Below are 461,373 nucleotides of genomic sequence, written 5' to 3'. Positions count from 1 at the left end.
CTTGTGTACTCTTTCCTAGTGTATATTTATTAATGCGATTGTTTCCTACGCCCATTACACCACGCATTCCACCAGTACCAAATTCTAAGTTTTTATAAAAACTTTCCTCTAAATATTTTGGTGAAGTAGTCATCAATTCTTTCACAGCCACTTGTGTAGCGTTATCGAATGTTGGCGTAAGCCACTCATTTACCGCGTCTAGAATGTTTTGTTTGATTTCCATTTGATGTATTTTTTAATTTTTTAGGAGCTATTTCCTGCTATTCGTTACAATCTTTTATTCGCCGCGGCGCATAAAAGGATTTTCACTACTATCAGGGCTAGTAATCATCCCGTTGTAAGGCGTCTATTTTTAAATTACAAGTTTACGATACTCGCAATTTTATAACGCTCTTCATTATTTTTTGTTCTCAAAATGATTTCACCTAGAAATCCTGCTAGAAACAATTGTGTTCCTAAAACCATTGTAGTTAAGGCAATATAAAACCAAGGATTATTGGTCACAAGACTATAACGCATATCATTATACATGTGGTATAATTTTGAAAAACCGATGTAACCAGCAAGCATAAATCCAATAATAAACATCAAGGATCCCATCGCGCCAAAAAGGTGCATGGGTCTTTTTCCAAATCTGGACAAGAACCAAATAGTAATCAAATCTAAGAATCCGTTAATAAAACGTTCCATCCCAAATTTGGTTTCACCATATTTTCGGGCCTGATGTTGTACAACTTTTTCGCCAATTTTGCCAAAACCAGCATTCTTAGCCAATACCGGAATGTATCGGTGCATTTCACCAGAAACTTCGATATTCTTAACTACAATGTTTTTGTATGCTTTTAAGCCGCAATTGAAATCATTCAATTCTACGCCTGATGTTTTTCGAGCCGCCCAATTAAATAGTTTCGACGGAAGGTTTTTAGCCACTACAGAGTCGTAGCGTTTCTTTTTCCAACCCGAAACCAAATCGTATTTACCATTGGTAATCATGTCATACAATCCCGGAATTTCCTCAGGGCTATCTTGCAAGTCAGCATCCATGGTAATGATAACGTCTCCTTGTGCTTTAGCAAAACCAGCATGTAAAGCCTGTGATTTCCCAAAGTTTTTCATAAAACGCACTCCTTTTACATGAGGATTTTCTTTCGAAAAGTCTTCAATCAGTGCCCAAGAATTATCAGTACTACCATCATCCAGAAAAATGATTTCATACGAATAATTGTGGGATTGAACCACTTTGATGATCCATGTATAAAGTTCATGAAGCGATTCCTCTTCGTTTAAAAGCGGAATTAGTATAGATAAATTCATTAATTTTTATTCTTGTGTAGATTTGCTTTTAAAAAATGCTGCTAAAATTAAACCAAAAAGAGAACTAAAAAGTATTGTGAAAATAGACCCTTTTAATAATTCAATAGGTGAATAAGGATCATTTTCCTTCATTTTTGCTATAGCTTCATTGATTGAAGAAGCAGGTGCTCCTAACTTTTGCATCATATTCATTGAATACTTAATGATTAATTCATTCACAGCTTCTTTAGCCGAAGGATCAATGACATTGAAAAGTAAAATATTAAAAAGAACTGAAATTAATATTCCTATTACTATTGCAATGAAATAAGTAGTAAATGCATTTTTAAAAGAAAAAACACCATTTAACTCTTTTTTTGTCTTAACAAGTAAGGCTATACCTAAAATTAAATACGTCAAAATACTTAGTACACCTATCCACCATTCTGTGAATAAATTAAGATCAACAGCATATATTGTTGCTGTGATTAGTGCTGAAACTACTCCTATTATAACTCCAAAAGTTATTCCATTTTTTTTGACAATTTCGTTGATCATTTTAGGTGGTTTTAAAATTAGTCTACAAATATAACAATTCCCAATATATTCAACGTTAAAAAACGTTTTTTGAGTTAACATAAAAAAAGTGAAACAAAGATTTGTTTATTGAAAAAATAGTGTAAATTTGCAGACTCAAAATAAAAGTATAAAAACAAAAAGTTATTAGGAGTTTATACCTTTTCTGTAAAAAGAAAAGCTTCAAAGCAACTTAATAATTAACAAATAAAAAAGATTTACAAGATGAAAAAAGGAATTCACCCAGAAAATTACAGATTAGTAGCCTTCAAAGACATGTCAAATGAAGAAGTTTTTATTACTAAATCTACTGCAGATACTAAAGAAACAATAACTGTTGATGGTGTTGAATACCCAGTTGTAAAAATGGAGATCTCTAGAACATCTCACCCTTTTTACACAGGTAAATCTAAACTTATCGATACTGCAGGACGTATTGATAAATTCAAAACTAAATACGCTAAACACGTTAAATAATTTTAACTTGTTTTCTATAATAGTAAAGCCTTTCTTCATGAAAGGCTTTTTTTATGCTATTTATTTGAAAACTTTGTAACTTTGAAGTCAATATTACAAACATGCAGGTGAAGTTGACACCGATATACTTATAAATAATCCACACTATGAATTACATCCTTTTTGACGGACCTTCAAGAAATGCCTTATTGCCTTTTACATTTACTCGTCCAGTTGCTGATATCTTGATTGGTATTATGACTATTAGACAAAAATGGGAATTGCATCTAGGGTCAACAACCACAACACTTACAGAGGAATATTTATCAGGAAAATATCCAATGGTGGAACTTGAAGTCAATGTAATGATTAACGCATCTTACCTACCTAATGCGGTATTGGCAGAGATGGTAAGCAACTTAGAGCCTAATCAAGCTATTTTTAAAGGAGATGAAGTAATTGCTTTTTACACTACGGAGGAGCAAGAAGAAGTAGATTTTGATACTTATGAGATACTTGAATACACTGACGATTGTTTGACTGTGCACAATCCTTGGGATATTTTTGCTAAAAATGATGCTGCTATTAGAGAAGATTTTGAATTTCTAACCGAAGACAGACAATCACAACCTATACCAAAGAGTGTAAATGTCATTGCACCCGAGAATATTTTTATTGAGGAAGGAGCAAAGTTAGAGTTTGTAACTTTAAATGCTTCTACAGGTCCTATATATATAGGTAAGGATGCAGAAATTATGGAGGGCTCTGTGATTAGAGGTCCATTTGCCTTATGTGAACATGCGAAGGTGAAATTAGCGAGCAAAATTTATGGTGCAACCACTGTTGGACCATATTCTAAAGTAGGTGGGGAAATTAATAATTCAGTTTTATTTGGATATTCTAATAAAGGTCATGACGGATTTTTAGGAAATTCGGTTCTTGGAGAATGGTGTAATATAGGTGCCGATAGTAACAACTCAAATTTGAAAAACAATTATGAGGAAGTGAAATTATGGAGCTATGAAACCGAGGGATTTGTTAAAACGGGACTGCAGTTTTGTGGTTTGATGATGGGCGATCATAGTAAATGTGGTATCAATACGATGTTTAATACCGGAACAGTGATAGGTGTGAGTGCTAATGTTTTTGGAAGTGGTTTTCCGCGCAATTTCGTGCCAAGTTTTTCATGGGGTGGTGCAGCTGGATTTACAACATACATCACTAAAAAAGCTTTTGAAACCGCCCGATTAGTCATGAGCCGCAGAAATATAGAATTTGATGAAAGAGAAGCAGCTATTTTAGAGCATGTTTTTGAGGAAACCAAAAAGTGGAGAAAAGAATAAGATCGTTTTTTATCATCTAGTATTTTAGAATGCTATTGCTGTAAAGATAATTCTGTTTAAGGCCTTTCTTTATAGTAATGGCATTTTTGTTATTAGGATACTCAAAACTTTCTGAGTTGCAAATTGTCTAATTCTGTATTTAAACTATCTTTGCACCTTCAAAAAACGGTTTCAAAAAATATTGAATCCTTCACTCTTTTGAACATTAAACTTTAAACTAAAATAATGATTACAGTAAATGATATTTCAGTGCAATTTGGTGGTACAACGCTTTTTAGTGATGTTTCTTTTGCCATAAATGAAAATGACAAAATTGCCTTGATGGGTAAAAATGGCGCGGGTAAATCTACCTTACTTAAAATTATTGCAGGACAAAGTAAACCTTCAACCGGAAATATTTCGGCACCAAAAGATGCAGTAGTAGCTTATTTGCCGCAGCATTTGTTAACAACTGATGGGGCTACTGTTATGGAGGAGGCTTCAAAAGCTTTTGGAGAAATTTTTTCGATGAAAGCAGAGATAGACGAGATTAATGACCAATTAACCATTCGTACTGATTATGAAAGTGATGCGTACATGAAATTAATCGAAAGAGTTTCAGACTTAAGCGAGAAGTTTTATGCCATTGAAGAAGTGAATTACGAAGCCGAAGTTGAAAAAATATTAACTGGTTTGGGTTTTTTACGTGAGGATTTCACAAGGCAAACATCAGAGTTTTCAGGAGGTTGGAGAATGCGAATTGAGTTAGCTAAAATTCTTTTGAAAAAACCAGACTTGATTTTACTAGATGAGCCTACCAATCATATGGATATTGAGAGTATTCAATGGTTAGAGGATTTTTTGATAAATTCAGCCAAGGCGGTTGTGGTAATTTCACACGATAGAGCGTTTGTAGATAATATTACAAATCGTACTATAGAGGTTACTATGGGTCGTATTTATGATTATAAAGCCAAGTATTCTCATTATTTGGAGCTAAGAAAAGACCGTCGTATGCACCAGCAAAAAGCATACGATGAACAACAACGCATGATTGCTGATAATCGTACTTTTATTGACCGTTTCAAAGGAACGTTCTCTAAAACAGATGCCGTACAATCACGTGTAAAAATGCTCGAAAAATTGGTGATTGTTCAAGTGGATGAGGTAGATACATCGGCTTTAAAGTTAAAATTCCCTCCAGCAGCTCGCTCTGGTCAATATCCCGTTATTGTAAAGGAATTGACCAAATCGTATGGTGATCACGTAGTTTTTAAAGATGCTAGTTTGGTTATTGAAAGAGGTGAAAAAGTAGCTTTTGTAGGTAAAAATGGTGAGGGTAAATCGACTATGATTAAGGCCATTATGAAGGAGATTGGCATTGATGGGGGGAGTTTAGAGATTGGTCATAATGCTCAAATTGGGTATTTTGCTCAAAATCAAGCTTCGTTATTAGATGAAAATGCAACGATATTTGAAACCATAGACGATATTGCCGTAGGTGATGTACGTACTAAAATAAAAGATATTTTGGGCGCCTTTATGTTTCACGGTGACGATGTTACTAAAAAGGTAAAAGTACTTTCAGGTGGTGAAAAAACGCGTCTTGCGATGATTAAATTGTTGCTTGAGCCTGTAAATTTATTAATTCTAGATGAGCCTTCGAATCACTTAGATATGAAAACCAAAGACATTATCAAAGATGCTTTGCGTGATTTTGACGGAACTTTGATTCTAGTGTCACACGATCGTGATTTCCTTGACGGATTAGCAACAAAGGTTTTCGAATTTGGAAACAAACGAGTGGTAGAGCATTTTGAAGATATTACCGGTTTCTTGGCTAATAAGAAAATGGAAAATATGCGTGAAATTGAAAAGTAAAATTTTCGATCTAAAATAGAAAAGCGACTGCAGGAATAATGCAGTCGCTTTTTGTTTATAGTCTAATTCCGGGAGGAAGTAATTCTTTGTATTGCGGAAATTTTTTAAAAAACTGTACAATTCGTGGTAAAATAGGAACTACTTTCCACTTTTGCTCAATGGCATTTTCTAAGATACTTTTTAGAAAATCATTCAAAAAATCTTCATCATTAAATCCTTCTGGTTTGTGAATTTTGGTGAGAAAGATTTTCTTTTCTTGAAAAGAATACTCCACAGCGAGTAAACCTTGTGGGCTATTGGTTTCAAATTGTCTCGAAAATGTATTGTCTTTAATTTCCATAAAAATAAGGATGGTTACTGCTGCATTGGTACTTCAATCAACAGTATTTTAGCTGTACTATTAATTTTAATGTCAATTGCAGTTGTCGTGGTTATTCCGATTGCATCTCTTGCATTCAGAATTTGGTTGTTTATTTCAATTTCACCTTCTATTAAAAACAAGTAAACGCCATTTTTTGGAATCTGAATCGGGTAGTTTACCGCAGTGTTTTTGTCAAAAATACCTAAGTTAAAAAACGTTTTTTGGTGCACCCAAAGCGCGTTGCCATCGTTATGATCCTTTGGTGAAACTACTTTTATGAAAGTGTTTTTATGTTGTTCTAGGTCAAATGATTTTTGGTCATAGCGTGGCGTTACTTCTTCCGTATCCGGAAAAACCCATAATTGTAACGTTTTAGCACGTTCGGTTTTGCTGGCATTCATTTCAGAGTGTTCAACTCCGCTACCAGCACTCATTACTTGTACTTCGCCAAAGCGAATAACACCTTCGTTACCCATACTGTCTTTGTGCATCAAGCCACCTTCGAGGGGAATAGTGATGATTTCCATATTGGCGTGACCGTGCGTGCCAAAACCAGCACCTGCTGCAATGGTATCGTCATTTAGTACACGTAGCATTCCAAATTGTACACGCGCTGGATTAAAATAATTACCAAATGAAAATGAAAAATTAGCTTTTAGCCAGCCAAAGTCGGCTGTGCCTCTTGTATTTGATTTGTAAATTTGAGAAGTCATAATTTATTATTAATATATGATTGCGTGTGTGTGTATTTTCTAAAAAAAAATTAATTTTAAACAAATTTCGGTATAATAATATCGAAAGGTGTTATAAATAAGTTAAAAGCAATTATGAGTAAAATACAAGTTTATTTTATGCCTGGTTTAGCGGCCAGTACAACTATTTTTGAGCGTATAAAACTTCCTGAAACTGATTTTGAAATGCACTACCTGGAGTGGGAAATTCCATTTGATAATGAGACATTGGTAGCGTATGCCAAGAGAATTGCAGATAAAATAGCCCACAAAAATCCAGTTTTGGTAGGAGTTTCTTTTGGAGGTATTTTAGTTCAGGAAATGGCAAAACATATTGCGGCTAACAAAGTTATTATTATTTCCAGTGTCAAGAGTAATACTGAGTTTCCAGTGCGATTAAAATTAGCAAAGTCCACCAAAGCATATAAACTAATACCGATGAACTTGATTTTGAACATAGAAAGTTTAGCTAAATTCTCTTTTGGTGAAAAAGTAAATCAAAGGCTCAAGTTGTATGAGAAATTTTTATCGGTTCGAGATATTCGTTATTTAACCTGGGCAGTAGAGCAAGTTGTGCTTTGGGATAGAGTCACAATCGATGAAAGTGTCATTCACATCCATGGAGATCTAGATGATGTTTTTCCTATAAAAAATATAAAAAAATGTATTGTTGTAAAAGGAGGTACTCACATTATGATTTTAAATAAATACAAATGGTTGAATGAGAAATTACCACTTATAATTACGGATAGATATGAGGTTTAAAACTTTTTGAATAACAGCCAACTTAAAATTTTCTGGTGGTTGTGTTTAAACTTAATTTAGTATTTGTTGTGCGAATCATATCTTCAAAAAGGGAATAACTCATTGCGAATGCTGCGTCCTTGGAAATTTTTATTTTATTTTGATTTTTAATTCGGTTAATGGTTACTACCTTTTTATTTTCGTCTATGTAATAAACGGTAGGTATTCCTAAGGTGTGTTTTAAAGTAGCTACTATTTTAAAATCATTTTGGTAAGCCTCATTAGCGTAGCAAATTTTTATTTTAGAATTAAATTGATTTGCTGTTTTCTTTAAATTTTTCTTTTTGTCCCAAAAGACTATGACTATTTGTAAATTATTACCATATTTATTAGCTAGTGTATTCAAAGCTGGAGCATCTCCTTTGTTGCGCACGCACCAGCTGGCATAAGTTACTAATAAAATTGGTTTGTTTATTTTATGGAGTATTACTTTTTTAGAATTATATCCTTTTATGGTAAAATCATCAAATAGAGTGCCATTTAGTTTGTGTTGGACTAAAGAGTCAAATAACCGCTTGCCCTCTGTGAAGTCTTTATTTTCAAAAGCAATTAAACTTGCTGATCGATAAGGTTTAATATTGCGTTTTACAGCATCAGAAAAATAGACAATACTATCTTGTGCATAGTTGCCTGTGGTAAAGAGGAAAAATAACAGTAAGTATAATTTTCTCCACATATATTTTAATTATTGTTTAAAAGTATGTTAATAACTTTATTAATTTTAATAAAATCGTTCAATTACCAAAAAAACCGATAAAATGTAATGCGCGTAAAAAAACCACTTACATTTGTAAGTGGTTCATAGTTAATTTGTTAAAAAAAAGAGTTACATCTTTTTCATTTGCTCTTTCATTATTACAATTTGCTCTTTCAGCATGTTTTGTTTGTCTAATTTTTTAGCTTCGTTCAATAATGTGGTTGCTTCCAGCTTACGACGGCGCGTCATAGCTACTCCAGCAAGGTTTAATTTGGCTACAGCCAAATCCATATCCATTGATAAACCAAGTTCAATTGCTTTTTTGAAATATTTCTCTGCTTGATTGATATTGGTTTGAGAAAGCATAATTCCGTGTAGATAATTGAAATATCCTTGTTGTTTTTGTACCAATGCTGTTTCTGGATTTTTAATGTATGCTAACCATTTTTTAGCGCCCTCAAAGTCTTGTTTTCTTAATTTTAGAAATGCTAAAAGGATAAATTCATTTTTAAAGTATAAAAATACGGGGATAACACTGATTAGTAAAAGAAAAATTCCGTTACCAATATTACTCTCTGTGAATTGCCAAATGCCAGTAGCTACGATAAGTCCGGCAATAATAAGTTTGATATTTCTGTGAAACATAGTATGTTTAATTTAAGATTACAAATATAGTAAAATGAATTGAAAATAATTTTGCAAAACTACTTGTGAGGAAAAAAAGTCTTTGTATATTTGCACTCGGTTTTCGAATAAACAATTATTCAAATTAGTAGACATATAAATAAGATTTTAAAGATACAAAGCAATGAGCAAAAGAACATTTCAACCATCGAAAAGAAAAAGAAGAAATAAGCACGGATTTATGGACAGAATGGCTTCTGCTAATGGAAGAAAAGTTCTTGCGCGTAGAAGAGCTAAAGGAAGACATAAATTGACTGTTTCTAGTGAACCAAGACACAAAAAATAATGTTTTTATAAACATAATTAAGGCGTTACTTTTTTTAGTATCGCCTTTTTTTATACCTAGTCGTTAAAAAAGGATAGGTTATTTTACACTTAAGTGTCTATTTTTGATACTTTTAATAATTATAAACAACAACAACACAACACTACATAAAATGCCAAAAGATACATCTATAAAATCCGTTTTGATAATAGGTTCTGGTCCTATTGTTATTGGTCAAGCTTGTGAATTTGATTATGCAGGTTCACAATCGGCACGTTCTATTCGTGAAGAAGGAATTGAGGTCATCTTAATCAACTCTAACCCGGCTACTATTATGACTGATCCCTCAATGGCTGATCATGTTTATTTGAAGCCATTGACCACAAAGTCAATCATTGAAATTTTAAAAGCACATCCTCAAATTGATGCGGTTTTACCAACGATGGGAGGACAAACGGCCTTGAATTTATGTCTTGAAGCAGAAGAAAAGGGAATTTGGAAAGATTTTGATGTGAAATTAATTGGTGTAGATGTTAATGCCATTAATATTACTGAGGATAGAGAGCAGTTCAAACAATTGCTTAAAAAAATAAATGTACCATCGGCACCTGCTGAAATATGTACGTCCTACTTAAGAGGAAAAGAAATTGCACAGGAATTTGGTTTTCCATTGGTGATTCGTCCATCGTTTACATTAGGAGGGACAGGAGCAGCAATTGTATACAAAAAAGAAGATTTTGATGAACTTTTAACTAGAGGTTTAGAAGCTTCTCCTATACACGAAGTTTTGATTGACAAAGCTTTGATGGGGTGGAAAGAATATGAATTGGAACTTTTGAGAGACAAAAATGATAATGTCGTTATCATTTGTTCTATCGAAAATATGGACCCGATGGGGATTCACACCGGAGATTCCATTACAGTTGCGCCAGCGATGACTTTATCTGATACAACGTTTCAAAAAATGCGTGATTATGCTATTTTGATGATGCGTAGCATAGGGAACTTTGCGGGTGGATGTAACGTACAATTTGCTGTTTCGCCAGATGAAAAAGAGGATATTGTAGCTATCGAGATCAATCCTCGTGTATCTCGTTCTTCTGCTTTGGCATCAAAAGCAACTGGTTATCCTATTGCAAAAATTGCCTCTAAACTGGCGTTGGGTTACAACTTAGATGAATTGCAAAATCAAATTACTAAATCAACTTCGGCTTTGTTTGAGCCAACTTTGGATTATGTAATTGTAAAAATACCACGTTGGAACTTTGATAAGTTTGAAGGAGCTGACAGAACGTTGGGACTTCAAATGAAATCTGTAGGTGAGGTGATGGGAATTGGGCGTTCGTTTCAAGAAGCGCTTCATAAAGCCACACAATCATTGGAAATCAAAAGAAATGGTTTAGGGGCTGACGGAAAAGGATATACCAACTACGAACAAATTATTGAGAAACTAACTTTTGCAAGTTGGGATCGTGTGTTTGTGATTTATGATGCTATTGCCATGGGAATTCCTTTGAGCCGCATTCATGAAATTACTAAAATTGACATGTGGTTCTTGAAGCAATATGAAGAACTTTACACTTTAGAAAAAGAGATTTCTACTTTTAAAGTTGAAACGTTGCCAAGAGAATTATTGCTTGAAGCCAAACAAAAAGGGTTTGCTGACAGACAAATTGCGCATATGGTAGGTTGTTTAGAAAGCCAAGTTCATGATTTGCGTACCGCTAAAAATATCAACCGTGTATTTAAACTGGTAGATACTTGTGCTGCAGAGTTCAAAGCAAAAACACCGTATTATTATTCGACTTTTGAAGCTGAAATTGAAAAAGTAGATGGTACGCGTTACGTAGACAATGAAAGTATTGTTACCGATAAAAAGAAAATTATTGTTTTGGGCTCAGGGCCAAATCGAATTGGACAAGGTATAGAATTTGATTACTCTTGCGTACACGGAGTACTTGCCGCCAAAGAGTGTGGTTACGAAACCATCATGATCAACTGTAATCCAGAAACGGTTTCAACTGACTTTGATACTGCTGATAAATTGTATTTCGAGCCTGTTTTTTGGGAGCATATTTATGATATTATTCAACACGAAAAACCTGAAGGAGTTATTGTACAGCTGGGTGGTCAAACGGCTTTGAAATTAGCTGAAAAATTATCTAAATACGGAATCAAAATCATAGGAACTAGTTTTGATGCACTAGATTTAGCCGAAGATAGAGGCCGTTTTTCTGAACTTTTGACAGAATTAGCTATTCCGTTTCCACAGTTTGGTATTGCAGAAACTGCTGACGAAGCTGCTGCTCTAGCGGATACGTTAGACTTCCCATTATTGATTCGTCCTTCTTATGTTTTAGGAGGTCAAGGAATGAAAATTGTAATCAACAAGCAAGAACTTGAGGAACACGTCATTAATTTATTGAAAACCATTCCAGGGAATAAATTACTTTTAGATCATTATTTAGATGGTGCGATTGAAGCTGAAGCAGATGCTATTTGCGACGGTGAAAATGTATACATCATAGGGATTATGGAGCATATTGAGCCTTGTGGTGTGCACTCAGGTGACAGTAATGCTACTTTGCCGCCATTCAACTTAGGTGAATTTGTGATGCAACAAATAAAAGATCATACTCAAAAAATTGCATTGGCACTTAAAACCGTTGGATTAATCAATATTCAGTTTGCGATAAAAAATGATATTGTGTACATCATAGAAGCAAATCCAAGAGCCTCTCGTACTGTGCCATTTATTGCAAAAGCCTATGGAGAACCGTATGTGAACTATGCAACAAAAGTTATGTTAGGTCATAGTAAAGTAACTGATTTTGATTTCAATCCGCAGTTGAAAGGATTTGCCATAAAGCAGCCCGTGTTTTCTTTTAGTAAGTTCCACAATGTAAACAAAGCTTTAGGACCCGAAATGAAATCAACAGGGGAAAGCATTTTGTTTATTGATGACTTGAAAGACGATCAATTTTATGAATTGTACTCCAGAAGAAAAATGTATTTGAGTAAATAATACTCAAAATATTGATAATGAAAAAGCCCCAACTGGGGCTTTTTTTGTGGGACTGTGTTTTTGGATTAAGCAATATTTGCCAAATCTGTTGGAAAAGGGCGATAGGCATAATAGTGTAGCACCTCTTCAATGGCAGTGCTTAATGCTTTATTGATAGGCATCATAGTAGTTCCTAAACGTGAATCTATCTGAGAAAGTTGCATATAATAATCTGTAAAAACAGGAATGTAAAGCCCTTTACTTATAGCTTCTTCAGTAGTTTTGTAGTGTTCGTTTTGTCCTTCTTTTATGATTTTGCAAGTCGCTAATCGTAGCTGACCGTATTTGTCTCTTGTGGCTGCATACCCAAAAAGCCTACAGATTAAACCGCGGTATCGGTAATTGCTGCAACGCCCCATAGCTCGATCTACTAAGGTTAGAGGTTGATACAAGTGACAATAAGTATTGGATTTATGTTGTAACGTGTCCAGTGTTTTTTCGGCTTCTCCATTCAAAAATAAATGCAGTGCCCAAGGCAAAAACTCTAATGGCGACGCTTCTATCTCAGGAGTACTGCAACATGCACCACAACCGCTACAACAGTTTAATTGTGATTGGGCCTGAAAGACTATAATTTCCTTTTCAAGACGGTCAAATAATGCTTCTACCAATTGAACCTTGTGTGCTATAGCCATGAGTTTCTTGGTAAGGTAGGCTATTAAAAACCAGTAGAGTCACAATTGGGATTTACTTGTGAGTTGTTATATAATGGGTTCTAGCTGTACTAATTTTTGTTTGGCTTGCTGTTTATTTTTTTGGTAAGCGTAGCAAAGTATTATGAAACACACAATTTTTTAATTCTTAGAATTTGATTCTAATTTCTTCAATAGTTCTGATTTAAAATATACCTTGCCTTCAATAATTGTGATTGAAACTGTTTTTATGTTTGTAATATCTTGTAATGGATTTTTATCTAGAATTATTAGATCAGCAGATTTGCCTGGTTCGATTGTTCCCCAATTTTTGGTTTCACCAAAGAAGGATGCAGGTGTTGAAGTGGCCGATTTTAAAATAGTAAAGGTATCAATTCCAGCATTTGACCAATTTACCATTTCATCGTGCATATTAAATCCGTTCATTTGAAAGGTCCCTGTAGGGTCACTACCTAGTAACAAAAGGCATTTGTTATCAATGAGTTGTTTTAGAATTTTTTGTTTGTATTGAAATTGAGGTTTGTATTTTTCTGTAGCTTGTATGATTTGGTCATGTCCTGTTGCAGAAACGTAATCGTTTAATTCTTTTTCCCATTTTTCGAGATACGTTTTAGGTGCATTAAAGTATACCAGTCTATTTTTATAGTCATTCGGATAACTAAGTTTTGCTGACATAATATCCCAATCTAGGGTAGGGCAGTTGTAAACGCTATATTTTTTGGTTAATAGAATAGCATTTGCTAGAGTACTTTGTTCATTAATTTTTTCGTAGCCAGCAAGATGTTCAATGCTTTTGTAGCCGGATTGCAGTACTTTTTCAAGTGCAACTTCCTTTGGATAGTGTCCACAAACGATAACAGAATTTTTATTGGCCGATTTCATCAAGTTGTCAAAAACTTCTTCATTAGCTATGCTAAAAACTTTTATGAAATTAAGATTATTCTTTTTTATTGCAACCATCAAGCTGTCAAATTGCGGTTCTGTATACTTATCCTCACGGGTTATAATATGACTGTAATGTATTTTAGGACTTACTATCTTTGAATTGGTTTCAATTTTATTTTTTAGTAGGAGTTGTGGTGTTTTAGTATTCATAATTCTAATGTGAGTTACTCCTGCGGCAATATTTTCCAAAAGATAATTCTCTACATCCTTTTCTGTAGGGACATGGCTGTGCATTTCAGCTAAGCCTGGCATCAAGAACTTGTTGTAACCCTCAATTACTTCAAGGTTTGATTTTTTTGACATTTTATTGTAATCATCAATCTTTACAATTTTACCATTTTCAATTAAAACGCTTTTTCTTTCAGTAATATTTGGACTGGTCATTGTTATTATATTAATGTCTTTTATGATCAATCCTTTGGATTCTTGCGTCATTCCATTAATACTCCATAAAACAGCAAAGAGAGATAGTATTTTTAGTTTCATTTTTGATTTAATTCTTTTTATTTGTTTAGAATTCAAGTTATTGATGCGTTCAGTTGAATATTTTAAGCACTTATCTTTATAGACCAAAACAAAAATTCCCAAAGATAATTTGGGAATTTTATCTTGTATGTCATTATTTCTTCTTTAATTCTTTCTTGAAAAAATCAATGGTTCTGGTCCAAGATAAAGTAGCGGCTTTTTCATCGTATCTTGGTGTGGTATTGTTGTGAAAACCATGGTTAACACCATCGTAAAAATAGGCTACATGTTGTACGTTGTTCTTTTTTAAGATGGTTTCATAAGCAGGCCAACCTTCGTTCACACGGGTATCTAAGCCAGCGTATTGGGCTAGGATAGGAGTTTTAATCATTTCGGCTTCAGCAGTTGTGGGTTGCCCTCCATAATAAGGTACTGCGGCATCAAGTTCTGGTATTTTTACGGCCATCATATTCGCAATCCAACCTCCAAAACAAAACCCAACAACTCCTATATGTCCGTTGCAATCTTTGTGCGATTTTAAAAAATGGTAAGCAGCAATAAAATCTTCGAGCATTTCTTCGCGCGTACGTTTCTTTTGAAGTTCGCGTCCTGCATCATCATTACCAGGATAGCCACCTAATGGAGATAAAGCATCTGGCGCTAGCGTAATAAATCCTTCAACTGCTCCTCTACGGCCTACATCTTCAATGTACGGATTAAGACCTCGGTTTTCATGTACTATAATAATTCCTGGTAATTTCTTTTTTGTTCCTGTAGGTTGAGATAAAAGTCCTTTTATTGGTCCGCCACCTTTGTCTGAATTGTAAGTAATAAATCCCGATTTTATTCTGGGGTCTTCGGGTTGTATCAAAATTGAATCTACATAATTTGGGGACATAAAGCTCAATAATGAAGGAAGCGTTAAGGTACCAACAGCAAATAAAGATAGTTTTTCTACAAATCCGCGACGGTCAATTTTGTTGTGCGCATAATCGTCATACAAGTCAAATATTTCTTGACTGATATCTTCTTTGGTTATTTTTTTCATAGTTTTTTTTAGTTGGTACTAATTTATAAAAAAAGTGGGAACGAATTACTTTTAAAAATGGTAGTTTATCATGAGATTGACAACGTTTTATAGTATGTGTTAACGTACTTGTTTTTATATTTATATTTTTGTTGTTTCAATCAAGCATTTAAGGAGGCCATTCTAATGGTGTTTTTGTCATTTTATAACTAAAAGCTATGAATCCAAAAGGGGAATCACAACAGAATACAGGTTTTGGTACGAATGCCAATAACTATGGAGGCCGATTTATAAATAAAGATGGCACTGCAAATGTGGTAAAAAGCGGAATGTTTTTCTGGAGTAGAATCAGTTGGTATCATACCATGATTGATATGCCACGTTGGCGGTTTCTCTCTATACTTTTATTGTTCTATATTGCAATGAATCTTATTTTTGCGCTTTTGTATTACGCTATAGGAATAGAACACTTAAATGGGATAGATGCTGGGGGTTCTGATTGGGGGAAATTTGGTCAAGCGTATTTTTTTAGTGCTCAAACCTTTACCACTGTGGGGTATGGTCACATCAGTCCGGAGGGTTTTTTAAGTAGTTTATTAGCTGCAGCCGAAGCCTTGATTGGATTACTTAGTTTTGCCATTGCAACAGGTTTATTTTTTGGAAGATTTAGTAAACCCACCGCTTTTCTTAAGTTTTCTCATAATGCTATCATTGCACCGTATAAAGAAGGTACGGGTTTGATGATGCGAGTAACCCCTTTTAAAAACACCAATCTTACTGATGCTTTTGCTAAGGTCACCATTAGAATGAGCATAAAAGAAAATGGGGTTTATATCAATAAATTTTTTGCATTAGACCTAGAATTAGAAAGAATAAATGTACTCACTTTAAGCTGGACACTCGTTCATCCTATTACAGAGAGCAGTCCACTATATGGATTTACCGAAGAGGATTTCAAATCTACCAACGGAGAAATTATTGTATTCTTAACCGCCTTTGACGATATGTTTAGCAATACAGTTGCCACAAGAACATCATATACATTTAACGAATTAATTTATGGTGCTAAGTTTGAACCTATGTACACTAGAAACGAAGATAATTCTAAGACAATTCTGCATTTAGACCTTTTGAATACAATAAAACGGGTGAGTTTGAAGTAAATACAACTGTTTTTACTTGTTTTGGTGTATTTAGTACCATTTATAATAAAATTTATTTTACATTTGTTCAATAAATATTAAAAAACGATGAACAATGTAAAAAATGTATTCAGTATCAAGGATCTTGAAAACCTTTCGGGGATCAAAGCTCACACGATACGAATTTGGGAGAAACGTTACGATATTCTTCAGCCCATGCGTACAGATACTAACATTCGTTTGTATGATTTGGCTAGTTTACAAAAACTTTTAAACATAACCTTGCTCCATGATTATGGATACAAGATATCAAAAATTGCAACCTATCCTCAGGAAAAAATTCCTTCGCTTGTACGTGAAATAATTTCGAGTAAAACTGCAAAAAGTCACGCCATCAGTGAGTTTAAGATGGCTATGATGAACTTTGATCAAGAGTTATTTTTTAACACATACAATTGGTTAATAGCTGAGAAATCATTTAAAGAGATTTTTCATCAAGTTTTTATTCCATTGATGAATGAATTAGGACTTTTGTGGCAATCCGATACAATTACACCTGCTCACGAGCATTTTATTAGTTATTTAATCAAACAAAAATTACTAATTAATACAGAGAAACTTCAAGTTTTAAAGCAAACCAAGAACGATAAAGTTTTTGTTTTGTCTTTGCCTATGAACGAGATTCATGAACTAGGTTTGATGTACTTAAACTATGAAGTGTTATTACACGGATACAAAACGATTTATCTGGGTGAAAGTATGCCTATTGAAAACCTAAAAGACTTAAAAAAACACTTTAACTCTATTGTATATGTTTCTTACATGACGGTTCAGCCAGAACGAGATATTCTGGATAATTATATCCAGAAGATGTCAGAAGAATTATTAGATGACACCACAGAATTATGGTATATTGGGCGCATGGTTGAGTTTATAAAAAAGGACGAACTTCCAGAGCAAATAACAATTTTTAATTCTATTTCAGAATTAATTGATTGGATTTAATATTTTGTTTAAACAATTTGTATATTTGCTAGACAAATGAAAGATATAAAAAAAATAACAATAATAGGATCAGGCTTCTCTGCTTTGGCTGCTGCTTCCTATTTAGCTCAAAGTGGCCATGATGTAACCGTTTATGAAAAAAACGATTCTTTAGGTGGTAGAGCAAGACAACTCAAAATAGACGGTTTTACGTTTGATATGGGGCCTAGTTGGTACTGGATGCCAGATGTTTTTGAGCGATTTTTTGCTGATTTTGGTAAAAAAACTACTGATTATTATGAGTTGATTAAACTAGCACCAGCCTACAGAGTGTACTACGGAATCAATGATTTTATTACTATTGCTGATAATTTAGATGAAATTGTTGCTACTTTCGAGTCCATCGAAAATGGTAGTGGTGCAAAGCTGCAAAAATTTATGGCTCGTGCCAAAAGCAACTATGATATCGCTATTAAAGATTTAGTTTATCGTCCAGGAGTTTCGGCTTTAGAATTAATTACCACCGAAACGGCGCTGAAAGTGGGAGAATTTTTCAGTAACATAAGTAGAGATGTACGTAAGAAATTTAAAAACGAAAGGCTAATCCAGATTTTAGAGTTTCCTGTTTTGTTCCTTGGTGCAAAACCATCTGATACGCCTTCTTTTTATAGTTTTATGAATTTTGCTGATTTCGGATTGGGAACTTGGCATCCAAAAACAGGAATGTTTGATGTGGTGAGAGCCATGGTAAATCTTGCAAAAGAACAAGGAGTACAATTTGTAACCAATGCGGGAGCTGACAAAATAATTGTTGAAAACGGAACAGCAGTTGCCCTTCAAATAAATGGAGAGCGCGTGGCATCTGATTTAATTTTGAGTGGTGCTGATTACCACCACACAGAAACATTATTAGATCAAAAATACCGAGCGTATTCAGAGAAATATTGGGATAGTAAAGTTTTTGCTCCATCATCATTATTGTTTTATGTAGGATTTAATAAAAAATTAGAAAACATAGCACACCATGCTTTGTTTTTTGATGTTGATTTTTATCAGCACGCTAAGGATATTTATGATGAACCTCAATGGCCGAAAGAGCCTTTGTTTTATGCAAATTTCCCATCTGTAACAGATGCAACTGCTGCACCTGAAGGTATGGAGTCTGGATTTTTTCTTGTACCTTTAGCACCAGGGATAAATGATACTGAGGCGTTAAGAGAAGAATATTTTGAAATAATCATCAAGCGTTTTGAAACCCTAACACAGCAAAATGTTAGAGAAAGTATTATTTTTAAAGAGTCTTTTTGTAAAAATGATTTTGTTTCAGAGTATAATTCATACAAAGGAAATGCGTACGGCATGGCAAATACGCTCTTGCAAACAGCGTTTTTGAGACCGAAGTTGAAAAGTAAAAAGGTTAAAAATTTATATTTTACAGGCCAGTTGACCGTTCCTGGACCAGGTGTTCCGCCCGCATTAATTTCTGGAAAATTAGTGTCGGAATTAATTAATAAGCAATTTTCAGAACAATAGTATGAAGCAATTATTTGACGACGTATCTTTCAAATGTAGCAAGTTAGTTACCAAAAATTATAGCACCTCGTTCTCACTAGCGGTGTACATGCTGTCACCAAGCATTAGGGACGCCATTTATAGCATTTATGGTTTTGTGCGTTTTGCAGATGAAATTGTAGATACCTTTCATGGTTTTGACAAGGAAAGTTTAATCACAGAGTTTGAAGACGAATACTATAAAGCCTTTGATCGTGGTATAAGTCTGAATCCCATCTTGAATTCATTTCAACAAACCGTAAAGCAATATAATATTACTGACGATTTAATTCAGGCCTTTTTACGTAGCATGAAATTAGACTTAATCAAATCTGATTATGATAGTAAAGAAGAATATGATGCATATATATACGGATCAGCAGATGTAGTAGGACTGATGTGCCTCAAAGTGTTTGTAGCCGGAGATAACGAGCGTTATGATCAACTCAAGGATGAAGCCATGAGATTAGGATCGGCTTTCCAAAAAGTGAATTTCTTACGGGACTTAAAAGATGATAACTTGGTATTGAACCGAAATTATTTTCCAGGAGTAGACCTAAATTCATTTGACGAAAAGGCAAAAACAGCCATCATTACTGAAATCGAAGAAGATTTTAGAGTGGCTTACGAAGGGATTGTGAAATTGCCAATCGAAGCTAAGTTTGGTGTTTACACCGCATTTGTTTACTACAAAAAATTATTAAAAAAACTTGAAAATACGCCGTATCATGAAATTGGTAGCGCTCGTATTAGGGTTTCTAACTACACCAAAGCAGGTTTACTAGCCAAATCTTTTGTGTCTTATAAATTAAAACTAGTATAATTTCATCATTAATAAAAATTGTTACACTTAAATACATAATAAAATGATATTTTTTTTGATTTTTCTTGGTACTTTTTTAACCATGGAGGGGATTACTTGGTGTACCCATAAGTATGTAATGCACGGTTCCATGTGGTATTTTCATGCAGATCATCATCAGCCAAAATACGCAAACATCTTTGAGAGAAACGACATCTTTTTTGTGATTTTTGCAGCGCCAAGCATTGCTCTTTTTTACTACGGAGTTGAAGGCGGTTTGAATTATAGATTTTTCATAGGTCTAGGCATTATGTTTTATGGTTTGTGTTATTTTTTAATCCATGATGTCCTTATTCATCAGCGTTTTAAGTGGTTCAAACACACTAATAATAAGTATTTAATAGGTTTGCGTAAAGCACACAAAGTACACCACAAGCATTTAGGTAAAGAACACGGAGAGTGTTTTGGGATGCTGTTTGTACCCTTCAAATACTACAAAATCTAATTAAAATCGTTGGGGCGTGACCTCGCTTCCACTAGCGTTACAGCGGGGTCGGGCTATCCGTTCCCGCTTTTTTTTGGCTTGACAAAAAAAGTCAACCCAAAAAAAGAGCTCCACTACTATCCCTCACGCGCAAAAAAAACACCAATTTCTTTTACAAAGCCATTATGAAAATATACAAACAAGAAACCGTTCAGCATGTCAATGCACCTGTTGCTGAATGTTGGACTTTTTTTTCGAACCCAAAAAACCTTCAAAAAATTACACCCGAAGGAATGGGTTTTCAAATCACTGATTTTGATCAAAAATCAATGTATCCCGGACAAGTTATACAATATAGAGTGACACCACTTTTTGGCATCACCTTATCTTGGATGACGATTATTACTCAAGTTAAAGAAAACAGCTATTTCATAGACGAACAGCGTTTTGGACCTTACAGCTTTTGGCACCACAAACATTTCTTTGAAGAAACCCCTACAGGAACAAAAATGACTGATGTGGTGCATTATGGCTTGCCATTAGGCATTTTAGGTCGCATCATGAACGCATTAGTAGTGAAAAATAAATTAAAATCAATTTTTGAATACCGTGTAACAAAGGTTGATGAAATTTTTAATTCAAAATAATGAGCAAGCAACAAGTATCTCTCTTTTGGTTTAGACGGGATTTAAGACTAGACGATAACGCAGGTTTATTTCAGGCCTTACAGTCAAGCAAAGTTGTAATTCCGTTGTTTATTTTTGATGATGCCATACTGGATAAACTGCCAGTAAATGATGCAAGGGTCAACTTTATACATCAATCATTAAGTACCATTCAGGATGCATTAGCGCAAATAGGGAGTTCACTTCTTGTAAAAAAAGGACAAACTCATGTCGTTTGGAAATCGCTATTAGAAGAATACGATATTCAAAATGTTTTTTATAACAAAGATTATGAGCCGTATGCACTAGAGCGTGATGCCGCCATTTGTGAGTTGCTTGAACAAAGTAACGTAAAAGCACAAGCTTTTAAAGACCAAGTAATTTTCGAAGAAAAAGAAATCACAAAAGCTGATGGGTTGCCTTATACCGTATACACACCCTTTAAAAATAAATGGTTAGAAAAATACAAAACGATGGCGCCTGTTGTGGAGTATGATACAGAATCATTATATGCTAATTTTCATAAGAATTCCTATGCAATGCCTACACTGGAAGAAATAGGTTTTGAAAAAAGCGCTATCAGTGTTAAGCCACACAATCTCAAGTTTATATCAAATTATCAGGATACAAGAGATTTTCCAGCTATGGATAAAACTTCTTATCTATCTCCTCATTTGCGTTTCGGGACAGTAAGTGTGCGCAAATTAGTCAATTGGGCTTTTCATAAAAATGATGTTTTTTTAAGCGAATTGATTTGGAGAGAATTTTTTATGCAAATTCTTTACAGTTTTCCAAAAGTGGTCAATCGTAATTTTAAAGCGGCCTACGACGGAATAGAATGGCGCAATGACGAAGCCGATTTTAAGCGTTGGTGCGAAGGAAAAACAGGTTATCCTATGGTTGATGCAGGGATGCGTCAGCTTAATGAGACCGGCTACATGCACAATAGAGTCCGTATGGTTGTAGCTAGTTTTTTATGCAAACATTTATTAATTGAATGGCAATGGGGCGAAGCCTATTTTGCACAAAAATTATTAGACTATGATATGTCTGCAAATGTAGGCAACTGGCAATGGGCTGCTGGAACTGGTTGTGATGCAGCGCCATATTTTAGAGTTTTTAATCCAGATATTCAACAAAAAAAGTTTGATGAAAAAGGAGCTTACATTAGAAAATGGATTAAAGAATTTGATTTAGGATACGGAAAACCTATGGTAGAGCACGCTATGGCTAGAGATAGAGCTATTGCTACGTATAAAGCAGGAATTTTAAAATAGTTTACATTTCCCAATACATGTTTAAAAGTTTTAAACGCGTATTGGGTTTTGAGTTTTAAACAGAATTAGTAAATTAATTTTTGAAGCATTCCTTTGAATATAAATCCATGAAAAGGAACAACGCTGTACCAATACAATTTACCCCATATTCCATCAGGTCTAAAAGTTGCCGATTGATATAAGGTATTTCCAATTATTTTAAACTCGAGCCAAGCTTCACCTGGAAGTTTCATTTCGGCAAATAAGATAAGTTTTCCTTCTTCTTTATTGGCATACAAAACCCTCCAAAAATCAAGAGCATCACCAGCATGAATATCATGTCTGTTGGTTCGTCCACGTCTGGAACCTACACCACCATATAATTTATCAATAAAACCTCGTAAATCCCAGAGCCAATCTCCATAATACCAACCCGTTTCACCTCCTATGGACCAAATTCTACTGATGGTAAATTCCCGGTCAATGATTTCCATTTTTCTGCGGTCAATAAAGCAGTCTTTTTTGGGTACTTTTAAATAATTAGAAAGATTGGTGTTGAAACGCCCACTAATCATAGAATCTTTCCAGCTGGAAGCCACCTTATCTTCGTCCACTTTTATCAAAGCTCGTTTTAATGCCTGTTGGTACGTCATAGGTTTTACTTGCACAATGTCATTAATTCTATTGTCATTGCATACCACTTCCACTTTCATACTGCTTACCAGTGCCGATGCCAATCTATAGGATGTTGAAGTTACAAAATACAACCAATAGGAGGAAAGCTTAGGGGTCATTACGGGTACTGTGAAAATCCATCTTTTTAAATTTTTGGCTGCAGCAAAACCTAAAAGCATCTCTTTATACGTTAAAATATCAGGCCCACCAATATCAAAACTTTGATCAAACGTTTTTGGATTCAATAAGGATCGCATTAAAATATCCAACACATCAGTGATGGCTATGGGTTGGCATCTTGTATTGAGCCATTTTGGGGTGATCATTATAGGTAGTTTATTCACTAAATCCCTGATAATATCAAATGAGGCGCTACCAGATCCTACAATAATTCCAGCGCGTAGGGTAGTGGTAGCAAAAGTTCCATTAGTTAAAATATCTTCTACTTTTTTTCGGGAAGAAAGGTGTTTTGACAAGGCTTGGTCGTTTACAATACCACTTAAATAAATTACTTGCTGTACGCTAGTTTGGTTCAACTTGGAAACAAAGTTTTTCGCTGATAAACTTTCTAATTCGTCATAGTTTGTAGCAGATCCTGACATGGAGTGTATCAAATAATACGCTACATCTATTGCATTCGGAATATTTTGAACCGATAGTTCGTCTAAAAAATCAACCTCAATTACTGTAATTTTACTTTGAAATTCAATAGGGCAATAAAACCTATTCTTATCTCGTACACAACATATTACTTCATGACCTTGTTCTACTAATAAGGGTAAAAGTCTTTTTCCTATGTATCCTGTGGCACCAGTTAAGAGAATTTTCATGGCTTTATAAATTAGGTTAACAAAAAAAGGAAACTACGCAATATTTAAATCTTGTAATTTCCTTTTGTGAATTTATGGTAGGATTATAATTTTTATCTAAAGATACAATTAACTTAGTTTATTAGATACCAAACTGATAAACTCTTTTCTGGTTTTGTCTTTTTCAAAAGCACCTGTAAAAGAAGAAGTAGTTGTTACAGAATTTTGTTTTTGAATCCCACGCATTTGCATACACATATGTTGTGCTTCAATCACTACGGCAACTCCTAGCGGATTTAAAGCCTCTTGAATACAGTTTTTAATTTGGTCCGTCAATCGTTCTTGTACTTGCATTCTTCGAGCAAAAGCATCAACAACTCTTGGTATTTTACTCAAACCTACAATTTTACCATTTGGAATATAAGCAACGTGTGCTTTTCCAAAAAACGGAAGCATGTGATGTTCACACATGGAGTACACTTCAATATCTTTTACAACAATCATTTGCTGGTGATCTTCAGTAAACATAGCAGATTTTAGAATTTCTAAAGGATCTAAGCCGTACCCATGTGTTAAATATTGCATTGCTTTTGCAACGCGTTCAGGTGTTTTTTCTAGACCTTCGCGAGTCACATCCTCACCTAAATTTTCGATTATTACTTTATAATTATCCGCTAATGCGTTTGTTATTTCGGTATCGTACTGTTCAATTTTTTCGTAACTTTTCATTTCTTTGATCATTCTATTCTGGGTTTCAATTTTTATTTTGGGTGAATTATTTTTATATTTTAAAAGATACGATGCCGTAATCCATTTCGAATATCTGTCCGGATATGGATTTAGCGTTCTCTGAAATCAAGAAGTTAGCCATATTCGCAACTTCTTCTGGCTTTAAATACCCTTTCATCGGGTGGCGTTCTACCATATTTTCCTTCATACGATCGTTTCTTAATATTCCCGCTGCTAAAGTCGTTTCGGTAATTGTAGGCGCAATAGCATTGATTCTAATCACAGATGCTAATTCAGCTCCTAATGATTTTACAAGCCCTTCAATTCCTGCTTTGGCGGTAGCAATACTCGCATGGAACGGCATTCCTAGTTTTACAGCAACCGTACTGAATAAAACGATCGACGGATTAGTTCCTTTTCGTAAAGCGGCTAAGTATTTTTGAATAGCTTTTACTGCCCCTATTACGTTTATTTCAAAATCATTTCTAAAATCGTCAATACTTAAACTTCCTATTGGTTTTAGATTTATAGAACCAGGACAATAGATTAAAGTATCCACGTTTTCTATATCAGGTAAAGCATCTTGTAGAACATTTATTGAAAAGTGTCTCAAGTTGGGGTGTGTGATTTCAGGCTCGTTTCTACTTATATTGTACACGATATTGCTTTCTAATTGTTGTAATAGTATAGCACTACCAATACCTTTGCTTCCCCCAATGATTACTATGTTTTTCATGTGTAATATCAATCAGTTATTAAAATTTATTTTTGTAGTTGTATGTAAATTATCGTTTTGAAATCTTATTGTTGTTGATTTGTCTTTGCATGGTGCATTTAAATCGTCCTTCTCTAAAATCTCTTAATTTTTCATGCTTCGTTTTTCTACCTTGCACTCTTTCACGCCACATTTTAAAACTTGATGGTTTCATTTCGGCGCGCATCAAGTTGATTACTTCTTGTTCTTTGAGTCCAAATTGCAATAAAATAGCGTCAAACGTAGTTCGGTCTTCCCAAGCCATTTCTATAACGCGGTCTTTTTCTAAATCAGTAAGTTCTTTTTTTACAGTCACGATAGAATATTTTTGTTATTATTTTTTAGTCTAGGATTCACTTTCGCCTATATCGGCCATAGTATGTAATTTTAGGATACGATAACTTTCTTCTTTTACAAGCGGATTTTTTTTCATTTTCCATAAAAAATCACTCGCAAATTTCCTAGTCCTTTCCATATTGACAATTGGTTTTGGATAATCTACACCAACTTCAAAATCATTAAACTTTTGGTCTAAATAGGTCATTTTATAAGGTTCATGGATAAAGCTGCGCGGAATATTTTGCAACTCAGGAACCCATTTTCGTATAAACTCTCCCTCTGGATCATGTTCATAACTGTTTTTTATAGGATTGTAAATGCGAAGCATGTTTATACCTGTTTCTCCTGCTTGCATTTGCAATTGCGGAAAATGAATTCCCGGCTCAAAGTCCAAAAACATTTGGGATAAATGATGGGTAGCTTCCTGCCATGGTTGCCATAAATTATGTGTAAAAAAGGACACTAACATGGCACGCATTCTAAAATTTAGATATCCAGTTTCATTTAAACATCTCATGCAGGCATCAATAAGTGGGAATCCAGTGTTACCTGTTTTCCACGCTTCTATATAGTTCAAATTCACCTTTTTTTGTAAAGAATGAAAGCCTTTATTTACACTCTCAAACTCCATGATTTCCTCCATTTCAAATTTTTGAATAAAATGGGCTTGCCATGTTAGCCTAGAAACAAAGGAGTCAATTTGTTTGGGATCACTACAATTTAATCTAAAAGTAGCTGCTTTTTGCAATACTTCGCGAGTGGATAAATTTCCCCAAGCAATATATGGAGAAAGTCTACTACAGCTTTTTCTAGCCAATAAAGGTTTAGAAATATGCGAACTGTAGTTGAAATAACGTTCAGTAAAAAAGGTTTCTAGATATTTACGCCCCATTGTTGTACCTCCTTTTTGAAAAATGGTATCGGGTACAGTTTCTAGATTCTGTTTTTCTAATGTTTTTTCTATTTCGTTAATCTCCTCAGCTGAGATGTATTTATTCGGATCAAAATCAAAATGTAGTAACGGTGAATTCATATACTGCTCCCAGTCTTGTACCCAGTTGGAACGATTCTTTAAAGCTCTAAAAATACCATTATTGATATTTTCTTGCCATTGAATAAAGTTGTTTTTACAATATCTCTTGAACGTTTTATCTCGTTCATAGGTTATTTTAATTCCTGTTTCTTGGTGTGAATAGACGGTTATTATTTTATAATTTTCTTCAAGAAAATTGAATACTTGAATCACCTCAGATGAAACTGCTAATATTTTTGTGTTAGATTTTTCTAATTGCTTGTTTAAATCTACTATAGATTGTTTGATAAAATTCCAATGTCTTGTACTGTAATGAGTATCATTTTCTAATGATTTTTCAAATACATATAACAACAAAGTAGGTATTCCCGTTTTTGTTGCATTGAAAATAGCTTCGTTATCTTGCAAACGAAGGTCTCTTTTCAACCAGACTACATTGATATTTTTTTTATTGGTATTCATTTATATTAGAATAGTTTATTTTGCAACCATAAATTTTGAAACTTGGATTGTCCGTCATAATTAGACGCTTGTAACTTAATGTTGAATTTGCGATCTCTAGGATCATTGCCCACTCCAGAAACATACATCCAGTTACCATAATTGCTGTGGACATCATAATCAAGCAAAAGAGACTCAAAATAAGCAGCACCAATACGCCAGTCCAGTAACAAGTCTTTAGCAAAGTACGAAGCTACATTTTGCCTACCTCTATTACTCATCCAGCCCGTTTCCTTTAGTTCAATCATATTTGCATTTACAAATGGTTCTTCGGTAGTTCCATTTATCCATTTAGTAATTGCATATTTATTATTTTTCCAATCGTAATCTCTATGTAAAATGCCGCCTATTTTAAAGATGCTATCTCCGTTTTTTAAGGAAATATATTTGAAATAGTCTCTCCAAATCAACTCAAAAATTAACCAGTATGTAGATTCGTTTTTTTCTACCTCTTTTTCATATTGCAAGATTTCCCAATAAATAGTTTTGGCTGAAATAGAACCATTGGCCAACCAAGGCGAAAATTTCGAACTAAAATCAGCGCCTATCAATCCATTGCGAGTGAGCTTATAAACGCTTAACTTTTCACTATCCCAAAAATAACTTTGTAATCTAGACAAAGCTGCATCTTCACCGCCATAAAACGGAAAAGCAGTTCTAGAATCTAATTCAAAATCTTCTAATCCTAAGTCTTGTAGAGTAGGAATCTTAGTGTCATTTGGCACTAAATTTTCTTTTGATTTTGATTTAGAAACAAATAAAGATTTAACTCGAGCTGATTTTTCGCATTTATTTCTAAATTGTGTAAAAACATTTGGTATCGATTCAATATCAAACGGAATACTATCAGGATGAAACAAAAACTGGTTGTAAGAAGTTCTAAATTCTACTGAAGCCTCTGTTTTTTCTCTAACATTTTGTTCAACTTGCTTTTCCTCACTAGTCCATTCTTCTTGAAAGTAAAGGGAATTAATTTCATTCTTTTTAATGAATTCAGGCAATACATCCTCAGGTTTTTTGTGGTAAACCAATAAAGAAATGTTTAGTTTTTCTAGATTTTTGCCTAAAACAACCACAGATTCAATTAAAAATTTGGCTCTAAATTTCTCTGTTTTTTTAAATCCAAATTGCGTTTCTTCAAACTGTCTTGGGTCAAAAAAATATACAGCAACAACTGTCTCATTAGTATCAATTGCATTCTTAAGTGATTCATTATCCTGAACTCTTAAATCATTTCTAAACCAAACTAAACCTTTTTGTTTCTTCTGCATTTTTCACTACAATATTTTACGTCTTCCCAAACCTTTTCCCATTTTTTCCGCCAGTTGAAGGGCCTGTTACAAACTAGGCACATCTTTGAGGGTAAATGCTCTTTTTTCACTACTTGTATTTTTCAAACTCATTGACAACTACTGTAGCCTTTAAGTCAAACATTAAATTGTACAATCCAAAAAATGTTCTGTTCATGTATATAAAATGTTTAGAACCTCTATTCCCATTCATCTTTCTCAGGTTGGTGTCTTTTGAAAAACGTTCTCCTAGTGCTGCAATATCTTCAAAAAAGCTTTCGTCAGAAAAATCAAATGTTGATGCTTGAAATGGCTGGGTAAATAAGGATAACAGATCATGAAACATAGTTGTAAAATAAGCTATCTCCTCTTGGGTATCATCTGTTCTTAAAATTTCAAGTTCAAACAATTTAGCGTTAAATAATTTAGGATCATTTATGACCTTTTTGTCAATAAGCTCAAAATATGGAATGTAGAATTCAGTAGGAATTTTTTTCATGCATCCAAAATCAAGTGCTACAAGATTATTGTTTTCATCTACCAAGAAGTTTCCTGGATGAGGATCTGCGTGTACTTTTTTCAGAATATGAATTTGGTACATGTAAAAATCCCATAATGCCTGACCAATTTTATTAGATGCCACTTGATCTGTATTTATTTTTGTAAACTCAGATAAGTGTTTTCCGGTCATCCAGTCCATGGTAATGATTTTCTCTGATGAAAACTCTGGATAATAGCTAGGGAAAACTAAATTTTCAATTTTTTGGCACGCTTCAACTACCTCTTGACTTTGTTTTAGTTCCAGTAAGTAATTAGTCTCCTCAATCAATTTATCTTCTACTTCTTTGAAATATTTATCAGAATCTTTTCCTTGCAGGTTAAACATTCTTATGGCAATTGGTTTTACCATAGACAAATCCGATGAAATACTATTGGCTACACCAGGATACTGAATTTTTACCGCTAATTTTTTACCGTCTTTAACCGCAACGTGTACTTGTCCTATGCTAGCCGCATTTACAGAGTTAGCATTAAATTCATCAAATATTTCATACGGTGTTTTACCAAAATTAGTTTTGAATGTCTTTAAAACCAATGGAGCAGATAATGGAGGCACTGAAAACTGAGACAGTGAGAATTTTTCAACGTAAGCTTGTGGTAAAAAACTTTTATCCATGCTTAACATTTGGGCTACTTTAAGTGCACTTCCTTTTAAACTTTTAAGCCCATCATAAATATCCTCTGCATTATCTTCATTCAATTGATCACGTGTCATATCAGAGTTGACCATTTTGCCACCATAATATTTAAGGTAGTTTACGCCAACTTTTGCACCTGTTTGTACTAATTTAGTTGCCCGCTCAATTTTTGAAGTGGGTATATAGTCTATTGTTTTCATTACTTGTTGTATATTTTTTCTTTGAAAATAAATTTTCCAAAATCGATTAAACTGTCTATCGGAGCAATATTCATCAACTCAAAAGTTACTTTAACAGATTTTTCAATGTAGATATCTGTTTTTTCAAATGCGGGACTAGCATCATCAAGCCAGAACTTTAAGGTTAATAAAAGTTGTATCCAAGACGTTTCTTGAAAAGCTTTTTCTTGAAAGTTTTGTAAACGTTCCTGTTGTGTTCTAAAATCATCAGCGATAATCTCGGTAAGGAAATTTTTAAAGCTGTTTCTCAATCCAGATAGTTGCATCACTTTCTTGAGCTGATTGTTGTGTTCTTTTAAAACTAAAACTACATAACTTCTATTGGCAGTAAGAATCTCAAAAAAAGTAAAATAAAAACTTAGCATTTTACTCTTCATGTCATACATCTCATATTCTTTGTTTTTATGCAGTAGTTCTACTGTTTTTTCTATAAACATTTTGAAAATTTCCTTTTCGATGCTCTCAATAGTTCCAAAGTAGGCATAAAAATCAGTCTCAGTAAAATCATTTGATTTGCTAAAACTGTATACGGACTTAGGTTTTTCACTGTGTTCTAGTACATAATCCATATACAATGAAACTATTTTATCTTTTGTAATTGCTGTTTTCTTGGTAGCCATTTTAGTGTTTATTTCAAATTAAGGTATAAAGGTAGTGAATGTTTAACTATATATTAATAAAGTTAAACAAAATTTATTATAATTTTATATCTTTAAAAAATCATTAGCTTTACACTATTATGAAAAAGAACGTATTAATAAGTGGCGGAACAGGATTTATAGGAAAGCAATTGACGACTTTGCTTTTATCAAAAGGCTTTACAGTATCCATTTTGACAAGGACTTTGAGACCTAACCTTGAAAAGGTTTTTTATTATAAGTGGGACGTTGAAAATCAAACCATTGATGAACAAGCAGTTTTGCGAGCAGATTTTATTGTACACCTTGCTGGAGAGAACATCGCTGAGAAAAGATGGACTGCAAAACGTAAAGCTGCTATAATTGAAAGTAGGGAACAATCTACTTTATTATTATACACTACGATCAAGAAACACAATAAAAAGCTTGACGCATTTATATCTGCCTCTGCAGTTGGTATTTACGGTGCTATTAATGGCGAGGAGATTTGTGAAGAAACAATGCTTCCAGAAAATGATTTTTTAGGGTACACTTGTCAAAAATGGGAGGACGCAATTGATTTTATAGAGAATAGAAATATTAGAACTGTTAAGTTAAGAACAGGCTTAGTATTGGGTAAAAAGGATGGTGTATTGAATAAGTTATCCACAGTTTTTAAACTTCGGTTAGGATCTGCACTTGGTACTGGAAAACAGTACATGCCTTGGATTCATGTAGATGATTTATGTGAGATGTATTTTCATGCCATGCAAAATGAAACCATGAACGGAGCCTACAATGCTGCCATACAAGACAATACTACTAATACTATTTTCTCGAAAACCCTTGCCTGTGTATACGGTTACGCTATTTGGTTGCCCAATGTTCCTGTATTTGTTTTAGAGTTTATGATGGGAGAAATGTCAAAAATTGTGCTTACGGGTAGGAGGGTTTCGTCTGAGAAAATAGAGCAAACAGGTTTTCAATTTCAGTTTAAAAATCTAGAAGGTGCTTTGAGGAATTGTTTAACGAAATAACACATTCAGTTAACATTTTTTTTGTTTTAAAAATTCACTCCTTAATTTGATATAGTTTCATTCTAGAAATTCTGAAATATCTTTATTTTTTCAAAACCTTTATTAGTGAAATTCTATATCGAGCTTTACATTGTGGCCATCAAGGCTAGCAATGGCTGCAGGTGAATTATGGTCAAAAATTTCTTCGTGTAAGTCTTTTTCTTTCTTTAAAGCAATTTGCTTAACGCAGTTAAAATAGCGTCTCAAATCACTCTGGTTAGACAATATAAGTCCAGGTACGGTAACGCTTTCACCGTCGCTGTTTTTTGCCACCATGGTAAAGTAGGAGGAATTACAGTGTTTTATTTTTCCCGTTTGAATGTTTTCGGCTTCTACCCTGATGCCCACAATCATAGAACTTTTACCCACATAATTCACACTAGCTTTCATGGTCACTAGTTCACCAACTTCAATGGGTTTCAAGAAATTTACGGTATCAACCGAGGCGGTTACACAATAATTTCCTGAAAATTTTGAGGCACAAGCAAAAGCAATTTGATCTAAAAGCGACAATATATAACCACCATGTATTTTACCACTAAAATTGGTATGCGAAGGCAACATGAGTTCAGAAATAGTAATGTTTGACGAAGCAACAGTTATAAATGTCTGATTCATTTATTTTATTTTAAATGGCGAGTTGACTTTTTTAACATCAGTAATGAAATAGCGTGTATCGCCCCACCATGGAAAAGTACGGTATCGTTCTACGTAATTTACTTGAACATATTGACCTTCTAACGACTGTAAATCTGAGATTACTTTTTCCTCGCTATCTAATACTGAAAAGGTGAAAATTTGTGCTCCTGAAATACCTTGGCTGATTTCTCCTTCCCAAGTTTTAAAAGCGACTCCTTTATTACTGACTTTAATTAATTCGCCAGAACGAACTCCTTCACTATAGGTAGCATTGTATAAAAAAGTGAAATATCCAACAATAAATAATATAATCATTGCTGCTGTAATCATTAAAAATTTTCTCATTTTATTTAGTTTAGTAATTGATTATCGTCTTTTTCGGCTCTATTTAATATGCTTTCTGGAAGTGCTTTTTTAGCTTTGGCTCCCATTTTTTTCAATTTTTCGACGCTGACAATTAAGTTACCTTTTCCATCAACTAGTTTGTTCATGGCACCAGAATATTCTGTTTTACTTTCGTCTATTTTTTTCCCAATTTTAATTAAATCAGCTACAAATCCTTCAAATTTATCATAAAGAGCTCCTGCTTGTCTAGCAATTTCTAGTGCATTTTCCTGTTGTTTTTGATTGGTCCACATACTATCAATAGTTCGTAAAGTAGCTAATAAAGTGGCTGGAGTGACAATGACTATGTTTTTTTCGAATGCTTTGTTGTACAGCGTAGTATCTTCATTAAGTGCCATAGCAAAGGCTGGCTCTATCGGAATAAAAAGCAGAACAAAATCAGGACTTTCCATTTGGTATAAGTCATGATAATTTTTATTGCCTAATTGCTCCACATGACGTTTAATTGAATTGACATGCTCGCGTAAAAATCCAGCTTTTGCAGCATCATCCTCTTCATTGATGTACTTTTCGTAAGCCGTAAGGGAAACTTTAGAGTCGACAATCATTTTTTTACCGTCGGGCAAATTAATAACAACGTCAGGAAATACTCGGTTTCCATCTTCGGTTGTAAAAGCTTGTTGTACTTCATACTCACGACCTTTCTCTAAGCCTGACTTTTCTAGAACGCGTTCTAAAACTAATTCGCCCCAATTTCCTTGCATTTTGCTATCGCCTTTTAATGCTTTGGTAAGGTTAATTGTTTCTTTGCTCATTTGAATATTCATTTCGCGTAAGCCCAGTATTTGTTGGCGTAAAGCCGCATGATAATCAATACTTTCTTTATGTGTATCTTCAACTTTCTTTTCGAATAACTGAATTTTATCTTGTAGCGGTGACAAGATGTTTTTCATGTTTTCTTTGTTTTGCTCCGTAAATTTATTCGACTTTTCGTCTAATATTTTATTGGCAAGGTTCTCAAATTCCTTGGTGAATTTTTCTTGTAGTTTTTCTACCTCTTCCTTTTGTTCTTTATTTCGTTCCCAAAGATTTTCGAAATCTACTTCTTTTTTTGAAAGTTGAATCGCTAAACTGTCTTTTTCATTCCGAATTACTTCTTTAGCAATAATGGCACTCTCTAGTTGTTTTTCAAAAGTTGCTTTGTCTACTTGAACTTGTTCCTTAAGTTGATTGAATTGGCTGGTGTATGCAATTAGTTTCTCTTCTAATCCAATTTTTTCAGACTGAAATCGAGCAGAAAAAATAAGTTTTCCCAGAAAAATTCCGAGACCTAATGCAACCAAAAAAATAAATAAAAAAGGAAGTAAAGTTGACATAAAATTTCTTTTGTAAGACTGTAAAATTAAGAAAAACTTTCTAGCTATTTAGATACAAAATCAAATAACTGTTTCAAAATAATTCGCAAGTGTATTAACTTGTTTTTGGTTTTATCGTAACAAAAAAGCCAGATTTCAAATACATGAAATCTGGCTTTTTTAATATGTCTACTTTAAATTATTTTTTTATGATTTTATCAGATTGAATAATTTTATTTCCAACGGAAAGTGAGTATATGTAAATGCCTGTAGGTAATTGAGATACATCAATAGAAGAATTGTCTCTGTTAGACTTTGGACTCAATTGTATTGGCATTCCAATGGCTCTTCCTAAAACATCATAAAATTGAAGTTTCACGTTTTCATTTTCAAATGAATCTAATGAAATGTTTAATATATCTGATACTGGGTTTGGATACATTTTCACGATTGTTTTATTCGTTGGTAAAATATCATTTACACTTAACACAGGATCAGCTTTTAATTCAAAACGAGCAATTACAGGACCGTGATCTGAGGTTGTAGTAACATAATTTGGAACATCATTTCTAGGATCATATACTACTGTAGAATTTGTAACATACTCATCAGTAAGTTCATTAGACACTAAAATATGATCTAAAAACCCTCCAGATGACAAATAACTAAATGCACCAGCTTTACTAATGTCTAAGGTCAGTGTATTATATCTTGCGGTGTCTTCTACTAATTTTTGATAAGAAGACGGATTTCCTGCAATTACAGATTGGTCAACATCATCATTGTAATCGCCAAGAAGAATAATATTTGCATTAGGATAATTCACGTCAAGACTGTCTTTTAACAATTCAACATCATACTTACGCATGTTGTATCTAGCAATATCGCTACCGCTGTTTGCACGAGCATGAAGATTAATAATGGTAAGGTCTTTTTTAATTCCGTTGATGTTTGTCTCTATTTCAACCATATACGGTAAACGACCTGAAGAATAAAAGCTATCACCTGTACTTGGGTAGTTAGGTAACGTTTTAGTTCCTGCACGTACTTCGTCGTAAAGTTTGCTAAACATGACACGAGATTTCTTTACGGTTGTAGTTTGTGTATTATATAGTACTACCAGTTTTTGTGGAGGAAAGTTAGGATCTGGTGCTTGAAAGGAGCGAGACCATACAGGAGAAACTGATTTTGCAAATGTTTTTCCATTTACACTTATTTTTTGGATCAAAGTTTCTAATGCGGCATCATCTGACACTTCTTGAACTGCATACACATCAGCGTTCATTGTATTAATTACTTTTGCAACATTATCTATTTGAAGTACATCATTTGTTGGACCGAATTCAGTTCCGCTAGTGTCTTTAACATCAGTTCCAAAAAATTCTAAATTATAGGTTACAATGTCAAAAGTTTCAGTTTTTGGTAATGAAGAGCCTTTGAAAGAACCAATTTCTTGATTTAGTCCAGTTCCTGTAATTTTTAATGGGCCAGAGATACTCAATTCCTTTGAAGTTGGTACGAAACGAGCATAGACTAATTTACCTATCACAGCATCCGCAGCAGTTACAACTAGGCTAGTTGTAAAAACACTATTGTCTGTTGATAATTCATAGTTTGCTGGAGCATTAATAGTTATGTTTCCAAAACCACCTGCCATGAATATAAACGATTGACTAGTAGAAGTGGTATTAGGACTAATTTCTCCAAAATTTAAGTTAGGGTTTGAGGCAATAAAAGTAGCTTCATTTGCTATTCTCACATCATCAATAGTCCACTCGGCACTATCAGTTCCTCCTGATGTAGCTGATTCATAAACCCAAGCCACATAAGTAGTATTTGTTTTATAGGCTTCAAGGTTAATGAACTGTGATTGTTTGAACGTTCCTGTAGTGGTTGGAAAATCTCCTTCAATGGCGGTCCAAGTTGCTGTTTCGGGATTGCTTTTTCCGTCATAGTTAGTTGAAACCATCAATTTAAGAGGCGTTCCAGAGAAAAATTTTCGAGCGTAAAAAGATAACAATGGAAATTTATCAAAAGCATTTAAACGCAATACGGGAGAAATCAACCAGTCTTTACTAGCTCCGTTTTCTGCATATCCATTCATTTGAACGGCTGCAGGAGAACTATTAAAGCGTGTATTTGTACTAGTCCATTTTAAGTTATTTCCAGCAACACTGTATTCTGTCCAGCCACTATTAGTAAGTACATTTGGATCATTAAAATCTTGGAAATATGGATTGATTCCTTTGCCTGTAAGAGTAATAGTTTTATTCGTTCCACCAGTTGTTTGGTGGGTAATAGTTCCTGTTACCGTTCCTGTGGCTGTTGGTGTGAATTTTACAAAGACTTTTGCTAAAGCTGCATTAGTAAATTCATTAACACCATAGTTTAAACTGTTTACATAAGTACCAGTTTCTGTTTTAGATATAACGAAATTTCCTGTTGCCGTTACTGTGATATCATTGGTTAAATTTTCAGCTTGAATGTCATACTGTAGTGGAGTACTTGTTGTATTTTGTTCAACGAAACCAAAGTTTAAATTTGATATTGTTGGCGTTATAGAAGGTACAGCTACTGATGCTGTAGTAACGTTCAATACAGTACTTGACGCTTGCGTATTACCAGATCCATCTTCTGAAATGGCATATAAATCATAAGATGTACCTATAGATAAACCGGTTAGACTTTGTGTGTATTCAACTTCTGGGTCAATAATGGTTAGTAATCCAGATTTTATTGCGGCAGTATTGGTAGCATCGTTTCCTGTCTTTATTTGTGCTATGCTAGGTGCAGTACTGCCAGCAGGAAGCACTACATAAAAAGTTTTTCCTGGTTCATTGATTTTAGTCACAAAATTAAAACCTGTTGAAAGAATTGTATTTATTTTAGGGAGACCAGCAGCATATAGTGGGGGAGTGTTATCATTTTGAATACTAATGTCATCAATTGCAAAAGATGGACGGGCACCTCCTCCTGAAACTTGTCTGGAAATCCATCTGATTTGAACTATAGGTTGGTTGTTACATTCGGACGGGAGTAAAACTTTTATAAGTTGTTGATTTTGTGGTGTAGTTACTCCAGACGCAATTTGTGTTGTAGTGTTGTTTTGATAGGCAGTATTTGGCACTGTTATAAAATCGGCAGTCGTGCCAACTCTATATTGTAAGGACATTTCATTGATCCTTGTGTTTGTCGTGGATGGGGGAACACTATACGGATTACGAATTGTCATAGCATTGTATTGCACTTCAATGCCTGATTTGCCAGCTGTGTTGATAGCTAAACCAATGGCAAAGTCATTACTACCAGTGTTTAATATACCAATCTTTCCATTATAGTTATGAGTACTGCCAGAAGAGTTGCTAGCACTACTACTTGGTGTTAAAGGTTGATCTGCAAGTAAAACACCCGAAGTGAGGTATTGCGTTATACCTCCGGGTAAACTACTTCCTGATGGAGCTGTAGCTGTTTTCCACCCCTGAAATCCTGCTGAATAGGTAGTTGATGTGGCATCAAGTGTAGAGAAGTTTTGAGTAAAAGGTAATTCTTGAGGTGTAGGTTGGGTTACTTGTGCTTCAAGATTTGGCGTGAAGCCCATAAAAAAAATAAATAAAACCATAATATGGTTCCATGTGTAATTGTGTTTCATTGGGTTACAATTGTAATTAGCCTGCAAATTTACAATTCTCAAAGTTAAGCCAATATTATATGTTACAGGTTTTTAATTAAATTTTGGAGGATTAATAAAGTTATTAAAAGTATCAGATCTTTTTCAATTAGTGAGGTTTCCTTTTAATAAAAAAAGCTGTTCAAGATTTTCTTAAACAACTTAAATTGAAAATAGAGTTTTTTTTTAATTATAATTCGGTGTGTTTTTGCTTTAAGAATACTAATTTGTTTTATAAAATAAATGGTAATACTCAAGTTTTGCAATTCAATTATATTGTTGACACCAGCATCTGTTTAAAAAGTTTTTAGTACTTGATCAGAAAGATTAATTACTTGAAATTCAGAATTCATAGCCGATATAAAGGTAATAATTCTTTGACTTGGATTTGGGTAATTTCCACTTCAGGGGTCGCTTCAAAATTATTAGTACAAAGAAATCTCACATGAATAGAGGCCGAAGTGATGGTAATTCCGTCTGCAAATTTTAATTACTATTCAACCACTTTGAAAAGATGTTTTCTGCAAAAAAAAGGCCTTGATTTTGAGTCAAGACCTTTTGCATTAAAAAAAAAGAGATTATTTAAAATTCCATCCTAGCGTTACGCCAAAAGCTACCGGTTTTATTTCAGCATCTTTATTAGTACTATACAAGCCATTAGCTTTCCTCTCAGCTGAAGATGTTGGGCTGTAACCAATATAAGATTCATTCTTGTTTTGGTCTAAAATTGTACCATATCCATTTTCCAGAAACATGGCTGCATATAATGAACTCTTTTTTCCCATATCAAATGTAAATCCTAACTCGAAAGAACTCATTATAATTCCTTTTGTTTTATATTCTCCTGATGCGGAATAATTATTTTGTTTACCAAAACCATATTCTGGTAAATCACCAATAGTAAGGTTGACATCAGGATAATAAGCAGTACCATTTGCATAATCTGCAGTTGCATTAATTTCATAGTTTACAGGTAAAAAATATTTAGCACCAGCTCTAAAATTAAAGTCAACACCAGTATTTATGTTTTTTTTATACTGCACAAAAAGAGGAATTTGCACAGCCTGTAAAGTTTGTTTTTCTCTATAATTGTTTGTAGTCATGTTGTAAACAAATGCCGAAGTGGAAGCATCCACTTCAAAATTTGAAAGTGTTGCAGTAGGCCTAGAAAAAGAAACTTCTTGCTTGTATTGCGAGAACTCTAACCCGGTACCAATTCCAAAATGACTATTTAAAGAATAAATATAACCTGCCTTTATAGCTCCACCAAGGCGATTACCGGTTTGTATACCAGTAATGTCACTCTGAATATTTCCGATTCCCGATTGTATGCCTACATAAAACTGTGCAGCTATACCTTGTGAAATTAAGAAAGCTATAGTTCCTATTATGTTTTTAATATTGAATTTCATAGATATAAAATTTATTTTTTAGCGTTCCTATATTTCATCGCCTTTAATTTATTGGTTATTGCTCACGCAAACTTGTTGATAATGGCGATTTTATACTTGTTTTTTTAATTAGAATAATCCATCCCCATTTATTAAAAATGAGGATGTCATATTCTGTAAATTATTTTATTTTCTTACTAAAAGATTTTTAGTAAAATAGGTGCCATTTGCTAAGGTTATTTTTACAATATAAATTCCCTCAACAATCGGAGCTATCATGTCAATATTGTTTTGACTTGTATTTAAAGTAGTTAACAAGTTCCCTGTTAAGTTAAAAACCTCAACACGTGCATTCTGTATTCTACTTGCACTAATATTAGTCATTAATTGGAAAGTCGTATTGCTTCTAACAGGGTTTGGAACAATTCTCATGTATTCTTCTTCTATTGTTGGAGAGAGAGTTAACGGACAGCTTGTAATTAATGTTCCGTCCAGTTTTGTTGCTACTGCGTAATAAGTTCCATTCAAAGCACTATTTTCTTTAAAATACTGTGAAGTTTGTCCTGGAACTAAAATCCCATTTTTATACCAGCTGTACGATTTGAAATTCTTCGAACTGTTGTCAAAGAATATAATATTTTCAAATTGTTTTCTGATTAGGTTGGGCTGACTAGCTACTACTGGTAAAATAACTGCCGGAGCTGCGTTGTAATTCATGTTTCCTGCTTGCGATGCTGTAATAGTTGCAGAACCATAATTTTGGAAAAATAATGAATTATTAGAAACAGAAGCAATGTTTGCGTTAGAAGAAGCATAATTTACTGCTAAACCACTATTTGAAACAGCAGTCAAAACAATACTAGTTTCTCCATTACAACCAAATCCTAAAGTCTGATTCCATGTAATTACCTGATCTGCTTTCGTAATAGTGAAATTAGAACCGTTATACGTAATGGTGTAATTTCCACCGGCGCTTAAGGTACCTTGTGCAATGGTGTACGTTCCCACATTCTCTCCAGCAGTTCTTGTTAACGCTCCAGTGAAAGAGTCGCCACTAACTAAATTTGGTAAAACAGTGTAAGAGTAAACCGGATTCGTTGTACCATATACTTTGGTTTGTGAAGCATTTGCAGTTACTGTGATCGGTTTTGCCGTAATAGTAAAGTCTTTGCTTACATAAGTAATGTTATAATTAGCTCCTGCACTTAAGTTACCTTGTGTGATAGCATAGTTTCCAATATTTTCTCCCGCGGCTCTCGTTAAAGCTCCCGTGAAAGAATTGCCACTTACTAAACTTGGCGAAACAGTATAAGAGTAAACAGGATTAGTTGTACCATAAACTTTTGTTTGTGAAGCGTCTGCCGTTACAATGATAGGTTTTGCTGTGATAGTAAAATCTCTGCTTACATAAGTAATGTTGTAATTAGATCCTGCACTTAAGTTTCCTTGTGTAATAGCATAGTTTCCAATGTTCTCTCCTGCGGTTCTTGTTAAAGTTCCTGTAAAGGCATCACTACCTACCAAATTTGGTGTAAATGTGTAAGTTAATGCAGAATCTGTTGTTCCATAAACTTTCGTTTGTGATGAAGTTGCTGTCACACTAACTGGTTTGGCAGTAATAGTAAAGTTAGCACCTGCGTAACTAATCATATAATTAGATCCCGCACTCAAACTTCCTTGGTTAATGCTATAAGTTCCTGTATTTTCTCCAGCAACTCTTGTTAAAGCTCCTGTAAAAGAATCACTACCAACTAAACTTGGTGAAACGGTATAAGCAACAACTGGATCTATTTCCCCATAAACTTTTGTTTGTGATGTAGTTGCTGTAACTGTAATTGGTTTAGCGGTGATGGCAAGGTTAGTTCCAACATAGGTAATTAAATATTTAGACCCAGCTGAAAGCGAACCTTGATTAATAGCATAAGTGCCAATGTTTTCACCACTAACTCTTGTTAAAGCTCCTGTAAATGAATCTCCAGAAAGTAAACTTGGTGATACTGTATAAGTTAAAACAGGATCACTTTCCCCATATACTTTAGTTTGCGAAGGTGAAGCAGTTACAGTAACTGGTATTTGGTTTAATTTCAGTACATAATTAAATGTAGCAGTACAATTATTAGCATCAGTAGCAGTAACGGTAAAATTACTATCAGCAATTTGAGATGAAATACCTGTTACCTGTCCAGCTGTTGATAGTGAAAAACCAGAAGGCAAACTTCCTGTTGTAACTGAATATGTTTTAGCCCCTGTTCCTCCTGAAGCTACAATACTCTGATTATATCCAGTATTGTAATCATAACCAGATAAAACAGTTGTTGTGAAACCAATTGTTGTAGGCTGTGTAATGGTAAAACCTTGAGACGTTGTACAACCATTAGCATCTGTAATATTAACAGTATAATTTCCAGCACTTAATCCAGTTGCACTCGCAGCCGTTCCTCCAGATGGAGCCCATGCATATGTATATCCACTTGTACCTCCTGATACGTTTACAGTTGCAGATCCGTTAGAACCTCCATTGCAAGATACGTTCGTTTGTGCAGCAGCAGTTGCCACAAGAACAGTTGGTTGTGTAATTGTAAAGCTTCGAGTAGCTGTACATGCATTAGCATCGGTTACTGTTACAGTATAAGTTCCAGCTGTAAGTCCAGTCGCAGTCGCAGCCGTTCCGCCAGATGGCGACCATGAGTACGTATATCCACCAGCACCACCAGAAGGAGTCACCGAAGCAGAACCGTTAGATTCACCATTACAAGATACGTTTGTTTGCATAGCTGTTGCCATATTGATAACCGTAGGTTGTGTAATTGTAAAGTTTCTAGTAGCCGTACATGCGTTAGCATCGGTTACTGTTACAGTATAAGTTCCAGCTGTAAGACCAGTAGCAGTAGCCGCTGTTCCACCCGAAGGCGACCATGAGTATGTATATCCACCAGCACCACCAGATGGAGTCACCGAAGCAGAACCGTTAGATCCACCATTACAAGATACGTTTGTTTGCGCAGCTGTTGCAGTACTGATAGTTGTTGGTTGTGTGATTATAAAGTTACGAGAAGCCGTACATGCGTTAGCATCGGTTACTGTTACGGTATAAGTTCCAGCTGTAAGACCAGAAGCAGTAGCAGCCGTTCCGCCAGATGGCGACCATGAGTACGTATATCCACCAGCACCTCCGGATGGAGTAACGGCAGCAGATCCATTAGATCCACCATTGCAAGACACATTTGTTTGCGCGGCGGTTGCCGTACTGATAGCCGTTGGTTGTGTAATAGTAAAGTTTCTAGTAGCCGTACAACTGTTAGCATCAGTTACTGTCACAGTATAAGTTCCTGCACTTAATCCAGTTGCTGTAGCAGCTGTTCCTCCAGAAGGAGACCATGAGTAAGTATATCCACCAGCACCACCAGAAGGAGTCACCGAAGCAGAACCGTTAGATCCTCCATTGCAAGATACGTTTGTTTGCGCAGCTGTTGCCGTATTTATAGTCGTTGGTTGTGTGATTGTAAAGTTACGAGTTGCAGTACAACTGTTAGCATCAGTTACAGTTACCGTATAAGTTCCTGCAGAAAGTCCAGTTGCAGTAGCAGCCGTTCCTCCAGAAGGTGACCAAGAATAAGTATATCCACCGGCTCCGCCAGAAGGAGTCACCGAAGCTGAACCATTAGAACCTCCATTGCAAGATACATTTGTTTGCGCAGCTGTTGCCGTACTGATAGTCGTTGGTTGTGTGATTACAAAGTTACGAGAAGCCGTACATGCGTTAGCATCGGCTACTGTCACAGTGTAAGTCCCTGCACTTAATCCAGTTGCTGTAGCAGCCGTTCCACCTGATGGAGACCAAGAATAAGTATATCCACCAGCACCACCAGAAGGAGTAACGGAAGCAGAACCATTAGATCCACCGTTACAAGACACATTTGTTTGTGCAGCAGTTGCCGTACTAATAATCGTTGGTTGTGTGATTATAAAGTTACGAGAAGCTGTACATGCGTTAGCATCGGTTACTGTTACAGTGTAAGTTCCTGCACTTAATCCAGTTGCTGTAGCAGCTGTTCCACCAAATGGAGCCCATGAGTAAGTATATCCACCAACACCACCAGAAGGAGTCACCGAAGCAGAACCATTAGATCCTCCATTACAAGATACGTTTGTTTGCGCAGCAGTTGCCGTACTGATAGCAGTTGGCTGTGTGATTACAAAGTTAACAGCAGTAGTACAACTGTTTGCATCCGTTACAGTACAAGTCCAAGTTCCGGCGCTTAATCCTGTTACTGATATCGTTCCATCACCTGTTGGGTTGCCTGGAGTCCAGTTGTAGGTATATCCACCCGCTCCACCAGTTGGAATATTAATCGAGGCAGCTCCATTAGAACCTCCGTTGCACGAAATATTGGTTTGAGAAGCTGCAGTTGCTACAATAGCAGTTGGTTGTGTAATTACAAAGGTACGAGAAGCGGTACATGCGTTAGCATCGGTTACTGTTACAGTATAAGTTCCAGCTGTAAGACCAGTAGCAGTAGTCGCTGTTCCACCCGAAGGAGCCCATGAGTACGTATATCCACCAGCACCACCAGAAGGAGTCACAGAAGCAGAACCATTAGAACCTCCATTGCAAGATACGTTTGTTTGCGCAGCTGTTGCCGTACTGATAGTTGTTGGTTGTGTGATTATAAAGTTACGAGAAGCCGTACATGCGTTAGCATCGGTTACCGTTACAGTATATGTTCCTGCACTTAATCCAGTTGCAGTAGCAGCCGTTCCACCTGATGGAGACCACGAATAAGTATATCCACCAGCACCACCAGAAGGAGTAACTGAAGCTGAACCATTAGATCCACCGTTACAAGACACATTTGTTTGTGCAGCAGTTGCTGTACTAATAATCGTTGGTTGTGTGATTATAAAGTTACGAGAAGCTGTACAAGCGTTAGCATCGGTTACTGTTACAGTATATGTTCCTGCACTTAATCCAGTTGCAGTAGCAGCCGTTCCACCTGATGGAGACCAAGAATAAGTATATCCACCAGCACCACCAGAAGGAGTCACCGAAGCAGAACCATTAGAACCTCCATTACAAGACACATTTGTTTGTGCAGCAGTTGCTGTGCTAATAACCGTTGGTTGTGTGATTGTAAAGTTAACAACAGTAGTACAACTGTTTGCATCAGTTACAGTACAAGTCCAAGCACCTGCGCTTAATCCTGTTACTGATCTCGTTCCATCACCTGTTGGGGTACCTGGAGTCCAGTTGTAGGTATATCCACCTGCTCCACCTGTTGGAATATTAATCGAGGCAGCTCCAGTAGAACCTCCGTTGCACGAAATATTGGTTTGAGAAGCTGCAGTTGCTACAATAGCAGTTGGTTGTGTTATTATAAAGTTTTGCGCTCTGGTACAACCGTTAGCATCGGTTACTGTGCATGTCCAAGTTCCAGCTGTTAAGCCTGTAACAGAAGTAGTTCCGTCACCTGTTGGAGTACCTGGCGTCCAGTTGTATGTGTATCCGCCTGCTCCTCCAGTAGGAGTGTTAATAGTAGCTGCACCATTTGCGCCTCCAAAGCAAGATACATTGGTTTGTGAAGCAGGTGTAACTGCAATTGCAGTTGGTTGCGTAATCGTAAAACTTTGCGTAGTGGTGCATGCGTTAGCATCGGTAACAGTTACGGTATATGTTCCTTGACTTAGACCTGTGGCTGTTGCAGCAGTTCCACCAGAAGGAGACCATGAATAAGTATAACTTGGTGTACCCCCTGTTTGAGCAACTGTAGCACTACCATTTGAACCTCCAAAACAACTTACGTTAGTTTGTGAAGCAGGCGTAGCTACAAGTGCAGTTGGTTGCGTAATTACAAAGTTTCGAGTAGTCGAACATAAACTAGCATCTGTTATGGTTACAGTATAACTTCCTGCTGACAATCCCGTAGCGATTGCTCCGGTCCCTCCTGATGGAGACCAGCTATATGTATATGGAGAAACTCCACCGGAGGGAGTAACCATAGCAGATCCGTTAGAACCTCCAAAGCAACTCACATTAGTTTGAATACTAGTTGCAGTAATATTAGAAACTGTTAATGTTCCTGCATTTGATGTAGCAGAACCTGTACCAGTGGCAATACATCGATATAAATAACCATTCATTCCAGCTGTTGCTGCTGTGATAGTTAAGGTAGTTGTAGTAGTCCCAGAATAAGGTGCAGCATTTGAAATATTTGTAAATCCGCTACCTGTATTTACCTGCCACTGATAGCTAGTAGCATCGTTTGCAGAAATTGAAAAGGTAGTATTGCTACCAATACAAATTGTTCTGTTGGGCGGATTGGCTGTAATAGTTGGCGCTGCACCCAGAAAAGCAGCACCTGAAGGCATTGAAAGCGCTGGAGTAGTATTTGAAAGTGTCCAGTTTGCTTGATTCATAACACCAGCTCTTATTGCGGCAGCGTTAGCAAATGGTGCTCCGGTACCATTAAATTTACCTGATGTCCCTAAAACATTTCCTGGTAAAGTTCCTGTGTAAAAAGAGCTTATTCCTCCTACCAGACCAATAGGTATTACAGAAGAGTTTGGTCCGTCGGCACAAGCCAAATCGTCCCAGCTTGCCTGAGAAGTCCCGGCACCAGAACTACAATAAAAATAATGCAGTCCCGAGATAAAAGTTACACCACTACTTTCAGGAATACCCGTACCACCCTGAAAAGCGATGATCTGATCCCCTACTGTAGATAAAGATATTCCGTTTGGAGGACTACCCTCTCTTAAAGTAACCGTTCCGTTTGTTGTTAATGCAGTGGTATTTGGATCATAAGTAGAGGCCGTAAGACCTTTGATCATAATTTCTGTTCCAACTGGAATAGCTGTTCCTGCAGTCCAAGTAACTGTAGCTTCTGTAGAGAGGGCTGTTTGCCAGACACCAGCTCCAAAATAACCACGGTCTGTAAAACTAATTTCTGTACCCGCCGAAATATTGGTAAGAAGTACAAAAGAATAGACATCTCCCGCGGTGGGACTGGGATTGGCATCATATCCTGTGAAGATAATATCTCCAGCGGACAGAGTCGTCTGAGAGTTACCCACGTAACTCTGCAAAAATATCCCCAGAAACAAGGCGATATTTATGAAATTCTTAATTTGAGCGTAAAAATGTTTCATAGTTAAATAGTTAATTTATAAAGAGGTGAATTTTTGTCCATTTTTTATACCAAAAGCGAGCAACTTGTGTCCACTCATAAAACCTTCATCTGTATAAAGAGTATGTATACGAAGCTGTGAATTATTGTAACATTGTATAATTAATCCCTTGTTTTCATTTATTTCTAAAATAGTCCCCGGGGAATGTGAGTGTTCTGTAATATTTTTGGTTACTGATACTTCAAGAATGCGCATGTTCCATCCGCTACAGTAAGTGTAGGCTCCTTTATTCCAAGGATTACAAGCATTTACTAATGCCTCTATTGATTTTGCATCCTGAGTTTCCCATCGAATGCATACATCGCCTGCAGCTGCTTTTTTATAGTAATTTGCGTTTGTCTCGTCTTGAGGTACTCCTTTGAAATTGGTTTGCAACAGTGCTAGTACTTCGGGCACCATTTGCGCTCCCAGATAAGATAAGTTGGTGCAAAGCATACCATGAGTGACATTAGTAGCTTTTGGAATCACATGTTTTAGTACTATATTTCCGGTATCAATCCCTTTTTCGATGGTATGAACAGTAATTCCAGTTTCTTGCTTTTGTTGACGAATCGATTCAAAAACAGGATCACAACCACGCATTTCAGGTAAAAGGCCGTAGTGAAAATTATAAAATAAGTTAGGATACTGTTCTATAATTTTTTCGGATAATTTCCACGGAAACGTCATTGTAAAAATATACTTGACCTCACTGCTTTCAAGTAATACTTGTAGCTGATTTTCTACTTTCTCTTTTTCAAGTACAATGAGATTGATCCCTGATTGACTTATAAAAGCCGAACAAAAAGACAGCACCTCATCGTTACCAACAGGTACTCCAATAGTCTGTAATTTATTCAGTCCATACAAGGTTTGTATCGCAGGAAAAGCCATGCGGTTATTACACAAAATAACGATGTCGCGTTGCATGCTCATGATTCTAGACATGCATAGGCATTAAACCATGAATTTGAAGTTACATTCTGAACCGCCAGAATATGATATTGCAAACGGCTGCGTTCTTCATCTAGATTTTCGGCTTCTGTAATATGCTCTAATTGACAGTTGCCTGTTTCTTTGTTTTTTGCAACTGTGGCGTAATAAATAGGTGCTGAAGAAAAACCGGTAACAGGATTCATATAAACTTTTCCTCTTGGTGAGTGAATCGTAATATCATCTAGTGATTTTTCATTTGCAGCTTCTATAAACAAAGCAGCTTCCCATCCTAAGAGCGAGAATATATTGGCTTTGTTTTGTCGGATATTCTCCATCGTAGCAACAAAATCTTTATTTTCTTCGCTAACAATTGTTAGTGACCAAGGAATAGAAGAGCTCCAATTATATCCTGGATAAGGTATCTTACTTAGCCAAAATTCTTCTGCTGTAAAACCGCTTCCGTAAGTTTTACAGGATATTATACTCTTAAATTTAGATGATTCTCTAAAAAAATCTTCAGCCATATCTCCGCAAAAAGAAGTCAAAAGGGCTACGTCTTTGTTCTCTTCAAGATAACCCGCCAATGGTTCCAAACTAAAATCGGAGCGTTTCAAAGGCGTAATATGATTGTATGTAATAGATCCTCCTTTATCTTCAACCGAAGTTGAATACGTGTAAGGAGGACGATAACCTGCATCGTAAAAAGAACATGTAAAAGCAAAATCCTGTAGCCCTTCTTCTGCGGCTTTACGAACAATCGCACGGGAACACAGATTACCTTCTAAAGAAATAAAATGAGCGTTTGATAATTTTTGTTGAAAGTTAGGGAAATGATAACCACTATCTAAAACGATCAGTATCTTTCCGGAATTTTCAAAAAGAGGATGAATAAATTCTGCTGTAATAGGATTTATATAAGCAATAATTATATCTGTATTATTGAGTAATAATTGTTCGCAGCAAATATAAATTTCTTCATTTTTGCCGGCCACACCTATATTTGATGATACGATTTCGTGTTTTCCTTCTACTCCTAATTTTTTTAGAGAAGATTTAAAACCATCCATGATATCAAAAGCCATTGAAGGATAGATTACAGAACGCGTTAAGAGTAAAGCTATTTTCATAAACAATAATTAATGATGTTTTACAACATGGCAAAAAACCTATTGGAAACATCCAATGGGTATATAAAATTAGTTTCTTGAAGGAAAAATTCCCATCAGGCATATTATATAATTCATCCCTAAATACGGCTGCTGAACAGGTATTGGCTGATTGCCTCCATTTATACCGATGGTAATTGATGCATTTATAGGTCTTAAAGAAGTATCAGGTGTTTTTGTAGAATAAAGACCTGCTAAAGCTGCCAAACTATTTCCTGTCGGAGATCCGCTATCTCCCTCGTCTGAATAAGCCAAAATAGTATAAGAACCAGTTCCCACATGGGTATGTGATGGCAAGTTTGCAAGAGTTGCAGTTACATTATTAGCCCCTGAGATTTCACCCAATTGATATTGATCGACAGTTCCTACGCCTGTACCCATTGGAACTCGACCTCGCAAATCAGGCAGTGCAAATGTTTGTACACCATTACCGCCGTAGGTTGTTCCTAAAAGACTAAATAGAGCTTGGTTGGTATTTATAGCAAGTATTTGTCCTGCACAAAACGCCCAATATTTAGGCTCGAAATTGGGAGCAAATAAGCGAATTTCTGACATTGTTCCTTCCATGATTAATGTTTTTAAGGTTAGTTTCTAGTTGGATAAATACCCTCAACGCAAATAATATAATTTGCAGCTGTATAAGGTTGTATAATACTAAATGGCATACCCTGACCAGCAGCAGCCAAATTTACAGTTGAAGTTTCGGGTTTTAAACTAGTATCTGCTGTCTCGGTGGAGTACGCTCCTGTTAAACCAGCTAATTCGGCATTGGTTGGAGAACCCACACTATCTGATTGACTGTATGCTGGAATTGAAACATTACCTGTTCCAAAATGAGAGTGTGCGGGCATTTGATTACTGGACATTACAGCAGTTTCTGAACCCCCAACTTCACCCAAAATCATTTGCGGTAGACCAGGCCCTTGACCCGTACCTACTGGAATGCGGCTGCGAAGATCAGGAACCTTAAATGTTTGTACTCCGTCTCCCCCATAAGTAGTGCCAATTAGAGAATATAGCGCTTCATTTTCTGAAATACTTAATGTGCTGCCATTACAAAATGACCAATATAATGGTGCGAAATTACCACCAAAAATGCGGATTTCCCCTACAGTTCCTTCCATAATAATGTTTTAAAGTTTATGATGTATTTGTATGTGAGTACTACTGGCGAGAAGGAAATATTCCATACAGGCAAATAATATAATTCAAACCAATTGAAGGTTGATTAATAGGTAGCGGATGGTTATTTCCAGTTGCACTAACTACCACATTAAATGGAGCTGCTTTCATTGAGGTATCTCCCGCAACCGTACTATACATGGCAGATTTTGCCGCTAAAACATTTCCACTTGGAGAATTAGAATTTCCCTCATCTGAATAAGCAGGAATTGTAACATTACTTATACAAGTGTGTGTATGAGGGGCAAGCTGATTGTTGTTTAGTGAGACACTATTAAAACCTGATTTTTGACCTAAGGCATAATAAGACAGACCAGGTCCTTGTCCAGCCCCTAAAGCGGTACGCCCTTTAAGATCTGGTAAAGCAAATGTGTTTTGCCCATCACCACCATAATTAGTTCCTAAAATAGAAAAGAGAGCAGTATTGCTTCTTATTTGAATAAGTGACCCATCACAATACGACCAATTTTTAGGTGCAAATGTTGCTGCGAAAAGACGAATTTCTCCTATAGTTCCCTCCATATTTATTTTTTTAAATTTTTATATTAATTTTATTAAAAAGTAATTTTTGTAACTTTATTTTTATTAAATATAATTTAATTTATGTTTTACAGAACAAATCTAAGTGAAATAAGCGGTCTAAAAGCAGGTATAAATACCTGTTTTTTTATGTAATGATGATAATCTTACCTAAAGATTTATTAAATGTTTTTGCTAATTTAACTAATATTTTGTTAAATAGTAATCAATTCGTTAAATTTATATTTTTTAATAGTATGAATAAATTAAAAAATGTAGCTTTTTATAGCTCAAAAAAAAAATCTCTTTCATAAAAATGGAATAACCCACTATATTTGCCAAAAAAGATTTTAATTCATGCACCGCCATTTCATCATTCACAAGCCTTATGGCTTTTTAAGTCAGTTTATTTATGAACTCAAACGAAAAAAACGCTTGTTGGGTGAACTCTACAATTTTCCAGATGGCACTATGGCTATTGGTCGATTAGATGAAGATTCAGAAGGGTTATTGCTACTCACTACCGATGGAAAAGAAAGTGAAGCAATTAGAAGTAAGAAAGTCGATAAAGAATACTATGTACAAGTAGATGGTGTCATCACGCAGCAAGCTATTGATGAAATAAAAGAGGGAGTTGAAATTGGTTTCAATGGAACTAAATATAAAACCAAGCCATGTCAAGCTTTTATTTTGAATGAAATTCCTAATTTTGGCCCACGCGGAAAAAAAATTAGGGATGAAAGACACGGACCTACAACATGGGCTTCAATTATTGTAAATGAGGGTAAATTTCGTCAAGTGCGAAAAATGACCGCAGCTGTTGGATTCCCAACCTTACGCTTGGTTCGTGTTCGAGTTGGCAATGTACATCTCAACGATTTACAAGCTGGAGAAGTTATAGAAGTAGAAAATTTTCAAATAGAAACTTAAAAGATAGTACTAGTTTTTTTAATCTTTTAATTTTTAAATCTTTTAATAAAGTATAAAATGTTAAACATCGTTTTAGTAGAACCTGAAATTCCAAATAATACTGGAAATATTGGCCGATTGTGTGTGGGTACCGAAAGTCGTTTGCACCTGATTCATCCTTTTGGTTTTGTTATCAATGATAAAAACCTCAAACGTTCTGGATTGGATTATTGGGTGCATCTTGATGTTACAGAATATCAAAATGTAGCGGAGTGGATAAAGGTAATTCCAGATACTTCAAGAGTTTTTCTAATGAGTTCACATTCAGAGCATTCTTATTTGAATATCCAGTTTCAAGATGGTGATTGGTTGGTTTTTGGCAAAGAAAGTGTGGGCTTGAGCCAAGAAGTATTGGATTTGTTTGCCAAAGAAAATCAACTTAAAATCCCAATTTCACCTTTAATAAGGAGTTTTAATATTGCTAATTCTGTTGCTTTTGTAGTAGGAGAGGCGAAAAGGCAAATTGGGTTGATTGTCTAATGTGCACCCTGAGTAACAAGGGATTTTTAGTCGGTAAAATTTTGAAAATAGGGGTTAGAGGGCTTGCTAGTAAATCACAAACTTCCCTTTTTCAGAATCAAAAACAATATGTTCGTCTTTAAAAAGGGTATTAAAACTTCCTTTTTTGATCAAGTTACAGGGTTCATCTTGTACTACATTTCCGGGAGTCATGATAATCATTTCGTCGCTCATTTGTATCGCCATATCAATGTCATGAGTAGAGAACAAGATGCATTTACCTGTTTCATGTGTTAGTTTTTTCAGCAATTTTAATAGCGCTACTTTATGCAGTAAATCCAAGTGCGTGGTAGGTTCATCCAGAATGATTAGTGGGGTATCTTGTGCTAATGCTCTTGCAATCAGTACTTTTTGCAATTGTCCATCACTTATTTCATAATGCTTTTTATCAGCCAAATGAGAAATTTGCGTTAATTGCATGGCTTCATTGATTTTATCACTATCCTCTGCAGATAATTTACCTATCCAGTTGGTGTACGGTTGACGTCCTAAGGCAATTAGCTCATAAACCGTTAAATTGCTTGGCGGAAGTTTTTCTGTTAGTACAATGCTTAAATTTTTGGCCAAAGCCAAAGAATTGTAGGAAGAAATATTTTTCTTAAGCAATAAAACTTCTCCAGATAGAGGTTTTTGTATGCCTGTAATGGTTTTTAATAAGGTTGATTTTCCAATGCCATTTGAACCTATAAGTGCTATGAGTTTTCCTGTTTTTAATGCAATTGAAACATCAGCGGCAACCACAATCGACTCTTTTTTATGAGAGTAACCAATGCTAATTTTTGATGCTTCTAGTAGTATTGAGTGTTCCATTAGCCTATCATTTTTTGTTTTCGAACCAAGAGCCAAATTACCATTGGCGCCCCAATAATGGACGTGATGGCATTTATGGGTAAGCTAAGATTCAAGCTTGGTATTTCTGAAAGTAAATCACAAATGAGCATGATACTACCTCCAAAAATTAAAGTACTCCAAAAAAGTATGGTATGATTGCTAGTTTGAAAAGTCAACTTGGCTAAATGTGGCACAGCAAGTCCTACAAACGCAATAGGTCCAGCAAATGCTGTAATGCTGCCGGCTAAAATACTAGTAGCAACAATGATGATCAATCTTGATTTTTGATAATCTAAACCTAAACTGCGGGCATAATTTTCGCCAAGTAATAAAGCATTCAATGGTTTTATGCTTACGACACTTAAAATAAGTCCTATTATTACGCAAACAGCCAGTACAAATACGGATGTCCATGATAAATTACCCAAACTGCCCATAGACCAAAACGTGAATTTTTGTAATTGCTCCGCGGTACTCATGTAAGATAATACTCCAACAATAGCACTGGTAAAGCTGCCAAACATAAGCCCAACAATGAGTATGGCCATGGTATCTCTTAGTTTTTGTGAAACAAATAAAACGGCAAGTAAGACTAATGAACTTCCTATTGTAGAAGCAATAACTACGCCGTACGCCGAAAGTAAAAAAGGAGTTAAGAAAGCTGGAAGTATTCCTGCACCCAGAATTACAAACGCTACCCCCAAACTGGCACCTGAGCTTAAACCTAATACATAAGGTCCTGCTAGAGGATTTCTAAACAAAGTTTGCATTAATAAGCCACTTATGGACAACCCCATACCTGCAAGAATTGCGGTTATGGCTTTTGGCAAGCGGTAATTCATGATGATATATTCCCATGTTGTTTTGCTAGCTTGACCTCCCGTTAGACTCGTTGCCACATCCTTAAACGGAATGGAAATGGATCCAAAACTAATGTTCATAAAAAACAGTAGCACGAGTACAGTTGCAAAAAAAAAGAATAAAATGGTATTTCGTTTGTGTGTATTCAACGTTTATTTTTTAGAGTAAAAACCCTTTAATTTTTTTAATGTAAAATTTCAAATATAGATTTAGTTCTTATTACTTTAATTTTTCGGCAAAAGTAAAAGTATAATTGGGTAATAATTCTGGATGAAATATTTTAATGTAATCTTTTAAAACTAAATCAGGACGGCTTGTTGCTAATTCGTAATAGACAGTTCCTCCTGTTGGTCCCACTTTACTCTCAAAAGTATATACATTTTTTGCTTTCAAGGCGTCAAATTGATTGTAATGCGGGTTGCTGTTTTCAAACTCTTTGTTGGTGTTAAAAGAGCCTGTTGCAATCCAGTATTTAGCAGTTCTTGCTTTTTCTAAAATTTTTTCAAATGGTAGACTTAAACTTCCTGTACCTTTAATGTCGGCCCATAAATAATTTGCTTTTGCATCCATCATAAACTGCGCTACCCAGCTGTTTCCTCTTGCTATATACCATTGTTCTTGGTACATAGAACCATACAATACTGTTGAGGTTGATTTTTTTTGAGCTACCAATTGTTGTGCTTCTTTGTAGTTTTTTACTATGTTATCAAAGATGATTTTGGCTTCTTTTTCTTTTCCAAATAAGGCGCCATACAATTTCAGCCACTCTGCTTTTCCTAGTGGTGTTTGCTCCATCCAGTCGGCTTGAATAAGTACTTTAAGGCCGCTTTTTTGTAAATTATCAAGTGTAGGATTGTTGTTGTCTATACCAAAGCTTACAATTAAGTTTGGTTCTAGCTCAATGAGTTGTTCTACGTTTAATTTTTCGTTTTGACCTAAATTTTTAACTAATCCAGCATCAATACGTTTTCTGGTTTTAACAGATGAGATATAATTGGTATGCGGAAAACCGGTAAGTTTTTGTTCTACTTGGAGCATTTCTAGGAACGGAATTATTGTTGTTGAGGTCACAACAATAGTTTGTAATGGTACTTGTATTACGGGATGTTTTTTTAAACTATCGGGTACAATACTATTTTTTTCTCGCAGTACGTAGGTGAATTTTTTTTTGGCTTCAGGCCAAGGGTTTGACACCGTAACTATGGAAAATCCTTTGTATTTATGTATTGCCAGTCCTGAGGCGTATTCAATGCTGTTTGCAGCAGTGGTGGAATCAATTGCAGTGGTAGTTTCTTTTTTATTACATCCAATAAAAATTGAAATCATCACAATAAAAAGGGTGCGCTGTATGGAAATTCTCATGGCTTAATTTTTCGCTTGACGCAAAGGTAAATTAAAATTATAAAATTTCTTGTTTATTTTTGGTAGTAAAAAATTGAACAAATACTATATTTACATCATGAATAAGCCAACAAATAAAAGTTGTTCAAATTGTGGAGCGGCTTTTTTATGTCTTGTTGAAAACAGTTGTGTTACTTGCTGGTGTTATGATTTTCCTGTGGTACATGTATCAGATGTTAAAAAAGATTGTATGTGTCCTTCTTGCCTAGAAAGGAGTTTGCAATTTCAAAAAGATAATAGTAATGAAAAAGCATCAACAAAAATAGTGACTAACAAAAAGTTAGATTGAAGTAAAAAGGGTCTGGGATACAGTACTGATTTTCCATTTGAAAGTAGAAAAAAGAATTTTGTAAAGAAAGAAACAAAGAATGATATATTTAATAACTGGTGGTGAACGTTCAGGAAAAAGTAGTTATGCAGAAAGTTTAGCCAAAGAACGTTCCAGCAATCCTATATATGTAGCAACTGCTAGAAAATGGGATGCTAATTTTCAAGAACGAATTGATATGCATCAAAAAGACAGAGACGATCGGTGGGTAAACATTGAAAAAGAAAAGTTTTTAAGTGAAATTGATTTTACAGGTAATGTAGCCGTAATAGACTGTGTCACGCTTTGGTTAACTAATTTTTTTGTGGATACTAAAAATGATGTTTCTCAGTGTCTGGAACAAGCAAAAGCTGAAATTGATGCTCTTGCAAAACAACAAAACACTACCATTATCATAGTTACTAATGAAATAGGAATGGGTCTTCATGCTGATACCGCTATAGGTAGAAAATTCACGGAGTTGCAAGGATGGATGAACCAGTATATTGCCAAAACTGCTGATACCGTTGTTTTGATGGTATCTGGAATACCTGTAGAAATTAAAAAAGCTCCATGACTCATTTAGAAGAAATTATACAATCTCGCAGAGATACACGTCATTTTACTAACGATGAAGTTCCTGATGAAGTTCTTGAAAAAGCGTTGCAGGCAGGTCATTACGCACCATCTGTTGGACTCACTGATGCCACAAAATATTTCTTGATTAAGTCTCCACAAATCAAGCATGCAATTAAAGAATTGTTTTTAGAATACGATAAAAAAGCAATAAACCTAACCGATGATGAAACTCAAAAGGAAACCTACAAGGCCTTAAAGCTAGAAGCTATTGAGGAAGCTCCCGTGGGATTAGTAATAGCTTATGACAGATCTGTACTCAATAATTTTACCATAGGTACAGTAGGAAGTAATGAATCTATAAAGTTTAGTGCAGTGTGTGCGGCTCAAAACATTTGGCTTTCGCTAACAGAGCAAGGATTTTCCATGGGCTGGGTGTCTATATTAAACTACCACAAATTCAAAACCATTTTAGGATTACCAGAACACATGGAGCCTTTGGGATATTTTTGTGTTGGTAAACCAGCAACAAATTATGAAAATCAGCCCATGCTGCAACTACTCAATTGGAAACAGAAATCAAAAACTCCTTTGGTTGAAGAAATTTCAGTTTTACATCATATTAAATCTGAAACAAATTCATGGCAATCCACAAATTTTGAAAATGAAATACTAGCAAAACAACTTCAAGAAAAGATCGATTCTAAGACTAAGCCTACCGGTTCATTGGGTATCTTAGAAAAACTGGCTTTGCAAATAGGCACCGTTTTTCAATCTCTTGAACCCCAAATACGAAACCCCAATATAGTAGTTTTTGCTGCTGATCATGGAATAGCAAATCATGGAGTTAGCGCGTATCCTCAAGATGTTACTAGGCAAATGGTGACTAATTTTTTAGCGGGTGGAGCAGCAATTAATGTATTTTGCAAGCAGCACAACATTGAACTGTCTATTGTAGATGCTGGCGTAAATTATGATTTTCCTACTAACACAAAACTGATTTCAAACAAAATAGCAATGGGTACTCAGTCTTTTTTACAAGGACCTGCAATGAGTGCAATAGAACTAGAACTATGTTTTAAAAAAGGGAGTGATGTTGTGGCTGCGATTGCTAAAAATGGGTCTAATTGCATTGGTTTTGGCGAAATGGGAATTGGGAACACCGCTACAGCTTCACTTTTGATGAGTGTTTTGATGAATCTGCCGGTTTCTGAATGTGTGGGTAAAGGCACAGGGATAAATGATACCCAACTGCAACATAAAATTGCAATTCTGGAAAAATGCAGCGAAAATTATAATGGTCCACAAGATGTAGATAGTTTGCTTGCTTATTTTGGAGGATTCGAAATCATGCAAATGGCAGGCGGAATGATACAAGCAAAAGTAGAGAATATGCTCATTCTTGTAGATGGATTTATTAGTTCAGTAGCTTTTTTAGTGGCTTACACTAAAAACAAATTGGTTTTAGAAAATGCTATTTTTTGCCACTCCTCAGCAGAGCAAGCACACCAAAAAATTCTTGATTTTTTAAACGTTCGTTCAGTGTTACAACTTGATTTACGTTTGGGAGAGGGTACGGGTTGTGCTCTGGCTTTTCCCATTTTGGAATCGGCAGTTGCTTTTTTAAACGATATGGCCAGTTTTGAATCGGCTCAGGTAAACTCCAAAAACATAAATTAACGTTATAAATTTGGCTAAGCCAAAAACAAAAAAATGAAAAAAGAGGTTCACATATTTTTTACAGCATTGATGTTTTATACCCGGATTCCGTGTCCTAAAAATATAGATCATAACCCGGATTATTTAAACAAAGCATCCCGATATTTTCCTTTAATTGGTTGGATTGTTGGGGCGGCAGCTTTTTCAGTCTATGCTGCGGCCTCTTGGTTATGGAATGCTGAGATTGGTATTGTCCTTTCGATGATTGCAAGTATATTGATTACAGGTGCTTTTCATGAAGATGGTTTTGCAGATGTGTGCGACGGATTTGGCGGTGGTTGGACCAAAACTAAGATTTTGACCATTATGAAAGATAGCGCTATCGGTGCTTATGGCGCAATTGGTTTGGTGTTGCTTTTTTTGCTAAAGTTTATGAGTCTAGTCACTATAGTCAAAAGTGAATCGCTATTTACAAACTACCATGCATTTTTCACTTTTTTATTAGTTTTTATAACAGGACATGCTCTTAGTAGATTTGCTGCAATATCAATTGTTTTTACGCATGAATATTCTCGTGAGGATGCTTCTAGTAAAAGCAAGCCCATTGCTCAAAGTTACTCAAATAAAGAGGTTATTGGATCAGCATTTTTTGGATTGCTTCCACTGGTTGTGATGTCTTTTTATCAAATAGCATTTCTCTTGGTTCTAGTACCAATATTTCTTACTCGATTTTTTCTAGCCCGTTATTTTCAAAAATGGATTGACGGTTACACCGGAGATTGTCTAGGAGCCACACAACAAGTTTGTGAAGTTATTTTTTATCTTTCAATTAGTGCATTATGGAAATTTATTTAGTTAGACATACCGAGACCGTTTGCGAAAAAGGAATTTGCTACGGCCAAGCTGATGTTGAAATTGCGACGCCTTATGAAGCAGTTTTTGATGCTATTTTAAAGCAATTGCCGCAAGATGCCCTACTTTATTCAAGTCCTTTACAGCGTTGTACCATTCTAGCAAAGTACATTCAAAATAATTTCGCTATTGCAAATGTGACGCTGGATGAGCGCTTGATGGAAATGAATTTTGGCGATTGGGAGTTAAAAAATTGGGACAGTATTCCACCTGAAGTTTTTACCCCATGGATGACTGATTTTGTCAACGTTCCTGTACCAAACGGCGAGTCGTTTTTAAACCTCCACAACAGAGTGTTGGATTTCATGGAAAATGCACTGGATTCCGCTACCACAAAACCCATTGTTATTGTGGCACATGGAGGAGTTATTAGGAGCTTTTTGTGTGCAGTTTCTGACTTGCCCTTACAAGATGCTTTTCAGAATAAAGTAGATTTTGGCGCTGTTGTACGTCTTACTTTATAAAATTATCATTTTTTTTGGTGATTTTCTCATTATAATTTTATCTTTGTAATCGAAATTTGGTTGCGTTCATTACATTCAAGAACGCATTAAAAGGGAATTAGGTTCAAAACCTAAGCTGTACCCGCAACTGTAAGCTATTATGCTTGTTGTTATCTACTATGCCACTGCTCGCGTTGGCGGGTGGGAAGGTCAACAACAAGACGCAAGCCAGGAGACCTGCCTTATTTCATAATCAATAGCGGACTTTCGGGAATAAAGGTTCAGGAAATTATGACACATTTTAAAGTATTCTTCTTATTTTGCTTTTTTGCAAGCCAGGTTATTTTGGGTCAAAACGACTCCATCACGCGTTTACGTGAGGTTATCGTTTCTGATGTTAAACTGCGCAAATTCTCCAGTACTCAAACTATAATTAGTTTGAATGACTCTATTTTGTCAAAAAACACTGGACTACTCACAAATTCACTCAACTATAATACGGTTTTGTATTTTAAAGAATATGGTCGTGGGATGTTGTCTACAGTTGCATTTAGGGGTACAACTTCCTCACAAACTGCAGTGATTTGGAATGGGATAAATATTAATTCTCAAATGAACGGCAGTACTGATTTTAATACTTTAACAAGTAATGATTATAATTCTGTACAAGTAAAAGGAGGCGGCGGAAGTGTTATTTATGGCAGTGGTGCTATTGGTGGAACGCTACATTTAGGTACTAATTTAAGTTTTACAGATGTAATTTCTAATGAAATAAGATACGACTACGGTAGCTTTAACACTCAAAACCTATTGTATAAAGGCATTTTTTCAAATGACAAATGGTCAACACAGTTTGGTTTTTCTAGAAATAGTTCGACTAATAATTATAAGTTTCAAGATAGTTACGATTGGAGGGGAAACCAAAGATTTAATGAAAATGGAGATTATGAAGTTATCACACTAAATGCTACAGTTGGTTATAAATTTAATGAAAAACAGTATTTAAAACTGTATAGTCAATCCTCAAATACCGACCGAAATATTTCCTTGTTATCATCATCTGAGTCACGTACAAAATACAAAAATGATTTTAGTAGAAATTTATTAGAGTACCAAGCTAGTTTTAATAAATGGACTACTTATTTAAGAACGGCATATATAACAGAAGGCTATCAATATTTTGAAGACAATACAAAGCCAGATTATAGTTTTGGTAATACAAATACATGGATTGTTAAAGCCGATGTCAACCACCAATTTAATAGCAAACTTTTAATAAATGCGCTGTTAGAGTATAATCTAACTAAAGGTGAAGGATCAGGATTTGGTAATCATGAGCGTGAAATTAGCAGTTTTGCTGTTTTGGCAAAATACGAAGCCACTAAAAATTGGCAAAATGAGTTTGGCATTCGTAAAGAAATTACTAACAATTACCAATCACCAGTCTTGTTCTCTCTGGGGAGTAGTTGGCACGGTATTTCTTGGTATCAAATCAAGGCTAATGTTTCGCATAATTTTAGAATTCCAACCTATAATGATTTGTACTGGGAAAGTGGTGGCAATCCTAATTTAAAACCAGAAAGTGCTTATCAAGGCGAACTCGCAAATATTTTTAAATATCATAATGTATCGCTTACACAAACGGTTTACTTCAATAAAATAAAAGATTTATTGCGATGGGTACCTGGAAATAACGGAGTATGGGCACCCCAAAATACAGATCGAGTTAAAGCATATGGTATTGAGGTTTTACTAAATTGGAATAAAAATATTGGACAAAGCCATTGGCAATTGAATAGTACTTACGCCTACACCATATCACAAAACGAGGAAACACAAAAACAACTTTTTTTTGTGCCTTTCCATAAAGCTACTACTTCATTAGCATATTCTTATAAAAAATGGAATGTCAATTACCAAGTACTTTATAATGGTTTTGTATACACCCAAGCAGATAATAATCCTGCAGCTGTGATTCCAGCTTATACAGTAAGCAATACTAGCGTTGATTATGATTTGCCAATTTTAAATAATATTAAAATTGGTGCTCAAGTTCTTAATATTTGGGGGCACAAATATGTGAGTTTGGAACAAAGAATAATGCCAGGGCGTAATTTTAATATGTACATAATTTTTAAATTTTAATATAATGAAGGTAACTAGAATTTTAGTAGTGGTTTTTTCTTTTGCATTTTTAGCATCATGTAGTACTGATGAAAATGAAAATGTTTCAAAAGGTAGTTATGATGATGGTGTTTTTATTTTGAACGAAGGTAATTCCTCTGGTGGTTCGGTATCATTTTTGGGTGATGACATGACTATTTTTAAACAAGATGTTTATGGCGCTGAAAATGCTGGTGATTTCATTGGTAAATATGTACAAAATATTTTCTTTGATGGAGACAAAGCATATATTATTGCTGGTGGATCTAATGTAATAAATGTAGTAAATCGATATTCATTTAAGTTACTTGCAAAAATAGATTCTGGCTTAGCTAGTCCAAGGTATGGTGTTGTAAAAAACGGCAAAGCTTATGTTACAAACGCTAATAATTATGGAGGAGCACAAGGTAATACAGATGATTATGTTGCTATAATTGATTTAGCAACCAATAAAGTGGAGTCAAAAATTAATTTGAACGCTACAGCTGATCGCATAGTACTTGATGGCGATAAATTATACATCATTGAGCCTTATAATAATGACAAAGTGTTAGTAGTGAATACTAGTACTAAGGCATTAGAATCTTCAGTTACTGTAGGAGCTAGTGCTAACAGTATGGAGATAACAAACGGTACATTATATGTTTTGGCTTCTCCTTTTTCAGGATCAAGTAAAATTGTAAAAGTTAAACTTTCTGACAAATCAGTATCAGAAGTAGTTTTACCAGCGACTTTAAAAGGAGCTAAAAATTTAGATATTTATGGCTCTAAGGTTTTCTTTACTAAAGGGAGTAGTGTTTTTGCTATGGATATTACAGCAAGTCAGGCAAGTGAAACGGCTTTGTTTACCTATACTTCAACTTCTCAATATGGGGTAATGTATGGTTTTGCAGTAGAGAATGATAAAATTTTCATTGCTGATGGAGGAGATTTCGCATCAAACAGTAAAGCGTATGTGTATTCATTAACGGGTAATTTACAAAAGGAATTGACAGTAGGAGTAGGGCCAAATGGCTTTTACTTTAACAAATAATATATATTTATTGGTTGCAAAGGTTTTTATTAAAATCGAATGCAACTCCTTTGTAAATATGCTATAAGTGATAGCATCTCTTTTGCCAGTATTTTACATGTAAGTTAAGTTGTTTCGAAATTAAAAAGAATTCAATTTGCTTCCTCAAAAAAAGAGGTAATGCTACACGCGGAAGAAACTTTAAAATAGGAATGAATTTTTTATTTTAATTGAAAATAATTGTTAGTTATATTGGATAAAAAAGCGAGACTCAGTAATGAATGTCTCGCTTTTTTGTTACAATTGTCCCGTCCTGAAATAGCGATACACAAAAACAATCGTTATGGAAGAATACACGAATTATGTAAAGCGCACCCAGCGAGATTACAGCATGTCCTTAAAACTTCAAATCGTTAGAGAAGTTGAGCAAGGTAGTTCATCAATTACCCAAATTAGAAAACAATATGGCATTCAAAGCCATGCTACAGTTCTGGGCTGGTTACGAAAATTTGGTAACTTTGATTGGGAAAACCAATCCCCTTTGAATATGGCAAAGTCACCCGAACAAAAAATTATGGAACTTGAAGCCCAAGTCAAGCTATTAGAAAAACAAAAGGCTCTTTTAGAACGACAAGCTTACGTTGCAGATAAAAAAGCAATCTTGTTTGACATGATGATTGATTTAGCTGAGAAAGAATATCATATCGATATCCGAAAAAACTCTGCACCCGAACAATCGCCCGCTTTAGAGCAAAAGAACAAAAAACAGTAGCGTTTACCTGTTATTTGTTCGGGATAGACAGACAGGTTTATTATCGAAAGACTAGAAGAATAGCATCCAAACAAAACAAAGCCAAAGAAGTGATTTTGATGGTGAATAATATCAGGAAGACAATGCCTAGAATAGGTACTCGAAAACTATATTATCTTTTGTTGGATAAACTTCAATTAATGAAAATTGGAAGAGATAAATTCTTTGATATACTCAGAGCCAATCATTTATTGATACATCCTAAACGAAGTTATCATGTAACGACTAACTCACATCATCGATTTAATAAACATCAAAATCGAATTCTAGATTTAGAAATTAACAGACCAGAGCAAGTTTGGGTCTCTGATATAACCTATATAGGAAAAAGAGATAATCCTTGCTATTTAAGCTTAGTCACAGATGCTTATTCTAAAAAGATTATGGGATATTATGTTGCCGATAACATGAACACAGAAAGCAGTTTGAAGGCTTTTAAAATGGCTCTTAAACACAGAAACAACAAAAACTTACCATTGATACATCATTCAGACAGAGGGATTCAATATTGTGCTAATGACTACCAAAAGCAACTTAATAAAAATAAAATTCTATGCAGTATGACACAAAACTCTGACCCTTATGAAAATGCAGTGGCAGAAAGGATCAATGGTATTTTAAAACAGGAATTTAGGATTGACAAATACAATCAAAAAGCAGAAATCATGCAAAAAATTGTAAAAGAAGCTATTGATATCTATAATGAAATCAGACCTCATTATTCTAATTACATGCTTACTCCAAATCAGATGCATCACCAAAACAAAATTAAAATGAGAACCTATAAAACAAAAAACAGTAGCAAACCAGAGCTTGCTACTGTCTAAAATTGTACTTTTATTTTTTATTAATCCTGTATCACTTTTTCAGGACTAGACAAATTTGTTTTATTTTAAATCAGCTACAAATGATAGGATTGTAGTAGCAATTTGATCTTGTTTCTTATCATCAGTCAGGTAGGCTCTGTCAGATGAATTTGAAAGGTAACCTAGTTCAATGAGTACTGCAGGTGACACTGATTTTTTTAAAATTAAAAAAGGAGCTTTTTTAATTTCATATGGAGCTACCGCATTCCTTTGTAAAAATTTAGTGCGCAATTCATTAGCGATTTCAATTGATTGATCGTTAACTAATGACTCATTAGCCACATAAAACTCCATTCCTGATTTTACTTCATTGCGACTTTGATTGACGTGTAAGGATAGAACTAAGTTGGGTTTAATTTTATTGATGAAATCTGCACGGTCGGTTAGAGATACAAATTGGTCATCATTTCGAGTAAAATGGATGGTTACATTCTCATTTTTATTCAAAAATTTTATTTTCTTAGATATCTGTTCTACAATTTGCTTTTCCGTACTAGTAATTGAAGTGGCACCAAAATCAATACCGCCATGCCCAGCATCAATAACTACGTGAATTTGCTTGTTGTTGACTACACTTGGTTTTACAAATGCTAGCGATACCATAGTAGCGCAAGCTAAAAAGAAAGGAATAGCTTTTTTCATTGGTTTTCAGTTTTAGAAGTTAATCTATATAAACTTACAAAAACCACTAATTATTGCATGCTTTTAAATTATTTTACATAAAAGATTGTTTAGCAATCATTTTGTAAAATAGATAAAAAAAATGCCACAAATTCAAAGGGTTGGATCTTCAAATTTGTGGCAAAAAATTAGGTTCTAAATTTTTTATTCTAATGCTTTTAGCAATCCTTCGGGAGCTTTTTCAATATACATTTGGTTCAATCCGTTTACGGCTTGTGAGCTACTGAATTCTTCATAATCAGCTCTTTGTTTTTGAGATATAAGACGACCTGTTCCTGTAATTTTTGCAATTGCAGTTTTCAATAAAGGTTCATCAACATCTCCTAAAACGCCCATGGTACTTATAGTTTCTTTTTGCAAGAAATCAGGTTGTAAACCATTTTGATAATCTCCAAAACCAACCGAATTAACAATTTTTAATACAATAGGTTGCATGGCATATCTGTGTTTTGGATTTCTATTATCGGGTCCAAAACCTGGAGAATCGTAAAGTGTTACTGAACCTACATTTTTCCCCACGGTAACATCACCTATTTGAATCACATTGATGTGTGGTTCTAATCCGTTAATTACTAGCTCACTTGCAGATGCTGAACTTGCACTTGTAAGAATATAAACTTTGGTTAAGTTTAAACTATTGATTGCGGTATTATCTATTTTATCAGTAAAATAATTATATAAAGCATCAGGATTCTCTGACTCAAAATAATCGTTTATTTCCTTATTCCATTGTTGTTTTGCAAATACCTTACCCTTAAACTGTCCTGTAATCATACTTGCTAAACGTGTTGCTGTTTGCACAGATCCTCCGCCATTGTAACGCAAATCAAGAACCAAAGCTGTAACACCTTGTGACTTTAATGAAGCAAAAGCTTCGTTTAATTTCATATCAAAATTTGCTGTAAAAGCGTTGTACATCAAATACCCTATTTTGTGAGTACCTGAAGTAATTACTTTGTTTACCAAAATAGGATTTTCTGTTAAGACTGTTTTTGTAAGGGCTATGTTTTTTCCATTGGTTACAAATGCGCCTCCTGATATATCAGCCATGTTAAGCGTATAATCATTATTAGATCCAAAAAGTAAAGACTGATAATTACTTACTGTAAGTGGAGTTCCATTCACTGCTGTAAAAACATCTCCTCTTTTAATATCCTTAGTAGCTGCATTAGAACCCGGAATAATATAGCGTACAAATCCGAAAATTTCTGATGAGCCAGTTGATTTTCTGCTTAAACCAAACTCAACTCCGTTATTGTTAGTAGTTCCTTGAAATTGTCCTTCTAGCTCTAAATAATCATCAACAATCCAACTGAATCTGTCTTTGTTAGCGTCTACCCGAAGCGCTTCAAATAAACTTTCTGGGGTATTAAAAGTTTGTAAAAAATTATTTAAATTGGTCTGATCTGCAAATCTTGTTTCATCAAGATTGGGAACTTCATCTGTCCATAAATAGTATTGATTCATGCCTTTCCAGACAAAATCTTGTATTTCAAGTGTAGCTGGAGCTGCTACATCGTCATTATCTTGGCACCCTTGTAGCACAAAAAGTGTAATGAGTAATAGTAGGGGAATTTTAAAGTAGGTTTTCATAGGTTTGGTTTATATCCTTATTAACGTAAAAATACTAACTTTAGTTTTAATTTAATAATTTATGTTACAAAATAACTTTTCAATCGTCTTGTATCTATAAGTTGTTAGTAAAACGTGTATGAACCAAAGCGAATTTGTAGTCTTGATCTCTCCATTTAAGGACAAAGTCTTTAGGCTAGCCAAGCGATTATTGCTCAGTAAAGAGGAGGCCGAAGACGCAACGCAAGAGGTTTTGACTAAGTTGTGGTCAAAAAATGATTCTTTAAATAAGTACGGTAGTGTTGAGGCATTTGCTATGACCATGACTAAGAATTTTTGTTTGGATCAACTGAAATCAAAACGAGCTAGTAATGAGCCATTAGTTCATTCTAATTATGTAGATACTGCACCAAGTCTTGAAAAAAAATTAGAAGATCAAGATAGTCTTAAGTGGGTTGATACATGTTTAGCTCAATTGCCAGAACAGCAACGCATGATTGTTCAATTACGCGATGTAGAGCAATACGAGTTTGAAGAAATAGCTTCACTATTACAAATGAAAGAAAGCGCAGTACGAGTTTCACTTTCTAGAGCGCGAAAAATAATTAGGGAATACATTATAAAGTCACACGCCCATGGAAATCAATAAAATAGAAATACTTTTAGAAAAATACTTTGAAGGAGTAACAAGTATTGCCGAAGAGAATGAATTACGTATTTATTTTTCTTCAGGCGATGTTGCACAACATTTAATACAATACCAACATTTTTTTAAGGGTCTTTATCAGTCAAAAAAAGAGCAGTTTACCCGTATTGTTCCTTTTTATAGACAAATAAGGCCTGTATTATGGCTTTCCATTGCAGCTTCTGTAATCGTTGCTGTAGGAGTAGGAAGCTATGCTTTTTTAAATACTGATACTGCGCCACCACAGTCAGATTTAGGAACCTATGAGGATCCCAAAGTTGCGTTTGAAGCTACACAAAAAGCCTTGTCTTTATTATCGAATAATATTAATGTTGGCATAGAAAGTGTACTATATCTAGATGAGTATCAAATTGCAAAAAATAAAGTATTTAAAAAACCAGTAAGAAAACAAGGCAGTTAAAAAACGCTAGCCTTTTTCAGTTCACATTTAATCATTAATTACCATTTATATCATGAAATCAATCAATCAAAAGGTGCCATTGAGCACAACGAACACAAAAGCTTTTAGCACTATTCAAAAGACATTTACAAAAATTGTGGTAACACTGGCGCTTTTTTTGGCCACAAATTCACTTTTTGCACAAACAGCATTTGACAAATTTGACGGTCAAGTAGAGGTCAAGTCATTTATTGTCAACAAAAAAATGTTTGACTTAATGAGCAAAGTAAAGATGGATGCATCCGATAAAGAAATGCAGCAATACTTAGCTTTAATTAAAAAATTAGACAACTTGAGGGTTTTTACAACCAAAAGTACTCGCGTAGAAGGCGAAATGAAACTAGCAGCTGATAAGTACATTAAAACAGCGGGTTTAGAAGAGTTAATGCGCGTAAATGATAATGGTAGAAATGTAAAAATCCTTGTAAAATCAGGTGCTGGAGATACACAGATACGTGAGTTGTTGATGTTTATTGAAGGAGCAAAAAATGAAGATACTGTTTTAATGTCATTGACTGGGGACTTTGATTTGAATGAAATTTCAGTGTTGACCGATAAAATGCGTATTCCAGGTGGCGACGATTTGAAAAAAGCAAGTAAAGGTAAAAAGTAAGATGAAACTACGATACGGAATTCCCGCACTACTGGCGTTATTTTTGGTAAGTTGCAACAACGAGCCTTCTTTGCAAAAATATTTTGTTGAACATTCAGAAGATAAAAATTTTATTGCCTTAGATGTTTCTCCCGAAATATTGAATGTAGACAAGGCTAAGTTATCTGTAGCTCAAACCGAGGCTTTACAATCTTTTGATAAAATGAACATCTTAGCTTTTAATGCTAATGCGACTAATAAAGCCGAATTTGAAGCAGAGCGCGCAAAAGTAAATCTAATTTTAAAGGACAAAAAGTACCAGCAATTGATGAAATTTGGCTCAGGTAAAGAAGGAGCTTCAGTAAGTTTTGTGGGTACTGATGAGCATATTGAAGAGTTTATTTTTTTTGCCAATAAGAATGAAAATGGTTTTGCCGTTGTACGTGTGACAGGTGACGACATGAATCCCACGGCTGTTATGACCATGATGAGTGTGTTACAACAATCAAATATTGATATGGCTCAATTAAAACCCTTACAGCAATTAATGAAATAATTATTGCTACAAAAAAAGTAAAGCGTCATGAACTCTTGTTGATGACGCTTTTTTTTAGACTTATCTTTTTTTGATAAATAGAATCAATCCCAGGATACTCACTATTAAAATTGCAAGTGCGGCCAAAATCATTGCAGCATCACGTACATTTTTGCCCGCCCAATCTAAAAACAAAAATTTGTGTAGAATTGCAAAAGAATAACCTTCTCTTTTATCTGCGTTTTCTACTTTTGCGGCTAATCTTGAGGTGGCTGTTTCTATAAAATAAGTAGTATTTTCTGGTGTGTCATAAGCAAGTTTCACCACAGGAAGGCGCTTGTTCACAAAGCCATACTCGCGACTTTCAAATTCGTAAATGGTTTTAGTTTCAATCAATTTAGCATTTTGTAAAGAAGTTTCAGGTTCGTCAGTTTCAGGGATCATTTCGCAACAAGCTGCCTTTGGCGCGCCATCTGTAAAATAATGCGCTAAAAATTCAGCATATTTCACATCCAGATTAGGCTTGATTTGATTGGTTTGTGCGTTGATGTAAACAATTTCTAGCGGTTGTTTGTCTTTCTTTGCCCATTTTGATTCGGGTGCGCTGATGGCTGTGTTAGTCTTTGCTTTTTGCTTAGGAAGCAGTTGACAACGGTAGTACAAACTGTCTTGAAAAGCAACTATACTGGCATTTTCAAACCGATTCCAATCTAGTTTTAAATCAGTAAGCGAAGTTGTAAGTGCTTCGGTTTTAAAGCTAGGTTCGTACACCATTTGCGAGAGTGTGTACGGATCCCATTTGGTAGTGGCATGGTATGCACCGCTAAAAGCAAAGGTTAACGTAAATAATGAAATCCAAATCCCGATTTGTCGGTGGTAACGACGAACACCTTTTTTGGGAGCAAGCGCATCGCTTTTTTTGAATTGTTTCCAGAAAAGCCCATAAATCAAGAGTCCACTTATTGCTGAAAAGGAGATCACAGACAAAATTAAAATCATGATTATGATGCGCAAACTGTTATTAGAAATTACATCAATAAACGACCAATTGTGAAAGGTATCGAAGAACCAAATAAAAATTTGCCGCGATTTCGGGTTGAAAGTCGCTAGTTTGCTTGAGGCGGTTTCTACGTAAACATGCATTTCATCGTCACGATCAAAACTCAGTTGGTACACGGGCAAGTAGCGGTTGACGTATTTGTATTGACTGGTGAATTCCGTGAGAATTTCGCTTTTTAAAACTGTACTTTTAGCATCATCTAGAAAATAGCGTGCGAGCCATTCGGCGTATTTTTGATCACCGTTTTCAAGTTTTTGAGCATTGGTTACGTCAAAATAGAGTAGCGCTCCTGATTCGGTTTTTACTTGATAAAAGGTTTTATCGTTCAGGTTGACTAGGCGAAAGTTTTTGAATGTTTTGATTTGGTTTTTTTGTAAAACCTCTTTCAACGTCAATGGTAATTGGCTTGTCTTGATGATGGTTTGTGAAAGTTCTTGATTGGCGATTTCGGGTTTAAAGAAATGCGCCATAAACGGATGCATGATTCCTGAAAGTGTCCAAAAGATCACTGGAATAATGGTAATAATGGCCAAAGTTCGGTGCCATGCGTAGACGTGCTGCTTGATTTTTTTGATCCATTTGGAATCTTTTTTTCGTGTAGATGTCTTTTGATTTTCTTTTTTCATTTTGTGTGTTTTTTAGCCCGGATAGGAGCGATATCCTTTTTTGAGGCCTTTTTTTGGCCTCAAAAAAGATAAAGCGGATAGCCGGATAAGCTCCTGATAATTATTTTTTTAACGATAAATTGTACTGCAATCCCATCATGAAAATGCGGGGTGCGGCAGCGGTATACGTAGCCTGATCAATTGTGGCATTGCCCCGAGAGACATTGGTAGCGTACAATTTATCGGTCAAGTTCATGATATTAGTAAAAATTTCAACTTGTTTGTAGCGGTAGCCTAATCGAGCGTTGAAAAGGGTGTAGCCCGCGTAGGAAACAGTGTTGATTTGGTTTTGAAACCAACTTGAAACGTACTGGCACTCTAGCGCTGCACGGAAGTTCGGGAACCATTTTGGGTAGTAATTGAGCTCAGCATTAGCAATCCATCTCGGTGCGCTAGGCATGTCAAAGCCGTCGAGTTTTTGAACCGCATCGGTGCTTCGTTTGGAAACAGTAAAGTCAATGAATTCATGACGAGCATAGGTTCCGCCAAGGCGAAATGCAAGCTGTGAGGACGGATTGTATTGTAGTCCAAGTTCAATTCCTCTATGGCTTGTTTTTCCAGCTGATTGGGTATCGGTTGAATTGTCAGGTTGGCGAATGCTCAATAATTCATTGCGACCATCAAGTACATACAAGGCAAAATCTAGTGTCAACTTGTTTTTTAGCAAACTGCTATAACCTCCAATTTCATAGTTTGAAAAATTTGCCGCATCAAGATCAGTGTAAAATTGTACGGGTGTAACTCCAGGTTTTGGACGGAATAAAGTAGTCACCGAAGGTGGAGAGAATCCTTGAGAATAGTTGGCATAAAACCCAACGTTTGTAAGCGGATTGTAATTGATACCCGCTTTAAAGGTCAGTTGATCGTAGGTTTTGGCTCCCGAAGTAGCATTGATGTTATTGATGTAATCAATTTTGATGTAGTCGTAGCGCGCCCCTGTGGTTACCGTTACTTTTGAAAGCGGTTGAAAGTTGTATTGCACATAGCCCGAGTTGTTGTAAATGGTAGCATTGTAATTTGAAATGCGTAAATCAGGTCGAACTTCTAAAATTTGATACTTGTTTACCGTCTTTCCATCCGGATTTCGGTTGGCTTGCAACTTAATTAGGTGCGAAAAATAGTCGTTTGGTGACCTATCGTAAGTAGTTCCGGCGATTAGTTTAGAGTTTAAAAACGAAAATCCTTGCGTGTGCTGCGCTACGATTCCGTAACTTTTAAAATCATTCGAATTGATTTCGCCAGTTGCTTTTGTAGGGTCGTTGGTTGCTGATGGCGTAGGATTCCATCGAATGCCGTAGCTTGGGTTTTGTCCTAATTTATTGTCTCGGTGGTAAACAGTTACAACGGTTTGTCTGTTTTCAGACCATTCTTTTTCAAGTGTTAAACGACTGCGCAAAGCCTCTGATTTTCGGTATGTAAAATCGGTTGTGCTTTTGTAGGAACGATTATTAAAGTCTTGCTCATTTACGCTGCCCGTCATGTCCGAGTAATATTGCCCATAAAAAGTACTACTAATCAAGCGGAGACTATTGCTAAAATTGTATTGGAATTTAGCGTTCAAATTGTTCTTGTTGTAATCAGAAAATGTGAGCCAACTGTTAGTTTGGTCAGTGCTCGCGCCCGCAATGGCAAACGAAAATTTACCTACGGTAGCGCTGCCGAAGGCTTGAAGGTTGCGGTAGCCGTATTGATCTGCTTGAATCCCTACTTTAAACTCGGGGTCGCGGCTTGGTTTTACAGTAATAAAATTTACTGTTCCTCCCACAGCTTCTGGACCGTAAAGCGATGAAGCGGGTCCTTTGATCACTTCTAGATTTTGTAAATTAAACGGATTCATTTCAAGCAAAGCATTGTGGTTGAAAACGCCGAGTGGTCGAATGGGCGAACCGTCTTCGAGATACAAATAATACGGACTCAAACCCATAGGCTGCCTGATGGACATGCCGTGCTGCTCATTGCCCAGATTCATCATCATGACGCCAGGCGTTTTATTTACAATTTCGAAAGCAGAAGTCGCTTTGGTTTCTTGAATGAGTTTTGTTGATAGTTTAGAAATTGCCACTGGTACTTCACTTCGTTTGGCTTTGCCACGGTTGGCGGTAACAACTACTTCGTTTAGGTTTTCGACCGCAGCAGTATCTATTTGGATTTTTTGTTGCGCAAATCCAACTTGTAATGCCAAGAGCATTACAAAAAGTATATTTTTCATTTTTTTTGAATGGTAAAAAGGATCTTATTTCAGTGAAATACAAACCTGAATACTAGTCTAATGCTTAGTAAATAGGTTGCAATATGGTAAGGAGCTAATAGTACAATTGCACAGTGACCCAGAACCAATAGTTCAGAGTTGTTTTTAGCAAATGCTAAAAAATAGGGCTGTCCTTATGAAATGAAATAAGCGGGAGGGCGAAAAGTGAAGGTCGAAAAGGAAGCTGTTTTTTTTGCTTCGGTGGTACTGATTTTTACAATTGGAAGCATAGGCTCCACAAGCGCATATTCATTGGAGATCAATTCGCGAACATAAACTAAATCTGTTTTTTCTTTCAGATTATTTTGCATGCTTTTTTCATTATCAGTGTAGCGTTTTAAACTTTTTTGCAGTTCGCAACGTCCGTTACAACTATTAAAAACCATTTTGCGTTGCACACAAATGGTTTTGGCAATTTCAACCTGATTCAATTTAAAGTTCACGTACGTGAGAAAGTTACCCAAGGATGGCATTAGAACAATACAAGATAATAGTATGATACAAACTTTTTTCACTCTGTTTTTTACTACTGCAAAAGTAACGCATAAAGACAAAATAACGAAGACCTAAACGTTAATATTTTCTTAGTGCATCAAGATATCGTTTTCAGAACTTTAACCAGTAATCAAGTCAAGATGTTGTATTAGCAATTTTAAAATAAATAATTAAAATATCACTAAAAGTGGGTATTGTGTAAGCCTTTTAATACACGTAACATTGTCTCTTAGATAAAACACAAAAATAAATAAATTAAAACCATGAGTACTTTATTCAGTTGTAAACCCGTTCTTAAAAAAAATGAAGGTTTTTACTTTTACTTAGGAGCATTTATTTTATCTGTAAAATGCGTGTTGTTGCTATCCCTTATTGTACTTTATATATTTTAATTGAGATAGATATTGCAGAGCGTTATTCCGCATAACGCGCTAGAGACTTTTGGATAACACTTTTCATTTGATTCCGGAAATAGTCGGGTCGTATCACCTCAAGACCACTGCCAAAACCAAGAAAAATACGTGCTAATTCATAATTTGGAATCACAAATAAGTGAATAATAATGCTTCCATCTTCATTTTGCTTGATCAACCGTTGTGAATTATGCAAGGGTTTAGTAAGCACATAAGGAGCATTAATAGCGTCAATCCAGAGTTCAAATCGATGGGGACGCAAACCCGTATTTACAGTCACTCCCACCACATTTTTGTAATACAGGTCCGCATTAAAATTTTCCTCTAAATGAGGCATATTAAAATCATAATCAATAGCAATGATTCTATCCAGTGCCAAATTAGTTATGGGCTGGTTTTTCTTTCTTCTTCCTATCAAGAACCATCTGTTATTGAACTCTTTCAATATAAATCCATGAAAATTAAATACCGTTTCCTCCTGCGATTTGAATGACTTGTACGTAATTACCAAAACTGTTTTTTTAATAATGGCTTGGTAAATTTCCTCTAAAAATGGTAAGCCTTTCAGTTTTTCGTTTTTGTCTAAGTAAATCACCGGTTGTGTTTGAGACTTTTCGGCATAGATCTTATCCTCTAAACGTTGCAAAATATCAGACACATCATTAAACAAAGAAAAGTCTTTAAACTGTTTCAGCATTGAAACCGTTTCTGTGAGTACATTAATATCCGTTTCCGTCAGCGGAATATTCGTAATCGTAAATTCCTCGTCTTCGTACGTATAATACTTTTTGTCATACACCACAATGGGGGCATTGTAGCCCAGTTTTTCGCTACGCATCAACTGAATATCCATTTGAACCGTTCTCTTGCTTACCGCATTTTCCCTTCCTTCGTACTCAAACAAAGCGTCAGAACAAGCCGCAATCAAGTCGTCTAGCGTCCAAGTACGGTATTTATTTTGCAAACACTTATCAATCGTTTTATACCTAATAAGCGCATTTTTATTTTGTGACATATTTTCTTTTTTTTGGGCGTGCCCCTCCGTAAAAACTGCGGGTCGGGTCATGCGCTGCAATCTTTTAGAACTTCCGCTACCGCTACAGCCCTAAAAGGATTTTCGCTACTACCCCTCACGCACAATGTTATTAATTGAAGGAATTACTCTTTTTGTTTTCACGCAGATTTATGCAGAAAAATGAGTGAAAATCTGCTGCATCTGCGTGCTATATTTTTTTCTTTTCCCCCTTAACTTATTGACACTGCTCTTACATAATATCATTAAGTTAAGGAATTGTTCTTTTTGTTTTCACGCAGATTTTTGCAGAAAAATCAGTGAAAATCTGCTGCATCTGCGTGCTATATTTTCATTTCCCCCTTAACTTATTGACACTGCTCTTACATAATATCATGAAGCTAAGGAATTGTTCTTTTTGTTTTTACGCAGATTTATGCAGAAAAATGAGTGAAAATCTGCTGCATCTGCGTGCTATATTTTCTTTTTTCCCTTGGCTTATTGACAATGCCCTCACGCAAAGCAACACTATTATCAATTTCAGCTTAATAATTCTATTTCGCGTTGTATATTTTCTCTAGCTTGCGCTTCAAACCTAGTTCTAAATTCATCGGTTTGAAAAATAAATTCGTTTTCAAGAAAATGCTCCAATGCTTTCTTTCTACCAGGTTGGTATAAAAGATTGGGATAAATTTTATACTCTTTCCTAATTTGATCACAATAAATGGTGTACTCGTTCCAGTCTTTAGCCAGTATTTTTAAATCAAAATCAATCAACCAGTTAATGTCTTCTATGTCGTTTTGTTGGTGCAGTTGAGTAGCGCAAATCATCTCAAAAACTAATTGTTTATCCAGTGTGGCATTCTCAGGCAAAATAGACAAAGCAAGTTGAGCACTTTTTAACTCGTTGTCTTTTCGGGTCACTTTATAAATAATATCGTGGTAAAAAATAGCGTACAAAACTTCATTAGGAAATTGCAACGCTTCTTTATAGCGGTCAAATAAAACAATCATTTCCTCTAAATGATTTAAATTATGATAATGTCTCCCTTTAGCAGCATAGGCTTTTACTAAATCAAGCCAATTGATCAGGATTGCATTTTCATTAAAACCAATCTGGAGCAGTAAAGCAGTAAATTTATTTTGAAGCATTTGCGCGGAGTTTACACCAAACATACAAATCTTTTTGCACTACGCAAAATAACTGCGTAGTAGGTTTTGAATATTTGTTGAAGAAATAAAAAGATTGATGGAAACAAAACTTAAAAATATAATAACCAAAGTATACAAGGTATTTAACTATACTAGACCACAAAACATAAATAATGTTTGTACAGCATGTTGTTTAGATATCAATGATGCAAGATTACTTTTAACAACAGAATTAAAGTTAATTCCTGTTGAATTAATTTGTGATTACAATGATGGAGCGCAAGCATATAATTATGATATGGTTGAATTTAAATATTTTTTACCAAGATATTTAGAGTTAATTAGTGAGTATGAATTTACATCTGCAGTGGATGTGTCGTTGAGTTTGAAAAATTTAAATTTTAACAACAGAACCTATTGGAGTACGAATGAAGAGGTACAATGCATTAATGAATTTTTTCTAGCATTTTTTGAAAAATGTTTAGAAACAGATGTATACAATAATGAAGCACAATTAATTGAAATAATAAATATGTTTTATTTGGCTAGTATTGATGTGCAACCATATCTTGAAATTTGGTTACAAGATTTAAGTAACTTTTCAATAATTCATTTGGAACAACTGATTACAAATAATTTTAATTATAGAGGAAAAATAAGAACTAATAGCTTTATTGATTCTGATTTAAATTCAATAATCGAAAATTGGATAATTGCAAATAAAAAGACAATAACTACAGCAATTGAAAATCAAATTATGGCAACAAATTTAAAAGAAGAGCAGTTACAAAGACTAAGTTATTTATATGATACGATGAATTATTTATAACTACACAAAATAATTGCGTACCACAATATCAATATTTGCAAAGAAATAAAAACCGAATAAAAATGGAACAAAAATTACAATTTACAGGAGCTGATATTATTCAACTAGGATTCAGGCAAGGAGCTTGGTTCAAAGAAGCACTTGCACATATCAATGACAATCAATTAGAAAGCGAGGAAATAAAAGCCTATTTGGCACAATTCTTATTGCCTGATCCTATAGAGTTACACGCTCAAGCGATCACTTTTTATCAAAATATAAAGGCAGAAAACGAACTAGAAGAAAAAAATGTAACCGATGTGGTGCAAACCATGAAAACCTTGATGCGGACACCAACTTTAGTCAATGGTGTCATCATGCCGGATGCTTGCCCTACAGGTCCTGACGGAACCATTCCGGTGGGTGGAGTTGCGGTGGCTAAAAATGCAATTCATCCAGGAATGCATAGTGCTGATATTTGCTGTTCAGTGATGTTGACTGATTTTGGAAAAACAAATCCAAAAGAAGTTTTAGATGCAGCACATGCTATAACCCATTTTGGTGGAGGCGGAAGAAGTCGCGAAACGCAATTCCGTTTTCCAGCTGCTATGTTAGAAGCATTTCAAAGCAATTATTTTTTGAACGATGAAAAAATGATTAGCGCTGCTCGTTCGCATTTAGGAACGCAAGGAGATGGAAACCATTTCTTGTTTGTAGGGATTTCAAAAAACACAGGAAATACCATGATGGTAACGCATCACGGGAGTAGAGGCGTGGGTGCTAATTTGTATAGAAAAGGAATGCATCTTGCCGAAAAGTTTAGAAAAACACTATCGCCAGAAACCTTGCCACAAAATGCGTGGATTCCTTTTGATACCAAGGAAGGAAACTTATATTGGGAAGCGTTGCAAATCATACGTTCTTGGACAAAATTAAACCACGAATGCCTGCACGATGCTACTTTAGAGAAATTGGGAATCGAAAAAGAAAATAGGTACTGGAACGAGCATAATTTTGTTTTCAAAGAAGGGGATCTTTTTTATCATGCCAAAGGCGCCACACCACTAGACCCGAAATTCATGCCTGATAGCACAGGACCGCGTTTGATTCCGTTGAATATGGCTGAATCCGTTTTAATTGTGGAAGGTGCCACAACCGAAACCAATTTAGGATTTGCTCCACACGGCGCCGGAAGAAACATAAGTAGAACCCAACACCGAAAAAGCAAGGGAGAAAAAACAATCCAAGAAGTTTTTGAAGAAGAAACCCAAGGCTTGGATATTCGATTTTTTTCGAACGAAATTGACATTACCGAGCTGCCATCGGCCTATAAAAATGCAGCATCAGTAAGAAATCAAATGGAGGAGTTTGGTTTAGGAACCGTGATCGATGAAGTACTTCCTTATGGTTGTATCATGGCGGGAAATTGGGAAGTCAACGCCCCATGGAAAAAAAGAAGAAGATAATAGCAAACCCAAAACGATGGAGGTTCAAAACCTCCCTAAGCAACCCGTAAGACTTTGTAGTTTAAATTGAGAAAACAGTTTGGGTTATTTTAATTACAAAAACAGGTAGTTATACCCTGTTTTTGTAGTTTGTTTTTATTATTTTTGAGAAATACCTTATGGAAAATAAAATACGAGAGAATTAGTTCTAATTAGTCTTTTGGATTTGAGTGGGTTGGGTGTGAAAAGAAGATGAATGGAGAGTTGGATGAGGTTTTTAGGGAAATGATTATGTAAAGATTTATATTTTTAATAGAATTAGTTTATTTTTGTTCAAATTTTAATAATAAGATGGCAGCAGCTGACCAAATAAAATCCTTGATTAAATCTTTTGGAGATGATGATGAAAGTCGTTTCTTTTCAATTGCTTTACAAATTGCTGCAACCGAAGCAAAACAAGGGCATACAACATTTGCTCAAGAATTAAAAAAACTGATTGATGTTGCTAAAAAAGACAGATCAGTAAATGCCATACATAATAAAGCTCTACCTTTAAATTTACCTAAAAGAGAATTGCAAGAATTAATTGAGGTTTTCCAACCTAAAATTAATTTAAGCGATATGGTTTTGGATGAAAAAATTAAAGAAACACTGTATAAAGTTATTAAAGAACAAGAAAAGTGGCAAATTTTAAAAGCCCATAATTTAGAACCAAAACGTAAATTATTATTAACAGGTGCACCAGGAACGGGAAAAACTATGACAGCTCAAGCTATTGCTGGGGAATTAGGGATTACTGTTTATATTATACGATTAGATGGATTGATGTCTAAATATTTAGGAGAATCAATTGCAAAACTTAGATTGATTTTTGACGCAATGAATGACCAAAGAGCCGTATATCTTTTCGACGAATTCGATTCTATTGGTTCACACAGAAATCAAAATCAAGATATTGGAGAAATAAAAAGAGTCTTGAATTCTTTTTTAATTAATATTGAAAAAGACCAAAGCAACAGTATAATAATTGCCGCAACAAATTTACCTGAATCATTAGACAAGGCACTTTTTAGAAGATTTGACGAAATTTTAGAATATCCATTACCAGATGAAAATCATATAATTGAAATTATAAAGAAGCACACAAAAGCATTTTCGTTTTCAACTAAAGTTGATTATAAAGCACTATCAAAACTAGCATTAGGTCTAAATTATTCAGAAATAGTTAGAATTTGCAACGATACAATTAAGGAGATGATTCTTAATGACTTGAATAAATTAGAATTAACAACATTAAAAAAATTATTAAAATTGAGAAATGTTGTAAATGAAAAATAAACTACATATTTCATTTGAAGGCAATTACGATAAAAATCCTTATAAAACGCCAAAACCAACACCTGTTTCTCCTCCACCAATAACGCGAGATAGATCACATGGTAATTTTTTACTTGATAAGATTGAGAAAATAAAAGAAGTATTTAATGTCCGAATAATTGAGAATACTGATTTTGTTGTAGATGATTCAATCTATATAGAATTTGTTTCCGAATGGGGTACAAAATTTGAATTTGATAAATTTGACAAGGATGGTGTCAGAAAAAACAAGATTCTATTTCAACTTTTAAAAACTGAAGAAGAAGTAAGAAATATAGAAGACACGAAAGAATTCAGATATTTTTTACTTGTAGTGGTAAACCAAGGCGGAATTTCAGAATTTATAAAGAAAATAAAAAAATTTCTTGACCCAACTAAAGATTCTGAAAATGGGAAATTTAGCAACCAAGCGTTATTAAACAACATTAATAATATCGAGATTGCTACCTTGAAATCTTTTTGGGCTGACGAACCAGAAATACCATTTCCTAATGAAAATGAAAATATTTGGTGGGAAGTTTGGTTCAGAAAATCTGAAAATTATCAAGACAAACTAATTGATGTTTATAAAAATCTAGAAATTATTGGTTGCCAAATAGGACAATCACAAATTGAATTAGCAGAATATATTGTTAAATTAATCAAAGGCTCAAGAAAACAACTATCTGATTCCTTATTGTTACTAGACAATTTAGCTGAATTAAGAAAACCACAGGAAATCGCAAATTTTATTGAATCTTTTGAAGATAAAAGAGAATGGCAAAACGATTTAAAAGATAGGATAGAAAATAATTTCAATGATGATAGTGTATTAATATGTATTCTAGATACTGGAATAAATAATAAACATCCATTATTAGAAGATTTTGTTTTTGACGAAAATTTACATTCCTATAATGAATCATGGGGGTTTCAAGATAGTTATCCGAATGGAGGACATGGAACTGGAGTTGCTGGTTTAGCGTTATATGGTGATTTAACAGACGTATTGAGTTCTTCAGAAATTCTAAAAATTTATCATGGGATAGAATCTTTCAAAATATTTAATAACATTCAAGAAGATGAAAAATTTGATGGTCCAAAGTTTGAAAATGCAGTTAGTACCCCATTTATTAACAAGCCCAATAATTTAAGAATATTTTGTTTAACTATCTTAAGAAATAATGTTTTTAAAGGTAGACCATCATCAAGTTCTGCAACAATAGATAAAATTTGTTTTGGAAAAGAATTGGACAAGCAATTATTTATTGTAAGTGGGGGAAATGTTGATATAAACAAACACGACGATTACCCTACATTAAATGAACTACAATGTATAAGTGATCCTGGACAAGCTTATAATGCAATTACTGTAGGTACTTACACAAGGAAAGATAAAATTGACATTTCTACTGGCTATTTTCCATTGGCAAAAAATGGCGCGATGTCTCCAAGTAATTCAACATCTATTTTATTTGATAATAGTTGGCCAAATAAACCAGATTTAGTTTTTGAAGGAGGCAACAGATCTACTGATGGATTTTTAACGTCAGATCATTCCGAGCTAAGACTATTAACTACAGATTCAGAATTTTCAAATGATATTTTTATTTCTTTTGGTGATACTAGCGGAGCGGCAGCTCTGGCATCAAAAATGGCAGCAGAATTAAGAACATTGTATCCAAATTATTGGGTTGAGACGATAAGAGGGCTAATGGTTCATTCTGCGGACTGGACAGAAACAATGAAAAAAACTGCTAATTTGAAAAGAAATTTACTTAGAACAGTTGGTTATGGTGTTCCAAATATTCAAAAAGCAATGTATAGTGTCGAAAACTCGTTAACTCTTATTGCTGAAAGAGAAATTCAACCACATAAATACGAAAAATCTAGGGGACAATATAACGAGTACCATTTATTTAATCTTCCTTGGCCAATTGAAGCTTTAGAAAGTTTAGATGAAAAATTAGTTAAGATTATTATTACTTTGTCATATTATATTGAACCAAATCCAGGGAGTAGAAAATTAGCAACACATTATTCATATCATTCACATCAATTAGATTTTGAACTTATTAAACGAAATGAAACTATTGAAGATTTTCAAATAAGAATTTCAAAACCAGAAGATGAAACTAAAGAAAATAAACCTTCAAGAGCTGGAGTAAGCTGGGAAATAGGTAATACAATAAGTTCAAAAGGTTCTTTAAGAAAAGATTTTATTACTACAACTGGTCGAGAAATGTCAGAGAGAAATACTTTAGCTGTTTTTCCTAAAAATGGTTGGTACAAAAATTTAAAAAGACAAAATAAATTTAACGAAGTAGTTCGTTATAGTTTAATTGTTAGTTTAGAAACTGAAGAAAATGATATTGATTTATACACTCCAGTAATGAATCAATTAATTATTTCATTATAATGTTAATGACTATTAAAGACCTAAAATCTCAAAACCTAATCCTTTTCGAATTAATCTCATGCAGTAAATCCTTTGGGCTGAATACGCCAACCTCTACTGCTGATATAAAAGGCATGTATAATTTGCCGTTAAAATAGTTTCATGGGTAAAATTATAGGAAGTAGGTGGTGAAACAAAAGACAATTTACAAATTAAAAACTTACATAGAATTTAAAACAATGATGCAAAAAGAACAAAGAGTTGAAATTATTGATATGCTCAGAGGTTGGGCGCTTTTAATAGTGGTTATTTCAAATTATTTATATTATGCTTACAGCCCAGAGTGGACAATACATGGAGAGGGAATTGTAGCAACAGTCATAAATGGAGTAGAATCTATACTTTTTTCAGCTAAAGGATGGACTTTACTTTTTACTCTTTTTGGTTTTGGTTTTGGAGTCATTTATGCTAAAAAGAAGCAACAAACTTATTTTTTTCTGGCACGCCGCATGCTGGTTTTATTTGTATTCGCTTTTGTAAACAGTTTGTTTTATGATGGTGATATTTTACGGGATTATGCTTTTTTAGGCTTACTTATTTTGTTTTTTATTCATTTCTCTGCTAAAACATTATTGTACATGGCTGGTGTATTGTTTTTATTTGCGCCGTTTCTAGCAGCATACATAAATACGGTTGATACGGCATATGTTACTACGTTGACAACTAGTATTGCACCTTTAAGATATAGCACCCAATTGCTAGAGGTGTTTAAATACAATATTTTGAATTCAATTTATACTGAAGTTCTTAATTTGGCCTATTCTGTAACAGCGCATTATATCATGTTTACGTGTATGATACTGGGATTGGCGATACAAAAGAGTAAGTTCTTGGAAACTGTATTTGAAAAGAAAAGTCAAATAAAAAAATCCTTATTTTTAGTAGTAAGCATCACTATCGTTTTATGGGGAATTTTTATACTTTCTAATATGTATAAATTACCTTATTTAAAGTATTTCTCATTTCATTATTGGATCGTTTTAACAACCATGCTTTCTACGAGTTTGTTAATCATATTGCTTTATACAAATCAAAAATTAAAAAAAACATTTAAAGCATTTTCATGGGTTGGCAGAATGACTTTTACGAATTACCTAACCCAAAATTTAATTGCTTTTTTCGTATTTCAGGGAGTTGGTTTGGGATTGTTTCATCATATGCCTTTCTATTTTTACTTTTTGTTTGCTATCACTATTTATGTACTTCAAATCGGATTTAGCTATTGGTGGTTGAAAAATCATGTTTACGGACCTTTAGAATGGCTCTGGAGACAATTAAGTGATACAAAAAAATGATTTTTTTATGAAATAAATTTCAAACTTTTCAATGACCATACAAGACCTAACATCTCAAACCCTCATCCTTTTCGAAGTCATTTCGGGAAGTAGACCATTTGTGTTAGCTATCTCAACCCCTATACAGATATAAAAGCCAGTAACAAAGAATACGATGACTTACTTAAAATGGACATTCAGGCTTTGATTCGCATTCGAGAAGAATTGTATCAATAATTAAAAAATAATACTACATTTGCCTCATGAACAAGCAAAAACATATACTATTAGAAAGATCAGATCGCTTTGCGGGTGTATATCCGTGTGGACTTTTCGGACGTTGTATGTGTTGCTATAAATCTGTAAATTGATTTTATAAAACAATAATTAATACAAAAGCGTCCTTTAATCGGGGCGCTTTTTTGCTTTTATAGCATTTTATTTTGATATGATTTTAGATGAAATAATAGATATAAGAGTGCAAAAGAAATTAAAAATAGCAATGATAAAAATAATTTAAAAAAAATAAACAAAATGTTTCATGCCCAAACGAAATAACGAAATATAAGCTTTGAATAGTAACCAAATGAGAGACAGCCATTTGACAAAATTAAATTATCCGCACACAAGCGGACAGGACCTCTTTTGTTTTAAAATTAAATATAAATAATTGAAAATCAAGAAGTTGGTTAAGAATAAATTTGGAAGTTAGTTTTTTTTGACATTATCTTTGCCTCAGAAAATTAGACATAAACAAAATGCAATTTGAATAATAATAAAAATTGCAATACATAAATAATATTATGAAAACGAACATACTATCACATAACGACAAACTTCATTTACTAGTGACTCTGGATATGAATTTTGATATTCGATTTACTCAAGATGTAAACCCGTGTTTTTATGGAGATTTACTAACAGATAGGTGTACTGACATTCATCGGGAAATATAATGATTATATACTCCTGCAATGATACGAAGCACCTTCAAAAGAGGTGTTTTTTTTATGTCTAATTTTTATTGATTTCGTAGCTCAATTGGAAAGAGCAACTGCCTACGAAGCATTAGGTTACTGGTTCGAGTCCAGTCGAAATCACAAGTTTTTTAGAAAGGAAACTGGCTTATTGGGGTTACTGGCTAACCTTCCCGACTGTCTCTCGGGAGAAACGAGTTCGATTCTCGTATAGGCCGCACACGGTGTTTTTAGTTTATTTGGTAAAATCTCGGAATGTGAATCCGAAGAACAGGGTTCGATTCCCGAAAACACCCAAATTATAACTCTGGGAAGATAACGATTGGTTGTTTACCTGCTTTGGATGCAGGAGGCTGCAGGTTCGAGTCCTGTTTCTCAGACAAAATGGAATAGTGGTGTACATGGTGTGCACGCCTGTTTGAAGAGCAGGAGGGAACCGTTCGATTCGGTTCTGTTCCACAATTAAATTAGGTGTGCAAAATAACTGCGTAGTTGGTTTTGAATATTTGTTGAAGTAATAAATAAGTTCATTGCATTATAATATCAAACAAGTCCTGTTGTGTGTTTCTGTATAGCACCATTGTGGTAAATAGTACTGGGAAGTATTCTGTTTTACTATGCAACTTGATTTGGAGGTTTTGATGGTTTTCCAAAAAATTGTCACACACTATGGGTCGTGGGTTCGAATCCCACTCACAATGTTATGTTGTGATAGTTCAGCTCGGTTAGAACAATAGAAAGTGAAGGTTCGAGTCCTTCTCACATCTTGATGTGATAACTCAATTGGTAGAGTGCTACACTTTTAATGTAGATTTTACAGACTTAAAATCTGTATTCCAGAGATCATTCACTCTTAAAAAGAATGACACAAAGAAAACTGATTTGTCTTTGTTAGTAAAAAAAACAATTAGTGTTCAAGTTTTACACTTATGAAGTGACCTGAATATGAAACTCGTTTTTTGCGACATTGATTTGCTTTAAGATTTGAAGGTTTTAAATACAATATTGAAAAATAATATAGAATCAAAAACCAAATTAAAGAAACACGAAACATTTTACATTCCGTCTTTTTATAAGGACAAAGGCAAAACGTTTTCTTATTTAAAAAAAGTATAATAATTGTAATAAATAGAAATGATGTTGAAAAGAATTAAAATTGAGGCATACCAAGTAGGTTTGGTATTTGAAAATAGAAAATTAATCGAAGTGTTGAATGAAGGTAAATACTGGTTGTTTGGTAACAAAGAAGCAAGCATTTACGAAATGAAACAATCCTTTGTTTCTCCAGTAGAATTGAATCTTTTATTGCAAAATGAAGTCTTGGCTTCTATGTTGGAAATAATTGAAGTAGCAGATAACGAAATCGCTTTGTACTTTGTAAATGGCATTTTTAAAGAAGTATTGACCACAGGCAGATATGCTTTTTGGAGAGGCTATGCAGACAATAAATTTATCAAAGCTGATTTGTCTAAAGTACACATTACAGAGCAAATTGCGATGACTTTGTTAGAAAACACAAAAGTAAAATTATTTACTAGAAAGTTTCAAGTCATGAGTCATGAGAAAGCCTTGTTATTTGTAAATGGTGCCTTTACTAAAGAATTGACTGCTGGTACATATTACTTTTGGAATAATGCAATTCCTGTTGAGGTTAAAACGGTCGATGTTAGAATGCAACAATTGGAAATTTCTGGTCAAGAATTATTGACCAAAGACAAAGCGGGTTTGAGAATTAATTTCTTTGTTAAATACCAAGTAACTGATATTTTGAAAGCGTTGGTGGCTAATAAAGATTTTGAAAAACAATTGTATGTAGCAATACAATTGGCTTTAAGAGCTTTTGTAGGCGGTTTTACTTTAGATGAATTATTGAGCAAAAAAGATACTATTGGTGCGTCTATTTTAGCAGAAGTGACCGCAAAAAGCAATGATTTAGGGTTGGTAGTTTCTGATGCTGGTATAAGAGATGTAATTTTACCTGGTGATATGAAAGAAATTATGAATCAGGTCTTAGTTGCAGAAAAGAAAGCGCAGGCTAATAGCATTATGAGACGTGAAGAAACAGCCTCTACAAGAAGTTTGTTGAATACTGCTAAATTAATGGAAGAAAACGAAATGTTGTGGAAATTGAAAGAAATGGAATATGTTGAGAAAATTGCCGATAAAATTGGTGAAATTACTATTTCTGGCGGTGGAAACATTATTGGGCAATTAAAGGAGATTTTTGTCAAATAAGTTTTAAAGACAAATAAATAGTGTAGAGAAAATATCGAAGAATTATTAAATAAAAAACCCAACAATATCTTTCTATAAGAAGTTGTTGGGTTTTATTTGTGACCACGGTGGGATTTGAACCCACACGCCCTTTCGAGCACCACCCCCTCAAGATGGCAAGTCTACCGTTTCTCCACGTGGCCTAAAAAAATAAAAGGCCAAGTAATAAATTACTCGACCTTTTGTGACCCGACTGGGGCTCGAACCCAGGACCCCATCATTAAAAGTGATGTGCTCTACCAACTGAGCTATCGAGTCAATGCTTTCAAGAAAATTATGTGTTGATCACTAAAATTGTGACCCGACTGGGGCTCGAACCCAGGACCCCATCATTAAAAGTGATGTGCTCTACCAACTGAGCTATCGAGTCATATTCTTTCCTTGAATGCGGGTGCAAATATAAGAACTAATTTCGGATAATTGCAAGCATTTTTATTATAAATTTGTCTTTTTTAAAGAAAAAAACTCAACCCCTTAATTTGTAAGGTTTTATTAAGATGAAAAAAATCATATTATTAGGTTATATGGGCTGCGGGAAGTCCACTATTGCAAATATATTGTCCAAAAGTATTCAAGTCCCTTTCGTAGATTTGGATGAAATGATCGAAAAAAAACTCAATTTATCTATAAATGCTATTTTTGAAAAGCATGGAGAAATCTATTTTCGCAAAATAGAACATGAAGTTTTTGCCGATTTGATGCAATCAACAGAGGAAATGATCATCGGTTTGGGCGGAGGAACGCCTTGTTATGCCAATAATCATGAATTTTTTAAAGGGGAAAACGTTTTTTCGATCTATTTAAAAGCTTCGATCGAGACTTTATTTCAAAGATTACATCAAAATAAAAGCAAAAGACCGCTTATTGCGAGTAAAAACGAAGAGGAGATGAGAGAGTTTATCGCAAAACACTTGTTCGATAGAAGCTTTTATTACAATCAAGCTCAATATAAAGTGGTGGTAGATGAAAAATCTATCGAACAAACGGTTGCTGATATTATTGCTTTGTTAGCTTAAGTAAGCGTAATTGTCGCCGTTTTCGTCAAACACAACTTGTACATGCTCAAAAAGTGACGTAGATAGTGAAATACCTTTGAAATCGGCTTTTACAGGGTACTTTTTGTGATTTCGATCCACCAAGACTGCTGTTTTAAATTTTTTCAGTGGTACATCTATAAAGTGTTTGACAGCATATATTAAAGTAGTACCTGAATTTAATACATCATCAACAAGTACTAAACCTTTATTGGTGTACTGTTCTTGGGTTATCGAGGTATGAATAGGGGACTGCGGATGTTGTTTGTTAATTTGTACCTCGCAAAGCGTAACCGTTAGTGGCGATATAGTTTCTAGTACTGCTGCTATTTTTTTGGCAAAAGTAAAACCGTTACTTGCAATTCCAGCAATGACAATTTCTTGTTCATCTACAAAGGTTTCGTAGATTTGATAGGCAATTCGTTTTATTTTATGTTCAATTTCCTGATTGTTCAAGATGATGTTTTTGCTCATTATTTGAAAATTTGTTTTCCCCTCCCCAGCCCTCCCCGAAAGGGAGGGAGCCAAGGCTGGCAAATGTTATTTGATATTTTATCTGATTTTATTTGTCACTTATTCTGCATTCAAATTTTACGGTCGGTTATTAGCTTTACAGAAGTTAACTAATGTTTTATTGTATTACTTACTACTATTCTCCCTCTTCATCATCGGTGATTATTTCATTACCAAATTCATCAATATCACGGCGGTCTTTTTTAGTTGGTCTTCCGGTTCCGTTTTTTCGGTAATGCTCTTTTGATAATTTCAAAAGTTCAAGATGTTGGTAAACTTCGGCGGGTGTATCGTTTCGGCGGTACATGTCTACTAATTTTGCACCTACGCGGTTTTCGGGCACGTCAAGCACCGTAATAATTTGCGTGATTTGATCTTTTCTAAAGGTGATTTTATCAGTAGGGAAAACTTCCTTTGAGGGTTTGGCTACTTGTCCGTTAACGGTTACGTGATTCTTTTTACAGGCTTCGGTAACCATGTTTCTGGTTTTATAATACCGGACACACCATAAATATTTATCTATTCTCATAAAATTTCTAAAATCGGAGTTAAATAGTTTACAAAAATCAATCAATATTGTATCTTGCGCACTTAAAAATTAGCAATAATGAACAAATTTAAGTATTATTTTTTTCTATTAATTACAACTGTGTCTTTATTTTCTTGTTCCAAAGACGAAGTTGCCCCTATTACCCCGCCAAGAGAATATGCAGTTCAGTATGCTACTGATATTGCGGATATTGAAGAGTATTTAAAAACATATTATATAGAGGATACAAACCCTGATGTGGTTACCAAAATCTCAAAAATTCCTACTGGAGGCAATCAGCCATCTATTTGGTCTTATTTAAACAGTTCCACTTTCCCAAAATTACTAAGCAGAGACGTACTTAGAAATGGTGTAACTTATAAGTTGTATTATGTTGTTTTAAGAGCAGGAACTGGGGTTTCACCTACCAATACTGATGGTGTTTTAACTGCCTACAGAGGAGAATATTTATCTAGAACTAAAGTAGCTGAGGTAAATACACTTGGGGCGACTTTCTTTGAGGAATCAAATAATCCACAAACTTTCTTTAACTTATCATCGACAATTGCAGGTTGGGGACAGTCGTTTCCAGAGTTTAAAACTGGAACTTATACGTCAAATCCTGACGGTACTGTTTCATACAGTGATTTTGGAGCTGGAATTCTTTTTATTCCTTCAGGTTTAGGTTACTATGCACAAGGACAAAATAGTATTCCTGCTTATGCCCCGTTAGTGTTTAGTATTAAATTGTATGAAATTAATAGAATAGATTCTGATAACGACGGGATTGCTGATTATCTTGAGGATTTAGATGGTAATAGATATATGACTAATTATAGCAATACTACAACGTATCCAACGCCACCTGCAGATGCTATTCGTTATGCAGATGATACCGATAAGGATGGTATACCTAATTTTCAAGACACAGATGACGATGCTGATGGAATAAGCACACGAACTGAAATTACAGTTAATGGAAAGCTAATTCCATTTGCAGACATACCAAGTTGTGATGGTAATACAACCAATCCAGCAAGAATAAAAAGACATTTAGTTAAATGTAACTAGAAAATAAAAGACATAAAAAAAAACCAGACCGCCGGGTCTGGTTTTTTTATGGAATAAATCGAAAAGATTATTTTCTTTTCATTACTCTTTCTACTGCTTCCACAATAGCTAAGTCGTTCAGTTTGTATTTCTCCATTAATTGTTCTGGAGTTCCTGATTCACCAAAACTGTCATTTACCGCAACAAATTCTTGTGGAGCAGGACTGTTTAAGGCTAACACTCTTGAAACGCTTTCGCCAAGACCACCTAAAATGTTATGCTCTTCAGCGGTAACAATACATTTGGTTTTTGCCAATGATTTCAATATCGCTTCTTCATCTAATGGTTTGATCGTGTGGATATTGATTACTTCAGCAGAGATTCCTTGTTGTTCTAAGGTTTCAGCAGCTTGTAAAGCTTCCCAAACTAAATGTCCGGTAGCTATAATTGTAACATCAGATCCCTCCGTTAAAACAATGGCTTTCCCAATTTCGAACGGTTCGTCAGCAGGCATAAAGTTAGGCACAACTGGACGACCAAAACGCAAATATGCAGGTCCGTTATGATCTGCTAAAGCTAAAGTAGCCGCTTTGGTTTGGTTGTAATCACAAGTGTTAATTACAGTCATTCCTGGAAGCATTTTCATTAATCCGATATCTTCAAGGATTTGGTGTGTTGCACCATCTTCTCCTAAAGTTAATCCAGCGTGAGAAGCACAAATTTTTACATTTTTCTCAGAGTATGCTACTGATTGACGAATTTGATCGTACACTCTTCCTGTAGAAAAGTTAGCAAAAGTTCCAGTAAAAGGGATTTTTCCTCCTATAGTTAACCCTGCCGCAATACCGATCATGTTCGCTTCCGCAATTCCAATTTGGAAAAAACGCTCTGGATGGTTTTTCTTAAAATCGTCAAATTTTAGAGAACCTATTAAATCGGCACAAAGTGCTACCACATTTTCGTTTTTTTGACCTAGTTCAGTCATTCCCGCTCCAAAACCTGAGCGCGTATCTTTACTTCCTGTGTTTGTATATTTTTTCATTTTCTTAATTTCTTACTTTAATGTCTTTTTTATTTAATGATAAAAGAACATTAACTTCTTTGTTTTGAATCAATTCGATTTTAGTTTTATTCCCATTGAAATAATCTATTTCAACAATAATAGGTAAATAATTTTCAGGTAATTCTATCTTTTGGCAATAAATAAAATGATAGAAAAACGGTTTCATTATTAGTGAAAAAACTGGTATTCCGGATTTAATCGCTTTAATATTCGAACTTTGAATAGGTTTTCTCTTTTTACTATCTTTGAATTTCAGAACAGCAAAATTACTTGATGTGCTATCTAGCTGTTTTTCTTTTACTTCAATTATATTGTTTTTATCATAACATGGAACCTTGCTTGGTTTTTCAATAGAGGAGTCGAGATAATCAAATTGAACAGCGTTTATACGATTCACTAATGAAAAAAGGTGCCTGTTATTATTCTTAGAATCAAAAACACTTCCTTTAATTTCATTTGCAAAACTACTTCCAAAAAAATGATATGAACTGTTTTTAGAGTTGATCATAAAAATGGAGGTCCGACCCATATTGTCTTTGTATTCAATAAATCTATCAAATGTAAACGATTGACAAAGCACGTTTTGATAAATGAGAATTACGATAATCAAGATGATTCTTTTCATTGTCCTATTTTGATTTTTTATCTCTAATCTACTGAATACTAATTTCTGGCAACTGAACGTTTTTTAATAATCACCTAAAGTTTCTGGATTTTGCCCCAAAGCAATTTCTAGTTGCGTATCATTTGGCGCTTTACCGTGCCATGCATGACTGTACATCATGAAATCTACACCGTTACCCATTTCTGTATGCAACAATACGCAAACTGGTTTTCCTTTTCCAGTTCTTGATTTGGCATCGTTCATACCAGCAATAATAGCTTCGATATCGTTTCCTTTTTCGATTTCTAAAACATCCCAGTCAAAAGCTTCAAATTTAGCACGGATACTTCCCATAGCTAAAACTTCGTCAGTTGAACCATCAATTTGTTTTCCGTTTAAATCGATCGTTGCGATAAGATTGTCCACTTTTTTGGCAGACGCGTACATAATGGCTTCCCAGTTTTGACCTTCTTGTAATTCACCATCACCGTGAAGGGTGTAGATGATTTTATTGTCTCCATTCAATTTTTTGGCTTGTGCAGCTCCAATCCCTACAGATAAACCTTGACCTAAAGAACCAGATGCAATACGAACACCAGGAAGATGGTCGTGTGTAGTTGGGTGACCTTGTAATCTGGAGTTGATCAAACGGAAAGTCGCTAATTCAGCAACTGGAAAATAACCGCTTCGTGCCAAAACACTGTACAATACAGGTGAAATATGACCATTTGATAGAAAGAAAAGATCTTCACCTATTCCGTCCATTTCAAAACCTTCTTTGCGATCCATTATATTTTGATACAATACGACAAGAAATTCAGCACAACCTAAAGAACCACCTGGGTGTCCTGAGTTGACTGCGTGTACCATTCGAAGAATATCTCTTCTAACTTGGATTGTTAAATCCTTTAATTGTTGTGTGTTTGGTTTCATTTGTGTGTTAAATTAGACTCGGCAAATATAATCAGATAATTTGATTAATATCAGGTTCCATTTTTAGATTTATCATTAGTTATGAAGGGTAGTGCTGTTTTATTGACAAGATTTTTTTAGTATTATTTCGGTATTTACTATCTTGCCACTATGTTTGACCAATTGTTTAAGAGCTTTCAAGAAAAAGTGATGCTAACTCCAGCCGAAATGGAGTTGTGTAAAACGTTTTTTATTCCAAAAAAGTTACGCAAAAAACAAGTTTTGTTGCAAGAGGGAGACGTATGTATCTACAATGCTTTTGTTGAAAAAGGAATTCTTCGCTCTTATTTTTTGGATGAAAAAGGAAACGAACATACGGTTCAATTTGCAATCGAAGGGTGGTGGATTACAGATTTGTCTAGTTTTCTCACAAACAGTCATTCCATATATACCATTGAAGCCCTTGAGGATTCGGAACTACTGTTGTTAACCACGGAGGCCAGAGAAGCCTTGATGGATCAAATCCCCATGTTTGAGCGTTACCAACGCTTACTTTTGCAAAACGCGTACATTGCCAATCAAGCCAGAATCAATTCTACATTAACTGAAACTGCCGAAGAAAAATATATTAAATTAGGGAAAGCCTATCCAGGAATTGTACAACGTGTACCCCAACACATGCTGGCTTCGTACCTTGGATTTACTGCTGAAACCCTTAGTAGAATTCGAAAACACTTGCGCGAAAAGGAATAAATAATTGATCTACATCAATAGAATTTCTTGCGCTACATCAAGGAATACTGCTTTTATACTGCCGTAAATTTGTACTGTAGATAAAAAACAATGTCACCAAGAAAAATAGTTGCAGTATTAGGATTGTCAGAAACCCATAGTGTTTTTGTGGCCAAGCAAATTGCCAAAACAAATACTGTTTTGCTGTTTGATTATAATGCTGCGATGTTGAACAGCGTTTTTTCTGAAATTCAGACAGCACATCCCAATGCCAATGTAGAAATGATGATTTGTCCCACTAACGCCAGTTGGGAGGCTGATGTAATTGTACTTTCAAATGATGCGGTTATTGATGGTAATGGTATCAATAAAATTAAAAATGTAGCTACTGGAAAGTTGGTTCTTTTTTTTGAAAATGCTTTTAGTAGTGATTTTGAAAGCCATTCTTCTGAAAGAATTCAAGCTTTATTTCCATTTTCGAAAGTCGTGCATATTTGCGAATCAAAAGCTATTCCAAGCGATTCTTTTGACATAAGCGGAAATAATCAGGAAGCCGTGCAGACTGTTTTGAAGCTACTCACAAGCATTGGATTGAAAGCCAGTGCACAAAAAAATTAAACTAAATAAACAAATCAAATGAGTAAATCAATTTTATTTCAGCCCTACACTTTAGGAAATAGTGTTTTAAAAAATCGAATGGTGATGGCGCCTATGACTCGTAGTCGTTCTAATAACGAAGGAAACGTTCCTACAGCACTTACGTCAGAATATTATGCACAAAGAGCAACCGCAGGTTTAATTGTATCTGAGGGAACCTTTGTGAGTACAAAAGCAGTGGGTTTTATCAATGTACCTGGAATTTACAGTGAAGCGCAAACCGAAGGGTGGAAGCTGGTTACAAAAGCCGTACACGAAAAAGGAGGGACGATATTTGCACAATTGTGGCATACGGGTCGATTGTCGCATCCTGATTTACATAATGGTGAATTGCCTCACGCTCCGTCAGCGTTGAATCCTTTCGCGAAAGCGTACACCAATGATGGTTTTGTAGATACGGTTGTGCCAAAAGAAATGACAATTGAAGATATCAAACAAACAGTTTTAGATTTTAAAAACGGAGCAAAAAATGCTATTGCTGCAGGATTTGATGGCGTTGAATTGCATGCTGCGAACGGGTATTTGTTGCAACAGTTTTTTAACGGTTATTCGAATCATCGTACCGATGAATACGGTGGACCTATTGAAAACAAATCCCGAATCCTTTTTGAGATTTTAGATGCTTTGAAAGAAGTTATCGATTTCTCAAAAGTTGGAGTTCGACTGAATCCTTCCTTGCACAATGCCCAGGGAATGATGCTTGATGAAGAAACAATTCCAACCTACGAATACATTATTAACAAACTGAATGATTATGGTTTGGCGTATATTCATTTAACGGAGCCTTTTACTGATGTATCTGAAGTACCTTTTGCAGTAACTGAAGTAGCTAAGCATTTTAGACCTTTTTACAAAGGAACTTTGATTATCAATAAAGGTTTCAATAAGGAAACAGGTATTAAAGTGCTTGAAGATGGAGATGCTGATTTGGTAGCTTATGGTGTTCCTTTTATTGCCAATCCTGATTTGGTAGCGCGTTATGAAACGGATGCTCCTTTGAACACTCCAGACCAAAGTACATTTTACACCGATACAGTAAAAGGATATACCGATTATCCAGCTTTGAAGGACTAAGTCCTTTTATACTTCAAAAATTTGATTGAGACGATTCAATATAGTACAAGAAAGCCCGCAAGTAGCGGGCTTTTGCATTGTATAATTTTATAGAAGGTAATGATCTTCTTAGTAATTACTCAGCTTGTGCTTGTAAAAAATTTACATCCAGCCAAGAACCGCCGTTATAACATTCGATTCCGTGCGCAGTCAGTAATACCTGTGCTTGACCGCTTCTATTACCAGAAGCACAAAATAGTACTAATGGAGTTGTGAGTTCTTGAATTTCCTGCATTCTGTGTGGTATTTCTTGGAGCGGAATATTTAAAGATCCTGCAACATGACCTCCAGTAAATTCTGCGTAAGAGCGCACATCAATTAGGGTTCCTCTTTTTTCTTTTATAATTTGAGCTATTTCCATTGGGATTATTTTTGTTTCGAATCTAGATTTTATTGATACAAAAATAAAGCTTTATAGGTAACACTTTATGCAGAAAGAAAAGTAGCGTTTGAAATTTCTAAATACTACTAAAGATATAATTCCTGCTTCTTACAATTAGTTGCCACGATATGTGGAATAACCAAAGCTAGAAAGTGTGATAGGAACGTGATAATGGTTTGCATCTTTGATTTGGAATACTACTTCAATAAAAGGATAAAAACTTGCTGTTTTTTTAGTTTTAAAATAATCGTCAACTAAAAAACGAAGTTTATAGATTCCGTTGTTGCTTTCTTTGTTCGGTAAGAAATCGGTAATACGTCCGTTTTTATCTGTAATTTTATCAGTGACATATGACCAAACTTTTGTAGGTTCATCGTATTTTTCTAATACCACAGGAACACCTACTGCGGGATTTCCTGTTGAAATATCTAAGATGTGACTAGATAGTTGATAGGTGTTATTTTGTGCGTAAGATGTAGTTGCTGCAACTAGAAATAGAAAACTAAAAAGTAAATTTTTCATTTTTTTTATTTTTATGTGAATTAATATGTAGTGATTTGAGCACTTGGTAGAGCCCCTGATTTAGCTATAAAATCGTCATTTTCTGGACTTCCTCCGCCGGCAATTCCGATGCTTCCTATGACTTGCCCGTTGTGCCATAGCGGATAGCCGCCTGCCAATAATAATAGTTCAGGAAGTGTTGCTAAATTTTGCGTATCGGGATTGTTTCGGGCATTTCTAGAAAGTAATAATGTGGGTGTTTTAGTTGATAATGCTGTGTACGCTTTTCGTCTTGCGGCTTCAGTATTGTGTGGGCCAACCTCTTCACCTCGAGTTATCATCAATATTTCTCCTGAATTGTCAAGGATAGCAATAGTGACATTTTTTTGTAAACCTGTAGCAGCTGTTCTTGCATTTTCAGTAATAGCAACGGCCGCTTTAAGTGTTAATTGTGTAACTGTTTTAGTGAACTGTTGTTCCTGCTGCAAAGGCAGTTGGTTACTCGCAGGGTTAGTTGGCGATTTATTTTGTGCTGCTGCAAATATTGGGATTAGCAGTGCATATAAAAAAGCGGTTGTTTTCATAATTAATTTTTTGTCAAAATTAAAAATGAGAAGCGTTATAAAGATTGTCCTATGTCAACGTTTTTTAAAGTTTGGATTTAATGCGGCTTAAGGTTGATGGCGTAATCCCTAAATAGGAGGCGGCCATTTTATTGGACACACGTAGCAAAAACTGAGGTTGATTAGCAATAATCCATTGCACTTTTTCTAAAGCATTAAATCCTTGAAAGCCATAGATTCGTTTTTGAGCAGTTATGAAACCCAACTCTAGAATTTCTCTGTAAATCATTGCAAAAGCAGGGATGGTGTCCACTAATTGATAAAAATCAGCTCTAGAAATAACAAGTAGATCCGATTTTTCTATGGTTTGTAAGTACTCAAAAGTTGGTCTTTGATCAATAAAACTAGGCAATGCCGTTCCAAAACTTCCTTCAAAAGCAAAAAAGCGAGAGGTTTCTATTCCCTCTTTATTGATGGTAAAAAGGCGAATGCATCCTTTGTTTACAAAATAATAGTTTTGGCAAATTTCGTCGTAGCGTACTAAAATTTCATTTCGGTTTGTTTTTAAAGCAGAAAAACGGGAACAAATGAAATTCAATTGTTCTTTTTCTATTGCAGCTCTGCTTTGGATATACCGTATTAATGAGTCGTACATCGTACAATTAGTAGTTTTTAATTAAGTAGTAAAGATACAAACAATTCCCGTTTTTGTAAAGTCTTGTTAGTAGCCGTGCTACAGAAATACATTTGAAGATATGGTATTTTATTTGACAGCTAATTAACGACTTTGCTGTTTTAAAATTGAATTTTTTAGAACTGTTTATATGAACTAAGAATTTGGACTTCAATATTTAGAGAGTATAAGACTTTGTTAAATACAACTTTATTAAAAATAGATAGGCTACCTTTATAAGAATGCTAATAATCAGCAAAATACAGCTGATGCAAAAGGTGTTATAACTTAAACAAATAATCATGTCACAGAACAACAAAAAGCAATTTGGAGTGTGGATGGATTCCCATCACGCTACCATTGTAGGAAGAGAAAATGTAGATTCCGGAGATTTTTTAGTACTAGGTCATAAAACCGTTGACGGACAAGGCTACAATACCAGTGAAAATGCCGCTAACAATGCTGAGAGAGATCAGCTGAGAAAACTTTTTAAAAGTATTACTGCTCACATGCAAAACGTAGATGAATTGCACGTAACAGGAACAGGAACTGCTCAGGAGCAATTTATAAATTATTTGAGTGAAATACCTCAGTACAAAAATGTAGTAGCTACTGAAAGTACTTCGAATAAAATGACAGATCAAAGTTTAGTTGAGTACGTGACAACGCAGTTCAATTAATTTAAAAGCTTCTTAAAAACGGTTTGTATGCTTGATATGGACCGTTTTTTTTGGATTTTAATCTACCGAAAGGGAAAATGACTCTGAATTTAAAGCCCTATTTTAAAGACTTGGTAATGGATACGTTTTTTTTAAATAGTATATTCGTAAAAAAAAATACATGATGCGTTTATTTAAAATTCCTACTGTTTTAATATCGGTTTTTGTGATAACGAGTTGTGCCTCCAAAAAGACTACTAATATTGTTTACCAACCAACTACGGTTGAAAATACTGGCATTACGCCAAAGTTAAATATTTTTGTTCCTCGAAAAGTGAATAAAGCAGGCGCTAAAGTTTTGATTTTTGTGCATGGTGGAAACTGGAATAGCGGGCGTAAGGAAACTTATAATGTATTAGGTCGTAATTTTGCTCGAAGGGGAATTATTGCTGTTATACCAGATTATAGCTTGAGTCCTACGGTAAATTACGATGTTATGGCGCAACAAATTGCAACTGTTATTGAATGGACTAAAAAGAATATTGGTCAATATAACGGCAATACAAACCAAATTTTTATAACTGGACATTCTGCAGGCGGACATCTCGGTGCCTTGGCGGTGATGAACCCAAAATACGGAGTACAACCTACGAGTGTCGCCGGAATTATTTTAAATGATGCGGCTGGACTCGATATGAAAAACTATCTCGAAAAATATCCTCCAACCAATCAAGACGATTATTTGGCAACCTGGACTGCCGATCCTGCACAATGGAAAGCAGCTTCGCCAATTTACTATGTCAATGCTCAAACGCCACCGGTTTTATTGTATGTGGGCACAAAAACCTATCCCTCTATTATTGAAGGAAGCCAACGCTTTGAGAAAGCTATTAAAGCTTTTCAACCTGAAGTGCAAACGATTCGGTTGAACAAAAAGCACGTTCCTATGGTGGTGCAATTTTTTAAACCTTGGAGTGCCAGATTTGATGAAATAATTGGTTTTATGAATGATAATTCAAAATAGCGTTTTCAACATAGTTTGATAAATGCTCCTTGTGGTATTGGTGTGTCATTTTCATACTAATTTGCTTTTAGGACATCCATTTTCCAAATGTTTCACTTACTTTTTCTTTGGTAATTGGTTTGGGTATATAATTTACCAGTCTTATTTCAAGATATTTATCTTTGTCTCCAGACATCTTCTTTGAAGTTTGTGCAATTATTTTGGGTTTGGAGGTAGGTACCATTTTGGCGGCCTTTTATCTAATTAGTTGAGGTTTCTAGTCTATTTTTTGGACTTAGTACCTGAAAGAATATCTTTAAGAATCACTTTCAAATACAGAGACCACAGATTTTAAATTGAATTTTTTCTTTAGATAAAAAAATCAATCAAGCCTGAACTTCCACATGTTGCATCTATTAATTAAAACTAAGAATATTGTAATAAAAAAAGGAATTTAATTTTATGTGAATTCTATTGTAAGTTACTCCATTTGAATCTCAATGATTCATCTTGCAAACTGAATACTTTTTTCGTATTTTTGCACTCCAATAAAAGGATTTATAAAATGTTAGATAGACTTCAAATAGTAAAACAACGTTTTGATGAGATTTCAGATTTGATCATTCAACCTGATGTAATATCAGATCAAAAACGTTATGTGCAATTGAATCAAGAGTACAAAAGCTTAAAAGCCCTTGCTGAGAAACGAGATGAATACGTTCTTATCATGGCAAACATAGAAGAAGCTAATGAAATTATAGCTGATAATAGTGATGCTGACATGACCGAAATGGCCAAAATGCAACTTGATGAAGCTAAAGAGCGTTTGCCACTACTTGAAGAGGAAATAAAATTCATGTTAATTCCTAAAGACCCAGAAGATGCCAAGAATGTTATGGTTGAAATTCGTGCCGGAACCGGTGGGGATGAGGCTAGTATTTTTGCAGGAGATTTATTCAGGATGTACACAAAATATTGTGAAAATCAAGGATGGCGTACTTCAGTAGTAGATATGAATGAAGGAACATCTGGTGGTTTTAAAGAGGTGATTTTTGAAGTTACAGGTGAAGATGTTTACGGAACTTTAAAATTTGAAGCCGGTGTTCACCGAGTGCAAAGGGTTCCACAAACGGAAACTCAAGGACGTGTACATACCTCTGCTGCTACAGTAATGGTTTTGCCAGAGGCTGAAGAATTTGATGTACAAATTGATATGAACGATGTACGCGTTGATTTCTTTTGTTCCTCAGGACCAGGTGGACAATCTGTAAATACTACAAAATCTGCAGTGCGATTAACGCATATTCCTACAGGATTAGTGGCTCAATGTCAAGATCAAAAATCACAACACAAAAATAAAGATAAAGCTTTTGGTGTACTAAGATCTCGTTTATACGAACAAGAATTAGCTAAAAAACAAGCCGAAGATGCAACAAAACGTACTTCTCAGGTTAGTTCTGGAGATAGATCGGCTAAGATACGTACCTATAACTATGCCCAAGGACGTGTTACGGATCACCGTGTAGGATTAACACTTTATGATCTTGGAAATATTATGAATGGTGACATTCAAAAAATTGTTGATGAACTTGCATTAGTTAACAATATGGAGAAATTAAAAGAAGCTAGCGAGGTTTTTTAAAATAAGATCTATAAAAGTCAAAAAAGACCTTACTAATAGCTAGTAAGGTCTTTTTTTATAGGTGTCAAATTATATTTAAAAAGAGTTAACTCCAAAAACAGAATTTTAGAATTAATAGAAAAACTAGTAAACTCAAATAAATTTGTGTTTAAGTACATCAATGTATTTTTACTTTTCTAGTCTAGGTAATGATTAATATCTGGGTCAGCATAACCTTTAAAAACTGCTTTTCTATAAATTTCAAACTTATCAGTAGCCGAATCTATCTTGCCTTCAAATTCAGATGCGCCTTCGGAACTATCTATTCTCAGATTCAATGTATTTAATTTTTTCTCAAAATCTTTTTCAATAGTTTTCCAATTTTTTTGAGCTTCTTCCTTTTTATATTCCGTTACCGAATCAACAAAATGGATATAATCATTCGTTGCAATTTCAATTCTTTTTTCACTTTTAGTCTGACACGAAATACTCATTATTAATACAAGTAACAAGTAGAAGTGTTTCTTTAAATTTTTCATTGGGGGTATTATTAAATCTTATCTTTAAGTTGCATTTTTAGGTGAATTCTGGGGTTGTTTATTGTAGAGACGTAATGTTGTTTTGCAAAATGTAATTTTTTTAGCTATAATTGTTATCTCCATACTATAAACGACAAAATCACACTGCTTTTCAACAGTGTGACGCTATCCGATTATTAAAATTATTTGACTCTGTTTATATCGACTAAGTGGTCAAAATTTGGCTTTTCGTCAGTATTATTTTGTGTCAATACACTCAATATATTTTGAGTTTCAGATTTTAGGGTATCCATAGTTTGGGATATTTTTTCTCCCAATTGGCTAGAAGAATCAGTAATCAAATTTTTGAGATCACTTCCGTTATCTGCTATTTTTTTTCTGGTTTCGCTTCCTTTTGCAGGGGCAAATAAGATACCTATTACTGTTCCAACTGCTAATCCAGCTAGTATTCCTAATGCTACTTCACTATTTTTCATGATGGTGTTTTTATAATTTATATTATCCTTTAATAACTTTTAATAGTATTGCGATCACGGCAATAATCAATAAAAAATGAATCATACTGCCCATATTGTATACAAAAAAACCTAAAGCCCATAGTACCACAAAAAGTACAGCTGCTATATATAAGATGTTTTTCATAATGATCAGTTGAAATTAAAATTTTATGGCTGCATAAATACTCAATACACTGTTTTTAGAGTCAGGGAAGTTGTATGTTACCCCTCCAGAGGTGCGTTCTTTACCCACTGTGCTTAAACCGTAATTGTATCTGGCGCCAATGCCAAAATTGTCAAAATCAAATCCGATACCTGCGGCCAACCCATAATCAAACGTGTTTAGATCTTCTTTATCTATATCTTGTTCAAAGTTGAAAGTATTATTTGCAGTTTCATTCGTAATTTTTGAGTCCACTAAAAAAGCGGCATATGGTCCAAAATGGACATTGAAATTTTTAGTCAAATTTGCCTTTATCAAAACTGGAATTTCAATGTAATTCAATCTAAACTTCCCTGTTCCAGAGGCAAAAAAAGTATCGTATTGTAGCTCAGCACCTTTTGTAGTGTAATTTATTTCTGGTTGAATAGCCAAACTAGAACTTATAGGTAATTGAGCAAATAAACCGATATTAAATCCAGTTAAAAGATTGTTGTCATCTACATCCTCAGTGTATAAGTTAGACATATTCAAACCTCCTTTTATTCCTATCGATGCATTATTTTCTTGTGCTTGCAAAGTACTTGTAGCTCCCATTGCAAATACTACTAATGTGAAAATTTTATTTAATTTTTTCATTGTCACTGATTTTTAAAGTTATTTTTCGTTTACAAAGATGCGAAGACCTTACACAAACTATGTTATATTACTTTTCAGAATTGTTACAGAATTTTTATGTTGAGACCTTGGAATAGTATAATTCTATAAATTGAAAGGTTACACTGTTGTTGAAATACCCTTTTTGAAAAAATAAATAACAAAGATTTTTAGGCATAAAAAAAGGTCGTTCTTTAAAAAAAAAACGACCTTTTATTCAGTTTTCAAATGTATTTATGACACGACAGGAAAGTAAACTGTAAACCTAGCTCCTTCATTTACAATTGCATTTGCGATAATAAAGCCGCGATGATTTTCAACAATTTTTTTACAAATGGCTAAGCCAATACCAGTTCCTGAATATTCATTTTTATTATGCAATCTATTGAAGAGAATAAAAATTTTAGTAGCATATTCTTGATCAAAACCTATACCATTGTCTTGAATTACTATTTTGTAATACAAATCAGAACCTATAATAGTATCAGGAATATTTTCTTCATTCTCAGCAGTGCAAGTAGTAGCGGTAATTTTTATTTCAACTGCACTATTTTCTTTGCTATATTTCAGAGAATTGCTAATGAGATTGGTGAATAATTGTTGTATTTGAAAAGGTATTGCATCAAATGTAGGCAATACATCACTTGTTATAAGCGCTTTTTTATCCTCTATAGTTGGTGCTAATTCTTGTAAAACATGAGAAAGCACTGTATTTAAATCTGTTTTTTCAAATATTTTTTCACCCTTATTGGTTCTAGAAAACTGTAATAAATCATCTATAAGCACACGCATTCTTTTTGCAGACGATTGTATACTAGATACATATTGCTGTCCAGATTGGGATAAATTAGAATAATCTTTGCTCACTAATCGAGATAAAAAAGTTTCTATTTTTCGTAACGGTTCTTGTAAATCATGACTTGCAATATAATTAAAAGCCATAAGTTCTTTATTGCTGCTTTCTAAGTCTCTATTCCGAAGCTCTATCATTTGTTTGGCTTCTACTTCGGCAGTAACATCACTGGTTGTACCTATGTATGTACGCTCACCGCTTGATACGTTAACAACTCTACCTAATGCTCTAAAATATCTTATTTCACCATCTTTGCGAATGATTCTATAGGTAAATGGAGCTAGATTAACTTCAGATTGGATATTAATAGAATTCTCCCGAACATAGTTTACATCATCAGGATGAACAAATTTATAAAAAGACTCACTACTTGCAATAAATGATTGCGGTTCACAACCTAATAAACGGTATTCATTGTCAGAAAAAGTAAAAGTTTGTTTGTCAAGATTGTATTGCCAGCTACCAAACCCCCCTACAATTTCAGCTAAATTGCTAGCTTCATTAGCAACGGTTAAAGTATTGATAGTTTTTTTTAACAAGACTAAATCTCTATTCATTTTTATAAAAGCTATTGTAATGAGTAATAGTGTTACAATAAGCGTTAAATAAATTAACAATGGCGTATAATTCATGGTCGAAATATACTCTTGCTGTCTGTAGTTTAATAAAACCTTTTCAGTAATCATCATTTCCTCTATCTTAGAGCGAATAGAATCCATAGTTTTTCTACCAATGACTAAATTTTTAGCTAGTTCATTTTTGTCATAATTTTTATCTTTTGTCAAATAAATAGATTTGGATAAATAATTTTGCCTTTTGTTGATGTAGAAAAGTAGTTTCTTTAAGTTGGCTTGTTGGGCTCTACTATTTTCAGTGAGTTTAGAAACTTTATTGAAGGATTTCTTGACAGCGTTTTTAGATTCTAAATAGGGCTTTAGAAAAGTTTCATCTTTAGTCAATAAATACCCTCTTTGTCCTGTTTCAGCATCTTTTACAAATGAAATTAAGCGTTCCAGTTCGGTATTAACATCGTGGCTTTTACTCACAAAGTCAGACGATTTTTTTAAAACCGTTATGTGTTTAAAAGTAACTCCACCGATAAAAAATATTATTGCAATTGAAATAATAAAAATTATTTTGAGAAAAAGAGGTGATTTATGTAATTGAATATACCTCATATTACATTCTCATTAAAAAATTATCTTTATTTAAACCTGAGGTATGATACTGCCAGTTAAGAGTGACAACCTCTGAAAGGATTTTTTTTAGTCTCTCAAAATCATTTGGTTTTTTAATATAAATGTTAGCGCCATTGATAAAGGTAAGCTCAATATCCTCTTCAGATGATGAAGTAGAATAAATAGCAACAGCGATATCATTGAATTTTTCATCCTTTTTTATTTCGAGTAAACACTCTTGGCCATTTTTTTTGGGCATGTTCAAATCTAGAAACAAAACATTAGGTAAAATAGAATCGGGATGGTGTAAAAAATCCATTAACTCTACACCGTCATTAAAGGTGCTTACTTTAGTGTTTATTTTTAATTCATCAAACGCATCAGTAAAAAACAATCTATCGTCTTCATCATCATCTGCAAGGCAAATATTTATAAAATCTGTGTTCATATTTATACTTTTTTAGTTGTTTTTTTGGACTACTTCTCTTCTTTTTTGAATGATTTTTTGAAATGCCGATGGTGTCATTCCTGTTGTATTTTTGAATTGTGTGCTTAAATGTGCTACACTGGAATAATTTAATTGAATCGAAATTTCAGTTAAGTTAAGTGAGGTTTTTATCATCAGGTTCTTTGCTAATTCTATTTTTTGAATAATAATAAAATTCTCAATAGAGGTATAGGTTACTTCTGAAAAAACATTCGATAAATAGGTATAATTCAAATTTAATTTTTCAGCAATATAGACCGAGCTTTTTATATTCAAAGCCTTATCCGTATGAACCATCTCTACAATAGCATCTTTTATTTTTTGTACCAGAACACTTTTTTGATTTTCAACAATATCAATACCATATTCATTAAAAATGGCGGTAAGCTCTTCCATTTTTGCCAAAGGTACTTTTTCTAAAAAATTAAATTCTCCAAAGCCTATGATATTGAACTTGTAACCCAAATCAGTTAGTTTTTCTTGGATGATTTTTTTTGTTAATTGTGCGTAATCAAACTTCAAATGTATCTTCATAAACTGTCAATTTACAGTAAAGATATAAAAAGGAACATTTGTTTTTTTAATACACGGTTTTCAAGATGTTTTTTTAGGTTTTTTTTTAGATCAAATAATATTTAGTAGTAACGTTTTTTCTTAGCTAATGGTATGGTTTTTAAAATATTGGAATGGGTGGTAACGACATCTTTATTATTTTAAGTACATTCTTTTAGATTGAACAATCGTTAATTTTATTTTTTATTTTGTAGGAAATTAATTTATTTCACACAAAGAAATGAAGCTATTATATATTTTTTTCAAAATTAAATTTACTCTTATATCTCGTAAAACATCTCGCTGTAAAAGAGAAAATTGAGCTTTGTTAAGGCTTATTACTTTTGACTTTCCTTTCCATGGTTAATTTATAGAGTCATCAGTTAAAGATTAAAATTTAATTTTTATTCTACGGTATGACATTATTTTATGTGGATGTTTGTAATTTTGCCACACAACTACTATAATATGACAACACAGCAATTAATCGATCAAATTAGAATTAAAAAATCATTCCTTTGCGTAGGACTTGATGTAGATTTAGATAAAATTCCAAAACATTTACTCGCTCTTGAAGATCCTATTTTTGAGTTCAACAAAGCCATTATTGATGCAACTCATGATTTAGTAGCGTCTTACAAGCCAAACACAGCTTTTTATGAGGCTTATGGTTTAAAGGGTTGGACTTCATTACAAAAAACTATTGAATACATCAATGAAAATTATCCAGATATTTTTACAATTGCCGATGCAAAACGTGGCGATATAGGAAATACATCTTCTATGTATGCCAAGGCTTTCTTTGAAGACTTAAAATTTGATAGTGTAACCGTTGCTCCGTATATGGGTAAAGATTCTGTTGAACCTTTTCTAGCTTTTGAGAATAAGCATACTATAATGCTAGCACTTACTTCAAATGAGGGTGCGTTTGATTTTCAAACGCTACAAACAAACCAGCAAGAATTGTACAAGCAGGTACTTGAAACTTCAAAAACTTGGAAAAATAGTTCTAATTTAATGTATGTGGTAGGCGCTACAAAAGCCGAATATTTTACTGAAGTTAGAAAGATTGTGCCGGATAGTTTTTTACTCGTTCCTGGAGTTGGTGCGCAGGGCGGAAGTCTCTCTGAGGTATGCAAATACGGGATGAATGACTCCATTGGACTACTCATTAACTCTTCTCGAGGGATAATTTATGCATCAAACGGAACTGATTTTGCCCAAAAAGCACGTGAACAAGCTTTAAAAATACAACAAGAGATGAATGCAATTCTTGATCTAAAGTAGTTAAGGATTGCGTTTGCTTGCTTTTATTCTATTCCATTTTACAAGAATCCATTCATGAAAACATACATTGACCAACTTGGTCGTTCCCATACGTTTGAGTCATCTCCAAAACGCATTATTTCGCTAGTTCCATCTCAAACAGAACTGCTGTATGATTTAGGTCTCGAGGAGAGAATAGTTGGTATTACAAAGTTTTGCGTGCATCCCTATCATTTCAAATCGACTAAGAAATCAGTAGGAGGCACTAAAAAAGTGCATTATGAAAAAATCCGATTGCTGCAACCGGATATTATCATTTGCAATAAAGAGGAAAACACTCAGGAAATAGTTGCCGAATTGCAAAAAATTGCTCCCGTTTGGGTCACAGATATCTGCACTATTGAAGACAATATCCAAATGATTAAAGATTTTGGACAGCTGTTTAATTGCCGTACCGAATCTCAAAAATGGATCGACAAATTGACTTTTGCCTGGAGCGATTTTAAAAAATTCATAGCTGATAAACCTACTTTAAGAGTTGCCTATTTTATTTGGAAAAACCCTTATATGGTAGCTGGTTCGGGAACTTTTATTGATGAATTATTACAATTAAATCACTTTGAAAATATATACTCAAACAAAGAGCGATACCCTGAAGTTGATATTACAAAAATACGTTCTGAGGGTGATCCCCAACTTGTCTTTTTGTCTTCGGAGCCGTTTCCTTTTACAGAGGAGCATGCTTTTGAAATAGGAATTCACACCCATCACGGCAAAACAATTTTTGTTGACGGCGAAATGTTTTCCTGGCATGGAAGCAGATTAGTCAAAGCTTTTGATTATTTCAAAAAAATCCATAATTCAATAGCAACAGTTTAGGCATTAGGTTTATTTTGATTTTACAACCCTATATTAATCAGGTTAGCATCAAACAGTGTTGAAATTTTAAATTAAAGTTCTATTTTTACAAAAAAAAAAACGTGATCAATTACACCATCTACGAGAATAAAAACACCAATCAGTGGGTTACTTTTGTCCACGGAGCAGGAGGAAGTTCGTCTATTTGGTTCAAACAAATTCGAGATTTCAAAAAGCAATACAATGTTTTGCTACTCGATTTGCGAGGTCATGGAGAATCTAAAACGACTCTAAAAACCGCTTTCAAACAAAAATATACTTTTTCGGCTTTGGCCAATGATATTCTCGAAGTCTTAGATCATTTACACATTAAAAAATCCCATTTTGTAGGCATATCATTAGGAACAATTTTAATCAGGCAACTCGCTGAAATGTATCCAGAACGGGTACAAAGCATGATTTTGGGTGGTGCCATTCTCAAAATGAATTTTCGCTCGCAAGTATTAATGCGCTTGGGGAATATGTTTAAATACGTGTTGCCTTATTTGGTTTTATACAAGTTCTTTGCATTTGTAATCATGCCAAAGAAAAGCCACAAACAATCTCGCTTACTGTTTATCAACGAAGCTAAAAAGTTGTACCAAAAAGAATTCATCAAGTGGTTCAAGCTTACAGCCGAAATCAATCCGGTTCTCAAATGGTTTCGTCAAGTTGAATTGAATATCCCTACTTTATATGTAATGGGTGAGGAAGATTATATGTTTTTACCATCAGTTCGTAAAGTGGTCGAGAGTCATAACAAATCCTCAAAACTTTTTGTAGTTGAAAATTCAGGTCATGTGGTCAACGTCGAGCAACCTAATATTTTTAATGAGGCTGTTCTTTCTTTCCTAAAAAATAAAAGGTAAAAAAAATGCCCGTACAAGTGCACGAGCAATTCTTTAACTAACCAAAACCAAAATAATAAATAACCAGTTTATTACTCTACAAAGGTCGTGAAGAACTCAACATTTCGTTGTTAAGATTTTGTTATTACTTTGTTGGACTTTAGTTAAGATTTTGGTAATCCAAAAGTATGATTTTTTTAAAATGCAAAAATTTGAAAATCAGTATTTTATTGCTTTTTTTACACAAACACAATCGTCTTATTATTATACACCATTGTTTTACGTTCGGCGTGCAATTTTATGGCTCTTGCCAATACTGTTCGTTCTAGGTCGCGCCCTTTTATGATATAATCATCAATAGAGTGACTGTGAGAAACTCGTGCTATATCTTGTTCAATAATAGGTCCTTCGTCTAATTCTTCGGTTACATAATGACTTGTAGCGCCAATGATTTTTACACCTCTTTTAAAAGCGGAGTGATACGGTTTAGCTCCCGGAAAGGCAGGTAAAAAAGAATGATGAATGTTGATGATCCGATTTTTAAATTGCGCAATAAGATTTGGAGTAATAATTTGCATGTAGCGCGCCAAAACAATAAAATCAATTTGGTATTGAAGGAGTAATTCCAATTGTTGTTTTTCGCCTACATCTTTTATCTCTTTCGTAAAAGGAACATGATAAAAAGGAATTCCAAATTGATGTGCTACTGCTTCTAAATCGTGGTGATTGCTAATAATTATTGCGATTTCAAGAGGCAATTCGCCCGCTCGATAACGACCCAAAATATCATACAAGCAATGGTCATATTTGGACACAAACAAAGCCATTTTAGGTTTGTCAGTTTGCAGGTACATTTCCCATGACATTTGGAATGGTGTAGCTATAACAGTTTGAAAATCGGCTTTTATAGCTTCAAGATTCCAATTTTCAGCTTTGAATTCACATTCAATACGCATGAAAAAAACATCTTCATCAGCATCTACATGCTGGTCTAAATAAACGATATTACCATCAATGGCGGCAATATAATTAGTAACAGTGGCAATAATTGCTTTTTGATCTGGGCAGTAAATTAGTATTGTAATTTTTTGCATGCGTTTTTCTTTTTAGGCCTCAAAATAGTAGAAGGCTATTATTTCAAAACTAATGGTATTTGTTGGTATAAAAAAATAGGATTTGGCCGTTTCTGTGATATAAAACAGCCAAATTTTTATTTTTTATCCTGCATAGCAAAAACTTTTTGTAGTAACACAGAGGTTCTGGAACTCAAATTAGTTCTAATATTCTTTTCCTCTACGGCAACCATTTTAAAAACACCTGTAAGCGCCTGCTTAGTCACATAATCCGTCAAGTCAGGATTAACTTTATTCACCAGCGGAATGCTGTTGTATTTTGTTATAATGTTGGCCCACACTTTATCCGCACCTACTTTTGTAAATGAGTTTTTAATTACAGGATTAAATTTCCCGTACAAAGCCGTTGAAGTACTGTTTTGTAAATACGATGTTGCCGCATTTTGATTGCCTAACAAAATAGTTTTGGCATCCGTAATAGTCATATTTCTCACTGCGTCTACAAATATAGGTGTGGCCTCTTTTACAGCATCTTCGGCAGCGCGGTTCAATACTTTTAAACCTTCGTCGGCAAGGGAACTGAGTCCTATTTTGCGCAAGCCAGTATCTACTTTTCGCAATTCTTCTGGCAATAAAATTTTAACAGCTTCATTGCGATAAAAACCATCAGTTGCCGTTAGTTTTGTAACTTGTTTCGAAATTCCGTTGTTTAATGCTTCCTTTAAACCACCAGCAATATCAATGCCTCCAATGCCTTGCGTTTGCGGAAATTGATTCATTACTTGTTGCATTTCGGCACAACCAGAAAGGGAAATCGCCGCGATCAGTACTACAATCTTCTTCATCTTAAATAGGGTATTCGTTAGTGCGCCATTTGGCATTTGTAAAAATACGACTTATTCAAAAATAAAGCCAAACTTTTCAATAGGAGCACCCATTTTGTGCATTCATGAAAATTTGTCCCGCTTTTCGCTGTATCCTCGCTCCAAAAAAGCGAGGGATGCCGCTGCAATCGGGGCTAGATTAGAAAATTCTTCTATAAATGTGAATAACATCGGTTAACTTCAAATAGCTTTTTTAAAATAAAATTGTAAATTGCAGGCTTAAATTATCATATTCATAAAATGGAACAACAAATACCATATATCCCTAACAATAAAGTAAGAATTGTAACAGCAGCAGCTCTTTTTGATGGTCACGATGCAGCAATCAACATCATGCGTAGGATTATTCAATCTACAGGTGTGGAGGTGATTCACTTAGGTCATGACCGAAGTGTAGAAGAAGTTGTAAATACAGCAATTCAAGAAGATGCTAATGCTATTGCCATCACTTCTTATCAAGGTGGTCATAATGAGTACTTTAAATATATGTATGATTTGCTTCAAGAAAAAGGAGCGGGTCAAATAAAAATTTTTGGTGGTGGAGGCGGAGTGATTTTGCCTACTGAAATTGCTGAACTTCAAGCTTACGGTATTACCCGTATTTACGCTCCAGATGATGGACGCGCGATGGGATTACAAGGAATGATTAACGACTTGGTTCAAAAATCTGATTTTCCTACTGGAGATAAACTGACCAATGAAGTGGAGCAATTGGAGGCTAAAAATCCAACAGCGCTAGCCCGAATCATATCTGCGGCAGAGAATTTCCCTGATGTTGCAGCTAAAACATTGGAACTTATCCAAAAAAAGAATGAAAATTGTAAAACACCAGTACTAGGAATTACAGGTACGGGTGGTGCAGGAAAATCATCTTTAGTTGATGAATTAGTACGTCGATTCTTGATTGATTTTCCTGAAAAAACAATCGGATTAATCTCTGTAGATCCATCTAAAAGAAAAACGGGTGGAGCACTTCTGGGTGATAGAATCCGAATGAATGCCATCAATAATCCACGTGTATACATGCGTTCATTAGCTACACGTCAGTCTAATTTGGCTTTGTCAAAATATGTTGCTGATGCCATTCAAGTCATCAAAGCGGCAAACTATGATATTATTATTCTTGAAACTTCAGGAATCGGTCAGTCTGATACTGAGATTATGGACCACTCTGATGTTTCTTTGTACGTTATGACTCCAGAGTTTGGTGCGGCAACTCAATTGGAAAAAATTGACATGCTTGATTTTGCTGATTTGGTAGCGATAAATAAATTTGACAAACGCGGTTCTTTAGATGCGTTGCGTGATGTAAAAAAACAATATCAGCGCAACCATAACCTCTGGGATGCTGATTTAGATACGCTACCTGTTTTCGGGACTATTGCTTCTCAGTTTAACGATCCAGGGATGAATACGCTGTACAAAGCGATCATGGATAAAGTGCATGAAAAAACAAATTCTGATTTGAAATCTACGTTTCAAATTACCCGCGAAATGAGTGAGAAAATTTTCGTTATTCCGCCGCACAGAACCCGTTACTTATCTGAAATTGCTGAAAGTAACCGCAAATATGATGTGACTGCGTTGAGCCAAGAACAAGTAGCTCAAAAATTATATGGTATTTATAAAACCATTGAAACGGTTGCTAATAAAACACCAGAGCTGAACAAAGCAGGAATCAATGATGATTCCGTTTTGCCAACAGCTGTAGAACTTGAAAAAGTTGGGATTGCCGAAGATAAAATATTTCTAAATCTTTTACTGACTCAGTTTGAAAAAGTAAAAATGGATTTAGATCCTTACAACTGGGAGATTATTTTAACTTGGGACGAAAAAGTAAACAAGTATAAAAATCCTGTTTATACGTTTAAAGTACGTGATCGCGAAATTAAAATGGCTACCCATACCGAGTCATTATCGCATTCACAAATTCCGAAAATTGCTTTGCCAAAGTACAAAGCTTGGGGTGATATTTTACGTTGGTGTTTACAGGAAAATGTTCCTGGAGAATTTCCTTTTACTGCAGGTTTATATCCTTTCAAACGTGAAGGAGAAGATCCTTCTAGAATGTTTGCTGGTGAAGGTGGACCAGAAAGAACCAACAAACGTTTTCATTATGTAAGTGCAGGATTGCCAGCAAAAAGGCTTTCTACGGCCTTTGATAGTGTGACTTTGTATGGTAATGATCCGCATGTGCGTCCAGATATTTATGGAAAAATTGGTAATGCCGGAGTTTCTATTTGTTGTCTAGATGATGCTAAAAAGTTGTATTCAGGTTTTGATTTAGTTCATGCAATGACTTCGGTTAGTATGACAATCAACGGACCAGCTCCGATGCTGCTTGGTTTTTTTATGAATGCTGCAATCGATCAGCAGTGCGAAATTTACATCAAAGAAAATAACCTCGAAGTTGAAGTTGCCGCTCAAATCAAAGCTATTTACAAGCAAAAAGGGGTAGAAAGACCACAATACCAAGGTGATTTACCTGCAGGGAATAATGGTTTAGGGTTACTTCTTTTGGGAGTTACAGGAGATCAGGTTTTGCCTATGGAAATTTACAATGATATTAAAGCAAGAACCTTATCACAAGTGCGTGGAACAGTGCAGGCTGATATTTTAAAAGAAGATCAAGCTCAAAACACCTGTATTTTCTCTACAGAATTCGCTTTGCGTTTAATGGGTGACGTTCAGGAATACTTTATTACTAAAAACGTTAGAAACTTTTATTCGGTTTCTATCTCAGGATATCACATTGCCGAGGCTGGTGCAAACCCAATTACACAATTGGCTTTTACCCTTTCTAATGGATTCACTTATGTGGAATATTATTTGAGCCGTGGCATGAACATCAATGATTTTGGGCCTAATTTATCGTTCTTCTTTTCGAATGGGGTAGATCCAGAATATGCTGTAATAGGTCGTGTAGCGCGTAAAATTTGGGCGAAAGCCATGAAAACAAAATATGGTGCTAATGAAAGAGCGCAAATGTTGAAATACCACATTCAAACTTCTGGTCGTTCGTTGCATGCACAAGAAATTGATTTCAATGATATTCGTACCACTTTGCAAGCTTTGTACGCTATTTATGACAACTGTAACTCATTACATACCAATGCGTATGACGAAGCTATTACGACACCTACGGAAGAAAGTGTGCGTCGTGCCATGGCGATTCAGTTGATTATCAATAAGGAATTAGGTCTAGCCAAAAATGAAAACCCAATTCAAGGTGCTTTTATTATCGAAGAATTAACAGATCTTGTTGAAGCTGCGGTATTACTAGAATTTGATAGAATTACCGAGCGTGGTGGCGTTCTTGGTGCTATGGAAACAATGTATCAGCGTAGTAAAATTCAAGAAGAAAGTTTGTATTATGAAACCTTAAAACATACCGGTGAATTCCCAATTGTGGGTGTGAACACCTTCTTGAGTTCTAAAGGATCTCCAACAGTAATTCCAGCTGAAGTGATTCGTGCTACCGAAGAAGAGAAACAATACCAGATTGATATGTTGAATAATCTTCACCAATCTAACCAAGATAAGGTGAATGCACAACTGAATAGCATTCAAGAAGCGGCTATTAAAAATGAAAATCTATTTGAACACTTGATGGAAGCAACAAAGGTTTGTTCTTTAGGACAAATTACGGCGGCCTTGTTTGAAGTAGGTGGTCAGTACAGACGCAATATGTAGTCAAAAATTTTCTTTTTGTACCAAATTAAATCAGATAGTCACTGATTGAAATATTGCCTGCAATGAGAATATAAATATTTAAAAGGCCTTTCATCACTGAAAGGCCTTTGTTTTTTTTGGGAAACTAAACTACTTCAAATGAAAGGAATGTGTTATATTTAGGCATTAAACTAAAAACTATGAAAAAAAATCTATTGTTATTGATTTTCTGTCTGTTGGTGTGTACTATAACTACTTATGCAGCAAAGGTAGATACGCTACAAATTCCTAGTGTTGCGATGAATAAAACATATAAAGCAGCAGTTGTTGTGCCCAATTCGTATGTAAAAAGCAAACTAAATTATCCTGTTTTGTATTTATTGCACGGTGCTTACGGGCATTTTAACGATTGGTTGTCTAAAACTCCTGATAAGAATCTGGTGAGCAATTTGGCTGATCAGTACAATGTTATTATTGTGATGCCAGAAGGAGAAACCTTTAGTTTTTACTTGGATAGTCCCGTAAATAAAGGCAGTCAGTTCGAAACGTACCTTACTAAAGAAGTTATTCAAAGAATAGATCAAACGTATAGAACAGTCGCTGATAAGAAAGGTCGTGTCATCTCTGGTCTTTCCATGGGCGGACACGGAGCGTTGTATTTATCGACCAAGCATCCTGAATTGTACAGTGCAGTTGGCAGTATGAGTGGAGCTGTGGATATGGGCAGCATGATTACTCCTGAAAGCAAGGAAAAAATTACTAAATTAATGGAGCCAGTATTTGGTCCTGAAGGAGTTCCGCAAGAAGTTTATGCAGCGAATGCTGTTTTGAATATGGTTGATAAAATGAAAACCAACAAACTGGCTGCAATTATTGATTGTGGAGTGGATGATTTTTTAATTGAGTCAAACAGAGAATTACACCGCAGATTGGTTTATTCCAAAGTAGCTCATGAATATACAGAACGTCCCGGCGCACATACGTGGGAGTATTGGGAAAATGCTTTGCCATCGCATTTGTTGTTTTTTCATACCGTTTTAAAGAATAATGGAGTTTTAGTACCATAAATACTTTTGGTTTTTAATCGAAAAAGGCCTTTCAGTTGTTTCTGAAAGGCCTTTTGTTTGGAGGATGAAATAAAAAAGGAATCGAATTATTCTAAGTGTTATTTCAAACTTCCTATTTTTACATAACCAATGTGTAAAATATCTTCTTCCAAAGTACTTTCAGCTTTCGTGATCTCTAAACCATAAAGCAATTTGGATGCTGCTGGGAGCATATCGTCCACACGATATAAATCGTCGACATCTACGCCGTATTTTTCATCCAAATGTGATTCGGCTCCTTTAAAACCACAATGTTTGTAAAAAGCTGTTGTTTTAGATTTTTTTGTTGCTAATCCTAACGTTTTCGTGACGGCAAGCATTTTATAATGGTATTCCTCGAACTCGTTTTGTTTGTATCCTCCTAAATTTAGGAAAAAAAGTTTTTCGGGAGTCTCTTCGCTAAGAGATGCTCTAGGAATAACTTTGATATGAAAATTATTGACAGCGGTGACTTCGCGCCAAGCATCAATATGAATTTTGCCTTTTGCTTCAGGCCAAAAAGCTTTCATTTGAGGTACTAATTCTTTTAAGGAACTTCCAATTCCTAAAAAAATATCATGCTGTTCTGTAAATCGTCCAGCTGGCTTGCAGCCTAGCATAATCATGTATAATTTGAGTTTTTTATCCATATATCAAATGTACATTTTTTTAAAAAATAAATTTTGGCACAGTTCGTGAATAGAATTAAAAATAACAACTAAAATTTATATAACCATGAAAAATATTACTCTATTTTTAGCATTCATCGGGATGATGACACTACAAAGTTGCGAAGTTACAGAAGTATATGACGAAGGTCCAAGGACTGAAGTTTTTGAAGTAACAACCTCGTTTGGGTCTGTAAATAATTATAGTAGAATCATAGATTTTGATAGACCAATAGGTTCATTTGACTCGGTTTTAGTATATCATTTATTTGATGTAGTTAATGGTGATGATGTGTGGAGGTTGATGCCTCAAACGTATTACTTAGATAACGGCAGAGAGCTAGATTATAACTTTGATTACACTAGGTTTAATGTGAATGTGTTTTTAACATCAAATTTTAATTTGAATACTTTATCATCAGATTGGACTATAAACCAGACTTTTAAAATAGTAATTATTCCTGATGGATTTGCGAAAACAGTAAATAAGAATGATATTAACGCAGTCATGTCAGCCCTAAAAGTACAGCAAAGCGATGTTAAAAAGATCACTTTGTAATTTAAAAAAAAAGGAAATCTTTCGATTTCCTTTTTTTATGATCAACAAATAATGTTTTATACTTCGGTTTCTTTGTTTTTGTATAATGAAACTCCAATACCAATTAGAAGCGCAACTGCAATAAAAGCAAGCGAAGCCCATTCTGGTAATTTAATAAAGTCGTGCAGTAACATTTTCAATCCTACAAAGCTTAAAATAGCAATAAGACTGTATTCTAGATAGCTGAATTTTGCAAGCATATTTGCTAAAAAAAAGTACATAGATCGCAATCCTAGTATGGCAAAAATATTAGAACTAAAAACAAGAAAAGGATCGTTTGTAATAGCAAGAATTGCGGGTACGCTATCAATTGCAAATACTACATCCATAACTTCAATTACAATAAGCGATACAAATAATGGGGTTGCAGCTGTAATGTGTCTTCTTTTTACAAAAAAATGTTCTTTGTCAATGTGATTAGAAATTGGTATAACTTTTTTTAATGCCTTGTAAACAAAAGATTTTTTAGGTTGAAATTGTTCGTCCTCACCGCTAAACAACATCTTCATTGCGGTATAAATTAGGAATGCACCAAAAATATAGGTCATCCATGAAAATTTATTAATCAGCATCACACCAAAGAAGATCATCAAGCCTCTAAAAATAATAGCGCCTAAGATACCCCAAAACAAAACGCGGTGTTGGTATTTTTGAGGGATTTTGAAAGCTGCAAAAATAATTGCAATTACAAAAATGTTGTCAATACTTAATGACAACTCTATTAAGTAACCCGTTATGAATTTAATAGCAGCAGCACTTGGTTTTAGTGAGTCTGGATTTGCTATGTAATTTGTTGAGTACAACCAGTACACTACTCCAGAAAATAAAAACGACAATGTAACCCATATTGCGGTCCATTTCCCAGCTTCTTTTGAGCTAATGATATGTGGGTTTTTATTAAATACTCCCAAGTCTAATGCTAGAAAAATTAGAACTGCTACTAAGAAAGAGATCCAAACAATCATAAAAGTTATTTTAAAATGTAGCGCAAAGATACTTCGAGAATCTTGAAACAAGAAGGTTATTAGAAATAAAGTTAAGAGAGTAAATCTTTCAAGTTGGTGAAAAAAAAATGCCTTCGTTATGGAAGGCATTTTGATTCAAAAAAATATAGTATTCAAAATTACAAAGCAGAATTTACTGTTTGTATAATTCTAGCAGCAATTTTGTATGGGTCACCGTTTGAAGCTGGTCTACGATCTTCAAGCCATCCTTTCCATCCTTTTTGAACAGTCATTAAAGGAATACGAATAGAACAACCTCTATCAGACACTCCGTAAGAGAAATCGTGAATTGAAGCTGTTTCGTGCTTACCTGTTAAACGCAAGTCATTGTAAGCGCCATATACTGCAATGTGTTCAGCTGTTACAGGTCTAAAAGCTTCACATATTTTTTCATAAATTTCTTGAGAACCACATGTTCTTAAAACTTCGTTAGAGAAGTTAGCATGCATTCCAGATCCATTCCAATCTGTATCTCCCAGCGGTTTTGGGTGGTATTCAATATAATACCCGTATTTTTCAGTCAAACGATCCAATAAGTAACGTGCTACCCAAATTTCGTCCCCTGCTTTTTTTGCACCTTGAGCAAACAATTGAAATTCCCATTGGCCACAAGCCACTTCTTGATTGATTCCTTCAAAGTTGATTCCAGCTGCTATACAAAGGTCTGCATGTTCTTCAACAAGTGCTCTTCCGTGGGTGTTTTTTCCACCTACTGAGCAGTAGTACATTCCTTGTGGTGCTGGATAACCTCCAATTGGGAAACCTAAAGGCAATAAAGTTTTGGTATCCATAATAAAGTACTCTTGCTCAAATCCAAACCAAAAATCACCATCATCATCAATAGTTGCTCTTCCGTTTGAAGCATGAGGCGTGCCGTCAGCATTCATAACTTCGGTCATAACAAGATATCCATTAATACGAGTAGGATCAGGATAGATTGCTACTGGTACCAATAAACAATCAGACGAACCGCCTTCGGCTTGTCTAGTAGATGAACCATCAAAGGACCAATTTCCAAGTTCTGCTAGTGTACCTTGAAAGTTTTCATGCTCTTCAACTTTTGTTTTACTTCTAAGATTTTGTGTTGGTTCATAACCATCTAACCAAATGTACTCTAATTTTATTTTTGCCATGACATTATAAATTACTTCGTGATTATTAATGGTACAAAAGTATAATTTTTTTCTACACCATATAATTTAGGGGGTTATTTTTTGTAAATTTATATTCTGTTTTTTAAAAATTCATTTTTTAATGGGGGTAATATCGTTTATTGATAATTTTAGAGGGGTTAAAAATATAATTCTATAAAATAGAGATACCGTTTTTTGTCGATATTGTGTATATTTGACTTTTATTGAAACTGTTTACTACTAATTTAAATAATAACAACATGCCAACATTACGTTTTCAAGCTTTAAGAGAAGCATCGACTCGAAAGCCCGTTCAATTTGATGAAACAGGTAGAAAATCAATAATTTTTGGTTCAAATGTCTTTAATGAAAAGGCAATGAAGCAATACTTAACTTCGGATGCTTTAAAAGGAATTCAAAGTGCGGTACAACACGGAACCAAAATTGACCGTAAACTAGCAGATTACATTGCTATGGGGATGAAAGAATGGGCACTTGCAAAGGGAGTAACCCATTATACGCATTGGTTTCAGCCGCTTACAGGAACAACTGCTGAAAAACACGACGCTTTTTTTGAAACATCTCATGACGGGAGCGATCCTGTTGAAAAATTTGGTGGTGCACAATTAGTTCAACAAGAGCCTGATGCTTCCAGTTTTCCAAATGGTGGAATCAGAAATACATTTGAAGCCAGAGGATACACTGCTTGGGATCCTACATCTCCAGCGTTTATTTTTGGAACGACTCTTTGCATACCTACTGTTTTTATTTCGTACACCGGCGAAGCTTTAGATTATAAAACACCGCTGTTGCGTGCCCTTATGGTTATGGATGAAGCAGCGACAGAAGTTTGTAAATATTTTGATAAAAATGTGAAAAAAGTGACCGCCACTTTGGGTTGGGAACAAGAATATTTTTTGGTTGATAGTGCTTTAGCCAATTCACGTCCCGATTTAATCATGACGGGAAGAACACTTCTTGGGCATACTTCCGCAAAAGGTCAACAGCTTGATGATCATTATTTTGGATCGATTCCTACACGTGCGCTTACCTATATGAGAGACTTGGAGCAAGAGTGTATGCTCCTTGGAATTCCAGTAAAAACACGTCATAATGAAGTTGCTCCTAATCAATTTGAATTGGCACCAATTTTTGAAGAAACCAACTTAGCAGTTGATCATAATTGTTTGTTGATGGATGTGATGCAAAAAGTAGCCGAACGCCATGACTTAAAAGTATTGTTTCATGAAAAACCTTTTAAAGGAGTAAATGGATCTGGCAAGCACAATAACTGGTCTTTGGCAACAGATACTGGGGTTAACTTGTTGAGTCCAAGTAAAACTCCTATGAGTAATTTACAGTTTTTAACCTTTTTTATCAATACTATTAAAGCCGTTAATGATAATGAGTCTTTACTAAGAGCTGCCATTGCATCGGCTAGTAATGATCATAGGCTTGGTGCCAATGAAGCTCCTCCGGCCATTATATCGGTATTTATTGGAGAACAACTTACAAAAGTATTAGCAGAACTAGAAGGCGTAACAGCAGGAAAATTATCACCAGAAGAGAAAACCGATTTAAAACTGAACGTAGTAGGGAAAATTCCAGACGTACTTCTTGACAATACAGATCGAAATAGAACTTCGCCTTTTGCTTTTACAGGAAATAAATTTGAATTTAGAGCCGTAGGGTCAACAGCCAATTGCTCTAATGCCATGACAACATTAAACGCTATTGTTGCTAAACAATTGAGAGATTTTAAAGTTGAGGTTGATGCCTTAATCGATTCTAAGGATATGAAGAAGGACGATGCAATCTTTAATGTATTGAGAGAATACATTAAGCAATCTAAAAAAATCCTTTTTGAGGGTGATGGCTATAGCGAAGAATGGGAAGTTGAAGCAAAAAAACGCGGTTTAAGTAATTTTAAAACTACGCCCGAAGCTTTAAAAGCTAGAATTTCTAAGCAGTCTCTAGACTTGTTCTCAGAGTTAAACATCATGAATCATGTAGAAGTGGAGGCACGATATGAAATTGAATTAGAGGAATACACTAAAAAAATACAAATAGAAGGTAGAGTTCTAGGAGATATATCTAAGAATCATGTTATACCAACTGCTATTAAGTACCAAAATACGTTGATTGCCAATGTAAAAGGGTTGAAAGATATTTTTGGAGCTGATTTTGAAACGATTGCTAAGGAGCAAATTAATCTTATCAAAGAAATTTCGGGACATATTGAAGGGATAAATTCAAAAGTTGAAGAAATGACAGATGAAAGAAGAAAAGCAAATACTTTAACAAATGCTCAAGAAATGGCCGAAGCTTATTGTGATAAAGTAAAACCTTATTTTGAGATTATTAGAAACCACTGTGATAAACTAGAGTTACTAGTTGATAACGAAATTTGGACCTTGACTAAATATCGAGAATTGTTATTTACAAAGTAAATTAAAGTATCGTTTATAAGATATTCTTAATTGCAAAGTAAGTACACATTATAAGAAAATGCCTCTCTGTTTTAGAGAGGCATTTTTTTATCCATTTCAGGCATAATCTGTGAGATTTTTTTTTTCGACCTAAATAATAAAAGGATACAATCAAAAAAGCATTAAATTTTGTTTATGAATAAATTACGATCAATATACTTTTAAATATGTCTGTTTCATTTTTTTTTTAAAAATTTGAGACCTAATAATTTATTTTTTCAAAAATATATATGTTCTTTTTTTTAATTGGTGTATTTCATCGATTTATATGACCCCTTAATCGGATTTACATCTAACTATCTGTAAAACACGTATTTATACTTGGGTTGATTTTAAAATGCTTCTCTATCTTTGACATGTGGAAATCAAAAAGTAAAAAAAAATAAGTTTTGAAATTACATTTGATTTCTTAAAAAGAAGATCCCCAAATCACTTTTTTGTACCTACATAATAATTTGTATTAACAACCAATTAAATATATTTATTATGAAAAAAGTAGTTTTAAGCATCTCCGCGATGCTATTAGTAGGAGCAGCATCTTATGCGCAACCAGGTCCAGTAGCTGGAGCTAATTCAAGTTTGGTAGGTCAAACTGGAACTTCTCAAAGTGCGGTAGTACATCAAATTGGAACATCACAAAGTTCTAAAATTAAGCAAGCGACAAGCAACAATGATGCTTTTGTTTATCAAGGAGTACTTCCAGGGCAAATGTTTGTGTCTTCTGCTAACGCTTCAGCAAAGAACATCGCTGATGTTGATCAAAAAGGGGACGACAACCGTGCTTACATCTCTCAAAACAATTGGGATAACAGAGCTACCCAAAAACAAGTTGGAGATAAAAACGATGCCACGATTTGGCAAGATGAAGTTCAAGTAGCAACAGGCTCATTATTTGGGGATGATGATGCTACCCAAACACAAACAGGTAATAATAACAAAGCCACTATTGATCAAGGGACTTCAGGAAATAATCCTATTCCTGCCGTTGGGACTTTTTCACTTATGGTGCCACTTACGTCAGCTATACCAATGACTCCACATGGAGACAACGAAGCTACTCAAACTCAAAACGGCAACTTCAATCTAGCCTATACGAGTCAAGGTGGTGACAAAAACAAATCAACTATTACCCAAAACAGTGTTGGTAAAGCTACGTCTTTAACCGAAAGAAATGTGGCTAATCATTATCAATATGGTAAAGAAAACATTGCGTTAACTACACAAAATGGATTCAAAAATCTAGATAATATTTTGCAAGAGGGAAAATCAAATACCTCTACAACAATGCAAACAGGATTTAGTTCAGGAAACATCAATACCGTTTCTCAGCAAGGGAATTACAATGTATCTAGTGTAACTCAAAGTAACTAATAGAGCAATCATGAAGATTGGAGCAGCTTTGTAGCTGCCCCATCTTTTTTTAATTTAAAAGCAATAGTATGAAAATTCGAGTACTGTGTTTTGTCATTGCTGTGTTATTTTCGTTGCAGCTCATTTCTGCTCAAGGAACAGAAACTTCACAAGGTAAAAACTTAGATATAGCTATAATGGGAGATAAAGAAGGTTCTTTATATCTATCTACAACTAACTTATCAGGAAATACAACTGCTAAGCAACAAGCTTTTGATAATACTGTGCAAATGCAACAGATTGGGGAGTATAATACTTTTAATGCGGTATTAAGATCAAATACTACTGCTGTATCAGTGTTTCAAAAAGGAAATAATAATACGATTTTGTTGAATAGTCAAGCGCTCTCAATTGAAAAAAAAGTACTACAGCAAGGTGATAATAATGCCATTTACGATTTTGCTTCCTACAGTAGATATGATGTCAAAAATGAATTTGTGCAAAAAGGGAATAATCTAACTATCAATAGTTTTGGTTCCAATTCAATCTCACGAGATTTAAAAATTATTCAGTCAGGAAATGGTGCTACCGTACTATTGATCAATAATTCAAAATTATGAAAATAGTACTCTCTAATTTCTCATTATATATTTTTTTGTTTTTGGGTTGTACATCTTATTCCCAAACAACAAACACAGTTGTAAAAGCAAAAATAGTGATAGATAAAACGGAAACCAATATAAAAATAACTGGCACTGCCGAAAATTTATCGGATGGTGTACAGAGCTTATCCTATAAATTATCAGTAATTAAAAAAAATACTGTAAATGATAATCAATCAAATAATGTTCAAGAAGGATTTTTTTCTTTAAATCCAAGTGAAAATAAAAATCTGTCAACAACAGAAGTTAATTTGGGCAATACAGATGAGGTTATTGTTTTGTTACTTTTTTATAATGAAAATAAGCAGTTAATAGGAAAGGATCGAGTAGTTCTAAATGCTCAAAAAAAAAAGACAACGTAGCTAATATTCCTGCTGACGGTTTTGAAATAATAGGAATTATTTCAAATGAAACGAAGACTAAAGTAGGTAAAGATTTTTACGATTTATATTTCTATCTCTATAATGAGTATAAAATTAATGCCAAAAAAATTGTCTTTTTAACAGAGGAATTTAGTTTTGGTAGAAATACCAAGATAGTAATCACGATAGAGAATGATATTATATATGAATTTTTAGCACGTCCAGATGAAGAATATTTAAATGAAATGGGAGAACAAGCTATTTATGCCACGTATTTACACCTTAAGAATTTAGAAAAACAAAACAAATATTTTACTCAGTATTAATTTTATCTACAAACTTATGAGATTATTATATGTCTTAACAATCGTTTTTTTTGGTTTTCAATCCGTAATAGCACAGGATTTAGTATACAAACCTAAAAATCCTGCTTTTGGAGGTGATACATTTAATTATCAATGGCTGGCAAGTTCGGCGGAGTCCCAAAATAAGTTTACAGACAAATCAATTTCGCAACCTGCTCAAACTGAACTTGAGCGGTTTACATCAAGCTTAAACTCGCTACTTTTAAGTCAAGTTTCGAGCTCCTTGTTTAAGCAACAATTTGGTAATGATGGTATTAAAATAGGTTCCTACACTTTTGGTAGTCTTTCTGTAGAGGTGTATCCTTCATCAGGAGGATTAACGGTAGATATCTTAGATACTAAAACAGGTGAACAAACACAAGTAATCATCCCAAATCGATAATATGAATACATTAAAATGTGTACCCTTACTTATTTTTTTTTTAATTTCCAGTTGTGGAGCATATTACAATCAACCTACTGGTGTAGAAAAGGCAGTAATTGGAGAAAATACTCCAGCAACAACACTCTTGAAAGAGTTGCCCAAGCCTAAAGAGCCGATAGTAGTTGGGCTTTATAAATTTCGAGACCAAACTGGACAGTACAAAGCTACTGAAAATGGTAGCAATTTTAGTACAGCCGTAACCCAAGGGGCTACATCAATTTTAATTAAAGCGCTTGAAGATTCAAAATGGTTTATTCCCATCGAAAGAGAAAATATTGGTAATTTATTGCAAGAACGTAATCTTATTCGGTCTACACGGCAAGAATATTCCAAAGATGTTGATCCTAATGTACCGCAAATTACACCTTTATTATACGCGGGTGTTCTACTGGAAGGTGGAATTATTTCCTATGACTCTAATATAATTACTGGCGGGTTTGGAGCGCGTTATTTCGGTACTGGTGGATCTATTAAATACAGACAAGATCGTGTAACTGTTTATTTAAGAATGGTATCTACGGCAAATGGTAAAATTTTAAAATCAGTTTATATTTCAAAGACAATTTTATCGCAAGCAATCGATCAAAGTCTTTTTAAATATGTCAATTTCAAAAGATTATTAGAAGTAGAAACGGGATATACAACAAACGAGCCCGTGCAAATGGCCGTTACAGAGGCGATTGAAAAAGCAGTTGCGACTTTGGTCTTAGAAGGAATCAAAGAAAAAATTTGGGAATCTGATGTACCTAAACCAGAAGTTGACGCAATCCTAACTAAGTATGAAAAAGAAAATTCAGATGCTGCTACTACGGCAATTTATGGCAGGAAATTACAAGAAAGAAGATCTCGTTTCGCAATGGAATTAACTGGAGGTGTTGCACTAATAGATGGAGATTATCCTAACGCCATGTTTCGCCCAATGGGTCGTGGTGCCTTAAAATATTATTTTACTCCCGCGTTCAATGTCAGTGCTTCTACTAATGTGATGAAATTAGCTAATAAAGATCTTTTAGATGTAGGTTATGCAACATTTGATCTTAATCTTGAATTTATGGTTTTGCCAAAGGATAAGTTTTCACCCTATCTATTTGCGGGTGGTGGCTATGGTGCAAACAAAAATTTTGAAAACAAGCATACTAAAGCTCAATATGGACTGGGATTAGAATATATGGTTTCAAAAGCCATAGGAATCAAACTTTATGGCGAACATAATCTAAACTTTAGTGACAACATTGACTATCAAATAAGAGGAGTGCGTGATGATTTTTATTATCGTTTTGGTTTTGGAATCACGTATTATTTTTTTAATAGCAAAAAAAATACTGTTTCAAAAAACATATCGAAATAAGAACATTACCATGAGCTATTCATTCAACTATAATACCTTAACAATGAAAATTATCCATCTTATACAAGCTCTTTTTTTTGTGTTTTTTTTGAGTTCATGCAGTGAAGAAAAATTAGCTGGAGACGAATTCGGGACTATCGAAGGGAAAATTGTCAGTGCCATTGATTTTAAACCTTTAGCTAATGTCAAAGTGTTTTCTAGTCCCAGTACAAGTATCGTTTTTACAGATGAAGCAGGGAAATTTGTTCTTACAAATGTAAAGGTGGGAGATTATTCTCTAGAAGCGCAAAAGGAAGGTTTTTTGGCAAAATTTGAACCTGCAAAGGTTAACAGGGATCAAATAACAAATATTGTATTTGAGCTAAAGCTATCAACATCTAACAATAAACCTCCTACTGCTACGGTATTAACTTCGCCCTTGGATAATACTGTAGATCAGCCTATAGAATTAAATTTAAATTTCTCAGCTACAGATCCGGATAAGGACGTCCTGAAGTATGAAATTATATTAAGGAAGAACACTAGCAATGAGGTTACGGTATACAAAGACATTGCAGCTAGTACATACTTGTTGAAAGATTTAGCATATAACACGAAGTATTTTTGGCAAGTTGCAGTATCCGATGGAATCAATCCTCCAGTATTAAGTACAGTACAAACTTTTACAACGATTGGCTTTCCAAACGCAAGGTTTTTATTTGTTAGAAAAATAAATGACAATAATGTGATTTTTTCTGGCGATGAGACCGGGAAAAGCGTCCAAATTACAACATCGAATACTAATAGTTGGAGACCAAGAAAAAACATTCCATCAAATAAAATTGCTTTTATAAGATCAAGTGGCGCGCAAAATCACTTGTATACTATGAATCCAGATGGATCTGGAATACTTAAAGTCACTAACTCTATTCCTATTGCTGGATTTAACTCGGACTTTATCAATTTCTCGTGGAACGCCTCAGGCAGTCAATTAATCTATCCTTATTTTGACAAATTGTATAAAATTAATGCTGATGGCAGTGGCTTGACCAAAATTTATCAAACAACAAATGGAAAATTCATTTCAGAATGTGATTGGAGCAACGACGGAACAAAAATTGCCTTGAAAGTAAATGACGCAAGCGGTTACAATACTGAAATCTTTGTTATCAATGCCATAGGTACAGTTATTAATCAAGTGTTATCTGGTACACAAGGTGCCACTGGAGGGTTGAATTTCTCTGTAAATGGGCAGCGATTACTCTTTACCAGAGATGTTTCAGGCTTTGAAGATGCGAATTACAGACAGCTGGATACAAAAGTTTTTCAGTGTACATTAAGTTCAAATCAAATAACAGACATTGGTCTAGAAAAACCATTGGGAACCTTAGATTTAGATGTGAGATACGCCCCCAATGAAGCAGAGTTAATTTTGATGAATACCTCAAACGATGGTTTATCGATTAAAAATATTATAAAATATACACCTGCAACAAATAATGTAGGAGGATCTCGAATGCTTTTATTTTCTAATGCAAGTATGCCTGATTGGGAATAAATAAAATTAATGATTTAAAAAAAGCATCTAATTAGTACGAATTAGATGCTTTTTTGCGTTTAATTATAAGTTTTTTAAGTTACGTATTTGATAGCAAAAAAAAATGTTCTTATTAAAGCTAGAGTCAAAAAGGGTTGCATAAATAGGTATCAAATAATTAACAATAAACAATGAGGAGTATTATACTTTTTTTACTACTGTGTTTCAAAATGAATTCTCAGGAGAAAATTATGCTGTATTTTGATTTAGATCAAGATCAACCTAATCTTCATTCGCAAAGAGTTTTTCAAAAATGGTTAGATGAAAATAAAGAAGTAAATGTGATTAAAATTGAAGGATATTGTGACAGTACTGCATCAAATAATTACAATAAGCAATTAGCACTTAGGCGCGCTGTAAACGTGCAAAAGCACTTAATATGCAACAATTTTTTATTAGATAGTACTCTAGTTATTGATAATATTGGAGAAGATTTTATAGGAGCAACACAAGAATTTATCAATAGGAAAGTAATTGTATATTATCAAAAAAAATCTAATTCTAAAATTCAAGAAGTATTCGTAAGCAAATTAAATCAAAGTGAGGTTACAGATCTGCCTAAATCCCCAAAAAGCAATAATGATAATAACACCTTAATTTCACAAATTCAACAAGCTAAAGTAGGTGATTTTGTTACTTTACGAAATATAAATTTTAAATTTAACTCAGAGGTTATGGTCAATTCCTCTATGGCGAATTTGAATGAGCTTTTACAAATTATGAGGAGTCAACTCAGTTTAAATATTGAAATTCACGGTCATATTTGCTGTAATCCAGATCCAAATGACGTGAAGTTATCCAATCGTCGCGCAAAATCGGTTCATGATTATTTAATTAAAAACGGAATTCAGCAAAGGAGATTGGCATACAAAGGTTATGGTAGTAATAAACCCATTTTTACATTACCAGAAAAAAACGAAATACAACGTGCAGCTAATAGAAGAGTAGAGATTTTAATCCTTCAAAAATAGTGCAATAAATCCTAAAATCAAGTTCCTTATTCCTAAATCAAATTAGTATCTTTGCGCCACAACTAACTGCCTAAAAGCAGGCTTCACAACTAAATTAAATGAGTTCAGATACTTCAAAAAGGTATGCACTTCGCGGTGTTTCGGCATCCAAAGAAGATGTGCACAATGCCATTAAAAACATTGATAAGGGATTATTTCCACAAGCTTTCTGCAAAATTGTACCCGATTATTTAACACAAGACAAGGACTATTGCCTGATTATGCATGCTGATGGAGCGGGTACTAAATCGTCACTAGCGTATATGTATTGGAAAGAGACAGGTGATCTTTCCGTATGGAAAGGAATTGCTCAAGATGCATTAATAATGAATATTGATGACTTATTGTGTGTAGGGGCAACCGATAATATTTTACTTTCATCAACCATTGGAAGAAATAAGAATTTAATTCCAGCCGAAGTAATTTCAGCAATTATTAATGGTACCGAGGAGTTAATAAAAGAGCTTGATTCTTATGGTGTTACTATTCATTCTACTGGCGGTGAGACTGCTGATGTAGGTGATATTGTGCGCACTATAATTGTAGATTCAACGGTTACAGCGCGCATGAAGCGTTCAAAAGTAATCGATAATGCCAATATTAAAGCAGGTGATGTTATTGTAGGTCTAGCTTCTTTTGGTCAAGCAACTTATGAAAAAAGTTACAATGGCGGAATGGGAAGTAACGGACTTACATCAGCCCGTCATGATGTTTTCGAAAAATACTTAGCGACAAAATATCCTGAAAGTTTTGATGCTGCAGTTCCAGAAGAGCTGATTTATTCGGGACAAGTTAAATTAACAGATGCAGTTGCAAATTCGCCTATAGATGCAGGACAGTTAGTGCTTTCGCCTACGCGAACGTATGCGCCTATTATCAAGAAAATTTTAGATACATATTCGTCAAATGAAATACATGGTATGGTACACTGCAGCGGTGGTGCCCAAACCAAGATTTTACATTTTGTAGAAAATCTACACATTATAAAGGATAATTTATTTCCTGTACCACCATTGTTTCAATTAATTCAGGAACAATCAAAAACAGATTGGAAAGAGATGTATCAGGTTTTCAACTGCGGCCATCGAATGGAGCTTTATGTTCCTGAGGCAGTTGCACAAGATATCATTGCGATTTCAAAATCGTTCCATGTTGATGCACAAATTGTAGGTAGAGTAGAAGATTCTGAAACAAAAAAGCTTACCATAAAAAGTGAATATGGAGCTTTTGAATATTAAAAATAATTTATGTACGAATTAATCTTTTGGAAATATCAAGAAGGAATTTATTTAAACCACCATTTAGTTTATGAGGCATTGCTTGAGGAGCAATTTGTTGAAGGACTAGAGGAATTGCCTGTGCCTGTAATTTGGAATAGATTGGCATCAGTTTTTTCTAACTGGGAGAAAGTAGATGAAAACAGCTGGAAGAATCCAAATGGAAAAGGTGCGTTTCAAGTAAAATCAACTTCTCAAAGTATTTTAATTGATTGCTATGGTACCGATGGAAAAACTATGAACTTACTCTCAGATACATTGGAGGAATTTAAATGTTCTTTGTATGACCCACAAGTTCCTGTACGTTATGATGAAATGAATGAGTAGAGAAACCTTTTAGTCTCACCTAATATAAAAATAATTTTTCTGATTCGAAATGCTACTTTTACGTAGCTGGTGAATCAGAAAAATTATTTTTTTGTTTTGTAATACTGCTGTTTTATTAATTTGGTTTTGGGCTATTTATTAATTTGGGTGTGCCAAAACCTAATTGTTCTAATTTTTTCAATTGCGTTTCAGCATCTCCTACAATGAGATAAATCATTTTATTTGGATCTAAATATTTTTTCGCAAGAGTTTTTATATCATCTATTGTAATATTTTTTACAATGTTCTCCTGTTTTTTTGCGTAATCATCCGTGTAATTGTAATTACTAATGTCATAGAGCATTTCAAGTTTTGATGATAATGTTTCAAAAGCTCTAGCATTACTTTTGATCAAATAACTTTTTGTAACATCGAGATCATTTGCATTGAAATTAGCACCATATTTTTGTAATATATCTTTAACTAATGCAACAGATTCAAAAGTAACATTAGAACGAACACCACTCGATACTGCAAAAAATCCTTTATTTACAGATCCCATAAACATGGAGCTAATACCGTATGTGTATCCTTTTCCTTCACGTAATTCTTGTGTTAATTGTGATGCAAAACTCCCTCCTCCCAAACGGTAATTTAAAATTTGAGCTGGATAATAGTCGGTGTCAGTAGCTTCAAGTGCGGGATAGCCAATTCGTATTACAGATTGTTTAGCTCCTGGAACATCATAAAAATAGACTTGTGAGCTTGAAATAGCTATTGTATTGGCATTAGTTGGAATAACAATATTTTTAGTACTCCAATTTTTACTTATTATTTTTAAGGAGTTTGAAACACTGTTTTTATTCACGGCCCCAACTACATGAAAATTAACATTTGAAGGAGACATATTCGTAGTGAAATAGTTTTTCAAGTCATCAATGGTGATTGAAATAACGGTTTTTTCAGTTCCAATTCGATTATTAGATAAAATAGATGTGCCAAAAAGTAATTTTTTAAACTCAATTCTCGCAATACTATTAGGATCTGCTTTTTGCTGCATTATTTGACTCAGTATACTTTGTTTTATAAGTTCAAATTCTTTGGTATCCCATCGTGGTTGCAATAAAATTTCTTGTACTAATGCCATAGTAGCGGTATAGTTTTTTGCTAGTGTGGTACCGTAAATTGAAATAGCTTCATCACTTGCTGTTGCTTTTATGGTAGCGCCAAGACTCTCAATAGCATTTTCTAATTGTTCAGGTGTTTTATTTGCGGTTCCTTTGGTCATCAGTTCGGCAAGCATGTTTGAAATTCCAATTTTTTCTGAATTTTCTAGTAATAAACCTCCTTTTACTTGTAATTGAAATTGTACTAGAGGTACTTCATAGTTTTCGATACCCAAAAGGGACATTCCTGATGGCAATTTATCTTTCCAAACCACAGGTAAAATTACATCTGGACTAGCGCCGTATGCTGGTTCAATGCTTCGGTCAAATTTTGAAGGAGTTTTTTCATAAGTTGCCGCTATACTTGCATCAAATGTATCTTCTTTGCCTTCAACGATTTTTTCTTCAACTACATCGGCTAGTATCGACCCATCTAAAATTAAATTTTTTTCTCCTTTTGGAACAAAACTAGTTGCTACAAAAGGCTTGCCCTGAATGTATTTTTTGTACACACGCATTACATCATCACGGGTTACAGCTAATATATTTTTTACATCTTCATTAATGTATTCTGGTGTTCCAGCAAATATCTCGTATTGTGCAAGTTGAAATCCTTTTCCAAGTACACTTGATAAATTGTTATAAAAAGCAGTTTCTTGTCCTGCTTTAATTCTGTCTAAATCTTGTTGCGAAATACCTTCAGTTTCAAATTTTGTGAAAGCTTCGGTGACACCATTCATGACCTCATTTAAATTTGTTTTATCAAAAGCGGTGACACTAAGCATGTATTGTCCTGCTATTTCAGAGTTGTACTGAAAAACATCTGCAGCATCAGTAATTTTTTTATCTTCTACTAAGGTTTTGTACAAAGGAGCTTTTTTACCTTTTGAAAGATAACTGGCAAGTACTTCCAGGGCATAGCTGTCTGGATGGTATTCATAAACTGATGGCCATGTAAGAGTAAGTTGTGGAAGTTTTGCAAAATTGTCTTCGTAGTACAGTTTTTTGGTAGCAGGTAACACAACAGCTTGTTTTTCCATTTTTGGGATAGCGTCGCCACGTTTTATTTCGCCAAAATATTTTTCTACCCAAATTTTGGTTTGGTTTACATCAATATCTCCTGCAATTGTTAGTGTGACATTGTTAGGGACATACCAGCGCTTGTAAAAATTCTTAACATCATCTAATGTTGCGTTCTGTAAATCTTCAAGAGATCCTATTACATCCCAGTTGTAAGGATGAGTAGACGGATATAAATTTTTTGAAATCACTGAGAAGTTATTACCATAAGGTCTGTTATCATAGCTTTGTCTTTTTTCGTTTTTTACTACTTGCTTTTCTTTTGCTAAAACGGGTTCTGTAACCGTATTGATAAAAAAACCAAGCTTATCTGCTTCAGCCCAAATCATTTTTTCAAGAGCATCTTTAGGCACTGTTTGAAAATAATTGGTTCTATCTCGGCTAGTAGATCCATTTGCTCCCTCTCCACCTATGCGAGCACTCATTTTATCAAGTCCTCCTTTTCCTAAATTTTCAGATTCAAGGAAAAGTAAATGCTCAAATAAATGTGCAAAACCAGTTCTCCCTTTTATTTCTCTTGCCGAACCCACATGACTTGTTAGTGCAACAGCCACAACAGGATCTGATCTATCAATATGCAAAATGACTTGTAAGCCATTGTCTAAAGTGAATTTTTCAAAATCAACTTTGAATTCTTTTGAATCTTTTTTTTGGGAGTAAGAATTAATAGCGCTAAGAACTACCATACAGTACAGGAGTAGTTTGTTTGTTTTCATAGACAAAATTTAATTTTTTTATAGGATTTTTTTGGTGCTTAAAAGTAAGAAATAAATGGGTACAATGATACGCGACTCTGTTTTATTACTATCACTCACTAAACATTTCTGTGGAGTAGTATTCTTGTTATTTTAAAAATTTAATCCTGTGCAAATTGATGGCTAAACTTCTTTTTATTACAATAAATAGAGATTAAAACCTCAATAGTCCTGATTGATTTTCTAATAATGAAGTATCTTTGCATCACTATTTTAATTTTAAAGTAAAACGTAATGAAAATAAATACAAAAAACGGAATTGATAAACTCATTTTTGGAATGAAACAAAATGATGTTACCGCTATTTACGGAAAACCAAACCGAAATTATAAGGACGAGGATGACAATATTATTTATGCATACAACTCTTTAAAAATGCGTTTGACTTTTTATGTTGAAGAAGATTTTAAATTAGGATACATCGTTGCATCAAGCCCAGAACTAGAGCTTTTTGGTAACAAAATCATCAATAAAAAAATTAGTGATGTTAAAAAAGATTTAGTTAGCAAGTCTATAACTAAATTTACTCAAGAGGAATTTGATACTTTTGAGAATTATTTTAACGAAGAAAACTGGATGATTTTTCAAACAGAATTTGATGAGGTTGTAAAATTTGAATTGGGAGCAATTATCAATCAAAAAGATGAGTTTGATTGGAAATTCGGTAAAAAATAGAGTTATAAAAAAACACCGATGAAATTTAAGATATCATCGGTGTTTTTTTATATTTTAATTTATTTTACGGGTTCCTTTTCAAGCATTTCTAATTCAAAAATAAGCATGGTATTTGGCGGTATCACACCATTAGCGCCTCGTTCACCATAAGCCAAATTTGAAGGTATAAAAACAACTGCTTTATCCCCAAAACCCATGTTTTCAAGACCTTCAATAAAGCCAGGAATCATACCGTCTTTTTTTCCTGCTACGAAAGGAAATGCTTTGTATCCGTTTTGAGCCGCTCTTCTTTCATCATACTTACCGTAGGCTTTATTCACATTCTCATAACTGCTGTCAAATAAAGAACCATCTTCAAAATAGCCTGCGTAATTAAAATAAAATGTAGCTCCATTAGCCGGTTTTACACCTGTTCCATTTTCAACTATCTTGTAAGCTAATCCAGATGGAGTAGTAGTAGCTGTAGCTTTTATTGTAGATAGGTAAGTTTTCTTTGCTTCTTTAACAGCCTCAATCTTTTTTTGATCTTCAGTTTTAAAATTAAAGTAGTCTGAAATTACTTTTACAGCATCAAATTTCTTTGCCAAAGCACCTTTTCTAACCACGGTTACTTTTGTAATCACATCATCTTGCGCGATAGCGTTTACAATTTCCATTCCAGATGTTACATGACCAAAAACAGTATGTTTACCATCTAACCAAGGCGTTTCTTTGTGTGTGATAAAAAATTGGCTTCCATTTGTTGCAGGTCCAGCATTTGCCATGGATAAGATTCCTGGTTTATTATGCTTTAAATCAGTAATTTCATCTTTAAAAGCGTAGCCAGGACCACCTGATCCATTTCCAGAGGGATCACCACCTTGGATCATGAAATCTTTGATAACGCGGTGAAATTTTAACCCATCAAAAAAAGGTTTGCCTTTCAGGTTTTCGGGTTTTACAAATGTATTTTTTCCTTCGGCAAGTGCAATAAAATTTGCTACTGTCACGGGTGTTTTTTGGTACGCAAGTTCTAATTCTATGTTTCCTTTATTAGTAGCAATAGTCACAAATATACCTTCTGTTTCAGTTGGCTTTTTTACAATTGCCTTTGCTGTTGTAGTTGGTTTTTTTACTGGTGTTATTTTTTTTCCGGTTTGAGCTTGGATAGTAATACATCCCAGAAGTAGTAAAAACAGATATTTAAATTTCATTTTTTATAATTTTATGTAAATTAATTTTTCTCTAAAAGTTCAATTTCAAAAATAATATTGGCGTTTGGCGGTATAACTCCTCCTGCACCAGCCGCACCATATCCCAAACGGGACGGAATAAAAATCACGGCTTTGTCTCCAAAAGATAATTGTTCGATACCTTCAATGAAACCAGGAATCATGCCATCTTTTCTTCCTGCTTGAAAAGGAATAGGTTGATACCCATTTTGAGCTGCTCTGTTTTCATCGTATTTTCCAAATGTTTTTGAAACACTCTCTATACTTGTGTCAAAAAGCTCTCCATCTTCAAGAAATCCTGCATAATGTATAAAAACAGGAGTGCCATTAGATGGTTTTTTACCTCCGCTTTTTTTAGTGATTACATATTGTAAACCGGAAGGTGTTGTTGTAGCTTTTGCTTTCAAGGCAGCAAAACTTGCTACTTTTTGCTCTCTTACCACTTTGTATTTTTCATTATAAACGCGCTTGTTTTCAGCTTCAATGGCGGCTTTTTTCTTTTGATTTTCAGACTCTACTGCAAAATAGTCGGTAAAAACTTTTACCGCATTAAATTTCTTAGCAGCTTCACCATTTCTAATGATCGTTACAGATTTGATGTAATCATCTTGTTGAATTTTATTGACAACTTCCATACCTTTTTCTACCACATGACCAAAAATGGTATGCTTTCCGTCTAGCCAAGGGGTTGCAAGATGTGTGATAAAAAATTGGCTGCTATTGGTCATAGGTCCATTATTGGCCATAGCTAAAACTCCACCTTTATCAAATCGTAAGTCATTGAATTCATCCTTAAATTTATATCCTGTATCTCCAGAGCCAGTACCTAGAGGATCTCCGGTTTGTATCATAAAATCAGCAATGACTCTATGAAATTTTAAACCATCAAAAAAAGGTTTCTTTTTTAAATTTTCATTCGTTACAAACTCATTTTTTCCTTCGGCAAGTGCCACATAGTTTGCAACGGTTATAGGTGCTTTTTCAAAATCCAGTTGTACAATAATCTCCCCTTTGTTAGTTTCAATTTGAGCATACAATCCATCAGGTAAATTGGAATGATCATTTTTACAGGAATACAATGAGGCTATCGCTAGTAGCGCAATTACGATCTTTTTTTTCATTTCTAAATTAATTGTTATGGAGTTATAGTATCTTTTTCTTTGGTTACAGGTGTCGAGGCTTTTTTTGCAATAACGTCAGTTGTAGGTGCAATAGTTTGTAGAACTTCTTTTTTATACGCCACTTCGGTTTTAAAATCTCGCAATGTAACGGTACATATAATCGGTTGGTTTGTATTTATTTTTTTATCGTCTCCATGATAACCGTAAGCCATATTTGAGGGGAATAAAAAATTTACTTTCTCATTACGATGCATTAATTTGATTCCGTCACGCAATCCCATCATGATGTTTTGTTTATCAACATAATATACTTGTGGTTTTAGTTCTTCTTGAGAGTAAATCAAAGTTCCTTTTAAATCTTTAATTTCATAGTCAAACAAAGCAACGTCTCCTTTTTTAGGAGTGAGGTTATCAATTGTATTTCTTACTTCATAAGAATACCAATACCCTTTATTAGAAGCCAAGTATACTACACTTGGATTGTTTTTGATAACGTTTTGTATTTGACTTTCCTCTGTTGCAACCAATTTTTTATTGCGCAGAATCGATTTTTTCATAAAACTCCCAGACGATTGGGAGATAGGTCTTCTAGCATCCTGATGCTGTTTGCACCCCGAAAGTACAAGAAATAAAAAGAATACAACTGCAAGTAGGTTGCTGTTTTTCATGGGTTTAGATGCTTATTTTTGTTAGTAAATCTTCAAATTTCTTTTGGGTTTCTTCCATTGTAAGTTCTGATTTTCCTCCAGCTGCATTGCGATGTCCACCGCCGTTAAAATTTTCTCTTGCAAATTGATTAACATCAAAATCACCTTGTGAACGAAACGAAATTTTAATAATTTTTTCTTCTTTATTTTCTATAAAGATAGCTGCAAAATGTATTCCTTGTATGCTTAAACCATAATTTACAATTCCCTCAGTGTCTCCTTTTACATAATTAAACGAGTTCAATTCATCTTGTGTTAGAGTTGTATACGCTGTTTTATGCTCAGGATGAATAATCATGTTTTGAAGCGCTCTACCTAATATTTGGAGTCTTCCATAAGAGCTATTGTCAAATAGTAAACTCGGAATTTCTGTATTTTGAACGCCTAAATCAATAAGTTCTGCAACAATTCTATGTGTTGTTCCAGTGGTTTTAGGAAATTTAAACGAACCAGAATCGGTAAGTATTCCCGTATAAATGCAGGTGCCTATTGTGAAATCGATGTCATCTTTTTTACCTAATGCGGTAATAAAATTATAAAGCATTTCACAAGTAGATCCAAATGCAGTGTCAGAGTAGGTAACAGCAGCGTAGTCATCTGGATTTTGATGATGATCAATCATGATAAATGGAGATTGAAGCTGTGCTAACACATTTTCCATTTCTCCAGTTCTGTGCAAAGCATTAAAATCTAATGTAAAAATTAGTTCAGCTTCTTGTAATAGTGCTGTGCAGTTTTCTCTATCTTTCTCGTAAATTTTAATTTTGTCAGCTCCCGGCATCCAAGCTAGAAAATCAGGGAACTCATTAGGAGAAATTACAGTAGGGTAGTGGTGGTTTTTTAGTAAAAAATGATAAAGTCCTAATGTAGAACCCATCGCATCGCCATCTGGACCTCGGTGCGGGATTATTGCAATTTTTTTAGGCGTTGATAACAACTCTTGTACGGCTTGAATATCTTGTATTTTCATAGAATGCGAAATTACATTTTTTTAATCTAATGTTGAAATCATTTCTACAAATTACCAAACTATATACCTCTTAATAACCGTATTTTTTTCAAGCAAAAAGCATACAACGTATATTTTAGTCCTATTCTTAATTGAGATGTGTAAATCCCCGTAGAACCTGAACAAAAATAGGCCATACTACAAGCAATACATAAAAATAAACCAGCCTCAATCCCAAAAAGTTCTATCCCCATTAAGGTGCAAGCTATAGGTGTATGCGTAGCACCAGATAATAAGGCGACAAATCCCATCCCTGCCAGTAAGCTTACGGGTAAGGGAACTACTAGAGATAAAGCGCTACCCAGAGTTGCTCCTATAAAAAATAACGGAGTAACTTCTCCACCCTTAAAACCACTTCCTAATGTGATTCCGGTTATAATTATTTTTAATAAAAAATCTTTTGGCAAACTAGTAGTTGTAAAGGATTCTGCAATTACGGGTAGTCCTAGTCCTGTATAGCGTGTCATATCAAAACAATAAAAAAGTATAACAAGAAATGAGCCTCCCACAAGCGGTCTCCAAGGAGCAAATGGAAAAGTAACGCTAAACAATCGATTCCAGTAATGAGCACTTTTTGAATAAAGCATTGCGGTCAAGCCAAAAAGAAGTCCAGCAACTAAAACCCATAAAAGTGTTTTAAATGTGATATTTGGAATTTCAAAAATATAATAAACGCTATGTTCTATTTGCCAAAGGTCTACGGTATAATTCGCTATAAAGGCTACTAAAAATACAGATAAGATGCTTTTTAAATTTATTCTTTTAAAACAGACAATTTCTAATGCAAAAATTGCGCCTGCTAGAGGTGTTCCAAAAACCGATGCAAATCCCGCACTAATTCCGAGAAGTATTAATATTTGAGATTCCTTTTTAGAGATTTTTTTTATTTTATTGAATTGATATGCTATTGCTCCTCCCATTTGAACTGCAGTACCTTCTCTACCTGCAGATCCTCCCAAAAGATGAGTTATTAATGTGCCCAAAAAAACCAAAAACCCCATTCGTAAAGGAACTCTTGTTTCAGGATTTTCATAAGCCATCAAAAGTAGATTATTTCCTTTGTAACTTTCGTTGCCTAGGTAGTGGTACAATAATCCTATTGCGAGTCCGCCTATTGGAAGCAACCAAAATAACATTTTGTGCACCGTAAATAATCGTGTAACCCAATCAAGGCTAAACAATAGCAGGGCAGAGGCTGATCCCGAGAATATCCCAATAAGGATACAAATGAGGGACCACAATAATAGGGATGCTATTTTTGTTTGATATTTAGAAAAATCCATCTGTTTAAGAGTTACAGCTTACAAAAGTATTATTTAAAGCCATATTATGATTTCTTGTAACATTTTTTTTGTGATCATTCGTTTCAATTCACGAAAAAAACATTTGACGTGCCTCGTGTAATTCATTTTCTTAGCACTTTGGTCTTGATATTTTGAAAAATATTTTAAAACAATTGTAATAATAGTTCTAGGCATGATTTTCTTCAATAGATTAAAATTAAAAGTGTAGCAAAATACTATTTGTATCAATCTAGAGTTATAAATGAAAGTTAAAAATTGGCTTGGTTTTTGAATTTAAAAGTATGGTTTCCTATTTTTAAAACTTAATAGAACTTATAATGATTGCACCACAAATTATGAAAAGGATTTTATTTACAATGATACTAATTGGTTCATTTTACAGTGGTTTTGCTCAGAGTGAATTTAATTCCAAGTTCAAAGCAATTCCGCCTAAAAATAACGCCCCAAAGATAAAGAAAACAATTCCTCCTAAAATTGATATTCCTCCTATCAATTCGCCTAAGCCGAATGTTAAACCACCCGTAACAAACCCAAATCTTACAAGTATTCCCGAAACGAAGCCATTAAAGCCTATTTCGATGATACCAACAAGCGAGTTTATAAACCCGGGAGATGTCTACAGAGATAAATTGAATAAGAAAGAAGATAATCCAGAAGGGATTGTATATCGAAGAAATCAAAACTTAGGGAACTACACCACAGGCTCTGTCTCGGCAAAGATTATGTATCGTGATGCGGCTTATGTTGATGGCGATTTAATACGAGTTTTTCTAAATGATAAAGTCATTCAAAACCAAGTGAATTTAGATAGTAATTTTAAAGGCTTTGAAATAGTTTTAGAAAAAGGTTTTAATAAAATTGATTTTGTAGCATTAAATCAAGGAAGCTCTGGGCCAAACACTGCAGAATTTAAAGTCTATGATGATAAAGGGGCATTGATATCAGCAAGTCAATGGAATTTAGGAACTGGTTTTAAAGCCACAATAATCCTCATTAAAGAATAGAATAATTCAGTTATACAAAAAAACCTCAATCATTGATTGAGGTTTTTTTTATAAGTAAGTAATCTAAATTGAGTTTATAAAACGTTTATTTTACTTTATTAAGTACTGCTTTGAAAGCTTCTGGGTGGTTCATAGCTAAATCTGCAAGAACTTTACGGTTCAATTCGATTCCGTTAGCTTTTACTTTACCCATGAATTGTGAATAAGACATTCCTTCTAATCTAGCTCCAGCGTTGATACGTTGAATCCATAAAGAACGGAAATTTCTTTTGTTCACTTTTCTATCACGGTAAGCGTAGCACATTGCTTTCTCTACCGCATTCTTAGCAACTGTCCAAACGTTTTTACGTCTACCAAAGAAACCTTTGGCTTGCTTCATTATTTTTTTTCTTCTTGCTCTTTTAGCAACTGAATTTACCGATCTTGGCATAATTTTATTGTTTTTTTTGTAGCAGGCGTCCTGAATTGAATCAAAGGAACTTAAAAGCCATACTCCAAGGTTATTTTAAATTGTTTTAACCTAAAGAAATCTTTAGTCAAATGTCAAAAGTCGAATGTCGAAAGTGTGTACTTTAGACTTTAAGACTTTCTACCTTTGGACTTATTAGATAATTCTTAATTGTTGTTTGATGCTTTTCATATCTGTTTTGTGAACTAACGCTGAATGTGTCAAAGCTAATTTACGTTTTTTAGATTTTTTAGTCAAGATGTGACTTTTAAAAGCATGCTTTCTTTTAATCTTTCCAGAACCAGTAACTTTAAAACGTTTCTTGGCGCTAGATTTGGTTTTCATTTTAGGCATTTTTTCCTAGTGTTTTAATTTATTCTTACTTACTTATATTATATAGTAGTAAAGTCTTTAAAGTCTTAAAGTCGAAAGTTAAATACTTTTGACTTTAAGACTTTTGACTTTAAGACTTATTTTTTCTTCTTAGGAGCAATAAACATGATCATTCTTTTTCCTTCAAGAACAGGCATAGCCTCTACTTTTCCAAATTCTTCCAGATCTGTTGCTAATCTCAATAATAAAATCTGACCTTGATCTTTGTAAATAATTGAACGCCCTTTAAAGAATACAAATGCTTTCAGCTTTGCGCCTTCTTTTAAGAATTTTTCTGCGTTTTTTCTTTTAAATTCATAATCATGCTCATCAGTTTGAGGACCAAAACGAATTTCTTTCACAACAACTTGTGTAGATTTCGCTTTTAAAACCTTATCACGTTTCTTTTGTTCGTAAACAAATTTCTTGTAATCCATGATTTTACAAACCGGTGGTTCAGCGTTTGGAGAAATTTCAACTAAATCCAATTCAAACTGATCTGCTAACCTTAGGGCTTCTGCAAGTTTAAAAACACCTGGTTCGATGTTTTCACCTACAAGCCTTACTTCTTGTACACCACGAATAAGGTTATTTATCCTGTGGGCATCTTTTTTTTCTACGCGAGGTTGGTAACCTCTGTTGCTTCTTATTGCTATGACTTTATAATTTAAGTTAAACTGTAAATACTTTCAATGTTTTGCTAATTTCTTCGTTTACAATAGCTGCAAATTCTTCTATTGTAACAGTTACATTTCCTTTTCCTTCTTGGCCGTGACGGCGTATAGAAATGGTCCCGTTTTTCTCTTCTTCCTCACCTACAATCAACATAAACGGTGTTTTTTGCATTTCGGCATCTCTAATTTTCTTTCCAATAGTTTCGTTTCTATTGTCAATTAGGGCGCGAATTTCGTGATTTTCTAGCAAATCTAAAACTTTTTTCGCATATATTTCATATTTCTCGCTCAATGACAATATTATAGCCTGTTCTGGCATAAGCCAAAGCGGGAAATTTCCTGCTGTGTGTTCTAACAATATCGCAATAAAACGCTCCATAGAACCAAAAGGTGCTCTGTGAATCATTACCGGACGGTGTAATTCATTATCAGATCCTTTATAGGTTAAATCAAAACGTTCTGGTAGGTTGTAGTCTACTTGTATAGTTCCTAATTGCCATTGTCTTCCAAGGGCATCCTTAACCATGAAATCTAACTTTGGACCGTAAAAAGCAGCTTCACCATATTCTACTACAGTGTTTAAACCTTTATCTGCAGCAGCATTGATGATTGCATTTTCTGCTTTTTCCCAATTTTCATCGGTACCAATGTATTTATCTCTATTTTCCTTATCTCTTAACGAAATTTGAGCTGTAAAGTTTTCAAATCCTAATGAACCAAATACATAAAGGACTAAGTCAATTACTTTTTTGAATTCTTCGTCTAATTGCTCTGGCGTACAAAAAATGTGTGCATCATCTTGAGTAAAACCTCTTACGCGAGTTAAACCATGTAATTCTCCACTTTGTTCGTAACGATATACAGTTCCAAATTCAGCATAACGTTTTGGTAAGTCTTTGTATGACCATGGACGAACATTGTATATTTCGCAGTGATGCGGACAGTTCATCGGTTTCAATAAAAACTCTTCGCCTTCAGCTGGTGTGTTAATTGGTTGAAAACTATCAGCTCCATATTTTGCATAATGACCTGACGTTACATACAATTCTTTTTGACCAATATGCGGAGTCACAACTTGCTCGTAACCTGCTTTTTTCTGGGCTTTTTTCAAAAACTGCTCCAATCGATCTCTCAAAGCCGCGCCTTTAGGTAGCCACAATGGCAATCCAGCACCCACTTTCTGTGAAAAGGCAAATAACTCAAGTTCTTTTCCAAGTTTTCTGTGGTCACGACGTTTTGCTTCTTCTAATAATTCTAAATATTCTGTCAGTTCTTTTTGTTTTGGGAACGATGTTCCGTAAACGCGAGTCAATTGTTTGTTTTTCTCATCACCTCTCCAGTAAGCACCAGCAACGCTCATCACTTTCATTGCTTTGATGATGCCGGTATTTGGAATATGTCCACCACGACACAAATCTGTAAAGGTGTCATGATCACAAAACGTAATTGTACCATCTTCAAGATTAGTAATCAGCTCTGTTTTGTAAACGTTGTCTTTGTATAATTCTAAAGCATCTGCCTTTGAAACGGGACGCAATTTAAATTCGTGTTTTCCTCTTGAAATTTCAAGAACACGGTCTTCAATTTTTTTGAAATCAGCATCTGTGATTTTATGATCTTCAAAATCTACATCATAGTAAAATCCATTTGAGATTGCGGGTCCTAGCGTTAATTTAATTCCAGGATACATTTCCTCAAGAACTTGCGCCATAACGTGTGAAGTAGAATGCCAAAATGCTTTTTTACCATCGGCGTCATTCCAAGTAAATAATGTAAGGCTACCATCCGTGGTTAGTGGGGTTGTTGTTTCAATTGTAGTACCATTAAAAGAGGCTGAAATTACATTTCTAGCAAATCCTTCACTGATGCTTTTTGCAACATCCATTGGAGTTGCTCCTGGAGCAAACTCTCTAACTGACCCATCGGGTAAAGTAATCTTAATCATTGTTTGTTATTTTAAGAATGCAAATATAGTCCATTACAAAAATACAAACAATAGTTGTGTATGTATTGTTTTATAAATAATTGTTTGGTTGAAGTTGAAGCAAGTAAAATTTGCTTGTGTTGTTTCTGTTTTATTTTAAAGGTGATAATTTTAGATAGTAATTTGATTTTTTACAAGTCAATTTTTTTTAATTCGCTGTAATTTTTGCTTAATCTGGATAAGAAAGTGCCGTAAACTAACTTATAAAAGCACCAAATAAAGCCCATTAAAAATAATCCAAAAACAAGTACCACCATAATACTTGAGGTGTCTAAAACGTCCGCATTTGTATTTGCGTCTTTCATACCTTCATTGAAACCTTGCAAGCCAACGTAAGTACCTGTTAGTCCACCAAAAATGATATTCCAAAAAATGTAGTACGTAACTACTTTTCTTGTTTTTAATATCTTTTTAATTAAATCTTTGGCCGAATTTAAAGTTGAAATGGATTTGTAATTTTTGTAGAATAGGATTATAAAACCAAAAATCACAACGTAATTAATGATTTCTAGAGTTTTTATTATGGGGTGTGCAATTACAAAAGCATCATATTCTTTGCTACTGATAAAAATAGATATCCCATTTAAAATCAAAAATTCTAAAATGCTAACAATTAGTATCCACTTCACTAATGAAGATGATTTTTTATGAATCATCACATAGATGTCGTTTGTAGAGACTTGTTCAAAAGTATTTCCTTCTTTTTGCCAGTTTTTTTTGAGTAAATCCAGTTCTTTCATGCTTCTAATGGATTTAATATTTTTTTTAATTTACCTTTTATTCTATTCATTTTTACTCTTGCGTTAACTTCGCTAATTCCCAATGTTTCTGATATTTCTTGGTAGTCTTTGTCTTCAAGATACATGAAGATCAATGCTTTTTCAATATCATTCAATTGATAAACCGCTTTGTACATTAATTTTAATTGTTCTTCCTCTTCATAATCATATTCTACATCATTAAGAAAATGTTGCCTGCCTTCAAACTCCACAGTACTTATGGAACGTTTTGTTTTTCGATATAAAGTGATTGCTGTGTTTAAGGCCACGCGATAAGCCCAAGTAGAAAATTTGCTGTCTCCTCTAAATTTAGGGAAAGCTTTCCATAACTGAATCGTAATTTCTTGGAACAAATCTTTATGCGCATCTTCACCATTAGTATACAATCTACAAATCTTGTGGATTATATTCTGGTTTTCTTGCAAAAGTTGCACAAAAGTCTGTTCTAGTTTTTCACTCATAATTACGTTAGTGGAGAGTTAATGGTTTTTGTTACACAAAATATGTTTTTTGTCGTCAAATTTTATACTAGCAATATTGATAAATAATATTCAAGTTTCTATTATTTGTTTTTCTCTGTACATTTGTCACATGTTACTATCTGTTATTATTCTTAATTACAATGTTCGGTACTTTCTAGAGCTTTGTTTAATCAGTGTTCAAAAAGCAATTGAAGGTATTGATGCCGAGATAATTGTGGTTGATAATAATTCTGTCGATGATAGTTGCGTAATGGTATTGCAACGATTTCCATCAGTGAAGTTAATTCAAAACAAATCGAATGTAGGTTTTCCAAAAGGGAATAATATAGGTGTCGACCATGCTTCTGGAGAGTATGTTTGTATCCTGAATCCAGACACGGTTGTGGCTGAAGATACTTTTTTAAAAATTCTAGAATTTGCAAATCAACAAGATCATTTAGGGATTGTAGGTTGTAAGCTTATTGATGGTTCTGGTGGTTTTCTTCCAGAGAGTAAGCGCGGAGTTCCTACTCCTTTTGTGGCTTTTACAAAGATTGCGGGTCTCTATAAACTTTTTCCTAAATCTAAAATCTTAGGCAAGTATTATGCAAATCATTTACAGGAGGAGGAAACTGGTAAAGTGGATGTTTTAGTCGGTGCTTTTATGCTTTTAAAACGAAAGTTGTACCTAGAATTAGGTGGATTTGACGAAGCTTGTTTTATGTATTCTGACGATATTGATTTGTCTTACATGGCGCTAAAAGGGGGGTATAATAATTATTACTTTGGTGTAACTACTGTTATTCATTATAAAGGAGAAAGTACTCATAAAGATGGCTTGTATATGAGGCGATTTTCAGAGGCGATGCACTTTTTTTATAAAAAACACTTCAGCGCTTCGAAATCTAAGTTTAAAATTAACGAACTTTTGTTTGCTTTTTTTATGAAAATAGGGGTTTCTCTATTTACAGTATACAAGACTATTCAAGGCAATTCATTATTCCAGAAAACAAAAAAGATAATTTCTCCGAAATATATTTTGTTTTCCAATGATCAAAGTTTACTTCAAAAAATGGAACGCTCGTTGCAAAAAAAAGTAAAATTTCATGATTTAAAAACAGAAAAAATGCTACTTTCGTCAATAGTGAAAGAGGAAACTAATGTTGAAATCATCCTTGATAATGAATTTATATCTTTTAAGGATTGTATCGCTATTCAGGAATCTTCAAAGAAAGAGGGATTTAACCAACGAATAACTTTTAAAATTAAGCCAAAAGCTACCGATTTTTTAATAGGAAGTAATAATAGTACATCACGTGGTGAAGTAGTTAAAATGACGTAAAAAATTATATTTAATGTAATTTATATTTGAAATATTTAGTAATTTCGCAAACTGAAAATCAATATCACCTTTTAGGTTAATAATATGGCAAGATATGAATTAAAACTTCCAAAAATGGGAGAAAGCGTTGCAGAAGCAACTATTACCAACTGGTTAAAAGAAGTTGGAGACAAGATTGAAGCTGATGAAGCGGTACTAGAGATTGCTACTGATAAAGTAGATAGTGAGGTACCAAGTGAGGTTTCGGGAGTTCTTGTAGAACAACTTTTTGGAAAAGATGATTTGGTACAAGTAGGTCAAACCATTGCAATCATTGAAACAGAAGGTACTGATGGTGGAAGTACTGAAGCAGCAGTTGCTACACCTGTGGCAGCTACTTCAATTGAAAAAGAAGTTGAGGCTGTAAAAAATACCATTGCTGCGCCAGTAGATTTTTCTAATTCAGAAAAATTCTTATCGCCGCTTGTTAAAAATATTGCAAAAGAAGAAGGTGTTTCTCTCGTTGAGCTTGAATCTATTACAGGTACTGGAAAAGAAGGTAGAGTTACTAAAAATGACATTCTAGATTATGTGAAAAATAGAGGCAACCAGCAAGTAGTTGCTGCACCGGCTCCAGTTGTAGAGAAAGTTATTTCTGCTGCTGTGCCTTTAGCTCAAAAAGCGGTACCAGTTTCTGTAAACGGTGGTGATGAAGTTATTGAAATGGACCGTATGCGAAAGTTAATCTCGGGTTATATGGTAGCTTCAGTTCAAACATCAGCGCATGTACAATCTTTTATTGAGGTTGATGTTACGAATATTGTAAAATGGAGAGAGAAAAATAAAAACGTATTTGAAAAACGCGAAGGTGAAAAGCTTACTTATACTCCTATATTTATGGAGGCTGTAGCCAAAGCTTTAAAAGATTTTCCAGGTATGAATATTTCTGTTGATGGCGATTACATCATCAAGAAAAAGAATATAAACTTAGGAATGGCTGCTGCCTTACCAAATGGTAACTTGATTGTTCCGGTCATTAAAAATGCTGATCAGTTAAATTTAGTAGGAATGGCAAAAGCGGTAAACGATTTAGGGAACCGTGCAAAAATGGGTAAATTAAAACCAGATGATACTCAAGGAGGAACCTATACGGTTACTAATGTTGGGACTTTTGGAAGTGTTTTTGGTACGCCAATTATAAACCAGCCACAAGTTGGTATTCTTGCCCTTGGAGCTATTCGTAAAGTACCTGCTGTTATTGAAACCCCGGAAGGAGACTTTATAGGAATTCGTCAAAAAATGTTCTTGTCACATAGCTATGATCATAGAGTAGTTGATGGTGCATTAGGAGGTAGTTTTGTAAAGCGTGTAGCTGAATATTTAGAGGCTTTTGATGCGGATAGAGCTGTTTAAATCACTTAAATCATAATTAAAACCCCTGATTGATATAAAAGTCTATCAGGGGTTTTATTTTTTATTCTGCTTTTATTAGTCTTTGTTTAGCTTTGGAATTAACTCCAAATTTTTATATTTGTCACATTCAAAAACAAAAAATGGAACTAAAACTTAATAAACCAATTTGCTTTTTCGATCTTGAAACTACTGGAATTGATATTGGAAAAGACCGAATTGTAGAAATATCAATATTCAAAGTTTTTCCCAACGGGAACAAGGAAAGCAAAACGTGGTTGGTAAATCCTACTATTCCTATTCCCGCACAAACTACAGCGGTTCATGGAATTACTGATGAAAAAGTGGCTAATGAGCCTACTTTTAATGAACTGGCAACGCAGGTGTACAATATGATTAAGGACAGTGATTTAGCTGGATTTAACTCAGATCGTTTTGATATTCCCTTATTGGCCGAAGAATTACTTCGTGCAGGAGTAGATTTTGACATGAAAAATAGGGTTTCAGTTGATGTGCAAACTGTTTTTCATAAAATGGAAGAGCGAACTTTAAGCGCAGCTTTAAAGTTTTATTGTGGTAAAAATCTTGAAAATGCCCATTCAGCTGAAGCAGATACCATGGCTACTTACGAGATTTTAAAAGCGCAATTAGACCGTTATCCAGAACTTGAAAATGACATGAAATCATTGTCTGAATTTACAACGCGAAAGAAAATTGCTGATTTTGCAGGAATGATTGCATTTGATAAAGACAATGAGGAGGTTTTTACCTTTGGAAAACATAAAGGTGCTAAAGTAGAAAAGGTCTTAGAAACAGAGCCAGGCTATTTTAGTTGGATTCAAAATGCTGATTTCCCTTTGTATACCAAGAAAGTTTTAACGGCGATTAAACTTCGAAAACTGAACAATAAATTAAGCTAATTTTGGAATCTTTCAATCATTAAATTTTTTAATTAAGAAATGAAAATAATCTGTATCGGTAGAAATTATACCAATCATATCGCAGAGTTGCATAATGAAAAGCCATCGGAGCCTGTTGTTTTTTTAAAACCAGATTCGGCTATTTTATTAAAACAACATCCTTTTGTTATTCCTGAATTTTCAAATGATGTGCATCATGAAATCGAGTTGATTGTTAAAATTAGTAAGGTTGGTAAATACATTGAACCTAAGTTTGCTCATAAATATTATGATGAAATAAGTGTTGGGATTGATTTTACAGCACGTGATTTACAAGAGAAATTAAAGTCAAAAGGATTGCCATGGGAAAAAGCAAAGGCATTTGATGGTTCTGCTGTTTTAGGGGATTTTTTACCTAAAAGTCAATTTTCTTCATTAGAAAATATTACATTTGAACTTCTTAAAAATGGAAAATCAGTTCAAAAAGGAGATTCAAGCTTGATGCTTTGGAAGATTGATGAATTGGTGTCTTACGTTTCGCAGTTTTTTACACTTAAAATTGGCGACGTAATTTTTACAGGAACTCCAGAAGGAGTAGCAGCTGTAAATCAAGATGACGTTTTAGAGGGATTTTTAGAAGGACAACAACTATTTAGAATACAAGTAAAATAATGGCTATACATTACAATCTATCAAAAGTGTACGCACTTTCAGATAATGACCCAGAATTTGTCAATGAAATATTGACTTTGTTTGTTACCGAAGTTCCAGAAGATTTATTGCAAATTAAAGAAGGTATCAAAAAGAAAGATCACAAGCATGCTTATGCATATGCACACAAGATAAAGCCAACTCTGGATTTAATGGGGATGAATGTTGCTTTTGAAGAAATTTTACAAATTGAAGCTTGGACAAAAGCCGAAGGAAAAAAGAAAGATATAAAAGAGACTTTTAAAAGTGTTAAAAACCAAGTTAATGATGCGGTAAAAGAAATCAAAAAAGATTTTGATGTGTAAATATTATAAAAAAAAGTGACCTTTTCGGGTCACTTTTTTTATAAATAATATCTGTAAAGTTGTAAATTAGTTTTGAATAATTGCGTCATTAATAAAAGCAAACTAACTGTGAAGTATTTTTTTTTCTCGTGCCTATTTTCATTGGTAACGTTCCATGCAAACTCTCAAAAAAAATATGTTTTTGATTATATCTTAGAATATGTTCATACATCTAATCAAGATATGAAAGTTCGAAATATCTTTCTTTTAACTAATTCTCAGGATGATTCTTATCAATGTGAAATAACGGAGGAGGATGAATCTAATTATAGTATGTATTTTGTTTCAACAGATGATTTTTCAAGTGATTCAATCATAGATAAAAATGAATTTCTTAAAGCAGAGTCTATTGTATTATTGTGCACTAGTGTTATGAAGCAAAAAAGTAAGGCAATCGACACTAAACGATTTAAATATACTATTTTGAGTGATACTATTATGTCAGGTAAAAGTTACACAAGATATTCTATGCAATATGTAAAGAGTCGAAAGAATAAAAAGTTTGATAAAGGTGTTGCGCAGTGTATTGTTGAGAGAAGTACGGAATTTTACAAACCTACATCGTTAATTTCTAGGGCTTTTGATATAAGGCTGAATAGTGAAGGTGTTCCTTTGGGTATCGCAAAGGAAGTTTTATTTAAGAGTTATAAGGCACGAGAATTTGATTATAAGTATATGTTAAAACAATTTGTTAAAATAAAAAAGTATATCATTATTCCGAAACAATGTGATGATATATAGTTATTGGTTCTTAAAATCCAATACGATAATTATATAATTAAAATTTACTAATGAAAGCAACCATAGTTACAATAGGTGACGAAATATTAATTGGTCAAATTACAGATACTAATTCGGGATTTATAGCTAAGGCTTTAGATAGAATTGGAATCGAAACAATAGAAATGTTATCTATAAGTGATGATAAAAACCATATTTTACAAACCTTGTCAAGATTGCAAAACACTGTTGATTTTGTCTTGCTTACGGGAGGGTTAGGGCCTACAAAAGATGATATTACAAAGAAAACGTTTTGTGATTACTTTGAAGATGAATTAATAGTTAATCAAGATGTTGAAAAGCATGTTGTAGCGCTTATTGAACGGGTTATGAATAGGCCAGCTTCACAAGTAAATAAAGATCAAGCGCTAGTTCCATCAAAATGTATAGTGCTTCATAATGAGGTAGGTACGGCACCCGGAATGTGGATTAAAAAAGAAAATACAGTTTATATTTCACTTCCAGGAGTTCCTTATGAAATGAAATATTTGGTAGAGCATGAGATAATTCCAAAGATTGTACAAGAGTATAAGCGTCCTTACATTATCCACAAAACTATTTTGACATACGGACAAGGTGAAAGTGTAGTGGCTGAGCGAATAGAGGAATGGGAAAATGCATTGCCTGTCTTTATAAAATTAGCCTACTTGCCAGCGCCAGGAAGAGTCCGTTTGAGGTTGACAGCACGTGGTACAGATAAAGAAATTCTAGAAGCAGCTATTCAAGAAAATGTAAATTCAGTAACTGAGATTATCAAGGACATTATTGTGGGTTTTGATGATGATGAAACGCTGGAAGTTGTTTTGGGATCTTTACTTACAAAGCATAATAAGACAATTGCAACTGCCGAAAGTTGTACTGGAGGAAAAATTGCACAAGTGTTAACAGCGGTAGCCGGAGCGTCAAAATACTTTAAAGGTGGCGTGGTTACTTATGATACGCAAGCCAAAATTGATGTTCTAGGGGTTTTAAAACAAGATATAGAAATTCATTCGGTGGTAAGTAAAGAAGTAGTCTCTGCTATGGCAGCAAGTGTAAAAGCCATAATGAAAACAGATTATGCAATTGCTACAACTGGAAACGCTGGACCCTTAAAAGGAGATTCAGATGTTGAAATTGGAACTGTTTTTATAGCAATTGCTACGCCAAGTGAAATAATTGTTGAGGAATTTAATTTTGGCCAACCCCTTGAAAAAGTGATAGATAGGGCTGTGATAAAAAGTTTAGAGCTAATGTATAAAGAAATTTTGAAAATTGTGTAAAATTATTGTTGGTTAATAGGTTTATTTTTCTTTTCTTTGCACCCTGATTTTGATTAACGATAAAAGATAAGTATAATGTCAAGAGTTTGTGACCTTACAGGTAAAAGAGCGATGGTAGGAAATAACGTTTCTCACGCTATGAACAAAACTAAGAGAAAATTTTCTGTGAACTTAGTTAAAAAGCGTTTTTATCTTCCAGAAGAAGATAGATGGATTACTCTAAGAGTAGCTGCATCTACGATAAAAACAATTAATAAAAATGGAATTGCTGCTGTTTTGAAAAAAGCACAGTCAGAAGGATTTATTAAATAATCCGTTCCACAATAAATATATAGCAAGATGGCAAAGAAAGGTAATAGAATCCAAGTAATTTTAGAATGTACAGAACACAAAACAACTGGTGTTGCGGGTACTTCAAGATACATCACTACTAAGAACAAAAAAAATACACCAGATAGATTAGAGATTAAGAAATTTAATCCAATCTTGAAGCGTGTAACTGTTCACAAAGAAATTAAGTAATAATTACAAATTTTATAAGGTTAAAATGTTTACGTTTCAAACCTAATTAAAATTTAAATAACATTTGAATCATGGCAAAGAAAACCGTAGCATCGTTACAAACATCTTCTAAGAGATTATCAAAAGCCATCAAAATGGTGAAATCTCCAAAAACAGGTGCATATACATTCGTAGAATCTATTATGACTCCTGAAGCTGTTGATGAGTTCTTGAAAAAGAAATAATTAACAGAGATACTATATAGAAAAGCTACTTTCATTCGGAAGTAGCTTTTTTATTTTCTATATTTACCCCGAAAAAAAACCAAGTGTTTTTTAAGACTTATAGTTCATTTTATACCCTACTTACAATGAGTTTTTTTAAAAAGATATTTTCATCAGAGAAAAAAGAGATACTAGATAAAGGTTTAGAAAAGTCAAAAACAAATTTCTTTTCAAAACTTACTAAGGCTGTTGCAGGAAAGTCTAAAGTAGATGATGAAGTTCTAGATAATCTAGAAGAAATTCTTGTTGCCTCTGATGTTGGAGTAAGTACTACGTTGAAAATCATTACTAGAATTGAAAAGCGAGTTGCGTCAGATAAATATTTAGGTATTTCTGAGTTGAATCAAATATTGAGAGAAGAAATAGCTGGCTTACTTTCTGAAACTAATACGGGCGAATCATCAGAGTTTTTAATTCCTGTTGATGTTAAACCTTATGTTATTATGGTGGTTGGTGTAAATGGAGTAGGGAAAACGACAACCATTGGTAAATTAGCATATCAATTCAAAAAGCAAGGATATAATGTAGTTTTGGGTGCTGCAGATACGTTTCGTGCCGCTGCGATAGATCAATTGCAAATTTGGGCAGATCGTGTTGGCGTTCCAATTGTGAGACAAGAAATGGGAAGTGATCCTGCTTCGGTGGCTTTTGATACTTTGCAATCAGCGGTAGCTCAAAAAGCAGATATTGTTATTATTGATACAGCAGGACGTTTGCATAATAAAATTAATTTGATGAATGAATTGTCTAAGGTGAAGCGTGTAATGCAAAAAGTGGTTGCCGATGCACCACATGATGTTTTATTAGTTCTTGATGGATCTACTGGACAAAATGCTTTTGAACAAGCAAAACAATTTACTGCTGCAACAGAAGTGAGTTGTTTAGCAGTTACTAAACTTGATGGTACTGCAAAAGGTGGTGTTGTTATCGGAATTTCTGATCAGTTTCAAATTCCAGTAAAATATATAGGAGTAGGTGAAGGTATTGAGGATCTTCAAGTTTTTAACAAATTGGAGTTTGTAGATAGTTTTTTCAAATAAATTGTTACTATGAATTTTTCTTCTATCAAAAACATGCCACCGCTATACTTTTATCTGATTAGTGTGTTGTGCTTTGTTGTAGCTAATCTTATTCGGGGGCAGTTCATCAGTTTGTATTATTTTTTGATTTTGGTGGGTTTGGCTTTTTTTGTGGCTGGCTTTTTGATTCGAATAAAGTCTAAGTAATACTTGGTTTTTATTTGGAGATCGGGAAACTAAAACCTGAATTCAAAACAAGATATGACGGATATATATTTCGAGTTTTCTTGTTTTTTAAGCGAATTGAACTAGTATCTTTTTATAAGTCTTTGTTGTATTGACAAAGCTATAGATACGTTTTTTTTATTTTTGGTTGGTATTTTACAACCTAATTACACAATTACAATTATAGTAGAATGGTCTAGCCCTGATGGAAGCGGCATCCTTTTTCTTGATACTACTGACGAAGGAAGGTAGCAAGAAAAAGATATAGCGGACAGCAGGAAATAGCTCCTAAAAAAAATAGATATGAAAAAGGTAGTTGGTTTTTTTGTTCTCATCTTGGTATTTTTGGCATGTAAGCAAAATATTAAAACCGAAGATGTTGCTCTGTTAAATGGATATTGGGAGGTTGAAAAAGTTGTTTTTGACTCTATTGAGGATAAGGAGTATAGGATGAATGAGGTTTACGATTATTTTAAGATTGTAAAAGAGAAAGGGATTAGAAAAAAAGTGATGCCACAACTTGATGGTACTTTTTTAGTGAATGATGTAGAGGAAAAAGTAGCTGTACGTTATGAGGATGACCGTGTTTTTATAGACTACACAACGCCTTATATGAAATGGAGTGAGGAAATTATAGCCTTAACAAATGAAGAGCTGGTGTTGTTGAATAAAGATAAAACGGAATACCATTATAAAAGAGCAACAGCAATAAACTTGATGGGCGATGGCAAAGAGATTAAATAATCAGAGTACTATAGGGGATGTTTTGAAACAAATAATCCAAGTGAATAAGTTACAACCTGGTATGGATCAAATTGACGTGAAAGATGCTTGGAAAAATCTTATGGGGAATGGTGTGAACAGTTATACGAATAATGTAGTTTTGAAAGGGAGCACGTTATATGTAGAGTTGACTTCATCTGTTTTGCGGGAGGAATTAAGTCACGGAAAGTCTAAAATCATTAAAATGATTAATGAGGAATTAAGACGCGATGTGGTGAAAGATGTGGTTTTGAGATAGTGTAAATTCACAGTGTTTAGTTTTCAATGAGATTGCAAATAAAAAATCCCGTTTCAATTATGAAACGGGATTTTCTGTTTTTATATGTCACTATTAACTGCGACTGAAAACTGAATACTAGAATTGCTCTCTTCCAGCAAAATGGAAAGCACCTTCAATAGCTGCATTTTCATCGCTATCAGAACCGTGAACTGCATTTTCTCCAATAGAAGTTGCGTATGCTTTACGGATAGTTCCTTCAGCAGCTTCAGCTGGGTTTGTAGCTCCAATTAAAGTTCTGAAATCTTCAACTGCATTGTCTTTTTCTAAAATTGCAGCAACGATTGGTCCTCTTGACATGAATTCAACTAATTCACCGTAAAAAGGTCTTGCAGCGTGAACAGCATAAAATGCTTGAGCATCAGCAACAGTAAGTTGTGTTAACTTTAAAGAAACGATTTTGAAACCTGCATTAGTAATCATAGCAAGTATGTTTCCGATGTGTCCATTAGCAACAGCATCAGGCTTGATCATTGTAAATGTTCTATTAGTAGCCATTTTTTTGTTTTTTTAAGTTTTTCGAATTGGGTGCAAAAGTAAACATTTTTTATGTGTTTATTTTAATAAATCACCAATTAAAAGGAGGTTGTTTAAGATTAATCAGGTCTTTTTTTTAAATTAAACCTTAAAGATTAATTGATGTTTATAAAATAGTCTTAAAATGAAAGACCAAATAGTTACATAGATCAAAGCTCCGGCTAAGGATGCCGTCATAGGATTATTAAAAATGGGTGCAATCCAAAAATGGTACAGATAATTTTGAAGATTGATTTGTTCAGAAGGGATTTCTGGATTTTGAAATTGAATCATTTCTAATGCTTGTGGAATTATTTCCGAAAAGAAGAATACAATCATTGGATTTACTCCCCAAAAAAGAAATAGTTTTGTCCACTTTTTATAGTTAGCAACATCAATTACATAATAGAAAATAGTTAACGAAAGTGTTGCTATGCCAGATGTGTATAAAACAAAAGAGCTCGTCCAAAGTGATTTATTTAAAGGAAATGTAATGCTCCATAAAAGCCCAAGAATAATAAGAATAATTCCAACAATTCCCATTTTTTTTACAATTTCCAGTTTAGGTATTGGACGATTGAGTAATTGACCTATGAGCAAACCTATTATTCCCGAAGCTATTGCAGGAATTGTACTTAGAATTCCTTCTGGATCCCAAGTTTTAGTAACCGCCCATACATGATTTTTTAAAAAGACGCTGTCAATCCATGATGCCAAATTAGTTTCTTTATCAAGATTTGCTAATCCAATTCCTGGGACTGGAATCAATGTCATTATTGCCCAATATCCTAGTAAAATTGTTGATGCTACTATGATTTGCGTTTTAAGCGTTGTTTTTAGAAATAAAAGCGATATTACAAAATATACAATTCCAATGCGCTGTAAAACTCCCGGTAGCCTGACGTCTTGATAAGCTTCAATTCCACTATATGCTAAGCATAAAAATATAACAAAAACACCAATAGCTAAATATGTTTTTACTCTTGCATTAAAACTACCCATTAGTGCATAACCTAAGGTAATTGCTATGATTATTCGTCCTATTAATAATGGAATTCCTTCTAGTCCAAAGATTTGTATTTTTCCAAAAAAATTAAAAAACATTCCTAAACAAAACATTCGTAAGGAGCGAATTAGTATTTTATTAAAGGTTATGTCATCAAAATTTTTTGTAGGCATTGCAAATGAAACCGCTACGCCCATTATAAAAATAAAAAAGGGAAAAACTAAATCTGTAGGAGTACAACCATTCCAATCTGAGTGTAATAAAGGAGGATAAACAGTCGCCCAGCTTCCTGGATTATTGACAATAGTCATCAATAAAATAGTAAATCCTCTAAATACATCCAGCGAAATTAGGCGTTCTTTTATCATTTATTCATTGTTTTTCTTAAGGAAATTTAATTATATCAAAATTAGATTGCAATGGTTTTAGCATTTGAATCAATTGCGGAATTAAATTTTCGCCATATTCAAGGTAAAATTCTGAAAAATTATTTTGTCGTTCCTGTAAACTTTGATTTGGGAAAAGTTCGTTTTGTAAATCAGTAATACGCTGTAATACATCACTTAAAGTCCTTTTTTGAGCTTTTAGTAAACGTTTTTCTAGGTTTTCTAATCCCTTTATTTGTTTGGCCTCCTGAGCTTTTAGGGCTCCCATAAAAGATTGATCGGTTTTTGTGGCAAGTTGATGAAGCGTATCAAATTGTTGTTTTAATTGCTCTTTTAAATCTTTTAGATCAATTTGAATATCTGATAATTCTTTAGTTTTATTGTTTCTTAAGTCGTTTTGTTTTGAAAACAAGTCGGACCAACTCAAGTTTAATTGATCTGCTTTTTTAGCTTGTTTTTCGGTTGCTAATAAAACAGAATTCCTTAGCAGAAGCATTGGAAAAGTAATTTTTGAAGCAGCAAAAAAAGATTTGAGTTCTAACCAATAGGCAATTTCTCCGCCTCCGCCAATATAGCAAAGATTTGGTAAAATTACTTCTTGATATAGGGGTCTCATGATCACATTTGGACTGAATTTTTCTGGATTATTTTCTAAAAGGGATAGTATTTCTGTTTCAGAAAACTCTAGTTTAGTGTGGTTTATTTTGTATTTATTGTTTTCAAAGATGATGCGTTCCCGGATGTTATCTTCAATATAAAACAGATTTATTTCTCTCGGATTTACCTGAATGGTGTACTCTTTTAATTTTTCAGCGGTTTCGAGTACTAATTTATGAGAAGTTTGCTGCAGTAATTCTTCTTTGATGTATTGAATAAAGCTGCGCTTTAAGTCAGCATTATCGGCATCAATGATTACCAAGCCATAATTCCCAAATAGCGCATTGGCTAAAAACCGAGTAGCATCGGCGAGATTATCGTGTTTGAGATAAGAATCTTCAAATGATTTTTTGAGGGTATTTGCATTTATACTGGAACCTAATTCGAGTGCATATACTTCAAGGAAATCTGCTAAGCCTTCAGTTGATAATCTACCCACAGGTCCTGAGCTTTCTTTGTTCCAACGGAATTTTTTACCTTTAAAATTGAAATAATTGATTTCTTCAAAATCATGATCCTCGGTTGCCATCCAGTAAATAGGGACAAAATTGTATGTTGGATATTTCGCTTTTAATTCTGTTGTTAAATTAATTGTCGAAATGATTTTATACAAAAAATACAAGGGTCCGCTGAATAAATTCAGTTGATGACCAGTTGTAACAGTGAATGTATTTGAATTATTTAAAGATTCAATATTTTGTTTAGTCAAAACGGAAGTTTCAACTTTTAAATATTGTTTTTGTAAAGTAGAAACTAAAATGGATCTGTTGCTATTGTCGAAATTATTTTGCTTTTCAAGAATTTGCTCTTCAAAGTTTTCAAGATTTGGAAATCTATTGTACAGGGTATCTAAATTGTTTTTTTGATCTAAATAATCGTTCATCAAGGTAGAGAAATATCCGGAATTTTGATAGCTGATACAGTCGGTTGGCATGTTTTGAGTTTCTAAATTTGTCGCTAAAGTAATAAAAAGTAAAGTTAGTTAATTTTGGTTTAAGATATGTTTAGGATAAGTCTATTTTTAAATGACAAAGAATCTATTTTTAACCTTTATTTTTGCAACAAAACAATCTCTCTTTTGAAAACAAAACTTTTTCTAATCACGCCGCCTTTTACGCAATTGAATACGCCCTATCCAGCAACGGCTTATATTAAAGGGTTTTTGAATACCAAAAACATTGTATTAGAGAATAATATAAATTTTAATATCCAAATTGCATATTAAAGGTCTTCTAAGTTTATTTTGAAGACCTTTTTTTATCGTTTTAAGCTAAAGTGACTTTTAAATTCAGAACCGTTTTTTCGAATAACCGTAAACCAATAGTCACTAGCTGGGTGCATATAACCAAGATATGTTCCATCCCAAGAATCATTATTTCTTAATTCTTTGACCAGTTTACCATAGCGATCAAATATTCTAATGGACGAGTTGGGTTCTAAATAATTAAAATCGATTGTCCATGTATCGTTGAAGTTATCATTATTTGGTGTAAAGAATTTTGGATATGGAAGTTCATCTACCAAATTAATACATTCATCATTTGTGGCATCGAGAATAGTAATCAAAATTGAGATTTTGTTACTTTCGCAATTGTTTATAGTTTGGGAGGCGTAATAGGTTATTCGATTAGTTAGTAAAGTGGATTCAGGTAAACTTATCGAAGACGTGAGACTATCGAACCAATTTATGTTTTGTCCTAAAATTGAAATATCACTAATTTTCGCATTTTTTTGAACGCAAAAGGATTGTATTGCTTCTGCTGTTGGAGGAGCAGTATCTTGAATAGTTGGAGTAACCGCTAGTCGTTCACTTTCACAACCATTAATTGTTTGTGTTGTAAAGTAGGTTTTTCCGTTTTGGAGAGGAGTCGTGTTTGATAAAATGTTGCCGCTTACTTGAGTATCATACCACTTGATGGCTGTTCCAGAAATAGTTAAGTTAGAAAGAAGTGGGTTTTCGTAGATACAAAATTGTTGATTGCTTTTAGCTAATGGTAATGGTGTATCCTGAATTCTAATTAGAATTGGAATTCTACTACTTTCACAACCTATGGTTTGAGAAGCATAGTAAGTAGTATTGTTTACTAATATTTTGTCATTAGGGAGAGCAACTGTCGCTATAATACTATCATACCATTTTATATTTTGTCCTGACATTTGGATAGTACCAAGTGTTGCATTTTCATTTTTACAGAAGGATTGAAAGGCATTTGCAGTTGGGCTAGCTGGAGTATCTACAATTGAAACTGTAATTCCTAATCGCGGGCTTTCGCAATTATTAATGGTTTGAGAAGCGTAATAAGTTGTGCCATCAATAAGATTTGTAGTTGCTGCTATGGAAGAACCATTCCTAGATGCATCGTACCATTTTATATTACTTCCAGTTGCTTGAATTGCTTCAATTGTTGGATTTTGATTACTACAAAAGGTTTGATTTGTATTTGCAATTGGTGTGGATGTATTTTGAATATTTATTAAAACAGCAGTTCTCTCACTTTCGCACCCGTTTAAAGTTTGTGATGCATAGTAAGTAATGCCGTTTTGCAAAGAAGTACTATTATCAAGTATATTTCCATTGATTAAAGCATCATACCATTTTACATTTTGCCCAGTGATGGCAATCGAATTTAAAGTTGCATTTTGTTGGATGCAAAAGGTTTGGGGAGAGTTTGAAACAGGCAAAGGTTGAGCATTAATAATTACCTTTTGCTCTTGAGTAACCGAATTTCCATTTCCATCTTGATAGTTCCAAACAATCGTGTAAGTTCCTGGTAAAATATAAGAAAGCGGACTTGAAGAAGTAGCTGTAATTGTTCCTGCACAAGTAGCTGTGGCAGTTGGAATTGTTGTAATTGAGGTATTACAGTCTCCTGAAATAGTAGGTAATGTTGTTAAATCGGGGATGGGTGCATCTGTATCTCCAATAAGAACATCTATACTTTTTGTGTCATCACAACCTCCTGTTCCTGTAATGCTACAAAAATACTTGCCACTATTTATGGCAGTAGCACTAGTAATTGTAGGGTTTTGTAGTGATGAAGTAAACCCATTGGGACCAGTCCAGGAATAATTGGTTCCACCTGAGGCCTTAAGTTCAAGAGTAGCTCCTGTGCATATTGGATTATTACTAGTGACGGTAATATTAGAAACACAGTCTTTGAATTTTATCAAAAAAGTATCAATATCTCCATTTTTATTTTTTTGAAAAGCATCTGCTGAAGCAATGTTAGTGTTACTGTATGTCCATCCAGATATATAAAAAACACCATTTTTTTCGTATGCGATGTCTCCAGAATAATCTGCGCGTTCTCCTCCATAGTAGGTTCCCCAAATTCTTTCACCAGTAGGTTTAAACTTTATTAAGTATAAATTTGAATAACCTTTCAAATTTTCTTGGTAAGACCCGACTGTTGAAATGTTATTTTCACTAGTACCACTACTGAAAAGATAAATTGAATTATTTTCATCGATGTTTATTGTATTATTTCCCAAATTGCCATCAGATCCTGATCCTCCATAAAATGTACTCCAAATTAACTTTCCATTATTTGTAAATTTTGCAAGATAAATGTCCCATTCACCATTATTGTTTTGTGAGTATGAATTAGTGTTTCCAATACCATCAATACTTCTTGTTTGACCAGAAATTATGAAATTATTGTCATTATCTATTTTTAAATCACTATTAAAATCGTAGTCGAGTCCTCCATAATAAGTACCGAATAGTCTTTCTCCCATAGAATTGAATTTTACAACAAATGAATCATGCCATACCGTAGTAGCATAATTGAATTTTTCATTGTAAGCTCCAATTGTAGCTATTCCATTAAAGCTTGTAGTTGTTCCTGAACAGAAAATATTATTGTTTGAATCAACGTCTATAGAATAATAGCATCATGTCCGTCATTGCCCCCATAATAAGTCGCCCATATTCTTTGTCCATTTGGAGAAAACTTGGCAAGAAATCCATCCGAACCTTGATTTTGACTAGAAGTTGTGGGAGGTACTGAAGGTTTAAAACTGTTGGCAGTAGCTATATTATTAATACTATGAGTTAAACCTGCAATTAATATATCTTGATTATTATCAATTTTTATACTTGTCGCATCTTCGACAAATTCTCCGCCATAATATGTACCCCATATTCTTTGTCCATTTTGATCAAATTTGATTAACATTACATCATACCATTCGTTATAAGTTGTTTGATGTGATCCTGGTGTAGCAATATTTGTTGTACTTCCTGTGTCTCCCAAAGCATAAAGATTATTATTATTATCAAAATCTATTGCTCTAAATATATCTCTATGATTTCCACCATAATATGTGCCCCAAATTCTTTCGCCATTTTCATTGAATTTTGAGATAAAGGCATCAATATATTCAATAAGACTTGATTGATGACTAATACTAGTTGCTATGTTAGTTGCGCTTGAGGTATGACCGCCTATGTAGACAAACTGATTATTTGTTTTAACAATACCATTAAAAGTGTTTTCTTCTCCTTCACCACCATAATATGTCCCCCATAGCCTAATGGGTACAGGATCAATTACCACAGTTTTGCCAGATATATTTTCAGCACTTTCAAAGCCATAAACATTCTTCTTTATTTTTTTATAACCAACCGCAATCTCTTTTTTAACTTCCCCATCTTCAGTCCAACTGGCAGGTAGGGTTTCCTCCATTTCGCCAAAACGAACGCTCATTTGGATTTTATTGTCAACTAATTCTGTTTCAGCTCCTCTAAACTTTAATTGTATATCTGATATTTTTCCTTTTGGGTGGATTACAAAATTGTACTCTACGGTTTTTGATGTGTCTTTTGGAACCGTGAAAATCACATCAATGTTAGGGTAAATATTTTTATAGGTAATTTGTTGGTATCGATGCACTTTTAAAACACCATTGGGCTTATTGGGAACGTTATAAAAATTATCGTAATCTTTCGATTTTTCTTCTTTTATGAGTTCTACATTAGGATTTGAATTCAGAAAGTCAATGTCTATCCTATGGTAAATGTGTTCTAAAGAATAGTCAGTAATTACTTCTTTATTTTTTTCGGGTTGAAATGATGGATGAATTTTTGCTTTTTGCTTTTCAGTTAATGGATGTTTTTTGGTTTCATAAATATCGTATGAAAAACCATTAGTTTTAATTTGAACATTCAATCCGGATGAGTTTAGAAGATATTTTACTGCATCATTGGGTTTGCCATTTTGGTCTTGAATTTGACCTTTATTCTCTTTAAAACCAATTGTTTTGTTTTTATTTTGAGCAAAAGAAGATGTGATTGTTAAAATAAGTAGTAGGAGTATTTTGTATTTCATTTTTCAAATTTAGCAGGTATAAATGTAGCTAATTATATATGAAAAAAATAATCTATCTTCGAGATTATGTGTTTTTTTTAATCAAAATTTTGGTAATCAATCTTTTTCAAAAAAAACAATTTTTATCCCTTATTTTTGCATCAAAACAATACCGCTTTGAAAACCCAACTCTTCCTCATCACGCCACCCTTTACCCAACTGAATACACCTTATCCAGCAACGGCATATATTAAAGGGTTTCTAAATACCAAAAACATTGAGTCTGTTCAGGCCGATTTAGGGATTGAAGTGATTTTGAAATTATTTTCAAAAGATGGATTACAAAGGTTGTTTGAAGTTGCTAGTTTAAAATTTGGAGTTGAAGAAATCTCAGACAATTCAAAGCGTATCTATGCTTTGCAAGAAGAATATTTTAAAACAATTAATCCTGTTATTGCTTTTTTGCAAGGAAAAAATCCAACATTGGCGCTTCAAATTTGTCAAGAAGATTTTCTGCCAGAGGCTTCTCGATTTACACAGTTAGAAGAACTCGATTGGGCTTTTGGAACAATGGGAACACAAGATAAAGCGAAACATTTAGCCACTTTGTATCTTGAAGATATTTCGGATTTTATTGTGGAATGTGTTGATGCTAATTTTGGTTTCAGCCGCTATGCGGAACGTTTGGGTCGAAGTGCGAGTTCATTTGACGAGCTTTACGAAGCTTTGCAAGGTGAGCCAACTTATATTGACCGAATATTACTTTCGATTTTAAAAGAGCGAATCGAAGCTATTCAGCCTAGTTTATTCCTGATTTCGGTACCGTTTCCAGGAAATTTATACGCTGCTTTCCGATCTGCGCAATGGGTGAAAAATAATTATCCCAACATTAAAATTTCAATGGGCGGCGGTTTTCCCAATACGGAATTACGTTCACTATCGGATGCGCGTGTTTTTGAATTCTTTGATTTTATTACTTTGGATGATGGAGAAATGCCAATTGACGAGTTAATTCATTCCATTGAAAACCCAAATTACAATACTTTCAAACGAACTTTTTTATTAGAAAACAGTAAAGTAGTTTATAAAAATAATTCTGCTAAACCTGATTACAAGCAATCACAAGTAGGCACACCTGATTATTCAGATTTACTTTTGGGTAAATACATTTCGGTTATTGAAATTGTGAATCCCATGCACCGTATGTGGAGTGATGGTCGCTGGAATAAACTCACCATGGCGCACGGATGTTATTGGGGAAAATGTACGTTTTGTGATATTTCGTTAGATTATATCAAAATTTACGAACCTGTTGCTGCTAATTTATTGTGCGATAGAATGGAGGAAATGATAGCCCAAACAGGTGAAACAGGTTTTCATTTCGTTGACGAAGCAGCTCCGCCAGCTTTAATGCGAGCCTTAGCTTTGGAAATCTTGCGCCGAAAATTAGCGGTCACTTGGTGGACTAATATTCGATTTGAAAAGAGTTTTACTGAGGATTTATGTTTGCTACTCAAAGCATCTGGTTGTATAGCGGTATCTGGTGGTCTAGAAGTAGCCTCAGATAGATTGTTAAAATTAATAGACAAAGGCGTAACGGTTGAACAAGTGGCTCGTGTAACCCGAAATTTCACCCAAGCCGGTGTTATGGTACACGCCTATTTAATGTATGGATATCCCACTCAAACTATTCAGGAAACTATTGATAGCCTTGAAATGGTGCGTCAATTATTTGAAGTAGGTATTTTGCAATCGGGGTTTTGGCATCAGTTTGCCATGACAGCACACAGTCCTGTAGGTTTGTATCCAGAACAATTTGGAGTTAAAAAAAACACAGAAAGCATAGGGACATTTGCTAACAATGATATTGATTATACCGATGCTACTGGAATAAATCACGACAAGTTTAGTTTTGGACTTAAAAAATCACTTTATAATTACATGCACGGAATTTGTTTTGAATACGATCTTCAGGATTGGTTTGAATTTAAGATTCCAAAAACAAAAATTCAATCTGATTTTATTGTTAACGCTATTGAAGATGAAGAAACTTTCAATATAAAACCCACTGCCAAAATTGTTTGGCTAGGAGGAAAGCCGTTAGTGGATCATTTTACTAAAACTAAGAAAGGAAATTCATGGGAAATGGCTACACTTACTTTTCATGATAAAAAAGAGCCTTTTAGTATTCTTACCAATAAAAACGAGGGTGAATGGTTGGTGAAAACTTTGGAAAAAATATCCGTTTTCAATGTTAAAAATTATACTTTTCAGGAATTAAAAGCAGATTTTGAACTAAGTCTGGAAGATTTTGAATTGTTTTGGTACTCAAAGCCTATTAAAACATTAAGAGAATATAAGTTGTTAGTACTTTAAGTTTTTTTTAATAAACTATATCTAATTAGCATAAAACTTTTATTTTTCGATTACGAAAACGTTTTCTTTTACTTATTTTTACAACACTAAAATAAGAAGCAAATGAGTATTGATTATAAAGTTACTGTAAACGACACTTTTCATTTTGATTTGGATAGCGAGCGTGTTGCACAAGTTGATGCTGTAAGTATCGAAAAAAATAATTTTCATATTCTTCATGAAAATGTAGCCTTTAAAGCAGAAATTCTATCTGCTGATTTTCATCAAAAAAAATATACCGTAAAGGTAAATAGCAACACCTATACTGTTGCAATTTCTAGCCCGCTGGATAGTTTGATAAAAGAAATGGGTTTTGAAACAGGACTTTCAAAACAAGTAAATTTTATCAAGGCGCCTATGCCTGGTTTGATTTTAGAAATCAATGTAGTTGTAGGGCAAACAGTGAAAGAAAATGATAATTTGATTATTCTAGGTGCCATGAAAATGGAAAATAGCTTTCTTTCACCGCGCGAAGGTGTTATTAAGAGCATTTCTGTACAAACAGGTGATGCTGTAGATAAAGGTCAGTTATTAATTGAATTTGAATAATAAAATAGGCTAGTTCGCAAATTAAAATTAGAGTGTTGAACAATTCAATGCAATACATTTTAAGAGAGTAAAATTTGCGAATCAGCGGTTTAAAAGATATAAAATGAAAAAAATCTTAGTTGCTAATAGAGGTGAAATTGCTATTCGAGTAATGAAAACCGCCCAAAAGATGGGTATTAAAACAGTGGCGGTTTTTTCTACAGTTGATAGAAATGCGCCACATGTTAAATTTGCTGACGAAGCGGTTTGTATAGGAGAAGCACCTTCAAGTGAGTCGTATTTGCTTGGAAATAAAATTATTGAAGTTGCTAAAAGCTTAAATGTAGATGCTATTCATCCTGGCTATGGATTTTTAAGTGAAAATGCTGATTTTGCCGAAGAGTGCGAAAAAAACAACATAATTTTTATTGGTCCAAAGTCTAGAGCCATTAAAATTATGGGAAGTAAACTAGCAGCTAAAGAGGCTGTAAAGCAATATAACATTCCTATGGTTCCTGGTTTTGATGAAGCTATTACCGATGTTGAAAAAGCAAAGTTGATAGCAAAGGAAGTTGGTTTTCCAATTCTAATTAAAGCATCTGCTGGAGGTGGAGGAAAAGGTATGCGTGTGGTAGAAAGTGAAGCTGATTTTGAATCGCAAATGGATCGCGCTATCAGTGAAGCAATTGCCGCTTTTGGTGACGGATCTGTGTTTATTGAGAAATACGTGGGTTCTCCTAGACATATTGAAATTCAAATAATGGCTGACAGTCATGGTAATGTGTTGTATTTGTTTGAAAGAGAATGTAGTGTTCAACGCCGCCATCAAAAAGTAATTGAAGAGGCTCCTTCCTCAGTTTTAAGTCCTGAATTGCGACAAAAAATGGGTGAAGCTGCCGTATTAGTCGCAAAGTCTTGTGATTATCTAGGTGCGGGTACAGTTGAATTTTTATTGGATGAAAATAACAATTTTTATTTTCTCGAAATGAACACTCGTTTGCAAGTGGAACACCCTGTGACCGAGATTATAACGGGAACTGATCTTGTAGAATTACAAATAAGAGTTGCCAGAGGCGAAGCATTAGCCATGAAACAAGAAGATCTTAAAATCAAGGGTCATGCCGTAGAATTGCGTGTGTATGCCGAAGACCCTATGAATGATTTTTTACCTAGTGTGGGACATTTGGAGGTATATCAATTGCCTGTTGGCAAAGGTGTTCGTGTGGATAATGGTTTTGAACAGGGTATGGATATTCCTATTTATTACGATCCAATGTTGGCTAAATTAATTGCTTTTGGTGAAACTCGTGAAGAGGCAATTCAAATTATGATCAAGGCTATTGAAAACTATCATGTTGAGGGTGTTCAAACGACCTTAGCTTTCGGAAAATTTGTTTTTGAACATGAGGCTTTTCGTTCTGGGAATTTTGATACTCATTTCGTTAAGAAATATTACAATGCTGAAGTTTTGAAACAACAAATGGAACAAGAAGCTGAAATTGCTGCTATGGTAGCTCTAAAGCACTATTTTGAAGACCAGAAAATCATACGCTTGTTGAATTAAACTATTATTTATCCATTATTGAAAAATAGCTTAGTCAAGCCTTTTTTTAAGGAAACTCAATTATTTTGGGGTCTTTAATAAAATTAGCGCTTAAAAAAAGAAAAACATGAAAGACAAAATAAATATATTAAACAAAAAAATTGCCGAAGCTCATTTGGGTGGAGGTAAAAATAGAATTACAAAACAACATTCTAATAAAAAACTTACGGCAAGAGAGAGAATCGAGTATTTGTTGGATGAAAATTCTTTTGAAGAGATTGGGATGTTAGTGACACACCGTACCACTGATTTCGGAATGGAAAAAGAACAGTATTATGGAGATGGAGTTATTACAGGGTACGGAACTATAAATGCACGTTTGGTATACATTTTTGCTCAAGATTTTACGGTTTTTGGAGGTTCATTGTCTGAAACTCATGCCGAAAAAATATGCAAAGTAATGGATATGGCTGTTAAAATGGGTGCGCCTATGATAGGTCTAAATGATTCAGGAGGTGCGCGTATACAAGAAGGAGTGAGATCATTAGGTGGATATGCCGATATTTTTTATAGAAACGTACAAGCCAGTGGTGTAATTCCTCAAATATCGGCTATTATGGGCCCTTGCGCAGGAGGAGCGGTATACTCGCCTGCCATGACCGACTTTACGATGATGGTTGAAGATACCAGTTACATGTTTGTTACAGGTCCTAATGTGGTTAAAACAGTGACAAATGAAACGGTAACTTCAGAGGAATTGGGTGGTGCAAGTTCACATTCAACTAAATCTGGTGTGGCTCATATTACATCAACAAATGATGTGGTGTGTTTAGATGATTTAAAACAATTATTAAGCTATTTTCCGCAGTGTAACAAAGAAAAAGCAGCTGATTTGCCATATACACTTAATGACGAATATCGAGATAAATTGACCTCAATACTTCCTGATAATCCTAATAAACCGTATGATATGCACTCGGTTATAAGTGAAATCATTGATGAAGATTCCTTTTTTGAGATTCATAAAAATTATGCCGAAAATATAATTGTAGGATTTGCTAGATTAGCGGGTCGCAGTATAGGAATTATTGCAAATCAACCTATGGTTCTTGCAGGATGTCTGGATGTGAATAGTTCTAAAAAAGCAGCGCGTTTTACTCGTTTTTGTGATGCTTTTAATATTCCGCTTTTAGTACTTGTAGATGTGCCTGGATTTTTACCAGGAACTGATCAAGAGTGGAACGGAATTATAGTTCATGGTGCAAAATTACTATATGCATTAAGTGAAGCTACGGTTCCAAAAGTTACTGTTATAACCAGAAAAGCTTATGGAGGTGCTTATGATGTGATGAACTCTAAGCACATAGGTGCAGATATGAATTTTGCTTGGCCAACTGCCGAAATTGCTGTTATGGGAGCAAAAGGAGCTTCGGAAATTATTTTCAAAAAGGAAATCAATGAAGCTGATGATCAAGAAGCTAAACTGTTAGAAAAAGAAGCAGAATACGCTGATTTATTTGCAAATCCATACACAGCAGCACAACGAGGTTTTATTGACGAAGTGATTCTACCGCAAGATACCAGACGAAAGTTGATAAAATCATATAGCATGCTAGAAAACAAGGTAAGTGTTACGCCAGTACGAAAACACGGGAATATTCCTTTGTAATTTTCAATAAATTAAAAAAGTATTAACCACCAGAAATGGTGGTTTTTTTATTTATTAAAGTGTCCCGTCCTGAAATAGCGATACACAAAAACAATCGTTATGGAAGAATACACGAATTATGTAAAGCGCACCCAGCGAGATTACAGCATGTCCTTAAAACTTCAAATCGTTAGAGAAGTTGAGCAAGGTAGTTCATCAATTACCCAAATTAGAAAACAATATGGCATTCAAAGCCATGCTACAGTTCTGGGCTGGTTACGAAAATTTGGTAACTTTGATTGGGAAAACCAACCCCCTTTGAATATGGCAAAGTCACCCGAACAAAAATTATGGAACTTGAAGTCCAAGTCAAGCTATTAGAAAAACAAAAGGCTCTTTTAGAACGACAAGCTTACGTTGCAGATAAAAAAGCAATCTTGTTTGACATGATGATTGATTTAGCTGAGAAAGAATATCATATAGATATCCGAAAAAACTCTGCACCCGAACAATCGCCCGCTTTAGAGCAAAAGAACAAAAAACAGTAGCGTTTACTTGTTATTTGTTCGGGATAGACAGACAGGTTTATTATCGAAAGACTAGAAGAATAGCATCCAAACAAAACAAAGCCAAAGAAGTGATTTTGATGGTGAATAATATCAGGAAGACAATGCCTAGAATAGGTACTCGAAAACTATATTATCTTTTGTTTGATAAACTTCAATTAATGAAAATTGGAAGAGATAAGTTCTTTGATATACTCAGAGCCAATCATTTATTGATACATCCTAAACGAAGTTATCATGTAACGACTAACTCACATCATCGATTTAATAAACATCAAAATCGAATTCTAGATTTAGAAATTAACAGACCAGAGCAAGTTTGGGTCTCTGATATAACCTATATAGGAAAAAGAGATAATCCTTGCTATTTAAGCTTAGTCACAGATGCTTATTCTAAAAAGATTATGGGATATTATGTTGCCGATAACATGAACACAGAAAGCAGTTTGAAGGCTTTTAAAATGGCTCTTAAACACAGAAACAACAAAAACTTACCATTGATACATCATTCAGACAGAGGGATTCAATATTGTGCTAATGACTACCAAATGCAACTTAATAAAAATAAAATTCTATGCAGTATGACACAAAACTCTGACCCTTATGAAAATGCAGTGGCAGAAAGGATCAATGGTATTTTAAAACAGGAATTTAGGATTGACAAATACAATCAAAAAGCAGAAATCATGCAAAAAATTGTAAAAGAAGCTATTGATATCTATAATGAAATCAGACCTCATTATTCTAATTACATGCTTACTCCAAATCAGATGCATCACCAAAACAAAATTAAAATGAGAACCTATAAAACAAAAAACAGTAGCAAACCAGAGCTTGCTACTGTCTAAAATTGTACTTTTATTTTTTATTAATCCTGTATCACTTTTTCAGGACTAGACAAAGGCATTTAGATAAAAAAGTACTTCGTTTTACTTGTACCAAATCATTTTATGAACTGAAAAAGATTTTTAAATCAATCAATCGTTTTCTCAAGGAATTATAGAGTAAACTTTTTGGGCTTTATCTTGAGCGATTAAAATGGGTAATCATTAGGTTACCTAAATATTAGTAAATAGAAATGCTGTGGTTTATCAGCATCAATTTTGATATCATATAGCTTTAAAGTTAAAATTGGTATAAAAATTTAGAGTGGGGAAATATTTAAAACTCATTATTTAACATGCTATTTGAAGGTGTAAAAAATATCTTGTAATAGAAAGTAATTTAAAAAAATTACACTACCTGAATTTATGAATAGTAAGTCAATTGTCGTTGAATAGTGTTTTTCTTTTTAAAAAAATCAGGACACCTAATATTCAAAATGTAAATTTGCTCTAGATTGTTTGTTTAATTCTTGGTGTTGTGAATCAATATGAAAACATTTTTGCTTTTAGATTTTTTGAGTCATACGAAATCATAACTATAAACGGATAACCTTTTGCAGCAGCGTGCTGTTTTAATCTTTTAACAGCTTTATCTTTATAATCTTGATTTGTTTCTCCTTTAGTTTTGCCTAAGAAACTGCTTGTAAATCCAATTTCTTTAAGTCCTTCTGTCTGGTTTGGTTCTAATAATACAACCTTGTTGTAATCTTCTTTGCTACTAAGGATGATTTTGTTTGAAATCATTTTTACATCAGAATTTGATTTTTCTTTAATCTGTGCTATTGCAAATTTACTCATGCTTTTTTCTTCTTGATTTCCTTGACTGTTGAAAAAAACTTGATTGTTAGCAACTTTAATAAAATTTATATCTATTTTTTTACCATCTTGTTTTATGAGTTCATGAGTTTGGGCCTGAATAATCATACTCAAAAATAGCGTTAATAGGATAAATATGTTTTTCATTGATATAATTTTTTGTAATTATTAAAGGGGAAAAATGATAGTACTGTTCTAATTTTTTTAAAATATTTTAATAAAATATCAAGTTTAATAATGTACTCGGAGATTTTAAAATCTTGAATGTCAAGTAAAATGAATTCTCTAATAATTTGATTTTTACGATTTTATTTACTTTTTCAATGATGCCTCTATGGATTACTTCAAGTAATAATAGATGCAGTTTTTCAATAATTGAAAGCGCCTACAACAAGTTGAAAAATAGACTTCTTTGTTTTTTTTATTATATAAAGTTAATAAAAAGGATATGAAATTATTTTAAAATTTTCTTAAAAAATTGCTTCTTTAGATTTAAGCTCAGTAAATGTTTAAATAACTTTGCTTTTTATTTTAAAAAACACAAAGCCCTATTTTTTATAGGGGTTTGTGTTTTATATTGCTTTTAAATTATTTAATTTTTGATTTTTTTATTTTAAATAGTATTTTATTAAATAAAATAGGGGGTATTATTGTTTTTTATAATTATTAAAAAAATAGAATAATCTATTTTAAATACCAATAAACTATTTAAACAGTAGGATATTTCGATATTCATAATTCTTTCATTTTCAGTCTATAAATATTGTCAATTATGATTTGAGTTTGATAAAAGTTAATAAATTCGTCCATGAAAATGAGATAATTACCGTGAAATTAGCGCTGAATATCCTATTATAAAGGTCTTTATTGTAATTGGTATGAAGCCTAAAATGATGAGTAAAATTCGAATATTAACTAAAACCAACCAAACATGAAAAAACAAATTGCTACAATTGCCTTATTAGTTACCATGAGTAATGCCTTTGCTCAAGAATCAACAGCTGTACCTGCAACAACTTTTGCTGGATCTGCAGATGCATATTATAAATATGACTTTTCTGGTGTTGATAATAGTCTTACTAGTTTTACAAATTCTCACAACTCTTTTGAACTAGGTATGGCTTCTATTGAAGCGAGTCATAAGATGGGAAAAGCTTCTGTTTTTGTAGATTTAGGTTTTGGTAATAGAGCTTCTCAGTTTACATACAATGATGAGGCAACTACATTTATGATCAAACAATTAAATTTCACCTATGAATTCACAGATAAATTTAAAGTAATTGCAGGTAGTTTTGGAACCCATATCGGATATGAGTTGTTAGATGCTGTTGATAATAAAAACTATAGTATGTCGTATGCTTTTACCTATGGGCCTTTTTTTAATACTGGAATAAAAGCGCAATATACAACAGGAAAATTTAGTTTCATGGCAGGAATCACAAATCCAACAGATTTTAAGACTGCTCTTGAAGCTGGTTCATCTCAAAAAACTTTCATTGGTCAACTCTCTTATTTAGGAGATACAGGAAGTTTGTATTTGAATGCTACCTCAGGAAGCAGCAATCCGTCTTCTGATGAAAACAAAACACAATTTGATGTTGTGGCTACTAAAAAATTAAGTGACACTTTTTCTTTAGGTTTTAATGGAACTTATGCTTTAACTAACAACGATATCGATTCTAATTTAGATGGGAAATGGTTTTCTGTTCTGGGGTATGCTACAGTAGTACTCAAAGATAATTTAAGTTTAGCTTATAGAATAGAATATCTTGGTGCCAAAGATGCAACGCCTGGTCTAGGTTCTCTTGCTGGAACTAGTGTATTGGGTAATACGTTATCATTAAATTTTAAATCAGGAAATTTAACAGTAATTCCGGAAATTCGTTTTGATAAAGCTTCCGAAGATATTTTTACAAATAGTGATGCAGCACCAAAAGGATTGACGGCATTTGCATTACTTGCTACTACGTATTCCTTTTAATTTTTTTTTTTTTTTTTTTTTTTTTTTTCTGCCAATATCGTCAAGGTATTGGCAGTTCTTTTTGGTAAACACAAGAATAAATACTTTGTGTCTTATTGCTTCTTGTAAATAGAGTAAATCGTGTTTTTAGTCAGCTCATCTATAATTCCGTTGACCTCATTTTGCATGAAATGAAGTTTAAAAGCGGTAACGGCTGCTGCTAAATTTTTAGTATCATAACCTATAATTCTCAGTCCTTGCTCAGCATTGAAATCAGCAGGTGCGGTGACTAAAAATTCGTCAGGCCAAACTCCAAAACCATTTTCGGCTAAAATTTTCCAAGGGAAAAAAATACTAGGATCTTTTTTTCTAGTAGGAGCTATATCTGCGTGACCTATTATATTTTGTACGGGAATGTTATGATCTTTTTTTAATTTGGTTAAGAGGGCAAGTAAGCTATTAATTTGTACTTCAGTAAAAACTTCGGATCCATTGTTATCCAATTCAATTCCGATAGAGCTTGAATTTATATCTGTGTTTTTACCCCATGATCCATTACCGGCATGCCAAGCTCTTAAATAATCATTAAGCATTTGTACTACTTTACCATCTTCGCCTATAACATAATGTGAACTAACTTGAGTTTCTGTTTTTGTAAAGGTTCGTATAGTTTGTTGAATAGAATCTTGAGCAGTGTGATGAATAATGATAAAATTAGGTTTTCTTAAGTTAAAATTCACAGTACCTATCCATTCTGTACTTAGGCCATTTTGTAATGGTGTAGGTCCCATTTTAAAAAGGGTATCTTTGTAAGTGTGTAATTGTTTTGTGTAAAGAGTGTCAATATTAAGGGTTACATGAGCAATCACAGGTAAGGTTTGTGGATCTTTATTCGCTATGGTTCCTTCTAGTGTTTTTAGCTTAGAATCGTAAATTTTTTCACTTTTTTTATATGGATTGGTACCACATGAAACAGCTAGTGCAGCTATAAAAAAGCAGTAAAAAAAGTTTTTCATAATTTGGCTCAATTGTTTTATTTTAAGATTGTTCTTTAGACTTTTTCTTCTCTTTTTTCTTAGGATTCTTTGCTTCCTCGTTTAGGAGTATAAATTTTTCTTTCTGCTCTTTATTAAGTAACTCCATGATTTTTTTATCTGTAGTTTCAGAGAGGGCTTTAATATTGTTTACTTTGTCCTCATGACTTACTTCGGCCTTGATAAGCATCCCTTGAGATCTAATACTTTCTGTTAGGATATTTGATATTGCAATTACTTGTAACTCATCAAGATTCAGTTCAGGCTTTAAACGTTCTATGACCTTTCCTACGGTAACTTCTACTGGAATTTCTTTAGGCTTTTCTTGACCTCTGTTTTGATCCATGCTAGTATTCATCCTGCGGTTGTTGCCATATCCATTATTACCGTAACCATTGTTGCCATAACCGTTGTTGTTAAACTGAGCATGTGTTATCTTAGGCAAGAGTACAAGAAACATTACAAACAATATTGAAAATTTCATAATAGTGTATTTATAATAAAAATCTTTTAAACAGGTTCACCGTATAAATCAAATTCTGTTGCATCAATAATCTTAATCATGACAAACTCCCCAGTTTTCACATAATGTTTAGAGGCATCTATTAATACTTCATTATCAACATCAGGACTATCAAATTCTGTACGCCCTACAAAGTGTGCACCTTCTTTTCTGTCAATAATACAACGGTATGTTTTTCCAATTTTTTCTTGATTTAAATCCCAAGAAATTTGCGACTGTAATTCCATTATTTCATTGGCACGATCTTGTTTTACCGTATCTGGAACATCATCTTCCAGTAAATAGGCGTGTGTGTTTTCCTCATGTGAGTAAGCAAAGCATCCCATTCTGTCAAATTTCATTTCTTGAACAAACTCTTTCAAAATATTAAAATCTTCTTGAGTTTCTCCAGGGTATCCTACAATTAAAGTGGTGCGAATCGCTATTCCAGGAACGGCTTCTCTAAAATCTTTTAATAATTTTGTAGTTTTTTGTTGGGTAGTCCCACGACGCATAGATTTTAAAACAGAATCTGCAATGTGTTGCAAAGGAATATCGATGTAATTACAAATTTTTGGTTCGCGTTTCATAATCTCAAGAACATCCATAGGAAAACCTGTAGGGAATGCATAGTGCAAACGGATCCATTCTATGCCCTCAACTTTTACTAAAGCTTCAAGTAATTCTCCAAGTGCTCTTTTTTTGTACAAGTCTAAACCATAGTAGGTAAGGTCTTGCGCTATCAATATCAGCTCCTTAACGCCATCTTTAGCTAAACCTTCCGCTTCTTTTACTAATTTTTCTATAGTTTGCGAGACATTTTTTCCTCGCATAAGTGGTATTGCACAAAAACTACAAGGTCTGTCACATCCTTCAGAAATTTTTAAATAAGCATAGTTTTTAGGTGTTGTTGTTAATCGCTCACCCAATAATTCGTGCTTATAATCAGCGCCAAGTGCTTTTAACAGCTGAGGTAGTTCAGTAGTTCCGAAAAACTGATCCACATTAGGGATTTCTTTTTCTAAATCAGGTCTGTAACGTTCAGATAAGCATCCAGTTACAAATACTTTGTCTACTAGTCCTCTTTCTTTTTTATCAGCGTATTCCAGAATCATGTTTACTGATTCTGCTTTGGCATTGTCAATAAAACCACATGTATTAATTACAATAATATTTCCTTCCTCAGCCTCAGGCGCCTCATGAGTTACCTCTTTTCCATTTGCGCGAAGCTGACCCATAAGGACCTCACTATCATATACATTTTTTGAACACCCAAGGGTGATAACATTTATTTTATTCTTTTTTAAAGACTTCGTTCTCATAGTGGTAGCATCCCGATAATTTGGGAATTTTGCAAAATTACAATTTTTTATTCAAACTGAACTTTTTTCGAAGCCTTTTCAGATTATTAGGAGCTATTTCCTGCTCTTCGCACAAATAAAGTTCGCAGAACTCTTATGAAAATTGGTGCTAGGTGAAGTAATCTCCCGAAAAAAAAACGGGAGGATTTCTCCCGACGCTTCGGGATTATCAGGTTTAAAAAAAATCCGTCTTGTTTGAATAACGAGACGGATTTTAAGGTTTAATCATGTAATTTACAATTCAAATAATAATGTTAACGACACATTGTTATTGTTATTAGCTATTCTTGCACCATCTGTAAATCCTTGGTTAAAAAAACCTTGTTGGGTATTTCTAGTAGCATTGGCATAAGCCAAATCTAGTTTTGTAGATCCAAAATTATAGCCTAAACCTGCAGAATAGCCAGTTAAATCACCCATGATTTCCGTGTTCTTGTATGGGCTTTGTTCGAATCTGTATCCAGCTCTTAGGCTCAAGGCTTTAATTTTGTATTCACCACCTACACGAATTTCACCTGTGTTATCTAGTGTGTTACTGATTGTATTGTTAAGACCCATAAAATAGGCGTCATTTTTGGGTTTAAATGCAGTTGATCCATAATTTTTCATTGCATAATCAACGCTGATTAAGCCTTTTTTACCAAATACATAAGCTAAGCTAAGGGTAGTTTTGCTCGGTGTTTGCAATTTGTATGGCTCATAAACATTAATTACATCTGGACTTACAACATCAGCTGGTAAAGTTTCGGTACTGTTTCTGCTAATGGCTACTACACTTTGTGATAACTCATCAGTTAATCTATACCAAGTAGAAGATTCGTGTGCTAAACCCAAACGCAATTCGTTAGTAAGCTTTGCGATAGCACCCAACTGAAATGAAAATCCAGTTCCATAGGTGTTCAAATCGTTGTTAAATTGAATTTGATTCACTTTAAAATTATTTGTAGTTGCTGCATCGTTTCTTTCTGAAAAGCGAGACGATCTAACGTAATCTGTAAAATGAGAATTCAAGTTTAAACCAAAATAAAACTTATCTTTATATGAAGTTGCAATATTAAAAGATAATTTACCGTTATATCCTGTATTGAAAACTGCGTTTTGTTGAAAATAATTTGCAGCAGGAACATTAGATGAGTAAGGTGAATTTGCATTATTTTCATCAATGGCATCAATTATAAAAGCTTGATACCCTAAGAAAGCTTGTTGTGCATCATATCCACTTAATCCAGGAAACTGGTTGTTAGGAAGGTTGTTTCCTAAAAAAGAATACAAATCACTGATAGATTCACCTGGTTCTCTATTTACAAATTGCTGTGGTACAGGAGCTCCATTGTTTCCTCTATTGGCATAAAACAAAAAATAATCAGCTACAGTATTGTTAGTGTTGGTACCAGAGGAAAACAAGTCATTATTAAAATTGTTTGCGTTTTCATAATTTACAGCAATAGCAATTTTAGACCAATTTGAAGTAGCGTTATTTTCAAAAACAAATACTGCTCCAGCTTGATTTAAATCGATGGAATTATTTTTGGTGCTGTTTGTACTTCCAAAATAATTTGAATTGTTTTTGTTGCTAAAGTTTGTTAAGGTAAGACCCATTTGATTGTTAGCAAATATAGCAGAACCTGCCGGATTTACATTTATTGAAGATAAGTCACCACCCAATGCCCCAAATGCACCACTCATAGCTCTAAATCTTGCAGTTCCGTTTAAATTGTCCTGTGAATAGCGCACTGCATCAGATACTTCTTGTGCTTGCAATGCATTTACAGTGAGTCCAATAGCCAATAGCCAAATATATTTTTTCATACGATTTTAAATAATGTTTGTAGTTCAAAATTAGTGATAATTATCCTCTTCCGCCTCTTCCGCCACCTCCAGATGATCTTCCGCCACCACCACCGCCGTAGCTACCTCCGCTTCTAGAAGAACTAGAACTAGAACTAGAGCTTGGAGTGTATGATCTTGAGTTTGATTCTCCTCTTGATGGGGTATAAGTACGAGATGGTGTACTGCTTTCTGTACGAGTTGAACCAGATCCTCTTCGGTTTGAATTGTAGGTCGCACTTTCTTGTGTTTGATTTCTAGAAAAAACAGGACTAGTTCTACTCATTCTACTAGCTGAGCCTCTTCCATAATATGTACCATTTGAATTGGAATAATTAGAATCTGTTCTTCTTGAGCTTACATTGGTGCCACTTCTAGTATAGCTTGACGTTCCTCTATTTGAGTTTGAGGTATTAGCATAACTAGATCCTCTTCTGCTTGAATTGTAACTGTAATTTCTAGGGTTATAATGTTGTACATATCCCCAATTGTTTCCATACCAATTGTTCCAACCATAACCGATGTTTCCGCCCCATCCAAACCCGGTATTCCAACCCCAACCTGGATAGCCACCCCAACCGATGCCAGTATTCCATCCCCAACCAGGATAACCACCCCATCCAAAACCGGTGTTCCAACCCATGTTATTCCAGCCCCAACCCGGGTAGCCACCCCATCCATAGCCAGTGTTCCAGCCCCAATTATTTCGACCCCAGCTGTTATCATAAATATTTATGCTTACGCTTTGCGGATTGCTTCCCCAGCCAGCGTAGTCAGTATAATTTTGTATAGAGTCATTATCAACATTATAATTATCAATGTCAGTTAAAATCTCTACGGGTTCATTGTTGTTTTGTAAGGAATTGAAATAACTAGCATAGGGACTTGTGCTAGTCTCATTTGGCTGCGAGTATCTTGGTGTACGGCTAGTAGTTCCGCCATAAATACCATCAGAATCGTAATAAGAGCTATTTTGATAGGTGCCACATGAACTAAAAAGAATGCTTATGAATCCAAATAAGTAAAGTAATATTGGTTTCTTGGTGGGTAAGGTATAAGTTTTCATATATATGGAGTTTTTATTGTTGCACATTACAAAAATAGTTAGTTTTGCGGAACTATTTATCAAAATTTATTAATGCAATATTTGTGCCAAACTATTCAGTATGAGTAAGAACATAACTACAAGATCAGAAGATTATTCAAAATGGTATAATGAATTGGTTGTCAAGGCCGATCTAGCCGAAAATTCAGGAGTGAGAGGTTGTATGGTTATTAAGCCTTACGGTTATGCAATTTGGGAAAAAATGCAAGCTGAGTTGGATAAAATGTTTAAAGAAACAGGGCATCAAAATGCTTATTTTCCGCTTTTTGTTCCCAAAAGTATGTTTGAAGCTGAAGAGAAAAATGCAGAAGGCTTTGCAAAAGAGTGCGCAATTGTAACACATTATAGATTAAAAAACGATCCAGATAAACCAGGTAAATTAATGGTTGATCCAAATGCTAAACTAGAAGAGGAACTTATTGTGCGCCCTACTAGTGAAGCGATTATTTGGTCTACTTACAAAGGTTGGGTTCAATCCTATAGAGATTTACCATTATTGATAAACCAATGGGCCAATGTGGTACGTTGGGAAATGAGAACCCGTTTGTTTTTACGCACCGCTGAGTTTTTATGGCAAGAAGGACATACCGCTCATGCTACAAGAGCCGAGGCGGTTGAAGAATCTGAAAAAATGATGAACGTGTATGCTGATTTTGCAGAACGATTCATGGCTATACCTGTTATAAAAGGTTTGAAGACAGAAACGGAGCGTTTTGCTGGTGCAGAAGAAACATATTGTATTGAAGCATTAATGCAAGATGGAAAAGCCTTGCAAGCAGGGACTTCGCACTTTTTAGGGCAAAATTTTGCAAAAGCTTTTGATGTTAAATTTGCAAATGCAGAAGGTAAGCAAGAATACGTTTGGGGTACCTCTTGGGGGGTTTCAACACGATTAATGGGTGCACTTGTAATGACGCATTCTGATGATCAAGGTTTGGTTTTGCCTCCTAGCTTAGCGCCAATACAAGTAGTTATTGTACCTATATATAAATCAGACGAACAATTAGCAGCGATTTCTGCAGAGGTGAACGTGCTTATTGCAAGTTTGCGTAAATTGAACGTTTCGGTTAAATTTGATGATCGAACAACTCAAAAACCAGGATTTAAGTTCGCAGAGTGGGAGTTAAAAGGAGTTCCTGTTCGAATTGCGGTTGGACCTAAAGACCTAGAAAATGGAACTTTTGAAATAGCCCGTAGAGATACTTTGTCAAAAGAAATTGTGACAAAAGACGGTATTGAAAACTACATTACTTCATTACTAGAGCAAATACAAAATGATTTGTTTGCAAAAGCACTAGAATATAGAAACACGCACGTTACCGAAGTGAATAGTTTTGAGGAGTTTAAAGAAGTCCTAGAAAATAAAGGAGGTTTTGTCTCTGCGCATTGGGATGGTACAGCAGAAACTGAGGAAAAAATTAAAGACCTTACAAAAGCTACCATAAGATGTATACCTTTAAATAGAGTAGAAGAGGCTGGTAATTGCGTATTTACAGGTTCTCCATCAGCAGGGCGTGTACTGTTTGCAAAGGCCTATTAAAAAAAGTAAAAAAAAAATGTACAAGCTATTGCTCGTTTCGAAAATAGTTGTATTTTTGCATCCGCATTAGAGAAGCAAGGCCCGTTCGTCTATCGGTTAGGACGCATGGTTTTCATCCATGTAAGAGCGGTTCGATTCCGCTACGGGCTACTACTTTTTTTGCGTTTCCTAAAGTAATAAGGAAAAAATGGCCCGTTCGTCTATCGGTTAGGACGCATGGTTTTCATCCATGTAAGAGCGGTTCGATTCCGCTACGGGCTACAATTCAATTCACATATTGAAAAAAAACTTAGGAGAATATGGTCCGTTCGTCTAGGGGTTAGGACGCCAAGATTTCGTCTTGGTAACAGGGGTTCGATTCCCTTACGGACTACAAACAAATTAGTAAAAGATAAAAAAGCAATATAATGGCAAATCATAAATCAGCTCTAAAAAGAATTAGAAGTAACGAAAAGAAAAGAGTGTTAAACAGATATCAACACAAAACTACTCGTAATGCTATCAAAGCGTTAAGATTAGCTACTGATAAATCTGAAGCATCTGCAAAATTATCTAATGTTATCTCAATGATTGATAAATTGGCTAAAAAGAATATCATACACAACAATAAAGCTTCAAACTTAAAGTCAAAATTGACTAAACTTGTTGCTAAATTGTAATATTTAAAAATAAATATTTAAAAAAAGAGTTCTCGATTTATCGGGAACTTTTTTTTTACGTTAATATTTCTTTCAAGTCTTCTAGCATTGATTTACTTATTGGTTTAGGTAAAAAAGCAATTACCATTGGGTAGTTTTGAGCTTTTTTTAAATCGTTAGGATCTATTGTAGACGATAAGACTACAATTTTTGTAGTATGAAAATCTTTGTATTTTGGGTTTTTAAATGCCTCTAAAAACTCCCAACCTCCCATTACAGGCATATTTAGGTCTAGAAATATTAAATCTGGTTTTAATGCAGGGGAGTTTAGTAATGTGTTGAAATAATGAAGTGTTTCTTCTCCATTAGTAGATGTGATAATTTCATTGCAAAACGAAAACCGCTCTACTACTTTTTTGCAAAGCAGGAGTGTTATTGGGTCATCATCTACGCATAAAACTTGATTTAGCATCACTTTGAATTCTTAAAAGTTAATTTTAATGTAGTCCCTTTGTCAATTTCGCTCTCAATTTCTATGGTGCCGCCCATGATTTCTACTTGTGATTTTACTAAATACAATCCTAATCCTTTGCTGTCTGGATATAGGTGGAATCGCTGATACAATCCGAAAATTTTATCTTTATTGCGAATTAAATCGATTCCAATTCCATTATCTTGAATTAGAATTACTGTAGTGTTTTTTACTTTTTGTGAAGTAATTTTTAGTTGTAGTTTTCTTTTTTCGGATTTATATTTTAAGGCATTGGACACTAGGTTTAAAAAAATACTTTCTAAGTATGGTTTGTGTGTGTAAAGTGTATTGGCATTAAAATTTAATTCAATCAAAGGATTCTGATCGGCTATCATTGTTTCCAATTGTTGGAAAACATAGTGAAATATCTCCTCAAGATTTACGTTTTCCTTGATTATAGAAGGCTTGTCTTTTATTGTTATAACTTTTACTAAATCGCTTACAGTATCGTTTAAGAGTTGTGTAGATTGGCTGAATCCGTGTAATATTTCTTGTAATTCAGCATCATGAATTGGAGTTTCTTCTAAAAGTTGTAAAAGACCAGTTAAGTTTGATAACGGTGCTCTTAAATTGTGAGAAGTAATGTATGAAAACTGTTTTAAATCTTTATTATTTTGAGTCAATTCTCTAATGAGTTGCTCTTTTTCTTTTTCTTGTTTTTTTTCTAGTGTAATGTCTCTTAAGATTGAAACCCAGTGAGATAATTCTTTTTCAGAATTAAAAATGGGAACCATTGATAAACGCACCCAATATTCCTTTTTTATTTTGGATAACAATATAGTTTCAATTTGACATTCTTTTTTTTGTTTTATAGCTTTAAATAATTGGTTTAAAGCATCGTCATCAGAATTTAGACTTTTGAATAAATCAGGTGATTTGCCTATTATTTCATGTGATGTGTAACCAGACATTGCACTAAATGCGGGGTTTATATAAATTATATTTGGGATTTTTGATTGTTCTGATTTAGGTTCAGTAATAATTATGGAATCTTTAGATTGAATGATAACGGTTTCAAGTAACTTTAATCTATTTTCTTCCTCTTTTTGTTTGGTAATGTCTTGAATTGCGCCAATCATTCTAATGGCCTTTCCGTTTTTATCTTTTAATAAAAAAGCTCTGTCTAGCACGTATTTATAGGTGTTGTCAGCACATTTAAAACGGTATTGATCTTGCCATTTTTCTGTTTTTTGTTCGATAAAGGAATACAATCGTACTGACATTTTAATACTATCTTCGGGATGAATTTTGTCAAACCACCAATTAGAGTCAACAGTTACGTTATCTTGTGAATAACCAAAAACACTTTCTATTCCTTTGTTCCAAGAAAAATGATCTTCTTCTAATTTCCAATCCCAAATGGTGTCACTAGTTGCTTTTGCAACAATATCATATTTGTCATTTGATTCTCTTATTGCTTCGTTTATTTTTTTTAATTTATTAAAATTTCGAATATTAATTTCTTCGTTTTTTGATAAAATAATTTTTAGAAGCAAGGTTGTGATGACTACAAAAATAATGTCTTTAGTGAAACTATATATAGATATACTTTGTTCAGTAACAAAATGTTGCGTGACTGTATGGTACATCACAACAACAAACAGTGTTGCAAGTGAGTAAAGGATGATTACTTTATTAGTTTTGCTTTTCATTACTCAAATATAATTAAATAAAACTTTTAAAATGGGCATGACGAAAAAACTTATTTTTTAAGTTGCTAATCCGTTAAGGATATGTAAACTATTGTATAAATATTTTTTATATCAAAATAAAGTGTACCTTTGCAGCCATTAAAAATCACAGATGGAATCTATTAGAAACATTGCAATTATTGCCCACGTCGATCACGGTAAAACTACATTGGTAGACAAAATTATGTATCACTGTCAACTATTTCGTGACAACGAAAATACAGGTGATTTAATTCTTGATAATAACGACTTAGAGCGTGAAAGAGGTATTACGATTACTTCTAAAAACGTTTCAGTTCAATATAAAGGAACTAAAATCAATATTATTGATACTCCTGGTCACGCCGATTTTGGTGGTGAAGTTGAACGTGTATTAAACATGGCCGATGGTGTATGTTTGCTAGTTGATGCTTTTGAAGGTCCAATGCCTCAAACGCGTTTTGTATTACAAAAAGCGATTGACTTAGGTCTTAAACCTTGTGTAGTTATCAATAAAGTTGATAAAGAAAACTGTACTCCTGAAGAAGTTCATGAAAAAGTTTTTGACTTAATGTTTGAGTTAGGTGCTGAAGAATGGCAGTTGGATTTCCCAACAGTTTATGGTTCTGCAAAAAACAACTGGATGTCTGACCACTGGGAAAATGTAACTGATAATGTTGAAGCATTGTTAGACATGGTTGTTGCAAATGTGCCTGCTCCTAAAGTTTCTGAAGGAACGCCACAAATGTTGATTACATCTTTAGATTTCTCAGCTTTTACAGGTCGTATCGCTATTGGTCGTCTTGAAAGAGGTGTATTGAAAGAAGGTATGCCAATCTCATTAGTAAAAAGAGATGGTACTGTATCTAAATCTCGTATCAAAGAACTTCATACTTTTGAAGGACTTGGTCGTAAAAAAGTGGAACAAGTTATTGCTGGAGATATTTGCGCCATTATTGGTGTTGAAGGTTTTGAAATTGGTGATACTATTGCTGATTTTGAAAACCCAGAAGGTTTAAAAACGATTGATATCGATGAACCTACAATGAGTATGTTGTTTACAATTAATGACTCTCCTTTCTTTGGTAAAGAGGGTAAATTTGTAACTTCAAGACACATTAGAGAGCGTTTGACAAAAGAATTAGAGAAAAACTTAGCTATGAAGTTAGGTGAAACTGATTCTGCTGATAAATTCATGGTTTTTGGTCGTGGAGTACTTCACTTATCTGTTCTTATTGAAACAATGAGAAGAGAAGGATATGAATTACAAATTGGTCAACCACAAGTTATTATCAAAGAAATTGATGGTAAAAAATGTGAGCCAATTGAGGAATTGACTATTGATTTACCAGAAAATCTTTCAGGTAGAGCGGTTGAGTTCGTAACTATGCGTAAAGGTGAAATGCTAAGCATGGAAACTAAAGGGGAGCGTATGATTGTTAAATTTAATATTCCATCTCGTGGTATTATTGGATTGCGTAATCAATTACTTACTGCTACTGCAGGTGAAGCTATTATGGCACACCGTTTTATTGGATATGAGCCTTACAAAGGAGAAATTGCTGGACGTAACAAAGGTTCATTAATTTCTATGGAAAAAGGTAAAGCTATTCCTTATTCTATCGATAAATTACAAGATCGTGGTAAGTTTTTCGTTGAACCTAATGCTGAAATTTACGAAGGTCAGGTTATTGGAGAAAACTCTCGTGGAGATGATATGTGTGTAAACGTAACAAAAGAGAAAAAACAATCTAACGTTCGTTCATCTGGAAATGATGAAAAAGCAAGAATTATTCCTCCAATTATTTTCTCCTTAGAGGAAGCTTTAGAATACATTCAAAAAGATGAATATGTTGAGGTTACGCCAAAATCTATTCGTTTAAGAAAAATATATTTGACAGAAACAGATAGAAAAAGATTTAAAATCTAATTCATTTGAATTTTAATTAAAACCATCAGCGTAAGTTGATGGTTTTTTTTTTTTGAACCTAATCCTGCTGTACACTATATCTTTTATACCACCCCAAAAAAGGGGTGTTATAAAAGGATGCCGTTCCCATCAGGGGTATAAGAGAATCTACTTTTATGAAGATCAGTACTGAGAAGAAACTTAAATTATCTTTGAAATTCTTATTCCTTTTTATTTTGCCACTCGGTTTGTTTTGAATTTTTATGGAGTATGCTTTCATTTTCATGGAATCCCATTGCAAATCCTAGCATTATTGCAGTAAGTATTACAATTATTCTCTTTTTTATTCCAGTAATTATTCTTTTACAAGTAGTTAGGCTATTTGTATTTTTAAGTTTACGCATTTTTATTTCGTTAAATTAAACACCTTTTTATTTTCTTAAATCATATAAAAGATTTAAAAATGAATTTCAAACTATGTTTGGAATTAAAGTGTATAACTAGTGAATTCAAATAATGCTTTCAGATATAGTTTTTGATACAGAAGAGGTTTCAATATTTGAAACAATTCGCTGTGTAATTTAAATTTGGTATTACATGTAACATCAGCTGGAATAAGATACTTGGGATTAATATCAAAGCTAATTTTGAAGCTTGATTTTACATCATGAATTGTTTCAAAAAGAAATTTTGTTCCTTTTAGATTTTCTGCTTCAGTACTTTTTTTGAGATTTAAGCCTTGAAAATAGGAACTTGATCTGAATTCAGAATTAGAGAAACACTCACTAGTCATTGATCCTAAAATCAATATAAACATTGCGAGATATTTTATATAATTCTTCATATTTATTTTTTTATAACACCTTTTAAAGTAATATACCGTCTTTATATAAACTGTTCTATTACTTTAAATGGTGAATAACTTGTAGTTTAAAGCGTTTTGAGCATTATCTTTTTAGACTGAAATGACCTTTCATTTCTCGTCCATCATCAAGTTTTACTGTATACCAGTAGTCATCTGCTGGCATGGGTTGACCTGTAAACGTTCCGTCCCATCCTTGGCTTGATGCCGTTATTTGTTTTATTAATTTCCCAAATCTATTAAAAATATATATAATTGAATTTCTATTAAAGACATTATTTACTCCTTTTATATTCCAGTAATCATTAATGTTATCTCCATTTGGTGTGAAAAACTTAGGAGCTCCGGTTACTGCAATTGTTTTGCTTACGGTACCGCAACCATTTTTATCATTAATATACACTTCATGAATTCCTGAAGGAACATTATCAAAAAAGTTAGAATCTTGAAAAGGACCGTTAGGTAAGTCTAAACTGTATTCATAATCACCCTTTCCATTAGCATCAACCGTTACCGTATTATTGTCGGCTAGATCTACTATATCGACGCTTGCTATCGTAGCAATATCTGAAGCGGTTACTTTTATAGTTCTTGTTCTTTCACATCCTAATAATGTTGCCACTTCTACACTATAGTCACCTTCTGTATTTACATCAAGAGTTGGACCAGTTTCGTTAGTAATGATATTGTAATCTTTGTACCAAGTATAGGTATAATCAGCAGGATTAGTCCCATTGGGTAAACCAGTATTTAGTTGAACAAAGAATGTTGGTAAATTAGAACATACTAATTCGTTATCTCCTCCATTGGTGTTTAATTGAATTGGAGGCAATGGATTAACTATAAACGGAATCGTTAAGATTGCTTTACAAGTTGGATTTATTGTATTTTCAACTTCAACTGTTATGTTTTGAGTAAGCGTTACAAATGGATTTGGAAGCGGACTTGTTAAAGGATTTCCATCTTTATCAAAATAATTTACCTTCATGCCTGTTTGACCACCTAAAATACTATTTTGAAAGGTAGTTGTATCAAATGAATATTGTCCGTCTTGTAAAAGAGGATCTACTTCGTCATCACATACTGTAGTTAAATTTGTAGGTATAGAGAACGCCTCTGGTAAATCATCAACAATAAATGCAATGGTAACTTCTTCACTACAAGCCAGTGTTGAATTATTTGTAACTACAGCTTTTATGTTTTGAGTTGTAGTGGTGAATGAAGCAGGAAAAGGACTTGAAAGGGCATTGTTGTTCTCGTCAAAGTAGGTAACGTTTACATTAGTTTGTCCATTGAGTACTGTTGCATGTAATGCTGATGTATCAAAAGTAAAAATACCATCTTGATTGTCATCACATTGTCTTGCAATGGTCACTGGATTTGCAAACGGAATTTGTTCAACAACCAGCTTTACAAAAGGTCCTAGACCAAAACAAGCATTTGTAACATCACTATCTACGCGACCCCAAATATCTTGTGTTCCAGGATAACCAATGTTTCTATAGTTTGTAATATCAGATATTTTATTGGTTTCGGCTAGCGCATCTGCTTGGTTTCTATAAAAAGATACCGTGTAATTTCCTGCTGGTAGTAATGTTTTTATAGCCGTTTCTGTTGCACTGAAATCAAAGGTACTTATGCCATCTCTTTTATTGTTATTAGCGTTGTCAAGTCCATTTAGATCTCTTAAATCATCACAGGCTGTATACACATTATTAAAAGTTGATGGAATTTGAGTAGCCAATACTTGAAGTGTAATTTCTGCAGTTCTAAAACAGTTATTATTGTTAGTTACTCTTGTCCATACGCGGGTTACTCCTGGTGTGGCGTTAGTATAAGCTAACGGATTTGTAATTTGTTGTGCAGCATTTGCAGTATTTGCTGCAGCAAGAGTTGTATAATAGGTAAAGGTTTCGGCACTCGCATTACTTGATATTTCATTATTTTTAACCATAAGATTAAAAGTAGTGATTGCATCTAAGTCGTTGTCACACTGAACAATGGTTACATTGTTAATGGTAGGTAAGTCATATACTGTCAAGTTAATTTTATCTGAAATTAAACCACATGAATTTCCTATTTTGTTTAAAATTACTCTGTACTGATAGCCGTTCATTGATTTTGTTACACTTGAAATAAGAAGTGTTTTTGTAGCTGTGCCCGAGTATGTGGAATTATTTGTTACTGTATTCCAATTAATACCATCAGTGGATAGTTCCCATTGATAGGTGTTACCTCCATTATCATCAAGTGTTATTGTGGCATTTTGTAATTCACATGTAGGTAAAACATTAGGTTGTGTGGTAATTACTATTGGTGCGGCTGTTGAATAATTACTATTTGGGGTTGTATAACCTACAGCACTTGTTACTTTACCTTTAGAATCAACTGTGACAGGATTATTACCAAGAATACCGTCAGTATTTGGATCTAAAAAACCTGCTTCAACAACATCAAAACACAAATCTCCATCACTATCTAAGTCTCTGTAGTTTTTTATTCCATCAGTATCAAGATCATTTCCAGTTTCTACACTATCTTGAATTCCGTCATTATCACTGTCTAAATCTAGATAATCAGGTACGCTGTCAGAATCTGAATCTTGAGGTGTAAAACCTGGTTCAAAAGCATTGTCAAGACCGTTTTTATTAGCATCAATGTTAGATAGATTTTGTGCTGCATTGACTTGTGCTTCTATGGTATCAAAAATTCCATCAGCATCACTATCTAAATCTTCCTGATCAGGAAATCCGTCTCCGTCATAATCTCTCGGAATGCAAACGGCTTCAAATTTGAAAGTTCCTTTATTTAAATCGGTATCGGAAAGATTTTTATGTTTAATGCTTAAAGAACTTGTTAAGTAGGATACAAATTTAAAAGTACCTGTACCAGCAGCTAAAGGAATAGCACTATTTAACCTAAATCGAATTTCGAAAGAGGTGAATTGGGTTACCCCACTTTCATAAATACCATCATAATTAGTATCAATTACAAGTTGATCATTAGGGTTTAATACTGTTATAGTTTTGTTTACATCAGAATTGATGATGTATTCCGCATCGGCGTTAAGTAAATCGCTACTATTTGCAGCATTTACATAACTCATTTGTACGGTGATAGGTTTAGTAAAATTCATTTGGTATGCCACAAAATTCTCTTTTCCCGCTGCAACATCGGTAGTAAAAACACCATCATTATTACCAGTAAAAGGTGTTGGACGTGAGGTGGTAGATGTTGATACTGTTCCAGTAAAAGAGTTAGAGTAGGTGTCTTGGGTTATTACTCCAACAGCTGTATTAGAAATATCAATGCCTTTATTACCAAACGATTCGGTGCAATTGAGGATCCCGTCATTATCATTGTCAATGTCAATATTGTCATTTACATCATCATTGTCTCTGTCTGTTTCACAAGTGCTTACAGGTATTAAATCAGAAAAAACAGGCGGAGTTATACAACCTGTGATAGTTCCTTTTACTTGGTAATAACCAGGTTGTGTTGGGGTATATGAGTTGCTATTAGAATTTGGAATTGATACATTATTATAAAACCATTCAAATGAATCATACGATGAAATAGAACTTACTTTTAATACCACATTTGGTATACAATTTGAGGTTGCAACAGATAATACATCACTTACAACTTCAGGTTTTGTATCAAATCCAGAATAATATCCGCCATAAGTAGCGGCACTATTTGATCCAAAATAAGACACATATACTTGCTTAGTTGAAAATACACTGATGTTTCCAGATAAGCCGCTTAATGTATAGGTTTCAAAGGCAGGGTTACCAATAACATCCTTGGGCGCAATTCCTATAGGCTGTTTGGTTCCATTAATTTCTACTTCTACAGTAGCTCCTTTTTCGGTGACTATATTTAGTCCACTATTGGATAAAAATGTTCGGCTACCTATTTGTTCTATTTGTGGAATATTATCGACAACATTAGGTGTTGAGCAATTTAATGGCGGTACAAAAAACATTTCTTGATTAGCTTGGCTTGAACTACCTACACTTTGATAAGCAAAAACATTTTTTGATGTTTTCACATACATGCTGCCATTTGCTGAAAATTGAGAACCATTTAAAATATAATATTGACCTGCATTTAATGGTGTTGGATTTACAGGAGTTGTGCTTCCGTTTATATAAATATTGGTGTTGTTTTCATGTATTACAAGTAAAGGACGTTCTGTGATGTCTAGTCCTACACCTCGAACAAATATGTATTCGTTACCAACTTTTGTAGCAGGGACAATTTGGTCAAAACCTAAATCTAAATTTCCATTAAAATCTCCATTGGTACCGCCATAAGAGCCACAATTTACGGCAATGGGCTTTTTAGATTCGACCAATACACCTATCAATCCATCTTTATTTGCAGTGCTAACATCTTCGGTAGCTATTACATAACTTTGTCCTCTGTTTAGTGTAACACTAATAGGATTACTTCCCGCTGCTTCATTCCCCATAAGTGTAACACCAGCTTTTATATCACTAAAGTTAACAACGGTATTATTTTCTGTAGCCAAAACAGATATGAAAGTATATCTAAAATTTCCATTTCCTGTAGTTGCAGTATTTACATAAGCGCCTACTCTAAATTCATAACCAATAGCTGAGATACCTTTTGATACTAAAGACCCTGCTTGATTGTAATTTCCAGCAAGAACCCTTGCAGCTACATAAATTAAATTTTCTGCTTCAATAATATATCCTTTATTTGCTAAAGGAACGTTTAAAAGGCTAGGGTCAACATGCAACTGTGTATTTGTTCCAAAGCCAACATTGTAAATATAAGGAGTGTTTTTTGATACTTGAACTGTAGTTATACCTACGCCTAGAGCATTTATCTTCACTTTTACTGGAGTTACACTTGGAGTTGAGAGATACAAGTATTGATCTTGAGCCGAAACTTGGTCGGAGCCAGATAATGGTGGTATGTAGTGCGTTTTACTAAATTGTGCAAAACAACTAATTGAAAGTAGAATCGTTAGTAGTAGTAAAGTTTTTTTCATGCGCTAAAAATAGGAAAATTTAAATTATCTTTTAAAAGTAAATTGATCTTCGACTTTCAAATAATTGGAGTTGATTTAATAAATTTTGTATAGGGAAAAAATCAAACCCTAATGGTAGGTTTGCAATTAAAATATAAGTTCCAGATATCCCTTAGATCGATATTGTGAATTTAATATAAATTGAGGTCATCTTTTTTTAAACAAAAAATACTAAAGCATTCATACTATTACAAGTAATAGATAAGATTACTTCATATGTTAGAAAAATACTTGTAAATTACTCAAAATAAGAATGTTTTTTTCGCAAAACCGAAAAAGTATCTATTCTCGTTAAAGCTATTTTAGAAGTATATTTCCAAAATTATCTGTACTCTTTGCGAGGCTGTAGAGTATAGTTGTCCATAGTTATCGCTTTAGAACAATTTTAAAAATTAGCAACAATAAAGTAAATCAATACTGAATTTAAACCATTCGTCTTAAATTATAGTTTCTATAAATCCCTGTTTTTTAAAATTTTATAAGAAAAATATATAAAAATAACGGTCCAGCACAATACAATTGCAAGTGAGAAAAGGGAAACTCCATAGTCCTTGCTATTCTCTAAACCAATTTGAGTACCAATATTTTTTACAACTGATAAACGTGAAAAAGGCTCAATGATAAGATTAGACATGGATTGTAGTGGTAAAAACTGGGTAATACTGGCTGCAGTAGTACCCTCTGGAAAAACTTTGAATGTTAAAATACCACTTATAATTCCTTCTATAATATTCCAAACCAACAAGAAACCTAAAGCAAATGCAGATCTCTTGATCAAAATTCCAAGAAATAAACAGAAAGAGAAAAAGCCAATTAGTTTTACAAAATAAGCCAATAGATAATCTAAATCTGCAAAAACAATATCAATTTCAGTAAAGGATGAAAAACTAAATCCAAGTATTAAGGTCAAAATAAAAAGGAACACCGTTGATACCGTAGCAAAAAGAAATACTGTCAAAAATTTTGATTGAATGAATTCTTTTTTGCTCATTCCGTCAATCAAGTTTTGTTTTAAGGTACCATAACTGTACTCATTGGCCATCATTGAAACAATTACAATTGCTAAAAAGAATTTCAAAATGGATGCAATGTAGGTATTGAAGTGCCATATGTATGGGAAATTGAAAATGCCCATTTCGGCTAAATGAAATTTGAATGGACCTAAATCAAACTTGATTGATGCTATTAATGCAATGAACGTAAGTAAAATGAAGTAGGCTAGTGTTAAAACCCGACTCGCTCTATTTTTCCAGATTTTATGTAACTCTATCGTAAGAAGTCTTTTCATAAGGTATAATTTTATCTTTGGCTAATTAGCCAAAATTTTAAAAGGTTGTGTTTAGTCAGTAAAATGAAATTGAGATAGACTTATTTATTTGTCAGTTCTAAGAACTGCTCTTCAAGACTATTTCTACGTTTTACAAGATGATTCAGGATAATATTCTTACTAAATAAAAATTGATTGAGGTCTTTTGCTTCGAGTTCTTTTTGTAGATAAACAATTACTTTGTCATTTGTTTTCACTACGTTTTTTACTGCAGGGTGCGTTGCTACAAGTTCAGCAAGTTGTTGCATATTATCAGCTTGTAATTCAAAGAAACCTTCGTTAGAAGACATACCATCAACTAATCCGGTGTATAATATTTTTCCTTTTTGTAATACTAAAACATGCGTACACACTTTTTCAACTTCGTCTAGTAAATGAGAAGCAAGGAGTATTGTAGTTCCTTGTGCGGCAATGATTTTAATAATATCTCTAATTTGATGTATTCCTTGAGGGTCTAATCCGTTTGTAGGTTCATCAAGTATTAAAATTTCAGGATCGTTCAATAATGCCGATGCTATAGCCAAACGCTGTTTCATACCTAGTGAAAAGGTTCTAAACTTACTGTTTTGTCTATCTGTTAACCCTACTAATTCTAGTTTTTCACTTACTTTGGCATAATTAATACCTTTTATTTGACACACTAGCTCCAAATTTTCCTTGGCAGTCATGTATGGGTAAAAATTAGGTCTTTCAATAATAGCACCTACTTTTTTTAGTGCATCGTGAGTTTGTATCGTACCGCCAAACCAGCTGTAAGAGCCAGAAGTTTTGTTAACAACATTAAGTACAATACCTAACGTTGTTGATTTTCCGCTACCATTTGGTCCTAGAATTCCGTAAACGTTGCCTTTTTGAATATCAAATGATACATCTTTCAAGGCTTGTACTGCGCCGTAACGCTTATTAAGATTTTGTATGGTTAAAATGGTTTCCAAGTGTCAAGTTTTTTTTGGTTTAACTATATGACGTTGGAGAAAAGATTTTGTTACTACTTTTTAGGTTTACTTTGAAATAGCTATAAAATGTTTGATTCCTTCAAGTTTTTCAATGCTTATAGGTTTTTCTATATAATTTTTAACATTAGCGTATTTTTTTGCTTTTTCAATATCGGAAAATTCAATAGAGGAGGTCATTATGAAAACAAAAATATCTTTTTGTATGTTTAATTGTTTTAGTGCGTCTAGAAATTCCCATCCGTTCATTAACGGCATATTTATATCTAGTAATATACAATCAGGAAGATCATGATGGTTTGTGGCATTTTTTTGTAATAATTCAAGAGCAATTTTAGCATTCGAAAAGGATTCTAATGAACTGCTAAAACTTATCCGGTTAGCAAGCATTGTGGTCAGCCGGAGTGTTAATGAGTCATCATCAATAAGGTAAGTTAATTCATTGCTCATAACTGTATCAGTTTAAATTTAGACCCTAAGCATTTGGTTGATTGGAAATTAAGATAGTAAAACAGAGGCTCAGTTTTTTATTTTGGTGATACATTTCTAAAAGTATATTTAATTTAACTTAAGCACTTGTTTCACCTAAAATTTACGACCATTTTTATATGAATTTTCAACAATATCAAATATAAAGTTTAAATTCTCAATTCCTACTTTTTAAAACTTATAATTTGTAATTAATTTCCGTTTATGATAATGTTGAAATTTTAGTTTATTATTTAAAAAATAGTTTCATATTTTTCAAATCAGTGCACTACTTTTAAGAATATTTTGGTCTTTAAATACAAGGTATTAGGCAAGAATTAAGTTCTTCAGATACATTTTTATTGTATTTTTGAATAAAAAAGACTCATGAGTGATCCTATTATGGTTTTTAAAAAACCGTCTTATCCAATAAATAATTCTTTACAAGAATATTTAGAACGATTTGATAGGGTTTCAAAAGTAACTGTGTTTTATGATGATTTATTACGTTTTACAGGCTCTGTGACCGTATATGATAAAAATGACCAAGATACTTTGTGGATAAGAGTGTATTATAATGAGTTTGAACGTGAGGAAATTGACTTAAATTTAAAAAAGATATATTCCTTACTGCACTCTGATGGAAATTTAGGAATACTCAAATTTTTGAATATCGACTCTATTGATTATTGCACTTTTGGAAATTCTAAACCATTTCGAATCAAAGTTAGAAACATATTAAATGATAATTACACTCATTTTTATGTAAAAAAAGCGGATGCTTCCCGAGTTTATGGGTTAGAATTAGAACATATTCTTTCACCTGATAAAATCAATTTCTTGGTGTATAATGATACTCTTATTGAGGAACACATTATGGGAATCCCGGGAGATATTTTTATAAAAACTTTGCTAGCTGATTGTACCGAAACGGAAAAGGCTCAAATAGCAAAAGAGTTTGTAAAGTTTAATGAACGATGCATGATAAGATTGTTGGGGGATATGCGTGCCTATAATTATGTCATTGTTCCCATACATGATTTTGATCACGTAGTTTATAAAATACGGGCTATAGATTTTGATCAGCAGTGTTTTGAGGGGAATTTTAAAGTGTACAGACCTCAATTTTTTAAAGAAAATTACCCCATGGTTAAACTGGTTAAAGAAAAGCTTCAAACCAGCTCCATTGAGCAGTACAAAGATGAAGAACGCGCAGTTCTTGCCAAAAGAATTTTATCCTCAGAAAACAGAATTAACAGATTACTCGAAATAATGAGTGCGGATACGCTTTCCACCGAAATGCATTTGGAACAATTAAAAATGGAGTTGTACCGGTATACAAAAGATCTCAATTTTAAAAAAGCAAAATCAATGGGAAGTATTATGGTTGCCGCTTTTGAGTTTATCACAAGGAATTATAAAAACAGTACGGTTTTAAAAAAGTAATTGTTAAGTAGAGCGTATTGGTTATATTTGAATTGATTTTTATGGATTATCAAATTTATATATAATGAGAAAATATATTTTTATCACTCTTTTATTGGCTTCTTGTGAGCAACCATCAACTTCTATTACAGAATTGTATTCTTTACCAAAGAAACTCAAAGAAGTTTCAGGGATCATTTATACGCCAGAAGATCAGTCCGTATGGGCAATTGAGGATAGCGGAAATGCTAGCGAATTATATAAAATTAATTCTACAGGTAAAATCACAAAAACAATATCTATAACTGATGCTCAAAACACAGATTGGGAAGATGTTACTATGGATAAAAACGGAAATTTATATCTCGGTGATTTTGGTAATAATGACAATGAACGCAAGGATTTATGCATATATAAAGTAGACAAAAATTCTTTATTGAATGCTACTGCAGCACCCGTTTCAAAAATATCATTTTCATATCCTGAACAAAAGCAATTTCCTCCCAATAAAAAAGAGTTGTTGTATGATGTTGAAGGTTTTTTTGAGATGAATAACTATTTTTATTTGTTTACCAAAAACAGAAGCAAAGGATTTGATGGTACGTCATTAATTTATAAGATACCGAATCAAGCCGGAAATCATACTGCTATTTTGTTGGGTAGTTTTAAAACCTGTGACACCTATAAATCATGTGCCATTACGAGTGCAATTCTTAGCCCTGACCAATCGGAAGTTGCATTGCTTACGCATGATAAAATTATTCTTTTCGAAAACTTTAAAGGCGATGATTTCTTGAGCGGTACCCAAACAGTTCTAGAATTAAACCATTTTTCTCAAAAAGAAGCAGCCACATTTATAGACAATGACAAAATACTACTTGCAGATGAAAAATATGGCAGTGATGGCGGTAAGGTTTATAAAACTACTTTAACACAACTAAAAACCAAATCCTAAACCAAATGCAATACGAGCTTCCTCACTTGCACTTTTAAAATATGTGATGCGAGCTGTAAGTGCATTGAGACCGTTAAGCCAAATCCCTCCGCCAATGGATTGATTCCATTTTTCAGATTTTTCTCCTTTTAGCCAAACGCGCCCGTAGTCATAACCACCTAAAATACCAAAAGTCATTGGGATAACGCTTCTTTTTATTTTACCAAGATTCAAACGGATATCACTACTGTGATAAAAAGATTGATTCCCCAAGAAACGTTCATTTCTAAAACCTCTTAAATCATAATCACCACCTAGAGTTGCGCCTTGATAAAATTCGAAATTATTATTAAGTACTGCTTTTCCTTTCAGGATTGTGGCAACAACTAGTTTTCCTTTAGCATCTATTTTATGGTTAAAGTTTATTTTGCTTTCTAAAGTAGGGAAATTTCTTTTTAAATCTTCTAGATTCATTTTCCAACTTCCGGTAAAACTAATTCCCATTCCCATGGATGGAAATGCTGGGATGTCATAGTTTTCATAACTGTATTTCACACTTGCACCAGCAAAATGCTGATTTTCAAAAACTTTAGTATTTACTTCGAGAGAGGTATCTACAAACCTATTAGTAGTTTCCTCTACTGTAATTCTTTCGTAACTAGATTGTATCTGAAACTTGCTACCGTTAAGACCAATTTTATTAATGGATGGCATCACTTTTATCATTCGAATTCGAACACGGTTGTAATCCATGTCAAATAACTCCGAATCGTTTTTGGTTTCATTGCCATACCCAAAATAATTGATGGTAAAGTTAGGGCTTGTAAAACGGGCTTCAAGATCAGCATCCCATTTGCCAAAGAGTTTTGGGAATTTTCCATTGTAAATAGCCTCATACCCACTTGTTGCAAAATAATAATTGGTTTTTAAAGAATGTTTATGAGTAAAAGGATTTTGCTTGTAATCATTTACAATGTAGCCTGCTACTATTCCTATTTTTATACCATCATCGGGGTTAAACCCAATGTTGGGTAAGCCAGTAAAATAATTGTATTTTGGTTTTTTATAATCGTAAAAGCTATTGTCGTAATCGTCCATCAACCTTAACTTTGTTTTTGAGTCAAGAGTGTACGTATTGGTACGGGATTTAAAATCATGAATTTTTACTTGTTTGCCGTTTTCAATAGTGTACAAGTCTTCATTTTGACCGCCTATCAATCTTATTTTAATTCCTGAATTTGATGTTCCTTTTACTATGAATTCATCGTCATCATCTAATCCATAAATCCATATTTTTTTGGTTTTATTGGCAGTAAAATTTCTGGAATACTGCAGTTCTTCCCCCGTTTTCTTTACTCGAAATACTTGAATAGTTACTTTGTTTTTTTCTTCATTTAGTACCACAAATTTGTCTTTTTTATCAGTACCTACAAGCATTACAGTGTGTTGCAGTACATCATAATAAGTTGAAGCAGCAATAGTAAGTTCTTTTTTTCTTGCTTTCAATTTTTGTTGTATGTCTGTAATTGTAAAGTCTATAACTTCTTTTGGTAGTACTTTAAAAGCATCATCAATAGCACTATCTGTCAAGTTTTCTTGAATGTATTTAGCTTGTTTTACCCATTCATCTTTTGTAGTTTTTTTTAAGAAGGCCAAATCCAGTGGATAAGCCTCTCTATTCATTAGTTTTACATTTTTTAAATTATCTTTAAACGACTGCATGTGTCTTAGTTGTACGTTTTTCATTAACACATAAACCAATGCACCATCATATTTACTGAATGCCTGATCTCTATCACGGGGAATAGGTTTGTAAATAACTGTATCATTTTCGTGATATTCGCCCCAGCGCCATTGATCTTCATGCCTATCCCAATCACCTATTAGCATATCAAATAATCTAGCTTTGATGTATTCACTTTCATCTACCGCATATTTTTCATCCTTGCGCATGTTTTTTAAAACATCCTCTGTGCTGACTATTGCTAGTGGTGTTCCAAAACTAGAGTTAGCAATTTGATTTGTAGTTGCTCGTTCTTCAACCATATATAGTTCATTGCCATAAGTACTATTAAAATTTTGAAGCGCTGCGTGTTTGGGTATGTAATATAAAACGGGATTAGTATGTGCAACACCTATTTTTGAGGCCAAGTTACCAACAGCCAAAGGGGTATACGGATGTGCTGTGGTGTAAAAATCAGCCAATAAATTTTCGGCGTAAGTGTCTTCAAATTCATCTTGAATGAATTGTTTTTTGAATGCTACCGCTTGTAAAAATCGAGTAGGACTCTTTTTTAAACTGCGCATCACATACTCTTTTCCATTAGAATCAAAAAGTTGAAGGGAATTAGATTGGTGTCCACCTCCAGCACGTTTGGGTTGTAATCCTCCTAAAAGTGTATCTATAGTTGCTACAGGAACGTTGATGAGTTTACTATAATAATTGCGGTAGTGATTACCGAAAAAGAACTTATAAAACCCAGATTTTTTTGTTTGCTCAGGACTGTAAATGCTTGTATTTATAGTTTTTGGAAACGATTTTGAAAATACACTGGTGTCAAAATCTTTTTTTTCTTGTAACACTATTTTTTCATGAATGAGGGACTCTTTCTCTTTTCCAAAGTACATCACTTTTGAAAGCCCATTTTCAAAAACAATTAACTTTGCAAATCCATTTTTACCATACGAAAAATCTCCTTCTAAAATTGCCCTTGCTGCCTCAGATTTAGATCCTGCACCGCTAATAATTTGTTTGATATTATCTCTTTCTATATATTGTAAATTGTGATCATGACCAGAAACTACTATTAAATTTTCATGGTTTTGAAGCAATGTTTTAACGCGTTTGATAAACAGATCATATTGCTTGTTTTGAATGTCTTGCGGACTTATGCCAGATGTTTTTCGAACTAAATTGATGAGTGATCCTAGTACTGGTAATGGAATTTTTTGCTCTAATGGGAAAAGTTGTTTTTCTAATGAAAATTGCCCACCATGAGAACCATTACTCATCAATGGATGGTGCATAGCTATGATTACCGTTTTATCCTGATTTTTTGACAATACATTTTCAAGTTCAACAAAAAAAGCTTCCCTTGTCTTAATGCTACAGTCATCATTTATAGTGGGGCTTTTGTCCCAGTTTTCTAGAAACCATTGGCTGTCAATTGCAATCAAACTGAGGTTTTTATTGATTTCTAGTTCATCAATACCACAACCATTACTAGGCATAAATGACTTTTTTTCTTTCAAATAATTCGTAACAAATTTACCTTGACGCTCTAACCCTTTTAAGCCACTGTACCAGTCATGATTTCCCGGTATAAAAATGGTTTTTCCTTTAAAATTTTGAGATAATTTTAGTTGATTTAGTAGTTTCTCTTCGGCAATTAATCGTTCATTTGCCGGATTGGTGTCTGGTAAACCTTTTGGGTAAATATTATCACCTAAATATAGTAATGTGCTGTTTGTATTTTCTTTTTTTAATTGCTCTTCAAGGAGGTTTAATGTTTCTTTCGCTTTTGGTTCATTAGCGTTTCCTGCATCTCCAATTAAATAAAAAGTATGTGCAATTTTTAAGCTATCTGTTGCGTTTTGACTTAGGTTTTTTGCATTTTTCCCATATTGTGCATGATGCGTTGCACAGGACGTGAAAAGAGTAAAAACAAACAGAATTGAAATTCCAGTTATATAAAAAGGATTAGAAGATTTATCCGAAAATAATTTCATAATTTAGTAGTGTAAAAATATGTCCATGAATTTAATAGAACAAGCCAAGGATTACGTTGAAAAACTCTTCAAAGATAAACTTTCTAACTCATTTACCTATCATAATATACAGCATACTATTCAGGTTGTTGAAGCCATTTCATTACTTGCTAAAATGGAAAATGTAAGTGTAAAGGATTCTGAAACTTTACAAATTGCGGCTTGGTTTCATGATACGGGATATACAAATTGTTATGATCATCATGAAGCAGTTAGTGTATCTCTGATGCGTGATTTTCTATCAGATAAGGTAAAGTCATCTGAGTTTATAGATCAGGTAGCCTCGCTGATAATGTCAACTAAATTTGGATATGAACCTCAAACACTCTTAGAAAAAATCATGAAGGATGGTGATTGTTTTCATCTTTCGGCACCTAATTATGCTACTACATGTAATGATTTGCGAGAAGAATGGGCATGTTTGGATCAAAAAAAATTCTCAGATAAAGATTGGATTCTCGAAAATATTGATTTCCTTACTAATACTCATCGTTATTACACGGATTATGCCCTCGAACAATGGCAACCTCTAAAAGAAAAAAATATTAAAAAACTTCAAAAGAAAATTAAAAAAATGGGATTGACCAAGGGTAAAGATCTAGAATTTGTTCCAACTAAAAAGGAAAAAGAAGATAAACCAGATCGTGCTGTTGACACACTTTTTAGGGTTACTCTTAATAATCATACTACTTTAAGCGGTATTGCTGATAGCAAAGCCAATATATTATTATCTGTAAATGCAATTATTATATCTATTGCGTTATCCATTTTAATTCCTAAACTAGATAGCCCTAAAAATGTACATCTCATGATACCTACTTTTATCATGCTTATGTCAAGTGTAACAACTATAATTTTTGCAATTCTATCCACTCGACCAAAAGTAACTAAAGGGATATTTACCAGACAAGATATTGAAAATCAAAAAGTAAATTTATTGTTTTTTGGTAATTTTTATAAAATGCCTTTGGAGGAATACCAATGGGCTATGAATGAAATGATGAAAGACAAAGAGTATTTGTACAATTCTATGATTAAAGATTTATATTATCTAGGTGTGGTACTCGAAAAAAAATACCGATTGTTGCGATTGACTTATAATTTTTTCATGATTGGAATAATAATTTCTGTAATTGCATTTGTAATTGCTTTCAGAATGGGGTAACATTAATTCCCTTTATCTAAATTATTTTCATAAAAGTCATAACTAGAATTAACTTGAGTTTGGCTCGTATTACTTACTTTAACACGTATTGCTCTCAATCCAGATACACCCTGTAGCTCTTCAACTTCAAATTGTTCGATGCCGGGTTCAAGTATTTTTTTGAATTGCAGAAACTTAATGTAGTTGAGATATTCTGTTTCTTCGTTATTGTGTGAGTATACAATAGTTATTTTCTCTTTTTCGGTAATTCGTTCAGAGGTTCCTTTTATATGCGCTTTATCAATTCGTTTTTTAACTACTTCATATCGGGCATTATAGGTGCCGTCTACATCAAAACGTTTTTCGTCCATTCTAAACCGTATAGAAATAGGAGAGCTAAAAACTAGAATTAGCGATGTTACATCTAGTTCATAAGGCAGTGAATATTTCAATTGATGGTGCTCTTTTTCCATTTCACATAAAGTTTGCAATTGCCACAACCTTAAATTGTGCAAATACAAAGTATCGAAAGTTTTGTTTGGTGCAATGGTAGCGCCTATGTATAAGTTGTGTTCTACGCCATCCGTTTTAAAACGCTCGTAATAATGCGGATAGATTTCTTGCGCTTCAGTTTGTTTTTTGTCAAGGATTGAAGCTAGTTTTTTATTGATAATGGATATTGCATGATCAAATTTTTTCCTAGCATGATAAAACATTCCTGTTTTAGGATCTAGGCTATTAAAATATTTATTTTCTAAAGTGTTGCCATCATTAGCTTGTATAGTATTCTTTAAAATAGGATGAATTTCATTTTCTATATACAGTTGTATTTGTTGTTCTGTATCAGCTTTTAGCGGAGCATCTAGTTGCGTTAATAATGTTTGTAATTCAAAAGTGCGCTGCTCAGACAATACTAAATTGGTGTTGAATCGTTGATTTTCAAAAATTTGAATCAACGCGTTCAATTGATTTTTTAAATCCTCTATTACAGTTTCATTTCTATGATTAGAGGATCCTTTGATGTCAATTTGTCCATACAAAGGATAGACTTCTTTAAAAATAATTTCTTTAAAATTGTAGTCTTTAGTTTGAGTTTTAAAATAAGTAACCGCTTCTTTTTTGAATTTCCAGTACACACTTGGGTGAATGGCAGTGTATTCCCGCTGAATTATGGCTTCAATTTGATTTTGCATGTCATTATTATACCGTTCCAAGGTATCAACAACATAAGGTAAAATCATATTTAAATTATTGACATTAATGCTGTTTAACGCTCTAGATTTGCTAGAAACAAGCTCAATAATACCTAATAATTTACCATTTTTTATTACTGGTGCTAGTATGCAACTTTTGATTTCTAGTGATAATAAATAGTTTCCTAGTTTTTCATTGTTTAAATTCTGAGCAAATTCTTCAACATTTGAAATGATAAAAGGTTTGTTTTGATTTAGAATACTCTCTAATGAACATCCAAATAGGGAATTATTACAATCCACCTCTGGTAAATCTTGGAGTACGAAACTTCCCGTGACATCATAAGGGGGTTTGACAAATTTTTGCTCCTCTTCGTCAAACATTATAAATCCAACTTTTAAGTCTGAGATTTTAAAAATTGAACGAAAGATACCTTCAAAATCTCCTGGATCTTCATTTGGTTCTGTTTTGGTTTTTAAAAGATTACTCTTTAAGTTTGATACCGCATTTTCAATTGTAGCATCAAACAAGGATACAATTCCAAAACCTTTCAGGATCCAACTTTCTTTAGGGAATTTTTGTTTCCATAATGCAATGTCATTAAAGTTATCCATTAACAAATCTATTTCGTTAGTAGTTAATGGGATAACATCTGCAGTTGGAATGATTTCCATAAAATCAGCATTGTACAAAATTCGATAATGCTTCATAATCCCATTTTTATCTGGAATATCATAAAACAAAGGCTTGTTGTATTCAAAATTTTGTTTGTAAAACGAATTTAAAATTAAAATACAACTCATGACATAAAATTGATCTTCATCAAAATCTCTAATGGTCATGTCAAAGGGTGTTCCTGCATTTTCTATTATTTTTTGAAAACGCTTAGAATAATTAAAAGTGAAATTTTGAAACGGAATAGTTACAGCTTTGATTTCATTTTGAGTCAATACCGTAGGAAATAAATCTGCGAGTATGTTTTCTAATAATTCTTTATTTTTAAAAATCATTTCAAAATCCTCAATCCCTGTTTTAAACTCAGGAAATGGTGCCATTTCTTTTAGCAATGCCTTGGCGTAATTAGCTCTATAATCTATAGGGCTATTAGCAATTTCCTCCAGCCCATCAATGAGTTTATGAAACGAAATAAGAGTTTTGAAAGGACTTTCTTTGAAAAAAAATTGTGGCATTTAGAACTGATTTTTGAATCTGTAAATTTAGGAATAAAGTAAGTTTCAAAGACTCGTTTTTTTCTTTTATTTCACAAATCAAAAGGCCCACTATTACGGTTGTAATGGCGGACCTTTTGATAAAATCTTACTAATAAATTAATGCTATTAACTTTTCTCCTCTTTGTTAAAGTATACTAAGTAGTAGTACATTTGTTTTTCTTCATCCCATCCTTTTTCTACAAATTTCTCTGCACTTTCGGGATTAATAAAGTCCATTTTGATTTGGATATGAGTATCTAAATTGATGACATTTTTTATAGATTTTCGTGCATCAGACACTGCTGCATTGGCAATAGGGAAGGAGGTAACATCCTCTATACTGTATTTTTCTCCCTTATCGCTTTTATAGTTTTTGAATTCAGGTATCAAATCTGGATTGTCTAAAACTTCATTCAAAAAGTTAGTCTCTTCAAACTGATCGTTTTTTGCAAAATAATTCACAGATCGGTTCATGAACATCACTTCTTCCTTTTTATCCTCAGCCGGAAAAACAACATCTTTAGCAAAATTTTGACAAAACTTCAAATATTTTTTAGTGATAAAGTTCTCGTCCTCAAAAGCATCTACTGATAAAAAATGCTCTAACCAGTATCTTGCATCGTAACGATTGCTGTCTACTGTAAGAATTTTATAACCTTCTTCTTTTTTGTGATTAAAAATAAGACAACCTTTGTCCAATTTGTTTAAGCTCACTCCTTGTTGTAAAATCATTTCCAATTGAGAAGCTTTCTCTTCAAATTGTAAAAAATCAGCTTGAATTTCACTCTTGAAAATTCCGATAGCATCCACAACATTGTTATCTATGTTGAGGTTCGTCAAGTACGTTACATACACTTCCCCATTTTTAATATGAGGGTGATTAGACTGCTCAAACAAATGCGTGGTGATTTTTTTTGAAACCTCGTGTACACTGTTCGGATTGTCAAAAACTTCAGTGGCATATTTAAACATGTCGTTGTAGTCTAAGTCAATCTCATGAGCAAATTGATAATAATTTTCTTCTTTTTCTCGAAAAGGTTTGAAGAAAAATTCTTTCATCAAAGGCACAATTTCATCATTAAGATTAAAGGGCTGCTCTGATAAAAAAATAGCTTCGTTTCTGCTTTTATTTCCCACTCTATGAATGGATAAATTTTCGATGTGTGTGTTATATAGGTTGATCATTTTTTTTGAGGTGCTAAGTGAAAAGTTGCTGAGTTACTGAGGTTTTAATCTCTTTCTTTTATTTTATTGATGAACGAAACCAGCATTCGTTCAATTTCTCGACTATCTTCGTACAACGTAGTGAATTCATCTTCGTTTAAATAGTCTATGTTTTTTGCGATTTCTATTTGTGTTTGTAATTCAAATAATGATCCAATTGCAATATTTAAGAAACGTAAATATTCTTTACTACTATCTCTTCCAAACCCTTCGGCAATGTTGCTCGGAATTGGAACTGAGCTTCGTCTTATTTGTGATGTTAATGCAAATATTTCTTCTTTTGGAAATTTCTTGGTTGAATTATAAATTTTAGTTGTTAATGACATTGATTTTTGCCAAATCAGTAGGTTTCTAAAATTGCTCATGGTGTGAAAATAATAAATTAAATTTATGTATGAACTTAGTACCTCAGAACCTTAAATGCTTAGAACCTTACTACAAACTAATTCCAATTCTCTTCAAAACCATAATCTTCAAAACTGTCATCTCCTTCAAACATGTCTAAATCATCCTCATCTAAACCGTCTTCAAATTCATCATTATAATCATCAGCATTATCAGATTCAAAGTTTTTTTCCATTGCTTCATCTGGCATTTCTCCATGAGAGAAAATAGTTTCAGGATATGTATTTCCAACAACTTGATCTTCAATTGCGGCAAGTTCTACAAGGAACGTCCACATGTTAATGAAGTCATATACATAAAGGATTTTTGTATTCACCTTATCTAAAATATCAGATAATTGGTAATCACTCATGATTTTTTGTTCACCGGGAACATCGCCGATATCAAACATCGGAATCTCTTCTTCTTGATTCCACGTTTCATCACACGTATAAAAAGAAGCAACCTCCATCCCGTCAAAACCAAAGGAATTGAAAATAGCATTATGCAAATCTTCTAAAGTATCGTCTTCAAGTATTGCAATGTCTCTAAAAACATCCTCTTCCGCGTCTAGAATTACCCTAAATTTATAAACCATAATCTTTGTTTTTATTGAAAGGTCAAAGGTAAAATTTAATTTCAGTTTTCGATTTTAGTTTTTCGATTTGTTGATAAGATTTTTATTTTGCTTGTTATCTTGGTATCCGAGGCAACTACATTTTTGCTTTTATTTTTTTGGATAAAAACTGCTTTTATCAGTTGTGAAATTGAACTAAATAAGGATTGGTTCCTTTTCAGTTTATGCCATAAAAAAGCCCAATCAGTTGATCAGGCTTTCGGTTTTTTATTTTTTTGAATCGGAACACAAACCAACTATATCATGAAAGATATCGTGGAGCCCCGTTATCGATTTTACAATTTCAGCATCTGTACCTTTATTTGTAACAAGTTGGTGTAAAGATTTACTTTTGGCTTGTAATCGATTTACTAATTCAGTAATGATTTCTGTTCTAAATTCTGCAGGAATATCAGTTTTTTGCACTTTCGTAGCTTTTGCTAATAACTCTGCTGAGCGTGCTTTTATAGGAGCCAATTTCCCCTCCTCGGCAGGATGAAAGGTCTCTGATAATACTCCGTGAAATTCTTTTATGGCAGGCCATTTATCAAAAGTAGATTGTGCTGATACTGAGTTTGCAACAAAAATAAGGGCCAAGACTAGAAATGTTTTAAGGTGTTTCATGATGTTTTTTTTAAATGTATAAACAAATATAGTAAAATTTATTTTGGGTAATTAGCTTTGATACCTTTCACTAAACATTCAATTTCCGAATCACTTTTGCTGGATTTCCCACCGCCAGTGAATTATCTGGAATGTCTTTTGTCACTACAGATCCTGCGCCAATTACTGAACCTTTTCCAATAGTAACTCCGGGACATATCACCGTATTGCCGCCTATCCAGCAATCATCGCCTATCGTTATTGGTAAAGCATTTTCATGTGTTTTTCGCAATTCAGCATCAAGCGGGTGCGTGGCCGTATACACTTGCACATTAGGCGCAAAAAAAACATTCGAACCTATTACAACAGGTGCGCTATCCAGTACCACACAGTTCACGTTAAAGTATACGTTATCACCACACGTTATATTGTATCCATAATCACAATGAAAAGGAGGTTCAATATATAAATTAAAACCCGCATTAGGAATCAATTCCTGAATGATTTCGCGCGCTTTTTTAGTCATCCGATACTCCGTTACGTTCAAGCGGTGCAATAATAACTTCGCACGTCGGCGTTCTTTTATCAACACAGCATCACCAGATAAATAGTATTCGCCAGCAATCATTTTTTCTTTTTCCGTTTTTGGTTCCATCTTATGTTTTTTATTTTGGGCATGCCCGATAGTCTCGTCCCAAAAAACGAGACTATCGGTCGGGCTATTCGCTACAATCTTTTATAGCCCTTTTTGCAACGGGCTATAAAAGGATTTTCACTACTATCCCTCATGCATTTCTACTTGTTGTAGCCTTTTGTTAATTTGTAAAAGTACTCCAAAATTAAAAACAGTACAACTCAGCATCCATTTTCAACAGTTCAGTAAGGTTCTGTTTTCAAACCTTTTTTTCTCAGATACATTTGCTTCATAAAAACCAATAATTATGAAAACTACAGTCACATTGTTATGCTTACTAGTTACAACACTTCTTTTTTCGCAAAGTACAATTTCTGGTAAAGTAGTAGATGAAAAAGGAAAACCCGTTGCAGGGGCGAACATTTTTATAGAAGGAACCTATGATGGCGCCACAAGTAACGAAACAGGTAGTTTTAGTTTTACAACCACAACAACAGGAAATCAAACTTTGGTAGTGAGTTTTTTGATTTATGAAACCTCAAAAACAGTAATTAATGTGGCTGCATTTGTTGATAAAACCATTAAACTAAAAGAAGGTGTGACAGCTCTTGATGCTGTTATTATTACCGCTGGAACATTAGAATCTGGAGACAAAGCAAGAGTTTCGGTGTTAAAACCCTTAGACATTGTTACTACAGCAGGTTCTGCAGGAAATATAATTGCAGCTTTACAAACCTTGCCGGGAACACAAACGGTAGGCGAGGACGGACGATTGTTTGTTCGTGGTGGCGAGGCTAATGAAACCCAAACTTTTGTTGATGGGATTCGGGTAGCGCAACCTTATGGCGCAAGTACTAATAATTTGCCTACTCGTGGCCGATTTTCTCCATTTTTGTTCAACGGAATATCATTTTCAACAGGTGGTTACTCTGCAGAATATGGTGAAGCTTTATCGAGTGTGTTGTTACTTAATACTCAGGACGAGCCGGACCAAAATAAAACAGAAATTAGTTTGATGACTGTAGGATTGGGAATTGGGAATACCCAAAAATGGAAAAAAAGTTCCCTGAGTGTGAATTCAAATTACATTAATTTGGCTCCATACCAAGCTGCGATTCCTCAAAACGTAGATTGGAACAGTCCTTTTCAGTCCCTTTCTGGAGAAACGGTGTATCGTTATAATTTTAACAACGGAATTTTGAAAGTATATGCCGCTTTTGATGCTTCCAAATTTGATGTCAATCAGGAAAATATCAATGCTCCTGAGAAAATTAGAGTGGATTTAAACAACAATAATTTTTATTTCAATACGTCTTACAAAGGAGTTTTTGGGAATAACTGGCAGCTAACTTCTGGGTTGAGTTATGGCTATAGCAATAATAAAATTAATTTGAATATTGATAAAGTGGCAAACGATGAAAATGCGGCCCATTTGAAATTCAAACTAAGAAAAAGTTTTTCAGAAAGGATCAAACTTTCCTTTGGGGCTGATTATTTTATGACGCAGTTCAACGAAGATTTTAGGGATAATTCAGGTTCGGTTTTCACCAATGTATACACTTCTAACATAGCGGCTGTTTTTAGTGAAGTTGATGTTTTATTTTCAAAAAAATGGGCAGCAAAAGTAGGGTTAAGGGCAGCAAATAATGATTTACTAAACGAAACGGCTATTACACCCCGAATTTCATTTGCTTATAAAATGGCCAAAAACAGCCAGTTTTCATTTGCTTATGGCAATTTTACTCAAACTCCAAGCGCAGATTACATCAAATATGCGAGCAACAATCAATTTGAAAGCGAAAAAGCATCGCATTACATCTTAAATTTTCAGTACAACAAAAACGGAAAAACATTTCGTGCCGAAACCTATTACAAAGAGTATAGCAATTTAGTGAAATTTAATACTGAAACACCTTTGTATAATTCGACTTTCAATAATTCAGGTTTAGGATATGCAAAAGGATTGGACTTGTTTTGGAGAGACGGAAAATCAATTAATAACTTAGAATACTGGGTTTCCTATTCGTACATCGATACGGAGAGAGATTATAAAAATTTTAGCGCTCAATTGACCCCAAGTTTTGTTGCTGATCACAGTTTGTCTATTGTTACAAAATATTTCATAACAAACTGGAAATCACAAATAGGATTTACGAATTCTTACAGTTCAGGTCGCCCGTACAACAACCCAAATGAAACAAAATTCATGAATGGAAAAACCAAAGCATACAACAGTTTGAGTTTTAACTGGGCCTATTTATTGAGTCCACAAAAGATTTTGTATTTCTCAGTTTCGAATGTTTTAGCTACTCAAAATGTTTTTGGGTATGAGTACGCCAAGAATCCAAACAGTGCTGGAATTTACAACCGTAGAGAAATTACTCCCACAGCAGATCGTTTTTTCTTTGTCGGTTTCTTTTGGACCATCAGCAACGATAAAAAAGACAATCAATTAAGGAATTTATAAATACAGTCATAATGTCCTAAAGTCAAAGGTCTAAAGTCCTTATAGATACATACGTTTGTTACTTTAAGACTTTCGACTTTAAGACTTTCGACTAAAATTAATACAACTCATCCATTAAAAACTACAGTTCGGTAGGAATCAATTTTTAAGCTGCTAAAAGCAATCTACTTTTGAAATGTAATTAAAACAAAGCGTTTCAAACATCATATCAAATAATCTTAAAATCAAAAAAATTATGAAAGCAACAGTTAACACAAAACCAATTAAAACCTTAAGAATTATGACTAAAATTATCGTTACCATCGTATTGTTTATCAGTTCTTATGTATCGGCTCAAGGCCAATTTGAGCAAGGTATGGGCAAAGCACTTCAATTATGGGGTGAAGGAAAAAGTACCGAAGCATCGGCTTTATTTGAAAGAATTGCTGCCGCCGAAAAATCTAGCTGGTTGCCTAATTATTATGTGGCATTGGTAAACACAAATGCTGCTTTTGCAACAAAAGATAAAGAACAGGTAAGTTTACTCCTAAATAAAGCACAGAAAGCAGTAGATATTGAAATGGATAAAAATCCGAATAATGCTGAGTTGCTTGTAGTTCAAGCCATGATTCATACCGCCTGGATTGCATTTGACCCCATGACAAACGGACAAAAATTAGCAGGACCCGTGATGCAATTGTACGGAAAAGCTCAAGCAATTGCTCCAGAAAACCCAAGAGTGGTGTTTTGTAAAGCTGAATTTGAAATAGGCGGAGCGAAATTCTGGGGAACCGATACCAAACCAATGTGTGCGCAAATTGAAAAAGCTATTGGACTTTTTGCTACTTTTAAACCTGAAACAGTTTTTTCACCTTCATGGGGATTAGAGAGAGCTCAATTTGCTCAAAAAAATTGTAAATAATATAAAAACGATTGACGTTGCTGAATCTCGCTTCATACAAAACAATACTTAAAATGAACATACTTTATAAACAATTGCAAAAAGTAATTAAACTCACCGTGTTGATATTTGTTATTATGCAAATCATCAACATAGTCATGGGGAGCACTGTAAAACTAGATCACCATTTAGTAACCCAGTTCTTGTTTACCGCCCTCTATACGTTTTCCCTTTATGCGGCAAATGCGGTTTTGTTTGTAAAATTAGACTCTTATTTTACGGATCGTTTTTCAATTAAGAGATTAGTGGCGGGTTTTATAGGTTCCTTTTTAGTCTCGTTGCTGGTTATTTTCTTGATGCATGTTTTTGAAGTTGTAGTTTTCGAAAATCAAACATTTGAATACTTTTTGGCAAACGAAAAACCGTCAAAATATGTATTTGCAATCATTATTACTTTTTTCATCACGCTTTCGGTTCACGCGATTTCGTTTTACAAAGCGTACAATGAGAATAAAGTTAAAGAACAAAAAATTATTGCAGGTACAGCCAATGCCAAATTCGAAAGTTTAAAAAACCAAATTGATCCGCATTTTTTGTTCAATAGTTTGAATGTTTTGAGTTCTTTGATTGAAGAAAATCCAGATAATGCCCAACGATTTACTACTTCTTTGTCTAAAATATACCGCTACGTTTTAGAGCAAAAAGACAAAGAATTAGTAAGTGTAGCCGAGGAATTGGCTTTTGCCAAAACGTATATGAATTTATTGAAAATGCGTTTCGAGAACAGCATCACCTTTCATTTACCAACTGATTTTGATAATTCAGAAGCTAAAGTAGTGCCATTATCTTTACAGTTATTACTCGAAAACACCATCAAGCACAACGTAGTAAGTGAGAATAAACCATTGCAAATTACCATATTCATTCAAGATAATTACTTGGTAGTTCAAAATAATTTACAAAAAAAAGAAGTATTACAAGACCGTCAAGGAGTAGGATTGCAAAACATTGTAAGCCGATATGCCTTGCTATCAAAAAGAAAAGTTTTAGTAGAACAAACGGAAACAGACTTTAAAGTACTGATTCCGATTTTAACCAAACAAATAGCCGCTATGGAAATTAACACAATCAGCAACGAAAATTTAGCCTACGCAAGAGCTAAAGAAAGAGTAGAAAGATTAAAAGGATTTTATGGGAACTTAATTTCGTATTGTATCGTGATCCCTGTTTTGATTATTATTAACCTGAGTTCGCCACATCCTTTTCAATGGTTTTGGTTCCCGCTTTTGGGCTGGGGAATGGGATTAACGTTTCATGCACTCGAGACCTTTGGTTACGGCAAAAATTGGGAAGAACAAAAAGTTCAAGAAATTTTAAACAAAAACAAAACAAACAAATGGAACTAAATAAACCAAACAATAGTGAATTTGAGCAATATCAAATCGCTAAAAAGCAAGTTGAAGAGTTAAAAGGGTTTTATTCGCACCTTGCTTCATTTGTACTTGTAAATGGAATTCTAATCTTGATTAATTTTAGATATTCTCCAAACCATATATTTTTTCTTTGGACCTTTGGAAGTTGGGGTATTGGACTTTTATTTCACGCCATCAGAGTCTTTAATTGGCTTCCATTTTTTGGTCGGAATTGGGAAGAAAAAAAACTAAAACAATACATTCAAGAAGAAAACAATAAAACAAATACCTACGAATAATCATGACAACAAACGATCAATTAGCATACGATAATGCACTTAAAAGAGTTCGAAAAATTAAGGGGTTTTATACGCACCTTATAGTTTACATCGTTATCAACATTATGATTGTAGTGTTGAATACACAAAACCTTAAAACTGGCGAAAGCTATTTTCAATGGAATAATTTTGCCACTGCTTTATTTTGGGGCATTGGATTAGCGTCTCATGGTTTATCTGTGTTTTTGCCTGCAATAGTTTTAGGCCGAAATTGGGAAGAACGCAAAATAAAAGAGCTTATGGAAAAAGAGAAAAACAATAAATGGGAGTGAAGCAAGCATTCATTCACAGTTTTCAACCAAACAAAAACCGCAAACGATTCAATTAACAAATTACCAATAGTAAATGACAACAATAATTATAGAAGACGAAAAACCAGCTGCCAGATTACTGCAAAGAAAACTTGAGAAATTAAGTTTAGCGGTTGAGGTAATGCTTCATTCTGTAGAAGAAGCATTAGAGTGGTTTTCTAACAACGAACATCCTGATTTGATTTTTCTGGATATTCAACTATCGGATGGATTGTCATTTGAAATTTTTGAAAAAGTTGAAATTAAAAGTGCTGTAATTTTTACAACGGCTTATGATGAATATGCATTGAGAGCTTTTAAATTGAATAGTATTGACTACTTGTTGAAACCTATTGATGAAGATGATTTAGAAGTGGCTGTTGCCAAATTTAAATCGCTTTTGCCTAAGCAAGAAGTAGCTGTTCAAAACCTCGCTATTGATTTTGAACAAATCAAAAAAATGCTGGCTAACCCTTTTGAAAAAAACTATAAAAAGCGTTTTACGGTAAAAATAGGGCAACATTTAAAAGTGATTTCTATAGATGAAATTGAATGTTTTTTTAGTGAAAATAAAGGAACCTACATTCACACGTATGATAACAGAAATTATTTAATTGATGTTACGTTAGAAAATTTAGAAGAAGAATTAGATCCAAAAGATTTTTTCAGAATTAGCAGAAAGTTCATAATTCCCATGAAGGCAATCAAAGAAATTGTTCTTTATAGCAATTCCAGATTGAAAGTTATTTTGCCAACTTACAAAGAAGATGACGTTATTGTAAGTCGTGAAAAAGTATCTGATTTTAAGACTTGGATAGGATAAATTTGTAGTCCTAAAAAAAGTGTTTGTAGTACTGTTTTTAAAAAGAATTCAAATCAAGAATATTTTAAAAATAGTACTATAAACACTTGTTCATATAATCAAAAACTAGTCAAGTAAAGATTTAATTTCTTTTTCTGTCTTGCCTAATTTTTGTTGTAATTTACCCCACATTACATCTTCTTTACCTTCTTCATACAATAAATCATCTTCGGTAAGATCAGCAAATTTTTGTTTTAGTTTTCCTTTCAACTCATTCCAGGTTCCTTTAATCTCATTTGAATTTGGCATAATATCTAAGTTTTAAATTACTATTTGTTCTTCACAAATTTGGTGAATTTAAGCTGCTTGAATGTTATACAATTCTTTAAATGTATTGCATAATTCCAATAGCAATTAGTATTTAATAGTCGCTACTAAAATATATTGAATTGAAATAAAGGTGTTGAATTAGAGCTGTAAGTGTTTTGTTTTAAAATAATGGTAACGTGGCATTTAAGTAATCGGTATAGATGTTGTCTATGGTGGGTTTATACCTTGAAAACAAGTTTTCTAATACCTATTAATACTAAAATGAAGGAAGTATAAAAGATAAAGAAAGGAATGATGTACTCAATGCAATCAAGAGCAAGTAAAGCTGCAATAAGTAATAATTGAAAGCCTAATCCGTAAATTGAAAGCAAGGTCATAAACCAGTTTGGGAACGTTTTTACCTTGTAAGCATCAGGATCAAGAGCATGAATTATTTTATCAAAAACTCCATAAACTACAGTGTAGATGGTAAATAGAATATCAACTGATTTTTGACTTTCTCCTGGTAATGCACGCGGAGATTTATGTTCAAAAATTTTACTCGTTGTATCTCCTCCTACTGATTTTGTTCGTAAAATAACATAGTAATAATTGTATAATGTGCCTTGTAATTGAATACCAATAAACGCTAAAATTGTAGGAAGTAAAGTAGTTTTAGAGACATAGCAAATAGTCATTAAAAATAAAAAATTCAATATAATATCAAACACACTGTCAAGATATCTACCCGTGTAAGAAGGTGTTTTTTTTAATCTGGCAAGCTCACCATCGGCAGCATCAATTCCTGATTTTAAGAGTAAAAAAAAGGCCGCCCAAAAGTAATGTCCTTGCAAAATACTGTAAATGGCAAGTAGTCCAGAAATGCCAAAAAGGAGTGTAACATGAATGGGAGTGAAGCGTGTATCTTTTAATTGGTTGGCAAGAAATCTTCCGAAAAATCTCCCGTAATCTGATAAATCTAAAAATTTATCTTGAGCTGCAAGTTTAGACATTTTAATAATTAGTAAGCAAAAATAGATGTGACAATATAGTCAAGGACGGATTTTAAAGTTGTTTTTTTCTTTGCAAATAAGACTCTAAAACCAGGTAAAATTGAACCCCAAAAAGTAGGGTTGCTATAACGATATGGATAGTTTGTGTACCAAAAGGAAAATCAAAATAATACATACTTATACCAGTAATAATTTCGACGAAAAGCAAAAACATAACCCAATTTTGTTTGCTCGCATTTAGATTTAATTTCCTGTTTATGAAGAATAAATAACCGTTGAGCGCAAACACAAGTATCGAAAAAGATCTGTGAATGTAAAATACAACAGTTGGATTTTGGAGCCACATGACCTCTGGAGCTCCTGTTTTTGAAATAATATCTACTTGTTCTCTAACATCTGTACCCAATACAATTTGAACAAGAGTAAGAACTAGTGCTAAGAGTAAAAAGGCGTTAAATTTGGTATTAAAAGTAACAGTTTTGTTATTTGTTTTCACGCTGTAAATAACCACAAGTTGAATCGCTAGAATTAACAAAGCTGCCAGCATGTGTGTGGTAATTTTATACGGACTGAGTACAGAATCTACCACTGTTTTACCGAGCCAAGCCTGAAATGCCATCAATAAACAGACTATAAAAGATAAGTAAATAAGGCTCTTTTGTTTTTTTCTATAACTAAAGGAGAGAACCAGTGTTACTATACAAGCTATGCCCGCTAACGCCCCTAGTAGGCGGTTGATGTATTCAACCCAAGTATGAATGGGATTAAAAATTGCATAATCGTGTTTTTGATAAGGTGTCCAATTAGATGTTTCAAAATTTTCTTTAGCAACAAAATCCTCTTTAGCAACTAATAACGATTCTTCTTTTATGATTACTTGTCCTCTATTATACTCCTTATTCGGTGTAAAAAGAAGCTCTTTTTGGTCTGTTGGTGGAATGTAATACCCAAAACATTTAGGCCAGTCTGGGCAGCCCATTCCTGAACCAGTTAATCGAACAAAGGCACCTGCAAAGATGACTAGATAAACTAAAACGAGAGCTATTTTTGCGGATTTTAGAAAGTATTTTTGCACAGGAATTCTATTTTGTTGTAAAATTATCTCATTTCTATGGAGTAGGTCACTAGACAATAGTTAAACTTTGACTAAACCTAATTTAGATGCTTTTTTTAGCATAAAATCAAAAGCTGCATCATATTCGTTTGGGATTTCACCCTCAAGAATTGCCTCTTTTATGGCTTCTTTTATGAGGCCAATTTCCCTAGAGGGTTTTATGTTAAAATGCTCCATAATTTCCTCACCAGATATTGGCGGTTGAAAATTACGTACTTGATCACGTTCCTCAACTTCCACAATTTTTTTTCGAACTATTTCAAAGTTTTTGTGGTACTTTTTAAATTTGTTTGGGTTTTTTGTTGTGATATCCGCTTCGCACAGTGTCATTAAGTTTTCTACGTCCTCACCAGCATCAAACACCAAGCGGCGCACAGCAGAATCTGTAACCGTGTCTTGTGACAAAACAATTGGACGCGAACTCATCATGACCATTTTTTGAACAAACTTCATTTTATGATTTAATGGCATGTGCAAACGTTCAAATATTTTTTTTGCCATTTTTCCTCCTAGGAATTCATGTCCGTGAAATGTCCAACCTTGTTTTTTATTAAAACGTTTTGTTGGAGCTTTTCCTATATCATGCAATAATGCAGACCAGCGGAGCCAAACGTCATCCGTATTTGGGCAAATATTGTCAACCACTTCCAGCGTGTGGTAGAAATTATTTTTGTGGGTGTGACCTTCTATTTCTTCAACTTGATTCAAAGCCGTTAACTCGGGAAGAATAATGTTTAAAAGTCCTGTTTTGAACAAATGTAAAAATCCTATTGAAGGTTGATCTGTTGAAAGTATTTTATTCAATTCGTCTACTATACGTTCTCCTGAGATAATTTTGATTCGCTCTGCATTCTTTGTGATGGATTGAAACGAATTTTCTTCTATATCAAAGCCCAATTGGTTCGCAAAACGAATGCCCCTCAACATACGCAAAGGATCATCAGAAAAAGTAATATCTGGATCCAAGGGTGTTTTAATTATTTTGTTTTTTAAATCTTCAAGACCGTTAAAGGGGTCTAATAATTCTCCAAAATTATCTTTGTTCAAAGCTAAGGCAAGCGCATTGATTGTGAAATCGCGGCGGTTTTGATCGTCTTGAAGTGTACCGTTTTCAACAATAGGATTGCGACTATCAGACTGATAGGATTCTTTTCTAGCGCCTACAAATTCGATTTCGGTGTCTTCAAAGCGCAACATTGCCGTTCCGTAGGTTTTGAAAACCTGAACCTTTGGCTTATTTGGTAGTAATTGAGATACTTTTAAAGCCAACTCAATTCCGCTGCCAACGGCAACAATATCAATGTCTTTTTTAAAGTCTCTATTCAAAAGTAAATCTCTAACAAAACCACCAATTACATAACTATCTACGTTAAGTTCTTGAGATGCTTGTGAGATAACTTTGAAAATTTTTTTATTTAAGGCTTCTTTATATGAAGTTTTAATGCTCATTTTAAAAATGTTTAAAGTCTAAAGTCTAAAGTTGTTAAACTGAAAACTAGAAACTGAATACTGCAAACTATTTTCGAATTACTTTCACCTGAGAATCGTTCGTCAGTTTTATAATTGTCGAAGGTTTACCGGCGATTTTTTCGCGATGCAAATTTACAACATAGTCCACACCTTTTATAATTTCTGGACTAATATCTTTAAATGCAATAGGAGTAGGTTGTCCGGAGATATTTGCTGATGTTGAAACCAGTGGCTTTCTCATCTTTTCCATCAATTTGAAGCAAAATGGCTCTTTTACAATACGGATTCCCAATGAGTTGTCTCCTGAAACTAAATTTGGAGCTACATTTCTTGGTTTGTCTAAGATTATGGTCGTAGGTTTTTCGGAAAGATCAATAATTTGCCAGGCTACTTCAGGAATATCCTTAAAAACATTGTACATCATTTTTTCTCCGTTCATCAAAACAATCATGCTTTGAGTTTCGGCTCTTTGTTTGAGTTTGTATATTTTGGCAACAGCTTCAGGATTTGTGGCGTCGCAACCTATGCCCCAAACGGTGTCTGTTGGGTATAAAATAATACCTCCTTCTTTTATTATTTCGAAAGCGTTATGTATTTCTTCGTTATGATTTTCCATTTTGATTTAAAATATAAGTGACAATTTTATACTTCGCAAAGGAACGAATAAAAATTATTATTATACTATAGGTCTCTTCCGCTATTGTATTATAAGTATAACATCATAAAAGGAAATATAAGATTTTCATAAATATAAAACTACTTGGTTAAAATTTTTTGATGTTGATTTAGTAAAATATGTATGGTATTTAATAAAATGTTTACACAGATTTTTTTTTAGTTATTATGATAATTTTTAGTAATAGTGATGAAATATTCTCAAGTAGATTAGTTTTTATTAGTTTAAATAGGTATCTTTTTGTTATTTATTAAAATTGTTTCTTTACTAAATAAAACTACATTTGCGTAATTGTTAAATTATTTATTTAGATGAAAATTATTGTTAAATAAATGTTTTAATTTAAAAAAGCATTCTTATAATTTTTTTGTAATTTATTTGACATGATTATTTACGAAACGTTATTTGTTTAGTACAATTTCTAAAGTTGCTTGTAATTAATTTTATGAAATTGAGATTAAATATAGAAATAGCAATAAAAAAAATATAAAAATATGAAAGTAGCATTAGTAACAGGTATTACGGGGCAAGACGGTGCATATTTAGCTGAATTATTATTGTCTAAAGGTTACATGGTTCACGGTATAAAAAGGAGAAGTTCTTTATTTAATACACAAAGAATTGATCATATTTATGAAGATCCTCATGTGGATAATCAGCATTTTAAATTGCATTATGGTGATTTGAGCGATTCTACAAACTTGATTCGTATTATTCAAGAAACACAACCGGATGAAATATATAATTTGGGTGCAATGAGCCACGTAAAAGTGAGTTTTGATATACCAGAATATACAGCAAATGCTGACGGAATTGGTACTTTAAGAATCCTTGATGCTGTAAGGTTACTAGGACTGACTGATAAGACAAAAATATATCAAGCATCAACATCAGAGTTATATGGATTGGTTCAAGAAGTTCCTCAAAAAGAGTCTACACCTTTTTACCCTCGTTCTCCGTATGCTGTTGCAAAGCTTTATGCCTATTGGATTACAGTAAATTATCGAGAAGCATATAATATGTTTGCGTGCAACGGTATCTTATTCAATCATGAAAGTCCTTTAAGAGGAGAGACCTTTGTCACTAGAAAAATTACGCGTGGAGTAGCTCAAATGGCATTAGGGATGCAGGATACATTATATATGGGTAATATAGATTCTCAAAGAGATTGGGGGCACGCCAAGGATTATGTAGAGGCTATGTGGTTGATATTACAGCAAGATATACCTGAGGACTTTGTTATCTCTACAGGTGTAACAACCACAGTTCGAGAGTTTATTACAATGGCCTTTAGGGAAGTTGGAGTAGAATTGGATTTTAATGGAGAAGGTATTAACGAAACGGGTACAGTAAGATCTACTTCTAACCCAGATTATACTTTTAAAGTAGGACAAATTGTTGTTAAAATTGATCCTGTTTATTTCAGGCCAACAGAAGTTGAATTGCTAATTGGAGATAATACAAAAGCAAGAACAAAATTAGGTTGGTCTCCAAAGTACACCTTAAATATGTTGGTTAGCGAAATGATGCAATCTGATTTAGAAATTTTTAAAAAAGAAAAATATTTTAAAAATTTTAAACAATAGTTATTCAAAAAAATATGAAACTCAATTCAAAAATATATGTAGCTGGGCATCGTGGGATGGTAGGTAGTGCAATTGTTAAAGATTTAGAAAATAAGGGATTCACTAATATTATTACTAGGACGTCAGTTGAACTTAACTTAATCGATCAAAATGCTGTAGCCCGTTTTTTCGAAATCGAAATGCCGGAGTACGTTTTTCTTGCCGCTGCAAAAGTGGGTGGTATAATAGCTAATAATACCTACAGAGCTGATTTTATTTATGAAAATATTCTCATTCAAAGTAATGTCATTCATCAAAGTTATAAAACAGGTGTAAAGAAATTGCTTTTTCTTGGATCTACTTGTATTTATCCAAAAATGGCACCACAACCTTTGAAAGAAGAGTACCTCTTAACAGGGATTTTAGAAGAAACGAATGAACCGTATGCTATTGCAAAAATTGCAGGTATAAAAATGTGTGACGCTTACCGAGATCAATACGGTTGTAATTTCATATCTGTAATGCCAACCAATTTATACGGATTTAATGATAATTATGACTTGCAAAATTCTCATGTATTACCAGCATTATTGCGAAAATTTCATGAAGCAAAACAAAACAATGAAAAAGAAGTACTTGTTTGGGGGACAGGAAATCCATTAAGAGAATTTTTACACGCATCAGATATGGCCAATGCTTGTGTGTATTTAATGCAAAATTATAATGATAAAGGATTTGTAAATATTGGCTCGGGTAAAGAAATTTCTATTTCTGATTTAGCATTTTTAATAAAGGATATTGTTGGTTTTAAAGGTAATGTTGTCTTTGATGTTACAAAGCCTGACGGTACACCTAGAAAACTTACTGATACGACTAAATTAAATAGTTTGGGTTGGAAATATTCTATCGAACTTAGAGAAGGAATAACGAAAGTTTATAATGAGAAATTTTAATTTAATTCAGATTTAAATTTTAAGATGAGTAAAATATCGATAATTACGGTTAATTATAATGAAAAGGAAAGCTTAGAGAAAACAATCAAAAGTGTTATAAATCAATCTTGGAAAGATTTTGAATTTATTATAATAGACGGAGGAAGTACAGATGGTAGTAAGGATGTTATAAAAAAATATCAAGATAAAATTTCATTTTGGGTTAGTGAACCTGATGCAGGAATTTACAATGCAATGAACAAAGGAATAAGAGCTTCTAAAGGGGAGTTTGTTATTTTTATGAATGGAGGTGATTGTTTTAGTAACGACTCTGTTTTAGAGGAGATTACACCAATGCTGAATGATGAGTTTGATGTTTATTATGGGGATAATTATAATTCTAGGCATGATCAACATAAAAAAATAATAAAATATCCTGAAAAATTAGATTTTACTTTTTTTTATTACCGGACTATAAGTCACCAATCTACTTTTATAAGAAAAAAGCTTTTTGACGAGCATTTTTATTATAATGAAAATTTTAAAGTCTCTTCAGACTGGGAATTTTTTGTATATACACATTGCTATAAAAATGTGCCATATAAATATTTAAATAAAGTGGTTTCTGTTTTTGATTGTAATGGGATTTCTTATGATCCAAAATTTGCAAAAATAATTCAAGAGGAAAGAAATCAAACATATCAAAAATATTTCTCTGCTTTTATAAGTCAATATGAAAATAAAATAGATTTTAATTCCAAAAGATTTCAGCATTTTTTACACATCAAGCAACATAAAATTACATGGTTAATTTTAAAAGGAGTAATGAACTTATTGCTATTATTTATCCCTAAGTTAAAGAAAGAATACTAAAATGAGGTCTTTATTTTTATAAAATGACAGGCCTTTTTTGTGTTATATTAGTATTGACTATCTCCCTTTAATTTTAATTTAAGATAAAAAGAACAATAAATTTAATGTTTTATGAATTTAGAAAGTATTAAGTTTATTTACGTTAAAGTTTATTTATTTTCTTTTACAATTCCATTTTCGCACCAAAAAGAAGATGTTGACTTATTCTTGTCTAATATAGCATTATTTTGTCCAATGTTGTTTTTATCTTGCTCATTGTGATGTAGATGATATTGAATTCCTGCTAATCTTAATTTTTTTAAACCAACTCCTTTTTTTATTAGTCGGGAAGCAATTTCTGAGTCTTCTCTTCCCCAGGTGGTAAACTGTTCGTCATAGCCGTTAACTTCAAGTAAATCGTTACGCCAAAAACTCATGTTGCACCCTCTAACTTTAAATATTAATTTTTCAATTGGTGCTGTTTTTGAATTTATAAAACAATTTACAAAAGGTAAATACACGGCGTTGAATCTGTTTTTTATTTTTTTTGAAAAAGGATTAAAAAAAATCTTTTCATTTTTTAAGGTTTTGATCGTAGTTTCCTTTGAAAGTAATACCCGAGGTCCAGTTAAAAAACTGTTTTTCTTGGCATTTTTCAGATGATCTTTAATGTAATTTTTGTGCAAAATAACGTCACCATCAACTTGAATGATGTATTCAAATTTTGCATTTGCTATGGCTTTATTTCTTATTTTGGCTAGTCGAAAACCTTTATCTTCATGCCAAATATGAACAATATTTAGTCTTGAATTTTTGCTAAAGGCCGAAATTAAGTTTTTAGTTTCCTCTCTTGATCCATCATCTGCAATCAGGATTTCATTAGGTAAAACAGATTGGTTTTCAATACTTTTCAATACTAAAAGTAGTGCTTCAGGCCAGTTGTAGGTAGCTATTATTAATGAAACTGTCATTTTATTATAATTCGTTAATTCCGTTGGTAGCTTTTTTTTTATTGCTTGAAATCACTTCTTGTATTAAATCATTATGTGCAACTTCATTTTCTCGTGCGCGTTCGGGATGATAGATATGGTTAACAAAACCGTAATGTTTCATTTTAATTTTGTAAACCGAGTTGTTTATCAATCGAGTTGCAAATTCTTCATCTTCATGTCCCCAACCAATAAGATTATTTTCATAACCATTTATTTTTAAAGCATCTTCTCTCCAATAGGCCATATTGCAGCCCAGCATTTTTCTAGAATTTTGCTGAGGTGTTGCAAGTAGTTTAGCAATATAATAGTTTCTAAATCCGTTAAAACGATTTTTGATATCACTATTAAACAGTGAAAAGTGTATTGATTTTGTTTCTAATAGTTTTTGAGACAAACTAATTCCCATTCTTGTTCTGCTGCCTCTAACAAAATGTTCTTTCTTAGCAAATTTCAGATGATCTTTTATGAAATTTTTGTTTAAAATAAGATCTCCATCAACTTGAATGACGTATTCAAACTGTGCTTTCTTTATTGCTTTGTTTCTAATTTTTGCCAATTGAAAACCATTGTCCTCATGCCAAACGTGATGTAATGGCACAGGGAATTTTTTTTGGAAAAAGGTAACAACTTCTCGAGTTCGTTCACAGGAACCATCATCAGCTATTATAACTTCGTTTGGGAGTACTTTTTGATATAATACACTTGACAAACATAAATAAAGTGCGCTTTCCCAGTTGTAGGTTGAAATAATTAAGCTGATTGTAGGTTGTGGCATATTTTAAATTAAACTCTAGTAAAACACCATCAATTACATTATTGTACCGTGTTTTTTTTATTGTTATTAAAGCAAATGTAATTTTAATTTTTAGATAATCAAATCTCTCTGGAATGTCTTTTTTGTGTAAAATTGATCTTTTAAGATTAGATTTGAACTTGCTTGAGCATTATTAATTTATGAAAGTACTACGTTTTCTTGATTTAAGTTCGAGTTCAAAAACATTTGAACTCAATAAGAAAAATAATTTATACATTCGGTAATACATTTCAGTTTAATATATTTGTCAAATGGACGAAGAATTACAAGCAATCATTAAAAACTTTTCTCAAACAGGAACAATTTTCTTTGGTGGGAAACGCAATACGATAAAAACGTTTAGTTACAATGGAGAAATTATTAACATTAAATCATTTAAAATCCCCATTATTTTAAATGGTTTTATTTATAAATATTTTCGAAAGTCAAAGGCCAAACGGTCATTTGAAAATGCTTCTATTTTGAGTAAGAAAGGCATTGGTACTCCAAAACCTATTGCTTACAAGGAAAATTTTAAAGGTGTTTTATTACGAGATAGTTATTATGTATCCGAACATTTAAATCACGATTTTACTTTTGAAAGTATTTTTCATGATCTCCCTCATTTAGACAAAGATAAAATGTTGCGAGGTATTGCTCAGTTTACGTTTAAATTGCATGAAGAAGGGATTGAATTTTTAGATCATTCACAAGCAAATACTCTTGTAAAAGTTGATGCTGATGGCAATTATAACTTTTATTTGGTTGATTTAAATAGGATGAAGTTTCATGCTACAATGTCATTTGAAAAAAGAATGCGTAATATGCATAAACTTACACCAGATGAAAAAATGATTCAGATTATTAGTAATGAATATGCCAAGCTTTATGGACAGCCAGAAGAAAAGGTATTTTCTACAATGATGCAATACACAAAAGAGTTTTACACCCATTTTTACAAAAAACAAGCTTTAAAAAAGCGACTCAAATTTTGGAAAAAATAATTTTATTTTCCTTTTATAATGCTATCAAATGAACCAAAAGATATCTGTTTTTATCATTACTCTTAACGAGAATCAAAACATTGCAAGGTGTTTAGAAAAGTTGTTTTGGGCTGATGAAATTATAATAGTAGATTCAGGAAGTAGCGATGAAACTGTTCAAATAGGGTTGTTGTACAAAGCAAAAATCATTTTTCATAAGTTTGAGAACTTTGGTAAACAAAAACAATTTGCATTGTCACAAACCAAAAACGATTGGGTGTTATCTATTGATGCTGATGAGGTTCTCTCAGATTCACTTGTAAACGAAATTCAAAATACGGTTTTTACCTCTGAATTTGTTGGGTATACAATACCTAGAACACATGTTTTTTTGGGTAAAGTTTTTAAGTTTGGAACTGAAAATAAACGTCCTGTACTTCGCCTATTTAATAAAAAAAACGGTTTTTTTATTGAAAATAAAGTACATGAAACTGTTATAGCACAAGGAAAAACAAGGAGTTATGAAAATGAAATGCTGCATTACACTAGTGAAGATGTGACAAAAGGAATCAGTAAATGTGTGAATTATGCTTTGTTAAGTGGAGAGTTTATGTTTGAAAAAGGTAAAAGAACATATTTTATCAAACTACTTTTCAAATTCCCTCTTGAATTTATTAAAGTATATTTATTTAACAGAAATTTTTTAAACGGTTACCAAGGATTCGTATGGAGTATGTTTTCAGCACTTGGAAGTTTTTTGAAATATGTAAAACTGTGGGAATTACAACGTAAATCTATTCATTCTCCAGCTCCTGGTATACATTCATAACTTGACGAGCTATATTTTCATCATTAAATTTTTGCACAAATTCAAAACCTTTTTCTATCATATTTTTACGAAGCTGTTTGTCTACCAATAATTTTTGAATGGCATTTTCAAGATCTATTACATTTGTAGGGTCAATATATACGGAATTGGGTCCGCCTGCTTCTGGGAAAACCCCACCTTGAGTTGTAATTACTGGAGTTTTTGAATATAATGCTTCAATAATAGGGATTCCAAAGCCTTCATATAAAGATGGATAAACAAAAATCTTAGCTTGTTGATACAGTATAGCCAGCTCTTCAAGAGTTAGTCCTTTCAAGAAGATTACTTTTTGTTCTAAATTGTGTTTCTTGATGTAACTTTTTACTTCAATGGCATAATCGGTTTCTTTACCTACAATTACTAAACAAGTATCTATATTATGGAGTGTTTTAACAGCTATTAAAATATTTTTTCTAGTTTCAATAGTACCCACGTTAAGAATAAATTCTTTTGGCAGATTGTATTTTGATACAACCTTTTTTTTATCGCTCTCAGTGAATTCCTTTTTGAAAATAGCGTGGCATCCTTGGTAAATTACCTTTATTTTTTCGGGATCAATTTTTAAAAACTCAACAATATCATCTTTTGTTTGTTCACTAATTGCAATAACCACATCTGCTTGATGCGCAGCTTTGTTGAATTTATAAAAGTGAATTTTGCGATCAAAAAAGGAATATAAATTTGGAAATTTTACAAAAATTAAATCGTGAATGGTAACCACACTTTTTATACTGGCTTGGTTTAGTCCAGAAGGAATTTCACCAGATAAACCATGAAAAATCGTAATGCCATCTTTTGTTAAATCCTTTATAACTCCTTTTTGTCTCCATAAATTATAAAATTTTTGGTAAAAAAGAGACTGAGGTTTTTTCTCGACAACATTGATGTTATTAGTTTCAAATAATGTTTGTGATGCCTTTTTTGGATTGTACAAGGCATAAGTATTATCAGGATAATATTGGCTTAGTAAGCGTATCAAATCACGACTATAGTTACCAAGTCCTGTTTTGTTATGAAAGATTCTTTTTGCTTCAAAGCCAATATTCATCTGATACTTATTTAAACTGCTACGTCATATTCACGTAAAGCATTATTTAATGATGTTTTTAAATCTGTTGATGGTTTGCGGGTTCCAATAATTAGGGCACAAGGCACTTGAAAATCACCTGCAGGAAATGATTTTGTATAACTTCCTGGAATTACTACAGAACGAGCAGGTACGTATCCTTTCATTTCAACTGGAGTTTCTCCAGTAACATCAATAATTTTTGTAGAGGCAGTCAAGCACACATTAGCACCAAGAACGGCTTCTTTCCCAACATGCACACCCTCAACTACAATACAACGAGAGCCAATAAAAGCCCCATCTTCTATGATTACTGGAGCTGCTTGTAATGGCTCAAGTACACCACCTATTCCTACACCTCCACTTAAGTGAACGTTTTTACCAATTTGAGCACAACTTCCTACTGTAGCCCAGGTATCTACCATAGTTCCCTCGTCAACATAAGCGCCAATATTCACATAACTAGGCATCAAAATTACACCGCTTGAAATGTAAGCTCCATAACGCGCTACAGCATTTGGTACTACACGAATTCCTTTTTCGGCATAGTTTCTTTTTAATAGCATTTTATCGTGGTACTCAAAAATTCCAGATTCCCAGGTTTCCATTTTTTGGATTGGGAAATACATCACCACCGCTTTTTTCACCCATTCGTTTACTTGCCATCCATCGCCAAGGGGCTCTGCAACACGTAATTTTCCTGAGTCTAAAAGTTCTATAACTTCTCTAATAGCATCTGTTGTTGGGGTTTCTTGTAACAAGGCACGATTTTCCCAAGCTTGCTCTATAATTGTTTGTAATGGATTCATCTTTTAATGATTTTTTGGCAAAGATAGGATTTTTAGCCAAAAGCAAAACAGTTAAAAACAGACTAAAATGTTACAGATCTAACTTTAATTCGGGGTGTTATTTGATGATAATTTTTAATGTGAGGTTAGTTTTTAAAGGTGTTTTGGATTTGAATTTTAGTTATGATAACTGTTATTTAAGTATGATATTCAAAATTCGTACCTTTGAAAAAAAAATATAATGCCAAGAATACTCGCTATTGATTACGGACAAAAAAGAACAGGAATTGCAGTTACTGATGAAATGCAAATTATTGCATCAGGTCTGACAACAGTCGCTTCTAGTACTGCAATCGCTTTTTTAAAAGATTATTTTGCTAAAGAAAAAGTAGAAGCTGTTCTAATAGGAGAGCCCAAACAAATGAATGGACTACCCTCTGAAAGTGCTTCCATTGTCAAAGGATTTGTGACTCATTTTACCAATCATTTTCCGGATATGAAAGTCATTCGCGTAGACGAACGCTTTACCTCTAAAATGGCTTTTCAGTCCATGATAGACAACGGAATGAGTAAAAAACAGCGTCAAAATAAAGCACTTATTGATGAAATTGCAGCAACTATAATGCTGCAAGATTACCTAAATAGAAAATCTTTTTAAGGTTCAAGAGAATATGTTGACTTTTTGAGAAAAATGTTTGAAAAATGTAACTTTTTGGTTCAGTTTTATACTTTTTTTTGGAATTTAATAATTTATCTTTGCATTTTAAAATCTTATTATGCCTGATACAACGATACGTACCCACAGTGAAGTAGTTCTTATAGGAGCTGGAATCATGAGCGCCACTCTAGGTTTAATTTTAAAAGAGTTGAAACCTGATATTACAATTGAAATATACGAACGATTAGATATGGCAGCTGCCGAAAGTTCTGATGCATGGAATAATGCAGGAACTGGTCACTCCGCTTTTTGTGAGCTAAATTATACTCCAGAGGGCGAAGATGGTAGTATTAATCCAAATAAAGCGATAAGCATTGCTGAGTCGTTTGAAGTTTCAAGACAATTTTGGGCTTACTTAGTTCAAGAAAATAAAGTTCCCTCGCCTGAAAAATTCATCAAAAGCATTCCTCATCTCAGTTTTGTTTGGGGCGAAAAAAATATAGATTACCTTAAAAAAAGATTTGAAGCCTTGCAAGCCAATCCTCTTTTTAAGGAAATGATTTTTAGCGAAGATTTTTCTGAATTAAAGAAATGGATGCCTCTAGTAATGGAAGGCAGAGATGAGTCTGATAAAGTTGCTGCTACTACAATGGCAATTGGTACCGATGTGAATTTTGGAGAATTAACTCGAAGTATTTTTAATTACCTTACTAGTCTAGATGGTGTTACGATTCATTTTAATCATGAAGTTCTAAAGCTAAGACAGAAAGATGATAAATCTTGGAGAATTAAAATAAAGAATTTGGCTAACGGTCAAATACGTAAAGCATATACTAAGTTTGTTTTTATTGGAGCAGGAGGAGGTTCTTTACCTTTACTTGAAAAAGCTGATGTTCCAGAAGGAAAAGGATATGGTGGATTCCCAGTAAGTGGTCAATGGCTAAAATGTACTAATCCTGATGTGATTGCAAAGCATCAAGCTAAAGTATACGGTAAAGCTAGCGTGGGCGCTCCGCCTATGTCTGTACCACATATTGATTCAAGAGTTATCAATGGAGAAAAACAATTGCTTTTTGGACCATTTGCAGGTTTCTCAACTCGGTTTTTAAAAAATGGTTCTTATTCTGATTTGCCTTTGTCTATAAAGACAGATAATATTATACCTATGATTGCAGCGGGTATCAAAAATATTCCGCTTACTAAGTATCTGATAGAACAAGTACGTCAATCTCAAAAAGATAGAATCAATGCTTTACGTGAGTATGTGCCAGGTGCACGCTCTAAGGATTGGGTTCTAGAACGTGCAGGTCAGCGAGTTCAAGTTATTAAAAAAGATGAAAAGGAAGGTGGAATACTTGAATTTGGTACCGAAGTAATTACAACTGCTGATGGAACATTATCGGTATTGCTGGGTGCTTCGCCAGGGGCATCTACTGCTGTTTCTATAATGATTGACTTGATTAGTAGGTGTTTTGTAGACGAATATCAAACTCAAGAATGGCAAGATAAACTTAAAGTTATGGTGCCATCTTTTGGACAAAAATTAAATGAAAACCCTGAACTATTAAAAGAAGTTCGTGAAAATACGGCCAAAGTATTGAAGTTAAATTAATATTTAGGCGATTCATATTTATAAAAAAAACGCTAGAGCATATTTCATGTTCTAGCGTTTTTTTTAGCTAATACTCTTTAATGTTTGTGTGGTTTGAACTATTTTTTCAGATAAATTAATAAGCCACATGAGTTGTTCTATAACTAGTTGCGCCTCTTGCATAATCGAGTCAAAATCAGTTTCAGTGCTGCTTTTATGTATGCTGATTTCTCTTTGTTGAATATTTTTTAGTTCTGTGAATCGTAGTTTTAATTCGTTTACAGATGCAGATTGATTTGCTGGATTATTACCATTCAAAGTTTCGATAGCATTTTCTAAATTTTGAATTCCTGTATTTACTACTACATTAAATGATTCTGATGCCGCAGTAGTTTTGTGGGATTGAATATAAGTACCTAATGAAGCTATCGACGAAAGTAAAGAGTGGTTTAAAACGGCTAATTCATACACTTGTTCTAAGTGTAATTGTTTTGTTTTGGGTTCTTGAACCATTCTTTGGTAACAAGCCATTAGATTTCCTATTTCTATAAACGCATTTTTTCGAGCTAGTTTGTAGGGTGTTGATAGCGTACCTTTGGTATTGTAATAAATAGAGATTTCTTTTAAATAGTTTTGGTTGGCAAGTACTGCCTTTTTAATCGTTGCGGGAGCGCTCAAAAATTCCCAAGTAGGCCATAAAAAATAATTGGCCACAGCTGCAAGTAAAGCTCCTACAAGAGTATCTACAATTCTATACTGTACAAGTTCATTCACGTTTGGAGTTAGTATTCCGTAAATAAAAACCACATACATGGTTACAAATGTAGCCCCGATTTTATAATTAGTTTGTGAAAATGCAAACCCAAGCAGCATACATAGTACAGAAAACATGCTAATTATAAAATTATCTTTAATGAAATATAGGATTCCAAAAGCAATAATTCCACCAAGGATAGTTCCAGTTATTCGTTGAAACGTGCGTTCTTTAGTTAAACCATAACCTGGTTTCATAATCACAATAATGGTTAACAAAATCCAATAAGCGTTTTGAAAAGGGAAGTAGTTTCCTAGTGCTAATCCTATTATTAAGGTAACTGTTATTCGTAATGAATGCCTAAATATGGATGATGAAAAACTGAGGTTTTCTATTAATGTTGTCCATGGGTAATGTTGAGGGGTTAAAAATTTCTCTATATCCTTGTCAAGACCTTTGTATTCAAGTGTGTTATAATCTCTTGTAAAAGCATGTTCAATAGTCTTGATTTTATCAACTTGTTTGTCAGCATACTGTAACATGGTGGTTAACATAAAAACTCCTTCGGCTGCTTGTTGTTTACCAAGTGTTATCTCGTATTGAGTGATAACAATTTGCAAGGCATTTATGTCTTCCCAAAAGGAAAGTTTATCGAGTTGTGTTTTTCCTTTTTTAATACTTTTTGAAAAATTCTTTAGGCTTGACGCCAAATGGTAAGCCAATTTTTGATAGGTAGCTAACACTTTTGGATGATCATCAAATTTATCATGTAGTTTTTCATGATCAAATGCTGTTGATAAAGCCAATTCAAGAATTTCAACTAGGCAAATAAAGACAACAAGCATTTTTCTATTTGCAGCAGAGGAGCCATTAATGCTATGATTGGGTATTAATACTTCTCTTATATTCTGATGAATGACATTGAGTTCTACCTGTAAATGAAGCTGCTTTTCGGTAATTGCTTTTCGATCTGCATTTAAGGACCACAAATCACCCCTAAGTTTTAAATATTTTGCGGTAAGTTTCATGCATTCCTGTATTTGCAGTTCTAAATACCTATTTGGTTTTAGATAATGAAACACAAGAGAAACTAGTAAATAAAAAATCCCACCAGCAAAAATTAAAAGCGCGTGAAAGAACATGGGCCAACCCGATGTTGTATTAGAAAATGCTAATGCCAGAGCTACCAAGCAAGAAAAAGATAACATACTAGCCCTTTGACCATAGACAGATACAATTGCAATAGAAAAAATTAATAAAGTAATTATGGGGTAGAAAAAGACTTTATAAGGAAAAAATATATTGACAAAAAGTGTAATAATAGAGGTTGATATTGCTGTAAGCACTATGCCATACATTTTTTGGTTTAAGCTACTTGCTATGTCACTAGGATATGCAAATATGGCTCCTAGTGCAAGTACAAAACCTATATTAAACATCTCAAAATAAGTGAAAACAACTACAGGGATTACTGCTGCAATAGTAACTTTAAGAGCGTTTGTAAAGGAAGCTGTGTCTATAAATTTTTGAATCAGTGTAAGCATATCTTTAGGTTGTTACAAAGATAAGATTTGAAAAAGTTATAAGCGTTATAAACAGCGTACTTCTGTCTAAAAGATTTAATTTATTTTAAAAATTGATAGTATAATATTCATTGTTTATTTTTTACTATTTTTGCAAACTGAATAAAAAAGCTGGATACCATATTTTTTAGCTCCTAATTTTAACACTGTACAATGATTTTACCAATTATAGCTTACGGCGATCCCGTTTTAAGAAAAACAGGAGAACTTGTTACTGCAGATTTTCCTAATCTAAAGGAAATCATTTCAAATATGTATGAAACCATGTATAATGCTCATGGTGTGGGTCTTGCAGCTCCTCAGGTAGGTCTTGCTTTACGCATATTTGTAATAGACACAACTCCTTTTAGCGATGATGATGAACTAGATTCTACAGAGCAAAATAAATTGAAAGGGTTTAAAAAAACTTTTATCAATGCTAGAATGGTAAAAGAAGAAGGGGAATTATGGAGTTTTAATGAAGGATGCTTAAGTATTCCTGATGTAAGAGAGGATGTTTACAGAAATCCAACGATTACATTAGAGTATTGCGAAGAAGATTTTGTAATGAAAACTGAAGTATTTGACGGACTCATAGCCCGTGTAATTCAGCATGAATACGATCATATTGAAGGCGTTTTATTTACGGATAAAATTTCGTCCTTAAAAAAGCGATTGATTCAAAAGAAATTAAAAAACATATTAGAAGGAAAAACTTTTCAGGAGTACCGAATGAAATTTTTCGGAAAAAAGGGAAGATAAGTCGAGCTAAGACAAGCGTGGTACAATTTTTGGGTACCCAAATAAAATTAATTAATCCAATTTTCAATAACAATTACACGAACCATGAATTTAGAAAAAATATTAGCCATTTCAGGAAAACCAGGTTTATACATTTTGAAAGTACAAACTAGATCAGGATTTGTGGCTGAGTCATTAGCTGATGGAAAAAAAATTACAGTAAACTTAAAAAGTAATGTAAGCTTACTTTCTGAAATTTCAATTTATACTTACGAAGGTGAAAAACCATTATCTGAAATCATGCAAACTATTGCAGATAAAGAAAATAAAGGGGAAGCTTTATCACATAAAGCTGAAAACGCAAAATTAATGGAGTATTTCAAAGCCATTTTGCCTAATTATGATGAAGATAGAGTATACCCATCTGATATTAAAAAAATATTAAACTGGTACGGAATTTTACAATCAAAAGGATTGCTTAATGATGATGCTCCAGCTACTGCCGAAGAACCAAGCGCACCAGCAGTTGAAGAGGCAATTGAAGAAGCTACAGAAAAACCAGCTAAAAAAGCAAAAGCTAAAAAAGAATAACAAAAGCTTCAAAATATTTAATCCCATTCAGGACGTTCTTGAATGGGATTTTTTTATTTTTACCAAAACAATTTTGATGAATACTAGAGCCGCACAACTACAAGCATTTGACAAACTTCTTACCATAATGGATGATTTGAGGGAAAAATGTCCTTGGGATCAAAAACAGACCATGCAATCCTTGCGTCATCTTACCATTGAAGAAACCTATGAACTTGGTGATGCCATTTTAGATAATGATTTACATGAAGTGAAGAAGGAATTGGGCGATCTCTTGCTGCACATTGTTTTTTATGCCAAAATAGGAAGTGAAACTAGTGATTTTGATATTGCTGATGTGTGCCATGAAATTGCAGAAAAATTGATACACCGCCATCCTCATATTTACAGTGATACAGTAGTGAAGGACGAAGAAGAAGTCAAGCAAAATTGGGAGAAATTAAAACTCAAAGAAGGTAAGAAATCTGTTTTGGAAGGAGTTCCTAAAAGTTTGCCAGCCTTAGTCAAAGCGAGCCGTATTCAGGATAAAGTGAAAGGAGTAGGATTTGATTGGGAAGAGACGCATCAAGTTTGGGATAAAGTGCAAGAGGAATTAGAGGAATTACAAGTTGAAGTGCAAGCGGGAGATCAGGACAAGATAGAAGCGGAGTTTGGTGACGTTTTGTTTTCAATGATTAATTACGCCCGATTTTTGAATGTTAATCCCGAAGATGCCTTGGAACGAACCAATAAAAAATTCATTAAACGATTTCAATATTTAGAAAGTAAAGCTTCAGAGTTAGGAAAACCTTTAATGGATATGACTCTAGCTGAAATGGATATTTTTTGGGAAGAAGCCAAGAAAATGTAATTGTCAGTTTGCAGTATTCAGTATCTTGTAATCAATATTTAGAGTTTAAAGTATAGTTTTATATAAATTTATAATTACCAATGTCAGAAAATAAAACCGAGTTAAAACGTTCTTTAGGATTGATCGATGCAACCAGTTTAGTTGCAGGTTCCATGATAGGATCAGGAATATTTATTGTAACATCTGCTATGGCCAGAGACATAGGATCGGCGGCTTGGTTGCTCGTAATCTGGATTGTTACCGGCTTAATTACCGTTGCAGCAGCCTTAAGTTATGGCGAGTTAGCAGGGATGATGCCTAATGCAGGTGGTCAATTTGTGTATATTCAGCGTGCATACGGTAGGCTTGTTTCCTTTTTATATGGCTGGACTGTTTTTACGGTAATTCAAACAGGAGTTATTGCAGCTATTGCAGTAACCTTTGCAAATTATGCAGCTATTTTTTTTCCAGTTTTAGATGAAACGCTATTTTCTGTCGGATCGAGTTTTGTTTTTTCGTACCAAAAAGTTTTAGCCATTTTCAGTATTGTTTTACTTACTTATATCAATACCAAAGGGGTTCAAAGCGGTAAAGTGGTTCAACTTGTTTTTACTTCGGCTAAATTAATCGCGTTGTTTGCCTTGATTATATTAGGATTGTATGTAGGATTAAAAACGGATATTTTATCGGATAATTTTGCAAATATGTGGGAAGCTAGCAAAACGGTAGTTAACCCAGATGGAACTGTAACGGTTACAAAACTTGTAGGGACAGCGCTTTTAGGAGCTGCGGGTGCTACTATTATAAACTCTTTGTTTTCCAGTGATGCTTGGAATAATGTTACCTTCATAGCAGGTGAAATTAAAGATCCTAAAAAAAATATACCTCGCAGTCTATTTCTTGGAACAGTAATAGTAACTGTGGTTTATGTTTTGGCTAATGTGGCTTACCTAGCTTTATTGCCTATGCAAGGTTCGCCTAGCGCAAGTGACGCACTGAGCAACGGAATCATGTTTGCTAATAATGACAGAGTAGGTGCGGCAGCAGCAAGTATGATATTGGGAAATGTAAGTGTCTTTGTTATGGCAGGATTAATCATGGTATCCACTTTTGGTTGTAATAGTGGATTAATTCTCTCCGGAGGAAGATTGTTTTTTGCGATGGCAAAGGATGGTTTGTTTTTTAGACAAGCAACAGAATTAAATAAAAATCAAGTCCCAGCCAAAGCCTTGTGGGTACAGTGTATTTGGGCTTGTGTGTTGTGTATTTCGGGAAAATTTGGAGACTTATTAACGTATGCTACTTTTGCATCCTTATTGTTCTATATCTTGACTATTTTAGGGGTTTTTATCCTTAGAAAAAAAGAACCCCATGCTGATAGACCTTATAAAGCATTTGGTTACCCCTTTGTTCCTGCACTTTATATTGTAGTCACGGTGGCTATTTGTCTTACCTTATTAATTTATGACACATTTAATACCGGACTAGGATTAGCTATTGTTGCATTAGGAATCCCTGTTTATTATTTAGCAATGCCTAAAAAACAGTAATATTGAAGTAATTACTCGGCTATTTTTTTGAGTTTAGAAAGGTCTAATAAAACTATTTTTTTGCCACTAAGTTCAATGAGCCCTAGCTTTTTAAAGTCAGAAAGTAGTCTAATGCAGCTTTCTGTTGCGGTACCTATCATGCTAGCTAAATCATCTCTAGAAAGTTGCACTTTTAGGGATGCATCTTCATTTGTTCCGAAAGTATCATGCAAATAGAGTAATGTTTCTGCAAGTCTTTCTTTGACTGTTTTTTGAGCTAGGTTAACCATTTGATCATCGGCTTCTTTTAGATCGCCGCAAATAGTTTTCATCACATTCATAGAGAACTTGTTGTTTTTGTCAAAATATCCCATCACTTCTGATTTTGGAATAAAACAAACCTGCATATCATCAAGCGCTACTGCACTTAAATTAACAGGCTCCTCACTTATCATAGATCTTTGGCCTAGTAATTCACCTTTGGTTACCAGTTTTACAATATGGTCTTTTCCATTGGCGCTAAGCTTGATGAGTTTGCAAACACCATCTTTAATACAGTAAATTCCGTTTACAGTATCTCCTTCCTTAAAAATTATTTCTCCTTTTTTTACAATATGAGACGTTTTACAATCAGATAATTGCACGAGCTCTTGTTTAGTAAGGGCTTTCAAGGAACTGAATTCGCGCACGATACATTGTTCACATTTACTCATGGGTATGATATTTTTGTTATACAAAACTAGCTTTTTATTATGATAAATATCATATTTTAATTAACATTCGTTTAGGTTCTTTGCTTCAGGAAAAATGAGCAAAGTTATGGAGAAAAACAACTGTTTCCATTGTGGATTAGATGTCATAAAAGCCGAAGAAATATTTTTTGACGATAAAATTTTTTGTTGCACGGGTTGTAAAACAGTGTATGAAATTTTTAATCAAAACGATTTAAAAAGCTATTATGATTTTGAGAAATCACCCGGAGCAACACCGCAAAATACAAATGGTAAATATGATTTTTTAGACAATGAAAGTATTGTATCAAAATTATTGGAATTCAAAGAAAATGAAACAACAATTATTTCACTTAACATACCACACATACATTGTAGCTCGTGTATTTGGATTCTGGAAAATTTACAACGTCTTCAAAAAGGCATAAGCACCTCACAGGTCAACTTTCCTGAAAAGAGAGTACGCATCACCTTTAACTCCGCTACGGTATCTGTCAAAGAAATTGTTTTAATGCTAAGTTCTATAGGCTATGAGCCCTATATAAGTTTAGAAAACTACGAATCTGGTAAGGCTGTTGTAGATAGAAGCTTAACCTACAAACTGGGTGTTGCTTTCTTTTGTTTTGGGAATATTATGTTACTTTCTTTTCCAGAATATTTTGAAGTTAAGGAGTATTGGCTTGACCACTATCGAGGTTTTTTTAGATGGTTAATATTTGCTTTGTCGCTACCTAGTTTTTTCTACTCGGCAAGCGGTTATTATGTGTCTGCTTACAAAAGTATTAAAATCAAAATGCTCAATATTGATATTCCTATTGCCTTAGGAATCATTGTCATGTTTGTGCGTAGTACTTTTGATATCATCATGGATTATGGTTCTGGTTTTTTTGATAGTTTAACGGGACTTATCTTTTTTATGCTCCTTGGCAAAATGTTCCAAATAAAAACCTATAGTTTTTTGAGTTTTGAAAGAGATTTTAAGTCTTATTTCCCTATTGCAATAACTAAAATTAATCCTGATGGAACGGAGTTGAGTATTCCTATTTATGAAGTAGAAAAAGGAAATAGATTGCTGATTAGAAACCAAGAACTCATTCCTGTTGATGGTATATTACTGTCTGAAAAAGCAGAGATAGACTATAGTTTTGTAACTGGAGAAGCAGTGCCCATCGTGAAGCATTCTGGAGATAAAGTTTTTGCAGGTGGAAAACAAATTGGGAAGATGATAGAAATGGAAGTTTTGCAAACCGTCTCTCAAAGCTATTTGACGCAGCTGTGGAGTAATGATGTGTTCCAGAAAAATGTGGAGCAAAAACACAAAACAATTACAGATAAAATCAGTCGATATTTTACTCCTATATTGTTGTTAATTGCTTTTGTAGGATTTGGATATTGGATTTTTATTAATGCCAATACTGCTTTTAATGTTTTTACCGCCGTTCTTATTGTAGCATGTCCTTGCGCGCTTGCTTTGACCGCTCCATTCACTTTTGGGAATGTCTTACGAATTTTAGGAAAACAAAAATTTTACCTTAAAAATGCTTTGGTTATAGAACAATTAGCCAAAGTAGACACCATAGTTTTTGACAAAACAGGAACAATCACTACCAATAAAAAATCTAAAATTACGTATGTGCCACCCAGTGAAATAAATGGGATTGGAGTTCAAGAGGCCGCAATTAATTCAGAAACTAATGCATTAATAAAAAATGCGCTACGAGGTTCAAATCATCCGTTGAGTAGAATGTTATATGATTTTTTACCTGAAGCAAAATTGATTAAAGTAGAAAATTTTGAAGAACAAGCCGGTAAAGGTATTCAGGCTATGGTTGCTGGAAGTCATATAAAAATTGGTTCTCGAGATTTTGTTCTTCATACAAATTTAGAGACGGATAATAAAGGTTTTGATAGTGAAGTTGAACTTGAAAATACCGTTGTATACATTACTATTGACGAAGTTTATTATGGGAAATATATCTTCATGAATCAGTATAGAGATGGTTTAGCGAAACTGTTTCAAGATTTGAGTAACAAGTACGAAATTAAAATTTTATCAGGAGATAATGAGGGAGAAAGAGCTACTCTTGAAGCTCTTTTGCCGAAAGGCACAGCATTAATTTTTAATCAAAAACCAGAACAAAAACTAGAGTTTATCAAAGCTTTGCAGGCCGAAGGTAAGAATGTGATGATGGTAGGTGACGGACTTAATGATGCGGGTGCATTGGCGCAAAGCCATATCGGAATATCCATTTCAGAGAATGTGAATGTATTCTCACCGGCTTGTGATGCTATTTTAGATGCCGAAGAGTTTAAAAAACTAAACTTCTTTTTACGGTATTCTAAAGATGCTATTACCACCATAAAAATGAGCTTTGTAGTGTCATTAATCTACAATGTAGTGGGCTTAGGTTTTGCCATTACAGGAAATTTATTACCACTTGTAGCGGCTATTATTATGCCATTGAGTACCATAACTATAGTTAGTTTTGTTACGGTAATGAGTAATTATTATGCTAAAAGAAAACACTAGTTCATTAAATATTTACAAAGTTCACATTTCATTAACAAATGTTTCAAGTATGATAAATGTCATATTTTACGTGAATGCATCACATTAACTTTGTTGAAATAAAAATACAATATGAGTGTCATTTATCTATTAATATCCATCAGTATTCTAGTTGCTATAGGTTTTTTTATAGCATTTATTAGAGCGGTCAAAACAGGACAATATGATGATGATTATACTCCCTCTGTTCGAATGCTTTTTGAGGATGAGTTAATTCAAAAAGAAATAAAAAATAAGGAGGAGCCTTTAAAAATAGAAAATCTAGAAACTCAAAAAAATAATTAATAAACAACTTTCAAAATAATTACAAATATGGAAATGCAGCAGTTTTATTATGACAACAAAATTGTAAAAAAATTCATTTACGCCACCATAGTTTTTGGGGTAGTAGGAATGTTAGTAGGACTTATTCTTGCTTTTATGTTTCTATTCCCAAATATCACCGATGGAGTTTCGTGGTTGAGTTTTGGTCGATTAAGACCATTACATACTAATGCTGTTATTTTTGCCTTTGTAGGTAATTCTATGTTTGCAGGTATTTATTACTCTATGCAGCGCCTTTTAAAAGCAAGAATGTTTAATGATTTTTTAAGCAATCTGCATTTTTGGGGATGGCAATTAATTATTGTTGCTGCGGCTATTTCTTTACCATTAGGATACAGCACATCTAAGGAATATGCCGAGTTAGAATGGCCTATAGATATTGCAATTGCCTTGATCTGGGTTGTTTTTGGGATCAATATGATTGGTACAATTCTAAAACGTAGAGAACGCCATTTATATGTTGCCATTTGGTTTTATTTGGCCACTTTTGTAACTGTTGCAGTTTTACATATCTTTAATAGTTTGGCATTGCCAGTATCTGGATTAAAAAGTTATTCTGTTTATGCGGGTGTTCAAGATGCACTAGTTCAATGGTGGTATGGTCATAATGCGGTTGCTTTTTTCTTAACCACACCTTTTTTAGGTTTGATGTATTACTTTATTCCAAAGGCGGCTAACCGTCCGGTGTATTCGTACCGCCTTTCAATTATTCACTTTTGGTCTCTGATTTTTATTTACATCTGGGCAGGCCCACACCATTTATTATATTCGGCATTGCCAAACTGGGCTCAAAATTTAGGTGTTGCTTTCTCAATCATGTTAATTGCTCCATCTTGGGGAGGAATGATCAACGGACTTTTAACGCTAAGAGGAGTTTGGGATAAGGTAAGAGTAGAACCTGTTTTAAAGTTTTTTGTAGTAGCAATTACCGGGTATGGAATGGCCACTTTTGAAGGTCCGATGTTGTCTCTTAAAAATGTTAATGCTATTGCACATTATACAGACTGGATTATTGCACACGTTCACGTAGGCGCTCTAGCTTGGAATGGTTTTATGGCATTTGGTATGATTTATTGGTTAGTTCCTCGAATGACCAAGAGTAATTTGTACTCTACAAAATTAGCTAATTTTCATTTTTGGATAGGTACTCTCGGAATCATCTTGTATACTTTACCAATGTATGTTGCTGGATTTTTACAAGCATCGATGTGGAAGCAATTTAACCCAGATGGAACATTAACCTATGGTAATTTTCTAGAAACGGTTACTCAAATCATGCCTATGTATTGGATGAGAGCCATAGGTGGAACGATGTACTTGGTAGGAATGTTTGTATTAGTGTATAACATTTGGCAAACGGTTCGATTTGGATCAAAAGTAGAAGACGAACACGCCGAAGCTCCTGCGTTACTAAAAATGAGTTCAAGTAGAGTTAAGGGTGAAAAATTCCACCCTTGGTTAGAGCGCAAGCCTATTCAATTGACTATTTTGGCAACAGTAGCTATCTTAATAGGTGGTGTGATTCAAATTGTACCTACTATAATGGTAAAGTCTAATATTCCTACGATAACTAGCGTAAAACCATATTCTCCACTTGAACTAGAAGGACGTGATTTATACATTCGTGAGGGTTGTGTAGGATGTCACTCTCAATCGGTACGACCATTTAGAAGTGAAGTAGAACGTTACGGACCTCAATCAAAAGCGGGAGAATTTGTATACGATCATCCATTTTTATGGGGATCAAAACGTACAGGACCCGATTTATTAAGAGTAGGTGGAAAGTACAATGACAATTGGCATTTCAATCACTTTTGGAATCCACAAAGTATATCTGCGGGCTCTATCATGCCGGGTTACAAATGGCTTTTTGACAATAAAGCTATGGATATTTCTATGACCCAAAAGAAAATGGAAGTGATGTCTACACTAGGAGTTCCTTACACTCCTGTGCAAATTGCTGGTGGACTGGATGATTTACGCAAACAAGCCATTGCTATCGAAGAAAGTTTAAAAAACGACCCTGATTTTGTAAAAAGTTATGAGGAAAGTAAGAAAAAAGCCGAAGCAAGAGGTGAAAAATTTGTGCCAATGAACGAAAGAGAAATTGTGGCTTTAATAGCTTATATGCAACGTTTGGGTACTGATATTAAAGTAAAAAAATAGTAGTTATGTTTGAACAAATTAAACACAATATGGAGACCATTGATGGTGTAGCCATATATCCTATTCTGTCATTATTAATTTTCTTTTTCTTTTTTGTAGGTCTAGGTCTTTGGGTTTTCTCTTATAATAAAGAAAAAATTAAGGAGTTGAGCCAGATGCCATTGAGCGATAATTAATTGTAGTATTTAAACTAGTTAGAATGAAAAATAATTTTCCTGTATACGTTAGAGTTCCTGTAATTTTCTTTGCTGTTTTTATGGTAATGGAGTATTTCATTGACTCAGGAGACCGACCTGCATTTATAAAATTCCCAATGGTCACCGTGTTTTTATTAGTATTTCTTTTTTTATTGATTGCAGTAGAAATTACTTGGAAAGCTGTTGATACCATTACATACCAATTATTGACGCAAGATCAAAAAGAAGCTTTGCTTAAAAAACAAAATATTCGTTTTCAAGATCAGGCGTGGTATAAAAATTTAATGGCAAAACTCACTAAAACGCAGCCTCTTGATAATGAAGGACAGTTGTTATTAGATCATGATTATGATGGTATTAAGGAGTTAGATAATAATTTGCCGCCATGGTGGGTGTATTTGTTTTATGCGTGTATAATTTTTGGAGTAGTTTACATGGTACGATATGAAGTATTGGGAGCAGATAATCAAGAAATAGAGCTTCAAAAGGAAGTGGCTCAAGCCAAAATTGAGATTGCTGAATATATGAAAACTGCTCCAGACTTGATGGATGAAAAAACGGTAACCTTGTTGACAGAACCGGCCGATCTAGCTGCTGGAAAGGAAATTTTTATCACTAATTGTGCTGCTTGCCATAGAGCTGACGCTGGTGGTCAAATAGGACCAAATTTAACCGATGATCAATGGATTCTAGGCGGTGGTATAAAGAATGTTTTTCATACTCTGGTTAATGGAGGCCGTGACGGAAAAGGAATGATATCCTGGAAAGGGACCTTAAAGCCAAAAGAAATGCAAAAAGTTGCTAGTTATATTTTATCCTTGAAAGGCAGCAACCCACCTGATGCAAAAGCATCTGAAGGGGAAGTATGGGTTGAAGAAAGTGCAGTAGTCGCTGCTAAATAATTTTCATCCTGGGACTGGTGTTTGAACATCAGTTCCAAGTTTTGTAAACTCGTTTTTATAACTTAAAATAATGTCAAATTCAGCAGACGAAGCGTTTAGAGACACCATAGGAACTATTGACGAAGAGGGGAATAGAAAATTTATCTATCCTAAAAAACCTTCTGGAAAGTTGTATGAGTACCGTAAATGGGTAAGTTATTTTTTATTATTAGTCTTAGTAGCAAATCCATTTGTTAAAGTGAATGGCAACCAGTTCATGATGTTCAACATTTTAGAACGCAGGTTTACAATTTTTGGATTTCCTTTTTGGCCACAAGATTTTTATCTGTTTGTGCTTTTCATGATTATCGGAATTGTTTTCGTTATTCTTTTTACGGTTATTTTTGGACGTATTTTTTGCGGATGGATTTGCCCCCAAACTATTTTTCTCGAAATGGTTTTCCGCAGAATTGAATATTGGATAGAGGGAGATAGAGGCGCTCAAATTCGTTTACATAAACAGGAATGGAACGCTGAGAAGGTTAGAAAGAAAGCGCTAAAATGGTCACTTTTTTTGATCATATCGTTTTTTATTGCTAATGTTTTTTTAGCCTATCTCATCAGCAGTGATGCTCTTTACAAAATGATTGAGGAGGGACCACGTAACCACATCAGTACCTTAGTTTCATTAGGTATTTTTACTGGTGTGTTCTATTTTATATTTGCTTGGTTTAGAGAACAAGTTTGTATTATAGCGTGTCCTTACGGTAGGTTACAAGGTGTTTTATTAGATGATAAATCTATAAATGTAGCCTATGATTTTGTTCGAGGTGAAAAAACCGCTGGCAGAGCAAAATTCAATAAGCAAGAGGATAGGAGTGCCACCGGAAAAGGAGACTGTATTGACTGTAAACAATGCGTTAATGTTTGCCCCACAGGAATTGATATTAGAAATGGAACGCAATTAGAATGCATCAATTGTACGGCTTGTATTGATGAATGCAACACCATTATGGATAATGTGGGATTGCCTCAAGGTCTTATTAGATACGCATCTGAAGAGGAAATTGAGAAAGAAAAAAAGTTCAAACTCACCAGCCGAATGAAAGGGTATTCAGCCGTTTTATTCATTTTAACGGGTGTTTTGATAGGTTTGTTATTCCTTCGTTCAGATGTTGAGGCGGTGATTCTAAGGTTGCCAGGGCAATTGTTTCAACACAAAGGGGACAATATAAGTAATGTGTACACTTTTAAGGTGATCAATAAAACTAGTAAAGATCTTGACAGCGTTCATTTTAAATTGGTCGGCATCAAAGGAAGTTTGAAAATTGTAGGGATCCAATACTTAAAAGTGTCTAAGCAAAGCATGGACAGCGGAACACTTTTTATAGAAATCAATCAAAATATTTTAGAAACCGATAAAACAAATCTAAAAATTGAAGTGTTTAATGGTATTGATAAAATAGAAACTACCACTACTAGTTTTTTAAGTCCACGTAGTTTTAATTAAAGTGTAACAAGCAAATAGTAAGAACATGAAAATAAATTGGGGAACAGGAATAGTAATTGCTTTTGGATTGTTTATGACATTCATTTTGTTTTTTGTATTTAAGGTACAGTCTGATTCTAAATATGATAATGAATTGGTAGTAGAGGAGTATTACAAGCATGATGCTCATTTTGCTGAGGAGATGACTCGCATACAAAATGCTGCTGATTTGGCTCAAAGGCCAATTATAAACAACAAAGCAAACGGAATAGAAGTAGAATTTCCTAAGACTTTTGAAACCAATAAAATAAAAGGGAAAGTGTCTCTATACAGGCCGTCTAATAAAAAATTAGATTTTGAAATTCCTATTTCATTATCTAATGCTACAACTTTGCTCATTCCTAAAAAAAGTTTAGCAGGCGGCCGTTGGGACATTAATATGGAATGGCAATACAACGGAAAATCATATTTGTCAAAGGAAACGGTTTACGTGAGGTAAGTACTAGAAATCATTTCAACAAAATATTCTTCATTATTTCTTAGATCAATAAGAATACAACATGTTTTATACAGCAATTATATTTGGTTTACTAAGCAGTTTTCATTGCATTGGGATGTGTGGTCCTATTGCTATGATGTTGCCTGTAGATAGGAATAACTCCTCTAAAAGAGTTTTACAAATAATCACGTATCATTTGGGTAGAATTTCAGCTTATGCCACCATAGGATTTGTATTTGGTTTAGTGGGCAAAGGTTTTTTTATGGCTGGTATACAGCAGCAACTTTCTATAGGGATAGGAATTGCAATGATTGCAGTGGTACTTATTCCTGAAAAGTTATTTGCTAGATATAATTTTTCTAAGCCTATATTTAAACTCGTGGCTGGTATTAAATCAACTTTAGGAGCACAGTTCAAAAATAAAAGTTTCAAGTCATTGTTTACAATAGGTTTACTAAACGGATTTTTACCTTGTGGTATGGTTTACGTTGCCTTATTTGGAGCTATTGCTATGCAAAATGCAGGTTGGGGTGTTGTATACATGATACTTTTTGGGTTAGGTACATTGCCGCTCATGAGTAGTATTGTTTTAATACAGGGATATATTACAATGCCTATGCGAAACCGAATTCAGAGATTAATTCCCTATATAGCGATAACAATGGGATGCTTGTTTATTTTGCGCGGTTTAGGTTTGGGTATTCCATACGTATCGCCGTCTACAATGAGTTTGTTTATTCAATCTAATGCCACTTGTCATTAATTAATATGTTTTCTCATAAACAATAAAGCACGCCTTGAGCGTGCTTTATTTTTTTGTAAAAGTGGGTATCAAATTGTCATCGAAAAAAGAGCCGTTTCTGGCGCTTTTCTTTTCAATCTTAAGTCAAATGCCATTCCTATATTTCGAATATAAGGTTTGCCTTTTTCAGTAATTGCAAGGCTATTTTCATGTATCACGATAAGAGCGTCTTTTTCCATTTCTTCTAGCTGCTCCAGTACTTCTGGGAGTTCTTCAAAATATAATGAAGTATCATGCCAAGAAGTTTCAAATTGGCACATTAAATTTAAAATGTGTTTTCTAATGATGAGGTCTTCAAGAGTTAAGATATGACCTCTAAAAACTGGCAGTCTATCCCATTCAAGCAATTGGTAATAATCGTCTAAGTTTTTAGCATTTTGAGAAAAACCATACCAGCTGTCACTTATTGAGGATACGCCCAGACCTATCATTAACGGAGTTTTTGAAGCACTATATCCCATAAAATTACGGTGTAAAGTTTTTTCTTGAAAAGCAATGTAAAGCGCATCAGTTTTTAATGCAAAATGATCCATCCCTATTTCATGATACCCATTCTCATATAATAATTCTTTACCAGTTTCATACAATTGCCTCTTTTTATCATCTTGTGGCAAATCTTCGTCATTAAAACCGCGCTGCCCATTTCCTTTTATCCAAGGCACATGCGCGTAACTGTAAAATGCCAATCGGTCTGGTTTAAGGGATTTTGTCTTTTCAATAGTGTCTATTACATCGTCAATTTCTTGAAACGGTAATCCATAAATAATATCATGACCTATTGATGTATACCCAATAGCTCTTGCCCAGAAAGTTACTTTCGCTACATTATGAAACGGTTGTACTCTGTGAATAGCGTTCTGAACCTTTTCAGCATAATCTTGCACCCCAAAACTTACTCTTCTAAAACCTAGCGCATATAGTTTTTGTAAGTGAGCATAGGTTGTATTGTTAGGATGCCCTTCAAAACTAAATTCGTGATCTACAGATTTATTGGCATGCATGAAAATACCGTTTATTAAGTCCTCTAAATTTTGAGTCGAAAAAAAAGTAGGTGTGCCACCGCCTAGATGTATTTCTTTGATTGTAGGTTTTTCGCCCAATAGATTGCAATATAAAGTCCATTCTTTTAAAACTGCCATGATGTAAGGATGTTCTACGGCGTGATTTTTTGTAATTCGCTTATTACACCCGCAAAAAGTACATAAGCTTTCGCAAAATGGCAAGTGAATGTACAAACTAAGACCTTCTTGAGGACCACTTTTACGAAATGATTGTTGTAACGTTTGAATCCATAAATCACTAGTAAAATCACTTTCATCCCAGTAAGGAACGGTAGGGTAGCTAGTGTATCTAGGGCCGGGTACATTATATTTTTGAATCAAAGAATTTTTCATAATAGATCATTTTAGCACCTCAAAAGTAGGGCGAGTCTATCAAGATAAAAATGATAATTATCATATAGAATTGTCATAAAAATAAAAAACCCCAATCCTGCTGGATTGGGGTTTACTACCTTGTGGGTAAAAATCTATTCTTCTATTTTAATATTTTTTAATTGCTTTAGTTTTTCTTTCCATACATCAAGACTTTCTTTGTGAATGGCAATGTTTTTACGAACTTCTAATACAATTGAATTCTCTTTCTTAGCATTACGAGTATTGGCAAAAAACTGAATGTTGTTTTCCAATTGAAAAATTTCATTTTGAACTTCATCAATCTTACGCATGATGAAAATTTTCTCACTATCTAGTTTTCTAGAATCATTACTTTCAGATAATTGATCCATTCTATTAGCAAAACGCATCATGTCAGTATCCTTTTTACTCAAGCTTAATTTTTCAAAAAGAGCATCTAGAATTTTGTTAAATTTCCCTTCAATATGCCTTCTAGCAAAAGGCACTTTACCAAAACCTTTCCAGTTTTCAATATGAAGTTTTATAGCATCAAGATCGGTTTTATGATCACCTGTAAGTTGAAATTCTCTCAAAGATTCTAGATATGTTTTTTTACCTTCAAATGCAGTAACTTCTTCACTATTTTCTTCTTTTTTATGTTCTTTAAGGTGTTCAAAATAGTGGTTGCAAGCTTCTCTAAACTCTTTCCATATTTTGTCCGAATACTTTCTAGGAACATGACCTATTTCTTTCCACTCTTCTTGAATTTGCTTCATTATAGGTGTAGTGGCAGCAAAATCAGTGCTTTCTTGTAGTGCTTTTGCTTTTGCTACAAGTGCAGTTTTTTTAGCAAGATTGTCGTTTTGATCTTTTTTAATGTCTTTATAGAAAGAATTTTTAAAAGAATTAAAATTACGTACCGCATTTTTAAAAGCACTCCAAGTTTCCTCATTAACTTCTGAAGGAACTTTTCCAGCCGAGAAAAAAGCAGTGCGCAATGCCTCAACCTTTTCTATTTGGCCTAGCCACTGCGAGTGAGCATTCACTTTTTCAGTAGCCAGAACTTCAATTTGAGCAATAATGGCTTTTTTATTTTCTAGATTAGCCAACTCAACTGCACGCTGATTTTCAAATAAAACTTCACGTTTATCGTGCATTTTTTTAGTCAAATCGCTAAACTGATTCCAGATTGCATCTCGGTGTTCTCTTGAAACAGGACCAATATCTTCTTTCCAGATTTTGTGTAAATCTTGTAATTCTCTAAAAGCTTTATTAACATCTTTTTCAAGAACCAGTTCCTCAACACGGGCAACAATTTTTTGTTTTAATTCCAGGTTGTGTTTAAAATCAAGGTCTCTCGCTTCACGATCAAGGTGTAAATAATCATAAAAATTTTCAACATGAAAATGATAATTATTCCACACATGGTTGTACTTATCCTTAGGAATAGCCCCTGCATTATTCCATCGCTCTCTTAAATCATTAAAATGTTTTAAGGTGTCCTTTATATTAGCTTGCGGATTTATAAGATCTTTTAATTCCTCAACAATAGCAAGCCTATTTTCTAGGTTATTTTTTAGGTTAGTTTGTAAACTTTTAAAATGAGCATTCTTTACCTCACGAAATTGTGAATACAATTTATCAAACTGACTTTTTAATGGAGAGTGGTATTCAAACTCTTCAGTAGGATCTTGATTTTCAGCAAGGAATTCCTCTTTCTTTTCTTCAACTAAGTGGTTGTATTTAGCTAAAAAAGCTTTCTTTATTTCTTCAATATGATCCTTGAAAGCAAGTGCTTTATCGCTAGAAACAAAACCTTTAAGTTCCTCAACAAGCTCCTCAAGTGCAAGTGCATCATAATCCTTCATAGGAATTTCATGGCGCTCTTTCAACGTTTCATCTTCGCTTTCCTCTGCATTACTGGCAGCAATCGCATCTGTTGCAGTAGTGGCATCAGCTTCAATTAGTACAGCTTCGGGTTGCATTACTTCACTTAAATCATCTTGAGTTGCAGTAGTATCATTCAAGATTGTTTCGGTACCATTTCCATCTGCATCTTCTTGATGTTGATCCAGGTTGTCATTCTTTTCTTCTAACATTTTTTTAAATGTATAAGGTTTCTAAATAATATTGAGTCCGAAAGGTAGTAAAGCCTTACCAAAATACAAAATATACAAGCCATTTTATTAATCATACATCAAATGATGTTTTTAATTAAGAGCTTTCTCCAGCTGTACGCTATATCTTTAGGATCCTGAAAAAAAAATCAGGATCCTAAAGGATGCCGCTTCCATCTGGGCTAGGAATCTAGAATATAACAGGAAATTTTTTAAAACAGAAGTATCTCAAAACTGATGTAAAACTCTCAACAGCTTAACTTTAAAAAAAAGTTTTAGCGGGATTAATTTTTACTTATTCCAAATTTTCCAAGCTTTTTCAGCTTGAAAAATAAGCATGTCTAAACCATTTTTTGTTTGAGCGCCTTGAGCAGCAGCTTTTTTCAAAAATTGTGTTTCTGCGGGGTTGTAAATCAAATCGTAGGCAATGTGCTTCTCTGTAAAAAACGAATAGGGAAGTAGCGGGAAAGCGTCAGTATTTGGGCTTGTGCCTACTGGCGTAGCATTAATTATGATTTGGTAATTATCAAATGTTGTAGCATTAATTCGATCATAACTTATACTTGTATCTGTAGCTTCTCTAGATACAAATACATAAGGAATGTCAAGCTCATCAAGAGCAAAAGCAACACCTTTAGAAGCTCCACCTGTGCCTAAAATTAAGGCTTTCTTGTGATGAGGTTGCAGTAAGGGTATCAGGGATTTTTTAAAGCCAAAATAATCTGTATTGTATCCTTTTAGTTTGCCTTTTTTTGTAACTCGAATGGTATTTACGGCACCTATCAGCGCAGCTTTTTTGGATAAGGAATCTAGATAAGGAATAACCGTTTCTTTGTACGGAATGGTTACATTAAGTCCTTGTATATCTTTGTTTTCAAACTTAATTGTTGGAAAATCTTGAATGTCTTGAATGTCAAAATTTTCATAAGTACAACCTTCAAAACCTGCAGCTGCAAATTTCTCAGTAAAATATTTTTTAGAAAAAGAATAACTGATGTTACGTCCTACTAACCCAAAACGTCTTGTATTACTCTCCGTCATTTGTACCCGTATATTTTTTGATGTGGTTTTGCACTGATTTTTTCTCCCAAACAGATGGGAAAGAATTTTTTAATAACTTTGAATTGGCTGCATTGAGACGTAAGGCATTACTCAAATGAAATTTTGCCTTCGTTGTATCGTTTAGTAAATAATATAAACCAGCTAATCGGTATTCAATTTCGTTTTCTTCAGGATAATATTCGGTAGCCTGCAAAAGTGTTTGAACAGCTGCCATAAACTCTCCTTGAAATTGTAAAATATCTACCCAAAAAAGCCAAACATCAAGGCTTGTTTCTCCATATTCAACTGCTTTTTTGTAGCCGAAGGTTGCTTCTTCAAAAAATCCCATTTTTTTGTTGATACTTGCAAATCGTTTCCAATACAGTTTGTTTTGATTGTCAATAGCAAGGGCTTTGTTTACAAAATAGAGTGCTTTTTGATAGTTTTTTTGACGTACATAAAAATCGGTTATGGCAATCCAGCCTTTATCTAGTAAAGGATCTTCATGCACGGTTTGATTATAATATTTGAGAGCTAGAGTGGTATTGCCAAGTTTTTCATGACATTTTCCCATTCGCAACAGCGCATAAGAAGTTGCATCATCTAACTCAATAGTTCTGCTGTAACTTTCAACGGCTTTTTCATAATTTTTAAGACGTTCGTATGCTTTGGCTTTTTCCATAAAAGCGCCTACAAATTCGTCGTCTATCAGCGTTGCGTATTCATAAGCACGTATAGCTTCTTCATATTCTTTTACGCTGTAATGCAAACGTCCTAGTTGGTGCCAAGCAATTTCACTATACGGATTTTTGTCAATGTATTCTTTTAGAAATTGAATTGCATCTTGATTTTGATCTAAAAATTCAAAGCAATATACCACGTTATACAACGCTGATTGATCTTCAAGATCTTCTTCAAGACAATTGATGAAATTGGTTTTTGCCAATTCAAAATTATCCATAAACAAATACTCCATGCCTATTAAATTATACACATCTGCCAGATCATCTGTATATTTAAGGGCAATTTTTAAGAGTTCAACCGCTTTTTCATGTTGGTCTCTTTTAGAGCATATATTTGCTTTTTGAATGTATATTTCTTCATTATTGGGTTCAATAGCATACAACTCATTCAATATTTTTTCAGCGAGTTCTAATTTATCATCATACACAAGCATCTCGACTTGCACGAGTTTAAGCCCTGTTGCTTTAGGATGTTGTTCCAAAGCTAATTTGAGGGCTTTTTTTGCCAAAGTGGCTTTGCCCATATCCAGATAATGAAGGATAATTTCTTCAAATTCTTCGGAGTCGAAAAAGAATACCTTGTTGGTTTTCAACATGGACTCAAATTTTGATAAGGATAAGTTATAATCTTCTTCTTCGTTGCTTAATTGCATACTTTGTGTTTTTAATTTAGCCTAACTAAAATTAGGTAATCGTGGGTGTACTGTGAGGTTAATTTAGAATTGTTGTGAACAATTTAATTAACAAAAAATTCTTTAGTTAAAACAAAGAGTAGCTCCTTGTCGAATATTTTAAAGATTAATTTTTATTCATTATTTCATCCATCACTTCTAGAATAATGCTACAACCTTCTCGTATTTCTTCTTCTGAAATGGTTAACGGAGGCGTAATCCTGATGGCGCATCCTTCAAAAAGGAGCCAGAATAAGATAAGTCCTCTATCTTGACATTTTAAAATAACCTCGTTTGTTATATCTGGGCTTTTAGTCATGGCGGCTAGCATCAATCCTTTACCTCTTATTTCTTGTATCAAAGGATGTACCAAAAGCGATCTAAATAATTTTTCTTTCTCAAGGGCTTCCTGCATGATATTAGTCTCTGTAATTTCTTGCAAAGTAGCTAAGCAGGCTGCCGCTATGACAGGATGTCCTCCAAAGGTAGTTATGTGTCCTAACTTTGGATTATCACTCAACAAATCCATTTGTGCTGATGAAGCTGTAAAAGCACCAACAGGCATTCCGCCACCCATGCCTTTTCCCATGACGACAATATCAGGAACAACATCGTAATTTTGGAACCCAAAAAGTTTTCCGGTTCTCCCAAAACCTGGTTGAATTTCATCCAGAATCATCATGGCACCTACTTCATCACAGCGTTCTCTCACTTTTTTGAGATAGTCATTGTGGGGCTGAATGAATCCCGCTCCACCTTGAATGGTTTCTAATAATACTCCTGCTGTTTTGTGCGTTATTTTAAGCAAATCAGCTTCGTCATTAAACGTGATAAACTCCACATCAGGGATCAACGGGCGAAAGACTTGTTTGCGCTCTTCAAATCCCATGACACTCATAGAACCCATCGTGTTGCCGTGATAAGCGTTGTGACACGAAATCAATTGACTTCTTCCTGTGGTTCTTCGGGCTAGTTTTAAGGCTCCTTCTATGGCTTCGGTACCTGAATTAACCAGATAGGTTTTGTCTAAAGGAGCAGGCAATAATGAGGCTAATAATTTACAATAAGCTACAGCTGGACTTTGAGAATATTCGCCGTAAACCATTACGTGTGAATATTTATCTAATTGATCTTTTATGGCTTGGTTGACTCTAGGATGCTGGTGGCCTAAGGCACAGGCTGATACGCCTGCTACAAAATCTAGGTATTTTCTAGAATCTGTTGCGTAGATGTAAGATCCTATAGCGTGTGATACCTCCATGCCTAGCGGATAGGGTGAAGTTTGTGCCTGGTATTTTAAAAAATCTGTGTTCACAAATTATTGTTTAATCGTTTATTGGATACTTTTTTGTAATAGGTAACTTTTTAATGTAACTGTTTACTGAAAAATGATACTGTTCGCTTTTCACTGTGACTGTTCACTGTGACTGCAAACTGAGACTACTTCTTTACTTTCTTTTTATCGTAATTCAGCGTTTCTTTCCTAATTTTCAACGGAATATTCCCTTTGCCTTGAGCTGATTTAGTGGCTTTGGCAATTTTTTCATTATCTTCATTTTCTTCTGGAGGAAAAATATCGTCCTTTGATTTTATACGTTCATCGCCTCGCCAAACTAGGCCTCGTAGTTTTCTAGCATTTTCGGGCAGTTCGTTTTCGGGGAAAATATCGCCATCTACATCTTGAAAAAAAGTAATGGTTTCGATCTCATTATCAGCCAGTACTAAATTTATTTTACTGCTTTTATTTTTGTTAATTCCTATCAATTCTTGTGCTTCATTACGCATGTAGTAAATGACTTCTGCGTTTTTGATAATGTCGACATCGTGTAATTTTCCTTCTAGAAATTTCCCATATAGATTTTGTCCCTTGACTTGATTGTATCCTGTTCCCAAGGTGTCTTTTGATAGAATAAAAGTATTTTCGAGTACTTTAAGAGAGTCTAATTTTTGAGTAGTTTTATCTCCTATCAAATGCATAATGTCGCCCGTAATTTGGTTTTCTGCGTTCCAAAGTATTGGATTTCCTATCATTTTTGTCAGTCCCATTTTGGTACTAGAATGTATCGAATCACATTTTCCACTCATATCCTTTTTGAAAAATCGGACGTTATTAAAGGCTCTTATGATTCTGTTTCCTTCTTTTCCAGTAACCATTAGTTTTTTTCCGTGAATATAAACCGAGTCATTTTCGACAAAATTTACTGCTACGGCTCTTTTCGTAACATACATAGAATCTTGTTTTTTAAACACTTCGGCATAATGTCCTTTGACAATACCGCGGTTTATAGAATCTGTTATTTTTACATTTCGAGTCGCCGATGCAAATTCTCTGTTTCTATCATAATACAAACTGTCACCTTTAATCACTCTGTCGTCATATTTGATATAAGATTTGTTTAGAAAGTGTGCTAGGTTCTTTTTGGTATCATAAAATCCTTTTTCGGTGTAAATGTAATTGGCTTTACTGGTAATTGTTGAGGGTCCTAAAAGATAAGAATGTCCCGAATTACTAAAATAATCCAAATGATTCGATTTGATCACATATGTAGGATTGGTAATCGTAACTGCAGTGAGGAATTGAAACTTCTTTTCCTTTACATAATACCTACCTGAATTACTCTTAAGTGTATTGTCTTTATTGGTAATAGTTCCCGGTGTATCGTAATACGCTTCTTGAATATTTCGGTCAAAATTGATGATATCTGTTACTAAGGTTGCGTCCGGCGAACTCATAACTGCGTCACCAGAAGCATATGCTTTTTTAACATTTGCATTATACTCGGCATATTTACTATTCAAAAACAAAGTATCTCCTTGTACCATTTGTACATTTCCAAAAGCTTTGATGTATTTTTCTTTTTTAAAATAATAAGCTTTGTTACAGGTAAGTACAATACCGTCGTGACTTGCTCGAACGTTTCCCATCAATAAAACCGCGTCTGGAACTTCTATGTCATTAACTTCTTCAAAATCGACATTTTCTATAACTATAACTTTTGAGGCTTGCGCCAAAACAAACTGCGAAATCAATAAAATTGCTAGTTGAGTAAGGAAAAAAAGTGTTTTTTTCAATGGATCTAATTTTTGTCAAATTTATGAAAAAGGAAACAATCCTAATCCATATTAGGATTTATTTATAATTTGTCAAAAACGGACTTTAAAGGATAGGTTTAGCTGCTAAAAGTTATCAACAAATAAAACTACTCTTTCGTTGTAGTTTGTTCACTAGCACTTAGAATGGTATAATTTTAATTGTTTTTCACTTCATCTAGTATAAAAAATATTAAATTTAAAAACTGATGTCTATTTGGTGTAAGACCTATTGACATCAGCACTAATGATAACTATGATGAAAAAAAGAACTATTGTTGCGGGTGTAGGCTTGGGATTATTGGCAATAGCCTGCAAAACAACTGATTTGAAAATGAATACTACTCAAAAAGAACCTGTTGCACGTAAAAAAGAAGTCGTGTATCAAGTTTTTACGCGATTATTTGGAAATAAAAATACCACCAACAAACCTTGGGGAACTATTGAAGAAAATGGAGTAGGGAAGTTCAACGATTTTACAACAACAGCCTTGCAAGAAATAAAGGATTTGGGTGTAAGTCATATTTGGTATACAGGAGTGCCACATCATGCTTTAATTCGGGATTATACCGCTATCGGAATTTCTAATGATGACCCAGAAGTGGTGAAAGGTAGAGCAGGATCGCCTTATGCCGTAAAAGATTATTACAATGTTAACCCAGATTTAGCTGTAAATCCTGAAAACCGATTGCAAGAATTTGAAGCACTTATTGATAGAACGCATCAAGCGGGATTAAAAGTGATTAGTGATATTGTCCCAAATCACTTAGCGCGCAAGTACGAGGGTAAAAACAATCCGGAAGGAGTTCGGGATTTTGGTGTTGATGATGATACTAATGTTGAATATAAACGAGATAACAACTTTTATTATATTCCAAATGCTAAATTTGAAGTTCCTGATACGAATGCACCTTTAAACGGAGAAGTTCATCCGTTGGTTGATGGAAAATTTGAAGAAAATCCAGCAAAATGGACTGGAAATGGCTCCCGAAAGGCAAAACCAGATAAGAATGATTGGTACGAGACCGTAAAAGTAAATTATGGGATTCGTCCGGATGGGTCCAAAGATTTTCCAGAACTTCCAGCACGATATGATAAAAAAACAGTTCAGGAGCATTTTGAATTTTGGAAAAATAAAAATGTACCCAATTCGTGGGTTAAATTCAAAGACATAGCTTTGTATTGGACAGCAAAAGGGGTAGATGGTTTCCGATTTGACATGGCTGAAATGGTGCCTTATGAATTTTGGAGTTATATGAATTCAGCCATTAAAATGAAAAATCCAGAAGCTTTTCTATTAGCCGAAGTTTACAACCCAAAAGAGTATAGAAATTACATTCATCTTGGTAAAATGGATTATTTGTATGACAAAGTAGAGACTTATGACGCTTTGAAAGCCATCGTAAAAGGTCAAGCTACACCAGATCGGTTGGTAGAAATTCAGAATGGTTTAAAAGACATTGAAAACCACATGCTTCATTTTCTAGACAATCATGATGAGCAGCGCTTAGCGAGTCCAGAATTTGCCGGATCAGCTGAAAAAGGAAAACCATTGATGGTAGTTTCAACAACCATAAGTTCAGCTCCTACCATGGTTTATTTTGGTCAAGAAGTTGGTGAAGCTGGCAATGAGAATGCTGGATTTGGAACACATTCAAGAACATCAATTTTTGATTATGTTGGTGTGCCAAATCACCAGCGCTGGATGAATAATGGCAAATTTGATGGAGCGTTATTAACAGCAAACGAAAAAGAGTTGCGAGATTTTTACAAAAGACTTCTTAACTTTTCTTTGAATAGTTCCGCATTGATGGGCGATTATCAGGAGTTGCATACTCAAAACCGTCAATTTACAAAAGGTTATGACGAAAGTATTTTTTCTTTTGTCCGTTGGTCTACAGAGCAAAAATTAATTGTTGTTACTAATTTTTCATCAGTGACCACAAGTACTTTTGAACTTAAAATTTCAAAAGACCTTATTAAAAAGTGGCAATTAATAGACGGTTCATATACTGTAAAAGATCAATTGTATCAGATGTATTCTTCAGAAGTAAACGTTTTTCAAGGAGAAGGAACCTTGCAAATTAAAATTAATCCATTAGAATCTTTCATATTACAACTGTAAGGATAAAAAAAAGCTGCTAAAAATTTTAGCAGCTTTTTTTCTTTTTAAGAGAACTATTTAATGGCTACAGCCGTATAGTTTTCTTCAATTTTATTCCAGTTGATAATATTAAAAAAATTATCAACGTAGTTTTTTCTTCGGTATTGATAATCCATATAATAGGCATGTTCCCATAAGTCAAGTGCAAGAATTGGTGTTCCTGGAATAATAGCATTTCGCATCAAAGGATTGTCTTGATTTGTAGTTGTTGTAACTTGTAATTTACCCGTTTTATCTACTATAAGCCAAACCCAACCTGATCCAAAATGTTTTGTAGCTTCATCTTTAAAAAGAGACATAAAATTACCGTAAGATCCAAAATCAGTTATCATGGCACTAGCTAAAGTATTTTTAGGCTCACCGCCAGCTTTTGGACCCATACATTTCCAAAACAAACTGTGGTTGTAGTATCCTCCCGCATTGTTACGAATTGCAGCATCATTAGGGTCTAGTTTTGCTAGCACTTCTTCTATGGTTAAGTTTTCTAGCGGAGTTCCTTTTATGGTACTATTTAAATTATTTGTGTAATTTAAATAATGTTTGGAGTAATGTAACTCCATTGTAGTAGCTGATATGCTCGGAGCTAGCGCATCATACGCATACGGCAGTTTTTCTAACTGAAACGAACCTTCATCAGCTTTTACATTATCAGGCGATCCCATAACTGTTTTTTGCTCTGTAGCAGTAGGCAAGGGGACTTCAACAACTTCTATTAATTTTTTCTCATTACAGGATACTATAAAAACTGTTGCACAAACTAATGGCAACACATAAAATGCTTTTTTCATGGGTAAATTATGATTTTATTAGTGAGTCAATGATTTCAATATAATATTGTTTGGCTTCATCAGGAGATAAATGACTTATTTGCATCCAAGCGTTTGTTTTAAATGCATCTCTCAAGTGAAACGATGAATTTTGTCTTAAATCAACAGTGCCATAAGTAGCTTGTTTGTAAAAAGCGTACAACCGCAATTGTACATCCTGTGGTAAGGATGCTTGCGTCATATCGGCTGCCTTAGCTACAGCTTCTTGGAATAAAGTATCTAAATCCTTTTTGGTCATTATGCCTTGGTTGCAATAATAGTTTTTCCTCCAATAGCCTTTTGGTTCAATTCCACATTAATAGGAGTTCCCAAAGGTAAAAATATATCAACTCTTGATCCAAATTTTATAAATCCAGCATCGGTACCTTGAGTTACTTGAGTTCCTTCTAATGCATAATTTACAATTCTACGTGCCAGTGCTCCAGCAATTTGACGGTACAAAACGCCACCAAAAGTACTATTTTCTACAACAATTGTTGTTCTTTCATTTTCTTCACTTGCCTTAGGGTGCCAAGCAACAAGAAATTTACCAGGATGGTATTTACTAAACTTAACAATTCCACTCAAGGCATATCGAGTAACGTGAACATTTATTGGCGACATGAAAATAGATACTTGAAGTCTTTTGTCTTTAAAATATTCTCCTTCATATACCTCTTCAATTACTACTACTTTACCATCAACAGGCGCAATTATTTGGTTGTCATTAATAATTACAGTTCTTTTAGGGTTTCTAAAAAATTGTAAAATGATGATCAACAGCAAAAGAGCTAGTATTTGAACAGCCATTTTGAGCCAGTTGGTCTCAATTAAATTGTCAGACAATAAAAGGACAACCGCAGTAAAAATGGTGCCTAGTAAAATAGATTGGGTTCCTTCTTTATGAAACATAATTTAAAATTTGATAGAATAAAAATATTAATGGTGCTACAAATATAACACTATCTAGTCGATCTAGTATACCTCCATGACCCGGCATGATGTTTCCGCTGTCTTTTACGTTTGCAATTCGCTTGAATTTAGATTCAATTAAATCCCCAATTGTTCCTGCAACCCCCACAATAACTGCAATTGATGTCCAAATTAGTATGGAACGTTCACTAAACTCGGGTTTGGCTTTGATGTAATATTTTGATATTAAATATCCTGCAAGAACCGCAAAGAGAAGTCCACCTAGAAAACCTTCAACTGTTTTTTTAGGAGATATTTTTTCTAGTAATTTTGTTTTTCCAATGGATTTCCCAACAATGTACGCAAAGGTATCGTTAGTCCAAATGAGTATAAATAGTCCAATGATAATTTTAGGATTGTAATCAATAACTCCAAAAGATATTTTAGTAATAAACACAAAAGGAAGGATTATGTAACCTAATAGATATAGATATTTTGACGAAGTATTAATTTTTTGGATAGAATCATAAAATAAAAAAAGAATACATTTTAAAGTTACAACAAGAGCAATGACCAGTAGAACAATATTTAATTGCTGAATATTGATGTTTAAGTCTATATCTAAGTCAAAATTAGTCTTTAAAAAAGTAACAGTTTCTTTATTATAATGGCTTACAAGTGCCACTGTAGAGTACAATGAAAAGCCAAAAATGATTGGAAACACTTTATGAATTTGTACCAGATTACAAAATTCATATATGGCAATGAGCAAAAATATACCAAAAAGTATAAAAAAAGTTTCGGTCGAATATAATATAGATATAAGTAGTAAAACTATGTAAACTACTCCAGATATTCCTCGTTTTAGAGTTTCATTCATCTTAAAGATCTTCTAAAAGCAATAAATACAGATTCTTTGCGGAACTTCCATATTGGGTGAAGTCCTCTTCTTTGGCTTTTTCGAAATACTTTATAGTTGAAATATTAGTTGGATAATCTCTTTCGTATTTTTTCTTGATGGCACTTAAACCATCGCTTTTGGTTCCCATGATTTGGCTGGCTTTAGCCAAAATAATCATGTTTGTAGGAAGATCGTTTGGTTTGTGTTGTTTGATTTGTTTGGATGAAAACAAGATAGAACCCTCTTCGGCAATCAAACTTTCACAACTAGAAAGTAAAAATTTAGGATTTTCAGGTTTGTCATATGTAAGTTTATTGTCATCAAGTAACTGGAAAAGTTCAGGATCGTAACAAAGTACTTCGCTTTCAAACCAGTCGTTTTCTTCAAGTATGTTTTCAAACTGCTCCGTAATTTCTAAGTTGTTTTCACAGTATAAAAATTTACCACCGTTTTTTTTGAAATTAAAAATAAATTGCTCGTCTATAGACACAGTTGGTTCCTTATAGTAAGTACTAAATTCACTTTCTTTTTGCTCTTCAGCAGCCGGATGACTTGAACCAAAAATTTTTCTAAAAAGACTCATATTTATTTTTGAAAACAATAATTAAAGGTATAAAAACCGTTCAAAGATAAAAAAATCTTAATTCAAAAATAGTTTTTGAATTAAGATTTTAAAAATAATTGATATTATGTATTATTTACGATACGACTTCTTCAAGGTTTTTGTCAAATGTTCTTTTACCAAAAATTGCCTCAAGATCATCTTTAAATATTACTTCTTTCTCTATTAAGATGTTGGCAAGTTGATTTAGCTTGTCTTTGTTGTCTTCTAGAATTTGAATCGCTCTTTGGTATTGGCTTTCAATTAATAACGAGATCTCCTCATCAATAACTTTTGCAGTCTCTTCAGAGTATGGTTTTGAGAAGTTATACTCACTTTGTCCTGTTGAATCATAATAGGTAACGTTTCCTATTTTCTCATTCAAACCATAAACGGTGACCATCGCGCGAGCTTGTTTGGTTACTTTCTCTAAGTCACTCAATGCTCCAGTAGATATTCTATCAAAAGTTACTTTTTCAGCAGCTCTACCACCCATTGTAGCACACATTTCATCAAGCATTTGGTCTGGACGTACAATTAGTCTTTCCTCTGGTAAATACCATGCTGCACCTAAACTTTGCCCTCTAGGTACTATTGTTACTTTTATTAATGGAGCAGCGTGCTCTAGCATCCAGCTAACAGTTGCGTGACCCGCTTCGTGTATTGCAATTGCTTTTTTCTCTTCTGGAGTTACAATTTTATTTTTCTTCTCTAAACCACCAACTATTCTATCAACAGCGTCTAGGAAATCTTGTTTATCCACTGCAGATTTGTTGTTTCTAGCAGCTATTAAAGCAGCTTCGTTACATACATTTGCAATATCAGCACCTGAAAAACCTGGAGTTTGTTTGGCTAAAAAGTCAGTATCAAGACCTTCAATTTTTTTCAAAGGAGCTAAATGCACTTTAAATATTTCGGCTCTTTCACGAATGTCTGGTAAGTCTACAAAAATTTGTCTGTCAAAACGACCAGCACGCATTAAAGCTTTATCTAGTACGTCAGCTCTATTTGTTGCAGCAAGTACAATAACATTAGAATTGGTGCCAAAACCATCCATTTCTGTCAATAATTGGTTCAACGTATTTTCACGCTCATCGTTACCGCCTGACATGTTGCTTTTACCTCTAGCTCTACCTACAGCATCAATTTCGTCAATGAAAATGATGGCAGGTGATTTTTCTTTAGCTTGTTTAAATAAGTCTCTTACACGTGACGCACCTACACCAACAAACATTTCAACAAAATCAGATCCTGATAAAGAGAAAAATGGTACTTGAGCTTCGCCGGCAACAGCTTTGGCTAATAATGTTTTTCCTGTTCCTGGAGGTCCTACAAGTAAGGCGCCTTTTGGTATTTTACCACCCAGATTGGTGTATTTTTCAGGGTTTTTAAGAAATTCTACAATTTCTTGTATTTCTTCTTTTGCACCTTCAAGACCCGCTACATCTTTAAATGTAGTTTTGATATCCGTTTTTTCATCAAAAAGTTTAGCTTTCGATTTTCCAATGTTGAAAATTTGTCCACCACCGCCAGCACCGCCACCAGACATTTTACGCATGATAAAAATCCAAACTGCGATAATTATGATGATAGGAAGTAAACTGATTAAAATATCCGACCAATTGTTTTTTGGTAAAAAACTAAAATCTTTTAATTTTCCCTCAGCAACTGCTTTTTCTAACTTGTTTTGAAAAATTTGATCGTTTCCAATGTCAAATGTATAATGAGGACCTTTATTTTGTCTATCAAAAACATCTTTGGATACTTTTTTATGAGCTACTTCTTTGATGGCATTGGCATTCAAGAAAACTTCTGCTTCGGTTTTATTATAAACAATAACTTTTTCAATTTGTCCTTTTTGTAAGTATTCGTTGAATTTTGAAGCAGTCAATTGTCCCGGCTCATTTAGCCCATTTCCTTGGAAAGTTATGCTGATGAACAAAAGAATTAAAATTACTGAAGTGTAAACAAGCCACGGGCTTACTTTAAACTTATTCGGGTTTGGATTATTTTCTTTAGCCATTACTACGGATATGTGTCTTTAGTATTTGTTTTCTATGGTTGTTATTTTAGCATCGCCCCATAAACTTTCGATGTTGTAATATTCTCGAATGTGTTTTTGAAATACATGAACTACGATATTTACATAGTCCATCAATACCCATTCTGCATTATCAGTACCCTCTACATGCCAAGGTTTATCTTTTAATTCTTTAGATACTGTTTTTTGAATTGAATTTACAATTGCATTAACTTGGGTGTTTGAATTTCCATTTGAGATTACAAAATAGTCACATACTGCAGTATCAATTTCTCTTAAATCGAGGATGGTAATATCATTTCCTTTTACTTCTTCTATTCCTTTAATGATATTTGCCAGAAGGATATCATTGTTTATAGTCTTTTTCGCCATGAATTATTTTTATATAAGTTTGTAAAGTTACCATTTTTTGTGATTATTTTTGAACCTTAACACAATATTAAATTCTGTTTCACAAAAAACTACATATGAAACTAATCAAACTCGATGCCATAGATTCAACAAACGACTTCCTGAAAGGACTTGCGAGTAAACAAGACTTAGAAAATTTTACTGTAGTTACTGCTGAAAGTCAATCAAAAGGGAAAGGTCAAATGGGCGCTGTGTGGACTTCTGAAAAAAGTAAGAATCTAATAATGAGTGTTTTGATTAAAAATATTCTTTACAATATAGATTCTATTTTTAATTTAAATATCGCTGTTTCGTTGGCTGTAATATCTGTTTTAGAAAAGTATCAAATCCCTAAACTAAGTATTAAATGGCCTAACGACATAATGTCAGATAACAAAAAAATTGGTGGCATCTTGATTGAAAATAGTATAAAAAGTGATGGTTCTATTTTTTCAATTGTAGGTTTAGGGTTGAATGTGAACCAAACTAAATTTGAAAATCTACCCAAAGCTTCCTCACTTGCATGTGTGAGTGCTACTTCATTTAACATTTCAAAACTAGTTCAAGAAATTGTTAGTGAGATGAAAGAAAAAACAAATAATTGGCCAGATACTAATTCTTTTGATGCTAAATTGTACACTCAATATTTGTTTAAAAAAGAAATTCCCACTGCTTTTAGTTTACCAAACGGAACTGCATTTATGGGACTGATTCAAGGAGTATCTGGTATAGGAAAACTTCAGGTTTTACTAGAGGATGACAGCATACAAGAATTTGATATTAAAGAAATTCAAATGCTGTATTAAAAAAAAAGTCTTTAAGAAATTGCTTAAAGACTTTTTATAATAGGAGAATAAAAAATTATAGTTTATTCATATTTGCAGCAAGTGTTTCAATGAACTTACCTATTGGTCCTTTTATCATCATGGCCATCATAGGATTGAAATCGCCTTCAAAATCAAGTTTTACGGTGCTACTTGCATCACTAACGGCTTCAATATTAGCAACTAGAGTAAATGGGAGCTTATCGCTAGCAGCTCCAAGAACAACTTTGTTAGGAGCGATTTTCTCTTTCATTTTTAATTTAATTTCAGGCATTCCTTTTAGTCCAAAAATGAAAGCATCTTCGCCAATTACTTCAAATTTAGCAATATTGTCTGGCATTAATTTTTCAAAATTCTTGACATCACTTAATGAGTTAAATAATTCAAGTGCTGATTTTTCTACTGTTACTTTTGGGCTTTCTAGGTTCATATTTTGGGAGTTAATTTTTAATTAAACATTTGTATTCCAGGTTGATGGAGATACGTTCCATTCTCTTAAAGTTTGTTCTTCTTCTTCGGTAATGTATCTTTTGGCTACAGCCAAATTTAAAAGATTTTGATAGTTACTTAAGGTGAACAAATCAACATTTGCGTTTTTGAAATTTTCTTCGGCCACGTTAAAACCATAGGTAAATATAGCTGCCATTCCTTTTACATTGGCTCCAGCTTCTTTCAAGGCTTCAACAGCTTGTAAACTGCTGTTTCCTGTACTAATTAAGTCTTCAACTACAACAACATTTTGGCCTTTTTGTAAAAATCCCTCTACTTGATTTTGTCTGCCATGTTTTTTTGGTTCAGGTCTTACGTATACAAATGGTAAGCCCATACTCTCTGCTACAAGCATTCCTATGCCTATTGCTCCCGTGGCAACTCCAGCAATTACATCTGGTTTTCCAAATTGTTTTTCTATGTTTTTAGAAAATTCATCGCGAACGTAATTTCTAACGGCTGGAAATGAAAGGATTAAACGGTTATCACAATAAATTGGGGATAGCCATCCAGAAGCCCATGTAAAAGGATTTCTTGGATTCAATTTAATTGCATTTATTTGCAATAGAAATTCGGCTGTTTTTTCGGCTGTATCTTTATTAAAAATCATACCACAAATGTATAAAGTTTTTGTTAACGACAAACCACTTTTTTTGACAAATCACATCTCAAAGGAAACAGATTTTCAATTGTTTCTTCTAGAGAGTATTGATATTGAGCATCTTATAGTGAAAATTTTTCAAAATAAAATTAATAAAGCCTATTTATATCATCCGGATGAGACCTTGATTATGAAGACTTTGAAAGCCAAAATTCCTGTTTGTAAAGCTGGTGGCGGACTGGTCTATAATAAAAAAGGAGAGGTTTTATTCATTTTTAGAAACGGAAAATGGGATTTACCTAAAGGCGGAATTGAAAAAGGGGAGGATATTGAGGATACCGCAATGCGTGAAGTTGAAGAGGAAACAGGTGTAAATGGCTTGTCAATTTCTCACAAATTACAAAAAACGTATCATGTCTTTAAAAGAAATGGTAAGTATAAGCTGAAAGTGACACACTGGTTTGAAATGCAATCTGATTTTGAAGGAACTCCTCAAGGACAATTAGAAGAGGGAATTGAAAAAGTAGCTTGGATGAATCCAGAACAAATAAAAGAGGCATTGAAAAACTCCTATGAAAATATCAAATTATTGTTTGAAGAAGAAGAGAAGCTAGTGAAATAGTGCTGCATTTCGGAAACATATAAAGGAGATTGAGCAGTTTTATACTGACGTATTAAAGTTAAACACGAATTTCAGGAATTTACACTAAATAATTAGTGTAAATTCGTGAAATTCGTGTTTTATATATAATTCAATTGGAGCTTTTTTTATTTTAAAACTCGATACACCGGATATTGTAAATGCGCCTTTTCATAGTAAACCGAATGTTTGTATATCCAATCTAGTTGCGTTTCGGGATTTTTTAAAAAGGCTTCGTCATTTTGTTTTTTTGTTTCAAATTCTGCTTTCAAAGATGGGTTTTCTTTAAAAATTTGAGTTGCAGTATCTTCAAAAACATAATCAGAATAGCCTTCCTTTTGTTGGAGTACTGTATCAAAGAAATTCCAATTGAAAAAAGAATCCACTGCCTCTGGCTCTAAAGTTTCAAGAATGTATTTAATCCCTTTTTGTTGCGTAGGTATCAAATAATCTCCTTTGGCGAAAGCCCTCTTCTCAATTGTAGCATTTACGGTTGTATTTCGATGTAAATAATGCCCTTCATAGGCTGAACTGCTAGTTTTAAAATCAGCTATTTTATAACTTTCTACTTCAATAATAGTATCGTTTTTAAGTTGAGAATAAGTTATTGTATTACTTTTTAATAAATCAATTACAGGCCAAAAACCTTTTGGGACGATATAAGCCTGAGGAATTACAATTTCTTTTACAGATTTGTATTCTTTGTTATATGGAATGTTTTTTTGAAATGGCTTTTTTTGATCGTAATAAAGTCGATTTCCTGTAGTGACATCACTTTTTTTATAGCTAGCCTCAAAACCTCTAAAAAAGAAGGATTCGGTTTTAGAGGTGTCAATTTCCCATTTTAAGGTGTATTTTTTCTTTGGAGCATATTGGTTTTCGTTTTTTAACCGCAGTTCTTTGATGGTTTTATAATTTTCATCGGTGTAATCAATCGTTGATTTCATATATTCATACGTAACTTTTACACGATCTGCATATTTTTTCAGCATGTGAGTCTCCACTACAAAGCCTATTGTATTGAACAGAGAAGTGTATCCAGTAGCATATCTGGGACTTTCAAAAAATTGTGCAAATCCCTTATCAGGAGTGACTTGAAAAGCATTTACGTATGGAGTAGTTTCTATTTTCTTTTTTTGTAAATCAGCTACAATTGACGGCATCATTTTAGTATTCAAAAAATCACCTAGCACCGTTCCTAATTTATTGTGTTGAGTCATGATATAAGTGAGTTTGTACTGATAATCAGATCCATTACTAACATGGTTGTCAATAAAAACATCGGCATTTATTTTATGAAAAATGTCCACAAAACTTTTTGTGTTTCGGGTATCTGATTTGATAAAATCTCTATTTAAATCGTAGTTGCGTGCGTTTCCACGAAAACCATATATTTCTGGTCCATCTTGATTCGCTCTTGAGGTTGAGTTTCTATTTAAAGCTCCTCCAATGTTATAAACTGGAATGCAAGCGATTACCGTATTTTTGGGAGCTTTTATTTTGCCCAAAGCTAAATCTCTAAATAGTTGCATACTAGCATCAATTCCGTCTGGTTCACCGGCATGAATACCGTTATTAATCAAGATTACGGCTTTGTTTTTTTGGATTTCTCCAAAATCAAATTGCTTTTCAGGATTAAAAACAATCATATGCAGTGGGTCTCCACTATCTGTTAACCCCATTTCTTGCACGTTGATGGTTGGGAAATCTTTTGCTAATAATTTGTAATACGCAATAGTTTCTGGGTAGGATGCCGATTGATTTCCGTTGCCTTTTTCAAAAAAAGTATCGTATTTATTTTGATTTTGTGCCAAAGAACAAATACTAAATAAAAGCAAACAGTAGTGTAAGTATTTCATGATTACGTCAATATAAGAGCTTCAAATTTAGCTTTTTTTATAGAATCTTTAAAAGGAATATTTAATAATAGGGCAGATGTATGAAATTATCGAAATTTTAAACATCAAAATTCATTAGTCACAATTTAAAAGTACCTTTGCACAAACGAATAAAATGAATACGAAACACCACTCCAACAATATACTTTTGAATTTAGGTATAGAAAGCCTGAATGAAATGCAAGAAGTAGCACAAGATGCTATCCTGAATGACAATAATATTTTATTACTTTCTCCTACAGGTTCAGGGAAAACACTCGCTTTTTTACTACCAATATTTGAAATGCTACAGCCTGAAATACTTTCGGTGCAATGTTTAATTTTAGTTCCCTCACGTGAATTAGGACTCCAAATAGAACAAGTTTGGAAAAAAATGGGTACTGATTATAAAGTAAATGTATGCTATGGTGGGCATTCCATAGATACTGAAATTAAAAACTTAAGCAATCCGCCAGCTGTTTTGATAGGAACTCCAGGTAGAATTGCAGATCATATTGATAGAGGAACTTTTAGGGTTGATAAAATTCAAACCTTAATTTTAGATGAATTTGATAAATCATTACAGCTTGGTTTTCATGAGCAAATGTCATTTATCATTGGGAAATTAACCAAATTGAATAAACGAGTGTTGGTTTCGGCTACTTCAGATATTGAAATACCTAAATATACACGTGTACTTAATCCTACTATTTTAGATTTTATTCCTGAGCATGTTGTTGAAACCAATCTTTCTATGCGAATGGTTGTTTCTAAAGACAAGGATAAAATGGGTAGTTTGTTTAACTTAATTTGTTCTTTGAAGTCACAAGCTGCAATCGTATTTTGTAATCATAGAGACGCTGCTGAAAGAATAAGTGATACTTTGAATGCAAAAGGTATTTATGCTACGTATTACCATGGCGGCATGGATCAAGAGGAGCGGGAGCGTGCGCTTATACAGTTTAGAAATGGCAGTATGACTTATTTAATAACCACTGATCTTGCTGCTCGTGGACTTGATATTCCAGAGATGAAGCATGTTATTCACTATCATTTACCATCTAAAGAAGATGAGTTTACACATAGAAACGGACGTACTGCGAGGATGCAAAACTCAGGTACCGCATACATTATTTTCAATGAAAGCGAGAAAAAGCTAGATTATATTGATTACTCCATGACGGAATTAAAAGTGGATAATACTGTTAGTTTACCAAAACCGCCTGAATTTCAAACTATATACATCAGTGGTGGGAAGAAAAATAAATTGAATAAAATAGATATCGTAGGCTTCTTTTCTCAGAAAGGAAAATTAGAAAAAGGGGATTTAGGTCTTATTGAAGTCAAAGATTTTATTTCATTTGCAGCAGTAAAATTCAACAAAGTAAAAGATTTATTGCACGCCATCAAGGATGAAAAAATGAAGGGTAAAAAATATAAAATTGAAGTTGCGCGAAAGGTAATCAAGAAAGAGGAGGAGTAGTCCTGAAGTTTCGAGATCAGTCTCAGTCTTAGTTTTCAGTAAAAAAATCGTTAATAGTAAATTTTGTTTACTGTTAACGATTTTTAGTTTGATGTATATATTTTTCTGTCAACTTGTTAATGCAAGCTGATTATTATAAACTATGTTTTCTTTACATACTGAGTGATAATTACAATAGTTTGACCATCTACTTTGCCTTCAATATATTCAGCGTTTTCATGATCCAGTCTGATGTTACGTACAGCAGTTCCTTGCTTGGCAACCATGCTAGAGCCTTTTACTTTTAAATCTTTGATTAATACAACAGAGTCTCCTGTTTCTAGTATTACTCCATTGCTATCACGGTGTATGATTTTGTTTTCGTCTTCCTCTCCTTCGCCTGTAGCTTGCGCCCAAGCTAAAACTTCTTCATCAAGATACATTTGGTCTAATAATTCCTGAGGCCATCCCGCATTGCGCATACGACTTAACATTCTCCATGCGACAACTTGTACGGCAGTATGTTCACTCCACATGCTATCATTTAAACATCTCCAGTGATTTAAATCTACGTTATCTGGATTTTCAATTTGGTCAATGCACGTCGTACAAGCCATAATACTTTCGTCAAGTCCGCCTTTTTTGGTTGGTAAAACTTGATAAACTTTTAAGTTCTCAGTTGAACCGCATAGTTCACATTTTGACCCGCTGCGTTTGCTTAATTCTCTTTCTATACTCATGTTTGATGGCTTTTATTTTTTGACGAAATTATGTATTTCTATTTTTAGAAAACTTGTTTTTGTGACTATTTAACGAATTATATCAATCTTAGAAGTATTATTTTATCCTAACCGCATCAGGAACTAACATCTCATATTGCCCGTTGTTGCGAATTACATCTCGAACTATACTGGAACTGATATACGACGTTTTTGCTGCGGTCAATAAAAACACCGTTTCTATTTTTGATAACCTACGATTGGTGTGCGCAATAGCTTTTTCAAATTCGAAATCAGCTGGATTGCGCAAACCACGCAGGATAAAATCTGCTTTCAATTTTTTACAAAGATCAGTGGTTAATCCTTCATAGGTAATTACTGAAACTTTAGGTTCATCCTTAAAAGTCTCCTCAATAAATCGTTTCCTTTCTTCTAGAGAGAACATGTATTTTTTTTCGGCATTGACTCCAATGGCAATAACTATTTCATCAAATAAGGGTAAGCTTCTTTTGATGATGTCTTCATGTCCTAAAGTGATTGGGTCAAATGAACCCGGGAATATGGCTTTTCTCATTGTAAAAGTTATAATTAAATCAAAATGATTTTCTTTGGGTTGAACTAGGTTTTTCGGATTGTTTGTATGGCCTCAACCCATTCAGATTTTATACAAACACTGCATAGGGCATTACCTGGTTTATGGCTTTCTGTGTTGCCGCAAAACGTACAGGAATACATACCTTCTGTTGGGATTTTTTTACTTTTTAATTTGAATAAAAAAGGCAAAATTGGCAATCCTGGCTGGACTTCGTGGTCTTCGTAATAGAAAACACTAATCTCTCCACTTGTTTCCATAAATGCATTCTTAACCTGTCCTAAATGCTCTATTGATTTCAATCGAAGTTCCGAAAAGAATTCATCTTGTGCCAGGCTCTCCTTTTTGAAAGTAGCGATTGAAAATTTCCCTTCGCTGATGATACATTCGGTTTTTCCTTCTATAAACTCTTCAAAGCGTTTACTTTTTCCGGTGAGCCAAGTTACTAATCGGTACAAAAGTATAATAACCAGAAATACGGTTATCGGTGGAATGATACCAACTTTTTCATAAAACATGGGGTCTCCGGCTGCTGATCCCAATGCAATAATGATGACCGTTTCAAATACGGATAATTGTTTCACACCCCGTTTGCCAGCTACTTTTAATGTCAATAGCAAAACGGAAAACATTATGGTAGAACGGAAAATGACTTCTAAAAGGAAGGATTCCGGTAGATCATTGAATAATAATCGGTTCCATTCAAAGATTTCTGTCATAATGGAAAGTTAGTTATTTAAAGCCAATTCTATCGCATTAGTAAACAAATCTTCCAATGAAATTCCTGCAGCTTTGGCTTGTTGCGGAATTAAACTTTCGGTGGTTAAACCTGGAATAGTATTCATTTCAAGCATGTGTGGTTCTTCATTTACAATAATAAATTCGCTTCTGGAGAAACCTTTCATTTTGAGTACTTCGTAAGCGCGTTTAGCGATCTCGCTGACTTTTTGTGTCATTTCATCTGAGATTCTTGCCGGTGTGATTTCTTGTGATTTACCTAAATATTTGGCTTCATAATCGAAAAAATCATTTTCTGAAACGATTTCGGTTATTGGTAAAACGGTCACTGTTCCTTTATAATTTATAACACCTACAGAAACCTCAGTTCCGTCAAGGAAACTTTCTATTATTATTTCGTTGTCTTCTTTGTAAGCAACTTCAATCGCGATAGGCAATTCAGCAGCAGTTTTTACTTTAGAAATTCCGAAGCTAGAACCCGCTTTATTAGGTTTTACAAAGCAAGGTAAACCAACTTTATTTACAATTTCATCGGTATTGATGATATCTCCTTTGTTTAAATAGTAAGAAGTAGCGGTTTTTATACCATATGGTTTTAAAACCGACAGTAAATCGCGTTTATTGAACGTTAATGCGGCTTGATAGTAATCGCAAGAAGTTTGCGGGATGTGCAATAGTTCAAAGTAGGCCTGCATTAATCCATCTTCGCCGGGTGTGCCGTGAATGGCATTGAAAACACAGTCGAAAGTAGTCTTGCTGCCTGCAACAGTTACTGAAAAATCATTTTTATCTATTGGAAATTCAGCATCATTTGCGTCAACGTAAACCCATTTTTCTTTTAAAATATGGATGCGAAAGCGATTGTATTTTGTCTTGTCAAGGTATTGATAGACAACGTTTCCGCTGATGAGTGATATTTTATATTCGCTTGAATACCCGCCCATGATGATGGCAATATTTTTCATTTTATTCAGTTTTAAAGTGATGTGTTTTTTGTTTAAAAAAGGTAAGACAGCTTATGATTTGTTTTAGCCCCGATAGCAGCGGTATCCTTTGTTTTTTTTCTTTAAAAAAGCAAAGATACAAGCGTATAGCGGGAATAAGCTCCAAAAAAATAGCGCGTATAATTCCTAAAAACGATTAAACAAAATTATCATTTTTTTTGAAACGAAATAGCTTTATCTTTGCCACAATTAAAAATTATTTTATGAGTTTACGTAAGTATCTTACCAGTCGTGTTTTTGTTGTTCAAGTAATTTTAGCACTTGGGATTATTGTTGCTTTAGTGTATTTATTCATGCATTGGCTTACATTTACCACAGATCACGGTAATGAAATTTCGGTTCCAGATTTAAGAAAATTAACCGAGGAACAAGTAGAAGAAAAACTCGATGAGCTTGATTTAGACTATGAACTATTAGACAGTGTTGATTATAGAAGTGATTTTCCTCAGTTTAGTGTTGTAGAACAAGATCCTACACCAGGTACTAAGGTGAAAGTAGGTAGAAAAATTTATATAAAAATTAATACTTCAGGATATTCATCTGTGCGAATTCCTGATTTAGTTAATAAAACCTACCGCGAAGCTGTTCCTACTTTAAAAGCACTTGGACTTGATGAAGGGACTGTTACTTATGTGCCAAATCTAGGGAAAGATATGGTGCTGGAGATGCGTTATAAAGGAAGGAATTTGAAAGCAGGTGATAGAGTGCTTAAATCGTCCAAAATTGACTTGGTCTTGGGAGATGGAAAAATGAGTTTTGAAGAAGAAGAAAGCGCTGCAGATACCCTTGCGGCACCAATAGAAGAAATACCAGTTGATGAACAATAATATAGAGACAATAGATTTAGAAGACGAATTATTTGAACATTTTAGGTTTGAAGTTCCAAAAGGTCAAGCCTCTTTAAGGATTGACAAATATTTGATGGGTTTAATACAAAATGCAACCCGAAATAAAATTCAAACAGCAGCCAGTGAAGGTAATATTTTTGTAAATGATGCCACGGTTAAGTCAAATTACAAAGTTAAGGCACATGATGTGGTACGGGTTATGCTTTCTCATCCTCCGTATGAAAATCATATTATTCCAGAGGATATTCCGCTTGATATTGTTTATGAAGATGATACTTTATTGTTGATCAATAAATTACCTGGAATGGTAGTGCATCCTGGTCATGGGAATTATACTGGAACCTTAGTTCATGCATTAGCCCATCATTTTGATAATTTGCCTATGAATAGTAGTGAACGTCCTGGACTTGTTCACCGAATTGATAAAGATACTTCGGGCTTGTTAGTGATTGCAAAGACCGAAGCTGCTATGACGCATCTTGCCAAGCAATTTGAAGCAAAAACATCAGAAAGAGAATATGTTGCTCTTGTGTGGGGGAATGTGACTGATGATAGTGGCACGATAGAAGGAAATTTAGCGAGACATTTGAAAGATCGTATGCAAATGGCTGTTTTTGCTGATCCTGAAATAGGGAAACCTGCTGTAACACATTATAAAGTGTTAGAACGTTTTGGGTATGTTACTTTAATATCATGTCAGCTAGAGACTGGACGGACACATCAAATTCGGGCCCATATGAAACACATTGGGCATCCCTTATTTAATGATGAGCGTTATGGAGGTCACTTGATATTGAAAGGAACTACATTTACAAAATACAAACAGTTTATAGACAACTGTTTTAAAGCGTTACCAAGGCAAGCACTTCACGCAAAAACACTCGGATTTATTCATCCTACAACTGGTGAAATGATGCGTTTTGATACTGAGTTGCCTCAAGATTTTCAAGATTGTATTGAAAAATGGCGAGGTTACTCTAAATCACACTTTACAGACGAAGAGAATTAATAAAAAAAAGCACCAATTTCTAATTTAGAAATTGGAGCTTTTTTTGTGCTATAAGCTTTTAATATTATTCTTTACGTTCTAGAAGCGCCATGTAAAAGCCATCAAACCCTGACTCTGATGCTAGGATTTTATGATCTTTAACGAAAGTAAATTGTTTTCCAATTTCGGTAGTTAAAAAACGTTTCACTTGATCTTGGTTTTCGGATGGTAAAATAGAGCAAGTTGCATAAACTAATTTCCCTCCTGGTTTCACAATTTTGGAATAACTTTCTAAAACTTCAGATTGAACTTTACGAATATTATCAATGAACTCTGGTTTTAATTTCCATTTAGCATCAGGGTTTCTTTTTAAAACTCCTAAACCACTACATGGAGCATCAATCAAAACTCTATCAGCTCTCTCGTGTAATTTTTTTATAACTTTAGTAGAGTCTATGATGCGATACTCAATATTGAAAGCACCATCTCTTTTGGCTCTAATTTTTAACTGCTTTAATTTACTTTCATATAAATCCATTGCAATTAATTGTCCTTTATTTTCCATCAAAGAGGCAATGTGAAGTGTTTTTCCGCCTGCACCTGCACATGTATCAACTACTCTCATTCCTGGTTTTACATCCAAAAATGCTGCAACTAGTTGAGAATTTGCATCTTGAACCTCGAAAAATCCTTGTTTAAAAGCATCTGTCAAAAATACATTGGCTCTTTCTTTTAAAACAAGTGCATCTGGTTGATCTTTAAGCGTATCTGTTTCAATGTTTAAATCCATTAAAATAGCACGCAAAGCTTCTCGAGTTGTTTTTAACGTATTTACTCTAAGGATAACTTTCGCAGGTTGGTTTTGTGCTGTAATTTCTTTAGACCAAACTTTTTCTCCAAGTTCACTTACACCTAGCTCATCCATCCAGTCAGGTATAGATTCTTTCAGAGCTCTTACTTTTGACAGTTCATCAAAACGACCTTTTATTTTTCGTTCAGGAGTACCTTCAAGCTGGCGCCAATCAGGGATTGGGTAGCCTCTTAAAACGGCCCATACAGAGAACATTCTCCATAAATTATCTCTATCGTACGGCTCTTTAACCTCTGCTATTTCAGAGTATAATCGTTTCCAACGCACAATTTCATAAATGGTTTCGGCTACAAACTTCCTGTCTGAACTTCCCCAACGTTTGTCTTTTTTTAAGGATCTTGCTACTACTTTATCGGCGTATTCGCCTTCATTAAAAATAGCGTTTAAAGCATCTATTGTTGTGTAAACTAAATTTCTGTGTAATCTCATTTTAAATAATTGAGGTGCAAAGGTACTATTAATTGATTTGAATGTTAAATTTTAGTACTGAATGTTGTTTAAAAAATTTTCATAAAAAAAGCACTGTATTGCTACAATGCTTTTTAAAATGTATTCTTAATTTATTTTACTCGCGTGAGCCCTATGTTTTCTGGTGCATGAAGTACCATTGGGAATTTTTCAATTTTAACAGAACTACTGTCTAAACCAAAAGCGCGTTCTTCTGAAAGACTTAGCTTTTTGATAAAAAAGTATGAATTCATGATTAATTTTTCATGCCATCTTAAATCACTATCGTTAGAAAGGAATTTTTCGGATAATACGAATTTAAAATCTCCTATAATATTGTTTTTGTTTAGAGATTCGTACCTACTTGTGATATCTACTTCGCCCTTCTTAACCATGTCTCTAATAACTTCACGGAACATAAGATTGATTTTAGTTGGTTCTCTAAAACCAAGGTTAAAGTCTACACGGTATAAATCGTCTTTTACAATTTCGGTAACTTTGTATTCGGTTTTGTAAGGTTCTGTAAGAATATTGACATGAACAAACCAATATATGTCAGCTCTTTTAGGTCTTTTTTGTAAGATAGAATACATTACTTTTTCCTCTATTTCATCAACTCGTCCAGCGTTAGTCATGTAAACTAAATGTGTTGCATATTTTGGGATTGATAAATCGGCACTTAATTCAACAAGTACTTTCTTGTAATCTTCAATTTTAACCAGTTTGGTGTAACTTTTATTAATTTTCTTAGCCAAATACCAAATTGTCATTACTGATATCAATGCTATAGCGATAAAAAGTGTTACGTAACCACCTTCGGCAAATTTGGTAATATTAGCAGCTAAGAAACTGAATTCGATTACTAAATAAATCGTGATTAAGGGAACTATAAAATATAATTTTACCCTTTTCATAATCAAATAGTAATTCAATAAAATGGTAGTCATGATCATACATAGGATAATAGCTAGTCCGTAAGCATGCTCCATGTTGCTAGATTCTTCAAAATGCAATACAATACCAACACAGCCTATAAACAACAACCAGTTGATTGACGGAATGTACAATTGTCCTTTTAATTCTGTAGGATATTTGATTTTTACTTTTGGCCAAAAGTTAAGCCTCATAGCTTCATTTATTAAGGTAAATGAACCACTAATCAAAGCTTGTGATGCAATAACAGCAGCAAGTGTAGCTATTACAATACCTATTGGTTGAAACCAATCTGGCATAATTAAGTAAAACGGATTCCCATTTTTTCCACCAATACTTTGTAAAGTTTCACCCTCATGTTGTAATAAGTAAGCAGCTTGTCCAAAATAATTTAGAACCAATGCTAGTTTTACAAAAACCCAACTAATTCGGATATTTTTACGGCCACAGTGTCCCATATCAGAATATAATGCCTCAGCACCAGTAGTACATAAGAAAACAAAACCAAGTACAAAAAATCCTTCAGGATGAATGGATAATAAGTGGTATGCATAATACGGGTTTACAGCTTTTAATACTTCGGTATTTTGAGTAATTTGAGAAATCCCCAAAATAGCTAGCATCCCGAACCAAATAAGCATCATGGGAGCAAAGAATTTCCCAACTAATTTTGTTCCAAATTGTTGTATCATGAACAAAATGAATAAAATGGTAATAACTATTGGGATTGTATTGATTTCAGGATAATAGGTTCTTATACCCTCAACGGCTGAAGAAACCGATATGGGAGGTGTAATGATACCATCTGCTAGTAAAGCACTTCCTCCAATTATTGCTGGAACGATTAACCATTGAATTTTAGTTTTCTTAACCAATGCGTACAGTGCAAAAATTCCTCCTTCACCATGATTGTCTGCGCTAAGTGTGATAATCACATATTTAATGGTTGTTTGTAGCGTAAGAGTCCAAAAAACACAGGAGATACCTCCCAAAACGATATCTGATACTATTAAATGAGTGCCAAGTATGGCTTTCATCACATACAAAGGTGAAGTTCCTATATCTCCGTAAATGATTCCTAATGAAATTAATAACCCGCCTAATGTCCATTTAGTATGGAGGTCTTTGTGTGAAGCGTTCATGAAATTTTTTTTTAAAAACGTTTCAAATTTACACTTTTATAATATATTAGGTGCTTTTTGTGTAAAAAAAAACACGACTAAAATTGTCGTGTTTTTCAAGTATTTTAATCAAATCTAAGATCTTCTATTTTCTGATCGTTCAGAACTTCCTCTTTGATTGCTATTTCCTCTTGTTTCAGATCCTCTACCAGAATTACCCCTAGAACTTGATTCTTGTCTTTGTGGCGCAGCTTGTGGAGCTGAACTTGATCTGTTTTGCGAATAATCTCTCGGTGAACTTTCTCTTCTTGATGGTATGCTGTTTTCAGAATTTGATCTACTTTGAGTTGTTGCAGTTTGGTTTTCGCTTCTTTGCATAACTCTTTCATTGCTTGTATTGCCTCTATTTTGAGAGTAGCTTCTATCAGATCGCCCGTTAGCAGTGGTTGTCTCTCCACTAGTTCTTGTGCTATATCTGTTGTTTTCAGTTCTTGTTGGTATTGGATTTGAATTGTTGCTATTTTCTGTGCGAGATCTTCCTTTTGATTCATATCTACCAGAAGTACTGTTTTGTGCCGTACGGTTTTCTCTGCTACTATTTGTAGAGTATCTATTAGCATCATTGGTGGTGCGTCTACCATAAGTGTTTTCTACTCTTGAGCTTGTTCTTCTTTGGTCTAGTTCATATCGGTTTGATACAGCCACATTACGTCTTGAAAAAGCATAGTTTGGATATTGTCTTTCATACCCATTAGAGCGTCTTGAGTTATAAAGAACAACCGCTCTACTGCTTGTTCTATAATTTACATAATTGTAACTGTTATAGCTATTTAAACAAATTGAAATATTATTTCTATATCTAAACACAGGGAAAGGATTCCAAGTATAGTAGTACGATGGGTAATATCCCCAGTTCCATCTAGAAGTATAGGCACGGTAGGAAGGTCTCCAGAATGATGCGTAAATTACAGGAGTAGTATAGTAAACTGGCTCATAAATATAATTATCACCATACATGTAAACATCCCCTATTACTTGTACCTGAACTTTATTGTTTCTATCTCTTTCAACATCAATTGTAGCTACATCTTGGTATACATCTCTGTCTAGCACAGCTTGAACAACAATTAGGTGTGTGTTGCTCTCTACCGATTCTACAACTCTTAAATAATCAACTTGATTGTCGTTGTTTAAATCTAGATTAGATATCTGAGCTTTCGGGTCGTTTAATCTTCTTTCAAAATCATCAAGATCTCTGGAATCACCAAAAATGGAAGCTATTGCTCTCAAATCTAGATTATCGCTTATTTCAGAATTCATGGCGTTTACTGATGTTCTATCTTGTGCCTGAGAAGTTGTGACTAATAAGGTAGTCATGACACTGAATAGGAGTAGTTTAGTTTTCATATATAATGGAATTAGTTTCACATTTATGTAGTAACCAATTACTGTGCCAGTATTTTTTAGTGAATAACTGTTGATTTATAATTGTATATTAGCCTAAAATTATTTGTGTATGAATTGTCGTTTTTCCTTTATTTTATGGGTGCTTTTTATCGTTTCTTGTAAAAGTCAAGTTAATGCTAATAAAACGGGGATGGAAAGCTCTGTTTTTAAGAATGTAAGTATTGATACCTTATTTGAAGATAAAATTAGCATTCGATCTTTAGTGATTGATGGAACTAAAATTTGGTATGTGGCTGATAAAAATCGGTATGGCTACTTTGATTTGGCAACAAATAAAAAAACTGAAAACAAAATTGTTAAGGATACATTGCAATTAGAATTTAGAAGTAATGCACAAACTAGAGATTACGTTTATGTTTTGAGTGTATCGAACCCTGCAATGCTATATCAAATTTCTAAAAAAGATTTAACTACTAAATTGGTCTATCAAGAAAATCATGAAAAGGTTTTTTTTGATAGTATGCAATTTTGGAATAATAAAGAAGGTATAGCCATGGGTGACCCTGTTTCCACTGGTTTAAATGTTATCATTACTCGTGATGGCGGAGCTTCATGGAAAAAAGTTCCTGACATACTCATGCCTACAACAAGTGCTGGAGAGGCTGCTTTTGCAGCAAGCAACACTAATATTGTAGTAAAAGGTTCTTCTGCTTGGATTGTCTCTGGTGGAGTTAAGTCAAGAGTTTTTTATTCGCCAAATAAAGGAAAGTCTTGGACAGTTTATGAAACGCCTATTGTACAAGGTAAAAGCATGACAGGAATATTTACTGCTGATTTTTACAATGAAAAAATAGGGTTTGTATCTGGTGGAGATTATGAAAATAGAGATCAAAATCATTCAAATAAAGCCATAACTGTTGATGGAGGAAAAACTTGGAAACTAGTAGCTGAGAATATGGCTTTTGGTTATGCATCTTGTGTGCAATATGTGCCTAATAGTAAAGGGAAAGGTATTGTTACGGTGGGTTACTCTGGAATATTTTATTCTGGGGATGGAGGTGTTTCTTGGAAACAATTAGCAACTGATTCAAAATTGAATACCATTCGCTTTATTAATGCAACTACGGCTATTGCAGCTGGCCAAAATAAAATGATTCGGTTACAATTTAAATAAAAAAAAACTACCCTCAATATGCTAGACACTGAGGGTAGTTCTTGAATTAATAAAAAAGGAAATTAATTTTTTTGTCCGTTATTGCGGTATTGTTGGAGTAATTTTTTATTGAAATCTTCTTCGGCCTTTTTTAATTTTACAATCTTTACAGCTGGTAAAAACGTTCTCAAATTTTGTAAAAAGCGTTTGCGAACTAAGAATAATTCTTCTTCTGTGCCCTCAATTTGAGCTAAAAAAAGTTTGGCTTCTTTCTCATTAATTTTATCAAGAGAACCATCGCTCATTCGTTTTACATAGGATTTCATTTTTTGATGTCTTAACTCAAATTGTTTATCATCATAAGTATTGTAAACAGGCCAAAACTTTTCGGCTTCGGTAGTTGTAAATCCTATTTCTGTGGTAAAAAAAGCAGCTTTCAAAACTTTTATTTGCTCTCTTTTTTCTTTCATACTTTCGCCTTGAGCGTAAAAATTAAAAGAAACAAATAATAAAGCAAGGAGTATTATTTTGGAATTATTCATTGTATTTTTTTTTAATCTATTATTCTAAAATTAAATTTTCTAAGTTGGTATTTGTTGAAAAATGTTCTTCAATTGTCTCATCTTCTAAGGCAATTGGAGTTTTCATATTTTCAATTTCTTCATAATTCAAACCATTAATTAAATCGTATTGATTTACATTTGTTTGATAAGTAATATAATTTTCTAATGCAGCTGTTTCTAGCTCATTTTCTTTATTGTTTTGTTGTTGTACCACTAAAGGAACCATCAGCGCTAAAACTAATACGGCAGCTACAGCAGAGAATATTAAAGTTTTCTTTCGTTGAAAAATAGAAATAACGGGTGGTTCATTTTGCTCTAATTGCTGCATCATCTTTGCAGAAAAAGTGTCAAAATAATGATCAGGAACTTTAAATCCAGGTTCTATTTTTGGTTCGTTTTCTAATTTAAATGTCTTCATAATAGTGTTTAGACAATGTTAATACTAAAAGGTTTAAGTGGAAGAAACAAAAGCTTCAATTTTTTTTACGGCTAGGTGATAGGAGGCTTTCAATCCGCCTACTGTGGTGCCTAAAATTTCTGATATTTCTTCATATTTAAGTTCTTGAAAGTATTTCATTTTAAAAACCAGTTGCTGTTTCTCTGGTAGTAACGCAATTGCGCGTTGTAGCTTTAATTGCATTTCATTTCCATCAAAAAATACATCGGCTTCTAGATTATCGAGTGTTTTATTTTGCAAAGCCTCAGATGAGATATTATTAGCACGGGCTTTTTGTTTTAAGAAAGTCAAGGCCTCATTTGTAGCAATACGGTACATCCAAGAAAAAAGTTTGCTATCTCCTTTAAAACTTTTAAGATGTTGAAAAATTTTAATGAAACAATTTTGCAAAACATCATCTGTATCATCGTGATTTAAAACAATGGTGCGGATATGGTTATACAATGGTTTTTGATATTCCAATATCAACCTCTGAAACGCTTGATTTTGCGTTTTGGGGTTTAATAATTGGTTTATAAATTCCTGTTCTTCCTGCACAATGTTTTTTTAGTTTAAGATGATTTTTGAATAATAAGGTTTAATACCAAAAGGTGTTTTTTTAAAATTCAGAATCTTCTTCTTTGATTTCTGTTGGAGTTGGTTGATTGCCAGGAGTTACTGGAGTAGCAGTCTTAGGTTTTACAGGAGCAGTTACGGGAATCACTTTTGGCGGAAGCGGCACATAAACCTCAGTTTCCCATTTTGATGGGTTTTTTACGTCTGATTTATTAATTTTAAAAACTTCTAAATGGCTAAAATTAGGACTTACAACAACCTTATTTTTAGCTATGTACGCATTAGATTGTTGAATAGCCTTGCTTATGTGAGTATAATCGCCTGTTAAATTTGTTTTTATGGCTTCAAATGGCTCTAATGTACCTGATAAAATATCACTACCTGAGCTAGTCAAAATTCGGTTTTTAGTAGGAATACAAAAAGAAATTTGTGCTAATCCTGTTGTTGCATTGTAATTGTGAAACAATAAAAATGGTTTTCCATTTGTTTCAACGCCATTATTGGTACAAAAAGCAGTTAATTTATTAAATACGATATTAGCATTTTTAGAAACGCTAGTAAGCTTGCTTGTAAAGGTTTGTTTTAAGTAATTTGTTCCTGATTTTGTGCTTAGACCAATGACTTTTATATTGAAAGTATTGGTTTCAAAAACCAATGTTTTTTCGAGTTTCTCTAAACTTTTTTCGTAAACGCGACCCATTATTTTATCTATTCCGCCTTGCATTGCAGCCATTACTTTCATGGTAAAGCTCATTTTTCCTTGAGATTTCCAAGTCACTTTAGTCCCATTTAAAGTATCTTTAAAACGCAATACTACTGATGATTCACTGCCATCAAAATCCATTTTTTGTGAAATACTATCGTTTTCTTGTGATGAAAGTGTTGCAATTGATCCCGAATTTGTTTGGTTATCCCAAGTCATCGTAGCGCCGTTGCCTATTGATTTTTCTGAAAAAGAAAGGTTTGAAGCTGCATCTTTAGATATCCAGGTTGCAAAATCTTCCCAGTTTCTTAAATCATTAACAAATTGGTATACAGTATTCTTAGGCGCTTTAATAATATGACTTCTTTCTACAGTGAAATCTCCTTTTTGAGTGGCAATAAATATAGTCAAAGCCACAAGGCTTAGTAGAAGTAGAAGGAAAATATATTTTAAAATTCGCATAACGGGTTGGTTTCTTGATTTTGTAAAGTTATAGATTTTATTTAAAAGTTTTTCAATGCTCAAATTTTTATAAATTGTTCTTGAAATCCTCTATTGTAAAATTGTAAAAGCTTGATTATTATTGTTGTATTTTTCTGTAAATACTTAGATTAAAGGTAGTGTTGAAATAAAATAAATAAAAAAGCCCACAAGAAGTGGACTAATAATCAGGTGAAAACTACCTTTTAAAGAAAACTTTTATCAAAAAAAGAATAGCAATAAAACCAATAAATCCCAATAGGATTTTATAATTGCCTTTATAAAATGTTTTATGAACTTGAATGTCTTTTCTATAGGAGTATACTGCGGCTATAACAAAAGCGATAAAAAATAAGATACCAAAAATGATTTGACCTTGACTAAACATGTTTTACAATTTTTTGTAAATTTAATCAATAGTTTAGAAATAGTTGCTATTTTGGCATCTCAATTAATAAAAAGAATATGAAAAAACAAATTGACGCTGTAAAACAATTTCATTCTGCTTTTAACTTAGGATTTCATGATGCACCTGTTGCTGATTTGGGAGAAAAGAGACATTTGTTACGATACAATTTAATGAAAGAAGAAAATGAAGAGTATCTAGAAGCAGTGCAAAATAATGATTTGGTTGAAATAGCTGATGCTCTTGGGGATATGTTGTATATATTGTGTGGAACTATTATAGCCCATGGATTACAAGATAAAATGGAAGCAGTATTTGAAGCCATTCAGCTTAGTAACATGAGCAAATTAAATACTGATGGAACACCTATTTATAGAGAAGATGGTAAGGTTATGAAAGGACCTCATTATTTTAAACCTGATTTTTCAAACATATTAAACGAAAAATAAAAAAAGTGATTTTCACAGTAGAAAATCACTTTTTAAAATTTAAGTTCTTGAAATAATTATACTTTCACTGTCCAGCCAAAAGTATCTTCGTCAAGTTTATTTTGAATGTTTGTTAATTTTTCTTTTAGTTGAATGGCAATTGAATGATCAACCTTTGGAAGATCATAATACACATCTTGGAAAGAAAATCCTGAAATAGGACTAATTACTGCTGCTGTTCCAGCACCAAATATTTCTTTTAGAGTACCGTTTTTTGCTGCTTCAACTAATTCTGATACTAGTACAGAACGAACTTCAACATCAATACCTTCACTTTTTGCTAAGTCAATAAGTGTTTTTCTAGTTACACCATCAAGAATACGTTCACTCACAGGAGCTGTGAATAAGGTATCGTTGATTCTAAAAAACACATTCATAGTTCCCGCTTCTTCAAGTTTAGTGTGGGTAGCATCGTCTGTCCAAATAACTTGTTGAAAACCTTCTTTATTTGCTAAAGTTGTAGGGTAAAATTGTGCAGCATAGTTACCCGCAGCTTTTGCAGCACCTATTCCTCCATTTGCAGCTCTACTGTAGTGTTCAGCAATAAGAACCTTAACATCTCCAGCATAATAAGAGGTAACTGGGGATAAGATAATCATGAATTTATATTCGTTTGATGGATTTGCTATTACTCCTGTACCTGTAGCAATCATAAATGGTCTTATGTACATCGAGTTTCCGTTCCCTTTTTTAATCCAGGCTTCGTCTAGTTGTAATAATTGGTGAAGTCCAGACATGAAAATATCTTCTGGAACCTCTGGCATTGCCATACGTACCGCTGATTTATTAAAACGATTGTAATTTTCATCAGGTCTAAAAAGCCAAATAGAGTCATTTGTATCTTTATAGGCTTTCATTCCTTCAAATATTGCTTGGCCATAATGAAAAACCCTTGTTGATGGATCTATCAAAAAAGGAGCGTATGGCTTGATAGTAGGATTTTGCCATTCACCGTTTTTGAAATCGCATTCAAATAAATGATCAGTAAAAACAGAACCGAAGCTTAAGTTTTCAAAATCTACATCGTTTATTTTTGATGTGGTGGCTTTTATAGTTTCAATTTTAGTAGTTAGAGTGTTACTCATAATAGTGTACTGTTTGTTTATTTTTTGTTCAAACAAAAAAAACAATTCATGTGAATCAAGTATTGCTTTTTGTTTAATGCGTGCAAAATTAAATAAAAAACAATGAATACTTTTATTCATTTCGTTTAATTATAGCATAAAAGTGTGATTTGTTTGTTATTTAAAAAAATATACTTATAATGTTTAATTTTGAGGGTATCTATTAAATAATAATGACTGGAAGTAAAAAAAACTTTTAGTTTTCACTAATTTTGGTAAAAAAGCTATTACTATTAATTTATACCTAAATATATATTTTGAAAAGAGAAATAATTCAAACCCTAGATGGTTCTACAACCATTCATTTACCAGAATGGGATGAGTGTTATCATTCTAAACACGGTGCCATACAAGAGGCCGAACATGTTTTTATAAAAAACGGATTGGCACTTTTTCCAAATTCAAAAGTATCAATTTTAGAAATCGGTTTTGGAACAGGTCTTAATGCGTTCATTACTTTGTTAGAGTCTAATAAAAGAAATCAATTCATAAATTATGTAGGAGTAGAGGCATACCCTGTATCTGCGACAGAAGTCTTAGCTATGAATTATGTAGCTGAACTAGAGGCTGAGGAATATAAAGCTGTTTTTGAGAAGATGCATACCAGCAATTGGGAAGAAAAAAACATCCTGGCTCCTCATTTTGAAATCACAAAAAGGAAACAGTTTTTTGAGCAAATAGATGATGTTGACGCCTTTGATTTAATTTATTTTGACGCTTTTGGGTATCGAGTACAACCAGATTTATGGAGTGCGGAAATTTTTCGAAAAATGTATACAGCCCTTAAAAAAGAAGGTGTTTTAGTGACTTATGCAGCAAGAGGCGTAGTCAAACGTAGTATGATTGAAGTAGGTTTTACTGTAGAAAAATTAGCTGGACCACCGGGAAAACGAGAAATGTTTAGAGCATTTAAAAAGTAATTTTTTTAATAGGCTTTCAACCCTTTGTTTTGGTTTGAAAACTAAAAACTAAGTTAAATAATAGTGAAACATTTTTATTTTTAGTTTAAATTTACGCTGTCTCAAATAAAAAAATAAATTGCACTATGTCGAAAATAATGTATGACTATACCAAATCAATTTTAGAGAGGGTAAGTTTTGATCCAGCTTTGTTCTGTAAAGAGTTAGAAAAAGCAATAAAAACATTGTTGCCATACGAAATGGAGCTTTTAAGAGAATGGCTTTTGAGTTATACCGTAACTAAGCCAGAATTAAAACAATGTTTAATATTAGTAAATTCATAAAAAAAATAAGGAACGCTCAAGTTCCTTATTTTTTTGACATAGAACTAATAATTTGAACGTTTTGAAATACTATTGCTCCTTTAATTACTCCTGCAATTGTAGTTCTTAGCGCATCTATAATTTGAATTTTTAATTCACTTTTGGAAAAAATTAAACTTACTTCTCTAGCAGGTTTCGGTTCCTTGAAATGTTTAAGTTTTAAGGCATCACTTTCTTTAAGGTCTAAGGTGTGTAGGTACGGCAATAAGGTAGTTCCTAGACCTTCATCGGCTAGTTTTATAAGGGTTTCAAAACTCCCACTTTCAATCTGGAAATGGCTCGCTTCATTTCTATCTCCACTTTTACAAAGATTCAAGATCCCATCTCTAAAGCAGTGTCCATCTTGCAGTAATAAAATTTCATCTAAATTCAAATCAGATACTTCAATTTCATTTTTTTGAAAATGGTGATGACTCTCCGGGATATAAGCAACAAAAGGTTCATAGTACAATACTATTTCTTTTATTTTTTCTTCTAATAAAGGTGTAGCAGCAATTCCCGCATCTAGATGACCGTTGTTGAGTTTAGTGATTATTTCATTCGTGTTTAATTCTTCTATTATGAGCTTAACTTTAGGGTATTTTTTTATAAAGTTGTTCAAAAACATTGGCAATAACGTAGGCATAATAGTAGGGATGATACCAAGCCTGAATTCGCCACCAATAAACCCTTTTTGTTGTTCTACAATATCTTGAATACGATCAGCCTCAACAACTATATTTTTTGCTTGGTTTACAATTTTTTGTCCAATATCTGTAAGCTGTATAGGTTTTTTTGTACGATCAAAAATTTGAATACTCAATTCTTCTTCAATTTTTTGAATTTGCATACTCAATGTTGGTTGTGTAACAAAACATTTTTCGGCTGCAAGTGTAAAATTTTTATGTTCTGCTACTGCCAAAACATATTTTAGTTGTGTAATTGTCATGTATAGTATTTTATGATGCAAAGATAAAAACAATCAATTTACTTTATGATTAATTTGCAGATATTATGAGCAATATTAACGTTAATCGGTTTTTTTCTATAAATAAATTAAATGCTACCTATATAAAATATTTATTACCTTTATCCCATTATTGCATGTAGCTCATCTATTGTTTTTTTATTTTTAAGCAATTTTTTAGTTCTATTTGCTGGAATTTATTACTTAATCAATGAAAGTGTTTGCGCGTTTTTTTTTATTTTTATTCTTAGCTTTTCTAGCTGCGCCAACTATTGTTGTTATTATTAAAAAGAGCTGTGATATATCTGTTTTCTTTGACTTTTCTGAAGAGGAAGAAGACTCTCAAAAGGATATCAAGAATTTTGTTCATCAAGAATTGGTAAATATTGAGCTTATAAACGTTTGTTTTGAAGAAATTGAGCTTATTTTTTCAAACACGATAGGTGAACATGACAATGTAGTATCTTTTATTTTCGCACCTCCTCCTAACTTGGGGTAATGTTATTTTGTAGAAAAACAATCGTCTGTGTCTTTTTGATATGGACTATGCTTTGTATATTAATTATCATTATCTTATGAAAAATAAAAGTAATCTTTTTGCGCACCTCAAGTCTGATTTTGCTTCAGGTCTTGTTGTTTTTTTAGTGGCGCTACCTTTGTGTCTAGGTATTGCAATGGCCTCTGGTGCACCATTGTTTTCGGGTATTATTGCAGGAGTTGTAGGCGGAATTGTGGTAGGGTATTTTAGTTCTTCCAGTTTAAGTGTTTCCGGCCCAGCAGCTGGTTTAACAGCAATTGTTTTAACAGCAATTACCGATTTAGGGGCGTTTGATGTTTTTTTAACCGCTGTTTTTATTGCAGGTTTGATTCAGTTAATTTTGGGTTTTGCAAAGGCAGGTAGTATTTCAAATTATTTCCCTACAAATGTTATCGAAGGAATGTTAGCAGGAATTGGGATTATAATAATTTTGAAACAATTACCTCATGCATTTGGATATGATAAAGATTTTGAAGGCGATCAAGCTTTTTTACAAAATGACGGAGGTAATACTTTTACTGCTTTATTCGATATTTTTAATTATTTACAACTTGGAGCTATAGTTATTACTTTAATATCTATGAGTATACTAATAGCTTGGGACAAAGTACCTTTTTTAAAAAGAATGAAATTGATTCCGGGCGCTTTGATTGCCGTTGTTCTAGGGGTAGTACTTAATGAAATTTTTATGATTTTAGGAAGTAAATTAGCCATTGGAAATGAGCATTTGGTTTCATTACCTATTCCATCTACTTTTCAAGAGTTCAAATCCATAATTGTAACACCAAATTTTGCAGCAGTTACTAATACTAAAGTATGGATTGTCGCCTTTACAATTGCCATTGTAGCATCAATAGAAACTTTATTGAGTATTGAAGCTGCTGATAGGATGGACGTTCAAAAGCGTTATACAGATACTAATATAGAATTAAAAGCGCAAGGAATAGGGAATGTTGTGAGTTCTTTATTAGGCGGTTTACCTTTAACCTCTGTTATTGTTCGTACATCAGCGAATAGTAACTCTGGTGCTAAATCTAAAATGTCTACCATAATTCATGGCTTTTTGTTACTTGTTAGTGTTCTAGCTATTCCTTTTGTTCTCAATAAAATTCCATTAGCTACGTTATCGGCAGTGCTTATTCTTGTAGGGTATAAATTAGCAAAACCTAGTACTTTTATACATTTTTGGAATAAAGGGAAATACCAATTTATTCCTTTTATTGCAACACTTTTAGCTGTTGTTTTTTTAGACTTACTCAAAGGTGTTGCACTTGGAATCTTTATTAGTATCATTTTTGTACTAAAGGGAAATTTAAAACGAGCTTACAACTTTCGAAAAGAGAATTATGAATCAGGTGACGTTATTCACATTGATTTGGCTCAAGAAGTTTCATTTTTAAATAAAGCTGCTATCAAGCAAACTTTGAATGATATTCCCGAAAAGTCAAAAGTAATTATTGATGCAAAAGACACCGTTTATATTGCTCATGACATCTTAGATCTTATTCATGAGTTCAAAACAATTAAAGCTGTAGATAAAAAAATTAAAGTAAAATTGAAAGGATTTAAAGATGCTTACGAATTAGAAAACTCAGATGATTCTAACAATCATGTTACTTTTGAACACTATTATGACGCAGCTAAACGGGTTATGGTTAAAAAACCAATTGGAGACGAAATAGATTTTTAAGGTTGAATGTATTACAAAAGAGATTAAAATAATTAACAAACATTAAATTAAAATATAATGAGCGATTTTTATAAAAAAATATTAGACAATAATAAAAAATGGGTTGAAACATCGCTGGCTAGTGACCCTAATTTTTTTGCAGATTTAGCTAAAGGTCAAACACCGCCATTATTGTGGATTGGCTGTTCTGATAGCCGTGTTCCAGCAAATGAAATTGTGGGTGCAAAGCCGGGTGAGGTTTTTGTTCATCGTAATATAGCTAATATGGTGGTGCATACTGATATGAATATGCTTAGCGTACTAGATTATGCTGTTAATGTCCTAAAAGTAAAGCACGTAATAGTTTGCGGGCATTATGGTTGTGGTGGTGTAAAGGCAGCTATGGGTAATCAATCTATTGGGATTATCGACAACTGGATTCGTCATATTAAAGATGTTTATCGCTTGCACAATACCTATTTAGATAGTATTCAAGACGAAACAGAGCGTTTCAATACCTTTGTAGAACTCAATGTAAAGGAACAAGTTTTTGATCTTGCAAAAACATCAATCGTTCAGGGAGCATGGCGAAACAATCAAGATCTAACCTTGCACGGATGGGTATATGGATTAAATTCAGGTTTTGTAACAGATTTAAATGTAAACATAAGCTCAGAAGATGACCTTGATGAAGTATATCAATTAAAATTCTAAATTATTAAAGGCCCAAAGAGCATATTGCTTTTTGGGTTTTTTTTATTCTTCGTCCAGGTTTTCGTTGAATGCCGTTGGAAGTAGGGTAGGAATGAATTTTATCAAAATAGGCAGTAATAAACTACCGCCTGGTAGTAAAAAAATTGTCAGAGAAGGTATGGTTTTACAAATTTCTAACAATTGTTTTTTAACTTTTTTCTTTTCTTTTTCATCAAGATCTCTTCTTGTGGAATAAGCAAGCAAAACCATTAATTCCTTACTTTGATAGAGTTCTTTTAATAGCCGGTTTTTATTTCGGCTTATTAAGGTAACCACACTTTGCGTAGTTTGATCGTAAAAATGTTTTACTGGATTTGAATAATTAAAATATGGAATATCTTTTTTGTGTTGTGCAATAAATGTATTTGTACAGCTTAAGCTTTGAATTACAAATTCATCATTAATGTTTAGAATAGTGGCAAGTGAGTGTAAAAAATAATTTTCTTCATTTTCTATTTCTCCATCGCTCCATAACGCCATACAGGCTAGATCAATTAAGTAGTATTTTTCAAGATCATTTGTAAAATAATCTAGTTGCAGTGTATCTAAGTTTTGTGTTGTTCCTTTTGAAAACTTACTGTATCGTATTGATGCTTCAAAAAGTTTGATTAAAAGATCATCGTATTGTGATTTTTTTGATTTTATTTTGAGAGCAATAGTCACCACGTTTACTATGGTTTCTTCTATTTTTTTTAAATATTTATCTGGTATTTCACCTTGAATCAAGTATTGCTGGTAAGCAATGATATCTATGAATAATAAAGCATTAGTAACTAAGTGTGAAAAGTTTTTATTAATGATACTTTCGTTAGTTTGTACCCGATTATCGATAATTTTTTCAAGTGTAAGCGCCAGTGAATCTTTGGGTAATATTTTTTTAAACAAATTAAATCCCTGAGGATTCATTTGGTTATAAAAAGCTACCGTTTCTTTTATGAAAAGATTACTTTGATTTTCTCCTTTTGTCAAACAAAAAATATCATAGAGTAGTGTAAGCAATGCTACCTTTGATATTTCATCTTTAAACCAGCCTTTGGTTTGAATTTGAGTAGGAGTGTTAAAGGAAATGATATGACCATAAATAAAACCAGTTGCTCTTACTTTTTCATAAAAAGCATCAGTGGTAATGGCAACAGATTTTGTAGAAAAATCTTGCTCATTAAAAAATTTATCTATCCAACCTGTAGCTGATGGGTTAATCATTGTTTTAATTTCAAAGTACAAAGCTATTCTTTTTTGAGCAAGTTTGTCAGCCAAAAAAATAGTTTAACAAAAGAATTACATTAATAATAACATAATTGATGGGTATGAAGATAATTAGTTTTTATTCTAAAATTTAGAGTTAAATAGCGGTCTACTTTAATTCTTTACTATTTAATTACAATTTATTATTTGCTCTTTTCAGAGTGAAGTAGTTTTATTGTTTTTAAAAAAAACGTTTTATCGGGATTTATAAACTCAAAATCAATTGAGAATTTCAAAAAACTAAAAATGCCTCAAAATTTAAAGTGTTGAGGCATTTTTTTATTAAAATTTACAATTTTAAAATTAGGAATTAAAAAGTTGTTCAGCTTTTTCCCAGTTAATTACATTCCAAAAAGAGTTGATGTAATCAGCTCTTCGGTTTTGATTTTTGAGGTAATAAGCATGTTCCCAAACATCTAAAGCCATGACCGGTTTGCCTTTAAGACCTTTTCCTTTCAAACGCATTAATGGATTATCTTGATTAGCTGTGGAACCAATTACGAGTTGACCATCTTTAACTACTAGCCATGCCCAACCTGAACCAAAACGTTTCATGGAAGCGTCAGCAAATTGTTTTTTGAATTCATCAAATGAACCAAAACTACTAGTAATTGCTTGGGCTAGTTTCCCTTTAGGCAAACCTCCACCATTAGGAGAGAGTAACTCCCAAAATAGGGTGTGATTGTAATGGCCTCCCGCATTATTACGTATTGAATCTGGAAACTGTGACATTTTTTTAAATATAGTTTCGAGTGAGCTAGAAGATTCGACCAGTTTTTTATCAAGAGTTCCTATCGCCTTATTCAAGTTGGTTACGTACGCTTGATGGTGTTTTCCATGATGAATTTCCATAGTAGCTTTATCAATATGAGGCTCAAGAGCATCAGTAGAATAAGGTAATTTTGGTAACACAAATGTTCCTTCTTCAATGCTATTAGTAAATATATCGCTCCCAGTTTCTTCGAGTAGGGGCTGAGTAGTATTTGCAAAAGCGTCCTGTAATAAAGAACTCCCTATTAAGGTTCCTGTTGAAAGTATTGCTGTTTGCTTTAAAAAACTTCTTCTGCTAGTATTATTTTCCATTTGTTTTGTGTTTTGACATGCCTTAACATTTGATTTATAAAATTATGTAAATACATTTCAAATGGGGTTAAGAAAGACTTAAATTTTAGGATTTTTATTTTTATTGGTTGTTTAAAAATATTTTCACTTGAATTATGTAAAATTCATTTCAATTCGGTATGTTACTTCTTCGTAATTTTGAAAATTCATTCTTAGTTGAAACCAAATATTAGAATTGGATTCAAATGGAGTACTCATACCTATATTTTATTTTAAATGAAAAAGAGAAAGTTAGCTAAAGATGGCTGGAGCCTTTTGAAACGAACCTATGAAGAGTTTGAAAATGATAACGCAATCAAATTGAGTGCCTCATTGTCGTATTTCACTATTTTTTCATTACCCCCATTACTAATTATTATACTATCTATTTTTAGTTTTATATTCGGAAAAGAGGCTGTTACAGGCCGATTTTTTGGGCAAATAAATGGTATGGTTGGTAATGAAGCTGCTTTGCAAATACAAGAAACTATAAAAAACATTGAATTGTCAGATAGCAATACTTTTGCAGCCATCTTTGGTGGAATAATGCTACTTATTGGAGCGTCTGGAGTTTTTGCCGAAATTCAAAGTTCTATTAATTTTATTTGGGGTTTAAGGGCAAAACCAAATAAAGGTATCATGAAGTTTATCAAAAATAGATTGATGTCTTTTTCAATGATTGCTTCTGTTGGTTTTTTATTAATGGTAAGTTTAATGTTAAATACGGTTATGGATGTTATCAATTCACGTCTGATAGTTTACTTTCCAGATACAACGGTATATATTTTTTATGTTCTCAATATTGTTATACTATTTATAACAACAACCATTTTGTTTTCAGTGATTTTTAAAACATTACCCGATGGAGAAATTGTTTGGAAAGATGCCTTAATTGGATCTAGTTTTACCTCTTTCTTTTTTATGATAGGGAAATTTGCAATAGGTTTTTACTTAGGAAGCTCAACGGTTGCCACTGTTTATGGTGCAGCAGGCTCTATTGTAATTATTTTAGTTTGGGTATATTATTCGGCAATTATATTATATTTTGGAGCTGAGTTTACTAAAGTTTATGCGAATGCTCATGGCAATAAAATTGTACCAAATGACTATGCAGTTGCTATTAAAGTAGAAGTGCTAGAGGTTAAAGAGGTGAAATAATTTTTTTGAAATATTTATGAGAGCTTACTATATTTTAATATCATTTTTAGGAAGTTGAACACTTTTTAAAAAATAGTTTACATAAAAAAACCGCCTTGTTTTTTTCAGGTACAAGGCGGTTAAAAAAAAAACTAAAAACTAACTTTTATTAGAAACAATATTCATTTTCTGCTACTAGTTTAGCAGTAATTATTTCTCTTAATGCCACTACATTTGGCATGTTTGTGTATTTTGTAAAACGACGTAATCCCATTAACATCATACGTTGCTCATCACCTTCAGCAAAAGAAATAATGCTTTCTTTTCCTTTTTGGTTTACAATATCAACTGCTTTGTATAAGTAAAGTTTAGCCATTGCAATTTGCTCTTGAACTTTATCTTCTCCTTCTTTTTTAGCTAATTTCTCAGTTCTTAAGATAGTACTTTCTGCCATGTAAACTTCTATTAGCATATCAGCAGCAGCCATTAATAATTGTTGGTGTGCATCTAAGTCAGCTCCAAATTTTTGAACAGCGCTACCAGCAACCATCAAGAAAGATTTCTTCAAGTTTTTGATGATTTCTTTTTCCTCTGCAAATAATTCAGAGTAGTCTGGTGTGTCAAATGATGGTATTCCCATCAATTCTTCAGATACTTTCATAGCAGGTCCTAATAAATCTACATGACCTTTCATTGCTTTTTTAATTAACATACCTACTGAAAGCATTCTGTTGATCTCATTAGTACCTTCGTAAATACGAGCAATTCTGGCATCTCTCCAAGCACTTTCCATAGGAGTATCTTCAGAGAATCCCATACCTCCAAAAATTTGAATTCCTTCATCAGAACAGTTTTGAACGTCTTCTGATACAGCAACTTTCAAGATTGAACATTCGATAGCATATTCTTCAACTCCTTTTAATTCAGCTTCTTGATGAGAAGTTCCTTCTGCTTCACGAGCAATGATTCTGTCTTCAATATCTTTTGCTGCACGGTAAGAAGCACTTTCTCCTGCGTAGCAAGAAGTTGCCATCTCAGCTAATTTTGAACGAATTGCACCAAATTGAGAAATAGCTGTATTAAATTGGATTCTTTCATTAGCATATTTTACAGATCCTGTAATTACTCTACGTTGTGCATCAAGACAAGCAGCTGCCAATTTAATTCTTCCTACGTTAAGTGCGTTCATCGCTATTTTAAAACCATTACCTCTTTCAGATAACATGTTTTCAACAGGAACTTTAGTTTCGTTAAAGAAAACCTGACGAGTAGATGAAGCACGAATACCTAGTTTATGCTCTTCTTCACCCATTGAGATTCCGTTGTTATCTGTATTTTCAACTATGAAACCTGTAATGTTTTTATCATCACCAATTCTAGCAAAAACGATAAACAAGCTACAGAAACCTGCATTTGAAATCCACATTTTTTGACCAGTGATAGAATAGTGCGTTCCATCTTCAGATAAAACTGCTTTAGTTTTTCCTGAATTAGCATCAGATCCAGCTCCTGGCTCCGTAAGGCAATAAGCACCAAACCACTCTCCCGAAGCAAGTTTAGGAACGTATTTTAATTTTTGCTCCTCAGATCCATACAATGTGATTGGCATAGTACCAATTCCTGTATGAGCTCCAAAAGCAGTTGAGAATGAACCAGTTGCTCCAGAAATGTAATCACATACTAACATAGTTGATACAAACCCCATTCCTAATCCACCATAAGCTTCAGGTACTGCAACTCCTAAAAGTCCAAGCTCACCAGCTTTTCTCATGGATTCTTCCGTGTAAGCATAATCCTTTTTTTCAAAACGATCTTTGTGTGCCCACAACTCTTTGTCTACAAACTCTTTTACAGAGTCACGCATCATTAATTGCTCTTCTGTAAAATCTTCAGGTGTGAAAATATCTTCACATTTTGTTTCTTTAACTAAAAACTGACCTCCACGGGTTACGTTTTTTTCAATTGTATCTGCCATTTTTTTATTTTTTAATATGTTTTTTATTTAAAATCTAAGCTTACAAAAGTTCGTAAACACCTGCAGAGCCTTGTCCAGTACCTACACACATACTTACAATTCCGTATTTGCTTCCTCTGCGTTTCATTTCATCAAACAATTGTACTGATAGTTTTGCTCCAGTACATCCTAGTGGATGACCTAGTGCAATAGCACCTCCATTTACATTAATGATTTCTGGATTTAAGTCTAATTCACGGGTTACAGCTAATGCTTGAGAAGCAAAAGCTTCGTTTAACTCTATTAAATCAATATCATTAATTGTTAAACCTGCTTGTTTTAGTACTTTTGGGATTGCTTTTACTGGTCCTATTCCCATGATTCTTGGTTCAACTCCTGCCGAAGCGAAATTTACCAAACGAGCAATTGGCTCTAAGTTGTACTCTTTTACCATTTCTTCGCTCATGATCAAAACAAAAGCGGCACCATCACTCATTTGTGATGAGTTACCTGCAGTTACACTTCCATTTGCTTCAAAAACAGGACGTAATCCAGCCAAAGCTTCTTTTGATGTACCAGCTCTTGGACCTTCGTCTTTGTTTACAACGTATGATTTGGTTTCTTTTTTTCCGTTTTCGTTAAGGAACGTTTGTTCCACTGTAATAGGAACAATTTGCTTGTCAAATTTACCATCAGCTTGTGCTTGCAAAGCTTTCATGTGAGAGTGGTATGCAAATTCATCTTGATCCTCACGAGATACTTTAAATTGTTGTGCTACTGCTTCAGCAGTAAGACCCATTCCCCAGTAGTAATCCTCGTTTCCAGCTTTTGCAACAGCATAATCCGGAGTTGGTTTGTAACCTCCCATTGGGATAAAACTCATGCTTTCAGCTCCACCTGCAATGATACAATGTGCCATACCTGATTGGATTTTAGCTGTAGCCATTCCAATAGTTTCCAAACCAGAAGCGCAATATCTGTTTACAGTTACACCAGGAACGTCTTCTACTTTTAAACCCATTAAGGAAATAAGTCGAGCTACGTTTAGACCTTGTTCTGCCTCTGGCATTGCATTTCCTACCATAACGTCATCAATGCGTGTTTTATCAAAGTTAGGCAACTCGTTCATCATAAATTCGATGGTTTCTGCTGCTAATTCATCAGGACGTTTAAATCTGAACACTCCTTTTGGGGCTTTCCCCACGGCTGTTCTGTATGCTTTTACTATATAGGCTGTTTTCATAACTAGTATTTTGAATTTTGAATTATAAATTTGAAATGAAAATCATTTGAACTTTATAAGTCATCATTTATAATTTAAAATTAATTTCTCAACGGTTTCCCTTTGGTCAACATAAATTGGATTCTTTCTAATGTTTTTCTTTCTGTACATAATGACAAGAAAGCTTCTCTTTCAATGTCTAATAAATATTGTTCGCTTACTAGTGTTGGCTCAGATAAATCACCACCTGCCATTACGTAAGCTAGTTTATTAGCTATTTTTTTATCATGTTCAGAGATGTATTTTCCAGCTTCCATTTGATCTGTACCTACTAAGAACATCCCAAGAGCTTGTTTTCCTAGTACTTTTACATCCGTTCTACGTATCGGTTGTGTGTAACCAGCTTCGGCCATCAAGAGTGCATGTTTTTTTGCTTCTGCAATCTGTCTGTCTTTATTGATTACAATGATATCTTTACTGTGCTGTAATAATCCAGTGTCAAATGCCTCGTATCCTGATGTAGATACTTTTGCCATTGCTATAGTCAAGAAATATTCTTGCAATACATTTAACTCAACATCATTTTTATGGAATAAATCAGAGGCACGCATAGCCAATTCTTTAGATCCACCACCGCCAGGAATAACCCCAACACCAAATTCAACTAATCCCATATAGGTTTCTGCTGCAGCAACAACTTTGTCAGCATGCAAACTCATTTCGCAACCACCTCCAAAAGTCATTCCGTGTGGTGCCACTACAACTGGAATTCCAGAGTAACGTACGCGCATCATCGTGTCTTGGAACATTTTGATAGCCATATTCAACTCATCATACTCTTGCTCCACAGCCATCATGAAAATCATTCCAATATTGGCACCCACAGAGAAGTTTGCTGCTTGATTACCAATAACCAACCCTTGATATTCTTTCTCAGATAAATCAATTGCTTTATTGATAGCTTGTAAAACATCACCACCAATTGTGTTCATTTTAGATTGGAATTCTAAATTCAAAATCCCGTCTCCTAAATCTTGGATGATTGCACCGCTGTTACTCCAAACTTTTTTGCTTTCGCGAATGTTATTTAGAATAATAAAGGCGTCTTGTCCTGGAATTTTTGTTTGTGATTTTGTATCAATATTATAGAAAAACGTAGATCCTTCTTTTACTGAATAGAAACTAGTGTTTCCAGAAGCTAACATTTCATTTACCCATGCAGCAGGAGCTAAACCTTCTGCCTTCATGATTTCAATTCCTTTTTCAACACCTATAGCATCCCAAATTTCAAATGGTCCATTTTCCCATCCAAAACCGGCTTTCATAGCATCATCTATCTTGTAAAATTCATCTGAAATTTCAGGAACTCTGTTGGACACATAAGCAAATAGACCAGCAAAACTTTTTCTATAAAATTCACCTGCTTTATCTTTTCCTTTTACAAGAACTTTAAAACGGTTGATTGGTTTATCAATTGTTTTGGTAAGTTCAAGTGTTGCAAAAGATGCTTTTTTAGCAGCTCTATATTCTAACGTATCTAGATCTAAGGTTAAGATGTCTTTACCTTCTTTTTTATAAAATCCTTGTCCTGTTTTGCTACCCAACCATTTGTTTTCCATCATTGTGTTTACAAATGCAGGAAGTTTAAATAAGTCGTGTTGTTCATCATTTGGACAGTTTTCATAAATACCATTGGCAACATGAACCAAAGTATCTAAACCTACAACATCAACAGTTCTGAAAGTAGCCGATTTTGGACGACCAATAACAGGTCCAGTTAATTTATCAACTTCTTCAATAGTAAGTCCCATTTCTTTTACCAAGTGAAACAAACTTTGAATTCCGTAAATTCCAATTCGGTTTCCAATAAACGCTGGAGTATCTTTGGCCAAAACTGAAGTTTTCCCTAAAAATTTCTCTCCATAAACCGTAAGAAAATCTAAAACCTCTGTGCTTGTTTGTGGACCAGGAATGATTTCAAATAATTTTAAGTAACGCGCTGGGTTAAAAAAGTGAGTCCCGCAAAAATGCTTTTGAAAATCTTCACTTCTACCTTCACTCATAAAATGAATAGGAATACCAGAAGTATTAGAAGTAACCAATGTTCCAGGTTTTCTAAATTTTTCTATTTGTTCAAAAACTAATTTTTTAATATCAAGTCTTTCTACAACAACCTCAATAATCCAATCTACACCAGCAATCTTTGCCATGTCATCTGTTGTATTACCAGTTGTGATGCGGTTCGCAAATTTTTGACTGTAAATAGGGGATGGTTTTGATTTCAAAGAATTGGCTAAATGCTCATTTACCAATCGATTTCTAACAATTTTACTCTCTAGTGTGAGTCCTTTTTTTGCTTCGGCATCAGTCAATTCTCTTGGGATAATGTCCAAAAGCAATACTTCAACTCCAATGTTAGCAAAATGACAAGCAATTCCAGATCCCATAATTCCGGATCCTATTACTGCAACTTTTTTGATGGTGCGTTTCATACTTCGTTTATGTTTGTTTTTTTTAATTTGTAATGGTTTATCTGTCAAATGATATATTAGATCCTAATTAAACGGTTTCCTTAGTTTCTAATTTTTCAACAGGTATATCAAGCGTGTGGGTGTTGTTAAAAATATTCTTTTCTACAATTAATTCGTTAATAACATCCGCAACTTCAACAAAATGTTGTAGTTTTTCTTCAGAAATTGATTTGCGTACAGCATCATTAAATTTTAGCACTGTATTTTTTGAAAGTTCTCTTTTTTCTTTTCCAAATTCTGTCAAATAAATCAATACTCCACGACCATCTTCAGGATTTTTCTTTCGAATAATCAATCCTTTTTCCTCCATTGATTTAAGAGTTCTTGTCAAGCTTGTGGCTTCCATTCCCATTTTAGGTCCTAAAGAAGTTGATGGAGTTCCACCTTCTTTATCGATACTCAACAAAGCAAATCCTGTTGCCATACTAGCATCATATTTTGATGCTTCTTCGTTATACATTCTGGCGACTGCTTGCCATGTTGCTCTTAATATGTAATCTATTGTTTTATCTTTCATGGGAAACTATATCGATTTCAAATATAATAAAAAAAATACTATGCACGCATAATAAAAGTGTTTTTTTTATTAAAAATTTATTAAATATAAAAAAACATTCTTGAATATGAGAACTTTATAAGGTAAAGTATCTTGTGATTGGTTGTAGTCAATATGTTGTTATAACCAGACAAAGCCATATTTTTAGACCAAAAAAAAAGCCACAAGTAAAACTTATGGCTGATAATGGGTAACATTATATTTTAATTTAAAATCCTTGAGAAGGTTTTAAGACATTATATTAATTGTAAATTTTATTAAATAAGTCAGCATATTTTTGTAAAACTATTTTTCGTTTTAATTTTAGAGTAGGAGTGAGTTCTCCTCCTTCAATAGACCATATATTTGGCGTAAGTTCAAAACGTTTTATTTTTTCCCAATTTCCAAATTTTTCATTCAAAGTATCAATTTCTTGTTGAATGCGTTCTATTACTTTTTCATTGGCTACAATAGCTTCATTGCTGCTACCTAATTCAATTTTATGAATTAAAGCCCATTCTTTAATAAATTCAAAACTAGGTTGAATGAAGGCTCCAGGCATTTTTTGTCCATCACCTATAACCATGATTTGCTCAATAAAGCGAGATTGTTTCATGGTATTTTCAATTAGTTGCGGAGCAATATATTTACCTCCTGAGGTTTTAAACATTTCTTTTTTACGATCTGTTATCTTCAAGAATCCTTCTTTGTCAAATTCTCCTATGTCACCTGTATGAAAGTAATTATCTGTAATAACCTCACTGGTTAATTGTGGGTCTTTGTAATATCCCATCATTACATTGGGTCCTTTACAAAGAATTTCACCATCTTCGGCAATTACTACAGATACGTTATCAATCACTTTTCCAACTGTACCTACTCTAAAACCTTTGTTTCTAAGATCGTTTACAGAAATAACAGGAGAAGTTTCCGTCAGTCCGTATCCTTCCATTACAGGGATTTCTGCTGCTGCAAAAATTCTGGCTAATCTTGGTTGTAATGCTGCACTACCAGATACCATTAAGTCAAGTTTTCCACCTAAACCTTCTTTCCATTTACTAAAAATTAGTTTACGTGCAATTTTAAGTTGGAATTCATACCAAAATCCGTTTTTGCCATAAGGCTCATATACAAGACCTAAATCGATTGCCCAGAAAAAAAGTTTTTTCTTTATTCCTGTGAGTTCTGTTCCTTTAGCATATATTTTATCATATACTTTTTCAAGAAGTCTAGGGACAGCAGTTATTACGGTAGGTTGTACTTCCTTAATATTGTCACTGATGCGCTCAATAGATTCTCCAAAATAAATAGAGACTCCATAATATTGGTATAAATAGAGAATCATGCGTTCAAAAATATGGCAAATAGGCAAGAAGCTCAACGCTCTACTTTTTCCTGCTTCAAAAGGAATTCTTTTGGCGCTGTCTAAAACATTAGAAACTATATTTTGGTGCGATAACATTACTCCTTTTGGTCTTCCTGTTGTCCCAGAAGTGTAAATAATAGTAGCTAAATCCTCTGATTTTACATCGTTTTTGCGTTGCTCTACTGCATCTTGATGACTCATATCCTGACCTAGAACTAGCAATTCCTTCCAGTTTGTACATCCTTCTATTTCATTAAAAGAGTAAATCCCTCTTAAAGTTGGAACATTTTTTTGAACCAAACGTAATTTTCGTAACACTTCAGCATCGGATACAAAACAATAAATAGATTCAGAGTGATTTAAAATGTATTCGTAATCATCCTCGGCAATAGTTGGATAAATAGGCACAGTTTGTGCACCTGTTTGTAATACACCAATATCCATTACATTCCATTCAGTTCTATTATTAGTGGATATGATAGCAATTTTATCATTTTTTTGAACTCCTAGTTTGATCAATGCACGAGATATAGCATTGGCATTAGCAATGTATTCTTGCGTAGAGGTTTTAATCCATTCTCCATTTTGTTTGGTAACCAACGCATCCGGAATAGATGTATATTTTTCTTGTTGGTAGTAAGGGAAATCAAAGAGGCGGGTGATATTTATCATTATGGAAATATTGGTTTGAATTGCAAATTAAAAAAAAATTAGTGATTAATTTTTATAATTAGAAATTTTATAGTGAAAATTAATATTTATTGGTGTTTTCAACTTAGATATTCAAGTTTTCTACTACTTTGTTTATTTGTTTTAAATGCATAAAAATAGTGGTTATATCTTTTTGATATTAAATGTAAGTATTAAAAAAAAAGTGGTTTTTCACTGTAGTTTCTTACTAAAGGAATTACATCGCTTAATTATCATTGGAGAAGTAATTAAGCGAATATAATTCAAACAAAAATAATGGCGTTGCTGTATTTGGGTACTAATTCAAAATATCAGAAAACGAACCACTACAGTTTAATTTAACTTTATTGAAGTACTAATTCCTAATAGAAATGTTTCTTAATTAAATTTAGAGCTAAGATAATAGATGGAATGCATTAATTTTTATTTATATTTGTAATGATTACTATAAATTATATATATGAACTACACACTCCATCAACTTCAAATATTTCTTAAAGTAGTTCAAACCAAAAGTGTTACTAAAGCAGCAGAGGAACTACACCTTACACAACCCGCTGTATCTATACAATTAAAAAACTTTCAAGATCAGTTTGATATTCCGCTAGCAGAAGTGGTTGGTAGACGTTTGTATATTAGTGATTTTGGTCAGGAAATTGCTGATGTAGCTCAAAATATAATCAACCAAGTGGAGACGATAAACTATAAAACGATGGCCTTCAAGGGGCAATTGAGTGGTAGATTGAAAGTGTCAGTTGTGTCTACCGGTAAATATGTTATGCCTTATTTTTTGTCTCATTTCATGAAATTGCATTCTAGTATTGAACTGCAAATGGATGTGACCAATAAAAGTAAAGTTTTGAGTAGTCTTGAGAAAAATGAAATAGATTTTGCTTTGGTATCGGTGTTGCCTACTAATTTGAATGTGGAACGATTGGATCTTTTGCAAAATAAATTATATCTCGTTGCAAATTCAAATTTAGACAAAGCAAACCTTCAAAATCAGGATACTATTTTTAATAATGTCCCTCTTATTTTTAGAGAAAAAGGATCAGGTACACGTCAATTAATGGAAAATTTTATAAATAAAAATGCTGTAACAATTCCCAAAAAAATGGAATTAACCTCAAATGAAGCGGTAAAACAAGCTGTAATTGCAGGACTAGGATGTTCAATAATGCCACTTATTGGAATAAAAAATGAATTGGCTAATAAAGAGCTTCAGATTATTCCTTTCAAAGGATTACCTATTACCACAACGTGGAGTATTATTTGGTTAAAAGGTAAAAAACACGCGCCTGTTGCGGCTGCATTCTTAGCACATTTGGCTCAAGAAAAAGCAACTATTATTGAAGAAAAATTCAATTGGTCTGAAGGATATTGAATCTTTTTTTGGCTACAGCCCAAAAAAATAGTCTTACTTTTTAGTAAGACTATTTTTTTATAATTTATTCCTGAATTTTTATGGTAGTAAAACTCTATCAATGATATGTACCACACCGTTGCTACATTGGATATCTGGAATAACCATGTTAGCAGGAATAGTATTCCCATTACTTTTTACTGTAAATACTCCATTTAAGAACGGGCTGTATGTTAAGGTACCGCCACCAGCTGTTGTAGCTGTTGTTGCAGTTTGTTCAGATGTGAATTTACCACCACTAATAGCATGGTTTAATAGAACTTGTTGTAAAACTGCTTGAGGAGCGTTAGCTACATCTTGAATCGTTGCAAAACCAGCAGCTTTAAATGCTGCATCTGTTGGAGCATAAATAGTGAAATTGTTTGCTGGATTTGATAATGTAGGTGCTAATCCAGACGAAATAACTGCTTGTACTAAAAATGTAAGTTCTGGTGATTTAAAAACTTTAGAATCTTTAAGTAATATTGCTGAGTCTACAATGTTTACTCCGGTTGCAATCATAACTTTATCTATAGCGTGAACTGTTCCGTTACTTGCTGCTACATCAGTAAGAATTATTTTTGATCCGTTAATATACAAATCACTTCCTCTACTAATAAAACGTCTGTTTATGCTTAATGCAGATGCAGATGTTCCTCCAGCCATAATTTGGTTTGCCATTAAACTTCCGTTAGAAACGTGGTATAATAAAGTATTCGTTAAAAAACTGTTCTGCAAAACGCCAAGGCTTCCGCTATTTACAAGTCCTAATTTTGCGAAAGCATCATTTGTTGGAGCAAATACTGTATATTTTCCTGATGGATCGTTTGGGTTACTGTTACTCAATACACCAGCAACTCCACCTTGAATAGCTGCTCCTTCTAGAGTACTAAAGTTTGGATTTGCTACTGCAATTGCTGCAATACTTGGTTTCTCATCTTGGTAATCATTCTCACATGATGACAATGTAGCTAGTAATGATAGCGCTACTACTACGCTTTTTATGTTTACGTTTTTCATTTTGTTGACTGTTTTTTATTAAAATTTGTATACTAAACCACCGTATAAACCAGTTGCTTTACCAACGTTTCTACCTTCAATTACAGTGCTTGCACCTGCTGAAATACCTACTTCTTTTGTAATCGGGGTGTAAAGATTTAATCCTATTTTAGTATAATTTACTTGTGTACTTGGGAAAAAACCTGTGAATCCTTCTCCAAGAATATCAACTCCGCTTGTAGATGTTTGGTTAGCTATAAAAGCATCAGCGTAGAATAAAGATGCTGCATATCCTAATTTTACTTCACTTGAGTAAGAATTTGGAACTTCATTAGAAGCAAAGTTTCCAGCAAATTGTGCGGATGCAAAAACTCCCGAATTCATTTTATACATGGCCATACCGGTTGTACTAAATGTTGTAGAACGGTTTCCAATAGCGATGATGGATTGTAATCCCTCATTAACGTTGTAGTCTCCCACTGGAGTTTTAAGTCCCAAAGCTCCTATAAGACGTAGCGATGATTTTCCGAAATCAAAATAAAACGGACTGTACTTTACAAAAACTGAAACATCTTGAAGACCTTTTCTCTCATTTTCAAAGTTATTGTTTGTCAATACTTCTTGTGATGCATTACCAGTTGCTGTTATGTATGGTAAAACCATTACAACATCAACTTGATCCGAGATTCCGTAAACACCATAAATAGATGCGCTAGTAATTTTTACGTCATTAAAAACAGGAACGCTCTCAACTTCTTGTGGAACAAGAAAAACATTATCATATTTCTCAAAACTATAAGAAAGCGCAACATTTCCCTTTCCTTTTCCTTGCATAAAACCGCTAATTGGGCTTTGTGAAAATGCAGTGGTAACACATCCTAGTGTAGTTACTGCAAGTAATAGTACTATTTGTTTTTTAATCATAATGGTTGTTGTTTATTATTTAACTTTGTTTTTGTCATTTACGGAGATACTTCTCTTTTGGTTTTATTTTTTTTGAAAAAAAATCAATTTATTTATAAGTATCAATTTTTCAATGAGTTATACTTGCTAAATTAAGAATTACACACCTCATTGTAAAGTCTCTTTCTTAATTTTTATTTATTTTAAATAAATGCTGTAGGGTGTTATTATTAGTAATTAAATTCCATGAAATACTGTATTAACCCAAGTTTAATTCACATTCATTACTATTTACCGCATAAAATACTGAGTAACATCAAAGTATTATATAAAAAAAGGCGCTTTTGTAAAAAAGCGCCTTTTAAAAAGTTAGTTTCACTAAAATAATATACCTTATTTTTTATTTTCTATCCAAGTTCTAGCATTTACAAACGCTTCTAACCAAGGCGACACTTCGTCTTTCACACTTCTTTCTGGATAATTAGCCCAGTTCCAAGGGAAAGTAGAACGTTCAATATGTGGCATCATTACTAAATGTCTTCCTGTTGTGTCGCACATCATGGCAGTGTTGTAATCTGATCCATTTGGATTAGCAGGATAGCCTTCGTATCCATATTTGGCAACAATGTTATAGTTTTCTTCCGCCATTGGTAAGTTGAATTTTCCTTCACCATGTGAAATCCAAACGCCTAAAGTTGCACCTTCTAAACTTGATAACATCACCGAATTATTCTTCTGAATTTTTACAGAGGTGAAGCCACTTTCATGTTTATGTGAATCGTTATGTTTCATTTTACCATGCACATCGTGTTCTGGCGTAATCAATTCTAATTCCATCATTAACTGACAACCATTACAAATTCCAACGGAAAGTGTATCTTCTCTTTTAAAGAAGTTTTTTAAGGCCAAATTCGCTTTTTCATTATATAAAAACGCACCAGCCCAACCTTTTGCGGAACCTAAAACATCCGAATTGGAGAATCCACCAACAGCTCCAATAAATTGAATGTCTTCTAAGGTTTCTCGTCCAGAAATTAAATCCGTCATGTGAACGTCTTTTACATCAAAACCTGCTAAATACATCGCATTCGCCATTTCACGTTCCGAATTACTTCCTTTTTCACGAATGATTGCCGCTTTTGGTCGGTTAGTGTTGGAAACTACGGGTAATTTTCCATCAAAATGCGATGGGAAAGTAAATTGCAAAGGTTGATTCGCAAAATTTTCATAGCGCTCTAACGATTTTCCGTTTTTAGTTTGTTTTTGATCTAATAAAAAAGAGGTTTCAAACCAAATTTCTCTATATTTTGAAACATTAAATTCAAATTTGTCATTGAAGTTTGATATTGATATTGAATTTGAATTCGTAACCGTTCCAATATTGAAAATTTCAACTCCATTCGCTTTAAATGTGACTTCAACTTCAGCATCAGCTTGGAAAACTACGGCAATATTTTCAGAGAATAATAATTTAGTAGAATCGATTTCATTGATAGCAGTTAAGTCGAAATTCGCACCCAAATTCACATCAGCAAAACACATTTCTAATAAAGTTGTGATTAAGCCACCGCTTCCAATATCATGCCCGGCTTTGATTTTTCTTTCTTTAATTAAATCTTGTAACGTATTAAATGCATTTTTGAAGAAAGCCGCATTTTTGATCGTTGGCGTTTCATTTCCAACTTTATTTTGTGTTTGATTGAATGACGAACCACCTAATTTAAAAGTATCTTGTGATAAGTTTAAGTAGTAAATGTTTCCGCCATTTCGTTGTAAAACTGGTTCTACAACCTTAGTAATATTGGTACAATTTCCAGCTGCAGAAATAATAACTGTTCCTGGTGCAATAACTTCATCATTAGGATATTTTTGCTTCATAGAAAGCGAATCTTTTCCTGTTGGAATGTTAATTCCTAATTCGATAGCGAAATCTGAACAAGCTTGAACCGCTTCATATAAACGCGTATCTTCACCTTCATTTTTACAAGCCCACATCCAGTTTGCGGATAATGAAACTGAATCTAAACCATCTTTTAATGGTGCCCAAACTAAGTTAGAAAGGGATTCTGCGATAGCATTTCTTGTACCAGCAACTGGATCAATTAAAGACGAAATAGGAGCGTGGCCAATAGAAGTGGCAATTCCTTCTTTTCCTTTGAAGTCTAAAGCCATTACACCTACATTGTTTAAAGGCAATTGTAACGGTCCAGTACATTGTTGTTTGGCTACTTTTCCACCTACACAACGGTCGACTTTGTTTGTTAACCAATCTTTACAAGCCACAGCTTCAAGTTGTAAAACTTGCTCTAAATAGGTTGGTATTTCTTTTGAGTTATATTCTGAATTGCTGTAATTTCTAACAATTGTTTTGTCATTCATAATGGTTTTCGGTGAACTTCCGAAAAAGTCTTCCAAAGCATAATCCATAGGTTTTAAACCTGTAGATTTCGATTCGAATGTAAATCTGTGGTCATTAGTAACTACACCAACTTCATACATTGGAGAACGTTCTCTATCTGCAATTCGTTGTAAGATGTCCATGTCTTTCGCACCAATTACTAATCCCATTCTTTCTTGAGATTCGTTTCCGATAATTTCTTTAGCTGAAAGCGTTGGATCTCCAACTGGCAATTTATCTAAATCGATTAATCCACCTGTTTCTTCTACTAATTCAGATAAACAATTCAAATGTCCACCTGCACCATGATCATGAATAGATACAATCGGATTATTATCACTTTCTACCAAACCTCGAATAGCATTGGCGGCACGTTTTTGCATTTCTGGATTAGAACGTTGAATGGCGTTTAATTCAATTCCTGAACCAAAAGCTCCTGTATCTGCTGAGGAAACAGCAGCTCCACCCATTCCAATTCTATAGTTTTCTCCACCAAGAATGACAATTTTATCACCTTCTTGTGGTTTCTTTTTAATCGCTTGATCTAATTTTCCGTAACCAATTCCACCCGCTTGCATGATTACTTTATCGTAACCAATTTTGCGATTTTCTTCTTCGTGTTCGAATGTTAAAACTGAACCAGTAATTAACGGTTGTCCAAATTTATTTCCGAAATCCGAAGCTCCATTTGAAGCTTTAATTAAAATATCCATTGGTGTTTGATACAACCAAGGACGTTCTTCCATGGCGCCTTCATACTTGCGATTGTTTGTTAATCTTGAATAAGAAGTCATGTAAACCGCTGTTCCTGCTAAGGGTAATGAACCTTGTCCACCAGCCAATCGGTCACGAATTTCTCCTCCAGAACCTGTTGCAGCTCCGTTGAAAGGCTCAACTGTTGTTGGGAAATTATGTGTTTCTGCCTTTAAAGACAATACAGAATCAAATTCTTTTTCTTCGTAAAAATCAGGTTTGTCAGCACTTTTTGGTGCGAATTGAGTGACTTTCGGGCCTTTAACAAAAGCGACGTTATCTTTATATGCTGAAACAATATCGTTAGGGTTTTCTTGAGATGTTTTTTTGATTAACTTGAATAGGGAAGTTGGTTTTTCTTCTCCATCAACCACAAAAGTTCCATTAAAAATTTTATGACGACAATGTTCTGAATTGGCTTGTGAGAAAGCAAAAATTTCAGAATCCGTAAGTTTCCTACCTAATTTTGTAGCCAAGTTATCTAAATATTCAACTTCTTCCGAACTTAAAGCTAAACCTTCTTGTTTGTTGTAGGCATCAATATCATCAATTTCTAAAATAGCTTCTGGTTGAATAGCAATCGTAAAAATGTCTTGATGCAATTCCGCGTATTTTTGAAGCAACATCGGATCAAAATCAGTGAATTCAGCAGCTACTTTTTCGAATTCTTCAATTCTAATAATTCCAGAAATTCCCATATTTTGGGTTATTTCTACAGCATTGGTACTCCATGGCGTAACCATAGCGGCACGTGGTCCAACAAAAAAATCCGTAAGTACGGATTTTTCTAGGATATGTGCGTCGGCAAAAAGCCAATTGAGTTTTGAAATGTCTTGAGCTGAGATTTCGTTTTGCGTTTGTACTGCAAAAACGGTTTTACTTTGGTTTTCAAAGAAATGAATCATTGTTGTGTAGTTTGTTGTATTGCGGTGCAAATTTAAGCAATTAAGATTAAATTCTAAGCATAAAAAAAGCGGCAATTTTGCCGCTTTTAGTATTATTGAATAATGAGTTTTTTTACAATCTCGTTTGAGTCAATTTGTAATCGTACGAGATAAGTTCCTGGTGTGCTATTCGGAATCGTTATTTCAGATTGCGTGGTGTTTTCCAAACTGTAAATTTTTTGACCAAGGATGGAATAAATCGCAATTGAATAAGTAGTATTAGCATTGGTAATATTAAACGTTCCTCGAGATGGATTCGGATAAATTTCTACCGTATTTGTTGCTGTATTCATGCTATTTTTTGGAGTTTTACTCGCAGTTTTACTTCCTAAGTTAGAGCAAGTGTCTAATGCAAATACATCCCATTGTGTGGCTTTATTAAAAGTAGTTGAAGGTGCAGTTACGGTAGTTTTTCTGCGGATGGTTTCATCTATAGAGAAATTGGCAGTTCCACCATTAAAAGTTCCAATAATGTCAATAAGAACCCCGTTTTTAAACAAACCAACAGCGTCGTTTCCGTTAAAAGTCATCTCGGTTGCCGAAGTAGACAAGTTCGCTGAACTTGTAGCATAGCAACTAGAAGCCATTAAACTATTCACAATAGTATATTTTGCTCCATTTACTAGGGTTCCAGATAAAGTTAAACCTGTGCTCCACGCTCCAGCTCCATTGGTTTGTCTCTTGATACTATAGATTGACAAATTTACTGATGTACCTGTTGCATTTGAAATCTCTAAGGCTTTGTTGTTTGAAGAACCTTCAATGTATTCAGAGAAAAGTAAATCAGTTGCGGTGTTGTTCGAATTAGTTACCACAGTCACTGTATTACTCACACCAGAAAGATTTCCTGCTGCATCTTTTGCTCTTACAGTAAAGGCATAACTAGTAGCTGCAGTCAATCCTGTTACAGCTGTATTTAAGGCAGTAACTGTAGTTCTTAGTACGTTGTTTACATATACATTATATCCTGTAACACCAATGTTATCTGTTGCGGCTGACCAAGCTAGAGTAACAGAGGTAGTTGTTTTACTTGAAGAGATTAGGTTTAATGGTGTACTAGGCGCAGTAGTATCGGTGGTTCCACCTCCAGTAGTTCCACCCCAAATAGCTGCTACATAAGATGGATTGTCAATAAAAGGATTTCTATTACCTTGTCGTGCATAAATAGCATTGTTTCGTTCTATTTCTCTGGCACTTACGGGATCATTTGCATGCCAAGAAAGTAGTACGTTTAAAAAGGCAGTAGTAAATACCTGGTTGCTGCTCCCATCAAACATAGCAAAAGGATAGCCAGCTACCGTATTTTCATAACGTGTAGCAAAATAAAAATACATACGAGCTATATCGCCTTTGAAAGCCGCTGCAGGTTCAAAAACAGTTCCAGTATATCCAGAAACAGCACTTGTGCCTAATTTACTTCCATTTAAAGTAGTTGTTGAAGCTGTTGCCACATTTCCGTGCGGAAAATTAGATCGTAAACCGTTTACTTTTCCATCAGTTGGCGGAATAAAATGAGCATCAGATACCATAGGTGCTGCCGAGTTAAATACTGATTGCGGAATCATGTGTTCTCTATTGTAGCAGTCGCCCTCTACAGCGTAGGTACCACATTGCCCTGTTGTAAGGGTAAATGTATATGGATCAGTTCCATTTTGATTCTCAGAATACAAGTCGAAAATAGTGTTGTCATTTTCATTTTGATGGTCCCTATCCGATGTTGCATAAGTAGTCCATAATCCGGCATACCCTTGATCAGTATGGCCTTTTATTACATTGTATAGTTGGGTTTTTAAAGTGTATCCAGTTCCAGTTGCTGTACTGTAATAGCCGCTTGGTGCTTGTGCTGATGCAACAGATAAGAATAAAAATAATAATGCAGTGTAGATGTGTTTCATAATTGCCTTTTAAATTAGTTTGCTTTGTGTTTGTTTTAAATACCTTACAAGTTGTTTATGAGGGTTTTAAGACGGTGCAAATTTATAATTTTAAATAGCTTTAATGTTATGAAATTGTAAAGATATATAGCATTTTGTTATATAATAGGGTTTAAAATTATCAAAAGTAAAATCATTCTTACTTTAATGTGCGAATTTTGTATTTTTAATCCGCTAGCATATTTTATAAATTTTTTTTAGAATTCATTCTAAAAGAATATTTCTTATATCCTCTATTTTTAAATCTTATACGATATTATAGTAGTACTTTAATTCTTGTTAAATTAAAAAATATGTATATAAAAAAAGCGGCACTCAGTGCCGCTTGGTATCTTCTAGATTGCTCTTAATTTACAATCAATTTTTTTGTAAATGTTTTGCTTGAAGAAGTAATTTTAACAATGTAAATTCCTCTTTCAAGACCATTTAAAATTGCAGTGTTACTATTGTTAAAGTTTTCTTCAAATACTTTTTGTCCTGTAATTGAATACACTTGAACAGAATATTTTTCGTTTTCACTTGGGAAATTGATTTTTGCCACTCCTTTTGATGGGTTTGGATAAAGCAAAATTCCGTTGCTTTCAAAATCTTCGCTAGATAATGTTGTAACTGTATGAGTACCTATTCCATCGCAAGTATTGTTTGCAAATGAATCCCACTCTGCAGTTTTATCAAAAGTTGTATTTGGAGCAGTGATGCTTGGTTTTCTACGTAAGGTAACATCAGCAGCAAAATTAGCTGTTCCTCCATTGAAAGTTCCAATAATATCAATCAATACACCGTTTTTGAACAATCCCATTGGGTCATTGCCATTAAATGCCTCTTGGGCTGATGATAAATTGGCATTAGCTACTGGATAACATGTTGTTGCCATTTGTGGATCAACTAAAACAAATACTGCACCGGAGTTTAATGTCCCAGTTAAATTTAATCCTGTTGTCCATGCTCCAGCACCATTAGATTGTTTTTTAATGGAATATCCAGTTAAATCTACAGCAGCTCCAGTAAAGTTGGCAATTTCTAATGCTTTGTTAAAACTACTTCCTTCAACGTACTCAGAAAAGAATAGTTCTGTTGCTCCAGCACCGCCTGTTGGCGCAGCAGTAGTTGTTCCTGTTACTGATCCACTTGCCGCAGATGAGTTTCTAGCATCATCTCTTGCTATGATGTAAAAGATATAACCAGTTGATGGTAATAAGCCCGTTACTGTAGTTGTTAATCCAGTTTGACTTGACTTTAACGTTCCGTTCATATAAATATCATATCCAGTTACAGCAACATTATCAGTAGCAGCGTTCCATGTAAGTGTCATTGTATTAGCAGTAGTGTTACTAACCGTTAAGTTTGTAACTACTGATGGAGCTTCTGTATCTGCAGGTTCTGTAGTCCAAACAGCAGCAACATAATTTGGATTATCTATGTAAGGATTTCGATTATTTTGACGTGCATAAATGGCATTGTTTCTTTCTATTTCGCGTGGACTTACTGGATCTAGATTGTGCCAAGAAATAAGTTGTGCTAAAAAGGCATCTGTGAATACTTTTCCAGTTGAGTTATTAAACATAGCGTAACTATAACCAGCAACAGTGTTTTCATAACGCGTTGCAAAATAGAAATACATACGGGCAATATCACCTTTAAATTCATCAATAGGTTCAAAAACAGGTCCACTATATCCTGCAGTTGTACTAGCTCCTAGTTTACTTCCGTTTAAAGTTGTTTCTGAAGCAACTGCAACATTAGCATGAGGATAATTGGAACGTAGACCATTTACTTTTCCATCCGTTGGAGTAATAAAGTGTGCATCAGATACCATAGGCGACTGTTCGTTGAATACCGATTGTGGTATAATATGTTCTCTATTATAGCAATCTCCTTCTTTTACGTAATTTCCACATCTTTGTGTTGATGCAATGCTATATGTATAAGGGTCAGTTCCTGCAGGGTTTTCAGAGTACATGTCTAATACTGTTCCATCTTTTTCAAAAAAATTATCTATGTCAGATGTAGAATAAGTTACATATAAGTCCCCGTATGATAATGTGGTATGCCCTTTTATGATATTGTACAATTGTGTTTTGAGGGTGTATCCTGATCCTGTAGCGGTACTGTAGTATCCTGCAGGTGCTTGTGCAAAAACAGCAGTAAAAAATAATAAAAAGAACAAAGAGTAAATTTGTTTCATAATCTGATTTAAAGTTAGTTGAATTAAATTTGATTTGTTTTTGGTTTTATAAATCGCCCAAAACTACTACTTATTTCTTAAATGTAGGTTTCCAAATCTTTAATTCAAATAAACTTTATTTTTTCAGAGCAGTAAAAAGCGTATGTATCTGACTTGTAATATTTTATTTGGGGAAAACTTTGTTTTGAAATGCACCTAAATCCGGCGGAAGTGTTCTCGTATTACCAATAATATCTTGATTTATAAGAAAAGACGCATTTCCTTTTGCGAAAGCCGCCGAAGTATCGTCAATATTCAATTTGTTTTTTGATACGTTCAAAAATTTAGGGTCTTTATTGAGTAGTATGGCTTTGTAATGTAAAGGATCTATATCAAATTGATACAAAGGATTTGTACTAGCAGTGCTGGAGCGGTTATCAAACTTAATCAAGCAGTTGTTAAATTGGTATTCAAATGCAGCTGTTGTTTTTTTACTCAATGTCATTTCAGTTGCATATGATCCGTAAATAATACAATTATTAAACTTAGCTCCTGTAAGGTCTTTTGACTCTGGAACAGCACCAGTAATAAAATTGCTTACAATCAAAGCTTGTTGCTGTGAACTATTCCAGTTGTTGTTAAAAGTACTATGTGTAAAAGTGTAATTACCTCCATAAGTACAAGCTAGGGTTGCTTGTCCTGCTGCATTTATTACAATGTTTTGACCTTCAATTTTTGCGGTCTGCGCCAATATTCCGTAGTTGCTGCTGTTGTAAATTTGGGTATTCTTAATTTGAACTGTGGATCCGTCATTGTTTTGAATTAACAAACCTATGCTGGCATTTTTTATGGTTAAGTTTTCAAAGCTGTTGTTGGTACTGCCGCTGCTTAGCCATACAGTTCCCCATTGTCCGGGCACGTCAGCAAATGCGGGTTCTAATCGGTCGCCCTCAAAAACAACTTCGTTTTCCATTTTTGGAGTTAAGGATTGTTTTCCTTTGACTTGAATAGATCCTTTGTTGGCTACCACAATCCCCGAATTGGCATGAAAATAAACACGAGAGCCAGCTTCAAAAATGGCTGTCTTTTCTGGAGGCACTGCGGCGTAACCATAAATTACGTAGGGTTTTGTTTTGGTGAAAACCAATTCGTTTCCATGTACAGGATCATTTTCGTTGAGGTAAAAACCATTTATTTTTTCGTTACCCACCGGAAGTGTTTCAGTTGTTCCATCAGAAAAGCGTTCTGGATATAAAAAGATAGCATCTTGAACAAGCGTAACGAGTGCCACATTTTGTTGATTACTCCCACTGTCAAATTCAATTTGATCAGTGTATAAAAAGGTATCCGAACTGACGTCAGTAATCGCTGCGGTAGTTTCTATAAAAATAAATAAGCTGTCGCGCGCAAGTATGGGAACATTACTAAAAATTTTCCCATTGTTTCCTTGTAAACCGTCTACTGTCATTCGGTATTTAGAATTCAAGCCTTTACCAAGTTTTATGGTAGGTATTGAAATATCATTTTTACTTCGGTTGTATACCTTTAGCATATAGGTGCTTGAGCTGATATTTGAAAAAACAGTATCCAGATAAACGGTATCTTTTGAAAATTTTAAATCACCAGTACTCGGTATTGTTTCAAAATCAGATCGGCAAGAACTGAAAGCAATTGTTAGTACACCAAGTAGGATAAGTATTTTGAAACGCATGGTAATTTTTTTGTAAAAATAACAAAAATCTATTTTGTAAAACATATTAACAATTGTATTTGCGCATTGCTATTGTTACTTTATTTATTTTTACATTTTTAAACCAACAATTATGACTTTCGATAAAGAGAAAATTTTAAGCTACTGCAATCATGTTTCTAAAAACACTTTAATGCAAACTTTGCAGATTGAGTACGTGGATGCTGGAGAAGATTTCTTAGTAGCTACCATGCCAGTTAATGCTACCGTTCATCAACCTATGGGATTGTTGCATGGAGGTGCATCTGTAGCATTAGCTGAAAGTGTAGGTAGTGCTGCATCTATGATTTATGTTAATTCGGATGTTAGCGAAGTACGCGGAATTGAAATATCTGCCAATCATCTTAAAGCTAAAAGAGAGGGAATTGTTACCGCAACAGCCCGAATCATTCACCGCGGTAAGAGCATTCACTTGTGGGAAATTAAAATTACGGATGAAAATAACGCTCTTATTTCGCTTTGTAAATTAACTAATATGGTGCTTCCTAAACGTAAAACTACCGATAAGTAATGGAGGAAATGATCCAGAAAGTACAAGATCACTTGCTTGACAAGCTACCCTTTGTTTTGTACCGGAAACCCAATCAAAAAGAAATTACGGGTTATTTACAACAAGAGGATACTTTATTTTCTATTAATGATTTTAAAGAAAAAGGATTCGTTATTTCTTCATTTGATGGAGCAAATACGTATTATATCCCTGAAGAAAAAGCCGAAAAATTCCAATGGAAGTACCAAGAATCATTTATTCAAAAGGAAGAAAAAAGCCTTCCTTTTTTTGAAAGCAAAGATAAGGAAGTATTTGTAAGCTTGGTTAGTAAAGGGGTTCAAGCTATTAATAATAAGGAGTTTGGAAAAGTAGTATTGTCTCGGAATGAAATTGTAGCTCTAGAAAATAAAAGTGTATTTGAGATTTATGAATCCTTGGTGTACAGTTATCCTACTGCTTTTGTCTATTGTTTTTATCACCCAAACATAGGTACGTGGCTGGGTGCAACTCCAGAATTACTTCTAAATGTAAAAGAGGATGTTTTAAAAACCATTTCGCTGGCAGGAACTCAAAAAGATGTTGGTACTCCAGATGTTTATTGGCAAAACAAAGAAATTGAGGAGCAGCAATTTGTCACTGATTTTATTGTTTCAAAATTGCAGAACGAGTTGGAAGCAGTTACAGTGTCTAAACCCTACAGCACTCAAGCGGGTTCTTTGTGGCATATTAGGACAGATATCTCAGGTACAATTACACCAGTAACATCATTTGAAAAGATAATTCAAGTTTTACATCCTACACCAGCTGTATGTGGTTTACCAAAGGAAAGTGCCAAAAAATTTATTATTGAAAACGAAAATTACGATAGGGAATTTTATACGGGTTTTTTAGGTGAGTTGAATTGTGATGTCGATACCGGTAAACAAAACGCTAATTTATATGTAAATTTGAGATGCATGCAAATTAAAGCTAATGAACAGGATATGGTAAATAAGCAGAATTTAAAACAAGTGGTTTTGTACATGGGTTGCGGTGTAACTAAAGACAGTATTCCCGAAAAAGAGTGGGATGAAAGTGTCAATAAATCCATGACCATGAAAAAAGTATTGTAATCATTATCATAGCAATTAATAATAATAAAAAAGTATGAAACTAGACATATTAGCCTTTGGCGCTCATCCAGATGATGTAGAGTTAGGATGTGCAGGAACTATTTTAAAAGAGATTTCATTAGGTAAAAAAGTAGGCATCATTGATTTAACACGTGGGGAATTAGGTACTCGTGGTTCTGCTAGTATAAGAGATCAAGAAGCAGCTGCTGCAGCAAAAATACTTGGCGTAACTGTACGAGAAAACTTGGGGATGCGTGATGGTTTTTTTGTAAATGACGAAACACACCAATTAGAGATTATCAAGATGATTCGGAAATACAAACCTGAAATAGTGTTGTGTAACGCCGAAGACGACCGTCATATTGATCATGCTAAAGGAAGTAAGCTGGTGTCTGATGCTTGTTTTTTATCTGGGTTAGTTAAAATTGAAACTACTCTAGAAGGAGAATTGCAAACGGCTTGGCGCCCAAAACTGGTATATCATTACATACAATGGAAAAATATCGTTCCGGATTTTGTGGTAGATATTACAGGTTTTACGGATTTAAAAGTAGCATCTATATTGGCTTATAGTTCTCAATTTTATGACCCTAATTCTAAAGAACCGGAGTCGCCAATTTCAAGTAAAAACTTTCTAGAAAGTTTAAATTACCGTTCTAGAGATTTGGGTAGGCTTACGGGCGTAGATCATGCTGAAGGTTTTACGGTAGAAAGATATTTGGCTGTCAATAGTTTAGGTGATTTGATCTAAAAAGGAAGCAAATTTTTTAAAAAAAGTTTTGAAAAACGTTTGCAAAAGTAAACTTTAGTTGTATCTTTGCCACCGCTAAGCAAATGGTGGTTGTAGCTCAGCTGGTTAGAGCATCGGTTTGTGGTACCGAGGGTCGCCGGTTCGAACCCGGTCATCCACCCAAAAAAGCAAAAGCCTCGAAGAAATTCGAGGCTTTTTTTGTATCTATAATTCAAATACATTTTGTGAGATTTAAAAAGATTATAGAAGGTGTTTTTCTGATGTCTTGGTGTAGTGAGTTCTTTGTTTTTCTAATGGCTTAAAACAGGAATTAAACCGCATTTAGTAGTTCTGAATAGTTAAGCTTGCTTTGGAAGGAAGCGATCTGTTTTATGTTTATAAAGTGTTAGGAAGTACGATTTGTATTTCTAGATTGTTTTAGATTTTAAAATAAAAAATACGCCTCAAAGTACTTCGAGACGTATTTTTTTTGCACAAGGGTTAGTAGTGAAAATCCTCCCGATTTTTTTTCGGGAGATTGTAACGGATAGCCCGACCTTGCTGTAACGCTAGTGAAAGCAAGGATGTGCCCTAGAGATTATTATTTTTTATCTGCTACGGGTCTGTTTTCTCTATTTGCAAGTTCCCATGCTATTGCAAATGCATATTGTGCTCTTTTAGTAAGTGCATCGTATTCAATCTTGTCAGGACTATCTGTAGGTTGGTGGTAATCTGCATGTACTCCATTAAATAAGAAAACGGAAGGGATTCCAAATTTTGCGAAATTATAATGGTCAGAGCGCTCGTAAAAATGATTAGGATCTTTAGGATCGTTGAATTTATAATCTAAGTTTAGGTTTGTGTATTTAGTATTTGCGGCAGCGCAAATGTTGTCTAAATCTGTCGAAAGTCGGTTTGCTCCAATAACATACACATAATTATTGCTGTCTGCGTGATCCTTATCTCTGCGGCCAATCATGTCGATATTGATGTTGGCAATGGTATTTGCAATAGGGAAAAGTGGATTTTCAGAGTAGTATCTGGATCCATGCAAGCCGTGCTCTTCGCCTGTTACGTGTAAAAACATAATAGAGCGCTTTGGACCGTGGCCGTCTTTTTTTGCTTTTTGAAAGGCTTGAGCTATTTCAAGTAATGCTACAGTTCCTGAGCCATCATCATCAGCACCATTGTAAATTTCTCCGTTTTTAGCACCTACGTGGTCGTAATGTGCTGATATGACCAATACTTCATTTGGTTTCTCTGAACCTTCAATGTAGGCCCAAATGTTTTCAGAGTCTGGTAGATTTTCATTGTATTGCGCGTTCAAGAAAGCAGCTGGAATTTTTTGATAGTAATCAGTTGCAGCTTTGGGAAAGCCAATATTATTTTTTTTGTACTCATCGATGAGGTAGTTTCCCGCTTTTTTTTGACCAGCAGAGCCTGTTTCTCGGCCTTCCATTTCATCTGAAGCTACGATGTATAAATGAGTTTTCAGCTCCTTTTCGGTTATGGTTTTTAAATAAGCGGTAGGCTCCACGGGCGTGGTAATGTTTTGCTGACTGGAGCAACTAAGTGTAAATGTGGTAATGATACCAAGAATAGCAATTTTTTTCATTTCATTGTTAATTAATAGAGAGTATACAAACAGCGTTATTGAAAAAATAACGTGTACGAAGTTACTAAAAAATAACAATTTTTTTTTGATAAATTAGTGAAGTAATAATATTATTTACGCCTATAAAGTTTATGGATTTTTTTTTTTCTACCAAGTCACAATAGTGGTAGATTTGGTTTTGGAAAATATTTTGGGCATAAAAAAACAGTATAAATTCAGTTTTTATATTTTACATCTGATATAAATGTAAAAAAAACGGAATTTATACTGTTTTTTAAACAGATTATTCTTTAGATTATTTCAATACGTCTTTTAAGAAAACGTTCATACGCTCCCAAGAACGTTTATCTGCTTTCTCATTGTAGGCAGCTCCTTTTGAATTGTCATTGCCAGCTTCAGGATCTGAAAAGGCGTGAACGGAATCAGCATAGTAGATCATTTCCCAATCTGCTTTTGCAGTTCTCATTTCTTGCTGAAAAGCAGCTACTTCAGCAACTGGAACATAAGGGTCATCAGCACCATGAAGTACAAGGACTCTTGTTTTGATAGGGTTAGTGGTTCTAGAAGCATCGCGGCCTAAGCCACCGTGAAATGAAACAACACCTTGAAATTTCATGCTAGCTCTAGCAGCTTCAAGAACTCCAGTTCCTCCAAAACAGTACCCTATAACAACAATATTATCAGGATTTGCGCCTGCTTTTACTAATTGGTCTAGTGCTAACTGAATGCGTCTTTGATAATCGCCTACATTATTTTTGTAAAAGCCAGCTTGTTTTCCTGCTTCTTCAGTATTTTTAGGATAATTGCCTTCACCGTAAATATCAGCAACAAAGGCATAATACCCCATTTTTGATAATTTTTCAGCAGATTGTTTGGCATGCGTATCAATACCTTTCCAAGCAGGTAGAATTAGAACTCCTGGTTTTGTTTTCGTTGCTTTTTGAGGTTTAACCGCAAGGCCATTTAATTTTTGAGCAGCATCAGTATAAGCTACGGGCTTTAATTGAGCCTGAGCACCAGTGGAACTTAGTAGAACGCCAATAAGGGCTAAAAAGATGTTTTTCATAGTAGTATTTATTAGGTTTACAAATTTCTGATTTAATTATGCTAGTTTGCTTTATCTAATATCCTATTATCTTATATCAGTATTTTAAAATCTTATAGTAGTTAATGCAGGTCTTATTCCCCAGGATGATACGTTTTTTCAGCATGTTTCAATACGTCTTCTTTGTAAAACAAAACATCCTTGAATTGTCCCTCTTGATATCTTTTGGCTTGATCAAAAAAATGTTTTGAGGTAGGATTGCCGCTATTTCCTCCTGCAAGTAATGATTTTGCTTTTATTTTTGTGCCAAATTCGACCGCACATACAAAACTATTGCCGTTGCTACCATAACGTTTTTGGGTGTTTTTTTGATAACTACTTTTGAATGCTGGTAAGCTTCCCCAAACTGCTGGTCCAAAACCAATAGGCAAACTTTCTTGCGCATCATCATATTCTAATGCTATAGCGCCAGAGGTTCTTTGAAAACGATTGATCTGACCCCACGGAATTTCCCAAGAACCAAATTTAGTTTTTAATTCACTAAGAACCTTTTGTAATGGCGGTAGTAAATCATTTGGTTGTGCATTTTTCAAAAATTGAATAGTGTTTTGCACCTGATCTAGTTCGCCTTCGTTAGTGTATACTTTTTGTATTATAGGTTCTAATTGATAAGCCCATTCTACGGCAAGTGTTGTTGCTACTGAATTTTCATGAGCATAAAAATCCCAATTTTTCAAAACAGTAATAGGTGCAATTAGTTCATCATAAAGTGGTGTATTGGTTTTGATGTTCTTTTCAAAATTGGAAATCAATGCTGGAATCAAAAATTCGAATACGGTTAATTTAGTGTCATAACCATCTGCAATTACACGGTCTAAAGTGTACTGATTTCCTTTGCTTAACAATCGTACGGCATTAAGTCCTCTAAAATTTTCACCATCAGGAGCCATGTAAGGTGGGTAATTTGCGGGTTTGGGACTATTTGTTCCAGCAACGGTAAAAGGTGTAGAATTGCAGTTTTGCAACCATCCGTTTTCAGGATTGTAAGAATGCACAATTTCTGAAACCTCGTGCAGTCCTTTCCATTGTGTTGCGTTTGTTGTTCCGTCTACAACTTTTGACCAATTCAATTTAGGATCTCTTATTGGGACAAAATTACCATGCCAGTAGGCTATATTTCCTTCTTTGTCGGCATAGACCGTATTATTCGAAGTATTGGCTTTTATATCCATTGCTTTTTTATAGTCAACAAAACTTTTGGATTTAGTTCGAATCCAACTTTGTTCTAAACTTTTTACAGAGCGATTGAATGATTTCAAGCTGATCCACTTTCCATTTCTTTTAGCCATTATTGGGCCGTGATTGGTGAAATAGGAGGTGAATGTTTTAGGAATTAATTTGCCGTTTTCAAGGTACTTGATAGTTATTTTTTTTTCGACAACGGGTAGGAGTTGGGTGTCGTATTCATAAAACAGTTTCTTATTTTTAGTTACGATGTTTTCAGCATACAAATCGGCTACATCCACATTTGATGATGTGTGCATCCAACCGCAATTTTCATTAAACCCTTGATAAATAAAAAATTGCCCCCACGTAACCGCTCCATAAGCCTGCAAACCTTCATCACTACTGATTTGTATTTCGGGTCTAAAATAAAAGGTAGTATGCGGATTAATGTATAAAATGGCATTTCCAGATGCTGTTTTTGATGGTGCAATAGCAAAACCGTTGGAACCTGTTTGCACATTAATTTCACGTTCTACATACGCAATTTTGTCACCTGCAGAGCCGTAAAAAGATTTAAGTTCACTTGTAGTAAGCCCTGCCGTGCTAATTGCTCCAATACTTCCATCAGTCCAAAGTAAAGGAAACCACGGCTCAAAATGGGTTAATAAAGCCGGTTGTACTTCAGGGTGTTTGTATAGGTAATAGTTGATGCCGTCTGCATAACTGTTGAGTAATTTTTGTAACCAAGGTGCCGCTTTTTTATAGTCAGCTTTTGCTTCATCAATGTCTATTAGTAATTTTATTTCTAGATCATTGTATAGAAATTCTTGTCCTTTTACTTCGGAAAGGCGTCCTAATTTTTCGATGTAATTCATCTCTACACGTTTAAAATCATCTTCGCATTGGGCATACAGCATTCCAAAAACGGCATCGGCATCAGTCTTGCCATATACGTGCGCAATTCCCCAATTGTCTCTAATAATGGTTACTTGTTGCGATTGCTTTTGGAGTCGTGCTAGTTCTGACGTAGTCATTTTTTGAGCAAAAAGAACACTTGAAACTAAAAAGCATAGCGCAACTGTACCGTAAATATTGAAATACTTCATTTTTTTTTATTTTTTAAAGACTTACATTTCGTTTGAATGCGCAACCCAATTCAATTATAGAATCTGTCTTGGCAATTCCTGGTATCGTATCAATTTTTTCATAGAGTACGCGTCGCATGTGCTCATGATCTTTTGCAATAATTTTAATGTATAATGTAAAAGAGCCAGTAATATAGTAGCATTCTGTAATTTCGGGAATTTTTTTGAGTTCTTCAATTATGCGATCTGAATCTTGGTCCTTGTTTAAGGTAATACCAGTAAAGGAACCCCAATCATACCCAATTTTCTTTTCGTTAATGATAGGTTTTATCCCCGTAATGATTCCATGATCAATCAGCCTATTAATGCGCTGATGTACCATTGTATTTGATATTTTCAAAGTAGTAGCAATGGCAGAATAAGCCATACGTCCGTCTTTTTCTAGTTCTTTAATAATATTGACATCAAACTCGTCTAATATATCCATGTTGTTAAAAATTAAAATTGATGCAGCTGTATTGGTATAAAAGTACATATTTTTATTGACTTCAAAAAAAGCTAAAATTGATTTATAGTACTTTAATATGACTTAATTTCGGTCTAAATTAAATAAATATTTTTAATTATTAGCTTTTTTAAAGTCAAAAACATTAATTTTATTGGTAAATTAAAAAATAATGCTAGTTTTGTACTCTTAAAATGTAAATCCTTAAGCTCATGACACATACAGAACAAAACCTTTCGTTAAAATCGGAAGCATTAATTGCTAAAGAAAATCAATATGGAGCGCACAATTATCATCCTTTACCTGTAGTTTTAGAAAGAGGCGAGGGCGTTCATGTTTGGGATGTTGATGGTAAACAATATTACGATTTTTTATCTGCTTACTCAGCTGTGAATCAAGGTCATTGTCATCCAAAAATTGTAGGTGCAATGATCAAACAAGCACAAACGCTAACATTGACTTCACGTGCTTTTCACAACGATCAATTAGGTCCTTTTGAAGAATATGTAACGAAGTATTTTGGTTTTGATAAAGTATTACCTATGAATACTGGTGCCGAGGCGGTTGAAACAGCTTTGAAATTGTGTAGAAAATGGGCTTATGAAGTAAAAGGAATTCCAGAAAACCAAGCACAAATTATTGTTTGTGAAAATAATTTTCATGGTCGTACCACAACAATTGTATCGTTTTCTAATGATGAAAATGCACGCAAAAGCTTCGGACCTTTTACCGCTGGATTCATCAAAATTCCTTATGATGATGTTGATGCCTTAGAAGCGGTTTTGAAATCGACAACAACTATTGCCGGATTTCTTGTAGAGCCTATTCAAGGGGAGGCAGGAGTTTATGTTCCTAGTGAAGGGTATTTGGCAAAAGCCAAAGCATTATGTGCAGCACATAATGTGTTGTTTATTGCTGATGAAGTGCAAACAGGAATTGCACGTACAGGAAGATTGCTAGCTACTTGTGGCAATTGCGATTGTAAAAAAGGTTGCGAAAATACGCCAGAAGTAAAACCAGATATATTAATTTTAGGAAAAGCAATTTCAGGTGGGGTTTATCCTGTTTCGGCAGTTTTGGCAAACGATGCTATCATGAATGTCATTCAACCTGGACAACACGGTTCTACTTTTGGAGGAAATCCTATTGCTGCAGCGGTAGCTATTGCTGCGCTTGAAGTTGTAAAAGATGAAAATTTAGCGCAAAATGCGGCTTATTTAGGTGAAGTTTTAAGAAAAGGGTTGAATGAAATTGCAGCAAGAAATCCTATCATTACCTTAGTGAGAGGAAAAGGACTGTTGAATGCGATTGTTGTAAATTGTGACGAGGAGTCTGATCTTGCCTGGAATATATGCATGAAGTTTAGTGAATACGGTTTATTGGCTAAGCCAACACATGGAAATAAAATTCGTTTTGCACCACCATTAGTGATTACAGAAAAACAAATTCACGAATGTTTAGCGATTATCGAACGAGCATTAAATGATTTTAGATAACACACAGAATTATGGGAAAAATAATAAAATTAATAAAGAACAGATCTGATATAGGTGCAGGAACGCGCGGGTCTGATTTGGGTATTGATGCCATAGAAATTGCTGCTATAAATCAAAACAGTGATTATTTTAACCGCTTTCTGTTTGAAGATGTTAAAACACACAATGAAACTATATATGATAAAGACCGTAGCTCTAGTGCCAAGCGAATTGAACATGTATTAGAACAGTGTATTAGAGTAAGCAATGTAGTAAAAAAGAGTATTGAAGACAATTACTTTCCTATTGTTTTATCAGGAGATCATTCTTCAGCTTTGGGAACTTTAAGCGGAATAAAAGCGGCTTATCCAGAGCAAAATATAGGAGTTTTTTGGATTGATGCGCATGCTGATTTGCATTCACCTTACACATCACCTTCTGGAAATATTCACGGAATGCCATTATCAGCGGCACTTGGAGATGATAATTTGAGCTGTCAAAATAACGAAGTAACTCCCGAAACACATCAGGACTGGGAGGAAATGAAAAACATTGGGCATCAAGGTCCAAAAGTTCTACCTGAAAATCTAATCTATTTTGGAGTTCGTGATACGGAAGAAGAGGAGGACAAACAAATCGAGAAATTAAAAATCAAGAATTATAAGGTTGACGAAGTCAGGTATCGAGGTTTGCAAACTTGCGTCACTGAAGCTTTAACAAAATTAGCTCATTGCGAGGTTTTGTATATTTCTTTTGATGTAGATTCTATGGATTGTGATATGATTTCTTATGGTACAGGTACGCCAGTTGCTAAAGGATTTGATCAGTACGAAATAATCGCAATCATAAATCAAATCATCCAAACGAAGAAAGTGGTTTGCGTTGAATTTGTTGAGGTCAACCCTTTATTGGATACAAAAGGAAATAAAATGGCCGAAACTGCTTTTGAAGTTTTAGAAGCAATTACTCCAAATTTAATGAGCGTAAATCTATAGTTCAACAAAAATAGATTTTAAAGTATCTTTTTTAAATGGGATGCTTATCGTTTTTCTACATTATACACAAAGGCTTGATTTCAAATTTTATTGAAGTCAAGCCTTTGTTTTTGATTGTTATTTTAGATAATTTGACAAATCTAATAATTTCGAAAATAAAACTTCTAAGTTATATGTGAGTACTCAATAGTAGATTACATTAATCTTTTCCTAGAGGTTACACTACGATTTTATTCTTGAAAAAACATAAAATAATTCAGTTGCAATTTGTAAACTACGTTCCTCATATTTTTCTGCTTGTTGTGGTGTTTGATCAAATGCTTTAGGATCTTCATAAGTAATCGGAATTCGTTTTTCAGCACCAGCAATAAAAGGGCAGTCGCCATCTGCTTGGGAACAAGTCATAATGGCTGCAAATTCGCTTATTGGATTAAAGTCGGCATCATAAGTTTTAGAAAAACCAATGATTGGATGTTCATTTTTCCCATATTTTATCGCATAAATAGGATTGTTTCCATCTGCAATTGTTTTAACTTCAAAACCAGATTTCTCTAATGTTTTGGTTACCATTGGGAATAAAGCCGTTGCTTCAGTGCCACCAGAATAGCAGTTTATATTGTGTATCTTAAAATGTGCAGCAGCAGTTTGCGCCCAAACCTGTGATAAATGGCTTCTTCTGGAATTGTGAGTACAAATAAAATTTAGCCTAATTTCTTGGTGATTATTAACTCTTGTCTGTATATAATCAATAAGTGGCTGCAAAACACTTTTTCGTTCAGTCAAAATGTTTGCGAAATCAAAAGTACGTATTACTTTTTCTAGTTCTGGAAATAGGATGGTTGTGATGGGTTCCATGTTACAGTTTTAAATTTAGCAACAACCTCCGCCTGGAGAACAGCTAGTGGTTTGACTTTGAATCTCAGATAATTTTACTTTTTGTTTGTTCTCAGGAATTCCACATTGATTTTCAGCCAAACAAGCCGTTAATTTGTTTACTAATGTAAAAGCAGTTCCGTTGAAACCAATATCGTATTTCCCTATAGTTTCAGCTTGATATTCTACTTCCACTTCATAATCTTGGATTCCGAGAACCTTTTCCGAAAGGGTGATGATATCCAAAAGTTTTTTTGGTTTTAAACGATGTTCAAAGTCATTGGCATCCCATAATTGAAAGTTAACAACGGTTTCATTTCGAAGCTTCCCGCCGCAGTCAATAAATTTCTTAGTAATCAAACCTACTTCGGTTACATGAAAATGTTCTGGAACATAGGTACCGTTTGGTAATAAAAAAGCAACATTTTCTAACGTGCTTAACTCATTTTTTACTTCTGATAATTTCATTTTTCTAATAATTAAATTAACAACATTGATTTTTCTTATTTTCTAAATAGGTGTTGATGTGATCAAAAAAACTTTTTATAGAGTTAAAACCCTCTTCATTGATACAATAACAAATAGCATTCCCTTCAATATTACCTTTTATAAGACCAGCATTTTTGAGTTCTTTTAGATGTTGCGAAACCGTAGGTTGGGCCAGAGGGAGTTCATTTACAATGTCACCGCATATACAGCTATTCACTTTTAGGAGATGTTGCACAATAGCAATTCTTGCAGGATGTCCTAAGGCTTTTGCCAATGTTGCTAATTCGTTTTGTTCGTCTGTAAAATGTTCCGACTTGGTAATACCCATGGCTATATATCTATATTGCAATATTACGATATTAATTAATACAAACCCTTTAAACGGGTAGTTTTTTGCTAAGTAGTTATTTCATTAGGGCGTTACCCTTTTTGCAATCTCTTTCGCAGTAGCTTCAGGAATTGCAAAAGGGTCGGGCTCTTCGCTGCAAGTCCTCGTTCCTTCCTTTAGGTCGTCACTGTGGGCTTTCCGCTGCTATCCCTAACGCGGTTAAACAAGTAAGAAGGCGTTTTTTGTTAGAGAACCATAAGTACTACTTATATATAATGGAGTCTGATGTTATAATTGTTATCATAGTATAGGTAGTAGCTATATATATTAGTGTATGATGTTAATGTTGTTACCGTAGTAAATGGTAGTATCTATATATAATGGTATATAATTTTATAATTGTTACAGCAGTAAACGGTAGTGTCTATATATAATAGTACCTTTTTTTTATAGTAGTAAACGATAGTACCTATATATAATAGAGTAGGGTGTACTAATTGCAACACTAGAAAAACCAGTTTTCATTATATAAAAAATGGTATGAAATCCCCATCAATGCTATGAATTCACTGTAAAACTATACTAATTGTAATTAACTGAAAAAAAGTTTATGCTTTAAGAGTCGTTTAATCAGTGTTTTAGTTTAAAAGTTAAGAAAAGATTAAAAAAAGGCGAATAAAAAGCTTGTAAAAGCGAATAAAGGTTGTAGTTTTGCACCCGCAATGACGCAGACGTTCTTTAAAATACTGGCAAGAAAAACAAAGTGATTAGAGATTTACTCTTTAAAAAAACTTTAAAAAAAGCTTGTGAGATTTAAAAACGAAAGTTATCTTTGCACCCCGCAAAACAACGGAAGTTCTTTGAGAGATTGATAAGAGAAAGAGAAGCGAACGAGATAAAATTTATCTCAAAAAAATTTCAAATTTTTCTTGCCAGTTAAAAAAAGAATAACTACTTTTGCACCCGCTTTGAGAAACAAACGAAAAGCGAAAAGAAACTGAAATAAATTCAGTTTAAAATAGTAAGACACGTTCCTAGACATATTGAATTGACAGCCGTTTTGTTCGCAAGAACAGAACATAAAGAATAAGAGTAATAGAATCGGAAGATTTGAAAAAACCACTAGAATTTAGTCGAATAACAATAGTTCGCTACGGCGAACAAACAATATACGATGAAGAGTTTGATCCTGGCTCAGGATGAACGCTAGCGGCAGGCTTAACACATGCAAGTCGAGGGGTATAGGTTTTCGGACCTAGAGACCGGCGCACGGGTGCGTAACGCGTATGCAATCTACCTTTCACAGAGGGATAGCCCAGAGAAATTTGGATTAATACCTCATAGTATAGCAGTTTCGCATGAAACCACTATTAAAGTCACAACGGTGAAAGATGAGCATGCGTCCCATTAGCTAGTTGGTAAGGTAACGGCTTACCAAGGCAACGATGGGTAGGGGTCCTGAGAGGGAGATCCCCCACACTGGTACTGAGACACGGACCAGACTCCTACGGGAGGCAGCAGTGAGGAATATTGGACAATGGGCGCAAGCCTGATCCAGCCATGCCGCGTGCAGGATGACGGTCCTATGGATTGTAAACTGCTTTTGTACAGGAAGAAACACCTCTACGTGTAGAGACTTGACGGTACTGTAAGAATAAGGATCGGCTAACTCCGTGCCAGCAGCCGCGGTAATACGGAGGATCCAAGCGTTATCCGGAATCATTGGGTTTAAAGGGTCCGTAGGCGGTCAGATAAGTCAGTGGTGAAAGCCCATCGCTCAACGGTGGAACGGCCATTGATACTGTCTGACTTGAATTATTAGGAAGTAACTAGAATATGTAGTGTAGCGGTGAAATGCTTAGAGATTACATGGAATACCAATTGCGAAGGCAGGTTACTACTAATGGATTGACGCTGATGGACGAAAGCGTGGGTAGCGAACAGGATTAGATACCCTGGTAGTCCACGCCGTAAACGATGGATACTAGCTGTTGGGAGCAATCTCAGTGGCTAAGCGAAAGTGATAAGTATCCCACCTGGGGAGTACGTTCGCAAGAATGAAACTCAAAGGAATTGACGGGGGCCCGCACAAGCGGTGGAGCATGTGGTTTAATTCGATGATACGCGAGGAACCTTACCAAGGCTTAAATGTAGATTGACCGGTTTGGAAACAGACTTTTCGCAAGACAATTTACAAGGTGCTGCATGGTTGTCGTCAGCTCGTGCCGTGAGGTGTCAGGTTAAGTCCTATAACGAGCGCAACCCCTGTTGTTAGTTGCCAGCGAGTCAAGTCGGGAACTCTAACAAGACTGCCAGTGCAAACTGTGAGGAAGGTGGGGATGACGTCAAATCATCACGGCCCTTACGCCTTGGGCTACACACGTGCTACAATGGCCGGTACAGAGAGCAGCCACTGGGCGACCAGGAGCGAATCTATAAAACCGGTCACAGTTCGGATCGGAGTCTGCAACTCGACTCCGTGAAGCTGGAATCGCTAGTAATCGGATATCAGCCATGATCCGGTGAATACGTTCCCGGGCCTTGTACACACCGCCCGTCAAGCCATGGAAGCTGGGGGTGCCTGAAGTCGGTGACCGCAAGGAGCTGCCTAGGGTAAAACTGGTAACTAGGGCTAAGTCGTAACAAGGTAGCCGTACCGGAAGGTGCGGCTGGAACACCTCCTTTCTAGAGCCTTAGTGTTAGTAGTAATACACGCTAGGGAAAGAAGACGAAAGTTCAAGTTGGAAACAGATACCAACATTTTATTACTCTTGCTGTTAATTTAAAAAAAAAGAATAAAAATTTAAGAATAAGAGTGTCTCGTAGCTCAGCTGGTTAGAGTACTACACTGATAATGTAGGGGTCGACAGTTCGAGTCTGTCCGAGACAACTATTTACTCTTAGAGAAGGAAATTTTAGAAGTTGAGAGATTAAGGATCAAGAAGTTCATAATTTTTAATTCGTAATTTTTAATTTTTAATTAAAAAGGGGGATTAGCTCAGCTGGCTAGAGCGCCTGCCTTGCACGCAGGAGGTCAACGGTTCGACTCCGTTATTCTCCACAAATTTAGTCGAAAGACTAAAGTCTAAAAGTCAAAAGTAAGACTTTATGACCTTAGACTTTATAACTTTCGAGCTAAATAAAGTTCATTGACATATTGAGATAAGAAATAATAAAAAGTAGAAAGCGTTTTTTACTATTTATAGTAAAAGACAAAAAAAACGGTCTTAATTAAATTTAAGATTGGTACAATAAGCAAAATAAGGGCGTATGGGGGATGCCTTGGCTCTCAGAGGCGATGAAAGGCGTGATAAGCTGCGAAAAGTTACGGGGAGCAGCACACATGCGTTGATCCGTAAATACCTGAATGGGGCAACCCACTATCTTGAAGAGATAGTACACCGATAGGTGGGCAAACCCGCTGAACTGAAACATCTAAGTAGGCGGAGGAGAAGAAAACAAAAGTGATTCCGTAAGTAGTGGCGAGCGAACGCGGATTAGCCCAAACCAATGTTGTTACGGCAATGTTGGGGTTGTAGGACCACGACATTTTATGTACAAGGAACCGGAAGTTACTGGAAAGTGACACCATAGAGGGTGATAGTCCCGTATGGGTAACGAGTATAATGAATAGTGGTATCCTGAGTAGGGCGGGGCACGTGAAACCCTGTCTGAATTTGGCGGGACCATCCGCTAAGGCTAAATACTCCTGAGAGACCGATAGTGAACCAGTACCGTGAGGGAAAGGTGAAAAGAACCGTGAATAACGGAGTGAAATAGATCCTGAAACCATACGCTTACAAGCGGTCGGAGCCCTTTCGTGGGGTGACGGCGTGCCTTTTGCATAATGAGCCTACGAGTTAACGTTGCTGGCAAGGATAAGTGGTTAAGCCACGGATCCGTAGCGAAAGCGAGTCTGAATAGGGCGCTTTAGTCAGTAGTGTTAGACGCGAAACCGTGTGATCTACCCATGGGCAGGATGAAGCGCTGGTAACACAGTGTGGAGGTCCGAACCGGTTGACGTTGAAAAGTCTTCGGATGACCTGTGGGTAGGGGTGAAAGGCCAATCAAACTCGGAAATAGCTCGTACTCCCCGAAATGCATTTAGGTGCAGCGCACGGCCATAAAGTTATATAGAGGTAGAGCTACTGATTGGATGCGGGGGCTTCACCGCCTACCAATTCCTGACAAACTCCGAATGCTATATAATGTTTCCGTGCAGTGAGGGCTTGGGTGCTAAGGTCCAAGTCCGAGAGGGAAAGAACCCAGACCATCAGCTAAGGTCCCCAAATATACGCTAAGTTGAAAGAACGAGGTTTGTCTGCCCAGACAGCTAGGATGTTGGCTTGGAAGCAGCCATTCATTTAAAGAGTGCGTAACAGCTCACTAGTCGAGCGGACGAGCATGGATAATAATCGGGCATAAGCGTATTACCGAAGCTATGGATTTCATATTAAATTATGGAGTGGTAGGGGAGCATTCTAACAGGGTTGAAGGTGTGTCGTAAGGCATGCTGGACTGGTTAGAAAAGAAAATGTAGGCATAAGTAACGATAATGCGGGCGAGAAACCCGCACACCGAAAGACTAAGGTTTCCACAGCTATGCTAATCAGCTGTGGGTTAGTCGGGACCTAAGGCGAACCCGAAAGGGACAGTCGATGGACAACGGGTTAATATTCCCGTACTAGTTATTACTGTGATGGGGTGACGGAGTGATGAAAGCGCCGCGAACTGACGGAATAGTTCGTTGAAGTACCTACCTATAAGACCCGCAGGCAAATCCACGGGTTTTGGGGAAATACGATAGTACTCGGATACTTCGGTAGAAGAGATAGTGCGCCTAAGGGCTTCCAAGAAAAACCTCTAAACTTCAGGTAATAAGTACCCGTACCGCAAACCGACACAGGTAGTCGAGGAGAGAATCCTAAGGTGCTCGAGAGATTCATGGCTAAGGAATTAGGCAAAATAGACCCGTAACTTCGGGAGAAGGGTCGCCAGCAGCAATGCTGGCCGCAGTGAAGAGGTCCAGGCGACTGTTTATCAAAAACACAGGGCTCTGCAAAATCGTAAGATGAAGTATAGGGCCTGACACCTGCCCGGTGCTGGAAGGTTAAGAGGAGATGTTATCTTCGGAGAAGCATTGAATTGAAGCCCCAGTAAACGGCGGCCGTAACTATAACGGTCCTAAGGTAGCGAAATTCCTTGTCGGGTAAGTTCCGACCTGCACGAATGGTGTAACGATCTGGACACTGTCTCAGCCATGAGCTCGGTGAAATTGTAGTAGCGGTGAAGATGCCGCTTACCCGCAGTGGGACGAAAAGACCCTGTGCACCTTTACTATAGCTTAGTATTGACCTTGGATAAATGATGTGTAGGATAGGTTGGAGACTGTGAAGTGGCGTCGCTAGGCGTTGTGGAGTCATTGTTGAAATACAACCCTTTGTTTATCTGAGGCCTAACCCCGCACAAGCGGGGGACATTGCTTGGTGGGTAGTTTGACTGGGGTGGTCGCCTCCAAAAGAGTAACGGAGGCTTCTAAAGGTTCCCTCAGTACGCTTGGTAACCGTGCGTAGAGTGCAATGGCATAAGGGAGCTTGACTGAGAGACATACAGGTCGATCAGGTACGAAAGTAGAGCATAGTGATCCGGTGGTTCCGCATGGAAGGGCCATCGCTCAAAGGATAAAAGGTACGCCGGGGATAACAGGCTGATCTCCCCCAAGAGCTCATATCGACGGGGGGGTTTGGCACCTCGATGTCGGCTCGTCACATCCTGGGGCTGGAGAAGGTCCCAAGGGTTGGGCTGTTCGCCCATTAAAGTGGCACGCGAGCTGGGTTCAGAACGTCGTGAGACAGTTCGGTCTCTATCTACTGTGGGCGCAAGAAATTTGAGTGGATCTGATTCTAGTACGAGAGGACCGAATTGGACAAACCTCTAGTGTATCTGTTGTCACGCCAGTGGCACCGCAGAGTAGCTACGTTTGGAAGGGATAAGCGCTGAAAGCATATAAGCGCGAAACCCACCACAAGATGAGATTTCTTTTAAGGGTCGTGGGAGATGACCACGTTGATAGGCTATAGATGTAAAGGCAGTAATGTCATAGTCGAGTAGTACTAATAACCCGTAAGCTTATGTACACCCTTTTCCCGAGTCGCAAGGCTCGGGGAGAAACTTTCTAATACACTTTTTATATTCTTTATCTCAGTATGTTAAGATATTATGTAATTGATGTTTATTATACAATGTAAACAACATTACAAAATTGCCCAAAGCAATTATAACTTCTTAAGGTGGTTATTGCGGCGGGGCTCACCTCTTCCCATCCCGAACAGAGTAGTTAAGCCCGCCTGCGCAGATGGTACTGCAGTTATGTGGGAGAGTATGTCGTCGCCTTTCTTTGAAAAGCCTATCTGCAAAGATAGGCTTTTTTTGTTTTATATTGATAGCATATTTAAGCTAATGTCTTGCCTTTGTAACTCTTCTTTAATTACACGTTCAAAAAATAGATTTTTATGTGTACTATTTATTAGGTAATCTGTATCAAGGTATATTAAAAGCAATTAAAAATTTAAATACATTGTATGAGGAAATTGTTTATATAGGATTGAATTCCAATGTATTGTATTTTTTTTTAGGATTTGAAATATTCGAAATAAGTGATTTTAACGTTAGTTAGATTTAATAACTAGCAAAGATTTAATCAATATTCTAAAAGTATTGGTTTCTTACCTTTCTTGGTCTAGTAAATTTTCATTAAAAAAATAGATCAAAAAAAAGCAGCAAAGTATTTTGCTGCTTTTTTAAATTATTTACTAAATGTATTATTCTGCCAAAATGGATTCTGATGTCAGTACGTTCAATTCTGTCATGCATTGCTTCATCATTTGAAACGTTCTATCGATATCATTATCCAAACCTATTGAAAATCGAATCAAGCCGTCAGTCAATCCCATTTCTATTTGTTCTTCCGTTGGAATTTCGCTTGAAGTTGATGTTCCCGGTGCGCTAAATAAAGTTTTATAAAATCCTAGACTCACAGCAAGGTAACCTAAGTTTTTTTCTTGCATTAATTCCATTAAGGCATTTGCTTTTTCTAAAGTACCTACATCAAGCGTCATCATACCTCCAAATCCATACTTATGATTAATCATAGACGAATACAATTCATGACTAGGGTGACTTTTTAAACCAGGATAAACCGTTTTTAAACCTTCTTTTTCAAAACGTTCGGCTAGATACATTGCGTTGTAGCTATGTTGTTTCATTCTAATATGCAGTGTTCTTAGGTTTTTCATTACGCTTGCAGATCGCAAACTATCCATTGTAGGGCCTAATAACATACTAGCTCCACTATTTACATTTTTTAAGCTATTGATAAATTCTTGCGATGCACACGTTACACCGCCCACAGTATCACTACTGCCATTAATGTATTTTGTTAAACTGTGAATCACAATATCAGCTCCTAATTTTGCAGGAGAAACAGATAATGGTGAAAAGGTGTTGTCAACCACGAGTGTCAAGTTGTGCTTTTTTGCAAGTATAGAAAGTCCTTTGATATCAGCAACTTCTAGTAATGGGTTACTCACGGTTTCACAATATAGCACTTTAGTATCTGAAGTGATGGCTGCTTCTACAACATCTAGTTTTGTAATATCAACAAAGGTAGTTTTGATGCCTAATCTTGGAGTAAAATTCTTCAAGAAAGCATACGTACCACCATAAATTGTTCTGCTCGAAACAATGTGATCACCAGTTCCGCACAACTGCAAAAGAGTAGGTGTAATGGCACCCATTCCTGATGCCGAAACATTTGCCGACTCTGTTCCTTCCATAGCCGCTAAGGCTTTGTCTAAGTATAAATTACTTGGTGAGGAATGACGAGAATACAAGTAGCAACCTTCCATATTTCCTTCAAACGTATCGAACATGGTTTTTGCAGAAAGAAAAGTATAGGTAGAGGAATCAGAAATCGATGGATTTACACCTCCAAATTCTCCAAAATACTGTAAATCTTGGATGTTATCTGCGGGATTGAAATTTTTCATAAGTTTTTTTTTTTTGAAGCTATTCCTGCTATCCGCTATATCTTTTATTCGCTGAGGCGTATAAAAGGATGTCGCTTCTATCAGGGCTAGGGGATTACGGTTTTAAGATTAATTCTATTTCAAATTAACAGTGTTCTAGATTAATAATCAATATTACTCGTTAATTTTAGATTTTTAAACTATAATAAACATTAAATGTTATTAAATTTTCTAATTTAGCATCAAAAATTGGATTCGTATAGATTTTTTTTCATTTATAAATTTCAAGAATATGATTTTAGACGCTATTGATAAGAAACTCTTGTATTTATTACAATCAGATAGTAAAAAAACAACTAAGGAGCTTTCCTTAAAGTTAAATTTATCAGTAACTGCAGTCTATGAGCGGATTAAAAAACTAGAAAGAGAAGGAGTCATTGCTAAGTATGTAGTATTGATTAATCGGTCCCAGGTCGAAAAAAGTTTTGTGGTTTTTTGTCATTTAAAGTTAATACAACATACCAAAGAATTTATTGCAAAGTTTGAAAGTGAAGTAATCCAACTAAAGGAAGTTATTGAATGCCATCATGTAAGCGGAGATTATGATTATATTTTAAAAATAGTGGTAAAAGATATGGAAGCCTATAGAGAATTTTTGGTTACAAAACTTACCACACTACAACACATTGGTAGTACTCACAGTACCTTCATGATAAGTGAAGTTAAAAATACCACTGTTATAGATGTATAATAAGTTTTTCTGGATTTCATTTTTTTTTTAAGTCCATAAATTAATCCCAAAAAACCTGCTTAATTCAAGCTGAAACAAAACTAATTTCTTAATTTTGTCACACTTTTATATAAACTTCACAAAAATAAATATACTATGAGTTCATTTGACGTAGTCATTATAGGTTCTGGCCCAGGCGGATATGTATCTGCTATTCGTTGTGCACAATTGGGATTTAAGACAGCAATTATTGAAAAATATTCCACTCTTGGAGGAACATGCCTAAATGTAGGCTGTATTCCTTCAAAAGCTTTGCTTGCTTCTTCTCATCATTACAGTGAAATTGCACATTTTGCAGATCATGGTATTGAACTTTCTGGTGAAGTAAAAGTCAATCTTGAAAAAATGATTGCACGCAAACAAGCGGTTGTCGATCAAACTTCAGGTGGAGTTAAATTTTTAATGGATAAAAATAAAATCACAGTTTTTGAAGGTTTAGGTTCTTTTGTTGATGCTACACATGTTGCTGTTGAAAAAGCAGATGGAACTTCTGAAACTATTGAAGCAAAAAATATTATCATAGCAACGGGTTCTAAGCCTTCTTCTTTACCTTTTATCAAAATTGATAAAGAGAGAATTATTACTTCTACTGAGGCATTAAAACTTAAAGAAGTGCCAAAACACCTTGTAATCATTGGTGGTGGAGTAATAGGTATAGAATTAGGTCAAGTATATTTACGATTGGGAGCACAAGTTTCTGTTGTTGAATATTTAGACCGAATTATTCCAGGAATGGATGCATCATTGTCTAAAGAATTGACTAAAGTATTGAAAAAACAAGGAATGAAATTCTATGTTTCACACAAAGTGAAATCAGTAGAAAGAAATGGTGAAGGAGTTGTTGTTCAAGCCGAAAATGCTAAAGGAGAAACAATAACATTAGAAGGAGATTATTCATTAGTTTCAGTAGGTCGTCGTCCATATACCGATGGATTGAATGCAGATAAAGCAGGTGTTAAAATATCTGAAAGAGGAATGGTTGAAGTAAATGATCATTTACAAACAAATATTCCTAATATATATGCAATTGGTGACGTAGTTCGTGGAGCAATGTTAGCACACAAAGCTGAAGAAGAAGGTACAATGGTAGCTGAAATTCTAGCAGGACAAAAACCACACATCAATTATAATTTGATTCCAGGTGTTGTATATACTTGGCCAGAAGTGGCTGCAGTTGGACAAACTGAAGAGCAATTGAAAGCTGCTGGTGTTGATTTTAAATCAGGTAGTTTTCCATTCAAAGCTTTAGGTCGCGCACGTGCAGGTGGTGATTTAGATGGTTTTGTGAAAATTCTAGCTGACGCAAAAACAGATGAAGTACTTGGAGTTCACATGATAGGTGCTCGTTGTGCTGATTTAATTGCCGAAGCAGTTACTGCTATGGAATTTAGAGCGTCTGCTGAAGATATTTCAAGAATGTCTCATGCACATCCAACTTTTGCAGAAGCGATAAAAGAAGCCGCTCTAGCTGCTACTGATAATAGAGCATTACACGTATAAGAAATAAAAAATTATTATAAACAAAACCCGCTAAATCAGCGGGTTTTTTTGTAAACTTTAGATTATAAATTAGTGCTAAATAGGGATTGGTATTTTTTCCAATGAAGACCTATTAAAAATACATTTCCAAGGAATAAAAATAAAGCTATTGGTAAACCTTCAGGAGCTAAAAATAAATTAATACATAAGATATTAAAGCTAACAGGAAGTAGTACAAGGTTAGTAAGTGTTACGTATTTCCCAGATAAATAGGATAACCCGCAAATCAATTCAACAGCTTTTGCTAGTGGCAACAAGTATAAAGAGGCAGCTATTCCGTCATTAAAGACTTTTAAATTACCTGTTACTTCTGGTTCTGGAAATAGTTTGAGAAAATAACTGGTAGAAGCAAATAATAATAAAAGCCCAAGTAAAGATCGAAAAATAAGGATTGCAATTTTCATGGTTATAGTTTTTAGATGTTAGTTTGTATATTTATTTATGAACTAGGTTTTGTTTCTAATTTTTTCAAAAAAGAATTTAGGCTTATCAAACTTATGAATTTTTAGTTAATTTTAATAAATATTGAGGGCTTAAGGTTTTTTTTTTGTTGTAATTTTGTTTTCAAACACCACTATTTTTGAGAACATCCATTGAGAAAATTATAAACGACCCGGAGCGCTTCAAGGAGCAACTTTTATCTTGGTCACAAGAGCACAGAGAAATTATTTTTTTAGATAGTAATTCGTATCCGCAAGAGTATTCATCCTTTGATTGCGTGCTTGCAGTTGATGCTTTTACATCTTTAAAAACAGATTATTACAATGCATTTGATGATTTAAAACAGTATCAAGAAAGCACTAAGGATTGGTTGTTTGGTTACTTATCTTATGATTTGAAAAATGACGTTGAGAATGTTTCATCAAAAAACAATGACTTTTTAGATTTTCCAGATTTGTTTTTTTTTCAGCCCAAAAAAGTATTTGTACTCAAAGGAAACAAACTTGAAATTCAATATTTGAATTTTTGTGATGATGAAATAGAGTATGATTATGAAACTATTTTGTCAACAGAAAGTCCTATCAATACAATTTTTGAAACTGTTCATGTGCAACAAAGGATTTCTAGAGAAAATTATTTGAAGAAAGTGATTAAAGTAAAAGATCACATTCATCGCGGAGATATTTATGAAGCTAATTTTTGTATGGAATTTTTTTCAGAAAACACAGTAATTGATCCATTGCAAAAGTTTTTAAAATTAAATTCCATCTCCAAAGCGCCTTTTGCTATTTATTTTAAGAATAATATGCATTACATACTTTCGGCATCACCGGAACGGTATTTAAAAAAAGAAGGAGAATTAATAGTTTCTCAGCCCATAAAAGGTACATCTAAACGTTTTTTGGATTCAACTGAAGATGAAGAATCGAAAAATAAATTAGCATCAGACCCAAAGGAACGTGCAGAAAATATAATGATCACCGATTTGGTTCGAAATGATTTGGCACGAACAGCTCAAAAAGGTAGTGTTCAAGTAACAGAGCTATGCAAGATTTACTCATTTTTGCAAGTGCATCAAATGATTACGACTATTACCTCTAAACTTGATTCTCAATATGCTGTAATTGATGTCTTAAAATCAACTTTCCCAATGGGAAGTATGACAGGGGCACCAAAAATTTCTGTCATGAATATCATTGACGAACTTGAAGAAACCAAAAGAGGCATTTACAGTGGAGCAGTGGGATATTTTACTCCGAATGGTGATTTTGATTTTAATGTAGTTATCCGAAGTATTTTGTACAACAGTGCTTCAAAATACGTTTCTTTTTCTGTGGGAAGTGCCATTACTTCTTTATCGGTTCCAGAAAAAGAGTATGAAGAATGTTTGCTAAAGGCTCATGCTATGCTTGAGGTTTTGCGTTAGTTAAGTTAAATAAAATGATACAACAAGTAGAGAAACATATTCAGCAAAACCTATCTTTTTTACAAGGTAAAAAGGTAATTTTGGCAACCAGTGGCGGTATAGACAGCATGGTTATGGTTCATTTGTTTCAGCAAATGGGTTTTAACATCGCTATTGCTCATTGTAATTTTCAGCTTCGAGGTTTAGAAAGTTTTGAGGATCAAAATTTTGTTCAAGAGTATGCATCAAATAACAATATTCCTTTCTTTTTTACCCAATTTGACACTAAGGCATTTGCCGAAGATTTTAAAATATCCACACAAGTTGCCGCAAGAGAGTTGCGTTACAGCTGGTTTTACGAAATTTTAGAGCAAGAGCAATACGATTATATTCTTACGGCACACCATGCTGATGATGCTCTTGAAACTTTTATAATCAATTTAAGTAGAGGAACTGGAATTGAGGGTCTGACCGGAATTCCTGAGCTAAATGATCGTGTAGTAAGACCACTTTTGGCATTTAGCCAAGATGAAATTACACGTTATGCCCAAGAGAACAATATCAAATGGAGAGAAGACAGCAGCAATGCCACAGATAAATACCTTCGAAACAAAATCCGGCATCAGATTGTACCTTTGTTAAAAGATATTAATTCTAATTTTTTGTCATCATTTCTTAAAACGCAAACCTATCTTCAGGAAGTTAATGTTATGATGGAGGATGCCGCGATTATGATTTACCAGCAGGTGGCAAAGCAAGAGGATGAAATTATATATCTTGATATTAAAAAATTAAAACAATTACCCAATTATAAATCCTATTTGTATCAGTGGCTCAAAGAATTTGAGTTTACATCTTGGGATGATATTTATGCACTTGTTGAAAGTCAATCAGGCAAGTTTGTTCTCGCTCCTCAATACCGATTATTAAAAGATCGGGATTATTTAATCCTTAGTCCGATAAATTTCGTAGATGAAAGAGAAGAGTTTAAAATTGATAGGGATTTACATGAAATTATATCGCCCATTCATTTGAGTTTTCAGTCGGTTGAAAAATTGACAAATGTAAATAAAAATATAATTTTTGTAGATGCAGATAAATTGAAATATCCATTAGTATTACGCCGATGGAGAGAAGGAGATGTTTTTCAGCCTCTTGGTATGGAAGGAAAGTCTAAAAAAGTGAGTAAAATTTTTAAAGACGAGAAAATATCACTCCTAGACAAAGAAAATAGTTGGATTTTGTGTTCCAATGAAGCTATTGTCTGGATCCTCTCAATAAGACAAGACGAACGATTTAAAATAGACCAACAAACTAAAAATATTCTAAAAATAGAACGACGCTCATGAAAAAAATTATCCTTTTAATTATTGCATTTTTGGCTTTTGCCAATGGTAATGCTCAAATTTTAGATCCTGCAAAATGGACTACTAAAATTGAAAAAAAGTCAGATACCAGATACCTCTTGATTTTTAATGCTGTTATTGATAACGAATGGCATTTGTATTCACAATTCACGCCAGATGGCGGACCGCTTCCTCTTGAAATTATTTTTAAAAACCAAAAAGGAAATTTTAAACTTATTGGCAAAGCCAAAGAAAGCAAAACAAGAACTGCTTTCAATGATATATTTGAGGTAAACGAAACTTTTTTTGAGAAAAAAGCTCAAATTCAGCAAGAAATTGAACTTATAAATACTAAGCTTACTGAGGTTAAAGTAGATTTTAATTATCAGGTGTGTAAAGATGTTTGCATCAATGTTGAAAAGAATTTCACTATAAAAATTCCTCAAAAAGAAAGTGCAACCACAGAAGTAGCACCGGTAGTAAATGTTACGACCGGAGATTCAACTCAGTCAAAAGAGGTTGTTGATACTGTGAAAACAGAGATTAAAGCTGATAAAACCGCTAAAATAACAGCTCCTATAGCTGAAAAGCCAGAGGAAAAAAGAGGATTATTGTCTATCTTTTTTATTGCATTTTTATCTGGGTTTGCAGCATTATTAACACCATGTGTTTTTCCAATGATCCCTATGACGGTTAGTTTTTTTACCAAACAAAGTAAAACTAAAGCAAAAGGAATTCGTAATGCTATCATTTATGGTATTGCAATCATTTTTATATATGTTGTTTTAGGATTTTTGGTAACGGCAATATTTGGAGCTGATGCCCTAAATGCTTTATCTACAAATGTATGGTTCAATATCATTTTCTTTATTTTATTAGTTGTTTTTGCATCGTCATTTTTGGGTGCATTCGAAATCATGTTGCCAAATTCTTGGGCGAATAAAGTAGACAATCAAGCAGATAGAGGTGGTATTATTGGTATTTTATTCATGGCATTGGCTCTAGCCATAGTTTCATTTTCATGTACGGGGCCTATTGTAGGAACTTTATTAGTAGAAGCAGCATCAAAAGGTGGTATTGCACCTATTGTAGGAATGTTTGGTTTTTCATTAGCACTTGCATTACCATTTATGTTGTTTGCTATGTTCCCAGGTTGGTTGAACTCATTACCTAAATCAGGTGGGTGGTTGAATACGGTTAAAGTAGTATTAGGTTTCTTAGAACTGGCATTGGCCTTTAAGTTTTTATCTAATGCTGACTTGGTATTGCAGCTCCATTTCTTGGAAAGAGAAGTGTTTTTAGCTATTTGGATTGCTATTTTTGGAACATTAGCTTTATATCTTTTTGGAAAAATTTCACTCCCACACGATAGTCCATTGAATCATATTTCGGTAGGAAGATTGTCTTTAGGATTAGTAGTTTTAGCTTTTACGGTGTATCTAATTCCAGGGATTTGGGGAGCGCCATTAAAATTAATTTCAGGTTTTCCGCCACCTATGACCTATAGCGAAAGTCCTTATGGAGTAGGAAATTCAAAAGGAGGCTCAGCAACAACAGCTCAAGTTTTACCAGATGGAGCTCATTTAGGACCACATGATTTAATAGCTTTTGAGGATTATGACAAGGGAGTAGCTTACGCAAAATCAGTTAACAAACCTATTCTATTAGATTTTACAGGTTATGCGTGTGTGAATTGTAGAAAAATGGAAGACTATGTTTGGTCCGATCCAATGATTTTAAAAATATTGCAAAACGAGGTTGTGCTTATTTCATTATATGTTGATGATAAAAGGGAACTTCCAAAAAAAGAGCAATACGTATCTAAAGAAACTGGAAAAGAGGTGGTAAGCGTAGGAAATAAATGGAGTGATTTTCAAATTACCAAGTTTAAAGCAAATGCACAGCCATACTACATTGTTATGGACACTGATGGGAATATGCTATCAGATAAACCAGAAAGTTACAACTCAAATATCAATGCCTACAAGGATTGGTTGAAAGACGGAATTGATTCATTTAAAAAGGCCGAATAGGCCTTTTTTTTTGTTCAAAAATATTTCATAAAGTATTTTTTTTGATGGACATATATTATTTTTATTTCCACATATTTTTTATCTTTAAACCCTATTAAATTTAAAAAACTCATGAAAAAACTACTAAGTATTGCATTATTGATATTTGGTTTCTTATTATCCTCGGCTCAGGATTCTAAACCAAATTATGTAGCAGAAAATTACACTAAAAAAGAAGTGCATATCAAGATGCGCGATGGAGCTGAGCTATTTACCTCAATTTATGCTCCAAAGGATACTTCAAAAAAGTATCCAATTATTATGCAAAGAACACCTTATAACTCGGGACCTTATGGGGCTGATAAAATGAAAAGGTCGATTTCACCTAGTGATACGATGATGAAAGAAGGATATATTGTAGTTTACCAAGATGTTCGTGGTAGATTTATGAGTGATGGTTTGTATGATAACATGCGTGGCTATGTACCTAACAAAAAATCAAAGACAGATATTGATGAAGCATCTGATACGTATGATACAATAGATTGGTTGGTAAAAAATGTACCTAATAATAACGGAAACGTAGGGACATGGGGGATATCTTATCCAGGTTTTTATGCAACGTATTCTTTGTTAAGCAATCACCCCGCTTTAAAAGCAGTTTCGCCACAAGCGTGTATAGCTGATTTCTTTTTTGATGATTTTCATCATAATGGGGCTTATCTTTTAAGTTACTGGAAAGTAACGCCTTTATTTGGACCACAAAAAAAGGCACGTACCACAGAGCCATGGTATACTTTTACCAATACAGGAACCAATGATGATTATCAATTTTTTCTTGATGCTGGACCACTTTCAAATTTAGATAAGTATTACGGAGCCGACAATGAATTTTGGAAACAGTTAAAAGATCATTCTAGTTATGACGATTTTTGGCAAAAAAGAGGTATTCTACAGCATTTAAACAATATTAAACCTGCTGTCATGACAGTAGGAGGTTGGTTTGATGCAGAAGACTTATATGGTCCTTTAAATACATACAGTACGATTGAAAAGAGCAGTAAAAATTACAATACAATCGTAATGGGGCCATGGAGTCACGGAGATTGGGCTCGTAATTCTGCTAAACAGGTTATTGGTAATATTAATTTTGGCGATAGCATATCAGGTTTTTACCAAAAAAATATTGAAGCTAATTTTTTCCGTCATTTCCTAAAAAATAATGGAAAAGGTGAAAACACGCTTCCAGAAGCTTATGTTTTTGATTCTGGTAAAAAAGAATGGAAAACGTATGATGCTTGGCCTCCAAAGAATACCGAAAAGAAAGCTTTTTTCATGCAAGACAACAAGTTGTCACAAATGGCAAAAAAGAATTTTGCCTTTGAAGAATTTATTAGCGACCCAAAGAAACCGGTTCCTTATTCTGAAGATGTAAAACAACAAGGTCTTACACCTAGAAAATACATGACAGATGACCAGCGTTTTGCAGCAAGACGTCCTGATGTTCTTGTTTTTGAAACCGAAATTTTAACAGATGATACAACACTTGCTGGCGATATTTTAGCGCAATTACAAGTAGCAACCACAGGTACAGATGCGGACTGGGTTGTAAAAGTTATTGATGTTTTTCCTAATGAGGAGCCAGAGACTAAAGAGATAGCTCCTCATTTAAAAATGAGCAATTATCACATGATGGTTAGAAGCGAAGTAATGAGAGGTCGTTTTAGAAATAGTTTTAGTAAACCAGAACCGTTTGTGGCTAATGAAAAAACAGCAGTAAATGTTAAGTTGCAAGATGTGTTTCATACCTTTAAGAAAGGGCATAAAATTCAAGTACAAGTTCAAAGCACTTGGTTTCCATTGATAGATCTAAATCCTCAAACTTTTGTAGAAAATATTTTTTATGCAAAACCAGAAGATTTTCAAAAACAAACTCATAAAGTGTTTAATGATTCTAAAATAGAATTTACTATTCTTAAATAAAGAGTTGTTAAGATTTATATCTTTTATGAATCAGTCCATTTGAAATTAAAATACCTCAAAAAGTAATAACTTTATGAGGTATTTTTTTTTAAGATAAGTTTCAAGATGATTATTTAATACTTATTCTAGTAAATAATGTTTGATTATAGAAATTCCCCATGTTGAGAAATGTCAAGTCCTAATTCTTCTTTTTCCTCGCTTACACGTAAAGGTGTTATTTTGTTAACAATAAAAAATAAAACATACGATGCGGTAAAAGCAAAAATAGAAACCACAACTAAAGCTTTTAATTGGTTTAAAAACAAAGTGGTTTCTCCAAAAATTAAACCTTGATTATCTCCCACAATTGAGTTGATTGATTTTGAAGCAAATACGCCAGTAAGAAGCATACCTACCATACCGCCCACACCGTGACAAGCAAAAACATCTAATGCATCATCAATTTTTCCTTTATGAAATGCTCTCACTACAAGATTACTTATGATACTAGCAATTGCTCCTATAAACATAGCGTGTGGAATACTCACAAAACCAGCAGCTGGTGTAATAGCCACTAAGCCTACAACTACGCCAATACAAGCTCCCATTGCTGATAATTTGTGTCCTAGTATTTTGTCAAGAAAAACCCATGCCATTCCAGCAGCAGCTGCCGCAACTGTAGTAGTTCCTAATGCTTGTACAGCAAGGCCGTTTGATCCTAGTGCTGAGCCTGCGTTAAAACCAAACCAGCCAAACCACAGTAAACCAGTTCCTAATAATACATAGGTTATTCTTGCTGGATTAACCTTTTGAACTTTTCTTTTTCCAAGGAAAATAGCTCCTGCAAGTGCTGCCCATCCTGCACTCATGTGTACTACTGTGCCTCCAGCAAAGTCAAGTACTCCCATTTTGAAAAATAAACCATCAGGATGCCAAGTCATGTGCGCAAGCGGAGTGTAGATAAACAATATGAACAAAACCATAAAAAGTAAATAAGCCCAAAAACGGATACGCTCTGCAAATGCTCCAGTTATCAAGGCAGGAGTAATGATGGCAAACTTAGCTTGGAATAAGGCAAATAGCATAAACGGAATGGTAGGGGCAAGACTCCATGCTGTATTTGTTCCTACACCTTGAAAAAACAAGTTAGGGATTGGATTTCCAATAATACCACCAATTGTAGGGCCAAATGAAAGTCCGAAAGCAATGATAACCCATAAAACGGTAACAATTATCATGGCCATAAAACTTTGTAACATTGTACTAATTACATTTTTTTTTCCAACCATACCGCCATAGAAAAAACCTAACCCAGGAGTCATTATAAGTACTAGAGCTGTAGCAACAATAATCCAAGCGGTATCGCCAGTATCAAATTTTACAGCTTCGGTTGGAGCGGGTGCGTCGATTAAGAAATAATTTGAAAAAAGGGTAAATAACAAGATCGCAATTAATAGCACACTCAAAACAATTTTTCTCATAGTTTTTTGATTTAAATTTCAATAAAAGTATAAAAATGTTGTTTAAACCCCTGTAAAAATAATGTTACGATTGAAACTTTTAAACATATATTAAAATGACCCCTATTTTTTTAAGGGTTAATCATAATTTAATCTTAAAATTTATAATTTAACAAGCCCGATTTGAAATTTTTAAAGTTTTTGTTGTCTATCTAGATTATTTACATCAATTTATGGCATAAAAAAAAGACACTAAATTGAAAGTATCAATCAGTGCCTTTTAAATGTATTGTGCAAACTATTATTTCAGTGTATGTCTGCTTAAAATTTGATACACTTCATTAATGTTGTTACCGCCTTTTCCAAATTGTTTACTGATGGGGGCATCGTCATTATTAAGCCAAATTTTTAATTCAGCATCCATATCTAATAATCCTGCACTTTCTTTTGAGAATTTTTTGATACTAGAGTAGGGAATGGTTAAATAATCAACTTTAGTTCCTACTAATTGTTTTTCAATCAAGATCAATCTCTTATTGGTGAAAATAAACATATCTCGAATGAGTTTGTATGCTTTTTCAATTACCTCACCTTCAATCAAGATTGGTTCAAATTCTGTAGCAATATTTTGAATATTTACCTCAGACGCATTTCCTAGAATAGCATTAAATAATCCCATAATAATTTATTTTTGATTGTATTTTGTTTTGTAACGATCGTTTAATTTAGTTTGATGTGTTTCTAAGCTGATCATTCTACCTTGTATGAAAGCATTTGTAAGCTTGTTTGTTCTCATATCTAAAGCATCACCATCAGATAAAAATAAGGTTGCATCTTTTCCTTCTTCAAGAGTACCGCATTGTGCATCAATACCAAGTATTTTAGCCGTATTTGATGTGATAAGTTGTAAAGCTTGTTCTTTATCTAAACCGTAAGCAGCACAAGTTCCAGCTAAAAATGGTAGGTTTCTTGTATTCATTCTTTCATGTGACCCACTATTTTCAAGGCCTACAAGTACTCCTTTGTCAGTTAGTAGTTTTGCATTTTTATAAGGTAAATCAATATCATGATCATCATTTTCTGGCATTTCATGAACTCTTTTTAATAGAACACCAATGTTGTTTTCTCGTAATAAATCGGCAGTTTTATAAGCTTCATATCCACCAACAATAACCATTTTTTTGATTCCACTTTGTTTAGCAAACTGTACGGCATCAATAATTTGTTTTTCTTCATTGGCATGGATATACAAAGTTTGAGTACCATCAAAAAGACCTTTTGTAGATTCTAAAACGATGTTTCTTTCTTTTGAGGATTCGCCTAAATAGGCTTTGGCGTTAGCAAGATAAGACCGTAGTTCTTGAACTTCTTTTGCATATTCTTTGTTAGCTTCAATATTTCCTGGTTCTGCCCACCAGCCGCTTCTTCTAAAAGTGGATGGAAAGTTAACGTGAATTCCATCATTTTCTTTAACCAATGCATCTTTCCAGTGCCAAGCATCCAGCTGAACAATTGAGGATGTACCAGATATTACTCCGCCTCTTGGAGTAATTTGTGCCATTAAAATTCCGTTTGGTCTTACTGTTTCAATAACTTTTGAATCAGCAGTATAAGCAATAATGCTTCTTACGTGAGGTTTCATAGCACCAATTTCATCTTCGTCATCAGATGATTTAACGGCGTCAATTTCAACCAAACCTAAAGTAGAATTTGGAGCAATAAATCCAGGGTAAACATGTTTTCCAGCAGCATTTATCGTAACATCATAAGCACCAGCCGCAAGACGTATCACAGTAGCATCTGCAATTAGGGTAATTTTTCCGTTTACAAATCCTAATGCACTGTTTTCAATCACTTTGCCATTTCCTAGATGCGCAGTTGCATTCATGATCAAAACAGATTTGGATTGTTTATTTGCGGGTGTTTGTTGCGCTTGAGCTAGTATTGGCAAACCGAGTGCCAAAATTAAGAGGTATATTTTTTTATAATTCATTTTATATTTTTTTAAAGTTGCTTGACTAAGCTTAAAGTATGAAATTGAGAAAGTGTTACTCCTCAAGAGTATCGCACTCATATTCTTTCCTTTCTTTCTTTTTAGGCTCTTGTGTGATCATTCCTTTGTTTTTTTCTTGTAACAATTGACCTATCAGTTCACTTCTTTCTTTTGTGATTTCTACTCTTTTTTCAAGATCTTTTTTTGCATCAAAGTACACAACTCCTTCAATTAAAGTTTGCTCTGCTTTTGCATAAATAGATAATGGATTGTCACTCCATAATACAATATCAGCATCTTTACCTGCTTTTATACTACCCACTTTATCATCAATGTGCAATAATTTTGCTGGATTTAATGTTACAAATTTCCACGCATCCTCTTCAGATATATTTCCGTATTTTACTGCCTTAGCAGCTTCTTGATTTAATCTTCTTGACATTTCAGCATCATCAGAGTTGTAGGCAACTACAAGTCCAGCGTTGTGCATAATAGGACCATTAAAAGGAATAGCATCATTTACCTCAAATTTGTAAGCCCACCAATCAGCGAAAGTAGAAGCTCCCACACCGTGCTCTTTCATTTTATCAGCCACTTTGTAGCCTTCTAGGATATGTGTATATGTATTTACTTTAAAATTAAATTTTTCAGCAACATTCATTAACATTAATATTTCTGATTGTACATAAGAGTGACAAGAAATAAAGCGTTCTTTATTTAATATTTCAGCAAGAGTCTGTAGTTCTATGTCTACTCTAGGAGCTTTTCCTTTTTTATTACTTGCGTTAAATGCTTTCCAGCTCAAATCATATTCTTTGGCTCTTTGAAAATAATCAATAAAAACTTGTTCAACACCCATTCTTGTTTGTGGAAAACGAGTAGGATTTGTATTTCCCCAGTTTGATTGTTTTACGTTTTCTCCTAGTGCAAATTTTATAAATCCTGGTTGGTTTTTGTATAACATTTCATCAGCTGCAGCTCCCCATTTCCATTTTACAATGGCAGATCTACCACCAATAGGGTTTGCTGAACCGTGTAATAATTGCGATGTTGTTACACCACCAGCTAGTTCTCTGTATATATTTACATCTTCAGAGTTTACTACGTCTTGAATAGTTACTTCGGCACTAGAGTTGTGTCCGCCTTCATTCACTCCATTAGAAATCGCAATGTGAGAGTGCTCATCTATAATACCGCTTGTAAGGTGTTTTCCTTTGGCATCAATTACAGTAGCAGAGGCATCCGAAATGTTTTTACCCACTGCTGCAATTTTTCCGTTTTTCACCAAAACATCTGTTTCTGTCAGGATTCCTTCTTTTTCGTTAGTCCAAACTGTTGCATTTTTATACAAGATAGTTTGCGCAGCAGGTTTACTAAGATTTCCAAATGCTGTATTTGGGAATGTTCTAGGGATTACAAAATTGTTTTTTTCAACTTTAGTAGAATCGATGGTTTTTACAAATGGAGCTGTTTTTACTGCAGACCATTTTACTTCTTTTCCGTCAAATAAAACTGCTTTTCCAGAAAGGGTTTGGGTATCATCAATAAACCCAATCAATCTTGTAAAACTAGTTTTGGTTGAATCCAAAGGTTTGATCACGGTAGATAACCAATTGTTGCTCATAGAAAGTTTTGAGTTTACTTTTTTGGCATCAACAGTTGTAATTTCTGATTTTGGTGCGCTAACTTCACCATTGATTTTCCATTTGAATTTTTCATTATTGATGGTAAGGTCGTAATTTCCTCTAATATCTTTGATGGTTAAATCATTTATTACGAACTTATTACCTTGAACCCAGTTTTCGTATAAAATCGTTTTTTCATCAAAAATGGCGCCTGATGCAATTACGAAATTAGCTAAGCTTCCGTTTTTTAACGATCCAACTTCATTGCTTTTTCCTAAAATTGCTGCAGGAATAGTAGTCAATGCTTCTAGAGCTTTGGTACTGTCAAAACCAAATTTTATAGCTTTTAAAAGGTTTGTTCTAAAATCTTCAATTTTCTTTAATTTATCAGTAGTCAGAGCAAATACCACTCCATTGTCTGATAAAACTTTTAAGTTTGTAGGAGCTTGATTCCAAAAACGCAAGTCTTTTAACTCCATTTGATTAGCCTGGTTTGGATCCGAAACATCATACGCTTCTGGGAAGTTTATTGGAATTATAAATTTAGAATTGGTGTTTTTTATTTCTTCAATTCTTTCAAATTCGTTTCCGTTTCCTTTTAAAACATAGTTTAAGCCAAATTCTTTAGCAATTTTGGCGGCACGTAAACTGTTTAATTTGTCCTCCGATGCAAATATTTGAACTAATTTTTCATTATTTGCAAGTGCCTCAAGCGAAAGATCTTTAGTAGCAGAGTTCCCCTTTTTATACCAGTCTAAATCATGATACATTTGTCTTAATAACGCCATCATTCCCATTAAGGACCCAGGATAAGATTGATTTGTGGTAACGCTCCTTGTAAAAGCAAAGTGATTGGTTAACTTGTCTGCCAGCAATTGGTTTTGCTTTTCAAAATTATTCAATGCTATTAAAGTTCCTGTTCCTCTTGCAATTCCATTAGGTACATGAGTTCCTACTACTCCAAAACCAGCTTTAAGTAATTCTTCGGCTTTGGCTTGGTCGTATTTAAAGTTTTCATATGCATTAGCCTCAGCTAGTATGCTTTCATTCCAGTAATACCCTATTCTTTTTGTGTCGTATGTAGGCATACGTGGACCAGCAACACTTTTTGGTTTTTCAATTCCAAAACTCGTGTAAATGTCTATGAAGGATGGGTAAATAGATTTTCCTTCAAGGTCTATTGTAGTACAGTTTTTTGGAATTGCAACTGAGGTTCCCGCACTTACTACTTTTCCGTTTTGAATCAGTAAGGTACCTTTTTCAATAATCTGTGTAGGAGTTACATAAATTTTAGCATTTGTAAATGCGGTAAAATTACTGCTCTTGTTTTGTATACTTTCGTTGTTAGGAAAGTATTCCTGCGCATACGTTTTAGATAGCACCACGCTAAATAAAAGTAGAAATAGAATTTTTTTCATAGTTTAGTTTCTAATTAGTTCTTAAAAGTAAAAAATTGTACAAAGAGTGCAGGCTGTTTATATGAATTTAACATTTGTTTTTTATTATAGTGATTTACTTTGCTTTTAAAGTTTTAAAAAGTTTTTATTTTAAGAGCTTATTTAAACAATTATATTTTTTTACATTGTTTGTCATTGTGTTAAAATATAAGAAAAGTTTTTACTAATTTTAATTTAAAATAATTATATATGTTAGTAAAGGTTTTTGGGAGTGCTGTTTTTGGCGTTGAAGCGACAACAATAACAGTTGAAATAGTAATAATAAACTAGTAGGTATTGAGGTTGGAAGATAAGTATTTTTTAATTGGTAAAATATTAGTGAATGAATAAGCAATCAAAATTGATGTATAAAATAATAATGACAATCGGGTCAATAATAATATTGATTCAGTTAATTTGTATTTATAAAAAATTATGTTGAAATGATTCAAACGGGTATTAAAGTACAAAGGATAGTAGATTTTTTAAAAGACAATTTGAATATTATTATTGTTGTTCCAGCTTTTATTGGTGGATTGTGGCAATTGCTTGAATTATTGAATATTTCAATTGCATTCGTAAGATTCTTTTCAATTTCACAAATTGTATCAGATGGTTTATTGGTATTGTATATTATTATTTATTTTTCATCACCTATTTTTGGAACTCATTTGTTTTATAGTGCAATTATGAAATCAAAAGAGAGTACAATAGATTTATTGACTGCACGGAAAATAAAAAATAACAAAACTAAACTACTAGTATATACTGTTTCTTTCTTTTTATTATGGTTATTTGGTGTTGTTATTCTTTGGTATTTTTCATATGTTTTATTAAAAGCCTCTAGTACTAAAAATGGTTTTATTTTAATACCATTTTTAATTATCGGGTGTAATCATTTTTTAAACATTGCTTATAAAACAGCAAGCTTTAAACTTAAACACATTTATAAAGTATTTAATTTATTTTTATTAATTCTGTATGTGATGATAATTATTTTTATGTTCAAAAAATTACATAGAAATCAATTTTCAGCGATTCCAATCATAAATATTGAAAAATTAAACTTAGATGTTAAAACCAAATTTCCAAATACAAAACAAGAAATATTATACTTTAATGACAAATATATTTTTATTAATATCGTTGATAAATCAAAAAAAGAAAAGGTGTATATAACCAAACTAGATGATTTATTTGAATAAAAAAAGCTACTCATTTCTAAGTAGCTTATTTATTTATTCTGTATCGATGTTTATATTATTTGCTACGCAACTTTATAGTTAGGTATGAAACCGTTTTTAGAATACACTTTATCATTAGTTACTTTATCGTAATCGCTTGCATCGTGAAAAAAATCTGTATGATATATATATTCATTAACGATAGTAGGTAATTCAATATTACTGTTTACAACGTCTTCATATTGCATAATTATAGCATCGTGAAAGCGATAACTTTTAATAGGTAGTATACTTGCGTAGTTTTCCATTAATCGTTTCTCATTTAACGTCATAATCTCATAGAACGAACCTTTATCAACTTGTGCAGTTAGTTTGCTTAGTTCCTTTGCTTTCATTTCACCATAACCACAATCCAAGTAGATTTTATATGCTCTATCCTGTGTTAACTTATGATTGTTTAAGCAAGAGTTATACACTACTTTCGCTTCATTTCTTGTTATGTTTCTTGTACTTATTAAGTTTCTATAAACGTCAAGTGCAACCCCTGTACCTAAAATACTATCCACTATTTGAGGATTTGCACTTGTTAAATCAACACTAATATATTTAATCGGTATTATACAACGGAATGCACTTGGTAATTGTGTTATACTGTGATATTCTCTACTTTTAACCTCTTTTATTATTTCATTCTTACCATCTGACCAAAGAAATAATAAAGCGTTAACCATCTTTTTAATTAAGTGTGCTTTCGTATTGTTGTTAGTTAATGTTTCACCACTATCTAGGCTTTTATATCTGTTTTTAATCACATCATTTAACCATTTTAATTCACTATCAACTAGTAATATATTTGCATCCGTTAGTTGTTTAATTATTTGTGCTAATGTTTTTCGTATGCGGTTATGTTTATCACTTGCATTATTATTGTATACGTCCTCATCATAAAACTCTTTATAGATTAATATTTCACGTTCAATGCTAGATGGTAGTATACCTTTTTTAGCTTTATGAACTCCATATAATAAATACCAATCTTTAATCAACCACCACATACTATCTAATTTATCATTATACTTATCTTGTTTATGTACTCTTCTTGCTTCTCTTTCTTGCTTCTCTGTTAGTTGTTCACTTAGATACTTTGTAGCGTGGTTAACTCTCAAAAATAAGTTAACGGAACTGTACAATTCATTTGCTCTTAATCGTTTATTGTCTAGCATTTCAACTAAATGACAATCACTTTTTTTAAGTATCATACTCGTTACATATTCAAGTGCTAAGCTAGTGGTAAACGTTGGGTTGTCTTTATATGTTAAGTTCTTTTTAATTGTTAGATAACTATATAAAAGATTCTTTTCGCTCATTTCCAAAAGGTTTTTTATCCTGTGTTGAAATAGTGTTGTTGTACTTTGTGTAACTATATCATTAACATATTGGTTGTCATACTCACCAACTTCAAAATTATTGCTTTCAAGCGTACCAATCATAACGCTACGATTGAACTGTATATAATCATTTGCAACTTGAATTGCTTTTGCTCTTATTTCTGAACTGTTAACATAGATTGGATTAAGTGTGTAGTTAGCATTATCTTTTAACTCATTATTTGCATTGTTAATATCTGTTTTAGCTTGCTCTAGTGCCTTGTTTACATCGTTAATGGTAGTTTCTTTGTTGGCTATATTTTTAAACGCTCTAGCATTAATATATAACGCTTTGTGTATATCAGCACGTCCACGTCCATATGCTTGCATAAGATTGTTAATATTAATTTTATTTTGTGGCATTAATTCCTCACTAACAAATATCATACTGCAATCATCATCTATATCGAACCCAGCATAGTATGAACTACTAACTATTAATAGTTGTGTATCACTTGGATAGTCAATGCCATTTTGACCACGCAAAAAAGGTGCTAGTTTAACTCTAAGTGTTTCACCTATTAAGTTATGTACTCGTAAATCTTTAAATGATTTGTGGTAACGGCTGTTATTCGTAAACAATACAACTAGTCTACCTTGTGCAACCTCATCATATATAAATGGTTTTGCATCGTTAACATCATATGAATATGCTATTTTTTTCTTTGGTTGGTTTTCTCTCTCAATTCGGTATATATCAATATCAATTCCTGTAGGAATATCTATTAAATTGTAATTGGGTGTAGCCGTTGATAATTTAAACTTTGCTTTCCATTCATTAAATATTAGTTCCATTAGTTGCCCTACGCTATTTCTAAACGTTGCATCCGTGGTGTATACGTGGAACTCATCAACAAATACATTAAAGGTTCGTATCTTATTATATAGTTCTTTATTCGTTTCTCTAATTAAACAAATTTGGTCGGGTGTGGTGTTGATTACTATGTTTGTATTCTCTTCATTTTCTAAGTAGTCAATCGCATCTCTCCATCTATCCTTAGAACTTGCATAAATGAATAGTTGTTTATCGCTTGTGTACTCTTTAGCTTCTTTACCTTTAATCATTCCAACGTTTGGTGATATGATTAAACAGTTCGATTCTGTGTAGTTAAGTAGGGCAGTAGTTCCACCTATACCAGTGCTACCTTTTATTATATATGTATTTCTATCGAAATTTGTTATTAACTCTTTAGCTTGTCCGCTAACATAATGTGAATTAAATTTAATTGTTTTAACATTCTCTAACACCTTTAAAATTGGTATTAATGACTTAATAAATAAATTTTACTTTTGTGTTAAACAGTAGTATATTTATTAATAGATAGTAAGTCTTTTGCTCATTGTTGTTAGCTATTCCTAACAAGATATTAATCAGTAGATGAACATTATTTTATTAGGTCGGTCAAACCCAATCTTTAAGAGTGTAACAACTAGTTACACTTTTTTTGTTTTTAGTTGATTATGATATAATCATTAAATACTTGTTTAATTCTTCGCATTGCTAATGCTCTCGATTGTTTTACACTATTGTAACTTTCATCTTTAGTACTCGGTAATTCATACACCACATTTAACCAATATTCTCTATACATTATTATAGCAGTTTCATATGTTTGATAGATGTTTAGGAACGATAATAGTATTATAGCATCTTTACGTTCTTGTAATTTTAATTCGTTTGGGTTTTTGTTAATACCCCATTTCTTTTTTTGGTTACTCATTTTAATTTTAAAGTATTTATTCTTTCGTTATATTATAATTATACTCTAGGTTTAGGTGAAAGTAAAGCGATTTTTAGTTATTTAACAAAAACGATTATAATTGTTATATTTATAACAAATTGTTATAGGGTGTTTTGTCCCATTTTTGGGGGGTTCTAAGGTTATAGGTGAGGGCGTTGTAAGTTTTTGCCCTCACGTCCAATATGGGAAATACGCTGCGAGCCTTTGTATATACTGTTAAGTTGAAAATAATTAGGTAGCGTCATAGGGAGTGGTATATATATAAAGAACTGTGGTGACGCTACCTATTTTATAATTAAGTATCTTAATATACGGGTTAATAATATAAAACCGTTATCGTTGGGAAATACCCCCCCCTCTCCCGTACCCATGCCCCCCCCCCGTGGTTAATGTTTAGTTTTTTTTACTTTTACTTTTGCTAGTTACCCCCTTCCTGTGGTTTGTGTACAATTGAGGTAGGAGTGTACAATGGATATGTGCGTTAAATTTTTTTTAAAATTTTTGTCCTTAAAAGTAATGTTCCTTATGTGGTATTCATTGGTTATTAACTGTACCTATTGTACTTACTTTCTCCCGTTAGCGTTATGTGTATAAGTTTAATATAGTGGCTTAATTATAATGAAATCATTGTTTAGTATCATTGTGTAATCAAACGTTATAAATATTTTTTACGGCTTATAAAAAGGATAATAAGTAGGTTTTCGAAGCATATAGTATTTATGTTTATAAATTAAGTAAATTATTAATTGTTTATAACTTTTAATATTTTTTTATTCATTGAAAACAAATATAAATACATATATAATCACCACATTTTAAAACATTTTACCACATTTATAGTTGTTTATAATCGTTTATGTTTTTGGTTATTTTTTCCAATAAGTTATATCATTTTGAATTGTATTGAAACTTAATATAAACTGTTATATTTGTCGAAATAACTTGCTAGAGAAACTAGCATCATAAAAAAAACCAAAGCTAGGAACTTTGGTTTTAGTGATAGAGTTATTAACTCTAAATTTAAATACTATGTGGTACTTAAGTTTTTTTTCGGGTTTATGTGGTATCTATTTATTAGCTTACCTAGTAAAACAGATTAGAAAGTTAATCTTTGAAATCAAAGTTAAACGCTAGTCTACTATTTAAACCAGTAGACTTATTTACTGGGTCTGGTGGAAATTGATTTGAATACCTATTTGCAAAAGTAGGTATTTTTTTTGTTTAATAATTTTTTATTTGATTTATTAATTGGGTGTTCACCTTGTCAAGGTCATTATAGTAATTTTAATGTATGTGTTTAGAGTGTTTATATAAATACACTTGTAAGCCTAGTTAATGCGTTAATAAACTTTAAGTAAAATGACCGAAAAATAAGTATACTTTATTTGCATACAATATATTTATATTATACATTTGTAGAGTTCAACTAAACAAGGTACAAATGAAAGCAAGATACATAAGAGTAAGTTCAGCAACTCAAAACACAATCCGTCAAACTGTCAATGCAAATAAAGATGAACAGGTATTTATCGATGTTATTAGCGGTGCAGTTCCTTTCAATGAGAGAAGTGAAGCAAGTAAGTTAATACAAGCTATCGAAAATGGTTTGGTTACTTATATTAGTGTTGAAGCAATTGATAGGTTAGGGCGTAATACATTTGATATTCAAAGTACTATCGAATATTTTAATAAAATGAATATTACTGTTAAAGTTGATAACCTTGGTCTTGAAAGCCTTGTTAATAATAAAGTTAATCCAACGTTTAAGATAATTAGTGATGTGTTAGCTAATGTTAGTGAGATGGAACGTACCAACTCAAAAGAAAGACAAGCGCAAGGAATTAAAATAGCGGTTGCACAAGGTAAATTTAAAGGTAGGGTTAAAGGGTCGGGTGCTAGTGATAGCGAAGTTCTAGAAAAGTATAAACTAGTTGTTAAAACACTTAATAACCATAGTGATTTATCACTTAGAAAAATTGCAAGTATTTCAAATGTTAGTTTAGCAACTGTACAGAAAGTAAAAAAGATATTAGATAAATAATAATTAAGTATCATATAAAAAAAGGCTATCAATTACGATAGCCTTTTTATTTATATATGTTGTACAATTTAATAATCTATTATGATTATATTAATTATTTCTGATTCAAAATTTCCATACATCTATTAAGAACTTCTTCATTATTTATAATTATAAGAGCTAGTTTAATCCTAGTTCTAGATACTATTTGAAATAGCATTTTTGTTGGATGATAATAGGGGTTTTCTTTATAGTTTTTTGTTGAAAGATAATCTCCTTTATAATAAAAATGTTCACCGATAACCGCAACAACATTATTAAATTCCTGACCAATAACTTTATGAGCATTAGCGTCAACACCTTCAAGATTATGACGCTCGTATGGCAATGTTTTTGTTCTATCTGGTGTATAATTAATTATTTTCCAATCCTCATTTTGTAATTGACCTAAAAATAGTTTAGCTTCTGTATTATTATTAAAATAGTACAGTTCAATATTCTCATAATTTAATTTTTTTAGATTTCTCCTTTTGCTAAATAAGCAATTAATAAAAGTAGCCACCTCTTTATTTGTTCTAATTTTATCAGTTAGTTCAAACTTTGGTATCGTTACTTCTTTTTCAATAGTTTGTGCAACATTGTTATTTTCTTCACCTTTTCGGAGTGTTTGTTGACCATCGTATGAAAACAATATATTGGTTGAATATTTTTTAACTTCCTTGATTAAATGGTCAAGTTGTTCTGGATAAATTCTTTGTGCCTCATCAACAACTATTAGATAATATTTTGATAAGTCCGTGTGTACTATATTTAAAGCAGGAATAATAGTCCAACCGTAATTATCTCTAAGAGCGATATGTCCTTCATTTAAATAACCACAATGTATTACAAGTGTTTCCTTTGTATCGGACACTTCCTTCGCAATGTCATAAGTTAGCAACGTCTTACCTGTTCCTGCATTTCCTATAATAGAAATTATTGAAGTAGTGGGTAATGCAAATTGCTTTAATGTATTCTTTTTAATCTCTTCTTGATGAGCTGTAAGAAAGTATTTATTCTTAATAAATTGCTTTGTAGAGTTGAACGGTGAAACGAGATAATTTGAGGGGTCAAAATAGCTATCTATGTTATTAATCTTTTGTACATTTTGTGATGATAGTACTTCTATTAGTTTTTTAAAACTTACTTCGACTAGTTGATTTTGGTCATCCAGTGTGTATAATTTTCCTGTATCTGCAACAAAAGTAAAACTGTGTAATTCTTTGTTTAAGAAATCTAAATAGTATTTATTTTGTATTAGTTGAGTTAAAATTATATCCTCGGTACTTGTTCTTTTTAATTCGATATTAACTACGGTTTCATCATCTATTCTTAATAAATCAAATTCTTTACTAATTTGTGGAATTGAATAGCCAGAGAAGTATTTATCAAACAAGGCTACATTTTTAGTTTTTGTTATTAGTATATCAACTAGGCTCTGTAAATCTTTTAATTCGCTAACCTTTATTGTAATTGAATGATAATCTAGATAAGAGCTAAAAGATTCTTTATTTAAATCTTTGTACGCACTTAGTAGGGAGATGATATTGATTTGTTTCATTTTGGTTATTGTTTATTAAGCTAATTTTAGTCATTCTTTTGTTAATGAATTTTGTGCTAATACTTTTTTTTGATTTTATCGCTATGTATTAAAAAAAAGAAAGGCTATGAATTACATTAGCCTTTCTTTTTTATAAAAAACTTTCTTTTATAAATTATTTTTATTTTTTTTGATGATAATCTCTTGCCGTTATTATTTCTGTTAACCTGTTCAATTTTTCAAATTCTTTTTTTAATACATTGGTAATATTTGTGATTGAGTCAACGGTTAATGTTTGAGTATCGTTCATCAAATCATTTATGTATTTAACGGATTCTTTTGCTTCACCTGTCAACGATTCCGTTAATGTGTTCAAGTGAGGTTTAATAGTAGGTAATTTTTCTTCCATAAGCTGTAACACTTTATCGAATTCTTTTACCGCTGGTGTTATATCCTGTAGAATATTATTATATTGATGAATAAGTAAAAATAATGTTACATCCGACTGCTCTTCATAATTGATTATCATAATCTATAGCTTTAATAATTAGACCTTATCATTTTTACTTGCTTATCTTGTTAATGTAGAGTTCTTTTTTAAGTATTGAAGTAATGTTTTAGCACTAAGTGTTTCCTTTTTCCCGTTAAATCTGAATACAATAGTTGATTTAAGCGGTTCATCTTTTGCACCTAGTATAGCAGTACCACCCTCATTCAATTTATATTTTGCACTACCATCTACATTAACCATTCCTGTGACAAAATTTAACTTAGTTTGTAACGGTGTTGATGGTGTCTTTGATTCAAATTCAAATGTTTGACCATACTTAGCAAGAAATTCAATTTTCTTTAAATTTTGTGTGCTAATTAATTCCTTTTGTTCTTTGTCAAAAATCTTTTGCAGTTCTTTTCTTGCTTCAACTGCTTGGCTAGCCATTTCAAGAACTTTTATTTCTTGTTCTGCTCTGTTTCTAATTATTTCAATTTGTCTTTCGATTGATAGTGCCATATGATGTATATTTATTAGTGTACTGCAAATATTAAGTAATTATTTTCTTATTAACAAATTATAAATCAAATTCGTTAATGTATAATCTATTTTCTTTACTTATTTGGTTGAATTTTAAAGGTGGTAGTAATCCTGTGGTATCTTTCGTTTGTTCATCTAGTCGCTCAAACTCTTCTTTAATATCTTGTATATCGGTTGTAAGTATGCTATTCTTATATGTTGCCTCATTTATTAAATGAAGTACTGAAAGATATTTATATAATTTTTCATTTCGACCCCCATACTTGCGCACACCATCTGCATAAATAAATAACTTAAGTCTTTGGTTAGTGTAAACAACACCGTTAATTTTTATAGTTAGATTCGCTAGTACATAACCGTTACCCATATCGTTAATTATTATACTATGGACAAACTGTTTGAATATACTCTTTAACTCTTTTCGGTTGTGTTGTGCTTTGACTATCATATCTCGGCTTGTTGCTTCAATATTGAAGTTTTGAATAGTTATCACCTTTGAGAAAATATCTTTCTTTAAAAGTCCTATTTTATCTTTTAATAAATTAATTTGTGTTAGTATTCCACTTTCCATCTTAGTATATAAACTAAAATTTGGATTTGCTGAAAGCGTCATAGTTGTTAAAAGGTTTTCAAGTTGCTTCTCTTTTGCAGTTAGTTCCTTTTCTTCATTCTTAAGTAGTTGTTCTTGTTGCTTTAATTCCTTTTTGATTTGGTTTAGCATATCGTTAGGATTATCGAGCGTTTTAAGTAACGCATCACTATTAAGAATAAGACTATATATTACACTTTCAATTAAACTTATATTAATACTGCGGTTAGCACATCGAGTTTTAAGACTTGAAGTACATCTATAAACCGCATCACCTTTTACAATATAACGCCCCATATACACACGACCACAACAACCACAACGAATAACATCTTTAAGTAAGTATTCGTATTTGGTTAGTATGTTCCTTGTTTTTTTTGATTTAAGAAGTTCATTACACTCATTAAACACCTCAACTGATATTATAGGTTCAACATTAATTATTTCGTTTAAATATTTCTTTTCACCTTTGTATATGGTATTGATTAATATTTGTCGTATTACTACATCAGTCCATTTGATGTCATTACCCGCAATTGATGGTATTGATTTATTAAAGTTTAGTAATTGATTAGGTTTTGTTTTAGCTAGTTTGGTGGGTACTTTCATTTCATTTAGTGTGTTAGCAATAACACGTGTACCTATGCCACTTTGGTAACTTTCAAATATTTGCTCAATGATTATCTTTTCATCTTCATCAATAATGATGTAACCATCTTTATTACTTGTATAACCGTATGGTTGGTTATTGTTTGTAGTTTTACCTTTCATAGCACGTGTTAACTTACCACTTGCCATCCTTGTTTTAGTGGTCTTTGCTTCGATGTCAGCAAATTCGATAGCAATACCTAACATCATATGTACGATGTTGTTTCGTGTTCCCTCGGTTGTTAGTGTTGATAGTGGTGGATTACTTATGTGTAGTTGCACACCTAAATCACATAACCTTTCTATACTGTCACGTGTTGTTCTTGGATTACGACCCAACCTCGAAACCTCTGTTATATATATTGCTTTAAAGTGTTGTGGTGTTGTTTCACATATGTTAAGCATCCGTGTTAACTCTGGTCTGTCTTCAACTTTCTTATATCCACTTATCTTTTCTGTAAAGATTTCGATTTGTTCATCAGTATAGCCACTATTTTTGATTATTCTTGTAAGGTCGTTAACTTGTCTTTCAAATTCCTGTTTACCGTCAACGGTTGAAACCCTTGCGTATATCGCTACTTTGTCCATATTTCCCAGTATTAAACTTATGCAAATATATACCTACTAGTTTACAATAACAAGTTAATTTAATATGGATAAGGGTATAGGCTACCATCTTGTAGGTTTACCAGATAATGCCATAAAAGAGAGTAGTTATCGTATTGCTGCCGCGCTCAAAAACAATTCCTATGCTATGCCTGGAAAAAAAATCACAATTAACATGGCGCCTGCAGATTTACGTAAGGAAGGTTCTGCGTATGATTTGACATTGGCAATTGGCATTTTAGTGGCTTCAGGCCAAATCAAAGCAGATGCTCTAGAACAATACATTATAATGGGAGAATTGTCTCTTGATGGAAGTTTGCAACCCATAAGAGGAGCCTTGCCGATAGCAATCAAAGCTAAAGAAGAGGGTTTTAAAGGTTTTTTCCTGCCTAAACAAAATGTAAAAGAGGCTGCCATTGTAGCTGGACTTGAAGTCTATGGTGTTGAAAACGTTCAAGAAGTGATTGATTTTCTCGAAGGCAAAGGAACTCTAGAACCTACCACAATTGATACACGAGCCGAATTTTATAAAACCTTAGACTTTCCTGAATTCGATTTTAGTGATGTTAAAGGACAAGAAAGCATAAAACGGTGTATGGAAATTGCTGCTGCTGGTGGACACAACATTATATTAATAGGTCCGCCTGGTGCAGGAAAAACTATGCTTGCCAAAAGATTACCAAGTATTTTGCCTCCCATGACGTTGCGCGAAGCACTTGAAACTACAAAAATTCATAGTGTTGCAGGTAAACTTAAAGAAGTGGGTTTGATGAATCAAAGGCCTTTTAGAAGTCCGCATCACACTATTTCTAATGTCGCCTTAGTAGGTGGAGGAAGTTATCCTCAACCTGGAGAAATTTCTATGGCGCATAACGGAGTTCTATTTCTGGATGAGCTACCAGAATTTAAAAGAGATGTTCTTGAAGTAATGCGTCAACCTCTTGAGGATAGAGAAGTAACTATTTCTAGAGCCAAGTTTACGGTCACATACCCCTCATCTTTCATGCTTGTTGCTAGTATGAATCCAAGTCCGAGTGGTTTTTTTAATGATCCAGATGCTCCACAAACGTCCTCGCCACATGAAATGCATCGGTATTTAAGTAAAATATCTGGGCCTTTGCTAGATAGAATAGACATTCATATTGAAGTAACTCCTGTTCCTTTTGATAAACTTTCAGATGATCAAAAAGCCGAAAGTAGTGTTGCTATTAGAGAGCGCGTGACTGCAGCTCGAGAAATACAATCTGTACGTTTTGATCAAATGGACCACATTCATTACAATGCCCAAATGAATACTAAACAAATCAGGGAGTATTGCGCTCTTGATGAGGTATCAAAACAATTATTAAAAACAGCTATGGAGCGCCTGAATTTATCTGCAAGAGCTTACGACCGAATTTTAAAGGTAGCGCGAACTATAGCTGATCTTGAAGCAGCTTCAGCAGTACAGTCAAACCATATTGCGGAAGCTATTCAATATCGAAGTTTGGATCGCGATGGTTGGTTGGGATAATTTTTTTGAGGATTTTTTTTAAATTATGGTCTACTATAAAAAACATAAATGATAGTCTTACTTTTTACAAGACATTAATTCATGATATATCGTAGTATATTTTTTAAATCTAAAATAATATTACGTTGCTATATCTAAATAGCTATGAAAAACGGAATTAGGACTAGTATAAAAGTAATGAAATAGTCTTTTTTATTTTGACCTTCGAGTCATTTTAATGAACCTATTCAAATTTACAGCTCATGGCTATTTGCCGAATTTATAAACGGGTCAATTTTATCATCAGTAAGATTTTGAATGTTTTTAGTAATTTTTTCAATATCCCAATTCCACCATTGTATTGTTAACAATTTTTCAATTTGTTCTTTTGTAAATCTTTTTTTGATTTCTTGAGCTGGATTCCCTCCAACGATGGAGTAGGGTTCTACATTTCTAGTTACCGTCGAATTCGATGCAATTATCGCCCCGTCACCTATTTTTATTCCGGGCATTATAGTAGAATTATACCCAATCCAGACATCGTTTCCTATCTCTGTATTTCCTTTATTAGGATACTGTTTTCCTTCCATGGCATTTTTCCAATCCTCTCCAAATATTGCAAAGGGATAAGAACTTATTGATTTTGTTAGGTGATTTGCCCCATTCATTATGAATTTTACATCAGAAGCAATCATACAAAATTTGCCGATAATTAATTGGTCACCTATAAAATCAAAATGATATTTTACGTTTTTCTCAAAATTAGCAACGTTTTCAAAATCATCATAATAGGTATAATCTCCAATAATTATGTTAGGGTTTGTGATTGTGTTTTTTAAAAAACAAAGTTTATTGTAATTTTCTAATGGAAATTGGGTGTCTTTATTTGGGATTTTCATTTCTGAATTTTTCTAGATGATCTTTTTATTTTCGAGAGATTCTACTTTTCTAAAACTTCATTGTGTTTTTAGTTGAGCAGTAAGGTGTGGTCTAATTTAATAATTAGCATTCTGTTGTATGTTCCAGTTATGCAATTTATTAAAATTGATCTTTATTTTTACCTATAGCATGTTTCATTTTTTGTCCCATACTGCTGGTTGCATAACCTACAACACTTTCTTTTTTTTGTTGCCCGGTAGATAAGTATTCAATACTAATGGAGCAGTCTCTTGGAATCTCAATCCAAACAGTTTCACTTTCTCCAACTTCTAGTTTGTCAATCTTTCCACCGCCACAACCCACAATGTTTATGTTTGTCAAAGTTGTTTGTGTTGTGTTTGTAAAATTGATTCTCATGGTGTTAAGCAGAATAAATGTAAACCAACAATAAAGAAATAGTATAGGAATATTTAGCAACATAAGGCTGCAAGATGTAAGTAGTTTTTTTCTACTGTCTTTATCCGTTTTAGCTTTAATTAAAATAAAAATAAGGATCCCAATGTTAATTAGAACTATAAAAGGGATAAAACTATAACCAATGATAAGTACTTCATCCGATGAGTTTAGAAAATAAAGACTAAAAATACAGGTCCCGATCAAAAATGAAATTAACGCTGTTAGTCGTCCTAGTTTTATGTATCGGTCTGCATTCATAGGTTTTGTATTATTATCAGATTGTCTTAAAACATCCTTTTATTTAGTTTTTTAAGGTAAATATAGTAGATTAAAACTACAAAAAAATAGCTTATTTAAAATAGGATAGAAATAAATACGTCAAAAGAGAGATTTCGATAAAGATCTCTTTTACTTTTGCCAGATGTTAGAAATTCTGTTCCAAGACGAATATATTATTGCAATTAATAAGCCAAGTGGATTGTTGGTTCACAAATCATTTTATGCGCGCGATGCAAAAGTGTTTGCAATCCAAGAATTGAGAAATCAAATAGGAGGGCAACATGTTTATCCTATTCATCGGTTAGACCGCAAAACATCTGGTGTCTTGTTATTTGCTTTGGATACAGCCGTTTTAAAAATCATGAATGATCGTTTTGCTTTGCGCGAAGTCGAAAAAAAATATTTAGCAATTTTACGTGGTTGGTCACCCCTAGAATTAACGATTGATTATGATTTAACTAATGATGATGGTGTTGTACAAAATGCAGTAACCTATTTTCATCGATTGCAAAGTGTTGAAATTGATTTGGAATTTAACAAACAGCCAACGTCACGATATTGTTTGGTTGAAGCGATTCCTGAAACTGGGCGTATGCATCAATTACGAAAACATTTCAAACATATTTTTCATCCCATTTTAGGAAGTCGGCCACATGGATGCAACAAACAAAATAAATTATGGTTGGAGCATTTTGAACTGAAAGGAATGATGCTTCATGCGCATCAATTAATTTTTAATCATCCCATAACAAATGAACAATTAATCTTGAATGCAAAGATTAATGAAGAGTTTAGCAGAGTAGGTACTATTCTTAATCTAGATTTGAGTACGTATGAATAGCATGCTGATTTGTAAAGCAATGCTTTAAGTTATTGCTGTATTTTGAAGCAATAGTTTCAGTATAAATAGGATCATATTTCAGATTTTTGATTAATTCTTGAGACATTTATATCGAATGTTATTTTTACGGATTTAAATTTAAAGGTTAAATTCATAGATATTTTCGCAACTTTTACGATAAATTTATTTTTCAAAATGTTACTTCGTTCTGGGCGTAGTTCAGGATTTTCTTTTCTCTTACTGCAGTTGAACGATTTCTTTTTTAGTCATAAATTTCACATTATAAGACCTTCACAAGATGATGGAAATTAGCAGTAGTGCTACCGTAGATTTAGTTCAACTACTGTTTCACCAAACTTGTAAAACCCAAATTAGCAAACAGAAATATAAAATAATAAAAACGCTACTTTGAAAACACAAATTCTTCCCTTTGAACTTCTGCTTTTTTACAAACTTCGTTAAATTCTTCCACTGATTTAAACTGTAGTTGCTCGATAATTTTATATTCGTAAAAAACCGTGAAACTATCATTTTTGAAAACCCAAGGTTCTACTGTGATTTCTTTTTCAGCCTTGTAAAACGTTTGACTCATATCACCATCAGGGCTTTCAGACACTTCCATTTTACGTCCTTCGGGTTGTATTTTGTCCATGCAAATAAGAAGTGAAAAAGCATCGCACCATTCTACAAGGCGGTACAAGCGATGCATGTATTCTTCGTTTATGTTTAAATGTTTGAAAATATCTTTGCGGTTTTTTTCTTGCTCCTTCAAAAAAGTTTTCAAATTCTGGTCTTGACCGTGAATTGAATCACCACAAATGAAATCTAAATGTAAGGAGGTCAATAATGCATTTAACTGACTTTTTGAAGTTGCATTTTCCATTACATTGAGGTATCGCTTTAAATCCGTTTTTTTAGATTCATCGTTGACTAAGAAATGTCTTGGCGCACCTGCCTTGGTTAGGTTTTTATTTTCTAATGTTTCTACAACCCCGTCATCATGCTCTGCAATTGCAATGAGTGTTGGAACAATGATATCATTTGGCAAATCAATATCGTATTGATATCCTATCATCGCAGCTAAAAGGCCGTGAGAGCGCTGGTTTATAATTTTCCAACCTTTAGCATGTGAAGCAACAATCATAATACGGAGGTTTTCAAATTAATATTTAAAATAAAAAAGATTTCATTATAGAAAATTCTCTTATAATTCAAATTTACCATAATATATCCAAAGAAGGCAATAATTCTAACCTTGGTAGTAATTAAAAAAAGTGGAATAATAAATTTATGTAAGTTCAAGTTATAAGCGTAACAGATAAATTAAAAACTCTTGGAGTTATGCCATTGCGATGACGAGCTTCCCGCTGGTGCCTTTTACAAATTTATAGTGATCCACTTTTGCTAGTGTTCATGAGCTGGTGTAAGGGATTAGATAACATTGTTTTTGTCACGCAAGCAACGAAATTCTGGCTGCTAGCTATTGTTTTATTTGGTCTTAAAGTCCTTTTTTATTAGACAATTTGGAATGAACGGTTTTAATTTTTTCAATTGTTAAGAAGGAGTGAACACAAAAATATAAAAAAGGAGAAATTATTTTTTCATTTAGAGTTTAGGTCAATTTGAAATAAACTAACCGTTGCGTTGTCATAATGTGCAGGAAGTCCTTCAGTATTTTTAAGTTTTAATAAACCTAAAAACTCAAAGCCACATTTTGTGTAGTAATTAATCAATCCTGAATTATCGCCAACTGTATCCATTCTAATGAATTTTTTTTGATTTTCAATAGCATAAATTTTTGCCCACTCAACGATTTTACCCACTAAATTTTGTCCGCGAAAATCAGGACTGGTTGCTATTCGGTGAATGTAAATAGCTGGTTCTTCGTTACGTTCCTCCCAAATTTGTGGATCGTCAAAAGTTGTCGCCCAGACACAAGCAATTTTACCATCAACCACTACTTTCCATTGTCTGTTTTCTAAAATTTCAGTTTCAATAAGTTGTCTGTCAAATTCTGGCCAGTGATGGGTAAATCTCGTCTTCTGAAAATCGGTTGCGATTTTGTATAAACGGAAAATTTCGTCGGTATCGGTACTGTTGCTATTCTGTATTTGAAAGTTCATTTTTGATTTTCTTTTTATTTTATAATAAACAGCATATAGTCAATTTCTTTTTTGAAAAGACTATATGCTGTAATTTTTGTTAATTATGCATCAACAAGTATCACTTGACCAGTAATAAATCCATCAACCGATCGCTCAAACGCTTTACCAACCAATGCACTTGGTACAGGTTGAAATCCTGGCATCATATCGCCGTAAACATCCCAAGCCTCCGCTAAAACTGTTGGATTTACTGAATTTACACGAATACCTCTTGGCATTTCGAAGGATACACATTTTACAAAGGTATCAATGGCACCACTTGTAGTTGCATCTGCAATAGCAAAAGGAATTGGCTTTAAATTTAGTATACCTGTAATAAGCGTAAAGGAACCTTTATCAGCAATGTATTCCTGACCTATTCTAACAATATTGATTTGCCCCATCATTTTACTCATTACTGTAGTCATCCATTGCGCTTCAGTCATTTCCTCGAAGGTTGCATATTCACATACGCCAACTGTATTCACAACTGCATCAAAGTGACCAACCTCCTTGAATAATTTTCTCAAAGATTCTTCACTGGTAATGTCAACTTGGAAGTCACAACCGTCTTGAGAGCGACCTGCTGTAATCACTTTGTGTTTTCCTAAACCTGTAAGTGCTGCTTTTCCCATTTTCCCATTAGCACCTATTAAAATTACTGTTTTCATATATTTAATTATTTTTAATTTGAAGTGCAAAATTACACTCCTGCCCTACTAAGCACGTAGGACATTTGTCTAATAATTAAATCGATGCTCTTATTCTACTTAAATGTCTTTGAGTAATTCCAAGATAGGACGCTATATAGTGAAGTGGAATTTGTTGTACAAATTGTGGATGGTTGTGTATCAAATCTACATATCGTTTTTGGGCGTTGGATTTTTGATGATTAAATATCCATTTTTCGAGTTCAACATATTCTTTTTCAGCAATTATTTTTAAAAAATTCAACCATTTATTGTTTGATTCCGCAAGGTTTTCTAATTCTTTTTTTGAAATTGAAATTATTTCAGAATCGGTTAAAGCTTGTAAATTTTCTTCTGATTTATTCTGTGTAATAAATGAAGAATAAGCCACTAATAATGTATTAGGAAAGGTAAAACAATAGGTTATTTCTTCGTCATTATTAGAATAATAAAATGATCGAAAAATACCAAAATTCACGAAGGAAAGCGTGGTACAGATTTCATCTTGTTTAATGAAAAAATCTCCTTTTTTTATCGTAGAAATAGTCGCTAAACTTATAAATTCACTTATTTCACTATCTGTGAATAAATTATATTGTTGTAAGTATTCCAACAGTTGATTTTTCTTAAACATAGTACTTGTTTTAAGCTTTAATTCTATAATTCGTATTTATATTTTGCTGTTTTGCAAAGTTAGCAATTACAAGTGTAGAGTTTTAAATCCCATTCAAATCATTGATGATTTAAAAAATATGACATTGATTTACTGGCTGTTTTTCTATAAAATCATTTGTACTTAGTTTATTAAAAGACTTTACTTTCTCCATCCTTTGGGATAAAAACCTTATCAGAAAGTCCAATTTTTGAAACTTCTACTTTTAATTGTTGTCGTGTCGTCGGGCAATGATTTACTGCTTCTAAATGATTTGCGACAACTTGGTTTGGTGCGTTTTTAACGAATTTTAAAATGTCATCCATTCGCATTAACAAAGGTTGAAAAATATCTAGTTGCGCTGTTCCACAAGCTACAACGGCAACTTCAGGTTTTAGTTGTGTCAAAACTTTGTGAACGTCATCTGTATAAACGGTATCTGCGCTTAAATAGATTGATTTTTCATTTGGTAATTCTATGTAAAAGCCCATCACATTTCCCATTGGTTTTGCAACAAATCCGTAACCGTGAACTGCTGGAATACCTATAATTTTCCCTCCTAAAAAGGGGTTTGATATCCAATATTCTATAGTTTGAGAAACTTTTAAACCTTTTTTTAGTAATGCATCTTCGTCTTTTATGCTACATATCACAGGTATTTGTTTAGAACGAAGAAAATTTTCTGCTTCCTTGTCTAAATGGTCTGGATGTAAATGTGTTAATAAACAATGCGTCGTTTTTTCAACAAGTTTCATTGCATTACTTGGTAAATCTACAATAGGATTTCGTTGTGCTTTAAAACGGAAAAGTGTAAAAGTGGGTCCAGCTGTTCCTTTTTTTCCAAGCATTGGATCAACTAAAATTACTTTATCTCCAGTTTCTATGATCATAGTGGCATTTCGCAGATGATGTATTTTCATTTTTTGATGTTTTAAATTGAAAGTACAAAGTTGCTTATTGGCACAATAGATTCCATTGATTGAAATCAATAAATCAAAAAAATAAAGTGTACTCGATATTGATTTGAATCAATGCACCTAAATTTATTCAATATTATTTTTGCAATAATAAAAGTTACAAAGAAATGAACTATAAAGTTGAAGTACTATCGAATACTATTTTTGCTACAAATTCTTATTTAGTAATTGATAATCATAAAAATACATTAATTGTTGACCCAAGCTTTGATCCTAAATCAATTGAAAGAAAAATTGATTTTTTAGGTTTGAAAGTTGTAGGTATATTGGTAACACATGCGCACCAAGATCATATTTTTAGCGTTAAGTATTTTATGGATTTATATAATGTAGCGGTATGGGCTTCAGAGAAATCAAAAGAATTGTTTGGAGATCGTGTGCGCAATCTTAGTTTTATTGGTTCTCAACATTTTGGACTAGAGGAAACTATTTTGGATGTTCCAGTAAAAATTTTGGAAGATCAAACCACCTATCAAATAGAAAACTTTATTTTTACAACCGGTATTTATCCTGGTCATAGCATTGGTTGTACTGTTTTTGATTTTGGAGAATTTATGCTGACTGGTGATTTTATTTTCAAAGGAACTATTGGGAGAATAGATTGGCCTGGCTCCAATCCTGAGGATATGAAGAACAGTTTGATGTTATTTAAAGATAGATATAAAGCAATCGATATGCCAATATATGCGGGGCATAATGATGCCACAACTATTCAAAATGAATTGAATACAAATATTTTTTTATTTGATCCAACCAATGTAAAATGGTTATAGGCTATATTCTTTTTCTAATTCTGCTTAATGTTTCAGGAGTGATTCCTAAATACGAAGCAATATGATATTGTGGAATTTGAAGTAGCCAGTCTGGTTTTGTCTTCATAATATCGAGATATAATTCTTCGGCGGTATTTACAAAATGGTTGAATTCTTCGGTTTCTTTATTGACAACTATTCGTTGAAAAATGGTTTCAACAAATAACTTACCACAATTGTATTGGTTAGTAAATGTCGAAAATATTTCTTTTGATAAAACTCTCAAATCAACATCAGTTAAACATTCTTGGTATTTTTTTGTAGCGGTAGCGTGTGCAAAGGATGAAAAATCAGTGATAAAACCGGCATCTGTAAAAAAATTAATATTTTTTTCTTTGTCGGTGGTTGCATAATATTCTCGGATTATTCCTTGATCTAAAAAACGAAGTTCATTTTCTACTTTTCCATTTTCTAAAATGATTTCCCCTTTTTTGAATGATTTTACAGTAAAAGTATTTACAAATTCATCTAAACCTTCTTTGTTAAAAGGAAATTCATTACTAAAAAATAGTGATAATTTGTCTGATTTTGTCATATTTATTCTTAAGATAATTTTGCAGTTCGTTCAATAAATTGCTACCAATTTGTCTAAACATAAAACAACCCTTTTTTTAAAATTAAATTATATGTTTATGCGGGGATATGTTCTATCTTTTAATGTCAAATGTATTTAATTTTTCTAATAAAAGGATCTAATGAATATTTATTTAGTGAATACTTTTCGTTCTAAATTTTGTGTAAAGTAAGTTTGTTTTTCTGAAGTTGTAAATGAAATAATGCAATGAATTCTTAACTTAATTTTTAATTTAAAAAGAGTTAATAGGAATAATTATTTTATAAATAATTGAAATGTAATTGTTCATTATCAATATTTTTCTGTTGCTTATTTAAATAATTAATAGACCTAGAATTATTGTAACCTTCTAATTGGTTTACAAAAAAAAACGGCGTTTCAAGTCACACTGAAACGCCGTTAGCTATTTTTAAATCTTTTATCGAATACTTTTCACGAAGGTTGCTATATTTAGGGTTCCGTTTTTAGTTAAATCTTGAATAAACGCACTGCCTATAATGGCTCCTTTAGCAAATTGTGTGGCTTGATTAAAAGTTTCGGCATTGTTGATTCCAAAACCAATAACTTGTGGATTTTTCAAATTCATGTCGGCAATTCGTTTGAAATATGCTTCTTGTGTGGCTCCAAAACCAGATTGAGAACCGGTAACACTTGCTGAACTTACCATGTAAATAAATGCATCAGAGACGCTGTCTATAAAATGAATACGCTCTACAGAAGTTTGTGGTGTTATTAAAAAAATGTTTTTAAGACCGTATTTCTCAAATATATCTTTGTAAGAATCAGCGTATACATCTACGGGTAAATCTGGTATGATTAATCCGTCTATGCCTATTGCAGCACATTTTTTACAAAAATTTTCAATTCCGTATTGCAACATAGGGTTAAAGTAGCCCATGATTATAAGCGGTATGGAAACGGTTTCTCTTATTTTTTCCAGTTGGTCAAATAATACTTGCGTGGTCATGCCGTTATGCAAGGCTTGGGTAGAACTTTCTTGAATCGTAGGGCCATCTGCTAGTGGATCACTAAAAGGCAGTCCAATTTCAATCATGTCAACTCCATTTTTTTCTAAGTCTTGGATTATTTGCACGGTATCGTTCAAGCTAGGATATCCAGCAGAAAAGTAAATGGAAAGGATTTTATTGTTTTCTTGTAATTTTTTATTAATTCTATTCATGATATATTGATTTCCCTTTTTAATTAGGGTTTAGTTATATGCTTACTTTTATTTAAATTACGGCGCTGTAGGCCCAGGCTTTCTGTTTTGATTGGAGCTGTACTTCAACTCTTTTATAATGCAGCCCTTCATATAAATCAGATTGGTTAAGCTCTTTGGTACTAATTTCGTAAACCATTCCATTAATGGTATTTTCTTGATTTTCAGTTTGGGTGATAATGGGGTAGTTGACAATGCCAAATTCTTCTTCAATTTGAATTTGTTTTACCACATACCCAATTAATGTTTCTGGAGTGCCCTCTAGAATGCGTCCAAACAGGTCTTTTTGTATGTCCTCGTTTTGTAAACTACCGTAAGCAAATAATTTTTCCATAATGTGGGTTTGACAAATTTAATTTAAAACGTGTTTAGCTATTCTTGATTGCGTTAAGGATGGCAGTGGTATCTCCCGGTTTAGAAAAACAAGGCTTTTGCCGTAGTTTTTGTTAATCGGGAATTTAGCGTACAGCCTGACCTCGCTTTTTTCGGCGAGGGAACGCCCTAAAATTAAGTCAAAAAAAACATCTCACATGATAATCGTGTATTAAATTATAATTTAAAATAATCGATGTAAGTATTTAAATCCTTGTCACCACGGCCAGAGAGATTAATTACTACAATATCATCTTTCTTGAATTTCATTTCGTCTAATACAGCAAAGGCGTGGGCACTTTCTATGGCAGGAATTAAGCCCTCCATTTTAGATAATTTGATACCCCAGTCCATAGCTTGTTCATCAGTAATGGAGATAAATTGAGCTCTTCCAGTAGTGTATAAATTAGCGTGCATTGGGCCAACACCAGGATAATCAAGTCCCGCCGAAATGGAGTAAGGCTCCGTTATTTGTCCATCGTTGGTTTGCATCAATAGTGTTTTACTGCCGTGAATAACACCTATTTTCCCTAGTGCTGAAGTGGCTGCGCTTTCCCCAGAGTCTACGCCTAGACCAGCTGCTTCTACTGCAATGATGTTGACTTCTTTTTCGTCCAGGAAATGATAATACGTTCCTGCAGCATTGCTACCACCGCCTACGCAGGCAATAACGTAATCTGGGTTTTCTTTCCCTTCTTTTTCTAGCAATTGCTCTTTTATTTCTTTTGAAATAACACTTTGAAAACGCGCCACCATATCAGGATACGGGTGTGGTCCTACAACTGATCCTATTATGTAGTACGTATCTACAGGATTGTTAATCCAGTCTCTAATGGCTTCATTAGTAGCGTCTTTCAAGGTTTTAGATCCAGACTTTGCAGGTCTTACTTCGGCGCCAAGCATTTTCATTCGGGCTACGTTTGGCGCTTGTCTTTTTATATCCACTTCACCCATGTACACAATACATTCTAGTCCCATTAAGGCACATACCGTTGCTGTAGCTACACCGTGTTGTCCAGCGCCAGTCTCGGCAATAATTCTTTTTTTGCCCAATCGTTTGGCTAGGAGTATTTGTCCTATGGTGTTGTTTACTTTGTGTGCTCCCGTGTGACACAAATCTTCTCTTTTGAGGTAAATTTTTGTATTATATTCTTCGGATAAGCGTTTTGCAAAATACAAAGGAGTAGGGCGGCCTACATACTCTTTTAGCAAGGCATCAAACTCTTCTTGAAATTCAGGTTCTGCTGTGATTTTTAGGTAATTTTGGCGAAGTTCTTCTACATTTGGGTATAACATTTCAGGAATGAAAGCACCACCAAATTCTCCATAATATCCTTTTTCATTAACGTTGTAACTCATTTTGTGTATGTTTAAAAGTTAAAGTTGTAAATTATGTTGCAACTTTTGTAATAATGTAATGTCTTTTAATCCAGGCTCTGTTTCAAATTTACTGTTTAAATCTAGAGCGTGAATTGGTAAATTGGTATTCAAGATTTGTTTTATAGATTCAACCTCATCAAGGCTTATCCCACCACTTAAAAAAAACGGTTTAAGCGAAGGATATTTTTCTAAAACCCGCCAGTCAAATGTATTTCCGTTCCCACCCGGAAGTTTGCCTTTAGTATCAAATAAAAAGTAATCGCATACCGTTTCAAAAGGTTCTAGTTCTTGAAAATCAAAGGTGTCATTGACCGAGAAAACCTTGATGATTTCGATTTTTTTTTCTTTTAATTTTTCTTTCAAATCACTACAAAAATCAACCAACTCATTCCCATGCAATTGTATGGCTTGTAAATTGTATTTTTCGGCTTTCGCCAAAATTACTTCGATTTCCTCTTGTACAAATACGCCCACTTTTTTTATGGATGCTGATATTGCAGGCATATCTCCATCGAAATAACGACTTGATCTATCCCAAAAAATAAATCCCAAATAATCAGGTTGTAGGGCAGCAAGTTCCAAAATGTTTTCCGGATATTTCATGCCACAAACTTTTATTTTTACACCCATTTTTCCTGACATAACGGGAGACGAAAGGGGAGTTGTATTTGGGTTATTTATTGAAGGTTGCATAATGACTACCTGTTTTAATTGTTGTGTTTTATTTTTGTAAATTAAGAAAGTAGTTTCTGGATAAATACAGTAGCTGCTTTTCCTGCATTGTCTGTTTTCATAAAATTTTCTCCTATCAAAAATCCCTTAAAACCATATGGTTTGAGTTCGTTAATAGCTTCCACGCTAGCAATTCCACTCTCGGATACTTTTACAAAATCATCTGGAATTTGTGAAGCGAGTTGCTTGCTGAAATCCAAACTCACTTCAAAAGTTTTTAAATTTCTATTGTTAACACCTATCATGTCAAGTGACGGCATAATAGATTTTTCTAACTCTTCTTGATCATGAACTTCAAGTAACACTTCTAGTCCTAAACTATGTGCAAACTCAGATAAATGTTTGATTTCCTCTCGTGTTAAAACCGCAGCGATTAGCAAAATTAAATCGGCGCCGTGGGCTTTTGCCTCTAGAATTTGGTACTCATCAACTATGAATTCTTTTCGCAAAAGCGGAGTGTTTACTGTTGCTCTAGCCAAAAGTAAATCATCAAGAGAACCGCCAAAATACTTCCCATCAGTAAGTACTGATATGCCACAAGCACCTGCAGTTTCATATCCTTTTACCACCTCTTCAACCGTAAAATTATAATTAATTTCAGCTTTTGATGGTGACCTGCGTTTGTGTTCCGCAATTATTCCAGAGTTACTGGCTCTAAGCGATTGACTTAATGAAATTGTTTTTTTTGTGAAAAATACTGAGGATTCTAGCTGCGATACCGGAATTATTGTTTTTTTGAGAATCACTTCTCTTTTTTTGTCAACTATTATTTTATCTAAGATGTTCATTTATTTTTTATTAGACGTTTTTATATTTAATATTTCATGTTGATCTGTAATTAGCTATTTCAGCAACACTTGCCTTAAATTTTAAACTATTTTATTTGCTTAATTCTTGTAATTTCTTCAAAGATAAAAGTCCTTTACCAGATAATAAACTCTCTTTCGCTATTTGAAATCCTTCTAAAGGCGAGCAATTTGTAACCGTTGCAATAGCCATTGCAGCATTGGCACAGACGACATTATTTTGAGCCTCGGTTCCTTTTCCAGCAATAATTGTAGTAAACATTTCAGCCGATTCTTCAATGGTTGTACCGCCTTCAATTTCTTGTTGCGTGAGTATATTAACTCCAAAATCTTCGGGATTCAACATCCCTTCTTTGGTTTTTGATATTGTTTTTGAAGCGCCAGTCAGGGATATTTCATCATATCCATCTAAAGAATGAAGTATGGTGAAGTTTACATCTGTATTTTGATACAAATACGCATACATTCGGGCTAGTTCTAAGTTAAAAACACCTACCAATTGATTTTTTGGAAAAGATGGATTCACCATAGGGCCTAGCATGTTAAAGAATGTTTTTACAGCCAGTTCTTTTCTAATTGGACCCACGTTTTTCATTGCAGGATGAAATAAAGGTGCGTGTAAAATACAAATCCCAGCTTGTTCCATACAACTTTCTAGAAAAGCATTATCATTAGTAAAACGGATACCTAGTTTTTCCATTACGTTACTAGAACCAGAAATAGATGAAACACCATAATTACCATGTTTAGCTACTTTTATTCCAGCACCTGCCGCTACAAACGATGCTAATGTTGAAATATTAAAGGTATCCTTCCCATCTCCGCCAGTACCACAAAGATCTATAGTATTGTAAGCAGATAAATCTACTTGAATACACAATTCTAAAAGCGCTTCTCTAAAGCCAGCAAACTCCTCAATAGTGATGCTACGCATCATGTAAACGGTAAGGAAAGAAGCTATTTGGCTATTGTTGTAACCTCCGTTTGAAATAGTAATCAATACGTTCTTTGCTTCCTCTCTAGAAAGGGTTTCGTGATTGATCAATCGGTTTAATATGTTTTTCATTTTTGATAGTTGTTCTTAATGGTAAACTCTTTGTGTGATACTTTAACTAGGAAATTTTTTGAAACTAGTTTTTAATCCAGTTCTCCAAAATTCGTTTTCCATTTGGTGTCAATACACTTTCAGGGTGAAACTGCACCCCACGTACATCATAAGTTTTGTGACGCAAGGACATGATTTGTCCGTTTTCGTCAAGAGAGGTAATCTCTAGAACATCAGGTAAATTAGTATCTACTACCCAAGAATGGTAACGACCTACCTCAAAGGAGTTTCCTAAACCTTCAAAAAGAAGTTCATCAGTCACGGTAGTTTTTACCATAGAGGCTACGCCATGATATACTTTGTCAAGATTAGAAAGTGTTCCACCATAAACCTCACCAATGGCTTGCTGCCCTAGACAGACTCCAAAAATACTCTTGGTAGGACCATATTTGCGAATCACTTCTTTTAACAAACCCGCTTCTTCAGGAATTCCAGGCCCTGGTGAAAGCAGAATTTTATCGAAAACTGAAATTTCATCAATATCAAATTGATCGTTTCTATAAACGGTAACTTCACAGTCTAAATCTTCAAGATAATGTACCAAATTATAGGTGAAACTATCGTAATTATCAATGACTAAAACTTGCCGTCTTGCAGCAGCAGTTGAAGTAGATGGTGTGTTTATATTGTTGCTCATTTTGTTTTTTTATTTTAATTTTTTCTTGAAAATGAAATCCTTTTACAAGGAATTTATTAGAATTGGATTTAAATCGTTTCGGCTAAATCTAATGCGGCATTTAAGGCTCTTAATTTATTGTACACTTCTTGCATTTCACTTTCTTCATCAGAGCTTGCCACAATTCCGGCACCCGCTTGACAATGCAACTGATGATTTTTGCTTAAAAAACTTCGGATCATAATGGCATGATTGAAATTACCATCAAAATCCATAACACCTATTGCACCACCATAAAAATTCCGACTTGTTTTTTCATATTCTTCAATGAGTTGCATGGCACGGTGTTTTGGTGCACCACTTAGGGTCCCTGCTGGAAACGTATCAGCTACCACTTGCATCGTTGTGGCTGTGTCATGTAAATGTCCTGTGACTTTAGAAACCAAGTGAATAACGTGCGAAAAGAATTGTACTTCTCTATATTTTTCTACTTGAACAGCATGACCATTTCGGCTTAAATCATTTCTGGCCAAGTCAACGAGCATCACGTGTTCACTGTTTTCTTTTTTATCCTCAGATAATTGTTTGGCAAGGTTTGCATCTTTCTCATCATCTCCTGTACGTTTAAAAGTTCCAGCAATGGGATGAATTTCGGCTTTTCTATCTTTTACTATAATTTGAGCTTCGGGAGAGCTACCAAAAATTTTGAAATCACCATAATCAAAGAAAAATAGGTAGGGAGAAGGGTTGATGCTTCTCAAGGCTCGGTATACATTAAACTCATCACCTTTGAAGCCTTGCGTAAATCTTCTTGACAAAACGAGCTGAAACACATCACCTCTAAAACAATGTTTTTTTGCTAAGGCCACATTTTCTTTAAATTCTACATCAGTCAGATTTGAGAAACCATCACCTTCTTTTGAAAATTTATACGAAGCAATATTTCTAGATTGAAGTAGTTGTTCTAGCTCGGCAATATTATTACGACCGTCTAAGCTGTGGCAAAAGAGATAAGCTTCGTTTTTAAAATGGTTAATTGCAATAATATTTTGGTAAACCGCATAATACACATCAGGAATGGAATTGCTGTTTTCTTTTTTTGCGATTGTAACTTTTTCAAAATACCGAACCGCATCATACGAAATGTATCCAAATAACCCATTATTTATGAATTTGAAATTGTTTTTATCTGACTTGAATTGTCCAGAAAATTCTTGAATTACAGCTGGAATATCAGTGCTTGCATCAATATTTATTTTTTGAGAAGTACCGTCAGGGAATGATTTATAAATGACTTCATTTTCTATTTTTAAGGATGCAATGGGATTGCAACAAATATAGGAGAAGCTGTTGTCATTACCGTGATAATCACTACTCTCTAGCAAAAGACTATTGGGGAATTTATCTCTAATCTTAAAGTATACACTCACTGGTGTAATGGTGTCAGCTAAGATTTGCTTGTATTTAGTTTGTAATGTAAAAGATTTCAATTTTTTATATTTTAAGTGTTGTGTCAATTTTTATCAAAAAAAAAGGCTTGTCGTGATGACAAGCCTTTTATATTTATAGTTTTAAAAATACCATAGGAGCTTAGTTCACGACGTTTGACGTAAATTATTCCACCACCAAGTATTGTTTAAAATTGTGTTCATTGTTGTTTTATTTAATGCAAATATATAAATGTAAATTCAATTATGATGCGTTTTAATATAAAATTAAATAATTTTTTTTCAATTTTTTGTTACAAATGTAAAAATGGAGCTTTTCTTAGTATCAAATTTAATATGAATTACTTACTAGCTAAATTTGTGTAGGATCTTAAACGGAAATCTGGAATTTTTTTCAATGATGGTTGAATGAAAAAATCTAAAGTTGGTATTGTTGTATAGTCAAATGCGTAGGAGGCGTTGCTGTACCAATTTTCTATTTCAACGTTATTTGCGGCTACTTCACTAATTATTTTTGCGGAGCAATTATTAGATATTACTCCTCTAAAGCTAACACGATTTAGATTTTCACTGATATATCCTATCTTTGAATCTAAAACAGCAATTGCAGAAAAGCCATGTATTACGCTATTATCTAATGTTAAAAAGCACTTATCTTTAATATAAATAGCTTCCTTTACAAGTCCTTGATTGTTTTCTTGCGTATTAAGTAAGGTCATGTTGTTGGCGGTGATTGAAGTAGCTTTTTTAGTAAAATCGCAGTTTTCTATTTTATCATAATTGTCTATTTCAAAGCATCTAGAGCCTGCAACATCGCTTGAAAATGGATCTCTTATGGCAATACTATTGGTAATTTTAGCTTGTGCACCTTGAGTAAAATCAAAATCATCATCAGTAGAACGGTATGAAATAATATTGTTTAAAGTTGTTTTACCTCCATAACATTCAAAGGAATCATCATTAGAAAAACTAATTTGAATGTTTTCTAGTTTGGTTTTGTTTCCAACTCCTGCAAGAGATAAACCGTTAAGTTCTTTTTGTTCTTTGAGTTTTCTACCAGAATATTCAATGCGTACATATTTTAAAATTCCAGAACTGTCCTCTTCATTTGTTCCACCGTAATAGCTTACCTCTTGATTTAAATTAAAGTCTAAAAAACCGATTCCACCAATCCTATTAATTGGAGCATCGCCAAGAATTACAATACCACCCCAATCACCCGGTTTTCTTGATAAAGCAGCATTATTAGATGTAAAAATAATAGGAGCAGTTTCATTCCCTTCGGCCATGATCTTAGATCCTTTTGTAACGACAAGTGTTCCGCAAGTTTCTTTATCACCACGAATTACTGTTCCTGCCTCAATAGTAAGCGTTGCTTTGTTAGTAACATATACAATACCGATTAATCGATAGGTGTTTTTGCGTTGCAAGACCATGTTGCTGCTTATAACTCCTGTTAGTATGGTTGTAGCTTCATTATATTCTGTAGTGGCAGGTTTAAAATTTGTCCAGTTATTGAGCCAGTTGTCTTCTCCTATTATTCCTTTGAGTTGTTGTGCATTGATGCATAAGCAAGACAGTAATAAAAGGAGTGTCATTTTTAGTTTCATAATATTTGTTTTTGTAGGTTCAGTTATTATAAGATATGGAGGTTTTTAACAATCCAAATGTACTTATGATCTGTTAAGACAGACTCTACTTAATATTATGAGTTTATTATGAATAACTAGTGTATGTTATTTTTATGCAACTTATCTTTATTTATTACGCTATTTTAAATTTATTTTGTATTAAATGAAACTTTACTTTTATTCATTTATCAGTGATGAAATTTTAAAATATTTCGGGTCAACGTTAAATTATTAATTAGGTTAATTAATTGTAGAAACTAGTTTAAATACAAAACCCTATCAATTTCTTGATAGGGTTTAGAGTGGTATTTAATTTGAAATTAGAATTTCAAACTTACAGCTAAAGTGAAATCATCGTTGATTGCTTTGTCACCAATAGCACTAAAGATGCTAGCTGAGTTGTACTCTATTTTATATTTAGTTCTGTCTACAACAACATTAGCAGTTGCAGTGTTAGCCGTAGTAGCCATATCAAAAGTTACAGGTTTTGTAATTCCTTTTATAGTTAAATCAGCAGTTACAGTGTAAAGATTAGCTGATTTGCTTGCAATTTTTTTGAAAACCAAAGTTGAAGTTGCAAATTTGTCAGTTCCAAAAAAGTCATCTGCTTTTAAGTGTCCTTCTAATTTTTCTTTTCCTTGACCTGCTTTCAAGTCAGTTACAGTCATTGAAGTCATATCAACAACAAAAGAACCTCCAGCTACTTTTTTTCCTTTAAATACAAGGTTTCCGCTTTTAAGGTTGATAGTACCTTCATGTGCTCCTGTTACTTTTTTTCCAACCCAGCTGATAGTACTTTTAGATACATCTACTGCTTTTGTTTGAGCGTTTACTGTTACTGTTGTTAGCGCTATTACTGCTGCTAATGCAATTGATTTTAAGTTTTTCATTTTTAGTGTGTTTAAAGTTGATTAAAAAAAATTATAGTGTAATAAATAAATCTTCGTTTGATTTTCTAACTTTTTTATAATGCTGTGTAGCATCTTCTTCATGACGGTACCCTATTGTTGCAAGAAGGGTAGCATTTAGACCTAGTTTATCAAGTCCTAATATTTCATTAACCTGAGCAGGGATGAAGCCTTCCATAGGAGTAGCATCAATTTTCAATTCAGCTGCACTGTTTAATAAGTTTCCTAAAGCAATATAGGTTTGTTTTGCAGACCACAAGTTTCTACTTTCTTCAGGTAATCCTACAATATTTCCTTTCATGTAATCTACGTACCCTTGAATACTTTCTAACGGAATTTCACGAGTTTCGCTCATTGTTTTTGCAAAATCGTCAATTCCTTCTGCACCAAAGTTTAATTCATTTGCAAAAACAATTAAATGTGATGCATCTACAACTTGAGCTTGTCCGTAGGCAGCAGGCTGTAATTGAGCACGTAATTCAGGATTTTCTACTATAATAATTTTGTAGGGCTGTAATCCATAAGAAGATGCTGTTAAACGAATAGCTTCTTTAAGAGTTGCTAAATCTTCTGTTGTAATTTTTTTTGATGCATCAAATTTTTTTGTAGCATATCTCCAATTCTGGTTTTCTATAAAAGTACTCATAATTATTTTTATTTATTGTTTTCTATATTTTTCTAATAAAGCGTTTAACTGTTCAATTTCTTCGGAGGTTAGATTTTGAGCAAAAAAACGTTCATGTGCTATAACTTTTGGATCTAATTCTGATAAAACCTCTAATCCTTTTGATGTAATTAAAACTTCTATTTTTCTACGATTATCAGGACAAACTTTTCTAGTTACATATTCTTTTAATAACAATTTATCTACAAGACGAGTAGTGTTGCTCGTTTTGGCAAGCATTCTCTCTTGAATTACAGACATGTTTGCTGGATTTCCTTTTTGACCTCTTAATATTCGTAGCACATTGTACTGCTCACTTGATATTTCAAATGGTTTTAGGATTTCATTAAAATTTTCTGTAATCACATTTTGAGTGTACAAAATATTTAGGATAATTTTTTTTGAATTATCCATTGCAACAGTAGATTTTAATATTTCTTCAATTTTCATATTTGTATATATGTAATTTGTTGGTACAAATATAGTATTTATTATTGTTGTATATACAAATGTATTTTAAATTTTTGTTAAATTTTATTTTCCAAAAGGTAAAAGCCGTAATACTAAGAATTAAAAAACTTTCATTTTGTTTATTAATATCCTTTATTTAACTAGCTAGATTAGTATTTGAACGGGTAAGATGTAAGTTTCATCATTTAATTTTTTAATAGATTATTTTTTTTGTTATATTTAGCATTTACTTTAATACTAATGTTTTATGAATGAGGCTAATTACAGCTATGATGAATTGCTTATTTTAGTAAAGCAAAAAGAATTACAACTTCAAACCTTAATAGAAAAAGAATCTTGTAAAAAAAACTTTGAACAATTAATTCATAGTTCACAGGATTTTGTGTGTGTTGCTAATGCCGACTGTTATTTTAAAGAAATAAATCCGGCTTTTGTTGCGGTTTTAGGGTACACAGAACAAGAACTTTTATCACAGCCTTTTCTAAATTTTATTCATCCTGAAGATCTTGAAAAAAGTTTAAATGAAGTAAAAAGGCTTGGTACGGAAAAAGAATCAATAAACTTTGAAAATCGTTATGTAAAAAAAAATGGTGAGATTATTTCGATTCAATGGATTATTACCGTTTCTCATCAACATGGTCTAGCTTATGGTATAGGAAGAGATGTCACTTGTATAAAAAGAATTCAAGAACAATTATTAGAAAGTGAAAAATTACTCAATGATGCCCAACATATTGCAAAATTGGGTAGCTGGAGATATGAGTTAGACACCAAAGAAATGTTTTGGTCCAAGGAATTATATACCATTTATGAATTAACAAAAGTTCCTTATCAAGATTTATATCAGGAATTTTTAAATATTTTTTCATCCCAAGACGTTACTTTTTTTCTTGATAAAGTTAATCTAGCGCTCATTGATAAGAAGGAATTTGATTTTGAACGAAAGGTAGTACTATCTAAAAATAATGAAAAATGGCTGTATGCTATCGTTACACCTCAAGTAAACCAATCAGGTAATGTAATTGCTTTTCACGGGACTGTTCAAGATATAACTGAAAAAAAGCGTATCGAATATGAAATTAAAAAACGTGAAAAAGTTGAGGTTGCTCAGCAGATACAATTAATTCAGCGAGAAAGTGATTTAAAATTCAAAAATTACATAGATAATGCTCCAGATGGTGTATTTGTTTTAGATGAGTACGGTAATTATCTAGAAGTGAACCACGCTGCAACTGTGCTTTCTGGCTATTCCAGAGAAGAGTTGCTCACTAAAAAGTTTGGGGATTTATCCGGAATGGAAAATCATAAGGAGTATTATAGGGAATTTAAAAATTTAGTTGAAAAAGGAGTTGCCAAAAAAGAAATTCAAGCAATTTTAAAAGACGGCTCTAAACGATATTGGCAAGTTGAAGCTGTAAAAATTGCCGAAAATAGTTTTCTAGGTTTTGTAAAAGATGTTACAGAAAAAAAAGCTATTGAAGATAAAATTGCTCAGAATGAGCGTCGTTTTAGAGCATTAATAGAAAATAATGTAGACATTATTTCTTTAGTAGATGAAAAATTAAAAATCATCTTTAGGAGTGAGTCAGCGCAAAGAGTTACTGGATGGTCACATGAAGATTTCGACAATGTATCAGTTTTTGATTTTATTCATCCCGATGATCAAAAAGAAATCCCATATTTATTAAAAAAAGCACTCAGTGAACCAAGTGCGCCCTTTTCTATTTCCTTACAATTAAAACACAAAAGAGGGCATTACATCTGGCTCGAAGGCTATGTAAACAATTTACTGCACGATCCTGATATAGGTGGAATTGTTATTAATTTAAGAGATGTAACATCTACTAAAAAAGCACAAGAATTATTAAATGAGGAACGCAATAAATTTCAAAAAATTGCTGCAACTTCACCGGGTTTAATATATTCCATGAGACAAAATAAAGACCAATCTTTGTCTTATACGTATGCTAGTAATGCCATTCAAGAAATTTATGGATTTCATTTTGAAGATATTGAGTTTGATACTTCAAAATTATTTGAGCGCATCCATCCAGATGATATTAACGATGTTATTGATAAGATAAAAATAACCAAATCCAAATTAGTACCACTCAAGACACAGTATCGTTATTTTCACCCGCAAAAAGGTATGGTTTGGCATGAAGTTAACTCATTACCAGTATTGGAACCGGAAGGGACTGTAATTTGTCATGGTATTATTACTGATATCACTGATCGAATTCTAGCAGAACAAAAAATTATTAAAACCAATAGATTGTATTCATTTATAAGTCAAATGAATCAAATGATTGTACGAACTATAGATGAGCAAACTTTATTTAGAGAAGCATGTACAATTGCTGTAGAAACAGGTAAATTTAAGCTAGCATGGATTGGTATGATTGATCCAGTTAGTGAAAAAGTAATTCCTGCCATGGTTGCTGGGGAGCATGAAAATTATGTTTCTGTAATCAAGACAATTTCTACAAATAACAAAATTCCTGAGGGTCAAGGACCAATAGGAAGAGCGGTTAATGATAAAAAACATATTGTTTGTAACAACATTGAGACTGATTCTACAATGAATCTTTGGAAAACAGAGGCTTTGAGAAGAAATTATAGATCGATGATCACAATTCCTATCAAAAAATTTGATTCAGTTGTTGGTGTGATTGCATTTTACGCCAGTGAAATCAACTTTTTTGATGATGAAGAAATTACCTTACTTATTGAGGCTACAGAGGATATTTCTTTTGCACTTGAAATATTTGAAAAAGAGTCACTTCGAAAAAAGGCAGAAGATACCATTTTTGAAAGTGAACAACGTTATCATACCTTAACAGAGGTTTCTCCTGTTGGAATTTTTAGGACGGATCCTACAGGATATACTACTTATGTTAACCCGTATTGGAGTCAACTTTCTGGTTTGTCTTTTGAAGAGGCATTAGGGAATGGGTGGTTTAAGGCTGTGCATCATGATGATGTAGCAAACCTTGCTGGTCGTTGGAATAACGATTCGAAAAAATTAAATTCTTCATTTTCTGAATACAGATTTGTACGTCCAGATGGATCAATATCTTGGGTAATGGGCAAGGCTATACCAGAGAGAAATGTAAAAAATGAAATACTAGGTTACATAGGTACAATTACTGATATTACCGAACGTAAACTTGCTGAGTCTGAAATTTTGAAAGAAAAACAGCTTTCCGAAGTTGTTATAAATAGCCTTCCTGGAATTTTTTACCTCTATGATGAAAAAGGGAAATTTGTAAAATGGAACCAAAATTTTGAAGAAATCACGGGATACAATGAAGAAGAAATTTTGAATATGAGTCCGCTTGATTTCTTTGATGACGATCAAAAAAAGAGACTCGCTCCCCGAATTCAATCTATATTTGAGACCAAACAAGGCAATTCTGATATAAATAGCGAAGGTTTTGAGCTTGAATTCTTTACTAAATTTAAAAATAAAATTCCGTATTATGTAAACTCTAGATGTATTTCATACGAAGGTAAAAAGTGTATCGTAGGGATGGGAGTAGATCTTACCGAGATTAAAAAAGCAGAAGAGAGAATTAGAGATGCTAATGAGCGTTTTGAAATGATCTCAGCAGCTACCAATGATGCCGTGTTTGAAGTAAACTTATTAACTGGTGAGAGTTGGAATAATCAAGCATTTATTGACCTATTAGGTTTTGGTAGCACAGTACCAAATGGTGTTAATAATATGATTGTTTGGCGTTCAAAACTGCATCCAGATGATAGAGATAGGGTTATCAAAAAACTGGAAGATACATACGTTGGTACTACAAATAATTGGTCTGATGAGTTCAGGTTCATGAAAGCTGATGGAACCTATGGAATATTTTTTGACAGAGGTATAATATCTAGAGATGAAGAGGGAAGAGCAGTCCTACTCAATGGAGCATTGACCGAGATTACTGAATTAAAGAATATCAAAGAGCAGCTTGTAAACAGTGAAGAACGCTATAAAAGTTTGATTGAGCAAGCCTCGGATGCTATAATGATTAGTAATAGCAAAGGTAAATTACTTGAAGTTAATGAAAGCGCTTGTAAAATGCTTGGTTTTACAAAAGAAGAATTATCTACCAAAAACTTTAAGAATTTATACATTATAGATGAGCTGGTCAAAAGACAAATAATATTTAATGAATTAATCAACGGCGAGCAAACGTTAATGGAGTGCAACATGATGCACAAAAACGGAACTCTAATAGCAGTTGAAATTACTGCCAAGAAAATTGTAGATGGTAGGATTGTAGCTATTGTAAGAGATGTAAGTGAGCGCAAACATATTGATGATGAGTTTATGCGCATGCATAAAAAAATGGAGGCCATACTCGGTGCAATACCAGATATGCTTTTTGAAATTAATCTTGAAGGTAAAATTTTTAATTATCATTCTCGTAGAGATGATTTACTAGCTGTGCCACAGGAATATTTTCTTGAAAAAAAGTTTTCGGATGTACTTCCTGAGGATGCCTCAAACATAATTCTTGAAGCTATTAAAGAAGCTTCGGTTGATGGATTTTCTGCGGGTAAACAATACTCTCTTGAATTGAATCAAGAGACACATTGGTTCGAACTTTCGGTTGCACCAATGAAAGAAAATTTAGAAAATGAAATTCATTTTATTTGTCTTTGTAGAGATATTACGAAAGCAAAAGAATCTGATTTTGCACTATTTAAAAGTGAAGAAAGATATAGAGGTTTATTGAATAACTTAGATGCTGGAATTGTTGTTCATGGGGCAGATACAGCAATAATTGTCAATAATAAAAAAGCTTCAGAATTATTAGGGTTAACTGATGATCAAATGAAAGGCCTAACAGCCATCGATTCAACATGGAAATTTTTGAATGACGATAGATCTATTATGGCATTCGAAAATTATCCAGTTAATCAAATTGTAGCTACGAAACAAGCGGTTAAAAAATTTACTGTAGGAGTCCAACGTCATTCACTTGAAGATACTGTTTGGTTGCTAGTAAATGGCTATCCAGAACTAAACCAAGAAGAAAACATTACTGAAATTGTAATCAGTTTTATAGATATTACAGAACAAAAAGTAATGGAAATGGAACTTATAAGTGCAAAACTGCAAGCTGAGAGTGCTAATAAAGCTAAGACAGATTTTCTAGCAAATATGAGTCATGAAATTAGAACACCGTTAAATGGTATCATAGGATTTACTCATTTGTTAATGAAGTCTAATCTTAAGAAAAACCAAGCAGAGTATATGACCACCGTCAATGAATCAGCTATTTCATTGATGGATATTGTAAATGATGTTTTGGATTTCTCCAAAATTGAGTCGGGTAAACTGGAGTTGATTTTGGAAAAAGTAAATCTTTTTAAGCTGACCAATCAAGTAATCAACTTGTTTAAGATTCAGGCCATCAAAAAAAATATTAACTTAATTCTTGATATTGAAAAATCAGTGCCGCAATACATCGTGGCCGACTCTGTTAGACTCAAGCAAATTTTAGTAAACTTGTTAAGCAATGCAATAAAGTTTACTCATTTTGGAGAAATTAGATTGGATATTAGTCAAATTGATAAAAATGAAAAACAATCAGCAACAATTAAGTTTTCGGTTAAGGATACCGGCGTAGGAATCAAAACGTATAACAACGAAAAAATATTTAAATCCTTTGTACAAGAAGACAATTCTACGAATAGAAAATTTGGTGGTACTGGATTAGGACTGGCTATCTCAAATCAGTTGTTGGCATTGATGGATAGCAAGTTAGAATTAATAAGTAAATACGGTGATGGTAGTGATTTTTACTTTGTGGTTAAATTTACAAGATCGAGTTTCAAAAATGATACAGAAATACCAATCATTCCAACAAGTAATATCATAAGTATAGCTCCTGAGTGCATACTAGACAATAAGAGAGTTTTGATTGTTGAGGATAATAAAATAAACATGCTTTTAGCCAAAACATTGGTTAAAAGAATCATTTCTAATTGTCAAATCTTTGAAGCCAAAGATGGAAACGAAGCAGTATTGTTGTACGATAAAGAAAGACCTGATGTAATTCTTATGGATATACAAATGCCTAATAAAAACGGTTATGAAGCCACTGATGAGATTAGAAAATTTGAAAATTCTCAAAATATTCCTATAATTGCAATTACAGCCGGAATCATGGTGGGTGACAAGGAAAAATGTTTTGAAGCAGGAATGAATGATTATCTTCCTAAACCAATAATTCAAACGGATTTAGAGCGCGTGCTACAAGCTTGGTTGAAAAAATAACTTTCAACGATGAGGTTCATAAAAAAAGGTATTTGAGTAGTCAAATACCTTTTATATGGTTTTTAGAGATATTAAGTTCAATACAAATTAGTACTGTATATTTTCTAGATAGTACTTTGCGGCGCAATTGAATAATTAGCGTCATATAAAAGAGCTTCTTGAAGTTTTTCAATTGCAATCATTGATTGGCTTACAATGACAATTTCCTGGAAGTTTGTACTTATTGAAACTTGAAGTATACCTTCAATATCAGTTAATTTTGAATCTATTGTTTCGGCACAGGTAGAGCAAGTAACTCCGTTTAATTCATACAAGTTCACAATCACATTCGTGTTTTTTTCAAACGTAAAAAACAACTCTGAATTAGCTCTTGGCGAAATGGAGTTCTGAGCAATCTCCATTTTTTGGATACGGAAAGCATTTTTAAAAAGGGCTTCATATTCTTTTTGGCTTCCGCCAAAAGGAGGCCCAGACTCAAATTCTCTGTTAAAAAACAGGCCAACTAGAATTCCATTTTCAGCTAAAAGTTGGTGCATTTTCCACATGTATTTTTGACGCATGAAGGGTGGAATAGCACAAAAAAAGGTTTGTTCGATAATACAGTCATATTGCTCAACATGATCAAAGAAATCACCAAGAATAATTTTAATATTAGGATTTCCAGAATGTTTATCTACTAAAAACGATACTGGTGATGGTGCAATATCAATAACAGTGATGTTAGTAAAACCATTTTGTAGCAAGTAATCAGCCTCGTGACTGTTGCCGCAACCCGGAATTAAAATACGACAGTCTTTATTGGTTATAGTATTTATAAATTCTTGAAGTGGTGGCGCTATTGTTCCCAAATCCCACTTTGTAGTTTGTGCAACATATTGCGATTCCCAATAATTAGCATCAATGGGTTGTTCGCAGCTAACTACACAACATTTTAAATCAGACATATTATTTTTTTGTTCTAAATGTTACTTCTATTTTGGGTTTCTAAGTATTTAATACAGAATTATTCCTGAAGGATTTATTATTTTAATATTTTACTTTGGCAAACAAAATCTGTTTTGGGAATACTCGTTTTTGCAATTGCGTTGAATCCTCCTTCAATTTCGGTAAAGTTTCTAAAACCGCGAGCCTCAAGGATGGAAGCCGCTATCATACTGCGGTATCCACCAGCACAATGAATGTAAAAATGTTCTTTTGGGTCAATATCTTTAATCCAGTCATTTATAGCAGCAAGAGGTTTGTTATAGGCTTCGTCTACATGTTCTGCGCTGTATTCTGTTTCTTTTCTAATATCAACGATCTTGCTTTCACCTATTTTTACTTCTTGTTCAAATTGTCCTGCCGAAATTCTATTGATTGTATCTACCTCATTACCAGTATTCACCCACGCATCAAATCCTCCGTCAAGATGACCTAATAAGTTATCAAACCCTACACGACTCAATCGCGTTACTGTTTCTTCCTCTTGTCCTACTTCGCAAATTATCAATATAGGTTGTTGTACATCAGCCACTAGCGCACCTACCCAAGGAGCAAAATCACCATCTATACCTATGTTTATTGATTGCGGGATAAATCCTTTTGCGAAAACACCGTTTTTACGAGTGTCAAGGAGTAGCGCACCATTTTCTTCGGCAGCAGTCTCAAATTCTCTAGGAGATAGTGCTCGCATTCCTAAATTGAGAACACTTTCAAAACTGTCATAGCCTTTTTTATTCATGGCTACATTCATACCAAAATACGCTGGCGGAGGCAATAAACCATCTGTAACTTCAGCAATAAACTCTGCCTCAGTCATTGTTGCGCGTAAGGCATAATTTGTTTCTTTTTGATTTCCAATGGTTGAAACCGTTTCTTTACTCATGTTTTTTCCGCAAGCGCTACCCGCACCATGCGCAGGATACACGATAACATCATCTGCCAAAGTCATAATTTTATCACGTAGCGAATGATATAAGGTAGCTGCAAGCTGATCTTGTGTCATGTGAGCCGCTTTTTGAGCTAGATCAGGTCTTCCAACATCACCTATGAATAAAGTGTCACCAGAAAAAATGGCATGGTCTTTTCCGTTTTCATCAATTAATAAAAACGTAGTACTTTCCATGGTGTGTCCTGGAGTATGCAATACCTTGATTGTTACATTTCCTAAAGTAAAAATTTGACCATCAATTGCTGTTATGCATTCAAATTCACAAGTGGCATTTGGACCATAAACAATTGGAGCATTTGTAGAACGACTCAAATCTAAGTGTCCGGAGACAAAATCAGCGTGAAAATGCGTTTCAAAAATGTATTTTAATGCCACACCGTCTCTTTTTAATCTATCAAGATATGGCTGCGTTTCTCTAAGCGGGTCTATTATGGCAGCTTCACCATTTGAAGTAATATAATAGGCACCTTGTGCTAAACATCCTGTATATATTTGTTCAATTTTCATTTTATAATTTTTTTACAGTACAAATGTACTTCTGTTTTTTTGTTTGTACAGTGATATTTGTTACATAAAGTTTTTATTTTAAAAAAAATTCTTTAGTAATTATGTATATGCCCATAAAAAGCACAAACCAACCAAAAATAGGTTTTAGTTGCGCTCCATCTATTTTTTTTGAAAGCTGTAAACCGATTATCATTCCTATAAACGCCATCCCCGATATTAAAAAAAGAATTTTATAATTTATGGGTGTACCAATGTATAAATCTCCGCCAAAACCAATACTCGAATTGATAAAAATAATAAGCAATGACGTCCCTACTGCTTGTTTCATTGGTAAATTAGCAAAAAATAAAAGAGCGGGTATAATTAAAAATCCGCCTCCGGCTCCCAGAAATCCCGTTATAATCCCGATGAGAAATCCAATGCCACTCAGCTGTAGATAATTAGTTTTCGTTGAAGTTACTACTACCGTTTTAGATTTTCTAATCATGGCAAGTGCCGATGCAATCATGAGAACTGAAAAAACAGCCATAATAAGAACATTTTTTGAGACTTGATATGAGGCTATTGAGAATAGGGTAGTGGCTATTTTGGGAAATATAACTTCGCGAATTATTAATATTGAAACTACTGATGGTATTGCAAAGTACAAAGCCGATTTGATTTTTAAATTCCCCATCTTGTAATGACTAATACATCCAAATAAAGCTGTGATGCCAACTATAAAAAGAGAATAACTAGTCGCAATTTCGGGATCTATTTTAAAAAGATATACTAAAATAGGTATGGTAAGAATGGATCCACCGCCGCCTATTAATCCTAGTGATAGCCCAATTATGATGGATGCAATGTATCCTAAATATTCCATAAATGATGTTGTTGAAAGGTGAACTGATTTTTAAAAACGTAAAATGTTAGTTTTAAAGAAGTTCAATATTATTACGATGAAGTGACACTTTTCCTCTTTGTTCCATTTTTTTTAACAATCGAGAAATTACTTCCCTTGATGTATTTAAGTCAGATGCTATTTCTTGATGAGAAAGTTTTAGTTCTTTACAGCCACAAGAGGTTGAATGCCTTTGCAAATAAAATTCTAATCTTTCGTCCATAGCTCTAAAGGCAATGCTATCTATCACTTCAAGAACTTCTTCAAAGCGGCTTCTGTAGGTGTCAATAACAAATTCGTACCAGCTTCGGTGTTGCATCATCCATTTATCCATCAATGGCAACGGAATCATAACCAGATCAACATCCTCTACAACAAGTGCCATAATTTGACTTTTTTCGTTTTTAGTAGCACAAATCATAGAAATTGCACAAGCTTGTCCTGGTTGTAAATAATACATGAAAAATTCTCCTCCATTTTCATCTTCCCTATAAATTTTTATTTTTCCTTGAATAACTAGTACGGTACTTTTTATATACTGACCTGTACGCATAATTACGGTTCCAGCTGGATAAGATTGTAGCACTGCATTATTTTCTATATCGTGAACCAAATCAGCAGAAAAGGAATTGAATGATTTTTTTATGAAGTCAATCATTTGTTGAATTTATATTTTCCATAAAAGTAATCTAAAATGCCAAATTTATTAGTTTTTTTAAAGACAAAATACAATTAAACCTCTCATTAATAGGTTGTTAAAATTCAAATCCCTATCGATTTTGTAGGCTTATCAAGTATGTTATTTATTTTACTGATAGTGAATGTTTTACGCAATCGTTTTCTTAGGATTAATATCTAATTAACAATTGATACGATAATTGTTTGCTAAAAACATCGTATTTTTACAAAAAACAATACTATGAATTTAACACAAGAAGAGTGGGTTTCTCAATATGAGGCCGACCAAAACACAGTAATTTTAGACGTAAGAACTGAAGATGAATTCAATGATGGTTTTATAGCTAATGCCATAAATATTGATATTCATAGGGGACAAGATTTTGTAAATGAAATTGAAGCATTAGACAAAAACAAGAAATATTATATATACTGTAGATCAGGTATGCGTAGTGCAAAGGCTTGTGAAATAATGAATCAATTGGGATTTGAGAACACCTATAATTTACTAGGAGGTATTTTAGATTGGGAAGGTACTGTAGTAACGCCTTAATATTGCGCATGCGCTTGCTGATTTTTAATTTTAAACCTCAAAAAAATGAATGTGATTCCCGAAGAATATCAGATTAAGAGTTTATTAAATCAAGACACCTATCTTGTTGATGGTGAATTAAAAAAATGGGAGGGACAAACTACTGCTGTTTTTTCTACAATTTCATCTAATCTGGAATACGGCCCTACCATACTTGGTTCAATACCATTTATGGGAGAAGAGGAAGCTCTAGAAGCTGTGCAAGCAGCAAGTAATGCCTATAACAATGGTCAAGGACTTTGGCCTACCATGAAAGTGTCGGATCGTATTAAGTGCATGACAAATTTTGTCAAGCAAATGAAAACAACTCGTGCCGAAGTAGTGAAATATTTAATGTGGGAAATAGGCAAGTCACTACCAGATTCTGAAAAAGAGTTTGATAGAACAGTGGAATACATTTATGATACTATTGAAGATTATAAATTATTAGATAGAAATTCATCCCGATTTACTAAAAGCCAAGGTGTTAACGCCATGGTTCGTCGGGGTCCTCTCGGGGTTGTATTGTGTTTAGGACCATATAATTATCCATTAAATGAAACTTTTTCTTTGCTGATTCCTGCTTTAATTATGGGTAACACTGTAATTTTTAAGCCAGCAAAACATGGTGTACTTTTAATTTCGCCATTGTTAGAAGCTTTTAGAAATAGTTTTCCAAAAGGAGCCATCAATATCATTTACGGAAGAGGGCGCGAGGTTGCTTCGCCAATTATGAAATCTGGGAAAGTGGATATTCTGGCGTTAATAGGGAATAGTAAATCAGCTATTGCACTTCAGGATCAGCATCCTAATAAAAACAGATTGCGTTTAATTTTAGGTCTTGAAGCGAAAAATCCAGCCATTATTTTGCCAGATGCTGATCTTGATTTGACTATTCAAGAATGTATATCGGGCACATTATCCTTTAATGGTCAGCGTTGTACAGCATTAAAAATAATATATGTTCATGAAAGTATTGCAGATGAATTTAACACCAGGTTTGCCGCAAAAGTTGATGCTCTCTCTTTTGGTAATCCTTGGGACAACAGGGTAATGTTAACTCCATTGCCAGAAAAAGAAAAGCCCGCTTATATTCAGGAGTTAATTGATGATGCAATTAAAAATGGTGCTACAATCCTCAATGAAAAAGGGGGTGAGCATATGCCAAATTATATTTTCCCAGCAGTATTGTTTCCGGTGAATAAAGAAATGCGAGTGTACCACGAAGAGCAGTTTGGACCTGTTGTTCCTGTGATGACTTTCAAGGATATTCAAGAGCCATTAAACGATATGGCTGAGTCTAACTATGGACAACAAGTTAGTTTATTTGGTAGGGATATTAAAACCATTGCACCATTAATCGATAGTTTGGTAAATTTAGTGTGTCGAGTAAATTTGAATAGTTCTTGCCAAAGAGGTCCTGATGTGTACCCGTTTACAGGTCGTAAGGATTCTGCGGTGGGTACTTTGAGTATTCATGATGCGTTGCGCTCGTTCTCCATTAGAACCTTTGTTGCCTCAAAGGATAATGAGTATAATAATGAAATATTACAAGCATTATTAAATAGTAAAGAATCAAATTTTGTGAACACTGATTATACTTTGTAATTTGATTTTATAGTTTTATAAAGCAACTCAATGAACATGCCCCAATAAGTTAGACACTAATTGGGGCATTTTTTATAGTGAGAAAAGCAAAATAGATTTCATAAAAAAGGTGATCTATTGCTAGACCACCTTTTAAACAAATTAAAATTCAATATTTACACTAAGTCAAAACGATCAAGGTTCATCACCTTATTCCATGCAGCTACGAAGTCAGTTACAAATTTTTCATGCGCATCATGGTATCCGTAAACTTCTGCAAGTGCTCTTAATTCAGAGTTAGAACCAAAGATTAAATCAACTCTTGTTCCAATCCATTTTAATCCTCCAGCTATTCTATCACTACCTACAAAAGCATCATCAGATTCTGAAACGGCTTTCCAAGTAGTTCTTAAATCTAATAAGTTTACAAAGAAATCATTAGTAAGTGTTTCAGGTCTGCTTGTAAAAACTCCATTTTGAGATTTATCAAAATTGGTATTCAATACGCGCATACCACCTACTAAAACTGTCATTTCTGGAGCTGTTAATGTCAATAACTGTGCTTTGTCAATTAACATTTCTTCGGCTGAAACGGTATATTTAGTTTTTACATAATTTCTAAATCCATCAGCTTGTGGCTCTAAAACAGCAAACGACTCAACATCCGTTTGCTCTTGTGAAGCATCCGTACGTCCAGCGGCAAAAGGAACTTTAACTTGAATTCCTGCATTTGCTGCAGCTTTTTCAACTGCTGCATTTCCTGCTAGTACAATTAAGTCAGCAATTGATACTTTTTTATCAGTATTTTGATAATTGAATTCATTTTTGATATTCTCTAACGTAGCTAAAACACGATCAAGTTGAGAAGGATTGTTTACTTTCCAACTTTTTTGTGGTTCTAGTCTAATACGAGCACCGTTTGCCCCACCACGCTTATCAGATCCTCTAAAAGTAGAAGCCGATGCCCATGCAGTACTTACAAGTTCTGAAATACTTAACCCAGATGATAAAACAGAAGCTTTAAGTGCTTCAACGTCTTGCTCGTTAATTAATTCAAATGTAACCTCAGGAACTGGATCTTGCCAAATTAACTCTTCCGCTGGTACTTCGTTTCCTAAATAGCGTACTTTTGGCCCCATATCTCTATGAGTCAGCTTAAACCATGCTCTTGCAAATGCATCATTAAAAGCATCAGGATTTTCTAAAAAGTGACGAGAGATTTTCTCATAAGCAGGATCAACACGCAAAGATAAATCAGTTGTAAGCATCATTGGTTGATGCGTTTTTGATGCATCATGAGCATCTGGAACTGATCCTGAACCACCATTATTTACTGGTTTCCATTGGTGAGCACCTGCCGGACTTTTTGTTAATTCCCACTCATAACCAAATAGGTTTTCAAAATAATTATTACTCCAGTTTACTGGTGTAGTAGTCCAAGCACCTTCAAGACCACTTGTAATGGTATCTGCACCATTTCCAGTGCCATAGGTATTTCTCCAGCCTAAACTTTGCTCTTCAATAGATGCACCTGCTGGTTCAGCTCCTACATAAACATTTGGATCAGCAGCACCATGAGTTTTTCCTAGTGTGTGTCCTCCAGCAATCAAGGCAACTGTTTCTTCGTCATTCATGGCCATACGTGCAAATGTCTCTCTAATATCACGTGCTGCTAATAACGGATCAGGGTTTCCATCTGGTCCTTCTGGGTTTACATAAATAAGTCCCATTTGTACTGCTGCAAGCGGATTTTCAAGCTCACGATCTCCTGAGTAACGGCTGTTCGGTTCAGTACTCAATGACAACCATTCTTTTTCTGGTCCCCAGTAAATATCTTCTTGTGGTTCCCAAACGTCTACACGACCTCCAGCAAAACCAAAAGTCTTAAATCCTGCTGATTCTAAGGCACAGTTTCCTACTAATACCATTAAATCTGCCCATGAAACTTTGTTACCATATTTTTGCTTTATTGGCCACAATAACAAACGAGCTTTGTCTAAGTTGGCGTTATCTGGCCAGCTGTTTAATGGTGCAAATCTTTGTGTTCCAAAACCAGCTCCACCACGACCATCAGCAATACGGTATGTTCCTGCACTGTGCCAAGCTAAACGTATAAAAAAGGGACCGTAGCTACCATAATCAGCCGGCCACCAGTCTTGAGAAGTTGTAATGACTTCTTTGATATCATTTTTTAAAGTATCTAAATCTACTTTTTTGAATTCTTCGGCATAATTAAAGTTGGCTCCCATGGGATTGTTCTCTAATGAATTTTGACGCAGAATTTTTAAATTAAGTTGGTTAGGCCACCAATCACGATTTGTTTTACCGTGAGTAACGCTTTGTTTTGGAGCAGATGTTGAAGCTCCCGAGAAAGGACATTTACTCTCTCCGTTTACATTGTAAGAGGTTGGTTTTGCATTATGTTCCATAGTATGTTTGTTTTTTATTTTTCTGAATACAAAGTTATTTAAAACACTCGTAGTAAATTAAAAAATCAATAGATAAAAATTATAGTTTGAATTGTTATTTATATGCTAATATATAAAATGTTACTCTTTTAACCTCAATTTTAAGGTGTTAAGTTCGTGTTAGTCTCTTATTATTTTGAATTTCTTTGTGACATTAAAATATGCACACTCTAGATTGTTTTTATAAATGGTTAATTGTAAATTTAGAAAAAAAATATTTTGGAAAAAGACATTATTACTATGGGAGAAAACCCAATTCAATCTGAAGCTGAGGCCTGGTTAGGAATTTTATATACTTGTATAAAAGCGGATCATTATATATCTGAAGCCGAAAGAAAATCGCTATCAAGAATTCTGTATTCTAAAGAAAAATTTAAGCACGTAGATTTCGGACCTTATTATGAAACTGCCGTCGTTTTATATCAAGAGTTGGGACAGCTTAAATATATAAAGGCTTGTTGCTCTTGGATAGAAACCGAAGATAAAGAAACCTTGTTTGCTCTTGCCTTAGACGTCTTATTGGCTGACGGAACATTAGAAAAAGAAGAAAAAAGTCTTATTGAAATTTTATCCAATCATTTAGGTGTGAGTAGCTCTATGTCTAGTAAAATTATAGAAGTTATGTTTTTAAAAAACAGAGGGAATATTAAAGTGTAGTTGTGGTTTAGCGCTAAATAAATGTTTTTTTTTAGTAATTGAGACTACAGTCTTTACTATAAAACAAGGTTTTAAAAATTGAAGTTGACTATTAAATTGATGTTACTCATGTTGGTCTTATTGAAAATAAAATTTTTATTGCCGTAAGTTTCAACTTCATTAAATTTGTGTACATACAATAATTGAGCGTCAAAACCTTTTAACATTCCTTGAAATTGATAGCGAAAATCTACATTTGTTTGAACATAAGAAGGTAATCCGTATTTATTTAGGGCAACGTTTTTTACATCTGGTAAATCAAAATATCCTATAGCTAGTTGCGATTTGAATCTCTTTTTAGGATTTGAATATTGTATTTTGGTCATTAAAGCGTGCACATCCCCAAAACCTTCATTTCGTTCTCTGGCCATAAAGGTGTAAAACGGGTCTCGACCCCATTCTCTGGGCATGAGATACCGACCTTTAGCCGTTATTCGGTTGTAGTTTAAAGTAAATTCTATTTTTTTATTTTGCCAACCTAATCTTCCTCCAAAGGTTTGAGAAGTACCATTTTTTTCGAAATAAGTTTTGCTTTGATCCTCATTTCCGCCAAAATTCAATGCATTTTGATAAATTGATTGAAAGCCAAAAAGCAGTTTAGAATTGGGATTCAAATCGTATTTATAATCCATTTGGAACAATGCAGAATTGAATATATCCTCAGCATATTGGTTCCATAAAAGTATCTTTAAATTTTTTATAGATTCATTTTGTAAACCAACAATATAAATTCCGCTAGTGTTTAAATTTCCAGCATAATTAGATTTTGTTCCATCGGGATTGATGCCGGAGGGATAAATGCCTATAGATTCTCCCACGTCAAAATATTTCATGGTGCTTCGTGGTGAAATTCCATATAGGTAGCCCAGATTTATTTTAGTTTTCTTGAGTTCGTTAAAATCAATCCAAATTCCATCCACTACGGTTGGGCGCATTCTGCCGTCTTGCAGATTTATAAAGGACGTATTGAGTAATTGTTTTCCAAGAGTTATATTCGAATTTTTGAAATTGTATTTCAAGTACAATTCTTCTAGTCGGCTTAAATTGTCTTTGCTTGATGGATTTTGAATGTCAAAAAGCGCTACCTCGTATCTGTTTGATAAATTGGTCACAGGATCTTTTTTAGAAAAATCAGAAGAACCAATATTGAATATGTAATAACCGCTGACACCAAATTGAAAATTATGAAATTTGGCCGTTTCAAATTTCACGCCTCCACCAAGTGCATTGGCATAATAATCAGATAAGCCACTTTCATTATTGGTACTCATAAAAAAATAGCGGAAATGACCATTGAAATTACCGTTTTTGAAAGCATTTAGAATTGAGGTAGAATCAACTTTTTCGTTATTTTTTTCTTTCCAAACCGTTGGCTTTTCTGAAATTTCCTGATGTTGCGCTATTGTATTTATAGAAAAAAAGAGAGTGGTAAGTATATAAATTAATACGAAAAACTTTTTCATTTTTGAACGTTTAGATTTGGTACAAAAATAACTCCATCAATATAAATGGGAAGTAACTTTTATCACATTGACCCATAAAAACAAAGCCGAATGTTTTTTATGCATTCGGCTTAATGACTTTATAATTAAATACTTAAATTTTATCTGAAAGTATAATCAACACCAGAAACCTGAGTTAGTAGTGTTTCTGGAGCATCAAGAATGATTGCATTTTTTTGAGGTATAGGCGTTACGGGAGAATTTTGTTTTAAATATTCTCTCATTACCGTATGCAATGTTGAAGTTGTATTTTTAGCATCCATAACGCCTTTCATTCTGCATAACATGTCTACAGGATCTCCGTCCCGTTCACAAGCCATTATAGAATATATTTTTTCAGGATCTAATGGTATATTTTTAACGGTAATGTTTTGCACTCTTTTGTCCATTTCTGCAAAAGCGTTAAATTGTACTTCCATTCCTTTGAATTTCACGACCCATCCGCCAAAACGTTTTGAAGCATCTTGTGCAAAAACATTATTTAATTCTTTTTCGAGCCAGTTTTTCAATTGTTTTCCAGTCACTTTTGCGGTTCTTACGGTGCTGTCTACGGGAAGCATATCAAAAATAAATCCGTTTGTGATGGGGATATTTCCGGTTTGATCAGGAGTTGTTTTTGGCGGACAAAAACGAAATCCATTAGAAAGATTAATATCTATTTCAGGAAATTTCCAGTTTAGTGCATTCAAAATCATCGTGTCAATAGGATTTTCCAACACAAAATAACGGTACAAAGGAATCGTGCTGTAACCAATAACCTGATTTATTTTTTCTTGGTAAACGGCTTCTTTCTCTTTCAATAATTTTTCAATTTTTGCATCCGGTTTTATTTTTGGAGAATCAACTTCTATTAATTCATAACTGTCTTCAATCACTTTTCCGTTAAGAATGGTCAGATCTAATTTACCAATAAATGAACCGAAGGCTCCCGGTTCCACCACTTTTGAATATTTACAAACAATAGGTTTTCGGACTCTCTCGTGCGTGTCGCCTCCTAAAATATAATTGACACCTTCACATTCTGGTCGGTTTGCCAACGCTATTTGCTGCGATAAACCCAAATGTGCAATCATAATGACATAACTGCATTGTTCTTGATTTCTAAGTACATCTACATAATGAGCCAGATTTTCTTCGGGATTGGTGTATAAAATTCCCCTACTGTAATTAGGACTTTGTCTCAAAGGTACCAAAGGATCAGTGTACCCAAGAAAACCAATTTTTGCTCCGGCAATATGCCAAATTGTGTAGGGTTGAAAAATAAGTTCACCTCTTTTTCCTTCACCTAAATCATGGTACATATTGGTGCAAATTTTTGGAGCATCCAAAGAACCCAATAAGGTTTGCATTTTTCTTTTTCCATAAATTACTTCCCAGTTTCCCGGAAGATACAAATCGTAATTCAATGCATTTAAAATGGGAACAAAAGCTTCGCCAGTGGTTTCTACACTTAATTCGCTGCCTTGAAACATATCTCCAGTATCAATAGTAAAAGTGTTTGGGTTTTTCTTTTTTAATTGATTCAGTATTGTTGCCATGTAAGCGTAACCGCCTGTTTTTCTAAAAACAGCTTTCCCATTTTCCCAAAATAATTCGTCGTGCGGATGAATTTGACAATGCACATCGGTGGTTTGAAGAATAGAAATAGTTTGGGGTTTATTTGGGTCAACCTTAGTATCTATTTTTGCTTCCTCTATTTTGTTTGTATTAGCAATACTAGAAATTGGCGAAATTATTGTTGCTCCTAAACCTAGTGTCCCTACTGATTTTAGAAAATTCCTGCGGTTGTTACTCATCTTTTTTAGTTGTTTAGTTTTGTTTTTTGCAGTTGTAATGAAACAACTATTGCCAATGTAGTAGTAAAAACTATAATCTACATTTTAATTTAAAACCCACCTTTTATATAGCTCCAGCCTTGTTCTTGTTTTTCAATAATTTCAGCGATTCCGGCCGTTACATACTCCACTTCTGGAATGAACTGCTCTTTGCTTATTTTTCGAGCTGTCATTGTATTTTCGCAAACTATAAAACGAACTCCTTTAGCATGAAGCGCTTTAATTGTTGTAATATGTTTTGATTTTGAGGGCATTAAAAATTCTAATCCCATATTGTAAACCACAACCTCGTATTTTGCTTTAGGCCAATGGTTTGTTAAATTATTGAGTTGGTTAGCAAATGCTTTTTGTTGTAGCGTATCGATAGCATTTGTAAACTGAAAAACTATTTTATGATTGTTAGGTCTTTTTTGGGCTGAGGTAAATACTGTAAATAATCCAATAAGAATGAGAGTGGTTAGTTTCAAATTTTTCATTTGTTTTATGTTTTAGTTTTTTAATTTTCCCTTAACTTCTTTCATTTTCTTTTTGACTTCTTTAATTGGTTTGAAAGGACCAAATTTATGTTGAGTTTCCGTAAACGAATCTGAAAAAGGACCAAAAGGATGATCGATTGGTTTTTTAGAAATATCGGGCCAGTCTTGACTTAAATCTTTTTTAGGTCTGTCAAGGCTTTCCACATAAGCTGCAATATCCCAAGACTCTTCATCAGTTAATTGGGGATTTTCATAGGTTGCACCCAAGGGCATATTGTATTTGATGTAACCAGCAAAACGACTGATTCTAAAAAGCCCTGCACCGTTATTATATGAATTTTTGCCCCAAAGTGGCGGATACGTATATTCTTTTTTGTCCGTTGCCAAAATTCCTTCGCCATTCACTTGATGGCAACTCGCACATTTGGCATTATAGAGTGCTTTTCCATTGGCAGGATTAGCAGCGCGATCTAAATATTCTAAATCAAAAATTCCAGATGCATTTGCTTCTTTACCCTTGGGAACATTACTGCCAATGTATTCAATATAAGCAATCATAGCTTTCATCTCTTTCTCGTCTCGTTTCAGAGGCTGGCCATTTAAGCTTCTTTCCATACAATCATTGACTCTTTTATATAGATTTTCTACTTGTCCACTTCTGGCTCTCATTTTTGGATACATTGAATATACGGAACCATAATTGTTTCCCCAAGGTTTTGTACCCGCATCCAGGTGGCAGTTGTTGCAATTCATCCCATTGGTAATTTGTTTCACACTGCCATTTGGGCCCAAGTATTTAGCCGTATGTGCAATTAGATCTTTGCCATATTCGACTTCTTGTTTTAAATTGGTATCTGCAATCAAATTAATATCAGCTGGCTTCCAGAATTTTGCCGTCTCATTTTGTAAAATCACTTTTTTCTTTGCATCAATATAAAGAGAATCGAGCTTTGAATCACTATTTTGAAACCAAGCGGTGATGGATGAATGAAAAAACACGAGTAAGAACAACCCCATGACTAAGAAAATAATAGTCATGAAGAGATAAATCAGGCTTTTTACAACCGACTTAAATTGGACGATATTTTGTTTTTCTGGAATCATAAAATATATTAATGAGGCAGTTTATCTCTAAAATATCCATAAACCCATGTTCCAACGATTGCAAAGAATAGGGTTACAATCATCACGGTGGCTCCCGTTCCAATTTGTGCAAACAACGGTCCTGGACAAGCTCCGGTTACTGCCCAACCCACCCCAAAGATAAGTCCACCATAAACCTGTCCTTTGTTGAATGTTTTGTCGTGGAACTCAATTTTTTCTCCATAAATGGTTTTGATATTGAATTTTTTTATCAGGAAAACGGATATTATTCCCACAACAACGGCACTTCCAATTACGCCGTACATGTGAAAAGATTGGAAACGAAACATTTCCTGAATTCGGTACCAACTGATAATTTCTGCTTTGATGAAAACAATTCCAAACAAGATACCAATGACAAGATATTTTAAATTATGGTACCATTTGTGTTGCAATTGGCTTTCGTTAATACAAACGGTGTCTAGTGAACGTGTTTCGAAATCTGTATTTTGATCTTTTATATTCATAATTAGTGATTTAAAGTGAAAGAATAAATGGTAAAATAAGGTTTGCCATAATCAATCCGCCAATGAAGAAACAACATGTTGCAATTAATGATGGTATTTGTAAATTAGACAAACCAGAAATAGCGTGACCACTAGTGCAACCTCCTGCATAACGAGAACCAAAACCAATGAAAAAACCACCAACGACCATCATGAAAAATCCTTTGAGTGTAAACAAACTTTCCCACGAGAATAATTGTTCTGGCAACATTCCGTAAATTTCAGTTATGCCATAGCCTGCCAATTCGGTTTTTAGATTTCCATCAATGATAATCGGATTAGGATTTGACAAAAAGCTGTAAGCAAGTATGCCACCCAATAAAATACCGAAAACAAAAAACATATTCCAGATTTCTTTTTTCCAATCGTATTTGAAAAATTTGATATTTGCTGGTAAACAAATGGCACAAGTATGACGTAATGAGGCGCTGATACCAAATGATTTGTTGCCAATGATTAACAAAGCTGGAACTGTAAGTCCAACTAATGGGCCTGCAATATACCACGGCCAAGGTTCTTTGATCAATTCTAAAATTTCCATAATTATATTTTTATGGTAACAAAGGTTGTAATTACAAATGAGTAGTTATGTTACTTTTGTCACACAAGGAAAAAAAAGTAAAAATGAAATCGATTTTATTTTTTTAGTAACTCCTCTAGCTTTACTCGAAAAGAATCACTGTTCCAATTTGCTGTTCCAATTTTGGCTACAATTATATTTCCTTGTTGATCAATAAGATAAGTTACTGGAATTGTTGAAGATTCCATTTCTATAGGAGGATTTGTAACCGATTGATAAACAGGAAGTGTCAAATTTTCTTTGACCATAAAAGCATTTGCTTTGTCAAAAGAATCTGTTGTCACAAACAAAAAGACCATTTTATCTTGATAATCAACATATAATTTTTGAATACTTGGCATTTCGGCAATACAAGGCGGACACCAAGTAGCCCAGAAATTAATGAATATTATTTTTCCTTTGTATGTTGATAATGAAACAGTTTTTCCGTCTACGTCTTTTAATTGCCATTGAAAACTGGAAAGCTTTTTTTGGTCTTTAACTGCGATAGTTTTAGGTGAAAAAGCAATTAAACGGTTTAAATGAACTTTTACAAAAGTTCACAGCGGACTAAATAAAAGCAGTGCTATCAATACGATAAAAACAATATTTTGAATAGTGGACTTTTTTGAATTTTTTGATTCCATTTTTTTAATTGTTATCCTCCAAAAAGAGATGACATTAGATTAAAATTTGCGGCTTGCTTTTTAAAAAGAGTCTTCCGGCATTCTGATTTCAATAATCACCGATGATACAATGGTGATGACACCAATCAGAATAATAGCATAATTTACACCAAATAAATCAGCTGTTATTCCTGAAATAATGGCGCCTATTGCATACCCTAAATCCCTCCAAAGCCTGAATGTACCAATGCTTTCAGCTCTTTGATGGGGATTTGTCGCATGAGCAATAGCTGATAAAAAAGTAGGATAAACTAAGGCCGTTCCCAAACCTAAAAACGCTGAAATAGCCGCCAATTGATAGAATTCTACAGCAAATGGAATAAAAAGTATCGCAATTCCCTGCAGTAACATTCCCCAAAAAAGCATCTTTTTTTTCGAATAAACATCAGACATTTTTCCGGTTATTAATTGCCCAAAACCCCAAACTGTTGGGTAAATAGCAGTTATAATTCCAATGTTCTGAGAGTCATAATTCAATGAAAGCAATACAATTGGTAAAAGCCCCCAAATCATTCCATCATTTAGGTTATTGACTAATCCTGCTTGTGTTATGGCGCTTAATGTTTTATTTTTGAAAGTGGTTTCAAGGAAAATATTTTCTAATTTTTCAGTTGAATTGGTCGCATTTTCTTGATGTACAAATGCTCGGGTGTCATTCACAAAAAACAAGGTCAATAGAAAACCAATTATTGAAATCCCGATACCTAAGTAAAAAGGGTAGGGCGTAATGCCGTATTCTTGTGCAATATAGCCTGACAGAAAAGCAATTAATCCAACGGCAAAATAACCTGCAAATTCGTTGAGTCCCATCGCAAGTCCTCGATCTTTTTCTCCTATCAAATCAATTTTCATGACTACCGTGCTGCTCCAAGTAAGTCCTTGGCTGATACCCAAAAGAATATTGGCAAAAATAACCCAATTCCAAGATTCAGCATAAATTAAAATAAAGGGAATAGGTATGGCCAAAAGCCAGCCAAATAAAAGCAAATTTTTTCTGCCAAAGCGATTCGCCAGTTTGCCTGTAAAATAATTTGTAATGGCTTTTGTGATTCCAAATGCAATGATAAAAGATAGAATAGCCGTTTTTGAAGCAATACCAAATTCAATTTCAGCGAATTTTGGAATAATAGTTCGTTCCATTCCTATCATTCCACCAACAAACGCATTGACAATAACCAAAATGGTAAACTGTTTCCAATTTTCTTTCAGTCCAAGTTTGGTTTTGTTTGTTTTCAATTGAGGTGGATTTTTTTAGAAAAGAAATTTGGTGCTTTAAGAGTCACGATTATAATTTGTAATATTCTAATTGATAGTCACCAATGTGTTTTTTATTTTCTGCAATAGATTTTTTGTGCTTAAAATAGTTCACTGTTCCAAAAACAAAAATGATAAAGGAAGTAATAAAAAGTGCTATCTCAATTAGTAAACTATTTTCAATCATCAATAGATTTCTCAAACTCAAACCTGCGATCAAAAAATACATAGACGTTCTCAAAAAGGAAAGAAAAGTAGATTGATTAGCCAAAGTAGTTCGTTGTAATGCTAATTTTTCTCTTAAAATTAAGTCTTTGTTTGCTGGTTTTATGTCTTCCATATTACTTTTTTCTTATTGATTTTAAAGTTAATTACAACTGTCTTTGATGGATATAAAAAGAAAAATTTAATACCATTTTTTCCAATGACTTTCAAATTTACCTATTTTAATGCAATTTAAATGTTTAATTTTTTCTAGGTGATTTTGCAAACATATTAAAAATCAAACCTTCAATTAACCACCATATAAAGTGTCATTTAGAGGTTTGGATGTTATGGCACAAGTACGGCATCACAACTGATGCTCAGATAATACAAATAGCTGGCAATTGCTTCGAGAATCATACCAACAACTGTTATAATGATTGCTTTTTTCAATACTATTAATTTTCCTTGCTGATTTCATTTTCTGATTTCGCAACAGCGCAACCATTTGAACCGCAAAAACTAGTATTTAATAGTGCCATTCCGGTAAATAAAATTCCGGGAAGCAGGAACAAATAATTTTTAGTATAAACAGCTTGAATCATCACAATAAGCCCTAAAATCATACGGATAACTCTGATGTAATTCCAATTGGTGTACATATTTTTAATCATATCTTGATATTTAAACAATTGTGCAGTTTAAAACAAAAAAACGGTTTTGTTTTAAACTACACAGATGTAAATTTTCTGAAGTCTATTTATGAATCATTTCGTTTACATCCTGCCAAGTTCCGCCATTGGTAACGTTTTTGAAACCATTTTGTTCCAAAATCATTTTGGCTTGACCACTGCGATTCCCACTTCGGCAGAAAACAATTATATGTTCTTTTCCTTTGAATTTTTCTAGTTGGCTTGCCACTTTATCCAAAGGAATATTGGCAGAGCCTTTTACGTTACCTTCAGCAAATTCTGCTGCTGTGCGAACATCTACAAGAAACGCACCTTCTTTTATTATTTTTTCCATTTGTGTGGTGTCTTTTTTTGAAAACATGTTTTTAAAAATTCCGAACATAATTCTGGTTTTTAGTATTCAACATCGTTGTTTTGGTTCACCCATTCATTCATTCCAGGAGAGTAATTGAGAACATTTTTATAACCATTTCGCGCTAATAATGAATAAGCGATTGCTGCTCTATCGCCACCCTGGCAATGGATTAATACTTTTTTATCTTTACTTATTTTATCTAGATTATTTACTAAAGTACCTACAAATATATTATCAGCTCCTTTTATATGACCTGCATTATATTCTGCAACACCTCGAAGATCAACTATTTGAACATATTTTTCTTGTTGAAAAGCTTTAAATTCTTCAATGGTAATTTGGTTCACTTTTTCTAAAGAACCGCCATTTTCTTCCCATATTTTTGTAGAAGGAACATAACCTTGAATATTGTCTAGTCCTATTCTCATTAGTTTTCTGGTCAAATCATCCAATTGTGACTCATCGGCAAGCAAGATAAAAGGTTCTTCATACGTAAGAAACCATCCTGCCCAAGTTGCAAAGGAATTGTTCCCCTGAATGTTGATGCTTCCCGGAATAAATCCTTTAGAAAATTCTGCTTTATCTCTGGCATCAATTAATTTAGTTCCATTGGCTAAGGCCGCTGTTAATTCTTTGTAATCCAATTGTTTTAATTTTGGAACAGCCGTAAGAAGTGGACGATTTACTTTATTAAGTTTTTTCATCATTGCAAAATACTTAGGTGGTTTTGGTTGGTCTTCCAATAAATATTTTACAAATCCAGCTTCATCATTTTTATGCTGAAAAGCCCAGTTTCTTACTTTTTCATAACCTACCGTTGTACTTGGTACAGCTCCTAATGCTTTTCCGCATGCAGAACCCGCTCCGTGGCCTGGCCAAACTTGAATGTATTCAGGTAATGCGTCAAATTTATTAATTGACTGATACATTTGCTTTGCGCCTGCATCTTGAGTTCCTTTTATTCCTGCTGCTTTTTCAAGTAAATCAGGTCTTCCTACATCTCCCACAAACACAAAATCACCGGTGAACAACATAACTGGTTCTTCGCTAGCAGGTACATCTGTCAACAAAAAGCTGATGCTCTCTGGAGTATGTCCAGGTGTGTGAACTACTTCTATCTTTAAGTTTCCTACTTTTAGAACATCACCATCCTTTATATCAACATGCGGGAATTCATATTTCCAGTCAGGACCACCTTCTGCTGAAAGGTACATTTCTGCTCCTGTTAAAGCTGCTAATTCTCTAGAACCTGCAAGGAAATCAGCATGAATGTGTGTTTCTAAAATATGAGTAATTTTCATATTGTTTTGTTTGGCAATTTCAAGATAGGTGTCAACATCCCTTTTAGGATCGATAACTGCTGCTACTCCTGCTTTTTGACAGCCAATAAAATAACTTGCTTGAGCAAGACTCTTGTCGTAAATGTGTTGAAAATACATATTTTTATTTTTTTAAGTTTCTAATTTATAGGACAAAATTAATGTATGGATTATTGAAATTTAGTGACTTATGTTACATAGCCTTTATAACCTAATTATTTGGCCTGTATGTACGTCATAACGCATAGAAATAATTTTAGTTTTGTGCTCTTTTACAATTGAATTTTCTTGAATCAGCCTATTTGAATGTTCAATATTTGCATTGATACAACCTAATATATTGTCTTGTTTTGGAGTTTGTTTTTCAGCTTCTAATTCTTCTTTTTCCTCTGCAATAGTTTCAATTATGTCATCAATATGAGTTAGATGTTTTTTGTAACTTTTATTTTCATCATTGATATAAGCTTTAATAGCTCCGCATTCTGTGTGTCCTAAAATGACGATTAATTTTACATCCAGATGCGCAACTGCATATTCAATACTACCCATATCAATATCAGAAATCAAATTTCCCGCATTCCTAATTACAAATAAATCGCCAATTCCCTGATCAAACAGAATTTCAGGTGAAACTCTGCTGTCTGAGCAAGTGACCACAACAGCAAAAGGATGTTGTGCGTTTTGATTGTCTAAAATTGATTTTTTATTTTGATGCGGATGAATTGTTTTTTCTTCTAAAAAGCGCTTATTCCCCGAAACTAATTTTTCTAATGGAGACTGGTTTTTATTTTCATCCAAATTTCTTGTTTCAGTTTTATCAGATACACTTACAGTGAAAAGTATTAAGAAGGCAACTAAAATTATTTTTTTATCCTACTATATTTTTTCTTTACATGAGCTGCACTAATTTCAATAGTTTAATTAAGACTTAAAACTTCGTAATTGTTAGTAAGAGAATTCCAAACGCTAACTTTGTTACTTCATAAAAAGCTCCTTTGTAATGATATAAATTCCCATGACTAAAACAAACCAACCAAAGGCAGGTTTCAGTTTATTCCCATCAATTTTTTTTGATAATGCTGTACCAATGAAAATTCCAACAATTGCAAATACAGAAATGGTAACTAGAAATTGCCAATTGATACTGTTTTCTCCACCTTCTCCAAAGAAACCAATCAATGATTTGGCAGCAATGATGACTAACGAAGTTCCAACGGCTTCTTTCATAGGAAGTTTACTTAAAATAACCAAAGCTGGAATAATCAGGAATCCACCTCCAGCTCCTACAAGCCCAGTGATAACGCCTACTAATGCTCCTTCAATAAGAATAATTGGGTAATTGAATTTCTGTTCCACAGGTTCGTCACAAGGCATTTTGTTTTCTTTTTTTATCATGCTGTATGATGCAATAATCATGATTACAGCAAAAAGCAACATTAAAAAAAGATCCTTTGTGAGGATAAAATCGCCTATCGAAAAAATTTCTTTAGGAATTTTAGGAACTATCAAAGCTCGTGTAGTAAAAACTGCAATAATAGATGGGATTCCAAAAACCACCGCTGTTTTTATGTTTACCAAACCTTTTTTGAAATACCCAACACTACCCACGGCACTTGTCAAACCCACGATGAATAAAGAATAAGCTGTTGCAATTACGGGCTCAACAGCAAATAAATATACTAAAACGGGAACAGTAAGAATACTACCGCCACCGCCAATGAGTCCTAATGCAACACCTATTAGTATTGATGCAAAATATCCGAAATATTCCATAACTATAAATTTTATGATGCAAATATTATCCGTTTAAATTGCTGTTACAGTAACATTTATCACATAGCGAATTTTTTTTGTATGAATGTCAAGATGTTAAAGCCTTTAAAATAGCTTTTTGTTCTGATAATCAATTGCTTAATAAATTTGATTTAGGGATTACTATTTCAAATTTTTACTTTTTCATATTTTAATTTTTTCTTTTTTTACTGATAAAAAAGGGACGGGTAACTTTAATTAGGAATACATTTTTAAATTAAAATCTGCGCAAGTTGAATTTAATTTCAAGTGATCATATAAAAAGACTTTGAAACTAAAATAAGATTTTATTGTAAGGTCATTCTTTTTATTATTTTTACCGCTTTTTTAAGGATAGCATTATGAGTATGCACCTAATAATTAATTGTAGTAGAATATGGTTTTAAGGATAGTATTTTTATTTCTAATTTTTTTATCTCGGGTAGGTTACGCACAAGATATTGATTCAAAAGGTAAAAAGGATCATCGTTTTATAGGGCTTGGTTTTTCTATGGGTAAAACATTGCCATCTATTAGTGTTTTTCCCGAGACTGAAAATCAAAAGGGTATTGATTTAACTTTTGGAAAAACGACCTATCAAAATAAAACATGGGCCAAATTCCTGAATTATCCCAAAACTGGAATTGCAGTCACGTACGCCGATTTTGGTAATCTTAAGCAAGTAGGATACAGTGTTGCCGTTTTGCCTTTTTTAGATTTTGGAGTATTTCAAAGCTTTACAAATAGAGTTCGTTTTCAAGTAGGACTCGGGGCTTCCTATCATAGTGTGATTTATGATAAGGTTACAAACCCAGGTAATTTTGGGGTTTCAACGCCTATCACGTGGGCATTTAGATCGTTTGTGTATTATGATTTGGCACAAACAAACCAAGTTGATGTAAAACTAGGAGTGGGGGCAACGCATTTTTCTAATGGACATACAAGATTGCCTAATCATGGTTTGAATTCGGTTTTGGCAACGCTTAAAACCGAATTTAAGTATTCTAAAAAAGAGCATATTGACTCGAACAAAATTATAGATACTAGCCCCTCAATGACACAAAATTATATTTCAACACGTTTTGGTCTAGGGCAAAAAGTGTTGGCAAGAGGTTATAACTCGGTTAAAAACGTGTACACAGCATCATTTGCCATTGGAAAAATAAAAAATAAGACCTACAAATATGGTTTAGGTATGTATTACCGTTTTTATGATGATTATTATGATTTTATAAAAAGTAATGATGAGTTGTCAAAGAATCAATTTGCATACTTAAAAGAAAATCCATTTCACAACGCAACCACATTAGGAGCGTATGCTAATTTTGAAATTTTAATGAATCACTTTAGTGTTGAGACGGAGTTGGGTGTGAATTTTTACAAACCTGCCTATAAATTAGATTGGTATTTAAACAACGGAAGCTCAAGTTCAGGGCAATATGTTGCCCAAGATTTTGGTGCTAAAGCCAAGATAAAACAAGTAATCTCATCACGATTGGGTTTTAGATATTATGCCTTTTCTTCTCAAAAATCCCCGCAACACAACGTTTTTCTTGCAGCCAATATAAATGCTAATCTTGGGCAGGCTGATTTCTCTGAACTTAGTTTGGGATATGTTTACTCTCCGAGGATTAAAGGGTAATACTCAACAAGAACATTATTGAAAAGTATTCTAAAAGAATTTTTAGCGATATTCTAAAAACTATTTGATTACTTTTTTGGTAACAAATATCAACTTTGAGAATACTTTCTAATTACTGATTATATTGCTAAAAGCTTGTATTGAATAAATATTCTATTGCTTAATTATTATGACTTTTATTAATGTCAGTAAGTGGAAAATGTTGAAAAAAAGACAATAAAAAATCCGTAAAAACCTTTTTATAAAGTATTTACGGATTTTTAAAATGGAGTGAATGGGACTACAATCGAACACTTAATACCGATATTGACGTTTTTTTAGAGCTTAAAAATATGAGTTAATTGCTTTATTTTTTATCACTTGAATTTTTGGAAGCTTTGACGTTGGCATAATCAAGTGTCCAGACTTTTATTGTACCAATTTAAAACTGTATTTCACTATTAAAACCCATACTCTTTCTGGCTTTTTTGCTTTTGTGGATACCAGAAGAAAAGTGTTCAGTTTTCAGTGGGCGGTACGGCATTTACAAAAGTAAATGTTGGTACTTGCGATTTTGCTTTTGTGCCAGTTCTTATGTAAGTCTTTCTTCAATCAAATCTTTCCGATACTCTTTTTTATAAAAAGTTAGTGTTAAATGTAGAGCAATTTTTATTCGTGTGAAAAGAATTTTTTGTCAATTTATTTTTTAAAAATTATTAAACCTTTTTCAACCCCGTCAGATTCCACAAAAGAACTATTTTCTTGATCAAATTGTATGGTAAAATCCGTTTGATAATCAAGAATTTCAAATTGTGATCCGTCACCAGTAAGAGCTATGCCTAAACATTCTTTTAAGGCATCTATTTCCTGGTCACAAATCAATTCGTTGCCGGACAAAAATAAGGCGTAACTTTTTATTTCTCTACGTCTTTCGGTACTGAATGTTACTTTATAAATTTCTGCATCAAATAATGCCGAGGATGCTTTTCCATTCACAACAGTGAAAGAATTACTTAATCTATTGTATTTTTTATTCTTTTTATCTTAAATATTCGCTCTAATAAATAGGGAGTGTTTTTAGTTGTTGATTTCAATTTCATGGGTTATGTTATTCGCTAGAATTCGGTAAAAAAAAATGGCAATAGTTTAATCTCGAGTTATTTATTGTGAAAAATATTTATGAAGTTAATTTGTCTTTCTTGGGTAGAAAGCGGAATTAGGATAGAAGGCATAGGAATCGATAAGGTTATCTTTTCTCCACTATTTCTTTTATTTGATGATCTTTAAAAGTAAATTCAGTATGTGTTTTTATCTTTTTCATAAATGAATAAAACAACTGTTTTTTTTACAGTTGTTTTATTTATTTTGAAATTTGTATAAATTAGAACAGGTACTATTCTATTGTGAGGTGTTAGTCTATTTGTCTACGTGGTATTTAGGGTCAATTGTAACCAAAAGTCTTTTAAATAGTTGTATTAGACCATTTCTTATTGCTTTGAGTGTAAGAGTCATTGCATCAAAATTCTCTACCTCTTTTTTTGTTTTTATAGCAATAATATTGCTGATTATTGAAATGCCATCACTAACAATAAGTAAATCCATCACTATGGTTACAAACCATTTAAAGTTGTAATTGAGTCCTTTACTCATTAATGCCAAGGCTGTAGGTATTAGCAATACGGCTAACTTGGATACAAATCCTAAGACTAATTTTTTAAAACTAAATTGGTCATTTAATACTATGGTTTTGATTACTCCTAAAAAAGTATCCATTACCATTAAGTAAAACAATACTTTAACTATTCCCGTATCCATTTCCAAGTACATAAAAATCCCGTAAAGCAATAATTTTATCTCATTTAAATATTCTGAAATTTTTTGCACCATTGATTTTTTGATTAAGTAATCTTTTGGGATATATACCCCAAAAGATTACTATTAATTACTATTAACTACTGTTTATACAATTTCTTCTATAGGTTTTAAATTGTGCGCAACAATTCCCGAAATCACATAGCTATCTACAGATTCCACATCCAATAAAGCCACTTCTAGAGGTTCATCTTTAAATAAAATCGATTCAATAGGTTTTATTTTTCCAGTCTTATCAATTAACAACATATTTGGTGTTATATTTTTAACACATACCCACTGTACATTTTCGCCATCTTCGGTAACCAATAAAGGATGAAACGCTGTAGCTCTAACCGTAGTCGTGTCTGCCGCTTTAATTTCGTAATAATTAGGCTGTATACTTGTTATTTTGTTAACTACCGTAACCTCTACTTTTGTGGCTTCGCTTAACTTTCCACTCCAAGACATATAATCACCTTCAGACTCATCGACTTCGTTAGGAAAAGAGAAGCCTTGAAGCTGATCTCCAACCACCACATTCTTTAATTTTTTGGATTGACCTGACACCATGGTTACCAGAGATTCTACATCAAAACAAGACCCACCGTTTGAACCTGTAGTGACATCAACCTCATAAGTGAATTCAGAATAATTACCTATACTATTTTTAGCTCTTACTTTATAATAATAAGTAGTATTGTAAGCTCCGGTATCATAAAAATAGTTTTCAGAAACATCAGCTGTATATCTTAAACTAGATATACCTCCAGCTGTTCTTCTCCATACCTCAAAACTAACAACATTATCATTTGCTAATGCAGCACCCCACTCAATATATATCTGATTTCTTTCTTCTAAGAACCCGTTTATATAATTTGGAGCTGAGGGCTGAGTAAGATCAATAGTATTTGTTGTTACAGTTACGATATTACTATCAACTGATAGATTTCCAGCAGCATCTTTTGCTTTAACAGAAAAAGTATATTCTGTACCAGGTGCTAAGCCATAAATAGTTCGGTTGAAAACATTACCTACTGAGATTAGCAAATTACCGTTTCCGTATACAATATAATCAGTAACACCAAATTCATCAGTTGCTCCTGACCAATTTAAAGATACACTTGTTGTACCAATGTTTGATGCCATTAAAGTTGGCGCTGTTGGTGCTGTTTTATCACTTGGACGTCCAGTATATTCTATAAATTGAACAACTCTATAAGGATTCAATAGCGAAAAGGGAGTCGCTGATCCAATCGCTCCACCATCAGTCCCTCCAGTAGGGAACGATGTTCTCAACATTTGGTAACCTTTGTTATCCCCATCATTATCTCCAGTACCTACATTATTAGGTACAATCACAGTACCCCAATGTTCACTAAAATATATATCATTATAATCATGAGTATGACGTGGCATTTCATTTATTCTCAAATTCTTACCTACTCTACCACCCGTATTTCCTAATGTATCAAAAGGGAATACTACCATGCCATTACTGTCTCTATAATAAGTAACATTATTTCCTCTGTCTCCATCTAGCTCATCACTCATTTCGTCTAGAGTTGGATTAAAAAGTCCAACTGGCATTTTTCCTCTCAACGGCACATATTCTTCCCAACCTTCTGGAAATGGAGCGGGTTTACCCCAAATTGCCACCATCCCGATAGGTATGGCCGAGGTCTTATCTTTTTCAAGTTTAGCAATTCGCTTTATAAGTTCATCGAATTTCTCTTCTGATTTTATTACTTTTCCTAGATTGTCAATCAATAATAGAGAAGAATCGTATTTAAAAGAAGTAATATTGCCTGCTGTATCCTTGATTTCTGTATTTTGATCTACACTTTTTAAAGTTAAATCTCCAAGCATTGCATTGTCACCATTAATGTGTAAGCACGAATCTTTTACAGCACCAATACTGCTTTCTAAGTTTGTTTTGACGCTACCAATACTACTCTCTAAGGTTGTTTTTACACTACCAATACTGCTTTCTAAGGTTGTTTTGACGTTGCCAATACTATTCTCCAACGTTGTTTTTAATTCTCTAATCTTATCATCTATTGTATTTAGAATCCCATTAATATCCTTTACAATTTGGAAATTTTCCAAAAGATAATAATTTACCGTTAGCGCGTCAGTATTGGGAACTGTTTTATCAGCGCTATTATACATTTCCGAAGTAAGGTATTGAGCTTCATAATCAAAATATGCAGTTTTTGAAGTTCCAGTTCCATATACTAGATTGGTACCTATTCGGGTTGTTTTTATATAAGTATAAACCTTGTCTTTGTCTTCTTTTTTTGCAACTGGATATAAAATTCCCTCCTTTTTTTCTATTGTTTCTACAGGTTTTACTGAATCTTTTGGAATGTATGCTTTCTCGTGTACAATTACCCAACCTACTTTTTCGGTAGTAGGTGGAGCTATGATATAATTAGTACCAGGCTCAATGCTTAAATGCGCTTTTAAAGCCTCGTACAGCTCAGATCTGTAAGCTGTTTGAAGTCTCTCTAATGTTTCTTGCTCTAGGGGAAATCCTCCCGAATTACTAAAATTTACTTGTTTCATTTTTATTGATTTAAATGTCTGTTGTTTTTTCTGTTTTTTTCTAAAACATCTGGTTAATATGAATAACTTTCATAACTCTTGCCCGCTAGTTTATAAAAATTAAGAAGACTGTGATACTTAATAGTGGCTACGTTTATAGCTTCTGTATGTATAGATTCGTCATTTTGGGGCTGAACAACAATACCGTCTTTATTTCCGATTAAAGTTTTTGGTATAAATACTCTAAAATTAGCGTAAGCAACGGACGTATAATCTTCGCGATGGGCTAGATAAATGGGTTGGTTATTTCTGTTGTTATAATCATCATGCTTAAATACTTTTAGTTGGGGAATTATTAACGTTCCGTTTGGTTCATAATACTCTTTGTGGAGATATAGATATTGTAAAGTAGGCTTGACAGACTCGTCAATATAAATTAATCCTATTTCTCGCTTCTCCTCAATACTTAAATTGGGATTATATTTTACATCTTGATTAAAGGCTTCGTTGAGTACTTTCTCAAGATAAATAACTTGACCTGTATGTTGCATTTTATACAACGTTTCCTCGTAAATGTTTCGAAGGGGAGTGAGTACAGCCTCAAGCCAATCAAAATGTGTTTTCTTTCTAAGAATTGGAGGAATGAGCCATAGCAATAGCTTTCCCCATTTTAAAACGGTGTAATTATTCATTGGTATATAAAATTTAGACTATTGTTTATCTCGGTAGAAGTTATAAGGAATGTAGTTTACATTAATTTTAAGTTGATCTAAATCGAAATATCCCGCCTGAGGAACGAAATATTCGATTGTTATTACATCTTCATCTTTAAGGTCCAATGGTTCATCACTAGGATTTGTTGCCCAGCCAGTTTTTACTTTAGTCAATATCGGAATTTTAACCCCTTGAGCTTTCTGAATAGCATCGACTAAAAAAGTTTTCACAAAAGCACCGTTAAACTCGATATTCTTTAAATGATTTTTAATAGCTTCTTCTACCGGTTTTGTTGAAGTGTCTAAAATTAAAGAACCATTGTCCTTATTAAAGTTATGGTTTACATTTGAGTCAGGATTTTTAACTAGGTTTTTATAAACTTCAATGTCTTTAGGATCAATGAGAATTGTCATTGGGTCCACATAAACAGTAAGATTCAGTTCTAATATATCTCCTGGACTTGAGATAATATGCACTTGGTTTCCAGCATCTTTAATCTTGGCGATATATTCCTTGAAAGCATATAGTTCGTTTGGTACATCGATTCTCGAAATTTTACCATTATTTTCAGTAGCTACTTTTATAAAAACAACCCCTACTTTATTACGAAAATAGTCCGAAAAAATTTCATCTACATCTTTATTAGGTTTAAGAACCGTTTCTAAATCTACTTCACTAACTGCACAATACTTGATGATTTTAGCCTTTTCAATTTCTTTATCATTAATAAATCCAGTAGTATCAAATTGATAAGAACCGTCTTTCCATTCAAGTTCGGCTCCATGGATGTAGTTTAACGCCTGTTCTCTATACCAGTTTAAAGTGTGTGGTCTAGAAACTAAAGCATTTTTTTCGACTATTTTTTCGTGTACCCAAATTGCAGATGCCACAATGTTTACCCAAAGTCTCCAAATACTTGTTTTTGAAGAGCTTGTCAAGCCTTTTAAAGCCGATTGATTATCTTTCTCGTTCAGAATTTCATTCTGTATTTCAGCAATTGTACGTGCCATATTTTATTTTTTAGATATAGTTTAGCCTGTAAGACATATGTAATATGCTTATAGATAATTTTTTATGTTTTTTTTGTAAATACTACAGAGTTGTAGTTTTCTTTTAGAGACTTCTAAAAGTTGAGATTAAATTTTGATAAATGATTAATAAATGATAAAATCATCTTCTATAATCATATAATCAATGCCTGAGAATTTGTCTAGTAAAAATTCTTCTTCTTCGGTAAGAGCAGTTGCAGGTTTTAAATTTCTGGAATTGTAATATTCTACAATATCTTTTTTAAAGGCCTCTCTACCAATTTTTAAATCTTCGTAAACACAAAGATCATCTGTAATGTCAAACTTTTCATTGTCTTCTAGCAGGTCGAATACTTTTTCTATGCTTCCATATTCTTGCAAAGAAATGTCAAAAATGTTCTGGTTTTGTTGTGGTTTAATAGTTTCCATCGATTTTAATGTTTTGCAAATCGTTAACATCTAATGTTTTAATATAAAAGTTGTCATACGATAATTGTTTATCTATTTCGTTTTCTAGTCTTAGCCTAGAGGTTGCATCTGGGCTGTTAATATATTTTTTAATTCCTACGCCAAGGATAGGAAACTCCTTGTAGCTTCCTTTTTGGCTTAGCAAAAGGTGTTCGATATTTTGCTGATCTGAATCTTTGATGGCAAAATCTCCATTAATAATTAATAAATCGTCTTCAATAATGAAATCTTTCATATGTTGTTGCTTTGTGGGTTAATATCACCTTTGAATTTGCGCGCCATATCCAAAAGATGCTGTTTTATTTGATACTGTAAAAATATGCCATGCTTTACCCTTAACCAAGATTTTGAAGACTTGTAATCAGTAGTTTCAGCAGGTTGTGCATTACAACAAAAAACTATTAATCAATAAATTATGGTGCTTTATTTTTATTTAGAATTAAATTATTACGTTCCTGGAATAATCACGTCCATAATTACTTTTAAAATAATTTTCACTATATTTTTTTTAATAGTATTCAGTCTTATTTTTGACAACCCATTGGCCTGAAGTGTTTTTAAAACAACTATATCCAACTGACTTTTTAACAACCATTCTAATTCTTCTTTGGTTATATCTCCAGTAGAAAAAAGAATCATCCAGCGTTCTAATTTACTCTTAGAAATCTCAAAAAAAGTATCAAAATCTTTTTCTAGCTGTGACTTAATATCTTCATAACTATTGAAGAAAACTACTTTTAATTCCTCCTTAATGTTTTCAATTACTTTGTCGTTATTCATGGCTTATGTATTGAGGTTGATTAGATCTAGCAAGGCCTCTTTAGATTCTTTGTCTTTTTTTACTTCATATTGAATTAGTAAATCGAAAGCTTCTAAAATTTGTTTTTTAAATTCCTCTAAAAATGATTTTGACACAATACCATTTACTTCCCATCGTTTAAAAAATCCAGCCAAAAGATTTTTTTCTTTATCGGTCAACATTTTCCACATGGCAAAAGTGATGTCATTGTTGGGTTTATTCTTCTCATATTCTATCAATTTTTCTATGTCTAGGAATAAGTTTTCGACCTCTTCTTTATGAACAACATAAGGAGTAGCTCCTTTATTTATTAGTCTATTGGTGGCCACTTTTAACTCTATGGTTTTTTCGTAAGAGTATTGATCAAAAAGAGCCGTTCTGGTAAGGCTGCAAGAGGAAAAGATCAAAGAAAAAAGGATTAAAAAGGCAAAGTGTTTTAGTTTTAAATGTTTCATTTGTTTATTTATATAAGATTACATAGTTTTTTTTGTCCCGTTTTAGCTTGCTTAGTACTTTCCAATCGCTGTATCCTTTTTTATCAAAATGCGGAAGATCCTTAAAAGTTTTCCAGTCACCGCCCCAGTTCCAGTTGTATTTGGCGAAAATTTTCACACATTCATGCCAGTCCGAAATCTGGTCATTGTCCCAGTCTTTTGCCGTATCCCATGAGGCTACTTTCCCGTCTATAATTAAACAAATGTCAACGGCAAAACCATAGTTGTGAATCGATTGTCCGCCTTTGGCATTGGTGACTTTTTTTCCCGGTTTTGTTCTACCAAAAGCATAAAGATCCTCTTGTTCCTGAAAAGTTCTAAGACCTTGTGTAATGCGCACTTTTGCTCTTCCTGTTAAAGCAAGATTGCATTCCTCGATAATTTTAGTAACTTCTTCCCTAACCGAAGGATGAAGTAAATCAATGTGTTTTTTTGTTGTTTGATCCATATTTGTATGTAATAATGATTTTAGATTTTGAGAATAAAAGGCCTATCCCGATGGTTCGAAAACAATCACGGTATAAATGAAAGGCGGTAAGTTGATGTTACTTTGAGAGGTATTTATGACTGCAATAACTCCTGAAAAATGTTCTTTTTTGGATTGCAATAGCCGTTTTTAAGAACACTGTAAAAATACATCGAAATAGCGTGTGCAAAAAATAATATGGCTTTGCAAAACAATAGTTTCAGTAGAAGATTTTTTTCTTTTTATGATTTTTATATTGTAGCTTAAAATCTAGATCAATAACAAAAAAACACCCTTTTTTCTAGAGGAGAAAAACGGGTGTCAAATAGAGGTAAAATTATATTGATAAAAAATAGTCTATTCTTTAGATTCAACTATTTTTTTCCATTCTTCTAAATCTGTTAATGAAATTTTTGGTTCTACAATGATAAATTTTTCTAAACTGTCCTCATAAAATGTTTTAGCGGTACATACTAATAAGTTTTTTCTGACAATACGATGAATTATATTTTCTTCGTTATAAATATAATTTTCTTCATCGTAATCTTCAGGTAACTCGTTAGATAATTCATATGAAATATTATTTATCATTCCGTAATAATTAGCTGGAGGAGCTATTGGTTCATAATCATCAATATACCTAGAATTATTCTTTAAATAAACATGAAATGGACGTATTAAGTAATCTTTTCCAATTTCAACTAAATTTGGCATAAATACAAATTCTTCAATACTTGGTTTGCTTTCAATCCAATTTTGTACTTCTTTATATAATTGAACGTAAAGCGGAATAAATTCTGGCGAAACCTCTCTGTCAAAATGTCTAATTATTACATCTTTTTCAGACAGAACATCTTCTGTATGATACATTGTTCCAAATTCACTGTCAAAAAATATCTTTAAAATTAATTCTTTTTTTCTTTCTTCAAATGTTTTCATATTTTACATCATATCTATTATTAATATTTTCTTTTTTTCTCTTGACCAATGAATGTTTGCAGAGTTTTTTTCTATCTTTTTCAAGATACTTTTTGATATTTCGTCACTTTTTTTTGATAATAATTCTATTGCTTCTTTTCTTGTTTTTCCGACTAAAGGATATGAAACTATATCTTTTATTTCAACAGATTTTTTATCAAAACCCCTAACAATCCAATTGTTTCCTGTTTTCTAACTACAAGAATCTTATGAGTTTTCTTAATGAAAAATACTAATAATTAAAACACCCAATTTCCTATTGAGAAAATTGGGTGTTATTCTATTTTTTGAAAAAAAATTATTCTTCTTTTCGTTCAAAATCATTGATATCTAAACCATCCATAGTACTACGACCATTGATGATGATTTCACGACCGCCATATTCTTTTCTAAAACCTAATTCGTTATACATACCAGCACCCATTTCATAAAAAGGAGTTATTTCTAAATCAATAAGATTATGTTCTTCAAACAGCTTTTTTGATTTTTCAGAAATCATAAAATAAGGTGCCATATAGACCCAGTCTAACTCTTGATTGATGTACATACTTTTATCTCTAACGAAAATGTCTGAAGGGATTTTTTCATCTATCTCCTCTTCTGTTTTAAATGTTCCTATTTCATAATGATGTACTTGTTTTAATTTCAAATCAAGTCCATAAAAGCTAGATTTACTAACATCTGTATAAGGAATCATACTACTATCAATTTGTAATATAAAATAGGTTAATTCTTTTCCTTTATCTATAGTTAACATAATAGGATAAAAACGATGCTTTGGCAGGTTTAGATGTTCTAATACCTCTTTCATTTTTGGGGATACTGTATAAAAATCTAAATTATAACCTCCAGTTTCATTATTTATGATATTAGGACCATTATAAAAATCAGTCCCTATATACTTTAAATTAGGGTTTTTTCTATCATTGTGATCTAATGCTATTCTGAATTTTAATGTTTTAATCGATTCTGAAAAATCTTCATCTTCACGATAAGAAATACCATAATAACTTTTTACTCTTTCAGGATATAATGCTTGAATCATACTCTGGTAAGTTCCATATTTTGCTTTTAATGCATATAGTTTCATCGGTTTGTAAATATTAAATCGTTTATCTTTTTACTATCATCTATAACTTGCTTTATAATGTCGTTCCGAGTTTTATTAATATGCTGTAAGAGATTTTCCTCAAATAGAACTTGACTAAATTTTTTATTTCTATCCAAACTCGACTTTTTGATTTCTAAAATTTCAAGTTTGCTTATGTCATTATAATCAGGATGATTACCGTGTCCCCCTAAATTTTTAAATTCTTTTGAGTATTTATGTATCGGTATCCCGTTGTCTAGACCGTTAAAATCAAATTTGTCTTTGTTGTTTTTTACAAATATATGTAATTCTCTTAAATCAGGATCCAACAATAATTCTTTAGGAACTATATGATGTGCTTCGAAGGTCATTTCTCGCATTTTTCCATTGTAATAAAGCGCATATTTCCCTTCAAAAAGTTGCTGTATTTGTGATTCGTTAAATTGTGTTACGTCTAATTTGTTCCCAGACACGTCATAAATATCAAGCTTTTTGAATCGTTCAATATAAGCTGAAACTACTGATTTGTTAAAGACTTTTTCTAAAGCTCCTTTACCAAGTATTACTCGATGACGGATATTAGCGTTTTGGGTATAAACCTCAGCAGCATTTACAGCTATTTCGTCTCCTTTTTCTAGAATGTTTTGTAATGCTTTTTCAGTTTTTTTACTAGCATATTTATTCGCATAATTTTCAATTTTTTCACGAACTGTTTTAGGATTAGCCGCTTTTTTTATGCTTTGTAGCATTTTTTTAGTTTCTGCGAAACCTGCATCATCACTGATTTTTTTTATGTTATCCAAAAATTTTGACAATTCCTCTCTTGTCGCTGAAAACAATTGCTGTCCGTTATACATTACTTCAAAATAACCTCCTGATATAGCTAATTGTCGGCTTAGGTCTAAGTTGTCAATATCTGCTCGTATTGCAATTCCTAATCTCTTTAATAAATCAAGTACTTCGTCATTAAGTTTGAAAAGTTTTATTAATTGAAAACGGCTAAGGATTACTAATTTTTTTAATGCTTTTACAATTTTATTTCTGGCTTTTTTTCTAACTTGTCTTCCCCTTCTACCAAAAGCATCAATCTCTCGTCGTAATTCATTGGCTACAATACGTTTGTTAGATTCATACAAAACATTACCCGCTTTATCTTTGAGTACTTTTTGAATTAGGTTTCTTTGCGATTTAGGAATAGCGTCGATGGCTTTGTGTACTAATTTAGCTATTTTAGGAAATTTAGCTAATAAAGCAGCTCCTTTGGTAGTAGCGGCTAAGTATACAGTTGCTCCAGCTGTTACTATAGCTAATACAATATTAAAAACAACAACAGCAATTAATTCTCCAATTAAATAAGCTTGTAGTCTTGGGTTACCGCTGTTAAATTTTTTCCAAAAAGTATTCCAGTTTCTACCTATTGCGTCAGTTATTCCGTTTAAGAATTTTTTCAAACCCTCTAATCCACCTTCCCAAATTTTGACCACAAAATCCCATATGCTTTTAAATAAACTACCTGTTAAAATCCCTTTAAGTAAATCCAATAATCCAACTACTAAGTCTTTTGTTTGGCTGTACAAACCATATATAAATCCTTCATAAAACCCTTGGTGGGCACGAGCCATTTCTATTATGAAATTTTCAATTGCAGAACGTTGACTTAAAGTACCTTTTTTCTTTTGTAAATTAATGTATTCATTGGTAGGTATTCGCACTATATATCCACTTGTAAGTTGCAATTCATCATACAAAACTCTTGCTTTATGAAAATTAGGGTCAGCAAAGGCTTTAGCGGCTATGTCTAATTTATCAATTGTAGAGGCATCTCGTTGTTTCAATACTACACCATGCCTATGCTTACTCTGTTTGTTTAATAAATAAAATGCTTCTGCTAATGTTCTTCTATCATCGCCCGTTTTATGTTTATAATTAGGATATAAACGATTTGCAATGTTTATTTCAAAAGTATAGTTTGGTTTCACTAACAAAAAAGTGCGCGTATACTTATCCAGTACTTCGTCATAAGGTACAAGTGCAATATGTTTTTTTTCAATATAGCCATATTGACCATCTAATGTTTTTATTTTGTACCAACCTTTATTATCTAAATCTTCATGCACTATAGTTACAAAGTCCCTCTTTTTATAAATAGTGGCATAGCGTCCTTTTTTTGCTTTGTACTGAGCGTCATATGGAGAAGGTGTGGCATGCAAACGAATACCATTTTCTGCTATTACAAATCCTCTTTCGTAAATTGGTTTTAGATTTGCCTGTTTTTTTACCGCAGCTTTAGGTTTTGCTTTTAGTTGTGATTTTGTTGGCACACTAACTTTTGGTTTGCTTATAACCTCTGATGTGCTAAGTTTAGGTTGATTATTTTCGGGAGCGCTGCCATATTCGGATGCAATAAATTGATTCCATTCGGCGGCGGCTTTTCCTTCTTCCACTTGCATACGCACCACATGAAGCATGAATTGCCTAAATCGAGCCATTTCGCTTTCGCTGGTGTCTTTTAAAACTAAGTTATGTGTTTGACGAATCATTGGATAGGTATATTATAATGGGTAATTATAGAGCGCAAAAGAGGGTGCTAATAGTAGAACATAGCTTATTATTTTTTATAGTATCTAAAACAAAAACTCCGAGCGTTATTACAAAATCTCTATTGTAACAGGTTTGGGTTGGATATGGTCTGAAAATGCTGTGGTGATATTAAGGCGTAAATCGTCTTCTTGCTCTATTTTGCCATCGCCTCCCAAATAACAGTTTTTGAAAAGCACTTCGAGCGCTTTGAATTCATCCATTTTAGAAGCTTGCAGCACCGCAGAACGAATGCTCATATCTGGTTTTCTGAAATAAGCAAATAGTGGTGTTTCATCATCATCTGCAATGGTAAGTTTAACTACTTTTTTATGCTTGTATTTCCATTGATTGAATTGCGCCTGAGTAATGTTTCCGTCAAGAATATCGGTTTTTTTTGAGGGTACTGTTTCCATGTTGAAACTTAATTATTGGTTGTATGATTGAGTTCTGATTGTCTGAGTTGAAAGGGTCTTTTGCTTTTTATTTTGATGGTTTAATCAAAATAGCCATACCAGCTGTTGTTTATTGACACAGGTATCGATGTCATTGTTATAGTAACTAATTGACTTTTGGATCGTTTATGTCAATTACATCATTAAAAAAGAGGCTGCTTGAGTTATTCGTTTTGAGTTAAACAATCTCAACACAGCCTCTTGAGGAAGATTCCTAATCTAAAACGGACGAATAAAGAGTCTGTAAAATGGTTTGCATGCAAAAGTTATATTCCTGTTGAATTCGTTTTGCGTAATGCGATTGAATGTTTGGTTTCTCTTTTAAGTCGGTTTTTAGCAATAGAAAAGGGCATTGTAATTTTAGCAATTAATCAGGATGATTAGTTCCACTCAATATGAGAGCAAATCAAATCAAAAGAAACCGCAATTTTGGTATCGCCTTGGCTAATTCCTCTGCTGTTTGAGTTGAACTCACAGTTTCTTACAGTATGTGTAATTACTTCGTTACTATCATCAAGGTAACTTACGATGATACTGAAAGGGTTTACATCTTGCAATCTTTGTCCTTTTGGCAAAGCCGCCAAAATAGCTTCTACTTCGTAGTTGTATAAAGTAATTGAAGCTTTTGCTTCATACTTCCCTCTACCTCTGTGTACTGGCATGTCTCCAGCTCCATAATGGTTTTCTTTAGATACTGAGTCACTATAGTTTACAGCAGTGATACCAGTAACGATATTGCCTGCAATACTTACTTCAATTGATGACCAGCTGTGTTGTTGTCCGTTAATTAATGGTAATTTATTCATATGTAGCGTTTATTTGTTTTTTTATCCTGATAACGTTCAGGAGCTATACTCTTTTATTTATTTGTTTTTTATCACAATCCAATTAGAAGGGTAGTGGTTGTGATTTTTTTATTGTTGGTGAATTATAACGAATTCAATACATTATGCTTTGTCGATTCTGAAAGGATTTTTGAATCCTAAATCAACCATAATTTTACGAGCTGTACCAATTGGGGTGATTTCTGCTTTCACTTTTAATTCTGATGTTGCCAAAATGTTTTGTTTTGGATCTACATATACATCAAAATCTGAAACTTCCTGGTTCGCCACCATTCCTTCTAAAGCAGATCTACATAAGCCTTCAAAGCTTTTTGAAACGGATTGAGGTAATTTTCCATCAATATCTACCAAAACTGGAGAAGCTAATTTTGGTAATAAAGCAGTACGCAATAAACGAGTTGCTTTATTTATTGTACGATTGTTCTCTACATAAGCAAAGTCTGACGTACCCACAGTACAAGTGTGGCTGTCGTTAAAATAAATACCTGGCAATCCTGTGTGGGTTCTTGCGAAAATGAATCTCTTTTCGTTTAGCCCGTTTAAAGTTCCTAACGTCTTAATTTCTTGACCGCCTACAAAACCAGCTTTGGAAAAACCCTCGCCAGTAAGATTGAATTTTTCGATCCAAGCGATGTTCTCAGATACTTTTGCTTTAGAGATAGCCCCTAATGCTAATCCTACTGCTGCTGTATTTATGTAAACCTCTTTGAAAGTGAATTCAAGCCCCTCTTTATCGTCATTATTACTGTTATCGATTTTCTGCACCTTGTAAATATTATAAGAATTTTCTATTGGCACTAATTTCTCGTTATAAGCTAAAGTATAGAGTTTGTCATTCTCTGCTGTACTACCTTTCATAAACAATTTTTGCTCAAAAGCTTTCTCAACATCAATGGCAATTACAACAGATACATTTTCTGCGTTCAATTCAGATAGATTCATAGCAGTATCAGGATCAAACCCTTTTCCCTCTAAAATTACCTCAAAAGGCATGTAATCTTTGTAACCAAGGGCTGCTTGTGTTTGTGCTTTTAAAACAGCAGCTTGTGTGTCGGCAAATGTAGCTTCTCCAGAAAAAATAATTGCCAATTGGCGAATATTCCCGTTGGCCTGTTCCTGCATAGCCATTGCTTTATCAACAATGTCTTCATAAGAAGTTGCCGCTGTTCTCATAATGTACAAGTCTCCAGAAGGATTCATCCTGAAAAATTGTTGAATTTGATAGTAAGCCGATTGCCCGTTTACATCGTAATCAGCAGTAATTCCTAAGGCTTCTGCATCTTCTAATGAAGCCAAACGCTCTACTTTTTCAAAAAGTAATTTTGAAGTTGGAACTCCGTCAAAAAGTAATCCTGAAACCATGTCTTGATCTGGTGTTCTTCTCCCTAATCCGCCTGATAGTTTGTTAATCACAACATCATTTAATGTACTCATAATATAAATTGTTTTAATTGTTTAAATTTTACTTTTGCGTTAAAAAGAGGCAAAAGATGGACTGTAAAAAGTTTAAAAACTTTTTATTTTTAATGATTTTAATTTTAAAAAGGTATTTGTAATCTGGAATCCAAAAAGTAGTTTACTATTTTTGGAAAGCTTTCAAAAAACAGTTTTTAAATTGAATTTTACTCTTGGCCAAGAGATAAACTTGCTTTTGATATCAAGTACAAATTTAAAGTTCAAACTTGCTTTTTCCAATTTTATTGACTGTCAAAACCAGTAGTTTCAGTGTTTTAGGCTCTGGCTTCTGTAGCGAGCCCTTCGTTTATAATGGTATAAATTGTACGCTCTGTGAGAAACAAGTTATCCGAAAGCTCAGATACGACAACTTTCATTTGTTTTGCTTGATTCATATTCAAATAATTGATTACATATTCTCTTCTTTTGTCTAATAGTGTTCTACTTCTTCTCATGGTTGGGTTAAAAAAAGGTATTAGGATAAATAAATTTTAGATTCGGTCGTTGTCTTTTGTGTATGTGTTGTCTGCTCTTGATTTAATAGCGCTAAGATTTTAAGTAGTAGTTGCTGAAGCTGTGTCTAAATCTACAGTTCCTTCAATTTGATTTGGGTTGATTCCAATTATCCCTGAGTTTAAGTCGTAGCCAAGTGCCTCTAGCGCTTCATTACTCAATCCATTATTGAAAAGGATGTATTTCTTTTTCAAGATATTTTCGACCAATGTTGTTTTATAGGTCATTTCCCAAATAAAATAGTCGTTTTTAGCCCAATACACTTCTTCATTGTTCCATTGCTTTTCTTTTACCTTAAACGTTGAATTAGTGTCTAAATAGGCATTACTACTACTAGTGGTCAATATCGCTTTATCTATGCGATGAGCGATTTCGAATACATTTTCATAGCTTGTTGAAGAAAGGGTACCAACTGGCAGCACTACATAAATACAAAAAGACACATCTGCTTTATAGTTTTTTTCAGAAGATGTTTCCCAAGCAATAGTATCATATTTGAACATTACGATTGGACTTGTAACTGCTGTTTTAAAAACTGCATCACTGTAAAGATGTACTATTGGCGCATTAGAAGAAAACTCCGTTTCGATAGCGCTCTTTTTTTCGTTATAAAATTCTTTTAAAATCATATGATGGATTATTTTTTTACAAATATACAACATATGTTTTAATTATTGCAACATATTACGTTAAATAATGCAGTGATTTCAGTAATATGATTCAATAATTTTATATTGAAGTTACAGTAACATAATAAGAAAGGAGCTACAAACATACTGAAAACCAGACAATTTAGAATAAAATAAACAAATAAAAACTATTTTTTGCTTTATATTATCTAACTTTGCAACATATAGCTGAATCCCTTAAAGAAAAACAAAACATATTACACAAAAAGTATTCATACTATGGAAATACATACTAAGATAAAGCATATTATAGACGAGCTTAAATTAAACAATAACTCATTTGCCAAAGTAATAGGGGTAACTAGCACCACAATAGATAGTATTACCATTGGCCGATTGCAAGCCGATGGTGAAAGAAAAAGAACCAAACCAGGATTTGACTTGCTTCAAAGTATAATTACTCATTGTAATGTAAATCCTGACTACCTTTTTAAAAATAGTGATCAAATTTTCGTCAATAAAACAAACGATCAAGTTAATTTGAACATACCAAAAATTATCACGGTAGATGCTCACGGTGAAGAAAACATCAATTTTGTTGGAGTAAAGGCTCGTGCTGGTTATTTAGACGGTTATGCTGACCCAGAATACATGGAAACACTTCCTTCATTTAGCATGCCTATGTTAAAAAACGGTACGTATAGATGCTTTGAAATAAAAGGAAACTCAATGTCGACTACAATTCATGATGGGGATTACCTTTTTGGAAAATATGTCGACAACTTTGATGATATCCTTGACGGCAGAATTTATGTTGTAATAAGTAAAAATGACGGTGTCGTAGTAAAAAGAGTTTTAAACAGAATCAGAGAAAGTGGCAAATTAATTCTAAAATCCGACAATAGAGACGGAAACTACCCCATGTATTCTATTTATGCCGAGGATATTCTAGAGATTTGGTACGCCAGCATGTATGCCTCTAAGCAGATGCCAGATCCTATTAACATCTATGAAAAACTTCATGCCCTAGAAAGTAAAGTTTATGAAATGGAAGAGGCTTTAAAGAAAAAACTGAATTAAAATTCTAAAAGTTGAGGTTCATTTTCAAATAAAAAAATCCCTCTTACTGTTTTGATGGTAAGAGGGATTTTCAACACTAACTCAAAATTATTTAAGAAATAGATCCCGTTCCTGTTCCGGTTTGGGCTGATGCAGATCCAGTTGTCGTAACTGTTGTGGTTACGGTTCCTGATTTGACGAATGCTTCAATAGCTGATGCTAATTTTTCAGCTGCTTTTTCTCTTGCCTTTTGTGCTTGATTATTATTATCGTTTCCGTTATTTACATCAACTGATATTTGCGAGCTTTTTACTAAGACATCTAAGATCGCTTCTTCTAATGCTGAAATTTTTAATCCCATTTTTAAATTTTTAATAAAGTTTTTAAATTCGATTTTATTAAAAGTAGGCCTGCTACATTTGGGCCAACTCCTTGTACGACGACAATTTTTGATATCTCTGTAATCAAACTTTCTAATTCTGTTAACAAATTTTTTCCACCTACATCTATTTTAAATTTGTCATCCATTTCAAAAGTTAAATCTCCTTTTTTAAACGAAGTCATAGCATCTGAAATTATAGCTTCAAATCCATTTTTTATGCTGATTTTTGACTCTTTATCTTTTAAATTGAAAATTGTATTGCCTTTGTTGAGATTTATTTCTGTATGTAATTCGTCAAACGTTATTCTTTGCTTTTCATTACTGTCTTTATCTAAAAATTGTATTTCAGCATTTGCATTTTCTCCGCAAGAAAGCGTAAACTTTAAACGCTCTTTAACATCTTCGCCATTAATAGTATTTATAACGGTTTGCTGTTGATTTCCATTAAAACTGTTTTTAGAAATTTCTTTTCCCTTTTCATTATAAAAAGAGGTGGTAATATTTGAATCCTCTTTACCACTAAACTCTAGTTGTGCAATTTTTTTGTATGTAGGTACTGAGGTTGATGAAGAATCATTGCCTTCTTTTTCTTTGAATACAATCTGGAATTTATCTACTTCTGTATCAATTTCCAGATAATGGTTTTCGTCATCCTTGAAACGAATAAAAATGCGTTCTACTTCCGAAAACTGAGAAATAAACGCTCTTGTTTCTACTCCATCAATAATAGAAGCCAACACCCAACTATCCTTTTTTGGAATGGTAATAATTCCTTGTTCTAAGTCCAGAATAGAAGCTTTCAAACGTACGTTTTTAATGATGGCACCATCGGCTCTCATAATGTTTACAGTATAAGCGTCTTCTGGATTATGGAGCGATTCAGTTTCTGTATTTATTTCAATGACTTTTGCCGCAAACGTTTCAACAAGTTGATTCTTGCTAGCGACATCTTTTATTAGATCTTTTATATTTCCCATTTTGTATTTTTAAACTGTTTCTACTCTTCGTCCTATGTAAATCTTTTGCCTGTAACCGTTTTCACCATAACTTCGCTCAACTTTTTCGACCTGAAAGGTGCCGTTTTTTTCTTTATCCTTAGCGTTTTCCAGAATTACTTTGTCTGTAGGCCTTACAAAGGGTTCTCCAAAAGTTAAAAAATAACCTTCAAATCCATTTGGTTTAGACTGCATGGCTCTCAAGGCACCATATTGATACAATACTGAAGTCGCTTCCGTTGTTGCTTTTTCGAAAGCTTCAATGTCTTTTGGTAAGTCTTCATTATCATTATGTAAAACATGAGTTTTTATTAATTGCCCATTCGGATCACCTAATTCGATATAAACTGGAGTGTTTGAATTCTTAAAGTATTTTTCTACTCGTACACGGGTATTCTTTGTAGATTCATTCACTACTGTTAATTGATCCTCTATAATATTGTAACGAAATTTAAAACGCACTTCACCCGAGAAGACATCAGAATCGGATCGAGTCATTTTACTCAATTGAGATTTTAAAAGACTTAGTCCTTGGTTAATTAACTTTTTTACAACAGCACCTGCTAGCGGGCTTTTTATAAAATTCCGATCTATAAAACTCGTTAGTTCTTTAGCTGTATGTTGTTGCGGATTATTGGTAATTGTAAGTACTGGCCCTGAAGCTTCGGTTTTAAAATAAGTATATATGCCTTTATCTTTCAACATTTCGAAAACCTGAGCCAAGCTTTGATCTCTGTTAATCATAACATTCCCAAATTCTTCGTCAAGCGCATTTACTTTAAAAGGTAATTTTAGTTCTTTTATCCTTTTTTCAAAGAATATTTTGGGATTAAAACTTTCAACATTTGTTGTTGGATTTGTTGACACTATATTGTACATATCATTCTTATCCTGAACATCATTATCTTTTACTGCTTTTACTTTCTTAAAAGCATACATCACGTCTTCACAAGATATTCTAACATTTACATCCGTTTGTACTCCTGTGACATACCCTCTGAAAGCTGGTTTGTAATCGTCATCATATCCTAAAAAGATTTCGATGAAACTTTCGAGTTTAAAAAAATCATGGATTGTTTTTTGCGCACCACTTGCATTTGCAAATAAACTCTGGTCAAATCCTTTGGTGTCAGTATATACTTTTTGAGGCATTACAATAGTAGCAGTATCTGTAAGCGTTTTATAAGAACTGCTTATCTCGACATTTTTTACATATGTAAATTCATAAAATTTAGGGGTTGGAATGAGTCTGATGGTTTCGTAAACTCTAATTTTAGCATTTAGTTTAAGCATTGTCTCTAATTATTAGCTCTACCGTTTCGTCTGATGTGGCACTGGCAGTAAATTTTTGAATATTTTTTGTTCCAGCAATAGATGGGATAGAGTAGGAGTCTATTACTAGTTCATAAATGCCAAATCGGTTTAAGATGGCATGAGTTACTCTTAATGAATAGGGAGCATTTAAGAATTGTTTCAGTAAGAAAAGTTTTTCTTTTGGGTACTCATCGCCCGTTTCATTGGCAATTAATCCCTCTATCGAAATACTAAAATCGCCATTTGATATATGCTCTTTGATTGTTGAATCTCGCCCTTCTATACTCTCTTTTTTTATGTTTTTTGAACGATTTAAATTAACCGTAACAGCATCTACTCGCAAACTTGGTAGATTAAGATCGCTTTTTACCAAAGGCTCAAATACTAAAGGAGCAAAAACCCTCAGGTTAAATTCCCCTCCTGTTTTATCTATAATAAAATCTTTCGATTCTGATTCGTTATAATTGATCCCAGCGTATTCGATGTCCTTGGTATCTAAAATTTCGTTTACATTAAAATTGAATTTCATATTTTTTTATTTTTAATTTGAAAATGTTTTAGCAAAGGCTGTTATGAATGTGTTTTCTAGTCTTGTCTCCTTGTGTTTTTGTAACCACAGCGCCTCTTCTAGTAATTTGTAAAACTCATCCATAGCTAATTGATAGGGATCTATCTTAAAAGCATATCTGATAAGCGCTGCCGATTTCTTAAATTCATCCTTCTGAGGTGTAAAATCAATGGCAAATTCACTATCTTTTTTTATCATGGATACAATAGAATTCCCTGCCGAAAGCATGAATTCATCATCATAGATCTCTTTATCCAACACACATTCTTGAAACAAAAACAATATCGCTTCATGCGGATTGTCTTTGTATTTATCTTGATAGTTTAAAAATGAAGTGAACGATGGTTTTCTGCAATAAGCGTTTGTTAAATGGTCCTCAGAAGTAAGTTTTAATACACTACCGTATTTTTCTTTTAGTTTTTCTATTGTTTCGTTTGGCATTTTTTTAGGCTTTACTTGTTTTGTGTTTTTACAATGATTAAAAATTAGGCTTTTGAAATTATCCCTTATAGTGCCATTTCACAGCATAAATTAATTGTCAATTTTTTGACAGACTTTAGCATTTCTGCACTCTGAGACTTTGCGAGTCTAGCTTCACGCAAAGCCACAAAGACGCAAAGTATATTTTCAATACCTTGAATATTGGTATGAGTTACGGATAGTTCAATTAAATTATGACTGTCCACTAAGCAGACGAACAATTCAACACAGAGGGAGAGATTTATACTCGTTTTTATATAAAAATTTGTTTTTTATACCATTTAAAATCTATGTTGTTCGGGTTCTATTCTCAAAACCGGAAGAAATGGCCGATGGTCAAATTTTAAATCGCACTATCTCTACTTTCTCTTTTTATGACTTCGGCCAAATCTTCATTTTTTTCGGATGTAGTTAAAGGCGTAATCATAAAACTCTCTATAAAAATGTTTCCTTCTAAAGGCTGTCCCAAAGGATTTTTAAAGTTGCTCATGTCTGGTGTTTTAGGTGTTTCGCCTAAGTCTCTTGGTGTAATATCCATGATTATTTACTATTTAGTTATTGATTAAGATTAGTATGGGAGACCTCTAAAATTGAGGTGATAATTCTCTAAAATCTTCTGAGAACGAATAGCACTATCATGTCTGTTTTTAAGTAGTAATAGTGGCTATTGGAGGGTGTAAAAATAATGCAGAAAACCATAAAAAAAGAAAAACAAGACGCCTGTTTTCAGTAGTTTCAGTAAAACAAAAACCTTTACAAAATCTTGTAGAACAACAAAATACACTAATAAAAAGTAATCATAAAAACTATTAACCATAAGGATTATGATCACTACTATTTTTCTAATTAAACAACATCTGTTTTTAAATAAAAATGCGCCAAAGCCTACAAGAGAACTAAATGCTCTGATAGCCTTTGACGCAATAGTATGAGTGATAAATCAGAATCTGTGTTGGCTTTGAAAAACTCTTAACGCGAACCTCAACTTATTTTATTTACATAAGTTGTCAATGTAATATTGAGGCTATTATTAGGTTTAACCAACATTGAAAGCAAGCTTAACCGATTCGCTGTTTAACAGCTGCTTTGTGCCTTCTATATTATTCTTTTATTTTTTTGAACTTTACCTTTATCAAGGATTTTCTTTAAGATTTGATGATACTTGTTCATTTTTAATTCGATTTTTGATTGATTATCTATGCATTTCTCACATCATAAATTAAAATAGCAAAGCCAGCATTAGAAGACTTATGTCCTCCAACGCTGTGGCTTTATGCTTAATTAAATTACCCTGAGAAAGTTTTTAATTGTTGGAGGACTTTTTTTATTTCACTTCCTCCTGTCAAGTTTTGACTTTATTTAGACTACAGATATAATGCTACTATTATACCTAGCTAAACCATCGTGAACGCTAAAAGAACTGTACATATTAAAATTAATATTAAAAAGGGATTCGTTATTTATAACTTTCCTCACTTTTGTAACAGAACCCAAAATTTGAATATCAGCGTCGTTTAAATCGATAAATTGTTCATAATCCCATTCTTCTGGAAAACTTACAGTACCTATTAAATAAATATTGTTTTTTACATCTTCCGCTAATAAAACTGTAGGTATTGTAAATGTTATTGTTGAAATTTTATTTACAGTACTAATAGCAAGATCACTTGTAATATACTCAGCAGGAGTAGGTGTCCTCTCTACTTGATAAACATTTGTAGGGGCATATGAATCATCATAAGTAACAAGCCTTACAAGTGTATCATTAGGTAAATCAAAACGCATTTCGCCCTTGAATTCAAAACCTGGAATCATATATTGACTCCAATACCCTGGATAACCATCAAATCCTTCATTATAGACTTCTAATTTAGTATTCTCGACTAACTCTTGATAACTTCTAAATGGGTTGAAATTACATAAGAGCCTACAGACTAACCAACCTTGAGAATTATAATATTTTTTAATAGATCTAATAAAACCTACCGAAGGCTGTAGCGCATTAGATATTGGTTTTTTTAAAACATTTCCTTCTAGAGTAATTACTAATTGTTGTACTTCACCAGTTGCTGCTGGCACATCCATAAGTTTTAATTTTTTTCCAATTACTTGTGACATAATTACATTAATTTGCGTTATTAATTTTTGTTTTAATTCTTATTAAACTTTCCCAATCTCCAAAAATATTGGATTGGAGGTCTGTTTCACGGTATAATCCATCGTTACTGTATGTTACAGTTCTTAAGTTGTTTAAATAAAAATCAGCCCAGAAATTAGGAGTTGCGGGTACACCACTTGGATGAAGCTGTATAAATAACCCTATCCCATTGCCACTATTTTGAGTATCCATTGTAAGCTGAAGTGTATCTGATTCTCCAAGGTAAAAAGCTAATTGAAAAAAGTTTGCGTTTAATACTGTAAACTCCGCAACTTTTTGTCCTGTATATCTATCTCGTACAACGTTAGTTGGACTAGGTAATAGTCCTTGATTGATTTGACCTAGATAGTTGTAATCTTTGTCTATATACTCAATTAGATTTATAGCTTGCCCGTTTTCATTTCTTTCAATATTATTGTAAAAAAGATTTAAAGCTGAAAACCCGCCGTTATTTACAGTGCTTACATCTTCAATTACCTGCTCTTCTGGTTGAACAAAAGAATTGATAAAAGGCACAGATTCAACAAACTCAGCTAATAAATCATAAATTACAATAGTGGAGCCGTAATCATACTTTCCTTGAATGTAAACTGAAATAGGGTTGTTTAGCTCCATTTCAACTGGGTAAATACCGTGCTCAAAAATAGTTCCATCAAGTGTGGTTATCTTTACTAGACATGACAATTCAGCTGATGCATAAAATCTAGAAATTACAGCTTCATTTAAGTTGACTGTTAATAATCCATTCACGAAAGAAATAACTTCTCCAATACGATTTATATAACTATTCAATTTAGTTGGATCACCACCATAATACGTTCCAGCATTCAAAAAATCGCCTTCAACAAAACCTATAACCGTGTCGTCAGGTTCTAAGAAATTATTGCCGGACTCATTACCCGGATTCTTAAAAACAAGCAACTGACCCGATTCATAAACTGTCTTGGGAGGCAGTTGATCCAATATTTCATCCAATCCTTCGACCTCTTTCACAGGCACTTTGTCGTTTTTGTGCCTGAACGAATCCCAAGTGTCCCAAAACTGAGTTTGACTGGGTTTTAGACCGGTTTTAAACCAGTCTTTTATAGTATTTAATGTTTGTAATGCCATATTTGTTTATTTTTTAAATTGTTAATTCTAATTAATGAAATACTTTATGTTTTGGACAATAATGAAATTAAATTGGATAATGATTGTTGAATAGAGCTTGATAATTATTTAATAATAATACAATTTCTCCCTCCCTATCTTTTTTTTTTAAGTTAAAACAACAAGATAGTATAGTATTTATATTTGATTTAGGTTCCTTTTTGGTATTCAAAAAAACAGACTTGGATACTATGTGAAAATTAAAAAATTGTAGGACTATTCAATTTCATGCCCCTCTATAAAGTTTTAACTATTTGAAAAGTTAATCCGATTATTTTTACCTTAAGTTAGGGAACTCAGGCATAAAACCATCAAAGCATATAATAAATTGTAAAGCAACAAATGTTGGTACTGTTGGGATAGGTTCATTCCCTGTACCCCAAGGAGTCAGCTGCAAACCTGTTGGGTCAAAACTCAAAGTATTGTTTACTGTAGAATTAATCCCTACTAAATTTTGATTCGGTGCGGCATTTGTATACAAATTAGGATCACTATTACCATTGGTATCAATCGTTTTTCCTAAAACATTATTGATTGCAGAAGGTATTGGAGTAATAGCATTACTAGTACTAGCTTTTAATGTTGTGTTTACAGAAATGCTTCCTGTTAAATTAGATCCTGATCCTTTTATTATGGTGTGAGTGTGAGGAGGCATATTTTCATTAGATAATACGATGCTATTTGAACCACCTGTTTGACCTAATACATAATTTCCTAAAGCTTGTGTACTCATGTTATTTGTAGCTTGAGTAGGAAACGCACCTCTCAAGTCAGGTATATTAAAAGTGTTTATACCATCACCTCCATAAGTTGTTCCAATAACAGAAAACAATTTATAATGAGATTCAATCAAAAGAGATTGACCTTCACAAGTATAATATCCTTTTGGTGCCGTTGCTCCTGCAAACAATTTAATAACTCCTATCATTTCAATATTTTTTTCAATTTTTTTTTTACATACCAAACCCTTAGTCGTTATTACTAATTGTTGTACCTGCTCTTGCTCTGTAGCAGTTGGGACGTTCATCAGTCTTAATTTTTTTTCAATTACTTGTGACATAATTACATTAATTTACGTTATTAATTTTTGTTTTAATTCTTACTAAACTTTCCCAATCTCCAAAAATATTGGATTGAAGATCTGTTTCACGGTATAATTTTTCGTTACTGTATGTTACAGTTCTTAAGTTGTTTAAATAAAGATCAGCCCAGAAATCAGGAGTTGCGGATACACCACTTGGATAAAGCTGTATAAATAACCCTATCCCATTGCCACTATTTTGAGTATCCATTGTAATCTGAAATAAATCTGATTCTCTAAGGTCAAAAGCTAATTGAAAAAAGTTTGCGTTTAATACTGTAAACTCCGCAACTTTTTGTCCGGTATATCTATCTCGTACAACGTTAGTTGGACTAGGTAATACTCCTTGATTGATTTGACCTAGATAGTTGTAATCTTGGTCTATATACTCAATTTGATTTATAGCTTGCCCGTTTTCATTTTTTTTAATATTATTGTAAAAAAGATTTAAAGCTGAAAACCCGCCGTTATTTACAATGCTTACATCTTCAATTACCTGCTCTTCTGGCTCAATAAAAGAATATACAAAAGGTGAAGATTCAACAAACTCATCTAATAAATCATAAATTACAATCGTGGAGCCGTAATCATACTTTCCTTGAATGTAAACTGAAATAGGGTTGTTTAGCTCCATTTCAAGGGGGGTAATACCGTGCTCAAAAACATTACCCTCAAGTGTAGTTATTCTTACAATACATGACAATTCAGCTGATTCATAAAATCTAGAAATAACAGCTTCATTTAAGTTGACTGTTAATAATCCATTCACGAAAGAAATAACTTCTCCAATACGATTTATATAACTATTCAATTTAGTTGGATCACCACCATAATACGTTCCAGCATTCAAAAAATCGCCTTCAACAAAACCTATAACCGTGTCGTCAGGTTCTAAGAAATTATTGCCGGACTCATTACCCGGATTCTTAAAAACAAGTAACTGACCCGATTCATAAACTGTCTTGGGAGGCAGTTGATCCAATATTTCATCCAATCCTTCGACCTCTGTCACAGGCACTTTGTCGTTTTTGTGCCTGAACGAATCCCAAGTGTCCCAAAATTGAGTTTGACTGGGTTTTAGACCGGTTTTAAACCATTCTTTTATATTATTTAATGTTTGTAATGCCATATTTGTTTGTTTTTTAAATTGTTTTTCATTTTTGTAAGTACTCTTTTCTGTGGGCGTACCCATTAGAATCTCCATAGCGTTCTGTTTGGCGACCTTAATTAATGGCATCACTAACAGCGTCTAAATCATCTAGGTCAGCATATTTGTTTAAGTCGTTTTCGTTCCAAAATAAAATGGCGCAAATCATTGCGTTTGCCTCAACAAGAATTAAATCAGGATTAGAAACGAAATCAATCCCTGTTTTGACTTTTAAAAACTCGTAACCGTTACGGAATATGTTTTGCAAAAAGCCACCACCACGAAATTTAAAACCGTCTCCAGATGCTTGGTCGCCATTGCCTCCACGATTAGCATATACATAGTTTGCGCAATGCTGGGGGTTGTGTAAAAAAGAACGAACAAACGAGTCTGTTATATTCTTAAATGGTGTTTTGAAAGTACTTCTAAGCCTGTCCACAGATGTAAAAAATAAATTTTCTCGCCTTGCAACTAAACCGCTCTCGTGTTCTAATTGCGCCATAAAATGTGCAGTTCTTAGAGGCGTGTTAATTTTATTCTTATCTAAAAGCGATTTATATTTTAAATGAAGATTCATGGCTTTTTGTTTTTAACCATCAATATCCATCGATGAATAGTGAAGCCGACGGTAATCAAGAACGCCGTAACTTTCATCCATTTTTCGGCTTCTGAAAACTGAACAGTTAAGCAAAAAATGCCCATAGACGACACTTGTGAATCGATAAGACATTGAAGGTTCTTTTTGTTGTTTTACAATTGTTTTGAAAGTTTTTTGGCGTTGTATTTACTGGTAAAGAAATACCCGTAAATAAGGGCTCCAAGTCCTTCGACAAATTTTATTTGCAGCGCCGAAAGCCCGAAACCGTTTAGGATGTCAAATGTGTGCTCCAATGTAAAAGCCACAATCATCCCTATTAAAATCCAGTATTTTTTGATGAAGTTTTTCATTGATTATAATTTTAAAATTATTTGTAAACTCTTATTTCAATGCAGGTGTTAAACATCAGATTATCAGAAAATGAAGTAGTTTGAGCACCTGAGACAGTGGCTGTTCCTAAAAAAATTGATGAATCACCAAAAATATCTAATCTAGTAAGTGTATTTATATTTTGTCTTCCAACAACGGCAAAAAACTTTGATAACTGAAAAGAAGCATTACTGAAGCTGCCCCTATATTGCCCGCTGGACAGCCTTGTCCATGTTACTGTGTCTCCAAAGGTATTTTCCAAGACTGTAGCTACTGGCGCGTTAGTACCATTTTGCGACAATATAGCTGTATAAACCCAATAGGGACTTGAATTTATGGTAATATTTCCGTTTGCATCTGCGTAATTTCCATTAACAGAAACCGCAAAAGTTTTGTCAATTGCAGCGTTGTTTGGGTATTTGGTATAACTTCTATTTCCAAATGAATCTGTAAAAGCTATTCCCTCTGAAAATAATTCCGCTTTAGTTGGGGTACTAGTCAAATTAGTCCTTTCAATTATTATCCCGTCGCGATATGCAAGTACTGAAGCGTATGGATTTTCAAATTTCAATCCACCACTAAAAGTATGTATAAAATTGTCCCATGGTTGATTTAAAATTTCCTGAAAGCTTTTATCGGTTCCTGAGCCACCTCCAAAAGCACTCCTAGGCACAAATTTCATAATTTTATCGGCGCCAAGAACCAACACGCTATCGGCAGCGGTTCCTTTACCAACCGAGGTTAATTTTAAGGGTTTCGCAATAAGTTGAGGAGCCTGCGCATTCGCCATTATCCCAATGGCTAAAATGCATACTATAAGTAGTTTTTTCATTTTTTTATAAAATATTTTCAGGAAATAACACCGCAATAAATAAGGGCAAATTGTATATTTCTCTAGTTGTATTGTCCGTAATTTGAACATACAAAACAAGGCAGTAATCAGATTTTCTAAAGTCGGTATAAAAAGAAAAAGTGGTCTGTTTTCCATTATAATTCATAAACACATCCTTGTCAATATCAATATTCAAGAACACATCATTTTCTTGTTTTATCAAGTCTATCGTGAAGTCATTCAAATCTGGAAAATTCTCAAATAAAGAGGGATCATAAGTTAGTGCTACTAGTTCCTCTTCTGTATTAGGATCCAACAAAATCACTCTTTGTGCATCTTCAACGGTACCCAAATGGCTTTCATATATTATTTTTTGCGCTACATCTCGATAAACGTATGAACTCACTAGCACCTCATTGTTAGCCATAATCAAACTTCGCTGGGTATTTTTGTAATAAAAAGCAAAAGCGGTGGGCAAAACCTCTGGTTGTATGTAACTAGTCAATAGCATTGGATCACCACCATAATAGGTTCTTGCATTCAAAAACGCTCCCCCTACATACCCAATTACGGTATCATTAGGTTCAAGTATAGTAGTATCTAATCCGTTATCAGGGTGTTTTAACAGAAATAACTGTCCCGATTTATAAATTGCCTTCGGAGACAATTGACACGATACTTCATACATCCCCTCAACCATAGCGACGGCTACTTTTTCGTCTTTGTCCCTGAACGAATCCCAAGTGCCCCAAAACTGATTTTGTGTAGATTTAAAACTGATCTCAAACCAGTTCTTTACAGTACTTAATTTTTGTAATGCCATATTTTGTTTGCTTTAAGTTACAGACCCCATATCCACTCAATTCTTTGATTCTTGAAACAATGATGAATTTGAATAAATGTTATAATGACACTATTAGAACAAAACTGGTACCAAATAGTAACATAAAAACCTACAAAACTTCCTTACTGTTTAAAAAAATAATATTTTTTTAACCCTATTTAACTTCTAAAAAATAAATGTAGAATGTTAAAAATAAAACAGAGAAACATAATGAATACAAAACAAACACTTGTGTATACAGTAGTTTCAACAGAAATTAGTTTACTAAAAATCAAACCATTATTGCAATAATTCAAAGCCCATAGATATAATCGCTGCTTTTACTATTTAAACACTGTTTAACAAATATTTAAACCTTAGTACTTCTCATTTTGGCAAATTAAATTACAAAACGACCATGACCCAAACCCAGAACCTACATTAGACTTGCCTATCTTTACGAATAACCTACATCGCATGACAAAATGAACTTAATGAATTAAAAATAAGACCACAGAGATACCTTTCCCATACTTAACCCTCAAAATCCATCGATAAATAGTGCCACAAAAAAATCCTTACAAGACACTTGTGAATCGATAAGACATTGAAGGTTCATTGGGTTGTTTTAAAGGTTATTTTGAAAGTTTTTTGGCGTTGTATTTACTGGTAAAGAAATACCCGTAAATAAGCGCTCCAAGTCCTTCGACAAATTTTATTTGCAGCGCCGAAAGCCCGAAACCGTTTAGGATGTCAAATGTGTGCTCCAATGTAAAAGCCACAATCATCCCAATTAAAATCCAGTATTTTTTGATGAAGTTTTTCATGTTTTAAATATTATTGAATACTAGTTATTATACCATTTGTTACGGTGACTGTCTTGCCATCATTGGTGGTAAAAGTTGTCGTAATTGGGCTGACTTCTATATTACCATTAACATCCGCATAATTTCCATTTAATGAAATTGGGATTGTTTTACTCTGAAATCCTGAAGCAGGTTTGGGAAACAATAGTTCAATAGCTCTGTCATTATTATTCGGCCATTCAGCATCGCCTGATTGTTGAAAATATATTTTATCTTCTGATAAAGTTGACTGCGCCCATCGCCCCTCATTGCGAGGGCTACTATACTTATAGTATTGAAAACCTCTATCTGGATAAATAAAACAGTAGGCCGTAAATGGATTATCTGAATAACTCGCCCCATTTGTAGAATAGCTTGAACCAGCATTAATCACATATGGATTATTTATATCTCCTGATCCACTTATAGTTACATTATAACCAGCTGCAATATGAACTGATGAATCACCTCCAAAACTACTCCTTGGCACAAATTTTACAATTCCATCGGTTCCACGAACAAGAAAATTGTCTGTCTCAGAGCCTGAAGGCACGTTATTTAATTGTAGCTTTTTTGTAATAACTTGGTTTGTCTGTGCATTCGTCATCATCCCAATGACTAACAAGCATATTATAATTATTTTTTTCATATTGATTATTTTCTTTTTAATGTTTTATCTTGTTTTCGCTAATTCTGGCACTATATATTCTTCTGAATCGTTCAAACCGCCAATAGTATCTGTTAATTTAATAATGGTACCTGGAGTTAATTCAAGCCAGGTTACCCATGCTTGAGGGTAGGTTCCACTAGGCCATGCACTCGAAAAATCGAGTTCGCCTGGTTTTTTATACATAATATAAACTCCGTTATAGGAGCCACAGCTGTATGCCCTTTGCAATACTTCATCATTAAGTTCATAAGTAATTATGTCACCATTGTATTGATCGTATGAATTGAAGGCTATAATTCGCCCTACTTGATTATTGGATTGAGTATAACTACTCAACAACATCGGGTCGCCACCATAATAAGTTCCTGAATTCAAAAATTCTCCTTCTACATGTCCTATTACGGTATCGTTGGGCTCAAGTATAGTCGAATCTAATACGTTATCGGGGTTTTTAAAAATAAGCAACTGACCCGTTTTATAAATTGTCTTGGGAGGCAGTTGATCCAATAATTGATCGATCCCGTCTACTTCTCCCACAGGTACTTTTTCGTTTTTGTGTCTGAACGAATCCCAAGTATCCCAAAACTGAGTTTGAGTGGGTTTTTGACCGGTTGTAAACCAGTTCTTAATGGTAGTTAATGTTTGTAATGCCATATTTTGTTTGTTTTTAAATTATAGTAATAAGGTTTAGATTGTGATTTCATTCCACACTTTGTTTTTTCAAACAAAGGTGAATTTGCTTTAGATTCCATAATGATTGTTATAGAGCGGAGCTTGATTTTCTAAAAGCCTGTTTAAATAATGGCTTCATAAAAACGAAAGCTACTCTTGTCAGGTTTTTTTAGCTTTTCTCTGATGCCTATCGATAATAAAAAATGCATAGGGGCTATTGTTTTTAAGGTGATTACTATATAATGTAGTATGTAATTTTAGAAAAAATGCAGGAGAAACAACAAATTAAGAGTGCCCGCCAATTCCGTTTTTGAGGGTGTAAAAGTAGCACAGGAGCATACAAAAAGAACAAAAAAAGGCCCTGTGAATTCAGTAGTTTCAGCAAAAACAAAACCTACTGAAACTACTGAATACAAGCGGTTTGAAATACAAAAAAAGACAAACTTTGACATTACTTTTACACCCAGAAAAACACCTAGCGATGAGTAAAAATGTAATTCATAATTTCAATCTTTCAATACAAAATAGTGCTGATATAAAAAGCGCTGAACATTTAACCAATGTCTTCATAAAAGAGTTGGCCAAAGTCTCTAAAGAAATGAGCCAACAAAAAGATATTGTACAAATATGGCAGGAACTACAACTGCACAATACTATTACAAACGATCTTAATTCCCCAACCGAAGGAGGCGCCATCGATAACACTGCTGCAACAATCGAAAAAACAGCACTATCCACAGGCACTACTCCTTCGGCTAATGGGGATCCTATCAAAAATAATACTACTAGCTCAACAGTAGCTGTTGGCCAAGTAAAAAATGCAACTTCAAGTCTTCCAGACGGAGGAGGCGTTACTGATACCACTGATAAAACGGCAATGCGTTCTCTCACATCAGTCAACACTACTCCTCCGATTTCGGAAGTCGAAAACGACACGACAAACAAAGGGATCACTAGTATCGCTCCGCAACCTTATGCTAATGTAGGCACTCAAGAAAGTGTTCGTTTGCCGCAACACTTAAAAGAAAACAATGTAGCACCTACTATCGATGAGGTGAAAAAAGGGGTGCAAAACCAGTTAAATAACGCCATAAAAAATAACGATACAGAAGCCATAAAGTATTGGTCCGATGTATTAGATAAATTAGAAAAAGGCGCTTCTATTGCTGATTACAAAAATGATCCACGCTTTAATTTAATGTACAACGAATTGAAACCCCTTGGAGGTGAAACAGCAACCTTTTATTGGGACAACATTCGATTAAAAATGATTGCTGCCATAGAATCCAAAATTTTGAATGACCAAATTAGTCTTGGGTCTAAAAATTACTGGAACACTATTTTAAAAGAATTAAAAAATGAACAAGTCAATATTGCCAACCTTTTTGAGCAATACGACGAATTATTTTTATTACTAAGAGAAGTAGAAGCCTTAACCGAATTGCCTAACAGCATAACATTTTTTACCAAAACTAAAGTATATCCAAATTTGAGTCCAGATAAAATGTATGCCAATTTAGGTGCTCAAAATGTTTATGCTTTCTTAAAGGAATTAAGTGCGAAAGATGATATAGGTGCTGGTGTCAACAAAGGTGCGGTATTTATTAAAAACACATCGGCTAAAACCTTTATACTAGGCGAAAATTTAGAATTTGGCTTAAACGAAATGTTAGTAAATCAAAAAAAGTTTGCCAAAGAGAACATCAATTGGGTGGTTTACTTGAACAACAAAATAGAAAAAACTTTTGTAAACGAAGGCCCTAATTTTAGTTATAATTTTGAAAAATTAGGGAACTATATCATTGAAGCTTATGGAGAAAAAGCAGACGCTATTAAAGATAAAAAACATTCTGCTTATGTTGACATCAACATCATAAAACCAGAAATTGAAATTATTGCCCCTACAAATTTTAGTGCTGGCTATGCCCGACCATTTACAGAGGCAAAACAATTTGCAGTAAAATTAAAAGCAAATAAAGCTGCTAAACCAAAAAATCCTTTACAATTATTTTATCAAATTGAATATAAAGCAAAAGATAAATTTGTTTCTATTTCGGAAGTTAAACCATTGTCTGAAAATGGTTTATTTAATATATCGTTACCAAAATTAGGCACTTATACTGTTATTGTTACAAGTAACGGTCAGTATCCGATTAATGGAAAAGTTGATTTTAAAGTAAAAGAAAATTATGTTAAAAAAATAAGTATCACTAAAAACTTTAGGAAAGATAACATTTATTTAAAGTTAGAAAAATTACAACAAGTAGAATGTAAGGTCACTGAATTTTTATTTAATCCAGCCACTACAGAAGAAATGAATAACGTAAAATGGGTGTTGTATAATGAAAAAGAACTTCAGGCATTTAACAAAGAGAACCCCACGCCAAAACAACCTTTTGCAAAAGGAACAAAAGCCACATTTAATTTGCCTTTAACAGAAGGCAAATATTGGGTTGAAGCCTACAGCAACACCCGAGAAGGCAAAAAATCAACTTCATCACAAGAAATACAAGTGGTACATCCAACAGTCACTGAAGCCAATTGGACAGATGCCACCGGCACGCCTAAAACCACATCTGGTTTTATAGGCGAAATCAACTATGTTAAAGCTACTGTTCCTAATTTTTGCAACGAAGAGGTTAGAATATATTTTCATGTAAAAGCACACAAAGACAATGCTTACTACAAAAACAGATATTTTATAACTACTAAAACCGATAGTGAAGGAAAAATAAATACAGCAGTTAGTTTTTCAAAAGAAATGAAAGCTAAGTTAGGAATTTCAAATTGGAATGTTAACCTGAAATTTGCACTTGTAGGCGTAGTCGATAATCAATTATATGCTTTTAAAGGAATTAGCTATCCCGTATCAAATTCAGAGTTAAAAGTAACTACCAAAAAAGAAATTTTAGACTTGTATTTTGAATATGAGGGCAAACGATTGGTGCCAACAGATAGAGTACCTTACAATAGTAAAACACCTACTAAAATAAAAATGGTAGCTCATACTAGAAATATGATAGGCGAAAAACTTAAATTCACTGCCCATGCCCTAGAAGATGATTCTATACTTGAAAATTTGAGCGAATCCACAATTAAAGCAAATGGTTTTGCTGAATTAAGCTTTCAAAAAAAGGCACCAGCCCACTTGAAAAAAGACGACACCGAAATCTATTATGCAGGTGTAGAGGGCTTTTCTACTAAACATTTTAAGGATAAAACGCTGGTATTTAAGGTAGGTGCGAAGTGGGATACTTATCTTATTGATGCAAATGATCCGCAATTAGTTTGGGGAGATAAAGTGAGTAAAGATTTTAGGTTGAAATTATTAAAAATTTGTGCCGAATTATGGGGAGAATCTAGAAAATATGAAATGGCAGACGCTATGATGATAAGTATGTCTGTAGAAACTGGTGAAACATTCAGTAGCTCAGTAATAATCAATAACAATCAACCTTATTCCAAAGAAGCACATAAAAAAAATCCAAATTTAGTAAAAGGTAAACCTGTTGGATTGGTTCAGTTTACAACAGCTCCTATTAAATCATTAATTTTACAAGAAAGGGGATTAACAGAAAACAAAGATAGATTAGATGCAATTACTACAGATGAAATAAATAAGTATAAACAAAAATTAGCATTATTATTTCCTGTAGAACAGTTAGATTATGTAAAAAAATACTTTATGTTATATAATAATTATAAAAAAGTACAACGCCCAGAAGATATTTATATGGTAATTTTTGCACCAAGTGCTACTGGTAAAGGCGACAAAGTTGATATTTACAAAAAATATTTAGATGGAAAAATAAATCCAAGTTATCGTGATAACTCAGGGATGGACATAAAAAATGACGGTTTCAATAAAGGAAATAATGATGGGATAATTCAATCGGGCGAATTATTAGCAAGATATAGAGAAATGAAAAGTAAAGGTATTCGTTATGCTTTAAGTTATAATGAAACTCGAAAATTAAATCAAGTATTAGCTGAAAAAATTATTAAAGAAAAAAGAATTACTTTTTCTACTTCACATGAGTCAGGAGTTATAGATAAAGCTATGGCTGAAGATAATATTATAGATACGAGTATTGGAAAAAAAGGAAATAGAAGTAAATATGGAAAAGCTCCTGGAGGTCAAATAGATATTCTATGTGAAATGTTATATATCATGTATATGATGAGTAAAGATTATAAATTTAATGTATCTGAAATTGCTGGAGCATCCCACTCATTTGGCAGTGCGCACTATTTAGGTAAAGCATTTGATGTTAATGAAATTAATGGGAAAGATGTTGGTCAAGGAAACAAATGTTTTCTTACTAAAGATTTTTGTATTACATTTGAAGAAGTTGTTTTAGGATTAGGTGCAAGAAGTGTTTTAAGACCTTATCGAAATAAAGACCATGATAACCATTTTCATATAAGTATTTAACAATGAGTAGACACAAATTAATTTATTTAATAATGTTATTTTTAATATTATTTCTTTCTTGTAATTATAACAATAAAAAAAATAAAGAAATATCGAAAAATGATGAATCAATTAAAACAATTATAAATAATGTTTCCGATACCATAAAATATAAGTTTCGAGATAATAAATTGATTGAAATCTATCTTACGCAAATTGAATCTGAAAAAATTTATAGAAAAAAATATTTTTTAAATAATAATTTATTAGAAAAAATAGAATATAATATTGGGGATTTTGGATTGGGAGTTATGAAAAATGAATCAGATAATGAAAAATTCATAACATTAAGTTTTTTAAATGATTTAGATAGCAATAAAGATTATTACATAAAAGAAAATATGAATCTTGATATTTTTTTTAGCAAAATTAATAACAAACAATTTGTCGATTTTTTTAAAAATTTTAATATTCAATCTCAAAACGAACAATATTTAATTATAAAGCAATCAAAACCAATAAAACTGTACGACACCAAAACTTTTAAAATTATAAAAGAGAAAAATGAAATAGTTTTTAATTATTTAAGAGATGTTAAAATATTAAAAGATAAATATTTCAGTAAAATATCATTGTACACAATTCATGATGAGGTCTTAAAAAATGAAGAATATTATATAAGTTTAAAAGAAATTAATTCTTATGTTGAATTAGCAGATTAATTATAACCTATTAATAATGTTTAAAGCTACTCTCACCAGTAGCTTTTTTTATATCTCTACTATTTTTCATTTATCAAAATTACTTGCTAAAAAAACAACTTAGAAGCAAGCTTAAAAGAATTTTCAAAACAAAGCAATCTACTAAACGTTATAAAGAACATGCCCAAATAATAGACAACACCCGAGAAGGCAAAAAATCAACTTCATCGCAACAAATACAAGTGGTACATCCAACAGTCACTGAAGCCAATTGGACAGATGCCAGCGGCACGCCTAAAATCACATCTGGTTTTATAGGTGAAATCAACTATGTTAAAGCTACTGTTCCTAATTTTTGCAACGAAGAGGTTAGAATATATTTTCATGTAAAAGCACACAAAGACAGTACTTACTACAAAAACAGATATTTTATAACTACTAAAACCGATAGCGAAGGAAAAATAAATACTGCAGTTAGTTTTTCAAAAGAAATGAAAGCTAAGTTAGGAATTTCAAATTGGAATGTTAACCTGAAATTTGCACTTATAGGCATAGTCGATAATCAATTATATGCTTTTAAAGGAATTAGCTATCCCGTATCAAATTCAGAGTTAAAAGTAACCACCAAAAAAGAAATTTTAGACTTGTATTTTGAATATGAGGGCAAGCGATTGGTGCCAACAGATAGAGTACCTTACAATAGTAAAACACCAACTAAAATAAAAATGGTAGCTCATACCAGAAATATGATAGGCGAAAAAATTAAATTCACTGCACATGCCTTAAAAGACGATTCTATACTTGAAAATTTGAGCGAATCCACAATTAAAGCAAATGGTATTGCTGAATTAAGCTTTCAAAAAAAGGCACCAGCCCACTTGAAAAAAGACGACACCGAAACCTATTATGCAGGCGTAGAGGGCTTTTCTACTAAACATTTTAAGGATAAAACACTGGTGTTTAAGGTTGGAGCGAAGTGGGATAGTGGAGATGTTTTTGATAAAAATGATTCACAGCTGATTTGGGGTGCTAAAGTGAGTAAGGAGTTTAGGTTGAAAGTTGTAAAAATATGTAAGAATATTGAAAAAGAAAAAGAAATCTCTTTTTCTCCGAATACTTTAATGAACATTATGGCTTTCGAAACAGCAAATACTTTTTCTCCATCTGCTGGAACTTTTAAAGCAGATCCTAGAGATTCTAGAAAAGGGGGGTTTGTAGGCTTAATTCAGTTTGGAAAAGAAGCTGCTGAAGGTCTTAATATTAAAAGGACTGAGCTTATGAAAATGACCGCAGAAAAGCAATTAGATTATGTAGAAAAATGGTTTTTACTCAAATCTAAAAGTCAATTAAAATCTGCTACAGATATATATTTATCAGTAAATTACCCTAAAGCAGCTGGTAAAGGTCATATTGATAAAGAACCTGTTTATGGCGATCCAAATGCGGCTTATCGTGCCAATAAGCCATTTTTAAGAGAAGCTGATGAGATAAACGAAAAAGGCAAAAAAATAGGTAAAGTTGGTGGTAAAACATATGTTTGGGAGGTCAGAGAAGCATTGGAAGAAAATTATCATAAAGGTGAATATACAAGGAATATTTGGTGTAATCCGTTAAAGAAAATGGAATTAAGGGGATGGTATCGTTCAGGTTGGCTTCCAAATGAAAGTGAATATTTATTAAAAACTAATGTTAGAGATAGTGGAATGCATCAAGGTTTAGATTTATATGCTCCTATTGGGACACCAGTATATGCCTGTGTAGATGGCGAAATTGCAAAGGTCGAATATTCAAAAACATACGGAAATAATATTAGGATAAAAGGATTTTATAATCAAAAAATGTATTACTTTTTTTATGCACATTTAAATAAAATAGCCGTTAAAGAAGGAATAAAGATTAAAGCAGGAGATTTAATTGGATATACAGGGCAAACAGGTAATGCAGAAGGACAACCAAAAAAGTTCAATCATTTACACCTTGAAGTAAGAAACACTATTAATAATACTGGAGGAAGATTAAATCCGCTTAAAGAAATAAATGATTTGAAGAGAAATATTGTTTTAAATCCTAAGAAGGAAGATCAAACTGGAGAATAATTTTTATTTTTGTTAAAAGATAAAAAATGAGACATATAATTTTAACCCTTCTACTTACTTTGATTTCTTGTGGAGAAAATGAAAAGAAAACGAATAAAAATGAAACAACAGGGAATCAAAAAAGTATAATAAAAGTACAGAATTTTCAAATTGGTCAAGTTTACGAAAATTCAATTTTTGAGTTTTTAAATAAACCTAATGTGACTTACAGTATTGGTAAATACAAACCTTATCCAGAAGAAGAAATCTTGATAGATTCTACTTTAACGGAAAATGAATCACATCAAATAATTATGTCTGTAGAATCAGGAATTGGAAAAAATGATGAATATATAAATTTAAAAGATTATAATTTAGTCGTAGTAAATGACAATGACACTATAAAGCACTTACTTTTAAAGTATTATACAAAGGAAAAATCTAAATTAGTTGATATTTTTATATTGGGGAAGCATAGAGAAAATAGCAATTTTATAGGAGATTTGGAAGGAAATAAATTTTTATGTAATAGTTGTTATGATAAAGGAACTAATGAATATTTTGGTATAGTTATAGACAAACTAGATAAGAATAGAAAATATGAAAAAGTGATAAAAGTCTGGAAATTAGATTTAATTAATGAAAAATTTGAGGAAATCGATCTTAAAAAAGAAAAAATTGAATGTTTACCAGAGGATTAAAATTTTGCATGAACATGCTTACTGAGTTTAATTTGAGTGAAACAAATGGCAAAACACAAGTTTTAAAAACAATTTTTCCTGATTAAAAAAAAATTAAAGCTACTTTCGAGTAGCTTTTTTTACATAAAAAATAAATGCGAAAAATTATAATTTTAACCATTTTAGGAATTTTAATTATTTCCTGTGGAAAAAGTAATAAAAAGAATAATAAACTAATTACTCAAAAAGACAGTTTGACAAGGATTATTGCTAATTCGAAAATTAAAGAGGGATTGCTCATGATGGATTTATTGGTTATTTTAGACAAAAATTTTAAAAATTATGTATCAAGCCCTAAAAAAAGTATTATTTATATCTCTTCTAATTGTAGCGTATTCTTGCAAAAATAAACAAGAGAAAAATATTGATGATAAGTTAATAATTGAATATAATTTTGATAAATTCATAAAATTTAAAAACCATGATTATATATATAAAACTAACAAAAATGGCGGTTTTTTTACAACATCTTATGATTATGGAATTACATATGACCCAAAAGGCGGTAATGATTTTGGAAATTTAGTAACTTATTTAATCCCTAAAGACTTTTTGTTTTTTAAAAATAATTTAGATTTTAAAGAATTCAATGATACATATCATCATAATTGGGAAAAAATTATTAACAAAATGAGTGTCAAAGAAATAAAAGAATATTTTGATATCTATGTTTTTTTTATTGATAAGAAGTATTTAATTCCTACTCCTAATGCTGATAGTCCTAATAAAGAAAAAGATAAACACGACATTGATTTGTATCAATACAAAGACAACAAATGGCTAAAATTAGACACATACTCTGGGTTAAAAGAAGAAAATTCAAATCAATATGAATGGAAAGATAATTATATCCAAAAAGTATGTAAAAAAAAGCAAGAACAATTTTTCAATTCTATTTCAAAATTAAAAATTGATGATTTTTGGTACAGAAGCTATTATAAACTGTTCGATTACTTAGAATACAATTGTGATTATGAAATAATTATTGATAAAAATGAATGTTCACTGATTGATCGAAGTTTAAATGATATACTAGTTCCTTATCAATCAAAAGACACTTTGTTTTTATTTCACAAAAAAAGTTTAGGAATGGGTGCTTATAATGGTGAAGTAAATTTGCCTGATATCGTAATCACAAAAGTTGATAATCTATATTATATCCAAAAGCAATCTTTTTTAAAAAATAGAGAGTACATAAAAGAAAAAGTATATGACTATGGTTATTTAGAAGATAAATAGAAAACAAAAAAAGCTACTCTCACCAGTAGCTTTTTTTTATATCTCTACTATTTTTTCAGCTATCAAAATTACTTGCTAAAAAACAACTTAGAAGAAAGCTTAAAAGAATTTTCAAAACAAAGCAAGCTACTAAACGTTATAAAGAACCTGCCCAAATAATAGGAAAATATTCGAGAACAAAAAAATCAACTTCATCACAAGAAATACAAGTGGTACATCCAACAGTCACTGAAGCCAATTGGACAGATGCCAGCGGCACGCCTAAAACTACATCTGGTTTTATAGGCGAAATCAACTATGTTATAGCTACTGTTCCTAATTTTTGCAACGAAGAGGTTAGAATATACTTTCATGTAAAAGCACACAAAGACAGTGCTTACTACAAAAACAGATATTTTATAACTACTAAAACCGATAGTGAAGGAAAAATAAATACAGCAGTTAGTTTTTCAAAAGAAATGAAAGCTAAGTTAGGAATTTCAAATTGGAATGTTAACCTGAAATTTGCACTTGGTAAAAAGTCATCTGTTACAAAAATTGAAGAGAATTTAAAATCTAATAAACTTGTAATAAACCAAAAGAAAATTCTACTAGATGCAGCTCAAGAAAAAATGTTTTCTGTTGAAGAGAAATGGATTAAAAATGAGATATCTAAAGACACATATGATAGATGGTATAACACTTATAATACCGAAGTCAAATCTTGCAAAGATTCTATCACTCGTCTAAGCCATGTGGATAAACATGTATTTACAATTTTAAAAAAAAAACTTGGATTTACTTGTTGATTTAAAATCATTATATAATCGAGCTACTATTACCCAAAAGAGAGAATTTGTAAAAATGGTGTTCGACAGCAACTTATACTATCAGGATGGTATCTATCGAACACCTACAACGATTGATTTGTTGTCTCGTAATAACCTGTTAATGAAGGAAAAAGGTTTGCTTTTGTACAATGAAAAAAGGGATGATTTTTCAATCATCCCATCCAGTGGAGTCGCCGGGAATCGAACCCGGGTCCAAACAAGCAATTCATACACTTTCTACGCGCTTATTTCCTGATTGAATTTTAGACGCAGTGCTAGGCCAGAAACAGCCACACTTTGCTTAGCTACTTTAGTTTCGAAAATTGCCCGTAGCTTACAAAATTCTAGGTTTTAATTTACGATTCCCCTGTTTCGAACGCTAAAAACCAGAGCTTTCGAGGAGAATCCTGCTTTCCTACCTGGTAGGACGAGGCTAATCTTACTATAATTCGGATTATGCAGCAAGAGCGTAGTTTCCTTCGCCGTGTAAATGTTTTGAAACCTTTTATTAACGAGAATTGTCCCAGTTCTCGACGTGCTTATGTATCAATTCGACTCGCTGTCAAAACCAGTCGACCCCTTTTTTAATTAGGTTGCAAATGTACAACTAATTTCAGCCTTTAAAACAAAAATCATTCCTAAATTTATTCATCTCCAATCTTAAACGGATAATCCCCAAAAAGAACGGCCAACTTCCTAACATTATAGGTTTTTCTTGTGAATTTATTAGACAATGCAATAATTGTAACGCCTTCCTCTTTTAATGTTATATAAGATGAGGTATTACCATGCCACCAACCATTGTGAAAATAAAAGTTTTGTCCCGTATCCCAGTTGATCATTCTAATCCCAAGACCGTAATTTTTTGTTCCTTTTCTCTCGTTGCTGTATCCCACGTAGACTTCTTTTAATAATGAAGGATTTAAAAATTGAGAACTACTTCGGGCACGGTCAAATTTTAATAAATCTCTAGGAGTTGAGTATATGTTTTTATCGCCATAAACAGCATCTAAATAATCTTTACCTATTTCAACCTTATTTCCTTTGTAAGACGTTACTGCTGTATTTTTGTCTTTTTCGTAATCAAAAACATAAGTATTTTTCATACCAAGAGGTTCAAATATGATCGCTGCCATAGCATCTTTATATGTTTTCTTGGTTACTTTTTCTATTATTAAAGCAAGAATGGCGTAATTAGTATTGCAGTAACTAAATCGTGTATCTGTTTTATTTTCTAATTCGATATTTTTAGTGGCAAGTAAAGTCAGAATATCTTGATTTGTTAAAATATTTTTTCTGTCCCAAACACTTTCATCTCTATCTGTAAAATAGGCATAGTTACGCATTCCGCTGCGGTGGTTAAGCAGCGTTCTTATAGTTACATCAGGATATGGAAATTCTGTTAAGAGCGTATTTACCTTTTGGTCTAATGTAATTCTTTTAGCATTCACTAATTTTAAGATAGCAGTTGCCGTAATCACTTTACTCACTGAGGCTATATGTAATGGAGTGTTAGCATTTATTAATGATTTATCACTAAAGTTGGAAAAACCTTCGTACTTCTCAAAAATGATTTGGCCATTTTTAGCCACCAAAAAACTCCCATTAGCAGTGTTATTAGGCCAGTTTTTTTTGTAAAATGAATCTATTTGTGCTTTTTTTTGGTTTACATATAGTGCCTCCAGTGGTGGTTCTTTTTGCAATAAAGGTTTCATTATAGGCAAAGTAGTTTTAGGAAGTTGATCATCTCTAAGTTCTACTTTCTTTTTCTCCTTTTCGCAAGAGCTTAAAATGAATAGGAGCAGTATAATATGTAGTATATTTGTTTTTTTTGGAAATTTCATTAGAAGTGGCTTTAAAGGCAAATATATAGAAATGAAGGCTTTTAAGAAGCACTTATTTTAGACCTTAACACAATTTTATAAGCCTTTCGACGTAGGGATAATCGTTATTAAATTGTTATTCAACCTATAGTAAAATCTTTGGGCAATCCTTTTTTTCAAAAAAAGTAATTTTTAAGATACTTTTGTTATATTTGTAACAAATACACGTCATAAAGTTATATTAAATTAATTATAAGTTACATATACCATGAAATTCGGAATTATAAAAGAAAGAAAAAACCCTCCTGATCGTAGAGTTATTTTTTCACCAAATGCCATCCAACAAATAGTGTCTGAGTACAAAGGGATATCTATTGAGGTGGAATCATCAGATTGTAGAGTGTTTTCGGATTTACAATATAAAGAATTGGGAATTCCTGTTACAGACGATGTAAGTGATTGCGATTTCCTGTTCGGGGTTAAAGAAGTACCTGTTGAAAATTTAATTTCAAACAAATCATATTTCTTTTTTTCGCACACTATAAAAAAGCAACCCTACAACAGAAAGTTGCTTCAAGCAGTTTTAGAAAAAAATATTGACTTATATGATTATGAAACCATTGTTGATGAATCAAATAAGAGACTTATTGGTTTTGGTAGATATGCAGGTATTGTAGGCGCTTACAACAGTATAAGAGCATTTGGACTTAAATTTGAACTTTTTAAATTGCCCAAGGCTGAAACACTATCCGGTAAAGAAGCTTTAATTTTACAACTCAAAAGAGTAGTGCTACCACCTATTAAGTTTGTTGTTACAGGAACCGGTAAAGTAGGAAATGGGATCAAAGAGGTCTTAGATGCTATCAAAGTTAAAGAAATTTCAGTTGAGAATTATTTAACAAAAAATTACACCCAACCTGTTTACACACAAATTGATGTATTAGATTATAATATTAGAAAAGATAAATCTACAAACGATTTTAATGATTTTTATCAAAATCCACAACTTTATGAGTCCAATTTTGAGCGTTTTACAAAAGTTTCGGATATTTATATTGCAGGTCACTTTCATGGAAATGATGCGCCAGTAATATTGTCTCGAGCTATGTTGCAATCAAATGAATGTAAAATAAAAATTGTTGGGGATGTATCTTGTGATGTAAATGGTCCTGTTGCATGTACTCTTAGAGCATCAACTATTGAGGATCCATTGTACGGTTATTTACCTAGTGAGGATAGAGAGGTTGATTTTTTTCATCCTGCTGCAGTTGTAGTTATGGCAGTTGACAATTTACCATGTGAATTACCTAAAGATGCTAGTGAAGGGTTTGGCGAAATGTTTATAAATCAAGTAATGCCTGCTTTTTTTAATCAAGATAAAGATGGGATTTTACTAAGATCTAAAATTACCGAAAACGGAAAGTTAACAAAACGATTTAGTTACTTACAAGATTTTGTAGATGAAAAATAATTTTTTAATCAAATAAAGATGAAAAACACTTAATTGTTTTTTTAAAGCAACAATATATAATTCATTTATAAAATAGAAAAAAAACACAAGATATTGGAGAGCAAAATCAATATTTACACAAAAATCAAAAAAAAAAATAAGCAAATCATAAATTCAAACTCTAAGTAAATATTTATCAATAGAAAAAAAATAAAAAAATAAAAAAAATATTTCTGGTATTGTTTTTGAAAATGAATTAAATAATCTAATTTGCTACACTTAATATAGTGTTAAATGTTAAAATTTGATATTTTAATAATTTTATTAACCAAATACCGTACAGATTTCATGAAAAAGAACTTTACTTTAGTATTAATTTTATCCTTCATTTTTGCTGGATATGCCCAAAAAGAACAAATCAAAGAGGCACAACTACAGTTTAAAAACGGTAATTCTCAAGGAGCATTATCTATTTTAAAAAAATCGCAATATTTAATAAATAATGCTATTGCCGATGATAAATCAGAGTTTTACAAGCTAAAAGCTGAAATTTATAAAAGTTTAGCGGATCAAAAAATTGATCCAGCTGCAAACCTTTCATCTGCCGTTGCTACTTACAAGGAATTGATTGATGAGGAAGACCGTATTGAAACCTATAAATACTCTGTAAAAGCCCGCGAAGCGATTAAGTTAATTAAGGATGAGGTTCAAGGTAGTGCTATTGCTGATTTAAAAGTAAACAACTACAGTGAAGGAGCAAAAAAAATGTATTCCTTGTATGAGATAGACAAAAAAGATACCCTTAACTTATACCTTTCGACTTCTTATTTTATGAAGGTAAATGATTATGAGTCTGCCTTACGAAATTATAAAGAGTTAAATAAACTCAATTATACGGGTAGAGTGATGGAATATTATGCTGTTAATAAAAAGTCTAAAGTTGAAGAATTGTATTTAACTGCAGCCGATAGAGATTCAAATGTAAAAGCAGGAATAGCAGAAAAGCCTAGAAATCTGATGGCTGCCTCTAAGAAAAGTGAAATTCTATTAAATATGGGTTTTATTTATAGAGAAAAAAAAGATTTAGCTGCAGCCGAAAACTGTTACAAGCAGCTCATTACTTATGATCCTAAATCAGTTGATGGGTATTTAGAACTTGCATATTTAAGTTTAGACAAGAAAAAAGTAATAAGCGAGCAAATGAGTGTATTAGGGACTTCAAAAGAAGAAATGCTTGCCTATGATAATTTAAAAATTAAAATGGATGATATTGTAAAAGGCGCTATAAAGTATCTAGAAAAAGCTAATGCCTTACAGCCTAGTGATAAAACAGTTTCTGATTTACTATTAAAATTATACCGATCTATGGATTTGATTGCAGAATATAATGCCTTAAAAGCTAAAACAAATTAATAAATTCTAACTAAATTTATAACCCTGTAAACTACTTTACAGGGTTTTTTGTTTTACACCATATCAGTAGGTTTTACCCAATTATCAAAATCTTCTGGTGTGACATATCCAAGGCGCACTGCTTCGTATTTTAAAGTGGTACCATTTTTATGTGCAGTTTGAGCAATTTCTGCTGATTTGTAATATCCTATTTTAGGGTTCAAGGCAGTGACTAACATTAATGAGTTGTCCAGTAGCTCTTTAATTCTAGTATGATTAGGTTCAATTCCTTGGGCACAATGAAGATCAAATGACAAGCATGCATCACCAAGAAGTCTAGCTGATTGTAAAAAATTTGATGCAATGAGCGGTTTAAATACATTTAATTCATAATGTCCTTGCATTCCACCCACAGTAATTGCAACATCATTTCCTATTACTTGTGCGCATACCATGGTCAATGCTTCACATTGCGTTGGATTTATTTTGCCAGGCATTATGGATGATCCAGGTTCATTTTCAGGAATGAAGATTTCATTAATTCCAGATCTTGGTCCAGAGGAGAGCATGCGGATATCATTTGCAATTTTATTTAGAGAAACGGCCAATTGTTTTAAAGCGCCATGACTCTCAACAATAGCATCATGAGCAGCTAAGGCTTCAAATTTATTTTCGGCAGTAATAAAAGGGTGTCCTGTAAACTCAGCAATGTATTGAGCAACTTTCACGGCATATCCTTTTGGAGTGTTCAAACCTGTTCCTACAGCAGTCCCTCCGAGAGCTATTTCAGATAAATGCGGTAGTGAATTTTTTAAAGCTTTCAAACCATAATTTAATTGAGCTACATATCCTGAGATTTCTTGTCCTAATGTTATGGGTGTCGCATCCATCATGTGAGTCCGGCCTATTTTTACAATGGTATTAAATTCGAAAGCTTTTATATGTAGCGTATCTCTTAATTTTTCAATGCTAGGGATTGTAACTTCATTTAGGACTTTATATCCAGCGATATGCATTGCTGTAGGAAAAGTATCATTAGAGGATTGAGATTTATTAACATCGTCGTTTGCATTAATAAATTGATTTACACCTATTTTTAAACCTTTAATAAACTGAACTCTATTTGCAATTACTTCATTTACATTCATGTTGCTTTGAGTTCCTGAACCAGTTTGCCAAATGACTAATGGAAATTGATCATCAAGCTTTCCCTCCAAAATTTCATTACAAACCATTGCAATACAATCTCGTTTTTCTTCTGTTAGAATTTTTAAATCACAATTGGTGTATGCGGCTGCTTTTTTTAAGTACGCAAAACCATATATGATCTCTTTTGGCATAGAGGCTGCCTCTCCAATTTGGAAGTTATTTCTAGAACGTTCTGTTTGGGCTCCCCAATATTTATCTATTGGTACACTTACTTCGCCTAATGTATCTTTTTCTATTCTATACTTCATGTTAAATGGCTTAATTAATGGATGGAAATGGTTGCTCTTTCATATTATTTTTTTGGAATTGCGATTTGCTCTAAGGAATTTCGTAATTCTGTAATTTAAGAATAATTATTATTATGACAAGGACATACTTAGTTTTTGTGTTTTTTTATTGCTACCAAAAATAATTAGAGTTATATTTGTGGCTACATTCAAAATTCCGGAAAACATGTTTGAATTTTCACAGTATTTAGGCTTTTTACTTTTCTTAACCATCCTAACAATGGGATTTTGGTTAATGTTTTTTCTAGTTGGTTTCGTATCCTATTGGGTAGGTGGAGCAAGTTGGGAAGCATACAAAGAGAAAAAAGCAAAAAAGAAGCAAGAACAATCTGTTTAAGCTTTTTAGTTTTATAAAAGAACTCATTTTATGAGTTCTTTTTTTTTGTTTTAAATGCATAAAAAAAGGACTCATTTTCATGAGTCCTTTTCTTTTATCCTTGATAATCTCCTTCGTTATCATTTTGCATTTTACGAGTTGGTTTTTCTCTTTCGTTTTTAGGTTTGTTGAAGCGATAGGTAAACGATAAGTTGATTTGTCTCACTCTCCACTGCATTTCACCATAAGAATTTGCAAATTGAGGTAGGTAAGTTTCCATGATTCTTTTTCTAGAATTAAAAACATCGCTTACATTAAATGAAAGTGTCCCTTTGTCTTTCATTATATCTTTACTAAAGGCTAAGTTTGCTGCAAACACACCCAAACTTCTTCCTTGTGCATTATTTTGAGGGCCATTGTAAGTAGCATTTGTTTGCCAATCAATTTTGTATGGCAACGTTATTTTTGAGGTAATTCTAGTAAACCAAGAAGTAGCAATGTTATTAAAATCTTGTGTTACTTTTTCGTTTCTAAAATTGGTGTACTCGTTTATTCCTTGCGTTTCATTTCTGAAGAAATTAAAGTTACCGTTCAATTTCCACCATTTGTAAGGAGAATAGTTAAGTGTGAATTCAAAACCAGCTCTGTATTCTGTAGCTAAATTAATAGGTGAGCTAATTGTAATAGGAATTCCATTTACGAAATTTCCTGATTCTCTTCTAGCAAATTGAAACACATCAGTCGTTTTGTTTACATATAAAGATGTGTTAAAAGTTAGTTTTTCCCATCTTCTGATGTATCCAAAATCTAGTGCATCAGTAAATGCCGGATCTAAATCTGGATTACCCACAAAGATATTAATGTTGCTTGATAAGTTGCTAAACGGATTTAACAAACGTCCTCTTGGTCTTTGTATTCTTCGGCTATAACTTACTGATGCACTACTTGCATCTGATAATTCGTAGGTAAAGAAAGCGCTTGGGAAAAAGTTGTTGTACTTTTTAGTGTTAAAGTCGTTAGTAGCTAGTTGATTGATGTTGATGTTTGAATCTTCAAAGCGTAATCCAAAAAGAGCTGAAAATTTATTTACTTTGACACCATATTGTGTGTATAAAGCATTTACTTTCTCTTTGTATTCTAATTTATTAGTAAAATTGTTATTTACTACACCATCATTATCAACTCTATAATCTGTAAGTAATTCTAAGAATTCACCACGATATCCAGCTTCAAATTGACTTGATTTGCCAAAAGGAAGTACATAATCTAATTGTAATAAATTTCGATTTTGAGATTGATTATTAAGTGTATTATCGAATTTTGTTCTAGTAGAGTTGGTTGCAGTATCAGTAATTAATGCATCATTAAACTCATCACTTATAGAAAAGGAGCCATCAAGAGTTAATTTGTGTCCGTCTTTTTTGAATTTCTTTGTATAGTTTGTTGCAAATTCAACATTTTCACTGTCGCTGTTTTCTAGGTTGATACGTGTTCTTCTATAATCAAAACTGCGATCAGCTTTGATATAATCTTGAAAAACGTTGTCAATATTGTTTCCGTTACTTTTTCTGTAATTAAAGCTGTTTGTCCATGTAGCAGTTTCAGAAACAAACCATTCCATACCAAAATTACTATTATAGCCTTTATTAAATCTGTCATTTTTACGAGATTCATTTACAGAATTGGTAATTTCATTATTATCATTTAAATAATCAGTATTGGTAAAAGCGTTTCCAGGATTGCTACGATCATTATAACCTTGTGTTGTGAAAAGGTTAAAGTTTTTTGATTTGTAGTTTAAGGTACCACTCAATCCATAATTTTCAGGATAACCAGTAGACGCAATTATAGTTCCGTTTAATCCTTGGTTTTTTCCTTTTTTAAGAATAATGTTTAGTAAACCTCCACCACCTTCAGCATCATATCGTGCAGATGGATTGGTAATAACTTCTACTTTTTCAATTGCATCAGCTGGAATTAATCGTAATGCTTCAGATATGTTAATAGCATTTGAGGGTCTGCCGTCAATTAAAACTCTAACGTTATCATTTCCTCTTAAACTTACATTACCTTCAACATCTACTGATACTGACGGTATGTTATCTAATACATCGCTTACGGTTCCACCTTTAACCATAAGGTCACTTCCAACGTTGTAAACTTTTTTGTCTAATTTGATTTCAACAGTAGTTTTCTCTGCCCTTACAATTACTTCATTCAATTGTGCCGCATCTTCTTCTAAGCTTATCACTCCTAGGTTAGTACTTTTTGTTAAGCTTTTTTGTTTGATATCATTTCCTTTAAAAGAGATAAACTCAATTTTGATATCATACGTACCTGGTTTCACTTCAACATCAAAATCTCCAGTTGCATTACTAATTCCACCGGCTACGGGTTTTGGATTATTTGGTAATGAAAAAGTGATGGTTGCATACTCTAATGGTTGTTTGCTTATTTTTTCGATAACTTTTCCAGTTATTTTAATTTTAGGAACACCTCCACCTGGTTGTGCAAATCCTACTATTGCTATTAAAAAAAAGGCAAGAATTAAAAAAGGTTTAATTAATTTCATTATTTATTACTTTAGTTTTTTCATTAGACGTACAAACCTTTAATTAGTTTAATAGGACAAATCACAAATAAATGTTAAGACTAAGATTTATCTATTTCAAAAAGTTCTCTACTGATTCAAAATCTCTTCCTATTATTGCTTTTTTACCATCAATTACAATTGGTCTTTGCATTAAAGTTGGATTTTCGGCAATAATCTTTAATATTTCTTGATTATTTAATATTTTGTTTTTAAAGTTTTCTATCCAAATTTTTTCTTTTGTGCGTACTAAATCCATTGGTTTTATGTTTAGTTTGCTAACAATAGTTGTTAATTCATCAATAGATAGGGGGTTTAGCAAGTAAAGTTTAATTTCAAACTCCTTATTGCTCGTTTCGATTTGTGCTAAACATGCTCTTGATTTCCCGCAACGAGGATTGTGATAGATTTGAATCATTTTTTTTGATTTAAGATTATGATGTAACAAAAATAGTATTTGTTAAACTAATAATATGAAAACATAATTTCAAAAAAATATGCACATAGCCCAAGGTTTTAAGTCAGGAAATACTTTTTGGAAATACATTCAAGGGTCGGTTTTACTAATTCTTGCTTCTATGGTTGGGCAGTTGTTTTTTGCAGCAGTTGTTGTTATAGACTCTTTGACTACTGGGAAACAGTTTCAACCAGTAGGATTGAATATGATGACGTACTTTGATTCTAATACTACATTGTTTTTTTTATTGTCAAACTTTGTGTTTGTGCTGGCTGCTCTTTTTTTTATAGTGAAATTGCTACACCATCAAACTATACTTTCGGTGACTACTTCTAGAAAAAAAGTAGATTGGAACCGAGTACTAACTGCTTTTGGGATCTGGTCACTTTTTACTATTGGATCAACGCTCATCATGTATTTTGCAAATCCTACTAGTTTTGAAATAAATTTTCAACCCATTCCTTTTTTAATTTTAGCACTGATTGGTATCATAATGATTCCTTTACAAACAAGTGCCGAAGAATATATATTTAGAGGTTATTTAATGCAGGGTTTTGCGGTTTTAGCTCGAAATAAATGGTTTCCATTAGTAATGACTTCATTAATTTTTGGCGGTTTACATTTTTTTAATCCCGAAGTAGAAAAAATGGGTCCAATAATTATGGTGTATTATATAGGAACCGGTTTGTTTTTAGGTATTTTGACACTTATGGATGAAGGAATGGAACTTGCCCTTGGTTTTCATGCAGCTAATAATACAATTGGTGCCTTATTGATAACATCTGATTGGACTGCCTTTCAAACGAATTCTATTTTAAAGGATGTCTCTAATCCATCTGCTGGAATTGATGTCATTTTACCAGTTTTTCTTATTTATCCAATACTTTTGTTTATCTTTAATAAGAAATACCAATGGACCAATTGGAAAGAAAAATTGACCGGCAGGATTCCATCGGTTTAGATTATAATTTTGTAAATATCACAATCATGACCACTACCGTTACCTATCAAAACGTACATAATTTGTTTAAATTAAATGGTTTTCACCTTGATCGTGGTGATTTATGCAGAGTTGCGTATAGTTTTATCAAAGAAGGCGAGGCGTATGAAAAAGCTGTAGGAGATTTTCTTTTAGATTGGTTTGATTCTAAACCTTATCTCATGCTCAATACATCTGGAACTACTGGAAAGCCAAAACTCATTCGTATGGAGAAACAAGCCATGGTAAACTCGGCTTTAGCCACTGGAGATTTTTTCGATTTGAAACCAGGAGACAGCGCTTTACACTGCTTATCGACCCAATTTATAGCGGGAAAAATGATGTTAGTACGCGGTTTTATATTAGGTTTAGACCTTGATTTTGTTGCTCCAAGTGCAGAACCTTTAATTCGTAATGCAAAGAAATATGATTTTG

411 protein-coding genes, 13 tRNA genes, 3 rRNA genes, 1 other RNA gene, 1 pseudogene and 1 riboswitch (2 of these 430 only partly in view) are annotated in these 461,373 nt (G+C 33.5%); of the genes and pseudogenes, 176 read left to right on the top strand and 253 right to left on the bottom strand.

From position 1 onward, the window contains the following. From K5V07_RS10965 to K5V07_RS10955, 3 genes are all read right to left on the bottom strand, one after another. Positions 1 to 223, bottom strand: the start of a protein-coding gene (locus K5V07_RS10965) for a phospho-sugar mutase (RefSeq protein ID WP_221917512.1). It extends 1,505 nt beyond the left edge of the window; 223 of the gene's 1,728 nt are visible here — the first part of the coding sequence; its start codon is at positions 221 to 223; the stop codon falls past the left edge of the window. 134 nt (positions 224 to 357) lie between these two features. Continuing rightward, positions 358 to 1,314, bottom strand: a complete 957-nt coding sequence (locus K5V07_RS10960) for a glycosyltransferase family 2 protein (RefSeq protein WP_221917511.1) — start codon at positions 1,312 to 1,314, stop codon at positions 358 to 360. 6 nt (positions 1,315 to 1,320) lie between these two features. Continuing rightward, on the bottom strand, positions 1,321 to 1,851 hold the full coding sequence (locus K5V07_RS10955) for a DUF4199 domain-containing protein (protein WP_221917510.1): 531 nt from the start codon (positions 1,849 to 1,851) through the stop codon (positions 1,321 to 1,323). A 243-nt stretch (positions 1,852 to 2,094) separates the two neighbouring features. On the opposite strand from K5V07_RS10955, the gene K5V07_RS10950 reads away from it, so the two are divergent. From K5V07_RS10950 to K5V07_RS10940, 3 genes are all read left to right on the top strand, one after another. Further along, positions 2,095 to 2,346, top strand: a complete 252-nt coding sequence (locus K5V07_RS10950) for a type B 50S ribosomal protein L31 (RefSeq protein WP_086455156.1) — start codon at positions 2,095 to 2,097, stop codon at positions 2,344 to 2,346. Between the two features lie 146 nt (positions 2,347 to 2,492). Next, a complete protein-coding gene (locus K5V07_RS10945; RefSeq protein WP_221917509.1) occupies positions 2,493 to 3,668 on the top strand; it encodes a GlmU family protein in 1,176 nt (391 codons plus the stop codon). Between the two features lie 225 nt (positions 3,669 to 3,893). Then, positions 3,894 to 5,528, top strand: a complete 1,635-nt coding sequence (locus tag K5V07_RS10940; RefSeq protein WP_221917508.1) for an ABC-F family ATP-binding cassette domain-containing protein — start codon at positions 3,894 to 3,896, stop codon at positions 5,526 to 5,528. A 55-nt stretch (positions 5,529 to 5,583) separates the two neighbouring features. On the opposite strand, the gene K5V07_RS10935 is transcribed toward K5V07_RS10940, so the two are convergent. Both K5V07_RS10935 and K5V07_RS10930 read right to left on the bottom strand, forming a co-directional pair. Beyond that, complete coding sequence (locus tag K5V07_RS10935) at positions 5,584 to 5,868, bottom strand: GNAT family N-acetyltransferase (RefSeq protein WP_158729363.1); 285 nt, start codon at positions 5,866 to 5,868, stop codon at positions 5,584 to 5,586. Positions 5,869 to 5,882: 14 nt separating this feature from the next. Next, positions 5,883 to 6,602, bottom strand: coding sequence for a pirin family protein (locus tag K5V07_RS10930; RefSeq protein WP_221917507.1), 720 nt, complete (start codon positions 6,600 to 6,602; stop codon positions 5,883 to 5,885). 114 nt (positions 6,603 to 6,716) lie between these two features. Between K5V07_RS10930 and K5V07_RS10925 the strand changes: the two genes are divergently transcribed. Beyond that, a complete protein-coding gene (locus tag K5V07_RS10925) occupies positions 6,717 to 7,385 on the top strand; it encodes an alpha/beta hydrolase (protein ID WP_221917506.1) in 669 nt (222 codons plus the stop codon). Between the two features lie 22 nt (positions 7,386 to 7,407). Here K5V07_RS10925 and K5V07_RS10920 read toward each other — a convergent pair whose 3' ends face one another. Then, positions 7,408 to 8,100 carry a thioredoxin family protein gene (locus K5V07_RS10920; protein ID WP_221917505.1) on the bottom strand — a complete coding sequence of 231 codons (693 nt, stop codon included), beginning with the start codon at positions 8,098 to 8,100 and terminating at the stop codon, positions 7,408 to 7,410. Between the two features lie 150 nt (positions 8,101 to 8,250). Next, positions 8,251 to 8,766: a DUF2892 domain-containing protein gene (locus K5V07_RS10915; RefSeq protein ID WP_221917504.1), complete on the bottom strand. Its 516-nt coding sequence runs from the start codon at positions 8,764 to 8,766 to the stop codon at positions 8,251 to 8,253. Positions 8,767 to 8,929: 163 nt separating this feature from the next. Between K5V07_RS10915 and rpmH the strand changes: the two genes are divergently transcribed. Further along, positions 8,930 to 9,091, top strand: a complete 162-nt coding sequence (rpmH, locus tag K5V07_RS10910) for a 50S ribosomal protein L34 (RefSeq protein WP_008464848.1) — start codon at positions 8,930 to 8,932, stop codon at positions 9,089 to 9,091. A gap of 151 nt (positions 9,092 to 9,242) precedes the next feature. Beyond that, positions 9,243 to 12,095, top strand: a complete 2,853-nt coding sequence (gene carB / locus K5V07_RS10905) for a carbamoyl-phosphate synthase large subunit (protein WP_221917503.1) — start codon at positions 9,243 to 9,245, stop codon at positions 12,093 to 12,095. A gap of 65 nt (positions 12,096 to 12,160) precedes the next feature. Here the strand turns inward: carB and K5V07_RS10900 are convergent, their stop codons facing one another. From K5V07_RS10900 to K5V07_RS10890, 3 genes are all read right to left on the bottom strand, one after another. Beyond that, complete coding sequence (locus tag K5V07_RS10900) at positions 12,161 to 12,769, bottom strand: YkgJ family cysteine cluster protein (RefSeq protein ID WP_221917502.1); 609 nt, start codon at positions 12,767 to 12,769, stop codon at positions 12,161 to 12,163. A gap of 159 nt (positions 12,770 to 12,928) precedes the next feature. Then, positions 12,929 to 14,218 carry an amidohydrolase family protein gene (locus K5V07_RS10895; RefSeq protein WP_221917501.1) on the bottom strand — a complete coding sequence of 430 codons (1,290 nt, stop codon included), beginning with the start codon at positions 14,216 to 14,218 and terminating at the stop codon, positions 12,929 to 12,931. 133 nt (positions 14,219 to 14,351) lie between these two features. Next, positions 14,352 to 15,245: a dienelactone hydrolase family protein gene (locus K5V07_RS10890; protein ID WP_221917500.1), complete on the bottom strand. Its 894-nt coding sequence runs from the start codon at positions 15,243 to 15,245 to the stop codon at positions 14,352 to 14,354. A gap of 197 nt (positions 15,246 to 15,442) precedes the next feature. Between K5V07_RS10890 and K5V07_RS10885 the strand changes: the two genes are divergently transcribed. From K5V07_RS10885 to K5V07_RS10855, 7 genes are all read left to right on the top strand, one after another. Further along, positions 15,443 to 16,387: an ion channel gene (locus K5V07_RS10885; RefSeq protein ID WP_221917499.1), complete on the top strand. Its 945-nt coding sequence runs from the start codon at positions 15,443 to 15,445 to the stop codon at positions 16,385 to 16,387. An 87-nt stretch (positions 16,388 to 16,474) separates the two neighbouring features. Beyond that, positions 16,475 to 17,371 (top strand): MerR family transcriptional regulator, encoded by an 897-nt coding sequence (locus tag K5V07_RS10880; RefSeq protein ID WP_182648240.1) that lies wholly within the window; start codon positions 16,475 to 16,477, stop codon positions 17,369 to 17,371. 36 nt (positions 17,372 to 17,407) lie between these two features. Then, on the top strand, positions 17,408 to 18,883 hold the full coding sequence (locus K5V07_RS10875; RefSeq protein WP_221917498.1) for an NAD(P)/FAD-dependent oxidoreductase: 1,476 nt from the start codon (positions 17,408 to 17,410) through the stop codon (positions 18,881 to 18,883). A 1-nt stretch (position 18,884) separates the two neighbouring features. Beyond that, complete coding sequence (locus K5V07_RS10870) at positions 18,885 to 19,724, top strand: phytoene/squalene synthase family protein (protein WP_158729351.1); 840 nt, start codon at positions 18,885 to 18,887, stop codon at positions 19,722 to 19,724. Between the two features lie 43 nt (positions 19,725 to 19,767). Next, positions 19,768 to 20,208 carry a sterol desaturase family protein gene (locus K5V07_RS10865; protein WP_144888901.1) on the top strand — a complete coding sequence of 147 codons (441 nt, stop codon included), beginning with the start codon at positions 19,768 to 19,770 and terminating at the stop codon, positions 20,206 to 20,208. Between the two features lie 164 nt (positions 20,209 to 20,372). Beyond that, positions 20,373 to 20,834, top strand: a complete 462-nt coding sequence (locus K5V07_RS10860) for an SRPBCC family protein (protein WP_221917497.1) — start codon at positions 20,373 to 20,375, stop codon at positions 20,832 to 20,834. Further along, positions 20,834 to 22,129, top strand: a complete 1,296-nt coding sequence (locus K5V07_RS10855; protein WP_221917496.1) for a deoxyribodipyrimidine photo-lyase — start codon at positions 20,834 to 20,836, stop codon at positions 22,127 to 22,129. Before K5V07_RS10860 ends, K5V07_RS10855 begins: the two co-directional genes overlap by 1 nt. 65 nt (positions 22,130 to 22,194) lie before the next feature. Here the strand turns inward: K5V07_RS10855 and K5V07_RS10850 are convergent, their stop codons facing one another. From K5V07_RS10850 to K5V07_RS10810, 9 genes are all read right to left on the bottom strand, one after another. Further along, positions 22,195 to 23,613, bottom strand: a complete 1,419-nt coding sequence (locus tag K5V07_RS10850) for an SDR family oxidoreductase (protein ID WP_221917495.1) — start codon at positions 23,611 to 23,613, stop codon at positions 22,195 to 22,197. Between the two features lie 108 nt (positions 23,614 to 23,721). Continuing rightward, complete coding sequence (gene folE, locus K5V07_RS10845) at positions 23,722 to 24,321, bottom strand: GTP cyclohydrolase I FolE (RefSeq protein WP_086453577.1); 600 nt, start codon at positions 24,319 to 24,321, stop codon at positions 23,722 to 23,724. Between the two features lie 52 nt (positions 24,322 to 24,373). Continuing rightward, the gene (locus tag K5V07_RS10840; protein WP_221917494.1) at positions 24,374 to 25,057 is read right to left on the bottom strand and encodes an SDR family NAD(P)-dependent oxidoreductase; all 684 of its coding nucleotides are present in this window, start codon (positions 25,055 to 25,057) and stop codon (positions 24,374 to 24,376) included. Between the two features lie 49 nt (positions 25,058 to 25,106). Then, on the bottom strand, positions 25,107 to 25,391 hold the full coding sequence (locus K5V07_RS10835) for a TIGR03643 family protein (protein ID WP_254906649.1): 285 nt from the start codon (positions 25,389 to 25,391) through the stop codon (positions 25,107 to 25,109). Between the two features lie 30 nt (positions 25,392 to 25,421). Continuing rightward, on the bottom strand, positions 25,422 to 26,909 hold the full coding sequence (locus K5V07_RS10830; RefSeq protein ID WP_221917493.1) for a cryptochrome/deoxyribodipyrimidine photo-lyase family protein: 1,488 nt from the start codon (positions 26,907 to 26,909) through the stop codon (positions 25,422 to 25,424). A gap of 5 nt (positions 26,910 to 26,914) precedes the next feature. Beyond that, complete coding sequence (locus K5V07_RS10825) at positions 26,915 to 28,219, bottom strand: DASH family cryptochrome (RefSeq protein WP_221917492.1); 1,305 nt, start codon at positions 28,217 to 28,219, stop codon at positions 26,915 to 26,917. Next, a complete protein-coding gene (locus tag K5V07_RS10820) occupies positions 28,195 to 28,329 on the bottom strand; it encodes a DUF2256 domain-containing protein (protein ID WP_144888895.1) in 135 nt (44 codons plus the stop codon). The genes K5V07_RS10825 and K5V07_RS10820 overlap by 25 nt, the downstream gene beginning before the upstream one ends. Further along, complete coding sequence (locus K5V07_RS10815; protein ID WP_221917491.1) at positions 28,329 to 29,636, bottom strand: AarF/ABC1/UbiB kinase family protein; 1,308 nt, start codon at positions 29,634 to 29,636, stop codon at positions 28,329 to 28,331. The genes K5V07_RS10820 and K5V07_RS10815 overlap by 1 nt, the downstream gene beginning before the upstream one ends. Continuing rightward, positions 29,636 to 30,295, bottom strand: a complete 660-nt coding sequence (locus K5V07_RS10810) for a TetR family transcriptional regulator C-terminal domain-containing protein (protein WP_144888893.1) — start codon at positions 30,293 to 30,295, stop codon at positions 29,636 to 29,638. Before K5V07_RS10810 ends, K5V07_RS10815 begins: the two co-directional genes overlap by 1 nt. A gap of 119 nt (positions 30,296 to 30,414) precedes the next feature. Here K5V07_RS10810 and K5V07_RS10805 point away from each other — a divergent pair, with 119 nt between their 5' ends. Further along, positions 30,415 to 31,329, top strand: a complete 915-nt coding sequence (locus tag K5V07_RS10805; RefSeq protein ID WP_144888892.1) for a TIGR01777 family oxidoreductase — start codon at positions 30,415 to 30,417, stop codon at positions 31,327 to 31,329. A gap of 102 nt (positions 31,330 to 31,431) precedes the next feature. Here the strand turns inward: K5V07_RS10805 and K5V07_RS10800 are convergent, their stop codons facing one another. The 11 genes from K5V07_RS10800 to K5V07_RS10750 form a co-directional block, all read right to left on the bottom strand. Beyond that, a complete protein-coding gene (locus K5V07_RS10800) occupies positions 31,432 to 31,986 on the bottom strand; it encodes an acyl-CoA thioesterase (protein WP_221917490.1) in 555 nt (184 codons plus the stop codon). Then, positions 31,987 to 32,352, bottom strand: coding sequence for a 6-phosphogluconate dehydrogenase (locus K5V07_RS10795; protein WP_144888890.1), 366 nt, complete (start codon positions 32,350 to 32,352; stop codon positions 31,987 to 31,989). 5 nt (positions 32,353 to 32,357) lie between these two features. Beyond that, positions 32,358 to 33,728, bottom strand: a complete 1,371-nt coding sequence (rmuC, locus tag K5V07_RS10790) for a DNA recombination protein RmuC (RefSeq protein ID WP_221917489.1) — start codon at positions 33,726 to 33,728, stop codon at positions 32,358 to 32,360. 178 nt (positions 33,729 to 33,906) lie between these two features. Next, positions 33,907 to 37,356: a T9SS-dependent choice-of-anchor J family protein gene (locus K5V07_RS10785; RefSeq protein ID WP_221917488.1), complete on the bottom strand. Its 3,450-nt coding sequence runs from the start codon at positions 37,354 to 37,356 to the stop codon at positions 33,907 to 33,909. 596 nt (positions 37,357 to 37,952) lie between these two features. Beyond that, positions 37,953 to 38,786, bottom strand: coding sequence for a PorT family protein (locus K5V07_RS10780; RefSeq protein ID WP_221917487.1), 834 nt, complete (start codon positions 38,784 to 38,786; stop codon positions 37,953 to 37,955). A gap of 165 nt (positions 38,787 to 38,951) precedes the next feature. After that, positions 38,952 to 45,911 carry an MBG domain-containing protein gene (locus K5V07_RS10775; RefSeq protein ID WP_221917486.1) on the bottom strand — a complete coding sequence of 2,320 codons (6,960 nt, stop codon included), beginning with the start codon at positions 45,909 to 45,911 and terminating at the stop codon, positions 38,952 to 38,954. A 15-nt stretch (positions 45,912 to 45,926) separates the two neighbouring features. After that, positions 45,927 to 46,877 (bottom strand): formyltransferase family protein, encoded by a 951-nt coding sequence (locus K5V07_RS10770; RefSeq protein ID WP_221917485.1) that lies wholly within the window; start codon positions 46,875 to 46,877, stop codon positions 45,927 to 45,929. Next, positions 46,862 to 47,992 carry a hypothetical protein gene (locus tag K5V07_RS10765; protein ID WP_221917484.1) on the bottom strand — a complete coding sequence of 377 codons (1,131 nt, stop codon included), beginning with the start codon at positions 47,990 to 47,992 and terminating at the stop codon, positions 46,862 to 46,864. Before K5V07_RS10765 ends, K5V07_RS10770 begins: the two co-directional genes overlap by 16 nt. Positions 47,993 to 48,061: 69 nt before the next feature. Continuing rightward, positions 48,062 to 48,598, bottom strand: a complete 537-nt coding sequence (locus tag K5V07_RS10760) for a phage tail protein (RefSeq protein ID WP_221917483.1) — start codon at positions 48,596 to 48,598, stop codon at positions 48,062 to 48,064. A 17-nt stretch (positions 48,599 to 48,615) separates the two neighbouring features. Next, positions 48,616 to 49,155, bottom strand: a complete 540-nt coding sequence (locus tag K5V07_RS10755; RefSeq protein ID WP_221917482.1) for a phage tail protein — start codon at positions 49,153 to 49,155, stop codon at positions 48,616 to 48,618. Between the two features lie 40 nt (positions 49,156 to 49,195). Beyond that, on the bottom strand, positions 49,196 to 49,735 hold the full coding sequence (locus K5V07_RS10750) for a phage tail protein (RefSeq protein ID WP_221917481.1): 540 nt from the start codon (positions 49,733 to 49,735) through the stop codon (positions 49,196 to 49,198). A gap of 354 nt (positions 49,736 to 50,089) precedes the next feature. Here K5V07_RS10750 and K5V07_RS10745 point away from each other — a divergent pair, with 354 nt between their 5' ends. Both K5V07_RS10745 and K5V07_RS10740 read left to right on the top strand, forming a co-directional pair. Further along, on the top strand, positions 50,090 to 50,662 hold the full coding sequence (locus K5V07_RS10745) for a pseudouridine synthase (RefSeq protein WP_221917480.1): 573 nt from the start codon (positions 50,090 to 50,092) through the stop codon (positions 50,660 to 50,662). 57 nt (positions 50,663 to 50,719) lie between these two features. Next, complete coding sequence (locus K5V07_RS10740; protein ID WP_221917479.1) at positions 50,720 to 51,181, top strand: tRNA (cytidine(34)-2'-O)-methyltransferase; 462 nt, start codon at positions 50,720 to 50,722, stop codon at positions 51,179 to 51,181. Between the two features lie 66 nt (positions 51,182 to 51,247). On the opposite strand, the gene K5V07_RS10735 is transcribed toward K5V07_RS10740, so the two are convergent. The 3 genes from K5V07_RS10735 to K5V07_RS10725 all read right to left on the bottom strand — a co-directional run bounded on the left by K5V07_RS10735 (position 51,248) and on the right by K5V07_RS10725 (position 54,274). After that, the gene (locus tag K5V07_RS10735) at positions 51,248 to 52,030 is read right to left on the bottom strand and encodes an ABC transporter ATP-binding protein (protein WP_221917478.1); all 783 of its coding nucleotides are present in this window, start codon (positions 52,028 to 52,030) and stop codon (positions 51,248 to 51,250) included. Then, the gene (locus K5V07_RS10730; RefSeq protein ID WP_255577950.1) at positions 52,030 to 53,061 is read right to left on the bottom strand and encodes an iron ABC transporter permease; all 1,032 of its coding nucleotides are present in this window, start codon (positions 53,059 to 53,061) and stop codon (positions 52,030 to 52,032) included. Before K5V07_RS10730 ends, K5V07_RS10735 begins: the two co-directional genes overlap by 1 nt. A 70-nt stretch (positions 53,062 to 53,131) precedes the next feature. Next, complete coding sequence (locus tag K5V07_RS10725) at positions 53,132 to 54,274, bottom strand: ABC transporter substrate-binding protein (protein ID WP_221917477.1); 1,143 nt, start codon at positions 54,272 to 54,274, stop codon at positions 53,132 to 53,134. Between the two features lie 407 nt (positions 54,275 to 54,681). On the opposite strand from K5V07_RS10725, the gene cobU reads away from it, so the two are divergent. The 8 genes from cobU (at position 54,682) to K5V07_RS10685 (ending at position 63,023) form a co-directional block, all read left to right on the top strand. Continuing rightward, positions 54,682 to 55,197 carry a bifunctional adenosylcobinamide kinase/adenosylcobinamide-phosphate guanylyltransferase gene (gene cobU, locus K5V07_RS10720; RefSeq protein WP_221917476.1) on the top strand — a complete coding sequence of 172 codons (516 nt, stop codon included), beginning with the start codon at positions 54,682 to 54,684 and terminating at the stop codon, positions 55,195 to 55,197. Further along, complete coding sequence (cobT, locus tag K5V07_RS10715) at positions 55,194 to 56,876, top strand: nicotinate-nucleotide--dimethylbenzimidazole phosphoribosyltransferase (RefSeq protein WP_221917475.1); 1,683 nt, start codon at positions 55,194 to 55,196, stop codon at positions 56,874 to 56,876. Before cobU ends, cobT begins: the two co-directional genes overlap by 4 nt. Positions 56,877 to 56,909: 33 nt before the next feature. Beyond that, complete coding sequence (locus tag K5V07_RS10710; protein WP_221917474.1) at positions 56,910 to 57,710, top strand: adenosylcobinamide-GDP ribazoletransferase; 801 nt, start codon at positions 56,910 to 56,912, stop codon at positions 57,708 to 57,710. Then, on the top strand, positions 57,695 to 58,231 hold the full coding sequence (gene cobC, locus K5V07_RS10705; RefSeq protein ID WP_221917473.1) for an alpha-ribazole phosphatase: 537 nt from the start codon (positions 57,695 to 57,697) through the stop codon (positions 58,229 to 58,231). The genes K5V07_RS10710 and cobC overlap by 16 nt, the downstream gene beginning before the upstream one ends. Before the next feature lie 40 nt (positions 58,232 to 58,271). After that, positions 58,272 to 58,470, top strand: a riboswitch (cobalamin riboswitch). A gap of 31 nt (positions 58,471 to 58,501) precedes the next feature. Continuing rightward, positions 58,502 to 60,355: a TonB-dependent siderophore receptor gene (locus tag K5V07_RS10700; RefSeq protein WP_221917472.1), complete on the top strand. Its 1,854-nt coding sequence runs from the start codon at positions 58,502 to 58,504 to the stop codon at positions 60,353 to 60,355. A gap of 4 nt (positions 60,356 to 60,359) precedes the next feature. Beyond that, positions 60,360 to 61,406 carry a YncE family protein gene (locus K5V07_RS10695; RefSeq protein WP_221917471.1) on the top strand — a complete coding sequence of 349 codons (1,047 nt, stop codon included), beginning with the start codon at positions 60,360 to 60,362 and terminating at the stop codon, positions 61,404 to 61,406. A gap of 322 nt (positions 61,407 to 61,728) precedes the next feature. Further along, positions 61,729 to 62,157 (top strand): hypothetical protein, encoded by a 429-nt coding sequence (locus K5V07_RS10690; protein ID WP_221916217.1) that lies wholly within the window; start codon positions 61,729 to 61,731, stop codon positions 62,155 to 62,157. 14 nt (positions 62,158 to 62,171) lie between these two features. Beyond that, complete coding sequence (locus tag K5V07_RS10685; protein WP_221916371.1) at positions 62,172 to 63,023, top strand: IS3 family transposase; 852 nt, start codon at positions 62,172 to 62,174, stop codon at positions 63,021 to 63,023. A 60-nt stretch (positions 63,024 to 63,083) separates the two neighbouring features. Here the strand turns inward: K5V07_RS10685 and K5V07_RS10680 are convergent, their stop codons facing one another. After that, positions 63,084 to 63,704: an N-acetylmuramoyl-L-alanine amidase gene (locus K5V07_RS10680; RefSeq protein ID WP_221917470.1), complete on the bottom strand. Its 621-nt coding sequence runs from the start codon at positions 63,702 to 63,704 to the stop codon at positions 63,084 to 63,086. 183 nt (positions 63,705 to 63,887) lie between these two features. Continuing rightward, the gene (locus K5V07_RS10675; protein WP_221917469.1) at positions 63,888 to 65,336 is read right to left on the bottom strand and encodes a S41 family peptidase; all 1,449 of its coding nucleotides are present in this window, start codon (positions 65,334 to 65,336) and stop codon (positions 63,888 to 63,890) included. A 118-nt stretch (positions 65,337 to 65,454) separates the two neighbouring features. On the opposite strand from K5V07_RS10675, the gene K5V07_RS10670 reads away from it, so the two are divergent. Genes K5V07_RS10670 through K5V07_RS10655 form a run of 4 tightly spaced genes read left to right on the top strand, consistent with a single transcriptional unit; the run spans position 65,455 to position 67,608 of the window. Then, positions 65,455 to 65,964 (top strand): RNA polymerase sigma factor, encoded by a 510-nt coding sequence (locus K5V07_RS10670; RefSeq protein WP_221917468.1) that lies wholly within the window; start codon positions 65,455 to 65,457, stop codon positions 65,962 to 65,964. Continuing rightward, a complete protein-coding gene (locus K5V07_RS10665; RefSeq protein ID WP_221917467.1) occupies positions 65,951 to 66,421 on the top strand; it encodes a hypothetical protein in 471 nt (156 codons plus the stop codon). The genes K5V07_RS10670 and K5V07_RS10665 overlap by 14 nt, the downstream gene beginning before the upstream one ends. 52 nt (positions 66,422 to 66,473) lie before the next feature. Beyond that, positions 66,474 to 67,073 carry a DUF4252 domain-containing protein gene (locus K5V07_RS10660; protein WP_182650179.1) on the top strand — a complete coding sequence of 200 codons (600 nt, stop codon included), beginning with the start codon at positions 66,474 to 66,476 and terminating at the stop codon, positions 67,071 to 67,073. Position 67,074: 1 nt separating this feature from the next. Then, positions 67,075 to 67,608, top strand: coding sequence for a DUF4252 domain-containing protein (locus K5V07_RS10655; RefSeq protein ID WP_182650178.1), 534 nt, complete (start codon positions 67,075 to 67,077; stop codon positions 67,606 to 67,608). A gap of 60 nt (positions 67,609 to 67,668) precedes the next feature. Here K5V07_RS10655 and K5V07_RS10650 read toward each other — a convergent pair whose 3' ends face one another. The 5 genes from K5V07_RS10650 to K5V07_RS10630 form a co-directional block, all read right to left on the bottom strand. Next, on the bottom strand, positions 67,669 to 69,273 hold the full coding sequence (locus K5V07_RS10650; protein WP_221917466.1) for a PepSY-associated TM helix domain-containing protein: 1,605 nt from the start codon (positions 69,271 to 69,273) through the stop codon (positions 67,669 to 67,671). Positions 69,274 to 69,373: 100 nt separating this feature from the next. After that, positions 69,374 to 71,521 carry a TonB-dependent receptor gene (locus K5V07_RS10645; protein ID WP_221917465.1) on the bottom strand — a complete coding sequence of 716 codons (2,148 nt, stop codon included), beginning with the start codon at positions 71,519 to 71,521 and terminating at the stop codon, positions 69,374 to 69,376. Between the two features lie 173 nt (positions 71,522 to 71,694). Further along, positions 71,695 to 71,991 carry a hypothetical protein gene (locus K5V07_RS10640; protein WP_221917464.1) on the bottom strand — a complete coding sequence of 99 codons (297 nt, stop codon included), beginning with the start codon at positions 71,989 to 71,991 and terminating at the stop codon, positions 71,695 to 71,697. Between the two features lie 478 nt (positions 71,992 to 72,469). After that, on the bottom strand, positions 72,470 to 73,483 hold the full coding sequence (locus K5V07_RS10635; protein ID WP_221917463.1) for a YafY family protein: 1,014 nt from the start codon (positions 73,481 to 73,483) through the stop codon (positions 72,470 to 72,472). A gap of 537 nt (positions 73,484 to 74,020) precedes the next feature. Further along, a complete protein-coding gene (locus K5V07_RS10630; protein WP_221917462.1) occupies positions 74,021 to 74,632 on the bottom strand; it encodes a hypothetical protein in 612 nt (203 codons plus the stop codon). 97 nt (positions 74,633 to 74,729) lie between these two features. Between K5V07_RS10630 and K5V07_RS10625 the strand changes: the two genes are divergently transcribed. The 11 genes from K5V07_RS10625 (at position 74,730) to K5V07_RS10575 (ending at position 85,185) form a co-directional block, all read left to right on the top strand. Then, positions 74,730 to 75,461, top strand: a complete 732-nt coding sequence (locus tag K5V07_RS10625; protein WP_221917461.1) for a hypothetical protein — start codon at positions 74,730 to 74,732, stop codon at positions 75,459 to 75,461. Positions 75,462 to 75,523: 62 nt separating this feature from the next. Beyond that, on the top strand, positions 75,524 to 76,906 hold the full coding sequence (locus K5V07_RS10620; protein WP_221917460.1) for an RtcB family protein: 1,383 nt from the start codon (positions 75,524 to 75,526) through the stop codon (positions 76,904 to 76,906). A 357-nt stretch (positions 76,907 to 77,263) separates the two neighbouring features. Next, positions 77,264 to 78,223, top strand: coding sequence for an AAA family ATPase (locus tag K5V07_RS10615; protein WP_221917459.1), 960 nt, complete (start codon positions 77,264 to 77,266; stop codon positions 78,221 to 78,223). After that, positions 78,213 to 80,660, top strand: coding sequence for a S8 family peptidase (locus K5V07_RS10610; protein WP_221917458.1), 2,448 nt, complete (start codon positions 78,213 to 78,215; stop codon positions 80,658 to 80,660). The genes K5V07_RS10615 and K5V07_RS10610 overlap by 11 nt, the downstream gene beginning before the upstream one ends. Before the next feature lie 218 nt (positions 80,661 to 80,878). After that, the gene (locus K5V07_RS10605) at positions 80,879 to 81,994 is read left to right on the top strand and encodes a DUF418 domain-containing protein (protein WP_221917457.1); all 1,116 of its coding nucleotides are present in this window, start codon (positions 80,879 to 80,881) and stop codon (positions 81,992 to 81,994) included. 782 nt (positions 81,995 to 82,776) lie between these two features. Beyond that, the gene (locus K5V07_RS10600; protein WP_176330710.1) at positions 82,777 to 82,929 is read left to right on the top strand and encodes a hypothetical protein; all 153 of its coding nucleotides are present in this window, start codon (positions 82,777 to 82,779) and stop codon (positions 82,927 to 82,929) included. A gap of 70 nt (positions 82,930 to 82,999) precedes the next feature. Next, a tRNA-Arg gene (locus K5V07_RS10595) sits at positions 83,000 to 83,073 on the top strand. Positions 83,074 to 83,174: 101 nt separating this feature from the next. Next, a tRNA-His gene (locus tag K5V07_RS10590) sits at positions 83,175 to 83,245 on the top strand. A 12-nt stretch (positions 83,246 to 83,257) separates the two neighbouring features. Then, positions 83,258 to 83,330 (top strand) — tRNA-Pro (locus tag K5V07_RS10585). A gap of 6 nt (positions 83,331 to 83,336) precedes the next feature. Continuing rightward, a tRNA-Phe gene (locus tag K5V07_RS10580) sits at positions 83,337 to 83,409 on the top strand. 678 nt (positions 83,410 to 84,087) lie between these two features. Further along, complete coding sequence (locus tag K5V07_RS10575) at positions 84,088 to 85,185, top strand: slipin family protein (protein ID WP_221917456.1); 1,098 nt, start codon at positions 84,088 to 84,090, stop codon at positions 85,183 to 85,185. 99 nt (positions 85,186 to 85,284) lie between these two features. On the opposite strand, the gene K5V07_RS10570 is transcribed toward K5V07_RS10575, so the two are convergent. From K5V07_RS10570 to K5V07_RS10560, 3 genes are all read right to left on the bottom strand, one after another. After that, a tRNA-Leu gene (locus K5V07_RS10570) sits at positions 85,285 to 85,367 on the bottom strand. A 42-nt stretch (positions 85,368 to 85,409) separates the two neighbouring features. After that, positions 85,410 to 85,482 (bottom strand) — tRNA-Lys (locus K5V07_RS10565). A 39-nt stretch (positions 85,483 to 85,521) separates the two neighbouring features. After that, positions 85,522 to 85,594: transfer RNA gene (locus K5V07_RS10560), tRNA-Lys, on the bottom strand. Positions 85,595 to 85,721: 127 nt separating this feature from the next. Here K5V07_RS10560 and K5V07_RS10555 point away from each other — a divergent pair. Next, positions 85,722 to 86,240: a shikimate kinase gene (locus K5V07_RS10555; RefSeq protein ID WP_182650754.1), complete on the top strand. Its 519-nt coding sequence runs from the start codon at positions 85,722 to 85,724 to the stop codon at positions 86,238 to 86,240. Here K5V07_RS10555 and K5V07_RS10550 read toward each other — a convergent pair. Continuing rightward, a complete protein-coding gene (locus tag K5V07_RS10550; RefSeq protein ID WP_144892924.1) occupies positions 86,232 to 86,732 on the bottom strand; it encodes a phosphoribosyltransferase family protein in 501 nt (166 codons plus the stop codon). The genes K5V07_RS10555 and K5V07_RS10550 overlap by 9 nt on opposite strands. A 175-nt stretch (positions 86,733 to 86,907) precedes the next feature. Continuing rightward, on the bottom strand, positions 86,908 to 87,300 hold the full coding sequence (locus K5V07_RS10545; RefSeq protein ID WP_144892922.1) for an RNA-binding S4 domain-containing protein: 393 nt from the start codon (positions 87,298 to 87,300) through the stop codon (positions 86,908 to 86,910). Between the two features lie 78 nt (positions 87,301 to 87,378). Between K5V07_RS10545 and K5V07_RS10540 the strand changes: the two genes are divergently transcribed. Continuing rightward, positions 87,379 to 88,371 (top strand): FKBP-type peptidyl-prolyl cis-trans isomerase, encoded by a 993-nt coding sequence (locus K5V07_RS10540; protein ID WP_144892920.1) that lies wholly within the window; start codon positions 87,379 to 87,381, stop codon positions 88,369 to 88,371. Between the two features lie 67 nt (positions 88,372 to 88,438). Here K5V07_RS10540 and K5V07_RS10535 read toward each other — a convergent pair whose 3' ends face one another. The 3 genes from K5V07_RS10535 to K5V07_RS10525 all read right to left on the bottom strand — a co-directional run bounded on the left by K5V07_RS10535 (position 88,439) and on the right by K5V07_RS10525 (position 90,950). After that, positions 88,439 to 89,392 (bottom strand): transketolase family protein, encoded by a 954-nt coding sequence (locus K5V07_RS10535; protein ID WP_144892918.1) that lies wholly within the window; start codon positions 89,390 to 89,392, stop codon positions 88,439 to 88,441. 4 nt (positions 89,393 to 89,396) lie between these two features. Continuing rightward, positions 89,397 to 90,038: a hypothetical protein gene (locus tag K5V07_RS10530; protein WP_221917455.1), complete on the bottom strand. Its 642-nt coding sequence runs from the start codon at positions 90,036 to 90,038 to the stop codon at positions 89,397 to 89,399. A 63-nt stretch (positions 90,039 to 90,101) separates the two neighbouring features. Next, positions 90,102 to 90,950, bottom strand: coding sequence for a transketolase (locus K5V07_RS10525; protein WP_221917454.1), 849 nt, complete (start codon positions 90,948 to 90,950; stop codon positions 90,102 to 90,104). A 150-nt stretch (positions 90,951 to 91,100) separates the two neighbouring features. Here K5V07_RS10525 and K5V07_RS10520 point away from each other — a divergent pair, with 150 nt between their 5' ends. From K5V07_RS10520 to K5V07_RS10510, 3 genes are all read left to right on the top strand, one after another. Beyond that, a complete protein-coding gene (locus K5V07_RS10520; RefSeq protein ID WP_221917453.1) occupies positions 91,101 to 91,682 on the top strand; it encodes a Crp/Fnr family transcriptional regulator in 582 nt (193 codons plus the stop codon). Positions 91,683 to 91,772: 90 nt separating this feature from the next. Further along, on the top strand, positions 91,773 to 92,279 hold the full coding sequence (locus K5V07_RS10515; protein WP_221917452.1) for a hypothetical protein: 507 nt from the start codon (positions 91,773 to 91,775) through the stop codon (positions 92,277 to 92,279). Between the two features lie 18 nt (positions 92,280 to 92,297). Beyond that, positions 92,298 to 93,392: an alkene reductase gene (locus K5V07_RS10510; RefSeq protein ID WP_221917451.1), complete on the top strand. Its 1,095-nt coding sequence runs from the start codon at positions 92,298 to 92,300 to the stop codon at positions 93,390 to 93,392. A gap of 115 nt (positions 93,393 to 93,507) precedes the next feature. Here K5V07_RS10510 and K5V07_RS10505 read toward each other — a convergent pair whose 3' ends face one another. From K5V07_RS10505 to K5V07_RS10490, 4 genes are all read right to left on the bottom strand, one after another. After that, positions 93,508 to 93,792, bottom strand: a complete 285-nt coding sequence (locus K5V07_RS10505) for a rhodanese-like domain-containing protein (RefSeq protein WP_144892909.1) — start codon at positions 93,790 to 93,792, stop codon at positions 93,508 to 93,510. A 135-nt stretch (positions 93,793 to 93,927) separates the two neighbouring features. Further along, positions 93,928 to 94,335 carry a hydroxyisourate hydrolase gene (gene uraH, locus K5V07_RS10500; protein ID WP_144892907.1) on the bottom strand — a complete coding sequence of 136 codons (408 nt, stop codon included), beginning with the start codon at positions 94,333 to 94,335 and terminating at the stop codon, positions 93,928 to 93,930. 20 nt (positions 94,336 to 94,355) lie between these two features. Next, positions 94,356 to 94,898, bottom strand: a complete 543-nt coding sequence (locus K5V07_RS10495) for a heme-binding protein (protein ID WP_221917450.1) — start codon at positions 94,896 to 94,898, stop codon at positions 94,356 to 94,358. 64 nt (positions 94,899 to 94,962) lie between these two features. After that, positions 94,963 to 95,532 carry a Crp/Fnr family transcriptional regulator gene (locus K5V07_RS10490; protein ID WP_221917449.1) on the bottom strand — a complete coding sequence of 190 codons (570 nt, stop codon included), beginning with the start codon at positions 95,530 to 95,532 and terminating at the stop codon, positions 94,963 to 94,965. Positions 95,533 to 95,852: 320 nt separating this feature from the next. Here K5V07_RS10490 and K5V07_RS10485 point away from each other — a divergent pair, with 320 nt between their 5' ends. Together K5V07_RS10485 and K5V07_RS10480 are read left to right on the top strand one after the other, a co-directional pair. Further along, entirely contained in the window at positions 95,853 to 96,230 is a 378-nt protein-coding gene (locus K5V07_RS10485) for a hypothetical protein (protein ID WP_221917448.1), read from the top strand. Positions 96,231 to 96,390: 160 nt separating this feature from the next. Then, positions 96,391 to 97,233: an alpha/beta hydrolase gene (locus K5V07_RS10480; RefSeq protein ID WP_370632477.1), complete on the top strand. Its 843-nt coding sequence runs from the start codon at positions 96,391 to 96,393 to the stop codon at positions 97,231 to 97,233. A 67-nt stretch (positions 97,234 to 97,300) separates the two neighbouring features. On the opposite strand, the gene K5V07_RS10475 is transcribed toward K5V07_RS10480, so the two are convergent. Beyond that, positions 97,301 to 97,456: a hypothetical protein gene (locus tag K5V07_RS10475; protein ID WP_221917447.1), complete on the bottom strand. Its 156-nt coding sequence runs from the start codon at positions 97,454 to 97,456 to the stop codon at positions 97,301 to 97,303. Between the two features lie 321 nt (positions 97,457 to 97,777). On the opposite strand from K5V07_RS10475, the gene prfA reads away from it, so the two are divergent. Continuing rightward, entirely contained in the window at positions 97,778 to 98,854 is a 1,077-nt protein-coding gene (prfA, locus tag K5V07_RS10470; RefSeq protein WP_158728148.1) for a peptide chain release factor 1, read from the top strand. A 176-nt stretch (positions 98,855 to 99,030) separates the two neighbouring features. Here the strand turns inward: prfA and K5V07_RS10465 are convergent, their stop codons facing one another. From K5V07_RS10465 to K5V07_RS10435, 7 genes are all read right to left on the bottom strand, one after another. After that, positions 99,031 to 99,327, bottom strand: a complete 297-nt coding sequence (locus K5V07_RS10465) for a hypothetical protein (RefSeq protein ID WP_221917446.1) — start codon at positions 99,325 to 99,327, stop codon at positions 99,031 to 99,033. Positions 99,328 to 99,554: 227 nt separating this feature from the next. Next, a complete protein-coding gene (locus K5V07_RS10460; protein WP_221917445.1) occupies positions 99,555 to 99,848 on the bottom strand; it encodes a YtxH domain-containing protein in 294 nt (97 codons plus the stop codon). A 22-nt stretch (positions 99,849 to 99,870) separates the two neighbouring features. Then, a complete protein-coding gene (locus K5V07_RS10455; protein ID WP_144892894.1) occupies positions 99,871 to 100,014 on the bottom strand; it encodes a lmo0937 family membrane protein in 144 nt (47 codons plus the stop codon). Between the two features lie 15 nt (positions 100,015 to 100,029). Next, the gene (locus K5V07_RS10450) at positions 100,030 to 100,668 is read right to left on the bottom strand and encodes a porin family protein (protein WP_221917444.1); all 639 of its coding nucleotides are present in this window, start codon (positions 100,666 to 100,668) and stop codon (positions 100,030 to 100,032) included. 252 nt (positions 100,669 to 100,920) lie between these two features. Next, the gene (locus K5V07_RS10445) at positions 100,921 to 102,585 is read right to left on the bottom strand and encodes a CHASE3 domain-containing protein (RefSeq protein ID WP_221917443.1); all 1,665 of its coding nucleotides are present in this window, start codon (positions 102,583 to 102,585) and stop codon (positions 100,921 to 100,923) included. Between the two features lie 133 nt (positions 102,586 to 102,718). Further along, positions 102,719 to 103,165 (bottom strand): response regulator, encoded by a 447-nt coding sequence (locus K5V07_RS10440; protein ID WP_144892888.1) that lies wholly within the window; start codon positions 103,163 to 103,165, stop codon positions 102,719 to 102,721. 12 nt (positions 103,166 to 103,177) lie between these two features. Further along, positions 103,178 to 103,738, bottom strand: a complete 561-nt coding sequence (locus K5V07_RS10435; RefSeq protein WP_221917442.1) for an AraC family transcriptional regulator — start codon at positions 103,736 to 103,738, stop codon at positions 103,178 to 103,180. Between the two features lie 486 nt (positions 103,739 to 104,224). Between K5V07_RS10435 and pyrF the strand changes: the two genes are divergently transcribed. The 3 genes from pyrF to K5V07_RS10420 all read left to right on the top strand — a co-directional run bounded on the left by pyrF (position 104,225) and on the right by K5V07_RS10420 (position 106,788). Next, positions 104,225 to 105,043, top strand: a complete 819-nt coding sequence (pyrF, locus tag K5V07_RS10430; protein ID WP_221917441.1) for an orotidine-5'-phosphate decarboxylase — start codon at positions 104,225 to 104,227, stop codon at positions 105,041 to 105,043. A gap of 54 nt (positions 105,044 to 105,097) precedes the next feature. Next, on the top strand, positions 105,098 to 105,901 hold the full coding sequence (locus tag K5V07_RS10425; protein ID WP_221917440.1) for an ABC transporter substrate-binding protein: 804 nt from the start codon (positions 105,098 to 105,100) through the stop codon (positions 105,899 to 105,901). A 101-nt stretch (positions 105,902 to 106,002) separates the two neighbouring features. Further along, positions 106,003 to 106,788 (top strand): alpha/beta fold hydrolase, encoded by a 786-nt coding sequence (locus tag K5V07_RS10420; protein ID WP_221917439.1) that lies wholly within the window; start codon positions 106,003 to 106,005, stop codon positions 106,786 to 106,788. 218 nt (positions 106,789 to 107,006) lie between these two features. Here the strand turns inward: K5V07_RS10420 and purU are convergent, their stop codons facing one another. Both purU and K5V07_RS10410 read right to left on the bottom strand, forming a co-directional pair. After that, positions 107,007 to 107,861 (bottom strand): formyltetrahydrofolate deformylase, encoded by an 855-nt coding sequence (purU, locus tag K5V07_RS10415; RefSeq protein ID WP_221917438.1) that lies wholly within the window; start codon positions 107,859 to 107,861, stop codon positions 107,007 to 107,009. Positions 107,862 to 107,977: 116 nt separating this feature from the next. Continuing rightward, positions 107,978 to 108,685: a DUF4197 domain-containing protein gene (locus K5V07_RS10410; RefSeq protein WP_144892876.1), complete on the bottom strand. Its 708-nt coding sequence runs from the start codon at positions 108,683 to 108,685 to the stop codon at positions 107,978 to 107,980. Between the two features lie 279 nt (positions 108,686 to 108,964). Here K5V07_RS10410 and K5V07_RS10405 point away from each other — a divergent pair, with 279 nt between their 5' ends. Both K5V07_RS10405 and K5V07_RS10400 read left to right on the top strand, forming a co-directional pair. Beyond that, entirely contained in the window at positions 108,965 to 112,417 is a 3,453-nt protein-coding gene (locus K5V07_RS10405; protein ID WP_221917437.1) for a methylmalonyl-CoA mutase family protein, read from the top strand. Between the two features lie 179 nt (positions 112,418 to 112,596). Further along, the gene (locus K5V07_RS10400; RefSeq protein WP_221917436.1) at positions 112,597 to 113,463 is read left to right on the top strand and encodes an alpha/beta hydrolase family protein; all 867 of its coding nucleotides are present in this window, start codon (positions 112,597 to 112,599) and stop codon (positions 113,461 to 113,463) included. A 98-nt stretch (positions 113,464 to 113,561) separates the two neighbouring features. Here the strand turns inward: K5V07_RS10400 and K5V07_RS10395 are convergent, their stop codons facing one another. After that, a complete protein-coding gene (locus tag K5V07_RS10395) occupies positions 113,562 to 114,131 on the bottom strand; it encodes a DUF1543 domain-containing protein (RefSeq protein ID WP_221917435.1) in 570 nt (189 codons plus the stop codon). Between the two features lie 85 nt (positions 114,132 to 114,216). Between K5V07_RS10395 and K5V07_RS10390 the strand changes: the two genes are divergently transcribed. Continuing rightward, positions 114,217 to 114,708, top strand: a complete 492-nt coding sequence (locus K5V07_RS10390) for a hypothetical protein (RefSeq protein WP_221917434.1) — start codon at positions 114,217 to 114,219, stop codon at positions 114,706 to 114,708. Between the two features lie 56 nt (positions 114,709 to 114,764). Here K5V07_RS10390 and K5V07_RS10385 read toward each other — a convergent pair whose 3' ends face one another. Together K5V07_RS10385 and K5V07_RS10380 are read right to left on the bottom strand one after the other, a co-directional pair. After that, on the bottom strand, positions 114,765 to 115,712 hold the full coding sequence (locus K5V07_RS10385; RefSeq protein ID WP_221917433.1) for a TerC family protein: 948 nt from the start codon (positions 115,710 to 115,712) through the stop codon (positions 114,765 to 114,767). A gap of 158 nt (positions 115,713 to 115,870) precedes the next feature. Further along, positions 115,871 to 116,884, bottom strand: coding sequence for a glutamine synthetase beta-grasp domain-containing protein (locus K5V07_RS10380; RefSeq protein ID WP_221917432.1), 1,014 nt, complete (start codon positions 116,882 to 116,884; stop codon positions 115,871 to 115,873). Positions 116,885 to 117,144: 260 nt separating this feature from the next. Here K5V07_RS10380 and K5V07_RS10375 point away from each other — a divergent pair, with 260 nt between their 5' ends. The 11 genes from K5V07_RS10375 (at position 117,145) to K5V07_RS10325 (ending at position 128,074) form a co-directional block, all read left to right on the top strand. Beyond that, entirely contained in the window at positions 117,145 to 119,334 is a 2,190-nt protein-coding gene (locus K5V07_RS10375; RefSeq protein WP_221917431.1) for a glutamine synthetase III, read from the top strand. Between the two features lie 525 nt (positions 119,335 to 119,859). Continuing rightward, positions 119,860 to 120,744 (top strand): hypothetical protein, encoded by an 885-nt coding sequence (locus K5V07_RS10370; RefSeq protein ID WP_144892864.1) that lies wholly within the window; start codon positions 119,860 to 119,862, stop codon positions 120,742 to 120,744. A 68-nt stretch (positions 120,745 to 120,812) separates the two neighbouring features. Next, positions 120,813 to 121,343 (top strand): hypothetical protein, encoded by a 531-nt coding sequence (locus K5V07_RS10365; protein ID WP_221917430.1) that lies wholly within the window; start codon positions 120,813 to 120,815, stop codon positions 121,341 to 121,343. After that, complete coding sequence (locus tag K5V07_RS10360; RefSeq protein WP_144892860.1) at positions 121,340 to 121,747, top strand: hypothetical protein; 408 nt, start codon at positions 121,340 to 121,342, stop codon at positions 121,745 to 121,747. The genes K5V07_RS10365 and K5V07_RS10360 overlap by 4 nt, the downstream gene beginning before the upstream one ends. A gap of 5 nt (positions 121,748 to 121,752) precedes the next feature. After that, positions 121,753 to 122,073, top strand: coding sequence for a CsgE family curli-type amyloid fiber assembly protein (locus K5V07_RS10355; RefSeq protein ID WP_370632517.1), 321 nt, complete (start codon positions 121,753 to 121,755; stop codon positions 122,071 to 122,073). 16 nt (positions 122,074 to 122,089) lie between these two features. Beyond that, the gene (locus K5V07_RS10350) at positions 122,090 to 122,494 is read left to right on the top strand and encodes a curli assembly protein CsgF (RefSeq protein WP_144892858.1); all 405 of its coding nucleotides are present in this window, start codon (positions 122,090 to 122,092) and stop codon (positions 122,492 to 122,494) included. Position 122,495: 1 nt separating this feature from the next. After that, entirely contained in the window at positions 122,496 to 123,884 is a 1,389-nt protein-coding gene (locus K5V07_RS10345) for a CsgG/HfaB family protein (RefSeq protein ID WP_221917429.1), read from the top strand. A gap of 43 nt (positions 123,885 to 123,927) precedes the next feature. Further along, on the top strand, positions 123,928 to 125,421 hold the full coding sequence (locus tag K5V07_RS10340) for a carboxypeptidase regulatory-like domain-containing protein (protein WP_221917428.1): 1,494 nt from the start codon (positions 123,928 to 123,930) through the stop codon (positions 125,419 to 125,421). Between the two features lie 209 nt (positions 125,422 to 125,630). Further along, the gene (locus tag K5V07_RS10335; protein WP_221917427.1) at positions 125,631 to 126,431 is read left to right on the top strand and encodes an OmpA family protein; all 801 of its coding nucleotides are present in this window, start codon (positions 125,631 to 125,633) and stop codon (positions 126,429 to 126,431) included. Between the two features lie 98 nt (positions 126,432 to 126,529). After that, positions 126,530 to 127,708, top strand: coding sequence for an AIR synthase related protein (locus tag K5V07_RS10330; RefSeq protein WP_221917426.1), 1,179 nt, complete (start codon positions 126,530 to 126,532; stop codon positions 127,706 to 127,708). Positions 127,709 to 127,717: 9 nt separating this feature from the next. Continuing rightward, entirely contained in the window at positions 127,718 to 128,074 is a 357-nt protein-coding gene (locus tag K5V07_RS10325) for a hypothetical protein (RefSeq protein ID WP_221917425.1), read from the top strand. Positions 128,075 to 128,189: 115 nt separating this feature from the next. Here K5V07_RS10325 and K5V07_RS10320 read toward each other — a convergent pair whose 3' ends face one another. Beyond that, entirely contained in the window at positions 128,190 to 131,015 is a 2,826-nt protein-coding gene (locus tag K5V07_RS10320) for a pitrilysin family protein (RefSeq protein ID WP_221917424.1), read from the bottom strand. Positions 131,016 to 131,288: 273 nt separating this feature from the next. Between K5V07_RS10320 and K5V07_RS10315 the strand changes: the two genes are divergently transcribed. Continuing rightward, positions 131,289 to 131,729: a hypothetical protein gene (locus K5V07_RS10315; RefSeq protein ID WP_086453237.1), complete on the top strand. Its 441-nt coding sequence runs from the start codon at positions 131,289 to 131,291 to the stop codon at positions 131,727 to 131,729. 59 nt (positions 131,730 to 131,788) lie between these two features. On the opposite strand, the gene K5V07_RS10310 is transcribed toward K5V07_RS10315, so the two are convergent. From K5V07_RS10310 to K5V07_RS10290, 5 genes are read right to left on the bottom strand one after another with little or no spacing between them, the layout of a single operon-like run. Next, complete coding sequence (locus K5V07_RS10310; protein ID WP_221917423.1) at positions 131,789 to 132,922, bottom strand: peptidylprolyl isomerase; 1,134 nt, start codon at positions 132,920 to 132,922, stop codon at positions 131,789 to 131,791. 20 nt (positions 132,923 to 132,942) lie between these two features. After that, on the bottom strand, positions 132,943 to 134,061 hold the full coding sequence (locus tag K5V07_RS10305; RefSeq protein ID WP_221917422.1) for a peptidylprolyl isomerase: 1,119 nt from the start codon (positions 134,059 to 134,061) through the stop codon (positions 132,943 to 132,945). 14 nt (positions 134,062 to 134,075) lie between these two features. Beyond that, positions 134,076 to 134,729 carry a gliding motility-associated peptidyl-prolyl isomerase GldI gene (gene gldI / locus K5V07_RS10300; protein WP_221917421.1) on the bottom strand — a complete coding sequence of 218 codons (654 nt, stop codon included), beginning with the start codon at positions 134,727 to 134,729 and terminating at the stop codon, positions 134,076 to 134,078. A 4-nt stretch (positions 134,730 to 134,733) separates the two neighbouring features. After that, positions 134,734 to 135,738 carry a bifunctional oligoribonuclease/PAP phosphatase NrnA gene (locus K5V07_RS10295; protein ID WP_144892835.1) on the bottom strand — a complete coding sequence of 335 codons (1,005 nt, stop codon included), beginning with the start codon at positions 135,736 to 135,738 and terminating at the stop codon, positions 134,734 to 134,736. A 59-nt stretch (positions 135,739 to 135,797) separates the two neighbouring features. After that, a complete protein-coding gene (locus K5V07_RS10290) occupies positions 135,798 to 137,060 on the bottom strand; it encodes a chloride channel protein (protein ID WP_221917420.1) in 1,263 nt (420 codons plus the stop codon). 356 nt (positions 137,061 to 137,416) lie between these two features. On the opposite strand from K5V07_RS10290, the gene K5V07_RS10285 reads away from it, so the two are divergent. Then, a complete protein-coding gene (locus K5V07_RS10285) occupies positions 137,417 to 138,085 on the top strand; it encodes a hypothetical protein (protein WP_144892831.1) in 669 nt (222 codons plus the stop codon). Positions 138,086 to 138,170: 85 nt separating this feature from the next. Here the strand turns inward: K5V07_RS10285 and rplT are convergent, their stop codons facing one another. From rplT to K5V07_RS10255, 6 genes are all read right to left on the bottom strand, one after another. Beyond that, entirely contained in the window at positions 138,171 to 138,515 is a 345-nt protein-coding gene (rplT, locus tag K5V07_RS10280; RefSeq protein WP_086453231.1) for a 50S ribosomal protein L20, read from the bottom strand. A 174-nt stretch (positions 138,516 to 138,689) separates the two neighbouring features. Further along, on the bottom strand, positions 138,690 to 138,887 hold the full coding sequence (gene rpmI / locus K5V07_RS10275; protein WP_022827375.1) for a 50S ribosomal protein L35: 198 nt from the start codon (positions 138,885 to 138,887) through the stop codon (positions 138,690 to 138,692). Positions 138,888 to 139,003: 116 nt separating this feature from the next. Further along, positions 139,004 to 139,561, bottom strand: coding sequence for a translation initiation factor IF-3 (gene infC / locus K5V07_RS10270; RefSeq protein WP_370514380.1), 558 nt, complete (start codon positions 139,559 to 139,561; stop codon positions 139,004 to 139,006). 16 nt (positions 139,562 to 139,577) lie between these two features. Continuing rightward, complete coding sequence (gene thrS / locus K5V07_RS10265) at positions 139,578 to 141,524, bottom strand: threonine--tRNA ligase (RefSeq protein WP_144892829.1); 1,947 nt, start codon at positions 141,522 to 141,524, stop codon at positions 139,578 to 139,580. Between the two features lie 170 nt (positions 141,525 to 141,694). Next, complete coding sequence (locus tag K5V07_RS10260; protein ID WP_221917419.1) at positions 141,695 to 142,303, bottom strand: hypothetical protein; 609 nt, start codon at positions 142,301 to 142,303, stop codon at positions 141,695 to 141,697. Continuing rightward, entirely contained in the window at positions 142,300 to 142,803 is a 504-nt protein-coding gene (locus K5V07_RS10255; RefSeq protein WP_144892825.1) for an RNA polymerase sigma factor, read from the bottom strand. The genes K5V07_RS10260 and K5V07_RS10255 overlap by 4 nt, the downstream gene beginning before the upstream one ends. Positions 142,804 to 142,933: 130 nt before the next feature. On the opposite strand from K5V07_RS10255, the gene K5V07_RS10250 reads away from it, so the two are divergent. From K5V07_RS10250 to K5V07_RS10190, 13 genes are all read left to right on the top strand, one after another. Next, on the top strand, positions 142,934 to 144,145 hold the full coding sequence (locus tag K5V07_RS10250; RefSeq protein ID WP_221917417.1) for a glycosyltransferase family 2 protein: 1,212 nt from the start codon (positions 142,934 to 142,936) through the stop codon (positions 144,143 to 144,145). An 84-nt stretch (positions 144,146 to 144,229) separates the two neighbouring features. Next, positions 144,230 to 145,537 (top strand): dihydrolipoamide acetyltransferase family protein, encoded by a 1,308-nt coding sequence (locus tag K5V07_RS10245; RefSeq protein ID WP_221917416.1) that lies wholly within the window; start codon positions 144,230 to 144,232, stop codon positions 145,535 to 145,537. 140 nt (positions 145,538 to 145,677) lie between these two features. Then, entirely contained in the window at positions 145,678 to 146,454 is a 777-nt protein-coding gene (locus tag K5V07_RS10240) for a 3'-5' exonuclease (RefSeq protein ID WP_221917415.1), read from the top strand. Between the two features lie 39 nt (positions 146,455 to 146,493). Beyond that, positions 146,494 to 147,105 (top strand): fumarylacetoacetate hydrolase family protein, encoded by a 612-nt coding sequence (locus K5V07_RS10235; protein WP_144892819.1) that lies wholly within the window; start codon positions 146,494 to 146,496, stop codon positions 147,103 to 147,105. After that, positions 147,105 to 147,449 (top strand): Hpt domain-containing protein, encoded by a 345-nt coding sequence (locus tag K5V07_RS10230; protein WP_144892818.1) that lies wholly within the window; start codon positions 147,105 to 147,107, stop codon positions 147,447 to 147,449. The genes K5V07_RS10235 and K5V07_RS10230 overlap by 1 nt, the downstream gene beginning before the upstream one ends. A gap of 222 nt (positions 147,450 to 147,671) precedes the next feature. Continuing rightward, positions 147,672 to 148,229, top strand: coding sequence for a hypothetical protein (locus K5V07_RS10225; RefSeq protein ID WP_221917414.1), 558 nt, complete (start codon positions 147,672 to 147,674; stop codon positions 148,227 to 148,229). A gap of 50 nt (positions 148,230 to 148,279) precedes the next feature. Further along, positions 148,280 to 149,530 (top strand): CinA family nicotinamide mononucleotide deamidase-related protein, encoded by a 1,251-nt coding sequence (locus tag K5V07_RS10220; RefSeq protein WP_221917412.1) that lies wholly within the window; start codon positions 148,280 to 148,282, stop codon positions 149,528 to 149,530. A 75-nt stretch (positions 149,531 to 149,605) separates the two neighbouring features. After that, the gene (gene rpmB / locus K5V07_RS10215; protein ID WP_024980263.1) at positions 149,606 to 149,842 is read left to right on the top strand and encodes a 50S ribosomal protein L28; all 237 of its coding nucleotides are present in this window, start codon (positions 149,606 to 149,608) and stop codon (positions 149,840 to 149,842) included. Positions 149,843 to 149,869: 27 nt separating this feature from the next. Further along, positions 149,870 to 150,052, top strand: coding sequence for a 50S ribosomal protein L33 (rpmG, locus tag K5V07_RS10210; protein ID WP_007805817.1), 183 nt, complete (start codon positions 149,870 to 149,872; stop codon positions 150,050 to 150,052). 71 nt (positions 150,053 to 150,123) lie between these two features. Beyond that, on the top strand, positions 150,124 to 150,276 hold the full coding sequence (locus tag K5V07_RS10205) for a DUF4295 domain-containing protein (protein WP_082014152.1): 153 nt from the start codon (positions 150,124 to 150,126) through the stop codon (positions 150,274 to 150,276). Between the two features lie 125 nt (positions 150,277 to 150,401). Beyond that, positions 150,402 to 151,355 (top strand): signal recognition particle-docking protein FtsY, encoded by a 954-nt coding sequence (gene ftsY / locus K5V07_RS10200; protein WP_221917410.1) that lies wholly within the window; start codon positions 150,402 to 150,404, stop codon positions 151,353 to 151,355. 507 nt (positions 151,356 to 151,862) lie between these two features. After that, the gene (locus K5V07_RS10195; RefSeq protein ID WP_221917409.1) at positions 151,863 to 152,303 is read left to right on the top strand and encodes a hypothetical protein; all 441 of its coding nucleotides are present in this window, start codon (positions 151,863 to 151,865) and stop codon (positions 152,301 to 152,303) included. Then, positions 152,284 to 152,580, top strand: coding sequence for a DUF721 domain-containing protein (locus tag K5V07_RS10190; RefSeq protein ID WP_144892810.1), 297 nt, complete (start codon positions 152,284 to 152,286; stop codon positions 152,578 to 152,580). Before K5V07_RS10195 ends, K5V07_RS10190 begins: the two co-directional genes overlap by 20 nt. Positions 152,581 to 152,697: 117 nt before the next feature. Here the strand turns inward: K5V07_RS10190 and K5V07_RS10185 are convergent, their stop codons facing one another. The 5 genes from K5V07_RS10185 to K5V07_RS10165 form a co-directional block, all read right to left on the bottom strand. After that, positions 152,698 to 153,117, bottom strand: a complete 420-nt coding sequence (locus tag K5V07_RS10185) for a nucleoside-diphosphate kinase (protein ID WP_072941331.1) — start codon at positions 153,115 to 153,117, stop codon at positions 152,698 to 152,700. A 120-nt stretch (positions 153,118 to 153,237) separates the two neighbouring features. Beyond that, positions 153,238 to 154,509, bottom strand: a complete 1,272-nt coding sequence (locus K5V07_RS10180; RefSeq protein WP_221917407.1) for an acyltransferase family protein — start codon at positions 154,507 to 154,509, stop codon at positions 153,238 to 153,240. 16 nt (positions 154,510 to 154,525) lie between these two features. Further along, entirely contained in the window at positions 154,526 to 156,118 is a 1,593-nt protein-coding gene (gene bshC / locus K5V07_RS10175; protein ID WP_221917406.1) for a bacillithiol biosynthesis cysteine-adding enzyme BshC, read from the bottom strand. 323 nt (positions 156,119 to 156,441) lie between these two features. Then, on the bottom strand, positions 156,442 to 158,922 hold the full coding sequence (locus K5V07_RS10170) for a T9SS type B sorting domain-containing protein (RefSeq protein WP_221917405.1): 2,481 nt from the start codon (positions 158,920 to 158,922) through the stop codon (positions 156,442 to 156,444). Positions 158,923 to 159,062: 140 nt separating this feature from the next. Continuing rightward, on the bottom strand, positions 159,063 to 160,514 hold the full coding sequence (locus K5V07_RS10165; RefSeq protein ID WP_221917403.1) for a hypothetical protein: 1,452 nt from the start codon (positions 160,512 to 160,514) through the stop codon (positions 159,063 to 159,065). A gap of 156 nt (positions 160,515 to 160,670) precedes the next feature. Here K5V07_RS10165 and K5V07_RS10160 point away from each other — a divergent pair, with 156 nt between their 5' ends. From K5V07_RS10160 to K5V07_RS10130, 7 genes are all read left to right on the top strand, one after another. Beyond that, positions 160,671 to 162,869 carry a radical SAM protein gene (locus tag K5V07_RS10160; RefSeq protein WP_221917401.1) on the top strand — a complete coding sequence of 733 codons (2,199 nt, stop codon included), beginning with the start codon at positions 160,671 to 160,673 and terminating at the stop codon, positions 162,867 to 162,869. A 102-nt stretch (positions 162,870 to 162,971) separates the two neighbouring features. After that, positions 162,972 to 163,457, top strand: coding sequence for an acetyl-CoA carboxylase biotin carboxyl carrier protein subunit (locus tag K5V07_RS10155; RefSeq protein ID WP_144892798.1), 486 nt, complete (start codon positions 162,972 to 162,974; stop codon positions 163,455 to 163,457). Between the two features lie 103 nt (positions 163,458 to 163,560). Then, entirely contained in the window at positions 163,561 to 165,000 is a 1,440-nt protein-coding gene (accC, locus tag K5V07_RS10150) for an acetyl-CoA carboxylase biotin carboxylase subunit (protein WP_221917399.1), read from the top strand. A gap of 106 nt (positions 165,001 to 165,106) precedes the next feature. Next, positions 165,107 to 166,648, top strand: coding sequence for an acyl-CoA carboxylase subunit beta (locus K5V07_RS10145; RefSeq protein WP_221917398.1), 1,542 nt, complete (start codon positions 165,107 to 165,109; stop codon positions 166,646 to 166,648). A 99-nt stretch (positions 166,649 to 166,747) separates the two neighbouring features. Further along, entirely contained in the window at positions 166,748 to 167,008 is a 261-nt protein-coding gene (locus tag K5V07_RS10140; RefSeq protein ID WP_221917396.1) for a hypothetical protein, read from the top strand. Then, positions 166,978 to 167,175 carry a hypothetical protein gene (locus K5V07_RS10135; protein ID WP_221917394.1) on the top strand — a complete coding sequence of 66 codons (198 nt, stop codon included), beginning with the start codon at positions 166,978 to 166,980 and terminating at the stop codon, positions 167,173 to 167,175. Before K5V07_RS10140 ends, K5V07_RS10135 begins: the two co-directional genes overlap by 31 nt. Positions 167,176 to 167,189: 14 nt before the next feature. Continuing rightward, complete coding sequence (locus K5V07_RS10130) at positions 167,190 to 168,041, top strand: IS3 family transposase (protein WP_221917391.1); 852 nt, start codon at positions 167,190 to 167,192, stop codon at positions 168,039 to 168,041. A 519-nt stretch (positions 168,042 to 168,560) separates the two neighbouring features. Here the strand turns inward: K5V07_RS10130 and K5V07_RS10125 are convergent. Continuing rightward, on the bottom strand, positions 168,561 to 169,040 hold the full coding sequence (locus K5V07_RS10125; protein WP_221917390.1) for a hypothetical protein: 480 nt from the start codon (positions 169,038 to 169,040) through the stop codon (positions 168,561 to 168,563). A gap of 784 nt (positions 169,041 to 169,824) precedes the next feature. Here K5V07_RS10125 and K5V07_RS10120 point away from each other — a divergent pair. Then, positions 169,825 to 170,874 carry an outer membrane beta-barrel protein gene (locus K5V07_RS10120; protein WP_221917389.1) on the top strand — a complete coding sequence of 350 codons (1,050 nt, stop codon included), beginning with the start codon at positions 169,825 to 169,827 and terminating at the stop codon, positions 170,872 to 170,874. 92 nt (positions 170,875 to 170,966) lie between these two features. Here the strand turns inward: K5V07_RS10120 and K5V07_RS10115 are convergent, their stop codons facing one another. From K5V07_RS10115 to K5V07_RS10095, 5 genes are all read right to left on the bottom strand, one after another. After that, positions 170,967 to 171,869 (bottom strand): N-acetylmuramoyl-L-alanine amidase, encoded by a 903-nt coding sequence (locus tag K5V07_RS10115; protein ID WP_221917388.1) that lies wholly within the window; start codon positions 171,867 to 171,869, stop codon positions 170,967 to 170,969. A gap of 22 nt (positions 171,870 to 171,891) precedes the next feature. Then, positions 171,892 to 172,371: a hypothetical protein gene (locus K5V07_RS10110; RefSeq protein ID WP_144892786.1), complete on the bottom strand. Its 480-nt coding sequence runs from the start codon at positions 172,369 to 172,371 to the stop codon at positions 171,892 to 171,894. 26 nt (positions 172,372 to 172,397) lie between these two features. Further along, positions 172,398 to 173,711, bottom strand: a complete 1,314-nt coding sequence (gene rimO, locus K5V07_RS10105; protein WP_144892784.1) for a 30S ribosomal protein S12 methylthiotransferase RimO — start codon at positions 173,709 to 173,711, stop codon at positions 172,398 to 172,400. 273 nt (positions 173,712 to 173,984) lie between these two features. Continuing rightward, the gene (locus K5V07_RS10100; protein ID WP_221917386.1) at positions 173,985 to 175,559 is read right to left on the bottom strand and encodes an OmpP1/FadL family transporter; all 1,575 of its coding nucleotides are present in this window, start codon (positions 175,557 to 175,559) and stop codon (positions 173,985 to 173,987) included. Positions 175,560 to 175,599: 40 nt separating this feature from the next. Beyond that, positions 175,600 to 176,643 carry a hypothetical protein gene (locus K5V07_RS10095; RefSeq protein WP_221917384.1) on the bottom strand — a complete coding sequence of 348 codons (1,044 nt, stop codon included), beginning with the start codon at positions 176,641 to 176,643 and terminating at the stop codon, positions 175,600 to 175,602. A gap of 100 nt (positions 176,644 to 176,743) precedes the next feature. Between K5V07_RS10095 and proS the strand changes: the two genes are divergently transcribed. From proS to rpsT, 5 genes are all read left to right on the top strand, one after another. Continuing rightward, complete coding sequence (gene proS / locus K5V07_RS10090) at positions 176,744 to 178,222, top strand: proline--tRNA ligase (protein WP_221917383.1); 1,479 nt, start codon at positions 176,744 to 176,746, stop codon at positions 178,220 to 178,222. A 78-nt stretch (positions 178,223 to 178,300) separates the two neighbouring features. Continuing rightward, a tRNA-Glu gene (locus K5V07_RS10085) sits at positions 178,301 to 178,372 on the top strand. A gap of 39 nt (positions 178,373 to 178,411) precedes the next feature. Continuing rightward, positions 178,412 to 178,483: transfer RNA gene (locus tag K5V07_RS10080), tRNA-Glu, on the top strand. Between the two features lie 40 nt (positions 178,484 to 178,523). After that, positions 178,524 to 178,595, top strand: a tRNA-Glu gene (locus K5V07_RS10075). A 34-nt stretch (positions 178,596 to 178,629) separates the two neighbouring features. Beyond that, entirely contained in the window at positions 178,630 to 178,881 is a 252-nt protein-coding gene (gene rpsT / locus K5V07_RS10070) for a 30S ribosomal protein S20 (protein WP_086453799.1), read from the top strand. Positions 178,882 to 178,936: 55 nt separating this feature from the next. On the opposite strand, the gene K5V07_RS10065 is transcribed toward rpsT, so the two are convergent. Then, a complete protein-coding gene (locus K5V07_RS10065) occupies positions 178,937 to 179,332 on the bottom strand; it encodes a response regulator (RefSeq protein ID WP_221917381.1) in 396 nt (131 codons plus the stop codon). Continuing rightward, entirely contained in the window at positions 179,332 to 181,044 is a 1,713-nt protein-coding gene (locus K5V07_RS10060; RefSeq protein ID WP_221917380.1) for a PAS domain-containing protein, read from the bottom strand. The genes K5V07_RS10065 and K5V07_RS10060 overlap by 1 nt, the downstream gene beginning before the upstream one ends. 151 nt (positions 181,045 to 181,195) lie before the next feature. Here K5V07_RS10060 and typA point away from each other — a divergent pair, with 151 nt between their 5' ends. Further along, a complete protein-coding gene (typA, locus tag K5V07_RS10055; protein ID WP_144892772.1) occupies positions 181,196 to 182,992 on the top strand; it encodes a translational GTPase TypA in 1,797 nt (598 codons plus the stop codon). A gap of 200 nt (positions 182,993 to 183,192) precedes the next feature. Here the strand turns inward: typA and K5V07_RS10050 are convergent, their stop codons facing one another. The 5 genes from K5V07_RS10050 to K5V07_RS10030 all read right to left on the bottom strand — a co-directional run bounded on the left by K5V07_RS10050 (position 183,193) and on the right by K5V07_RS10030 (position 191,625). Continuing rightward, entirely contained in the window at positions 183,193 to 183,375 is a 183-nt protein-coding gene (locus K5V07_RS10050) for a hypothetical protein (RefSeq protein ID WP_221917379.1), read from the bottom strand. 543 nt (positions 183,376 to 183,918) lie between these two features. Further along, positions 183,919 to 188,856 (bottom strand): T9SS type B sorting domain-containing protein, encoded by a 4,938-nt coding sequence (locus K5V07_RS10045; protein WP_221917377.1) that lies wholly within the window; start codon positions 188,854 to 188,856, stop codon positions 183,919 to 183,921. Positions 188,857 to 189,346: 490 nt separating this feature from the next. Continuing rightward, complete coding sequence (locus tag K5V07_RS10040; protein ID WP_221917376.1) at positions 189,347 to 190,183, bottom strand: ABC transporter permease; 837 nt, start codon at positions 190,181 to 190,183, stop codon at positions 189,347 to 189,349. Between the two features lie 80 nt (positions 190,184 to 190,263). Next, on the bottom strand, positions 190,264 to 191,157 hold the full coding sequence (locus tag K5V07_RS10035) for an ABC transporter ATP-binding protein (RefSeq protein ID WP_221917375.1): 894 nt from the start codon (positions 191,155 to 191,157) through the stop codon (positions 190,264 to 190,266). A 66-nt stretch (positions 191,158 to 191,223) separates the two neighbouring features. Then, on the bottom strand, positions 191,224 to 191,625 hold the full coding sequence (locus K5V07_RS10030; protein ID WP_221917372.1) for a response regulator: 402 nt from the start codon (positions 191,623 to 191,625) through the stop codon (positions 191,224 to 191,226). Positions 191,626 to 192,030: 405 nt separating this feature from the next. Between K5V07_RS10030 and K5V07_RS10025 the strand changes: the two genes are divergently transcribed. Then, positions 192,031 to 193,089 (top strand): hypothetical protein, encoded by a 1,059-nt coding sequence (locus K5V07_RS10025; protein WP_221917371.1) that lies wholly within the window; start codon positions 192,031 to 192,033, stop codon positions 193,087 to 193,089. Positions 193,090 to 193,153: 64 nt separating this feature from the next. Continuing rightward, complete coding sequence (locus K5V07_RS10020; protein WP_221917370.1) at positions 193,154 to 194,023, top strand: SdiA-regulated domain-containing protein; 870 nt, start codon at positions 193,154 to 193,156, stop codon at positions 194,021 to 194,023. On the opposite strand, the gene K5V07_RS10015 is transcribed toward K5V07_RS10020, so the two are convergent. After that, positions 194,006 to 197,731 (bottom strand): metallophosphoesterase, encoded by a 3,726-nt coding sequence (locus K5V07_RS10015; protein ID WP_221917369.1) that lies wholly within the window; start codon positions 197,729 to 197,731, stop codon positions 194,006 to 194,008. The two genes, K5V07_RS10020 and K5V07_RS10015, sit on opposite strands and share 18 nt — an antisense overlap. A gap of 25 nt (positions 197,732 to 197,756) precedes the next feature. On the opposite strand from K5V07_RS10015, the gene K5V07_RS10010 reads away from it, so the two are divergent. Then, complete coding sequence (locus K5V07_RS10010) at positions 197,757 to 198,935, top strand: Pycsar system effector family protein (RefSeq protein ID WP_221917367.1); 1,179 nt, start codon at positions 197,757 to 197,759, stop codon at positions 198,933 to 198,935. A gap of 2 nt (positions 198,936 to 198,937) precedes the next feature. Here K5V07_RS10010 and K5V07_RS10005 read toward each other — a convergent pair whose 3' ends face one another. The 6 genes from K5V07_RS10005 to K5V07_RS09980 form a co-directional block, all read right to left on the bottom strand. Then, entirely contained in the window at positions 198,938 to 201,298 is a 2,361-nt protein-coding gene (locus tag K5V07_RS10005) for a GAF domain-containing protein (protein ID WP_221917364.1), read from the bottom strand. Between the two features lie 147 nt (positions 201,299 to 201,445). Continuing rightward, on the bottom strand, positions 201,446 to 202,504 hold the full coding sequence (locus K5V07_RS10000) for a nucleoid-associated protein (RefSeq protein ID WP_221917362.1): 1,059 nt from the start codon (positions 202,502 to 202,504) through the stop codon (positions 201,446 to 201,448). A 44-nt stretch (positions 202,505 to 202,548) separates the two neighbouring features. Next, the gene (locus K5V07_RS09995) at positions 202,549 to 202,908 is read right to left on the bottom strand and encodes a four helix bundle protein (protein WP_221917361.1); all 360 of its coding nucleotides are present in this window, start codon (positions 202,906 to 202,908) and stop codon (positions 202,549 to 202,551) included. A 77-nt stretch (positions 202,909 to 202,985) separates the two neighbouring features. Further along, a complete protein-coding gene (locus K5V07_RS09990) occupies positions 202,986 to 203,525 on the bottom strand; it encodes a hypothetical protein (protein WP_182650312.1) in 540 nt (179 codons plus the stop codon). 246 nt (positions 203,526 to 203,771) lie between these two features. Continuing rightward, the gene (locus tag K5V07_RS09985) at positions 203,772 to 204,167 is read right to left on the bottom strand and encodes a hypothetical protein (RefSeq protein WP_221917360.1); all 396 of its coding nucleotides are present in this window, start codon (positions 204,165 to 204,167) and stop codon (positions 203,772 to 203,774) included. A gap of 70 nt (positions 204,168 to 204,237) precedes the next feature. Further along, positions 204,238 to 204,801 carry a sugar O-acetyltransferase gene (locus K5V07_RS09980; RefSeq protein ID WP_221917359.1) on the bottom strand — a complete coding sequence of 188 codons (564 nt, stop codon included), beginning with the start codon at positions 204,799 to 204,801 and terminating at the stop codon, positions 204,238 to 204,240. A gap of 286 nt (positions 204,802 to 205,087) precedes the next feature. On the opposite strand from K5V07_RS09980, the gene K5V07_RS09975 reads away from it, so the two are divergent. The 6 genes from K5V07_RS09975 (at position 205,088) to K5V07_RS09950 (ending at position 210,990) form a co-directional block, all read left to right on the top strand. Then, positions 205,088 to 207,247, top strand: a complete 2,160-nt coding sequence (locus tag K5V07_RS09975; RefSeq protein ID WP_221917358.1) for a TonB-dependent receptor domain-containing protein — start codon at positions 205,088 to 205,090, stop codon at positions 207,245 to 207,247. A 280-nt stretch (positions 207,248 to 207,527) separates the two neighbouring features. Further along, positions 207,528 to 208,148: a hypothetical protein gene (locus tag K5V07_RS09970; protein ID WP_221918175.1), complete on the top strand. Its 621-nt coding sequence runs from the start codon at positions 207,528 to 207,530 to the stop codon at positions 208,146 to 208,148. Between the two features lie 53 nt (positions 208,149 to 208,201). Next, positions 208,202 to 209,533: a 2TM domain-containing protein gene (locus K5V07_RS09965; RefSeq protein ID WP_221917353.1), complete on the top strand. Its 1,332-nt coding sequence runs from the start codon at positions 208,202 to 208,204 to the stop codon at positions 209,531 to 209,533. Continuing rightward, positions 209,524 to 209,838 carry a 2TM domain-containing protein gene (locus tag K5V07_RS09960; RefSeq protein WP_144892736.1) on the top strand — a complete coding sequence of 105 codons (315 nt, stop codon included), beginning with the start codon at positions 209,524 to 209,526 and terminating at the stop codon, positions 209,836 to 209,838. Before K5V07_RS09965 ends, K5V07_RS09960 begins: the two co-directional genes overlap by 10 nt. Before the next feature lie 2 nt (positions 209,839 to 209,840). After that, positions 209,841 to 210,149 (top strand): 2TM domain-containing protein, encoded by a 309-nt coding sequence (locus K5V07_RS09955; protein ID WP_144892734.1) that lies wholly within the window; start codon positions 209,841 to 209,843, stop codon positions 210,147 to 210,149. Between the two features lie 73 nt (positions 210,150 to 210,222). Next, complete coding sequence (locus K5V07_RS09950) at positions 210,223 to 210,990, top strand: LytTR family DNA-binding domain-containing protein (RefSeq protein WP_182650300.1); 768 nt, start codon at positions 210,223 to 210,225, stop codon at positions 210,988 to 210,990. Between the two features lie 105 nt (positions 210,991 to 211,095). On the opposite strand, the gene K5V07_RS09945 is transcribed toward K5V07_RS09950, so the two are convergent. The 5 genes from K5V07_RS09945 to K5V07_RS09925 all read right to left on the bottom strand — a co-directional run bounded on the left by K5V07_RS09945 (position 211,096) and on the right by K5V07_RS09925 (position 215,491). After that, positions 211,096 to 211,278 carry a CsbD family protein gene (locus K5V07_RS09945; protein ID WP_086453503.1) on the bottom strand — a complete coding sequence of 61 codons (183 nt, stop codon included), beginning with the start codon at positions 211,276 to 211,278 and terminating at the stop codon, positions 211,096 to 211,098. 239 nt (positions 211,279 to 211,517) lie between these two features. Beyond that, positions 211,518 to 212,291 (bottom strand): CDP-alcohol phosphatidyltransferase family protein, encoded by a 774-nt coding sequence (locus K5V07_RS09940; protein ID WP_182650299.1) that lies wholly within the window; start codon positions 212,289 to 212,291, stop codon positions 211,518 to 211,520. A gap of 52 nt (positions 212,292 to 212,343) precedes the next feature. Beyond that, positions 212,344 to 213,366: a heme A synthase gene (locus K5V07_RS09935; RefSeq protein ID WP_221917351.1), complete on the bottom strand. Its 1,023-nt coding sequence runs from the start codon at positions 213,364 to 213,366 to the stop codon at positions 212,344 to 212,346. A 60-nt stretch (positions 213,367 to 213,426) separates the two neighbouring features. Beyond that, positions 213,427 to 214,854, bottom strand: coding sequence for a CCA tRNA nucleotidyltransferase (locus K5V07_RS09930; protein ID WP_221917349.1), 1,428 nt, complete (start codon positions 214,852 to 214,854; stop codon positions 213,427 to 213,429). A gap of 67 nt (positions 214,855 to 214,921) precedes the next feature. Next, positions 214,922 to 215,491, bottom strand: coding sequence for an L-threonylcarbamoyladenylate synthase (locus tag K5V07_RS09925; RefSeq protein ID WP_221917348.1), 570 nt, complete (start codon positions 215,489 to 215,491; stop codon positions 214,922 to 214,924). Between the two features lie 554 nt (positions 215,492 to 216,045). Between K5V07_RS09925 and gmd the strand changes: the two genes are divergently transcribed. From gmd to K5V07_RS09910, 3 genes are read left to right on the top strand one after another with little or no spacing between them, the layout of a single operon-like run. Next, positions 216,046 to 217,137, top strand: a complete 1,092-nt coding sequence (gmd, locus tag K5V07_RS09920) for a GDP-mannose 4,6-dehydratase (protein ID WP_182652024.1) — start codon at positions 216,046 to 216,048, stop codon at positions 217,135 to 217,137. Positions 217,138 to 217,151: 14 nt separating this feature from the next. Further along, positions 217,152 to 218,069, top strand: coding sequence for a GDP-L-fucose synthase (locus tag K5V07_RS09915; RefSeq protein WP_221917347.1), 918 nt, complete (start codon positions 217,152 to 217,154; stop codon positions 218,067 to 218,069). A 24-nt stretch (positions 218,070 to 218,093) separates the two neighbouring features. After that, positions 218,094 to 218,921 carry a glycosyltransferase family 2 protein gene (locus K5V07_RS09910; RefSeq protein WP_221917345.1) on the top strand — a complete coding sequence of 276 codons (828 nt, stop codon included), beginning with the start codon at positions 218,094 to 218,096 and terminating at the stop codon, positions 218,919 to 218,921. Between the two features lie 149 nt (positions 218,922 to 219,070). On the opposite strand, the gene K5V07_RS09905 is transcribed toward K5V07_RS09910, so the two are convergent. Further along, positions 219,071 to 219,871: a glycosyltransferase family 2 protein gene (locus tag K5V07_RS09905; RefSeq protein WP_221917343.1), complete on the bottom strand. Its 801-nt coding sequence runs from the start codon at positions 219,869 to 219,871 to the stop codon at positions 219,071 to 219,073. Between the two features lie 4 nt (positions 219,872 to 219,875). Next, positions 219,876 to 220,667: a glycosyltransferase family 2 protein gene (locus K5V07_RS09900; protein ID WP_221917341.1), complete on the bottom strand. Its 792-nt coding sequence runs from the start codon at positions 220,665 to 220,667 to the stop codon at positions 219,876 to 219,878. A gap of 290 nt (positions 220,668 to 220,957) precedes the next feature. Between K5V07_RS09900 and K5V07_RS09895 the strand changes: the two genes are divergently transcribed. After that, positions 220,958 to 221,689 (top strand): lipopolysaccharide kinase InaA family protein, encoded by a 732-nt coding sequence (locus K5V07_RS09895; protein WP_221917340.1) that lies wholly within the window; start codon positions 220,958 to 220,960, stop codon positions 221,687 to 221,689. 28 nt (positions 221,690 to 221,717) lie between these two features. Then, complete coding sequence (locus K5V07_RS09890) at positions 221,718 to 222,497, top strand: glycosyltransferase family 2 protein (protein WP_221917338.1); 780 nt, start codon at positions 221,718 to 221,720, stop codon at positions 222,495 to 222,497. On the opposite strand, the gene K5V07_RS09885 is transcribed toward K5V07_RS09890, so the two are convergent. Both K5V07_RS09885 and K5V07_RS09880 read right to left on the bottom strand, forming a co-directional pair. Next, positions 222,463 to 223,584: a glycosyltransferase family 1 protein gene (locus K5V07_RS09885; protein WP_221917337.1), complete on the bottom strand. Its 1,122-nt coding sequence runs from the start codon at positions 223,582 to 223,584 to the stop codon at positions 222,463 to 222,465. The genes K5V07_RS09890 and K5V07_RS09885 overlap by 35 nt on opposite strands. Positions 223,585 to 223,595: 11 nt before the next feature. Then, entirely contained in the window at positions 223,596 to 224,411 is an 816-nt protein-coding gene (locus tag K5V07_RS09880; RefSeq protein ID WP_221917335.1) for a 2,3,4,5-tetrahydropyridine-2,6-dicarboxylate N-succinyltransferase, read from the bottom strand. A 220-nt stretch (positions 224,412 to 224,631) separates the two neighbouring features. Between K5V07_RS09880 and ruvX the strand changes: the two genes are divergently transcribed. Both ruvX and K5V07_RS09870 read left to right on the top strand, forming a co-directional pair. After that, complete coding sequence (ruvX, locus tag K5V07_RS09875; RefSeq protein WP_182651640.1) at positions 224,632 to 225,048, top strand: Holliday junction resolvase RuvX; 417 nt, start codon at positions 224,632 to 224,634, stop codon at positions 225,046 to 225,048. Between the two features lie 118 nt (positions 225,049 to 225,166). After that, positions 225,167 to 226,660, top strand: coding sequence for a malate:quinone oxidoreductase (locus K5V07_RS09870; RefSeq protein ID WP_221917334.1), 1,494 nt, complete (start codon positions 225,167 to 225,169; stop codon positions 226,658 to 226,660). A gap of 63 nt (positions 226,661 to 226,723) precedes the next feature. On the opposite strand, the gene K5V07_RS09865 is transcribed toward K5V07_RS09870, so the two are convergent. Continuing rightward, complete coding sequence (locus K5V07_RS09865) at positions 226,724 to 228,937, bottom strand: FUSC family membrane protein (RefSeq protein ID WP_221917333.1); 2,214 nt, start codon at positions 228,935 to 228,937, stop codon at positions 226,724 to 226,726. 192 nt (positions 228,938 to 229,129) lie between these two features. Between K5V07_RS09865 and def the strand changes: the two genes are divergently transcribed. The 4 genes from def (at position 229,130) to K5V07_RS09845 (ending at position 232,666) form a co-directional block, all read left to right on the top strand. After that, positions 229,130 to 229,717, top strand: coding sequence for a peptide deformylase (def, locus tag K5V07_RS09860; protein ID WP_086453103.1), 588 nt, complete (start codon positions 229,130 to 229,132; stop codon positions 229,715 to 229,717). An 84-nt stretch (positions 229,718 to 229,801) separates the two neighbouring features. Further along, positions 229,802 to 230,287: a DUF5606 domain-containing protein gene (locus K5V07_RS09855; protein ID WP_221917331.1), complete on the top strand. Its 486-nt coding sequence runs from the start codon at positions 229,802 to 229,804 to the stop codon at positions 230,285 to 230,287. Between the two features lie 76 nt (positions 230,288 to 230,363). Then, positions 230,364 to 231,137: a nucleoside triphosphate pyrophosphohydrolase gene (mazG, locus tag K5V07_RS09850; RefSeq protein ID WP_221917329.1), complete on the top strand. Its 774-nt coding sequence runs from the start codon at positions 230,364 to 230,366 to the stop codon at positions 231,135 to 231,137. Between the two features lie 80 nt (positions 231,138 to 231,217). Then, positions 231,218 to 232,666 carry an APC family permease gene (locus K5V07_RS09845; RefSeq protein WP_221917328.1) on the top strand — a complete coding sequence of 483 codons (1,449 nt, stop codon included), beginning with the start codon at positions 231,218 to 231,220 and terminating at the stop codon, positions 232,664 to 232,666. Positions 232,667 to 232,677: 11 nt separating this feature from the next. Here the strand turns inward: K5V07_RS09845 and K5V07_RS09840 are convergent, their stop codons facing one another. Continuing rightward, entirely contained in the window at positions 232,678 to 233,358 is a 681-nt protein-coding gene (locus K5V07_RS09840; RefSeq protein ID WP_221917326.1) for a Crp/Fnr family transcriptional regulator, read from the bottom strand. A gap of 106 nt (positions 233,359 to 233,464) precedes the next feature. Between K5V07_RS09840 and K5V07_RS09835 the strand changes: the two genes are divergently transcribed. The 8 genes from K5V07_RS09835 (at position 233,465) to K5V07_RS09800 (ending at position 242,264) form a co-directional block, all read left to right on the top strand. Continuing rightward, on the top strand, positions 233,465 to 235,906 hold the full coding sequence (locus tag K5V07_RS09835; RefSeq protein ID WP_221918174.1) for a heavy metal translocating P-type ATPase metal-binding domain-containing protein: 2,442 nt from the start codon (positions 233,465 to 233,467) through the stop codon (positions 235,904 to 235,906). Between the two features lie 111 nt (positions 235,907 to 236,017). Further along, positions 236,018 to 236,230, top strand: a complete 213-nt coding sequence (ccoS, locus tag K5V07_RS09830; protein ID WP_221917324.1) for a cbb3-type cytochrome oxidase assembly protein CcoS — start codon at positions 236,018 to 236,020, stop codon at positions 236,228 to 236,230. Positions 236,231 to 236,257: 27 nt separating this feature from the next. Continuing rightward, complete coding sequence (gene ccoN, locus K5V07_RS09825) at positions 236,258 to 238,435, top strand: cytochrome-c oxidase, cbb3-type subunit I (protein ID WP_221917322.1); 2,178 nt, start codon at positions 236,258 to 236,260, stop codon at positions 238,433 to 238,435. 5 nt (positions 238,436 to 238,440) lie between these two features. Next, positions 238,441 to 238,611: a CcoQ/FixQ family Cbb3-type cytochrome c oxidase assembly chaperone gene (locus K5V07_RS09820; RefSeq protein WP_221917321.1), complete on the top strand. Its 171-nt coding sequence runs from the start codon at positions 238,441 to 238,443 to the stop codon at positions 238,609 to 238,611. A gap of 23 nt (positions 238,612 to 238,634) precedes the next feature. After that, positions 238,635 to 239,534 carry a cbb3-type cytochrome c oxidase N-terminal domain-containing protein gene (locus tag K5V07_RS09815; RefSeq protein WP_221917319.1) on the top strand — a complete coding sequence of 300 codons (900 nt, stop codon included), beginning with the start codon at positions 238,635 to 238,637 and terminating at the stop codon, positions 239,532 to 239,534. A gap of 70 nt (positions 239,535 to 239,604) precedes the next feature. Next, positions 239,605 to 241,023, top strand: coding sequence for a cytochrome c oxidase accessory protein CcoG (gene ccoG / locus K5V07_RS09810; RefSeq protein WP_221917318.1), 1,419 nt, complete (start codon positions 239,605 to 239,607; stop codon positions 241,021 to 241,023). A gap of 25 nt (positions 241,024 to 241,048) precedes the next feature. Next, positions 241,049 to 241,501 carry a FixH family protein gene (locus tag K5V07_RS09805; RefSeq protein ID WP_221917317.1) on the top strand — a complete coding sequence of 151 codons (453 nt, stop codon included), beginning with the start codon at positions 241,049 to 241,051 and terminating at the stop codon, positions 241,499 to 241,501. Positions 241,502 to 241,562: 61 nt separating this feature from the next. Next, positions 241,563 to 242,264 (top strand): sulfite exporter TauE/SafE family protein, encoded by a 702-nt coding sequence (locus K5V07_RS09800; RefSeq protein WP_221917316.1) that lies wholly within the window; start codon positions 241,563 to 241,565, stop codon positions 242,262 to 242,264. A 68-nt stretch (positions 242,265 to 242,332) separates the two neighbouring features. On the opposite strand, the gene hemN is transcribed toward K5V07_RS09800, so the two are convergent. The 6 genes from hemN to K5V07_RS09770 all read right to left on the bottom strand — a co-directional run bounded on the left by hemN (position 242,333) and on the right by K5V07_RS09770 (position 251,341). Further along, positions 242,333 to 243,697, bottom strand: coding sequence for an oxygen-independent coproporphyrinogen III oxidase (gene hemN / locus K5V07_RS09795; RefSeq protein ID WP_221917315.1), 1,365 nt, complete (start codon positions 243,695 to 243,697; stop codon positions 242,333 to 242,335). Between the two features lie 134 nt (positions 243,698 to 243,831). Further along, positions 243,832 to 245,796: a DUF349 domain-containing protein gene (locus tag K5V07_RS09790; RefSeq protein WP_221917314.1), complete on the bottom strand. Its 1,965-nt coding sequence runs from the start codon at positions 245,794 to 245,796 to the stop codon at positions 243,832 to 243,834. A gap of 309 nt (positions 245,797 to 246,105) precedes the next feature. After that, entirely contained in the window at positions 246,106 to 246,855 is a 750-nt protein-coding gene (locus tag K5V07_RS09785; protein WP_221917313.1) for a shikimate dehydrogenase, read from the bottom strand. Next, complete coding sequence (locus K5V07_RS09780; RefSeq protein ID WP_221917312.1) at positions 246,842 to 248,251, bottom strand: lipopolysaccharide assembly protein LapB; 1,410 nt, start codon at positions 248,249 to 248,251, stop codon at positions 246,842 to 246,844. Before K5V07_RS09780 ends, K5V07_RS09785 begins: the two co-directional genes overlap by 14 nt. Before the next feature lie 145 nt (positions 248,252 to 248,396). Next, positions 248,397 to 249,584 carry an aspartate aminotransferase family protein gene (locus K5V07_RS09775; RefSeq protein ID WP_221917311.1) on the bottom strand — a complete coding sequence of 396 codons (1,188 nt, stop codon included), beginning with the start codon at positions 249,582 to 249,584 and terminating at the stop codon, positions 248,397 to 248,399. 125 nt (positions 249,585 to 249,709) lie between these two features. Then, positions 249,710 to 251,341, bottom strand: a complete 1,632-nt coding sequence (locus tag K5V07_RS09770; protein ID WP_221917310.1) for an OstA-like protein — start codon at positions 251,339 to 251,341, stop codon at positions 249,710 to 249,712. 274 nt (positions 251,342 to 251,615) lie between these two features. Here K5V07_RS09770 and K5V07_RS09765 point away from each other — a divergent pair, with 274 nt between their 5' ends. Then, positions 251,616 to 253,484 (top strand): alpha-amylase family protein, encoded by a 1,869-nt coding sequence (locus K5V07_RS09765; protein WP_221917309.1) that lies wholly within the window; start codon positions 251,616 to 251,618, stop codon positions 253,482 to 253,484. Between the two features lie 53 nt (positions 253,485 to 253,537). On the opposite strand, the gene K5V07_RS09760 is transcribed toward K5V07_RS09765, so the two are convergent. The 7 genes from K5V07_RS09760 to rsfS form a co-directional block, all read right to left on the bottom strand. Continuing rightward, positions 253,538 to 254,311, bottom strand: coding sequence for a superoxide dismutase (locus K5V07_RS09760; RefSeq protein WP_221917306.1), 774 nt, complete (start codon positions 254,309 to 254,311; stop codon positions 253,538 to 253,540). Positions 254,312 to 254,318: 7 nt separating this feature from the next. Next, positions 254,319 to 254,588: an acyl-CoA-binding protein gene (locus K5V07_RS09755; RefSeq protein WP_221917305.1), complete on the bottom strand. Its 270-nt coding sequence runs from the start codon at positions 254,586 to 254,588 to the stop codon at positions 254,319 to 254,321. Then, positions 254,588 to 255,241, bottom strand: a complete 654-nt coding sequence (locus K5V07_RS09750) for a phosphatidylserine decarboxylase family protein (RefSeq protein WP_221917304.1) — start codon at positions 255,239 to 255,241, stop codon at positions 254,588 to 254,590. Before K5V07_RS09750 ends, K5V07_RS09755 begins: the two co-directional genes overlap by 1 nt. Next, positions 255,231 to 256,121: a phosphatidate cytidylyltransferase gene (locus K5V07_RS09745; protein ID WP_221917303.1), complete on the bottom strand. Its 891-nt coding sequence runs from the start codon at positions 256,119 to 256,121 to the stop codon at positions 255,231 to 255,233. Before K5V07_RS09745 ends, K5V07_RS09750 begins: the two co-directional genes overlap by 11 nt. A 1-nt stretch (position 256,122) precedes the next feature. After that, a complete protein-coding gene (locus tag K5V07_RS09740; RefSeq protein WP_221917302.1) occupies positions 256,123 to 256,725 on the bottom strand; it encodes a lactate utilization protein in 603 nt (200 codons plus the stop codon). Positions 256,726 to 256,840: 115 nt separating this feature from the next. Further along, positions 256,841 to 258,766 carry an ATP-dependent zinc metalloprotease FtsH gene (gene ftsH, locus K5V07_RS09735; RefSeq protein WP_221917301.1) on the bottom strand — a complete coding sequence of 642 codons (1,926 nt, stop codon included), beginning with the start codon at positions 258,764 to 258,766 and terminating at the stop codon, positions 256,841 to 256,843. A gap of 18 nt (positions 258,767 to 258,784) precedes the next feature. Next, a complete protein-coding gene (rsfS, locus tag K5V07_RS09730) occupies positions 258,785 to 259,156 on the bottom strand; it encodes a ribosome silencing factor (protein WP_086453765.1) in 372 nt (123 codons plus the stop codon). Between the two features lie 95 nt (positions 259,157 to 259,251). Here rsfS and K5V07_RS09725 point away from each other — a divergent pair, with 95 nt between their 5' ends. Beyond that, positions 259,252 to 259,980, top strand: a complete 729-nt coding sequence (locus K5V07_RS09725) for a biotin--[acetyl-CoA-carboxylase] ligase (RefSeq protein ID WP_221917300.1) — start codon at positions 259,252 to 259,254, stop codon at positions 259,978 to 259,980. A 55-nt stretch (positions 259,981 to 260,035) separates the two neighbouring features. Here K5V07_RS09725 and K5V07_RS09720 read toward each other — a convergent pair whose 3' ends face one another. Together K5V07_RS09720 and pyrE are read right to left on the bottom strand one after the other, a co-directional pair. After that, a complete protein-coding gene (locus K5V07_RS09720; protein ID WP_086453763.1) occupies positions 260,036 to 260,428 on the bottom strand; it encodes an orotate phosphoribosyltransferase in 393 nt (130 codons plus the stop codon). Positions 260,429 to 260,449: 21 nt separating this feature from the next. Continuing rightward, positions 260,450 to 261,097, bottom strand: coding sequence for an orotate phosphoribosyltransferase (gene pyrE, locus K5V07_RS09715; RefSeq protein WP_221917299.1), 648 nt, complete (start codon positions 261,095 to 261,097; stop codon positions 260,450 to 260,452). Between the two features lie 7 nt (positions 261,098 to 261,104). Here pyrE and K5V07_RS09710 point away from each other — a divergent pair, with 7 nt between their 5' ends. Next, positions 261,105 to 261,710 (top strand): NUDIX hydrolase, encoded by a 606-nt coding sequence (locus K5V07_RS09710; protein WP_086453762.1) that lies wholly within the window; start codon positions 261,105 to 261,107, stop codon positions 261,708 to 261,710. Positions 261,711 to 261,856: 146 nt separating this feature from the next. Here K5V07_RS09710 and K5V07_RS09705 read toward each other — a convergent pair whose 3' ends face one another. Beyond that, complete coding sequence (locus K5V07_RS09705) at positions 261,857 to 263,587, bottom strand: M14 family metallopeptidase (RefSeq protein ID WP_221917297.1); 1,731 nt, start codon at positions 263,585 to 263,587, stop codon at positions 261,857 to 261,859. 154 nt (positions 263,588 to 263,741) lie between these two features. On the opposite strand from K5V07_RS09705, the gene K5V07_RS09700 reads away from it, so the two are divergent. Then, the gene (locus tag K5V07_RS09700) at positions 263,742 to 265,088 is read left to right on the top strand and encodes a DEAD/DEAH box helicase (protein ID WP_221917295.1); all 1,347 of its coding nucleotides are present in this window, start codon (positions 263,742 to 263,744) and stop codon (positions 265,086 to 265,088) included. A gap of 140 nt (positions 265,089 to 265,228) precedes the next feature. On the opposite strand, the gene K5V07_RS09695 is transcribed toward K5V07_RS09700, so the two are convergent. From K5V07_RS09695 to K5V07_RS09680, 4 genes are all read right to left on the bottom strand, one after another. Beyond that, positions 265,229 to 265,807, bottom strand: coding sequence for an alkylphosphonate utilization protein (locus K5V07_RS09695; RefSeq protein WP_144892626.1), 579 nt, complete (start codon positions 265,805 to 265,807; stop codon positions 265,229 to 265,231). 97 nt (positions 265,808 to 265,904) lie between these two features. Beyond that, positions 265,905 to 266,360, bottom strand: a complete 456-nt coding sequence (gene coaD / locus K5V07_RS09690; RefSeq protein ID WP_221917293.1) for a pantetheine-phosphate adenylyltransferase — start codon at positions 266,358 to 266,360, stop codon at positions 265,905 to 265,907. A 44-nt stretch (positions 266,361 to 266,404) separates the two neighbouring features. After that, complete coding sequence (locus tag K5V07_RS09685) at positions 266,405 to 267,097, bottom strand: DUF421 domain-containing protein (RefSeq protein WP_221917292.1); 693 nt, start codon at positions 267,095 to 267,097, stop codon at positions 266,405 to 266,407. A 9-nt stretch (positions 267,098 to 267,106) separates the two neighbouring features. After that, positions 267,107 to 268,081, bottom strand: coding sequence for a D-alanine--D-alanine ligase (locus K5V07_RS09680; protein ID WP_221917291.1), 975 nt, complete (start codon positions 268,079 to 268,081; stop codon positions 267,107 to 267,109). A 242-nt stretch (positions 268,082 to 268,323) separates the two neighbouring features. Here K5V07_RS09680 and K5V07_RS09675 point away from each other — a divergent pair, with 242 nt between their 5' ends. Together K5V07_RS09675 and K5V07_RS09670 are read left to right on the top strand one after the other, a co-directional pair. Further along, on the top strand, positions 268,324 to 268,947 hold the full coding sequence (locus tag K5V07_RS09675) for a PASTA domain-containing protein (RefSeq protein WP_221917290.1): 624 nt from the start codon (positions 268,324 to 268,326) through the stop codon (positions 268,945 to 268,947). Continuing rightward, positions 268,937 to 269,977 carry an RluA family pseudouridine synthase gene (locus K5V07_RS09670; RefSeq protein ID WP_221917289.1) on the top strand — a complete coding sequence of 347 codons (1,041 nt, stop codon included), beginning with the start codon at positions 268,937 to 268,939 and terminating at the stop codon, positions 269,975 to 269,977. Before K5V07_RS09675 ends, K5V07_RS09670 begins: the two co-directional genes overlap by 11 nt. 64 nt (positions 269,978 to 270,041) lie before the next feature. On the opposite strand, the gene K5V07_RS09665 is transcribed toward K5V07_RS09670, so the two are convergent. From K5V07_RS09665 to K5V07_RS09655, 3 genes are all read right to left on the bottom strand, one after another. Further along, entirely contained in the window at positions 270,042 to 271,256 is a 1,215-nt protein-coding gene (locus K5V07_RS09665; protein ID WP_158729461.1) for an RsmB/NOP family class I SAM-dependent RNA methyltransferase, read from the bottom strand. A gap of 131 nt (positions 271,257 to 271,387) precedes the next feature. Then, entirely contained in the window at positions 271,388 to 273,349 is a 1,962-nt protein-coding gene (locus K5V07_RS09660) for a KUP/HAK/KT family potassium transporter (RefSeq protein WP_144892612.1), read from the bottom strand. A 114-nt stretch (positions 273,350 to 273,463) separates the two neighbouring features. Continuing rightward, complete coding sequence (locus K5V07_RS09655; RefSeq protein ID WP_221917288.1) at positions 273,464 to 274,735, bottom strand: hypothetical protein; 1,272 nt, start codon at positions 274,733 to 274,735, stop codon at positions 273,464 to 273,466. 109 nt (positions 274,736 to 274,844) lie between these two features. Here K5V07_RS09655 and K5V07_RS09650 point away from each other — a divergent pair, with 109 nt between their 5' ends. Next, positions 274,845 to 275,909 carry an oxidoreductase gene (locus K5V07_RS09650; RefSeq protein WP_221917287.1) on the top strand — a complete coding sequence of 355 codons (1,065 nt, stop codon included), beginning with the start codon at positions 274,845 to 274,847 and terminating at the stop codon, positions 275,907 to 275,909. Positions 275,910 to 275,971: 62 nt separating this feature from the next. Here K5V07_RS09650 and K5V07_RS09645 read toward each other — a convergent pair whose 3' ends face one another. The 4 genes from K5V07_RS09645 to K5V07_RS09630 form a co-directional block, all read right to left on the bottom strand. Continuing rightward, complete coding sequence (locus K5V07_RS09645; RefSeq protein WP_144892606.1) at positions 275,972 to 276,430, bottom strand: sensor of ECF-type sigma factor; 459 nt, start codon at positions 276,428 to 276,430, stop codon at positions 275,972 to 275,974. A 19-nt stretch (positions 276,431 to 276,449) separates the two neighbouring features. Beyond that, positions 276,450 to 276,869, bottom strand: coding sequence for a hypothetical protein (locus K5V07_RS09640; RefSeq protein ID WP_144892604.1), 420 nt, complete (start codon positions 276,867 to 276,869; stop codon positions 276,450 to 276,452). Positions 276,870 to 276,902: 33 nt separating this feature from the next. Next, positions 276,903 to 277,445: an RNA polymerase sigma factor gene (locus K5V07_RS09635; protein WP_144892601.1), complete on the bottom strand. Its 543-nt coding sequence runs from the start codon at positions 277,443 to 277,445 to the stop codon at positions 276,903 to 276,905. 61 nt (positions 277,446 to 277,506) lie between these two features. Further along, on the bottom strand, positions 277,507 to 278,583 hold the full coding sequence (locus K5V07_RS09630) for an SRPBCC family protein (RefSeq protein WP_255577995.1): 1,077 nt from the start codon (positions 278,581 to 278,583) through the stop codon (positions 277,507 to 277,509). 528 nt (positions 278,584 to 279,111) lie between these two features. On the opposite strand from K5V07_RS09630, the gene K5V07_RS09625 reads away from it, so the two are divergent. After that, on the top strand, positions 279,112 to 279,501 hold the full coding sequence (locus K5V07_RS09625) for a nucleoside triphosphate pyrophosphohydrolase family protein (protein WP_144892595.1): 390 nt from the start codon (positions 279,112 to 279,114) through the stop codon (positions 279,499 to 279,501). 56 nt (positions 279,502 to 279,557) lie between these two features. On the opposite strand, the gene K5V07_RS09620 is transcribed toward K5V07_RS09625, so the two are convergent. Continuing rightward, entirely contained in the window at positions 279,558 to 280,625 is a 1,068-nt protein-coding gene (locus K5V07_RS09620; RefSeq protein ID WP_144892592.1) for a branched-chain amino acid aminotransferase, read from the bottom strand. 296 nt (positions 280,626 to 280,921) lie between these two features. Here K5V07_RS09620 and mnmD point away from each other — a divergent pair, with 296 nt between their 5' ends. Next, positions 280,922 to 281,584: a tRNA (5-methylaminomethyl-2-thiouridine)(34)-methyltransferase MnmD gene (gene mnmD, locus K5V07_RS09615; RefSeq protein WP_221917285.1), complete on the top strand. Its 663-nt coding sequence runs from the start codon at positions 280,922 to 280,924 to the stop codon at positions 281,582 to 281,584. A 125-nt stretch (positions 281,585 to 281,709) separates the two neighbouring features. After that, positions 281,710 to 281,907 carry a hypothetical protein gene (locus K5V07_RS09610; RefSeq protein ID WP_144892588.1) on the top strand — a complete coding sequence of 66 codons (198 nt, stop codon included), beginning with the start codon at positions 281,710 to 281,712 and terminating at the stop codon, positions 281,905 to 281,907. Between the two features lie 25 nt (positions 281,908 to 281,932). Here K5V07_RS09610 and K5V07_RS09605 read toward each other — a convergent pair whose 3' ends face one another. Then, positions 281,933 to 282,874 carry a LysR substrate-binding domain-containing protein gene (locus K5V07_RS09605; RefSeq protein WP_221917284.1) on the bottom strand — a complete coding sequence of 314 codons (942 nt, stop codon included), beginning with the start codon at positions 282,872 to 282,874 and terminating at the stop codon, positions 281,933 to 281,935. A 229-nt stretch (positions 282,875 to 283,103) separates the two neighbouring features. Here K5V07_RS09605 and K5V07_RS09600 point away from each other — a divergent pair, with 229 nt between their 5' ends. From K5V07_RS09600 to can, 3 genes are all read left to right on the top strand, one after another. After that, entirely contained in the window at positions 283,104 to 283,391 is a 288-nt protein-coding gene (locus K5V07_RS09600) for a hypothetical protein (protein ID WP_221917283.1), read from the top strand. A 76-nt stretch (positions 283,392 to 283,467) separates the two neighbouring features. Further along, positions 283,468 to 285,120: a SulP family inorganic anion transporter gene (locus K5V07_RS09595; protein ID WP_221917282.1), complete on the top strand. Its 1,653-nt coding sequence runs from the start codon at positions 283,468 to 283,470 to the stop codon at positions 285,118 to 285,120. A gap of 57 nt (positions 285,121 to 285,177) precedes the next feature. Continuing rightward, positions 285,178 to 285,813, top strand: coding sequence for a carbonate dehydratase (can, locus tag K5V07_RS09590; protein WP_182651960.1), 636 nt, complete (start codon positions 285,178 to 285,180; stop codon positions 285,811 to 285,813). 42 nt (positions 285,814 to 285,855) lie between these two features. Here the strand turns inward: can and K5V07_RS09585 are convergent, their stop codons facing one another. Beyond that, positions 285,856 to 287,055, bottom strand: coding sequence for an LETM1-related biofilm-associated protein (locus tag K5V07_RS09585; protein ID WP_221918173.1), 1,200 nt, complete (start codon positions 287,053 to 287,055; stop codon positions 285,856 to 285,858). Between the two features lie 345 nt (positions 287,056 to 287,400). Next, a complete protein-coding gene (locus K5V07_RS09580) occupies positions 287,401 to 288,027 on the bottom strand; it encodes a superoxide dismutase (RefSeq protein WP_255577994.1) in 627 nt (208 codons plus the stop codon). A gap of 408 nt (positions 288,028 to 288,435) precedes the next feature. Here K5V07_RS09580 and K5V07_RS09575 point away from each other — a divergent pair, with 408 nt between their 5' ends. Beyond that, positions 288,436 to 289,356 (top strand): YihY/virulence factor BrkB family protein, encoded by a 921-nt coding sequence (locus K5V07_RS09575; protein ID WP_144892577.1) that lies wholly within the window; start codon positions 288,436 to 288,438, stop codon positions 289,354 to 289,356. 148 nt (positions 289,357 to 289,504) lie between these two features. On the opposite strand, the gene K5V07_RS09570 is transcribed toward K5V07_RS09575, so the two are convergent. The 5 genes from K5V07_RS09570 to K5V07_RS09550 form a co-directional block, all read right to left on the bottom strand. Further along, positions 289,505 to 291,310 (bottom strand): acyl-CoA dehydrogenase family protein, encoded by a 1,806-nt coding sequence (locus tag K5V07_RS09570; RefSeq protein ID WP_221917280.1) that lies wholly within the window; start codon positions 291,308 to 291,310, stop codon positions 289,505 to 289,507. 40 nt (positions 291,311 to 291,350) lie between these two features. Then, a complete protein-coding gene (locus tag K5V07_RS09565) occupies positions 291,351 to 292,532 on the bottom strand; it encodes an acetyl-CoA C-acyltransferase (RefSeq protein WP_182650958.1) in 1,182 nt (393 codons plus the stop codon). An 80-nt stretch (positions 292,533 to 292,612) separates the two neighbouring features. Continuing rightward, on the bottom strand, positions 292,613 to 295,003 hold the full coding sequence (locus K5V07_RS09560; RefSeq protein WP_221917279.1) for a 3-hydroxyacyl-CoA dehydrogenase/enoyl-CoA hydratase family protein: 2,391 nt from the start codon (positions 295,001 to 295,003) through the stop codon (positions 292,613 to 292,615). Between the two features lie 67 nt (positions 295,004 to 295,070). Beyond that, positions 295,071 to 295,559: a MarR family winged helix-turn-helix transcriptional regulator gene (locus K5V07_RS09555; RefSeq protein ID WP_144892568.1), complete on the bottom strand. Its 489-nt coding sequence runs from the start codon at positions 295,557 to 295,559 to the stop codon at positions 295,071 to 295,073. Between the two features lie 280 nt (positions 295,560 to 295,839). After that, complete coding sequence (locus K5V07_RS09550; protein WP_221917277.1) at positions 295,840 to 297,615, bottom strand: long-chain fatty acid--CoA ligase; 1,776 nt, start codon at positions 297,613 to 297,615, stop codon at positions 295,840 to 295,842. Between the two features lie 478 nt (positions 297,616 to 298,093). Between K5V07_RS09550 and K5V07_RS09545 the strand changes: the two genes are divergently transcribed. Then, the gene (locus K5V07_RS09545) at positions 298,094 to 299,017 is read left to right on the top strand and encodes a LysR family transcriptional regulator (RefSeq protein ID WP_221917276.1); all 924 of its coding nucleotides are present in this window, start codon (positions 298,094 to 298,096) and stop codon (positions 299,015 to 299,017) included. Between the two features lie 78 nt (positions 299,018 to 299,095). Here the strand turns inward: K5V07_RS09545 and K5V07_RS09540 are convergent, their stop codons facing one another. From K5V07_RS09540 to K5V07_RS09515, 6 genes are all read right to left on the bottom strand, one after another. Further along, positions 299,096 to 300,055, bottom strand: a complete 960-nt coding sequence (locus K5V07_RS09540; RefSeq protein ID WP_221917275.1) for a fasciclin domain-containing protein — start codon at positions 300,053 to 300,055, stop codon at positions 299,096 to 299,098. Between the two features lie 18 nt (positions 300,056 to 300,073). Beyond that, positions 300,074 to 300,958 (bottom strand): hypothetical protein, encoded by an 885-nt coding sequence (locus K5V07_RS09535; protein ID WP_221917274.1) that lies wholly within the window; start codon positions 300,956 to 300,958, stop codon positions 300,074 to 300,076. Between the two features lie 372 nt (positions 300,959 to 301,330). Continuing rightward, on the bottom strand, positions 301,331 to 304,993 hold the full coding sequence (gene purL, locus K5V07_RS09530) for a phosphoribosylformylglycinamidine synthase (RefSeq protein ID WP_221917273.1): 3,663 nt from the start codon (positions 304,991 to 304,993) through the stop codon (positions 301,331 to 301,333). A gap of 92 nt (positions 304,994 to 305,085) precedes the next feature. Beyond that, positions 305,086 to 306,927, bottom strand: a complete 1,842-nt coding sequence (locus K5V07_RS09525; protein WP_221917272.1) for an endonuclease — start codon at positions 306,925 to 306,927, stop codon at positions 305,086 to 305,088. A 385-nt stretch (positions 306,928 to 307,312) separates the two neighbouring features. Next, positions 307,313 to 309,151 (bottom strand): endonuclease, encoded by a 1,839-nt coding sequence (locus K5V07_RS09520; RefSeq protein WP_221917271.1) that lies wholly within the window; start codon positions 309,149 to 309,151, stop codon positions 307,313 to 307,315. A gap of 163 nt (positions 309,152 to 309,314) precedes the next feature. Then, the gene (locus tag K5V07_RS09515) at positions 309,315 to 310,841 is read right to left on the bottom strand and encodes a hypothetical protein (protein ID WP_221917270.1); all 1,527 of its coding nucleotides are present in this window, start codon (positions 310,839 to 310,841) and stop codon (positions 309,315 to 309,317) included. 112 nt (positions 310,842 to 310,953) lie between these two features. On the opposite strand from K5V07_RS09515, the gene K5V07_RS09510 reads away from it, so the two are divergent. From K5V07_RS09510 to K5V07_RS09495, 4 genes are all read left to right on the top strand, one after another. Further along, a complete protein-coding gene (locus tag K5V07_RS09510) occupies positions 310,954 to 311,391 on the top strand; it encodes a PaaI family thioesterase (RefSeq protein ID WP_221917269.1) in 438 nt (145 codons plus the stop codon). 8 nt (positions 311,392 to 311,399) lie between these two features. Next, positions 311,400 to 312,482 carry a chorismate-binding protein gene (locus K5V07_RS09505; protein WP_255577910.1) on the top strand — a complete coding sequence of 361 codons (1,083 nt, stop codon included), beginning with the start codon at positions 311,400 to 311,402 and terminating at the stop codon, positions 312,480 to 312,482. Positions 312,483 to 312,516: 34 nt separating this feature from the next. Continuing rightward, positions 312,517 to 313,233, top strand: a complete 717-nt coding sequence (gene bshB1 / locus K5V07_RS09500; protein WP_221917267.1) for a bacillithiol biosynthesis deacetylase BshB1 — start codon at positions 312,517 to 312,519, stop codon at positions 313,231 to 313,233. Positions 313,234 to 313,319: 86 nt separating this feature from the next. Continuing rightward, positions 313,320 to 313,393, top strand: a tRNA-His gene (locus K5V07_RS09495). Between the two features lie 420 nt (positions 313,394 to 313,813). On the opposite strand, the gene K5V07_RS09490 is transcribed toward K5V07_RS09495, so the two are convergent. The 4 genes from K5V07_RS09490 to K5V07_RS09475 all read right to left on the bottom strand — a co-directional run bounded on the left by K5V07_RS09490 (position 313,814) and on the right by K5V07_RS09475 (position 318,671). Further along, positions 313,814 to 314,827: a M28 family metallopeptidase gene (locus K5V07_RS09490; RefSeq protein WP_221917266.1), complete on the bottom strand. Its 1,014-nt coding sequence runs from the start codon at positions 314,825 to 314,827 to the stop codon at positions 313,814 to 313,816. A gap of 295 nt (positions 314,828 to 315,122) precedes the next feature. After that, positions 315,123 to 315,893 (bottom strand): dienelactone hydrolase family protein, encoded by a 771-nt coding sequence (locus K5V07_RS09485; RefSeq protein ID WP_221917265.1) that lies wholly within the window; start codon positions 315,891 to 315,893, stop codon positions 315,123 to 315,125. 113 nt (positions 315,894 to 316,006) lie between these two features. Next, a complete protein-coding gene (locus K5V07_RS09480; protein WP_221917264.1) occupies positions 316,007 to 318,205 on the bottom strand; it encodes a penicillin acylase family protein in 2,199 nt (732 codons plus the stop codon). Between the two features lie 13 nt (positions 318,206 to 318,218). After that, a complete protein-coding gene (locus K5V07_RS09475; protein ID WP_221918172.1) occupies positions 318,219 to 318,671 on the bottom strand; it encodes an Lrp/AsnC family transcriptional regulator in 453 nt (150 codons plus the stop codon). Positions 318,672 to 318,901: 230 nt separating this feature from the next. Between K5V07_RS09475 and rocD the strand changes: the two genes are divergently transcribed. Then, complete coding sequence (gene rocD / locus K5V07_RS09470) at positions 318,902 to 320,185, top strand: ornithine--oxo-acid transaminase (RefSeq protein ID WP_221917263.1); 1,284 nt, start codon at positions 318,902 to 318,904, stop codon at positions 320,183 to 320,185. Positions 320,186 to 320,196: 11 nt separating this feature from the next. Next, positions 320,197 to 321,159, top strand: coding sequence for an arginase (locus K5V07_RS09465; protein ID WP_221917262.1), 963 nt, complete (start codon positions 320,197 to 320,199; stop codon positions 321,157 to 321,159). 222 nt (positions 321,160 to 321,381) lie between these two features. Here the strand turns inward: K5V07_RS09465 and K5V07_RS09460 are convergent, their stop codons facing one another. From K5V07_RS09460 to K5V07_RS09450, 3 genes are read right to left on the bottom strand one after another with little or no spacing between them, the layout of a single operon-like run. Beyond that, positions 321,382 to 322,014 (bottom strand): low molecular weight phosphatase family protein, encoded by a 633-nt coding sequence (locus tag K5V07_RS09460; protein WP_221917261.1) that lies wholly within the window; start codon positions 322,012 to 322,014, stop codon positions 321,382 to 321,384. Between the two features lie 15 nt (positions 322,015 to 322,029). Continuing rightward, positions 322,030 to 322,500 (bottom strand): DUF6428 family protein, encoded by a 471-nt coding sequence (locus tag K5V07_RS09455; RefSeq protein ID WP_221917260.1) that lies wholly within the window; start codon positions 322,498 to 322,500, stop codon positions 322,030 to 322,032. 16 nt (positions 322,501 to 322,516) lie between these two features. Continuing rightward, positions 322,517 to 322,849, bottom strand: coding sequence for a helix-turn-helix transcriptional regulator (locus K5V07_RS09450; RefSeq protein ID WP_144894321.1), 333 nt, complete (start codon positions 322,847 to 322,849; stop codon positions 322,517 to 322,519). Between the two features lie 1,171 nt (positions 322,850 to 324,020). Here K5V07_RS09450 and K5V07_RS09445 point away from each other — a divergent pair. The 5 genes from K5V07_RS09445 to rrf all read left to right on the top strand — a co-directional run bounded on the left by K5V07_RS09445 (position 324,021) and on the right by rrf (position 329,245). Beyond that, positions 324,021 to 325,534: ribosomal RNA gene (locus K5V07_RS09445) — 16S ribosomal RNA — on the top strand. Between the two features lie 131 nt (positions 325,535 to 325,665). Further along, positions 325,666 to 325,739 (top strand) — tRNA-Ile (locus tag K5V07_RS09440). A 97-nt stretch (positions 325,740 to 325,836) separates the two neighbouring features. Beyond that, positions 325,837 to 325,910: transfer RNA gene (locus tag K5V07_RS09435), tRNA-Ala, on the top strand. A 188-nt stretch (positions 325,911 to 326,098) separates the two neighbouring features. After that, a 23S ribosomal RNA gene (locus K5V07_RS09430) occupies positions 326,099 to 328,986 on the top strand. 149 nt (positions 328,987 to 329,135) lie between these two features. After that, positions 329,136 to 329,245 (top strand): 5S ribosomal RNA (rrf, locus tag K5V07_RS09425). Together the 16S, 23S and 5S rRNA genes with 2 tRNA genes alongside form the textbook arrangement of a ribosomal RNA operon. 425 nt (positions 329,246 to 329,670) lie before the next feature. Here rrf and K5V07_RS09420 read toward each other — a convergent pair. Beyond that, positions 329,671 to 330,897, bottom strand: coding sequence for an aminotransferase class I/II-fold pyridoxal phosphate-dependent enzyme (locus K5V07_RS09420; protein WP_221917259.1), 1,227 nt, complete (start codon positions 330,895 to 330,897; stop codon positions 329,671 to 329,673). A 271-nt stretch (positions 330,898 to 331,168) separates the two neighbouring features. On the opposite strand from K5V07_RS09420, the gene K5V07_RS09415 reads away from it, so the two are divergent. Together K5V07_RS09415 and lpdA are read left to right on the top strand one after the other, a co-directional pair. Then, positions 331,169 to 331,627 (top strand): Lrp/AsnC family transcriptional regulator, encoded by a 459-nt coding sequence (locus tag K5V07_RS09415; protein ID WP_182650993.1) that lies wholly within the window; start codon positions 331,169 to 331,171, stop codon positions 331,625 to 331,627. 135 nt (positions 331,628 to 331,762) lie between these two features. After that, positions 331,763 to 333,166 (top strand): dihydrolipoyl dehydrogenase, encoded by a 1,404-nt coding sequence (lpdA, locus tag K5V07_RS09410; RefSeq protein ID WP_144893598.1) that lies wholly within the window; start codon positions 331,763 to 331,765, stop codon positions 333,164 to 333,166. Positions 333,167 to 333,228: 62 nt separating this feature from the next. Here the strand turns inward: lpdA and K5V07_RS09405 are convergent, their stop codons facing one another. Further along, positions 333,229 to 333,609, bottom strand: coding sequence for a DoxX family protein (locus tag K5V07_RS09405; RefSeq protein ID WP_221917258.1), 381 nt, complete (start codon positions 333,607 to 333,609; stop codon positions 333,229 to 333,231). A 176-nt stretch (positions 333,610 to 333,785) separates the two neighbouring features. Here K5V07_RS09405 and K5V07_RS09400 point away from each other — a divergent pair, with 176 nt between their 5' ends. From K5V07_RS09400 to K5V07_RS09385, 4 genes are all read left to right on the top strand, one after another. Further along, entirely contained in the window at positions 333,786 to 335,072 is a 1,287-nt protein-coding gene (locus K5V07_RS09400) for an anthranilate synthase component I family protein (RefSeq protein ID WP_221917257.1), read from the top strand. Positions 335,073 to 335,086: 14 nt separating this feature from the next. Further along, positions 335,087 to 336,400, top strand: a complete 1,314-nt coding sequence (gene tilS, locus K5V07_RS09395; protein ID WP_221917256.1) for a tRNA lysidine(34) synthetase TilS — start codon at positions 335,087 to 335,089, stop codon at positions 336,398 to 336,400. Next, on the top strand, positions 336,397 to 338,430 hold the full coding sequence (locus tag K5V07_RS09390) for a protein-disulfide reductase DsbD (protein WP_221917255.1): 2,034 nt from the start codon (positions 336,397 to 336,399) through the stop codon (positions 338,428 to 338,430). The genes tilS and K5V07_RS09390 overlap by 4 nt, the downstream gene beginning before the upstream one ends. A gap of 111 nt (positions 338,431 to 338,541) precedes the next feature. Beyond that, positions 338,542 to 340,392, top strand: a complete 1,851-nt coding sequence (locus K5V07_RS09385; RefSeq protein ID WP_221917254.1) for a CocE/NonD family hydrolase — start codon at positions 338,542 to 338,544, stop codon at positions 340,390 to 340,392. Positions 340,393 to 340,535: 143 nt separating this feature from the next. On the opposite strand, the gene K5V07_RS09380 is transcribed toward K5V07_RS09385, so the two are convergent. The 4 genes from K5V07_RS09380 to K5V07_RS09365 all read right to left on the bottom strand — a co-directional run bounded on the left by K5V07_RS09380 (position 340,536) and on the right by K5V07_RS09365 (position 346,867). Beyond that, complete coding sequence (locus K5V07_RS09380; RefSeq protein ID WP_144893609.1) at positions 340,536 to 341,852, bottom strand: ammonium transporter; 1,317 nt, start codon at positions 341,850 to 341,852, stop codon at positions 340,536 to 340,538. Positions 341,853 to 342,132: 280 nt separating this feature from the next. Then, positions 342,133 to 342,510: a PH domain-containing protein gene (locus K5V07_RS09375; protein WP_086455037.1), complete on the bottom strand. Its 378-nt coding sequence runs from the start codon at positions 342,508 to 342,510 to the stop codon at positions 342,133 to 342,135. A gap of 6 nt (positions 342,511 to 342,516) precedes the next feature. Beyond that, positions 342,517 to 343,824 carry an amidohydrolase family protein gene (locus tag K5V07_RS09370; RefSeq protein ID WP_221917253.1) on the bottom strand — a complete coding sequence of 436 codons (1,308 nt, stop codon included), beginning with the start codon at positions 343,822 to 343,824 and terminating at the stop codon, positions 342,517 to 342,519. Between the two features lie 55 nt (positions 343,825 to 343,879). After that, entirely contained in the window at positions 343,880 to 346,867 is a 2,988-nt protein-coding gene (locus tag K5V07_RS09365) for an amidohydrolase family protein (protein ID WP_221917252.1), read from the bottom strand. Positions 346,868 to 347,328: 461 nt separating this feature from the next. Between K5V07_RS09365 and K5V07_RS09360 the strand changes: the two genes are divergently transcribed. Continuing rightward, positions 347,329 to 348,090: a hypothetical protein gene (locus K5V07_RS09360; protein WP_221917251.1), complete on the top strand. Its 762-nt coding sequence runs from the start codon at positions 347,329 to 347,331 to the stop codon at positions 348,088 to 348,090. Positions 348,091 to 348,152: 62 nt separating this feature from the next. On the opposite strand, the gene K5V07_RS09355 is transcribed toward K5V07_RS09360, so the two are convergent. Together K5V07_RS09355 and K5V07_RS09350 are read right to left on the bottom strand one after the other, a co-directional pair. After that, entirely contained in the window at positions 348,153 to 350,744 is a 2,592-nt protein-coding gene (locus K5V07_RS09355; protein ID WP_221917250.1) for a hypothetical protein, read from the bottom strand. A gap of 203 nt (positions 350,745 to 350,947) precedes the next feature. Then, on the bottom strand, positions 350,948 to 351,217 hold the full coding sequence (locus K5V07_RS09350; RefSeq protein WP_221917249.1) for a hypothetical protein: 270 nt from the start codon (positions 351,215 to 351,217) through the stop codon (positions 350,948 to 350,950). A 1,462-nt stretch (positions 351,218 to 352,679) separates the two neighbouring features. Between K5V07_RS09350 and K5V07_RS09345 the strand changes: the two genes are divergently transcribed. Then, complete coding sequence (locus K5V07_RS09345; RefSeq protein WP_221917248.1) at positions 352,680 to 353,279, top strand: recombinase family protein; 600 nt, start codon at positions 352,680 to 352,682, stop codon at positions 353,277 to 353,279. A 94-nt stretch (positions 353,280 to 353,373) separates the two neighbouring features. On the opposite strand, the gene K5V07_RS09340 is transcribed toward K5V07_RS09345, so the two are convergent. From K5V07_RS09340 to K5V07_RS09325, 4 genes are all read right to left on the bottom strand, one after another. Then, on the bottom strand, positions 353,374 to 354,858 hold the full coding sequence (locus K5V07_RS09340; protein WP_221917247.1) for a DNA/RNA helicase domain-containing protein: 1,485 nt from the start codon (positions 354,856 to 354,858) through the stop codon (positions 353,374 to 353,376). 160 nt (positions 354,859 to 355,018) lie between these two features. Further along, positions 355,019 to 355,366, bottom strand: a complete 348-nt coding sequence (locus K5V07_RS09335; protein WP_221917246.1) for a hypothetical protein — start codon at positions 355,364 to 355,366, stop codon at positions 355,019 to 355,021. Between the two features lie 42 nt (positions 355,367 to 355,408). After that, complete coding sequence (locus K5V07_RS09330) at positions 355,409 to 355,846, bottom strand: hypothetical protein (RefSeq protein WP_221917245.1); 438 nt, start codon at positions 355,844 to 355,846, stop codon at positions 355,409 to 355,411. A gap of 58 nt (positions 355,847 to 355,904) precedes the next feature. Continuing rightward, positions 355,905 to 357,692 carry a recombinase family protein gene (locus tag K5V07_RS09325; RefSeq protein ID WP_221917244.1) on the bottom strand — a complete coding sequence of 596 codons (1,788 nt, stop codon included), beginning with the start codon at positions 357,690 to 357,692 and terminating at the stop codon, positions 355,905 to 355,907. 61 nt (positions 357,693 to 357,753) lie between these two features. Between K5V07_RS09325 and K5V07_RS09320 the strand changes: the two are divergent. Beyond that, positions 357,754 to 359,223, top strand: a pseudogene (locus tag K5V07_RS09320) (YifB family Mg chelatase-like AAA ATPase); the annotation flags it as partial. Positions 359,224 to 359,456: 233 nt separating this feature from the next. Here K5V07_RS09320 and K5V07_RS09315 read toward each other — a convergent pair. Continuing rightward, a complete protein-coding gene (locus K5V07_RS09315) occupies positions 359,457 to 360,101 on the bottom strand; it encodes a CatB-related O-acetyltransferase (protein ID WP_221917242.1) in 645 nt (214 codons plus the stop codon). Between the two features lie 139 nt (positions 360,102 to 360,240). After that, positions 360,241 to 360,498 carry a hypothetical protein gene (locus K5V07_RS09310; RefSeq protein ID WP_221917241.1) on the bottom strand — a complete coding sequence of 86 codons (258 nt, stop codon included), beginning with the start codon at positions 360,496 to 360,498 and terminating at the stop codon, positions 360,241 to 360,243. Positions 360,499 to 360,958: 460 nt separating this feature from the next. Between K5V07_RS09310 and K5V07_RS09305 the strand changes: the two genes are divergently transcribed. Continuing rightward, on the top strand, positions 360,959 to 361,657 hold the full coding sequence (locus K5V07_RS09305) for a pseudouridine synthase (protein ID WP_221917240.1): 699 nt from the start codon (positions 360,959 to 360,961) through the stop codon (positions 361,655 to 361,657). 403 nt (positions 361,658 to 362,060) lie between these two features. Here the strand turns inward: K5V07_RS09305 and K5V07_RS09300 are convergent, their stop codons facing one another. From K5V07_RS09300 to K5V07_RS09280, 5 genes are all read right to left on the bottom strand, one after another. Further along, positions 362,061 to 362,801 (bottom strand): DUF3891 family protein, encoded by a 741-nt coding sequence (locus K5V07_RS09300; RefSeq protein ID WP_221917239.1) that lies wholly within the window; start codon positions 362,799 to 362,801, stop codon positions 362,061 to 362,063. A gap of 457 nt (positions 362,802 to 363,258) precedes the next feature. Beyond that, a complete protein-coding gene (locus tag K5V07_RS09295; protein ID WP_144893626.1) occupies positions 363,259 to 363,780 on the bottom strand; it encodes a GNAT family N-acetyltransferase in 522 nt (173 codons plus the stop codon). Positions 363,781 to 363,863: 83 nt separating this feature from the next. Then, the gene (locus tag K5V07_RS09290) at positions 363,864 to 364,472 is read right to left on the bottom strand and encodes a short chain dehydrogenase (RefSeq protein ID WP_221917238.1); all 609 of its coding nucleotides are present in this window, start codon (positions 364,470 to 364,472) and stop codon (positions 363,864 to 363,866) included. 76 nt (positions 364,473 to 364,548) lie between these two features. Next, complete coding sequence (locus K5V07_RS09285; protein WP_236363241.1) at positions 364,549 to 365,124, bottom strand: Crp/Fnr family transcriptional regulator; 576 nt, start codon at positions 365,122 to 365,124, stop codon at positions 364,549 to 364,551. 170 nt (positions 365,125 to 365,294) lie between these two features. Continuing rightward, a complete protein-coding gene (locus K5V07_RS09280; RefSeq protein ID WP_221917237.1) occupies positions 365,295 to 366,062 on the bottom strand; it encodes an MBL fold metallo-hydrolase in 768 nt (255 codons plus the stop codon). A 164-nt stretch (positions 366,063 to 366,226) separates the two neighbouring features. Between K5V07_RS09280 and K5V07_RS09275 the strand changes: the two genes are divergently transcribed. Further along, positions 366,227 to 366,892 (top strand): MBL fold metallo-hydrolase, encoded by a 666-nt coding sequence (locus tag K5V07_RS09275; RefSeq protein WP_221917236.1) that lies wholly within the window; start codon positions 366,227 to 366,229, stop codon positions 366,890 to 366,892. Position 366,893: 1 nt separating this feature from the next. On the opposite strand, the gene K5V07_RS09270 is transcribed toward K5V07_RS09275, so the two are convergent. From K5V07_RS09270 to K5V07_RS09210, 13 genes are all read right to left on the bottom strand, one after another. Continuing rightward, positions 366,894 to 367,466, bottom strand: coding sequence for a Crp/Fnr family transcriptional regulator (locus K5V07_RS09270; RefSeq protein ID WP_221917235.1), 573 nt, complete (start codon positions 367,464 to 367,466; stop codon positions 366,894 to 366,896). Between the two features lie 457 nt (positions 367,467 to 367,923). After that, the gene (gene trpA, locus K5V07_RS09265; RefSeq protein ID WP_221917234.1) at positions 367,924 to 368,685 is read right to left on the bottom strand and encodes a tryptophan synthase subunit alpha; all 762 of its coding nucleotides are present in this window, start codon (positions 368,683 to 368,685) and stop codon (positions 367,924 to 367,926) included. A 52-nt stretch (positions 368,686 to 368,737) separates the two neighbouring features. After that, a complete protein-coding gene (locus K5V07_RS09260) occupies positions 368,738 to 369,058 on the bottom strand; it encodes a gamma-glutamylcyclotransferase family protein (protein WP_221917233.1) in 321 nt (106 codons plus the stop codon). A 215-nt stretch (positions 369,059 to 369,273) separates the two neighbouring features. Then, complete coding sequence (trpB, locus tag K5V07_RS09255) at positions 369,274 to 370,455, bottom strand: tryptophan synthase subunit beta (RefSeq protein WP_144893638.1); 1,182 nt, start codon at positions 370,453 to 370,455, stop codon at positions 369,274 to 369,276. 18 nt (positions 370,456 to 370,473) lie between these two features. Then, positions 370,474 to 371,079: a phosphoribosylanthranilate isomerase gene (locus K5V07_RS09250; RefSeq protein ID WP_221918170.1), complete on the bottom strand. Its 606-nt coding sequence runs from the start codon at positions 371,077 to 371,079 to the stop codon at positions 370,474 to 370,476. Positions 371,080 to 371,210: 131 nt separating this feature from the next. Then, entirely contained in the window at positions 371,211 to 371,996 is a 786-nt protein-coding gene (gene trpC, locus K5V07_RS09245; protein ID WP_221917232.1) for an indole-3-glycerol phosphate synthase TrpC, read from the bottom strand. 91 nt (positions 371,997 to 372,087) lie between these two features. Further along, complete coding sequence (gene trpD, locus K5V07_RS09240; protein ID WP_221917231.1) at positions 372,088 to 373,080, bottom strand: anthranilate phosphoribosyltransferase; 993 nt, start codon at positions 373,078 to 373,080, stop codon at positions 372,088 to 372,090. A 64-nt stretch (positions 373,081 to 373,144) separates the two neighbouring features. Then, a complete protein-coding gene (locus tag K5V07_RS09235; protein WP_221917230.1) occupies positions 373,145 to 373,756 on the bottom strand; it encodes an aminodeoxychorismate/anthranilate synthase component II in 612 nt (203 codons plus the stop codon). Between the two features lie 68 nt (positions 373,757 to 373,824). Then, complete coding sequence (locus tag K5V07_RS09230; protein WP_221917229.1) at positions 373,825 to 375,225, bottom strand: anthranilate synthase component I family protein; 1,401 nt, start codon at positions 375,223 to 375,225, stop codon at positions 373,825 to 373,827. A gap of 299 nt (positions 375,226 to 375,524) precedes the next feature. Next, a complete protein-coding gene (locus K5V07_RS09225; protein ID WP_221917228.1) occupies positions 375,525 to 376,793 on the bottom strand; it encodes a hypothetical protein in 1,269 nt (422 codons plus the stop codon). 341 nt (positions 376,794 to 377,134) lie between these two features. Next, on the bottom strand, positions 377,135 to 377,704 hold the full coding sequence (locus K5V07_RS09220; protein ID WP_221917227.1) for a YceI family protein: 570 nt from the start codon (positions 377,702 to 377,704) through the stop codon (positions 377,135 to 377,137). A gap of 31 nt (positions 377,705 to 377,735) precedes the next feature. Beyond that, positions 377,736 to 378,368: an NAD(P)H-dependent oxidoreductase gene (locus K5V07_RS09215; RefSeq protein ID WP_144893652.1), complete on the bottom strand. Its 633-nt coding sequence runs from the start codon at positions 378,366 to 378,368 to the stop codon at positions 377,736 to 377,738. A 12-nt stretch (positions 378,369 to 378,380) separates the two neighbouring features. After that, a complete protein-coding gene (locus tag K5V07_RS09210) occupies positions 378,381 to 378,836 on the bottom strand; it encodes a MarR family winged helix-turn-helix transcriptional regulator (RefSeq protein ID WP_086454059.1) in 456 nt (151 codons plus the stop codon). 268 nt (positions 378,837 to 379,104) lie between these two features. On the opposite strand from K5V07_RS09210, the gene K5V07_RS09205 reads away from it, so the two are divergent. Next, complete coding sequence (locus K5V07_RS09205) at positions 379,105 to 385,143, top strand: PAS domain S-box protein (RefSeq protein ID WP_221917226.1); 6,039 nt, start codon at positions 379,105 to 379,107, stop codon at positions 385,141 to 385,143. Between the two features lie 104 nt (positions 385,144 to 385,247). Here K5V07_RS09205 and K5V07_RS09200 read toward each other — a convergent pair whose 3' ends face one another. From K5V07_RS09200 to K5V07_RS09185, 4 genes are all read right to left on the bottom strand, one after another. Then, positions 385,248 to 386,087: a methyltransferase domain-containing protein gene (locus K5V07_RS09200; RefSeq protein WP_221917225.1), complete on the bottom strand. Its 840-nt coding sequence runs from the start codon at positions 386,085 to 386,087 to the stop codon at positions 385,248 to 385,250. A 77-nt stretch (positions 386,088 to 386,164) separates the two neighbouring features. Continuing rightward, positions 386,165 to 387,580, bottom strand: coding sequence for a rhodanese-like domain-containing protein (locus tag K5V07_RS09195; RefSeq protein WP_221917224.1), 1,416 nt, complete (start codon positions 387,578 to 387,580; stop codon positions 386,165 to 386,167). Between the two features lie 73 nt (positions 387,581 to 387,653). After that, positions 387,654 to 388,445, bottom strand: a complete 792-nt coding sequence (locus K5V07_RS09190) for a sulfite exporter TauE/SafE family protein (RefSeq protein ID WP_221917223.1) — start codon at positions 388,443 to 388,445, stop codon at positions 387,654 to 387,656. 52 nt (positions 388,446 to 388,497) lie between these two features. Continuing rightward, positions 388,498 to 389,121: a Crp/Fnr family transcriptional regulator gene (locus K5V07_RS09185; RefSeq protein ID WP_144893662.1), complete on the bottom strand. Its 624-nt coding sequence runs from the start codon at positions 389,119 to 389,121 to the stop codon at positions 388,498 to 388,500. A gap of 261 nt (positions 389,122 to 389,382) precedes the next feature. Between K5V07_RS09185 and K5V07_RS09180 the strand changes: the two genes are divergently transcribed. Together K5V07_RS09180 and K5V07_RS09175 are read left to right on the top strand one after the other, a co-directional pair. Further along, entirely contained in the window at positions 389,383 to 389,694 is a 312-nt protein-coding gene (locus tag K5V07_RS09180; RefSeq protein WP_221917222.1) for a rhodanese-like domain-containing protein, read from the top strand. 45 nt (positions 389,695 to 389,739) lie between these two features. After that, a complete protein-coding gene (locus K5V07_RS09175; protein ID WP_221917221.1) occupies positions 389,740 to 391,320 on the top strand; it encodes an NADP-dependent glyceraldehyde-3-phosphate dehydrogenase in 1,581 nt (526 codons plus the stop codon). Between the two features lie 155 nt (positions 391,321 to 391,475). On the opposite strand, the gene katG is transcribed toward K5V07_RS09175, so the two are convergent. Then, positions 391,476 to 393,728 (bottom strand): catalase/peroxidase HPI, encoded by a 2,253-nt coding sequence (katG, locus tag K5V07_RS09170; RefSeq protein ID WP_221917220.1) that lies wholly within the window; start codon positions 393,726 to 393,728, stop codon positions 391,476 to 391,478. A gap of 258 nt (positions 393,729 to 393,986) precedes the next feature. Between katG and K5V07_RS09165 the strand changes: the two genes are divergently transcribed. Next, the gene (locus tag K5V07_RS09165) at positions 393,987 to 394,424 is read left to right on the top strand and encodes a TerB family tellurite resistance protein (protein WP_221917219.1); all 438 of its coding nucleotides are present in this window, start codon (positions 393,987 to 393,989) and stop codon (positions 394,422 to 394,424) included. A 71-nt stretch (positions 394,425 to 394,495) separates the two neighbouring features. Here the strand turns inward: K5V07_RS09165 and K5V07_RS09160 are convergent, their stop codons facing one another. The 14 genes from K5V07_RS09160 to K5V07_RS09095 all read right to left on the bottom strand — a co-directional run bounded on the left by K5V07_RS09160 (position 394,496) and on the right by K5V07_RS09095 (position 406,767). Further along, positions 394,496 to 395,926 carry an OprD family outer membrane porin gene (locus K5V07_RS09160; RefSeq protein ID WP_221917218.1) on the bottom strand — a complete coding sequence of 477 codons (1,431 nt, stop codon included), beginning with the start codon at positions 395,924 to 395,926 and terminating at the stop codon, positions 394,496 to 394,498. A gap of 140 nt (positions 395,927 to 396,066) precedes the next feature. After that, on the bottom strand, positions 396,067 to 397,761 hold the full coding sequence (locus tag K5V07_RS09155; RefSeq protein WP_221917217.1) for a bifunctional UDP-sugar hydrolase/5'-nucleotidase: 1,695 nt from the start codon (positions 397,759 to 397,761) through the stop codon (positions 396,067 to 396,069). 89 nt (positions 397,762 to 397,850) lie between these two features. Continuing rightward, complete coding sequence (locus K5V07_RS09150) at positions 397,851 to 398,276, bottom strand: DsrE family protein (protein WP_221917216.1); 426 nt, start codon at positions 398,274 to 398,276, stop codon at positions 397,851 to 397,853. A 12-nt stretch (positions 398,277 to 398,288) separates the two neighbouring features. Continuing rightward, entirely contained in the window at positions 398,289 to 399,380 is a 1,092-nt protein-coding gene (locus K5V07_RS09145; protein WP_221917215.1) for a c-type cytochrome, read from the bottom strand. An 8-nt stretch (positions 399,381 to 399,388) separates the two neighbouring features. Next, positions 399,389 to 399,886 carry a DUF6691 family protein gene (locus tag K5V07_RS09140; protein WP_221917214.1) on the bottom strand — a complete coding sequence of 166 codons (498 nt, stop codon included), beginning with the start codon at positions 399,884 to 399,886 and terminating at the stop codon, positions 399,389 to 399,391. 10 nt (positions 399,887 to 399,896) lie between these two features. Continuing rightward, a complete protein-coding gene (locus K5V07_RS09135; protein ID WP_221918169.1) occupies positions 399,897 to 400,460 on the bottom strand; it encodes a YeeE/YedE family protein in 564 nt (187 codons plus the stop codon). Positions 400,461 to 400,561: 101 nt separating this feature from the next. After that, the gene (locus K5V07_RS09130; protein ID WP_255577993.1) at positions 400,562 to 400,993 is read right to left on the bottom strand and encodes a TlpA disulfide reductase family protein; all 432 of its coding nucleotides are present in this window, start codon (positions 400,991 to 400,993) and stop codon (positions 400,562 to 400,564) included. Positions 400,994 to 401,191: 198 nt separating this feature from the next. Then, positions 401,192 to 402,406, bottom strand: coding sequence for an MFS transporter (locus K5V07_RS09125; protein ID WP_255577895.1), 1,215 nt, complete (start codon positions 402,404 to 402,406; stop codon positions 401,192 to 401,194). 49 nt (positions 402,407 to 402,455) lie between these two features. Continuing rightward, positions 402,456 to 402,764, bottom strand: a complete 309-nt coding sequence (locus K5V07_RS09120; RefSeq protein WP_144893678.1) for a DUF202 domain-containing protein — start codon at positions 402,762 to 402,764, stop codon at positions 402,456 to 402,458. A 322-nt stretch (positions 402,765 to 403,086) separates the two neighbouring features. Next, positions 403,087 to 403,302, bottom strand: coding sequence for a hypothetical protein (locus K5V07_RS09115; protein ID WP_221917213.1), 216 nt, complete (start codon positions 403,300 to 403,302; stop codon positions 403,087 to 403,089). An 82-nt stretch (positions 403,303 to 403,384) separates the two neighbouring features. Beyond that, entirely contained in the window at positions 403,385 to 403,702 is a 318-nt protein-coding gene (locus K5V07_RS09110) for a rhodanese-like domain-containing protein (RefSeq protein ID WP_221917212.1), read from the bottom strand. An 11-nt stretch (positions 403,703 to 403,713) separates the two neighbouring features. After that, a complete protein-coding gene (locus K5V07_RS09105) occupies positions 403,714 to 405,114 on the bottom strand; it encodes a rhodanese-like domain-containing protein (RefSeq protein ID WP_221917211.1) in 1,401 nt (466 codons plus the stop codon). 84 nt (positions 405,115 to 405,198) lie between these two features. Then, positions 405,199 to 405,792, bottom strand: a complete 594-nt coding sequence (locus K5V07_RS09100; RefSeq protein ID WP_221917210.1) for a carbonic anhydrase — start codon at positions 405,790 to 405,792, stop codon at positions 405,199 to 405,201. A 177-nt stretch (positions 405,793 to 405,969) separates the two neighbouring features. Beyond that, entirely contained in the window at positions 405,970 to 406,767 is a 798-nt protein-coding gene (locus K5V07_RS09095; RefSeq protein WP_221917209.1) for a sulfite exporter TauE/SafE family protein, read from the bottom strand. A gap of 415 nt (positions 406,768 to 407,182) precedes the next feature. On the opposite strand from K5V07_RS09095, the gene K5V07_RS09090 reads away from it, so the two are divergent. After that, on the top strand, positions 407,183 to 408,427 hold the full coding sequence (locus tag K5V07_RS09090) for an acyloxyacyl hydrolase (protein WP_221917208.1): 1,245 nt from the start codon (positions 407,183 to 407,185) through the stop codon (positions 408,425 to 408,427). A 678-nt stretch (positions 408,428 to 409,105) separates the two neighbouring features. Here K5V07_RS09090 and K5V07_RS09085 read toward each other — a convergent pair. The 18 genes from K5V07_RS09085 to K5V07_RS09000 form a co-directional block, all read right to left on the bottom strand. Beyond that, on the bottom strand, positions 409,106 to 409,402 hold the full coding sequence (locus tag K5V07_RS09085) for a hypothetical protein (protein WP_144893694.1): 297 nt from the start codon (positions 409,400 to 409,402) through the stop codon (positions 409,106 to 409,108). A gap of 420 nt (positions 409,403 to 409,822) precedes the next feature. Further along, positions 409,823 to 410,293: a phage holin family protein gene (locus K5V07_RS09080; RefSeq protein WP_144893695.1), complete on the bottom strand. Its 471-nt coding sequence runs from the start codon at positions 410,291 to 410,293 to the stop codon at positions 409,823 to 409,825. Between the two features lie 72 nt (positions 410,294 to 410,365). After that, positions 410,366 to 412,825, bottom strand: a complete 2,460-nt coding sequence (locus K5V07_RS09075; RefSeq protein WP_221917207.1) for a hypothetical protein — start codon at positions 412,823 to 412,825, stop codon at positions 410,366 to 410,368. Between the two features lie 53 nt (positions 412,826 to 412,878). Continuing rightward, positions 412,879 to 413,496, bottom strand: a complete 618-nt coding sequence (locus tag K5V07_RS09070) for a hypothetical protein (protein ID WP_144893699.1) — start codon at positions 413,494 to 413,496, stop codon at positions 412,879 to 412,881. Between the two features lie 18 nt (positions 413,497 to 413,514). Next, on the bottom strand, positions 413,515 to 414,528 hold the full coding sequence (locus K5V07_RS09065; protein WP_221917206.1) for a hypothetical protein: 1,014 nt from the start codon (positions 414,526 to 414,528) through the stop codon (positions 413,515 to 413,517). A gap of 144 nt (positions 414,529 to 414,672) precedes the next feature. Next, complete coding sequence (locus tag K5V07_RS09060) at positions 414,673 to 414,975, bottom strand: hypothetical protein (RefSeq protein WP_144893703.1); 303 nt, start codon at positions 414,973 to 414,975, stop codon at positions 414,673 to 414,675. Beyond that, positions 414,962 to 415,249 (bottom strand): hypothetical protein, encoded by a 288-nt coding sequence (locus K5V07_RS09055; protein WP_144893705.1) that lies wholly within the window; start codon positions 415,247 to 415,249, stop codon positions 414,962 to 414,964. Before K5V07_RS09055 ends, K5V07_RS09060 begins: the two co-directional genes overlap by 14 nt. 212 nt (positions 415,250 to 415,461) lie before the next feature. After that, entirely contained in the window at positions 415,462 to 415,794 is a 333-nt protein-coding gene (locus K5V07_RS09050) for a hypothetical protein (RefSeq protein ID WP_221917205.1), read from the bottom strand. A gap of 3 nt (positions 415,795 to 415,797) precedes the next feature. Then, entirely contained in the window at positions 415,798 to 416,268 is a 471-nt protein-coding gene (locus K5V07_RS09045) for a hypothetical protein (protein ID WP_221917204.1), read from the bottom strand. Between the two features lie 4 nt (positions 416,269 to 416,272). Next, a complete protein-coding gene (locus K5V07_RS09040) occupies positions 416,273 to 416,755 on the bottom strand; it encodes a M15 family metallopeptidase (RefSeq protein ID WP_144893711.1) in 483 nt (160 codons plus the stop codon). A gap of 375 nt (positions 416,756 to 417,130) precedes the next feature. Then, complete coding sequence (locus tag K5V07_RS09035; protein ID WP_221917203.1) at positions 417,131 to 417,712, bottom strand: hypothetical protein; 582 nt, start codon at positions 417,710 to 417,712, stop codon at positions 417,131 to 417,133. A gap of 337 nt (positions 417,713 to 418,049) precedes the next feature. Then, positions 418,050 to 418,841 carry a hypothetical protein gene (locus K5V07_RS09030; protein WP_221917202.1) on the bottom strand — a complete coding sequence of 264 codons (792 nt, stop codon included), beginning with the start codon at positions 418,839 to 418,841 and terminating at the stop codon, positions 418,050 to 418,052. Beyond that, positions 418,838 to 421,381: an AHH domain-containing protein gene (locus K5V07_RS09025; RefSeq protein WP_144893723.1), complete on the bottom strand. Its 2,544-nt coding sequence runs from the start codon at positions 421,379 to 421,381 to the stop codon at positions 418,838 to 418,840. The genes K5V07_RS09030 and K5V07_RS09025 overlap by 4 nt, the downstream gene beginning before the upstream one ends. A 108-nt stretch (positions 421,382 to 421,489) precedes the next feature. Then, the gene (locus K5V07_RS09020) at positions 421,490 to 421,834 is read right to left on the bottom strand and encodes a hypothetical protein (RefSeq protein WP_144893725.1); all 345 of its coding nucleotides are present in this window, start codon (positions 421,832 to 421,834) and stop codon (positions 421,490 to 421,492) included. A 419-nt stretch (positions 421,835 to 422,253) separates the two neighbouring features. Beyond that, positions 422,254 to 422,679: a hypothetical protein gene (locus K5V07_RS09015; RefSeq protein ID WP_144893727.1), complete on the bottom strand. Its 426-nt coding sequence runs from the start codon at positions 422,677 to 422,679 to the stop codon at positions 422,254 to 422,256. A 141-nt stretch (positions 422,680 to 422,820) separates the two neighbouring features. After that, positions 422,821 to 424,152 (bottom strand): DUF2586 domain-containing protein, encoded by a 1,332-nt coding sequence (locus tag K5V07_RS09010; protein ID WP_221917201.1) that lies wholly within the window; start codon positions 424,150 to 424,152, stop codon positions 422,821 to 422,823. Between the two features lie 296 nt (positions 424,153 to 424,448). Beyond that, on the bottom strand, positions 424,449 to 424,628 hold the full coding sequence (locus tag K5V07_RS09005; protein ID WP_221917200.1) for a hypothetical protein: 180 nt from the start codon (positions 424,626 to 424,628) through the stop codon (positions 424,449 to 424,451). A 99-nt stretch (positions 424,629 to 424,727) separates the two neighbouring features. After that, positions 424,728 to 425,315 carry a hypothetical protein gene (locus tag K5V07_RS09000; protein WP_221917199.1) on the bottom strand — a complete coding sequence of 196 codons (588 nt, stop codon included), beginning with the start codon at positions 425,313 to 425,315 and terminating at the stop codon, positions 424,728 to 424,730. Positions 425,316 to 425,594: 279 nt separating this feature from the next. On the opposite strand from K5V07_RS09000, the gene K5V07_RS08995 reads away from it, so the two are divergent. Continuing rightward, on the top strand, positions 425,595 to 426,395 hold the full coding sequence (locus K5V07_RS08995) for a S24 family peptidase (RefSeq protein ID WP_221917198.1): 801 nt from the start codon (positions 425,595 to 425,597) through the stop codon (positions 426,393 to 426,395). Positions 426,396 to 426,486: 91 nt separating this feature from the next. On the opposite strand, the gene K5V07_RS08990 is transcribed toward K5V07_RS08995, so the two are convergent. From K5V07_RS08990 to K5V07_RS08910, 17 genes are all read right to left on the bottom strand, one after another. Beyond that, a complete protein-coding gene (locus K5V07_RS08990; RefSeq protein WP_221917197.1) occupies positions 426,487 to 426,735 on the bottom strand; it encodes a hypothetical protein in 249 nt (82 codons plus the stop codon). 2 nt (positions 426,736 to 426,737) lie between these two features. After that, a complete protein-coding gene (locus K5V07_RS08985; protein ID WP_255577887.1) occupies positions 426,738 to 427,733 on the bottom strand; it encodes a hypothetical protein in 996 nt (331 codons plus the stop codon). Between the two features lie 9 nt (positions 427,734 to 427,742). Continuing rightward, on the bottom strand, positions 427,743 to 429,044 hold the full coding sequence (locus K5V07_RS08980) for a hypothetical protein (protein ID WP_221917196.1): 1,302 nt from the start codon (positions 429,042 to 429,044) through the stop codon (positions 427,743 to 427,745). Further along, on the bottom strand, positions 429,037 to 429,594 hold the full coding sequence (locus tag K5V07_RS08975; protein ID WP_221917195.1) for a DUF6046 domain-containing protein: 558 nt from the start codon (positions 429,592 to 429,594) through the stop codon (positions 429,037 to 429,039). The genes K5V07_RS08980 and K5V07_RS08975 overlap by 8 nt, the downstream gene beginning before the upstream one ends. Positions 429,595 to 429,606: 12 nt before the next feature. Beyond that, complete coding sequence (locus tag K5V07_RS08970) at positions 429,607 to 430,074, bottom strand: hypothetical protein (protein WP_221917194.1); 468 nt, start codon at positions 430,072 to 430,074, stop codon at positions 429,607 to 429,609. 382 nt (positions 430,075 to 430,456) lie between these two features. Next, positions 430,457 to 430,651 (bottom strand): hypothetical protein, encoded by a 195-nt coding sequence (locus tag K5V07_RS08965; RefSeq protein WP_221917193.1) that lies wholly within the window; start codon positions 430,649 to 430,651, stop codon positions 430,457 to 430,459. An 821-nt stretch (positions 430,652 to 431,472) separates the two neighbouring features. Then, complete coding sequence (locus tag K5V07_RS08960) at positions 431,473 to 432,231, bottom strand: hypothetical protein (RefSeq protein WP_221917192.1); 759 nt, start codon at positions 432,229 to 432,231, stop codon at positions 431,473 to 431,475. Between the two features lie 7 nt (positions 432,232 to 432,238). Then, positions 432,239 to 433,381, bottom strand: a complete 1,143-nt coding sequence (locus K5V07_RS08955; protein ID WP_221917191.1) for a hypothetical protein — start codon at positions 433,379 to 433,381, stop codon at positions 432,239 to 432,241. A gap of 316 nt (positions 433,382 to 433,697) precedes the next feature. Next, on the bottom strand, positions 433,698 to 434,480 hold the full coding sequence (locus K5V07_RS08950; protein WP_255577880.1) for a phage tail protein: 783 nt from the start codon (positions 434,478 to 434,480) through the stop codon (positions 433,698 to 433,700). Between the two features lie 7 nt (positions 434,481 to 434,487). Then, positions 434,488 to 435,630 carry a hypothetical protein gene (locus K5V07_RS08945; RefSeq protein WP_221917190.1) on the bottom strand — a complete coding sequence of 381 codons (1,143 nt, stop codon included), beginning with the start codon at positions 435,628 to 435,630 and terminating at the stop codon, positions 434,488 to 434,490. Between the two features lie 94 nt (positions 435,631 to 435,724). Beyond that, complete coding sequence (locus K5V07_RS08940; protein WP_221917189.1) at positions 435,725 to 436,225, bottom strand: hypothetical protein; 501 nt, start codon at positions 436,223 to 436,225, stop codon at positions 435,725 to 435,727. Positions 436,226 to 436,398: 173 nt separating this feature from the next. Further along, positions 436,399 to 436,596, bottom strand: coding sequence for a hypothetical protein (locus K5V07_RS08935; RefSeq protein ID WP_221917188.1), 198 nt, complete (start codon positions 436,594 to 436,596; stop codon positions 436,399 to 436,401). 17 nt (positions 436,597 to 436,613) lie between these two features. Then, positions 436,614 to 437,447 carry a hypothetical protein gene (locus K5V07_RS08930; RefSeq protein WP_221917187.1) on the bottom strand — a complete coding sequence of 278 codons (834 nt, stop codon included), beginning with the start codon at positions 437,445 to 437,447 and terminating at the stop codon, positions 436,614 to 436,616. 4 nt (positions 437,448 to 437,451) lie between these two features. Next, the gene (locus tag K5V07_RS08925) at positions 437,452 to 438,270 is read right to left on the bottom strand and encodes a hypothetical protein (protein WP_221917186.1); all 819 of its coding nucleotides are present in this window, start codon (positions 438,268 to 438,270) and stop codon (positions 437,452 to 437,454) included. Between the two features lie 635 nt (positions 438,271 to 438,905). Further along, positions 438,906 to 439,097: a hypothetical protein gene (locus K5V07_RS08920; protein WP_144893759.1), complete on the bottom strand. Its 192-nt coding sequence runs from the start codon at positions 439,095 to 439,097 to the stop codon at positions 438,906 to 438,908. A 10-nt stretch (positions 439,098 to 439,107) separates the two neighbouring features. Further along, the gene (locus tag K5V07_RS08915; protein WP_221917185.1) at positions 439,108 to 439,725 is read right to left on the bottom strand and encodes a hypothetical protein; all 618 of its coding nucleotides are present in this window, start codon (positions 439,723 to 439,725) and stop codon (positions 439,108 to 439,110) included. 63 nt (positions 439,726 to 439,788) lie between these two features. Continuing rightward, positions 439,789 to 440,439: a hypothetical protein gene (locus tag K5V07_RS08910; RefSeq protein ID WP_144893769.1), complete on the bottom strand. Its 651-nt coding sequence runs from the start codon at positions 440,437 to 440,439 to the stop codon at positions 439,789 to 439,791. A gap of 309 nt (positions 440,440 to 440,748) precedes the next feature. On the opposite strand from K5V07_RS08910, the gene K5V07_RS08905 reads away from it, so the two are divergent. The 7 genes from K5V07_RS08905 to K5V07_RS08875 all read left to right on the top strand — a co-directional run bounded on the left by K5V07_RS08905 (position 440,749) and on the right by K5V07_RS08875 (position 450,414). Next, a complete protein-coding gene (locus K5V07_RS08905) occupies positions 440,749 to 440,946 on the top strand; it encodes a hypothetical protein (protein ID WP_221917184.1) in 198 nt (65 codons plus the stop codon). Further along, positions 440,939 to 444,892, top strand: coding sequence for a hypothetical protein (locus tag K5V07_RS08900; RefSeq protein ID WP_221917183.1), 3,954 nt, complete (start codon positions 440,939 to 440,941; stop codon positions 444,890 to 444,892). Before K5V07_RS08905 ends, K5V07_RS08900 begins: the two co-directional genes overlap by 8 nt. 2 nt (positions 444,893 to 444,894) lie before the next feature. After that, positions 444,895 to 445,593, top strand: a complete 699-nt coding sequence (locus K5V07_RS08895) for a hypothetical protein (RefSeq protein ID WP_221917182.1) — start codon at positions 444,895 to 444,897, stop codon at positions 445,591 to 445,593. 83 nt (positions 445,594 to 445,676) lie between these two features. Continuing rightward, positions 445,677 to 447,668 carry a M23 family metallopeptidase gene (locus K5V07_RS08890; RefSeq protein WP_221917181.1) on the top strand — a complete coding sequence of 664 codons (1,992 nt, stop codon included), beginning with the start codon at positions 445,677 to 445,679 and terminating at the stop codon, positions 447,666 to 447,668. 26 nt (positions 447,669 to 447,694) lie between these two features. Then, on the top strand, positions 447,695 to 448,348 hold the full coding sequence (locus tag K5V07_RS08885; RefSeq protein ID WP_221917180.1) for a hypothetical protein: 654 nt from the start codon (positions 447,695 to 447,697) through the stop codon (positions 448,346 to 448,348). Positions 448,349 to 448,669: 321 nt separating this feature from the next. Beyond that, positions 448,670 to 449,626, top strand: coding sequence for a hypothetical protein (locus tag K5V07_RS08880; protein WP_221917179.1), 957 nt, complete (start codon positions 448,670 to 448,672; stop codon positions 449,624 to 449,626). Positions 449,627 to 449,835: 209 nt separating this feature from the next. Then, positions 449,836 to 450,414, top strand: a complete 579-nt coding sequence (locus K5V07_RS08875; protein ID WP_221917178.1) for a hypothetical protein — start codon at positions 449,836 to 449,838, stop codon at positions 450,412 to 450,414. Between the two features lie 204 nt (positions 450,415 to 450,618). Here the strand turns inward: K5V07_RS08875 and ssrA are convergent. Both ssrA and K5V07_RS08865 read right to left on the bottom strand, forming a co-directional pair. Continuing rightward, positions 450,619 to 451,015: a transfer-messenger RNA gene (gene ssrA, locus K5V07_RS08870) on the bottom strand. A gap of 64 nt (positions 451,016 to 451,079) precedes the next feature. Continuing rightward, positions 451,080 to 452,279 (bottom strand): serine hydrolase, encoded by a 1,200-nt coding sequence (locus tag K5V07_RS08865; protein ID WP_221917177.1) that lies wholly within the window; start codon positions 452,277 to 452,279, stop codon positions 451,080 to 451,082. A 247-nt stretch (positions 452,280 to 452,526) separates the two neighbouring features. Between K5V07_RS08865 and K5V07_RS08860 the strand changes: the two genes are divergently transcribed. Both K5V07_RS08860 and K5V07_RS08855 read left to right on the top strand, forming a co-directional pair. After that, positions 452,527 to 453,729, top strand: coding sequence for an NAD(P)-dependent oxidoreductase (locus K5V07_RS08860; RefSeq protein ID WP_221917176.1), 1,203 nt, complete (start codon positions 452,527 to 452,529; stop codon positions 453,727 to 453,729). Between the two features lie 327 nt (positions 453,730 to 454,056). Further along, complete coding sequence (locus K5V07_RS08855; RefSeq protein WP_221917175.1) at positions 454,057 to 455,121, top strand: hypothetical protein; 1,065 nt, start codon at positions 454,057 to 454,059, stop codon at positions 455,119 to 455,121. 53 nt (positions 455,122 to 455,174) lie between these two features. Here K5V07_RS08855 and fumC read toward each other — a convergent pair whose 3' ends face one another. Beyond that, the gene (gene fumC, locus K5V07_RS08850; RefSeq protein ID WP_221917174.1) at positions 455,175 to 456,557 is read right to left on the bottom strand and encodes a class II fumarate hydratase; all 1,383 of its coding nucleotides are present in this window, start codon (positions 456,555 to 456,557) and stop codon (positions 455,175 to 455,177) included. 205 nt (positions 456,558 to 456,762) lie between these two features. Here fumC and K5V07_RS08845 point away from each other — a divergent pair, with 205 nt between their 5' ends. Beyond that, positions 456,763 to 456,933: a hypothetical protein gene (locus tag K5V07_RS08845; protein ID WP_086453821.1), complete on the top strand. Its 171-nt coding sequence runs from the start codon at positions 456,763 to 456,765 to the stop codon at positions 456,931 to 456,933. Between the two features lie 94 nt (positions 456,934 to 457,027). Here K5V07_RS08845 and K5V07_RS08840 read toward each other — a convergent pair whose 3' ends face one another. Together K5V07_RS08840 and K5V07_RS08835 are read right to left on the bottom strand one after the other, a co-directional pair. After that, complete coding sequence (locus K5V07_RS08840; protein WP_221917173.1) at positions 457,028 to 459,484, bottom strand: outer membrane beta-barrel family protein; 2,457 nt, start codon at positions 459,482 to 459,484, stop codon at positions 457,028 to 457,030. Positions 459,485 to 459,575: 91 nt separating this feature from the next. Next, complete coding sequence (locus tag K5V07_RS08835) at positions 459,576 to 459,920, bottom strand: ArsC/Spx/MgsR family protein (protein WP_221917172.1); 345 nt, start codon at positions 459,918 to 459,920, stop codon at positions 459,576 to 459,578. Positions 459,921 to 459,999: 79 nt separating this feature from the next. Here K5V07_RS08835 and K5V07_RS08830 point away from each other — a divergent pair, with 79 nt between their 5' ends. After that, positions 460,000 to 460,920, top strand: coding sequence for a CPBP family intramembrane glutamic endopeptidase (locus K5V07_RS08830; protein WP_221917171.1), 921 nt, complete (start codon positions 460,000 to 460,002; stop codon positions 460,918 to 460,920). A gap of 26 nt (positions 460,921 to 460,946) precedes the next feature. Further along, positions 460,947 to 461,373, top strand: partial view of an AMP-binding protein gene (locus K5V07_RS08825; RefSeq protein WP_221918166.1) — the 5' portion only. Its footprint extends 623 nt past the window's final position; only the first 427 of its 1,050 coding nucleotides appear in the window; it begins with the start codon at positions 460,947 to 460,949; the stop codon falls past the right edge of the window.

Origin of the sequence: Flavobacterium sp. CHNK8 (assembly GCF_019774515.1) — a bacterium.
In the GTDB taxonomy this organism is placed as follows: domain Bacteria; phylum Bacteroidota; class Bacteroidia; order Flavobacteriales; family Flavobacteriaceae; genus Flavobacterium; species Flavobacterium tiangeerense.
Note: the sequence above shows the minus strand (reverse complement) of the source record. Positions and strands in the feature narration are given on the sequence as shown.

Coding starts and splice junctions, on each gene's coding strand:
- K5V07_RS10960 (WP_221917511.1), bottom strand. CDS start 1,314: ATGAATTTATCTATACTAATTCCGCTTTTAAACGAAGAGGAATCGCTT.
- K5V07_RS10955 (WP_221917510.1), bottom strand. CDS start 1,851: ATGATCAACGAAATTGTCAAAAAAAATGGAATAACTTTTGGAGTTATA.
- K5V07_RS10950 (WP_086455156.1), top strand. CDS start 2,095: ATGAAAAAAGGAATTCACCCAGAAAATTACAGATTAGTAGCCTTCAAA.
- K5V07_RS10945 (WP_221917509.1), top strand. CDS start 2,493: ATGAATTACATCCTTTTTGACGGACCTTCAAGAAATGCCTTATTGCCT.
- K5V07_RS10940 (WP_221917508.1), top strand. CDS start 3,894: ATGATTACAGTAAATGATATTTCAGTGCAATTTGGTGGTACAACGCTT.
- K5V07_RS10935 (WP_158729363.1), bottom strand. CDS start 5,868: ATGGAAATTAAAGACAATACATTTTCGAGACAATTTGAAACCAATAGC.
- K5V07_RS10930 (WP_221917507.1), bottom strand. CDS start 6,602: ATGACTTCTCAAATTTACAAATCAAATACAAGAGGCACAGCCGACTTT.
- K5V07_RS10925 (WP_221917506.1), top strand. CDS start 6,717: ATGAGTAAAATACAAGTTTATTTTATGCCTGGTTTAGCGGCCAGTACA.
- K5V07_RS10920 (WP_221917505.1), bottom strand. CDS start 8,100: ATGTGGAGAAAATTATACTTACTGTTATTTTTCCTCTTTACCACAGGC.
- K5V07_RS10915 (WP_221917504.1), bottom strand. CDS start 8,766: ATGTTTCACAGAAATATCAAACTTATTATTGCCGGACTTATCGTAGCT.
- rpmH (WP_008464848.1), top strand. CDS start 8,930: ATGAGCAAAAGAACATTTCAACCATCGAAAAGAAAAAGAAGAAATAAG.
- carB (WP_221917503.1), top strand. CDS start 9,243: ATGCCAAAAGATACATCTATAAAATCCGTTTTGATAATAGGTTCTGGT.
- K5V07_RS10900 (WP_221917502.1), bottom strand. CDS start 12,769: ATGGCTATAGCACACAAGGTTCAATTGGTAGAAGCATTATTTGACCGT.
- K5V07_RS10895 (WP_221917501.1), bottom strand. CDS start 14,218: ATGAAACTAAAAATACTATCTCTCTTTGCTGTTTTATGGAGTATTAAT.
- K5V07_RS10890 (WP_221917500.1), bottom strand. CDS start 15,245: ATGAAAAAAATAACCAAAGAAGATATCAGTCAAGAAATATTTGACTTG.
- K5V07_RS10885 (WP_221917499.1), top strand. CDS start 15,443: ATGAATCCAAAAGGGGAATCACAACAGAATACAGGTTTTGGTACGAAT.
- K5V07_RS10880 (WP_182648240.1), top strand. CDS start 16,475: ATGAACAATGTAAAAAATGTATTCAGTATCAAGGATCTTGAAAACCTT.
- K5V07_RS10875 (WP_221917498.1), top strand. CDS start 17,408: ATGAAAGATATAAAAAAAATAACAATAATAGGATCAGGCTTCTCTGCT.
- K5V07_RS10870 (WP_158729351.1), top strand. CDS start 18,885: ATGAAGCAATTATTTGACGACGTATCTTTCAAATGTAGCAAGTTAGTT.
- K5V07_RS10865 (WP_144888901.1), top strand. CDS start 19,768: ATGATATTTTTTTTGATTTTTCTTGGTACTTTTTTAACCATGGAGGGG.
- K5V07_RS10860 (WP_221917497.1), top strand. CDS start 20,373: ATGAAAATATACAAACAAGAAACCGTTCAGCATGTCAATGCACCTGTT.
- K5V07_RS10855 (WP_221917496.1), top strand. CDS start 20,834: ATGAGCAAGCAACAAGTATCTCTCTTTTGGTTTAGACGGGATTTAAGA.
- K5V07_RS10850 (WP_221917495.1), bottom strand. CDS start 23,613: ATGAAAATTCTCTTAACTGGTGCCACAGGATACATAGGAAAAAGACTT.
- folE (WP_086453577.1), bottom strand. CDS start 24,321: ATGAAAAGTTACGAAAAAATTGAACAGTACGATACCGAAATAACAAAC.
- K5V07_RS10840 (WP_221917494.1), bottom strand. CDS start 25,057: ATGAAAAACATAGTAATCATTGGGGGAAGCAAAGGTATTGGTAGTGCT.
- K5V07_RS10830 (WP_221917493.1), bottom strand. CDS start 26,909: ATGAATACCAATAAAAAAAATATCAATGTAGTCTGGTTGAAAAGAGAC.
- K5V07_RS10825 (WP_221917492.1), bottom strand. CDS start 28,219: ATGCAGAAGAAACAAAAAGGTTTAGTTTGGTTTAGAAATGATTTAAGA.
- K5V07_RS10815 (WP_221917491.1), bottom strand. CDS start 29,636: ATGAAAACAATAGACTATATACCCACTTCAAAAATTGAGCGGGCAACT.
- K5V07_RS10810 (WP_144888893.1), bottom strand. CDS start 30,295: ATGGCTACCAAGAAAACAGCAATTACAAAAGATAAAATAGTTTCATTG.
- K5V07_RS10805 (WP_144888892.1), top strand. CDS start 30,415: ATGAAAAAGAACGTATTAATAAGTGGCGGAACAGGATTTATAGGAAAG.
- K5V07_RS10800 (WP_221917490.1), bottom strand. CDS start 31,986: ATGAATCAGACATTTATAACTGTTGCTTCGTCAAACATTACTATTTCT.
- K5V07_RS10795 (WP_144888890.1), bottom strand. CDS start 32,352: ATGAGAAAATTTTTAATGATTACAGCAGCAATGATTATATTATTTATT.
- rmuC (WP_221917489.1), bottom strand. CDS start 33,728: ATGTCAACTTTACTTCCTTTTTTATTTATTTTTTTGGTTGCATTAGGT.
- K5V07_RS10785 (WP_221917488.1), bottom strand. CDS start 37,356: ATGAAACACAATTACACATGGAACCATATTATGGTTTTATTTATTTTT.
- K5V07_RS10780 (WP_221917487.1), bottom strand. CDS start 38,786: ATGAAATTCAATATTAAAAACATAATAGGAACTATAGCTTTCTTAATT.
- K5V07_RS10775 (WP_221917486.1), bottom strand. CDS start 45,911: ATGAAACATTTTTACGCTCAAATTAAGAATTTCATAAATATCGCCTTG.
- K5V07_RS10770 (WP_221917485.1), bottom strand. CDS start 46,877: ATGTCTAGAATCATGAGCATGCAACGCGACATCGTTATTTTGTGTAAT.
- K5V07_RS10765 (WP_221917484.1), bottom strand. CDS start 47,992: ATGAAAATAGCTTTACTCTTAACGCGTTCTGTAATCTATCCTTCAATG.
- K5V07_RS10760 (WP_221917483.1), bottom strand. CDS start 48,598: ATGGAAGGAACAATGTCAGAAATTCGCTTATTTGCTCCCAATTTCGAG.
- K5V07_RS10755 (WP_221917482.1), bottom strand. CDS start 49,155: ATGGAAGGAACTGTAGGGGAAATCCGCATTTTTGGTGGTAATTTCGCA.
- K5V07_RS10750 (WP_221917481.1), bottom strand. CDS start 49,735: ATGGAGGGAACTATAGGAGAAATTCGTCTTTTCGCAGCAACATTTGCA.
- K5V07_RS10745 (WP_221917480.1), top strand. CDS start 50,090: ATGCACCGCCATTTCATCATTCACAAGCCTTATGGCTTTTTAAGTCAG.
- K5V07_RS10740 (WP_221917479.1), top strand. CDS start 50,720: ATGTTAAACATCGTTTTAGTAGAACCTGAAATTCCAAATAATACTGGA.
- K5V07_RS10735 (WP_221917478.1), bottom strand. CDS start 52,030: ATGGAACACTCAATACTACTAGAAGCATCAAAAATTAGCATTGGTTAC.
- K5V07_RS10725 (WP_221917477.1), bottom strand. CDS start 54,274: ATGAGAATTTCCATACAGCGCACCCTTTTTATTGTGATGATTTCAATT.
- cobU (WP_221917476.1), top strand. CDS start 54,682: ATGATATATTTAATAACTGGTGGTGAACGTTCAGGAAAAAGTAGTTAT.
- cobT (WP_221917475.1), top strand. CDS start 55,194: ATGACTCATTTAGAAGAAATTATACAATCTCGCAGAGATACACGTCAT.
- K5V07_RS10710 (WP_221917474.1), top strand. CDS start 56,910: ATGAAAAAAGAGGTTCACATATTTTTTACAGCATTGATGTTTTATACC.
- cobC (WP_221917473.1), top strand. CDS start 57,695: ATGGAAATTTATTTAGTTAGACATACCGAGACCGTTTGCGAAAAAGGA.
- K5V07_RS10700 (WP_221917472.1), top strand. CDS start 58,502: ATGACACATTTTAAAGTATTCTTCTTATTTTGCTTTTTTGCAAGCCAG.
- K5V07_RS10695 (WP_221917471.1), top strand. CDS start 60,360: ATGAAGGTAACTAGAATTTTAGTAGTGGTTTTTTCTTTTGCATTTTTA.
- K5V07_RS10690 (WP_221916217.1), top strand. CDS start 61,729: ATGGAAGAATACACGAATTATGTAAAGCGCACCCAGCGAGATTACAGC.
- K5V07_RS10680 (WP_221917470.1), bottom strand. CDS start 63,704: ATGAAAAAAGCTATTCCTTTCTTTTTAGCTTGCGCTACTATGGTATCG.
- K5V07_RS10675 (WP_221917469.1), bottom strand. CDS start 65,336: ATGAAAACCTACTTTAAAATTCCCCTACTATTACTCATTACACTTTTT.
- K5V07_RS10670 (WP_221917468.1), top strand. CDS start 65,455: ATGAACCAAAGCGAATTTGTAGTCTTGATCTCTCCATTTAAGGACAAA.
- K5V07_RS10665 (WP_221917467.1), top strand. CDS start 65,951: ATGGAAATCAATAAAATAGAAATACTTTTAGAAAAATACTTTGAAGGA.
- K5V07_RS10660 (WP_182650179.1), top strand. CDS start 66,474: ATGAAATCAATCAATCAAAAGGTGCCATTGAGCACAACGAACACAAAA.
- K5V07_RS10655 (WP_182650178.1), top strand. CDS start 67,075: ATGAAACTACGATACGGAATTCCCGCACTACTGGCGTTATTTTTGGTA.
- K5V07_RS10650 (WP_221917466.1), bottom strand. CDS start 69,273: ATGAAAAAAGAAAATCAAAAGACATCTACACGAAAAAAAGATTCCAAA.
- K5V07_RS10645 (WP_221917465.1), bottom strand. CDS start 71,521: ATGAAAAATATACTTTTTGTAATGCTCTTGGCATTACAAGTTGGATTT.
- K5V07_RS10635 (WP_221917463.1), bottom strand. CDS start 73,483: ATGTCACAAAATAAAAATGCGCTTATTAGGTATAAAACGATTGATAAG.
- K5V07_RS10630 (WP_221917462.1), bottom strand. CDS start 74,632: ATGCTTCAAAATAAATTTACTGCTTTACTGCTCCAGATTGGTTTTAAT.
- K5V07_RS10625 (WP_221917461.1), top strand. CDS start 74,730: ATGGAAACAAAACTTAAAAATATAATAACCAAAGTATACAAGGTATTT.
- K5V07_RS10620 (WP_221917460.1), top strand. CDS start 75,524: ATGGAACAAAAATTACAATTTACAGGAGCTGATATTATTCAACTAGGA.
- K5V07_RS10610 (WP_221917458.1), top strand. CDS start 78,213: ATGAAAAATAAACTACATATTTCATTTGAAGGCAATTACGATAAAAAT.
- K5V07_RS10605 (WP_221917457.1), top strand. CDS start 80,879: ATGATGCAAAAAGAACAAAGAGTTGAAATTATTGATATGCTCAGAGGT.
- K5V07_RS10600 (WP_176330710.1), top strand. CDS start 82,777: ATGAAAACGAACATACTATCACATAACGACAAACTTCATTTACTAGTG.
- K5V07_RS10575 (WP_221917456.1), top strand. CDS start 84,088: ATGTTGAAAAGAATTAAAATTGAGGCATACCAAGTAGGTTTGGTATTT.
- K5V07_RS10555 (WP_182650754.1), top strand. CDS start 85,722: ATGAAAAAAATCATATTATTAGGTTATATGGGCTGCGGGAAGTCCACT.
- K5V07_RS10550 (WP_144892924.1), bottom strand. CDS start 86,732: ATGAGCAAAAACATCATCTTGAACAATCAGGAAATTGAACATAAAATA.
- K5V07_RS10545 (WP_144892922.1), bottom strand. CDS start 87,300: ATGAGAATAGATAAATATTTATGGTGTGTCCGGTATTATAAAACCAGA.
- K5V07_RS10540 (WP_144892920.1), top strand. CDS start 87,379: ATGAACAAATTTAAGTATTATTTTTTTCTATTAATTACAACTGTGTCT.
- K5V07_RS10535 (WP_144892918.1), bottom strand. CDS start 89,392: ATGAAAAAATATACAAACACAGGAAGTAAAGATACGCGCTCAGGTTTT.
- K5V07_RS10530 (WP_221917455.1), bottom strand. CDS start 90,038: ATGAAAAGAATCATCTTGATTATCGTAATTCTCATTTATCAAAACGTG.
- K5V07_RS10525 (WP_221917454.1), bottom strand. CDS start 90,950: ATGAAACCAAACACACAACAATTAAAGGATTTAACAATCCAAGTTAGA.
- K5V07_RS10520 (WP_221917453.1), top strand. CDS start 91,101: ATGTTTGACCAATTGTTTAAGAGCTTTCAAGAAAAAGTGATGCTAACT.
- K5V07_RS10515 (WP_221917452.1), top strand. CDS start 91,773: ATGTCACCAAGAAAAATAGTTGCAGTATTAGGATTGTCAGAAACCCAT.
- K5V07_RS10510 (WP_221917451.1), top strand. CDS start 92,298: ATGAGTAAATCAATTTTATTTCAGCCCTACACTTTAGGAAATAGTGTT.
- K5V07_RS10505 (WP_144892909.1), bottom strand. CDS start 93,792: ATGGAAATAGCTCAAATTATAAAAGAAAAAAGAGGAACCCTAATTGAT.
- uraH (WP_144892907.1), bottom strand. CDS start 94,335: ATGAAAAATTTACTTTTTAGTTTTCTATTTCTAGTTGCAGCAACTACA.
- K5V07_RS10495 (WP_221917450.1), bottom strand. CDS start 94,898: ATGAAAACAACCGCTTTTTTATATGCACTGCTAATCCCAATATTTGCA.
- K5V07_RS10490 (WP_221917449.1), bottom strand. CDS start 95,532: ATGTACGACTCATTAATACGGTATATCCAAAGCAGAGCTGCAATAGAA.
- K5V07_RS10485 (WP_221917448.1), top strand. CDS start 95,853: ATGTCACAGAACAACAAAAAGCAATTTGGAGTGTGGATGGATTCCCAT.
- K5V07_RS10480 (WP_370632477.1), top strand. CDS start 96,391: ATGATGCGTTTATTTAAAATTCCTACTGTTTTAATATCGGTTTTTGTG.
- K5V07_RS10475 (WP_221917447.1), bottom strand. CDS start 97,456: ATGGTACCTACCTCCAAACCCAAAATAATTGCACAAACTTCAAAGAAG.
- prfA (WP_158728148.1), top strand. CDS start 97,778: ATGTTAGATAGACTTCAAATAGTAAAACAACGTTTTGATGAGATTTCA.
- K5V07_RS10465 (WP_221917446.1), bottom strand. CDS start 99,327: ATGAGTATTTCGTGTCAGACTAAAAGTGAAAAAAGAATTGAAATTGCA.
- K5V07_RS10460 (WP_221917445.1), bottom strand. CDS start 99,848: ATGAAAAATAGTGAAGTAGCATTAGGAATACTAGCTGGATTAGCAGTT.
- K5V07_RS10455 (WP_144892894.1), bottom strand. CDS start 100,014: ATGAAAAACATCTTATATATAGCAGCTGTACTTTTTGTGGTACTATGG.
- K5V07_RS10450 (WP_221917444.1), bottom strand. CDS start 100,668: ATGAAAAAATTAAATAAAATTTTCACATTAGTAGTATTTGCAATGGGA.
- K5V07_RS10440 (WP_144892888.1), bottom strand. CDS start 103,165: ATGAACACAGATTTTATAAATATTTGCCTTGCAGATGATGATGAAGAC.
- K5V07_RS10435 (WP_221917442.1), bottom strand. CDS start 103,738: ATGAAGATACATTTGAAGTTTGATTACGCACAATTAACAAAAAAAATC.
- pyrF (WP_221917441.1), top strand. CDS start 104,225: ATGACAACACAGCAATTAATCGATCAAATTAGAATTAAAAAATCATTC.
- K5V07_RS10425 (WP_221917440.1), top strand. CDS start 105,098: ATGAAAACATACATTGACCAACTTGGTCGTTCCCATACGTTTGAGTCA.
- purU (WP_221917438.1), bottom strand. CDS start 107,861: ATGCAAAAAATTACAATACTAATTTACTGCCCAGATCAAAAAGCAATT.
- K5V07_RS10410 (WP_144892876.1), bottom strand. CDS start 108,685: ATGAAGAAGATTGTAGTACTGATCGCGGCGATTTCCCTTTCTGGTTGT.
- K5V07_RS10405 (WP_221917437.1), top strand. CDS start 108,965: ATGGAACAACAAATACCATATATCCCTAACAATAAAGTAAGAATTGTA.
- K5V07_RS10400 (WP_221917436.1), top strand. CDS start 112,597: ATGAAAAAAAATCTATTGTTATTGATTTTCTGTCTGTTGGTGTGTACT.
- K5V07_RS10395 (WP_221917435.1), bottom strand. CDS start 114,131: ATGGATAAAAAACTCAAATTATACATGATTATGCTAGGCTGCAAGCCA.
- K5V07_RS10390 (WP_221917434.1), top strand. CDS start 114,217: ATGAAAAATATTACTCTATTTTTAGCATTCATCGGGATGATGACACTA.
- K5V07_RS10385 (WP_221917433.1), bottom strand. CDS start 115,712: ATGATTGTTTGGATCTCTTTCTTAGTAGCAGTTCTAATTTTTCTAGCA.
- K5V07_RS10380 (WP_221917432.1), bottom strand. CDS start 116,884: ATGGCAAAAATAAAATTAGAGTACATTTGGTTAGATGGTTATGAACCA.
- K5V07_RS10375 (WP_221917431.1), top strand. CDS start 117,145: ATGCCAACATTACGTTTTCAAGCTTTAAGAGAAGCATCGACTCGAAAG.
- K5V07_RS10370 (WP_144892864.1), top strand. CDS start 119,860: ATGAAAAAAGTAGTTTTAAGCATCTCCGCGATGCTATTAGTAGGAGCA.
- K5V07_RS10365 (WP_221917430.1), top strand. CDS start 120,813: ATGAAAATTCGAGTACTGTGTTTTGTCATTGCTGTGTTATTTTCGTTG.
- K5V07_RS10360 (WP_144892860.1), top strand. CDS start 121,340: ATGAAAATAGTACTCTCTAATTTCTCATTATATATTTTTTTGTTTTTG.
- K5V07_RS10350 (WP_144892858.1), top strand. CDS start 122,090: ATGAGATTATTATATGTCTTAACAATCGTTTTTTTTGGTTTTCAATCC.
- K5V07_RS10345 (WP_221917429.1), top strand. CDS start 122,496: ATGAATACATTAAAATGTGTACCCTTACTTATTTTTTTTTTAATTTCC.
- K5V07_RS10340 (WP_221917428.1), top strand. CDS start 123,928: ATGAAAATTATCCATCTTATACAAGCTCTTTTTTTTGTGTTTTTTTTG.
- K5V07_RS10335 (WP_221917427.1), top strand. CDS start 125,631: ATGAATTCTCAGGAGAAAATTATGCTGTATTTTGATTTAGATCAAGAT.
- K5V07_RS10330 (WP_221917426.1), top strand. CDS start 126,530: ATGAGTTCAGATACTTCAAAAAGGTATGCACTTCGCGGTGTTTCGGCA.
- K5V07_RS10325 (WP_221917425.1), top strand. CDS start 127,718: ATGTACGAATTAATCTTTTGGAAATATCAAGAAGGAATTTATTTAAAC.
- K5V07_RS10320 (WP_221917424.1), bottom strand. CDS start 131,015: ATGAAAACAAACAAACTACTCCTGTACTGTATGGTAGTTCTTAGCGCT.
- K5V07_RS10315 (WP_086453237.1), top strand. CDS start 131,289: ATGAAAATAAATACAAAAAACGGAATTGATAAACTCATTTTTGGAATG.
- K5V07_RS10310 (WP_221917423.1), bottom strand. CDS start 132,922: ATGAAATTTAAATATCTGTTTTTACTACTTCTGGGATGTATTACTATC.
- K5V07_RS10305 (WP_221917422.1), bottom strand. CDS start 134,061: ATGAAAAAAAAGATCGTAATTGCGCTACTAGCGATAGCCTCATTGTAT.
- gldI (WP_221917421.1), bottom strand. CDS start 134,729: ATGAAAAACAGCAACCTACTTGCAGTTGTATTCTTTTTATTTCTTGTA.
- K5V07_RS10295 (WP_144892835.1), bottom strand. CDS start 135,738: ATGAAAATACAAGATATTCAAGCCGTACAAGAGTTGTTATCAACGCCT.
- K5V07_RS10290 (WP_221917420.1), bottom strand. CDS start 137,060: ATGGATTTTTCTAAATATCAAACAAAAATAGCATCCCTATTATTGTGG.
- K5V07_RS10285 (WP_144892831.1), top strand. CDS start 137,417: ATGAAAAGGATTTTATTTACAATGATACTAATTGGTTCATTTTACAGT.
- rplT (WP_086453231.1), bottom strand. CDS start 138,515: ATGCCAAGATCGGTAAATTCAGTTGCTAAAAGAGCAAGAAGAAAAAAA.
- rpmI (WP_022827375.1), bottom strand. CDS start 138,887: ATGCCTAAAATGAAAACCAAATCTAGCGCCAAGAAACGTTTTAAAGTT.
- thrS (WP_144892829.1), bottom strand. CDS start 141,524: ATGATTAAGATTACTTTACCCGATGGGTCAGTTAGAGAGTTTGCTCCA.
- K5V07_RS10260 (WP_221917419.1), bottom strand. CDS start 142,303: ATGAAAGAACTGGATTTACTCAAAAAAAACTGGCAAAAAGAAGGAAAT.
- K5V07_RS10255 (WP_144892825.1), bottom strand. CDS start 142,803: ATGAGTGAAAAACTAGAACAGACTTTTGTGCAACTTTTGCAAGAAAAC.
- K5V07_RS10250 (WP_221917417.1), top strand. CDS start 142,934: ATGTTACTATCTGTTATTATTCTTAATTACAATGTTCGGTACTTTCTA.
- K5V07_RS10245 (WP_221917416.1), top strand. CDS start 144,230: ATGGCAAGATATGAATTAAAACTTCCAAAAATGGGAGAAAGCGTTGCA.
- K5V07_RS10240 (WP_221917415.1), top strand. CDS start 145,678: ATGGAACTAAAACTTAATAAACCAATTTGCTTTTTCGATCTTGAAACT.
- K5V07_RS10235 (WP_144892819.1), top strand. CDS start 146,494: ATGAAAATAATCTGTATCGGTAGAAATTATACCAATCATATCGCAGAG.
- K5V07_RS10230 (WP_144892818.1), top strand. CDS start 147,105: ATGGCTATACATTACAATCTATCAAAAGTGTACGCACTTTCAGATAAT.
- K5V07_RS10225 (WP_221917414.1), top strand. CDS start 147,672: ATGAAAGTTCGAAATATCTTTCTTTTAACTAATTCTCAGGATGATTCT.
- K5V07_RS10220 (WP_221917412.1), top strand. CDS start 148,280: ATGAAAGCAACCATAGTTACAATAGGTGACGAAATATTAATTGGTCAA.
- rpmB (WP_024980263.1), top strand. CDS start 149,606: ATGTCAAGAGTTTGTGACCTTACAGGTAAAAGAGCGATGGTAGGAAAT.
- rpmG (WP_007805817.1), top strand. CDS start 149,870: ATGGCAAAGAAAGGTAATAGAATCCAAGTAATTTTAGAATGTACAGAA.
- K5V07_RS10205 (WP_082014152.1), top strand. CDS start 150,124: ATGGCAAAGAAAACCGTAGCATCGTTACAAACATCTTCTAAGAGATTA.
- ftsY (WP_221917410.1), top strand. CDS start 150,402: ATGAGTTTTTTTAAAAAGATATTTTCATCAGAGAAAAAAGAGATACTA.
- K5V07_RS10195 (WP_221917409.1), top strand. CDS start 151,863: ATGAAAAAGGTAGTTGGTTTTTTTGTTCTCATCTTGGTATTTTTGGCA.
- K5V07_RS10190 (WP_144892810.1), top strand. CDS start 152,284: ATGGCAAAGAGATTAAATAATCAGAGTACTATAGGGGATGTTTTGAAA.
- K5V07_RS10185 (WP_072941331.1), bottom strand. CDS start 153,117: ATGGCTACTAATAGAACATTTACAATGATCAAGCCTGATGCTGTTGCT.
- K5V07_RS10180 (WP_221917407.1), bottom strand. CDS start 154,509: ATGATAAAAGAACGCCTAATTTCGCTGGATGTATTTAGAGGATTTACT.
- bshC (WP_221917406.1), bottom strand. CDS start 156,118: ATGCCAACCGACTGTATCAGCTATCAAAATTCCGGATATTTCTCTACC.
- K5V07_RS10170 (WP_221917405.1), bottom strand. CDS start 158,922: ATGGGAGAAAGACTATTCGGTACTTATTATGGAGGACTCGACTACGAT.
- K5V07_RS10165 (WP_221917403.1), bottom strand. CDS start 160,514: ATGAAATACAAAATACTCCTACTACTTATTTTAACAATCACATCTTCT.
- K5V07_RS10155 (WP_144892798.1), top strand. CDS start 162,972: ATGAGTATTGATTATAAAGTTACTGTAAACGACACTTTTCATTTTGAT.
- accC (WP_221917399.1), top strand. CDS start 163,561: ATGAAAAAAATCTTAGTTGCTAATAGAGGTGAAATTGCTATTCGAGTA.
- K5V07_RS10145 (WP_221917398.1), top strand. CDS start 165,107: ATGAAAGACAAAATAAATATATTAAACAAAAAAATTGCCGAAGCTCAT.
- K5V07_RS10140 (WP_221917396.1), top strand. CDS start 166,748: ATGGAAGAATACACGAATTATGTAAAGCGCACCCAGCGAGATTACAGC.
- K5V07_RS10135 (WP_221917394.1), top strand. CDS start 166,978: ATGGAACTTGAAGTCCAAGTCAAGCTATTAGAAAAACAAAAGGCTCTT.
- K5V07_RS10125 (WP_221917390.1), bottom strand. CDS start 169,040: ATGAAAAACATATTTATCCTATTAACGCTATTTTTGAGTATGATTATT.
- K5V07_RS10120 (WP_221917389.1), top strand. CDS start 169,825: ATGAAAAAACAAATTGCTACAATTGCCTTATTAGTTACCATGAGTAAT.
- K5V07_RS10115 (WP_221917388.1), bottom strand. CDS start 171,869: ATGAAAAACTTTTTTTACTGCTTTTTTATAGCTGCACTAGCTGTTTCA.
- K5V07_RS10110 (WP_144892786.1), bottom strand. CDS start 172,371: ATGAAATTTTCAATATTGTTTGTAATGTTTCTTGTACTCTTGCCTAAG.
- rimO (WP_144892784.1), bottom strand. CDS start 173,711: ATGAGAACGAAGTCTTTAAAAAAGAATAAAATAAATGTTATCACCCTT.
- K5V07_RS10100 (WP_221917386.1), bottom strand. CDS start 175,559: ATGAAAAAATATATTTGGCTATTGGCTATTGGACTCACTGTAAATGCA.
- K5V07_RS10095 (WP_221917384.1), bottom strand. CDS start 176,643: ATGAAAACTTATACCTTACCCACCAAGAAACCAATATTACTTTACTTA.
- proS (WP_221917383.1), top strand. CDS start 176,744: ATGAGTAAGAACATAACTACAAGATCAGAAGATTATTCAAAATGGTAT.
- rpsT (WP_086453799.1), top strand. CDS start 178,630: ATGGCAAATCATAAATCAGCTCTAAAAAGAATTAGAAGTAACGAAAAG.
- K5V07_RS10065 (WP_221917381.1), bottom strand. CDS start 179,332: ATGCTAAATCAAGTTTTATGCGTAGATGATGACCCAATAACACTCCTG.
- K5V07_RS10060 (WP_221917380.1), bottom strand. CDS start 181,044: ATGAAAAGCAAAACTAATAAAGTAATCATCCTTTACTCACTTGCAACA.
- typA (WP_144892772.1), top strand. CDS start 181,196: ATGGAATCTATTAGAAACATTGCAATTATTGCCCACGTCGATCACGGT.
- K5V07_RS10050 (WP_221917379.1), bottom strand. CDS start 183,375: ATGCGTAAACTTAAAAATACAAATAGCCTAACTACTTGTAAAAGAATA.
- K5V07_RS10045 (WP_221917377.1), bottom strand. CDS start 188,856: ATGAAAAAAACTTTACTACTACTAACGATTCTACTTTCAATTAGTTGT.
- K5V07_RS10040 (WP_221917376.1), bottom strand. CDS start 190,183: ATGAAAAGACTTCTTACGATAGAGTTACATAAAATCTGGAAAAATAGA.
- K5V07_RS10030 (WP_221917372.1), bottom strand. CDS start 191,625: ATGAGCAATGAATTAACTTACCTTATTGATGATGACTCATTAACACTC.
- K5V07_RS10025 (WP_221917371.1), top strand. CDS start 192,031: ATGAGTGATCCTATTATGGTTTTTAAAAAACCGTCTTATCCAATAAAT.
- K5V07_RS10020 (WP_221917370.1), top strand. CDS start 193,154: ATGAGAAAATATATTTTTATCACTCTTTTATTGGCTTCTTGTGAGCAA.
- K5V07_RS10015 (WP_221917369.1), bottom strand. CDS start 197,731: ATGAAATTATTTTCGGATAAATCTTCTAATCCTTTTTATATAACTGGA.
- K5V07_RS10010 (WP_221917367.1), top strand. CDS start 197,757: ATGAATTTAATAGAACAAGCCAAGGATTACGTTGAAAAACTCTTCAAA.
- K5V07_RS10005 (WP_221917364.1), bottom strand. CDS start 201,298: ATGCCACAATTTTTTTTCAAAGAAAGTCCTTTCAAAACTCTTATTTCG.
- K5V07_RS10000 (WP_221917362.1), bottom strand. CDS start 202,504: ATGATCAACCTATATAACACACACATCGAAAATTTATCCATTCATAGA.
- K5V07_RS09995 (WP_221917361.1), bottom strand. CDS start 202,908: ATGAGCAATTTTAGAAACCTACTGATTTGGCAAAAATCAATGTCATTA.
- K5V07_RS09990 (WP_182650312.1), bottom strand. CDS start 203,525: ATGGTTTATAAATTTAGGGTAATTCTAGACGCGGAAGAGGATGTTTTT.
- K5V07_RS09985 (WP_221917360.1), bottom strand. CDS start 204,167: ATGAAACACCTTAAAACATTTCTAGTCTTGGCCCTTATTTTTGTTGCA.
- K5V07_RS09980 (WP_221917359.1), bottom strand. CDS start 204,801: ATGGAACCAAAAACGGAAAAAGAAAAAATGATTGCTGGCGAATACTAT.
- K5V07_RS09975 (WP_221917358.1), top strand. CDS start 205,088: ATGAAAACTACAGTCACATTGTTATGCTTACTAGTTACAACACTTCTT.
- K5V07_RS09970 (WP_221918175.1), top strand. CDS start 207,528: ATGACTAAAATTATCGTTACCATCGTATTGTTTATCAGTTCTTATGTA.
- K5V07_RS09965 (WP_221917353.1), top strand. CDS start 208,202: ATGAACATACTTTATAAACAATTGCAAAAAGTAATTAAACTCACCGTG.
- K5V07_RS09960 (WP_144892736.1), top strand. CDS start 209,524: ATGGAACTAAATAAACCAAACAATAGTGAATTTGAGCAATATCAAATC.
- K5V07_RS09955 (WP_144892734.1), top strand. CDS start 209,841: ATGACAACAAACGATCAATTAGCATACGATAATGCACTTAAAAGAGTT.
- K5V07_RS09950 (WP_182650300.1), top strand. CDS start 210,223: ATGACAACAATAATTATAGAAGACGAAAAACCAGCTGCCAGATTACTG.
- K5V07_RS09945 (WP_086453503.1), bottom strand. CDS start 211,278: ATGCCAAATTCAAATGAGATTAAAGGAACCTGGAATGAGTTGAAAGGA.
- K5V07_RS09940 (WP_182650299.1), bottom strand. CDS start 212,291: ATGTCTAAACTTGCAGCTCAAGATAAATTTTTAGATTTATCAGATTAC.
- K5V07_RS09930 (WP_221917349.1), bottom strand. CDS start 214,854: ATGAGCATTAAAACTTCATATAAAGAAGCCTTAAATAAAAAAATTTTC.
- K5V07_RS09925 (WP_221917348.1), bottom strand. CDS start 215,491: ATGGAAAATCATAACGAAGAAATACATAACGCTTTCGAAATAATAAAA.
- gmd (WP_182652024.1), top strand. CDS start 216,046: ATGAAAGTAGCATTAGTAACAGGTATTACGGGGCAAGACGGTGCATAT.
- K5V07_RS09915 (WP_221917347.1), top strand. CDS start 217,152: ATGAAACTCAATTCAAAAATATATGTAGCTGGGCATCGTGGGATGGTA.
- K5V07_RS09910 (WP_221917345.1), top strand. CDS start 218,094: ATGAGTAAAATATCGATAATTACGGTTAATTATAATGAAAAGGAAAGC.
- K5V07_RS09905 (WP_221917343.1), bottom strand. CDS start 219,871: ATGACAGTTTCATTAATAATAGCTACCTACAACTGGCCTGAAGCACTA.
- K5V07_RS09900 (WP_221917341.1), bottom strand. CDS start 220,667: ATGCCACAACCTACAATCAGCTTAATTATTTCAACCTACAACTGGGAA.
- K5V07_RS09895 (WP_221917340.1), top strand. CDS start 220,958: ATGGACGAAGAATTACAAGCAATCATTAAAAACTTTTCTCAAACAGGA.
- K5V07_RS09890 (WP_221917338.1), top strand. CDS start 221,718: ATGAACCAAAAGATATCTGTTTTTATCATTACTCTTAACGAGAATCAA.
- K5V07_RS09885 (WP_221917337.1), bottom strand. CDS start 223,584: ATGAATATTGGCTTTGAAGCAAAAAGAATCTTTCATAACAAAACAGGA.
- K5V07_RS09880 (WP_221917335.1), bottom strand. CDS start 224,411: ATGAATCCATTACAAACAATTATAGAGCAAGCTTGGGAAAATCGTGCC.
- ruvX (WP_182651640.1), top strand. CDS start 224,632: ATGCCAAGAATACTCGCTATTGATTACGGACAAAAAAGAACAGGAATT.
- K5V07_RS09870 (WP_221917334.1), top strand. CDS start 225,167: ATGCCTGATACAACGATACGTACCCACAGTGAAGTAGTTCTTATAGGA.
- K5V07_RS09865 (WP_221917333.1), bottom strand. CDS start 228,937: ATGCTTACACTGATTCAAAAATTTATAGACACAGCTTCCTTTACAAAC.
- def (WP_086453103.1), top strand. CDS start 229,130: ATGATTTTACCAATTATAGCTTACGGCGATCCCGTTTTAAGAAAAACA.
- K5V07_RS09855 (WP_221917331.1), top strand. CDS start 229,802: ATGAATTTAGAAAAAATATTAGCCATTTCAGGAAAACCAGGTTTATAC.
- mazG (WP_221917329.1), top strand. CDS start 230,364: ATGAATACTAGAGCCGCACAACTACAAGCATTTGACAAACTTCTTACC.
- K5V07_RS09845 (WP_221917328.1), top strand. CDS start 231,218: ATGTCAGAAAATAAAACCGAGTTAAAACGTTCTTTAGGATTGATCGAT.
- K5V07_RS09840 (WP_221917326.1), bottom strand. CDS start 233,358: ATGAGTAAATGTGAACAATGTATCGTGCGCGAATTCAGTTCCTTGAAA.
- K5V07_RS09835 (WP_221918174.1), top strand. CDS start 233,465: ATGGAGAAAAACAACTGTTTCCATTGTGGATTAGATGTCATAAAAGCC.
- ccoS (WP_221917324.1), top strand. CDS start 236,018: ATGAGTGTCATTTATCTATTAATATCCATCAGTATTCTAGTTGCTATA.
- ccoN (WP_221917322.1), top strand. CDS start 236,258: ATGGAAATGCAGCAGTTTTATTATGACAACAAAATTGTAAAAAAATTC.
- K5V07_RS09820 (WP_221917321.1), top strand. CDS start 238,441: ATGTTTGAACAAATTAAACACAATATGGAGACCATTGATGGTGTAGCC.
- K5V07_RS09815 (WP_221917319.1), top strand. CDS start 238,635: ATGAAAAATAATTTTCCTGTATACGTTAGAGTTCCTGTAATTTTCTTT.
- ccoG (WP_221917318.1), top strand. CDS start 239,605: ATGTCAAATTCAGCAGACGAAGCGTTTAGAGACACCATAGGAACTATT.
- K5V07_RS09805 (WP_221917317.1), top strand. CDS start 241,049: ATGAAAATAAATTGGGGAACAGGAATAGTAATTGCTTTTGGATTGTTT.
- K5V07_RS09800 (WP_221917316.1), top strand. CDS start 241,563: ATGTTTTATACAGCAATTATATTTGGTTTACTAAGCAGTTTTCATTGC.
- hemN (WP_221917315.1), bottom strand. CDS start 243,697: ATGAAAAATTCTTTGATTCAAAAATATAATGTACCCGGCCCTAGATAC.
- K5V07_RS09790 (WP_221917314.1), bottom strand. CDS start 245,796: ATGTTAGAAGAAAAGAATGACAACCTGGATCAACATCAAGAAGATGCA.
- K5V07_RS09785 (WP_221917313.1), bottom strand. CDS start 246,855: ATGACGGAGAGTAATACAAGACGTTTTGGGTTAGTAGGACGTAACATC.
- K5V07_RS09780 (WP_221917312.1), bottom strand. CDS start 248,251: ATGCAATTAAGCAACGAAGAAGAAGATTATAACTTATCCTTATCAAAA.
- K5V07_RS09765 (WP_221917309.1), top strand. CDS start 251,616: ATGATGAAAAAAAGAACTATTGTTGCGGGTGTAGGCTTGGGATTATTG.
- K5V07_RS09760 (WP_221917306.1), bottom strand. CDS start 254,311: ATGAAAAAAGCATTTTATGTGTTGCCATTAGTTTGTGCAACAGTTTTT.
- K5V07_RS09755 (WP_221917305.1), bottom strand. CDS start 254,588: ATGACCAAAAAGGATTTAGATACTTTATTCCAAGAAGCTGTAGCTAAG.
- K5V07_RS09750 (WP_221917304.1), bottom strand. CDS start 255,241: ATGTTTCATAAAGAAGGAACCCAATCTATTTTACTAGGCACCATTTTT.
- K5V07_RS09745 (WP_221917303.1), bottom strand. CDS start 256,121: ATGAATGAAACTCTAAAACGAGGAATATCTGGAGTAGTTTACATAGTT.
- K5V07_RS09740 (WP_221917302.1), bottom strand. CDS start 256,725: ATGAGTCTTTTTAGAAAAATTTTTGGTTCAAGTCATCCGGCTGCTGAA.
- ftsH (WP_221917301.1), bottom strand. CDS start 258,766: ATGGCTAAAGAAAATAATCCAAACCCGAATAAGTTTAAAGTAAGCCCG.
- rsfS (WP_086453765.1), bottom strand. CDS start 259,156: ATGGCGAAAAAGACTATAAACAATGATATCCTTCTGGCAAATATCATT.
- K5V07_RS09725 (WP_221917300.1), top strand. CDS start 259,252: ATGAAACTAATCAAACTCGATGCCATAGATTCAACAAACGACTTCCTG.
- K5V07_RS09720 (WP_086453763.1), bottom strand. CDS start 260,428: ATGAACCTAGAAAGCCCAAAAGTAACAGTAGAAAAATCAGCACTTGAA.
- pyrE (WP_221917299.1), bottom strand. CDS start 261,097: ATGATTTTTAATAAAGATACAGCCGAAAAAACAGCCGAATTTCTATTG.
- K5V07_RS09710 (WP_086453762.1), top strand. CDS start 261,105: ATGTATAAAGTTTTTGTTAACGACAAACCACTTTTTTTGACAAATCAC.
- K5V07_RS09705 (WP_221917297.1), bottom strand. CDS start 263,587: ATGAAATACTTACACTACTGTTTGCTTTTATTTAGTATTTGTTCTTTG.
- K5V07_RS09700 (WP_221917295.1), top strand. CDS start 263,742: ATGAATACGAAACACCACTCCAACAATATACTTTTGAATTTAGGTATA.
- K5V07_RS09695 (WP_144892626.1), bottom strand. CDS start 265,807: ATGAGTATAGAAAGAGAATTAAGCAAACGCAGCGGGTCAAAATGTGAA.
- coaD (WP_221917293.1), bottom strand. CDS start 266,360: ATGAGAAAAGCCATATTCCCGGGTTCATTTGACCCAATCACTTTAGGA.
- K5V07_RS09685 (WP_221917292.1), bottom strand. CDS start 267,097: ATGACAGAAATCTTTGAATGGAACCGATTATTATTCAATGATCTACCG.
- K5V07_RS09680 (WP_221917291.1), bottom strand. CDS start 268,081: ATGAAAAATATTGCCATCATCATGGGCGGGTATTCAAGCGAATATAAA.
- K5V07_RS09675 (WP_221917290.1), top strand. CDS start 268,324: ATGAGTTTACGTAAGTATCTTACCAGTCGTGTTTTTGTTGTTCAAGTA.
- K5V07_RS09670 (WP_221917289.1), top strand. CDS start 268,937: ATGAACAATAATATAGAGACAATAGATTTAGAAGACGAATTATTTGAA.
- K5V07_RS09665 (WP_158729461.1), bottom strand. CDS start 271,256: ATGAGATTACACAGAAATTTAGTTTACACAACAATAGATGCTTTAAAC.
- K5V07_RS09660 (WP_144892612.1), bottom strand. CDS start 273,349: ATGAACGCTTCACACAAAGACCTCCATACTAAATGGACATTAGGCGGG.
- K5V07_RS09655 (WP_221917288.1), bottom strand. CDS start 274,735: ATGAAAACTAAACTACTCCTATTCAGTGTCATGACTACCTTATTAGTC.
- K5V07_RS09650 (WP_221917287.1), top strand. CDS start 274,845: ATGAATTGTCGTTTTTCCTTTATTTTATGGGTGCTTTTTATCGTTTCT.
- K5V07_RS09645 (WP_144892606.1), bottom strand. CDS start 276,430: ATGAATAATTCCAAAATAATACTCCTTGCTTTATTATTTGTTTCTTTT.
- K5V07_RS09640 (WP_144892604.1), bottom strand. CDS start 276,869: ATGAAGACATTTAAATTAGAAAACGAACCAAAAATAGAACCTGGATTT.
- K5V07_RS09625 (WP_144892595.1), top strand. CDS start 279,112: ATGAAAAAACAAATTGACGCTGTAAAACAATTTCATTCTGCTTTTAAC.
- K5V07_RS09620 (WP_144892592.1), bottom strand. CDS start 280,625: ATGAGTAACACTCTAACTACTAAAATTGAAACTATAAAAGCCACCACA.
- K5V07_RS09610 (WP_144892588.1), top strand. CDS start 281,710: ATGTCGAAAATAATGTATGACTATACCAAATCAATTTTAGAGAGGGTA.
- K5V07_RS09605 (WP_221917284.1), bottom strand. CDS start 282,874: ATGACAATTACACAACTAAAATATGTTTTGGCAGTAGCAGAACATAAA.
- K5V07_RS09600 (WP_221917283.1), top strand. CDS start 283,104: ATGAAAGTGTTTGCGCGTTTTTTTTTATTTTTATTCTTAGCTTTTCTA.
- K5V07_RS09595 (WP_221917282.1), top strand. CDS start 283,468: ATGAAAAATAAAAGTAATCTTTTTGCGCACCTCAAGTCTGATTTTGCT.
- can (WP_182651960.1), top strand. CDS start 285,178: ATGAGCGATTTTTATAAAAAAATATTAGACAATAATAAAAAATGGGTT.
- K5V07_RS09585 (WP_221918173.1), bottom strand. CDS start 287,055: ATGATTAACCCATCAGCTACAGGTTGGATAGATAAATTTTTTAATGAG.
- K5V07_RS09575 (WP_144892577.1), top strand. CDS start 288,436: ATGAAAAAGAGAAAGTTAGCTAAAGATGGCTGGAGCCTTTTGAAACGA.
- K5V07_RS09570 (WP_221917280.1), bottom strand. CDS start 291,310: ATGGCAGATACAATTGAAAAAAACGTAACCCGTGGAGGTCAGTTTTTA.
- K5V07_RS09565 (WP_182650958.1), bottom strand. CDS start 292,532: ATGAAAACAGCCTATATAGTAAAAGCATACAGAACAGCCGTGGGGAAA.
- K5V07_RS09560 (WP_221917279.1), bottom strand. CDS start 295,003: ATGAAACGCACCATCAAAAAAGTTGCAGTAATAGGATCCGGAATTATG.
- K5V07_RS09555 (WP_144892568.1), bottom strand. CDS start 295,559: ATGAAAGATAAAACAATAGATTACATATTAAGAGCAACATGGCAAGCA.
- K5V07_RS09550 (WP_221917277.1), bottom strand. CDS start 297,615: ATGATAAATATCACCCGCCTCTTTGATTTCCCTTACTACCAACAAGAA.
- K5V07_RS09545 (WP_221917276.1), top strand. CDS start 298,094: ATGAACTACACACTCCATCAACTTCAAATATTTCTTAAAGTAGTTCAA.
- K5V07_RS09540 (WP_221917275.1), bottom strand. CDS start 300,055: ATGAAAAACGTAAACATAAAAAGCGTAGTAGTAGCGCTATCATTACTA.
- K5V07_RS09535 (WP_221917274.1), bottom strand. CDS start 300,958: ATGATTAAAAAACAAATAGTACTATTACTTGCAGTAACTACACTAGGA.
- purL (WP_221917273.1), bottom strand. CDS start 304,993: ATGATTCATTTCTTTGAAAACCAAAGTAAAACCGTTTTTGCAGTACAA.
- K5V07_RS09525 (WP_221917272.1), bottom strand. CDS start 306,927: ATGAAACACATCTACACTGCATTATTATTTTTATTCTTATCTGTTGCA.
- K5V07_RS09520 (WP_221917271.1), bottom strand. CDS start 309,151: ATGAAACAAATTTACTCTTTGTTCTTTTTATTATTTTTTACTGCTGTT.
- K5V07_RS09515 (WP_221917270.1), bottom strand. CDS start 310,841: ATGCGTTTCAAAATACTTATCCTACTTGGTGTACTAACAATTGCTTTC.
- K5V07_RS09510 (WP_221917269.1), top strand. CDS start 310,954: ATGACTTTCGATAAAGAGAAAATTTTAAGCTACTGCAATCATGTTTCT.
- K5V07_RS09505 (WP_255577910.1), top strand. CDS start 311,400: ATGATCCAGAAAGTACAAGATCACTTGCTTGACAAGCTACCCTTTGTT.
- bshB1 (WP_221917267.1), top strand. CDS start 312,517: ATGAAACTAGACATATTAGCCTTTGGCGCTCATCCAGATGATGTAGAG.
- K5V07_RS09490 (WP_221917266.1), bottom strand. CDS start 314,827: ATGAAAAAAATTGCTATTCTTGGTATCATTACCACATTTACACTTAGT.
- K5V07_RS09485 (WP_221917265.1), bottom strand. CDS start 315,893: ATGAAAAACATCTTTTTAGCCCTTATTGGCGTTCTACTAAGTTCCACT.
- K5V07_RS09480 (WP_221917264.1), bottom strand. CDS start 318,205: ATGAAGTATTTCAATATTTACGGTACAGTTGCGCTATGCTTTTTAGTT.
- K5V07_RS09475 (WP_221918172.1), bottom strand. CDS start 318,671: ATGGATATATTAGACGAGTTTGATGTCAATATTATTAAAGAACTAGAA.
- rocD (WP_221917263.1), top strand. CDS start 318,902: ATGACACATACAGAACAAAACCTTTCGTTAAAATCGGAAGCATTAATT.
- K5V07_RS09465 (WP_221917262.1), top strand. CDS start 320,197: ATGGGAAAAATAATAAAATTAATAAAGAACAGATCTGATATAGGTGCA.
- K5V07_RS09460 (WP_221917261.1), bottom strand. CDS start 322,014: ATGGAACCCATCACAACCATCCTATTTCCAGAACTAGAAAAAGTAATA.
- K5V07_RS09455 (WP_221917260.1), bottom strand. CDS start 322,500: ATGAAATTATCAGAAGTAAAAAATGAGTTAAGCACGTTAGAAAATGTT.
- K5V07_RS09450 (WP_144894321.1), bottom strand. CDS start 322,849: ATGGGTATTACCAAGTCGGAACATTTTACAGACGAACAAAACGAATTA.
- K5V07_RS09420 (WP_221917259.1), bottom strand. CDS start 330,897: ATGAAAAATTTCAATCCCGCAGATAACATCCAAGATTTACAGTATTTT.
- K5V07_RS09415 (WP_182650993.1), top strand. CDS start 331,169: ATGATTTTAGACGCTATTGATAAGAAACTCTTGTATTTATTACAATCA.
- lpdA (WP_144893598.1), top strand. CDS start 331,763: ATGAGTTCATTTGACGTAGTCATTATAGGTTCTGGCCCAGGCGGATAT.
- K5V07_RS09405 (WP_221917258.1), bottom strand. CDS start 333,609: ATGAAAATTGCAATCCTTATTTTTCGATCTTTACTTGGGCTTTTATTA.
- tilS (WP_221917256.1), top strand. CDS start 335,087: ATGATACAACAAGTAGAGAAACATATTCAGCAAAACCTATCTTTTTTA.
- K5V07_RS09390 (WP_221917255.1), top strand. CDS start 336,397: ATGAAAAAAATTATCCTTTTAATTATTGCATTTTTGGCTTTTGCCAAT.
- K5V07_RS09385 (WP_221917254.1), top strand. CDS start 338,542: ATGAAAAAACTACTAAGTATTGCATTATTGATATTTGGTTTCTTATTA.
- K5V07_RS09380 (WP_144893609.1), bottom strand. CDS start 341,852: ATGAGAAAAATTGTTTTGAGTGTGCTATTAATTGCGATCTTGTTATTT.
- K5V07_RS09375 (WP_086455037.1), bottom strand. CDS start 342,510: ATGGGATTATTTAATGCTATTCTAGGAAATGCGTCTGAGGTAAATATT.
- K5V07_RS09370 (WP_221917253.1), bottom strand. CDS start 343,824: ATGAATTATAAAAAAATATACCTCTTAATTTTGGCACTCGGTTTGCCA.
- K5V07_RS09365 (WP_221917252.1), bottom strand. CDS start 346,867: ATGAAAAAAATTCTATTTCTACTTTTATTTAGCGTGGTGCTATCTAAA.
- K5V07_RS09360 (WP_221917251.1), top strand. CDS start 347,329: ATGATTCAAACGGGTATTAAAGTACAAAGGATAGTAGATTTTTTAAAA.
- K5V07_RS09350 (WP_221917249.1), bottom strand. CDS start 351,217: ATGAGTAACCAAAAAAAGAAATGGGGTATTAACAAAAACCCAAACGAA.
- K5V07_RS09345 (WP_221917248.1), top strand. CDS start 352,680: ATGAAAGCAAGATACATAAGAGTAAGTTCAGCAACTCAAAACACAATC.
- K5V07_RS09340 (WP_221917247.1), bottom strand. CDS start 354,858: ATGAAACAAATCAATATCATCTCCCTACTAAGTGCGTACAAAGATTTA.
- K5V07_RS09335 (WP_221917246.1), bottom strand. CDS start 355,366: ATGATAATCAATTATGAAGAGCAGTCGGATGTAACATTATTTTTACTT.
- K5V07_RS09330 (WP_221917245.1), bottom strand. CDS start 355,846: ATGGCACTATCAATCGAAAGACAAATTGAAATAATTAGAAACAGAGCA.
- K5V07_RS09325 (WP_221917244.1), bottom strand. CDS start 357,692: ATGGACAAAGTAGCGATATACGCAAGGGTTTCAACCGTTGACGGTAAA.
- K5V07_RS09315 (WP_221917242.1), bottom strand. CDS start 360,101: ATGAAAATCCCAAATAAAGACACCCAATTTCCATTAGAAAATTACAAT.
- K5V07_RS09310 (WP_221917241.1), bottom strand. CDS start 360,498: ATGAGAATCAATTTTACAAACACAACACAAACAACTTTGACAAACATA.
- K5V07_RS09305 (WP_221917240.1), top strand. CDS start 360,959: ATGTTAGAAATTCTGTTCCAAGACGAATATATTATTGCAATTAATAAG.
- K5V07_RS09300 (WP_221917239.1), bottom strand. CDS start 362,801: ATGATTGTTGCTTCACATGCTAAAGGTTGGAAAATTATAAACCAGCGC.
- K5V07_RS09295 (WP_144893626.1), bottom strand. CDS start 363,780: ATGAACTTTCAAATACAGAATAGCAACAGTACCGATACCGACGAAATT.
- K5V07_RS09290 (WP_221917238.1), bottom strand. CDS start 364,472: ATGAAAACAGTAATTTTAATAGGTGCTAATGGGAAAATGGGAAAAGCA.
- K5V07_RS09285 (WP_236363241.1), bottom strand. CDS start 365,124: ATGTTTAAGAAAAATCAACTGTTGGAATACTTACAACAATATAATTTA.
- K5V07_RS09280 (WP_221917237.1), bottom strand. CDS start 366,062: ATGAAAATACATCATCTGCGAAATGCCACTATGATCATAGAAACTGGA.
- K5V07_RS09275 (WP_221917236.1), top strand. CDS start 366,227: ATGAACTATAAAGTTGAAGTACTATCGAATACTATTTTTGCTACAAAT.
- K5V07_RS09270 (WP_221917235.1), bottom strand. CDS start 367,466: ATGACAAAATCAGACAAATTATCACTATTTTTTAGTAATGAATTTCCT.
- trpA (WP_221917234.1), bottom strand. CDS start 368,685: ATGAATAGAATTAATAAAAAATTACAAGAAAACAATAAAATCCTTTCC.
- K5V07_RS09260 (WP_221917233.1), bottom strand. CDS start 369,058: ATGGAAAAATTATTTGCTTACGGTAGTTTACAAAACGAGGACATACAA.
- trpB (WP_144893638.1), bottom strand. CDS start 370,455: ATGAGTTACAACGTTAATGAAAAAGGATATTATGGAGAATTTGGTGGT.
- K5V07_RS09250 (WP_221918170.1), bottom strand. CDS start 371,079: ATGAAATATCCGGAAAACATTTTGGAACTTGCTGCCCTACAACCTGAT.
- trpC (WP_221917232.1), bottom strand. CDS start 371,996: ATGAACATCTTAGATAAAATAATAGTTGACAAAAAAAGAGAAGTGATT.
- trpD (WP_221917231.1), bottom strand. CDS start 373,080: ATGAAAAACATATTAAACCGATTGATCAATCACGAAACCCTTTCTAGA.
- K5V07_RS09235 (WP_221917230.1), bottom strand. CDS start 373,756: ATGAGCAACAATATAAACACACCATCTACTTCAACTGCTGCTGCAAGA.
- K5V07_RS09225 (WP_221917228.1), bottom strand. CDS start 376,793: ATGAAACTAAAAATGACACTCCTTTTATTACTGTCTTGCTTATGCATC.
- K5V07_RS09220 (WP_221917227.1), bottom strand. CDS start 377,704: ATGAAAAACTTAAAATCAATTGCATTAGCAGCAGTAATAGCGCTAACA.
- K5V07_RS09215 (WP_144893652.1), bottom strand. CDS start 378,368: ATGAGTACTTTTATAGAAAACCAGAATTGGAGATATGCTACAAAAAAA.
- K5V07_RS09210 (WP_086454059.1), bottom strand. CDS start 378,836: ATGAAAATTGAAGAAATATTAAAATCTACTGTTGCAATGGATAATTCA.
- K5V07_RS09205 (WP_221917226.1), top strand. CDS start 379,105: ATGAATGAGGCTAATTACAGCTATGATGAATTGCTTATTTTAGTAAAG.
- K5V07_RS09200 (WP_221917225.1), bottom strand. CDS start 386,087: ATGTCTGATTTAAAATGTTGTGTAGTTAGCTGCGAACAACCCATTGAT.
- K5V07_RS09195 (WP_221917224.1), bottom strand. CDS start 387,580: ATGAAAATTGAACAAATATATACAGGATGTTTAGCACAAGGTGCCTAT.
- K5V07_RS09190 (WP_221917223.1), bottom strand. CDS start 388,445: ATGGAATATTTAGGATACATTGCATCCATCATAATTGGGCTATCACTA.
- K5V07_RS09185 (WP_144893662.1), bottom strand. CDS start 389,121: ATGATTGACTTCATAAAAAAATCATTCAATTCCTTTTCTGCTGATTTG.
- K5V07_RS09180 (WP_221917222.1), top strand. CDS start 389,383: ATGAATTTAACACAAGAAGAGTGGGTTTCTCAATATGAGGCCGACCAA.
- K5V07_RS09175 (WP_221917221.1), top strand. CDS start 389,740: ATGAATGTGATTCCCGAAGAATATCAGATTAAGAGTTTATTAAATCAA.
- katG (WP_221917220.1), bottom strand. CDS start 393,728: ATGGAACATAATGCAAAACCAACCTCTTACAATGTAAACGGAGAGAGT.
- K5V07_RS09160 (WP_221917218.1), bottom strand. CDS start 395,926: ATGAAAAAGTTTTTCGTATTAATTTATATACTTACCACTCTCTTTTTT.
- K5V07_RS09155 (WP_221917217.1), bottom strand. CDS start 397,761: ATGAGTAACAACCGCAGGAATTTTCTAAAATCAGTAGGGACACTAGGT.
- K5V07_RS09150 (WP_221917216.1), bottom strand. CDS start 398,276: ATGAAAAATTTGAAACTAACCACTCTCATTCTTATTGGATTATTTACA.
- K5V07_RS09145 (WP_221917215.1), bottom strand. CDS start 399,380: ATGATTCCAGAAAAACAAAATATCGTCCAATTTAAGTCGGTTGTAAAA.
- K5V07_RS09140 (WP_221917214.1), bottom strand. CDS start 399,886: ATGAATATAAAAGATCAAAATACAGATTTCGAAACACGTTCACTAGAC.
- K5V07_RS09120 (WP_144893678.1), bottom strand. CDS start 402,764: ATGGAAGACATAAAACCAGCAAACAAAGACTTAATTTTAAGAGAAAAA.
- K5V07_RS09115 (WP_221917213.1), bottom strand. CDS start 403,302: ATGATTAAAAATATGTACACCAATTGGAATTACATCAGAGTTATCCGT.
- K5V07_RS09110 (WP_221917212.1), bottom strand. CDS start 403,702: ATGTTCGGAATTTTTAAAAACATGTTTTCAAAAAAAGACACCACACAA.
- K5V07_RS09105 (WP_221917211.1), bottom strand. CDS start 405,114: ATGTATTTTCAACACATTTACGACAAGAGTCTTGCTCAAGCAAGTTAT.
- K5V07_RS09095 (WP_221917209.1), bottom strand. CDS start 406,767: ATGGAATATTTCGGATATTTTGCATCAATACTAATAGGTGTTGCATTA.
- K5V07_RS09090 (WP_221917208.1), top strand. CDS start 407,183: ATGGTTTTAAGGATAGTATTTTTATTTCTAATTTTTTTATCTCGGGTA.
- K5V07_RS09080 (WP_144893695.1), bottom strand. CDS start 410,293: ATGGTGCAAAAAATTTCAGAATATTTAAATGAGATAAAATTATTGCTT.
- K5V07_RS09075 (WP_221917207.1), bottom strand. CDS start 412,825: ATGAAACAAGTAAATTTTAGTAATTCGGGAGGATTTCCCCTAGAGCAA.
- K5V07_RS09070 (WP_144893699.1), bottom strand. CDS start 413,496: ATGAATAATTACACCGTTTTAAAATGGGGAAAGCTATTGCTATGGCTC.
- K5V07_RS09065 (WP_221917206.1), bottom strand. CDS start 414,528: ATGGCACGTACAATTGCTGAAATACAGAATGAAATTCTGAACGAGAAA.
- K5V07_RS09060 (WP_144893703.1), bottom strand. CDS start 414,975: ATGGAAACTATTAAACCACAACAAAACCAGAACATTTTTGACATTTCT.
- K5V07_RS09055 (WP_144893705.1), bottom strand. CDS start 415,249: ATGAAAGATTTCATTATTGAAGACGATTTATTAATTATTAATGGAGAT.
- K5V07_RS09050 (WP_221917205.1), bottom strand. CDS start 415,794: ATGAATAACGACAAAGTAATTGAAAACATTAAGGAGGAATTAAAAGTA.
- K5V07_RS09045 (WP_221917204.1), bottom strand. CDS start 416,268: ATGAAACATTTAAAACTAAAACACTTTGCCTTTTTAATCCTTTTTTCT.
- K5V07_RS09040 (WP_144893711.1), bottom strand. CDS start 416,755: ATGGATCAAACAACAAAAAAACACATTGATTTACTTCATCCTTCGGTT.
- K5V07_RS09035 (WP_221917203.1), bottom strand. CDS start 417,712: ATGAAAACATTTGAAGAAAGAAAAAAAGAATTAATTTTAAAGATATTT.
- K5V07_RS09030 (WP_221917202.1), bottom strand. CDS start 418,841: ATGAAACTATATGCATTAAAAGCAAAATATGGAACTTACCAGAGTATG.
- K5V07_RS09025 (WP_144893723.1), bottom strand. CDS start 421,381: ATGATTCGTCAAACACATAACTTAGTTTTAAAAGACACCAGCGAAAGC.
- K5V07_RS09020 (WP_144893725.1), bottom strand. CDS start 421,834: ATGGAAACAGTACCCTCAAAAAAAACCGATATTCTTGACGGAAACATT.
- K5V07_RS09015 (WP_144893727.1), bottom strand. CDS start 422,679: ATGAATAAATTACCATTAATTAACGGACAACAACACAGCTGGTCATCA.
- K5V07_RS09010 (WP_221917201.1), bottom strand. CDS start 424,152: ATGAGTACATTAAATGATGTTGTGATTAACAAACTATCAGGCGGATTA.
- K5V07_RS09005 (WP_221917200.1), bottom strand. CDS start 424,628: ATGAGAAGAAGTAGAACACTATTAGACAAAAGAAGAGAATATGTAATC.
- K5V07_RS09000 (WP_221917199.1), bottom strand. CDS start 425,315: ATGATTTTAAAAGAATTTTATAACGAAAAAAAGAGCGCTATCGAAACG.
- K5V07_RS08995 (WP_221917198.1), top strand. CDS start 425,595: ATGGAAATACATACTAAGATAAAGCATATTATAGACGAGCTTAAATTA.
- K5V07_RS08990 (WP_221917197.1), bottom strand. CDS start 426,735: ATGGGATTAAAAATTTCAGCATTAGAAGAAGCGATCTTAGATGTCTTA.
- K5V07_RS08985 (WP_255577887.1), bottom strand. CDS start 427,733: ATGGGAAATATAAAAGATCTAATAAAAGATGTCGCTAGCAAGAATCAA.
- K5V07_RS08980 (WP_221917196.1), bottom strand. CDS start 429,044: ATGCTTAAACTAAATGCTAAAATTAGAGTTTACGAAACCATCAGACTC.
- K5V07_RS08975 (WP_221917195.1), bottom strand. CDS start 429,594: ATGAAATTCAATTTTAATGTAAACGAAATTTTAGATACCAAGGACATC.
- K5V07_RS08970 (WP_221917194.1), bottom strand. CDS start 430,074: ATGCCAAACGAAACAATAGAAAAACTAAAAGAAAAATACGGTAGTGTA.
- K5V07_RS08965 (WP_221917193.1), bottom strand. CDS start 430,651: ATGGATATTACACCAAGAGACTTAGGCGAAACACCTAAAACACCAGAC.
- K5V07_RS08960 (WP_221917192.1), bottom strand. CDS start 432,231: ATGTCACAAGTAATTGGAAAAAAATTAAAACTTATGGATGTGCCAGCA.
- K5V07_RS08955 (WP_221917191.1), bottom strand. CDS start 433,381: ATGGCATTACAAACATTAAATACTATAAAAGACTGGTTTAAAACCGGT.
- K5V07_RS08950 (WP_255577880.1), bottom strand. CDS start 434,480: ATGTCACAAGTAATTGAAAAAAAATTAAGACTGATGAACGTCCCAACT.
- K5V07_RS08945 (WP_221917190.1), bottom strand. CDS start 435,630: ATGGCATTACAAACATTAAATAATATAAAAGAATGGTTTAAAACCGGT.
- K5V07_RS08940 (WP_221917189.1), bottom strand. CDS start 436,225: ATGAATCTTCATTTAAAATATAAATCGCTTTTAGATAAGAATAAAATT.
- K5V07_RS08935 (WP_221917188.1), bottom strand. CDS start 436,596: ATGAAAAACTTCATCAAAAAATACTGGATTTTAATAGGGATGATTGTG.
- K5V07_RS08930 (WP_221917187.1), bottom strand. CDS start 437,447: ATGAAAAAACTACTTATAGTATGCATTTTAGCCATTGGGATAATGGCG.
- K5V07_RS08925 (WP_221917186.1), bottom strand. CDS start 438,270: ATGGCATTACAAAAATTAAGTACTGTAAAGAACTGGTTTGAGATCAGT.
- K5V07_RS08920 (WP_144893759.1), bottom strand. CDS start 439,097: ATGAAAAACTTCATCAAAAAATACTGGATTTTAATTGGGATGATTGTG.
- K5V07_RS08915 (WP_221917185.1), bottom strand. CDS start 439,725: ATGATGACGAATGCACAGACAAACCAAGTTATTACAAAAAAGCTACAA.
- K5V07_RS08910 (WP_144893769.1), bottom strand. CDS start 440,439: ATGGCATTACAAACATTAACTACCATTAAGAACTGGTTTACAACCGGT.
- K5V07_RS08900 (WP_221917183.1), top strand. CDS start 440,939: ATGAGTAAAAATGTAATTCATAATTTCAATCTTTCAATACAAAATAGT.
- K5V07_RS08895 (WP_221917182.1), top strand. CDS start 444,895: ATGAGTAGACACAAATTAATTTATTTAATAATGTTATTTTTAATATTA.
- K5V07_RS08885 (WP_221917180.1), top strand. CDS start 447,695: ATGAGACATATAATTTTAACCCTTCTACTTACTTTGATTTCTTGTGGA.
- K5V07_RS08880 (WP_221917179.1), top strand. CDS start 448,670: ATGTATCAAGCCCTAAAAAAAGTATTATTTATATCTCTTCTAATTGTA.
- K5V07_RS08865 (WP_221917177.1), bottom strand. CDS start 452,279: ATGAAATTTCCAAAAAAAACAAATATACTACATATTATACTGCTCCTA.
- K5V07_RS08860 (WP_221917176.1), top strand. CDS start 452,527: ATGAAATTCGGAATTATAAAAGAAAGAAAAAACCCTCCTGATCGTAGA.
- K5V07_RS08855 (WP_221917175.1), top strand. CDS start 454,057: ATGAAAAAGAACTTTACTTTAGTATTAATTTTATCCTTCATTTTTGCT.
- fumC (WP_221917174.1), bottom strand. CDS start 456,557: ATGAAGTATAGAATAGAAAAAGATACATTAGGCGAAGTAAGTGTACCA.
- K5V07_RS08845 (WP_086453821.1), top strand. CDS start 456,763: ATGTTTGAATTTTCACAGTATTTAGGCTTTTTACTTTTCTTAACCATC.
- K5V07_RS08840 (WP_221917173.1), bottom strand. CDS start 459,484: ATGAAATTAATTAAACCTTTTTTAATTCTTGCCTTTTTTTTAATAGCA.
- K5V07_RS08835 (WP_221917172.1), bottom strand. CDS start 459,920: ATGATTCAAATCTATCACAATCCTCGTTGCGGGAAATCAAGAGCATGT.
- K5V07_RS08830 (WP_221917171.1), top strand. CDS start 460,000: ATGCACATAGCCCAAGGTTTTAAGTCAGGAAATACTTTTTGGAAATAC.